The sequence below is a fragment of the Pedobacter cryophilus genome, from assembly GCF_005116455.1.
GTDB classification, from domain to species: domain Bacteria; phylum Bacteroidota; class Bacteroidia; order Sphingobacteriales; family Sphingobacteriaceae; genus Pseudopedobacter; species Pseudopedobacter cryophilum.
Map to the genome: position 1 here is coordinate 57,672 of NZ_SWBP01000002.1, position 461,373 is coordinate 519,044.

At 34.2% G+C, this 461,373-nt stretch carries 404 protein-coding genes, 7 tRNA genes and 2 pseudogenes (1 of these 413 cut by a window edge); 197 read left to right on the forward strand and 216 right to left on the reverse strand.

Features of this window, described 5'->3' with window-relative positions; genetic code table 11:
• The first annotated feature begins 81 nt into the window (after positions 1-81).
• A complete protein-coding gene (locus tag FA046_RS05485) occupies positions 82-1,506 on the forward strand; it encodes a DNA/RNA non-specific endonuclease (protein ID WP_225870883.1) in 1,425 nt (474 codons plus the stop codon).
• An 80-nt stretch (positions 1,507-1,586) separates the two neighbouring features.
• On the opposite strand, the gene FA046_RS05490 is transcribed toward FA046_RS05485, so the two are convergent.
• The 5 genes from FA046_RS05490 to FA046_RS05510 form a co-directional block, all read right to left on the reverse strand.
• Positions 1,587-2,756, reverse strand: coding sequence for an aldose epimerase family protein (locus FA046_RS05490; protein ID WP_225870884.1), 1,170 nt, complete (start codon positions 2,754-2,756; stop codon positions 1,587-1,589).
• 142 nt (positions 2,757-2,898) lie between these two features.
• Positions 2,899-3,918 (reverse strand): type I asparaginase, encoded by a 1,020-nt coding sequence (locus tag FA046_RS05495; protein WP_136825389.1) that lies wholly within the window; start codon positions 3,916-3,918, stop codon positions 2,899-2,901.
• Positions 3,919-3,973: 55 nt separating this feature from the next.
• Complete coding sequence (locus tag FA046_RS05500; RefSeq protein ID WP_136825390.1) at positions 3,974-4,741, reverse strand: TatD family hydrolase; 768 nt, start codon at positions 4,739-4,741, stop codon at positions 3,974-3,976.
• A gap of 54 nt (positions 4,742-4,795) precedes the next feature.
• Positions 4,796-5,755 (reverse strand): FKBP-type peptidyl-prolyl cis-trans isomerase, encoded by a 960-nt coding sequence (locus tag FA046_RS05505; protein ID WP_136825391.1) that lies wholly within the window; start codon positions 5,753-5,755, stop codon positions 4,796-4,798.
• 78 nt (positions 5,756-5,833) lie between these two features.
• Entirely contained in the window at positions 5,834-6,844 is a 1,011-nt protein-coding gene (locus FA046_RS05510; protein ID WP_136825392.1) for a DHH family phosphoesterase, read from the reverse strand.
• Between the two features lie 107 nt (positions 6,845-6,951).
• On the opposite strand from FA046_RS05510, the gene FA046_RS05515 reads away from it, so the two are divergent.
• Both FA046_RS05515 and FA046_RS05520 read left to right on the forward strand, forming a co-directional pair.
• On the forward strand, positions 6,952-7,371 hold the full coding sequence (locus tag FA046_RS05515) for a nucleoside-diphosphate kinase (protein WP_136825393.1): 420 nt from the start codon (positions 6,952-6,954) through the stop codon (positions 7,369-7,371).
• 102 nt (positions 7,372-7,473) lie between these two features.
• Complete coding sequence (locus tag FA046_RS05520) at positions 7,474-7,668, forward strand: hypothetical protein (RefSeq protein ID WP_136825394.1); 195 nt, start codon at positions 7,474-7,476, stop codon at positions 7,666-7,668.
• A 2-nt stretch (positions 7,669-7,670) separates the two neighbouring features.
• On the opposite strand, the gene FA046_RS05525 is transcribed toward FA046_RS05520, so the two are convergent.
• Both FA046_RS05525 and recF read right to left on the reverse strand, forming a co-directional pair.
• Entirely contained in the window at positions 7,671-7,961 is a 291-nt protein-coding gene (locus tag FA046_RS05525) for a DUF721 domain-containing protein (RefSeq protein WP_136825395.1), read from the reverse strand.
• Positions 7,954-9,057: a DNA replication/repair protein RecF gene (gene recF, locus FA046_RS05530; protein WP_136825396.1), complete on the reverse strand. Its 1,104-nt coding sequence runs from the start codon at positions 9,055-9,057 to the stop codon at positions 7,954-7,956. The genes FA046_RS05525 and recF overlap by 8 nt, the downstream gene beginning before the upstream one ends.
• Positions 9,058-9,256: 199 nt before the next feature.
• Here recF and FA046_RS05535 point away from each other — a divergent pair, with 199 nt between their 5' ends.
• The 4 genes from FA046_RS05535 (at position 9,257) to ytxJ (ending at position 11,834) form a co-directional block, all read left to right on the forward strand.
• The gene (locus FA046_RS05535) at positions 9,257-9,931 is read left to right on the forward strand and encodes a tetratricopeptide repeat protein (RefSeq protein WP_136825397.1); all 675 of its coding nucleotides are present in this window, start codon (positions 9,257-9,259) and stop codon (positions 9,929-9,931) included.
• 63 nt (positions 9,932-9,994) lie between these two features.
• Entirely contained in the window at positions 9,995-10,489 is a 495-nt protein-coding gene (gene ribH / locus FA046_RS05540; RefSeq protein ID WP_136825398.1) for a 6,7-dimethyl-8-ribityllumazine synthase, read from the forward strand.
• Positions 10,490-10,767: 278 nt separating this feature from the next.
• Positions 10,768-11,505 (forward strand): hypothetical protein, encoded by a 738-nt coding sequence (locus FA046_RS05545; protein WP_136825399.1) that lies wholly within the window; start codon positions 10,768-10,770, stop codon positions 11,503-11,505.
• A complete protein-coding gene (gene ytxJ / locus FA046_RS05550) occupies positions 11,502-11,834 on the forward strand; it encodes a bacillithiol system redox-active protein YtxJ (RefSeq protein WP_136825400.1) in 333 nt (110 codons plus the stop codon). Before FA046_RS05545 ends, ytxJ begins: the two co-directional genes overlap by 4 nt.
• Positions 11,835-11,868: 34 nt before the next feature.
• Here ytxJ and FA046_RS05555 read toward each other — a convergent pair whose 3' ends face one another.
• The gene (locus tag FA046_RS05555) at positions 11,869-12,276 is read right to left on the reverse strand and encodes an OsmC family protein (protein WP_136825401.1); all 408 of its coding nucleotides are present in this window, start codon (positions 12,274-12,276) and stop codon (positions 11,869-11,871) included.
• A 190-nt stretch (positions 12,277-12,466) separates the two neighbouring features.
• On the opposite strand from FA046_RS05555, the gene FA046_RS05560 reads away from it, so the two are divergent.
• Complete coding sequence (locus FA046_RS05560) at positions 12,467-13,450, forward strand: ABC transporter ATP-binding protein (RefSeq protein WP_225870885.1); 984 nt, start codon at positions 12,467-12,469, stop codon at positions 13,448-13,450.
• 105 nt (positions 13,451-13,555) lie between these two features.
• On the opposite strand, the gene FA046_RS05565 is transcribed toward FA046_RS05560, so the two are convergent.
• The 15 genes from FA046_RS05565 to atpD form a co-directional block, all read right to left on the reverse strand.
• On the reverse strand, positions 13,556-13,975 hold the full coding sequence (locus FA046_RS05565; RefSeq protein WP_136825402.1) for a type II toxin-antitoxin system VapC family toxin: 420 nt from the start codon (positions 13,973-13,975) through the stop codon (positions 13,556-13,558).
• The gene (locus FA046_RS05570) at positions 13,965-14,210 is read right to left on the reverse strand and encodes a DUF6364 family protein (protein WP_136825403.1); all 246 of its coding nucleotides are present in this window, start codon (positions 14,208-14,210) and stop codon (positions 13,965-13,967) included. The genes FA046_RS05565 and FA046_RS05570 overlap by 11 nt, the downstream gene beginning before the upstream one ends.
• Positions 14,211-14,320: 110 nt before the next feature.
• Positions 14,321-15,379 carry a 3-isopropylmalate dehydrogenase gene (gene leuB, locus FA046_RS05575; protein ID WP_136825404.1) on the reverse strand — a complete coding sequence of 353 codons (1,059 nt, stop codon included), beginning with the start codon at positions 15,377-15,379 and terminating at the stop codon, positions 14,321-14,323.
• 203 nt (positions 15,380-15,582) lie between these two features.
• A complete protein-coding gene (locus FA046_RS05580) occupies positions 15,583-17,154 on the reverse strand; it encodes an alpha-isopropylmalate synthase regulatory domain-containing protein (RefSeq protein WP_136825405.1) in 1,572 nt (523 codons plus the stop codon).
• A 37-nt stretch (positions 17,155-17,191) separates the two neighbouring features.
• Positions 17,192-17,788 (reverse strand): 3-isopropylmalate dehydratase small subunit, encoded by a 597-nt coding sequence (leuD, locus tag FA046_RS05585; protein WP_136825406.1) that lies wholly within the window; start codon positions 17,786-17,788, stop codon positions 17,192-17,194.
• 106 nt (positions 17,789-17,894) lie between these two features.
• Entirely contained in the window at positions 17,895-19,301 is a 1,407-nt protein-coding gene (gene leuC, locus FA046_RS05590; RefSeq protein WP_136825407.1) for a 3-isopropylmalate dehydratase large subunit, read from the reverse strand.
• Positions 19,302-19,588: 287 nt separating this feature from the next.
• Positions 19,589-21,097 (reverse strand): 2-isopropylmalate synthase, encoded by a 1,509-nt coding sequence (locus FA046_RS05595; protein WP_136825408.1) that lies wholly within the window; start codon positions 21,095-21,097, stop codon positions 19,589-19,591.
• A 38-nt stretch (positions 21,098-21,135) separates the two neighbouring features.
• Positions 21,136-22,698 carry an ATP-binding cassette domain-containing protein gene (locus tag FA046_RS05600; protein ID WP_136825409.1) on the reverse strand — a complete coding sequence of 521 codons (1,563 nt, stop codon included), beginning with the start codon at positions 22,696-22,698 and terminating at the stop codon, positions 21,136-21,138.
• 62 nt (positions 22,699-22,760) lie between these two features.
• The gene (gene ilvC, locus FA046_RS05605; protein WP_136825410.1) at positions 22,761-24,242 is read right to left on the reverse strand and encodes a ketol-acid reductoisomerase; all 1,482 of its coding nucleotides are present in this window, start codon (positions 24,240-24,242) and stop codon (positions 22,761-22,763) included.
• 142 nt (positions 24,243-24,384) lie between these two features.
• On the reverse strand, positions 24,385-24,987 hold the full coding sequence (gene ilvN, locus FA046_RS05610) for an acetolactate synthase small subunit (protein ID WP_136825411.1): 603 nt from the start codon (positions 24,985-24,987) through the stop codon (positions 24,385-24,387).
• 63 nt (positions 24,988-25,050) lie between these two features.
• On the reverse strand, positions 25,051-26,793 hold the full coding sequence (gene ilvB, locus FA046_RS05615; protein WP_136825412.1) for a biosynthetic-type acetolactate synthase large subunit: 1,743 nt from the start codon (positions 26,791-26,793) through the stop codon (positions 25,051-25,053).
• Entirely contained in the window at positions 26,759-28,438 is a 1,680-nt protein-coding gene (gene ilvD / locus FA046_RS05620) for a dihydroxy-acid dehydratase (protein ID WP_136825413.1), read from the reverse strand. Before ilvD ends, ilvB begins: the two co-directional genes overlap by 35 nt.
• Positions 28,439-29,329 carry an aminotransferase class IV gene (locus tag FA046_RS05625; protein WP_136825414.1) on the reverse strand — a complete coding sequence of 297 codons (891 nt, stop codon included), beginning with the start codon at positions 29,327-29,329 and terminating at the stop codon, positions 28,439-28,441.
• Positions 29,330-29,825: 496 nt separating this feature from the next.
• On the reverse strand, positions 29,826-30,074 hold the full coding sequence (gene atpC, locus FA046_RS05630) for an ATP synthase F1 subunit epsilon (RefSeq protein WP_136825415.1): 249 nt from the start codon (positions 30,072-30,074) through the stop codon (positions 29,826-29,828).
• Between the two features lie 81 nt (positions 30,075-30,155).
• Positions 30,156-31,664: a F0F1 ATP synthase subunit beta gene (gene atpD / locus FA046_RS05635; RefSeq protein ID WP_136825416.1), complete on the reverse strand. Its 1,509-nt coding sequence runs from the start codon at positions 31,662-31,664 to the stop codon at positions 30,156-30,158.
• A gap of 419 nt (positions 31,665-32,083) precedes the next feature.
• On the opposite strand from atpD, the gene FA046_RS05640 reads away from it, so the two are divergent.
• The 10 genes from FA046_RS05640 (at position 32,084) to FA046_RS05685 (ending at position 40,164) form a co-directional block, all read left to right on the forward strand.
• Positions 32,084-33,397: an SGNH/GDSL hydrolase family protein gene (locus FA046_RS05640; RefSeq protein WP_136825417.1), complete on the forward strand. Its 1,314-nt coding sequence runs from the start codon at positions 32,084-32,086 to the stop codon at positions 33,395-33,397.
• Positions 33,398-33,858: 461 nt separating this feature from the next.
• On the forward strand, positions 33,859-34,773 hold the full coding sequence (locus FA046_RS05645; RefSeq protein ID WP_136825418.1) for an SDR family oxidoreductase: 915 nt from the start codon (positions 33,859-33,861) through the stop codon (positions 34,771-34,773).
• Between the two features lie 57 nt (positions 34,774-34,830).
• Entirely contained in the window at positions 34,831-35,292 is a 462-nt protein-coding gene (locus FA046_RS05650) for a redoxin domain-containing protein (protein WP_136825419.1), read from the forward strand.
• A 175-nt stretch (positions 35,293-35,467) separates the two neighbouring features.
• Positions 35,468-35,809 (forward strand): GIY-YIG nuclease family protein, encoded by a 342-nt coding sequence (locus FA046_RS05655; protein ID WP_136825420.1) that lies wholly within the window; start codon positions 35,468-35,470, stop codon positions 35,807-35,809.
• 352 nt (positions 35,810-36,161) lie between these two features.
• Positions 36,162-36,413 carry a GIY-YIG nuclease family protein gene (locus FA046_RS05660; protein WP_136825421.1) on the forward strand — a complete coding sequence of 84 codons (252 nt, stop codon included), beginning with the start codon at positions 36,162-36,164 and terminating at the stop codon, positions 36,411-36,413.
• A tRNA-Arg gene (locus tag FA046_RS05665) sits at positions 36,404-36,477 on the forward strand. The genes FA046_RS05660 and FA046_RS05665 overlap by 10 nt, the downstream gene beginning before the upstream one ends.
• 152 nt (positions 36,478-36,629) lie before the next feature.
• The gene (locus FA046_RS05670) at positions 36,630-37,205 is read left to right on the forward strand and encodes an adenylate kinase (RefSeq protein WP_136825422.1); all 576 of its coding nucleotides are present in this window, start codon (positions 36,630-36,632) and stop codon (positions 37,203-37,205) included.
• Between the two features lie 109 nt (positions 37,206-37,314).
• Positions 37,315-38,313 carry a GTPase ObgE gene (obgE, locus tag FA046_RS05675; protein ID WP_136825423.1) on the forward strand — a complete coding sequence of 333 codons (999 nt, stop codon included), beginning with the start codon at positions 37,315-37,317 and terminating at the stop codon, positions 38,311-38,313.
• 400 nt (positions 38,314-38,713) lie between these two features.
• A complete protein-coding gene (locus FA046_RS05680; protein ID WP_136825424.1) occupies positions 38,714-39,082 on the forward strand; it encodes a sugar 3,4-ketoisomerase in 369 nt (122 codons plus the stop codon).
• The gene (locus FA046_RS05685) at positions 39,079-40,164 is read left to right on the forward strand and encodes a DegT/DnrJ/EryC1/StrS family aminotransferase (RefSeq protein WP_136825425.1); all 1,086 of its coding nucleotides are present in this window, start codon (positions 39,079-39,081) and stop codon (positions 40,162-40,164) included. Before FA046_RS05680 ends, FA046_RS05685 begins: the two co-directional genes overlap by 4 nt.
• A gap of 1,385 nt (positions 40,165-41,549) precedes the next feature.
• On the opposite strand, the gene FA046_RS05690 is transcribed toward FA046_RS05685, so the two are convergent.
• The 28 genes and pseudogenes from FA046_RS05690 to FA046_RS05825 form a co-directional block, all read right to left on the reverse strand.
• Complete coding sequence (locus FA046_RS05690) at positions 41,550-43,277, reverse strand: carbamoyltransferase family protein (protein WP_136825426.1); 1,728 nt, start codon at positions 43,275-43,277, stop codon at positions 41,550-41,552.
• A 229-nt stretch (positions 43,278-43,506) separates the two neighbouring features.
• Entirely contained in the window at positions 43,507-44,373 is an 867-nt protein-coding gene (locus FA046_RS05695) for a glycosyltransferase family 2 protein (RefSeq protein ID WP_136825427.1), read from the reverse strand.
• Positions 44,366-45,817: a glycosyltransferase gene (locus FA046_RS05700; RefSeq protein ID WP_136825428.1), complete on the reverse strand. Its 1,452-nt coding sequence runs from the start codon at positions 45,815-45,817 to the stop codon at positions 44,366-44,368. The genes FA046_RS05695 and FA046_RS05700 overlap by 8 nt, the downstream gene beginning before the upstream one ends.
• A gap of 7 nt (positions 45,818-45,824) precedes the next feature.
• Positions 45,825-46,859, reverse strand: a complete 1,035-nt coding sequence (locus FA046_RS05705; RefSeq protein WP_169303309.1) for an acyltransferase family protein — start codon at positions 46,857-46,859, stop codon at positions 45,825-45,827.
• 1 nt (position 46,860) lies between these two features.
• Positions 46,861-49,173: a glycosyltransferase gene (locus FA046_RS05710; protein ID WP_136825430.1), complete on the reverse strand. Its 2,313-nt coding sequence runs from the start codon at positions 49,171-49,173 to the stop codon at positions 46,861-46,863.
• A complete protein-coding gene (locus FA046_RS05715) occupies positions 49,166-50,467 on the reverse strand; it encodes an O-antigen ligase family protein (RefSeq protein WP_136825431.1) in 1,302 nt (433 codons plus the stop codon). The genes FA046_RS05710 and FA046_RS05715 overlap by 8 nt, the downstream gene beginning before the upstream one ends.
• A gap of 16 nt (positions 50,468-50,483) precedes the next feature.
• Positions 50,484-51,506 carry a glycosyltransferase family 4 protein gene (locus tag FA046_RS05720; protein ID WP_136825432.1) on the reverse strand — a complete coding sequence of 341 codons (1,023 nt, stop codon included), beginning with the start codon at positions 51,504-51,506 and terminating at the stop codon, positions 50,484-50,486.
• Positions 51,487-52,266, reverse strand: coding sequence for a class I SAM-dependent methyltransferase (locus tag FA046_RS05725; protein WP_136825433.1), 780 nt, complete (start codon positions 52,264-52,266; stop codon positions 51,487-51,489). The genes FA046_RS05720 and FA046_RS05725 overlap by 20 nt, the downstream gene beginning before the upstream one ends.
• Positions 52,253-53,347 (reverse strand): glycosyltransferase, encoded by a 1,095-nt coding sequence (locus FA046_RS05730; protein WP_136825434.1) that lies wholly within the window; start codon positions 53,345-53,347, stop codon positions 52,253-52,255. Before FA046_RS05730 ends, FA046_RS05725 begins: the two co-directional genes overlap by 14 nt.
• On the reverse strand, positions 53,348-54,283 hold the full coding sequence (locus FA046_RS05735) for a glycosyltransferase family 2 protein (RefSeq protein ID WP_136825435.1): 936 nt from the start codon (positions 54,281-54,283) through the stop codon (positions 53,348-53,350). It abuts the gene before it with no gap.
• Entirely contained in the window at positions 54,280-54,981 is a 702-nt protein-coding gene (locus FA046_RS05740; protein WP_169303310.1) for an FkbM family methyltransferase, read from the reverse strand. Before FA046_RS05740 ends, FA046_RS05735 begins: the two co-directional genes overlap by 4 nt.
• Before the next feature lie 58 nt (positions 54,982-55,039).
• A complete protein-coding gene (locus tag FA046_RS05745; RefSeq protein ID WP_136825437.1) occupies positions 55,040-55,981 on the reverse strand; it encodes a hypothetical protein in 942 nt (313 codons plus the stop codon).
• A complete protein-coding gene (locus FA046_RS05750; protein WP_136825438.1) occupies positions 55,974-56,828 on the reverse strand; it encodes a glycosyltransferase family 2 protein in 855 nt (284 codons plus the stop codon). Before FA046_RS05750 ends, FA046_RS05745 begins: the two co-directional genes overlap by 8 nt.
• An 8-nt stretch (positions 56,829-56,836) precedes the next feature.
• On the reverse strand, positions 56,837-57,727 hold the full coding sequence (locus tag FA046_RS05755; RefSeq protein WP_136825439.1) for a glycosyltransferase family 2 protein: 891 nt from the start codon (positions 57,725-57,727) through the stop codon (positions 56,837-56,839).
• Complete coding sequence (locus tag FA046_RS05760; RefSeq protein ID WP_136825440.1) at positions 57,720-58,811, reverse strand: glycosyltransferase WbsX family protein; 1,092 nt, start codon at positions 58,809-58,811, stop codon at positions 57,720-57,722. Before FA046_RS05760 ends, FA046_RS05755 begins: the two co-directional genes overlap by 8 nt.
• Positions 58,812-59,176: 365 nt before the next feature.
• Complete coding sequence (locus FA046_RS05765; RefSeq protein ID WP_136825441.1) at positions 59,177-60,019, reverse strand: glycosyltransferase family 2 protein; 843 nt, start codon at positions 60,017-60,019, stop codon at positions 59,177-59,179.
• A complete protein-coding gene (locus FA046_RS05770) occupies positions 60,012-61,580 on the reverse strand; it encodes an FkbM family methyltransferase (protein WP_136825442.1) in 1,569 nt (522 codons plus the stop codon). Before FA046_RS05770 ends, FA046_RS05765 begins: the two co-directional genes overlap by 8 nt.
• 25 nt (positions 61,581-61,605) lie before the next feature.
• Positions 61,606-62,451, reverse strand: a complete 846-nt coding sequence (locus FA046_RS05775) for a TylF/MycF/NovP-related O-methyltransferase (RefSeq protein WP_136825443.1) — start codon at positions 62,449-62,451, stop codon at positions 61,606-61,608.
• A gap of 4 nt (positions 62,452-62,455) precedes the next feature.
• Positions 62,456-62,620: pseudogene (locus tag FA046_RS17600) on the reverse strand (DapH/DapD/GlmU-related protein); the annotation flags it as partial.
• Positions 62,621-63,028: 408 nt separating this feature from the next.
• Positions 63,029-64,288 (reverse strand): ABC transporter ATP-binding protein, encoded by a 1,260-nt coding sequence (locus FA046_RS05785; protein ID WP_205943610.1) that lies wholly within the window; start codon positions 64,286-64,288, stop codon positions 63,029-63,031.
• A 2-nt stretch (positions 64,289-64,290) separates the two neighbouring features.
• A complete protein-coding gene (locus FA046_RS05790) occupies positions 64,291-64,986 on the reverse strand; it encodes an O-methyltransferase (protein ID WP_136825445.1) in 696 nt (231 codons plus the stop codon).
• 11 nt (positions 64,987-64,997) lie between these two features.
• Positions 64,998-66,089 (reverse strand): acyltransferase family protein, encoded by a 1,092-nt coding sequence (locus tag FA046_RS05795; RefSeq protein ID WP_136825446.1) that lies wholly within the window; start codon positions 66,087-66,089, stop codon positions 64,998-65,000.
• Complete coding sequence (locus tag FA046_RS05800) at positions 66,089-66,958, reverse strand: ABC transporter permease (RefSeq protein ID WP_136825447.1); 870 nt, start codon at positions 66,956-66,958, stop codon at positions 66,089-66,091. Before FA046_RS05800 ends, FA046_RS05795 begins: the two co-directional genes overlap by 1 nt.
• 116 nt (positions 66,959-67,074) lie before the next feature.
• Positions 67,075-68,181, reverse strand: coding sequence for a glycosyltransferase family 4 protein (locus FA046_RS05805; RefSeq protein ID WP_136825448.1), 1,107 nt, complete (start codon positions 68,179-68,181; stop codon positions 67,075-67,077).
• Between the two features lie 19 nt (positions 68,182-68,200).
• On the reverse strand, positions 68,201-70,039 hold the full coding sequence (gene asnB / locus FA046_RS05810) for an asparagine synthase (glutamine-hydrolyzing) (protein ID WP_136825449.1): 1,839 nt from the start codon (positions 70,037-70,039) through the stop codon (positions 68,201-68,203).
• 119 nt (positions 70,040-70,158) lie between these two features.
• Positions 70,159-72,603 (reverse strand): GumC family protein, encoded by a 2,445-nt coding sequence (locus FA046_RS05815; protein ID WP_136825450.1) that lies wholly within the window; start codon positions 72,601-72,603, stop codon positions 70,159-70,161.
• Between the two features lie 2 nt (positions 72,604-72,605).
• Positions 72,606-73,400 carry a polysaccharide biosynthesis/export family protein gene (locus FA046_RS05820; RefSeq protein WP_136825451.1) on the reverse strand — a complete coding sequence of 265 codons (795 nt, stop codon included), beginning with the start codon at positions 73,398-73,400 and terminating at the stop codon, positions 72,606-72,608.
• Positions 73,401-73,652: 252 nt separating this feature from the next.
• A complete protein-coding gene (locus FA046_RS05825) occupies positions 73,653-73,880 on the reverse strand; it encodes a helix-turn-helix domain-containing protein (RefSeq protein WP_136825452.1) in 228 nt (75 codons plus the stop codon).
• 538 nt (positions 73,881-74,418) lie between these two features.
• Here FA046_RS05825 and FA046_RS05830 point away from each other — a divergent pair.
• From FA046_RS05830 to FA046_RS05845, 4 genes are read left to right on the forward strand one after another with little or no spacing between them, the layout of a single operon-like run.
• Positions 74,419-76,053 (forward strand): hypothetical protein, encoded by a 1,635-nt coding sequence (locus FA046_RS05830; protein WP_136825453.1) that lies wholly within the window; start codon positions 74,419-74,421, stop codon positions 76,051-76,053.
• Positions 76,043-77,635, forward strand: a complete 1,593-nt coding sequence (locus FA046_RS05835) for a TlpA family protein disulfide reductase (protein ID WP_136825454.1) — start codon at positions 76,043-76,045, stop codon at positions 77,633-77,635. Before FA046_RS05830 ends, FA046_RS05835 begins: the two co-directional genes overlap by 11 nt.
• A 4-nt stretch (positions 77,636-77,639) precedes the next feature.
• Entirely contained in the window at positions 77,640-80,846 is a 3,207-nt protein-coding gene (locus FA046_RS05840) for a SusC/RagA family TonB-linked outer membrane protein (RefSeq protein WP_136825455.1), read from the forward strand.
• A gap of 18 nt (positions 80,847-80,864) precedes the next feature.
• Positions 80,865-82,211 carry a RagB/SusD family nutrient uptake outer membrane protein gene (locus tag FA046_RS05845; RefSeq protein ID WP_136825456.1) on the forward strand — a complete coding sequence of 449 codons (1,347 nt, stop codon included), beginning with the start codon at positions 80,865-80,867 and terminating at the stop codon, positions 82,209-82,211.
• A 49-nt stretch (positions 82,212-82,260) separates the two neighbouring features.
• Here FA046_RS05845 and FA046_RS05850 read toward each other — a convergent pair whose 3' ends face one another.
• Together FA046_RS05850 and FA046_RS05855 are read right to left on the reverse strand one after the other, a co-directional pair.
• Entirely contained in the window at positions 82,261-82,593 is a 333-nt protein-coding gene (locus tag FA046_RS05850; RefSeq protein WP_136825457.1) for a hypothetical protein, read from the reverse strand.
• Positions 82,594-82,730: 137 nt separating this feature from the next.
• Positions 82,731-83,195, reverse strand: a complete 465-nt coding sequence (locus tag FA046_RS05855; protein ID WP_169303312.1) for a MauE/DoxX family redox-associated membrane protein — start codon at positions 83,193-83,195, stop codon at positions 82,731-82,733.
• Positions 83,196-83,433: 238 nt separating this feature from the next.
• On the opposite strand from FA046_RS05855, the gene FA046_RS05860 reads away from it, so the two are divergent.
• The 4 genes from FA046_RS05860 (at position 83,434) to FA046_RS05875 (ending at position 86,478) form a co-directional block, all read left to right on the forward strand.
• Positions 83,434-83,703, forward strand: coding sequence for a MerR family transcriptional regulator (locus tag FA046_RS05860; RefSeq protein WP_136825459.1), 270 nt, complete (start codon positions 83,434-83,436; stop codon positions 83,701-83,703).
• A gap of 780 nt (positions 83,704-84,483) precedes the next feature.
• Entirely contained in the window at positions 84,484-85,125 is a 642-nt protein-coding gene (locus tag FA046_RS05865) for a DUF6266 family protein (protein WP_136825460.1), read from the forward strand.
• 340 nt (positions 85,126-85,465) lie between these two features.
• Positions 85,466-86,011 carry a CHAP domain-containing protein gene (locus tag FA046_RS05870; RefSeq protein WP_136825461.1) on the forward strand — a complete coding sequence of 182 codons (546 nt, stop codon included), beginning with the start codon at positions 85,466-85,468 and terminating at the stop codon, positions 86,009-86,011.
• 95 nt (positions 86,012-86,106) lie between these two features.
• Positions 86,107-86,478, forward strand: a complete 372-nt coding sequence (locus FA046_RS05875) for a hypothetical protein (RefSeq protein ID WP_136825462.1) — start codon at positions 86,107-86,109, stop codon at positions 86,476-86,478.
• 1,169 nt (positions 86,479-87,647) lie between these two features.
• Here FA046_RS05875 and FA046_RS05880 read toward each other — a convergent pair.
• Positions 87,648-89,042, reverse strand: coding sequence for an IS4 family transposase (locus FA046_RS05880; protein ID WP_136825463.1), 1,395 nt, complete (start codon positions 89,040-89,042; stop codon positions 87,648-87,650).
• A gap of 79 nt (positions 89,043-89,121) precedes the next feature.
• Positions 89,122-89,289, reverse strand: a complete 168-nt coding sequence (locus FA046_RS17220; protein WP_169303313.1) for a hypothetical protein — start codon at positions 89,287-89,289, stop codon at positions 89,122-89,124.
• Between the two features lie 194 nt (positions 89,290-89,483).
• Here FA046_RS17220 and FA046_RS05885 point away from each other — a divergent pair, with 194 nt between their 5' ends.
• Positions 89,484-90,143 carry a lantibiotic dehydratase gene (locus FA046_RS05885; RefSeq protein WP_169303314.1) on the forward strand — a complete coding sequence of 220 codons (660 nt, stop codon included), beginning with the start codon at positions 89,484-89,486 and terminating at the stop codon, positions 90,141-90,143.
• Positions 90,133-92,268 carry a thiopeptide-type bacteriocin biosynthesis protein gene (locus FA046_RS05890; RefSeq protein WP_136825465.1) on the forward strand — a complete coding sequence of 712 codons (2,136 nt, stop codon included), beginning with the start codon at positions 90,133-90,135 and terminating at the stop codon, positions 92,266-92,268. The genes FA046_RS05885 and FA046_RS05890 overlap by 11 nt, the downstream gene beginning before the upstream one ends.
• A gap of 128 nt (positions 92,269-92,396) precedes the next feature.
• On the opposite strand, the gene FA046_RS05895 is transcribed toward FA046_RS05890, so the two are convergent.
• Positions 92,397-93,146, reverse strand: a complete 750-nt coding sequence (locus FA046_RS05895; protein ID WP_136825466.1) for a LytR/AlgR family response regulator transcription factor — start codon at positions 93,144-93,146, stop codon at positions 92,397-92,399.
• Positions 93,139-94,035, reverse strand: coding sequence for a sensor histidine kinase (locus tag FA046_RS05900; protein ID WP_169303315.1), 897 nt, complete (start codon positions 94,033-94,035; stop codon positions 93,139-93,141). Before FA046_RS05900 ends, FA046_RS05895 begins: the two co-directional genes overlap by 8 nt.
• Positions 94,036-95,257: 1,222 nt before the next feature.
• Between FA046_RS05900 and FA046_RS05905 the strand changes: the two genes are divergently transcribed.
• From FA046_RS05905 to FA046_RS06025, 25 genes are all read left to right on the forward strand, one after another.
• On the forward strand, positions 95,258-95,857 hold the full coding sequence (locus FA046_RS05905; RefSeq protein ID WP_136825468.1) for a hypothetical protein: 600 nt from the start codon (positions 95,258-95,260) through the stop codon (positions 95,855-95,857).
• Positions 95,858-95,924: 67 nt separating this feature from the next.
• Positions 95,925-96,683 (forward strand): glycosyltransferase family 2 protein, encoded by a 759-nt coding sequence (locus tag FA046_RS05910; RefSeq protein WP_136825469.1) that lies wholly within the window; start codon positions 95,925-95,927, stop codon positions 96,681-96,683.
• Between the two features lie 21 nt (positions 96,684-96,704).
• Positions 96,705-97,805, forward strand: a complete 1,101-nt coding sequence (locus FA046_RS05915; RefSeq protein ID WP_136826064.1) for an MraY family glycosyltransferase — start codon at positions 96,705-96,707, stop codon at positions 97,803-97,805.
• Between the two features lie 2,137 nt (positions 97,806-99,942).
• Positions 99,943-100,935 (forward strand): type I glyceraldehyde-3-phosphate dehydrogenase, encoded by a 993-nt coding sequence (gene gap, locus FA046_RS05920; protein WP_136825470.1) that lies wholly within the window; start codon positions 99,943-99,945, stop codon positions 100,933-100,935.
• 10 nt (positions 100,936-100,945) lie between these two features.
• Complete coding sequence (locus FA046_RS05925) at positions 100,946-101,380, forward strand: GNAT family N-acetyltransferase (RefSeq protein WP_136825471.1); 435 nt, start codon at positions 100,946-100,948, stop codon at positions 101,378-101,380.
• Between the two features lie 255 nt (positions 101,381-101,635).
• A complete protein-coding gene (locus tag FA046_RS05930; protein WP_136825472.1) occupies positions 101,636-102,076 on the forward strand; it encodes an endonuclease domain-containing protein in 441 nt (146 codons plus the stop codon).
• Positions 102,077-102,446: 370 nt separating this feature from the next.
• Positions 102,447-103,637, forward strand: a complete 1,191-nt coding sequence (locus tag FA046_RS05935) for a phosphoglycerate kinase (RefSeq protein WP_136825473.1) — start codon at positions 102,447-102,449, stop codon at positions 103,635-103,637.
• 769 nt (positions 103,638-104,406) lie between these two features.
• Positions 104,407-104,643: a hypothetical protein gene (locus FA046_RS05940; RefSeq protein ID WP_136825474.1), complete on the forward strand. Its 237-nt coding sequence runs from the start codon at positions 104,407-104,409 to the stop codon at positions 104,641-104,643.
• Positions 104,630-104,893: a PIN domain-containing protein gene (locus FA046_RS05945; RefSeq protein WP_136825475.1), complete on the forward strand. Its 264-nt coding sequence runs from the start codon at positions 104,630-104,632 to the stop codon at positions 104,891-104,893. The genes FA046_RS05940 and FA046_RS05945 overlap by 14 nt, the downstream gene beginning before the upstream one ends.
• Positions 104,894-105,540: 647 nt before the next feature.
• Positions 105,541-106,005, forward strand: coding sequence for a division/cell wall cluster transcriptional repressor MraZ (gene mraZ, locus FA046_RS05950; RefSeq protein WP_136825476.1), 465 nt, complete (start codon positions 105,541-105,543; stop codon positions 106,003-106,005).
• Complete coding sequence (rsmH, locus tag FA046_RS05955; protein WP_136825477.1) at positions 105,995-106,900, forward strand: 16S rRNA (cytosine(1402)-N(4))-methyltransferase RsmH; 906 nt, start codon at positions 105,995-105,997, stop codon at positions 106,898-106,900. Before mraZ ends, rsmH begins: the two co-directional genes overlap by 11 nt.
• Complete coding sequence (locus tag FA046_RS05960) at positions 106,897-107,301, forward strand: FtsL-like putative cell division protein (protein WP_136825478.1); 405 nt, start codon at positions 106,897-106,899, stop codon at positions 107,299-107,301. The genes rsmH and FA046_RS05960 overlap by 4 nt, the downstream gene beginning before the upstream one ends.
• Positions 107,291-109,393, forward strand: a complete 2,103-nt coding sequence (locus tag FA046_RS05965; protein WP_136825479.1) for a penicillin-binding protein — start codon at positions 107,291-107,293, stop codon at positions 109,391-109,393. Before FA046_RS05960 ends, FA046_RS05965 begins: the two co-directional genes overlap by 11 nt.
• Positions 109,394-110,857, forward strand: a complete 1,464-nt coding sequence (locus tag FA046_RS05970) for a UDP-N-acetylmuramoyl-L-alanyl-D-glutamate--2,6-diaminopimelate ligase (RefSeq protein ID WP_136825480.1) — start codon at positions 109,394-109,396, stop codon at positions 110,855-110,857.
• Between the two features lie 33 nt (positions 110,858-110,890).
• Positions 110,891-112,186 (forward strand): phospho-N-acetylmuramoyl-pentapeptide-transferase, encoded by a 1,296-nt coding sequence (gene mraY / locus FA046_RS05975; protein WP_136825481.1) that lies wholly within the window; start codon positions 110,891-110,893, stop codon positions 112,184-112,186.
• Positions 112,187-112,252: 66 nt separating this feature from the next.
• The gene (murD, locus tag FA046_RS05980) at positions 112,253-113,662 is read left to right on the forward strand and encodes a UDP-N-acetylmuramoyl-L-alanine--D-glutamate ligase (protein WP_136825482.1); all 1,410 of its coding nucleotides are present in this window, start codon (positions 112,253-112,255) and stop codon (positions 113,660-113,662) included.
• 1 nt (position 113,663) lies between these two features.
• On the forward strand, positions 113,664-114,842 hold the full coding sequence (locus FA046_RS05985) for an FtsW/RodA/SpoVE family cell cycle protein (protein ID WP_205943611.1): 1,179 nt from the start codon (positions 113,664-113,666) through the stop codon (positions 114,840-114,842).
• Positions 114,843-115,003: 161 nt separating this feature from the next.
• On the forward strand, positions 115,004-116,104 hold the full coding sequence (gene murG / locus FA046_RS05990; protein WP_136825483.1) for an undecaprenyldiphospho-muramoylpentapeptide beta-N-acetylglucosaminyltransferase: 1,101 nt from the start codon (positions 115,004-115,006) through the stop codon (positions 116,102-116,104).
• Between the two features lie 2 nt (positions 116,105-116,106).
• On the forward strand, positions 116,107-117,465 hold the full coding sequence (murC, locus tag FA046_RS05995; protein ID WP_136826066.1) for a UDP-N-acetylmuramate--L-alanine ligase: 1,359 nt from the start codon (positions 116,107-116,109) through the stop codon (positions 117,463-117,465).
• Positions 117,458-118,330: a cell division protein FtsQ/DivIB gene (locus FA046_RS06000; RefSeq protein ID WP_136825484.1), complete on the forward strand. Its 873-nt coding sequence runs from the start codon at positions 117,458-117,460 to the stop codon at positions 118,328-118,330. The genes murC and FA046_RS06000 overlap by 8 nt, the downstream gene beginning before the upstream one ends.
• Before the next feature lie 2 nt (positions 118,331-118,332).
• A complete protein-coding gene (gene ftsA, locus FA046_RS06005) occupies positions 118,333-119,685 on the forward strand; it encodes a cell division protein FtsA (RefSeq protein WP_136825485.1) in 1,353 nt (450 codons plus the stop codon).
• Positions 119,686-119,810: 125 nt separating this feature from the next.
• The gene (ftsZ, locus tag FA046_RS06010) at positions 119,811-121,427 is read left to right on the forward strand and encodes a cell division protein FtsZ (RefSeq protein WP_136825486.1); all 1,617 of its coding nucleotides are present in this window, start codon (positions 119,811-119,813) and stop codon (positions 121,425-121,427) included.
• A 156-nt stretch (positions 121,428-121,583) separates the two neighbouring features.
• Entirely contained in the window at positions 121,584-122,825 is a 1,242-nt protein-coding gene (locus FA046_RS06015; protein WP_136825487.1) for an aminotransferase class I/II-fold pyridoxal phosphate-dependent enzyme, read from the forward strand.
• 261 nt (positions 122,826-123,086) lie between these two features.
• Positions 123,087-123,272 (forward strand): histone H1, encoded by a 186-nt coding sequence (locus FA046_RS06020; RefSeq protein WP_136825488.1) that lies wholly within the window; start codon positions 123,087-123,089, stop codon positions 123,270-123,272.
• A 140-nt stretch (positions 123,273-123,412) separates the two neighbouring features.
• Positions 123,413-124,369 carry an oxygenase MpaB family protein gene (locus tag FA046_RS06025; protein WP_136825489.1) on the forward strand — a complete coding sequence of 319 codons (957 nt, stop codon included), beginning with the start codon at positions 123,413-123,415 and terminating at the stop codon, positions 124,367-124,369.
• Positions 124,370-124,458: 89 nt separating this feature from the next.
• Here FA046_RS06025 and FA046_RS06030 read toward each other — a convergent pair whose 3' ends face one another.
• Both FA046_RS06030 and FA046_RS06035 read right to left on the reverse strand, forming a co-directional pair.
• Positions 124,459-126,348, reverse strand: coding sequence for an OmpA family protein (locus tag FA046_RS06030; protein ID WP_225870886.1), 1,890 nt, complete (start codon positions 126,346-126,348; stop codon positions 124,459-124,461).
• A 131-nt stretch (positions 126,349-126,479) separates the two neighbouring features.
• Positions 126,480-128,525, reverse strand: a complete 2,046-nt coding sequence (locus FA046_RS06035) for an ice-binding family protein (RefSeq protein ID WP_136825491.1) — start codon at positions 128,523-128,525, stop codon at positions 126,480-126,482.
• A gap of 761 nt (positions 128,526-129,286) precedes the next feature.
• On the opposite strand from FA046_RS06035, the gene rpsL reads away from it, so the two are divergent.
• The 5 genes from rpsL to FA046_RS06060 all read left to right on the forward strand — a co-directional run bounded on the left by rpsL (position 129,287) and on the right by FA046_RS06060 (position 134,028).
• Positions 129,287-129,700: a 30S ribosomal protein S12 gene (gene rpsL, locus FA046_RS06040; RefSeq protein WP_136825492.1), complete on the forward strand. Its 414-nt coding sequence runs from the start codon at positions 129,287-129,289 to the stop codon at positions 129,698-129,700.
• Between the two features lie 19 nt (positions 129,701-129,719).
• Complete coding sequence (rpsG, locus tag FA046_RS06045; RefSeq protein ID WP_136825493.1) at positions 129,720-130,187, forward strand: 30S ribosomal protein S7; 468 nt, start codon at positions 129,720-129,722, stop codon at positions 130,185-130,187.
• A 95-nt stretch (positions 130,188-130,282) separates the two neighbouring features.
• The gene (gene fusA, locus FA046_RS06050) at positions 130,283-132,385 is read left to right on the forward strand and encodes an elongation factor G (protein WP_136825494.1); all 2,103 of its coding nucleotides are present in this window, start codon (positions 130,283-130,285) and stop codon (positions 132,383-132,385) included.
• A gap of 138 nt (positions 132,386-132,523) precedes the next feature.
• The gene (gene rpsJ, locus FA046_RS06055; RefSeq protein WP_013633190.1) at positions 132,524-132,829 is read left to right on the forward strand and encodes a 30S ribosomal protein S10; all 306 of its coding nucleotides are present in this window, start codon (positions 132,524-132,526) and stop codon (positions 132,827-132,829) included.
• 152 nt (positions 132,830-132,981) lie between these two features.
• A complete protein-coding gene (locus FA046_RS06060; RefSeq protein ID WP_136825495.1) occupies positions 132,982-134,028 on the forward strand; it encodes a Fic family protein in 1,047 nt (348 codons plus the stop codon).
• Positions 134,029-134,134: 106 nt separating this feature from the next.
• Here FA046_RS06060 and FA046_RS06065 read toward each other — a convergent pair whose 3' ends face one another.
• Positions 134,135-134,905 carry a hypothetical protein gene (locus FA046_RS06065; protein WP_136825496.1) on the reverse strand — a complete coding sequence of 257 codons (771 nt, stop codon included), beginning with the start codon at positions 134,903-134,905 and terminating at the stop codon, positions 134,135-134,137.
• 111 nt (positions 134,906-135,016) lie between these two features.
• On the opposite strand from FA046_RS06065, the gene FA046_RS06070 reads away from it, so the two are divergent.
• The 13 genes from FA046_RS06070 to FA046_RS06130 all read left to right on the forward strand — a co-directional run bounded on the left by FA046_RS06070 (position 135,017) and on the right by FA046_RS06130 (position 160,619).
• Positions 135,017-136,273 carry a prephenate dehydrogenase gene (locus tag FA046_RS06070; RefSeq protein ID WP_136825497.1) on the forward strand — a complete coding sequence of 419 codons (1,257 nt, stop codon included), beginning with the start codon at positions 135,017-135,019 and terminating at the stop codon, positions 136,271-136,273.
• A 331-nt stretch (positions 136,274-136,604) separates the two neighbouring features.
• Positions 136,605-138,098, forward strand: coding sequence for a T9SS type A sorting domain-containing protein (locus tag FA046_RS06075; RefSeq protein WP_136825498.1), 1,494 nt, complete (start codon positions 136,605-136,607; stop codon positions 138,096-138,098).
• A gap of 127 nt (positions 138,099-138,225) precedes the next feature.
• Positions 138,226-139,116, forward strand: coding sequence for an alpha/beta hydrolase (locus tag FA046_RS06080; RefSeq protein WP_225870887.1), 891 nt, complete (start codon positions 138,226-138,228; stop codon positions 139,114-139,116).
• The gene (locus FA046_RS06085; RefSeq protein WP_136825499.1) at positions 139,113-141,146 is read left to right on the forward strand and encodes a hypothetical protein; all 2,034 of its coding nucleotides are present in this window, start codon (positions 139,113-139,115) and stop codon (positions 141,144-141,146) included. The genes FA046_RS06080 and FA046_RS06085 overlap by 4 nt, the downstream gene beginning before the upstream one ends.
• Positions 141,147-141,357: 211 nt before the next feature.
• Positions 141,358-143,286, forward strand: a complete 1,929-nt coding sequence (locus FA046_RS06090) for a sialate O-acetylesterase (protein WP_136825500.1) — start codon at positions 141,358-141,360, stop codon at positions 143,284-143,286.
• Between the two features lie 30 nt (positions 143,287-143,316).
• Positions 143,317-144,306, forward strand: a complete 990-nt coding sequence (locus tag FA046_RS06095) for a chondroitinase-B domain-containing protein (RefSeq protein ID WP_136825501.1) — start codon at positions 143,317-143,319, stop codon at positions 144,304-144,306.
• 55 nt (positions 144,307-144,361) lie between these two features.
• A complete protein-coding gene (locus FA046_RS06100; RefSeq protein ID WP_136825502.1) occupies positions 144,362-148,444 on the forward strand; it encodes a hybrid sensor histidine kinase/response regulator transcription factor in 4,083 nt (1,360 codons plus the stop codon).
• 367 nt (positions 148,445-148,811) lie between these two features.
• Positions 148,812-151,268, forward strand: a complete 2,457-nt coding sequence (locus tag FA046_RS06105; RefSeq protein ID WP_225870888.1) for a glycoside hydrolase family 2 TIM barrel-domain containing protein — start codon at positions 148,812-148,814, stop codon at positions 151,266-151,268.
• A 4-nt stretch (positions 151,269-151,272) separates the two neighbouring features.
• On the forward strand, positions 151,273-152,472 hold the full coding sequence (locus tag FA046_RS06110) for an alginate lyase family protein (RefSeq protein WP_136825504.1): 1,200 nt from the start codon (positions 151,273-151,275) through the stop codon (positions 152,470-152,472).
• Positions 152,473-152,489: 17 nt separating this feature from the next.
• A complete protein-coding gene (locus tag FA046_RS06115) occupies positions 152,490-153,704 on the forward strand; it encodes a glycoside hydrolase family 88 protein (protein WP_136825505.1) in 1,215 nt (404 codons plus the stop codon).
• 1 nt (position 153,705) lies between these two features.
• On the forward strand, positions 153,706-155,022 hold the full coding sequence (locus FA046_RS06120; RefSeq protein WP_136825506.1) for a polysaccharide lyase 6 family protein: 1,317 nt from the start codon (positions 153,706-153,708) through the stop codon (positions 155,020-155,022).
• 416 nt (positions 155,023-155,438) lie between these two features.
• Complete coding sequence (locus FA046_RS06125; protein ID WP_225870889.1) at positions 155,439-158,693, forward strand: SusC/RagA family TonB-linked outer membrane protein; 3,255 nt, start codon at positions 155,439-155,441, stop codon at positions 158,691-158,693.
• An 81-nt stretch (positions 158,694-158,774) separates the two neighbouring features.
• Complete coding sequence (locus tag FA046_RS06130) at positions 158,775-160,619, forward strand: RagB/SusD family nutrient uptake outer membrane protein (protein ID WP_136825507.1); 1,845 nt, start codon at positions 158,775-158,777, stop codon at positions 160,617-160,619.
• A gap of 127 nt (positions 160,620-160,746) precedes the next feature.
• Here FA046_RS06130 and FA046_RS06135 read toward each other — a convergent pair whose 3' ends face one another.
• The gene (locus tag FA046_RS06135) at positions 160,747-161,979 is read right to left on the reverse strand and encodes an exo-beta-N-acetylmuramidase NamZ family protein (protein WP_136825508.1); all 1,233 of its coding nucleotides are present in this window, start codon (positions 161,977-161,979) and stop codon (positions 160,747-160,749) included.
• 64 nt (positions 161,980-162,043) lie between these two features.
• Between FA046_RS06135 and FA046_RS06140 the strand changes: the two genes are divergently transcribed.
• Entirely contained in the window at positions 162,044-163,264 is a 1,221-nt protein-coding gene (locus tag FA046_RS06140; protein WP_136825509.1) for an ABC transporter permease, read from the forward strand.
• Here the strand turns inward: FA046_RS06140 and FA046_RS06145 are convergent, their stop codons facing one another.
• The 4 genes from FA046_RS06145 to mazG are packed head-to-tail and all read right to left on the reverse strand — an operon-like array spanning position 163,265 to position 166,586.
• Positions 163,265-164,674: an outer membrane beta-barrel protein gene (locus tag FA046_RS06145; RefSeq protein ID WP_136825510.1), complete on the reverse strand. Its 1,410-nt coding sequence runs from the start codon at positions 164,672-164,674 to the stop codon at positions 163,265-163,267.
• Positions 164,658-165,227 carry an RNA polymerase sigma factor gene (locus FA046_RS06150; RefSeq protein ID WP_136825511.1) on the reverse strand — a complete coding sequence of 190 codons (570 nt, stop codon included), beginning with the start codon at positions 165,225-165,227 and terminating at the stop codon, positions 164,658-164,660. The genes FA046_RS06145 and FA046_RS06150 overlap by 17 nt, the downstream gene beginning before the upstream one ends.
• 49 nt (positions 165,228-165,276) lie before the next feature.
• Positions 165,277-165,738 (reverse strand): hypothetical protein, encoded by a 462-nt coding sequence (locus FA046_RS06155; RefSeq protein ID WP_136825512.1) that lies wholly within the window; start codon positions 165,736-165,738, stop codon positions 165,277-165,279.
• A gap of 50 nt (positions 165,739-165,788) precedes the next feature.
• Positions 165,789-166,586 (reverse strand): nucleoside triphosphate pyrophosphohydrolase, encoded by a 798-nt coding sequence (gene mazG / locus FA046_RS06160; protein WP_136825513.1) that lies wholly within the window; start codon positions 166,584-166,586, stop codon positions 165,789-165,791.
• Between the two features lie 88 nt (positions 166,587-166,674).
• Between mazG and FA046_RS06165 the strand changes: the two genes are divergently transcribed.
• Positions 166,675-166,914: a hypothetical protein gene (locus FA046_RS06165; protein ID WP_136825514.1), complete on the forward strand. Its 240-nt coding sequence runs from the start codon at positions 166,675-166,677 to the stop codon at positions 166,912-166,914.
• Here the strand turns inward: FA046_RS06165 and mnmD are convergent.
• A complete protein-coding gene (gene mnmD, locus FA046_RS06170) occupies positions 166,911-167,597 on the reverse strand; it encodes a tRNA (5-methylaminomethyl-2-thiouridine)(34)-methyltransferase MnmD (protein ID WP_136825515.1) in 687 nt (228 codons plus the stop codon). The genes FA046_RS06165 and mnmD overlap by 4 nt on opposite strands.
• 48 nt (positions 167,598-167,645) lie before the next feature.
• Positions 167,646-168,140, reverse strand: coding sequence for a rhodanese-like domain-containing protein (locus FA046_RS06175; protein ID WP_136825516.1), 495 nt, complete (start codon positions 168,138-168,140; stop codon positions 167,646-167,648).
• Between the two features lie 425 nt (positions 168,141-168,565).
• Between FA046_RS06175 and FA046_RS06180 the strand changes: the two genes are divergently transcribed.
• Positions 168,566-169,210 carry an LON peptidase substrate-binding domain-containing protein gene (locus FA046_RS06180; protein WP_136825517.1) on the forward strand — a complete coding sequence of 215 codons (645 nt, stop codon included), beginning with the start codon at positions 168,566-168,568 and terminating at the stop codon, positions 169,208-169,210.
• Between the two features lie 164 nt (positions 169,211-169,374).
• The gene (locus FA046_RS06185) at positions 169,375-172,074 is read left to right on the forward strand and encodes a valine--tRNA ligase (protein ID WP_136825518.1); all 2,700 of its coding nucleotides are present in this window, start codon (positions 169,375-169,377) and stop codon (positions 172,072-172,074) included.
• Between the two features lie 72 nt (positions 172,075-172,146).
• Here FA046_RS06185 and FA046_RS06190 read toward each other — a convergent pair whose 3' ends face one another.
• Positions 172,147-172,620 (reverse strand): hypothetical protein, encoded by a 474-nt coding sequence (locus FA046_RS06190; protein WP_136825519.1) that lies wholly within the window; start codon positions 172,618-172,620, stop codon positions 172,147-172,149.
• Positions 172,621-172,884: 264 nt separating this feature from the next.
• Positions 172,885-173,343, reverse strand: a complete 459-nt coding sequence (locus FA046_RS06195) for a type I restriction enzyme HsdR N-terminal domain-containing protein (RefSeq protein ID WP_136825520.1) — start codon at positions 173,341-173,343, stop codon at positions 172,885-172,887.
• 70 nt (positions 173,344-173,413) lie between these two features.
• On the opposite strand from FA046_RS06195, the gene holA reads away from it, so the two are divergent.
• From holA to FA046_RS06235, 8 genes are all read left to right on the forward strand, one after another.
• Positions 173,414-174,418, forward strand: a complete 1,005-nt coding sequence (holA, locus tag FA046_RS06200) for a DNA polymerase III subunit delta (protein WP_136825521.1) — start codon at positions 173,414-173,416, stop codon at positions 174,416-174,418.
• Positions 174,419-174,468: 50 nt separating this feature from the next.
• A complete protein-coding gene (locus FA046_RS06205) occupies positions 174,469-174,876 on the forward strand; it encodes an EVE domain-containing protein (protein ID WP_136825522.1) in 408 nt (135 codons plus the stop codon).
• Between the two features lie 62 nt (positions 174,877-174,938).
• Positions 174,939-175,328, forward strand: a complete 390-nt coding sequence (locus tag FA046_RS06210; protein ID WP_136825523.1) for a hypothetical protein — start codon at positions 174,939-174,941, stop codon at positions 175,326-175,328.
• A 345-nt stretch (positions 175,329-175,673) separates the two neighbouring features.
• Positions 175,674-175,964 carry a hypothetical protein gene (locus FA046_RS06215; RefSeq protein WP_136825524.1) on the forward strand — a complete coding sequence of 97 codons (291 nt, stop codon included), beginning with the start codon at positions 175,674-175,676 and terminating at the stop codon, positions 175,962-175,964.
• A 451-nt stretch (positions 175,965-176,415) separates the two neighbouring features.
• Complete coding sequence (gene proB, locus FA046_RS06220) at positions 176,416-177,450, forward strand: glutamate 5-kinase (protein WP_136825525.1); 1,035 nt, start codon at positions 176,416-176,418, stop codon at positions 177,448-177,450.
• A gap of 4 nt (positions 177,451-177,454) precedes the next feature.
• Entirely contained in the window at positions 177,455-178,705 is a 1,251-nt protein-coding gene (locus FA046_RS06225) for a glutamate-5-semialdehyde dehydrogenase (RefSeq protein ID WP_136825526.1), read from the forward strand.
• Positions 178,706-178,774: 69 nt separating this feature from the next.
• The gene (locus tag FA046_RS06230; RefSeq protein WP_136825527.1) at positions 178,775-179,845 is read left to right on the forward strand and encodes a glycoside hydrolase family 113; all 1,071 of its coding nucleotides are present in this window, start codon (positions 178,775-178,777) and stop codon (positions 179,843-179,845) included.
• Positions 179,846-180,242: 397 nt separating this feature from the next.
• Complete coding sequence (locus tag FA046_RS06235) at positions 180,243-180,683, forward strand: hypothetical protein (RefSeq protein WP_136825528.1); 441 nt, start codon at positions 180,243-180,245, stop codon at positions 180,681-180,683.
• Positions 180,684-180,981: 298 nt separating this feature from the next.
• Here FA046_RS06235 and FA046_RS17225 read toward each other — a convergent pair whose 3' ends face one another.
• Both FA046_RS17225 and FA046_RS06240 read right to left on the reverse strand, forming a co-directional pair.
• Positions 180,982-181,158, reverse strand: coding sequence for a hypothetical protein (locus FA046_RS17225; protein ID WP_169303316.1), 177 nt, complete (start codon positions 181,156-181,158; stop codon positions 180,982-180,984).
• A 173-nt stretch (positions 181,159-181,331) separates the two neighbouring features.
• Entirely contained in the window at positions 181,332-181,808 is a 477-nt protein-coding gene (locus FA046_RS06240; RefSeq protein ID WP_136825529.1) for a hypothetical protein, read from the reverse strand.
• 282 nt (positions 181,809-182,090) lie between these two features.
• Here FA046_RS06240 and FA046_RS06245 point away from each other — a divergent pair, with 282 nt between their 5' ends.
• The 5 genes from FA046_RS06245 (at position 182,091) to FA046_RS06265 (ending at position 189,001) form a co-directional block, all read left to right on the forward strand.
• Entirely contained in the window at positions 182,091-182,549 is a 459-nt protein-coding gene (locus FA046_RS06245) for a DUF2147 domain-containing protein (RefSeq protein WP_136825530.1), read from the forward strand.
• A 321-nt stretch (positions 182,550-182,870) separates the two neighbouring features.
• Entirely contained in the window at positions 182,871-183,470 is a 600-nt protein-coding gene (locus FA046_RS06250) for a helix-turn-helix domain-containing protein (protein WP_225870890.1), read from the forward strand.
• 79 nt (positions 183,471-183,549) lie between these two features.
• Positions 183,550-185,748, forward strand: coding sequence for a heavy metal translocating P-type ATPase (locus FA046_RS06255; RefSeq protein ID WP_136825531.1), 2,199 nt, complete (start codon positions 183,550-183,552; stop codon positions 185,746-185,748).
• 124 nt (positions 185,749-185,872) lie between these two features.
• Positions 185,873-186,082 (forward strand): heavy-metal-associated domain-containing protein, encoded by a 210-nt coding sequence (locus tag FA046_RS06260; protein WP_136825532.1) that lies wholly within the window; start codon positions 185,873-185,875, stop codon positions 186,080-186,082.
• Between the two features lie 48 nt (positions 186,083-186,130).
• Positions 186,131-189,001: a S8/S53 family peptidase gene (locus FA046_RS06265; RefSeq protein ID WP_136825533.1), complete on the forward strand. Its 2,871-nt coding sequence runs from the start codon at positions 186,131-186,133 to the stop codon at positions 188,999-189,001.
• Position 189,002: 1 nt separating this feature from the next.
• On the opposite strand, the gene FA046_RS06270 is transcribed toward FA046_RS06265, so the two are convergent.
• A complete protein-coding gene (locus FA046_RS06270; RefSeq protein WP_136825534.1) occupies positions 189,003-189,578 on the reverse strand; it encodes a thymidine kinase in 576 nt (191 codons plus the stop codon).
• Positions 189,579-189,684: 106 nt separating this feature from the next.
• Between FA046_RS06270 and FA046_RS06275 the strand changes: the two genes are divergently transcribed.
• Positions 189,685-190,680 carry a hypothetical protein gene (locus FA046_RS06275; RefSeq protein ID WP_136825535.1) on the forward strand — a complete coding sequence of 332 codons (996 nt, stop codon included), beginning with the start codon at positions 189,685-189,687 and terminating at the stop codon, positions 190,678-190,680.
• A gap of 495 nt (positions 190,681-191,175) precedes the next feature.
• Complete coding sequence (locus tag FA046_RS06280) at positions 191,176-191,874, forward strand: class I SAM-dependent methyltransferase (protein ID WP_136825536.1); 699 nt, start codon at positions 191,176-191,178, stop codon at positions 191,872-191,874.
• A gap of 17 nt (positions 191,875-191,891) precedes the next feature.
• On the opposite strand, the gene rodA is transcribed toward FA046_RS06280, so the two are convergent.
• The 5 genes from rodA to msrA all read right to left on the reverse strand — a co-directional run bounded on the left by rodA (position 191,892) and on the right by msrA (position 197,282).
• Positions 191,892-193,151, reverse strand: coding sequence for a rod shape-determining protein RodA (gene rodA, locus FA046_RS06285; protein ID WP_136825537.1), 1,260 nt, complete (start codon positions 193,149-193,151; stop codon positions 191,892-191,894).
• Positions 193,144-195,084: a penicillin-binding protein 2 gene (gene mrdA, locus FA046_RS06290; protein WP_136825538.1), complete on the reverse strand. Its 1,941-nt coding sequence runs from the start codon at positions 195,082-195,084 to the stop codon at positions 193,144-193,146. The genes rodA and mrdA overlap by 8 nt, the downstream gene beginning before the upstream one ends.
• Positions 195,081-195,596 carry a rod shape-determining protein MreD gene (locus FA046_RS06295; protein WP_136825539.1) on the reverse strand — a complete coding sequence of 172 codons (516 nt, stop codon included), beginning with the start codon at positions 195,594-195,596 and terminating at the stop codon, positions 195,081-195,083. Before FA046_RS06295 ends, mrdA begins: the two co-directional genes overlap by 4 nt.
• Positions 195,589-196,428 carry a rod shape-determining protein MreC gene (gene mreC / locus FA046_RS06300; protein WP_136825540.1) on the reverse strand — a complete coding sequence of 280 codons (840 nt, stop codon included), beginning with the start codon at positions 196,426-196,428 and terminating at the stop codon, positions 195,589-195,591. The genes FA046_RS06295 and mreC overlap by 8 nt, the downstream gene beginning before the upstream one ends.
• A gap of 311 nt (positions 196,429-196,739) precedes the next feature.
• Positions 196,740-197,282, reverse strand: coding sequence for a peptide-methionine (S)-S-oxide reductase MsrA (msrA, locus tag FA046_RS06305; protein WP_136825541.1), 543 nt, complete (start codon positions 197,280-197,282; stop codon positions 196,740-196,742).
• A 115-nt stretch (positions 197,283-197,397) separates the two neighbouring features.
• Here msrA and FA046_RS06310 point away from each other — a divergent pair, with 115 nt between their 5' ends.
• From FA046_RS06310 to FA046_RS06320, 3 genes are all read left to right on the forward strand, one after another.
• Positions 197,398-197,703, forward strand: coding sequence for a hypothetical protein (locus FA046_RS06310; protein WP_136825542.1), 306 nt, complete (start codon positions 197,398-197,400; stop codon positions 197,701-197,703).
• A gap of 60 nt (positions 197,704-197,763) precedes the next feature.
• Entirely contained in the window at positions 197,764-198,192 is a 429-nt protein-coding gene (locus tag FA046_RS06315; protein WP_136825543.1) for a tail fiber domain-containing protein, read from the forward strand.
• A 290-nt stretch (positions 198,193-198,482) separates the two neighbouring features.
• Positions 198,483-199,688 carry an ATP-binding protein gene (locus tag FA046_RS06320; protein WP_136825544.1) on the forward strand — a complete coding sequence of 402 codons (1,206 nt, stop codon included), beginning with the start codon at positions 198,483-198,485 and terminating at the stop codon, positions 199,686-199,688.
• A gap of 371 nt (positions 199,689-200,059) precedes the next feature.
• On the opposite strand, the gene FA046_RS06325 is transcribed toward FA046_RS06320, so the two are convergent.
• Positions 200,060-202,399, reverse strand: coding sequence for a M1 family metallopeptidase (locus FA046_RS06325; protein WP_136825545.1), 2,340 nt, complete (start codon positions 202,397-202,399; stop codon positions 200,060-200,062).
• Positions 202,400-202,559: 160 nt separating this feature from the next.
• Positions 202,560-203,138, reverse strand: coding sequence for a HupE/UreJ family protein (locus FA046_RS06330; RefSeq protein ID WP_136825546.1), 579 nt, complete (start codon positions 203,136-203,138; stop codon positions 202,560-202,562).
• Between the two features lie 43 nt (positions 203,139-203,181).
• Between FA046_RS06330 and FA046_RS06335 the strand changes: the two genes are divergently transcribed.
• On the forward strand, positions 203,182-203,655 hold the full coding sequence (locus tag FA046_RS06335) for a DUF6702 family protein (protein WP_136825547.1): 474 nt from the start codon (positions 203,182-203,184) through the stop codon (positions 203,653-203,655).
• Between the two features lie 22 nt (positions 203,656-203,677).
• Here FA046_RS06335 and FA046_RS06340 read toward each other — a convergent pair whose 3' ends face one another.
• From FA046_RS06340 to FA046_RS06370, 7 genes are all read right to left on the reverse strand, one after another.
• Complete coding sequence (locus FA046_RS06340) at positions 203,678-203,977, reverse strand: type II toxin-antitoxin system RelE/ParE family toxin (RefSeq protein WP_136825548.1); 300 nt, start codon at positions 203,975-203,977, stop codon at positions 203,678-203,680.
• Entirely contained in the window at positions 203,978-204,211 is a 234-nt protein-coding gene (locus FA046_RS06345; protein WP_136825549.1) for a hypothetical protein, read from the reverse strand.
• A 183-nt stretch (positions 204,212-204,394) separates the two neighbouring features.
• Positions 204,395-204,721 (reverse strand): ORF6N domain-containing protein, encoded by a 327-nt coding sequence (locus FA046_RS06350; protein ID WP_169303317.1) that lies wholly within the window; start codon positions 204,719-204,721, stop codon positions 204,395-204,397.
• A gap of 169 nt (positions 204,722-204,890) precedes the next feature.
• Positions 204,891-205,934 carry a hypothetical protein gene (locus FA046_RS06355; RefSeq protein ID WP_136825551.1) on the reverse strand — a complete coding sequence of 348 codons (1,044 nt, stop codon included), beginning with the start codon at positions 205,932-205,934 and terminating at the stop codon, positions 204,891-204,893.
• Positions 205,935-205,997: 63 nt separating this feature from the next.
• Positions 205,998-206,891, reverse strand: a complete 894-nt coding sequence (locus FA046_RS06360) for a class I SAM-dependent methyltransferase (RefSeq protein ID WP_136825552.1) — start codon at positions 206,889-206,891, stop codon at positions 205,998-206,000.
• A 53-nt stretch (positions 206,892-206,944) separates the two neighbouring features.
• Entirely contained in the window at positions 206,945-207,694 is a 750-nt protein-coding gene (locus FA046_RS06365) for an ABC transporter ATP-binding protein (protein WP_136825553.1), read from the reverse strand.
• Complete coding sequence (locus FA046_RS06370; protein WP_136825554.1) at positions 207,691-208,425, reverse strand: MlaE family ABC transporter permease; 735 nt, start codon at positions 208,423-208,425, stop codon at positions 207,691-207,693. The genes FA046_RS06365 and FA046_RS06370 overlap by 4 nt, the downstream gene beginning before the upstream one ends.
• Positions 208,426-208,503: 78 nt before the next feature.
• Here FA046_RS06370 and FA046_RS06375 point away from each other — a divergent pair, with 78 nt between their 5' ends.
• From FA046_RS06375 to ispG, 5 genes are all read left to right on the forward strand, one after another.
• A complete protein-coding gene (locus tag FA046_RS06375; RefSeq protein WP_136825555.1) occupies positions 208,504-209,205 on the forward strand; it encodes an SDR family oxidoreductase in 702 nt (233 codons plus the stop codon).
• Between the two features lie 20 nt (positions 209,206-209,225).
• A complete protein-coding gene (locus FA046_RS06380; RefSeq protein WP_136825556.1) occupies positions 209,226-209,762 on the forward strand; it encodes a PspC domain-containing protein in 537 nt (178 codons plus the stop codon).
• A 9-nt stretch (positions 209,763-209,771) separates the two neighbouring features.
• On the forward strand, positions 209,772-210,722 hold the full coding sequence (locus FA046_RS06385) for a LiaI-LiaF-like domain-containing protein (RefSeq protein ID WP_136825557.1): 951 nt from the start codon (positions 209,772-209,774) through the stop codon (positions 210,720-210,722).
• Positions 210,723-211,331, forward strand: coding sequence for an RDD family protein (locus FA046_RS06390; RefSeq protein ID WP_136825558.1), 609 nt, complete (start codon positions 210,723-210,725; stop codon positions 211,329-211,331).
• 450 nt (positions 211,332-211,781) lie between these two features.
• Entirely contained in the window at positions 211,782-213,779 is a 1,998-nt protein-coding gene (gene ispG / locus FA046_RS06395; RefSeq protein ID WP_136825559.1) for a (E)-4-hydroxy-3-methylbut-2-enyl-diphosphate synthase, read from the forward strand.
• 34 nt (positions 213,780-213,813) lie between these two features.
• Here the strand turns inward: ispG and FA046_RS06400 are convergent, their stop codons facing one another.
• From FA046_RS06400 to FA046_RS06415, 4 genes are all read right to left on the reverse strand, one after another.
• A complete protein-coding gene (locus tag FA046_RS06400; protein ID WP_136825560.1) occupies positions 213,814-214,998 on the reverse strand; it encodes an ATP-binding protein in 1,185 nt (394 codons plus the stop codon).
• A 102-nt stretch (positions 214,999-215,100) separates the two neighbouring features.
• Positions 215,101-215,922 carry an alpha/beta hydrolase gene (locus tag FA046_RS06405; RefSeq protein ID WP_136825561.1) on the reverse strand — a complete coding sequence of 274 codons (822 nt, stop codon included), beginning with the start codon at positions 215,920-215,922 and terminating at the stop codon, positions 215,101-215,103.
• Positions 215,923-216,009: 87 nt separating this feature from the next.
• Positions 216,010-219,759 carry a metallophosphoesterase gene (locus FA046_RS06410; RefSeq protein ID WP_136825562.1) on the reverse strand — a complete coding sequence of 1,250 codons (3,750 nt, stop codon included), beginning with the start codon at positions 219,757-219,759 and terminating at the stop codon, positions 216,010-216,012.
• Entirely contained in the window at positions 219,746-220,654 is a 909-nt protein-coding gene (locus tag FA046_RS06415; RefSeq protein ID WP_136825563.1) for an SdiA-regulated domain-containing protein, read from the reverse strand. Before FA046_RS06415 ends, FA046_RS06410 begins: the two co-directional genes overlap by 14 nt.
• 95 nt (positions 220,655-220,749) lie before the next feature.
• Here FA046_RS06415 and FA046_RS06420 point away from each other — a divergent pair, with 95 nt between their 5' ends.
• Positions 220,750-221,937 (forward strand): Pycsar system effector family protein, encoded by a 1,188-nt coding sequence (locus FA046_RS06420; protein WP_136825564.1) that lies wholly within the window; start codon positions 220,750-220,752, stop codon positions 221,935-221,937.
• Here the strand turns inward: FA046_RS06420 and FA046_RS06425 are convergent.
• A complete protein-coding gene (locus tag FA046_RS06425; RefSeq protein ID WP_136825565.1) occupies positions 221,876-222,547 on the reverse strand; it encodes a DUF2652 domain-containing protein in 672 nt (223 codons plus the stop codon). The genes FA046_RS06420 and FA046_RS06425 overlap by 62 nt on opposite strands.
• A gap of 86 nt (positions 222,548-222,633) precedes the next feature.
• Positions 222,634-222,707: transfer RNA gene (locus FA046_RS06430), tRNA-Met, on the reverse strand.
• Between the two features lie 491 nt (positions 222,708-223,198).
• On the opposite strand from FA046_RS06430, the gene FA046_RS06435 reads away from it, so the two are divergent.
• Genes FA046_RS06435 through FA046_RS06450 form a run of 4 tightly spaced genes read left to right on the forward strand, consistent with a single transcriptional unit; the run spans position 223,199 to position 227,409 of the window.
• Entirely contained in the window at positions 223,199-223,582 is a 384-nt protein-coding gene (locus tag FA046_RS06435; protein ID WP_136825566.1) for an START-like domain-containing protein, read from the forward strand.
• A 20-nt stretch (positions 223,583-223,602) separates the two neighbouring features.
• A complete protein-coding gene (locus FA046_RS06440; protein WP_136825567.1) occupies positions 223,603-225,042 on the forward strand; it encodes an LptF/LptG family permease in 1,440 nt (479 codons plus the stop codon).
• Positions 225,042-226,199, forward strand: a complete 1,158-nt coding sequence (locus tag FA046_RS06445; RefSeq protein ID WP_136825568.1) for a glycosyltransferase — start codon at positions 225,042-225,044, stop codon at positions 226,197-226,199. Before FA046_RS06440 ends, FA046_RS06445 begins: the two co-directional genes overlap by 1 nt.
• A 1-nt stretch (position 226,200) precedes the next feature.
• Positions 226,201-227,409 (forward strand): bifunctional 3,4-dihydroxy-2-butanone-4-phosphate synthase/GTP cyclohydrolase II, encoded by a 1,209-nt coding sequence (locus FA046_RS06450; protein WP_136825569.1) that lies wholly within the window; start codon positions 226,201-226,203, stop codon positions 227,407-227,409.
• 9 nt (positions 227,410-227,418) lie between these two features.
• Here the strand turns inward: FA046_RS06450 and FA046_RS06455 are convergent, their stop codons facing one another.
• Complete coding sequence (locus FA046_RS06455) at positions 227,419-231,978, reverse strand: translocation/assembly module TamB domain-containing protein (RefSeq protein ID WP_225870891.1); 4,560 nt, start codon at positions 231,976-231,978, stop codon at positions 227,419-227,421.
• Here FA046_RS06455 and tsaD point away from each other — a divergent pair.
• From tsaD to FA046_RS06480, 5 genes are all read left to right on the forward strand, one after another.
• Positions 231,920-232,921 (forward strand): tRNA (adenosine(37)-N6)-threonylcarbamoyltransferase complex transferase subunit TsaD, encoded by a 1,002-nt coding sequence (tsaD, locus tag FA046_RS06460; RefSeq protein ID WP_136825570.1) that lies wholly within the window; start codon positions 231,920-231,922, stop codon positions 232,919-232,921. The two genes, FA046_RS06455 and tsaD, sit on opposite strands and share 59 nt — an antisense overlap.
• A 4-nt stretch (positions 232,922-232,925) precedes the next feature.
• The gene (pth, locus tag FA046_RS06465; protein WP_136825571.1) at positions 232,926-233,486 is read left to right on the forward strand and encodes an aminoacyl-tRNA hydrolase; all 561 of its coding nucleotides are present in this window, start codon (positions 232,926-232,928) and stop codon (positions 233,484-233,486) included.
• 157 nt (positions 233,487-233,643) lie between these two features.
• On the forward strand, positions 233,644-233,994 hold the full coding sequence (locus FA046_RS06470; RefSeq protein WP_136825572.1) for an ArsC family reductase: 351 nt from the start codon (positions 233,644-233,646) through the stop codon (positions 233,992-233,994).
• A gap of 73 nt (positions 233,995-234,067) precedes the next feature.
• Positions 234,068-234,787 (forward strand): hypothetical protein, encoded by a 720-nt coding sequence (locus FA046_RS06475; RefSeq protein ID WP_136825573.1) that lies wholly within the window; start codon positions 234,068-234,070, stop codon positions 234,785-234,787.
• 176 nt (positions 234,788-234,963) lie between these two features.
• Positions 234,964-236,985, forward strand: a complete 2,022-nt coding sequence (locus tag FA046_RS06480; RefSeq protein WP_136825574.1) for a M1 family metallopeptidase — start codon at positions 234,964-234,966, stop codon at positions 236,983-236,985.
• Between the two features lie 75 nt (positions 236,986-237,060).
• On the opposite strand, the gene FA046_RS06485 is transcribed toward FA046_RS06480, so the two are convergent.
• From FA046_RS06485 to FA046_RS06525, 9 genes are all read right to left on the reverse strand, one after another.
• Positions 237,061-237,846, reverse strand: a complete 786-nt coding sequence (locus FA046_RS06485; protein WP_136825575.1) for an acyl-CoA desaturase — start codon at positions 237,844-237,846, stop codon at positions 237,061-237,063.
• Positions 237,847-238,163: 317 nt separating this feature from the next.
• Entirely contained in the window at positions 238,164-239,042 is an 879-nt protein-coding gene (gene dapA / locus FA046_RS06490) for a 4-hydroxy-tetrahydrodipicolinate synthase (protein ID WP_136825576.1), read from the reverse strand.
• Entirely contained in the window at positions 239,039-239,575 is a 537-nt protein-coding gene (locus FA046_RS06495) for a DUF6913 domain-containing protein (RefSeq protein ID WP_136825577.1), read from the reverse strand. The genes dapA and FA046_RS06495 overlap by 4 nt, the downstream gene beginning before the upstream one ends.
• On the reverse strand, positions 239,572-241,584 hold the full coding sequence (gene ligA, locus FA046_RS06500) for an NAD-dependent DNA ligase LigA (RefSeq protein ID WP_136825578.1): 2,013 nt from the start codon (positions 241,582-241,584) through the stop codon (positions 239,572-239,574). The genes FA046_RS06495 and ligA overlap by 4 nt, the downstream gene beginning before the upstream one ends.
• Positions 241,585-241,610: 26 nt before the next feature.
• Positions 241,611-242,348 (reverse strand): LytR/AlgR family response regulator transcription factor, encoded by a 738-nt coding sequence (locus FA046_RS06505; protein WP_136825579.1) that lies wholly within the window; start codon positions 242,346-242,348, stop codon positions 241,611-241,613.
• The gene (locus tag FA046_RS06510) at positions 242,345-243,379 is read right to left on the reverse strand and encodes a sensor histidine kinase (RefSeq protein ID WP_136825580.1); all 1,035 of its coding nucleotides are present in this window, start codon (positions 243,377-243,379) and stop codon (positions 242,345-242,347) included. The genes FA046_RS06505 and FA046_RS06510 overlap by 4 nt, the downstream gene beginning before the upstream one ends.
• Before the next feature lie 7 nt (positions 243,380-243,386).
• On the reverse strand, positions 243,387-243,728 hold the full coding sequence (locus FA046_RS06515; protein ID WP_136825581.1) for a DUF4288 domain-containing protein: 342 nt from the start codon (positions 243,726-243,728) through the stop codon (positions 243,387-243,389).
• Positions 243,729-243,738: 10 nt separating this feature from the next.
• The gene (locus tag FA046_RS06520) at positions 243,739-244,545 is read right to left on the reverse strand and encodes a LiaF transmembrane domain-containing protein (protein ID WP_136825582.1); all 807 of its coding nucleotides are present in this window, start codon (positions 244,543-244,545) and stop codon (positions 243,739-243,741) included.
• A gap of 123 nt (positions 244,546-244,668) precedes the next feature.
• Entirely contained in the window at positions 244,669-245,433 is a 765-nt protein-coding gene (locus tag FA046_RS06525; protein ID WP_136825583.1) for a DUF3891 family protein, read from the reverse strand.
• A 167-nt stretch (positions 245,434-245,600) separates the two neighbouring features.
• On the opposite strand from FA046_RS06525, the gene ald reads away from it, so the two are divergent.
• The gene (ald, locus tag FA046_RS06530; RefSeq protein ID WP_136825584.1) at positions 245,601-246,737 is read left to right on the forward strand and encodes an alanine dehydrogenase; all 1,137 of its coding nucleotides are present in this window, start codon (positions 245,601-245,603) and stop codon (positions 246,735-246,737) included.
• Between the two features lie 139 nt (positions 246,738-246,876).
• On the opposite strand, the gene FA046_RS06535 is transcribed toward ald, so the two are convergent.
• The gene (locus FA046_RS06535) at positions 246,877-248,931 is read right to left on the reverse strand and encodes a TonB-dependent receptor (RefSeq protein ID WP_136825585.1); all 2,055 of its coding nucleotides are present in this window, start codon (positions 248,929-248,931) and stop codon (positions 246,877-246,879) included.
• A gap of 169 nt (positions 248,932-249,100) precedes the next feature.
• Here FA046_RS06535 and FA046_RS06540 point away from each other — a divergent pair, with 169 nt between their 5' ends.
• Positions 249,101-250,171, forward strand: coding sequence for an NADH:flavin oxidoreductase/NADH oxidase (locus FA046_RS06540; RefSeq protein WP_136825586.1), 1,071 nt, complete (start codon positions 249,101-249,103; stop codon positions 250,169-250,171).
• Here the strand turns inward: FA046_RS06540 and FA046_RS06545 are convergent, their stop codons facing one another.
• The 6 genes from FA046_RS06545 to FA046_RS06570 all read right to left on the reverse strand — a co-directional run bounded on the left by FA046_RS06545 (position 250,172) and on the right by FA046_RS06570 (position 254,898).
• The gene (locus FA046_RS06545; RefSeq protein ID WP_169303318.1) at positions 250,172-251,320 is read right to left on the reverse strand and encodes a lactonase family protein; all 1,149 of its coding nucleotides are present in this window, start codon (positions 251,318-251,320) and stop codon (positions 250,172-250,174) included.
• Positions 251,321-251,417: 97 nt separating this feature from the next.
• On the reverse strand, positions 251,418-252,254 hold the full coding sequence (locus tag FA046_RS06550; protein ID WP_136825588.1) for a murein L,D-transpeptidase catalytic domain family protein: 837 nt from the start codon (positions 252,252-252,254) through the stop codon (positions 251,418-251,420).
• A 97-nt stretch (positions 252,255-252,351) separates the two neighbouring features.
• Positions 252,352-253,038, reverse strand: a complete 687-nt coding sequence (locus FA046_RS06555) for a DUF2927 domain-containing protein (protein ID WP_136825589.1) — start codon at positions 253,036-253,038, stop codon at positions 252,352-252,354.
• 390 nt (positions 253,039-253,428) lie between these two features.
• Positions 253,429-253,782: a hypothetical protein gene (locus FA046_RS06560; protein ID WP_136825590.1), complete on the reverse strand. Its 354-nt coding sequence runs from the start codon at positions 253,780-253,782 to the stop codon at positions 253,429-253,431.
• Positions 253,783-254,136: 354 nt separating this feature from the next.
• Positions 254,137-254,502 (reverse strand): DUF2200 domain-containing protein, encoded by a 366-nt coding sequence (locus FA046_RS06565; RefSeq protein WP_136825591.1) that lies wholly within the window; start codon positions 254,500-254,502, stop codon positions 254,137-254,139.
• Between the two features lie 6 nt (positions 254,503-254,508).
• Entirely contained in the window at positions 254,509-254,898 is a 390-nt protein-coding gene (locus FA046_RS06570) for a DUF1801 domain-containing protein (RefSeq protein WP_136825592.1), read from the reverse strand.
• A gap of 212 nt (positions 254,899-255,110) precedes the next feature.
• Here FA046_RS06570 and FA046_RS06575 point away from each other — a divergent pair, with 212 nt between their 5' ends.
• Entirely contained in the window at positions 255,111-255,812 is a 702-nt protein-coding gene (locus tag FA046_RS06575) for a hypothetical protein (protein WP_136825593.1), read from the forward strand.
• 76 nt (positions 255,813-255,888) lie between these two features.
• On the opposite strand, the gene FA046_RS06580 is transcribed toward FA046_RS06575, so the two are convergent.
• The 4 genes from FA046_RS06580 to FA046_RS06595 form a co-directional block, all read right to left on the reverse strand.
• Positions 255,889-256,401: a GNAT family N-acetyltransferase gene (locus FA046_RS06580; protein WP_136825594.1), complete on the reverse strand. Its 513-nt coding sequence runs from the start codon at positions 256,399-256,401 to the stop codon at positions 255,889-255,891.
• Positions 256,402-256,976: 575 nt separating this feature from the next.
• Positions 256,977-258,458: a glycine--tRNA ligase gene (locus FA046_RS06585; protein WP_136825595.1), complete on the reverse strand. Its 1,482-nt coding sequence runs from the start codon at positions 258,456-258,458 to the stop codon at positions 256,977-256,979.
• Positions 258,459-258,571: 113 nt separating this feature from the next.
• The gene (locus tag FA046_RS06590; protein ID WP_136825596.1) at positions 258,572-259,150 is read right to left on the reverse strand and encodes a hypothetical protein; all 579 of its coding nucleotides are present in this window, start codon (positions 259,148-259,150) and stop codon (positions 258,572-258,574) included.
• 89 nt (positions 259,151-259,239) lie between these two features.
• Positions 259,240-260,205, reverse strand: coding sequence for a zinc dependent phospholipase C family protein (locus FA046_RS06595; protein ID WP_136825597.1), 966 nt, complete (start codon positions 260,203-260,205; stop codon positions 259,240-259,242).
• Positions 260,206-260,347: 142 nt separating this feature from the next.
• Here FA046_RS06595 and rpsT point away from each other — a divergent pair, with 142 nt between their 5' ends.
• The 9 genes from rpsT to FA046_RS06640 all read left to right on the forward strand — a co-directional run bounded on the left by rpsT (position 260,348) and on the right by FA046_RS06640 (position 271,408).
• A complete protein-coding gene (gene rpsT / locus FA046_RS06600; protein WP_136825598.1) occupies positions 260,348-260,599 on the forward strand; it encodes a 30S ribosomal protein S20 in 252 nt (83 codons plus the stop codon).
• An 87-nt stretch (positions 260,600-260,686) separates the two neighbouring features.
• On the forward strand, positions 260,687-261,388 hold the full coding sequence (radC, locus tag FA046_RS06605) for a RadC family protein (RefSeq protein WP_136825599.1): 702 nt from the start codon (positions 260,687-260,689) through the stop codon (positions 261,386-261,388).
• 108 nt (positions 261,389-261,496) lie between these two features.
• On the forward strand, positions 261,497-263,893 hold the full coding sequence (gene pheT, locus FA046_RS06610; RefSeq protein WP_136825600.1) for a phenylalanine--tRNA ligase subunit beta: 2,397 nt from the start codon (positions 261,497-261,499) through the stop codon (positions 263,891-263,893).
• Between the two features lie 44 nt (positions 263,894-263,937).
• Positions 263,938-264,228 carry a hypothetical protein gene (locus tag FA046_RS06615; RefSeq protein WP_136825601.1) on the forward strand — a complete coding sequence of 97 codons (291 nt, stop codon included), beginning with the start codon at positions 263,938-263,940 and terminating at the stop codon, positions 264,226-264,228.
• A 22-nt stretch (positions 264,229-264,250) separates the two neighbouring features.
• Positions 264,251-264,547 carry a cell division protein ZapA gene (locus tag FA046_RS06620; protein WP_136825602.1) on the forward strand — a complete coding sequence of 99 codons (297 nt, stop codon included), beginning with the start codon at positions 264,251-264,253 and terminating at the stop codon, positions 264,545-264,547.
• A gap of 222 nt (positions 264,548-264,769) precedes the next feature.
• On the forward strand, positions 264,770-266,332 hold the full coding sequence (rny, locus tag FA046_RS06625) for a ribonuclease Y (RefSeq protein ID WP_136825603.1): 1,563 nt from the start codon (positions 264,770-264,772) through the stop codon (positions 266,330-266,332).
• Between the two features lie 227 nt (positions 266,333-266,559).
• Positions 266,560-267,069: an Mpo1 family 2-hydroxy fatty acid dioxygenase gene (locus FA046_RS06630; RefSeq protein WP_136825604.1), complete on the forward strand. Its 510-nt coding sequence runs from the start codon at positions 266,560-266,562 to the stop codon at positions 267,067-267,069.
• Positions 267,070-267,178: 109 nt separating this feature from the next.
• A complete protein-coding gene (locus FA046_RS06635; protein ID WP_136825605.1) occupies positions 267,179-269,968 on the forward strand; it encodes a TonB-dependent receptor in 2,790 nt (929 codons plus the stop codon).
• Between the two features lie 93 nt (positions 269,969-270,061).
• Positions 270,062-271,408, forward strand: coding sequence for a cell shape-determining protein MreB (locus tag FA046_RS06640; RefSeq protein ID WP_136825606.1), 1,347 nt, complete (start codon positions 270,062-270,064; stop codon positions 271,406-271,408).
• Between the two features lie 277 nt (positions 271,409-271,685).
• Here the strand turns inward: FA046_RS06640 and FA046_RS06645 are convergent, their stop codons facing one another.
• Together FA046_RS06645 and FA046_RS06650 are read right to left on the reverse strand one after the other, a co-directional pair.
• The gene (locus tag FA046_RS06645; RefSeq protein WP_136825607.1) at positions 271,686-272,114 is read right to left on the reverse strand and encodes a hypothetical protein; all 429 of its coding nucleotides are present in this window, start codon (positions 272,112-272,114) and stop codon (positions 271,686-271,688) included.
• Between the two features lie 236 nt (positions 272,115-272,350).
• The gene (locus tag FA046_RS06650; protein WP_136825608.1) at positions 272,351-274,105 is read right to left on the reverse strand and encodes a lysophospholipid acyltransferase family protein; all 1,755 of its coding nucleotides are present in this window, start codon (positions 274,103-274,105) and stop codon (positions 272,351-272,353) included.
• A gap of 153 nt (positions 274,106-274,258) precedes the next feature.
• Between FA046_RS06650 and FA046_RS06655 the strand changes: the two genes are divergently transcribed.
• From FA046_RS06655 to FA046_RS06665, 3 genes are all read left to right on the forward strand, one after another.
• Positions 274,259-275,113, forward strand: a complete 855-nt coding sequence (locus FA046_RS06655; protein WP_169303319.1) for a ComEA family DNA-binding protein — start codon at positions 274,259-274,261, stop codon at positions 275,111-275,113.
• Positions 275,113-275,643, forward strand: a complete 531-nt coding sequence (locus FA046_RS06660) for an adenine phosphoribosyltransferase (RefSeq protein ID WP_136825610.1) — start codon at positions 275,113-275,115, stop codon at positions 275,641-275,643. The genes FA046_RS06655 and FA046_RS06660 overlap by 1 nt, the downstream gene beginning before the upstream one ends.
• Positions 275,644-275,771: 128 nt before the next feature.
• The gene (locus FA046_RS06665) at positions 275,772-276,941 is read left to right on the forward strand and encodes an acyl-CoA dehydrogenase (RefSeq protein ID WP_136825611.1); all 1,170 of its coding nucleotides are present in this window, start codon (positions 275,772-275,774) and stop codon (positions 276,939-276,941) included.
• 242 nt (positions 276,942-277,183) lie between these two features.
• Here FA046_RS06665 and FA046_RS06670 read toward each other — a convergent pair whose 3' ends face one another.
• Entirely contained in the window at positions 277,184-277,420 is a 237-nt protein-coding gene (locus FA046_RS06670; RefSeq protein WP_136825612.1) for a hypothetical protein, read from the reverse strand.
• A 236-nt stretch (positions 277,421-277,656) separates the two neighbouring features.
• On the opposite strand from FA046_RS06670, the gene FA046_RS17230 reads away from it, so the two are divergent.
• From FA046_RS17230 to FA046_RS06765, 20 genes are all read left to right on the forward strand, one after another.
• Positions 277,657-277,809, forward strand: coding sequence for a hypothetical protein (locus FA046_RS17230; protein ID WP_169303320.1), 153 nt, complete (start codon positions 277,657-277,659; stop codon positions 277,807-277,809).
• Positions 277,810-277,900: 91 nt separating this feature from the next.
• Positions 277,901-278,089 (forward strand): 30S ribosomal protein S21, encoded by a 189-nt coding sequence (gene rpsU, locus FA046_RS06675; protein ID WP_136825613.1) that lies wholly within the window; start codon positions 277,901-277,903, stop codon positions 278,087-278,089.
• 74 nt (positions 278,090-278,163) lie between these two features.
• Entirely contained in the window at positions 278,164-279,042 is an 879-nt protein-coding gene (locus FA046_RS06680; RefSeq protein WP_136825614.1) for a tyrosine-type recombinase/integrase, read from the forward strand.
• A gap of 14 nt (positions 279,043-279,056) precedes the next feature.
• Positions 279,057-279,395, forward strand: coding sequence for a ribosome hibernation-promoting factor, HPF/YfiA family (gene hpf / locus FA046_RS06685; RefSeq protein WP_136825615.1), 339 nt, complete (start codon positions 279,057-279,059; stop codon positions 279,393-279,395).
• A 178-nt stretch (positions 279,396-279,573) separates the two neighbouring features.
• Positions 279,574-279,646: transfer RNA gene (locus tag FA046_RS06690), tRNA-Thr, on the forward strand.
• A gap of 83 nt (positions 279,647-279,729) precedes the next feature.
• Positions 279,730-279,813 (forward strand) — tRNA-Tyr (locus tag FA046_RS06695).
• A 32-nt stretch (positions 279,814-279,845) separates the two neighbouring features.
• Positions 279,846-279,918 (forward strand) — tRNA-Gly (locus tag FA046_RS06700).
• A 70-nt stretch (positions 279,919-279,988) separates the two neighbouring features.
• Positions 279,989-280,060, forward strand: a tRNA-Thr gene (locus tag FA046_RS06705).
• Positions 280,061-280,116: 56 nt separating this feature from the next.
• A complete protein-coding gene (gene tuf / locus FA046_RS06710; RefSeq protein WP_136825616.1) occupies positions 280,117-281,304 on the forward strand; it encodes an elongation factor Tu in 1,188 nt (395 codons plus the stop codon).
• A 103-nt stretch (positions 281,305-281,407) separates the two neighbouring features.
• Positions 281,408-281,478 (forward strand) — tRNA-Trp (locus FA046_RS06715).
• Between the two features lie 17 nt (positions 281,479-281,495).
• Entirely contained in the window at positions 281,496-281,690 is a 195-nt protein-coding gene (secE, locus tag FA046_RS06720) for a preprotein translocase subunit SecE (RefSeq protein WP_136825617.1), read from the forward strand.
• Between the two features lie 10 nt (positions 281,691-281,700).
• A complete protein-coding gene (gene nusG, locus FA046_RS06725; RefSeq protein WP_136825618.1) occupies positions 281,701-282,243 on the forward strand; it encodes a transcription termination/antitermination protein NusG in 543 nt (180 codons plus the stop codon).
• 139 nt (positions 282,244-282,382) lie between these two features.
• Positions 282,383-282,826 carry a 50S ribosomal protein L11 gene (gene rplK / locus FA046_RS06730; RefSeq protein WP_136825619.1) on the forward strand — a complete coding sequence of 148 codons (444 nt, stop codon included), beginning with the start codon at positions 282,383-282,385 and terminating at the stop codon, positions 282,824-282,826.
• Between the two features lie 23 nt (positions 282,827-282,849).
• A complete protein-coding gene (rplA, locus tag FA046_RS06735) occupies positions 282,850-283,548 on the forward strand; it encodes a 50S ribosomal protein L1 (protein WP_136825620.1) in 699 nt (232 codons plus the stop codon).
• Between the two features lie 4 nt (positions 283,549-283,552).
• A complete protein-coding gene (rplJ, locus tag FA046_RS06740; RefSeq protein WP_136825621.1) occupies positions 283,553-284,077 on the forward strand; it encodes a 50S ribosomal protein L10 in 525 nt (174 codons plus the stop codon).
• Between the two features lie 59 nt (positions 284,078-284,136).
• Positions 284,137-284,511 carry a 50S ribosomal protein L7/L12 gene (gene rplL, locus FA046_RS06745; RefSeq protein ID WP_136825622.1) on the forward strand — a complete coding sequence of 125 codons (375 nt, stop codon included), beginning with the start codon at positions 284,137-284,139 and terminating at the stop codon, positions 284,509-284,511.
• Positions 284,512-284,656: 145 nt separating this feature from the next.
• Positions 284,657-288,457, forward strand: coding sequence for a DNA-directed RNA polymerase subunit beta (rpoB, locus tag FA046_RS06750; RefSeq protein ID WP_136825623.1), 3,801 nt, complete (start codon positions 284,657-284,659; stop codon positions 288,455-288,457).
• A gap of 87 nt (positions 288,458-288,544) precedes the next feature.
• Entirely contained in the window at positions 288,545-292,837 is a 4,293-nt protein-coding gene (gene rpoC / locus FA046_RS06755) for a DNA-directed RNA polymerase subunit beta' (RefSeq protein ID WP_136825624.1), read from the forward strand.
• Positions 292,838-292,958: 121 nt separating this feature from the next.
• A complete protein-coding gene (locus FA046_RS06760; protein WP_136825625.1) occupies positions 292,959-293,273 on the forward strand; it encodes a DUF3467 domain-containing protein in 315 nt (104 codons plus the stop codon).
• A gap of 11 nt (positions 293,274-293,284) precedes the next feature.
• Positions 293,285-293,968, forward strand: coding sequence for a potassium channel family protein (locus FA046_RS06765; RefSeq protein WP_136825626.1), 684 nt, complete (start codon positions 293,285-293,287; stop codon positions 293,966-293,968).
• Here the strand turns inward: FA046_RS06765 and miaA are convergent.
• The 6 genes from miaA to FA046_RS06795 form a co-directional block, all read right to left on the reverse strand.
• Positions 293,925-294,857 carry a tRNA (adenosine(37)-N6)-dimethylallyltransferase MiaA gene (miaA, locus tag FA046_RS06770; RefSeq protein ID WP_136825627.1) on the reverse strand — a complete coding sequence of 311 codons (933 nt, stop codon included), beginning with the start codon at positions 294,855-294,857 and terminating at the stop codon, positions 293,925-293,927. The two genes, FA046_RS06765 and miaA, sit on opposite strands and share 44 nt — an antisense overlap.
• A gap of 42 nt (positions 294,858-294,899) precedes the next feature.
• Positions 294,900-295,520: an IS1096 element passenger TnpR family protein gene (locus tag FA046_RS06775; protein ID WP_136825628.1), complete on the reverse strand. Its 621-nt coding sequence runs from the start codon at positions 295,518-295,520 to the stop codon at positions 294,900-294,902.
• A 36-nt stretch (positions 295,521-295,556) separates the two neighbouring features.
• Positions 295,557-296,969: a CCA tRNA nucleotidyltransferase gene (locus tag FA046_RS06780; RefSeq protein ID WP_136825629.1), complete on the reverse strand. Its 1,413-nt coding sequence runs from the start codon at positions 296,967-296,969 to the stop codon at positions 295,557-295,559.
• 120 nt (positions 296,970-297,089) lie between these two features.
• The gene (locus FA046_RS06785; RefSeq protein WP_136825630.1) at positions 297,090-297,656 is read right to left on the reverse strand and encodes an L-threonylcarbamoyladenylate synthase; all 567 of its coding nucleotides are present in this window, start codon (positions 297,654-297,656) and stop codon (positions 297,090-297,092) included.
• Complete coding sequence (locus FA046_RS06790) at positions 297,649-298,776, reverse strand: glycosyltransferase family 4 protein (RefSeq protein WP_136825631.1); 1,128 nt, start codon at positions 298,774-298,776, stop codon at positions 297,649-297,651. Before FA046_RS06790 ends, FA046_RS06785 begins: the two co-directional genes overlap by 8 nt.
• A gap of 92 nt (positions 298,777-298,868) precedes the next feature.
• Positions 298,869-299,687: a 2,3,4,5-tetrahydropyridine-2,6-dicarboxylate N-succinyltransferase gene (locus FA046_RS06795; protein ID WP_205943612.1), complete on the reverse strand. Its 819-nt coding sequence runs from the start codon at positions 299,685-299,687 to the stop codon at positions 298,869-298,871.
• 74 nt (positions 299,688-299,761) lie between these two features.
• Between FA046_RS06795 and FA046_RS06800 the strand changes: the two genes are divergently transcribed.
• The gene (locus FA046_RS06800) at positions 299,762-300,163 is read left to right on the forward strand and encodes an RNA-binding S4 domain-containing protein (protein ID WP_136825633.1); all 402 of its coding nucleotides are present in this window, start codon (positions 299,762-299,764) and stop codon (positions 300,161-300,163) included.
• A gap of 237 nt (positions 300,164-300,400) precedes the next feature.
• On the opposite strand, the gene FA046_RS06805 is transcribed toward FA046_RS06800, so the two are convergent.
• The 4 genes from FA046_RS06805 to trxA all read right to left on the reverse strand — a co-directional run bounded on the left by FA046_RS06805 (position 300,401) and on the right by trxA (position 303,050).
• Entirely contained in the window at positions 300,401-301,390 is a 990-nt protein-coding gene (locus tag FA046_RS06805) for a Gfo/Idh/MocA family protein (protein ID WP_136825634.1), read from the reverse strand.
• 50 nt (positions 301,391-301,440) lie between these two features.
• Positions 301,441-301,917: a nucleoside deaminase gene (locus FA046_RS06810; protein ID WP_136825635.1), complete on the reverse strand. Its 477-nt coding sequence runs from the start codon at positions 301,915-301,917 to the stop codon at positions 301,441-301,443.
• Positions 301,918-301,980: 63 nt separating this feature from the next.
• On the reverse strand, positions 301,981-302,577 hold the full coding sequence (locus tag FA046_RS06815; RefSeq protein WP_136825636.1) for an OmpH family outer membrane protein: 597 nt from the start codon (positions 302,575-302,577) through the stop codon (positions 301,981-301,983).
• 152 nt (positions 302,578-302,729) lie between these two features.
• Complete coding sequence (gene trxA / locus FA046_RS06820; RefSeq protein WP_136825637.1) at positions 302,730-303,050, reverse strand: thioredoxin; 321 nt, start codon at positions 303,048-303,050, stop codon at positions 302,730-302,732.
• A 236-nt stretch (positions 303,051-303,286) separates the two neighbouring features.
• Here trxA and FA046_RS06825 point away from each other — a divergent pair, with 236 nt between their 5' ends.
• Complete coding sequence (locus FA046_RS06825; protein WP_136825638.1) at positions 303,287-304,357, forward strand: acyltransferase family protein; 1,071 nt, start codon at positions 303,287-303,289, stop codon at positions 304,355-304,357.
• Positions 304,358-304,411: 54 nt separating this feature from the next.
• Here FA046_RS06825 and dnaE read toward each other — a convergent pair whose 3' ends face one another.
• The 10 genes from dnaE to purH all read right to left on the reverse strand — a co-directional run bounded on the left by dnaE (position 304,412) and on the right by purH (position 318,481).
• Complete coding sequence (gene dnaE, locus FA046_RS06830) at positions 304,412-308,782, reverse strand: DNA polymerase III subunit alpha (RefSeq protein WP_136825639.1); 4,371 nt, start codon at positions 308,780-308,782, stop codon at positions 304,412-304,414.
• A gap of 195 nt (positions 308,783-308,977) precedes the next feature.
• Entirely contained in the window at positions 308,978-309,328 is a 351-nt protein-coding gene (locus tag FA046_RS06835; protein ID WP_136825640.1) for an MmcQ/YjbR family DNA-binding protein, read from the reverse strand.
• A gap of 111 nt (positions 309,329-309,439) precedes the next feature.
• Positions 309,440-311,653, reverse strand: coding sequence for a xanthine dehydrogenase family protein molybdopterin-binding subunit (locus tag FA046_RS06840; protein WP_136825641.1), 2,214 nt, complete (start codon positions 311,651-311,653; stop codon positions 309,440-309,442).
• Between the two features lie 28 nt (positions 311,654-311,681).
• The gene (locus FA046_RS06845) at positions 311,682-312,665 is read right to left on the reverse strand and encodes an FAD binding domain-containing protein (protein ID WP_136825642.1); all 984 of its coding nucleotides are present in this window, start codon (positions 312,663-312,665) and stop codon (positions 311,682-311,684) included.
• Positions 312,662-313,300 carry a (2Fe-2S)-binding protein gene (locus FA046_RS06850; protein ID WP_136825643.1) on the reverse strand — a complete coding sequence of 213 codons (639 nt, stop codon included), beginning with the start codon at positions 313,298-313,300 and terminating at the stop codon, positions 312,662-312,664. The genes FA046_RS06845 and FA046_RS06850 overlap by 4 nt, the downstream gene beginning before the upstream one ends.
• 391 nt (positions 313,301-313,691) lie before the next feature.
• Positions 313,692-313,991 carry a helix-turn-helix domain-containing protein gene (locus FA046_RS06855; RefSeq protein ID WP_136825644.1) on the reverse strand — a complete coding sequence of 100 codons (300 nt, stop codon included), beginning with the start codon at positions 313,989-313,991 and terminating at the stop codon, positions 313,692-313,694.
• 269 nt (positions 313,992-314,260) lie between these two features.
• A complete protein-coding gene (locus tag FA046_RS06860) occupies positions 314,261-314,650 on the reverse strand; it encodes a DUF1398 domain-containing protein (protein ID WP_136825645.1) in 390 nt (129 codons plus the stop codon).
• A 30-nt stretch (positions 314,651-314,680) separates the two neighbouring features.
• A complete protein-coding gene (map, locus tag FA046_RS06865) occupies positions 314,681-315,445 on the reverse strand; it encodes a type I methionyl aminopeptidase (RefSeq protein WP_136825646.1) in 765 nt (254 codons plus the stop codon).
• A gap of 326 nt (positions 315,446-315,771) precedes the next feature.
• Entirely contained in the window at positions 315,772-316,794 is a 1,023-nt protein-coding gene (locus FA046_RS06870) for a rod shape-determining protein (RefSeq protein ID WP_136825647.1), read from the reverse strand.
• Positions 316,795-316,951: 157 nt separating this feature from the next.
• Positions 316,952-318,481, reverse strand: coding sequence for a bifunctional phosphoribosylaminoimidazolecarboxamide formyltransferase/IMP cyclohydrolase (purH, locus tag FA046_RS06875; protein ID WP_136825648.1), 1,530 nt, complete (start codon positions 318,479-318,481; stop codon positions 316,952-316,954).
• A gap of 138 nt (positions 318,482-318,619) precedes the next feature.
• Between purH and FA046_RS06880 the strand changes: the two genes are divergently transcribed.
• Both FA046_RS06880 and FA046_RS06885 read left to right on the forward strand, forming a co-directional pair.
• Complete coding sequence (locus FA046_RS06880; protein ID WP_205943613.1) at positions 318,620-319,267, forward strand: NAD(P)H-dependent oxidoreductase; 648 nt, start codon at positions 318,620-318,622, stop codon at positions 319,265-319,267.
• Between the two features lies 1 nt (position 319,268).
• Positions 319,269-321,146, forward strand: coding sequence for a monovalent cation:proton antiporter-2 (CPA2) family protein (locus FA046_RS06885; protein WP_136825649.1), 1,878 nt, complete (start codon positions 319,269-319,271; stop codon positions 321,144-321,146).
• Here the strand turns inward: FA046_RS06885 and purN are convergent.
• From purN to FA046_RS06925, 8 genes are all read right to left on the reverse strand, one after another.
• Positions 321,143-321,721 carry a phosphoribosylglycinamide formyltransferase gene (gene purN / locus FA046_RS06890; RefSeq protein WP_136825650.1) on the reverse strand — a complete coding sequence of 193 codons (579 nt, stop codon included), beginning with the start codon at positions 321,719-321,721 and terminating at the stop codon, positions 321,143-321,145. The genes FA046_RS06885 and purN overlap by 4 nt on opposite strands.
• 71 nt (positions 321,722-321,792) lie before the next feature.
• On the reverse strand, positions 321,793-322,410 hold the full coding sequence (locus tag FA046_RS06895; protein ID WP_136825651.1) for a DUF1684 domain-containing protein: 618 nt from the start codon (positions 322,408-322,410) through the stop codon (positions 321,793-321,795).
• Positions 322,411-322,422: 12 nt separating this feature from the next.
• Positions 322,423-322,848: a c-type cytochrome gene (locus tag FA046_RS06900; RefSeq protein WP_136825652.1), complete on the reverse strand. Its 426-nt coding sequence runs from the start codon at positions 322,846-322,848 to the stop codon at positions 322,423-322,425.
• A gap of 45 nt (positions 322,849-322,893) precedes the next feature.
• Entirely contained in the window at positions 322,894-323,418 is a 525-nt protein-coding gene (locus tag FA046_RS06905; RefSeq protein ID WP_136825653.1) for a GNAT family N-acetyltransferase, read from the reverse strand.
• Between the two features lie 200 nt (positions 323,419-323,618).
• On the reverse strand, positions 323,619-324,746 hold the full coding sequence (gene hppD, locus FA046_RS06910) for a 4-hydroxyphenylpyruvate dioxygenase (protein ID WP_136825654.1): 1,128 nt from the start codon (positions 324,744-324,746) through the stop codon (positions 323,619-323,621).
• Positions 324,747-324,918: 172 nt separating this feature from the next.
• Complete coding sequence (locus FA046_RS06915; protein ID WP_136825655.1) at positions 324,919-326,076, reverse strand: homogentisate 1,2-dioxygenase; 1,158 nt, start codon at positions 326,074-326,076, stop codon at positions 324,919-324,921.
• Between the two features lie 327 nt (positions 326,077-326,403).
• Complete coding sequence (locus FA046_RS06920) at positions 326,404-327,009, reverse strand: hypothetical protein (protein ID WP_136825656.1); 606 nt, start codon at positions 327,007-327,009, stop codon at positions 326,404-326,406.
• Positions 327,010-327,100: 91 nt separating this feature from the next.
• On the reverse strand, positions 327,101-327,700 hold the full coding sequence (locus tag FA046_RS06925) for a hypothetical protein (protein WP_136825657.1): 600 nt from the start codon (positions 327,698-327,700) through the stop codon (positions 327,101-327,103).
• A 190-nt stretch (positions 327,701-327,890) separates the two neighbouring features.
• On the opposite strand from FA046_RS06925, the gene FA046_RS06930 reads away from it, so the two are divergent.
• Both FA046_RS06930 and FA046_RS06935 read left to right on the forward strand, forming a co-directional pair.
• Complete coding sequence (locus FA046_RS06930; protein ID WP_136825658.1) at positions 327,891-328,886, forward strand: fumarylacetoacetate hydrolase family protein; 996 nt, start codon at positions 327,891-327,893, stop codon at positions 328,884-328,886.
• 1 nt (position 328,887) lies between these two features.
• On the forward strand, positions 328,888-329,784 hold the full coding sequence (locus FA046_RS06935; protein ID WP_136825659.1) for a flavin reductase family protein: 897 nt from the start codon (positions 328,888-328,890) through the stop codon (positions 329,782-329,784).
• Between the two features lie 79 nt (positions 329,785-329,863).
• Here the strand turns inward: FA046_RS06935 and FA046_RS06940 are convergent, their stop codons facing one another.
• The 7 genes from FA046_RS06940 to FA046_RS06965 all read right to left on the reverse strand — a co-directional run bounded on the left by FA046_RS06940 (position 329,864) and on the right by FA046_RS06965 (position 335,687).
• The gene (locus tag FA046_RS06940; protein ID WP_136825660.1) at positions 329,864-331,402 is read right to left on the reverse strand and encodes a SulP family inorganic anion transporter; all 1,539 of its coding nucleotides are present in this window, start codon (positions 331,400-331,402) and stop codon (positions 329,864-329,866) included.
• Positions 331,403-331,411: 9 nt separating this feature from the next.
• Positions 331,412-332,029 carry a hypothetical protein gene (locus FA046_RS06945; protein ID WP_205943614.1) on the reverse strand — a complete coding sequence of 206 codons (618 nt, stop codon included), beginning with the start codon at positions 332,027-332,029 and terminating at the stop codon, positions 331,412-331,414.
• A gap of 57 nt (positions 332,030-332,086) precedes the next feature.
• Positions 332,087-333,109 carry an LLM class flavin-dependent oxidoreductase gene (locus FA046_RS06950; RefSeq protein WP_136825661.1) on the reverse strand — a complete coding sequence of 341 codons (1,023 nt, stop codon included), beginning with the start codon at positions 333,107-333,109 and terminating at the stop codon, positions 332,087-332,089.
• 396 nt (positions 333,110-333,505) lie between these two features.
• Positions 333,506-334,807 (reverse strand): phosphopyruvate hydratase, encoded by a 1,302-nt coding sequence (gene eno / locus FA046_RS06955; RefSeq protein ID WP_136825662.1) that lies wholly within the window; start codon positions 334,805-334,807, stop codon positions 333,506-333,508.
• 324 nt (positions 334,808-335,131) lie between these two features.
• Positions 335,132-335,302 carry a type II toxin-antitoxin system RelE/ParE family toxin gene (locus tag FA046_RS06960; RefSeq protein ID WP_136825663.1) on the reverse strand — a complete coding sequence of 57 codons (171 nt, stop codon included), beginning with the start codon at positions 335,300-335,302 and terminating at the stop codon, positions 335,132-335,134.
• Between the two features lie 23 nt (positions 335,303-335,325).
• On the reverse strand, positions 335,326-335,448 hold the full coding sequence (locus FA046_RS17475) for a type II toxin-antitoxin system RelE/ParE family toxin (protein ID WP_225870892.1): 123 nt from the start codon (positions 335,446-335,448) through the stop codon (positions 335,326-335,328).
• Entirely contained in the window at positions 335,442-335,687 is a 246-nt protein-coding gene (locus FA046_RS06965) for a hypothetical protein (RefSeq protein WP_136825664.1), read from the reverse strand. Before FA046_RS06965 ends, FA046_RS17475 begins: the two co-directional genes overlap by 7 nt.
• Positions 335,688-335,844: 157 nt before the next feature.
• Here FA046_RS06965 and FA046_RS06970 point away from each other — a divergent pair.
• Positions 335,845-336,021 (forward strand): annotated as a pseudogene (locus FA046_RS06970) (hypothetical protein); the annotation flags it as partial.
• Positions 336,022-336,092: 71 nt separating this feature from the next.
• On the opposite strand, the gene FA046_RS06975 reads toward FA046_RS06970, so the two are convergent.
• The gene (locus FA046_RS06975; protein WP_136825666.1) at positions 336,093-336,566 is read right to left on the reverse strand and encodes a hypothetical protein; all 474 of its coding nucleotides are present in this window, start codon (positions 336,564-336,566) and stop codon (positions 336,093-336,095) included.
• Positions 336,567-336,636: 70 nt separating this feature from the next.
• A complete protein-coding gene (locus FA046_RS06980; RefSeq protein WP_136825667.1) occupies positions 336,637-336,831 on the reverse strand; it encodes a hypothetical protein in 195 nt (64 codons plus the stop codon).
• A gap of 21 nt (positions 336,832-336,852) precedes the next feature.
• On the opposite strand from FA046_RS06980, the gene FA046_RS06985 reads away from it, so the two are divergent.
• From FA046_RS06985 to FA046_RS06995, 3 genes are all read left to right on the forward strand, one after another.
• The gene (locus FA046_RS06985; protein WP_136825668.1) at positions 336,853-338,187 is read left to right on the forward strand and encodes a Gfo/Idh/MocA family protein; all 1,335 of its coding nucleotides are present in this window, start codon (positions 336,853-336,855) and stop codon (positions 338,185-338,187) included.
• A 436-nt stretch (positions 338,188-338,623) separates the two neighbouring features.
• Positions 338,624-340,078, forward strand: a complete 1,455-nt coding sequence (gnd, locus tag FA046_RS06990; RefSeq protein ID WP_136825669.1) for a decarboxylating NADP(+)-dependent phosphogluconate dehydrogenase — start codon at positions 338,624-338,626, stop codon at positions 340,076-340,078.
• Between the two features lie 710 nt (positions 340,079-340,788).
• A complete protein-coding gene (locus FA046_RS06995; RefSeq protein ID WP_136825670.1) occupies positions 340,789-343,242 on the forward strand; it encodes a helix-turn-helix domain-containing protein in 2,454 nt (817 codons plus the stop codon).
• A gap of 39 nt (positions 343,243-343,281) precedes the next feature.
• Here FA046_RS06995 and FA046_RS07000 read toward each other — a convergent pair whose 3' ends face one another.
• The 4 genes from FA046_RS07000 to carA form a co-directional block, all read right to left on the reverse strand.
• Positions 343,282-343,863, reverse strand: coding sequence for a pentapeptide repeat-containing protein (locus FA046_RS07000; protein ID WP_136825671.1), 582 nt, complete (start codon positions 343,861-343,863; stop codon positions 343,282-343,284).
• A gap of 6 nt (positions 343,864-343,869) precedes the next feature.
• Entirely contained in the window at positions 343,870-344,283 is a 414-nt protein-coding gene (locus tag FA046_RS07005; RefSeq protein ID WP_136825672.1) for a type II toxin-antitoxin system VapC family toxin, read from the reverse strand.
• Positions 344,280-344,531 carry a DUF6364 family protein gene (locus FA046_RS07010; protein WP_136825673.1) on the reverse strand — a complete coding sequence of 84 codons (252 nt, stop codon included), beginning with the start codon at positions 344,529-344,531 and terminating at the stop codon, positions 344,280-344,282. The genes FA046_RS07005 and FA046_RS07010 overlap by 4 nt, the downstream gene beginning before the upstream one ends.
• 61 nt (positions 344,532-344,592) lie before the next feature.
• Positions 344,593-345,690 carry a glutamine-hydrolyzing carbamoyl-phosphate synthase small subunit gene (carA, locus tag FA046_RS07015; protein ID WP_136825674.1) on the reverse strand — a complete coding sequence of 366 codons (1,098 nt, stop codon included), beginning with the start codon at positions 345,688-345,690 and terminating at the stop codon, positions 344,593-344,595.
• 244 nt (positions 345,691-345,934) lie between these two features.
• On the opposite strand from carA, the gene panB reads away from it, so the two are divergent.
• Together panB and FA046_RS07025 are read left to right on the forward strand one after the other, a co-directional pair.
• On the forward strand, positions 345,935-346,750 hold the full coding sequence (gene panB, locus FA046_RS07020; protein ID WP_136825675.1) for a 3-methyl-2-oxobutanoate hydroxymethyltransferase: 816 nt from the start codon (positions 345,935-345,937) through the stop codon (positions 346,748-346,750).
• A 141-nt stretch (positions 346,751-346,891) separates the two neighbouring features.
• Positions 346,892-347,602 (forward strand): RluA family pseudouridine synthase, encoded by a 711-nt coding sequence (locus FA046_RS07025; protein ID WP_136825676.1) that lies wholly within the window; start codon positions 346,892-346,894, stop codon positions 347,600-347,602.
• 354 nt (positions 347,603-347,956) lie between these two features.
• On the opposite strand, the gene FA046_RS07030 is transcribed toward FA046_RS07025, so the two are convergent.
• A complete protein-coding gene (locus FA046_RS07030) occupies positions 347,957-348,916 on the reverse strand; it encodes a CvpA family protein (protein WP_136825677.1) in 960 nt (319 codons plus the stop codon).
• A 49-nt stretch (positions 348,917-348,965) separates the two neighbouring features.
• Positions 348,966-349,946 (reverse strand): type I phosphomannose isomerase catalytic subunit, encoded by a 981-nt coding sequence (locus FA046_RS07035; protein WP_136825678.1) that lies wholly within the window; start codon positions 349,944-349,946, stop codon positions 348,966-348,968.
• A gap of 289 nt (positions 349,947-350,235) precedes the next feature.
• Between FA046_RS07035 and FA046_RS07040 the strand changes: the two genes are divergently transcribed.
• Together FA046_RS07040 and FA046_RS07045 are read left to right on the forward strand one after the other, a co-directional pair.
• Complete coding sequence (locus FA046_RS07040) at positions 350,236-352,959, forward strand: TonB-dependent receptor (protein WP_136825679.1); 2,724 nt, start codon at positions 350,236-350,238, stop codon at positions 352,957-352,959.
• Positions 352,960-353,092: 133 nt separating this feature from the next.
• Positions 353,093-353,857 (forward strand): SDR family oxidoreductase, encoded by a 765-nt coding sequence (locus tag FA046_RS07045; protein ID WP_136825680.1) that lies wholly within the window; start codon positions 353,093-353,095, stop codon positions 353,855-353,857.
• A gap of 7 nt (positions 353,858-353,864) precedes the next feature.
• On the opposite strand, the gene FA046_RS07050 is transcribed toward FA046_RS07045, so the two are convergent.
• From FA046_RS07050 to FA046_RS07060, 3 genes are all read right to left on the reverse strand, one after another.
• Entirely contained in the window at positions 353,865-354,065 is a 201-nt protein-coding gene (locus tag FA046_RS07050) for a YwbE family protein (protein ID WP_136825681.1), read from the reverse strand.
• 3 nt (positions 354,066-354,068) lie between these two features.
• Positions 354,069-355,868 carry an APC family permease gene (locus tag FA046_RS07055; RefSeq protein ID WP_136825682.1) on the reverse strand — a complete coding sequence of 600 codons (1,800 nt, stop codon included), beginning with the start codon at positions 355,866-355,868 and terminating at the stop codon, positions 354,069-354,071.
• An 81-nt stretch (positions 355,869-355,949) separates the two neighbouring features.
• The gene (locus tag FA046_RS07060; protein WP_136825683.1) at positions 355,950-357,173 is read right to left on the reverse strand and encodes an NADP-dependent isocitrate dehydrogenase; all 1,224 of its coding nucleotides are present in this window, start codon (positions 357,171-357,173) and stop codon (positions 355,950-355,952) included.
• A 146-nt stretch (positions 357,174-357,319) separates the two neighbouring features.
• Here FA046_RS07060 and FA046_RS07065 point away from each other — a divergent pair, with 146 nt between their 5' ends.
• Positions 357,320-357,721 (forward strand): hypothetical protein, encoded by a 402-nt coding sequence (locus FA046_RS07065; protein WP_136825684.1) that lies wholly within the window; start codon positions 357,320-357,322, stop codon positions 357,719-357,721.
• Between the two features lie 3 nt (positions 357,722-357,724).
• On the opposite strand, the gene FA046_RS07070 is transcribed toward FA046_RS07065, so the two are convergent.
• Entirely contained in the window at positions 357,725-359,521 is a 1,797-nt protein-coding gene (locus FA046_RS07070) for a DNA polymerase III subunit gamma/tau (protein ID WP_136825685.1), read from the reverse strand.
• A 625-nt stretch (positions 359,522-360,146) separates the two neighbouring features.
• Between FA046_RS07070 and dnaK the strand changes: the two genes are divergently transcribed.
• Positions 360,147-362,057: a molecular chaperone DnaK gene (gene dnaK / locus FA046_RS07075; RefSeq protein WP_136825686.1), complete on the forward strand. Its 1,911-nt coding sequence runs from the start codon at positions 360,147-360,149 to the stop codon at positions 362,055-362,057.
• Between the two features lie 125 nt (positions 362,058-362,182).
• Here dnaK and FA046_RS07080 read toward each other — a convergent pair whose 3' ends face one another.
• The 11 genes from FA046_RS07080 to FA046_RS07130 form a co-directional block, all read right to left on the reverse strand.
• Positions 362,183-362,482, reverse strand: coding sequence for a type II toxin-antitoxin system RelE/ParE family toxin (locus FA046_RS07080; RefSeq protein WP_136825687.1), 300 nt, complete (start codon positions 362,480-362,482; stop codon positions 362,183-362,185).
• The gene (locus FA046_RS07085) at positions 362,475-362,723 is read right to left on the reverse strand and encodes a type II toxin-antitoxin system ParD family antitoxin (protein ID WP_136825688.1); all 249 of its coding nucleotides are present in this window, start codon (positions 362,721-362,723) and stop codon (positions 362,475-362,477) included. The genes FA046_RS07080 and FA046_RS07085 overlap by 8 nt, the downstream gene beginning before the upstream one ends.
• Positions 362,724-362,852: 129 nt before the next feature.
• Positions 362,853-363,290: a VOC family protein gene (locus FA046_RS07090; protein ID WP_136825689.1), complete on the reverse strand. Its 438-nt coding sequence runs from the start codon at positions 363,288-363,290 to the stop codon at positions 362,853-362,855.
• A 108-nt stretch (positions 363,291-363,398) separates the two neighbouring features.
• On the reverse strand, positions 363,399-363,872 hold the full coding sequence (locus FA046_RS07095; RefSeq protein ID WP_136825690.1) for an SRPBCC domain-containing protein: 474 nt from the start codon (positions 363,870-363,872) through the stop codon (positions 363,399-363,401).
• Between the two features lie 888 nt (positions 363,873-364,760).
• On the reverse strand, positions 364,761-365,309 hold the full coding sequence (locus FA046_RS07105) for a hypothetical protein (RefSeq protein ID WP_136825691.1): 549 nt from the start codon (positions 365,307-365,309) through the stop codon (positions 364,761-364,763).
• 23 nt (positions 365,310-365,332) lie between these two features.
• Complete coding sequence (locus tag FA046_RS07110; protein ID WP_136825692.1) at positions 365,333-365,557, reverse strand: hypothetical protein; 225 nt, start codon at positions 365,555-365,557, stop codon at positions 365,333-365,335.
• 240 nt (positions 365,558-365,797) lie between these two features.
• Positions 365,798-366,028, reverse strand: a complete 231-nt coding sequence (locus FA046_RS07115; protein ID WP_136825693.1) for a hypothetical protein — start codon at positions 366,026-366,028, stop codon at positions 365,798-365,800.
• Positions 366,029-366,469: 441 nt separating this feature from the next.
• Positions 366,470-366,592, reverse strand: a complete 123-nt coding sequence (locus tag FA046_RS17525) for a hypothetical protein (protein WP_262709947.1) — start codon at positions 366,590-366,592, stop codon at positions 366,470-366,472.
• A gap of 14 nt (positions 366,593-366,606) precedes the next feature.
• A complete protein-coding gene (locus tag FA046_RS07120; protein WP_136825694.1) occupies positions 366,607-367,524 on the reverse strand; it encodes a hypothetical protein in 918 nt (305 codons plus the stop codon).
• Between the two features lie 60 nt (positions 367,525-367,584).
• Positions 367,585-376,215: a LamG-like jellyroll fold domain-containing protein gene (locus FA046_RS07125; protein ID WP_136825695.1), complete on the reverse strand. Its 8,631-nt coding sequence runs from the start codon at positions 376,213-376,215 to the stop codon at positions 367,585-367,587.
• A gap of 52 nt (positions 376,216-376,267) precedes the next feature.
• Positions 376,268-377,161, reverse strand: coding sequence for a tail fiber protein (locus tag FA046_RS07130; protein ID WP_136825696.1), 894 nt, complete (start codon positions 377,159-377,161; stop codon positions 376,268-376,270).
• 110 nt (positions 377,162-377,271) lie between these two features.
• Between FA046_RS07130 and FA046_RS07135 the strand changes: the two genes are divergently transcribed.
• The 6 genes from FA046_RS07135 (at position 377,272) to FA046_RS07160 (ending at position 382,443) form a co-directional block, all read left to right on the forward strand.
• Positions 377,272-378,417: a helix-turn-helix domain-containing protein gene (locus FA046_RS07135; protein ID WP_136825697.1), complete on the forward strand. Its 1,146-nt coding sequence runs from the start codon at positions 377,272-377,274 to the stop codon at positions 378,415-378,417.
• 390 nt (positions 378,418-378,807) lie between these two features.
• Entirely contained in the window at positions 378,808-379,746 is a 939-nt protein-coding gene (mdh, locus tag FA046_RS07140; RefSeq protein ID WP_136825698.1) for a malate dehydrogenase, read from the forward strand.
• 5 nt (positions 379,747-379,751) lie between these two features.
• Positions 379,752-380,186 carry an aspartyl protease family protein gene (locus tag FA046_RS07145; protein ID WP_136825699.1) on the forward strand — a complete coding sequence of 145 codons (435 nt, stop codon included), beginning with the start codon at positions 379,752-379,754 and terminating at the stop codon, positions 380,184-380,186.
• A 40-nt stretch (positions 380,187-380,226) separates the two neighbouring features.
• Positions 380,227-380,634, forward strand: a complete 408-nt coding sequence (locus FA046_RS07150) for a group III truncated hemoglobin (RefSeq protein ID WP_136825700.1) — start codon at positions 380,227-380,229, stop codon at positions 380,632-380,634.
• A 56-nt stretch (positions 380,635-380,690) separates the two neighbouring features.
• On the forward strand, positions 380,691-381,578 hold the full coding sequence (locus FA046_RS07155; protein ID WP_136825701.1) for a hypothetical protein: 888 nt from the start codon (positions 380,691-380,693) through the stop codon (positions 381,576-381,578).
• 7 nt (positions 381,579-381,585) lie between these two features.
• Positions 381,586-382,443 (forward strand): hypothetical protein, encoded by an 858-nt coding sequence (locus FA046_RS07160; protein ID WP_136825702.1) that lies wholly within the window; start codon positions 381,586-381,588, stop codon positions 382,441-382,443.
• A gap of 70 nt (positions 382,444-382,513) precedes the next feature.
• On the opposite strand, the gene gyrB is transcribed toward FA046_RS07160, so the two are convergent.
• Entirely contained in the window at positions 382,514-384,472 is a 1,959-nt protein-coding gene (gene gyrB, locus FA046_RS07165; RefSeq protein WP_136825703.1) for a DNA topoisomerase (ATP-hydrolyzing) subunit B, read from the reverse strand.
• 481 nt (positions 384,473-384,953) lie between these two features.
• On the opposite strand from gyrB, the gene FA046_RS07170 reads away from it, so the two are divergent.
• Together FA046_RS07170 and FA046_RS07175 are read left to right on the forward strand one after the other, a co-directional pair.
• Positions 384,954-386,438 carry an FG-GAP repeat domain-containing protein gene (locus FA046_RS07170; protein WP_136825704.1) on the forward strand — a complete coding sequence of 495 codons (1,485 nt, stop codon included), beginning with the start codon at positions 384,954-384,956 and terminating at the stop codon, positions 386,436-386,438.
• 90 nt (positions 386,439-386,528) lie between these two features.
• A complete protein-coding gene (locus tag FA046_RS07175) occupies positions 386,529-387,452 on the forward strand; it encodes a DUF58 domain-containing protein (protein WP_136825705.1) in 924 nt (307 codons plus the stop codon).
• 57 nt (positions 387,453-387,509) lie between these two features.
• Here FA046_RS07175 and FA046_RS07180 read toward each other — a convergent pair whose 3' ends face one another.
• The 6 genes from FA046_RS07180 to FA046_RS07205 all read right to left on the reverse strand — a co-directional run bounded on the left by FA046_RS07180 (position 387,510) and on the right by FA046_RS07205 (position 392,324).
• A complete protein-coding gene (locus tag FA046_RS07180) occupies positions 387,510-388,694 on the reverse strand; it encodes an aspartate aminotransferase family protein (protein ID WP_136825706.1) in 1,185 nt (394 codons plus the stop codon).
• Between the two features lie 62 nt (positions 388,695-388,756).
• Positions 388,757-389,194: a hypothetical protein gene (locus FA046_RS07185; protein WP_136825707.1), complete on the reverse strand. Its 438-nt coding sequence runs from the start codon at positions 389,192-389,194 to the stop codon at positions 388,757-388,759.
• A 2-nt stretch (positions 389,195-389,196) separates the two neighbouring features.
• Positions 389,197-389,820: a hypothetical protein gene (locus FA046_RS07190; protein WP_136825708.1), complete on the reverse strand. Its 624-nt coding sequence runs from the start codon at positions 389,818-389,820 to the stop codon at positions 389,197-389,199.
• 30 nt (positions 389,821-389,850) lie between these two features.
• The gene (locus tag FA046_RS07195) at positions 389,851-390,393 is read right to left on the reverse strand and encodes an RNA polymerase sigma factor (protein ID WP_136826073.1); all 543 of its coding nucleotides are present in this window, start codon (positions 390,391-390,393) and stop codon (positions 389,851-389,853) included.
• A 63-nt stretch (positions 390,394-390,456) separates the two neighbouring features.
• A complete protein-coding gene (locus tag FA046_RS07200) occupies positions 390,457-391,410 on the reverse strand; it encodes a transketolase family protein (RefSeq protein ID WP_136825709.1) in 954 nt (317 codons plus the stop codon).
• 68 nt (positions 391,411-391,478) lie between these two features.
• A complete protein-coding gene (locus FA046_RS07205; protein WP_136825710.1) occupies positions 391,479-392,324 on the reverse strand; it encodes a transketolase in 846 nt (281 codons plus the stop codon).
• Positions 392,325-392,532: 208 nt separating this feature from the next.
• Between FA046_RS07205 and FA046_RS07210 the strand changes: the two genes are divergently transcribed.
• The 4 genes from FA046_RS07210 to FA046_RS07225 are packed head-to-tail and all read left to right on the forward strand — an operon-like array spanning position 392,533 to position 397,520.
• Positions 392,533-393,300: a hypothetical protein gene (locus tag FA046_RS07210; protein WP_136825711.1), complete on the forward strand. Its 768-nt coding sequence runs from the start codon at positions 392,533-392,535 to the stop codon at positions 393,298-393,300.
• Between the two features lie 6 nt (positions 393,301-393,306).
• Positions 393,307-394,524, forward strand: coding sequence for a gliding motility-associated C-terminal domain-containing protein (locus FA046_RS07215; protein WP_136825712.1), 1,218 nt, complete (start codon positions 393,307-393,309; stop codon positions 394,522-394,524).
• A 1-nt stretch (position 394,525) separates the two neighbouring features.
• A complete protein-coding gene (locus tag FA046_RS07220) occupies positions 394,526-395,503 on the forward strand; it encodes a PorP/SprF family type IX secretion system membrane protein (protein WP_225870893.1) in 978 nt (325 codons plus the stop codon).
• A 4-nt stretch (positions 395,504-395,507) separates the two neighbouring features.
• Entirely contained in the window at positions 395,508-397,520 is a 2,013-nt protein-coding gene (locus tag FA046_RS07225; protein WP_225870894.1) for an OmpA family protein, read from the forward strand.
• 79 nt (positions 397,521-397,599) lie between these two features.
• On the opposite strand, the gene bcp is transcribed toward FA046_RS07225, so the two are convergent.
• From bcp to FA046_RS07245, 4 genes are all read right to left on the reverse strand, one after another.
• On the reverse strand, positions 397,600-398,058 hold the full coding sequence (gene bcp / locus FA046_RS07230) for a thioredoxin-dependent thiol peroxidase (protein WP_136825715.1): 459 nt from the start codon (positions 398,056-398,058) through the stop codon (positions 397,600-397,602).
• Between the two features lie 3 nt (positions 398,059-398,061).
• A complete protein-coding gene (locus FA046_RS07235; protein ID WP_136825716.1) occupies positions 398,062-399,783 on the reverse strand; it encodes a M23 family metallopeptidase in 1,722 nt (573 codons plus the stop codon).
• 45 nt (positions 399,784-399,828) lie between these two features.
• Positions 399,829-400,440, reverse strand: coding sequence for a fumarylacetoacetate hydrolase family protein (locus FA046_RS07240; RefSeq protein ID WP_136825717.1), 612 nt, complete (start codon positions 400,438-400,440; stop codon positions 399,829-399,831).
• A gap of 73 nt (positions 400,441-400,513) precedes the next feature.
• Positions 400,514-401,077, reverse strand: coding sequence for a T9SS type A sorting domain-containing protein (locus FA046_RS07245; RefSeq protein WP_136825718.1), 564 nt, complete (start codon positions 401,075-401,077; stop codon positions 400,514-400,516).
• A 191-nt stretch (positions 401,078-401,268) separates the two neighbouring features.
• On the opposite strand from FA046_RS07245, the gene FA046_RS07250 reads away from it, so the two are divergent.
• Entirely contained in the window at positions 401,269-403,218 is a 1,950-nt protein-coding gene (locus FA046_RS07250; RefSeq protein WP_205943615.1) for a KUP/HAK/KT family potassium transporter, read from the forward strand.
• Between the two features lie 97 nt (positions 403,219-403,315).
• Here FA046_RS07250 and FA046_RS07255 read toward each other — a convergent pair whose 3' ends face one another.
• A complete protein-coding gene (locus FA046_RS07255; RefSeq protein WP_136825720.1) occupies positions 403,316-405,019 on the reverse strand; it encodes an APC family permease in 1,704 nt (567 codons plus the stop codon).
• A 134-nt stretch (positions 405,020-405,153) separates the two neighbouring features.
• Positions 405,154-406,812 carry a glucosamine inositolphosphorylceramide transferase family protein gene (locus FA046_RS07260; protein WP_136825721.1) on the reverse strand — a complete coding sequence of 553 codons (1,659 nt, stop codon included), beginning with the start codon at positions 406,810-406,812 and terminating at the stop codon, positions 405,154-405,156.
• A gap of 371 nt (positions 406,813-407,183) precedes the next feature.
• Between FA046_RS07260 and FA046_RS07265 the strand changes: the two genes are divergently transcribed.
• The 6 genes from FA046_RS07265 to FA046_RS07290 all read left to right on the forward strand — a co-directional run bounded on the left by FA046_RS07265 (position 407,184) and on the right by FA046_RS07290 (position 414,474).
• Positions 407,184-409,094, forward strand: a complete 1,911-nt coding sequence (locus tag FA046_RS07265) for a DNA topoisomerase IV subunit B (protein ID WP_136825722.1) — start codon at positions 407,184-407,186, stop codon at positions 409,092-409,094.
• Between the two features lie 70 nt (positions 409,095-409,164).
• A complete protein-coding gene (locus FA046_RS07270; RefSeq protein ID WP_136825723.1) occupies positions 409,165-409,653 on the forward strand; it encodes a cytidine deaminase in 489 nt (162 codons plus the stop codon).
• Positions 409,654-409,834: 181 nt separating this feature from the next.
• A complete protein-coding gene (locus FA046_RS07275) occupies positions 409,835-410,212 on the forward strand; it encodes a GxxExxY protein (RefSeq protein WP_136825724.1) in 378 nt (125 codons plus the stop codon).
• A 201-nt stretch (positions 410,213-410,413) separates the two neighbouring features.
• Complete coding sequence (locus FA046_RS07280) at positions 410,414-413,173, forward strand: DNA gyrase/topoisomerase IV subunit A (protein ID WP_136825725.1); 2,760 nt, start codon at positions 410,414-410,416, stop codon at positions 413,171-413,173.
• A 72-nt stretch (positions 413,174-413,245) separates the two neighbouring features.
• Positions 413,246-413,428 carry a hypothetical protein gene (locus FA046_RS07285; protein ID WP_136825726.1) on the forward strand — a complete coding sequence of 61 codons (183 nt, stop codon included), beginning with the start codon at positions 413,246-413,248 and terminating at the stop codon, positions 413,426-413,428.
• A gap of 98 nt (positions 413,429-413,526) precedes the next feature.
• Positions 413,527-414,474, forward strand: a complete 948-nt coding sequence (locus tag FA046_RS07290; RefSeq protein WP_136825727.1) for a Fic family protein — start codon at positions 413,527-413,529, stop codon at positions 414,472-414,474.
• A gap of 87 nt (positions 414,475-414,561) precedes the next feature.
• Here the strand turns inward: FA046_RS07290 and creD are convergent, their stop codons facing one another.
• The 4 genes from creD to FA046_RS07310 form a co-directional block, all read right to left on the reverse strand.
• The gene (gene creD, locus FA046_RS07295; protein ID WP_136825728.1) at positions 414,562-415,923 is read right to left on the reverse strand and encodes a cell envelope integrity protein CreD; all 1,362 of its coding nucleotides are present in this window, start codon (positions 415,921-415,923) and stop codon (positions 414,562-414,564) included.
• A 107-nt stretch (positions 415,924-416,030) separates the two neighbouring features.
• Positions 416,031-416,321: a hypothetical protein gene (locus tag FA046_RS07300; RefSeq protein ID WP_136825729.1), complete on the reverse strand. Its 291-nt coding sequence runs from the start codon at positions 416,319-416,321 to the stop codon at positions 416,031-416,033.
• Positions 416,322-416,387: 66 nt separating this feature from the next.
• A complete protein-coding gene (locus tag FA046_RS07305) occupies positions 416,388-416,684 on the reverse strand; it encodes a winged helix-turn-helix domain-containing protein (protein ID WP_136825730.1) in 297 nt (98 codons plus the stop codon).
• Positions 416,681-417,295: a hypothetical protein gene (locus FA046_RS07310; protein WP_136825731.1), complete on the reverse strand. Its 615-nt coding sequence runs from the start codon at positions 417,293-417,295 to the stop codon at positions 416,681-416,683. Before FA046_RS07310 ends, FA046_RS07305 begins: the two co-directional genes overlap by 4 nt.
• A gap of 317 nt (positions 417,296-417,612) precedes the next feature.
• Between FA046_RS07310 and FA046_RS07315 the strand changes: the two genes are divergently transcribed.
• Positions 417,613-417,960 carry a cupin domain-containing protein gene (locus FA046_RS07315; protein ID WP_136825732.1) on the forward strand — a complete coding sequence of 116 codons (348 nt, stop codon included), beginning with the start codon at positions 417,613-417,615 and terminating at the stop codon, positions 417,958-417,960.
• A 47-nt stretch (positions 417,961-418,007) separates the two neighbouring features.
• On the opposite strand, the gene FA046_RS07320 is transcribed toward FA046_RS07315, so the two are convergent.
• The 7 genes from FA046_RS07320 to FA046_RS07350 form a co-directional block, all read right to left on the reverse strand.
• Positions 418,008-419,366 carry an OmpA family protein gene (locus FA046_RS07320; RefSeq protein WP_136825733.1) on the reverse strand — a complete coding sequence of 453 codons (1,359 nt, stop codon included), beginning with the start codon at positions 419,364-419,366 and terminating at the stop codon, positions 418,008-418,010.
• 173 nt (positions 419,367-419,539) lie between these two features.
• Positions 419,540-420,439 carry a nucleotidyltransferase family protein gene (locus FA046_RS07325; protein ID WP_136825734.1) on the reverse strand — a complete coding sequence of 300 codons (900 nt, stop codon included), beginning with the start codon at positions 420,437-420,439 and terminating at the stop codon, positions 419,540-419,542.
• A 46-nt stretch (positions 420,440-420,485) separates the two neighbouring features.
• Positions 420,486-422,039 carry a helicase HerA-like domain-containing protein gene (locus FA046_RS07330; RefSeq protein WP_136825735.1) on the reverse strand — a complete coding sequence of 518 codons (1,554 nt, stop codon included), beginning with the start codon at positions 422,037-422,039 and terminating at the stop codon, positions 420,486-420,488.
• Between the two features lie 28 nt (positions 422,040-422,067).
• Complete coding sequence (locus FA046_RS07335; RefSeq protein ID WP_136825736.1) at positions 422,068-424,539, reverse strand: S9 family peptidase; 2,472 nt, start codon at positions 424,537-424,539, stop codon at positions 422,068-422,070.
• Positions 424,540-424,541: 2 nt separating this feature from the next.
• The gene (locus FA046_RS07340) at positions 424,542-425,663 is read right to left on the reverse strand and encodes a M42 family metallopeptidase (RefSeq protein ID WP_136825737.1); all 1,122 of its coding nucleotides are present in this window, start codon (positions 425,661-425,663) and stop codon (positions 424,542-424,544) included.
• A gap of 292 nt (positions 425,664-425,955) precedes the next feature.
• Positions 425,956-426,369, reverse strand: coding sequence for a GNAT family N-acetyltransferase (locus FA046_RS07345; RefSeq protein WP_136825738.1), 414 nt, complete (start codon positions 426,367-426,369; stop codon positions 425,956-425,958).
• 324 nt (positions 426,370-426,693) lie between these two features.
• Positions 426,694-428,235: an acyl-CoA carboxylase subunit beta gene (locus FA046_RS07350; RefSeq protein ID WP_136825739.1), complete on the reverse strand. Its 1,542-nt coding sequence runs from the start codon at positions 428,233-428,235 to the stop codon at positions 426,694-426,696.
• 179 nt (positions 428,236-428,414) lie between these two features.
• Between FA046_RS07350 and FA046_RS07355 the strand changes: the two genes are divergently transcribed.
• From FA046_RS07355 to can, 3 genes are all read left to right on the forward strand, one after another.
• Entirely contained in the window at positions 428,415-428,756 is a 342-nt protein-coding gene (locus FA046_RS07355; protein WP_136825740.1) for a hypothetical protein, read from the forward strand.
• 45 nt (positions 428,757-428,801) lie between these two features.
• A complete protein-coding gene (locus FA046_RS07360) occupies positions 428,802-430,406 on the forward strand; it encodes a SulP family inorganic anion transporter (protein WP_136825741.1) in 1,605 nt (534 codons plus the stop codon).
• A 73-nt stretch (positions 430,407-430,479) separates the two neighbouring features.
• Entirely contained in the window at positions 430,480-431,133 is a 654-nt protein-coding gene (gene can / locus FA046_RS07365) for a carbonate dehydratase (protein WP_205943627.1), read from the forward strand.
• A gap of 172 nt (positions 431,134-431,305) precedes the next feature.
• Here can and FA046_RS07370 read toward each other — a convergent pair whose 3' ends face one another.
• Both FA046_RS07370 and FA046_RS07375 read right to left on the reverse strand, forming a co-directional pair.
• Positions 431,306-432,160 (reverse strand): ChaN family lipoprotein, encoded by an 855-nt coding sequence (locus FA046_RS07370; RefSeq protein ID WP_136825742.1) that lies wholly within the window; start codon positions 432,158-432,160, stop codon positions 431,306-431,308.
• A gap of 46 nt (positions 432,161-432,206) precedes the next feature.
• Positions 432,207-432,674 (reverse strand): YehS family protein, encoded by a 468-nt coding sequence (locus FA046_RS07375; RefSeq protein ID WP_136826075.1) that lies wholly within the window; start codon positions 432,672-432,674, stop codon positions 432,207-432,209.
• A gap of 260 nt (positions 432,675-432,934) precedes the next feature.
• Here FA046_RS07375 and FA046_RS07380 point away from each other — a divergent pair, with 260 nt between their 5' ends.
• A complete protein-coding gene (locus FA046_RS07380) occupies positions 432,935-434,155 on the forward strand; it encodes a porin (RefSeq protein ID WP_136825743.1) in 1,221 nt (406 codons plus the stop codon).
• 197 nt (positions 434,156-434,352) lie between these two features.
• Here FA046_RS07380 and FA046_RS07385 read toward each other — a convergent pair whose 3' ends face one another.
• The 5 genes from FA046_RS07385 to pruA form a co-directional block, all read right to left on the reverse strand.
• Positions 434,353-436,554 (reverse strand): B12-binding domain-containing radical SAM protein, encoded by a 2,202-nt coding sequence (locus tag FA046_RS07385; protein WP_136825744.1) that lies wholly within the window; start codon positions 436,552-436,554, stop codon positions 434,353-434,355.
• A gap of 48 nt (positions 436,555-436,602) precedes the next feature.
• Complete coding sequence (locus tag FA046_RS07390; protein ID WP_136825745.1) at positions 436,603-437,787, reverse strand: cation:proton antiporter domain-containing protein; 1,185 nt, start codon at positions 437,785-437,787, stop codon at positions 436,603-436,605.
• 289 nt (positions 437,788-438,076) lie between these two features.
• Positions 438,077-438,550, reverse strand: a complete 474-nt coding sequence (locus FA046_RS07395) for a hypothetical protein (protein WP_136825746.1) — start codon at positions 438,548-438,550, stop codon at positions 438,077-438,079.
• A gap of 5 nt (positions 438,551-438,555) precedes the next feature.
• Positions 438,556-438,984 (reverse strand): hypothetical protein, encoded by a 429-nt coding sequence (locus tag FA046_RS07400; protein WP_136825747.1) that lies wholly within the window; start codon positions 438,982-438,984, stop codon positions 438,556-438,558.
• 486 nt (positions 438,985-439,470) lie between these two features.
• Complete coding sequence (gene pruA, locus FA046_RS07405) at positions 439,471-441,105, reverse strand: L-glutamate gamma-semialdehyde dehydrogenase (protein ID WP_136825748.1); 1,635 nt, start codon at positions 441,103-441,105, stop codon at positions 439,471-439,473.
• Positions 441,106-441,308: 203 nt separating this feature from the next.
• Between pruA and FA046_RS07410 the strand changes: the two genes are divergently transcribed.
• Positions 441,309-442,091 carry a S1/P1 nuclease gene (locus FA046_RS07410; RefSeq protein ID WP_136825749.1) on the forward strand — a complete coding sequence of 261 codons (783 nt, stop codon included), beginning with the start codon at positions 441,309-441,311 and terminating at the stop codon, positions 442,089-442,091.
• Positions 442,092-442,142: 51 nt separating this feature from the next.
• Here FA046_RS07410 and FA046_RS07415 read toward each other — a convergent pair whose 3' ends face one another.
• Positions 442,143-442,874 (reverse strand): class I SAM-dependent methyltransferase, encoded by a 732-nt coding sequence (locus tag FA046_RS07415; RefSeq protein ID WP_136825750.1) that lies wholly within the window; start codon positions 442,872-442,874, stop codon positions 442,143-442,145.
• A gap of 127 nt (positions 442,875-443,001) precedes the next feature.
• Here FA046_RS07415 and lpxK point away from each other — a divergent pair, with 127 nt between their 5' ends.
• The 3 genes from lpxK to FA046_RS07430 are packed head-to-tail and all read left to right on the forward strand — an operon-like array spanning position 443,002 to position 446,874.
• Positions 443,002-444,066, forward strand: coding sequence for a tetraacyldisaccharide 4'-kinase (gene lpxK / locus FA046_RS07420; RefSeq protein WP_136825751.1), 1,065 nt, complete (start codon positions 443,002-443,004; stop codon positions 444,064-444,066).
• Positions 444,038-444,853, forward strand: a complete 816-nt coding sequence (locus FA046_RS07425; protein ID WP_136825752.1) for a purine-nucleoside phosphorylase — start codon at positions 444,038-444,040, stop codon at positions 444,851-444,853. Before lpxK ends, FA046_RS07425 begins: the two co-directional genes overlap by 29 nt.
• A 2-nt stretch (positions 444,854-444,855) precedes the next feature.
• Positions 444,856-446,874, forward strand: coding sequence for a putative porin (locus FA046_RS07430; protein ID WP_225870895.1), 2,019 nt, complete (start codon positions 444,856-444,858; stop codon positions 446,872-446,874).
• 98 nt (positions 446,875-446,972) lie between these two features.
• On the opposite strand, the gene FA046_RS07435 is transcribed toward FA046_RS07430, so the two are convergent.
• The 6 genes from FA046_RS07435 to FA046_RS07460 form a co-directional block, all read right to left on the reverse strand.
• Positions 446,973-447,395 (reverse strand): hypothetical protein, encoded by a 423-nt coding sequence (locus FA046_RS07435; RefSeq protein ID WP_136825753.1) that lies wholly within the window; start codon positions 447,393-447,395, stop codon positions 446,973-446,975.
• Between the two features lie 101 nt (positions 447,396-447,496).
• Positions 447,497-447,910, reverse strand: a complete 414-nt coding sequence (locus FA046_RS07440; protein WP_136825754.1) for a VOC family protein — start codon at positions 447,908-447,910, stop codon at positions 447,497-447,499.
• A gap of 4 nt (positions 447,911-447,914) precedes the next feature.
• Positions 447,915-448,844: a 2-hydroxyacid dehydrogenase gene (locus FA046_RS07445; protein WP_136825755.1), complete on the reverse strand. Its 930-nt coding sequence runs from the start codon at positions 448,842-448,844 to the stop codon at positions 447,915-447,917.
• An 18-nt stretch (positions 448,845-448,862) separates the two neighbouring features.
• On the reverse strand, positions 448,863-449,414 hold the full coding sequence (locus FA046_RS07450; RefSeq protein ID WP_136825756.1) for a GNAT family N-acetyltransferase: 552 nt from the start codon (positions 449,412-449,414) through the stop codon (positions 448,863-448,865).
• Positions 449,415-449,466: 52 nt separating this feature from the next.
• Complete coding sequence (locus tag FA046_RS07455) at positions 449,467-450,429, reverse strand: class I SAM-dependent methyltransferase (RefSeq protein ID WP_136825757.1); 963 nt, start codon at positions 450,427-450,429, stop codon at positions 449,467-449,469.
• 42 nt (positions 450,430-450,471) lie between these two features.
• Positions 450,472-450,903: a cupin domain-containing protein gene (locus tag FA046_RS07460; protein ID WP_136825758.1), complete on the reverse strand. Its 432-nt coding sequence runs from the start codon at positions 450,901-450,903 to the stop codon at positions 450,472-450,474.
• 379 nt (positions 450,904-451,282) lie between these two features.
• On the opposite strand from FA046_RS07460, the gene FA046_RS07465 reads away from it, so the two are divergent.
• From FA046_RS07465 to FA046_RS07500, 8 genes are all read left to right on the forward strand, one after another.
• Complete coding sequence (locus tag FA046_RS07465; protein ID WP_136825759.1) at positions 451,283-452,353, forward strand: complex I subunit 1/NuoH family protein; 1,071 nt, start codon at positions 451,283-451,285, stop codon at positions 452,351-452,353.
• 1 nt (position 452,354) lies between these two features.
• A complete protein-coding gene (locus FA046_RS07470) occupies positions 452,355-452,939 on the forward strand; it encodes a NuoI/complex I 23 kDa subunit family protein (RefSeq protein WP_136825760.1) in 585 nt (194 codons plus the stop codon).
• Positions 452,940-452,941: 2 nt separating this feature from the next.
• Positions 452,942-453,490, forward strand: a complete 549-nt coding sequence (locus FA046_RS07475; RefSeq protein ID WP_136825761.1) for an NADH-quinone oxidoreductase subunit J family protein — start codon at positions 452,942-452,944, stop codon at positions 453,488-453,490.
• Between the two features lie 56 nt (positions 453,491-453,546).
• Positions 453,547-453,888 carry a type II toxin-antitoxin system RelE/ParE family toxin gene (locus tag FA046_RS07480; RefSeq protein ID WP_136825762.1) on the forward strand — a complete coding sequence of 114 codons (342 nt, stop codon included), beginning with the start codon at positions 453,547-453,549 and terminating at the stop codon, positions 453,886-453,888.
• A gap of 4 nt (positions 453,889-453,892) precedes the next feature.
• Positions 453,893-454,219 carry a helix-turn-helix domain-containing protein gene (locus tag FA046_RS07485; RefSeq protein ID WP_136825763.1) on the forward strand — a complete coding sequence of 109 codons (327 nt, stop codon included), beginning with the start codon at positions 453,893-453,895 and terminating at the stop codon, positions 454,217-454,219.
• Between the two features lie 61 nt (positions 454,220-454,280).
• Positions 454,281-454,586: an NADH-quinone oxidoreductase subunit NuoK gene (nuoK, locus tag FA046_RS07490; protein ID WP_136825764.1), complete on the forward strand. Its 306-nt coding sequence runs from the start codon at positions 454,281-454,283 to the stop codon at positions 454,584-454,586.
• Positions 454,586-456,631: an NADH-quinone oxidoreductase subunit L gene (nuoL, locus tag FA046_RS07495; RefSeq protein WP_136825765.1), complete on the forward strand. Its 2,046-nt coding sequence runs from the start codon at positions 454,586-454,588 to the stop codon at positions 456,629-456,631. Before nuoK ends, nuoL begins: the two co-directional genes overlap by 1 nt.
• A gap of 1 nt (position 456,632) precedes the next feature.
• Positions 456,633-458,228 (forward strand): complex I subunit 4 family protein, encoded by a 1,596-nt coding sequence (locus tag FA046_RS07500; protein ID WP_136825766.1) that lies wholly within the window; start codon positions 456,633-456,635, stop codon positions 458,226-458,228.
• A gap of 20 nt (positions 458,229-458,248) precedes the next feature.
• On the opposite strand, the gene FA046_RS07505 is transcribed toward FA046_RS07500, so the two are convergent.
• Positions 458,249-458,542, reverse strand: coding sequence for a type II toxin-antitoxin system RelE/ParE family toxin (locus FA046_RS07505; protein WP_136825767.1), 294 nt, complete (start codon positions 458,540-458,542; stop codon positions 458,249-458,251).
• Entirely contained in the window at positions 458,532-458,768 is a 237-nt protein-coding gene (locus FA046_RS07510) for a hypothetical protein (RefSeq protein WP_136825768.1), read from the reverse strand. The genes FA046_RS07505 and FA046_RS07510 overlap by 11 nt, the downstream gene beginning before the upstream one ends.
• Positions 458,769-458,928: 160 nt before the next feature.
• On the opposite strand from FA046_RS07510, the gene FA046_RS07515 reads away from it, so the two are divergent.
• The gene (locus tag FA046_RS07515; RefSeq protein WP_136825769.1) at positions 458,929-460,395 is read left to right on the forward strand and encodes an NADH-quinone oxidoreductase subunit N; all 1,467 of its coding nucleotides are present in this window, start codon (positions 458,929-458,931) and stop codon (positions 460,393-460,395) included.
• A gap of 247 nt (positions 460,396-460,642) precedes the next feature.
• Here the strand turns inward: FA046_RS07515 and FA046_RS07520 are convergent, their stop codons facing one another.
• Together FA046_RS07520 and FA046_RS07525 are read right to left on the reverse strand one after the other, a co-directional pair.
• Entirely contained in the window at positions 460,643-461,047 is a 405-nt protein-coding gene (locus tag FA046_RS07520; protein ID WP_136825770.1) for a Dabb family protein, read from the reverse strand.
• 191 nt (positions 461,048-461,238) lie between these two features.
• Positions 461,239-461,373: the 3' portion of a type II toxin-antitoxin system RelE/ParE family toxin gene (locus FA046_RS07525; protein WP_136825771.1), read on the reverse strand. It continues 105 nt past the right edge of the window; the window shows 135 of its 240 coding nt (coding positions 106-240); the start codon falls outside the window, past its right edge; the stop codon is at positions 461,239-461,241.

The window sequence follows — 461,373 nt, forward strand, 5'->3', positions numbered from 1 at the left end:
TATTAATTTGATAATATTTTGGTAACCTTTAAGCGGTTTCAATAGTATTACTTTGCGGGTAAAACGCAAAAATATATATACATGAACAAATTATTTTACTTCCTTGCTGTGATGATTACCATCAGCGCTTGCTCAAAAAAATCAGATTCTAATTCTACGCCAATTATTCCAATAGTTACAAAGGCACCTCCAGCTCCTTATACTATTAAAGAAGATTTTGAACAAGGGGTTAAAACATCTTATGCCATTGCAGATGTAAGTTTAAAAACCGGAAGCTGGTCTTTTGAAGATGCCTTGTTAGGGAAATTAGCAGCCGACGTTAAAAACGACAACCAATCCGTTCGTTTAAGAACAGGAAAAATATCCATGAATTTTGATATTGACAGCATATCTATGATCAAATTTAGTCATGCTCAATATGGAAATGACGCCGTTTCTGAATTAAGTTTATGGGTATCTTCAGATCAGGGCTTAACTTATTCCCAGTTAGGGAATTCGATAAATGCTGCATCTAAAACTTTTGCGACAGATTCTTTTAAGGTTACCCTTCAAAAAAAGGTTCGTTTTCAAATTAGAAAAGTGGGAACGACAAGGATAAACATTGATGATTTTATTTTTGTGGGTGCGGGTAATCCTAATATTGTATTTAACGCTATCCCAGATGTAGATCCTACAACGCCACCATATACTTCTACGCCAGCTCCAGGAAGAGGTACGCCAAGTGGCACCGGTACTGATGTGCAGCCAACAACCGGTGATAATAGTAATTTGCTATTTGGTAATCCATCAAACGCCTTAGCTGATGTAGTGATGAAAGAAAACTACTTAATAGATCAAAAGTATTATGTACAATCTTATAGCAGCACCAGAGGAACAGCAAATTGGGTGAGTTGGCATTTAGATGAAACGTCATCAACAAATGCAACCGCAAGATTAGATAATTTTGGTGCTTTTACTGGTTTGCCAACCGGATTTTATCAAGTACAAAGTAATAGTTACAGCGGTTCTGGTTTTGATAGAGGACATATTTGTCCATCTGCTGATAGAACAAGCTCTGCGGAAGCAAATTCGGCTACTTTTTTAATGACTAACATGATTCCGCAAGCGCCAAACAATAACCAAAGAACTTGGGCTAATTTGGAAAACTATTTAAGAGCCGAAGTACAAAAAGGAAACGAAGTTTACATTATTATGGGAAGCTATGGAAAAGGCGGAAGCGGTAGTGTTGGCAGTGCAGAAACCATTAACAACGGAAATATAACCGTCCCCAACCGAGTTTGGAAAGTGGCAGTAATATTGACCAAAGGAAATGGAGATTTAGCCCGAGTGGATGCCAATACTAGAGTTTTAGCCGTAGATACACCAAATGAAAATACCATTAATTCAGATTGGACTACTTACATTACTACTGTAGATGCGATTGAAAAAGCTACTAATTATAATTTATTATCGTCATTACCAGTAGCGCTTCAAACTACTTTGCAGAGTAAAATTTATAAGCCCTAAGCATTCATAAACAAATAAAAAAGGGATGATTTCGGTTAAGAAATCATCCCTTTTTGTTTAATAAATTTATTGAATTGGTGTTACTTATTACTGAATTTATAAACAGAAATAGTGTGATATTGTTGCCCTGGCTTTAGAACTGTAGTTGGGAAATTAGCTTGATTAGGGGCGTTTGGAAAATGTTGTGTTTCTAAACAAAATGCAGTTCTAAAATCATCTTTAGTACCATTTTTTAACACATTATTACCAGCCATAAAATTACCACTATAAAATTGTAAGCCGGGTTCTTGAGTATAAACATCCATAATAATGCTTGTTAAATCAGCAGTTACGGTTGCCGCATGGTTCATTCCCATTGCTTGTTTTCCACTCAAAACATAGTTGTGGTCATAACCCAATCCAAATTTTAATTGCTCGTTAGCATTTTCTATCCTTGCGCCTATGCTTTCTGCTTTGGTAAAATCAAAGGGGGTAGAGGCTACCGCTTCAATTTTTCCGGTTGGGATAAGTGTAGAATCTACTGGGGTGTATTTATCAGCATAAATTTGTAGTTTATGATTTAAAATAGTTCCATTTCCTTCTCCATTTAAATTAAAATAAGCGTGATTGGTTAAGTTTAAAACAGTTGCCTTATCTGTGGTAGCAGTATATTCCATTTTAAGCTCATTATCATCAGTAAGGCTATAAATTACTTTAACGGTTAAGTTTCCAGGATAACCTTCTTCCATATCCTTACTTAAATAGCTTAATTCTAAAGTATGCACATCTAATTTTTTAGCATCCCAAACCACATAATGATAGCCTTTAGCGCCTCCATGCAAGGTGTTTTTTCCGTTATTGATAGAGGAAGTATATTCTTTGCCATCTATCGTGAATTTACCATTCGCGATACGGTTGCCATATCTTCCAATAGTAGCACCATAATAAGCATCTGGCGTTTTGATGTAGTTGTTTAAGTCTTTTAAGCCAACTACCACATTTATTAACTGTCCGTCTTTATTAGGCACAAATAGATTTACCAATCGACCACCATAATTAGTAAAAAAGGCTTTCATCCCTTTTGAATTTTCCAAAACATACAAATGAGTTTCTTTCCCATCAATTACACTATCAAATAGGGTCGAATCAGGTTCGCTCATTAATAGGCTATCTTTATTTGTAGACGAGGCTTGTTGCGTTTTTTGCTGACAAGCAGTTAAACTAAGAGCCACTATAGCAACTCCTAAAGTTGATTTAAGGTAATTTTTCAATAATTTAGGTTTAATAATTAGAAAATATGCCTTTTAAAATCAGGCTATTATAATACTAAAGTAGTATTTAATTGTAAGTAAGACAATTAAAATGTTCAATAATATTTTTTTAAAGTATTGGAGGTTTTTGAAGATTGTGATATTAATTCTTGGTCAGTTCGCCTCTAATAGATGTGCCTAATCGTCTTAACAACCGGTCTTTAGGATAGTTTCTGCCTAAAAGATACATCAGTTTCGTTACTGCAGCTTCAAACGTCATATCGTATCCGTTTAAAACGCCCATGCTTTTTAAAGCACTGCTAGTAGCATATCTGCCCATTTCTACCGAGCCAACTTTGCATTGAGAAATATCAAGAATTATTTTGCCGTTAGCTATAGCGGCTTCTATTTTTTCTAAAAACCATTTAGCCGTTGTGGTATTTCCTGTCCCAAAACTTTCCATAATAATGGCTTCGGCATCAGAATTTAAAACAGCATCTACAATTTGCGGACTAATACCTGGATAAAGTTTTAGTACGCCAATGTTGTTGCTCACATTGGTATGCACTCTTAAAATACTGTTTTCTAATTTCCCTATTACAGCGTCATTGTATTTGATATGTACGCCAGCTTCTACCAAAACCGGGTAATTTGGAGACCTAAATGCCTCAAATTTTGCAGAATTATATTTGAAAGTTCTGTTTCCTCTGTAAAGCTTATTCTCAAAGTAAATACATACTTCGGGTACTCTAGGTTTTCCATCTAATTTTGCCGATGCAATTTCTAAAGCGGTAATAAAATTCTCTTTAGCATCGGTACGCACCTCTGAAATAGGTAATTGAGAGCCCGTGAAAATCACTGGTTTACCCAAGCCTTCTAGCATAAAACTTAAAGCTGATGCGGTGAAAGCCATGGTATCTGATCCGTGAAGTATTAAAAAGCCGTCATGATCTTCATAATTATTTTCTATAAGTATTGCCAATTCCGCCCAAATATCTGGCGTCATATCAGAAGAATCTATAATGGGATCAAAAGAATGAACGGTTAATTCATAATCCATTCTTCGTAACTCGGGAACATTTTCTATAATTTGTTCAAAAGTAAAGGGAATTAATACGCCGGTATCAGGATCTCTAATCATTCCAATGGTACCTCCGGTGTATATCACAAATATTTTGGTCATCTTGAGACTAGATTATAGACTAAATTTAAAAACAGTACAAATTAACACTATAAATTTATACACCAAAAACTTTGACAGAATTTGCCGTAGTAATTTCTGCAACCTCCTCTAAACTCATATTTTTAATGTCAGCTATTTTTTGAGCAATATGAATCAAAAAAGAGCTTTCATTGGGTTTGCCCCGATGTGGAACTGGTGCTAAATAAGGAGCATCGGTTTCTAGAACCAAATTTTCTAACTCTAACTGCTCAACCACTAAATCTAAACCTGCTTTTTTATAAGTCACCACACCGCCTATTCCCAATAAAAAACCAAGTTTTATGGCTTGTTGTGCTTGTTGAATATTGCCAGTGAAACAATGAAATATGCCTCTGAGTTTATCATCATTCATTTCTTCTAAAATTTCAAACACCTCATCAAAGGCTTCTCTGCAATGAATAACAATGGGAAGGTCTAATTCTTTTGCCCATAAAATTTGTTTCTTAAAGGCAATTTGCTGTTCTTTTAGTAAAGATTTATCCCAATAAAGATCTATCCCAATTTCTCCAATAGCATAAATATGATGATGGTCAATAGCGGTTTTAATCGAGTTTAACTCTTCTTCAAAATTTTCTTTCACATCACAAGGATGCAATCCCAACATAGGGAAACAATTTTTTGGATGAGATTGTTGCAGCCCTAAAACCAATTTAATAGAGGCGCTATCTACATTAGGAAGAAACAATCTGGTGATCTGGTTATCCCAGCATCTTTGTAATTGCTCTTCTAATTTTTGAGGATCTGTTTCGTAATAAATATGGGTATGCGTATCTGTAAGTATCATGATCAACAAAAATAGCATTAAAAAACCCCTTCTTTTAGGGAAGGGGTTAGTTTTTTATTTTATTGGAGCTACCGGAGCTGGTGGCGGAGGAGTGCCACTTTTCTTAATTACATTCACTAATTCTATTTCAAAAATTAGTGGAGTAAATGGTCCAATCATACCGCCTGGCATTCCTTGATCACCGTATCCAAGACTAGATGGAATGATTAAAGTAGATTTTCCACCTTTTTTCATTTGCAATACGCCTTCATCAAAACCAGGGATTACATTACCTCTTCCTATAATTAGGTTTAAAGTAGTGTAAGGAACTCTAGCAGGGTTAAATATTTTTTCTTTTTTAGCTACATCTTCTAAGCTTGTGTCAAATACTTTTCCAGAGATTAATTTTCCGGTATAGTTAACTTGAACGCTATCGCCAGCTACTGGTTGTTCACCTTTACCTTCTGTAAGGGTTACCATTTGTAAGCCCGAAGGAAGTACAGTTGCCTTAAGTTTATTATCTTCAACGTATTGCTTAATTTTAACAACTTCTATTTTCTTAGCTTTTTCTCCTTCAGCTTTAAAGAAAGTTTCAATTTTGGCTTGAAATTCTTCTTGTTTAGTAGAATCTTTATGGATAACGTCTTCTATTTTAACAGTATAGATCACATATTTTCCTTTAATGCCTTGTGGTCTTGGTTGCCCTTTTTTCTCAGCAGAATCTAAATCAATTTTAATAGTTGCGCTATCACCTTTAGTAAGCATTTTTACGGCATAAAATAAATCACCGTCATACATTGGCTTAGGTACAAAAGTTTGAGAAGCTCTACCTAATTCGTAAGAATTATAAAGAACAGAGTCTCCGTCTGTTTTTGCAATAATGTTTAAGCTGATAAAATCGCCTTCTTTAATAGAATCGCCTTTAGCATCTTCATGGATGCTATACATTAAACCTGCCGGACCTTTTTGAAGGCCACCTTTACAAGCTGCAAATCCTAATGCAGCAACAGTAATCATTAATAATCCTTTTTTCATCTATATTTTATTGTTTTTATATACTTTTTGTTGTTATTAGTCTATGGTCCATTGTCGATGGTCAATTGTCCATGGAAATTATTGCAATAATAAGTGTTTATACTCTGGCAATATTGATTTAAATTTTTCAATCACAGTTTCAAACGGTTCATCTGATTGGCCGCCCGAAGCATTTTTATGTCCCCCGCCGTTAAAATATTTTTTACAAACTTCATTAGCAGGAAAATCTCCTACAGAACGTAAAGAAAGCTTAACTTTATCAGAACGTTCTATAATAAACGCCGCTAACTTAATACCATTTATTGAAAGCGCATAATTTACTACACCTTCTGTTTCTCCGGTTTGTATATCAAACTGCTTAATATCTTCCTTACTTACCGTAATAAGTGCAGTATTATATTCTCTAAAAACTTGTAATCTGCTGCTTAAGCAGAAGCCTAAAAATTTCAATCGACTTTCGGTAGCGTTATCGTAAACTTGTTGATGAATTTTCCAGTTTACGGCACCAGCATCTATTAAATTGGCAACAATTCTGTGCAAATCTGAAGTTACTGTTGGGAAACGGAAAGAACCAGAATCAGTCATGATACCAGTATATAAACAAGTAGCTACATCTTTATTAATTAAATCTCCATCATTTAAATGATAAACAATAAAATCATAAATTAATTGAGCCGTAGCACAAGCTTTGGTATTCCAATGTCTAAAATCTTCAAAACCTTCAGGTTCTAAATGATGATCAATCATTACTTTTATGGCAGTTGATTTTCTTACTTCTTCACCAAGTTCATTGATTCGCGAAAGCGCATTAAAATCTAAACAAAAAATAAAATCAGCATCAGCAACCAGTTGTTTACTTTCTGCTTCCTTCTCTGTATAAATAATTACTTCATTATTGTGAGGTAGCCAATGTAAAAAATGAGGATAATCAGTTGGAGAGATCACCTTTACATCATGACCTTTTTGAATAAAATAGCTGTATAAACCCAATGAAGAACCCATAGCATCACCATCAGGCTTGTGATGGGTGGTGATAATAATCTTACAAGGTTGAGCTAATTTTTCTTTAAGCGAGTCTAAATCAATCATCAATTTTATTGAAAGGGCGAAGTTAAGCAAATCATCCGAAAATATGTGCAATACTTTTTGTTATGATTTTAAAAGCCTACTTTTGCAACAATTTTAAAAAAATGAACATGGTAACGAACAGAACTTTTACAATGATTAAGCCTGATGCAGTAGCAAACGGACACATTGGAGCTATTTTAGATGATATAATTAAAGGCGGTTTTAAAATTGTAGCGATGAAATACATTCAGCTTTCTCCAGAAAAAGCGGGTGAATTTTATGCAGTTCACAAAGAACGTGGTTTTTATGGCGAATTGGTAAGCTTTATGTCTTCTGGACCTATAGTAGCTGCTATTTTAGAGAAAGACAACGCTATTGAAGATTTTAGAAAGCTAATTGGCGCTACTAACCCAGCCGACGCTGCAGAAGGAACTATCCGTAACAAATACGCAAAATCTATTGATGCAAATGCGGTTCATGGATCTGATTCTGACGAAAATGCACAAATTGAAGGTAGTTTCTATTTTACTGCTTTTGAGCGTTTTTAAGAAAGAATGAGTTTTTGAAAGGCTTCTGTGAGAAATTGCAGAAGCTTTTTTTATTGAAATTAAAATGGATGCGCTATTTATAGAAAAGTATAACTTTGAAACATGAAAATTTTAACTCGTCAATACGTCATTTTTTTTATTATTGTGTTAGTGGTGTCGCCAATAATTGGAATGGGATTAATGAATGAAGAATTTACACCATTATTTGCCGCCAGAGCATTATTTACTGCAACTTTAAGCACCGTATTATATTTTATGTTTAATAGAAGAACAGCGCAGCAAAGAAAAAACAACTAATTTTAAAGAAACACAATTTCTTCTACTACCACTGCGCCAGCTTTTTCGTTTAAATTACTGATGATTTGACTGCGCATCATTTTCAATTCATTTTTTACTACCGAAGATTCTATTCTAACAAATAATTTTTTGTCTCTGATGAAAATCTCTTTGGTTCTATTGGCCACCGCCTTACCTACCACATCTTCCCAAGAGGCTACAGCAAAAGTTTCGTCAAATTTTCCTTTTAAACGATAAACCTTTAACAGTTGATCCATCGCCTCTTTTAAGGTTTTATCATTGGTTCTACTCATGGCTTACCATACTTTTATCAATATGAAATAATTTTAAATCAACACCAATCTCTTCAAAAATACGCTCTACTCTTTCTGCGTTGGTATCGGTAATAAAAATCTGACCAAAATCTTCTTCAGAAACCATTTTCATCAATTTAGTCATTCTTAAATCGTCTAACTTGTCAAAAATATCATCTAATAAAAGTAAAGGTTTAAAGCCTTTTTGCTGATATAAAAAGCTGTATTTAGCTAATTTTAAAGCAATTAAAAATGATTTTTGTTGGCCCTGAGATCCAAACTTTTTTAAAGGCATCCCATGTATCTGAAAAGTTAATTCGTCTTTGTGTATGCCTACGCTGGTTCTTTGTAGTATTCGGTCTCTTTCTACCGATTTTTTTAATAAGGTTTCAAAATCTGCTAAAAACAAAGGCGATTCATAAATTAGCTGCACCAATTCGGCTTCATCACTCAAATATTTGTAGTGCTCATTAAATATGGAAATAAAGGATTCCATAAAAGCTTTTCTTTTTTCAAAAATCTTGTTTCCGGCTCTTACCAACTGCTCATCAAAAATTTCTAGAAGAGTAGGGTCGTACCTGCCGGTTTCTGCAATTTGCTTCAACAGTGCATTCCGGTTTTGTAAAGTTTTGTTGTAGATAATCAGTTCATCTAAGTATTTGGCATCAGTTTGCGAAATTACGGTATCAATAAACTTCCTGCGTTCTTCGCTTCCATCTAAAATTAAGCTGGTATCGTTTGGCGAGATCATCACCAAAGGGAACAAACCAATATGATCAGCCAGACGCTGATATTCTTTTTTATTCCGCTTAAATTGCTTTTTCTGATTTTTTTTAATGCCACAAGAAATCAATTCATCAGAATCGTTTCTATCAAACGTTCCTTGTATCATAAATAAATCTCTATCCTGCTTTATTTGTTGACTATCTATCGGATTAAAATAACTTTTACACAAAGAAAGATAATGTATGGCATCCAATAAATTGGTTTTACCTGCTCCGTTGTTTCCGGTAAAAGCATTCGCCCCTTCAGAGAAACTAAGCATAGCTTCATCGTAGTTTTTAAAGTTAATTAACGACAGGTTTTTAAGATACATTGGGTGTAAAGTTAGGAAAACCAACGGGTTTTATCTGTAAATGATGAGTATGGTAGATAAATTTTACTGTTTAAAAAGCCCTTCATTGTCTTTCTGTTATGCTTTTTACATTAAGCGGATAACTATCTCACAATAATTTAATAAATGAGTTGTTGTTTTTAATGAAAACACTATTTTTGCACTCTTTAATAAAATCAAAATGTCAGATAAAGAGAACGATCAGCTTGCACAGCTAACAGGCGAATGGGGTAAAACCGGAGCTTTTATTCAGGAGAATAGAAAAAGCCTATTGGTAATTGGTGCTACAGTAGTAGGATTAATTTTACTATTTTTTGCTTATCAAAGATTTTATTTAGCGCCAAGAGAAACCGAGGCTGTTGATCAAATGTTTAGGGCACAACAATATTGGGAACAAAAAAACTGGGATAAAGCCATTAAAGGCGATGGAAACTTCCCTGGTTTCGAAAAAATTGTAGAAGATTATGACAATACCAAATCAGCTAACTTAGGTTACTATTATCTAGGAATTGCTTATTTAAATAAAGGCGAATACCAAAAGGCTGCTGAGAACTTAACTAAATATAGTGGTTCTGATCCAATCCTGGCTCCAGAAGCTTTAGGCGCAACCGGAGATGCCTATGTAGAACTAAAAAATTACGACGAAGCAATTGTGTTTTATAAAAAAGCGGTTGCTAAAGGCGATAACCTTTTTGCAGCACCAATTTATTTGAAGAAACTAGGATTGGTTTACGAAGAGCAAAAAGATTTTAAATCTGCGGTAGACAGCTACTCAAAAATTAAAACTGATTATCCTGAAAGCGCAACAGCAAGTACAATTGATATGTACATTGCCAGAGCAGAAGGTAAATTATAATCAATAAAAAAATGAACAAAAAAAGGTTAGTTGATTTCAGCTAACCTTTTTTATTTTTACAATATGGCCACTCATTTAAAAAACCTTTCAGATTTTTCTCATACAATTGTTCCTTCGGGCAAACCTTTTCGTTTCGGAATCGTAGTAGCCTCTTGGAATGTTGCGGTTACCGGTAAACTATATCAAGGCGCTTATGATTCTTTGTTGAAACATGAAGTGGAAGAAGATAACATCATTTCTGTTGATGTAGCAGGGAGTTATGAATTGATTTCTGGTGCCGATTTATTATTGAGCAATAAAAACATAGATGCAGTAATTTGTTTAGGCTGTGTAATACAAGGAGAAACCCGCCATTTTGATTTTATTTGCGATGCGGTGGCCAATGGAATTGCTCAAGTAAGCATAAAGCACACTAAGCCCGTAATATTTGGAGTTTTAACCACAGATAATCAAGAACAAGCATTAGATAGAGCAGGCGGGAAGCATGGTAATAAAGGAGATGAAGCAGCAATAACCGCTATAAAAATGGCACACCTTCATTTATCTTTAAAAGATTAGTGTTTAATTTATAGCAATTTATATATCTTTAATAAAAATTACGCTCATGAAAATTTTATCTCCATACAATTTGAGGTAAATGTTTCATCACCGTACAAAAAATCATAAACAAAATGAAAAAAGTGATTTATGTAATGCTCACGGTAATGATATTAGGTACTATGCTTCAAGCATGTACTTCTAAACTTTGTCCGGCTTATAATTCCTATCCTCAAGCAAAAGGAAGAAGGTAAAAAACAATTTACTTCCAAAACGCTTATTAATCAAAAATAACTTAAATGAAAAAGATAGTTCTTTTATGGGCAATTGGTATTGCTCTATTTTCTTCGGCTACAGCTCAAGAAAAAGATCAAGTAATTAAAAAAGTATGGGAAGCAGTTGGTGGTAAAGCTACTTTTGAAAAAAGCAGGTACATCCAATTCACCTTTGCATCAGAAAGAAACGGACAAGTAGGTAACGGAAGAAATCATATTTGGGATAGGTATACTGGCGATTATCGTTTTGAAAGCAAAGCCGCAAATGGCAAAACCACCACCGTTCTTTTTAATGTGAATACGCAAAAAGGAAAAGCTTTTGAAGATGGGATATTACAGCCAGATACCACATCTGCCAAATTAATAAAGAGAGCTTACGGTGCTTTTATTAACGATACTTATTGGTTAATGGTTCCGCTAAAATTACAAGATCCAGGCGTAAATACCGCTTTAGAAGCTTCAGAAACTATAGACGGTGTTAAGTGTGAGGTGATCCATTTAAATTTTGATAAAGTAGGTTTAACTCCAGGAGACCAATATTGGTTATACGTAAATGCGTTAACCGGAGAAATCACCAGATGGAAATTCTTATTACAAGGACAAAAAAATACCTCAGTATTTGAATGGGCGCCTTATCAGGATTTAGGAAACGGATTAAAATTATCACTTAAGAAAACCAATTTAGAAAGCAAAAGTGCCATCGTGTTTCCGGGGACGAAAGTTTTGCCAAGTGTAACAAAAGATATTTTTATTAAACCATGAACTGGATTAAATTAGAAAGCGAAGAGCAAATTAATGAAATTAAAAATGATGCAGGTTATAGTATTATTTTTAAACACAGCACCCGCTGTTCCATTAGTATGATGGCAAAGAAAAGAGTAGAGATGGATGCCGATGAATTGCCACAAGAGATTAAACCTTATTTTTTAGATTTAATAGCCTTTCGTGATTTGTCAAGCCTTATTGCCGAAACTTTTCAGGTACATCATGAGTCGCCGCAATTGCTGCTTATTAAAAACGGAGAATGTTTGTTAGATCAATCTCATGGAGATATTTCTATTGAAGAAACTGTTGAAGTAGTTCAAGCATAAAAAAAGCTTCCCGAATTTTCGGGAAGCTTTTTTGTTACCAACCAAAATCTATTACTCTTTTAATATCTGGATGTAAGCTGTAATGTACAGGGCAGTTTAAGCCTGTATGTTCTAATATTTTCTTCTGCTTGTCAGAATATTCGTCTTTTTTAGGGAAGTGTAAGTTTACATGTATTTCGGTGACTCTTCTTGGGTTAGCTTCCATTATTTTAGTCACTTCTGCTGAAGCGCCATCCATATCAATTTCATGAGTTTGCGCAGCAATACCCATTACGGTAAGCATACAATTTGCAAAAGAAGTAGTCATTAAATCTGTTGGAGAAAAAGCTTCGCCTTTTCCGTGGTTATCAACCGGGGCGTCGGTAATAATTTCATCACCAGATTGTAAATGAGTAGAAGTGGTTCTTAAACCACCATTGTATATCACTTTAGAAGTTGCCATAAAATTTATTTAAGCTCAAATTTAAAAATTTTATTGAGGGAAAGATCGCAATTCTTTTATATCAATTTGAGCGCTTTAAGCAAGTGAATAAGCTAGCATATATAGTGAAAAACATAAGAAAAATCCCTTTCATAAAATATAGCCTTCAAGTTCATTTTTTTTTATCTTTACACCCCGTTAAAAAATTGATATGATGCCATTTCTGCAGTTAAATAAGGTCACCAAGAATTTTTCAGAAAATACACCATCAGGTGTGTCTGAAATAGATTTGACCATTCATGCAGGGCAAATCATTACCATAATAGGCGAAAGTGGCAGTGGAAAAACCACACTTTTAAAACTCATTTATGGCTATTTAGTCCCACAAATAGGAACCGTACTTTTTAACGGAGAGCCCATTAAAGGGCCTACAGAAAAACTAATTCCTGGGCATGATGAAATGAAAATGGTGACCCAAGAACTTACCTTAAATATTTATGCCAAAGTTTTTGATAACATTTCATCACAACTATCTAATGCAGATTTAGAAGCAAAGCATGAGCTAACCTTACAAACTATGGAGTTTTTAAGGATAGATCATTTAGCAAACAAAAAAATAGTAGAATTAAGTGGGGGAGAGCAACAAAGAGTAGCCATTGCCCGAGCTGTAATTACGGAGCCCAAGGTTTTGTTATTAGACGAACCTTTTAGCCAGGTAGACACCATTTTAAAAAGACAGTTAAGAGACGATATAGAGCGTTTAGCAAAATTTTTAGGCATTACGGTGATTATGGTTTCACATGACCCTACAGATGGGCTATCGCTGTCTAACCATGTTATTTTTATCAAAGACGGAAAAATCATTAGAGAAGGCAGTCCGCAGGAAGTATATTTTGACCCACGAAGTGCTTATGTAGCCAAATTATTGGGGAAAGCCAATATCATTAAAAACGCTCCTTTTTTACCTTACACCGCCCCAATTTATGCGGTTTATCCTCATCATATACAGTTATCTGAGCAGCCAACAGCTTATTTAGCTACGGTAAGAAGTGTGCATTTTAATGGTGCTTACCAAGAAGTAGAACTTATTTTTGAAGGTAAAAACCTATTGGTTCACGATGCTCAATTTGTCTCTTTGCAAAAGGGAGATGCTGTTTATTTTGATGTCAATCAATACTTTTCTTTAGAGAATTAGGGCGTTTCCTTGCAGGTCGCATGTTGCAGGGCTTCGCTTTGCTACGGTTTTTTTTAAATGAAGAATTTAAAAAAGAACTCAACCCTTTCACTCACTAACGCAGATCTAAGCTACCAATTTAATAAAGTCCTTTACATCAACAATTGGTAGTTTAGCGTTAGCGAACTTTTGGAAATCAATATCAAAACTTATTAAATAATCCATTTTGTGGTTTAACGCTGTAAAGTATTGTAAGGCATCTTCTATATCTTTAGAATCTGATTTTAAGGCGTCTAACGCACCTTCATGATTGCTATCTATTACTTTAATATGTTCTAATAGTTTTAATAGCGTAGTTTTGGCAACATCAACTCCGAGATATTTAGTAAGCCAATAACCTATAATGTGTAGAATTGAGGAGCTGATAAAAAGCTTTATATTTCCTTTTTCCTCTTGCTCAAAAATGAGTTTTACATCTTCATAATTCTTACGTTTTAAAACAAAATCTAAAATAACATTGGCATCTAAGAAAATTTTAAAAGCCATATTTCTCAGATTTATTTTCGTAGTAAGCTTTCTTAAAATCTATTTCAGCATCAATTTCAGGAACTTCGAGTTTATCTATATAATCTATTAAAGATTCTGAATCAGCTTTATTGGCTAATTTTTTTAAATAATCCTCCACCAATTCAGATAAGCTCTCTTCAATTTGAGAGGCATATTTTTTAGCTTTTATCAAAACCTCATGTTCTATTGTTAGATTAACTCTCGTTTTCATCATTCAAAAATACGTATAAATTTTATTTATGCGTATAATTTTGTTTTTTCAACAAAAAAAAACCGACGATGATTTATCGCCGGCCTCTCGGTTTAGGTTGATTGGTAAAATTCTTAAATATTTTTAGCTAGCCAATCGCCAACTTCACTGGTTTTATAAGCTTTGTTTTTTCCGGCTAAGTCTTCGGTTACAATACCTTCGGCTAAAGATTTATTGACTACTGCTCTAATCGCATCTGCTTCAGCTTGTAAGCCAAATGCATCTTCAAACATCATAGCTGCCGAAAGTACAGTTGCTAATGGATTGGCAATGTCTAAGCCTGTTGCTTGTGGGTAAGAACCGTGAATTGGCTCATACAAAGAAGTATGAACGCCTTTAGATGCTGATGGCATTAAACCCATTGAACCAGAAATTACTGATGCTTCATCGGTTAAAATATCGCCAAATAAGTTTTCGGTAATTAATACATCGTAAGAATTTGGCCATTGTACCAAACGCATTGCTACGGCATCAACAAATTCATAACTTACGGTTACTTCTGGATAATCTTTTTCCATATCCTGTACGGTTTCTCTCCATAATCTGGAGGTTTCCATGACGTTGGCTTTATCTACACAGCACAATTTTTTACCACGAGTCATGGCAATTTCGAAGCCCATTTTAGCTAAACGTTGCACTTCAGCTCTGGTATAAGTACAGGTATCAAAAGCGGTATCTCCATTGTCTTTTCTGCCTTTTTCGCCAAAATAAATACCTCCAGTTAGCTCACGTAAGATAATTAAATCAGTTCCTTCTATACGTTCTCTTTTTAGCGGAGAATTATCAATTAAAGAAGGGAAAGTGAAAGTTGGACGAACGTTGGCAAATAAGCCTAGTTTCTTACGCATTTTAAGCAAACCTTGTTCTGGACGAACAGTTGCTTTTGGGTCGTTATCGTATTTTGGATGCCCAATTGCGCCAAATAAAACGGCATCAGCGGCCATACAAACTTCGTGTGTGCTATCTGGATAAGGTTCTCCACAAGCATCAATGGCGCAAGCGCCTGTTAAAGCTGATGTCCAGGTAATATCATGATTATATTTTTTGGCAATTACATCAACTACCTTAACGGCTTGAGCAATTACTTCTGGTCCAATTCCGTCTCCTGCTAATAGGGCAATATTTAGTTTCATTCTTTTTATTTTAGTATCGAGTAGTTAGTATCAAGTATCAAGAGCCTATCTACGTTCTATTGTAATTTATTAAGTTTATTTTAGTATTAAGTATTTAGTATCGAATATCAAGACCTTTGCAGGTTTACTATCTATTTGCCACAATATAAGGAGTCTTGATACTTGCCATCTTGCTACTTATTTGTCACAATACAGGAATCTTGCTACTTGCTACTTGATTCTTGATACTCAAAACCTTTATATTCCTGCATTTGCCCTTCCATAATGTTCAACATTTTTTCGGTGGCTTTAATGGCACAAACGGTTTGGTCTGAATCTAAACCTCTGGTTTTAAAAGTTTTTTTATCTGTTTGCCATGTAATTACTGTTTCGCATAAAGCATCAGAACTGCTGCCGGGTGCAATATGTACCACGTAATCTATCAAAGCTGGAAGTAGTTTACCTTGTGATTTATATAAAAAGCTTAATGCCAGCATAAAAGCGTCAAACTGTCCGTCTCCCTGGGCGTGTTCTTCGTAAACTTCTCCATTTATTTTAATGGCAATAGTTGCCGATGGTCTTAAGCCTTTAGAATGCGAAAGCACATAAGATTCTACTTTTACTTTATCCTGATAAGCTTTACTGTCTAAAACATCAGAGATAATATAAGGCAAATCATCTTGAGTAACGGTTTCTTTTAAATCGCCCAACTCAATCACTCTTTGGGTAACTTTCTTTAAATCGGCATCATTTAGTTTTAAGCCTAATTCTTGTAAATTCTTTTCAATATTGGCTTTGCCCGATGTTTTTCCTAAAGCATAAGAACGTTTACGCCCAAATCTTTCAGGTAATAAATCGTTAAAATAAAGATTATTTTTATTGTCGCCATCTGCATGGATGCCCGCAGTTTGGGTAAATACATTTTCGCCAACAATGGGTTTATTAGCGGGTATTCTTACGCCTGAGAAAGTTTCGACTAATTTACTCACTTTATAAATAGAGCATTCTTTTAGGCTAATTTCAATTTCGGGTAAAAAATCATTAATCACGGCAATTACGCTTGCCATTGGGGCATTTCCGGCTCTTTCTCCCATTCCGTTTACGGTTAAATGTAAACCATCAATTCCGGCGTTTACGGCTTCTAATGCGTTGGCGGTACCTAAATCATAATCATTATGTGCATGAAAATCAAAATGGATTTGAGGATACTTAGCCTTGATGTCTTTTAAAAATTTAAAAGTTTCATGAGGCGTTAAAACCCCTAAAGTATCGGGCAATAAAATTCTTTCAATGTTTTGAGTGGCTAAAAAATCAAGGTATTGAAAAACATATTCGGGCGAATTGCGCATTCCATTACTCCAATCTTCTAAATAAACATTGGTTTTGATTCCTTCTTTTACACCTAGCTCAATTACCTGATTGATTTCTGAAAAATGCTGTTCAGGAGTTTTTTTAAGCTGATGAGTTAAATGATTTAAAGAGCCTTTGGTTAATAAATTTTGAACTTTAACGCCAGCTTGCAACATCCAGTCAATAGAAATACCATGATCTACAAAAGTAAGCACTTCTACACGCTCTAAATATCCGTTAGCTGTTGCCCAAGTGGTGACCGCTTTTACAGCTTCCAATTCCCCTTCAGAAACTCGGGCAGAAGCAATTTCTATTCTATCTACCTTCAATTCTTCCAGTAACAGTTGTGAAATTGTTAATTTCTCTGAAACGGAAAATGAAACACCAGATGTTTGTTCGCCATCTCGCAAAGTAGTGTCCATGATTTCTATTTTCCTTTTTTTCATTTGAGGTTGAATCAAGTGTGAGCTAATGAATAATTATTTATAAAGGAAGATGGGTTGCAAATTCCTGAATTTCAGTTTTAATGTTTTGTAAATAATCAATATCATCAAAGCCATTTAGCATGTTATCTTTCTTATAAGAACTGATGTCAAAGTTTTCTTTTTCGCCTGAAGACAACAACGTAATGCTTTGATCATTTAAATTGATCTCTAATTCTGTTTCTGGATTTGCATGTACGGCTGCAAAAATTCTATCTAAGAATTCGGCACTGACTTGTACTGGTAAAACGCCGATATTTAGGCAATTACCTCTAAAAATATCTGCAAAGAAACTTGATACTACTGCTCTAAAGCCATAATCGTAAATGGCCCAGGCGGCATGCTCTCTAGAAGAACCCGAACCAAAGTTCATACCTCCTAATAAAATTTTTCCTTTGTAAACTGGGTTGTTTAATACAAAATCTGCCTTTAAGCTACCATCTGTATTGTATCTCCAATCTCTAAATAAATTATCGCCAAAGCCCACACGTTCTGTTGCTTTAAGAAAACGAGCTGGGATGATTTGGTCTGTATCTACATTCTCTATCGGAAGAGGAACTGCAGTGCTTTTTATGATGTCGAATTTATCGTATGCCATTTTGTGTCTTTTAATATGTTTTAATTTGCTTAAAGCTAAATGCTCAAGGCTGAAAGCCTAAATGGCTAGCCACTTTGCTATTGCTTTAAGCTTTCCGCCTTCTGCTTTAAGCTTCCTCCATCATTAATTCTCTCGGATCTGTTACTTTACCGGTTACCGCGGCAGCAGCTGCAACCAACGGACTAGCTAATAATGTTCTGGAACCTGGTCCTTGTCTGCCTTCAAAATTTCTATTAGAAGTACTCACTGCATATTTTCCAGCCGGAATTTTATCATCATTCATGGCTAAACAAGCAGAACAACCTGGCTGACGTAAAACAAAACCAGCCTCGGTGAAAATATCTAATAAACCTTCTTCTTTGATAGCAGCTTCCACAATATGAGAACCTGGTACCAACCAAGCGGTAACATTGTCAGCCTTTTTGCGACCTTTTACGATAGAAGCAAATGCTCTAAAATCTTCAATTCTTCCATTGGTACAACTTCCAACAAAAACAAAGTCAATGCTTTTTCCAATCATTGCATCACCTTCACCAAAACCCATATAATTTAAAGATTTAGCATAAGTTGCTGCACCACCTTCAACAGCATCAGCAGATGGAATATCCTGGCTAATTCCCATTCCCATACCTGGGTTGGTTCCGTAAGTAATCATCGGTTCAATTTTAGAACCATCAAAAGTGTATTCCTTATCAAAAACTGCATCAACATCAGTTTTTAAGGTTTTATAGTAAGCTAAAGCTTTATCCCAAGCCTCGCCTTTAGGGCTAAATTCTCTTCCTTTTACATAGTTAATGGTGGTTTCATCAGGGGCAATCATTCCGCCTCTGGCTCCCATTTCTATACTCAGGTTACAAACTGTCATACGGCCTTCCATAGTCATTTGCTCAAAAACACCACCAGCATATTCTACAAAATAACCTGTAGCGCCAGAAGTTGTCAATTGAGAAATGATAAATAAAGCCACATCTTTTGGCGTTACACCAAAACCTAAAGAACCCGTTACATTGATTCTCATTTTCTTAGGCTTAGGCTGCATAATGCATTGCGTAGCCAAAACCATCTCCACTTCTGAAGTTCCAATACCAAAAGCAATGGCTCCAAAAGCACCATGAGTAGAAGTGTGAGAATCGCCACAAACAATGGTTGCGCCCGGTTGCGTAATGCCATATTCTGGACCTACCACATGTACAATTCCATTTTTTTGATGACCTAATCCCCAGTGAGAAATACCATATTCATTACTGTTAGATTCTAATGCTTTCAACTGATTAGCCGAAAGTGGATCTTCAACTGGTAAATGTTGGTTAATAGTTGGAGTATTATGATCTGCGGTAGCAAAAGTACGCTCAGGATATAAAACCTTAATTCCTCTGCTTTTTAAACCCAAGAATGCAACCGGACTAGTCACCTCATGAATCAAATGACGATCTATAAAAAGCACATCAGGGCCACCTTCAATTTTGCGGACTACGTGGCTGTCCCACACTTTGTCAAATAATGTATTGCTCATTTTTTTTATTTTTTATGTCATTGCGAGGAACGAAGCAATCTATTTGTTTCATCCTCATTTTATTTTTTATTTGGGCGTTTTAACACGCTATTCGCTCATACTGCACAGGCCTTATTCTCGAGGGCCGGTATCCGCTGCTATCGTTAACGCGATGTGCAACGTTAATAAAGGAAGGATAATCCGAGGATTATCCCTACGGTGCCGTAATCTGTGTCCACAGACGTATTATGCCATGGTCTGTGTCCTCACAGACCATTTCGTTATCTTCACAGACCATTTCGTTACACTTATATAAATTTATTAACAGCGTCTAAATATGCATTTGCTGATGCTTGCACTATATCTGTACTAAAACCATAACCCGTATAGTTTTTGTCTAAATATTTAATACGCATATTCACTTTACTCACATCATCACTTCCGCCTTCTATGGCATCAATATGGAATTCTTTAATGCAAATGTCTTTATCTAAAATAGAATTAATGGCTTTAATAGTTGCATCTACAGGTCCGTTACCAGATGAAGTTGCCTCATGCATTTTACCGTTAATATCTAGCTTAATAATAGATGTTGGAATTAGTGGATCGCCACACATCACCTGTAATAATTTAACCGTTACGCCAGCTTTGTAATTGCGTTCTGTTCCATCACTCATTAAGGCTAATAAATCATCATCCTTAATTTCTTTTTTTTGATCGGCGACTAATAAAAAGCGCTCATAAACATCATCTAAATTGATTTTTTCTAACACATAACCTAATCTTTCTAAATGGTGTTTTAAGGCATGACGGCCACTTCTGGCAGTTAAAATAATAGCCGATTGATCTATACCAACATCCTCGGGGTTAATAATTTCATAGTTTTCACGATGTTTTAAAACGCCATCCTGATGAATTCCTGAACTATGAGCAAAAGCATTTTTACCTACAATAGCTTTATTAGCTTGAACCGGCATACGCATCATTCGGCTCACCATTCCGCTTAATTCGTAAAAATGCTTACTGTTAATTTTGCTGTATTTATTTAAAGTCTGATGTGTTTTTAAAATCATAGCCACTTCCTCTAAAGAAGTATTTCCGGCTCTTTCACCAATACCATTAATGGTACATTCCGCTTGGCGGGCACCATTCTGAATTCCTGCTATGGTATTCGCGGTAGCTAAACCTAAATCATTATGGCAGTGTACAGAAATAATGGCCTGATCTATGTTTTTTACATGATCCATCAAATATTTTATTTTCGAACCATATTGGTCGGGTAAGCAATAACCGTTGGTATCAGGGATATTTACCACTGTTGCACCCGCTGCAATTACGGCTTCCACCATTTGGGCTAAAAATGCATTATCTGCTCTTCCGGCATCTTCTGCGTAAAATTCAATATCCTCAACAAATTTTTTGGCATATTTAACGGCATCAACCCCACGTTGTAAAATATCCTCACGTGTACTGTTAAATTTGTATTTAATGTGCATATCCGAAGCGCCAATTCCGGTATGGATACGTGGTCTTTTTGCATATTTTAGAGACTTCGCAGCCACATCAATATCATTTTTATTTGCTCTGGTTAAAGCGCAAATGATAGGCTCTGTTATCGCTTTTGAAAGCTCCACCACACTTTGAAAATCTCCCGGACTAGATACCGGAAATCCCGCTTCAATTACATCCACACCTAAAGCTTCCAGGCGGAGTGCAATCTCTATCTTTTCAGAAGTAGTCAATTGGCAGCCCGGCACCTGTTCGCCATCGCGTAACGTGGTATCGAAAATGTAAATTCTATTAGGATCGTGTAACATGTTAATTTTTTATTGTCCGCTTTCGCAGGATGCATTTATTATTGCTCAACTAATGTTGAATAATTTTCTTTTTCTATTATTGAATTCTTTTCTAATATTCTTTCGATGACTTTTACTTTGCCATTTTCTAATACTATTCTTTTCTCTAAGCAATTTGGTAGCAGTGATTCAAAATGACCAACATAAATCAGGGTCATTCCATTACTGCATAATTCATCAACCAATTGGTTAAAATGTTGTGTCTGTTGCAGATCTAAACCTTGGCAAGGTTCATCCAAAATCAACAGCTCTGGATTTTTGATAATGGTTCTGGCCAATAAAACCATGCGTTGCTTACCTAAAGGAAGCGCACTCAATAATTCATTTTTGTTTTCGGTTAAACCGAAATAAGCTACCAATTCGTCAACCTGAGCACTTTTTGAAAAAGGTAAATGCTGAAACAAACCCACCGTATCATAAAAACCTGATGCAATACTTTCCCAAACGGTTGATGAAGCATCAAAATACCAATGAAACTCTGGTGATATTAAACCTATATGTTGTTTAATGTCCCAAATGCTTTCGCCACTTCCTCTTTTGTTTCCAAATAGATAAAGCGTGTTGGCATAAGATTGCGGATGATCACCATTAATCAAGCTTAATAAAGTTGATTTTCCCGACCCATTTGGACCTTGTAAAAGCCATTTTTCTCCAGCTTTCACTTCCCAATTGATGTTATTTAAAACTTGCTTTTCGCCATAGCTGATATTTACATCAACCATTTTCACTATGTTATTCGACGAATAAACAGGAGATTCCTTTAAAAAATCAGGAATTTCTCTCTCATATTTTTCAGGCAAAGCCGATGCTATTTCTCTTGAATTCATCTCGACTAGTTCACCTGCTTCGATTGTAGCAAATCGATTGATACAAAATGGTAATTCTGCATCATTACAAATCAAAATTAATTGTACACCTTCCGCTGAAACATCATCTAATAAAACATTTAAGTGTTTACGAGATGCCGCATCCAAACCAGTATAAGGTTGATCTATAATTAACAATTGTGGCTTTAACCATAAGGCTTTAACCAATTGCAATTTTTTATGCTCGCCGCTTGATAATTCAATTAATTGTGAATTTTTTAAAGCAGAAAAACCTAAAGCTTTTAATATGGGTTCAGCATCGGCGAAAGCCAAATTATTTTCCTTGCCATAGCTCATTAATTCAGCATTAACAGTCAAGGTTTCTTTAGCCTGCACACTTGTATAACGCTGCTGGTAATAGAAATTTGCAACACCTTCTACATTCTTAAATTGGTACCAGCTTTCTACAAATAAGGCTTTAGCGGGCAATAAGCTTTCTGTATTAAAGTTGATTTTCACCTCTCCACTCACACTTTGTAAACCCACAATTGCCTTCGCTAAAGCAGTTTTTCCGCTTCCGCTGATTCCGCTTAACAACCAATTTTCACCTTTCAAAATTGTCCAATGCAAATCCTTCAATACCAGTTTGTGTTGATATTTCAGGTTTAAAGTGGAAATAGAAACAAAAGCCTCACCCCAACCCTCTCCAAAGGAGAGGGAGTTATTATGGCTCTGCTCATTGTTCAAATTTTTCATTTTTTTTTGTTTCCATTCAGCCCCCTCTCTTTTGGAGATGGGATTTAGGGGTGAGGCTTCTTTTATGCCGTTTTAATAGTTTTCATTGCTGTCATCGCTTTTCTCAATACCGCACCAACTTGTTCAACTTGGTGTGTACGGATAGCATCATTAACTGCTATTAAAGTTCTGTTATCAACACCAGCATCTTTACCTTCATTAAAGTTTTTGCCTACTAAATCAGTAGTCACTTTCTTCATGAAATCGCCTAATAAAGGCTTGCAAGCTTGATCAAACAAATAACAACCATATTCTGCAGTATCAGAAATCACGCGGTTCATTTCGAACAATTTTTTACGAGCAATGGTATTTGCAATTAAAGGTGTTTCGTGTAATGATTCGTAATAAGCAGATTCTGGTTTAATTCCAGCTTGCACCATCGTTTCAAAAGCCAATTCTACACCAGCTCTCACAAAAGCCACCATTAAAGTATAGTTGTCAAAATATTCTTGCTCGTTGATTTTAACATCTCCAGCTGGAGTTTTTTCAAAAGCAGTTTCGCCAGTTTCGGCTCTCCAAGCCAATAAGTTTTGATCTCCATTAGCCCAATCTTCCATCATGATACGGCTAAATTCGCCACTCATAATATCATCCTGGTGTTTTTGGAATAATGGACGCATAATGTCTTTTAATTCTTCAGAAATCTCAAAGGCTTTGATTTTTGCAGGATTACTCAATCTGTCCATCATGGCTGTAATACCACCTTGTTTTAAGGCTTCGGTAATGACTTCAACTCCGTATTGAACTAGCTTAGAAGCGTAACCAGCATCAATTCCTTTTTCAACCATCTTATCAAAAGATAGGATAGAACCTGTTTGCAATAAACCACAAAGAATGGTTTGTTCTCCCATTAAATCTGATTTTACTTCAGCAACAAAAGATGATTTTAAAACACCTGCTCTATGGCCACCAGTACCAACTGCATATGCTTTTGCTTGTGCCAATCCTTTTCCTTGTGGATCATTCTCTGGGTGAACCGCAATTAATGTAGGTACTCCAAAGCCTCTTACATATTCTGCTCTAACTTCACTACCTGGGCATTTTGGAGCCACCATAATTACCGTAAGGTCTTTACGGATTTGCATGCCTTCTTCCACAATATTGAAACCATGAGAATAAGATAAAGTAGCACCTTCTTTCATTAAAGGCATAATAGATTTTACTACTGCAGTATGCTGTTTATCTGGAGTAAGGTTAATCACCACATCAGCATTTGGAATTAATTCTTCGTAAGTGCCTACTGTAAAATTGTTTTCAGTGGCATTTTTCCAAGAATCTCTTTTACCTTCAATAGCTTCTTTACGTAAAGTATAACTTACATCTAAACCACTATCTCTTAAATTTAAACCTTGATTTAAGCCTTGAGCACCACAACCTACAATTACTAGTTTTTTGCCTTTTAAAGCATTTACGCCGTCCAAAAATTCAGAACTGTCCATAAAGTCGCAAACACCTAATTGGTTTAATTTTTCTCTAAGAGGTAACGTGTTGAAATAATTTGCCATTTTTTTCTTTTTTTAGTCCGAAGTCGGCAGTCCGAAGTCGGCAGTATTTCTCGTTTAATTAATGATTTATTGTTAAAATTTACATGGAGTTTTGTTCAGCAATTGCTGCGGACAGCGGTCTGCGGACTTTCCTACTCAAAAACTACATCGTAAATACTTTCTCTCCTTTGTTTAAGTATTCATTTTCTACTGCATGTTCACCGGGTTCTAAGCGCTCAAATTCTCTAAGTTTTGCATGGAAACCATCACTTGCTTTAATAATGGCCACTCTTGCACTTCTTACAAATTCAATTAAACCATATTGTTGCAGTACTTCTACCAAAGCATCTGTTTCTTCTCTGTGCCCTGTAGTTTCAAAAACAGTATAATCACTTCTAATCACTACCACTCTTGCGCCGTATTGTCTTAAAAGTCTTTCTACACTCACTTTTTCGGCAATAATTTCAGTAGGAACTTTATAAAGTGCTAATTCTTGCCAAATAATATCTTCGTTAGCATTAAAATACACTTTTAAAACTTCTACTTGTTTTTCTAATTGTCGAGCTACTTTTCTGATCACATCTTCAGTTTCTGTTAACACGATATTAAAGCGATGAATGCTCTCTACTTCAGAAGGGGAAGTGTTTAAACTATCCAAGTTAAGCTTTCTCCTGCTAAAAATAATAGCGATTCTGTTTAATAAACCAACTTGGTTTTCGGTATAAACTGTGATGTTAAATTCCTTCTTGTCTTGATTTGCTTCCATTTTAAAATCAATTTGTTAAGTCCCAATTTTAACCATCCCCTTTAGGGGATTGAGGGGTGGGGATTATTTTAACCTTATTTCACTTACACTGCATCCCTGTGGAACCATAGGGAAAACATTATTTTCTTTGGTCACCATGACTTCTAAAAGGTAAGATCCTTTTGAATTAAGCATGGTTTTAAGTGCATCAACTAAATTTGCTCTTTCAGATACTTTTTGCCCATCAATATAATAGCCTTTAGCAACTGCAACAAAATCAGGACTGGTGATATCTACAAAAGAATACCTTCTATCGTTAAACAATTCTTGCCATTGACGAACCATTCCTAAAAACTGATTATTTAAGATCATGATTTTTACGTCAATGCCACTTTGCATGATGGTACCTAATTCTTGAATGGTCATTTGGAAACCGCCATCGCCAATAACCGCCACAACTGTTTTATCTTGAGCACCAAATTTAGCACCTATTGCAGCTGGTAATGCAAACCCCATAGTGCCTAAACCGCCACTGGTAATGTTACTTCTGGTATGGTTAAACTTGGCATATCGGCAAGCAATCATCTGGTGTTGGCCAACATCTGTTACAATAATGGCATCTCCGTTGGTTAAAAGATTCAATTGATGAATCACTTCGCCCATGGTTAATTCCCCTTCAGTGGGATTCAATTCTGGGTGAATTAATTGTTCATTTTCAATTTTATCAAAAGACCTGAATTTTGATAACCATTCTGTATGCTTTTTTTCTTCTACTAAAGCAGTTAATAATGGAAGGGTTTGTTTACAATCTCCCCAAACGGGTACAGTAGCTTTTACATTTTTATCAATCTCAGCCGGATCAATATCTAAATGAATGACTTTAGCTTGTTTAGCGTATTTATCTAATCGTCCAGTTACCCGGTCATCAAAACGCATTCCTATCGCAATCAATACATCGCATTCATTGGTCAATACATTTGGACCGTAGTTACCATGCATGCCTAACATTCCTACATTTAAAGGATGGTCTGTAGCTATTGCGCCGGCTCCCATAATGGTCCATGCCGATGGAATTCCTGCTTTTTCTACAAAAGCTTTAAATTCTTTTTCGGCATTGCCTAACAAAACACCTTGTCCAAAAAGTACGAAAGGTTTTTTAGCTTGATTAATCAATGCAGCAGCCTGCTCCACATAAGAAGTTCTTACAATAGGATAGGGGCGATAGCTTCTGATGTGATCACACTTTTTATAGCCTTCAAATTCTACTTTTTGAATTTGGGCATTTTTAGTAATATCAATTAAAACAGGTCCTGGTCTGCCAGTTTTAGCAATATGAAATGCTTTGGCTAATACTTCTGGAATTTCAGAAGCATCAGTCACCTGATAATTCCATTTGGTAATTGGCGTGGTGATATTGATGACATCAGTTTCCTGAAAAGCATCAGTCCCTAAAAGATGTGCAAACACCTGCCCGGTAATGCAAACCATAGGCGTACTGTCTATTTGCGCATCAGCAATTCCGGTAATTAAATTGGTTGCACCTGGGCCGCTAGTGGCAAAAACTACCCCAACTCGTCCGGATGAACGGGCATAACCTTGGGCAGCATGAGTAGCGCCTTGTTCATGTCTCACCAATATGTGTTTTAGATGATCAGTATAATCATATAAAGCATCATATATAGGCATAATTGCACCTCCCGGATAACCAAAAATGGTGTCAACGCCTTCTTCAATTAATCCTTTGAGTAAAATTTCTGAACCTGATAATTCTTCAACCATTACAGTTGTTTCGTTAGTCTTCGTCAGTAACGCATCCTTCTGTTGCATTCTTTACTAATTTAAAATATTTATACAATACCCCGCTTTTTACCGGAGGTTCTGGTTGTTTCCATTCTTTTTTTCTAGCCGCAAGCACTTCATCAGCTAATAAAACATTGATGGAGTTTTTGGTAGCATCTAGCTCAATGATGTCATTATCCTGAATCAAAGCGATATTTCCACCTTCAAAAGCTTCAGGTACAATATGTCCTACCACAAAACCATGTGTTCCGCCAGAAAATCTACCATCAGTAATCAAAGCGACTGATGAACCTAAGCCTGCTCCAAAAATTGCAGAGGTAGGTTTTAGCATTTCCGACATTCCTGGTCCGCCTTTTGGTCCAACATACCTGATCACCACTACATCACCTGCTTTTACTTTTCCTGAAGAAATACCGTGAATTAATTCAAATTCACCGTTAAAAACTCTGGCCGGGCCAGTAAAGCTTTCGCCTTCTTTTCCTGATATTTTGGCTACACTACCTTGTTGGGCAATATTTCCGTAAAGCATTTGTAAATGCCCGGTTGCTTTAATTGGGTTTTCTAATGGGAAAATCACTTTCTGATTGTCGAAATCAAGATCTTTAGCTTCTGCAGCATTTTCAGCAATTGTTTTTCCGGTTACGGTTAAGCAATCTCCATAAATCAATCCTTTTTTAAGAAGATATTTCAGTAAAGCTGGAGTACCGCCTAAATCGTGAACATCCTCCATCATGTATTTGCCGCTAGGTTTTAAATCGGCAATCACAGGCGTTTTATCACTAATCTCCTGAAAATCATTCATCGTTAAATTAACGCCAACAGATTTTGCCATCGCAATCATGTGCAATACCGCATTGGTTGAACCCCCTAAAACCATAATCACGACCATGGCATTATGAAATGCTTTACGGGTCATGATATCTTTAGGCTTGATATCTTTTTCAAGCAGTATTCTGATATATTTTCCTGCTTCCAAACACTCGTCTTTTTTCTCCTGGCTTAAAGCCGGATTAGAAGAGCTGTAAGGTAAACTCATACCTAAAGCCTCAATGGCAGACGACATGGTGTTTGCAGTGTACATTCCTCCGCAGGCACCCGCACCCGGACAAGAATGTTGAACCACACCTTCAAAATCTTCATCATTAATAGTCCCTGCCATTTTCTGACCTAAGGCTTCAAAAGCAGATACAATATTTAAAGATTGACCTTTGTAATTTCCAGAATGAATACTTCCACCATAAACCATAATGGCTGGGCGGTTCAATCTGCCCATCGCCATAATGGCTCCCGGCATATTTTTATCACATCCCGGTAGGGCAATTAAACTATCATAATAATGACCGCCGCAAACAGTTTCAATAGAATCGGCAATTAAATCTCTCGAAACCAAAGAATAACGCATGCCTTCTGTTCCGTTGGTAATGCCATCAGAAATACCAATGGTATGAAACATTAAGCCTACTAAATTTTGATTCCAGACTCCTTTTTTAACAATTGCAGCTAAATCATTTAAGTGCATGTTACAAGTGTTTCCATCGTAACCCATGCTCACAATACCTACTTGTGCTTTAGCGAGATCTTCTTTTGTTAAACCAATTCCATATAACATGGCCTGCGAAGCAGGTTGGGTAACATCTTGAGTAATTGTTTTACTGTATTTATTTAACTCCATTTATATGATGACTTCGAAACTTAACTTATCTAAAACAATGTTTTTATAAACCCTTTGAATGGTAGAGCCAAAACTTTCTGAAAATGATATAGGAAAAACAACATCATCTACAGATTGGATGCCCGAAATTTCTGCTGAAGTACCACATAAAAAAGCAGCATCAGCAGTTTTTAGATCATTTGCAGTCAGGGTTTTTTCTTCGACTTCTATTTCTAATTGTTTGGCAATTTGTAATACCATACTTCTGGTAATACCCGGAATAATATTTCCTTTTGTTGGCGTATAAAGTTTGCCGTTTTTTTCAATAAAAATATTTGCTGAGGATGTTTCAGCCACATAACCGTACATGTCTAAGAGTATGGCTTCATCAAAACCTTTTCTTTTGGCTTCTGATAATGCCAGCATAGAATTGAGGTAGCCTCCGGTAATTTTAGCTGCAACTGGGGCAGAAAGTGGATTAGCTTTTTCGTAAGAAGATATGCAAGTTTTTAATAAACCTTCTCCGTAATAGGTATCAAAAGTCCAGGCGGTAATTACCAAGTGAACCGTTGCTGGATTGCCCATTGTTAAACTTCCTTCGGTGTAAACCAATGGTCTGATGTAGGCGTTTTTAAGTGAATTTGCCTCTAATAATTTATAGGTGTCTTTTACCAATTGATCAATGTCCCAATTAAAGGGTAAGAAAATTTGCTCGCAAGAAGATTTCAATCGCTCAAAATGTTCTTTAGCTTTAAATAACTTAATCCCGTTTGCGGTATGGTAAGATCTTATGCCTTCAAATGCGCCAAAACCATAATGTATGGTTTGACTTGAGAAACTCATTCCAAGTGATTGTGCAGGAAAAAAATTTCCGTCTTTATAAATGATACTTTGTTCCTTAAAACTGTCCATGACCGTTTTTTGAATAATTTGGTTAAAAAAAAAGCCTTCTGTTTTGGAAGGCGTTATTGTTAAATGGTTATTTTTAAATTAAACACGCCTTCTGCTTTTTACTGGTCATCAGTAAATCAATAATTATAATGAGATTGATCAGAAGAAATAACATGTTTGAATGATAAAATTTATTTTATTTGATAATCTCAAGTTAAGTTAAGCTTTGCGTTTTGTCAATACTTAATTTAAAGAAGCTGAAAAAAAAATTTAATTTCAATTTGAGAAGATTAACAGAATTTAAATTTGGGGTCAGACCCTTTGATTGGGCTTTAATTTCCAATTATTTGTACCAAACAACGAATCGGTATTCGGTATAGTCGAGGTGAGTTAGAGGAAGCAGAGTTAAATTCTGCCTAAAATCACCTATCATCTAAAATGTTTTAAATGTTTAAAACATTTTAGGGCATAAAAAAACCAGCAGATGTCTGCTGGTTTTTAAATTATTTTGAAAAACTTATTTTTCTGTAATACCTTCTGCTAAAACAATCACTTTATTATCAATTACCTCTACCACACCGCCTTTGGTATAAAATTTTTGTTCTTTATTAGCCGATCTTACCACTACTTTTCCATTTTCTAAAATAGAAATAATAGGAGCGTGGTTGTTTAATATTTCAAAAGATCCCAGCGCACCAGGTACAGTAACCGAAGTTACTTCGCCTTCAAATATTTTTTTATCTGGAGTTAATATTTCTAAGTTCATGCTTTAGTATCTAGTCGTAAGTATCAAGTATCAAGTTGGTCGATTTATCTCGATACTTGATACTAAATACTTGATTCTTAATTAGGCGTTTGCTTCAGCCAATATTTTCTTACCTTTTTCTATCGCTTCTTCAATATTTCCAACTAAGTTGAAAGATCCTTCTGGATATTCGTCAACTTCGCCGTTCATAATCATATTGAAACCTTTGATGGTATCTTTAATATCTACCAACACCCCTTTTAAGCCCGTAAACTGCTCTGCCACATGGAAAGGTTGAGATAAGAAACGTTGCACTCTTCTTGCTCTTGCTACTGTTAATTTATCTTCTTCAGAAAGCTCGTCCATTCCTAAAATGGCAATAATATCTTGAAGCTCTTTGTAACGTTGTAAAATTTCTTTCACATTTTGTGCACAAGTATAATGCTCATCACCAACTACTGTAGGCGTTAATATTCTTGAAGTAGAATCTAGTGGATCAACCGCAGGATAAATACCTAACTCGGCAATTTTACGAGATAATACCGTTGTTGCATCTAAGTGGGCAAATGTTGTTGCCGGAGCTGGATCGGTTAAATCATCTGCAGGCACATAAACCGCTTGTACAGAAGTAATAGATCCTCTTTTAGTAGAAGTAATACGTTCTTGCATGGTACCCATTTCAGTGGCCAATGTTGGTTGGTAACCTACTGCAGATGGCATACGACCTAATAAAGCCGAAACTTCTGAACCCGCTTGAGTGAAACGGAAAATGTTATCAATAAAGAAAAGAATATCTTTTCCCTGACCATCAGCTTCACCATCTCTGTAATATTCTGCAATGGTTAATCCTGATAAAGCTACACGAGCTCTAGCACCAGGAGGCTCATTCATTTGACCAAAAACGAAAGTTGCTTTTGAATCTTTAAGTGCTTCTTTATCAATTTTAGAAAGATCCCATCCACCTTCTTCCATAGAATGTTTAAAGGCATCGCCGTATTTAATAATACCAGCTTCAATCATTTCTCTTAATAAATCGTTTCCTTCACGGGTACGCTCTCCAACACCTGCAAAAACAGATAAACCATCATAAGCTTTCGCTATGTTGTTAATCAATTCTTGAATAAGTACTGTTTTACCTACTCCCGCTCCACCAAATAAACCAATTTTACCACCTTTTGCATATGGCTCTAAAAGGTCAATTACTTTAATTCCAGTAAATAAAATTTCATTCTCTGTAGAAAGATCTTCAAATCTTGGAGGTAAGTTGTGGATAGATTTACCGTTGGTGCTGTCAATATTTTCAATACCATCAATAGCTTCGCCAACTACGTTAAATACACGTCCTTTAATAGATTCACCAATAGGCATTTTGATAGGGGCTCCACTATCAACCACATCCATTCCTCTAACTAATCCGTCAGTAGAATCCATGGCTACAGCTCTTACCCTGTCTTCACCTAAGTGTTGTTGAACTTCTAATACAATCCTTTGTCCGTTTTCTTTAGTGATGACTAATGCATCAAAAATTTTAGGAAGTTTCGCGTCTTTTGCAGAGAAGCTCACATCTATAACCGGACCAATGATTTGCGCTATTTTTCCAATGTTTGGCATATCGAAATTTAATTATTTATCAATGAGATATAAATCTTTATCAATTGAATTTTTGAGTGGGCAAAATTACTGTTTATTCGTCAAATTACAAATATATGTCTGCAAAATGTTTTAATTGTTTACTAAAGTTCTAAAAGTGGGATTAGAATTTTGTTTTAAACTTAAATTGAGCCTTATAATCAGGCTATTTAATGCGCTTTCGCAGGACAGACAAATTACTGTTTAATTAAAATTAATATGGTTTTAAATAGCAATGAGGCTGGTTTTCTTCATCCTGTAGAAGAAGGTGAGAAAATATTTTACAATTGAAAAAAAATTCCTTCAAAATAATTGGATTGAATTAGAATATTTGCTATGCTTGCATATTAAAAGCGGAATCTCTTTCGCTCTAAACCTAATTATACTTAAATAACAACAAAATGAATTTTAAATACATTTCTAAATGGATGTTTGCGGCTTTGATTTTGGTCGCCACCGCATGTAATGATAAAGAGGAAACAGCGATTGCGGTTACGCCAACCCAAGGAACTGCAGATTTTTCCAGATACATTTCCTTAGGTAATTCCTTAACCGCAGGTTATGCAGATGGAGGCCTTTTCCTCGCGGGTCAGCTCAATTCTTTTCCAAGTATTATTGCACAACAAATGAAACTCGCGGGTGGAGGAGAGTTTACTCAGCCTCTTTTTAGCACTACTCAAGCTAATGGGTCAGGATATTTAAAATATGGTGGCCTCACCACAGCAGGAACCCCAAATTTGATTCCGGTAACTACCAACTTAGGAGTACGTGGTCAAGTCGCTATTCCTGGATTTGGTAATGTAACACTGTACACCAAATATGTAGGAGAGCTTAACAATTATGGTGTACCCGGCATCAAGCTTCAGCAAATCACTTTTGCACCTTACGGTAATTTGAATGGTTTTTATGAACGCCTACTTCCTGGTAATGCGGGTACCAACACTAAAACTTATTTAGATTTTGCAACCGAAAAGCCATTTACTTTCTTTACCAATTGGTTAGGAAATAATGATGCTCTAGGTTATGCAACCTCAGGCGGTGTAGGAGATGTACTTACTCCGAAAGCAGATTTTACTGCTTTGTATACAGCCTTAATTGCCAAGTTGACTGCTACAGGAGCTAAAGGTGCAGTAGCTACCATTCCTGATGTTTCGGCTATTCCATTTTTAAATACAGTAACAGTAGTGGCTTTGTTGGCAGGCGTAAAAAAGGTTAATCCAGCGGTTACAGCCATTTATATTGAAACTTCTACAGGCGCAAGAGTAGCAACATCAGAAGATTTAGTGAATCTAACCTTCTCTACTTCTTTATTAGGGTCGTCCACTGGTCCGGGAGCACCTTTTCCATATGGTTTACATCCAAACAATCCAATAGAAAGTAAATATATATTAGATAAAGCAGAGGTAGCTAATGCACAGGATTTTGTGAATAGTTACAACGCAACCATTAAATCTGTTGCCGAAGCAAAAGGTTTGGCTGTATTTGATGCTTATACTTTTTTAAATACTTTAAAGGGAAGCGGTATCCAATATGACGGAACTACATTAAATTCTGCTTACATCAGTGGTAAAGTTTTTTCTTTAGACGGAGTGCATCTTACGCCAATGGGCTATGCAGTAGTTGCTAATGAATTTATTAAGGTAATTAACGCTAAATACGGATCTACGCTTCCTACGGTTAGTTTAGGTAATTATACTTTTTTAAGGTTTAATTAAAAAGACCTTAATTTTAGATTTGTCAACTCTCTTATAAAGCGGCAAGAGAGTTGACAAATCTTTACATTTTTATAAAATTGAAAGGATCTGGCTATTGCCGATACTAATATCAGAGGATGATATTTTTGTTTTCAAGGGATAATCCTCGGATTATCCGTTATTAAGATCTTTTGACAATCCTAACAATATAGGATGATATTTTTGTTTTTAAGTAGGGATAATCCTCGGATTATCCGTTATTAAGATCATCTAATTTTTTAGATTCGTTAACGCTCTCATAAAGTGGCAAGAGAGTTGATAAATCTTCCTACCAGAAAAAACGGTGCAAAAGCCTAAAAATCTTCCTTTAGGAAATCCAGATTAAAATGCCAAATCAACTCTTATTAATCACTATGTATCACGATAGGAATTAAACGCCCTGGTTTTTTTAATTATGCAGATAAAAAACTAATTTCGACACGATGAAAAAAATACTGGTTACCGGGAGTAATGGTTTATTAGGTCAGAAATTGACAGAACGAATATTGGCTCAAAATGATTTCGAGTTAATAGCCACTTCAAAAGGCGCAAACAGATATACCACAAAAGAAGGTTATACCTATGCATCTATGGATATTGCCGATAGGGAAAGCGTAGAGGAAGTCATTAATACTTATCTCCCTGATGTGGTGATCAATACCGCTGCCATGACTAATGTTGATACCTGCGAAATAGAGAAAGACTTATGCTGGCAATTAAATGTGACAGCTGTAGCGAATTTAATAGCAGCCTGTGCTCCACATCATATACAATTGATTCATTTATCTACTGATTTTATTTTTGATGGTGCAGATGGACCGTATTTGGAGGATGCAGAACCTAACCCATTGTCTTATTATGGAGAATCTAAACTAGCAGCAGAAAAACTACTCGAGGAATCAAACATTCACTGGACCATCTTAAGAACCATTATTGTTTATGGAATTGTGAATGATATGAGCAGAAGTAATATTGTACTATGGGCAAAAGGAGCATTAGAGAAAGGTGCGCCAATAAATGTGGTAGACGATCAATGGAGGATGCCAACTTTAGCAGAAGATTTAGCTGAGATTTGCTTATTGGCCGCAGCCAAAGGAGCACAAGGAATATATAATGCATCAGGTAAAGACATGATGAGCATTGTGGAGCTGGTAGAGCAAGTTGCCGATTTTTATCAATTAGATAAATCTTTAATACAAAGTATAAGCACCGCTTCTCTTGATCAAACCGCAAAAAGACCTGTAAAAACGGGATTCATCCTAGATAAATCCATCAATGAATTAGGTTATCAGCCTCATTCTTTTTTAGAAGGACTAAAAATAATGGATCAACAAATTAGTGCCAGAAAAACCAATTAAAGGTTTAGGCGTTAAGAAATTAATTAATCATTTAACTATTCAATCAAACTTAAAAAAATGGCAATAAAAATTGGAGACAAAGCAACTGATTTTACTTTATTCAGTTCAGAATTAAAAGAAGTGAATTTATCAGACTTCAAAGGGAACAAAGTAATTATTCATTTCTTCCCGATGGCATTTACTGGCGTATGTACCACCCAATTATGTACTATGCGAGATAATTTTAGTTTTTACGAAGGTTTAGGCGCTCAAGTTTTAGGAATTTCAGTAGACTCTCCTTTTACCTTGGCTAAGTTTAAAGAAGAAAATCAATACCAATTTCCTCTATTGTCAGACTTTAACAAAGAGGTTTCTCAGGCTTTTGGTGCTTTTTATGACGAGTTTGTTTTCAACTTAAAAGGAGTTTCTAAAAGAGCAGCATTCGTATTAGACGAAAATCAAGAAGTGATTTATGCCGAAGTATTAGAATCTGCCGGTGATCTTCCAGATTTTAAAGCTATTGATGAGTTAGTGAAATAATTCAAAGTTTGTAATTATCAGTAGGGTGTCACCCTGAGCGGAGTCGAAGGGTCATCATGCAAGGGCTTCGACTCCGCTCAGCCCGACAAGACCGATTAGACTGTTATTACTAGTACCCTGAGCGTAGCCGATTTATTGTCACCCTGAGTGGAGTCGAAGGGTATAACACTTAATTATGAAGTATTATTACGTCTATATCCTAAAATGTAATGACAACTCGTATTATACAGGAGTCACAAATAACATAGAGAGAAGATTTGAAGAGCATCAAATTGGGGAGGATATAAAATCTTACACTTACAATAAAAGACCAGTTTCTCTGGTATTTTGTGAATACTTTTTAGATATCAATCAAGCAATCATGTTTGAAAAGCAAGTGAAGGGATGGACTAGGAAAAAGAAAGAAGCAATCATTGCTGATAATTGGGAAAAGTTAAAAGAATTGTCGGTTTGTAGAAATGCTAGTCATTTTGAAAATAAGGGCTTCGACTCCGCTCAGCCTGACAGCCCCGATTAGATTTTATTCTTATTATGTCACCCTGAGCGGAGTCGATTTATTGTCACCCTGAGCGGAGTCGAATTATTGTCACCCTGAGCGAAGTCGAAGGGTCATCAATTAAAGGGCTTCGACTCCGCTCAGCCTGACAAGAGTGATAATTTTGATTGTAGCAGTATGTCACCCTGAGCGAAGCCGATTTATTGTCACCCTGAGCGGAGTCGAAGGGTATTTTTCAAGTTATTACCACACCATTAGTGTAATTTGATAAAACATTTTGCAAAGTAGAATGAAATTCCTACTTTTGCAATCCCAATAAGGGAAACGGACCTGTACCTGCCTGCCGGCAGGCAGGGCTTAACACAATGAAGCAATGAATGACAAATGGGTTGTTTATGTTTTATTAAGTGAAGTAAAGAAAACCAGATACGTAGGTTTTACTTCTAATTTGGATAGAAGATTAAAAGAGCATAATAGTGGATTTAATAAATCTACAAAAGCATACAAACCATGGAAATTGGTTTACAAAGAAATTTTTGAATTAAAGTTAGACGCAAGAAAACGAGAACTTTATTTGAAAAGCGGAATAGGAAGAGAATTCCTTAATGATTTATTGGACCTGTAGCTTAACTGGATAGAGCACCTGACTACGGATCAGGAGGTTAGGGGTTCGACTCCCTTCAGGTCCACAAAATATGGAATATCGAAGCGTTCACTAAACGCCAGGTATGCAGGGTTCCCTGCCTGCCGGCAGGCAGGGACTCCCTTCAGGTCCACAATCAATTTAAGGTAAAGCCTTTTTGCCAACAGGCAGAAAGGCTTTTTAAATTTTTATTGTAATATGCTAAATATTGTTCTCTTTGGCCCTCCAGGCGCTGGTAAAGGCACTCAATCTCAAAATTTGATCAACAAATATGCATTGGTACATTTATCTACCGGTGATATATTAAGAGGCGAGATCAGCAGCGGTACCTCATTAGGCTTAGCGGCTAAAAAATTAATGGACGAAGGTCTTTTAGTTCCTGATGAAGTAGTTATTGGAATGATTTCCAATAAACTAGATCAAAATCAAGATGCCAAAGGGTTTATTTTTGATGGTTTCCCCAGAACAGTTGCTCAAGCAGAAGCTTTAGATCAGTTGCTAGTTTCTAAACAATCTGCCATCTCTGGGATGATAGCCTTAGAAGTAGATCAGGAGGAATTAGAAAAGCGATTGTTAGCTAGAGGTAAAGAATCGGGAAGACCAGACGATCAAAATCCAGAAATTATCAAAAAGAGAGTTCAGGAATATACTTCTAAAACTGCTCAGGTAGCCAATTACTATCAAGCGCAAAATAAATTTTATACCGTAAAAGGAATTGGCTCTATAGAAGGTATTTTTGAGAATATAGCCAAAGTAGTAGAAAAGCTAGGTTAAATATCTTCATTTTATAATGGTTCATTAGTCTTTGTAATTGGTGAATTCTTGGGTAAGTATTTGATAATTTTCAAATCAACCCATCTTCAAATCTTCAAATCATAAAACCATGTCTCAAGGATCAAACTTCGTTGATTACGTTAAAATATCTTGTCGTTCTGGAAACGGAGGACCTGGTTCTGCCTACCTGCATCGTGATAAAAAAACGAGTATGGGAGGTCCGGCTGGAGGAGATGGTGCCAGAGGTGGTCATGTGATTGTGAAAGGAAATGCTCAGCTATGGACATTGTTACACCTTAAATTTAGGAAACATGTGTTTGCCGGAGAAGGTGGTGCAGGTGGAGCAACCATGAAATCAGGAAAAATGGGGCGTGATGAAATTTTAGAAGTCCCTTTAGGAACCATCGCAAAAGATGCCGAAACTGGAGAAATTCTTTTTGAGATTACCAAAGACGGCGAAGAACAAATACTATTGAGCGGGGGTAAAGGAGGTTTAGGGAATTCTCACTTTAAATCATCCACCCATCAAACACCAAGATACGCTCAACCAGGCTTGCCAGGAAAAGAGGAATGGAAAGTACTGGAATTAAAAGTACTGGCAGATGTGGGCTTAGTAGGATTTCCAAATGCAGGTAAATCTACCTTACTTTCGGTAATTACTGCTGCAAAACCAGAAATTGGCGATTACCCATTCACCACTATTGTTCCAAATTTAGGAATTGTTTCCTACCGTGGTCACCAGTCTTTCATCATGGCTGATATTCCCGGAATCATAGAAGGGGCATCAGAAGGAAAAGGATTAGGATTTAGATTTTTAAGACATATAGAAAGAAATGCGGTTTTGCTATTTATGGTACCCGCAGATACCTCCAGAAGCATCAAAGAAGAATACGAAATTCTACTTTCAGAACTATCCGCCTTCAACCCAGAGTTGATGCAGAAACCCAGAATCATCGCCATCAGCAAAACTGATTTATTAGATGATGAACTTCAAAGAGAAATTCAAAAGCAATTGCCTAAAGATATTCCATCCATATTCATATCCTCTTTAGCCAACAAAGGCTTAATGGATTTGAAAGATTTGCTTTGGAAAGCAATAAATGGGTAGCCTCACCCCAACCCTCTCCAAAGGAGAGGGAGCGCTTATATTGTGGCAATAGATTCGATATAGTGACAACGTTTTACACTATAAAGACTGTCTCCTTTTACAGGAAAAAAATTCTAAAGCTTCTTACATTTTTAAAAGCCTTTTTATTTTATAGATAAACATTCAGCTCTGTGAACTCCGCGTCCTCCGTGGTTAAAAATTTAAAACCTCTCCTTAAAAGAATCATTTCAAATAAACACTATTATTCTATGAATAGAGATTTACCTATGCGAACTCCGCGTTCACCTCTGCGTCCTCCGTGGTTAAAACTTTAGACTCTCTCCTTACAAAAATCCAATTCAAATTGACACTTCCATTTAAAATTTATATTTTGGGCAAAATCAATCCTATTAAATAAATAATGGCGCATTTACTCAATCTTACCACATTTACAGATAAAAGAGGAAACCTAACCGTAATTGAAAAAGCAATCCCATTTGATATCAAGCGTATTTTTTATATTTACGGAGTAGATGATTCTATCAGAGGAGGGCACCGTCATCATCAAACTATTCAAGCAGCCATTTGTCTTAAGGGAAGCTGTACTATCTCTAATAATGATGGAAAAAATACAGAAAATTTCGAATTAGATAGTCCGGCTAAATGTTTAATCATAGATCCCAAAGATTGGCATCAGATGTTTAATTTTACGCCAGATGCAATTTTAATGGTGCTGGCATCAGAATATTACGACGAGCAAGATTATATTTTTGAAAATTATAAGGCATGATCGAATACGAAGACTTAGGAAAGTTAAACGAACCTTTTTTTGAAGATTTTACCCACAGTTTTCATAAAACCCTCAGCTCAGGGTGGTATATTCTTGGCGACAATGTGAAAGCATTTGAACAAGAATTTGCGGAGTACACCGGGAGCAAATATTGCATCGGACTAGCGTCGGGTTTAGATGCTTTGGTACTGGCTTTAAAGGCCTTTAATTTTCTACCAAATGCTGAAGTAATTGTTGCATCAAATACCTATATCGCTACCATATTGGCTATCATCAATGCCGGACACAAGCCCATATTGGTAGAGCCTGATTTAGCCACTTACAATATCGATCCAGAGCGAATTTCCGAAAAGATTAATCATCAAACAAAAGCCATCATGGTGACTCATTTATATGGGAAAGTAGGGGAGATGGATAAAATAGCGGCAATTTGTAAACAACATGATCTCAAATTGATTGAGGATTGTGCCCAAGCTCATGGCGCTACTTTTAAAGGCGAAATGGCAGGTACTTTTGGTGATTTTGGCGCTTTTAGCTTTTATCCTACCAAAAATTTAGGTGCTTTAGGCGATGCCGGAGCATTGACAACCAATAAGGAGACATTATGTAACCTGATTAAAGCCTTAAGAAACTATGGCTCATCTGCAAAATACCATAATGATTACATTGGCTTTAATTCCCGTTTAGACGAAGTACAAGCAGGTTTTCTATCTATAAAGCTGGTAAAGTTAGCCCAGATTACCCAACATAAAAGAACATTAGCGCAATCCTATTTAGAAAATTTAAAAGCTGATTTTATCCTACCACAAGTTCATCCAGATTATTTTGATGTGTATCATATCTTTAATATCCGTCACCCCAAAAGAGACGAGTTAAAGCAATACTTATTAGCTCATGATATTAAAACAGAGATTCATTATCCCATCCCTCCGCACCAGCAAAAAGGATATTTAAATATATTCAAAAGAGAATCCTACCCCATAGCCGAAGAAATACACCAAACTACCCTCAGCTTACCCATTTCATTCGCTCACCAAACTTCAGAAATAGAAAGAGTGATAGAAGTGATGAATAGGTTTTAGTTGGTTGGTTGGTTGTGGGTCACCCTGAGCGGAGTCGAAGGGATTGATTTGATGATGCATCTGTAGCGCCTTTACTATCAAATGAACTATGTATTCCAATTGGAATACAATCCTTTGCAAGACAAACCCGCCTCCCTTTCTGTCATTCTGAATTCATTTCGGAATCTCCGTGGTTTGGAATGCTGACTTACTTTAATGGTGAACCTTTGAACTTCGCCCGCTATTTTCCTGTCATTGCGAAGCCAGAAGGGCTGGTTTGGTATGGGAAGGCTGTGGCAATCCCCGAGTTTTGAAACACTTGCTTAATTTGTAGTATAGTTTTGGAAATCTGTTTTCCAATCATATTTATGCCACTCATTGCCGTGGAGGCCTATTACTTTTTCTTTAGCAAAAAAGTAACAAAATGCCACCGCTTCGCCATTAGCTACAAAGTTTCTTCTTTAACTTCTTCATCGCCACCGCTAATGCAAAGGCGGAATAATATGCTGTACTTTGGTTTGTCTGGCTACTTCTTTGGGTTGAGTTAAATTCATTATTTGCGGCTTTGCAAAGCCGATATGCAGAGCAACAAAGCAAGGATGGCCTTAAAGGATTTGGAGGGAGAACCCATAAATCTTTTGAATTGCCTTTCGCCTATCACAAGCTCCAAACAATCCGTAAAAGTGGTGTAGAAACTTTATGCTTGCACTGCCATACCCACGACTTGGATTGTTGCTTCAAAGATTTGTGGAGCTATCCCGAACAAAGGCTTTTCAGCCTTGATTTTTTGGTTACTTTTTTATCAAGAAAAAAGAACTAGGCTTGTCCCGCCATTAGGGACGGAGAGGCTTGAGCTTTTGGCAAAATACTGTTTTAATGAAATTCAATTTTTCAATTCATATTTATGCCGCTCATTAGCCGCGGAGGCCTATTACTTTTTTCGCAAGTTTTATATGTTTTTAATTGCCCTCAAGCATGCGTACGCAAGATTCTTTAGCAAAAAAGTAACAAAATGCCACCGCTACGCCGCTTGCTACAAAGTTTCTACAAGTTGTACTGCATCACCACCGCAATCGCCAAGGCGGGATTTAATGGTGTACTTTGGTTTGTCAGGCTATTTCTGAAGCTGAATTTGAAACCTATATTCCAATTGGAATACAATCCTTTGTAAGACCAAACATGTTGATGGCCTATGCTTCGACTCCGCCCAGCCTGACAACAGTAGTGGTTTTAGTAGAATGTCACCCTGAGCAGCTTGTCCCGATTCTGTCTCAGCAGGCTCGCTTTAGCTGACCATGCGATATTAATAGCTGAAAATTAGATAATTAAAAAAGGTAAGTAGTAGGAGAGTCGAAGGGCACCACAATCAAAAGGCTTCGACTCCGCTCAGCCTGACAACCTTGGAATTAAACCCTGCTCACCACAATATTTCCCATCACTAACATATCCATTTTTGTTCTTAAATAGCAAGCCAGTGCTTCTTGAGGAGTATTTACAATAGGCTCATTCTCATTAAAAGAGGTATTCAATAAAATAGGAACCCCTGTTTTTTGTCTGAAATTCTCAATTAAACCATAATACTTAGGCTCTACCAATTGATCTACCGTTTGCAAACGACCAGTTCCATCTACATGAGTTACCGCAGGTATTTCAGCGTGTTTCTCTTTTTTAATAGGGAACACTTTTTCCATAAAAGGAACCTCATCAGTGACTTCAAAATATTCGCTGACATATTCTTTGAGAATAGAAGGGGCAAAAGGACGAAAAGATTCGCGACGCTTAATTTTAGCGTTTAAAATATCCTTAGCATCAGCTCTTCTTGGGTCGGCTATGATAGAACGATGACCTAAAGCTCTAGGCCCAAACTCTGCTCTTCCTTGAAACCAGCCTACTACGCCCGAGTTAATCAAACAATCTGTAACCCTATTGAAAAGTGCATCGCCTTCCAGTTTTTCAAATTTGATGTCTTTTTCTTCAAGAATTTTAACGATTTCTTCATCTGAAAATTGACTACCAAAATAACCATGGGTAGTAGGAGCAAGCCTGGGCTTATCTAATACTTGGTTATAAACCCAAAGTGCAGCACCTAAACAAGTACCCGCATCATGCCCCGCAGGTGGAATGTATAAGTTTTCAAAAGTAGTATGTTGTATAATTTTACCATTGGCTACAGAATTTTGAGCCACACCACCAGCAATACAAATATTTTTTAAGCCGGTTCTTTTTTGAAGGTGATTTAAGATGTGAAAAATCAATTCCTCTGTGATGCGCTGTACCGAAGCAGCTAAATCTTTATGGTATTGGCTTAGTGGTTCTTCCGGCTTCCTTGCTGGTCCAAATTTATCGACTAAATGATCTGTAAAAAGACTGTCCATATGTGGGATGCCACCTTCCCAAACCATTTGAACACCCGCCTTTGGGTGATTAAAATAAGCTAGATTTAATTCAAATAGCCCATTATCTTTAAATAGCAGGATATCACGTAATTGCTCCACATATTTAGCTTCCCCATAAGGCGCTAATCCCATTACTTTATATTCATCTCCATAATGCGGAAAACCTAAATACTGGGTAAGGGTAGTATAAAATACCCCAGCAGAATGAGGATAAGAAACCGTATCTAAAACTTCCATTTTATTCCCTTTTCCAACACCAATCATGGTAGAAGAAAAATCACCAAAACCATCAATAGAAAGTAAGGCCGCATCTTCAAAAGGAGAGGCGAAAAAGGCACTGGCTAAATGGCTTCTATGATGTTCTACATTAACTATTTTAGCTTTTAAGCTGCCTTTTTCTAATTCAAAGAAAGACAAGAGTTCTTCTTCTATGTTAGCCGCTTTTTTGAGGTTTTTAGCTCTGTTAATGATATTAGAAAGACTCAATCTGTTTTTTAAAGCAGTCAACACTTTCTTACCGAAATTAGCTTTAGGATCTCTGGAAACAGCAATATAATCTACTTCTTGAATAGATATACCCGCTTCTGCTAAGCAAAATGAAATCGCTGATTTAGGGAAACCAGCCCAATGTTTAATTCTTCTAAACCTTTCTTCCTCAGAAGCAGCAATTAATACGTCGTTATGGTAAATACAAGCTGAAGCATCAGCATGGTAAGCGTTTATTCCAAGGATATACATGTATGATGTTAAATTGCTGTATCTGTTTTATCTATGGCGAAGATAAGAATATTTGCTTTTATGCCAATGCCAACTAAAAACTATAAACCTCTAAAAAATTAGGTTTAATCAATTTCATTTGGGCGTTTCCTGCCAGCCGCAGGCAAGGTAACACGCTTTCCACTATATCTTTTTTTGTCATTCTGAGCGGAGTCGAAGAACGCACAAAAAAAGGATGTCGTTTCAATCGTTAACGCTTCATTTCACCTAAACGTTTCTTCTTCAACTCATAAATCTTAGCATCTACCAAAAATCTAAACCAAAACCCTTGTAGAAAATGAAAAATTAATCCCCGTCCTCCATCAAGAAATCCTAGTTTAATAAAATACCTGATGATGAAATACACAAATGGCCGAATAAACAAAGGAAATTTCTCGTACAAAGATTTAGCATAACGACGACGTTGTTGTGCATTCCCATTTGCCTTAGCTTGTACTAGCTGTGCAGTATTTTTTGCAGCATATCCATAAAACTGGTCTTCCGCTTCTAAGGTCGACCATCGATTATGTCTTTCGGTGAATGATTGTAGAGAATCCGTTAAAGTATCAATCATGTCGGTTTTAATGGTCTCACACGTACCCTCTACCACAAAATGTTGGTCGTACAATTTATCTTCGCATTTGCCAAAACCTTTTCTAAACAATATGGCATGATAAACGGGGTAATGCCCTCCATATTTCATCCATTTACCCATAAATAAGGTTCTTCTGCTAATTAAAAAACCTTTAATTTCTTCAGAAATGGTATTGCTAAAAATTTGTAATAATTCAATGGCAAGTTCAGGAGTGATGCGATGATCAGCATCCATATTTAAAATCCAGGGCGTTTGAATGGGTAAATGCTCAAAAGCCCAATTTCTTTGTGCACCATAATTCTCAAAAGGATGATGAAATACCTGAACCGGATATTTTTCTACAATGCCTAAGGTTTGATCTGTTGAACCAGAATCTACCAAAAATATCGGGCAGTTTAAGGCTAAGATGCTTTGCAAACAAGCTTCAATATTTTTCTCTTCGTTAAACGAGAGGATAATAATAGATAAAGAACGATCAAGCATGGTACATCAATTGATATTTATCTCGTAAAGATGAAAAATCTTTTAATAAGGGTTTAATCGCCAATTGGTTTTTATGAAAATGATACAACTCATTTTTTAAAGCTTCAACAGTTTGATGATGAACCAAACCATAATGGTTTGCATTCACCCATTCACATAATCCAACTTTATCTGAAATTAAAACAGGCGTTCCAATAGCTAAAGACTCCATCACTACATTCGCGAAATTCTCATTATAAGACGGCAATACAAATAAATCATGTGCTGCCAAAAGTTTAAACTTATCATCACCATAAACAGCACCGTACCAATTTATCATAGCTTTCAGCCTTAAGCTTTCAGCTTTCAGCTTTAAGTTTTCCACATAACCCTCTTCCCCTTCCCCCACTATAGTTAAGCAAAAAGGAAAAGAAACCTCTGCTAAAGCATCCAATAATAATTCAATCCCTTTTTTAGGATGTATCCGAGATAAGAAAATCAATTTTAAAGTGCCATCAAATACCCTTGTTTTTTGAGGTAAAACGGCAGGAAAATTCACAATATTATGAATCACATAAATTCGAACAGCTTTACTTTTAGATTGTCGACTACCTATCGCCGACTCTATTTTACCATCCAGATATGCTGGCTGTTGTCTGCCGGCCTTGGACTTTCCTCTCACCTCATCATAATCTGAACCTGGACTGCCACCTTCAGACTGCCGACTTCGGACTGCGGACCCCGGACTGCCGACTTCGGACTTCTCCATCAAATCCACAATCTCCACTTTTGAATAATCACCGCCAAGCGATGCTGCAATCTCTTTTGCCTCCATTAGGGTAGTGGCATGAAAGTGACAAGCACTCAGTAATCTTATCCCTAATAGTTGATGAAAAACTCGCTTTCCTTTACTAAAAGTATAATCACCCAACATCCCTCGGGGTGAAACAATCGGTTTAATTCCTCTTAGTAAACAAATGACTACACTGCCCATACTTACCAAATTCCACCAGGAATGGATATGGATCACCTCATAGCTTTTGGCATTTTTCCATAACCAAAATAATAAAGCAGGGGAGAAGTGGCTATGGTCTTTGGTCCATCTTTTAAAATACCTCACTGGCACACCTTCTACTATCTTTTGTTCACCAGAGGGATAAGGAAGCTCTTCCTTTCCATTGGCTAAGGTGGTAATCACTTCTAATACCACAGTCTGCGAACCATCAACTGTCGAAGCATTTAATCTTTCTTCCTTGCTCCTTAATCCTGCGGACTGCGGACTGCCGACTGCCGACAATTTATCCTTGCTCTTTGCTCCTTGTTCCTTATTCAGTACTTCCTTTACTGCGGACTGCGGACTACAGACTCTTTCAACCAAAGCTTCGCACAATGCCGCCACAGAATAAATAGGGCCACCATAAATATAGGCTGGTTTATAAGAAGCTGTAATGTGGAGGATTTTCATTTATTTTTTATTTGATATATCTATTAATAATTGGTTGGCATTTTATTTCAACCAAATAAGATAAAGCAAAGACGATAATCAATTTTAAAGGGATGTCGAAATACCAACTAATACCTGTGCTCCATTGAATAAAAATGATGTAATGAAAAATATAGAAACCATAAGAAATAGGGGCTAAGTGGTGGAAAGGAAAAATGATGCTTTTGATGAAAAGTTTAAACATTCCTCCTTTTAAAGCTAAAAAAACAAACAAGAAGGCAAAAGTAAAGTGTCTTAAAAACAAAAGGGGATATACACCCGCTCTAAATTCCCCGAAATTTACTTGTCTATATATTGTTGTAATTGTTAAAAGAAGTAGGATTGGAAAGAAAGCTATAAAAGCTCTTTTTACATTAAAGGTTTTATTTGATAAAATAGTTTTTAAAGAAGACAACTCTAGGCCACACCACCAAATAATTAGATAAGCTGGGATGAGAAATAAATGGTTAGGGAATAATATGTAAGCTAACATAGAAATAAAGCTTATAAACATGATATAAAACAATCTAGAGTCTTTGTTTCCTATTGCTATATATACAAAAGGGAAAAGAAGATAAAATCCCCATTCGTATGAAAGCGACCATAAAGGTGCGTTACCCATAAAACTATCCACAAAGACACCTGGTTTACCACTAGAGAAATCTTGTAGCATCAATAAATTACCAATAAATTCTTTCCAAGTGAATTTTGACAAAGGCAGAATGATTAATGATAAGCCTAATGCAATGATGAACGGGAAATATATTCTTCTAAATCTTTTAATAAAATAGGATTTTAAATCCTTATTTATATTATGAGTCCAAGACGTATGAATAACATAACCAGAGAGGATAAAGAAAATAATAACAGCTTCTTGGCCAAACGAAAACAAAAATTTTACTGATGGGTGAATTGGTGAGTAACTTAATACCCAATGACCGATAGCTACATAAAAACTAGAAAAGCCTCTTAAAGCCTCTAGCGTTAGATTTTTTTGAGCTAAATTTTTATTTTCAGAAAACAATTTATCTATAAATTAATGACTGTTTAATTTCGTTCCACATTTTTACATAGCCCCAGTTTAATAAAATCTTCCTATTTTCTTCTTTTTGGACGTTAGGGTCTAATTCTAGAGAAGCTATCATTTTCTGTTGTAAAGTAGTTACATCTTTAAAAGGATATATAAAACCATTTTTACCTTCAATAATGAGATCTGTTGCCGAGCCTACAGTATCTGAGGTAATCACAGTACAATCACATGCAATCGCTTCATGTACTGATACACCCCAATTTTCTTCTCTTGTTGAATGTACGAAAACATCTGATAAATGATAATAGAGAGGTAAATTAACGTAATTAATATATCCTAAAAATCTAATATCTATTTCATCTCTTTTTTTACAATAAGCTTCTAAATCAGGCCTACTATTACCATCGCCTATAATTAAAAGTGTCCAGTCTGGTTGATTACATTTTATAAATGCATTAATTACATCAATAGGATTTTCTCTACTCACCAATTTAGCAACACATAAAAACACTTTTTGATGATTTTTTAATTGGAGTTTATTTTTCAGTTTATTTAATTCTAGCGAATTGATTTTATTAAACTTATTTTCATCAATTGAATAAGAAAAGAAATTAATCTGATTAGATTTTTTACCTAATGCCAATATATAATCTCTTGTTTGGTTACCTACTACTAAGAAATGATCAAATAGTTTAAAGGCGATTTTTAAAATTGGGAGCTTCCAATACTTCCAAGCTATAGGTTGATTTCTTAATATTGAATCTGTTCTTAAAGCTAGTTTATTGGAGTGAATAAACATTAAATCTAAAATATTCAAATATTTTCCATTGTATCCATTACTAATGATGAGTTCATATCCATTTAACTGAAGTATTTTTTTTAAATCACTTCTTGATTTTGTAATATGGTAGTTGTAACCTTCGAAGAGGTCAAAGCCCCAATCAATTTTTCTACTGATCTCTTTATCGTAATGAAGTTGCTTGTCCGTACCAATATAAATTACATCAAACTTTACTTGATCTTTTTGAGAAAAAATATATTGAAAAAATGGAACTTCAAACTGTGTAGGGTGAGTCACAATGAAAGCAATTTTAGGTCGTATCGTAGTCAAAATAGTAGAAAACACTACTTTTATTTGGTTATTGTATTTCTCCCAACTTATTAATTTTGATTGTGCATAAGCATTTCTACTTATGAGCTCTTTCTCCGATAAACTTAAATGGTAAAATTTTAAAATCGAATGATTTAGCGCTTCACTGCTTAATTCTTGCATGATGAAGCCATCAAATCCATCAGTGATTTTCTCGCCTGCTCCAACAAAAGGAGAGACAATATTAGGAATGCCTAACATCATGGTTTCTGGCACTACCATCCCAAAAGAATCAAATCTGCTTGGTAAAATATGTAATTGGATGTTTTCTGCTTGTAAATACTGTATCAGTTTAGGTTGATTAAAAGAGCCGGCAAAAACTACCTTTCCATTGCTTAAATTATTTTCATCTAACCTATCTAATACCCAACTTTTAGAAATCTTCCCAATCAGGTGTAATTGAAATGGAATCTTTAAGTTGTTAATAACATTCAATAAAAAATCAAGTCCTTTTCTCAATTCCATATTGGCTATAAAAGCAATTTGTAAAACAGGTTGTTCAAAGTTTATTTTATTAATTTCTAATTTGGGTAGTGCTGCGCCAACATGTGCGGTAAAATGGAGGGCTTCAGATGTTTTTTCTTGATAGCTTTCCTTTGCAAAATCAGAACAATACAGGGCAAAATCAATATACTGTCTTTCTTTTAACTTTAGCGCTATTCCATAATTGGTTTCTTGTATACCTAAGGCAATAGCACTCTCGTGACTAATAGAAGGGAAATCCATTACGACAGACATTTTCCACTTTTTAGCAAAGAAACTCAAAGGCCAGCCACAAGTGTCATATAAAACCAAAACGGTATTTTTTCTATTAAAAAATAGATAAGGAACTAAAAAAATACCAAAAAAATAGCTCCATAGGTACTGAATATTATTATAATTGCTAAACTTCTTTTTTGGAAAAAGTAAAAAGTACAATTTTTCATGCAATAAACTCAGTAGCTCAAAAAAGGGGAATATAGAGAGGGAGACCTCTTTATCAATGTCTTTTACACGTTTTTTAAAGACTCGGAAATTAGCTAAAGGATGTTTAGGTTTTATTAAAAACCAAGTACAAAGGCTCACCTTGCTAAACAAATCAGAAAGAACCAATGCATTGGCTAAACGATAGGCGTGTTGTACCCCTGGATGGATAATAAGGATCTTCTTCTTATTCAAGTTCTAATTTTTTCTTTTTCTGTAAATAAATTACCTTATCTAAATAGCATATTCCCAACGCAACGTACATCAAATTATAAACATTATAAACAATGGGAACTGTCGAAAAAATAAGTAGTATAATAATTAGCATAAAGATTTTATTAATATAAGTATTATACAGTAATCTGTAAAACATGAAAATCTTTAGAGCTAATAATAAATATCCTCCCTCAAATATCACCTTCCAAACTTCGCCTTCAGGTGGAATACCTTTCAAATAAGGAGAATATCCAAATAATTCATTAGCCCCCTGATATCCTCCACCTAGACCAGCCCCGAAATAAGGGAAAGGACCATTATATCCTAAAATTACATCAATAAATTCTGTACCTCTAGAAGAACCTTCTTCTTTATTATCTTCCACTCTCGATTCAAAATTACTATAAGCCTGATCTAGTTTTTCTATAGAATTAACAGGATCATTTAGTCCAACATTTAGTAATATGATAAATGCTACTCCTACTACAATTTGAAATAAAAGACTTATACTTTTTAAAAAGTCAGATGAAAATATTATGAAAGAAAAAATACCAATGATGTAAAAAGCAGTTACTCCTCTAGAACCAGAAATAAAGCAACCATAAATACCTAGTGTGATTAAAAAACCTAACAATATTCTATTAAAGTTTTCTTTTACCATACATGCACAAATAAAAAAGGTATAGAAAATAATATAAGCACCAAAACCTGAAATAAAACTAAAAGTCCCTGTTACTCTAATTGAATCTCCAACAGCAGCTTTACCAGCTTCTTCAACAGACCCTTCCACTAGGTATTTATTTAATATGTGTTCGGCTGGTAATGAGTATTGAAAAGCACCTAGGATAAATTGAAAAATACTTGCGAATAAAAATAATTTGAATAATCTTTCAATAGGAAACCAATTCCTAAATTGTAAATAAACTAGAATGATGAGCCAAAAAGTAAAATGTAAGATAAAACCTAAAGCGCCATGGAACAAGGTTACATTTAATGGATTAAAGGCTTCAAAAATTAATACTATGCCGTATAATTTTAAAACATCGGCTATTTTTTTGTTTTTTTCATCGAAGGTTTGCTCCTTTACTTTGTGAAAGTAATAGATTAGGAAAGGGCAAATTAATTGAACTGCAAATATTAATGTGCTAATAATAGAATCCGAGAAAACCCACTTTCTAATTGCACCAGAAAAAGTAGTAATTGTGAACATCATTACTAGTAACCACATATTCTTTTTTAGCGCATCGGTTTTAACAATTTCATTTATGACCATAACTAATAAACTAGTATTAAGAAGTATGCTTTTTGATAAATTCTAAATATTTTTTTGAAGTTGAAAGTATGCTATGGCTTTTAAGATGAGTTTCAACAGAAGATTTATCAAATAGAGTGTTTTTTGATGTGAAATATGTTTTTAATTGAAAATATAAACTTTCAATATCTCCATTTTGAAAATTTAATGATTGTTTACCACTAGCTTCGATCAAACCACCATTTTGAGACACCATTAAATCGCAACCACAAGCCAATCCTTCAAGCGCAACAATACCAAATGGTTCTTTCCATTTAGAAGGCACTACCATTAATTTGTGCTGATTCAATAAATTCACTAAAGATTGGCCAATATGTTTGCCTGAAAAAATGATTTGATGATTAAGGTTTAAGCTAAACACAATGTTTTTTAGATTTTCTAATTCAGGTCCAGTGCCGATAATTGTTAAGCTTGGGCATAAATGATCATTTTTTTTTAGTAGATGTAGTGCATTTACTAATGTATCTACTCCTTTGTCAGAAACTAATCTACCAACAAAAACAATGTCGAATTCTCTTTGTTTACTTAAGTTTTTAAATAGATGATCATTATAACAATTTCCAATTACACAGCCCTTATTAAAATTTAGTGAGTCTTTCACAAATTCACTACAATAAATGTTTATACTAAACTTCGCAATGTATCTTTTAATTCTTTCTAGTAAATCTATACTACCATCTATGTTGGTATAGGTAATTTGGTGGCTCACAAAAAAAGGTTTTCTCTTAAAAAATAAAGGCCACAAACCTTTTAAACTTATATTAAAGTTTAAGTAGGCATCACACTCTTTATAGTAATTATAGAATTGAAAAATGCTTGGATTTCTTACTGTTTTATAGGGCGTTGTTTCTATATTGTCTGCTATTGGTTTATTACCTACAAGCGTAATCACAATTACTTCGACGCCAAGTTCGCTTAAACCTCTTGCTAAAAAGTCCATCATATTTTCCAATCCACCTAAAACCGGTAAAAAAGAGGGACTAAATATTAAAATTTTCATTACACTTTGTTTTAGCGCTTAAAAATAGCCACGATTCATTTTTCCTAAATTCATTACTTAAATAGGTGAAATTCTTAATAATAAATTCATTTTTAAATTTAGAACTCAATTCTTGTTTATTAATTTTATTTATAGTGACTATATCATGTGTTTTACAAAACCTTTCCCTCATTTTTGTTGAAACATCTGGATAAATATCGTGATGCAACTCAATAAGGATATCACAGTATTTCAAACCTTTGGTTTCCTTTGGATCAAGTAAAATATATTCGTATCCCTCAATATCACACAAAATAAATGTTGTTTTATCTGGACTAAGCCTCGCACTTAAATTTTTTGAAGTGCATTCGCCAAAAATTTCTATGGAATTTTCAATCCACAAATTGTTTAACATTAAGTTTCTTTCAATTTGCTTTCTACCTTTTTTTTCAGTCTCAAAGGCTGCAATTTGTAATGAAGGATTAAGATACTTTACACCGCAAACATAATATCCTTCAGCAGCTCCTATATCAATAAAAAGATGATAATCTTTTAAGAAATCCTTAGTAAAGAAATGTGATAATTCATGTTCATAGGTGCCTATTAGTTTGGGGGTTAAAACAGAACCCACACTATTAAGATTATATTTTAGACCCTTAAAAGGTCCTTGATGAATTTTATTTCCTAATTTATGAGAATAGTAATACTGAGGGATGTTAACATTGCAATACAGCCAATATTTGTATTTTAAATGTTGAACTATTTTTTTAAATATGTTCATTAATTTTATTTGCAATATTTTTCCAATCAAATTCTTGCTGTAAAGTAACTAAATTACTTTTGATATCTTTAATTAACATTGGGTTATTTATTGTTTCTAATATAAGTTTTGCTGCCATTGAGCTATTTTCCGGAACAAAAATTAGATGCTCTTTATGCTTTAAAAAACCATCAGTCATATCCCCTTTATTACTAAAAATTAATGTTCTATGAACTATTGCAGCAACTGAAATCCCGCTTTTTAGACTAAAACCCCCAAAGTTCTGTTCAAGTTTTTCTATAAGTAGTAAACCAATTGTATTAGATAAAATAATGCTTAAATCATTTTCTCCAACAATACCATGCACATATATACATGCGGCTAATTCGGGTGCGTTTTTTATAAATAGATCAATAATATTTAAATTATCATCAGATAATTTCCCAATTATTTTTAGATCACATTGCCCACCAGAAAGTATATTAAATTCTTTAAAAATGGATAACGCTTGGTGGTGATCACGATTGCCCCACAAAGTAAAATAAGGTCGTGTATCATTTTTTTTTAAGTGAGTTGTTTGTGGTATTATGTTAGGCCCAATTCTAAGTAAATGACTGTTTTTTTGGAATAAAATGCATTGTTTAAGGTATCTTTCAATACTAGTAAATACTACTGTCGAATTTTTTAATATAATGGACAAACATTGTTTTTGAAGTAATGAATAAATTTTTGTTTTAAAGGAATGTCCCGGTCTAATGTAAGTTTCGTGTACAATAGTGAAAATACGCTTCTTTTTGAGAGAAAGTATAATTGTTAGCAACGCAAGCCAAAAAGGAAACCCTTTTCGATGGAAACTATAACCTACATATTGTAAAATGATAACGTCGGAATGGTTATTCAATAGGCCATTTAACAACCTAAATTTCTCTTTAATGCTTTGTAAGTTGTTTATATTAATATTATCATCCGAGTAATTTGTAGATGTAAAAATTTGAATTTGATGAGAGTGGTATTGTTTTAGAAATTCAGATAAATGGGCAGAATAATCCCCAACACCATCATGCTCACCAGTCCAATATTTTGATATGATGCTAATTTTCAATTACTTTAAGATAACTTGACCAAGTTTAATTAAATGGTAAATACCTCTAGGAGTAAACCTTTTATAAAAAGGGTACTGTTTAGAGAAATAGAATTCTTTTGCTTCTTTATATTTTTTAAGATTTAAATAACTCCCAAATAAAAGTATATATTCATCTGTTAAAATCTTTTTGTGCAGAGAAGGGTATTTTTTGTTTATGCCAAATTCATCTAAGATTTTATATTTAAAAACTATAGCGTTATTATTTGATAATTTAGAGATTGAATCCTTACTTATTCTATAATTTGAAACAAATTCATTGACAAAGTACAGTTTAAGGTCATATAAGATTGTTGCTCTTATTATCAAGTCAATATCACAAGCATCTCCAGCAGTCTCATAATCTCTATAGCCCAACTTTCTTAATTGAGCTCCTGATATCAAAAATCCATTACTTGGGCATCTTTGTAAAAGTGTTGCCTTTATGTTATCAGTTTGTAAACCAACAAATGTTACACTTCTTTGGTAAGAAAGGTTAAGGTTATCTGTTGCATTTTTATTCTCTATATCGTTTTGATCTATTATTTTTTGCTTACCATATAAAATTAAATTGTTAGGAAAATTTAATTCTTCTAATTTTTTTAATAAACATATCAACCCTTCTGATGTAAAAGAATCATCATCATGCATAATTACACAATAGTCTCCTGTAGTTTGTTTAATTAAAAAATCAACATTTTTATTTTGCTTTAATGCTTTTTTGTGGTGGAAATATTTTATTTCATAATTTTTCTGTGGCAAAAATGATTGTAAATCCTTTTGACTTAAACTAGGGATAGTCGAATCGTCACCTATTAAAATTTCGAATTGATAGTTGCTTTCAAAAAAGCAAGACAAAATAGCTTTTTCTAAAAATTCGCGTCTGTTATATGTAGGAATGCAAATAGATATTTTCATATAGATTTATGATAGCATAAAAGTATACCACTATTCTCCTCTAATTTTTTATGCTTTATAATTTTGAAATTTAATTGAAGAAGTTCTTTTAATTTTTCCATGGTTTTGTTCTCTTTGGGAGAAAGATGATATTCCATAGTAAGAATCTTAACTTTATTCCAGCACTTTAGCTTTAAAACTTCCCATTCAGCCCCTTCACAATCCATCTTTACTAAATCAATTCCAACACCTATTCCATTGACAAATTCTTCAAAATTTATTTGGTCAATACCGCCCTTCTCATCTTCAATAGATACTCCAAGTCCACTTACGATTTGTTGTTCCCTTTTTTGTTCTATTAAGCTTATTTTACAGTTTTTAGCCCCTACAGCTTTATTATAAAAATTGATATTTTTATTAGGGCAATTTTTAATAAAATGAACTTTTAGATTAGGATTTGGCTCAAAACTATGAATAGTGGCTTTAGGGAATTTAGCATGTAAAGCTAAAGTTGAGAATCCAATATTGGCACCAATATCAATAATGGTATTGACGGGGGAATTTATTTTTTCAAAATAATAACAATCGTCTAAAAATAGCTCTCTAAAAATAATAAGTGAGGTAGTATCTTCTTTTATATAACTTAAACCTTGTATTTTCCCATTTATGTAAATTTTATTAGGCATAGCTATTTTTGCTACACTTGTAAAAAATGGCATACCTAGTTTTTTAGCCCGGAAGTTTCTATGGAAAAATTGTAAAGCCCTCTCTAACATGCTAGAATATTCTCTGTAAAATTTGAGTAATCAATATCTCCATTTTTCTAAGATTTTGTGTAATCTTATTAGGGTATAAGTTAATTGGACTGAAGCTATTTTCTTGAAAAGAATAATTGGCAGGTGAAATTTTACTGCCTCTTTTAAGGAAATCTAAAATGAATTTCCTTTCCCAAGTTTTAATTCCAGTATTATGGTGCATTAAATAGCCAGCAGGTATAAAGCCCATGCCTTCTGGTCCCACAATACTGACTTTTATAGAGCTATAATTTTGAATAATGGTTGCATTCAAGATATCCTGATCACCTGTAATAGGATTTAACCTTTTATGGGTCTTTGTCCTTTTTATGGCTGGCTTAAGTTCTGTTAAGTCATTACCATTTTGAACAAGTAACAAAATGTTGTTTTTCCATTTACTAATTAAGTCTAGGGAGTTGATGGAGCACCCTATAAAGCCACTATTAATATAGAAGTTGAAATTACTCCCATTTTCTAAATCATAGTCATATAATTTAGCCCATTGCTGTTTAATAGGGTGGTTGTAGGGCATTATAGGATAACAATCATCAAGTACTAGGCCCATTCCATAGTCAATCCATTCTTCAAAAAAATCCCAATCACCAATAATGGTAATATCAGGATCAAAATAATAAATTTTATAATTTATATAAATTTTAAAGAGTTGCTCAAAAAAGAAAGGTTTGTAGTAACGTAAGTGCAATTTTGTTTCAATCTCTATAAACTCAATTTCAATATCTTTGATATTAGACAAAAAGTATTTGTCATTTTTTTTATTCAGTTGGGATATCCAAAATGGTAAAGCCCCTTTATAACCAACAATTATTTTACCACTAAAATTACAAGCACAAGCAGAGTTAATAAGCGCTCCTACACCATATTCATACCTATTCTCAAATAATGTAAATATGATTGATTTAGACATAAAGGGTGATATTTTTTAAAGCAGTTAAGTTAGGTTTTTTATAATATTTGAAACAGGCATATAAATATTTGAAAGTTAAAATATAGCCACTATTCCATTTTGCTTTTATTTTTAACTTGTATATTTCTGGATAAATGGGAATCATCCACAAAAGAGTAGATTCAAATTCACCTAATGGGATCTTAGAATTGTTATTTTCATGAACACGGTAAGTACCCACAATATCACCACTGTAATAAGCTAATAAATTTTGCTGATAGCTCTCATACCATAGCATGGCATCGCATACTTGTGTAGGGTAAAATAAGCCAAATTCATTTTTTAATTTGTCTAGACTTCCTTTTTTTGCTAGAGTATAATTCCAATGTATCCTATAAAAACGTTGATGGTTAATATTGATGATGTTATGGGTAATCCCTTTATATGATTTAAAAATAGTGCCTAAATCTGCATTTTTTTCATCATCAGTTCTTTCGTAACTATTGATGACCATATCAATTCCTTCATGAACTTGAAAATAGGAAACACTACGTTCTAAAAAATCATTAACTACTAAATCATCCGCATTAAAAATAACTACAAATTCTCCCTTTACCTTTTCATAAACCTCATTCCAGTTCTTCCCAATTCCAAAGTTTTGAGAATTTTGATAAAGTCTAATTTTATCATGGAATTCATATTTCTCCAATAATAGCTCCCAGGTTCCATCTTTTGAGCAATCATCCTGAACAATCAATTCCCAATTCTTGTAGGTTTGGTTAATGAAGCAATTTATTGTTTCCTCAATAAATTCAATCGCATTATATACGGGTAAACAGATACTGACCAGTGGTTGATAATTAAACATAATCTTTATTAGCTAAAACACAAGATTAGCGTATTAAAAAAATCACTAACTTTTATTCTTCCCCTTATAAAACCCCCAAATATAGCCCTAAATTCTTTCCAATTTAAAATATTAGCAGTACGTTTTAAAGATGCTTCAGTATCGGAAATGTGATGCATACACATGTTTCTTGCCTTTATTCTTTCTCGCATACCTAAGTAATTGTTGTCCGATTTTTTGGTGAGGTTATTAGAATGGGAGCGATAATTGTTCAACGCATCTGGGATATATGCAATTGAATGTTTAGTGCAAATTAGCATATAGCACAGCCAATCTCCTGCATACTTATAATCATAGGTTTTCGCTATCACGTTTTCAATAGCTTTTTTTCTAAATAAAACAGCACTTACATTATTAATCGTACAAGTTTTAATAAGGCTATGTTTAAGTTCTTCTATCCCATTTATTTGATATGCATTATCCCATTTATCACTGTGGTATTTTTCTGCTTTTTTTATTTTAAAGCTCCCTGTTTTTTTTTGTTCTGTAATAATATTAGAATCGGTGTATACAAAGCCTAAATTATTGTTTGCTTCAAGCATTTTTAAGCAAATTTCTAAAAAGGTGTTTTCCGCAAAGTCATCACTTTCGGCAATCCAAATATATTCTCCTTTAGCTAGTAATATTCCTTTTGCCCATTGTTTAAATGGGGAGCCCCCATTTACTTTGTTATAAACTATTTGATTTACTTTGGGATGTCTTTTATATTTTTCAATAATTAAACTACTATTGTCTGTACTGCAATCGTCTAGTATAATTAACTCAAAATCTTGATAGGTTTGTGCCAAGATCGATTCTATTCTTTTATTTAGAAAAGACGAATGATTAAAATTGGGAACAATAACTGAGATTTTAGGCATTATTTAAAATATCTTTTGTTGCCTCTAAATATTGTTTTCCCCATTTGGTACACGGTTCTAAATGGTTTCCTTCTGCCCACTCATTCCAGGCGTTTATGAAAATAAAGTTATCTTCTCCATTTTCCTTTTTAATCTTCTCAGTAAGTTTTAATAGCCATCTTTTATATATTTCAGGATTGTTATTTTTAAATATAAATCCTCCTTTTTTTCTTCTGGCAGTATTATCCCACATAGGAGTAATACATGGCATAACTCTACCAAGGCTTTGCTTTTCTATAAAGGCTTTAAATGCTTCATTACTATATTGTTCATAATTACAAATCACATGATCCCAATATGGAGTTTTCTTAATACCAAAATTATGAAGTTTAATTTCCAGTTTGTTAGGTGTAATTCGATTAGCTTGTTTGAATTGAGGTTGAAAATCCATTACTGCATCAAACCCTAATTTTGATGGAGATATCTCAGCTTGATGTGCATTTACCATAATTAGATACAGGTCATTGAACCCATTTTTTTGTGCGATTTTTCTCCATAACTCAATTGTTACTTTAATATTAGGAAATAAATGTGGTCTGTAAATTACAAATACAGGTTTCCCATCAACTGTAATATAATTTTTATGCCTAAAAAAAGTTTCGCACAAAAAAGACATGTGGTCACCATCATCTTCATCACTATAGTTTTGTTTTATTAATACTTCTTGATCATGCCCGTCCCATCTCCTTGTCCAGTTTTCGTTTGCCCAACAGAGCATAAATGGAAAATTCAAATCATTTTTCAGAACAATATCTAATGCCTCGTTCATCAATCTTTTACCATTAAACCAATAATGATAATAGCAAAAACCTTCAATACCATGTTGTTTTGCCAATTTGATCTGTTCTAAATGTGTTGTGATTAACCTTAGATCATAAAAACCTAAATCTGAAGGTAAATGTGGTTGATAATGCCCTTTAAAAAGAGGTTTTGCCTTGGTTACATTGGTCCATTCTGTAAAACCTTTTCCCCACCACTCATCATTTTCAGTAAATGGGTGAAATTGAGGTAAATATATTGCGATTGGTTTAATTTTATTTGACAATATGAGCTTTAATTAATAATAGTAACATTAGCCACTTACAGCTAAATAATATTTATTAGGTAATTGATATTTTGATACAGTGTTTTTGATGGTTTTTTTAAATGATATATTATCATAAAAATTTTGATTAAGCAAAATAAACTTAAGACAAAAAACGAACGCATACGTTATTTATTAATATATTTTAAATTGTGGATATAATTTAAAATATATTAATGATTCAATAAACTTTTAAACTGTAAAAAATTTAATCTATATTTTAATGAAGTTATAAAAACTTAAATTAATGTGGCTTATATGATAAACCTAGATATTCTTTAAAATCTTTTCCTATCAAGCGCCTTAAATATATGAAATTGAAGACATTATGTTGCGATTCGTTTAAATGAATGCATTTTTATTTTTTGTTTAAGCGAAAGAATAAAATAAAATATATAAAGTTTTACTTTGTTACAAACATGCAGCTCCTTAGTGAAAATATATTTTCTAAGTTCCTCTTTTATATTAATAAAAGCACTCTTATATAAGATATTTCTAAAATATTTAAATAGATTAGAGTAGTACTCATTTTGAAAAATTTCGTCTTTTTCGTAAGAACTTATTCCTCCGTTATTAAACTCTGCTAAAATCTCATTTATGTAAATAGGTTTTTTAAACGAATAAGCTCTTAAGTTCAGGTCGTAATCTGCACAAATTTTAAATTTTAAATTATAATTACCAATTGACGTCAATAATGATTTACTATAAAAAACACTTTGATGACAAATATTTCTTTCAATTATTTTTTGTAAATTAAATTCTCCATCATAAACAGATTTATTTATAGCCCAAGGGATATTTCCATTAATAGACACATTACCATAAATCCAATTATTTGGGTGCAATAAACATAACTTATGAATTTTCCCCAAAACATCTGAATTATATAATGAGTCGTCACTACCTAAGAAGTATAGCCAGTCACCTTGTGATAATTCAATTCCCTTATTCATTGCATCATAAACACCATTATCAGTTTCTGAAATAATTTTAACGCGTTTATCATTATAGGAATTTGCTATTAATATTGTTTTATCGGTTGAAAGCCCATCTATAATCAATATTTCGTAGTTAGTAAAGGTCTGAAAAAATACACTATCTAGACATTCTTTTAAAGTATTGGATGAATTAAATGTGGGGATTATAATTGTAAAAAATACTTTATCCATTGTTTACAAACCAAAATTCTTTTGCTACCATAATTGCATTTAAATTAGTATTAGCGTACTCGTAATAACCTTTTGATTTAAGATATTCTATTAATTCTGATCTTCTTTTACCCGCACCAATAGGTGAATATTCTGCTGCCTCAACACAAATTATTTTTGGGGCACTAAAATCAAAATTAATAGACTTTATAATAGCTTCATCTAATCCTTCAACATCAATGCTTAAAAAGTCAGGAAATATCCCATTGTTGTATTTTCTTAATACATTATCAATATTATCAGTATCTATTAATTTTATTTCGTCTAAAACCTTACTACTATTAATCATATTTTCATATTCTTCCTTACTAAAAGTACTTAACGTGTCGTCCTTCATAATGTAAAAGTCCATTTTACCACTAATATTACTTATCCCAATGTTTAAGTTAACATCCTCTGGTCGTTCAATTTTAAATTTTGATAGTAATTTGGGATTTGCTTCAATATTTATACCTCTACAACCATTTTTATAGAACACAGCAGTGTTGTTTAAATAAAATGGATCGTTTGCTCCAATATCCAAATAACTTGGTTTTGTTATACCACGCAGCTCAAAAATGTATTTGATAATTAAATCTTCACCACATTGAGAAAATGATTCTTTTTTGTGGGGGTTAATATTTTTAGTTCCTTTTGAATTGAAAATATATTTTAGTAAACGATTAATTTTATTTTTCATTTTTATATTAAAAACATTTTGTCTTTTTTTAATTGAATTTGGTCCAAAAGTTTTATTACGATGATGATTTAGTAGTTGATGATAATTTGAGCAAATAGGGTGATCAGAGTAATATTTGGTTTGGAGTTGATTTAGTTGATTTACACAATTAAACTCATTTTTTAGACGATATTTTGAAAGCTTATAGTGATTGCCAAATTGAGAGGGCATTCTGTGTAATTCGATATTATATTTTATTGCTAGGAGAGAAAGAATGGATTGATCCCATCTGTGTTCAATGAACTCTTTGAAATTATTTTCCCCACAAATATTGGGGAGACTACTAATAACATTAATATTACAAGAATGTAATAACCACTCTTCTATAAATTTAATACTTAAATCACTTTTTTTGAAGAGACAAAATGCGGCATCACAATGCATTCCATCCCAATATTTTTTGTTGTCACAGTCCATTAAAATAAAACAATCACGTTTTGTCCAAAGCTTATTGTTAAAGTCTGAATTTTGAAATAATAGTATATCTGTTTTATTTAAGCAAATATCAATCAACGGATTTATGTTATTAATAATCTCTATGCCACAATCAGAATATATTACAACATCACCATCATTGAGTTTTTTTAAAGCTTCAAGAATTATAAAAGGTTTCCATATCCAATAACCAAGCCCTTTTGAGTTTGAGAAAATATCTGAATTTTTTTTATAAAAATCAGTAGGAATGAGATCATTATAATCATATGAAAAAATTGTTGAAATTCCGAACTCCTTTGCGGATATATTTAGCCTATTTCTACTATCAATAAAGAGATGGTCTGATAGATTAGTTAAAGCGATATTCATTATTTCTTTATAAATCAATTAAAGTTTAATATTTAATCGCTAAACGAGAACTAAAATCTATTCTATTAAGATATATATCTAGTTTGTTATTCAAAATATATTCGTCAACAGCTTTTTTTTGTCCCATCCATTGTCCATAATCATCAATAATCATTACCCCTTTATTCACTAGTATTGGATATAAGTACTCTAGTTCATGAATTGTAGATTCGTACCAATCAGTATCAAGTCTTAATAATGCTATTTGATGAGGTATCTGATTAGGTATTGTGTCTTCAACTTTCCCCTTTATAAAATGTATTTTGTTGGGATTGTATCCAATGGATAATAAATTATTTTTTACTTCTTCTATATTCGAATAACACCATATATTATTTCCATTTTCTTTTTCACTCAATTCTTTCTCTAAAAGGATTGAAGCTATTTTGTTATCAAAACTAATGTCATTAGAAGAAGGAGTTGCCATCCCTTCAAAAGTATCATATAGATATAATTCTCTATTTAATTCACCTAATTCAATTAATGTTTTTGCAATTAGCATCATGCTCCCTCCTTTCCATACTCCGCATTCGACAAATGCTCCTGGTATATTATTTTTAACAATATATTCAACTGCTCTTATTAAGGAAATCATCCTTAATGGGCCAGTCATAGTATATTGTTTCACATTGTTGATTTTTTGAATTTCATCTAAAGTTAAATCATCTAAAGTAAAATATAAACTGTATTCTTCATGTAATTGATTTTGTAAGAAATGTAATTCGTTGATTTTTTTTAAGCTATCAGAAGAAATACTAAGGTCTAAATTCCTTTTTTTTCTCTGTATTTCTAAGTTTAATTTACTTAAAAAATATTTAATGATTTTTTTCATATTTCTATATTCTGGTTTTTAAGAATTTAGCAGGGTTACCACCTACAACTGTATAAGGTTGGACGTTTTTAGTTACTACGCTCCCCGCAGCTATTACACAGCCATCACCAATAATAACCCCTGGTAATATAATCGCACCACATCCAATCCAAACATCATTTCCAATAATTACATTATTTTTTTCTTCGTCCCATGGATTTTCCCTTAGTAGAATTTTTTTTTCAATGCAATGATTTGCGGCAATAATTCTTACATTTTGGGCTATCAGACAATCATTTCCTATTTTTATATAACCTCCAGCTGCTCTAATGTCACAAAACTCACCAAATGATGTATTTTCTCCTATATCTAGGTGTGAGATTTTGTTGTTTTTATCCCTATTTACAATTGTTAAAAAGCAATAGTTTGATATATAAACATTCTTATTAATTTTAAGATCTTCAATTGCTTCGTATCTTATTATGACCTTATTTTCTATAAAGCAGTTGAATTTAGATTTTAGAGATTCTATTTTTCTAAAATGAGTATATTTCTCTATTAATTTACTTTTGATGAAAGTTAATATCATTATCTACTGTTAATCTGTGTATTGCCATTTATTTAATGAGAGCAAGATTCCTGTTCTATTTCCTGTATTTAAAAAATTATTATTTTCAATTGAAAAAAAAATTTCAACACTATCAAAAAGAGTGGTGTTAATTTCACCCATTATAAAAGTGATTTTATAATTTCCAGAATTTAGATTGTATAATGGAATAGGAGCTATTACATTATAGAGGCCAGGTTGTCTAATTTCTATTAACTGCTCTGCGGTAAGTTTATCAGTATCTGAGCTGGAATATAAATGTGTATCAAAAGTATCTGAAATTGTAAAGCCAATATTAAAGTATTTGGTGGGTTTCACAATCTCGTATTTTATTGAAGCATATGAAATAGTTTCTGCTTTAAAACTATTAGTGATTTTTTTTTCATAACTAAATAAATCTATTTTGTGTATAAAGCCAAGTTTATTTATTTTACTTCTATCATGTGTGTATTTAGATTTTTGATGATCAAATTGCAAATATTCTTGAGTAACAATATCTATAGAATTATAATTAGATAATTTCCCATTTTCTAAAAGAATACCCATTTGGCAAAGTTCTTTGATTGCAGATAGATTATGGCTAACAAACAAAATTGTTCTACCCTCACTTTTACTTACATCATTCATTTTTCCTAAGCATTTCTTCTGAAATTCAGCATCTCCTACTGCAAGTACCTCATCAACCACTAAGATTTCTGAATCTAAATGCGCTGCTACAGCAAATGCTAAGCGTACATACATACCACTGCTATAACGCTTTACTGGCGTATCAATATATCGTTCAATCCCAGCGAAATTGACAATTTCATCAAATTTACGGCTTATTTCTTTTTTACGCATCCCTAAAATGGCTCCATTTAAAAAGATGTTTTCACGCCCGGTGAGTTCTGGATGAAATCCCGTACCCACTTCTAATAAACTGGCTACTCTGCCTTTTACTTTTACGCTACCTGTGGTAGGGGAGGTCACACGGCTCAATATTTTCAATAAAGTGCTTTTCCCTGCGCCATTCCGGCCTATAATTCCCACCGCATCGCCCTGTTCAATTTCAAAATCAAGGTCTTTTAAACTCCAAACCATATTGCTTTCGCCTTTAGTGGTACGGTCGTTAGTTTCACCTATCTTTAAAAAAGGGTCATCTTTTCCTCTAACTTTATATGCCCATCTTTTTAAATCATTAGAGAGCGTCCCTGTCCCAATCTCACCCAATTGGTAAGCTTTAGATAAGTTTTCTACTTTAATTGCTTTCATTTTTATTTTTTGTAGGTAATAGGTGTACAATCATATATCAATGGTTTTCCACCTAATACATAATCAAGACCCCACTGATTATTTTTACCTAGGTTTTTTGCAATGGTTTTTTCACCTATTCTATTTGCATCATCTAAAAAATAATTTAAAGAATCGTTCATAATTTTATCTTGTAAATAAATAAAGGCACCAGCTCTACAATATGGATTGTTGTAAGCAATAGGCGCATCAATAATTACAAGATCTAAAGGCTCATTTTTTAATACAAAGTCTAAAGATTTAAAATTAAACCACTTAAAATTATGTGAATTAAAATTTAATGATTCGCTCAAATCAACTTGATGAAATTCTGTCACATCATGAGTTTGAACAGTTTCTTTAATTATTTTCAACCACTTTAAATCCTGCTCTATACAAATTAGTTTACAATCTAATGCTTTTTCTTTGATTAATTGGTTTATAAAAATAGTACTACTTCCGGCTCCAAATTCCAGTATTCTTTTGGGTTTATATATTAATATATAATTCATCAAATGCAATAATGCGGTAGGAGACATTGACCATGTGGTCATAGGGAAAGCGGGTAAATTTTTAAAATAAGAATGCAAAATATTGAGACTGTAGGCCTGTATTGTTTTTTGCCTTTGCTCTTCTAGCCTTACCGGAAGGTGCCAAAATGATTTAATTTTATTAAGCATTATAATATTTATTATACGGTATTAAATTTTGTCTTAAACTTTAGAAAGTATAATTCTATCAAATAATAAGACAAAATAGCCATGGTGAAAATACCAATGATGTTGAAAGGGAATTTATTCCACCAAATATAGTTAACGTCATAAAACTTATCACTAAAAACAAATAATTGTTGCCATAAATATAGGCTATAACTAATTTTGGCTTGGTAATTTAAAAAGCTATTATTCAATAAAAGTATAGGTTTGCAATTTGCACTAATGAGTAATACTAATAAAATACTAAGCGAGCTTAATGTAGAACCAAACGGTAATAAAACCTTTCCAAATTGGCCATTGTACATAGCATGTTCAATCAACCAAAATATAAAAGTAAATACCAACAAGTATAAATTGGGGTTTTTTAAAAAAAATGATATCGGAATTAATTTTTTAGCATATAACAACGCACCTATAGAGCCGATAATAATAGGTTCGGCTAGGTTGAATAATGGAGATAATGTATATAACTGGTATTCAGGATGTAAATACACCAAGACTCTTGAAAATGGGTTTAAGCAAATAATAGCAATAGCGATGTAAATCACCTTATCACAAAAGAATTTGAATATAGTTGGCCAAATTAAATAGTATTGCTCTTCAACAGATAAACTCCAAGTATGCGCCAGAATAAATGTTTTGGGAAAAAAAGGAAAATTTGATAAGTATAAAAAAGCACCTATAAAAGCACCATTATTGATATCTAATTGATAATAATAGTTAATTAAATAGGCAATAAATAAAAAAAAAATAAATGCTGGAACGATTCTTAAAAAACGCCTCATGTAAAATTTTCTCAAATTGATTTTACCGTTTTTTAGCTGTTCTTTTATCAATAAAGATGTAATGAGAAACCCGCTCAAAACAAAAAACACCCTAACCCCTAATTTTCCATCATGTAAAAAGTAACGTATATTATTAACTATAGAAACAGGTATGTTATCAACAAACTGCTGATGAGCAATAATTACAATCAGTATAGATAAGCCTCTTATTCCATTTAGGCCGTTGAAGCTTTTATGATTTAAATATCCATTTAAAGAAAGTGGTTGAGCTAGGTTTATCATTATACGGTATCAACAAATGTTTTTTCAACCCTGTTAAAAATAATTACGCCTATAAATAATAATAAAACAGAGATAAAGGAGGTGTACAAAAAGCTTTGTAGATTAAAACTTCCTTCTCCTAAAAAACCCAGCCTAAATCCTTCTATAATAGTGGTCATTGGATTATATTCAATAATCCAGGCATATTTAGGGTATTTACTAATTGCTGTACTCAGTGGGTAAATTACCGTTGTGGCGTACATTAATAATTGAACGCCAAAAGTAACCAAAAAAGCTAAATCACGGTATTTAGTAGTCATGGCTGTAATAATAAGGCCAATGCCTAAACCTTGGATACCCATTAAGATAACCAACAAAGGAAATAGCATTACATAAAAAGTGATATTAAAATTTGCTCCGGTAAAATAATAGTAAGTCAATAACAATATAAATAAGAGCATTTGAACACCAAAGCGCACCAAATTACTAACCACAATACTTAAAGGCATAATTAAACGAGGGAAATAAACTTTTCCAAAAATATTGGCATTATCTTTAAATACGGTACTGGTTTTGGTTAAACAATCTGCAAAATAATTCCATGCCGTAATGCCAGCCATGTAAAAAAGCGGTTGAGGTAAACCATCTGTTGAAATACCTGCTAAATTACCAAAAATGAAGGTATAAATAATGGTGGTAAATAAAGGCTGTATAAAAAACCATAATGGACCTAAAATGGTTTGCTTATAAAAACTAACAAAATCTCTTCTTACCAATAATCCTAAAAGGTCACGATAGCGCCAAACATCAGCTAAATGTAATTCAAACAGATTATTTTGAGGCTTAATTTCTAAATCCCATGATTCATCCTGAGCGTTTTGTAATGGCATTTTTTTAGAGTTAATAGGCTGCAAATGTAATTTTTTGTTTTGTTAAAATTAATAATTGTGTTTACTTAGGGCTTAAGCTTATTAATAATTTATTTATTCATTATTTTTTTTAACAATTAATGGAGCAGTATCTTGATTTTTTGGGCATAATTTTTAAACCCATAATTATTTATGGTGCTGTTTTGAATTTCTATAGTCTTTTGGTTAAAATTTAATAAATCTACGATGGTTTTTAAAATTTCTTTAGGTTTTTTTGGATCACATAAAAGGCCTGTCTGTCCTGATATTACAGCATCACGGCTACCATCGCTATTTCCGGCAAGTACAGGAACACCACAAGCACTGGCTTCAATAAAAGTGATACCAAAACCTTCTCCCTCACTGGGCATCACATAAACATCTGCCAATTGATAATGCGCTATGAGTTCATCTTCTTGAATAAAGCCTAAAAACTTTACATATTTATTTACTTTGTATTGATTAACTAGCTGTTTTAATCTGATGATTTCTTTTTCATCAGCTTTGCCTGCAATGAGATAAACAACATTTTGATTTGTTTTGATTAGCTCTGGCAATAGTTGTATGATTTTATCATAACCTTTATATTGTTCTGTAAATGATAACCTAGCTAATGTTAAAAGTACTTTTTGAATAGGTTTAATTTGATAACGAGCCAATAGATAATTTGGCTTATCTAATATTTTTGGGATTTTAAAATAAGGGTCTAAAGCATTTGGAAATACTGCAATTTTATTTTCATCAACTTGATGTTTATTTACTAATTGTTGTTTTGTAAAATGGCTAACCGCTAATATTTGAGTACTAGCCTGTATTACTTTTTGTTGTACAGCGTTGAGGTTACCCCAAACTTCTATGCCATGGGCATGTAAAATAAGCTTAGTTTTAGGCTTTAAAAGCATGATCATCCATGCTACAGGAGCTAAATGAATATGGCTTAAAATTAAAGTATCGGCCCAAAAACCACTTAAAATGCTGTAAATACTAAATAGTAATTTACGACCTTTAAAACCTTTAAAATGGAATTTTTCTATGTATTTTTTATCAGGTTTATCATCTAATAAGATAGCGGCTTTAATTTTAAATTCAGGATTTTCTTGATTTATTATAGTCAGAGATCTTAACCAACTTTTATTCACCTTTTCTATGCCTCCAGCCTGCGAAAAGGCACTCAAACCCAGAAATAAAATTTTCTTCTTATTCATAACCTAGATTTTGCACTTATTATTTAAAATCTAAAGCATCTTTACCCCCAAACTTTTCCAACACAATTAAACTCATAATTTTAGACCAATGTAATTGGTCTTCTTCATAGGCTTTGAATAAGGAAGTTAAAGATTTGTTTTTTAAATAAGACTGCTTGGTTTGTAGATATAGAGGATGTTCTTTAAGCCAATATTGAAAGGGAAATGTAAAACCCATTTTTGGGCGGTCCCAAATCTGTTGTGGTAATAAATTATCAAAAGCATGAATTAATAAATGCTTTGCGGGTTTATTTTTATTGAAAATGAGAGATGCAGGTAAGCTATTACAAAGTTGTACCAAATCTTGATCTAAAAATGGGACCCTAACTTCTAAACCATGTTGCATACTCATATAATCTGCATCTTTCAATAATTGGTTTTGCATAAAATAATGCTGTTCATACCAAGCTGCTTTTTTGCCATCGTAAGTGAATGGTTTAACTATTGAAGGTTCGGGGATAAAATGCAATGCTTTTTCTTGTTGTTTATTATCTATATTAAAGAAATGCTGTAATTGTTGTGGATTAAAAAAACCTCTTAAAAAAAGATATTCATAAATACTATTCTCTCTGTGCTTTAAATAACTGACTCTTTGTAAGGCGTCTTTATGAATTAATTTAGCTCCAGCAACAATTAAGCTTCTAAAATTTCTGGCTAAAGGGATATTTTTTATTCTTTTAAAAGAGGGGTATCCTCCAAATAATTCATCGGCTCCGATACCAGAGAGTACTGCTTTTAGCCCAGCATCTTTGGCGGCTTTAGATACAAACCAAGAGTTTATACCATCTGTACTAGGCTGATCCATGGCTGCAATAATTTCCTCAAAATATTGGTCAAAGTCTTGCTTGCTAACCTCTTTTGCAATATGTTTCCCTGGTAATTTGGCGGTAATAGTATCCTGATATTTCTTTTCAGAATATTGAGCCTCTGGAAAATGTAAAGAAACAGTAATTAATTTATCTTCTTGATATTTTGAAGCTTGTAAAGCTAACAGAGAGCTATCTATTCCGCCACTTAAAAAAACGCCAATAGAAGCATCAGCAACTAATTGTTTCTGAATGGCTTGGTCTAATGCTCTATCTACTAATATTTGTGCTTCTAAAGCTGATACCTTTAACGCTTCAATCTCTTTATTAAAAAAAGGGACTAAATTTTCAATATTCAGCTTTTTTGAAGTTAAATCAATTTTTAAGAAATGACCTTTTTTAAGCATCCAAACATTACTTAAGGTAGTCATGGGTTCAGGCAAATGCCCCATACTTAAAAATGCAATAGGCCAATCCTTGTTTACGGCGATTTTAAAAGGTAATTGACTAAATGCTTTAACTTCAGAAGCAAAATATAAAGAATCTTGTTGTTGAGTATAATATAGCGGCTTAATTCCCTGTGGGTCTCTTACTAAGTAAAGTTCTTTTTTTAAATGATCAATAAGGGCAAAGGCAAACATCCCCTTTAATTTTTTAAATGCAACAACACCCCATTCAATAAAGGCATTTAATATGACCTCTGTATCCGTACTGCTTTTAAAAACATAACCTATATTACACAACTCAGTTTTTATGTCTTGGTAATTATAAATTTCGCCATTAAATATGATTCCATATTGCTGGTGCATATCAAACATAGGTTGATGACCAAGATTACTCAAATCTAAAAGGGATAATCTACGATGACCTAATGCTAAACCGCTACTTTCATCAATATAAAATCCCTCATCATCTGGTCCGCCATGCTGTTGTATGGTAGTCATCGCTCGCACACAAAAAGTGAGTTCTTGTTTTGAATAATTCTTATTGATGATACCTGCTATTCTACACATATTTTTTTCATCCTGAATTTATGTCAGAATCTTATCAGCTATGAGACACTTATTTAAGTGAGATGCGGTGATAAATACCACATAACATGGCGGTCAATAGAGGGAATTATTAATCTGATTTAAGCTTGATCATTATTTTTTGATCGTTTCCAAAACTTCCACCAAGATTTTTTATCATCATCAGAATAATAGCCGTAACCAGAGTAACCACTATAGTCGGAATAATAATAACCATTATAATGACCAGTATATTTAGTGCTGTAATAACGTGAATGTAGTGCATCTTCAATAAAGGCATTTAATACAATTACCGTATTATTTAATCCATATTCTTGTTCTATTCTTTGTGGAATAGTAGCTGCATTATATTTGGATACACCAGCTCTAATAATGAAAAGATTGATGTCACTTTGTCTGATGATTGGGATGGCGTCTGATACTAAGCCAACTGGAGCTGTATCTATCATTACATAATCATAGCTAAGTTTTAACTTCTCAATCATTTCTGTAAATCTTTCACTATATAAAAGCTCAGACGGATTAGGAGGAACCGGGCCAGATAAAATAAAATCAAGATTTTTTTGAGATGAAGAATGGATAATGCGTGATAACTCATTTTCTTGCCTAGATAGGTAAGAACTTAATCCATTGTCGTTTTTAACATTAAAAACTTTAAAAAGTTTAGATCTTCTTAAATCCCCAGCAATCAAAATAACTTTTTTATCAATCATCGCAAGTGTACTTGCCAAATTTAAAGTGACAAAGGATTTCCCTTCGCCAGATATTTCTGATGTAATACAAACTACTTTACTACCTTTTTCTGTAGCTAAGAAAGAAAGATTAGTTCTTACAGATCTTACTGATTCTGCGAAAATAGATTTAGGTTTTAATAAAGTTAAAATTTCCTTGGTTTCTTTATCGTTAGAATCAGTATATTTTCTTATTACTCCTATAATAGGCACATTGGTAATACTCTCTACAGTTTCTTTATCATAAATATAAGGGTTAACACTTCTATTTAAAAATATTAAGCCAATACCTACTAAAATACCTAATATCCAAGCAGATCTATAAATTTTAACTCTATCTGGACTAATAGGTGTTGTTTTTGCTACCGCGGGCTCTATAATAGAGGCACTACTTAAAATAGATGCTTTAGTGATTTGAGCTTCTAATCTTTTTTCTGACAAGTAAGAGTAAATTTTTTGATTAATATTAAAATCCCTATCTAAAACTTCCATGTTTTTTGATGCAGTTGGTAATTTGTTTAACTCGGCGTAGAAGACATTGATCCTTGTATTAAGAGATTTAATTTGAGTATTTAAGCGTTCAATTTGTGAGTTGATATTTTTATAAATCGTGTTTTTTAAAATGGTGAGTTGGTTGTTAATTTCTTTTAAAGGGGGTGAGTTTTCATTATAAATTGACAGTGCATCTAGTCTTTTAAAAACGAGTAGGTTATATTGTGAAATAAGACTTCCAATCATTGGATCAACAGAACCAAAAATATCCAGATTTAAATTCTTGCTATTATCACTATTACTTATTTGTTCTTTTAATTGCTGATAATTAAGCAATTGAACACGTGAATCATAAACTTCTGTTTCTGTTCTTTCAATGAATAATTGTTTATTCGAAGTATATTTATCTATATCGCCAATTTTTAATTCTTTTTGGTATTGTTCAATTTCAGTTGCTGACAAATTGACTTCCTTTCCTAGCCTACTTAACTGGTTATTAATAAAGGTTATAATTTGGTCAGAAGATTTGGCTTTTTGAAGGATATCGTAATTGAGATAAGTTTCTGCAACAGCATTAACAGCGTCTTTTGCAAAGTAGGGGTTAGTATCCGTGATACTTAAACTGGCAATATTACTAAATTTGGAAGTTTCGTTTAAGCTTACTCCATTCCTAATACGCTGAAATAATTCTTCCTCAGTATTAAATTTAAAGGAATATTCAGAGTCTTCATTTGGGCTACTTGTTTTATCTAAAGAAAACTTGAAGTTTTGTATGATTATTGGTTCATTATATTGGTATTTTTTTATTATTATAATGCCTTCCTTAGGATAAGCTAAGGTAAAATCATTACCTCCTAAATATTTAAAAATGAATAGATTGCTAGGTCTGTATGCATCTTTATTTAATACATTTACTAAAAAGGGTTTATTTGGATAAGTTTCTGTGTTTCTTACTTTGCCTTTAAAGTAATAGCTTACCTGCCAATCCATTTTTTTTAGTGCTTCTATAATTACTTCTCTACTTCTAACCACATAACTCTCATTTTGAATTTTAGCAGCACCCCTATCTCCAGAACTAATTATGGTTACCATATCAGTAAATTCTGATTTTTTCTCATCGTATTTAATATTGGTACTAGTAGAGTAGATTTCAGGCGTGTACCATAAGTATAAAAAGGAAGTGGTCAGTGCAATAATTAATGTCCCTGCTATCCAATACCACCTACTACCAATAATCTTAATTATTTTTGTGTAGTCTAATTCCTGTTCTGGTAATTTACCTTCATTAGGGAGTGGTTTTCTTGAGAGGAAGGGCTGCGCCATGTTTATTTGGAGATATTGTTAATAATAATGTAGGCGTTAACTGCCGCAAGTAAGGTTTGAAGGATTGTATTTACACCAATTAATCTATCCGAAGATCTAAATAAGCCAACTGGTTCTGCGTATATGATATCGTTGTTTTGTAAAATTAAGCGCTTATCAGAAAGACTATTAATATCAGATAAATTAGCAATAATAATAGTAGGGTTTTCTAAATCACCTCTAATGATCTTTATTTTCTTTTTATTTGCTCTTGCATTTAGCCCGCCCACAGTACCTAGTAATTCTACTAAATGTGTTTGGTCTTTAGTAAGCAATACATTGGTTTGAGATACAAATTCACCTAAAAAGGTCACTTTTGCATTCGTAATATTAATATCAATTATAGGGTCTTTTAAAAGCTTCTCTTTATATTGATCTTCCAGAAATTTTTCGGCCTCCACTCTTGTCATTCCAATAAGTTTTAACTTACCTAACACTGGGATATTTACAGTACCGTCGTTTTCAACCAAGAATGTTTGTATTTCTAATTGTCCGGTATTTACAGCCCCTCTTTCGCCAGTTAATTGTACTGTACTTTGTAAATTTTTTATCGCTAAAATATTCCCAGCTTGTATTCTTTGAGAAGTACTAGCTATATTTTGATCACCTTGTATGACAGTAACAGGCTCTTTGGCCAACTTTTCTTTTCCTGTTATAAATAAAAGATTTTTATTCTTAGGGCTGCAAGAGCTAAGAATCAGGATACCAATAAAAAAAAAGAGGATATTTTTAAATTGGTAAATAGGTGTGATTTTCATTTTCGCGTATCTATTTCGATTCCAATGATAATTAAATTTTGTGCAAACATAAAATTTTTTGAAGGAATGGTTGGAGATTGTTAAAATTATTAAGAGCACTCTTAAGAACGAGTAGTTGCTTTGGAAAGTATTAATCTTCGAAACCTAACAAATCTTTTGGGGATACTTTTTATTATTGTAGAAAGTTTTAACAAAAAAAGAAGGTGAATTTTCACTTTCTTTCTATTTCAATTAACTGAAATATCTATTCAATTAAAAATCTAATAAATCTTTAGGATTCACACGTAGAGCCTCAGCAATTTTGGCTATATGACTTATATTCGTATTAGTTTCTCCTCTTTCAATCCTTCCGATTTGCTTTAATTCAAACCCTGTTTGTTCAACTAAATATTCTTGAGTAAGCTTTTTTTCTTTTCTTATTTCAATAATTTTATTTCCAACTTTATTAATAAAGTCCTGGTCTCTATAATGTTTTCTCACATGCTTAATGTGCCACTTAAAAAAAATAATTGTTAGGTCATATTTGACTTATTTAGAAATAATTATATATTTGTTAAACAATGAATTTAAAATATATTATTACTAATAGTTTTGATTTTATAGATTAGCGAACTTCCTGAAATTTGAAGCATTCGCACTTAGAGTCTTGTTCTAGAAAACTGGTAATTTTTAAGACAACAAGAAGATAAGTGAAATGCTCACGCTAAAGGCGTGGGCTCACTTATTTGTTGTCAGGTATACCAGTACCTCTAGAACGATAAGTTGAGTTCCACGCCTTTAGTGTTTCTAAACTTATTAAAAAAGGCTCCTTAATATTTACCAATATGGAGCAAGCAAAAATCATTTACGCCCTTAAAATTTGCGCACCAGAATAACCCTTTTTTAAAGAGGGCGTGGTTTTTTTGTTAATTAGTTTCAGTGTTTTAAGCCAGCCCTCTTTTTTATTCCTTTAAAGGCATTAACTCCACCTGCTACGAGCAAAGGAATCTTCTTTTTTTTTACCCTCAACAAATTTAAAATGAAGCAAAAAATACTTGCTATGGCCACGCTTTGGACTTTTTTAAGACATAAGGATTTTGAAGGTAAAAGGCTTTTTGAAGGGCATAAGGCAGAAGGCATAAGGCGAAAGGCCTTGGGGCTTGTGCTTAAAAATTGGGAATGGTTTGTCACGCAAAGATGGCCACAGGTTTCAGCTTGCAAAGCATGGAGATTACAAAGGTTCACCACTTATTTAAGCCAGTGGGTCAAAACTCAAAACCCTTCGACTCCGCTCAGGGTGACAAGTAATGCGGTGAGTTCGTCATGCAAAGGACTACATTTCAATTGGAATAAATATTTCAAATTAAGCTGTAGCGCTAGCCCGAACAACCAAAGTACAGCGTCTTATTCCGCCTTGGCGATTGCGGATAGCCCAACAGAAGTTAACGCAGAATCTTTCGAAGCAAACGGCGCCATGCCTGCCGGCAGGCAGGTAGCGGTGGCTCTTTGGTCACTTTCCAGCTATAGGGACCTGCGTAAAGCATGCTTGAGAGCAATTAAAAATATAAAAACCTGCGAAAAAAGGACTAGCCTCCACGGCAATGAGTGGCGAGAGTATCATTGGAAAACTAATTTCCAAAGGTTCACCACTTATTTAAGCCAATGGTTAAAAACCCAGAACCCTTCGACTCTCCCGATGAAAAATCGGGACAGGCTGCTCAGGGTGACAAGTAATACGGAGAGTCCGTCTTTCAAAGGGGTGGTATTCAAAAGGTTCACCACTAAATTAAGCCAGAATTCCACACCACGGGGATCCCGAAATGAATTCGGGATGACAGCATGGGAGGTAGGTTCGTCTTGCAAAGGGTTGGGATTTCATTGGAATAGAATTTTGAATGTAATCGAGATTCTTGAGCGTGGGGTTGGTAAAACGCCGAGCCGGGAGTTGGCCTGTGAAAGGAAGGATCGTTTTACCTTGATTTTTTGGTGCCTTTTTCATCTAAGGAAAAAGACACGAGCCTCCGCGGCGATAGAGCGGCGAGAGTATAACTGGAAAGCAGATTTCCAAAGGTTTACCACTAAAGTAAGCCAGTATTCTAAAACACACAACCCTTCGACTCCGCTCAGGGTGACAGATAATGCGGTGAGTCCGTCTTTCAAAGGATTGTGGTTAAAAAGGTTCATCGCTTATTTAAGCCAGTATTCCAAACCGCGGGGATCCCGAAATGAATTCGGGATGACAGCAAGGGAGGAAGGTTCGTCTTGCAAAGGATTGTGGTTCAAAAGGCTCAGCGCTTATGTAAGCCAGTATTCCAAACCACGGGGATCCCGAAATGAATTCGGGATGACAGCATGGGAGGAGGGTTTGTCTTGCAAAGGGTTGGTGTTCAAAAGGTTCACCACTAAAGTAAGCCAGTATTCCAAACCACGGGGATCCCGAAATGAATTCGGGATGACAGCAAGGGAGGAGGGTTCGTCATGCAAAGGGTTGGTGTTCAAAAGGTTCATCGTTTATGTAAGCCAGTGGCTCGTTATCCAAAACCCTTCGAGTCTCCCGATGAAAAATCGGGACAGGCTGCACAGGGTGACAGCATGGGAGGAGGGTTCAGCTTTCAACAAATCAACAAATCATCAAATTTCAAACCATAAAAACCTAATAATTTATGAAAATTAACATCCCTATTATCACCAAACTCTGGCGCTTGTACAAAGAACGTCAGGAATACAAGAAACAAATCAAAATTCGTCTTTTAAGAAGGCAATTAAATAAAGGCCGTAAAGTAGTAGAAACGGAACATTGGACAAATCGGTACTTGGAGGAGGATAGAGAGGGGGAACAAGGATTAAAGAACAAGGAGCAAGGAACAGAGATTAAGGAGGAAAAGTATGCTGCTATTGGAGCGCAGTTTTCAGTATTTGCGTTTATAGGCATCATTCCTGATGCGAAATCTGTTTTAGGCTGGAAATTTATTATCCCTATTTTCCTTCTGCTATTATTGCTGGCTTTTCTTCCGGTGATGGTGAAAGCAGAATTGAAATCAGATAGTAGCACCACTTTAAAAATAGGAGACCAGGTTCCTGATCTGACCTTAAAGAACATCACTAATTATAAAAGCGCAACCGCTAAACTGTCTGATTTTAAAGGAAAGCTGGTGATTCTGGATTTTTGGGCTACCTGGTGTGGGGCTTGTGTAGCGCACCTGCCTGATGTTGCGAAATTACAACAAGAGTTTGATGGGCGTTTACAAGTGATTTTGGTAAATGCAGAGGCTAAAGCTTCAGAACAGCAATTACAATCTTTTTTGAAAAAGCATATAGGAACTTTCCCTCCTTTGCCGCTGATCTTAAATGATCATCAGCTGAAACCTTTATTTCCATTTACTTCTATTCCCCATTATGTATGGATTAGTCCGGAAGGTAAATTATTAGCCATTACAGGAGCTGCGGAACTGAATAGAGAACAGGTGAGCCAAAGCCTTCAGCAACCGTCTGCTGTGAAATTTGTGACCAAAGTCAACCTCGACTTAAAACAACCTTTGTTTTTAAAAGAAAATGCCACCCTGTCACAAGTACAGGCTTATCAGATCGTCTTAAAAGGATGGATTAGTGGACCAGGCAGTGGGGTGCATTTTAGAAAAAATGGGACTACTGTTTTTGGGCTTTCTATCACCAATAAATCATTAGAGAGCCTTTATCGCTTTATTAATAACCATCAAAAAGGGCTGATGCCCATGATGAATGTAAAGGAGGTAGCTGGTGATTTTGCCGAACCAAAAGAAGCATCACAAAAGGCCCTTTGGAATAAGGAAAATTTGTGGAGTGTGGATGTTCAGGTGCCTTTAAATCAAGCTCACTTACTGTATGACCGTTTGTTAGAAACACTCAATCAGAATTCTCCTTATATGGCTCAAATAGAAACCAGGCAATTGCCAGCATGGGGGCTAGAAAAACTGCCGGATTTCGGAAAAACAGCAAAAGCAAAAGCAACATTGCAAAGCGGAGGGCTGATGATCCAACAGCAATCGACTTCTTTTTTAGTGAACTGCTTAAATGCACAAGGACTTTCCTTGCCTGTTGTAGATAGAACCAATTTTGAAGGATTGCTGGATTTGCAGCTGAGCGGAGCCCTCCATACAGTAGATGCCATTAACCAGGAACTGCTGCCTTATGGCCTTTGCCTTAAAGAAGGAGTTTATCCGGTAAAGCTATTTTCTATCTCAAAAAAAGAATCACCTCTTCAAACCCAAACTAAATAAGCTTATGAAAATGAATAAATATGTTTTAATCATCTTATTAGGAGTCTATTTGCTATGCGCTGCAAGTGGACTTAAAGCCCAGCAAATGTTGAGCGGGCAATTAACAGATAGCCTAAGTGGGAGCCCTCTGCTAGGGGCAACTTTAAAAGTTTTACCCCAGGATAAACTATATAAGAGCAATAAAGATGGTCGCTTTAATTTTCCTGTTACTGGAGCACAAGTTCAACTCTTGATTAGCTATACGGGCTATCGCTTAAAAGTGCTGAATCTGAAAAGCCCTTTTCCAGCTACTTTAAATATAGCCATGGTACCGAGTACCCTGCAATTGAATGAAGTAGTGGTGAATACGGGTTATCAGGTAGTCCCGCTAGAACGTTCAGCAGGTTCATTCAGTTTAGTCTCGGCAAAGCAATTGGAAACCCAGGTTGGCAGTGATGTTTTAAGCAGGTTAGAGACTTTAGCCAGTGGATTAAGTTTTGACCGTACCGAACCCTTTGCACCAAAATTAGTGGTAAGAGGCTTAAGTACCATTAATGGTCCCAGAAGTCCATTGATTGTGGTTGATCAATTTCCTTATGAAGGCGATTTGAATAACCTGAACCCCAATGATATAGAAAGTGTAACGGTGTTAAAAGATGCTTCTGCCGCTTCTATATGGGGAAGCAGGGCAGGAAACGGTGTGATTGTGATCACTACTAAAAAGGGGGTATACAACCAGCCTTTAAAAGTAAGTTTTAACAGTTTTGCACAAAGCAGTGCGAAACCTGATTTAGGACAAATTCCCACCATGAGTGCTACCAACTTTATTGATGTAGAGCAAATGTTGTATGCTAAAGGATTTTATAATAGCGATTATCAGGCTGCCGATAAACCTCCCCTTAGCCCTTTAGTAGAAATGTTTTTTGCCAGGGATGAAGGTAAATTGACTGCACAAGAGGTAAATGATGCCTTGGCCATTTACCGAAAGGTAGATGTGCGCAGAGAATTATTGGACAAGGTGTACCAGCAACGGTTTTTACAACAGTATCATTTAGGTTTAAGTGGAGGAAGTGCAAAACAGCGATGGAATTTTTCTGGAGGTTTTGATGATGGACGCAGTGAATTGGATGCGCCTAATAAACGCTATAATTTGTTGGTGAACCAGGAAATTAAATTTTCTCCGAAGATAGATTTTCGTATGAATTTGGCTTATACTCGCCAGCAGGCCGAAGATGGAAAAGATGGAATCAATACCATAAGTACCGCTAAAGGCAGTAATATTTATCCTTATGCTACTTTAAGTAATGAGCAGGGAGAACCCTTAGCACTCCCCAGAAATTATAGCCTCAACTATTTAGAAAGTCAGCAGAATAAAGGATTGCTCAACTGGTTTTATTATCCTTTAACAGATCATCAATACCGACAAGCATCTTCTAGTACACAGCATTTCACAGGTTCAGCAGAAGCGAGCTATCGAATTTTAAAGGATCTTAAATTTTCGATGCTTTATCGTTATGAAAAGCAGGATGTTCAAAGCACTCAATTACAACAAGAAGAGGCTTATGCGGTCAGAAACTTGATCAATAGCTATTCCCGTAAAGCCACTAATGGAGAGATCATTTATGGGATACCCCGAGGAGCGATCAAAGATGATGAAAGGAGTACTTTAAATATACAGCAGCTCAGGGCGCAGCTCAATTACCAGCACCAGTGGAAAAAAGGAGAATTATATGCGCTGGCTGGCGTAGAAAGAAGAAGTCTTGATCGTTTTAGTCAAAGTCAGCGTTTATATGGTTTTGATCAGGATACCTATACCTATGGAAGTATCAATCCATTAACGCCTTATCCTACATGGGTAACGGGGTCTAACTCCTTTATTAGCGATGGCAATAGTATTGCAGCCGGAGCAGATCATTACCTTTCTTTTTTTGCCAATGGTTCTTATACCTATCTCCAAAATTATAGCCTTACTGCAAGTGTACGCAGAGATGCTTCCAATTTATATGGCTTAAGCACCAACAAGAAGTGGAACCCATTATGGTCTACCGGATTTGCTTGGAATATATCTGGCGAGGATTTTTATGGTTTAACAGCTTTACCTTATTTAAAGTTGAGGACTAGTTTTGGTTATAGTGGCAATTCAAATGCAGCACAAACAGCAGTAACTACTATACGCTACCGAGGGAGTTCATTATATACCGGTTATCCTTATGCTACTTTCAATCAGTTTGAAAATCCTGAACTCCAATGGGAAACCGTAGGGATGTGGAATATAGGATTAGATTTTAGTAGCAAGGGAAATAGAATTTCTGGCAGTTTAGAAGGGTATAGAAAAAGAGCAAAAGACCTTTTTGGAACTTATCCTGTAGACCCTACAGCCGGAGTGGGGGCTTCGGTAACCCGTAATGTAGCGGCCATGCAAGGCTGGGGAGCAGATCTTCAGCTGAATACGATCAATACCAAAGGGAAGCTGCGCTGGGAAAGCCAGCTCAACCTGAGCTGGTATAAAGATAAAGTCACTGATTATTATTTGCCAAACGTACAGGTGAGTGATTTTGTAGGCAGTGTGCAACCTGGGGTAAGTGGTTTAGCCGGAAAGCCAGTTTATGCTATCTTTTCTTATCCATGGGCAGGTTTGAGTGCCACAGATGGCAGTCCACAGGGATTACTAAACGGCAGCCCTTCTGTCAATTATCAAACGATAATGGGGTCGGAAGCACAATTATCAGATTTGGTGTATCATGGAAGTGCTATTCCTTTATGGAATGGGGCATTCACCAATCGCTTTGCTTATAAAAGATGGGATTTGGAAGTCGCACTCCACTTTAAGTTCGCTTACTTTTTTAGAAGAGAAGCACTTTCTTATTCCTCACTTTATAATAATTGGGAAGGTCATCCAGAATTTGCACAAAGATGGTTAGCACCGGGAGATGAGGTCAACACCAATGTTCCTTCTTTGGTTTATCCTGCTTCCATTAGTCGGGATATTTTTTATGCAGGAGCCCAAATTCAGGTAGAGCAAGGAGATCATGCCCGTATACAGTATGTAAATATGGCTTATAAAATCCCATTAAAACAAGCCCCCATCAGCCAATTGCAGGTTTATGCCAATATGGCTAATCTGGGGATTCTTTGGAGGGCAAATGATAAAGGAATTGATCCGGAATACAGATATAGTAATTCATTGCCTCCCATGCGTAGCCTGTCTTTGGGTTTGAGAGCTAATTTTTAATATTAAAATGAGATAAAAATGAAAAGAACATATATTTTATTGGGCATTTTATCAGCCTTCAGTAGTTGTGATAAATTTTTAGCAGAGAAACCAGATGCAAAACTGGCGGTCATTAATAGTTTAGAGGATGCGCAAGCATTATTAGATTATTATCCCAATGTGGATAGGAATGATGTAGGAGTAAGTGAGGCCAGTGCCGACAGCTATTTTCTTTCAGATGCCGAATGGGCTAGAAGAGCAGAATCAGATCAACGCATTTACCTATGGGAAAAAGATCAGCTTTTTATGCCCGATTCTCGTGATTGGAGACAAAGTTATGCCAATATTTATACGGCTAATGCGGTATTAGAAAGTTTAAAGAAAATTAAACGGACCACACAAAATGCACTGCAATATGACAATGTAGCCGGACAGGCACACCTGTTAAGAGGTCGTACTTTTCTCATGCTGGTTTGGACTTGGGGTTTAGCCTATGATGAACAAACAGCTGCTCAGAATTTGGGAGTCCCACTGCGGTTAAATACCAATTTTAATGAAAAAGTGCCCCGAGCAAATTTAGAGCAAACCTATCAGCAGGTGATAGATGACTTGAAGGCAGCAAGTAAGTACCTCCCTTTACGTGGAAATTCTAAATTGAGGGGAAGTAAATTGGTGGCTTGGGGATGGCTATCCAGAACTTATCTGAGTCAGCGGGTTTATGAGCCGGCGGCAAGCTATGCCGATTCTGTATTGCAAGTGCAGAACACCTTATTAGACTACAATCAATTGAATAGTGCCGCTGCTTTTCCTATACCAGAACTGAATGCAGAGATTGTAATGGATACCAGATTATCTACTCCGGCAACATTGGCTCAATCCCGAGCTAAGATGGATTCTACCTTGATATTATCTTATGCTGCAAATGATTTAAGAAAGAAGATTTATTTTAGAATAAATACGGATAAAAGCTATGCATTTAAGGGAAATTATGCAGGCGGACCTACTTTCTTTAGTGGGATTGCGGTGGATGAAATGTACCTCAACCGAGCGGAGGGATTTGCCAGAACAGGTTTGCTGCAAAAAAGTATGGATGATTTAAATACCCTGCTGCTTAAAAGACATAGTACTGGAACCTATGTGCCTTTACAAAATTTGAATCAAACCTTACTGATTGAAAGGGTATTGGAGGAGCGAAAGAAAGAATTAATCTTTAGGGGTTTAAGGTGGATGGACATCAAAAGATGGAATGCCGGTGGTGCTCAGCTCACTTTAAAAAGGAGGATCAATGGGCAGGAATATGTGTTGCTTCCTAATGATTTAAGGTATGCCATAGCCATTCCGCAGAATGCATTAGAATTAGGTGGTATTGAAGATAATCCCAGATAAAATGAAATAAAGAAAAGGGGTGTTTTAAACCCCTTTTCTTATCATATACCTACTCTGCTTTAGTAGCGAAGGCATCATCAACTACAGCTTGATTGCTGCCATAACCATTAAGAATGGTTTGTAATTCTGACTGCGTATCAACGCTTTGGTCAACTTCCAATACACAAGGAATCTCATCTAGCTGGTCGCATGAAGGAATGTCCATGGCATCAATTAGCGTATACTCACTGCTGGTTTTGCTTTGACTTAAGGCATTGCCATCAAATCTCCAATAGGCATTTACCCTTTTAGATGATTTTACGGGTTTGAATGCAACAGTACTCACTGCTAAAATGATTCCTAAAAAGAGTGCGCTTGCACCCATAATTTTTGATCTATTCATGATATTAATTTTTAATAATTACTGTTTTTAATGAGGTGAACAGCCTCACCTTGGCTTTAATGATCCCTGGAGATCCTGATCATTTCAGTCGGATTTGTTTTGGGGGGTGGAGCCGGATCCGATGTTCCTTTGCGGTTTCAGGTTTTGTTGCCCATGTTTCTCCTTTCTGCTATAGCATCAGCTGGTGAATGCTTTAATTTTTCAAAATATATTGCTGTTATCGATAAAGCCAGGAAGAAAAGATTAAAAAAAAGATGTTGTGTCCAGCTCATTTCCGAGAGGACGCCACCACAACTACAGGGTACCCTATCAAAAACCAGCAGCTTTACCAAAATAATGTACAGGGTAAAGGCGGTCAATAAAAGGGTAGAAAGATAAAGTCCAACTTTATAGGTGTACTTCACTAACAATAAAGTCACCAATAGCAATTCTAAAAAAGGGAGTGCAAAGGCGAGCACATCAGCCATCCAATTTGGGAACACCTGGTTACGCATTTGCGAAAGACTGAGTGAAGGATCTAATAATTTAGCGATGGCGGCATAGCTCCAAAGCAGGGTTAAAAAGAAAGTAGTGCTTACTCTTATGGACGAATAGTTCATCATCATCTGTTTTTTTATCAAATAAAACAGACCAAAAGGAGGAAAAACTTCCTTTTATTTTTATGAAAAAAAATTAATGTAAGAACCAGAAGAAAGCCTTTTTTTGAAGAGCAAACATTTTTTTTACCCCAACAGACCAAAAAGCTTGCTCAAGGCTAAAAAATAAACAGAGGAGGGATGACCGATCTCTTTTTGCAGCATTTAACTTCAACCTATAAAAAAACGCTGCTGAATAAAATCTATGAAAGAAGACTTTATCAACGACTCTTCAGTAATTGCTTACCTCCATGAGCTATTAGAAATGCAGTATGAAATGTTACAATTACTCAAGAAACTGAGCAGTCCAAAAACGGCTACCTGGTTGGATAACAACGACATTAAAGCATTGCTCAAGATCAGTGATAGTACGCTCTATCGCCTCAAAAAAAACAGGCAATTAAAGGTCCGTCTTATTGGTGGGAAACAATTCTATTTACTTTCGGAGTTGGAAGAGGTCATCAAAACGGTTTAGAAAAACCTAGCCCATTGCATTGAATTTTTGTCAGGCTAAGCGGAGTCGAAGCCTCTCTCTTGCATTGTGGATAGATAAAACGCAGGGTCAGCTAAAGCGAGACCCTGCTGGGACAGATTGCTGTAATTTGAAATTATTGTCAGGCTGAGCGGAGTCGAAGCCCATTCTTTTGATACCGGAAACCCCTTCGACTCCACTCAGGGTGACACAGTGGTGGATTTGAAATTATTTGTCAAATCCTAAAAAAAACCACCCCCTAACCCCCGCCAGCGGGGGACACTTTGCGTAATGGCCATTTAACAGAATCTTAATTTAAAACAAAAACGTTGCTTACGAATCCCAATTTTTGTCAGGCTGAGCGGAGTCGAAGCCCATATCTTGTAAAACGCATAACCCTTCGACTCCGCTCAGGGTGACATAGTGGTGGATTTGAAATTATTTACTTAAAAAACGCAGGGTCAGCTAAAGCGAGACCCTGCTGGTACAGTTGCTGTAATTTGAAATTATTTGTCAGGCTGAGCGGAGTCGAAGCCCATTTCTTTTGCTCTCCTTATACCCAAGCTTTGAACTTCTTTTGAAATCAGGCTGTTTTGAAAAGCACTCCAAAAGAAATCCCGAATCATTCCAAAGCAATGTCCTATAAATAGCAGTCAAATGCAGTCAGGATCAGTCAATTTCATTCAGCGTTATTTTATTTATAATCAGCTATTTACATTTGATTCAAGCAATAAAAAAACCGGTTTGATGCTTTAAAAATAATTATCATTAAAATTTAAAAAAATGGGAAAATTTCAAAAAGGAATCCTGGGTGGATTCTCCGGCAAGGTCGGAACAGTGATTGGTAGTAACTGGAAAGGCATAGATTATATGCGCAGTTTACCAAGAAGGAACAAAAAAGATCCTACACAAAATCAGGTAGATGTGAGGATTAAATTTCTGTTGGCTATCAATTTTTTAAAACCAGCCAGCAGTATCATCACCAATGGTTATCGCAACATTACGGGTTCTTTAACCCCGCTTAATTATGCGGTTTCCTACCATCTTAAAAATGCCATTATAGGCAACAGTCCAAATTTCGAATTAGATATGGCAAAGGTGGTGATTAGTCGTGGCGAACTCACTGGCATTTCACAGCCTGTATTGAGTAGCGCTGTTGCGCAAACCATCAAGTTTGCCTGGACTGATAATTCTATGGTAGGTTTAGCAAAAGCAGATGATCAGGTGAGTGTATTGGTGTATCAGAAAGACTTGAACCTTCATATTATTTTAGAAAATGGAGCAGCAAGAGCTAGTGGCGAATTGGTGCTGGCTACCCCGGTCGAGTTTTCTGGTAAAGATGCAGATTGCTGGATGACCGTAAAAAGTGCGCAAGGCAAATTGATTGCTACTAGTGCTTATTTAGGTAAGATCACGGTGCTTTAAAATTAATCAAATGTTTAACCTAAGTCCCGGGCGATGTTCCGGGACTTTTGATCAAAAAAATTATGAAACAGATTATTCATCAAATACAGGTTAGTCTTCGGCAGGAATACCTTTTGGCTATCATTTTATTTTTGCTCTTATTTCTTATGCCCAATTGGTTTCAACAATGGTTTCCCACTGCTGCTTGGATTGACCAAGGAATATGGTCGGTATTATTATTGGCCATGCTGAGCTATATGTTTGTTCTTGGTTTAAGCTTTTGGCTCTATAAGCGCACCTGGAAAATTTTGGGTTTACCCAGTTTATTATTTATGGTTTCACAATTTAAATACTTAACGCTATGGCAACAATTCGTGTTATACTGGTTATCTTTTGCTTTACTGCTTTTGGCAGGGATACTGTGCCTGTTGGCAATATTTTAGCAGATGATGTACAAAGGAGAAAGCATTTACTGTCTTATGCCCAACTGCAAATAGGGGTAAGAGAAGCCAGCGGAAATAATGATGGGAAAGCGGTAGAAATGTATTTGCAAACTGTGGGTTTAAAAAAGGGCCCTCCCTGGTGTGCGGCATTTGTGAGTTGGGTATTTCAGCAAGCTGGTTATTCGAAGCCTCGTACGGCTTGGTCACCAGCCTTATTTGGACCTAAAGTGAAATCCAAAGAAATTATTCCAGGCAATTTATTTGGGATATGGATGGTCCCTTTAAATAGGATTGGTCATGTTGGATTGATAGAAAGTAGGCAAGGCCATTGGATCATGACGATAGAAGGGAATACCAATTTAGCTGGAGGGAGAGAAGGAGATGGGGTATATCGTAAAAGGAGAGCTATTAAATCTATCCATCAGTTTTCAGATTGGCTTCCGCCATTGGAGGTAGTGCCATGATAAAGTTTTTGGGATGGTTGCTGCTGCTGACTCTTTTTTGTTCCTGTAATTTAATCAGAGGAGTAAAAAGCCATATGCAGAGAGAAAAGACAATAATGGAAGAAAATCTGGTGCTTTTGATGAAACAGGATAGCTTGAGCGTGGAGCAAAAAGACAGCTTTAGTGTAGCACAGCACAAATTAATGCTCACCATTTTTCCGGAGGGGGAATATAGTTTGGATTTAAAAAGCGGAATGAAAGCTAAAGGCGGCAAAATTATGGTCGCTATGGAAACCCAACAATTGGTCAAACTTTTGGAAAAGCAGGCTTTTCTGAACTCTTCCCTAAAAATAGGGATACAACAGGCTAAAAGAATAGCAGTCAGTAAACAGGAGAAAAAAGAGGTGGAAAAGCCCTTAAAGGGTTTTTGGTTGTTTTTGCTCCTGCTCATTTTATTGGGAGGGTTTATTTATAGGAAGATGAAATAGGGCGGATAATTATGGGTTTAAAGTTAAAACGCAGGGTCAGCTAAAGCGAGACCCTGCTGGGACGAGAAAGGATTGGATTCCAATTGGAAAACCTGTTTCAAATTAAACTACAGAAATAGCAAGACGAACCAAAGTACAGCGTTTTATTCCGCCTTGGCGATTGCGGTTAGCAGAGGAGAAGTTAAAGCAAAAACTTACGAAGCAATCGGCGTAGCGGGGAGTTTTTGGGTACTTTTTTCGGAAAAAAGTGCCTTGAGTTGGCCGCTCAAGAGGCCGGAAAGCCTTGAGTGCAAATGCCTTGATTTTTAGTTTTTTAGAAAAAAAGTCAATGGTAGCGGAGTCGAAGCCCATTTTCTTGCAAGACGCATAACCCTTCGACTCCGCTCAGGGTGACAGCTAATGAGAGGGGTTCAGCTTTCAAAGGATTGTGGTTAAAAAGGTTCACCACTAAATTAAGCCAGTGGTCCAAACCACGGGGATCCCGAAATGAATTCGGGATGACAGCAAGGGAGGTAGGTTCGTCTTGCAAAGGGTTGTTATTCCAAAGGTTCATCGCTTATGTAAGTTAGTATTTTAAAACAAACAACCCTTCGACTCCGCTCAGGGTGACAGGTAAAACGGTAGGTTCAGCTTGCAAAGGATTGGATTCCCATTGGAATATCTATTTCAAATCAAGCTACAGAACTAGCCAGACAAACCAAAGTATAGCGTCTTATTCCGCCTTGGCGATTGCGGGTAGCATAACAGAAATAAAAGCAGAACCTTTCAAAGCAATCGGCGCCATGCCTGCCGGCAGGCAGGTAGCGGCGGCGTTTATTCATAATGTCTATTGTTTTTCAAAGGCCTTCATGCTTTCGTTACACTCAAGATGGTATCTTTTGCGCTGAAGCAACCTGCGGAGCATGCTTGAGAGCAAATAAAAATATAAATACTTGCGAAAAAAGGACTAGCCTCCAAGGCAATGAGTGGCGAGAGTTTAATTTGAAAGCCCATATCCAAAAGTTGACTACTTCCATAAAAAAAACACCCCCAACCCCCGCCAGCGGGGGACACCTTGCAAAATGGCCATTTAACAGAATTCTTAGTTTAAAACAAAAATGTTGTTTGCACATATTAATTTTTGTCAGGCTGAGCGCCTGCCTGTCCGGTAGCTACCATTAGGACACATCTTAAGTTTTAAAAGCAGCAAGTTTCCAACCTTGATAAATATTTTCAAATTTATCAAGACCTCTTTTTATGATGATAGGACCTGCGGCCTGTGATTTACGATTTCCTTTCCACCCCCCTAATCTTGCGATAATCCAACTTGCCCAGGAGAGTTTATTTTTTGGATAAGGATTACTTGTTTTAGCGGTTCCATTTAAATGATTTTTTTCAATTGCTTCTAAACAATTAATTTCTTGATGATCAAACACTTCGCTAAGATCTTGACTGTCCTCTTTTCCATATGCTAGATAAAGCTGCATCACTCTTAATGCAGAATTTAATACCATCAAAAACAGTTTTCTAATCGCCCATCCAGTCTCTAATTGACTATCTTCTATCTGAAAACCTTGTTTTTTTAGTATCCGAAACAATTGTTCAATATACCATCGCTGTTTATAGCGGTAAACTACCATCAAGGCTTCCTCTAAGCTTAAGGTGACTTGGTCCGTTAGTAATCTCCAGCAAATACAATCTTTAGAATCATTGTTTTTTTCTTTTACCTCTATAGCATACAATTCTTTTTCGTCTATTATTCCTTCGGTAACACCTTTAGTAGGCTTTTTGATGCTTACTCTTTGGTACCTTACCTCCATCTCCACAACTCTTTTGGTTTTATCTTTACGCAGGTCGGCTGGTAGAGCCAGTAAATATTCTCCGCAAACAGGAGCCTCTTTCAATACCGAATATAATTTAGACCCATCGGCTAATCTTCGGTTGTCTCTACTTCGAATAATCAAACTGGTCCGATGATCCGGAATTAAGCAGAACTGTTCATAAATATCTCCTTCTCTATCCTGAATAATAGTGATATGAGTGGCTTCTGCTAAAGTGGCTTTGGCTTTGTTACTCGCTTTAATCCACTTGTAAGATTCCTTTTCTTCTATAGGTTCTGTTTTATAAACCTTGGTAGTATTATTTGATTTGTCCTTTGTGCGATGCCATAACTGGAGATCACAAAAGCCAAGCATGCTTTCGTTATTGGCATCCAGCACCAAGCTTACATGAGTAAGAAATCCTAATCCTACTTTATTTCCCACCAAACCTAATCCACTAGCTGGTTTGATGTTAGCATTGTTACTTAACCCCAGAGAACTGCTGTCTTGAATCACCAAAACCTCTCTGCCTACTGTGTTTTTAGCACAACGCTGAGTCATTTCCCTAATCAAATCAGATTCCTTAACAGACTCATTACCTAAAAATCGATAAAACCCTTTCTGCTCTGCTTCACTTTTTGTTGCTGAATGGATAATAGAAGATCTGCTCAGCAGTAAGGATGATGAGATCATCTCTGCTCGACGCTCTAAGCGCTTATCTCCTAAAATACCTTCAAAATCAGGCTTATGCCCTATATGCTCCATGCCTCAAAGATATTTTTTATTTGTGTCCTAATGGTAGCTGTCCGGTAGGCAGGGAGTCGAAGCCTCCCTATTTATCACCTTAATCTTCTTTTGGATTTTCATAGCAATACTTTTGTAAAGACCTGCTGTATTTGATTAAATGTCCTTCTTCTTTTAGTTCATTGATCCATTTGCCTATAGTTTCAGGGGTACAGTTAAAATAATTTGCAGCATAATTTCTTGAAATTAATCGACCTTTTTTGATCATGATTAAAACGATATGCAAATTTTCGCGGTGTTGCCGATATGTTGACATGAGGAACTCAATAGATCATAAATTTGCATGTTTGGTGTAGGGGTAAGAAATTTATTACCCCAAAGCGAGTTTTTACTTGCTGAAAGGAGAATATAATCCTTATCAATCTGGTTTTGACAGGGATTTGTGCAGTTAATTTGTCCATGATGGAAACACTTCAATTTCATGAACAATTATTAGTTCGTATCCCACGCTTAAGTATAGGCGATGCAGCTCAAAGTCCTGATCAATACCTTGATCATCCGGTTTTTAGAGAAGCCATTTATTTGGCCAGTGATGTGGTCTATCAAAAATTAGTCAAACATGATTTTTTATATCATGATTTAGAACCTAAATTGTTAGTCACTTTGCAACGATATCATCAACGAATGTGCTATCGCAGCACACCATTTGGTGGTTTTTCTGCAGTCTCTACCCTTCCATGGAATACAGGTAATACAACTTCCACACCTTTACTGTTAGACCTAGATCGTTTTCGTATTCATTATCAGAAGGCTGCAGTTTTTAAAAAAAGGAAAAGATTTAGTGTAAAACAATGCTACTGCGTGAACCCTAGTCTTTATGTTTATGGAGCGCACTATCGCTATTACCTTTTGGCCGACCAAACTACCAAACGCTGGGTTTTTGCTTTAAATGAAATTGAAATCAACCCTTTAATCGCCTTTCTCGTACAATTACGAAAGCCTTTAAATGTAGGGAGCTTTAAATCTATCAGGCAATTTCAAAAGTATGGAGCATACCAGTTGCAAAAGTTTTTCCAAAATCTTTGTCGTTTACAATTCTTAGTACCCTGTGATGTCGATTAATAAATTTATAGATAAGCCTTCAGTTTCAGGCAGTTCTTTTAATGCCTGTACATTTTTTAGGGTAGATGGAGCGCTTGATCCTATCATTAAAGAAAAATTGCGGATAGGCATAAAGCTATTGCAGCAACTATCTTTTCGGGATGATTATTCTGCTTTTCAGCTGTTTAAAAATGAGTTTAAACAAAAATATGATCAAAGATTTGTGCCCTTATTGCAAGCTTTAGACCCTGATATGGGGATAGATTATCTTCAGCTTTCAGATAAAACAAAGCTGATGAATAGGCAATGGTCAAAAGTCCATTCCGTTTTAATGAATAAATGGACGGCATTAGGTGTTTGTAGCCATGCAAAGATTGAACTGACTGACGAGGATTTGCTTTTAATAGGGGGAAGTACAAAGGAGCCATTTTCACCAAGCTTGATGGTTTTGTTCCAAGTGCTTGACGAGCGGGTTTTTGTTATTGCTGCCGGTGGTCCAAGTGCCTTACAAATGATGGGACGCTTTACGAAATTTGATGCGGATTGTTTTGCATTAGCAAAGTCTGTTATCCATCAAGAAGAAAAGAATAATCCGGAGGTGATATTTGCCGAATTGAATCATCAGGAAGAATTGAATACTGAAAATATAAGTGGTCAGCAACTGCGTACTTATCAAATTTCTTTGATGTTAGCACACTATCACATTGGACCTTATGAAATAGCTTTAAGTGACCTTTATTTGGGTTTGGAAAAGGATATGCTTATTCTTTATTCTAAAGCACATCAAAAAAGAATTATCCCTAGATTGAGTAGTGCCTATAATTATCAAAGAAGTGATTTTGGTCCTTTTAGATTGCTTTGTGATTTGCAAAAAGAAGGTTTGAATGGTCAGTTGTCTTTTAAGATGGAAGAATACTTTCCAAATCTTCATTATTATCCGAGGGTGTGTTATCAGGATGTGATTTTATCGCCAGCACAATGGCATTTGAATAGTATGCTATTTGAAATAGTGGGCAATAGCCATCAGAGACAAGATCATTTCTTTAAGATCATGAAGGAATACCAATTGCCTGTAATATTTGTATGGGTACAAGGGGATCAAAAATTAGTAGTAGATACGTTAAGACAGCAGGATGTGGAGCTTTTTTTACAAAGTATGAAAGGTGTAGCGACTTTGATAATAGAGGAGCATTTTGTGGCAGATCATCCATTGATCAAAACAGCTGAAGGAGCAACTTATCAGCATGAGTTGATGGCCATTATGGTTCAGCAAAAAGCAGTTTATCAGCATGTAGAGAGGGTAATTGTTGATGAGCAGGTTGAAGATGAACGCTTTAAACGAGATTTTTTTCCAATGAGTGACTGGTATTATTTGATCATTGAACTTCATCCCTCGCAATGCAATGAGTTGCTATTGACCTGTATAATTCCTTTTGCTGAATTATTAAAGGCTAAAAATTTAATCTTAGAATGGCATTTTTTACGGTATGCAGACCCACAACCCCAATTACGTTTCCGATTTAGACCCAAAATTTTGAAGAAAGCTGGTCATGTAGTTTTGCAAGATCAGTTCACCAAATTGTTAAAGCAAATGGAACGATACCCATTTGTGAAAAATGTAAGCATTGCCATCTATAAGAGAGAACTGGAGCGATATGCTATTCTGGGAATGGCACATACAGAACAATTGTTTACTTTCAGTAGCGCATACGTTGCTAAATTATTAGGAAAAAAAGAGCATCAAGAGGCCTTATTTACCCTTCAGTTGTGGGCTTGTTTTGAATGTTTAGGTTTGGAAAGTACTGAAATTGGAAAGATCTGTTTTGAGCAGTATGTGCACATGAAAAATTTATATGGTTTAGCTGTAGATCAAAAGATAATGGGACTGCGCTTTAGAACAGAACGAGTTCAATGGCAACAGTACAGGTTTGCCCACCAGCGCATAGCTTTGATTCAGGATATTTATCATTTGGCGCTAATAGAGAAATTAAATAAAATAGGTTTAAATCATAAAATTAACATGTTGTTTACCTTTTCTCATTTACTGTACAACCGATATTTTGAAAAAGATCCTTTACGGGAGGAAATTTTTATTTATTACGCATTGAGTCAGCTGGTAAAAGATCCTAGAATGATAGGTGCTTGATCCCAGATCAATATTTTAACCATAGCGGGACCTTAAATAATGGTTTTTAAGCATTAAACTTCACTTTGTTGACCATGGAGATTATATTTTAACAGCAATATTTCTGCGCCTAGCTGATGGAAACGACCTTAATGGTCACCTTTCTTATTTGCTCTTCTATCCGTAGTCAATAATTTGGTGTTTAACTGCATTTGTAATTGTGCTCTGCAAGCAGAACCAACGGGAAGTTTAGCGCCATTTTCCATTTGGACTTCATGGTATTGAAAAGTGCTCATCTTATCTATATTGATCAGATATGATTTATGTATTTTGACAAAATTCTCTTTGTTGAGTTTATATTCTAATTCTTTAAGGGTGAAATAAGCGATATATTTACCCTGTAGCGTGTGTAGGGACACATAATTATGTAAAGATTCTATATAAAGCAGGTCCTGATAGTAAATTTTAATGATTTCTCCTTGTTTATTTCCTTTGATTAAGAAGTATTGATTGTCTAATTCTACATAATTTGTTTTTGCGGTTTGTAAACGGCTTTTCACTTTGATGACTGCTTGAAGAAATCGGGCATAAGAAATGGGTTTTAATAAATAGTCGTAAGCGTCTTTCTCAAAAGCTTGAATCGCGTAATTTGGATAGGAAGTAATAAAGATTACTGCGGTATGTCCTTGTATCAGACTGGCCAGTTCCAAACCATTGATGCCAGGCATATCAATATCTAAAAAAGTAATTTGATTTTTACCTGGTGCGGTAATCAAAGGGAGGATATCCCTTGGATTAGTAGTGGCTTTTTGTAGAAAAAGGTGTGGAGTCTCTGAAATATAATCACTGATAATTTCTAATGATGCGGGTTCATCATCTACAATAAAACAATTAAACATAAGCTTGAGGTTTAGATAGGTTAATTTTTAAACGTAAAAAGAAAGTATGATTTTTTTGGTAGTAAACCATTTCATGTTGTTGAGGATAAAACAATGCCAGTCTCTTGGTCAGGTTTAATAATCCTAAGCTATTTCCTGATTGTTGATCCTTTCTGATAGGGTTACTTGTTTTTAATAAAAAATATCCCTTACGGAAGGATAAATGTATTCGCCCTGGTTGTTTAGCATCACTAAGTTCACCATGTTGAAACATGTTTTCGACCACGGTAATTAAAATATAGGGGAGGATGAAAGGGTTTTTATCTTGTGGTTCAATGAAATTTTTCACAACAATATGAAACGACTTTCTTAGTAATTGTAATTTAATGAAATGAGAAATATAGTTTAATTCGTCTTTTAATGGAACCGTAGAGGTAGAACTTTTACCCATTAAATTATAGCGCATCAATTCTGCAAATGAAAGTAAATGTGAGGCTATGTTTTTATCGACTTTCCGGATTTCGTTATACAAAAAATTTAGTTGATTGAATAAAGCATGAGGATGGATTTGTGCTTTGATAAAAGCATTTTCTGTAAGTAATAAATCAGTTTTTAATTGTATGGCCTCTAATTCACTGGTTAATTGTGTTTTTTCTAATGCGGAGATGTTTTTGTTTTTTTGAATCACAGTTAATGCCGTCCAATATGCTGTACTTAAACCCAAAATATAGAGCGCTCTATAAATACTGGCCAATAGGAAAACAGGGTTAGTGGGCGATAGGGCAAGAGGGTTAATTTGTAAATAAAAGAGCAAATAATAAATTCCATATCCGCACAGATAATAAAAAAAGAGTTCTAAAATTATAGCAAGGGCTAGTTTATGAATTGATTTTAAGGTTTTTTTGACCATCCTGTTTAATACCAGATAAGTATGGATATAAAACAAAGTGGCATAAAGTAGATAATGGATTAAGTAATCTAAGAAATGATGAAAATAGCCATAAAAACTAGCGGCTAAACTTACCTCATAAGTGATGAAAATTAACCACCCCAGTAGATGAAAAAATATCGTTTTCGAATTTTTTAAATCCAATAATAGATCACTGATATCACGCATTGTTTTCATTTCAGCAAACGAAAGATGTTGTTCGGGTAAAAAACTTGTAATTAAAGGAGTTGCGTTATAAATTAAATGTAAATAAAATAATATAAAATGATGAAACAATTAGAGGAATTGCCCAAAATCAAGGTCAAAAGACGATTCATTTCTGAATCTAAAAAGAAGGAGAGTAAGTGTTTTACAGATCCTACAGTAATTATTCTAACAACAGTAACTTATGTTGGTTAATAATTTATTTTAGTCTTTGAATGCCCCGAATAATTAATTTTTTTCGGGGTGTTTTTTTAACCTAAGATTAGGTACCAGCTTCCGCGGCGATGAGCGGCGAGAGTATCATTAGAAAACTGATTCCCAAAGGTTCACCACTAAAGCAAGCCAGTATTCCAAACCACGGGGATCCCGAAATGAATTCGGGATGACAGTAATAGAGGAGGGTTCGTCTTTCAAAGGGTTGGTGTTCCAAAGGTTCATCGTTTATGTAAGCCAGTGTGTCAAAACTCAAAACCCTTCGACTCCGCTCAGGGTGACAAGTAATACGGTGGGTTCGTCTTGCAAAGGCCTAGATTTCCATTGGAATATGAATTCCAAATCAAGCTACAGAACTAGCCAGACAACCCAAAGTACAGCGTCAAATTCCGCCTTGGCGGTTGCGGATAGCAGAACAGAAATAAAAGCAGAACCTTTGGAAGCAAGCGGCGAAGCGGTGGCTTTTTGGTTCCTTTTCAGCTAAAGGAACCTGCGTTAGCATGCTTGAGAGCAAAAGAAACAATAAAAAACCTGCGAAAAAAGGAACTAGGCCTCCACGGCAATGAGTGGCGAGAGTATCATTGGAAAACTAATTTTCAAAGGTACATCGCTTCTTAAAGCCAATGTTCAATACGACAAAACCCTTCGACTCCGCTCAGGATGACAGGAGGGTCAGAGTTCGTCTTGCAAAGCATCGGATCTCCAAAGGTTCACCACTAAATTAAGCCAGTATTCCAAACTGCGGGGATCCCGAAATGAATTCGGGATGACAGCAAGAGAGGAGGGTTCGTCTTGTAAAGAGTTGTGGTTCAAAAGGTTCATCGCTGATGTAAGCCAGTGGTTAAAAAACCAGAACCCTTCGACTCCGCTCAGGGTGACAATTAATACGGTGGGTTCGTCTTGCAAAGGATTGGATTCCCATTGGAATACCTATTTCAAATCAAGCTACAGAACTAGCCAGACAACCCAAAGTACAGCGTCAAATTCCGCCTTGGCGATTGCGGATAGCAGAACAGAAATAAAAGCAGAACCTTTGGAAGCAAGCGGCGAAGCGGTGGCATTTTGTTACTTTTTTGCTAAAGAATCCTGCGTAAGCATGCTTGAGGGCAAAAGAAACAATAAAAAACCTGCGAAAAAAGTAATAGGCACCCGCGGCCATGAGCGGCGTGAATATCATTGGAAATCGGATTTTCAAAGGTTCACCACTTATTTAAACCAGTATTCCACAACCCAAAACCCTTCGACTCCGCTCAGGGTGACAGGAAAGGGGCAGGGTTCGTCTTGCAAAGAATCGAATTCCCAAAGGTGCATCACTAAATTAAGCCTTATTCCTCACCACAGAGATCCCGAAATGAATTCGGGATGACAGCAAGGAGGGGAAGTTAAACAAATCCAATTTTTTTATTCCCTATAATTTCTTTAAAATTGAACCCATGCTGATTTCCATTATCACTGCGACTTATAATTCTGAAGAATATCTAGCAGAGGCCATTAATTCTTATCAAAAGCAAACTCATGTAGAGAAAGAATTGATCATCATAGATGGAAAATCCACAGATAAAACATTAGAAGTAATTAAAGAACATGCTGCACAAATAAATTATTTGGTTTCCGAAACCGATCAGGGAATTTATGATGCACTAAATAAAGGAATTAAGGTAGCCAATGGTCAAATTATAGGGATTCTTCATTCCGACGATCTTTTTTATAGTCAGGATGTCTTATCCGAAGTGAGCAAAGTTTTTAAAGAAAACCCAAATTTGGAAGCCGTTTATGGCGATTTACAATACGTGAAACGAAATGATACCACCACCATTATCCGAAAATGGATTTCTGGTTCTTTTAGTAAAGAAAAAATGAGCTGGGGTTGGATGCCCCCTCATCCTGCACTTTTTATCAGAAAAGAATGTTTTGAGAAATTTGGAGACTATGATCTTAGATATAAATCTGCGGCAGATTACGATTTGATTCTGCGTTTTTTATATAAAAACAACATCAAAACTGAATATATTCCCAAGGTGTTGGTAAAAATGAGAGTGGGTGGTTTAAGTAATTTATCCTTAAAAAACAGATGGAGAGCTAACCGAGAAGATTATAAGGCTATGCAAGAAAATGAGATTCCTTTTGCTTTTTTTGTGGCGATATTAAAACCTTTAAGAAAATTGAATCAATTCTGGAACAAAAATGCCTAATTTTAAATCGTGAATTTTGATTTGTCTATATTCGATACAGAGTGGCTGTATTATTTAGTGGTGATAGTGATCTCTGGTTTGGTATCATTCATTGCTATACCCTCCATTATTTTTGTGGCCCGAGAGCGGCATTTATACGATGATTTACAGAGCGATAGAAAAGAACATGATCATGGCATTCCAAGGTTAGGGGGAGTGGCGATCTTTTGTAGCTTCACTATTGTTTCGTTGCTTTTTGCTAAATACGATGCTTTTTTACCCACCAATATTTTGCTCACCTCATGTATCATTCTATTTGCCGTAGGTTTAAAAGATGATTTGGCAGGAGCAGGACCAGGGACAAAATTTATGATGCAGTTTTTGGTTGCGGCCATTTTGGTGGTTTTAGGAAACGTACGTTTAACTAGTTTGTATGGTGTTTTTAATGTGCAGGAAATTCCATTTTCAGCAAGTATTATCTTATCAGTTATCATTATTATGTTTGTGGTGAATGCTTTTAATTTAATTGATGGAATTGATGGTTTAGCGGGAACCATTGGATTGGTGGTTTGCCTTACTTTTGCTGTACTATTTATTCACATGGGGCAAGTAGAAATGGCTTCTTTGGCTTTCAGTATGGTGGGTGCATTGGTCGGTTTTCTTTATTATAACTACAGTCCCGCCCGTATATTTATGGGTGATACAGGGAGTTTGCTTTTAGGTTTGATCTCAGTTGTATTAGGAATAAAATTCATAGAACTCAATAAGTTCAGCCCTTCCAATTACGATCCTGTTTTTTCCTCTGCACCTGCAATTGCCGTGGCGGTTATTATTATCCCTTTATTTGATACTTTCAGGGTTTTTTCTTTACGGATTTTAAAAAGAAAATCTCCTTTCGCAGCCGATCGTAATCATATTCATCACCGTATTTTACGCTTAGGGTTCAGCCATATTCAAACGACTTGTCTGTTGGCATTAACCAATTTAATTTTTATTTATTTAGCCCTTGAATTCCGAGATTGGGGTAATTTTGTATTGATATTTCTTTTCTTAGGGATCTGTTTTCTTATCAATTGGGTCACAACTGTTTTAATCAGAGTTAAAGACAGAAAGAGCTTTAAATTGGTTTATTTTTTTAAGTAATCAGAGAATCCATTCCAATTCCAATTAAATTTACGCAGAGCGACAAAGCAAGGCAGTTTTGCAGAGCGACAAAGCAAGGTCGGCCTTTGAAGATTTGGAAAGGAAGTCCAATAAATCTTTTGTAGAAACTTACCTAAAGCAGTATCCTCAGCACACCGACGAGTGTTGCATGAACTTTGTTAATTCACTGCCGTTCCCACGGCTTCGGTTTGCCTGCCTGCCGGCAGGCGCTTAAAGATTTATTGAGGCTAACTGAGTAAATATTCATCAGCCTTGATTTTTTGGTTCCTTTTTCATCAAGGAAAAAGTGACTAGGCTTAGCCCGCCAATGAGGGCTGGAAAGCCTTGAGGGAGAAGGCAAATAGCATTTCAATTGAAATAAAGTAATTCAATTCATAATCTCGCCGCTCATAGCCGCGGAAGCATATTACTTTTTCTTTAGCAAAAAAGTAACAACTTGAGTGTAACGAAAGCATGAAGGCATTTAAAAAACAATAAACATGATGAATAAATGCCACCGCTTCCTGCCTGCCGGCAGGCATGGCGCCATTAGCTACAAAGTTTCTGCTTAAACTTCTTCATCACCACCGCTAATGCCAAGGCGGAATAATACAGTTATGAATGGTTAGTGCTAGATGTTCTGAATTTAATTTTGAAATTCACTATTCCAATTAAGATTATGCCTTTGCAAAGCCCATATGCATATAGATAAAGCAGAGCGACAAAGCAAGGCCGGCCTTTGAAGATTTGGAAAGGAAGTCCAATAAATCTTTTGTAGAAACTTACCTAAAGCACTACCCTCAGCAAACCGACGAGTGTTGCAGAAACTTTGTTGATTCACTGCCGTTCCCACGGCTTCGGTTTGCGCTTAAAGATTTATTGAGGCTAACTGAACAAATATTCATCATCCTTGATTTTTTGGTTCCTTTTTCATCAAGGAAAAAGTGACTAGGCTTAGCCCGCCAATGAGGGCTGGAAAGCCTTGAGGGAGAAGGCAAATAGCATTTCAATTGAAATAAAGTAATTCAATTCATATACATCCGCTCATAGCCGCGGTTTGCCTAGTCCTTTTGCTTCAGCGCAAAAGGACCAAAACGCCGCCGCTACGCCGATTGCTACGAAAGGTTCTGCAAATATTTCTTCAATGCTACCCGCAATCGCCAAGGCGGAATAAGACGGTTATGAATGGTTAGTGCTAGATGTTCTGACGTTAATTTTGAAATTCATTATTCCAATTAAGATGGTGTCTTTGTAAAGTCATTATGCAGAGCAATTAAGCATATCAACAATGCAGAGCGACAAAGCAAGGACGGCCTTAAAGGATTTGGAGGGAAAGCCCATAAATCTTTTGCATTGCCATACGTTTAGCACAAGCTTTAAACCTGCCTACCGGCAGGCAGGCAATCCGTAGAAGTGCTGTAGAAACTTTATGCTTGCACTGCCCTTCCCACGGCTTCGGTTTGAGGTTAAAGATTTATTGAGGCTAACTGATCAAATATTCATCAGCCTTGATTTTTTGGTTCCTTTTTCATCAAGAAAAACTGCGAAGCACTCTTGAGAGCCTTTAAAAAACAATAAACAACTCGAAAAAAGGAACTAGGCTTAGCCCGCCAATGAGGGCAGGAAAGCCTTGAGGGAGAAGGCAAATAGCATTTCAATTGAAATAAAGTTATTCAATTCATAATCTCGCCGCTCATTAGCCGCTGAGGCCTAGTCCTTTTGCTTCAGCGCAAAAGGACCAAAACGCCGCCGCTTCGCCGATTGCTATGAAAGGTTCTGCAAATATTTCTTCAATGCTACCCGCAATCGCCAAGGCGGAATAATACGGTTATAAATGGTTAGTGCTAGATGTTCTGAATTTAATTTTGAAATTCACTATTCAATTGAGATGGTGGCTTTGCAATGTGGTATAGCAGAGCGACAAAGCAAGGCCGGCCTATTAGTCCCGATACGTATCGGGATGGAAAGGAAGTCCAATAAATCTTTTATAGAAACTTACTTAAAGCACTACCCTCAGCATAGGAGAGACCCTGCTTGAACAATAACACTACCAATCATCACTAAAAAATGATAAAAACAACAATACGCAAACCAGAAAAATTAATCCCATTTGGTAACTTGCACAAAATTTTAGAAGATGAAGGTTGCGATCAATGGGTTTGGGCGAATAGGGAGGACGGTTTTAAGGATTTTAGCAGAAAGAAGTAAGGTGGAAGTGGTTGCTATCAATGATTTGACTGATACAGAAACTTTGGCACACCTGCTAAAATACGATTCCGTACATGGAAATTTCAAAGGAACCGTTACTTATGATCAAAATCACATCATCATTAATGGTCAAAAAATTAAGGTTTTTGCCGAAAAAGATCCTGAAAATCTTCCTTGGTTAGCCTTAGATATAGATGTGGTGATAGAAGCAACAGGTAAATTTTTAACATCAGCTTTAGCTAACAAACATATAAAGGCAGGTGCTAAAAGAGTGATCCTTTCGGCTCCTTCTCCAGATAAACAAATCCCAACAATAGTATTAGGTGTGAATGATCAAGAGATAGATTGGAGTTTACCCATCATTTCAAATGCATCTTGTACCACTAATAATGTGGCCGCTATGGTGAAGGTTTTAGACGATCATTGGGGAATTAAAGAAGGCTACATCACCACCGTACATTCCATGACGGGTGATCAAAATTTACATGATGCTCCGCATCGTGATTTAAGAAGAGCAAGAGCAGCTTCCTCCTCTATCATTCCAACCACTACAGGAGCGGCAAAAGCTATTACTAGTATTTTCCCTCATTTAGAAGGAAATTTAGGAGGTGCAGGAATTAGGGTTCCGGTATTAAATGGCTCGCTGACCGATTTTACCTGCGTTTTAAAGAAACAACCTGCTTCGGTAGAAGAAATAAACCAAGCTTTTAAGGCTGCTGCCGATGGCGAATTACAGCATATATTAGAATATACCGAAGACCCCATCGTCTCCATAGATATTATTGATAATCCTCATTCCTGTATTTTCGATGCACAATTAACCTCTATTGTGGGTGGAATGGTAAAAGTAGTAGGCTGGTATGATAATGAATATGGCTATTCCAGTAGATTAGCCGACCTTACCGAGAAAATTAAGCTTTAATTGCGCCAAAATGATCAAATTTATACCAACAGTTGCAGTGCTTCCGCTTAGAAATAGCGTATTAAGAGAAGGAAAATTAAAAGACGAAGAATGTGTATTCTTAAATGATGATGCCTTAGATACCTTTCATTTAGGATATATTTTAGATCAAGAAGTAATTTCTGTAGTTACTTTTCATCACCAATCTCGACCAGGTTTTCCAGGAGAAGCCTTTCAGTTAAGAGGGATGGCAACTGATGCTGCATTTCAGGGCAAGGGTTACGGCAATCAATTGGTTAACTTTGCCATCGTATATCTAAAAGGTCAAAAAGTAAATTATATATGGTGTAACGCCAGGCAAAAAGCATTCAAATTTTACCAAAGTTTAGGCTTCGAGTTCATCAGCGAAGAATTTGACATCCCCGGAATAGGCATTCACAAAGCCATGTATTTAAAAATTCAGTAAATAAAAAATCATCCATTCCAAGGCAATACAAAATTAACCACAATCTAGGTATCCCCCTCACGGAGGGGGTTAGGGGGAGGATTCTCGCTGTTCTCATTAAAAACTCATCCATTTTAATCTAATACTCTTTTTAAACCACAATCTAGGTATCCCCCTTACGGAGAGGGTTAGGGGGAGGAATAATGTAAAAAATATTCCAACTTATAGTTTAATTATCTATTTTAGTATCTCTAATCCGCTTAAAAACAAGCAACTATGATTCCTGCGAGCAAAAATAATATCTGGCATTATAATAAAAATCTTAAATCATTTGCTTCTGCGAATAGAAAAGACATGACTAAAGCAGAAGCTTGTTTATGGAAATTCGTCTTAAGTGGCAGACAAATGATGGGCTATCAATTTAGAAGGCAGCGACCTATTTTAAACTATATCGCAGATTTTATGTGTAAAGAGTTAATGTTGATTATTGAAGCTGATGGTTTAACTCATCAATGGGAGGAGAATGCTAAAAAAGATATGATAAGAGAAGAAGTGTTAGAATCTTTAGGATTTACTGTGATTAGATTTACTGATCAAGAAATACTAAGAGATATTACAAATGTAATTAGGGTGGTAGAATATTATATTGAAGATTTTAAGGAAAAATCAGTTTTACTACCTCCTTTAATTCCTCCGCCAGCGGATAAGAATACCTAAATAGCTTACATCTCAAACGTACTATTATCCATTATCGACAATCTAGGTATCCCCCTCTCGGAGGGGGCAGGGGGAGGTTTTCATTCTCAATTTTAAAAAACTAAATTTGAAACCTACCACAATCTTTAAACCACAATTTAGGTATTCCGCCTCACGGAGGGGGTTAGGGGGAGGATTCTTGATTTTTCCGTTAAAATAAAATCTATCTCAAACAAGATATTTAAATCACAATATGGGTATCCCCCTCACGGAGGGGGTTAGGGGGAGGTTTTTTAATTCACTCAAAAAAAACATAAAAACGGAGGGGCGCATTTCAAAATTAACCCAAAATTTAATCTAATTCCTTAGTTTAGCACCTCAAATTTAGAACATGAAAACAATAGACGATATAAATTTTTCGAACAAAAAAGCACTCATCAGGGTAGATTTTAATGTGCCTTTAGATGCTGATTTTAATATTACCGATGATAAAAGAATGACGGCAGCTTTGCCAAGTATTCAAAAAATATTGAACGATGGCGGTAGCGTGATATTGATGTCTCACCTGGGTCGACCAAAAGACGGACCTACTGATAAATACTCTCTAAGGCACATTGTGGCTCACCTTTCTAAATTATTAAATAAGGAAGTGGCTTTCGCCGATGACTGCATAGGCGCTCAGGCAATAGAGAAAGCAGCGAGTTTAAAAAGTGGCGAAGTGTTGCTTTTAGAAAACCTGCGTTTTTACAAAGAAGAAGAAAAAGGCGATGTGGCTTTTGCCGAAAAGCTTTCTAAACTAGGAGAAATATACGTGAACGATGCTTTTGGTACCGCACACAGGGCACATGCTTCCACCTCTATTATTGCTCAGTTTTTCCCTCAAGCCAAATATTTTGGTTATTTAATGGGTGCTGAACTAGCTAATGCCGAGAAAATTCTGAATCACGCCGAAAGACCTTTTACTGCGATTATGGGTGGAGCAAAGGTTTCGGATAAAATATTACTGATCGAAAAATTATTAGATAAAGTAGATTATCTTTTAATTGGAGGCGGAATGACCTATACTTTTATTAAAGCAGCAGGTGGCGAAATAGGAAATTCTTTAGTGGAATTGGATAAAGTAGATTTAGCCAAAGAATTGGTGAAGAAAGCCGAAGCAAAAGGTGTGAAACTATTAATCCCTACCGATTCTCTTATTGCAGATGCTTTTTCAAATGATGCCAAAACAGAAAGAGCTTTGAGTAAAAATATTCCAGAAGGCTGGATGGGTTTAGATATTAGTGACGATACCATTGCAACTTTTAGCGAGGTGATCAAAAAATCTAAAACCGTTTTATGGAATGGTCCTATGGGTGTTTTTGAAATGTCTAGCTTTGAAAAAGGCACCAAAGAAGTGGCTTTTGCAGTAGTGGAGGCCACAAAAAATGGAGCTTTCTCTTTAATAGGTGGTGGAGATTCGGCAGCAGCAGTAGCTAAATTTGGTTTAGAAGATGAAGTAAGTTATGTTTCTACCGGTGGCGGGGCATTATTAGAATATATGGAAGGAAAAGAACTGCCAGGTGTAAAAGCCATTTTAGATTAATAAACATGAATAAAAGGTCTTTTTCCTAAAGGCTCTAATTTTTTAAAATAAATAATAAACATCATCTAGCATTAGCTGGGTGATGTTTATGTTTACAGTAAATCCATTCAAATGCTATTTTAAATTGTATGTCACCCTGAGCAGCCTGTCCCGATTTTCTTATCGGGAGAATCGAAGGGTCAGTAAGCATAAGGCTTCGACTCCGATCAGCCTGACAAACATTGAATCTTTATTTTATTAAACAATTTGAATTACAGCACTATGTCACCCTGAGCGGAGTCGAAGGGTCAGTAAGCATAAGGCTTCGACTCCGATCAGCCTGACAAACATTGAATCTTTATTTTATTAAACAATTTGAATTACAGCACTATGTCACCCTGAGCGGAGTCGAAGGGTCAGTAAGCATAAGGCTTCGACTGCGCTCAGCCTGACAAACATCTTACTTCGCTCAGCTTAAACAATATTAGACTCCACTTCAGCAATAGAGTAATATTTTTAATTACAACACTGTGTCACCCTGAGCGGAGTCGAAGGGCTATGCATTAAGGTAAGAAAGGGCTTCGACTGCGCTCAGCCTGACAAACATTGAATCTTTATTTTATTAATAATTTGAATTTCAGCACTTTTGTACCCTGAGCGGAATCGATTGTCACCCTGAGCGGAGTCGAAGGGCTATGCAATTAATTGAGATAGAAATCATCAATAAAAAAAGCATTTATTTGGAATTGGAATAATTAATATATTTGTATGAGTAGCTAAAAAAATCATCATGTATACTGAAGCTAAAAAATTACACCTTATCGAAGAGGTTCTCAAAATAAAAAGCGACATCACTTTAGATGCTGTAGAAAATTTTCTAAAGCATGCTGTTAAGAGTGTCAAAAAAAATAAAAAAGAATCAAGTTTTAGCGAATTCTCTGGGATCTGGTCGAAAGGAGAAGCTTCAGAGATAGAGCAAATTATTACTGAATCCTGTGAAATAATTAACCCTGATGACTGGAAATGACATAATAATAGATACCAATGTTGTCATAGAATTATTTAAGGGTAATACTATTATGTCCATATTATTGATTGCAGATAAAGAAACCGCTAATCAATATGGTTTAATAAAAACGCAATTGCTTCAAAAAGGGAAACCTATCCCTGAAAATGATATTTGGATTGCAGCTACAGCTAAACAACATCAAATCAAATTGATCACCCTTGATAAACATTTCCTTGAAGTTGAAGGTATTCTTTTGGAGAAGATTTAAAGGCTATTCACACTGTCCTAGCAGGTTCTCATTTTAGCTAATCCTGCGTTTTATTAATCAATTTGAATTACAACACTGTGTCACCCTGAGCGGAGTCGAAGGGCTATACATTAAGGTAAGAAGGGGCTTCGTCTCCACTCAGCCTGAGAAACATTCGACACTTTTAAATCTAGCATTTTTCTGTCTCAGCAGGGTCTCGCTTTAGCTGACCCTGCGTTTTAGTAGTCAATTTTAATTATTAATCAATTTAATCACACCGCTATGTCCACCCTGAGCAGCTTGTTCCGATTTTCTCATCTGGAAAGTCGAAGGGTATTCCTCCTATAGGTTTAATATAGCCAATTCTTAAAAATGAAATCAAATTGAGATGCATATTGAAATCTTCTCCCACCAATCTTAATTTCCCTATTCAATTCCGTTCAATTTTCCCACTTCTGCTTAAAACGTTAGCAATGACTTGTTTTTCAATGAATTAATGAGGCTGTTGAGGAGTGGTTTGTAGCTTTTTAAGTAAATCACTTTTACAAATATTGTTTAAACGATCAGTTAAAGAGGCTTTTTGATTGTTGAAAACTTTTTGTGGTAGAAAGTGGGAAAAAGTGGAGACATTATTTACTTTTACATAAGAAATTGTCAAACCTGTAAATATGTCCCATCTCATTGGAGAATTTGATTGCAAGTTGGATGCGAAAGGCCGTTTAATGGTTCCTTCCGGTCTTAAAAAGCAATTGCCTGCTGTTGATGCAGAGGGCCTGGTAATTAACAGGGGTTTTGAAAAGCATTTAACCATTTACACTAAAGCCGAATGGGATAAGATTACTGCTGAATTAGCGGCTTTAAATCAATACGAAAAGAAAACCAGAGATTTTATCAGATATTTTACCCGTGGCGCATCAGAATTATCATTAGATGCTTCAGGTAGGGTTTTATTGCCAAAGTCTTTGTTAGAATATGCCGGTGTAGGTACGGAAGTAGTGCTTTCTTGTCAGTTTGATAAGATAGAACTTTGGGCTAAAGATGCTTATGAAGCGCAATTAGATAATGAGCCAGAGAGCTTTGCAAATTTAGCTGAAGAAGTAATGGGAAGTAAAAGAGGAGGTAATGATGTCTAATTATCATATACCGGTGATGCTAAAAGAGTGTATAGATGCTTTGGATATACAGCCATCTGGGGTGTATGTAGATGTGACTTTTGGTGGCGGTGGTCATTCAAAAGAAATCATGAAGCATTTAGGTGATGATGGCGTTTTGGTAGCTTTTGACCAAGATGTGGATGCACAAAAAAATGTAATAGCTGATGAACGTTTTGTGTTTATTGATCAAAACTTCAGGTATTTAAAAAATAATTTAAGGATGCATGATTTGCTCCCTGTGAATGGAATTTTAGCTGATTTAGGAGTTTCTTCTCATCAGTTTGATGTGCCGGAGCGTGGTTTTTCTACTCGCTTTGATGCGGATTTGGATATGAGAATGGATCAAGCTGGATCATTAACTGCAAAAAAAGTGGTGAATGAATATTCTGAAGATCAATTGCATAAAATTTTCGGCATTTACGGAGAAATTCAAAATGCTAAATCTTTGGCAAAGGCGGTAGTTACCTCAAGATTAGCCAAACCTATTGAAACCATTGCCGATCTAAAATCGGCTATAGCCAAATTAATTCCTAAAGGAAAAGAGAACAAATACTTAGCACAAGTTTTTCAGGCTTTACGCATAGAAGTAAATCAAGAAATGGAAGCTTTAAAAGAGTTTTTAGAGCAAACGGTTGATGTTTTAGCCAGCGGTGGAAGGTTAGTGGTGATGTCTTATCATTCTTTAGAAGATCGTTTGGTGAAAAACTTTATGGCCAAAGGAAAATTCTCTGGTACGGTAGAAAAAGATTTTTTTGGAAATGAAATTAAGCCTTTTGATTTAGTAGTGAAAAAATCAATTACTGCTTCAGAAGATGAAATAAAAATAAACAACAGAGCAAGAAGTGCAAGGTTAAGAATAGCAGTGAAGAGATGACAAATAGGTTAAGATCTGAAATAGAGGAAGAGGAAATTATTGAGCCACAGCCGGTAAAACAGGAAACCCCTGCGCCGTCATCAGGTTCTTTTATATCCTTCCTTTCTAAAGGATCAATATCTAAAGAAGCTGCAACAGAAGCGTTACCCTTCATTATTTTTCTGGCTTTTTTAGGGATGATGTACATCGGCAACAGGCATTCGGCAGAGAACAACATTCGGAAAATAGATAAGCTGGGCAAAGAAGTGAAAGAGTTAAGTTGGGATTTTAAGACGCTGAAAGCTGATTTAATGTTTAAAAGCAAACAAACAGAGGTGATTAAAAGAGTCGACTCTGTATTAGGATTAAGAGTATCTATTAAACCGCCAATTAAAATAAAAGTAGTAAACAATGAACATTAGAACCAATATTCTGCTTCGTGTTTATGCAGCTTTCGGGCTCATACTCTTATTTGCTTGTGCAGTAATTGGGAAAATGGTGCATGTACAAGTGGTACAAGGCGAAAAGTACCGTTCAATGGCGGATAGTTTAAGTACTAAATATGCAGAGGTAGAGGCCGCCAGAGGAAATATTTATTCTATAGACGGAAGTTTATTAGCGACTTCAGTTCCTGAGTATGATATCAGAATGGATTTGCTGGCTGGCGGAATAGAAGATGATCAGGTTTTTTATGCAAAAGTAGATTCTTTAGCTTATGACCTATCTCGTTATTTTAATGATAAGTCCGAAAGAGAGTATTCCAGGTTATTGCGTAACGCCAGACAAGACAGAGAACGTTATTTTTTATTGAAAAGAGACATTACTTATCAAGATTTAAAAGCTTTAAGAAAGTTCCCAATTTTCAACTTAGGCAGGTATAAAGGCGGAATGATTTCGGTTCAACAAAATAAAAGAATATTACCATTTAGAGATTTAGCTTCAAGAACCATAGGTTATTATAATGCCAATTCTAACGCCGCTGTAGGTTTAGAAGGTGCTTACGGCGATTATATTAATGGAGAAACCGGAAAGCGCTTGGTACAAAGAATTGCTGGCGGTGTTTGGATGCCGGTAAATGAAGATGCAGAAATAGCGCCAAAGGATGGCGCAGATATCATATCTACCATTGATGTGAATATGCAAGATTTGGCACAAAATGCTTTAAAAAAGCAGTTGATTAAAAGTGCGGCAGATTTTGGTTGCGTAATGGTGATGGATGTGAAAACCGGCGAAATTAAAGCTATTGCAAACTATACCAAAGTTGCTGAAGACGATTATCAAGAAACTTTTAATTACGGAATTGCACAAAGTGCCGAGCCGGGTTCTACTTTTAAATTAGCCTCATATTTAGTCGCCATAGAAGATGGAAAATTTGGTTTAAATGATATTGTGACTACAGATGGCGGTCAGTATCGTTTGTATAACCACACCATTAAAGATCATGAAAATGAAGGCACTATTCCTATGAAAGTGGCTTTTGAAAGATCTTCAAATGTGGCTATTGTAAAGCAAATTTATAAGCACTACAAAGATAATCCCGATGCTTTTACCAGCAAGTTAAAAGCATTGCATTTAGATGAAAAACTGGGTTTACAAATCTCTGGAGAGGGAGCGCCCCTCATAAAAACCACTAAAAGTAAATCGTGGAGTGGCTTAACATTGCCTCAAATGGCTTATGGCTATGAATTAAAAATGACACCGCTTCAAATTCTCACCCTATATAATGCAGTAGCCAATAACGGTAAAATGATTGCCCCACTATTTGTACATGAAATTAGAAGATTGGGTAATACGGTCGAATTATTTAAGGCCCGTACCATTAAAGAACAAATATGCTCTGATAAAACTTTAGGCTTATTAAAAGAAATGTTAGAAGGCGTAGTTACACAAGGTACGGCAAGCGCAATCAATAATCCATTATATAAAATTGCTGGTAAAACCGGTACAGCTCAAGTTGCTGATGGTGCAAATGGTTACAAGGGGAAAAGAAAATACCAAGCTTCATTTTGTGGTTACTTCCCGGCAGATAACCCTAAGTATTCTATGATTGTGGTGGTGCAAAACCCTACTAAAGGATCTTATTACGCCGCACAAGTTGCCGGTCCAGTGTTCAGAGAAATTGCCGATGTAGTTTTTGGTAGTGATTTAAATATGGAAAGCAATGAGAAATTACCGCAATTGGTAGGCAATACCAAGCTGCCTGCTGTTAAGGGAGGCTATAAAAAATCGGCTCAAAAAGTTTACAGTGCTTTTGGCATAAAAGCTTTGTATGCTTCTAACAGTCAGGATCAAATGAGCTTAGATACCAACAACGGCATTGCTTATAAAGAAGTAAAATTAAATAAAGGCATGGTGCCGGATGTGGTAGGTATGGGATTAAAAGATGCGCTTTTTGTTTTAGGAAACTCAGGTTTAAAGCCTGTAGTTCAAGGGCAAGGGACTGTTAAAAATCAATCACTAGCATCAGGAACACCAATTTATAAAGGGACAAGAATTTTAATTGAATTACAATAAGTGGCTATACTAAAAGACATATTATATGGAGTTGCGTTAGAGCAAGTAGTGGGTGCTACCGATGTGGAAGTGGAAGCCCTGCAATTTGATTCCAGAAAAGTTGCGCTTCAATCTTTATTTATAGCCATTAAAGGAACCCTTTCTGACGGGCATCAGTTTATGGCAACAGCCATAGAAAAAGGGGCGGTTGTGATTGTTTGTGAAGCAATGCCTGCTGTGTTTGATCTTCAGGTGACTTATGTGAAGGTTCAAAATTCGGCGAAAGCCTTAGGAATAATAGCGGCCAACTTTTATCAGCATCCTTCAAAAAAATTAAAATTAGTAGGGGTAACAGGCACCAATGGAAAAACCACGGTAGCCACCTTATTGTATAAACTTTTTAGAGATTTGGGCTACAAAGCCGGACTCATTTCTACGGTAGAGAATCAAATTAATGATCAGGTAATTCCTTCAACACATACCACTCCAGATCCTATTGCACTCAATATTTTATTGAATGAAATGCTTGTAAAAGGCTGCGATTACTGCTTTATGGAGGTAAGTTCTCATGCAATAGCGCAATACAGAATAGAAGGATTAAGCTTTAGCGGCGGAATTTTTACCAACATTACGCATGATCATTTAGACTTTCATATCACTTTTGATAACTATTTAAAAGCTAAAAAAGCATTTTTTGATGGTTTAGATAAATCAGCTTTTGCTTTAACCAATGCCGATGATAAAAACGGATTGGTGATGTTGCAAAACACCAAAGCCCATAAAAAAACCTATGGTTTAAAGTCTCTAACAGATTTTAAAGCAAAAATTATAGAGAACCAATTTTCGGGTTTACACCTGGATATGGATGGGGAAGAAGTGTATTTTAAACTGGTAGGCAGCTTTAACGCATCTAATTTATTAGCAGTTTATGGTGCAGCTTTATTGCTAGAGCAAGATAAAACCAAAGTGCTTACCATTTTAAGTCGCTTAAACGGTGCCGAAGGGCGTTTTGATTATATCATTTCTCCTAACGGGATCATCGGAATTGTGGATTATGCCCATACGCCAGATGCGATAGAAAATGTATTAAGTACGGTAGATAATATCCGCTCTAAAAGCGAACAAGTGATCACCATTGTGGGTTGCGGTGGCGATAGAGATAAAACTAAACGCCCATTAATGGCAAAAGCCGCTTGTGAGTGGAGTGATAAAGTGATATTGACTTCAGACAATCCAAGATCAGAAGATCCTGAGCAAATTATTAAAGATATGCAAGCCGGTGTTTCTCCGGTTCATCAAAAGAAAGTTTTATCAATTACAGATAGAAAAGAAGCGATAAAAACAGCAGTTCATTTGGCTAAACCCGGAGATATTATTTTACTAGCCGGAAAAGGACATGAGAAATACCAGGAAATAAAAGGGGTAAAAAGTGATTTTGATGATAAAAAAATATTAAACGAATGTTTTCAGCAATTGAGTTCATAAACGCTAAAAATTTTCACTTAAAAAACTAAAAGGATGTTATACTACCTATTCAATTATTTAGATAAACAATTTGATTTCCCCGGAGCAGGTGTATTTCAGTTTATCTCTTTTAGAGCAGGAATGGCTATGATTCTTTCTTTAATTATCACTACCGTTTATGGTAGCAGGTTAATTAATTATTTGAGATACAAACAAGTTGGTGAAACCGTAAGGAATTTAGGTTTAGAGGGGCAAAACCAAAAGCAAGGCACCCCTACAATGGGTGGTTTAATTATTATTGCAGGGATACTAATTCCTACTTTATTATTAGCCAGAATAGAGAATATTTACATTATTTTAATGATAGTGACCACCATTTGGATGGGAGCAATAGGTTTTTTAGATGATTATATTAAAGTATTTAAAAAGAATAAAGAAGGCTTAGCCGGAAGATTTAAAATTATTGGGCAGGTAGGATTGTCTCTTATTGTGGGTTATACCATGTTTTTTCATCCTGATATTTTGGTAAGACAAACCATTACTGAAGCGCCTGCATCTACTAACGTGAGATCTATTCCTGGTGGTTTTAAAGAAGAAATTATCAATGAAAAAGGAGAGAAATTAATTCGTGTTGAAAAATCTACAGGGGTTTATTATGCAAAGGATGTAAAATCAACCAAAACAAACATTCCTTTTTATAAAGACAATGAGTTTGATTATGCAAAGGTTCTTAAATTTTTAGGCGACGATTATGAAAAATATGCTTTAGTCGTATTTCTTTTATTCGTTATCGTGATTATTACTGCCGTATCTAATGGGGCTAACATTACCGATGGGATTGATGGACTGGCAACAGGGACTTCGGCAATTATCGGAATTACTTTAGCGCTTTTGGCTTACGTTTCTGGTAATACCATTATTGCAGATTATTTGAAGATCATTTATATCCCAAACTCGGGAGAATTGGTGGTTTTTGCAGCTGCTTTTGTGGGTGCTTGTATTGGGTTTTTATGGTACAATGCTTATCCGGCTCAGGTTTTTATGGGCGATACGGGTAGTTTAACCATAGGAGGAATTATAGCCGTATTAGCCATTATGATTCGTAAAGAATTATTGATTCCAATTTTATGTGGAGTTTTTCTAATCGAAAATCTCTCTGTCATTATGCAAGTTTCGTGGTTTAAATACACCAAAAGAAAATATGGCGAAGGCAGGCGCATATTCCTGATGTCTCCATTGCATCATCATTTTCAGAAAAAGGGCTACCACGAATCTAAAATTGTCAGTCGTTTTTGGATAGTCGGAATTTTATTAGCCATTATCACTATAGTGACATTGAAATTGAGATAAGAGTATCGAGATGTAAGTATCAAGTATCAAGAACAAAGACAAAAGAATCAAGACAAAAGAAACAAGATGAAGAATAACCAACAACATATTCCACATAGTGCTCCCTCTCCTTTGGAGAGGGCTGGGGTGAGGCCTGTTGGGGTGAGGCTCGTTATTCTTGGAGCTGGAGAAAGTGGAGTTGGTGCGGCAATATTGGCGCAAAAGCAAGGATTTGATGTTTTTGTCTCAGATTTTGGAGTGATTAAAGAGGCTTATCAATTAGAATTAGAAAGCTATCATATTCCTTTTGAATCAGCTCAACATACCGAAGAATTGATTTTAAATGCTGATGAAGTGGTAAAAAGTCCGGGTATTCCAGATAAAGCACCCATCATCAAAAAATTGAAAGAAAAAGGCATTTCCATTATTTCTGAGATTGAATTTGCAGGAAGATATACTGATGCAAAAATGATTTGTATCACAGGTTCTAATGGTAAAACTACCACCACTTTGTTAACCTATCATATCCTTAAAAATGCAGGCTTAAATGTGGGTTTAGGCGGTAATATTGGAAAAAGTTTTGCCAAACAAGTCGCTTTAGAATCGTTTGAATATTATGTTTTAGAGATCAGCAGTTTCATGTTAGATAACATGTATGCTTTTAAAGCGCATTTGGCCGTATTGCTTAATATCACTCCAGATCATTTAGATAGATATGATTACCAAATGGCAAATTATGTGGTATCTAAGTTCAAAATCACCCAAAATTTAACAGCACAAGATCATTTCATTTATTGCGATGATGATATAGAAATTGCTAGTTTTTTGGCTTCCGCCGATGTAAAAGCACAACATCATCCTTTTTCAATAGAACATGAAACTATAAATGGAGCATGGCTTCAGCAAAATAACCTCACCATTCAACTTACCAATTCAGATCAATTCGATATGTCAATTCAAGATTTAGCACTTCAGGGGAAACACAATGTGTACAATTCTATGGCTTCTGGTATAACAGCCAAAGTTCTGGAGATCAGAAATGAAACCATCCGCGAAAGCATGGGGAATTACAAAAATATCGAACACAGGTTAGAGCATGTGGCTAATATTTCTGGAATCAGCTTTATCAATGATTCTAAGGCCACCAATGTAAATTCTACTTGGTATGCTTTAGAAAGCATAAATACTGATGTGATTTTAATAATGGGTGGAGTTGATAAAGGCAATGACTACAGTATGCTAACTGATTTGGTTAGACAAAAAGTGAAAGCAATTATTTGTTTAGGGAAAGATAATAAAGCTATTCATGATGCTTTTGAAGATGAAGTGGAAGTGATTGTAAATACCTTTTCGGCAAGTGAAGCAGTGATTATTGCTTATCATTTAGCCAAAAAAGGGTCTACAGTTTTGTTATCTCCGGCTTGCGCAAGTTTTGATTTATTCAAAAGCTACGAAGACCGTGGAAACCAGTTTAAAGCAGCAGTAAAAGAATTATAATATGATTAAAGCAATACTTAATCAAACTAAAGGAGACAGGTGGATATGGCTCATTATCATCTTGCTTTCGCTGATTTCTGTTTTGGCAGTGTATTCCGCTACCGGAACGCTGGCTTATAAAAGAGGCGTAGGTTCTGAGTCTTTAATGTTTAAGCACTTGATTTTTATTGTCTTTGGTTTTGTACTCATTTATTTTGCCCATCTATTAAATTACCGTTATTACGCTGGTATTTCTAAGGTTTTAATGGTAATTACTATACCGTTATTATTATACACCTTGCTTTTTGGGAGTAATGTAAATGATGCCAGCAGATGGATTGCAATACCCGGAACTGGTTTAACTTTCCAAACCTCAGATTTAGCTAAATTGGCATTAATTACCTTTTTAGCAAGAACACTTACTAAAAAGCAAGAAAACATAAAGGATGTAAAAACATCTTTTATCCCAATCATGGGCTCGGTTTGTTTAGTGTTTATCCTCATAGGTTTAGCTAATTTATCAACTGCATTAATGCTTTTTGGCGTAAGTATTTTGATTCTATTGATTGGAAGAATCAGCATGAAGCAAATCGCTATTGTATGTGTAGGAGGGGCAGCATTGTTAACCATATTGGTGTTATTTGGTCCTAGAAGAGAGACTTATAAATCTCGTATTAAAGCCTACTTTAATCCCGAGATGCAACACTCTGACAAAACTTTTCAGCAAGATCAATCAAAAATTGCCATTGCATCTGGCGGTATTATGGGTAAAGGCCCGGGGAATAGTACACAAAGAAATTTTCTTCCTCACCCTTACTCAGATTTTATTTTTGCCATCATTGTAGAAGAATATGGCATGGTTGGTGGTGTTACCGTAGTACTGCTCTACATGCTGTTGATGTATCGAATTACAAAAATTGTTACTCAAGCCCCAAAAGCTTTTGGGGCATTATTGGCAGCAGGATTAGGTTTTAGTTTAACCATACAAGCATTAGCCAACATGGCGGTTGCCGTTAATCTTTTCCCTGTTACCGGGGTGCCTTTGCCATTGGTAAGTATGGGTGGAACCTCCATTTTATTTACTAGTGTGGCTTTTGGTATCATCCTTTCGGTAAGTAAAGATGTGGAAGAATATAAATTAGAAAATAAAGGCAGCAAAGCCGAAAAAGTAATTATTGGAGAAATACCAGCATTAGCTTAGATAAGTATCAAGATATGAGTATCAAGTATCAAGATGCAAGCATCAAGATACTGATTTGAAGATTTGGAAATAAGATAATTTGAAGATGCTTAGCGGCATCAATATTAAATAAATTAAACATGGAAGTCCTTCTCTTTTGGAGAAGGATTTAGGATGAGGCTATGGCAAAAAGAATAATCATTAGTGGAGGCGGCACCGGAGGACATATCTTCCCGGCGATAGCGATAGCTAATGCCTTGAAGAAAATTGATGCCAAAACCGAGATATTATTTGTGGGTGCTAAAGGCAAAATGGAAATGGAAAAAGTGCCTGCCGCTGGTTATTCAATTATTGGTTTAGATATTCAAGGTCTTCAAAGATCTTCTATCACCAAAAACTTGCTTTTGCCTTTTAAAATTATTAAAAGTGTGATGACGTCTTTAAAAATCATCAAAAACTTTAAGCCCGATGCCGTAGTAGGGGTTGGAGGCTATGCCTCTGGTCCTTTGTTGTTTGCCGCATCTTTAAAAAACATACCCTACCTCATTCAAGAACAAAATTCTTATGCAGGCATGACCAATAAATATTTAGCAAAAAAAGCAAAGAAAGTTTGTGTAGCTTTTGATAACATGGCTAACTTTTTTCCTGCTGATAAAATTGTTAAAACGGGTAATCCGGTAAGAAGAGAATCTGTTAATATTGAAGGCAAACTAGATGAAGCTGCTGCATTTTTTGAGTTAGAGACTTCTAAAAAAACTATTTTAGTTATTGGCGGAAGTTTAGGTGCCGGGACTTTAAATACCAGCATGATGGCAGGCTTAACCCAATTACAGGAAGCCGGAATACAGGTAATCTGGCAAACTGGAAAATATTACTATAAAGGAGTGATAGAAAAATTTGGTAACCAGCCTAAAGATTTGGGAATTAGAATTTTTGAGTTTTTAAATCGAATGGATTTAGCTTATGCGATGGCAGATGTTATCATCTCTAGAGCTGGAGCCGGAACCATATCTGAGCTTTGCTTAATTAAAAAACCCGTTTTGTTAGTTCCATCGCCAAATGTGGTAGATGATCATCAAACAAAAAATGCTCACGCCTTAATTAATAAGGAAGCAGCAATTTTAATCTCAGATAAACATGCAGAATCTGAGCTAATAGATCAAACTTTAAAATTATTGGCCAATGAAGAGCAAATGAAATTAATTTCAGAGCGAATTGGTGCTTTAGGATTACCCAATGCCGACGAACAGATTGCTGATGAAATATTAAAAATTGCGATATAATGATAGCACTGGCAGACATAAAAAGAGTTTACTTAATCGGTATAGGCGGTATCGGGATGAGTGGTCTTGCCCGATATTTCCATCATCAGGGTTTATTAGTTTGTGGTTACGATAAAACAGCAACTCCTTTAACTCAGGCCATGGCTAATGAAGGAATTTGTATGCTTTATGAAGATGAAGCCAGTTTAATTCCTTTGTCTTTTCAGGGAAAAGATGATGCTACTTTATTGATTTATACGCCTGCCATTCCTAAAGACAGCAAAATTTTAAATTATTTTAAAAACAGGGCCTTTAAGCTATACAAAAGATCAGAGGTTTTAGGGATCATCTCAAAAGGGATGTTTTGCATTGCGGTAGCTGGTACACACGGTAAAACCACTACCAGTTCTTTAATAGCGCATTTGCTTAAAGAAGGCGGTATAGATTGTTCGGCTTTTTTAGGCGGAATAAGTACCAATTATCAAACTAATGTATTGTTTGGTAAAAGTGAAGTGATGGTGGTAGAAGCTGATGAATATGATCGTTCATTTTTAACACTTCATCCAAATATTGCTGTAATAACCTCTATGGATGCAGATCATTTAGATATTTACGGAGAGGAAAAGGAATTGCATGAATCTTTTAGATTATTTGCCAAACAGGTTAAACCTGATGGAAAGCTGATTAGAAAAATTAATTTGCCTTTAACAGGAGGTAAAACTTATGGAATTAATCAGCCAGAAGCACAAGCAGAAGGATTAAACATTAAAATAGAAAATCAAAGTTTCTCTTTCGATTTTAGAAATGAAGACTTGAAAATGGAGGCACTGGTTTTGGGTTTGCCAGGTCAACACAATATAGAAAACGCAGTAGCTGCAATTGAAGTGGCATTGGCTTTAAACATCAGTTTAGAGGATATCAGAAAAGGACTAGCTTCTTTTTTAGGAGTAAAAAGACGTTTTGAATACGTAATCAAAGAAAAGTCTTGCGTTTTTATTGATGATTATGCTCATCATCCCGAAGAATTAAAAGCCTGTTTTAAAGCGGTTAGGTCTTTATATCCTGAGCATAAATTAACGGTTATTTTTCAACCCCATTTGTTTAGCAGAACCAGAGATTTTGCTGCCGATTTTATTTCTGTATTAAACACGGTTGATGAATTGCTTTTGTTAGAGATTTATCCGGCCAGAGAATTGCCAATAGCTGGTGTAAATAGTCAGATGCTGGCTAGTAAAATGGATGTTGATAAAGTAAGGGTTTGTGGAAAAGAAGAAGCATTACACATCATCAGGAATGAAAAACCTACTCTACTTTTGACCGTTGGTGCCGGAGATATAGATACATTGATTCAACCTTTAAAAAATATTTTGCAAAATGCTTAAAAGAATAAACTGGAGGGCGGTTTTAATTGGGTTTGCTTGGGTACTTAGCCTTAGCAGCGTAATCGCACTCATGAGTTTTATCGAGATTAAAAAGGCAGAGAGTACTTGCGAAAAAGTACAGGTTATTTTGCCGGGAAATCAATTTTTTATTGAAAGAGCAGAAGTAGATCAAATTTTAACTTATAAAAATGGCTTATTGGTAGGCCGAAGATTAGGTGGCATTAACATACAAGATTTAGAAAACAAGCTAAAAGCAAATCCATTTATAGAATACGCCAAGGTTTATATTGATATGAATGGCGTGATACATGCAGATATTAAACAAAGAGTACCTGTTTTAAGAATTTTTAACTTATCAGGGCAAGATTTTTATGTGGATCAAAATGGTTTAAAAATTCCATTATCAGATCATTTTACCGCAAGGGTTTTGGCTGCAAATGGCTCCATTTTAGAAGATTTTGGCGGGAATGTAGATACTTTAAAAACGCAGTTGGGTAAAGATTTATTTAACACAGCCAAATACATCGCATCAGACTCTTTATGGAACGAGCAAATTGTACAGGTTTTTGTGAATAACAATAATGACATAGAATTGGTGCCACGAGTGGGTAATCAGAAAATTATATTAGGTAATGCCATAAATATGGAAGAAAAGTTTAGGAACCTTTTACTTTTTTATAAAAACGCATTGCCAAAAGTAGGTTGGGATACCTACAGTACTATCAATCTAAAATTTAAAGGGCAAATTGTTTGCGAGCGTAGAGATTCTACTTTGTTAAAGAATGCATCGGCCAACAAAAACATTTTAGACAGTACAAAAACACCATCAATAGCAACACAGGATTCAATACAAAATATACTTTAAACATGGAAAAAGGTATCACTAAACAATCAAAAAGCTCACCTATTGTAGTCGGTTTAGATATCGGAACTACAAAAATTTGTGTGATCATTGGGAGAAGAAATGATCATGGCAAAATTGAGGTTTTAGGTCTCGGTAAAGCAGAGTCTGCAGGGGTAACTCGTGGCGTTGTATCTAATATTGCTAAAACAGTAAAAGGTATTTTACAGGCAGTAGAAGAAGGGAGCTCGCAGTCTAACGTTGATGTAAAAATAGTAAATGTGGGTATCGCTGGTCAGCATATCAAAAGTTTACAACATCGCGGAATTTTTACACGTAAAGACCTAAGTAACGAGATCTCCAGAAACGATATTGATCGTTTAATTGACGACATGTTTAAATTAGCTATGAATCCCGGTGAAGAAATCATCCATGTGCTTCCGCAGGAATTTACAGTAGATAATGAGCCTGGCGTTAAAGATCCGGTAGGAATGGCTGGTGTAAGGTTAGAAGCTAACTTCCATATCATTACTGGTCAGGTTACGGCTATCAAAAATATTATGAAATGTGTAGATCAGGGGGGATTAGAAACTCAAGATCTTATTTTAGAGCCTTTGGCTTCTTCAGAATCTGTGTTGAGTGAAGAAGAAAAAGAAGCTGGAGTAGTTTTAGTAGATATAGGTGGTGGTACTACTGATGTCGCCATTTTCCATGAAGGCATCATCAGACATACTGCTGTTATTCCTTTCGGAGGCAATAGCGTAACAGAAGATATTAGAGAAGGCTGTTCGGTAATGCGTAACCAAGCCGAATTGTTAAAAGTAAAATTTGGATCGGCTTTGGCCGAAGAAAATAAAGAAAACGAAATTATTTGCGTTCCGGGTTTAAGAGGCAGAGATCCTAAAGAGATTTCTGTTAAAAATTTAGCGTTCGTCATTCAAGCTCGTATGGAAGAAATCATAGAGCATGTTTATTACGAGATTAAATCATCAGGATACGAAAAGAGGCTAATTGGTGGAATTGTAGTGACTGGAGGTGGTGCATTGTTAAAGCATTTACCTCAATTAATAGAATATGTTACTGGTTTAGATTGTCGTGTGGGTTATCCAAATGAGCACTTAGCAAAAAATGAAAGCCTACCAAAAAATGTGTACGAAGATTTAAAAAGCCCAATGTATGCTACCGGTATAGGCTTGTTAATTAAAGGAATAGAGAAAGTAGAACATGAGCTTCACAAAGAGAAATCATCTTCTAAACCAAGCCAAGTGGTGGTGCAAACATCAGTAACCGGCAAACCAAGAGGTTTATTTGCTTCGTTGTTAGAAGGAACTAAGAAGTTTATTAAGGATGATATTCCAGATCAAGACTTTTTGAAATAATTTTCAACAAAGCATAAGTTTTCCACAGTATCAACAATTGTGGATAACTAGTGTGGAAAATTTTATATAATTACAAGTAGATTAAAATAGAATTTATCAAAACTTAATAGCTGATAATTAAGGATATGCAGTTTGAAATGTTAAAAGAAAAGTCATCAATCATCAAAGTAATTGGTGTTGGCGGTGGCGGAGGCAATGCAGTTAACCACATGTACCGTCAAGGAATTACAGGTGTAGACTTCATTATTTGTAATACTGATGCGCAAGCGTTAGAGTTAAGCCCAATTCCCAACAAAGTACAATTAGGTGCAAGCCTAACTGAAGGAATGGGAGCAGGCTCTATCCCTGAGGTAGGTAAAAACTCTGCCATAGAAAATATTGATGATGTAAAAGATATGTTGGGTAGCAATACCCGTATGCTTTTTATTACTGCAGGAATGGGTGGTGGTACCGGAACAGGTGCTAGCCCTATTATTGCAAAAGCTGCAAAAGAATTAGATATCCTTACTGTTGCTATTATTACCACTCCATTTTCTTTTGAAGGCAAGCGTAGAAGAATGCAAGCCGAAGAAGGTTTAGAAGAATTGAAGAAATACGTAGATTCTTACTTAGTAATTTCTAATGATCGCTTACGTGATATTTTCGGAAATTTAACTCTAGGATCTGCATTTGGAGAGGCCGATGATATTTTAACCACTGCCGCAAAAGGAATTGCCGAGATTATTACTGTGCCCGGCTATATTAACGTGGATTTTAAAGATGTGCGTACCGTAATGAAAGACAGCGGTGTAGCCATTATGGGAAGTTATTCTGCAGAAGGCGATGACCGAGCTTTAAAAGCAGTAGAAGGAGCATTATCTTCTCCATTACTAAAAGATAATGAAATTGAAGGAGCTAGATATATTTTACTAAACATTAGCTCTGGAGAAAAAGAAGTCACCATGGATGAAGTAAGTATCATCACAGACTTTATTCAGGAGCAAGCAGGTTTATCAGCAGATTTAATTTGGGGTAACTGTAGCGATGCTTCATTAGGAGATAATATATCCGTAACCATTATTGCTACCGGTTTTCAAACAAAAGAAGAAAGAGAGCAAACCAAACAAAGTGCGCCTAAAAAGCAATTTTTAACTTCTGATACGCCTTTAATTAAGCCTATTAATGAGTTTTCTAAAAAAAGTGTAGAGCCCGTAATAGAAGATAGAATTCAAGTTCCAATGCTAAAAGCAGAAGAAACTGCTATTCCACAAGCAGATTTATTTGCAGATATGTTTACTACTAAAGATCACTCATTTAATGAGCCAACATCAGCCGTTGTAAAACATCAATTAATAGAAGAAGAAAAAGAAGAAGAGCCAGTAAAAGAATTAGATGGTTTTGAATTTAATTTAAAATTATCCGAATCAGAATTCTCTCAACCCTTAGCTTTTGAAGAAGAAGTAGAACAAGTAGTGTTGGCATCTGTAAATGTAGATGAACACAAAACAGATGAATCTATGGAAGAGCAATTGCGTAAGTCTAAAGAGCGTATTTTACGTTTGAAAGACTTGAGCATGAAATTACGTTCTACCAGTGGTTTGCAAGAATTAGAAAATGAGCCAGCTTATAAAAGAAAGCAAATGCAACTAAAAGAGGTTCCGCATTCGTCAGAATCTCAGGTGTCTAGGTTTACATTAAGTAATGAAGATGGTCAAACAGAAATTAGACCAAACAACTCTTTTTTGCATGATAATGTAGATTAAAACACAATATATTTAAATAGCAAAGCCATTCCCTTAACAAGAATGGCTTTGCTATTTACACCGCTTTTGATCTTTGGAATCAAAGTTGCTATTCCATCATATAAAGCGTAAATTTGCGCAGTTTTTTAGATTAACAATTTATTAAAATATAACAACTTGGATATTTTCGAGAAGATAGCAAAAAACATGGGACCTCTTGGTCAGCACCAAAAATGGTCGCATGGGTATTTCTCTTTTCCAAAACTGGAAGGAGAAATTGGCCCTCACATGAATTTTAGAGGGAAAGAACATTTAGTGTGGAGCTTAAATAATTATTTAGGTTTAGCTAATCATCCAGAAGTAAGAGCAGCAGATGCGCAAGCAGCACTAGATTACGGAATGGCTTACCCAATGGGCGCCAGAATGATGTCTGGTAATTCAAATCATCACGAAGCTTTAGAACAATCATTAGCAGAGTTTACCGGTTTTGAAGATGCATTTCTTTTAAACTACGGTTACCAGGGTATTTTATCAGCTATAGATGCTTTAGTTGATAGAAATGATGTGATTGTTTACGATGCAGAATCACATGCTTGTATTATTGATGGTGTTCGTTTGCACATGGGCAAGCGCTTTGTATATCAGCATAATGATATGGAAAGCCTACAAAAGCAATTAGAAAGAGCAACTAAATTAACAGAATTAAGTGGCGGTGGTATTTTAGTGATTACCGAAGGCGTTTTTGGAATGTCGGGTGCACAAGGTAAATTAAAAGAAATCATTGATTTTAAAGAGAATTTCAAATTCCGTTTATTAATTGATGATGCACATGGTTTTGGTACCATGGGTGAAACGGGATCAGGAACTCATGAGCAGCAAAATTGTGGAGAAGGGGTTGATATTTATTTTGGAACCTTTGCTAAATCTATGGCGGGTATAGGTGCTTTTATTGCATCAACAGAAGAAATCACAAATTATCTTCGCTATAATATGCGTTCTCAAACCTTTGCAAAATCTTTACCTATGCCAATGGTTTTGGGTTTAAAAAAGCGTTTAGAGTTATTAAGAACCAAGCCAGAGCTTAAAGCTAAACTTTGGGAAATTGCAACAGCATTACAAACAGGTTTAAAAGATAAAGGCTTTAATATAGGAACTACCAACTCTGTAGTTACCCCAGTTTTCTTAAAAGGCGAGTTAAGTGAAGCAACAGCTATCACTATGGATTTAAGAGAGAATTATGGAATTTTTTGTTCAATAGTTATCTATCCAGTTATTCCAAAAGGATTAATTATGTTAAGATTAATTCCTACAGCTATGCACACTTTGGAAGATGTACAAAAAACAGTCGCTGCTTTTAGTGAAGTAAGAGATAAATTAGAAAAAGGGTATTACAAAGAGAAAAAAGAAGTGAATTTATAGTTAAACGCTAAGAGTTCAAAAAACGCCTTTAACATCATGTTAAGGGCGTTTTTGTTTTAAAATATTTTTATGTATCTGATTATTAATAGTTTAATAAATTAGGCCAATTTTAGAAATGTTAAGAGTTGCTGTAATGTGGATAAAAAAGCATTTTAAAGCAGATTTTAATATTTAAAACGATTTTTTTTTACGAAAAAACATTATACATTAGCTTTAATAAGTATTAATACTAACCATAAAAACTAAAAGGAGTATTTTAAAATGAAAAAATTTGAAGAAGTAAAAAAATTAGTTGCAGAACTAGAAGGCGACGCAGATAAGTTTTACAACAAAGGTAACAGCGCAGCAGGTACTAGAGTTAGAAAAGGTATGCAAGACCTAAAAAATCTTTCTCAAGCTATTCGTCTTGAAGTTCAAGAGATGAAAAACAAAGAAGCTGGTAATTAATAAAAACTTTACCTTACATAAAACTCGTGAGCCCTGCTTACGAGTTTTTTTTATTTTATATCCTTTCTAAAACCTATTGCTTTAAAACAATTTCTTAAGATTTGTATTTCATTAATAACAAATTTTTGTTTTACATACCCATGAAATTAGATTTAGACCAACATAGAAAAACTGGCGACCAACCTGCTGACGACTTTGTGAATGACTATTTTTTAGATCAACAGAAAAAATTAAAGCTCGATTTGGCTTTAAAAAATTTGATCAAAAATTCAGACTGGTCTTCTTTTATTCTTGAAATCCCCGAAGCCGCATGGTTTGATAAAACGTTTAATGATCTCAATTTTATTCAGCCACAAATTAGAACTAAAGCGCTTCAGTTTTACAACAAAAAATCAGCTTATATACTTCAGCTTTTGGGTTTACTTTCTTTACCCTATTGTTATGCTGCCGCAGATGGTGCAAAAGTACTTTATCAAACAGAAAGAATGTATAAAGATGTGGCTAAGAGATTAGAAGAAACCGGATTGTTTGTAGCAGAAATGATGAATCCTAAAGCTTTTGAAGCAGAGGGTTCAGGTAAAATTCAACTCTTTAAAGTAAGGTTAATGCATGCTGCCGCCCGATTTTATATTCAGAAGGGGAATTGGGATATGAAATTAGGCCTGCCAGTTAACCAAGAGGATATGGCTGGTACAAACTTATCTTTCTCACTCATAGTGATAAGAGGTCTAAGGAAAATGGGTTTTGTGATTAATCAAGATGAGCAAATGAGCTACATTAAATATTGGAGTTGGATAGGGGCTATGTTAGGATTAAATCCCACTTTGCTTCCTCAAAATGGTAAAGAAGCTCACGATTTAGAGATTGCCATTAATCAGCGCCAATTTAAAGCTTCCGCAGAAGGCACTCAACTGACCCAATCTCTTTTAAAATGTTTTTACAGTTTAAACGATGAGAAGCAAATTAAGAATGTAGAAATAGCAGGCTTTATGCGATTTTTATTGGGCAATCCGGTATCTAATATTTTAGACTTACCAAAAGCTAATTTCCCGGTTTCTAAACAAATACTTTTAAAACTAAAAGTGAGCGTAGTTTAAAACAAAAAAAGAAGGGGAGTTTTACCTCACCTTCTTTGTCAAACTTATTAATTGTACTTAAGTCTATTAAACTTTAGTGTTTTTAACCTTTATTTGGCTGGGATAATATCTATAATCACCGTTCTGTTATAGAAACGTTCTTCAGGAGTGCTATTATCAAAAGGAGCATTATTAACGTCTTCTCCAAAACCAAGAGTTTCGAATTTTACATTATTCTTTCCACTACTTTTTAAAGCATTGTTTAAAAGCTTTTGTGTTTCCATAGCTCTTGTTCTAGACAAAGTATAGTTGTAATCTTCGCTTCCAATAGCATCGGTATGACCATGAATAATCACAGTAGAACCATCAGCTATTAATGGTGCAACAGTAGTTTTTAAGAAATTATCATAAGATGCAATGGTTTTAGTTTTGTCAAAATCAAATAAGATACTGTAACGGTATCCTTTATCTATTAAGTCATCTTGACGAACTAAACGAACAGTACTTTCTTTTTTAACAGTTTCTCCTTTTTTGGTGATACCTGTCATCACTACTTTGTAATCTCCAGTAGAACGATTGCCTAAAATTGTTTTTCCAGGAAAACTACCTTGATTTTTAGTGAAAGGACCAAAATTTTGAACCGTTCCATTTTCATCTGTCATAGCAATAGACCATGATCTTAATACATCTTCAGCACCATCTACATTAAAAAGAACGTGGCTATCTAAAGGATCTACCTGATTGGCAGTAATCTGAATTGGTTTCATCATTCCACCACCAACTTCTAACAACAATTCAGGAGAAGAACTTGTAATATCAACTCTGCGATCGCCAGTTCTCAATAAAGTAAGTTCTTTAGATCCACCTGGTTGTTCTGAAGGTACAAGTGGTTTAACACGTCCTTGTGTGGTAATTCTTGAGCTATTGATTCCAAAAACAGAAACCAAATATTCTTTAATTTCCTCTGCAAATACTTTTCCTTCTTCAGCACCATTTAATGAAGCACCGCTTAAAGAAATTGTAGCTTGTGGATTAGATCTTAAACGATCACCTAAGATGTTTAAAATGTTATGATAAACATTTATTTGTCTGGCAGAACGGCCAGTCATGTTTGCGGTTTCTTCTTTTTCTAACTGCTCTTCTTTAAAATTAGAAGCTTGACTTTGGTTTAATAAAATATATCTACTAGGTATTTTATTAGATTCGTTATCAAAAAACACATAATTTAAAAGAGGTAAAGTTTCACTTACCTGACGTTTTTGTGGAATTACTTTAGGTGCTCTTACAGAGAAATCAACATCACGATTAGGTACAACTACGTTATTGTTTTCTGTAACAGTTTGATTAGATCCTTTTCCAAATTTAAGCGCTAAACCAGTTCTTACTGTAGATATAGATAAACTTTCTATAGTACGTGGTTCTTGACCAAAATATGGATGAAAAGACATAAAAGGAGAAAGAACTACTGCTGTTTTAGCGTTAGGAGTAGAAATTAAATAATCATAACCTATACCCACCTGACCAGAAAATATTGTTTTATCTATAGCACTAAAATCGCCGTCTCTATCTTCTTGTTTTAGTTGAGTGTATTCATAATCTTTTGATAAGTTAAAGGCAACTCTTGGGCCTGCAAAGAAGTAAAAATTAGTTGCTCCAGCGTTTACACGTAAGCTAGGCTCTATAGTAACGTAACTCAAATTACTTTTTAATGTAGCAGGGCAATCACAAGGTGCAATTACATCGTCAAATTTTGCACCTCTTCCATCGTAACCAATATTTAACATTCCGCCAAATAATTTTCCAGAATTGTATTCCATTAATATTGATCCGAAAGGACGTACGCCAGTTCCTTTATGAAAAGCAGTAGGTACAAAGTAAGCATTATCTAGTCTTTGGGTTGTACCAGAGTAATAATTTAAGTTTCCTGCTGCAGATACGCCAAACCACCATGTTGGTGATGAGCTAATTTTTTGGGCAAAACTACTTGCTGATACAAACATCAATAAGCAGAGGATGATTTTTTTTGAGATTTTATTTTTGGGTGACATGATTTATCTTTTTTAAATGAGGTTAAAATAACTTTATAATAACCTCTATCTCCACATGTGGAGATAGAGGTATTTAAGAATGATTATTGAGGTTGAGTAACTGTGTTAGCGTTTAAGGTAACCTCTGTTTGAGCTAATAACCTTCCGTTAACCTTAGCTCCTGTTTTTAGAGAGATCAAAGTTTTACCTAGTATGATACCGCTAAAATCTGCTCCAGTATCTAACAAAGCCTGACCAGATACCACCCAGTAAATATTCTTTGCTTGTACACCTGGTCCTAAAGTGATTTTCGCATTGCTATTCACCGTTAAATCATTGGTAATGGTGAATACCCATGTGTCATTTGCATTACCAACTAGCGTAACCCCTTGGCTAGAGATTAATAACCCAGTAGTAAACTTATATAACCCTGGAGGAACAACCAACCCGCTTATATTTCCTGCACCTAAATTGATAACAGGAGCTGGAGCCGTTAAATTGTTTGATGATGTAAAAGCGGTTTCCATATTGCTTATGGCTGTTATCAAGTTTGCAGGTGTTGGTGCTGCATAAGTGGCGGCGTAAACTTTTCCGGTAACTATTGGTGTGGTAGATGATTGACCATTAGTATCCATTATTAAACCAAAACCTGTAATTGCAGTTGCTGCAATTGGGCTCACCCCTATATTTCCTATAATTGAAGTAACACCGGTTGTGGTGATTCCTGTTTTGGTAAGAATTGCATAATTACCAGCTAAGCCTAGATTAGGAAGAACTGGTCCTATACCCGTACCTGTTGGTAGCAATACAAAATTTGCAGTGATATTTTTGTTAACAATCATATCTACTGTTAACGGACTTACTGTACCAGAAGCATCTCCGCTCCAAAAACTAAAAGCATATCCTTGACTTGGTTGCGCAGTTAATACTACATCAGTTCCATAATTATAAGTCAATTGATTTGGTGTTTTAAGAACCATACCATTTACAGCAGTCACATTTAAAGTGAAAGTTCTAACTGTGAAATTAGCAACTAAAGTTCTGTTGTTATTTAATGAGAATGTATAATTAGGACTTGTAGAAACAATAGCTCCATTTTCTGTCCAATTAGCAAAAGTATAACCAGTATTTGCCGTAGCTATTGCGGTTACAGATGTTCCAGAATTGTAAGCGCCTTCTCCATCTGTCATACCACCAGCAGCTGGGCTTGATGATAAAATTAATGCAAATTGAGATGAAGGAATTAATCTGAAATTAGCCACTAAAGTTCTATTACCAACTAAAATGAATTGATAACTTGAACTGGTAGAAACAACTACATTATTATCTGTCCAGTTAACAAAAGTATAACCTGCATTTGCCATAGCATTTACAGTCACTCTAGAACCTGTTGGATAAGCTCCAGAACCGTTACTATTACCGCCTATAGCAGGACTAGAAGATAAATTAACCGAAGAGTTTCCTACTGGGATTGGGATAAAGTTGGCAACTAATGCTCTGTTTCCATTTACTTTAAATGAATAACTAGCACTTGTAGAAACAATAGTTCCGTTTTCTGTCCAATTTGTAAATGCAAAAGTTGGTAATGCGGTAGCCGTTACAGTTGCTGTAGAGCCTTGTGCAAAGTTTCCAGCACCATTAGGAATTCCACCATTTGTTGGATTAGCAGTTAAAGAAATACGTGGAATTGAAGTGAATGTCCAATCGTAATCAGCCGCCATAGCCGTACGTAAAGTATCTTTAGCTCCAGTTGTAACTTTTCCTGTATAAGTAAGGAAAGGATTAAATGGTGCATCTGGTGTAAAAGTAAAAACAGCAGCGTTAGCAGTTGGAGCTACTGTTCCTCCAATTACATTATTACCTTGTTTGATGCTGAATGTGCCATTATTAATAGAAGAGGCATTCATTGGAGTGTTAAAGGTAATGGTAACAACTTTATCTAAAACAACGTCTACTGCTTTATCCATAGGGTCTGAAGTTACCGTTGGGCAAAGGCCAACAACTTCTCCTGCAAATTCGTCTTTTTTACAGCCGGAAATAAAAATTCCGAATAATATTAGTAAGGCTCCGAATGTCTTATAAAATTTCGAATAACTTCTTTTTTTGGGTATTTGAATACCGTCCAAATTCAAAGTAGGTTTCTTGTTCATGATTGATTAATTAAGTGATATGAGTTTTTAATTTTTTAAATCCGTTTTGTGAGGTTTTATGGATCTGATACATGCAAAGCAAAGCAAGTGCTTGTTTTAAATAGGCTATGTTAAAAATAAATAGGACTTGAATATTTTGGAGCAGTTAAATGTGCTTCTTGATGCGAAGAAGCAGGTTCTTAGCATCAATTATTAGTTTATAAAATGATGATATTTATTTTATAATTACTTTAAATTTATTAATTATAACTAAAATTAACTGTGTTTATGCCCTGTTTTAGGGAATAAGTGTAGTGAATGGACTAAATAAATCTATAGGTATTAAAAACTTTAAATCTAGGGAAGTGATTTTTTAGTTTAAACATTGGTAATAGATAGGTCGCAGTAGTATTTAGGTGCGTTAGCGGTGGTAGCGATATCCTTTTTGTTTTTTACAAAAAGATACAGCGGACAACGCGACCCTTTTGGGGAACGCCCTTATTTTAAAGTTTGTACAAAAGAAATAGTCAATTAATAACTTTTTCTATTTAATTTAAATCAGCTGCTACGGCACAAATACCACTATCTATTATAATTATTGCTATTATCTATACTGCTGACTTCGTTCTGTCAATTGTTGACACTATAAATCAAAAATATTTCTCACAACCTATTGAAAATCAAAAAATAAAATCCTACTTTTGCAATCCTTTTGCTTGGGTATGTTATGAACCATAGGAAAAGAATTAAAGAATTAATAAAAAACACTTAAACAAAGCTTAATGCCAACCATTCAACAATTAGTTAGGAAAGGTAGAGTAGCTCTGGTGGATAAGAGTAAATCCCCAGCGTTGGACAGCTGTCCACAGCGAAGAGGAGTATGTACCCGTGTATATACTACTACCCCTAAAAAACCAAACTCAGCAATGCGTAAAGTTGCTCGTGTACGTTTAACCAATGGAAAAGAGATCAATGCTTATATTCCAGGTGAAGGTCACAATTTACAAGAACACTCAATTGTTTTAGTGCGTGGTGGAAGAGTTAAAGATTTACCAGGAGTACGTTACCACATCGTTCGTGGTGCATTAGATACTGCAGGTGTAGCGGGTAGAAATCAACGTCGTTCTAAATATGGTACTAAGAAACCAAAACCAGGACAAGTTGTTGCAGCACCAACAAAAGGTAAAAAGAAATAATTAAACGGAGGACAAGACAATGAGAAAATCGAAACCAAAAAAGAGAATCATCCTGCCTGACCCAAAGTTTAACGACGTTATGGTTACCAGATTCGTAAATAATATGATGTTTGATGGAAAAAAATCTATCGCTTATGACATCTTTTACAAAGCTATTGAAATGGTGGAAACTAAAACCACTGAAAATGGCTTAGAACAATGGAAAAAAGCTTTAAATAATGTAATGCCTGCTGTAGAGGTTAAATCTAGAAGAGTAGGTGGTGCAAATTTTCAAGTTCCAACAGAAGTAAGACCAGAGCGTAAAATTGCTTTAGGTATGAAATGGTTAATTAGCTATTCTAGAAAGCGTGGAGAAAAAACCATGATGGAAAAATTAGCAGGTGAAATCATTTCTGCAGCAAAAGGTGAAGGTGCAGCTGTTAAGAAAAAAGAAGATACACATAAAATGGCAGAGGCTAATAAAGCATTCTCTCACTTTAGATTCTAATTTAAAAGATTACATAGATTAATTTGATTACACCGATTTTTGGCTTAAAACTAAAAATCGGTGTAATCATTTAAAAAATCAAAGAAATCCATAAAATGTCAAGAGATTTAAGATTCACAAGAAACATTGGAATTGCTGCCCACATTGATGCGGGTAAAACAACCACAACTGAGCGTATTCTTTATTACTCAGGTGTAAGTCATAAAATTGGTGAAGTACACGATGGTGCTGCAACAATGGATTGGATGGCACAAGAGCAAGAACGTGGTATTACTATCACTTCTGCTGCTACTACAGTTGACTGGAAATACAGAGGACAAACTTACCATATCAATATAATTGATACTCCTGGTCACGTAGATTTTACCGTTGAGGTAAATAGATCTTTACGTGTATTAGATGGTTTGGTATTTTTATTCTCGGCAGTTGATGGGGTAGAGCCACAATCAGAAACTAACTGGCGTTTAGCTAATAACTATAACGTTTCTCGTATCGGTTTTGTTAACAAAATGGATAGAGCAGGTGCTGATTTCTTAAAAGTTGTTAAACAAGTTAAAGATATGTTAGGTAGTAATGCAGTGCCATTACAAATACCTATCGGTTCTGAAGATGGTTTCAAAGGAGTAGTAGATTTAATCAACTTCCGTGGAATTGTTTGGAATGAAGAAGATAAAGGAATGACTTTTACCGAAGTTCCAATTCCTGATGATTTAATTGAAGAAGCAAAAGAGTGGAGAGAGAAATTGTTGGAGTCTGTTGCTGATTATGATGAATCATTAATGGAGAAATTCTTTGACGATCCAGAATCTATTACTGAGCGTGAAATTTTAGATGCTTTACGTAAAGCAGTTATAGATGCAAGTATTGTTCCTATGGTTTGTGGTTCATCTTTCAAAAATAAAGGTGTTCAAACCATGTTGGATTATGTGATGGAATTATTGCCTTCTCCAATGGATCAAGAAGGTATTAAAGGAACTCACCCAGATACTGGTGCTGAATTAGTACGTAGACCTGATGAAAAAGAACCTTTTGCAGCTTTGGCATTCAAAATTGCAACAGATCCTTTCGTAGGTCGTTTATGTTTTATCCGTGTTTACTCAGGAAACTTAGAAGCGGGTTCTTATGTTTATAACGCTCGTTCAGAAAATAAAGAACGTATTTCTCGTATTTTCCAAATGCATGCTAACAAGCAAAACCCAATTCCTAATGTAGGAGCTGGAGATATTGCTGCGGTAGTAGGATTTAAGGATATCAAAACAGGAGATACACTTTGTGATGAAAAGAATCCAATTGTATTGGAATCTATGAACTTCCCTGATCCAGTTATTGGTTTAGCTATTGAGCCAAAAACTCAAGCTGATGTTGATAAATTGGGTATGGCTTTAAATAAATTAGCTGAAGAGGATCCAACTTTCCGTGTTCATACTGATCAAGATTCTGGTCAAACCATTATCCAAGGTATGGGTGAGCTTCACTTAGATATTTTAATGGATCGTTTAAAGCGTGAATTTAAAGTAGAAGTAAACCAAGGAGCACCACAAGTTGCTTACAAAGAGGCAATTACTGGTACAACTCAACATAGAGAAACCTACAAGAAACAAACTGGTGGTCGTGGTAAATTTGCTGATATTCAAATCATCATTTCTCCAAACGACGATGACAAAACAGGTCTTCAGTTTGTGAATGAAATTTCTGGTGGATCTATTCCACGTGAATTTATTCCGTCTGTACAAAAAGGATTTGAAGGTTCATTATCTAACGGAGTACTTGCAGGTTACCCTGTAACAGGTATGAAAGTTAGATTAATTGATGGTTCATTCCACGCAGTCGATTCAGATGCTTTATCTTTTGAATTAGCAGCCCGTAACGCTTACCGCGAAGCATTGCCAAAATGTAAGCCAGTGTTAATGGAGCCAATTATGAAGATTGAAGTATTAACTCCTGAAGAAAACATGGGAGATGTAATGGGCGATTTAAACCGTAGAAGAGGTCAGCTACAAGGTATGGATACTAGAGCAGGAGCTCAAGTAATTAAAGCCTTAGTACCACTTTCTGAAATGTTTGGTTATGTGACTCAATTACGTACCATTACTTCTGGTAGAGCAACTTCAACAATGGAATTTGACCATTACGAGCCAGCTCCAAAGGGCGTACAAGAAGAAGTAATAGCGAAAGCAAAAGGAAAAGTTACTTCATAGTATCAAGTAATTTGTATCAAGTATCAAGACACTTATAGGGCTTGATACTTGATACTTAAATGTAGCCATTCAACTATAATAAAAATAAACTCACTCTCAATAATTAATAGCTCTTATTGAGGGTATAAACAAACAAAGATGAGCCAAAGAATCAGAATTAAATTAAAATCTTACGATTACAACTTGGTAGATAAATCTGCTGAGAAAATTGTAAAGACTGTTAAACCTACGGGTGCGGTAGTTAGTGGTCCAATTCCTCTTCCAACAGAGAAGAAAATTTACACTGTATTACGCTCTCCTCACGTTAACAAAAAAGCAAGAGAGCAATTTCAATTGTGTTCTTACAAAAGATTGTTAGACATTTATAGCGCTTCAGCAAAGACTGTTGATGCTTTAATGAAGCTAGAATTACCTTCTGGTGTAGAAGTTGAAATTAAAGTCTGATAGATTTTTTATAGCATTAAAAATCCCTTTTCGTTTTTCGGAAAGGGATTTTTTTGTTTTAGAGATTTGGGTAACTAATATTTAGTGTTTATATAATTTAGAAAGCATATAAAATAATGACTATATTTGTCATGAATTAAATTGACAATAAAATGAAATCTATTATTAAAGCTGCTAGAATAAAAAAAGGTCTTAAAACAAGAGAAATAGCGCAAAAGCTAAATGTTGATTCATCTTTGATTAGCAAATTTGAATCAGGAGTTAGAAGACCAACAAGAGAGCAAATTATTAAAATTGCTCATCTATTAGATTTAGATGCACATGATTTATTGGTTGATTGGTTAAGTGGCCAAGTTGTTGATCAAATTGGGTATGGAAAATTTGCTTTAGAGGTACTTTCAGTTACAGAAGAGAAGGTGAAATACTACAAAAAAAATGAGTTAAAAACTGATGATGAATTGGCTGATACTCTAAAAGAAATTGATACTCTAAAAGAAAAGCTTGTACAATATAGAAACTTAGATAGCTATAAAATTACCGAAGCATTAGAACTAGAATATACTTTTGAAAGCAATAGGATAGAAGGAAATACACTTACTCTTAGGGAAACAGATTTGGTGGTTAATGAAGGAATTACTATTTCTGGTAAAAGTATGCGTGAGCATTTAGAAGCCATTAATCATAAAGAAGCTTTAGGTTATTTAAAAGAGCTTATCAATAAAGATTCTGATTTTTCAGAAAGAGATTTGCTGCTTTTACATTCACTTATCTTGAAGGGAATAGATTCAAAATATGCTGGTATATATAGAGATGTGCAGGTAATGATTAGTGGGAGTAAGCATATGCCACCACAACCTTATATCATTAAAAAACAAATGGAGGATTTATTTTTTTGGTATGAAGCGCACAAAAATGATTTACATCCTGTGGTATTAGCGGCAGAGTTAAGTGAAAGATTGGTCACCATCCATCCATTTTTAGATGGTAATGGTAGAACTTCTAGGTTGATTATGAATCTTATTCTTTTAAAAAATGGTTATGTGATTGCTAATATAAAAGGAGATGTAGAAAATAGAATGAAATATTACCAGTCTTTAGAAAATGCTCAAGTAGAAAATAGAAAAGAAGATTTTCATTTGTTTATAGCTAAAGAAGAATTGCAAGCTTTAAATAGGTATTGCTCTATTTTAGGGATTTAAATAGTGTTAATTGATGCTAATAATTCCTTTTCGTTTTTCGGAAAAGGGATTATTAGCTGATTAGTCAAAAGTTTTTATTTAGAGATTTTCAATTTTTAAATTGAAATCAATCCTTTTTTGTTTTATAAGCATAAGCAATAGTTACACCTAAATAAGAACCATTTGACAGATAAGTGCCTGTAATAGTTTCATCTTTTAGATTTACAATATAATCACCCTTAATTAATGCAGTAGCTACGTAACTCCCATTAAAGTTTAGTCCAAATCGTAATTGATCACCGTTTTTTTGAATTTTAGTAATACCTGTCCCTATATTAAGGGCCAAAAATGTTTGTTTTTGAGAAGCTGAATTAAATATAAGTAAATTTGTAGGTTGATTTGAATTGGTAGGATTGTAAGAAACACTATAATTATCTTCTTTGGTATTTGAAAAATTTAATTCTACTCCTGCACTAAACCAGAATCTTTGATTGGCCAAATTTGGATTAGTTTGATAAGTGATTTTAAATGGTAAGCTTGGTAAAAAATACACATATCTAGAGTTAGCAAAAAAATAACCGAAACGTTCATTGTTAGGTTGTAAATCTTTAAGTTGAATTGTTCCTTTATATCCATAAGGAACAATTCTTAAACTTATACCACCAGAAAATAAAAGATGTTTTTTTTCTACTTCATAACTTAATCCAGCTTGAACTCCAGGAGTATTAAATTCTTCAAAAATTTTGTTTGTTTGGAGGCTATTTATACTACTACCTAGATTAATAAAGCTTCCGATATTAAAGTTAATATAAGAGTTTGGTTTGTCTGAAGATTCTTGAGCTCTAATTTTGGTAAATGATATTAAAAGCAAAAGGAGTACAATGTTATTTTTTTTCATTTTGGCTAGATTTAATTTCAAAAATATCAAAATTATTTAAACTTCTATAATTTCAATTCGACTACTGATTTTCTTACTTCTTTCTCTTTCATCTTTTCTATCTTAGCCACCATGAAAATCGGAATGATTGGTTTGGGAGATATGGGTAAATTATATGCCCGTACATTTTCGAAAGCAGGTTTATCTGTTTCTGGATGTGATTTACCAGATCGAAAAGCATCTTTAGTTTCAGAACTTTCTCCTTTGGGAATTGTGGTTTTGGATGATGCAAAGGAAGTTTCCAATACTTGTGATTTTATATTTTACGCTGTAGAAGCCGAGAAAATATTAGAAGTAGTGGCATTTGCTGCAGAAGCAACTAAACCTGGTGCTATTGTTACCGGAATGACTTCTGTGAAAACCCCGGAAGTGGTTGCTTTTGAAAAGTACCTTCCGGCTGATAGCCAAATTTTAATTACTCATTCTTTACATGGCCCTGGTTTTGAAACTAAAGGGCAGAAGTTGATTGTTGCTCCGCATCGCATTAGCAAAGAAAATTATCAAAAAGCTTTAGAAATATTAGCTGTTTTAGAATCAGAAATTATTGAATTGGAAGATTTTCATCAGCATGACCAAATTATGGCAGATACACAAGCTGTAACTCACATGGGTTTTGAGAGTATGGGGACCGCTTGGAAAAATGCGGGAACTTATCCTTGGGAAAGTGGTGCTTATGTATCTGGAATTGATAATGTGAAAATATTGACCACTTTAAGGATTTTTGGTTATAAAGCCCATATTTATGCTGGTTTGGCAATATTAAATCCTTATGCGGCTAATCAAATAGCGGCGTATGCGCAATCAGAATCTGAATTATTTAAAATGATGATTCAAGAAGATGAAGTGAATTTTAGAGAGCGTGTTTATAAAGCTCGGGATTTTGTTTTTCATGGGCAACATAATTTGATTTTGTTTGATGATGAGATTATGAAAGAATTTAGTGTGGGCAATAACATCGCGTTAGCTAAACCTAATTCTCATTTAAGTTTATTGGCAATGGTTGATGCCTGGTATCAATTAAAAATCAATCCTTATGATAATATGATGTGCCAAACGCCACCTTTTAAATTACGTTTAGGTATTGTTGAATATCTTTTTAAAAATGATGATTTGTTGGAAGAAACGATCCAAACTGCATTATTTGATAAAAGCATAAGAGGAGACGATTTGGAGTTTCATACCGCAGTAAGAGAATGGGCATCTATTATTAAATATCAAGATATGGAAGGTTATAAAACTCATTTTAAAGAAGCTAAAGATTTTTTTGAACCTTTATTAGAAAAAGGAAGAACTCAAAGTGCGTTGTTAATCAATAGGTTAACCCAGTAATTAAAATTCCCATCCATATCATTTTCTTTCTTATCAGAAATTAAATTGATCAATATTTAGATTTATTTAGGGCATTTTTATGTGCCTTAATACTGTCTTTTTCACTAATTTAATATTTTACCCCTATTTTCTTAAGATTTTACTCCTCTAAAACTTTAGTGTCTTATACATTAGTGTTAACCAAATAAATCTTTTTTTAGAAAATTTTACTGTTTAAAATTCAATTAGAATTTCTGCTATGGCTGATTTCTATTGAGTTAACGTTGAGTATATCAAGTCTAAATTTGGATAGCTGGATTTAAATCTGTTTTAAACCAATTAAAAATTAAATATGATGAGAAAATTACTTTTGAAACAAAATCTCTTGATTAAGAAATTGTCAATTTCCCTGTTTGCTCTTATTATTAGTACAAATACATTCGGGCAAAGTCCAGAAATATTTTCTACTGCAGGTACTTACAGTTGGGTTTGTCCAACTGGTGTAACTACTTTACAAGTTGAGTGTTGGGGTGCAGGAGGAAGTGGAGGAAGTGCAACTGCAGCTGTTGGACGAGCAGGCGGTGGTGGTGGTGGTGGATCTTATGTTAAGAATAATTTTAGTGTAACTCCTGGTGTAAGTTATACAATAATTGTGGGAGCAGGTGGATTACAAGGTTTAACTACATCTGCAGGTGTAAATGGAAATCCTGGAGGTAAATCTGAATTTTCTGGACCTTCCATATCAACTTTAACTGCATCTGGTGGAGCCGCAGGGAGTGGTGCAACATCTCAAAATCAGTCAGGTCCAGGAGGATTATTAGGGGGAGTGTATGGAGTTAATATAACTTCTTCAGGAACTGCTAATAGTGGTACTTCATCTGCTATTACAACTATTTCTGGTGGTGGGGGTTCAGGAGCTACAGCAAATACTTCACTCAGTACTGGTGTTTTATCTTATATAACTATGACAAGTCAAGGTTCGGGTTATACTAGTGTACCTACCGTAACGATAAATGGTGATGGCACAGCTTCTGCAGTAGTTAATTTTGATATTGATGCTGGAGCAAGTTTAGTTACCAAAGGCGTTAGTGGAAGTAATGGAGTCTTAAGTACAGGAGGAGGAGCTGGTGGTGCTGGAGGAAATGGAGGGGCAGGAGGTGCAATTAATAATGTTCAGGGGACTGTTGGTGCTGTAGGTATCGCACCAGGAGGTGGAGGAAGTGGAGGTTATGCTTCAGCTTCTTCAGCTAAAGGTGGGGCTGGTGCAGTTGGGAAAGTAATATTAACATATCCAGTAACCTTACCAGTTTCATTAACTTCATTTTCTGCTCAAAAACAATCGTTATCAGTTCAATTAAAATGGACAACTGCTTCCGAAGCAAACAACTCTCATTTTGATGTAGAAAGATCAGCAGATGGAAAAGTTTTTAATAGCATTGGGCGTAAATCTGGTGCGGGTAACAGTAATACAATAATAGACTATTCATTTTCTGATCATCACCCTGCAGCAGGTACAAACTATTACCGTTTAAACCAAGTTGATTTAGATGGTAAAGCTACTTTAAGCAATCCAATTAGTGTTAATATGGGCTTTGAAGGTTTAGCAATGCAAATTTTTTCATCTTCAAATGCTTCAGATTTAAAAATTAATATTGCTGCCGACAAGGAGTCTTCAGGTCAGTTTATTATTTATACTGTTTCTGGTCAAAAAATAGTAGAACAATCTTTATCCCTAACTAAAGGGAATAATGATTTCTCTATTTCAATGCCTGATCTAGGAAGTGGAGTTTATATTGCAACCTATAAAAATGAAACTCAATCAATAAATAAAAAATTTGTGAGATAGTTTTCTCTAATATTATAATAGTCATCAGTAGGCTTTTGAGTTTACTGAATGACTATTTCTTTAATCCCAGACATTCGATATAATCTGTTTTTGATTAGTGTCTTTTGTTTAAATTTTTAATAAAACGATGATGAAAAAAATAGTTATTTTATTCAATCTATTAGTTGTAGCATCTTTTGTTTATGCTCAAGAGGAGGTTCCAGTTATAAAAAAAGTAACCTATCCGGCAGGTTATACCAGTGAGTTAAATGTAGTTTATACTTCTGCACCCGGTTGGGAAGGAAAAATGGATCTTTATTTGCCCTCAAAAGATAAAGGTTTATCTCCGGCAATTATCAATATACATGGTGGAGGTTGGAGTGGTGGATCAAAAGATACGCAAGGAGGTTTCAATACCTATTTTAAAGCTGGCTTTGCGGTGGCAAACATTGCTTATCGTCTTTCAGGTCAAGCAACAGCTCCTGCTGCGATAGAAGATACGCGTTGTGCCTTAATTTATCTGATTAAAAATGCAAAAGCTTTAAACATTGATGTGAACAAGATTATAATTATGGGTGGTTCGGCCGGAGGGCACTTAGCGTTAATGGGTGGTTTGTTAGCTAATGACAGCAGATTTGATACAAATTGCCCAGGAGTAAAAAATATTAAGGTAGCAGCCATTATTGATAAATATGGAATTGTAGATGTTGGCGATAAAAGATATGGCAAGTTTAGAAGCGGCTCTGAAAGGAAATGGTTAGGAGGAAAAGTTGCTGATCAAGCTTTTATAGAATCTGTTTCTCCAATTTATCAGGTTAAAAAAGATAGTCCGCCAATATTTATAGCACATGGTGATGCTGATCCAACAGTTCCTATTCAGCAATCTATCGATCTAAAGAAAAAATTGGATGAATTAGGTGTAAAAAATGAATTTATGACTATTCCGGATGGTTTACATGGGCAATTTACATCTGAGCAAAATGCAACGTTAAATAATGCAATTATGAAATTTATTTTGAGTCTGAAGGAATTCAAATGAATAATAAATTAATAATTTATCTTTTTTTGTGGATTACGAGTTGTACTCCTAGCATTGCACAAACTTCTAATCTGGTTTCAATAGATGTCAATGGTAAATTGACCTATGCTGCTGATAGTAAAGGAAATAAAGTTCCTGATTTTAGTGGGGTAGGTTATATGAACAGTGAATTGGCTATACCAACAATTGAGGTTGTGAAAACTGTAAATCCTGTATCGGGAGATAATTTAGCTAACGTACAGAGCGCTATAGACGAAGTGGCTGCTTTAACGCCAGATGCTAACGGTTTTAGAGGTGCTATTTTGTTTAAAGCGGGAAATTATAATATAAGTGATATCATCACCATTAATACGAGCGGAATTGTACTAAGAGGAGAGGGATTTAACGGTTCGGGTACCAATTTCATTGCTACCAAAACCTCACAGCATACCTTATTTAATTTTGCCGGAAGTACTGGTACAGCTCTTTCATATTCCTCATTAAAAGCAGTTACAGATACTTATGTTTCTATTGGGTCGAAACAAGTTACAGTAGCAAACGGACATACATTTGTAGTAGGTAACCATGTTTTTATTCATCATATTCCAAATCAAGCTTGGATTTCTTTATTGAAAATGGATATTTTAAGTACGTTAGCTGGTGCTGATGCTCAAACTGTTAATTGGACCCCTCAAGCCTATGATGTTTATTATGAAAGGAAGATAACCGCAGTAAATGGGAATATCATTTCTTTTGATGCGCCCGTTATGGATGTTATTGATCCATTATATACAACCGCTGAAGTGGTGAGGTTTAATGATTATAGAATACAAAAATGTGGTATAGAAAATATGAGAATTACGTCTACCTATACCTCTAACACAGATGAAAACCACGGTTGGGAAGCCATAGCTTTTAAAAATATAATAAACGCATGGGCTTCTAACATAGAAGTGTATTATTTTGGATTTGCAGCAGTAAATGTGAATAAAAGTGCTAGTTTCATCACCGTTGATAATTGTAAAATGTTAGATGCAAAGTCACAAATTACGGGAGGTAGACGCTATTCTTTTAATGTTGATGGACAGCGCACATTAGTTAAGAATTGTACTACACGTAGTGGTAGACATGATTATGTAACCGGATCTATTGCAGCAGGTCCAAATGTATTTTATAATTGTACTGCTACTTTACAACAGAATAATATTGGGCCTCATCAAAGATGGTCAACTGGTATTTTATTTGACCAAATTGTTGGTAATGGTCAACTTGATGTCGAAAACAGGACTACTTCTGGTTCGGGGCATGGTTGGGCAGGAGCGCAAATTATGTTTTGGAATTGTATGGGTAGTGAAATGGTATTACAAGATCCTCCAGGTGAACATAGAAATTGGGCCGTAGGATTTAAAGGAGTAATCACCAATGTTGGGTTTATGACTACAGAGCCAATGGGTATTAAAGAATCTAACGGAACCTATATTACTGCAATTCCTAGTTTATTTAATGCTCAGTTAAATGAAAGACTAAGCAATAATACACTTCCAATAGTTTTGGGAGGCTTCAATATAAAGGCACAGTTTACATCAACTTTAATTAGTTGGTCTACAGTTTCAGAGAAAAACAATTATGTTTTTTTGGTGGAACACGCTACTAATAATTTAGATTTTAAAATAGTTGGAGAGGTAAAAGGTAAGGGCAACTCTAATCAAACAGCTAATTATCAGTTTGAACATCTATCTCCTGTTATTGGTTTAAATTACTATCGTTTAAAACAAGTTGATTTTGATGGGAATTTCACCTATAGCCCAATTAAGGTGATAAAGTTTAAATCAAGCGGCCTGATTTTAAAATCAAATGTTGTGGAAGAAATTTTAGAAATGAATATTACTCAAGATGTAGAAACATCTTTATTTTTTTATAATAGTGCAGGGCAAAAAATGTTAACCATAAAAGGAAAAGGTACGCAATTAGTTAACGTTTCTAGTTTTCAAGCAGGTGTTTATTACATTAAAACGGCTGAGGGTGATAGTATTAAATTTTTGAAATTGTAAAATTAACAAGGGAAAAATAACGAGCCTTCTAAATATTTTTTGGATGTGATAACCAATTTACCTTTCATATAGTACTAAAAAGCGTAGCTTGGGCTGATTTTATTAACCTAAATCAATATTTATAAGCAATAAAAATATGTGTTTTTTGCATTCTTTTTTAAATGAGAAAGAAAAGGACATACACTCTAATTTAAAGGATTAAAAAAGTAAGATGAAAAATTTAAAACTTGTATGCTGTATTTTTTTACTTCTCTTAGGCGGTAAATTAAGTGCAAAGGTAATTTTACCGAGTTTAATTAGTGATGGTATTGTTTTACAACGAGACATAAAAATACCCATTTGGGGTTGGGCAGATAATGGCGAAGAAGTAACCGTTTCATTTAATGGGAAAACCTATGTTGCTAAAACAGGTATCGATAAAAAATGGAAAGTGATGCTTAATCCGGTTAAAGCAGGTGGTCCTTTTGAAATGAAAATTGTTGGAACCAATACAATTACTGTTAAAAATATTTTAATAGGCGATGTTTGGCTTTGCTCTGGTCAATCTAATATGGAGTATGAATTGTATAAATCTGCCGAGAAATATTCTAAAGAAATAGCAGCTTCTACTAATGATCAGATCAGGCATTTTCAGGTAAAAAGACGAATTGGTTTTAACACATCTAATGATATAGAATCTGTAAATGGGTGGCAGGCGGCTAGTCCTACAACGGTGCCTAATTTCACAGCAGTCGGTTATTTTTTTGCTAAAGATTTATATGAAAAGTATAAAGTCCCCATCGGAATCATCAATAGTTCTTTTGGCGGTACACCAGCCGAAGCATGGATGAATGAAAATGCTTTAAAAGATTTTCCAAATTATTATGCTAATGCGATGAAATATAAGGATACTGCTTTAGTAGATAAGATTACTGCGCAAGATAAAGAGATGGTGGATAGTTGGTACAAACAAGTGAATGATGGGGATATTGGAACAAAAGAAAAGTGGTATGAGAATAATTATAATTCATTAGACTGGAAAACAATACAAATGCCTGCTTTTTGGCAAGATAAAGGTTTAAGTGATGCCGGTGTGGTTTGGTTTAAGAAAGAGATAAATATTGATGCTGCAGATTTAGGTAAAAATGCGATATTAAAATTGGGAAATATCATTCAAAGAGATATTACTTATTTTAATGGCGTAATGGTGGGTACAACTGGTAATAAATATCTGGATAGAAACTATATTATTGAAGCAAAGCTTTTAAAAGTGGGAAAAAATGTGATCATCGTTCGTGTTTTAAATGAAGGTGGAGATGCAGGATTTATTAAAGATAAGCCTTATCAATTAGAACTCAATAGCAAAAATATAGACCTTAAAGGCGATTGGCAATACAAACTATCTAACAGCAGTAAACCTTTGCAAAGAGGCGGAATGACGACTTTTCAAAGAGAACCTACCGCAATGTACCATGGAATGTTAGAGCCGCTTGTTGGCTATGCCATTAAAGGTGTAATTTGGTATCAGGGAGAGTCAAACATTGGTAGAAACCAAGAATACCATCAACTATTTTCTGGCTTAATTACCCAATGGAGAGAAGAATGGGCGCAGGGTGATTTCCCTTTTCTGTTTGTACAATTAGCCAATAACAATCCGCCTAAAAAAGAACCTAGTGAAAGTAGTTTAGCTGCTTTGCAAGAAGCTCAACAACAAACGTTGGCCTTACCAAATACAGGTATGGCGGTAGCTAATGATATTGGCGAATGGAATGATGTGCATCCTAAAAATAAATTGGATGTTGGTAAGCGATTGGCTTTAGTAGCTCAAAAAGTAGCTTACGGTGATGAGAAAGTAGTATATTCTGGTCCCGTTTATCAATCTATGAAAATTAAGAAGAATAAAATAATTCTTAGTTTTTCAAACATAGGAAGTGGCTTAATGGCTAAAAACGAAGGGGAGTTAAAGTATTTTTCTATTGCAGGTGCTAACAAAAAATTTGTTTGGGCAAAAGCTAAAATATCTAAGAATACCATTACGGTTTGGAATGAAAATATATCATCGCCAGTAGCGGTAAGGTATGCGTGGGCAGATAATCCAGAAGGAGCCAATCTTTATAACAAAGAAGGTTTACCAGCTTCAGCTTTTAGAACTGAAAAATAGTTGAATAAAAATCAGCATAAAGCTTATAAAATGTATTTCATTCCTGTTATTTCACTCATTATCAGTTTATTATTATCCGGAAATGGGCTATCTAATAAAGTTAATATCATTAATGTTGCTAATGCAATAGAATTGAAACAAGCTTTAAAGGCTGCCAAACCCGGAGACGAGATTTTGCTTAAAGATGGTTTATATCAAGGTAATTTTGTGATTGCAGCCAGTGCTTCTGGCACTAGAGATAAACCTATTAAACTTACCGGGAGTAGAAACGCGATTTTAGATGCCAATACCATTCAAACAGGTTATGTATTATATGTACAAGCTAACTTTTGGACTATTAATGGAATCACCATTCGTAATGGTTTAAAGGGTTTAGTTACAGACCAGGCCAGTTATAATATTATAGATAATATACTGGTTACTCAAGTAGGCGAAGAAGCTATTCATTTCAGAAAATTTAGCAAATTCAATATTGTTAAAAACTCTGAAGTGAGTTATACCGGATTAAAAACGCCGGATTATGGTGAAGGAATTTATATTGGTACCGCTTATAGTAACTGGTCTAAAATTTCTAATGGAGAGCCTGATAAATGTGATTCTAATCAGGTTATAAACAATAAAATTGGACCTTTTGTAGCCGCCGAGTGTATTGATATTAAAGAAGGAACAACAGGTGGTATTATAAGAGGAAACAGTTTTGACTCTAAAGGAATAACAGGTGCAAATAGTGCCGATAGCTGGATAGACGTAAAAGGAAATTATTATATCATTGAAAATAACACCGGGAATAATAGCCAGCCATCTGTTTTGCTAGATGGTTATCAGGTAAATTGTGCTTACAGCGGTTGGGGGTGTTATAATGAATTTAAAAACAACATTTCTAATGTAAATGCAAAAGGTTATGGCTTTAATATCAGATTAAAAAGTAGTAAAGGAGTAGCTATAGGGAATATCATTTATAGCAATAATAAAGTTAAAGGAGCTTTAATGGGCGTAGCTAATATTCCGCTTTCAAAATAATTTCCCTAAGCTTAAAATAGGAGATAATTTTTATATTTATGAATGCTTTTTAAGTATGAAATACATCAGTTTTAAACTAAAACCTTTTAAAATTTATCAAAAAACATTTGCCTTTTATATATGGGTAATGTTTTTTTCTTGTCCTTTATTTGCGCAAATCAACCAGTTTCAGTTCGAACGTTTTACGGTAGAAAGAGGCCTTTCACAAAGCAGCGTATTATCTATCGCTCAAGATAGTATGGGCTTTATTTGGATGGGTACAAAAGATGGTTTAAACCGCTACGACTCTCAAGGGTTTGAAGTTTATAAACATCAAGTTAATGATAAAAACTCTATCAGCAGCAGTTTAAATATCAATACTTTATTAACAGATAGTAAAGGAAACTTGTGGGTAGGCACTCAAGAAGGCTTAAATAAATATGTCCCCGAAACCAATTCTTTTATCAGGTATTTAAACCAGCCAAACAATAAAACCAGCCTTAGTAATAATACCATCAGAAGCCTTTATGAAGATAAGCAGGGAAACCTATGGGTTGGAACAGAAAATGGACTGAATAAATTAGTTGGAAATCAAAAGTTTGAACGATTTTTTTGTTCTGGATCTGTAGGTAACAAGATGGTTCATCCTATTATAAAGGCCATTTATCAGGATAGTAAAAATATTTTGTGGGTAGGAAGTTTAAAAGGTTTGGTTTCCATGGATTTAAAAAATGGATTATATAGGCTTAAAACCTATGTACATGAGCCATTAAACCAGCAAAGTTTAGCCTCAAATGATGTTAACGCCATTACCGAAGATTTAAATCATAACCTGTGGATTGGAACCCATTTTAACGGCTTAGATTTTTTTGATAGAACAAATAATCAGTTTCGGCATTTTAAGAGTGAGCCAGGCAATCAAAATAGCTTGAGTAGCAATACCATAAGAAAAATAATGGTGAATAAAGATGGTAATCTTTGGATTGCTACCTTAAATGGAATAAATATTTTTGATCCGGTTAGTCGGCAATTTAAACTTCAAAAACACGATCCGGAAAATTCTACCAGCATTAGTCAAAATTCTATCTATGATGTTTTTCAGGATAAAGCAGGCTCAGTATGGGTTGGAACATATTATGGAGGCGTAAATGTGTATCATCCTAATGCCGTTACCTTCAAAATTTATAAATATTATTCTTACAAAAATTCACTGAGCAGTAATATTATCAGTGCAATTGTAGAAGACAAACAAAATAATTTATGGATTGGTACCGAAGCCGAGGGGTTGAATTATTATAACAGAAAAACAGGTCAGTTTGCAAAGTTTAGCGTAAGTTCTGGAGCTAAAAGCACCTTAAGTTCTAACCTTATTAAATCCATTGCTATTAATAAAAATGGCGACTTATGGATAGCAGCTTTTGAATCAGGTTTAGATTTATATTCTCCTAAAACCGGAATTTTTAAAAATTATAAGTTAAACCCTGATGATCCAAATTCATTATCAGCCAATAGAGTCTCTTATTTATTTTATGATCATTTAGATAGGCTTTGGATTGGAACCAAGGGTAGCGGGCTTTATCAATATAATGCTCAAAAAGATGGTTTTACATCATTATTAGAAAGTAAGAGTTTGTATCATTTGCCGTCAAAATTTATCAATTATATCTTTCAAGATCAAAAACAAAATATTTGGGTAGCGGCTTCCAATGGGATATTTTATCTTTCAAAAAATGGAAATAGTTTCAGCAAGTTTGAAAATCCCAATCAAATAGCTTTAAATAATGTAAACTGTATTCAACAAGATAGCAAAGGCTTAATTTGGTTTGGTAGCTCAAACAAAGGTTTGTTAAGTTTTAATATCGCTACAAAAAAGACAGTAATTTATGGTTTAGATGAAGGTTTGCCCTCTAATAATGTAACCAGTATTGTAAACGATAATGAGGGCTATTTATGGATAAGTACCGATAAAGGTTTAGCTAAATTAAATGCAGGTAAATTTAAAATTTACACCAGAGGTGATGGTTTGCCGGGTAATGTTTTTAATTATCACTCCTTTTTAAAGGATAGTAAAGGAGAACTATTTTTTGGTGGATATAATGGTTTGGTAAGTTTTAAGCCCGAGGAAATTGTTGAGAATAAAACAGTTCCAAAAATAGCTTTCACAAGGTTAAGGCTTTTTAATAAAAATGTAGAGATTAATGATGAAACTAAATTATTATCTAAAGCATTCATAAAAACTAACGAGATTACTTTTTCTTATGATCAAAATACATTTACCATAGATTTTGTAGCACTTAACTTTGTAAAATCTCAAAAAAATAAATTTGCCTACAAGCTTGATGGCTTTGAAAATGAATGGAAAGATTTAGAAAACCCAAGCATTACCTTTAATAATTTACCCAACGGAACTTATAAACTGCTCATAAAAGGGACAAATAATGATGGTATTTGGAACTCAGAACCAAAACAACTCATCATCAATATTAACCCCCCGTTTTGGAAAACTTGGTGGGCTTATTTATTTTATACCCTAGTGGTTATAGGTTTACTTTTTATTGTGGTGAGATTTTTATTAATGCGGGCTTTATTAAAAAGAGAGCATGACATTCATCAGATGAAGTTGTCTTTTTTCACTAATGTATCTCATGAAATTAGAACGCCTTTAACACTAATTATGGCGCCGCTAGAAAAATTGATACAAGACAGCTTTGAGAACAGAAATCTTAACAGGCAATTATTAGATGTTAATAAAAATGTAAAAAGACTTTATCGTTTGGTAAACGAGTTAATGGATTTTAGAAAAGTAGAATCTGGTAAGATGAAATTGAACGTTACCGAAGATAATTTGGTGAGTTTTATTAAAGAAATTTATTTGTCTTTTCAAGACATGGCTTTTCAAAGAAATATCCATTTTAAATTTGAAAGTGAACATTCAATTGTACAGGCTTATTTTGATAAAGATCAATTAGAGAAAGTTGTTTTTAACCTGCTTTCTAACGCTTTTAAGTTTGTTCCTGATCAAGGTAAAGTTTCCATTAATATTCAGGTAGTAGATTCTCAAATTTTAGTAAAAGTGTGTGATAATGGCGCCGGTATTCCAAAAGAAAGTATTCCAAAATTATTTACTGATTTTTATCAGGCAGGTAACCACCAACAGCGGAATGCAGGAACAGGGATAGGTTTAGCACTATCTAAACGGATTGCAAACCTGCACCATGGCGATTTGTTTTTAGATGAAAACGATGCTCAAACCTGTTTTTGTCTTTTACTTAAAACGGGGTTTAATCATTTTAAAAAGGATGAATTAAAAGAAAATATAGATCAAGAGGGTTTAACCGGTTATGTGTTGCAAACAGAAATAGACAACATGATAGATCAAGAACCTGTAAAAATAAATCAGGTTAATAAAGAAGGAAAGCATGTTGTTTTGATTGCAGAAGATAACTTAGAATTGAGGAAATTTATTACTCAAACTTTATCTTCTGATTATTTAGTTGTTGAAACCGAAAATGGCTTAAAAGCCTTGGAAATGGCTACAGAACTTATTCCCGATTTAATTATTAGCGATGTAATGATGCCCGTAATGGATGGTTTTGAACTTTGCCGAAACGTAAAAACTGATGAAAGAACCAGTCATATTCCTGTGGTTTTATTAACGGCTCGGTCTGGAGATATTCATGAATTGGAGGGGCTAAAAACAGGTGCCGATTTATACCTCACCAAACCATTTAGTTTGCGAAAGTTGCAATTAAACATACAGAATTTAATTGCTGCTCAAGAAAATAGGAGAAAGAAGTTTAGTCATCATTTTACACTACAACCTTCAGACGTTGAATTTGAATCATCTGATGAAGAGTTTTTAAATAAGATACTTCATTTACTAGAAGATAATATAAGCAATTCAGAATTTAATGTAAACCAATTTGCCGCAGAAATAGGAATGAGTACCCCTATTTTTTATAAAAAAATTAAAGCTTTAACAGGCTTAACCGTAAATAATTTTATTAAATCTATCCGTTTAAAAAGAGCGGTTCAATTACTACAGCAAGGCAATAATAATATATCAGAAATAGCTTATATGGTAGGCTTTACCGATGCTAAGTATTTCAGTAAAGAATTTAGTAAACAATACGGTATAAGTCCTTCAAAATTCAATTAGCTCCTTCATCAAATTATAACACACAAAATCGTTATCATTTTTTGGTAAGTTGCGTATGAGTAGCGTAACTACTATTTACAAGCTTTTAATTGGTCGATAAATAAGATTTTCACCCTTTTTATTTAAAATATTACCTCTGTAAACTTGGCTATTGCGCTAGTTTAGTGCTTCCCAAAAAAGTAAATTATAACCGAAACCATTATTAATGCTTAATATCTTGTTGGTATTGTTATTTAACAATGTATTAGTACAAAATAATGATATGGCTTTATTAGATTAAAAATTGCTGTTGAGAAAAAATGCCTATGAAAATAATTAATTTAACTACCCTTTTATATAATTAATTTAAGAAATGAAAATGATGTTGATGCGAAGATTATTAGTGTTACTTGCTGTGTTTTTAAGCCTTAGCCATTCTGTGAAATCTCAACAAACAAAGCGTTTAAACCAAGGTTGGGAGTTTTTAAAAGGAGATTTAGGAGGTGTTTGGGAAGCCATGAGGCCGGTTAAAGAAGGGAGCTCAGAAAGTGTACCCATTTGGTCAAAAGTAAGTCTTCCACATTGCTTTAATGCTCAAGATGCGGTTGACCCTGATTTAAATTATTATCAAGGGCCGGGATGGTATCGTACAAATTTAACTATAGAAAACAGCTATAAAAACGGAAGAATTCTTTTGCATTTTGAAGGTGCCGGACAAAAAACTGCGGTTTATGTTTACAATACCAAAGTAGGAGAGCATGTGGGCGGTTATGATGAATTTACGGTAGATATTACTGATGCCGTTGCTGCTTTTAAGAAAGAAAAAGTTTTTAACGAGCAATTTAAAGGTCAGGTTCCTATTGCTATAAGAACAGATAACTCCCGAGATTTAGAAATGATTCCGTCAAGTCTATCAGATTTTAATGTTTATGGCGGTATTTACAGGTACTTAAACTTGGTGTACACGCCTCCCGTTTCTGTAGATAAAGTTTTTGCATTAGCAGAGGTTGATGCTCAAGGAAAAAAAGGAACGCTAAATATTTCTGGTAGGTTTTATAATCCAACACAAGTAGGCACTGTCAACGCAATGGTTACAGTTAAAGATCCATTCGGAAAAATTATTTATACTTTAAAAAGTGAGGTTACCAGCTTTCAAAGTAAAAATGACTTAGCTAAAATCAACATCAATAAACCAAAATTATGGTCGCCAGATGCGCCAAATCTTTACACAGTAGAACTTAGTGTCGCTACAAACGGAGAAACTCATACCAATATAGAAAAAGTTGGTTTTCGCCATTTCGAATTCATTAGAAAAGGTCCTTTTCATTTAAATGGAAAAAGATTATTGCTAAGAGGAACCCATCGCCATGAAGATCATGCGGATGTAGCCGCCGCCATGACAGAGGATATGATTCGTACCGAAATGCTGATGATGAAAGATATGGGTGTAAACTTTATCCGTTTAGGGCATTATCAGCAATCAAGAATTGTATTAAACCTTTGTGATAGTTTAGGCATTATGGTTTGGGAAGAAATTCCTTGGTGTAGAGGAGGTTTAGGTGGCGAAGTTTATAAAGATCAAGCCCGTAGAATGCTCACAAACATGATAGAGCAGCATTATAACCACCCATCAGTAATTATTTGGGGCTTAGGAAATGAAAACGATTGGCCAGGTGATTTTACCACATTTGATGAAGAAGCGATTCGCACTTTTATGAAAGAACTCAACACTTTGAGCCATCAATTAGATCCTACCCGTAATACTGCCATTAGAAGATGTGATTTTTGTAAAGATATAGTAGATGTTTATTCTCCCTCTATTTGGGCCGGTTGGTACCGAGGAATATATACTGAATATAAAGAAGTTAGTAAAAAAGAATTTGATTCGGTTGATCGGTTTCTACATGTAGAATGGGGCGGCGATAGTCATGCTGGCAGACATTCTGAAACTCCAGATGATGCTTTAAGTAAAATTAAAAAAGCTGAAAGTGCTGATGAAAGAGCAGGAGACGCATCATTATTTGGCGGAAGTGCAAGGGTTTCTAAAGATGGAGATTGGAGCGAAAGTTATGTGTGTAATTTAATAGATTGGCACTTAAAAGAGCAAGAAACCATGCCTTGGTTAAGTGGATCTGCTTATTGGCCTTTTAAAGATTTTTCTACGCCAGTAAGACCAGATAACCCTGTGCCTTACATGAACCAAAAAGGCGTAATAGAAAGAGATTTTACTAAAAAAGAAGCTTTTTACGTTTTTCAATCTTACTGGACAGACAAGCTAATGGCCCACATTTATGGTCATAGTTGGCCAACACGTTGGGGAGATGTAGGAGAAGCTAAAATGCTGAAAGTATATTCTAATGCAGAGGAAGCCGAGTTGTTTTTTAACGGACAAAGTATGGGCGTTAAAAAACGTAATAGTCAAGATTTTCCAGCATCAGGCTTACGCTGGATGGTGAATTACAAAGAAGGTGTAAACCAAATAAAAGTAATTGCCAAAAAAGGAAAAGAAACAGTAGTTGATGAGCTGACTCAAAATTACCAAACTGCTAAATGGGGAAAGCCGGCCAAATTAATTTTAGAAAAAATAGCAGATGCTGATGGCGAAATCACCATTCAGGTTAAGGTTTTAGATGCCAACAACGTTTTATGTTTAGATGCTAAAGAGTATGTAAATTTTAACCTTACCGGTGATGGAAAACTGCTGGATAATCGTGGGACTTCATCAGGGTCTAAAAAAGTGCAGTTCTATAATGGAAGAGCAACCATCAGTTTGAAAACCAATGGTGGTAAAAGTGTGGCTAGTGCTAAAGCAGACGGAATTTCTACCGTGTTTTTAAATCTATAGTTTGATGAGCAGATTAAGGAGCATCCCATTTAAATCTTTTTACTGTTTGGCTATTTTGGCTGGTTTATTTTTGATATGCAGTGCTTCAAAATCTATTGCTTCGCCAATAAACATTAAAAACCAAGCAGAAGAAATTCTAAAAAAACAGATAATGGAAGAAGCAGAATGGGCTTTAAAACAAGAACCCATTACGGTAACAGCTTCAATTTCAAATAGAAGTGCAGGCGGTAAAAATGATTTCTATTCTGAAGGAGATTATTGGTGGCCTAATCCTCAAGATCCTAATGGGCCTTACATTCAAAAAGATGGATTAACCAATCCTGATAATTTTGTAGCGCATCGTTTTGCGATGATAAGATTTAGCCAAATTATAGGTTCTCTTTCATCGGCATATAAAATCACAAAAAACAAAAAATACGTAAAACATGCAGTATTACATTTAAAAGCTTGGTTTCTGAATCCAGAAACCCGCATGAATCCAAATTTGCAATTCGCACAAGCCATTAAAGGATTATTCACCGGAAGAGGAATTGGCATTATTGATACCGTTCATTTAATGGATGTGGCACAGGGAACTTTGGTGATGCAAAGCAAAATTAACAAAACAGATTTAGCCGCAATAAAGAATTGGTTTGCTGATTATTTAACTTGGTTAATGTCGCACCCTAATGGAAAAGCAGAAATGGCGGCTAAAAATAATCATGGTACTTGTTTTACCATGCAGGTGGCGTCTTTTGCAAAGTTAACCAACAATCAAGAGCTTTTAGATTTCTGTACAAATCGATACAAAACAGTTTTATTGCCAAATCAAATGGCAGCGAATGGCAGTTTCCCATTAGAAATGGCTCGTACAAAACCTTATGGTTATTCTCTTTTTAATTTGGATGCCATGAGTACCTTATGTCAGATTTTATCAACTCCAAAAGATAATTTATGGGCTTATGAAACTTCTGATGGAAAGTCAATTAAAAAAGGAATCAGTTTTATTTACCCATTTATAGCCGATAAAAGTAAGTGGGAATTAAAGCCCGATGTAATGTATTGGGAAAATTGGCCTGTAGCGCAACCTGCACTTTTATTTGGCGCAAATGCTTATCAAGAAAATAGCTGGTTTTTAACCTGGAAACAATTAGATCATCAGCCTAAAGTAGCCGAAGTTATCAGAAACTTACCGGTAAAATATCCATTAATTTGGATCAATTAATTTTAAAATATCATTGTATGATTAATCTTATCAACCCAAAAAGAATCTTTTTAATACTATTAATTGCCTTTTCTACTATTGGTTTTACAAACGCTCAAAAGCCTAATATTAGAAAAACATTGAAACATGCAGAGCAGCAAACTGATTTAATGCTGAGCGAAATTGAAAAAGCAGATGATAAAAACGGAACTTTAGTTTCGCCCCGCACTTTAGAAAACGGAGAATTAAAATTAGTGGCCTCCAAAGACTGGACAAGCGGTTTCTTCCCCGGCGAATTATGGTATTTATTTGAGCTTACTAAAGATGAAAAGTGGAAAACTGAGGCTCAAAAATTTACCTCCAAAATTGAAGAAGAGAAACTTAATGGCAAAACTCACGATATGGGCTTTAAGGTGTATAATAGTTTTGGAAATGGCTATCGTTTAACAAAAGACAATCATTATAAAGAGGTCATTATTCAATCGGCTAAAACTTTAGCCACTCGTTTTAATCCTATTGTAGGTGCCATCAGATCTTGGGATCATAATGCTGATAAGTGGGATTTTCCAGTAATTATAGATAACATGTTAAACCTCGAATTGCTTTTTGAGGCTACAAAACTTACCGGAGATTCAACCTTTTATAAAATTGCAGTGAGCCATGCCAATACCACTTTAAAAAATCATTTCAGACCCGATTTTAGCACTTACCATGTAATAGGTTATAACCCCAAAACAGGTGAAGTAGTAAAGAAGAATACTCACCAAGGCTACTCAGATGCTTCAGCATGGGCTCGTGGAATGGGTTGGGCGCTTTATGGCTATACCATGTGCTATCGCGAAACTAAAGATCCAAAGTATTTAGAACAGGCAAAAAATATAGAAAAATTCATATTTAGCCATAAAAATATGCCCTCAGATTTGGTCCCTTACTGGGATTTTGATGCGCCACAAATACCTCAGGAGCCCAAAGATGTTTCTGCCGCTGCAATATATGCATCAGCTTTGTATGAGTTAAGTGCTTATACCAATAACAAGAATTATATCGCGAAAGCAAATAAAATTATGAAAAGCATCAATAAGAAATATAGTGCTGCTTTGGGCGAAAAAAGAGGATTTATTTTAGATCATAGTACAGGTTCTAAACCTCATAATGGCGAAGTAGATGTACCCTTAAGCTATGCAGATTATTACTATTTAGAGGCTTTAGTGAGATATAAAAATATTAAAAACCAGCAACCTGTAATTCAATAAAATGAAGAATTTAGGCTCGTTAATTGGTTTTTTTAGCTTTTTATTCCTTTTAAACACTAGTTCAATAGCTAAAGATTATGTGGTTTCTTCGGCTATAGAAATTAATATTTTAAAATTAGCACCCGGTGATACAGTGATTCTTAAACAGGGAGATTGGAAAGATCAAAAAATTGTATTTAAAGGTAAAGGAACAGAAAAACAGCCTATCTATTTGCTAAGTTCAACAGCCAGTTCAATCACTCTGTCCGGAAACTCCAGTTTAAAAATTGAAGGAGAATGGTTAGTGGTAGATGGCTTGGCTTTCTCCGATGGTTACTCTGATAAAGAAGATGTAATTGTTTTTACTAAAAACACATCAAATAGCCGCTTAACCAATAGCAGTATTTTAAATTATAATCATCCTGATAAAAGCATAGATTATAAGTGGATTTCTTTAAACGGAACAAATAATAGGGTAGACCATTGTTCTTTAAAAGGTAAAACACATCAGGGAACTACATTGGTAGTTTGGCTTTCAGAAAAACCAAATTATCATCAAATAGATCATAATTATTTTGGTCCTCGCCCGCCTTTGGGTGTAAATGGAGGCGAAACCATTAGAATTGGAACCAGCCAATGGTCTATGTATGATTCTAATACCAAAGTAGAGTATAATATTTTTGATAAATGTGATGGTGAAGCCGAAATTATTTCCATAAAATCTGGGTATAACCAAATCAATAATAATTTATTTTATGAGTGCGATGGTACGGTTACTTTTAGGCATGGTAACAACTCTGAAGTGGCAAATAATTATTTTATTGGTAACGGCAAAAAGGGTACAGGCGGAATTAGAATTATAGGCGAGAATCAAAGTGTGCATGATAATTACCTGCAAGGCTTAACAGGGACAGGTTTAAGGGCAGCTATTTCTGTAATGAATGGGCTAAAAGGACCTAAATTAAATGAATATTTTGCGGTTAAAAATGCAAGTATTAAGAATAATGTAATTGTAAATTGTGTGGAGGCTTTTGCTATAGGTGCCGGAAAAAATAGTACAAGAGTGGTGCCTCCAACAAATTTAACAGTAAGTAATAATTATATTATTAAGCCTAAGATACTATGGAATTTAGAAGACCAACCTCTAAAACTAACAGTAAGTAATAATTATGTAAAAGGAGCTGAATTAATTGATGGTTTTACCCAAATGTTTGAAGAGTTTGTAACCACAAAAGAAAATTTAACCAAAGAAAAAAGTAAACAAGATGCCCCTTTTTGGCTTAACGAAAGTATTGGGCCAAAATTGATAAAAAATAAATTTCAGGTAATAGTGCGGTAGGTTTGGGATAACAATAGGGTTATTATATTTTATTAATTTTTGGTTTAGGTGAGGATAACTTTAAGGTTATCCTTTTTTTATTTATAAGGTTATTCTTACAATCTTATTTTCAGTATCAGAGATGATTATCTCCCATATTAAACTTTTCTTCTCTAAGCATACTAAACTCATTTTAGTTAAAATAATGTTCTTTTTTTAAGATTTTCTGCCTGTTTTTTTAAGATTTTACACCTATTAGTAGGTTAACTTATTTACTTTAGATTAACCAATTAGAACTATTTCAAATCATTAAAATGAACTCTTAACTGCTAACTGCAGTGCTTAATAGAATTTTTATTCTACTTAAGATTTGGGTTATTTAATTTAATGAAATGGTATTTATTTCAATAAAAAAACCAATAACCAAAAATTAAATTATGAAAAAACCAATTACTCAAAAACTAGTGAAACTAAGCACATCAGCAATGAAGGGGTTGTTGTTGCTTAGCTGGCTTTTTTTGAGCTTTTCTTTTTATGCAAAAGCTCAAAATACTGCTATTAAGATTACCGGTACGGTTGTAGATGCTAAAGGAGAACAACTTATTGGAGTGAGCGTTAAAGTAAAAGGCGGCACAGCAGCAGCAACTACAGATGTAAATGGGAAATTTAGTTTAACAGTTCCAAATGCAAGATCTATTGTTGTTTTTAGTTATTTAGGATTTGTAACAAAAGAAGAATTAGTAGGGGCTAAAAAAATATTAAATGTGACCCTCTTAGACGATTCAAAATTATTAAACGAAATTGTAGTTATTGGTTATGGCGAAGTCAATAGAAGAGATTTAACAGGTTCTGTTTCATCTGTGGCTATGACAGATTTGTTAAAAGCACCCGTAACTTCTTTTGATGATGCATTAGCCGGTAGAATTGCCGGAGTGCAAGTAACCTCACCAGATGGAATGCCCGGCGCAGCGCCAACCATTATCATTAGAGGAGGAAATTCTGTTACACAAGATAACTCTCCATTGTACGTAATTGATGGTTTCCCGCTTGAAAACTTTGATAACAACTCTCTTAATCCTTCAGATATAGAATCTATTGATGTGTTAAAAGATGCATCTTCTACCGCAATTTATGGTTCTAGAGGAGCTAATGGCGTAATTATGATTACCACTAAAAAAGGAAGCATTGGCGCTCCTAAAGTGGCGTACAAAAACTTTTTTGGCATTCAATCAAATACTAATAAAATTGAGCTAATGGATCCTTATGAGTTTGTAAGGTATCAATTAGATGTAGATTCTATTCCATCACTAGGAAATAGCAGTTATGTCATTTATGATATCTTTAGTCCTACACTTAATCCTACTGGAACAAAATCTTTAGAAGATTATAAAGTGGCAGGAATTGACTGGCAAGACCAAATATTCAGAAATGCAGTTATGCAAAATCATGATATTTCTGTAAGAGGAGGTAATAAGGACACAAAATATTCAGTGACAAGTTCATACACAAATCAAGAAGGTACATTAATAGCTTCAGATTTTAAACGTTTTCAAGCTAGAGCAACACTAGACCAAGTGTTGAATAAGAAATTTAAAATGGGTTTAAATGTAAACTATAGTAATATTGCAACTACAGGAAGTCAAATAAGTGGTCAAAATACTACCTCAGATGCTTTTTTAATAAGTGCCTGGAGATACAGACCTGTTACTGGAGATTTGGATGCCTTAGATGATTTGTTAGATGAGCCACAAGATCCTTCCTTAGAAGAATTTTCTTCAATTAATTATCAATGGAATCCTGTTTTAACAAGAAATAACGAAACTCGTGATCGTAAAACTTCTTTAATTACCGCAAATGCCTATGTAGATTATGCTATAACCAATAATTTAAAGTTAAAAGTTACCGGAGGTATAAATTCTAGGTTATTAAAGTATGAGCAATTTAACAACTCATTATCAAGATTAGGAAGTGCAATAAGCACCTTAGGTAATGGTGGCCCAAACGGCTCTATTAGTTACACCGGATCAGATAATTTTTTAAATGAAAACACCTTAACCTACAATAAAATTTTCCTGAAGAAACACACCTTAAATGTTGTTTTAGGTAATACTGTGGCGCTTAATAAAGTGAACGTTTCTGGATTTGGAGCTTCTTTGGTACCCAATGAAAATTTAGGAGTAGCGGGTTTAAGTCAAGGCGTTCCATTCTCTATACAAACAGCACAAAGACAAAACACTTTAGCTTCATTTTTAGGAAGAGTGAATTATAATTACAAATCTAAATATTTAGCCACTGCAAGTTTCAGGGCAGATGGTTCTTCAAAATTTGTAGGAGATAATATTTGGGGTTATTTCCCATCTGGTTCTGTGGCTTGGCGTTTAAGCCAAGAAGAATTCTTAAAAAATAGCAAATGGATTTCTGATGCTAAAATTAGAACCAGTTATGGCGTAATTGGAAATAATCGTGTTTCTGATTATGCATCTTATGCTTTATTAGGTACTGGAGGTAGAGACTCTTATTCTTCTGACGGAAACTTTGCTACAGGTTCTTATCCATTAACCTTGGCAAATCCATCATTAAAATGGGAAACCACAAAAGAAATAGATTTAGGGGTTGATTTAGGATTTTTTAATCAACGGATAACCTTTGTTGCCGATTACTACAATAAAAATACAACTGATTTATTACTGAGCTCTCAACTTCCTGGTAGTGCTGGTTATATAAGCGCTTTCCAAAATATTGGATCGGTACAAAACAGAGGATATGAGTTTTCTTTAACAACTGTTAATGTAACGGGCAAAAAATTTAATTGGAGCTCTAATTTTAATATATCTTTTAATCGTAACAAAGTATTATCACTTACCTCTGGTCAAAATAGCTTAACCACCATAGCAAGATGGTCTAGTAGTAATACCATAGGTTCAGCTCCCGGATTTATTGCTCAAATTGGTCAACCAATTGGCATGTTTTATGGCTTAGTTTCCGATGGTGTTTATCAATACGGTGATTTTGATGCCACCACAAATCCTACTACTGGTGGAATCACTTATCTTTTAAAACCAGAAATTGCGGCCTCTAGTATCAATAGATCATCTATACAACCAGGATTTTGGAAGTTTAAGGATTTGAATGGAGATTTAGTGGTAGATGCGAACGATTTAACTACCATTGGAAATCCAAATCCCGATTTTATTGGAGGGTTTTCAAATAACTTCAGTTATAAAGGATTTGATTTAAACGTCTTTTTACAGTTTAGCTACGGTAATGAAATTATGAATGTAAACCGTATTTTGATGGAAGGTGGCGGAGGTACAGGAGCAACCAAGGCTGCAAATATGTTTGCATCTTATGCCGATAGATGGTCACCAACCAACCCTTCAAATGAATTTTCGGCTGCTGGTGCAGGCGGTAGAGCTCCATCTTTTTATCCTTCAAGAATAGTAGAAGATGGTTCTTTTATCAGGTTAAAAACCGTGAATATGGGTTATGCTTTTAATCCTTCATTAACTAAAAAGTTAAAATTAAATGGCTTAAGATTGTTTGCTTCAGCACAAAATTTATATACCCTTACAAAATATCAGGGTTTAGACCCAGAAGTAAATGCTTTTGCAACGGCACTCACCACTGGTTTAGATTATTCTGCTTATCCAAGGGCTAGAACGGTAACTTTTGGATTAGACATTACATTATAAACTAACCTTTTAAGAATTAATTTTAAATAGACTTCCAGTTCAATTATTGAAGTCGATTTTTTAAACATAAAAAATATTAAAATGAAAAAGCAAGTCATTATATTATCAATAATTTTAAGTTTCGGACTCACCGGATGCGAAAAATTTTTAACAGAGCTGCCTCAGGATACTGTTGCGCCAGAAACTTTTTTCAAAACTAAAGAGCAACTAACTGCGGCATTAATGCCTGTTTATTCTCCATTAGGCAGTGCTGATGAGTCAACTTATTCTCGGTTTTTATCTTTAGAAGCAAATTCGGCCACTGATGAATATAGCGCCAGGAGTGCTGGTACCGCCATAAATGCAGGTCTTTATAATGCAAGCGCATCTTATGCAAACTTTACTAATTGCTGGAATAATCTTTATTTAGGAATAGAACGAGCGAATTTTTTATTAGAGCAATTAGAAACTTCACCAGCACCAGCAGCCGATGTGAAACAAGTAAAAGGAGAAGCTTTATTCTTAAGAGCGTATTACCATTTTATATTGGTAAGCTACTGGGGAGATATTCCTTTAAAGTTAACAAGTACAAAAAAAGCATCTGACGTAAGTAGAGCAAGAACTCCTGTTAAAGAAGTGTACGATCAAATTATTAAAGACATGACAGAGGCTGAGGGTTTAGTAAAAACTTCAACAGAATGGGGTGTAAACATTACCGGTAGAGTTTCAAAAACAGCAGTAGAAGGTATTTTATCAAGAGTATGTTTACATGCAGCAGGCAGGTTAAATGATGAAAGTTATTTGCCAGTAGCGGTATCTTGGGGTAAGAAAGTTGTAGCAAGTAATGAACATAGATTAAACCCCGACTATAAACAAGTTTTCATTAATCACAGTCAGGATGTTAATGATAATAAGGAAAACTTATGGGAAGTGGAGTTTATGAGAGATGCAACTGGCGTTTATGGAGAATTTGAGCGTTTTGGTTCTACAATAGGCGTACAAAATAATGATGTACCTACAGGATTTGCTCAAGCCGGATATTTTGCTACTGGAACACTTTATGACTCTTATGCTGATGGTGATTTAAGAAGAGATTGGACTATTGCCAACTATGCTTTTGTTGGTACTGATGCATCAAGAGGTAAAACATATCTTAACACCACAGCTACCGCATCAACACGTTGGAGACGTCCGTTAGCTAAATGGCGCAGAGAGTTTCAAAAAGCAGATGTTATTGGGATTAAGAATTTTGGTCCAACAAATTATCCTTTGTTAAGATATTCAGATGTGCTTTTGACATTAGCTGAAGCTGATAATGCGATAAACGGACCAACAACAGAGAATATTGATTATGTAAATCAAGTACGTAGAAGAGCTTATGGAGTTGATTTAGTAGGTAGAAATGTAATTAAATTAACCATCACTAATGGCGGAGCAGGTACTTCTTCTCCATATACACTCGCATCTGTAGTTACTATTTCTGGAGGAGGAGCAGCAAAAGATGCAAAGGCGGTGATTACAGCAGTATCGTCGGGTAGAATCACAGGTATTGCATTAATAGATGGCGGCGCAGGATACACTTCCAACCCAACTATTACGATTGCTGGTGGTGGTTCAGGTGCTGTAATTACTCCAACAGTAAGTAATGGTACAGAATATCAGTTGATTGCTGCAAATTATTCATCAGAGGATGAGTTTCATAAGTTTATAATGAAAGAACGTAGTAGAGAGCTTACTGGCGAAGGGCACCACAAATTAGATCTATTTAGATGGGGTAATTTCTTAACTACCATGCAAGCTATGATTCCAATAGTAACCACAAACTTTAGTGCCATGGCAGTTGCTTATAGAAACGTTACAGCCAGAGACCTTACTTTTCCAATACCTATTTCAGAAATGGAACTAAACCCAGCGATGAAAGGAAAACAAAACCCAGGTTGGGAATAAAAATAAAAACCTCCAAGATTTTCAAATCTTGGAGGTTTTTTACCTTAAAAGAGATCATTCTATTTTACCAATTTTTGTTAAATAAGCATTCAAATTGTTTTTTGCAATGGTTTAATACAACCTTAAATTAAGGGTACAACAAATAATTTTTTCTTTTTTCCTTATAATTATCCAATCCAGCTTTCCAACTGGCTCTAATTTCTTTTTCGGTTTTGCCATCTTTAATTTGCTGCATCAACAGGTCATTACCTGCAAGCTTATTAAAAAATGGAGTAAAAAAAGTGGCCTTTTCAGGATATTGCTGGTATAAATCAATTAATAATTTAAGATTTAATTCTTTTTGATTTCTAATGCTTTCTAGCTCCATTTTCCTAAAATCTATACCATAACAAAGTTGGTTTTCTAAAGGTGGATTTTTACTCATTCCAGCGATACTTACCGGAGTAAAAGAAAAATCATATTTACCTTTTAACAGTGGATGCCCTAAAACCTGAAACGGAAAATTAGTCCCTCTGCCTTGGCTAATTGCGGTTCCTTCAAACAAACAAATACTTGGATATAAATAAATAGAAAGGTTATTTGGGAGATTTGGAGACGGTTTAACCGGAAGAATGTAAGCTTTAGCATGATGGTAATTAGCCACTTTTATAATGTTTAATTCGCATTGCGCACCATTAGTTAACCATTTTTCGCCGTTTATCATTTTAGCAAATTCTCCAACCGTTAAACCATGTGAAATTGGAATAGGATGTATCCCTACACCCGATTTAAATTTAGGATCTAAAATTGGTCCGTCTATTAAATTCCCATTAGGGTTTGGTCGGTCTAAAATCAACAGAGGCACTTTATTATCGGCGCAAGCCTGCATCACTCTTGCCAAAGTAATGGTATAAGTATAAAACCTGGCACCAACATCCTGAATATCAAAAATTACTAAATCAAGGTCTTTTAAATCTTCTTTTGAAGGCGCTTGTTTAGTTCCGTACAAAGAAATTACAGGGAAACCAGTTTTGTTATCTATATAGTTACCCACTTTTTCTCCGGCATCAGCATCACCTCTAAAGCCATGTTCGGGACCAAAAATTGCTTTGATATTGACATTTAAACTCTTTAAAGTATCTACCAAAGGCACTCCATTAATTTCGGCAGTTTGATTAATAACCAAACCAATTTTCTTCCCTTTTAGCAACGGAATATATTTTTCTGTTTGGTCTGCTCCGGTTAAAATTGCATCTTCTTTTTGTGAGATTTGATTGGTCTCCACCTGCTCGTTTTTTGCTTTATTTTGATTTGCCCCGCAACCATTGCATGCCACCATCAATAGCGGTAAAAAGAGAAACAATCTGTTTAATTTTTGCATAGAAATAGAATTTTTTCTGTTAAATGGTTGCATATTTGCGTAGTAACAAATAAACAAAAACCATTTGAATTTAGGATTATTTATTGCCAATAGAATTTCTTTAAAAGCAGAACGCACTTTCTCTAAATTGATTGTGAGGATTGCCATTGTAGGAATTATGCTTGGTTTAGGTGTAATGTTACTTTCTTTAGCAATAGTGAAAGGCTTTAAAGCCGAGATTAGAGAAAAAGTACGTGGTTTTAATGGCGATATTCAGTACATTAAATATGATCTTAACTCTTCTTATGAAAACTCTCCGTTTAACTTAAGATCAGAAGTTTTACAACAAACAAAGGCTTACAAAGGGATAGAACATGTGGCGCCATTTGCTACCAAACCCGGCATAATTAAGGCTAATGATGAAGTAGAAGGCGTAATTTTAAAAGGAATTGATGGCAATTACGATTGGGATTATTTTAATAAAATATTAATAGCAGGTAAAACCATTAATTTTTCTGATTCTGTTGCTGCATCAAAACAAATTATCATTTCAGAATTATTGGCCAAAAGATTAAACCTTAAAGTAGGCGATGATTTTCTGATGTATTTTGTGCAGGAATCTTTAAGAAAAAGGAAGTTTGAAATTGTAGGTATATACAATACCGGCGTTGAAGAGGTTGATAAAACGTATTTAATTGGAGATATTTCTTTAATCAGGAAGTTAAATAATTGGCAGGCTGGTGAAGTAGGAGGGTATGAAATTAGGATTAAAGATTTTTCTCAATTAGAACATGACGCTAATGAACTCAATAGTTTTTTGCCACCACAAATTAAGACGGTAAGCGTAAAAGAAAATTATCCTATCATTTTTGATTGGCTTTCTTTGTTAGATGTAAATGCACAAGTAATTTTGGTGTTAATGTTGGTAGTAGCGGTTATCAACATGATTTCGGCCTTGCTTATTATGATATTAGAAAGAACCAATATGATTGGTTTATTAAAAGCTTTGGGCGAAAGTAATTGGGGTATCAGAAAAATATTTTTATACAACGCACTTTATTTGGTAGGTTTTGGAATGCTTTTAGGAAATATTTTTGGCTTGGGCTTAGGCTTTTTTCAGCAGCAAACTCAATTCTTTAAATTAGACGAGGCGTCTTACTATATGAAGTTTATTCCGGTAGAATTTAACCTGATGGATATCCTGTTAATTAATTTAGGAACTCTAATTGTTTGCCTTTTAGTTTTATTGATCCCATCTATATTGGTAACTAAAATATCGCCAGTAAAGGCCATTGCTTTTAAATAATTACTTCCCTAAATTAAGTTTAAAACTTAAACCACCAGATCCAATTTTTAAGTCTTGATAACCCAAACCACTTAAAGGATATTTCATAAAAGGTTCTACAGAAATGCTGTTTTTCTTTGATAAAGGATATAAAACACCAAAAGAAAAGTTTAAAGTTCGGGCAAACTTAAAGTAAGAGAATTGTCCGGCTGGGTTATCCAGTACACTTACCACATTACTTGTTTTTACCCCTGTAAAGGAATAATTCACTACCGAAAAATCATTTACATATTTCTCATTAATTACACTGTAAGCACTAAAACCTGTAGAAATAAAAGTATTTGTTTTACCCATTTTCATCGCAAATTTCAAATTCAAAGGAATATCTAAACCCACCAATTTTGCGTCTGTAGTTTGGGCACTTGGAACAGCTGCAATGGCGCTAAAAGACGCTTGTTTAAAATCGGTAGAATATTTTTTTGTCCCTTCAAAAGTGCTGGTTTGCCTGTTAATAGAAATTCCAGAATTGATACTGAGTTGATTGGTGATTTTTAACTCTGAAACTAGTCCTATTCCTAAATTAATTTGATCATTCACCCCGTTTTCAGTAAAGTTTACGTAAGTATTGGCATCAATACCTAATTTAAATCTTTTACCTTTTACAGCGTTTTTACGAGTTGTATTTTTGGCTAGAGCCGATACTAATGTTGTTTTTTCAGCTTGTTTTAATAAAGGTTGTTTGGCTAATAATCCATCTGCATCATATTGATCATCAGTATATTCGGCCTTATCATTTTCTTTTGGCTTTACGCCGATGCTACCTGATTGAGCCAGAATTTGATTATCCGGCAAATTGCTTAGTGATATCAATGAATTTTCATTGCTTTCAACAGGTAAAGTTTCAGCTGAATTTGCAAATTCAACAATCTCTTGGTTTCTTTCTACGAATTCAACTTCTTCAATTTGAGGTAGAGTTTTGGTAGGATTTAATGCTAATGTATTTTTAGTTACAGTGTTATTTTGATTGGTGCTAACCCTGTCCTTTTTTTCATCACGATTTAAAATTTCAGTTTTTTCTGATGAATTTAGCGCTATTTCTTTTTTTGGCTTTTCTAAACTTTCCTCGATTTTATTTCCATCAATAGTTGTTAATTGCGTCTCTTTTTCTTTATCTAATTGCTGAATAGATTTTTTAGTTAAACTCTTTTCTGAGGCAATTTCTGGCTGCGAATCATAAATATTTAGGAGTAAAAATAGGGCTAAAGCAGCAGCCAGTCCGCTTGGTATGGCATACCAAAAAATCAATCCTCTTCTTTTCTTCTTTTTGTTGGCATTAAATTTACGCCATCCATCATCAGCCATTTGATCATCATACTGACCAAAAGTATCTCTAATGTGGTTCCTTAATTCCTTGTCAAATTGCTCGTTCATAATTCAAATAAAAATGAGCTTTCACTAATCTTCTTAACTTCTCTTTTGCCCTTGATAAATAAACTCTGGAGCTGCTTGATGGCATTTCTAACATATCCGCAATCTCTTCATGAGTGTAGCCATCAATCTCATAAAGGTTAAATACAACTCGGTGCATTTCTGGCAAAGCCGCCAATAATTTTAAAATCTCTTCGGCACTTATTTTACTAATAATTTGATGGTCTGCTGGTGCTTCATCTGCATATTCAATATCTAAAACAGCGGCATGTTTAAGGTTTTTTCTTCTGTTGTCTATAGAAGTATTCACTACTATTTGCCTAAACCAAGGTTTAATCAATCGGTTATCATCAAAAGTTTTAATGGTTTTAAACAGTTTTATAAAAGCGTCGTTTACCGCTTCTAAGGCATCGTCTCTATTAATACAATACCTCAAAGAAATAGCCATAGCGTAAGCGTAGAAACGCTTATAGAGCATTTCATGAGCCGTTTTGTCTTCTTTCCGACATTTATCTATCAGTTCCTGATCGCTAAACTCGTGATAAGGTTTACGCATTAAATGGGTTATCGCTTTGTTTGTTTAAATATATGAATATCTGTTTATGTTATTTTTCTAGCAATACAATTTCTGCTTGTAGTTGATCATCATTATCTCCACTTTTTATACTTTTTAAAATCGCTCTATATGCTTTTTGATGCAAATTGAAGTCTAATGTATCTGGTTTAAAACCTAACTTTTTTGGATTCCCGTAGTAGTCTCCAAAAAATAAAGAAAAAGCTACATTCTGATTGTTTTGATTTATAATAGTAAGTTTTGCTTCTGCATAGCCAGCCACAACACAAGTAGTTCCTTTCGGGCAAAATTTATCTATTAAAGCTACCACAGTAAGTTTAAGATTATCATTTGCAGTACTTTTGAAATTTACAGATTGATTTGTTTTAAGTATCGAGGTTTTACCTAATTCAAGAGCTGGTAAATCGCTAATACTTTTCTCACATGCCACAAATCCCATTACAAAAAGAAGTACTGCACCAAAAATGTAAGATTGAAAGTTGTTGAGATACATAGCCGTTTTTAGGGTTAATACGGCTACTTAAAAACAAATGCTACAAAGGATTAGAGTTTTTTTGCTTCGTTCCAAAAAACATCCATTTCGGCTAAAGTCATATCAGATAAAGATTTGTTCAATGCTGTTGCTTTTGACTCTAAATATTGAAATCTTTTAATAAATTTTTTATTGGTTTTTTCTAAAGCATCCTCAGGGTTAATGTTGATAAACCTTGCATAATTAATTAAAGAAAATAGCAAATCGCCAAATTCACCTTCTGCTTTTTCTCTATCTATTTCTTGATCATTATCTACATTAAACTCATCTTTAAACTCTTGCATTTCTTCCTCAACCTTTTCCCAAACTTGTTGTTTTTCTTCCCAATCAAAACCTACACCTCGGGCTTTTTCCTGAATTCTTGATGCTTTTATTAAAGCAGGTAATGAGGAAGGTACGCCAGATAAAACAGATTTATTTCCTTCTTTCAACTTAATTTGCTCCCAATTTTGTTTTACTTGTTCTTCAGTTTCGGCAATTACATCTCCATAAATATGAGGGTGACGATTGATTAATTTTTCGCAAATTCCGTTCAACACATCCACTATAGTGAAATCATTAGTTTCTGATCCAATTTTAGCATAAAACACTAAATGCAGCATCAAATCACCTAATTCTTTTCTAATTTCTTGCATATCGCCTTCTAAAATGGCATCAGAAAGTTCATAGGTTTCTTCAATTGTTAAATGACGCAAGGTTTCCATGGTTTGTTTTTTATCCCATGGGCATTGTAGCCTTAAATCATTCATAATATTTAGTAACCTATCAAAAGCTTGGGCGGGTGTATGTTGAGGATCGAATACGTTCATGTTTCAAAAATAAGGATTTATTGCACATCGCTTTTGTAAAATACACACAGTGGCATAAACTTTGAACCCCAAATAAAAATAAAAGACCATGGAAGATTTAAAATCTAATGCATTTAGCCTTAAAGTGAATATAAATAATGACACCAAAGAAATGATAGTGCAACCCACTGAAACTACTGATGGAGTAACTTTTTATTTTTGTGAAATTGAAGGAAAAAAAATTAGCGAGTTAAGAAAAGATGAAAACTGGCAACAGGTTTGGGGAAGTTTAACAAGTTATGAAATTAAAGAAATAGGAAGCCAAATAGATCAGCATGAAAGATTTTAAAAAGGCTTAACAGCCCTCAGCATTTCTCTTTTACCGGCTGCGCCAGGTGCTTTTTCAATCTTCATCCCTAAGGCTTTCATAATTCTTTTTAAATCGCCGGTAATGGCATAAGTTACAAATACGCCTCCTGGTTTAAGAAAACTCACAATATGAGTGATAAAATCTTTGGTCCATAACTCTGGCTGATTGGCAGATGCAAAAGCATCAAAATAAATCACATCAAACAATAAATCTGAAGTAAAAACTTGAGCATCAACAGGCGTAATATGCAAGTTGCAAAACTCATTCAAAGCTACACTATGCTGTAATGCTTCTTCGTAGCTAGCTTTATATAATTTCCAGGTATTGGTAGACACCAATTGTTCGTAGTCTATTTGTTCTAACAAAGAAAACGGAAGTGGAAAAGCTTCAATTCCCACATAATTTAAATCAATTTCTTTGCCGGTACAAAAATCATTAGTCAGTAAAAAATTCAATCCAGTACCAAAACCAACCTCCAAAACAGCAACACTATCTATTAATTTATCAGCTAAATAATAGCGCAATCCCGAGTTTAAAAAAACATGGTTACTTTCTTGTAAAGCCCCATTTCTGCTATGATAATTTTCTTTAACACCAGGATGATAAACGGTTTTAGAACCGTCGGCAGTAACCACAATAGATAATTCCTCTGGTATTGACATGATGATGTTTTTCAACCTATAACTTAAAACCTAAAACTTTCAACTCAATTAGTAAACCTTCGTTCCTTTTTCTACCCACTTAGACCAATTTTTATTGTAGGTATGAATTTCTGTAGTTTGAACTCCGCTAGATTTATACAACGGATTTCCTTCATTTTTCCATTCAAAAACGCTTCCATAAAGATTGAATACATTTTGGAAACCATGCTTAATGAGCTTTTCTCCAATTTTTTCACTTCTATAGCCAACCGAGCAATAAACCACAATGGTAGCATTTTTAGGGATGTCATAAACTTTACGCATATCAAACCAAATGTATCCTACGTTGCGGGCATTTTTTAAGTGGCTCACTTCAAATTCTACTTTTTCTCGGGTATCTAAGAGGTAAACATTTTTAAGGTGTTTTAGCGAATCGACTGAAATAAGTGGAACAGTATGACTGTACATACTGTCTAACATTTGCTTAAAGTCTTTATTTTTTACTTGCGAAAAGGAAGAAAATGAGAGTAGTAAAAATGCAAATGTGAAGACTTTTTTGATCATAAAATATTAAACGCAGTAAATATTAAAATTGTTATAAGGATGCAAATAAGCAATAATTTATAGCACTAAACAAAGGTGAGCCAATTTTTAAATAAAAAATAAAAAAAGCCAGATAAAACACCTGTATTTTGATGTTTTGCCAAATTTTTATGAAATTTTGTAATGCTATAAAGTTTTTTGATAGGCTTTAACTAAAATAATTTCGCATCTGAAGAATACTGATGTTTTAAAATAATAGGTAAATTTATGGATTGAAGTAAGAAAAACTATAATAGCTATAAATTACCTATTAAACCAATAATATAAAGATCTTACCACGTATTTGATTCTCAAAGGATTTAAAATGCTGATTAGAGATAAAATTTTCATGTTTTTGAATCTTTAAATCTATAACAACAATCTTATAAAAATATTGTTACAAAATTATGAAATTGCCAATTTTCCCACTGCAACTCATTGTTTTCCCTGGAGAACAAGTTAACCTGCATATTTTTGAGCAGCGTTACCGCAATCTTTTTAACGAATTAAGAAACGGTAAGGAGCTGTTTTTTGGAATTCCTCCTGTAATTAACAACGAAATTTACGGTATTGGGACTAAGCTAAACTTATTGCAAGTGGTAAAAGATTATCAGAGTGGAGAAATGGATGTAATTGCAGAAGGAATAGAAGTTTTTAGCATCAATAAAGTTTTTCCTCAATATTTAGATAAAGCTTTTGCTGGTGCTGATGTAGAAATCTTAGAAAATGATGGAGCCTATGATTTGATCAAATTTGAAGCTTTAAAAATTCTTTACAATCAATTTCAATCATTAATGCCTCAAAAAAAGGAAATCAAAAATATACAAGGCGAAATTTATTCCTTTCAAATTGCGCATTTATCGGGTTTAAATGAACTTCAAAAACTAGAGCTTTTAGGAAATCCATCTGAAGAGGAACGACAAGAATTTATGATCGAGCATTTTCAAAAAATTATCCCGTCTATGCAAAGCATCGAGGAAACTCAAAAAAGAATTTTAGCTAACGGACATTTTAAAAACCTAAAAGCATTTAATTTTTCTAAGCCAGTTTAAGGTAGATAGCTAAGTGGTTTAGGGTATAAGGTTACAAATCTGGTGACTTGTAACGGACACAGCTTTTTTTAATAGCAACTTAATCTCTTAAACCTTACACCTTATACCTTATACCTTTCTAAAAAATCCTATTTTTGCCCTTCGAAAAAGATTTTTTATCGTTTATGAGCATTTCAAAAACTTACAATCCAAAAGAAGTAGAAGATAAGTGGTACCAGTTTTGGTTAGAAAATAAATTCTTCAAATCCGTTCCAGATGAGCGTGAGCCTTATACCATCGTAATTCCGCCACCCAATGTGACCGGAGTATTGCACATGGGGCACATGTTGAATAATACCATTCAGGATGTTTTGGTGCGTAGGGCTAGAATGAAAGGTAAAAATGCTTGCTGGGTTCCCGGTACAGATCATGCTTCTATTGCTACGGAAGCCAAAGTGGTTGCCATGCTTAAAGAAAAAGGAATCGATAAAAAAGATCTTTCTAGAGCAGAATTTTTGAATTACGCTTACGAGTGGAAAGATAAATATGGCGGAATTATCTTAGATCAATTAAAAAAATTAGGTGCTTCTTGCGATTGGGATAGAACGGCTTTCACTATGGACCCAGCTTTATCTGAAGCTGTAATTGATACTTTCATCCATCTGCACAAAAAAGGATTGATTTACCGTGGCGTTAGAATGGTAAACTGGGATCCAAAAGGTTTAACCGCTGTTTCTGATGAAGAAGTAATCAGGAAAGAAGTGAACCAGAAATTGTATTTCATCAAGTATCAAGTATCAAGTAGCAAGAATCAAGAAACTGAAAACGGGGAGTCTAAAGACTTGATACTTGATACTCAATATTTGACTATTGCTACTACCCGCCCAGAAACCATAATGGCTGATGCGGCTATTTGTGTAAATCCAAATGACGAAAGGTATCATCATTTAAAAGGAAAAAAGGTTTTTGTGCCTTTAATTAACAGAGAAATTCCAGTAATTGAGGATGAATACGTGACCATGGATTTTGGTACAGGATGTTTAAAAGTTACGCCAGCACATGATTTAAACGATTATGAACTCGGTCAAAAACATCATTTACCAGTAATTGACATTTTAAATGATGATGGAACTTTAAACGAGAAAGCCCAGATTTTAATTGGAGAAGATCGTTTCATCGCAAGAAAAAAAATAGCTAAAATGCTGGAAGAATCTGGCAATTTAGAGAAAGTAGAAGATTATAAATCTCAAATAGGTTTTTCAGAACGAACCGATGCTGCCATAGAGCCAAAGCTTTCTATGCAATGGTTTTGCAATATGGGCGAAATGGCTGGTCCGGCTTTAGAGTATGTAAACAATGGCGATGTAAAATTAATTCCAGATAAGTTTATCAATACTTATCGCCATTGGATGGGAAATGTAAAGGATTGGTGTATTTCTCGTCAGTTATGGTGGGGGCAACAAATTCCGGCTTGGTACGCATCAAACGGTGAGGTGGTTGTTGCTAAAACTGCCGAAGAAGCTTTATCTCAGTTTAAACTGAAAACTGGTAACTCCCAACTTACAACTGAAGATTTAAAACAAGACGAAGACGTAGTAGATACCTGGTTTTCATCATGGTTATGGCCAATTTCGGTATTTGACCCCACGGTTTTTGGAAATCCAGAAAGTGAAGGCAATGCCGATTTAAACTATTATTATCCAACCAATGATTTGGTAACCGCACCAGAAATTCTATTCTTTTGGGTAGCCCGAATGATTATGGCTGGCCACGAGTTTAGAGGAAAAGCACCTTTCGAAAATGTGTATTTAACCGGAATTGTAAGAGATAAACTGGGCAGAAAAATGTCTAAATCTTTAGGTAATTCGCCTGATCCTTTAGATTTAATAGAGAAATACGGAGCAGATGGTGTAAGGGTAGGCATGTTATTGTGTTCTCCTGCCGGAAACGACATCATGTTTGATGAATCATCCTGTGAACAAGGCAGAAACTTCGCCAATAAAATTTGGAATGCTTTTAGGTTGGTAAAAGGATGGAGCCTCACCCCAACCCTCTCCGAAGGAGAGGGAGCAGCAAACGCAATAGCAATTGCATGGTTTGATGCTCGTTTTAACGAAGCTTTAGCCGAAATTGAACATAACTATTCGCAATACCGTTTGTCAGAAGCTTTAATGGCGACTTATAAATTGGTTTGGGACGATTTCTGTGCTTGGTATTTAGAAATGGTAAAACCGGCTTATCAGCAACCTATTGATGCCGCAACTTATAAAGCAACTATCAGTTTCTTTGAAAATTTGTTAAAAGTTTTGCATCCCTTTATGCCTTTCTTAACCGAAGAACTTTGGCATGATGAGGTTTTTGGAGAAAGAGCAGAAAGAGAATGCTGCATTGTAGCACAATTACCAAATGCAGTAGTTACTAATCCAAAATTATTAAGTGAAATTGATTTGGTAAAACAAGTGGTTTCAGAAATTAGAAACATCAGAAACACCAAACAAATTTCTCCAAAAGAAGCCTTAAGTTTAGCTGTAAAGGTTAATTCTGAAATCGATTTTAAAGCTTATCAAAACATCATTTTTAAACTAGCTAATATTACTGAGCTAAACATTGTGGTTGAAAAATTGGCTGGTGCAGCATCTTTTATGGCGGGTAGAGACGAGTTTTTTATTCCTTTAGCTGGTAATATAGATGTAGAAGCAGAAAAAGAACGCATCACCAAAGAAATAGCATACTTAAATGGCTTCTTAAAAGCGGTTAATGCTAAACTTTCTAACGAACGTTTTGTGCAAAATGCCAAACCAGAAATTGTTGCAGTAGAGCAAAACAAAAAAGCAGATGCGGAAGCAAAAATTGCAATTTTGGAAGAGAGTTTAAAGGCTTTATAAGATATTGATATAATAAAGCCTCCAATTCATTTGAAAAGGAGGCTTTTAACTAAACAAAACACCAATTATAATTTATGCGCTTGCCAGCAAGTTGGAGTTGGTATCTCTAATTTGCCTGATATGATTTCTTAAAAATTCTTTAATTTCCCAACGTTTCTTTTCGTCTTTAATCTGATTTAATTGCATCACCACTTTTTGTTCTTCCTTGGTGCAAAAAATAATTTCAGAGAAACGAGTTTCAAAATAATCTAGTCGTTCAAATTTTAAACAGACTGTTTCGGCTTGATTTTTTTCTTTAAACCAAATTTCATCATCGGTTAAATAAATGTAATCTGGGTCTTTTGTAATTTGCAAATGATAAAGGCTAAATATGGCCAATAAAGCAGCAAATGAATAAATGAGATAAGAGCTTAATTCTGTAACGATTAGGTAAAGATTGAGGAGGTAAGTGGTACATGCCAATAAGCCAGATACAACCAATAATACAATTAAGGTTGCCTTGGAAAAAAGACAGAGCTCACACTTTACGTAGATACTTTGCTTCATTTTTTTACAGTTTTAGTTTTGAGGTTGAAGCTTTGTACGTAACAATTTCTTAAAGGTTTAAGTTTTTTTGTTTTTTTTTAACCGCAGAGCAAACAGAGATTTCACGAAGATCACAGAGAAAGATTTTAGCCACAAATGCACAAATGAGCACTAATCCAATCTGTGTAATTCGTGAAATCTTCTTAAAATCCGTGTTAAAAAAATCTACGCTCAATTTAACCACCCAGCATTAACGTAATTCGTGAAATTCGTGGCAAAGGAAAACTATCTATTTGTATAAATTGGCAACTCCTCCATAAAAGAATAACTCTGTTGCTCATAGTCCATTTTGCAATAATAATGTTGTAAGCCATTAGTTACCACAAGGTAATGTACTTGATGAATCATGTTGTACCTCGCAATTTGGTCAAAAACTTTCTGATCTATTTTTACATTAGTCGCTTTACATTCTACTAAAACATCGGCTTTGCCAAGCTGATTAAATATTAAAATATCAGTCCGTTTTTGTAGTTGATTCAGTTTTAAACCGCCTTCTAATTTAATGAGGGTTTTAGGGTATTTCTTTTGGAGAATAAGGAACTGAATAAAATGTTGCCTCACCCATTCTTCGGGCGTAAGTACCAATCTTTTTTTTCTGAGCTCATCAAAAATATAAGTCACCTCATTTTGTTGAGTGAGCTTAAAAGGATAGGGAGGTAAATTTAAAGCAACAGGTTTAAACATATGGCTAAAATACATGGTGAATTGTCAACATGCTAAATTTTAGAAAAAAAGATTTATAATTTAGCAGCACATGACTGCTCAAGACATTATCAAAGATATTAAAGCCCGTAAGCTAAAGCCCATTTATTTGCTTCATGGCGATGAAAGCTATTATATAGATTTATTGAGCGATTATTTGGAGCAAAATGTGCTTTCGGATGCCGAAAAAGGTTTTAACCAAACCATTATGTACGGTAAAGATACCGAGGTAATGACGCTTTTAAACGCTGCGAAACGTTACCCCATGATGAGCGATTATCAGCTTGTTTTGGTTAAAGAAGCTCAAGAATTAAAATTAGATAAAGCCGCAGAACAGTTTCAGGCTTACTGCGAGCATCCTTTAAGCAGCACAATTTTAGTGCTTTGTCACAAATATGGCAAGTTTGATAAGCGTAAAAAAGTTTATAAAGTTATTGAGAAAAATGGGGTGGTTTTTGAATCGGCCAGTATTTACGATAACAAAGTACCTGCTTGGATAGATGATTTTGCCCACGCAAAAGGATATAAAATTAACCCAAAAGCATCAGCGCTGTTAGGCGAATATTTAGGAAACGATTTAAGCAAAGTAGCTAATGAGTTAGAGAAATTAATGCTCAACGTGGCTAAAACACAAGAAATTGGTACTAAAGAAGTTCAAGATAATATTGGAATAAGTAAAGAATACAATGTATTTGAACTCCAAAATGCTTTAGCTCGTAGAGATGTTTTTAAAGCCAATCAAATTATCAATTATTTTGAAGCCAATCCAAAAGCTAATCCTTTGGTGTTAATTATGGGGAATTTGGCAGGGTATTTCACTAAAATCTTAAAATATCATTACGTAACCGATAAATCTCAATTGGCCAAAGAATTGGGTGTAAATCCATATTTTGTTAAAGATTTTGATGTAGCCGCTAGAAATTATAATCTCGGAAAAACTTTTGAAGTGATTTCTTTATTAAGAGCGTATGACTTAAAATCAAAAGGCGTTGATTCAACCGGAAATACAGAACACGGTGACTTATTGAAAGAGCTTATTTTTAAAATCATCCATTAAATATAATTTACGCTATGAACTTTAAACCTATAACTCATAACTGAATAACCATGCAATACTTTTTAGTAAAATCAGAACCCTTTAAATACAGTTGGGATAAATTTAATCAAGACGGTCGCACTTTTTGGGATGGGGTAAGAAATTACCAAGCTCGTAATAACCTAAAAGAAATGAAGGAAGGCGATTTAGTGCTTTTTTACCATAGCAATGAAGGTAAAAATGTGGTAGGCGTTGCTAAGGTGGTGAAAGAGTTTTATCAAGATCCAACCACTGAAGATAAAAATTGGGTGGTGGTAGATTTAGTTCCGGTAGAAACTTTGAAAAATCCGGTGAGTTTAGAAACTATCAAAAAAGATGAAAGACTTATTGATATTGCTTTGGTAAGGCAAGGCCGATTATCTGTAATGCAGCTTAAACAAGCAGAATTTGATAGGATTTTAGAATTGGGCGCTGGATAACCACAACAAAAAATACAAGAATCCGAGGTCTGTGTCCTCACAGACCTTAATCATATAATCCAATGAAAAACTACTTTTTATTAATCATCATCATCGGATTTGCATCCTGTCAATCCGAAATTAAGCAAGAAGATTTAATTGGAAAGTGGAAATACATCAAATATGAAGCGGTCAATAAACCTTCAGATGTATCTTCATCTGATCTAATTGATGAACAACAACCCTATATTGTTTTTCAAAAAGAGGGCAAAGCCGAGATTTACTCTAGTGGAAAAATATTGTCAAAAGGAACGTTCTTTATAGAAAATCAAATCATTAGATATGAGGAAGTTTTGGAAGGGAATGTCAAAAGAAAAATCGCGTTTTTGATTAAGGAATTAAACCAAAATCAACTGGTTTTTGAAACCATGGATGCCGAACCCAAACGCATTACTGCCGAGAAAATAAAATAATCCGATAATAAGGTATCCTCAAAGCTTCGTGAAAATTGGTGCAATTCGTGGCAAAAAAAGAGAAAAAGAATGCCACGAATACACGAATGAAAACGAATCTGACGTGGCTAAAATAGCTGTATAATTCTATAAAGTAATCGCCAAAGCTTCGTGGAAATTTGTGCAATTCGTGGCAAAAAAAGAAAAAATGAATGCCACGAATACACGAATGAAAACGAATCTGACGTGGCTAAAATAGCTGTATAATTCTATAAGTAATCGCCACAGCTTCGTGGAAATTGGTGCAATTCATGGCTAAAAAAGAAAAAAGAATGCCACGAATACACGAATGAAAACGAATCTGACGTGGTTAAAGCAGATGAATTATCGCCACAGCTTCGTGAAAATTTGTGCAATTCGTGGCTAAAAAGAAAAAAAGAATGCCACGAATACACGAATGAAAACGAATCTGACGTGGTTAAAGCAGATGAATTATCGCCACAGCTTCGTGAAAATTTGTGCAATTCGTGGCTAAAAAAGAAAAAAGAATGCCACGAATACACGAATGAAAACGAATCTGACGTGGTTAAAGCAGATGAATTATCGCCGCAGCTTCGTGAAAATTTGTGCAATTCGTGGCAAAAAAAGAAAAAATGAATGCCACGAATACACGAATGAAAACGAATCTAACGTGGCTAAAATAGCTGTATAATTCTATAAGTAATCGCCGCAGCTTCGTGAAAATTGTTGCAATTCGTGGCAAAAAAAGAAAAAATGAATGCCACGAACACACGAATGAAAACGAATCTGACGTGGTTAAAGCAGATGAATTATCGCCGCAGCTTCGTGAAAATTTGTGCAATTCGTGGCTAAAAAGAAAAAAAGAATGCCACGAATACACGAATGAAAACGAATGCGCTGTGGCTAAAACAAAATCATTATCGCCACAGCTTCGTGAAAATTAGTGCAATTTGTGGCAAAGTAATGGCCACAGCTTCGTGAAAATTAGTGCAATTCGTGGCTAAAAAACACGCCCTCAAATAATAAAAAACATTATAATTTAATATTTAAGCCTGCTATTTATAATTTAGAGCTTTATTATTGAATTTTGAAAAAACCTATTCTCGTTATCAAATTTGGAACTGCAGCCATTACCACGCCAACTCACGAGCTGGACGAAAGCGTAATTGCATCAATTGCACAACAAGTTGCCGCTTTAAATCACCATTATAATATTGTTTTGGTTTCGTCTGGGGCAGTAGCCGCAGGTAAGAAAAAGCTAAAAAACTATAGCGGTACTTTAAGTGAAAGAAAAGCTGCTGCGGCTATTGGTAATCCTATTTTACTACAAACTTATGCTCATTATTTTGCTCCTTATGATATTTCTATAGCGCAAAGTTTGTGCGAAAGACATCATTTTTCTAACCGGACACAGTTTTTACAGCTCAAAAAAACTTACGAAGAATTGTGGAACAATCAAATTATTCCGGTAGCAAATGAGAATGATGTGGTGAGTAATTTAGAATTAAAGTTTTCTGATAATGATGAGTTGGCCACCTTAATTGCCATAGGTTTTGGTGCCGATTTAATTTTGTATAGCACTTCAGTTCCTGGCGTTTTAGATGATAAAGGCATACTGATTAAAGAATTAAAAGTAATTGATAAGGAAGCTTTGTCTTTGGCTAAGAAGGAAAAATCAGCGGTAGGTTTAGGCGGCATGACTTCAAAACTCACCTTTGCTAGGTTAGCCACCCAAATGGGAATTAAAGCAGTAATATTTGGCGGAAGAACAGAAAACGGAATATTAAAAGCCGTTAAAGGAGAAACAGGAACTATTTGTATGCCTCAAAGCAGCAATATTTCTGCCCGTAACAAATGGTTAGCTAGTGGAAGCTTGGTGCGTGGACAAATACAAGTAGATGAAGGCGCCAGCAAAGCTTTACAAAAAAGGCATAGCTTATTAGCCGTTGGCATGGTTAAAATCATCAGAGATTTTGAAGCAGGAGAAGTTTTTGAAATTGTTGATTCAGAAAATCAAACCATCGCGGTAGCAAAATCTAAAATAGACTCTTTAAGTCTTAAAAAACTCACCAATAAGCAAAATATAGAGATTGCTCACGCAGATGACATCGTTTTGATCTAAAAAAATGGAGAATATTACCCAATTATTAAAAAATGCAGTTGAGGCCACTACGCAAATCAAAATATTGTCGGCCGAAAAAAAGCAGCAGGTTTTAGAGCAACTAGCACAAGAGATTGATAATAATATAGCATCTATTATATCAGAAAATAAAAAAGATTTAGATAGGATGGCAGATGATGATCCTAAAAAAGATCGTTTGCTATTAAATGAAGATAGGATAAAAGGACTGGCGCAAAGCATTATAGATGTTTCCAAATTAGATGATCCAACAGGGAAAGTCATTTCAGAAACTCATTTAGACAATGGCTTATTCATCCAAAAGAAAACCGTTGCTTTAGGTGTGGTGGGTGTAATTTATGAATCTCGCCCAAATGTAACTATAGATGTGGCCGCACTTTGCATCAGATCTGGAAACGTATGCTTGTTAAGAGGCGGCTCGGATGCCGAAGCGACCAACCTTTGTTTGGTAAATATCATTCAAAAAGTATTGGTGGGGTTTAATTTGAATCCTAATATTGTGCAACTTTTACCAACCGATAGAAAGCATGTAGAAGAATTGCTTACCGCCGATAAATACGTGGATATTTTGATTCCAAGAGGCTCGCAACAGCTCATAGAATTTGTGAGAAAAAACGCTAAAGTGCCGGTGATAGAAACCGGAGCAGGCGTTTGCCATACTTATGTAGAGGCTACTGCAAATTTAGAAAACGCTGCAAAAATTATTTGCAACGCCAAAGTTTCTCGTCCTTCGGTTTGTAATGCTTTAGATACAGTATTAATAGATCAATCTATTTTGGTAAGTTTAATTCCGCTGATGGCTAAGAGTTTAGCAGATTACGAGGTAGAAATTTTTGCTGATGAGCAAGCTTTTGAATTGCTAAAAAAGGCAAACTATCCTTATTTGGTAAAAGCAGCGCCAGCAGATTTTGGCCGAGAGTTTTTAGCTTTAAAGTGTTCGGTAAAAGTGGTGAATAATTTAGAAGCAGCTTTGGTGCATATTAAAGAATATTCCTCTAAACATTCGGAGGCCATTATTTCTGAAGATGCAGCTCAAATAGAAAAGTTTTTAAACGAAGTAGATGCCGCAGCAGTTTACGCCAATGCATCTACCCGTTTTACAGATGGAGGTGTTTTTGGTTTAGGAGCCGAAATTGGAATCTCCACTCAAAAATTACATGCCCGAGGGCCATTTGCTTTAGAAAAATTAGTGACCGAAAAATGGATAGTTAAGGGAAGTGGACAGGTGAGGGGATAAGTTGTAGGTTGTAAGTTGAAAGTTTTAGGTTATAAGTTTTAAGTTAAAAGAGATATAAATCATCAAAATATGCGTGTGGGTAACATTAAATTTATTTTAACTGCGGTTATTTTTTTTATTTCTTGCTCGCAGGCAGAATCTCAAAAAGTGAATTCTGAGGCTTATTTAGCCAGTAATTCAAAAAAAGGGGAAACAAAATATGCAGCCTCCTCAAAAATAAACGGGGTTAATTTTGTAGCGCCTTCCAGAGCTATAGACAACACCTGGACAAATGGTTTAAAACAAATAAACTCTTCTTGGGTGGCTTTTGTGCCTTATGCTTTTAGTAAAGTAGGTTTGGCAAATGTAAATTATGAGCCAGATAGACAGTATTGGGGCGAATCTGTAGAAGGTGTAAGAGTAAACATTAAGCAAGCACATGAAGCAGGTTTAAAAGTAATGCTTAAACCTCAAGTTTGGATGCAACGAGGTTGGATTGGCGATTTTGATTTAAGTACCGAAGAAGAATGGAAAACCTGGGAAACCGATTATAAAAGATACATCATGTATTTTGTGAAAGTGGCTGCCGAAGAAAGTGCTGAAATGATTTGCATTGGCACCGAATATAGAAATGCCGCTAAAAAACGCCCCGATTTTTGGTTGGCTTTAATTAAAGATATCAGAAGCCAGTATAAAGGGCAATTAACTTATTGTGCCAATTGGGACGATTACGAACAAGTTACCTTTTGGAAAGAATTAGATTTTGTAGGTATGAGCGGTTATTTCCCATTATCCGAAGCTCAAAATCCATCTGTCTCAGATTTGCAAAAGAATTGGAAACCCATTAAAGACAAACTAAAAAAGTACAGCAATAAAATAGGCAAACCCGTTTTGTTTACCGAATATGGCTACCGCAGTATGGAACAACCCGCTTGGCGCTCATGGGAAAAGGAAAACCAACCGGTAGTCACCAATCATGATGCGCAAGCCACCGCTTACGAAGCATTATTTAAAACCTTTTGGCAAGAAAACTGGTTTGCAGGCGGCTTTGCTTGGAAATGGTACACTTCTTTCCGCCGAATGGACCCCACCAATAACAACGATTGGACTCCACAAAACAAAAAAGCCCAAGAAGTAATGAAAGCTTTTTATGGGAAGTAGTTTTTGGGCGTTTAAACACGCTATCCGCTTTATCTTTTTGCAGAAAAAGCAAAAAGGATGTCGCTCCTATCGTTAACGCAAACAATAGGAGCATAGTAAAAAAGCACCAGATGATGAACAGCAATGCTTTAAATTATGATGAATTAAGGGATTGTTGGAAATAGATTTATTACAATTAATATAAAGAACAAGTCAGACTTTAGTACAAGTCCATGAAACTAAGATTTGAGTTATTTGGGGGTTTATTGCGTTTGGAAAGAATGTCGTAATACTATTTCCGGACGCAGTCCTCGGTTTTCAAAAAGCATTTAAGTGACCTTAGCGGAACACTTAAACGAGGAGGGGATGCAGGTCTAAAGTCTGTATATAATTGGACACCAAAATCAGCACATTAATTATGAAAAAAATTAAACTGAAAATCGTATTTATTTTATTGGTGGGATTGGTAACTTCTTGTGGGACTTTAGGTCATCTTAAATTTTACCATTATGATGCTTCAAAATATGAAGTAGAGAAAGATTTATTGGAGGTGATAAAAAGCCATACAGATGCTATCCCTTTAAAATGGAAAAAAAATGCAGTAGGCATGGATTTTTTAGATGAAAAATTTATATACTTTAAAAATGCTCCAGAGGAAATACTTCGAATCGGTTTTACAGGAGACTCAATTCAATGGAAAAGCCACACTAGTTCTAAGTTAGCTTTGGTAGGTGTATTTCGAGGAAATGAATGGCTTTTTGAAAAAGATATGAGTGCATCAGAAAAAGAACGACTACAAAAGCGATTAGAAACAGAAATTTTATCAAAGATGCGCCACTCATACAAAAAGGAAGAATAACAGCTGTAGTTTAATGCAAGAATAAAGCATGTAAAGCTTCTTATGTTTAGTTAGAAATAAAATAGAAGCCCTCTTTTGGAGGATTAAAAAAGGAAGAATCCCCCCAAACTGGTTTAAGTCTTAGCGGGTAAAGGCAAGAAGGGGATGGGTTGACTTAAATCTCAATAGCAGCACAAGCGTAGACAAAATGAGAGAGCCCAGTCCTAAAAAAAAAGGTTTTTTTATACCAAAAATAACAGCAAAAAGTACAAAGAAGTGCTAAGCTTCGCACTGTTTGGTGCATGTTATAAACAAGCTATTACAAAGCATTGAGTTTAGCCGCCTTGATGAGTCCATCCAAAGCGTAAAAGATATTTTCCTTGTCGTTTTCAGGCAGCTTATCAATATCTTCCAAACGTTTAATGGTCTTTTTATCCAGTTCCAGATCAGACTTACCGACCAGGAAATCTAAAGACACCTCCAAAGCATCCGCCATCCTTACCACCCCATTCTGTCCGTAGTCTGTCGGGTGGGGAAGAAGCGTAAGGGACTACGGATTGGTTAATAGAAAAGAGTCTCCAGACTCGTCTAAAGTAATAACTCAATTAAACATACGGTGTAAACTTTTTTAATATAGAATCTCCAAAAGAGATTCTATATTTTTAATACCTAAAACTTTAACTTCAGCCCTACTCCATTAGCGCCTAAAGTGCTTTCTAAATCAATTTTGCGATAACTTGTTTTTTGTAAGCCTTGGTTATAAGTAGTAATGGCTGTCTTAGCATGTTTACCATAGGCTACAGAAAATGGAAGCGAAATAAGAGTAGCGCCTGCCCCAATACCAAAAAGTGCCCAATTCATTTTCGCACCAGAAATTGCGGCTCCTAACGGATACCCAATAAAGAAACCACCTATAGAACCAAATATAGTAGCAGGAACAACATTCTTTTTTGCTTTTGTCATCGCTTCAAAAGCGATTGGGTTTGTTTTTGTGATTTCAAGTAATTGTTTAGGTTTCAATATTTTTCCATTTTGCAAATAGAGCGTACTCAAACTTTTTTTAATAGTAATGCTGTCTTGTGGTGTTTGCGCAAAAACAAAGTTTACGCATAGCAATAGTTTGAGGCTAAATAAAATTTTTTTCATAAGGTGAATTTTAAGATTAATTTTTAAGCACCTAAAGTATCGCCTTTCTTTTAAATTTCAAAAATATCATGCAAATTTTGTGGTTTATTTTGTGTATTATTTAATTAGTTAGTTGTTATATGTAAAGGGGCATAAATTTCAAATTGGTTGATGTTAAAATCAGTCAATTTTTTTTATTTTTGGGGCATTAAGTTTGCTAAAAACCGCTAAATTTGCAGCTTATAAGCTATATTTAGATAGATTTTGAAAATAGTTATATAAGCTAATTGTTAAAACGCCAACATGTATTTCCAACAAATTATATTGATCTTATTTTTAGCTATTCCTTCAATTAATATGGCAGAGGATAAGCGAGCGACTGAAGATCAAATTATTGGTAAATGGATGTCGACAGAGCAAAATTTAATGGTCCATGTGTATAAAAATGGCGATCAGTTTAAGGCTAAAATAATTTGGTTTGATGATGCCGATGACCGCAGCAAGCCCATGAACATCCGTCGTGATGAACATAATCCTGTTCATAGCTTAAGAGCAAGAAAAATTTTGGGTTTAGACGTTTTAAAAGATTTGAAATTTAATGCCGATGAAAAACGGTGGGAAGATGGCGTAATTTACGATCCAAAATCGGGGAGGCATTGGAGTTCTGTAGTCTATTTTAATAATAATGGTTTATTAGAAGTTAAAGGCTATTGGAAGTTTGAGTTTTTATGTAAAACCATCACTTTTAAAAAAGTAAGCTGATCTATGCTTTTCTGGCAAAAAAAACGGCATAAAAAACCTATAAAAACAGTTAAGCTCCAAACGGGGAGAATGGAGCTTAAACTAACCAATTATAAACCTAAATTAAACGAAAGGCATTTCTAAAATGCAATGAGGTAATCCTCTAATTGCATGGTGTAAAAGTAACACCATGCTGTTAATTAATTGTCACTAAATTGTCATGAAATTATTAAATACTAAATGTTATCTTCGTTTTATTGTTAAATAATCATGAAATAATATCAATTTATATGATATTTATAATATTATTTTAAATAATTGAATCATAATGTAATTAAAAGTATGAGTTCAAAAAAAATGAAAACGCCAGAAAAAGAAACTACTCTATTTATAAAAAATATGGTTTGCCCCAGGTGTATTAAAGCTGTTTGGGAAGAGTTAGAGCAATTAAATTACGAAGTGATAGATGTTTTTTTGGGTGTAGCAAGAGTAAAAGGACTTGTAAATGAGGGTGATATAGCTCAAGTTTTGTTAGCTAATGGATTTGAATTACTAAATGATAAAGACGAAAAGTTAATTGAGCGTATTAAAACAAACATTATTGCTTTGGTTCAATCAAAAGATCCGCTTATTCAACAAAATCTTTCTGTTTGGCTAGCCAAACAATTAGATACAGAGTATCAGCATTTAAGTACACTGTTTTCTGCCGTTGAAGGAATTACTATAGAAAGGTATTTTATTTTGCAACGTTTAGAAAAAGTAAAGGAATTATTAGTGTACAATGAACTAAGCTTAAAAGAAATTGCTTTTCAATTAGGGTTTAGCAGTATTGCTCATCTATCTGCTCAGTTTAAAAAAATGACTGGTTTTACCACTACTTATTTTAAAGAAATGGGTAACAGCAAAAGAAAATCATTAGATAATGTGATTCAGCCGTCCTAAAATTATATAACTCGTTTTATAAACTATATAACAAGCGCTATTTCTTTAGCGCTATTTTTGTGGTGTTATTATAAATATCATGAAAACTCAAAAAGAAATTTTTCCAGTAGTAGGCATGTCTTGTGCTTCTTGCGCCATAAGTGTAGAAAGTATGGTTTCCGCAACAAAAGGTGTGAAAAGTGCAAGTGTAAATTATGCTAATGAACAATTGCAGGTAGAGTATGATGCTGAGGATACCAATCCACAAAAAATTAAAGAAGCTGTTTTAGCTATAGGTTATGATTTGCTTATTCAAGCTAGTACGGCAAAAGATGAGCAGGCAGAATTACAAGAAAAGCAACTCAAAAAATTAAAAAGTAATATTCTTTGGGCCACTATTTTCACCATTCCGGTGGTGGTTTTAGCCATGTTTGGGATGCACATTCCTTATGCAAATTTGGTGATGTTGGTGTTAAGCACCCCTGTAATTTTTGTTTTTGGTAAATCTTTTTTTAGTAGCGCATTTAAATTGGCTAAATACGGTAAAGCCAATATGGATACTTTGGTGGCTTTAAGTACCGGAATAGCCTGGGTTTTTAGTGTTTTTAATACTTTTTTTGGTGATTTTTGGCTCAATAGACGTTTAACGCCTCATGTTTATTTCGAAGCCGCGGCGGTAGTTATCCTTTTTATCATGTTAGGGAAATTATTAGAAGAAAGGGCGAAATCTAATACTTCGCAAGCCATTAAGAAGCTCATCGGTCTACAGCCAAAAACAGTTTTGGTGATAAGAGACGGAAATGAAATGACCATAAAAATTGAAGAAGTAAGAATTGGAGATCGGGTTTTAGTAAAATCAGGAGAGAAAATTGCAGTTGATGGAAAGGTCATAGACGGGCACTCTTACGTAGACGAATCTATGATTAGTGGAGAGCCTATTCCGGTAGAGAAATCTACAGATGACAAAGTTTTTGCAGGTACCATCAACCAAAAAGGAAGTTTCAGCTTTACAGCCGAAAAAGTAGGTGCCGATACTTTGTTGGCTCATATTATTAAAATGGTACAAGAAGCGCAGGGTTCTAAAGCTCCGGTGCAAAAATTGGTTGATAAAATTGCCGGCATATTTGTCCCCGTGGTAATGGTGATAGCGCTCATTACTTTTTTTATATGGATGTTTTTTGGTGGTGAGAACGGGGTTACACAAGGTTTAATGACTATGGTTACCGTTTTGGTAATTGCTTGCCCTTGTGCTTTGGGTTTGGCCACGCCAACAGCAATAATGGTAGGAGTGGGTAAAGGTGCCGAAAACGGAATTTTAGTGAAAGATGCCGAAGGTTTAGAGCAAGCCCAACATATAAATGCCATTATCTTAGATAAAACCGGAACCATTACCGAGGGAAAACCTAGTGTAGCAGAGACTTTTTGGTTGAATAATGAAGAAACTCTAAAAGGTATTTTATTAGGTTTAGAACAAAAATCTGAGCATCCTTTGGCCTTATCAATCGTTCAAAAATTAAAGAAAGAGGAAGTAAAAGAAACTCAAATTCAAGATTTTGAAAGCTTAACAGGCAGAGGAGTGAAGGCTAAAGTGAAAGATGAGTTTTACTATGTGGGCAGCCATGGTTTAATGAAAGATCTCCAAATTGATATTCAAAAGCCAGAAATAGCCAATTGGAGCAATAAAGCATATACCATTATTTACTTTTCTTCGGCAACAGCATTAATAGCTGCGTTTGCAATTTCTGATCCTATTAAAATGAGTTCTAAAAAAGCCATTCAAGATTTAAAAGATTTAGGAATTGACGTTTATATGCTTACCGGAGATGCAGAATCCACAGCTAAAGCTGTAGCAAATGAAGTTGGAATTACAAATTATAAAGCAGATGTTTTACCTGCTGATAAAGCCGAGTTTATTAAGAAATTACAAGCCGAAGGTAAAAAGGTAGCAATGGTTGGGGATGGAATTAATGATGCTCATGCTTTGGCTCAAGCCGATGTTTCTATTGCCATGGGCAAAGGTTCTGATATTGCTATTGATGTGGCTAAAATCACTTTAATATCTTCTGAACTGGATAAAGTGCCGCAAGCCATTTCGCTATCTAAACAAACAGTAAAAGTGATTAAACAAAATTTATTTTGGGCTTTTATTTATAATGTAATAGGCATTCCTATAGCCGCTGGGGTATTATTTCCTATCAACGGCTTTTTATTAAACCCTATGATAGCTGGCGCTGCAATGGCTTTAAGTTCTGTGTCAGTAGTCACCAACAGTTTAAGACTAAAATTTATGAAATTGTAGGTTGGTTATCAGTTACCAGTTTTGGGTTATCAGTTTTTGGTATTCCGTAATCGGTATCTAATAATCAGTTAATAATATTATTCCACCAAAATTCAATTATTCAATCATTAATAAAATAACAAATATGGAAACCTTAAAATTTAAAACAAGTTTAAAATGTAGCGGATGTGTGGCTGCTATTCAATCAAAAATGGATGAATTAGAAAATGTTAAAAAATGGGAAGTGGATTTAACGCAACCCGTAAAAATTTTGACAGTAGAAGGCGATCATTTAAATGAAGAAGAAATTATCAAGACTTTGAAAGATGCGGGTTACAGCGCAAATAAAATGTAGAAACTATCTTTATATTTAGGGGTTATTAAATGATCACAAAAAATAGGGATGAAAACTAGTAAACTTTTTTACCAATTAGCGTTTCTAATTATTCTTTTTCATTCCTCATTTGTGTCTTCTGATGAAAATCAAGCTTTAAAACCTTACCAATTACCTAAAGGCGTAACTGCTAAAGATTATTTAGCCAACACCTTAATTATCAAGTATAAAAATGTGCCGTTACAGGGTGTTAAAACTTTTGGTAATGATTCAAAAAATTCCTCAAACAGTATAAAAATAACTTATCAAAAGCCTATTCTGGTTTTCGGAGATTTAGCTGTAAAAACATTAGCAGATCAACAAAAAATTAATGACAACGGTTTAAACCGAATTTTTGAAGTCGGTTTTGAAAGTGATATTTCTATTGAGCAGGTGATTAATGAAGTTTTAAAAGACCCAGGTATAGAATACGCCGAGCCTCGTTTTATCTATCAAACCAGTACTACCCCAAATGATGTGGATTATGTTGCTGGTTTTCAAAATTATCTTGATCAGGTAAAAGCGCCACAAGCTTGGGACATTCAGCCCAATGCAAACGGCGTTATTATAGCCATTGTAGATTCGGGATCTGATTTGCAGCATGTAGATTTAGCTACTAATATTTATCAAAATACGGCTGATCCTGCCAATGGTATTGATGATGATAATGACGGCTACATTGATAATTTTAGAGGTTGGGATTTTGTAGGTACATCAGCGGCTAATGTTGTAGAAGATAATAACCCAGATGTTCCTGCCGATTCTTTAGACCACGGAATTCATGTGAGCGGTTTGGCTTCTGCGGTAACTAATAATTCTATCGGAATTTCTAGTATCGCACAAACAGCTAAATTAATGATTTTAAAAGTGGGTGCTGATGATAATGCCAGGGCAATTTATCGTGGTTACGACGGAATTATATACGCCGCCAACCATGGAGCCAAAATTATCAATTGTTCTTGGGGAGGGCCGGGTGGCGGTGCTTTTGGTCAGGATGTAATTAATTATGCGGTAAGCAAAGGCTGTTTGGTGGTTGCGGCAGCAGGTAATGATGGGGATAGGGAACTCATTTATCCGGCGGCTTACAAAGGTGCATTTACGGTAGCCAACGTAAGGGCTGATGATGTAAAATCATCATCTTCAAGTTATGGTTATCACGTTTCAATTTCTTCTCCTGGAGCTTCCATTTATAGTACCGTAAATAGAGATAGATACGGTTATAAAAGCGGTACTTCTATGGCTACGCCAATTGTTTCTAGCGCTGCGGCTTTGGTGCTGGCTAAAAATCCCGGTTTAACCGGAGTGCAAGTTGGAGAATTGTTAAGGTTAAATACCGATGATATTTCTAGTATCAGCGGGAATAGTAATTTTCAAGATCAATTGGGTAATGGCAGATTAAATGTTTTTAAAGCATTAAATGCGATGAATATGCCGTCTTTAAGAAATCAAAAAACAACCATAAGCGATAAGTCTTTGGGCGCTTACGCCATTGGCGATACCTTAAGCTACTACTTTGATTTAAAAAATGTTTTGCAAGCAAGTAGTGATATCAACGTGACTTTAAGTAGCACAAATGCTAGTGTGCAAGTGCTTAATGCAACCTTAACAACGGGTGCTTTTGCGGCATCAGAAACTAAAAAAATAGGTCCGTTTAAAGTGGTGGTTAAGCAAGGCACATTAGACAATACCTCCGTATTATTTAAATTGAGTTATAGTTCTATTTCTTCCTCTTATCAAGACAAAGAATTTTTTAATACTACCGTAAATTTAGATTATCAAAATATTACTGTAAATAAGGTTTATACCACTATTACCAGTAACGGAAGGGTAGGTTTTAGCGGCGATAATGCTTCCAACGGTTTGGGTTTTGTGTACAAAGATTTTTCTTTATTGTACGAAGCTGCGCTAATGATAGGAAATGCTGCCGATAAGGTTTCTAATAATGCCCGGGGCATAAACGGTGTGGTAGATAATCATTTTAATAAAGTGGTGAGGGTGGGTAAGATTAACAATTCTGTAGCTGCTTATGAAGGGGTAGCCACCTCAAGTGATTTGCTAAGTCCTTCACCTTTAAATATTGAAGTAAAAAACCGACAAATTGCTTATAAGGATTCTCCTGATGATAAATATGTGGTGGTAGAATATGAGATTTTTAACAAAAGCACCGCCACAATTAATAATATTTACGTGGCTTTATTTACCGATTGGGATGTAGATGATGGTACAAAAAATTTAGTTAAATATGATGCCGGTTTAAAAATGGGCTACACTTATGCATCTACGCCGCTTTCTCCATATGCGGGTGTAAAGCTGCTATCTGCGGAAGCTAATCCGCTATTTTATCCTTTATCTTATCAAGTTGCCAGTGATCTTTTGCAGGATGGAAGCTTTACCATTGCTGAGAAATATCAAACTTTATCTAGCGGAGTTGGGGCAACATCTTTAGGATCTGGAAATGGTTTAGATGTGATGTTTGTGATTGGAAACGGAACTTACAGCATCCCGGTAAACGGATCTGTAAAAGTTGCATTTGCTTTTATTGCAGGAGATAATATAACAGATATCAGTAATTCGGCAATTGTTGCACAGGCTAAATACACCCAATTATTAACCGCAGTGGAGCCGGTTTTTACGGCTAAAGGTTTTGATGTTGCCCAAAATTTTCCAAATCCGGTAAAGCAAGAAACGCAAATTTCAATATACCTTCCCGGCAACGGAAAAACAACTATAGAGATTTATGATTTAACCGGAAAAAAGATTTTTACTTTATTAAACGCAGAACTTAAAAAAGGAACGCACTCTTTTAATTTAGATGCTTCTAACTTAAACAGCGGAATTTATTTCTACAAAACAAGTTTTGAGGGATTAGAAAAAGTGATGAAAATGGTGGTTATTAAATAACTTAAATACTGTTGAAACAAGCCCTGCATCTGGGTTCGTAACTTTCTTTTTCGCCTAACATTAATTGGTTTTTATTCTCTACCAATCTATAGCTAAAAAGTGCTGGTCCGCCACATTTCATACATACTGCATGTACTTTGGTCACTTCTTCTGCAATGGCCATTAAGGCTGGCATTGGCCCAAAAGGTTTTCCGGTAAAGTCCATATCTAAGCCAGCAATAATTACTCTAACCCCTTTATTAGCCAGTTTTACGCATACCTCTGGTAATTCATCGTCAAAAAATTGAGCTTCGTCTATCCCAACAATTTGGGTGTTGCTGCCATACAATAAAATAGCAGAAGAATGGTCAACCGGAGTAGAATGAATGGAGTTTAAATCATGAGAAACTACCGCAGTTTCATCATAACGGGTATCAGTTTTTGGTTTAAAAATCTCGACTTGTAATTTAGCAATTTGTGCTCTTCTTAATCTTCTAATCAGTTCTTCGGTTTTGCCAGAAAACATAGAACCGCAAATTACTTCAATGCTTCCGCCAAACTCATTTCTTCTTCTCAATCTTTCGTCGCCAAACAACATATATAATCCTAAACTTGATGTGTACCTTTCGGCTAATATCAGAATTATATGTTATTTTTGATAGCGTTTTACCAACAATAATACTTATTACATACGTTTTTATATCATGATGAATCAGCAGGAAATTCTTAGAAAGATAGGTCATATCATCCAGGAGTTAAATGACCAGCAACAGTATTTAAGTAACACCTCTAAAATCAATCTGTTAGAATTGGAATTGTTTACCGCCAATGCTGATTTTTTGATCGACCATATAGAGATTTTAAAGAAGTTGAATAGCCAGGGAAGCGAGACAAAAGTTATTGAGGAACAGGTAGAAACAAAAGCAAAAGAGTTTTTTGAAGAGGAACTCGTGATTGAAAAAGTAGTGGTTTATCCTCCTGATTTAATCCCAGATGAGGAAGATGAGGAATTGGAAGAAATACAAGAACCAAGAGAAAAGCCATTTTTTGCGTTCTCATTAGAAGAAGAACCGGTAGAAATGGTTTTTGATTTTGAAAAGAAAATACCAGTTGAGGAAGTTTTTGATAGAGAATTAAGTGAAGAAGAGAAGGAAGTTTTAAAAGCAAAATCAAATTTTCCAGAAGAAGTGGTTCCTATTATAGAGGAAGAAGAAGGTCCCGAGCCTTATTTGATTATTCAGGAAAAAGAGAAGGAAGCTGTAGTTGAGGAAGAAGTTTTTGCGGAAATTATAGACGAAGAGGCTTTTATTGTGGAAGAAGAAGTAGTTGAAGAGGAGGAGGAGGAAATTCTTATCAAAGAAAATGTTAAACCAACAGTAGTAACTATAGAACCTAAAATGACTTTGAATGATTTGCTTTCTTCAAAGAAAGATCAGCGTATGCCATCATCAAATTTAGGGCAAAAAGCTTCAATTGATCTTAAAACAACCATTAGCTTAAACGATAAAATGATTTTTATTAAAGAGCTTTTTAGTGGTTACAACTTAGCCTACAGCGAGGCTATTGAAATTCTTAACCGATTTGAATCTTTTGATGCGGCAGATAATTTCTTGCTTAAAAACTATGCTAAAAAGAACAATTGGGAAAATAAGCAAGATGTTGTAGACCGTTTTTATGAATATTTGAATAGGAAATTTTAAATAGTTTTTACCGCAAAGGTAAAAGAGAAGAAATCTAAGAGTTCTTCCAGTTCTCTGTGAATCTCCGCGTCTTTGTGGTTAATTAAATCACGCAAAGAGCGCAAAGTTTAAACGCAAAGTTCGCAAAGGTAAAAGAGCGAAGAAATATATGCGTCCTTCCAGCTTTCTGTGAATCTCCGTGTCTCTGTGGTTAATTATTTCACGCAAAGAGCGCAAAGTTTAAGCGCAAAGTTCGCAAAGAGCAAAAAAGAAGAAATATAAGCGTCCAACTTTCTACGAATATCAGAATCTCTGTGGTTTATTCTTAAAATAAATTGCCAAATATTAACTGTGAACCTACTTCACAATTTCTAATCTCATTTTTCATATTTAACGTCTTACAGGGTTGTTTTTTGTGAACTTTGGTTTACAATTTGTCAATCTTACTTTTCATCAAAAAATAAATGATCTATCTTGATAATTAATTTGTTTATAAGAATAATTAATTGCTTCGATATGAGAACAGAATTAATAAACGACATTATTGGCTGGGATACTGCAAACTGGTCTAAATCTCTTGATTATTGGAATCAGAAAATTGATATTAAAGGTAAAAATTACAACTGTTTAGAAATTGGCGCCGAGCAAGGAGGTTTATCTTTATGGCTCGCTTTAAATGGTAATAAAGTGATTTGCACTGATTTTAGTTATTTTGATCAGCCTCAAATTCTTCAAAAAGCAAAAAATTTGCATCGAAAGTATAACTGCGAAAGAAAAATTACCTACCAACCACTAAGTGCGCTAGAAATTCCTTATGATAATTACTTTGATATTATTCTGTTTAAATCTGTTTTGGGCGGTATTGGCTCTAATAAAATAAAAGACGTAGATCAATTAGTAATCAATCAAATATATAAAGCCTTAAAGCCAGGTGGGAAACTGTTATTTGTAGAAAACACAGCAGCTTCGCTATTACATAAATACTCTAGAAAGTGGTTTATTAGATGGTCTAGCGAATGGAATTATTCTAAACTTAAAGATATAGTGAAGCTTTTTTCGTCTTATAAAACGCTGAATTATAAAACAGTAGGATTTTTAGGAACTTTTGGTAGAAACGAAAAGCAAAGGATATTTTTAGGTAAAATTGATGCTATTTGTGATTATTTAATCCCAAAATCTAATCGGTATATTATGATTGGTGTAGCCGAGAAATAATTTTTTTTAAAAATAGCTTAAATAATACCCATTCTGTTAGAGTCTAACTTTAACAAAATGAAGAGTAAAATAGTGAAACTTATTAAAGAAGAGCCACCATAGCTTATAAAAGGCAGAGGAATGCCAATTACAGGCATTAAACCGATAGTCATGGCTATGTTCACAAAGAAATGGCAAAAAACGATACAGGCAACGGCATAACCATAAACCCGACTGAAAGAGGATCTTTGCCTTTCGGCGAGGTGTAAAATACGAAGCAAAAGCATTAAATAAATAGCAATCACCACAAAACTGCCCACAAACCCCCATTCTTCACCAACGGTACAAAATATAAAATCGGTACTTTGTTCGGGTACAAAGTTAAATTTTGTTTGGGTTCCCTGTAAATAACCTTTCCCTAATAAACCGCCAGAACCAATGGCAATTTTAGATTGGTCTACATTATAACCAGCGCCTTTAGGGTCTTTTACAATTCCAAGAATTAAATCTATCCTTACTTTTTGGTGAGGTTTTAAAATGTTTTTGTAAACAAAATCTACACTAAAAATGAATAGTAAAGAGAGGATAAACCCGGTAACAAATACCATAATAAGTTTCCTGTTTCTTTTGAAATTGTAAATCAATAATCCTAAAACCAAAAGCAATCCAACAATCACATAAATTTTAGTAAATAAGAGGGTGAAGATGAATAAGATGACCATGATTAGGCCTGCAATGAGGTAATATGGTGATAAGCCTTCTCGGTATAAAACAAAAATTAGAGAAGTAAATACCAACGCCGAGCCCGCATCAGGTTGTAAAATAATTAAAAAAACAGGTAAGCCTAATATAGCTACAGCCGGAATTAAAGTTTTAAAATCAGACAGTTTGGTGTTCATCACACTTAAATGTCGGGCTAGTAATAAGCTGGTTGCCCATTTGGCAAATTCAGATGGTTGCAACCTAAAACTACCAATAGGTATCCAAGCTTGGTTTCCACCTACATTTCTACCTACTACTAAAACGGCAATTAATAAGAGAATGGTTATGCCGTAAAATATGGGAGAAAAAAGATAAAAGAATTTAGAATCTAACAGCAGAATAACAGCACCTACTACAATTGCAATAACAATAAAAATAAGTTGTTTGCCAGAGTTACTATCTAAATTAATAAGAGTTTGATCTTCATTAAAAACTGCCGCATTAATATTAAACCAGCCAATAGCCATCAAACTCAAAAAAAGTAGAATGGTAAAAAAGTCTACATTAAAGAAAAAGCTTCTGTTTTGGTTATTCATTTTCCTTAACTTTTAATTTTGGGGTAGATATTGGTAAAACTGCTTTTCTTTCAGGTTTAGCAGCTGTTGTGCTGTCCTTTTTTGCACTAATTTTTGTAACAGGTTTCTTTTGCCCGGGTAAAAGGTTAGCATTTACCAATCTTTCGGTATAATATTTTGGTCGGCTAATAGAATCTTTCAAATATTTTTCGATCATTAAACTGGCTATTGGCGCCGACCATGTTGCGCCATAACCTGCGTTTTCTACCACCACAGCAATAGCAATTTTAGGATTATCTCTTGGCGCAAAGGCTACAAATACAGAGTGATCTGCTCCATGCGGATTTTGAACAGTTCCGGTTTTACCGCAAATCTCTATATCCATTATTTTAGAAAAATAAGCTGTTCCGTTGGGTGCATTTACAACTCTGCTCATCCCTTCAATCACTGGGTCAAAGTATTTTCTATCTATACCCGCATAATTTTTCTCAGTGTATTCTTTTTTGATAATTTTTTTCTCGCCAATAGCTTTCACCAAATGTGGTTTATAATAAAAACCTCTATTGGCAACAATAGCCATTACATTAGCCATTTGCAAAGGGGTAATTCCTAACTCGCCCTGCCCTATAGATAAAGAAATGTTAAAACTAGAAGTCCATTTATCGTTTTTAAAAACCTTAGTATAATATTCTGGAGTGGGTAATAAACCATTCCTTTCTGCCGGTAAATCAACACCTAAAGCGGTACCAATACCAAATTTAGCCACAGATTCTCGCCATCTTTTATAGGCATTTACCGGTCTCATTCCAGCATGATCTATCATTCGGCTATAAGTATAACCATAATAGGTATTGCAAGATTCTTCTATAGATTGTTCTAAATTAATAGTGCCATGAACGTGGGTACAACCCATAAAACCTCTTCGTCCATAGCGGTAACCACCGGGGCAATTATAATAAGTATTAGCCGTAATGAGCTGCATTTGTTGGGCAACTAAAGCATTGATCACTTTAAAAATAGAACCAGGAGGATATTCTGCCTGTATAGGTCTAATAAACATGGGTTTGTAAGGGTCGTTTAAAAACCTCATGTAATTATTTCCCCTTTGCCTGCCTACCATTAGGTTAGGATCATAACCCGGACTGCTGATAGAAGCCAAAATTTCTCCAGTAGCTGGTTCTATGGCTACCACGCTTCCAATTTTATTTACCATTAGGCTTTCGCCGAAGAGTTGCAATTCTTTGTCTAAAGACGATATTAAGCGATCGCCAGAAACAGCAACAGTATCATAAATACCATCAAAAAAACTGCCTTGCTCTCGGTTATGCACATCAACCATAATGTTTCTTACCCCACGTTGCCCACGCAAGAGCTCTTCATAAGATTTTTCAATTCCGGTTTTACCGATATAATCTCCACGGTTGTAAAAGCCATCGTACTTCTCAATTTCTTTATCGTTTACTTCTCCAATATAGCCTAAGAATTGTGCGGCTGTAGAATCAGGATAATACCTTACCGATCTGTTTTGGACGTAAAAGCCAGGGAAATCAAATAGTTTTTCTTGAAAGCCAGCATAAGTACGGGCCGAGAGTTGTTTTTGAAATAAAGAAGCCCGGTAAAGCGAATAGTTTTTTGCTTTTTTAAAAGAACGATCAAAATCTTTTTTAGTGATACCTAATAAACCGCAAAATTCTAAGGTATCTAAAGCCTTCACCTGGCCGGGTATCACCATTAAATCATATACAGGTTCATTTTGAACTAAAACTTTTCCGTGACGGTCTAAAATTATACCTCGGGCAGGGTAAATGATGAGTTTTCTTAATACGTTGTTATCTGCCGATAGTTTATACCTATCATCTATTACCTGAATGTAGAATAACCTACCCAGCAATATAATGGTAACAAGAATAAAAATTCCTTGGATGATGTACCTACGTTTAAAAAAACTGTTCATTTACGTTGTTTCTTTCTATAGAATAGTAATTCTGAAACAAATATTAAAATTACTGTAAATATTGAACTGAATAATACCCGACTTAGTGTAGAAGGAATCTCAGAAAACTTAAAAACCTCAAAATTTAACAAGAAAAAGTGATGAATAAGGGTTAAAATGAGTGCATAAAAGAAAAACCATCTAAAACCCATAATGCTTAAAGAGGGTTCGGGGTCACTGTCATAATTGTCTTTTTGTACCGTAATGCTAATAAAAAGCACCCTCACCAAAACCAAAATGCTACAAGCCGTAGCATGTAAACCCAATGTATCGTTAAAAACATCTACAGTAATACCAATTAAAAAAGCCAGAAAAAACAATAACCAATTTGGGGTTTCAAATGGTAAAAGTAAAATGAATAAAATGTAAAGGTAAGGTACATTTAAGTTGTAAATCACCATGTTTTTTAACAGAAAAATCTGAATAAAAACTAAAATTAAGAATCTTAATGTATTGATGATGAACTTATTCATTCACGCTTTTTTTGTTTTGTACTTCTAATGTTTGTTGTTCTGCTGCAAAAATATTTTTGATCACATAAACGTATTGCAAAGCATAAAAACTGGTGGATAATTTTACCGATATGTCTAAAAAGCTACCTCCACCTTTTACGCCTGATTTTAAAACTGTCCCAATTAAAATCCCTTTCGGGAAGATAACGCCTAAACCCGATGTAACCACCCTAGCTTTAGGTTTTAAATTTAATTGATTTGGAATATCTGTTAAAGTTACAATTTCAGGATCGTCGCCTTCCCAAATTAATGGTCCAAAATACGGTGTGCCTTCTATGGAAGAAGTAATTCTGGTATCTTCATGTAAAATAGACTGAATAGACGAGAAATCTTCAGAAACATTCCAAACAATACCCACCACCCCATTAGGGCCTATTACGCCCATTCCTTTTTTAATACCATGTTTGGAACCACGGTTAATGGTAATATAATTATTTCTGGAGGTGATAGATTTATTCACCACTTCGCCAACAATGTATTCATATTGGGTTCTGTTTATGGTGTCATTAACGGCTTTAATCACCACGCTATCATCAAAAAAAGAAGATTTCAGCTGATTTCTGAGCGCAACATTTTCTTTGGCTAGGCTATCATTTACCACACTTAAATGCAGGTACTTGTTTACATCGCTTACTTTTTGATAAATAGAGCCAACGTATTGATTGGAGGTATTAAAAGTACTCGCTCTTTGAAAATCATTGTTTCTTACCAATAAAATTATAGAGATAGTGAAGTAAATGATGAAAAGAAAAAAGGCGCTAAACCGACTAAAGAATCTCCAAAGATTCAACATAATTACTTATTTGAGATGCTAAATGGAAGATTTAATTTCTGAATAATTAAAAGCATTCATTATAAAATGATGCTCAACTTTAAAGTGATTTTTTTGATGACTGATGATTTTTTCTTTGCTCATGCTATCTTAATTCTTAAGATAAGTGCAAAAGTTGCACCTCTTTAAAACTCAGCCAAAGATATAGAAAATAGCAATCAAAGTAAAAGATTGCTATCCAACTAGTGTTATTCTAATAAGATTTTTTTTGTTTTTAATTGTAATGAGCTTTTCTTTATTTAAAAGCCACAATCATCAAATTAAAAAGATTTTTAAAGTAACTCGGGTTTAATTTTATCTCTAAAATTAGCTGCAAATTTAGCCAGTTTAGGTTCTATTACTGCCATGCAATAACCTTGGCTGCGGTGATTAATAAAATAATCTTGATGATATTTTTCTGCAGGATAAAATTGCTCAACCGCCGAAACTTCAGTCACAATTGGATTAGAAAATACTTTCTCTACATTTAACTGCGTAATCATTTCTTCGGTTTGGATTTTTTGTTCTTCAGTTTCATAAAAAACTACCGAACGGTACTGAGTGCCTACATCTGCTCCCTGGCGATTTAAAGTGGTGGCATCATGAGTTTTAAAAAAAATCAACAACAATTCCTGAAAAGAAACTTTAGCAGGATCAAATTCTATTTGTATAATTTCTGCATGACCAGTTGTACCTGTGCAAACTTGTTCATAAGTTGGGTTATCAACCTGCCCACCCATGTAGCCAGAAGTTACTTTTTCAACACCATTAACAGCTGTGAATACAGCTTCGGTACACCAAAAACACCCTCCTCCAAAATTTCCTTTTTGTGTCATTATTATATATTTTTTTGCTGAAAATATGATTTATGCAATATATTTGCTTCCAGTTAAAGATCAATAAGAATCATTAATTATCTGTCTGCAATTTTAAGACATATTTTTTGAGAAAATGTTTAAAAAATCAGTAAATATCATATCTATTTTAATTCTGTTAATTGTACAGCTGAACTTTTCAGAGTCGGCGGTATGGTTTGTAGATGAAGAAATTGAAATGTCTTTAGTTGAAAACAACCCAGAATCTTCTGCTCAAGATACTAACGAAAATGAATCTGAAATTAGTGAATCAGATCGTTTTTTGATTGATCAACCCGTATTATTGGTGAGGTATGGTAAATCACAAGCATTACCATTTATAACCGATAGTAGAATTTCTAGCCTAAAAATTTCTCTAAACAATCCTCCGCCAGAGGGCTAGTCGATTTCCCAAATTTCCAAACAAATTTTTACAATTTATTATTTTTTAAATTATATCATCATGAAATTTTCTTTGATAAAAGGATCTTTATTAGGGTCTTTACTTACTATTTTGGCATTAAATGTTAATGCTCAAAAAATTGCCGACAATGAATTAAAAGTTAATGTTGCCGAGATTGCTAATCCAATAAACCAGTTAAAAGAATTGGAGCCTATTAGTTTTAGCTACAAAGCAGATAAACAAAAGAATTTGAAATTGCCTTTAGGGCCTCAGTATGGCTTTGAAACAAAAAGTTTATCTACCAATTTTCCATCTGTAGTTTATGAAACTTCTAAAATGTATCCTGCCGGCAAAAACCAGTTTAAAACTGCAAAATATGATGAGGTAAATATGGAAAAATTGATTCCGGTTTTAGTAGCCGCCATTAATGAGCAGCAAGCACAAATAGATGTTTTAAAACGAGAAATTGAAACTTTAAAGAAAAAGTAGTTTTTGTATTGTTAATTAGTGTTATAATGTGAAAGAGAGGAGCTGATGAGGCTCCTTCTTTTGTTTTTTAAATTTGTGAGTTGTTTATCACATTCCGTGGTTTGTGTCCTCAAAAAACACTTTTATTACCTATTTTGATCTGTGAGTACACATGCAGAGGGGAAAGGTAGTTTTCGTCTGTGAGGACACAGGCCGAGGCAGAGGGTGAAGTATTTTTATTTATTCAATTCATAATGGTTTAATCTGAAACCAATTTTTGTGTATATTTGGTTTGAATTCAAACCAAAATAATGGAAAAACTATTTCAGTATCAGGCTGCTTTACTACAAAAAGTCACTAATGATTTTAACCGTTACTTGTTTAATGAGGTAGAATGGCAAGAAAGATTTGTGGGTATAAAAGGGCTAAGAGGTGTGGGTAAAACCACTTTATTGTTGCAACATCTTAAGTATAATTTAAAGGATACCAGCAAACATTTATATGTGACTTTAGATCATCCTTGGTTTTACAACCATACTTTGTTTGATTTAGCCCAACAGTTTCATCAAATAGGTGGACAAACCTTATTGGTTGATGAAGTACATAAGCTGAAAGATTGGAGTAGCCAAATCAAAATCATTTATGATGGATTGCCAGATTTACAATTGATATTCACCTCCTCATCTGCATTAGATTTATATCGTGGAGAGGCAGACTTAAGCCGACGGGTTTTAAGCTATGAATTAGCGGGTTTGTCTTTTAGAGAATATCTTTCCTTTTTTCATCAAATCCATTATCCAAAAATAGATTTAACAGAACTGTTGCAAAACCATATCCAACATGCTCAATCACTATCAAGTTTGTTTAAGCCTCTTTCCTTATTTCCAGATTATTTAAAAAAAGGATATTTTCCGTTTAGCAAAGGTTTAAGTCAGCATAGCTTTGAAGCAAGACTGATACAAACGATGGAGGTTACTTTAAATGAAGATTTAGCATACATAGACGGATATAATGCTGAACATATTTTTAAGATTAAAAAGTTGTTGGGAATTTTAGCCGAATCTGTTCCTTTTACTGCAAATGTATCTGCCATTGCTGATAAATTAGAAATTGGCAGAAACACCATTAAAAATTATTTACACGCATTAGAAAAAGCAGGCTTATTACATTTCTTAAATAGAGATGGTAAAGGCATTAGCTTACTTCAAAAACCAGATAAAATTTATCTGGAAAACACCAATCTTTCCTACGCTTTAAAAATTTCACCAGATTTAGGTACTTTAAGAGAAACTTTTGTTTTGAATCAACTGATTAATTATAGTGACGAGGTTTTTTTACCTAAAGAAGGGGATATATCCATCAACGAAAAAGGAAATCAATTTATATTTGAAATTGGAGGGAAGGGGAAATCTGCTAAACAAATTCAAAACCTAGAAAATGCTTATGTAATTGCAGATGATATAGAAACAGGTTTTATGAATAAGATTCCGCTGTATTTATTTGGGTTTCTTTATTAGGAATTAGATGGATTGAAGATTTAATTTTTCTGTTAACCGTTACTTTTTCAAAATTTAGATCGTTAACATCATGTACAAAAGTATTTGTAAAATGCGGATTGCAAATATTCCAAATCCTTTTTATTTGCTAGTTAGAGATGCTTATACTCTAACATCACGAACAGCGGTGTGACGAATCAAAAGGCGTCGACTCCGCTCAGCCTGACTTTAATTTGAAGCTCAGAATTCTTTTGCGTTAAGGATGGAAATGGATACCGGCTTTGAGCTTAAGGCCTGTGCAGTATGAATGTACAGCCTGCCCGAACGCCCAAAAACAAAAAAGTCGGTAGTTTATGAAAACCACCGACTTTTCTTTTATAAAAATATCAATCTTATTTCTGTGTTTTCTTTGCTTCTTGCATTGGGTTGCCTCCGGTTGAAGCGCCTCTTACTTGGTTTTGTTGTTTAAACAACTCAAACTTGGTAGGTTGGTTTACTCTTGGGAAGCTGTTGTTGCTGGCGTCAATATCGGCAGTTTCTAAATATGGGTCTAATTTAACAGAAGCCATAGTTTTGGTTTTAGCAAATACCTTGGTTACCTTATTTTCATCCTTACGCCAGATGTAAGCGGGTACGGTTTCTACTTCTTTGGTGCCATCGGTATAAGTCCATTCTATAATAATTGGAGATACCAAACCGCCTATATTAGAGAAATCTAGTTGGTAGAAATTGGTTTTGCTATCATATAGTTTTTTCTCATCAGCACTTAAAGAAGCGTAGTATTTGTTAAAGTTTTCTTTGGTAGCTGGGGTGGCGGCAAAACGATCCCACTTGTTGTAAAAATCTAACAAAGAAGTATCGGCTTCTACGGCAAAGGTAATGCCTGCATCGCGGTTACGCTTTCTGGCAATAATAAAGTTGTTTTCTTCGGCTTGCTTTCTTTGGTAAGCGCTTTCTACTTCAGGGTTTTTGCTATCCATTCTAAAAGCAATCACGTTATCAAGAGAAATATCAACGGCATCTGTTCCGTAAAACCAACCTCTCCAAAACCAATCTAAATCTACTGCAGATGCATCTTCCATGGTTCTAAAAAAATCAGCAGGAGTAGGGTGTTTAAAAGCCCATCTTCTGGCGTATTCTTTAAAAGCGTAATCAAATAACTCACGTCCCATTACGGTTTCTCTCATCACGTTTAAAGCGGTTGCTGGTTTAGCATAAGCATTTGGTCCAAAGTTGATGATGTTCTCTGAGTTGGTCATGATTGGCTCTAACTGGTCTTTAGGCAGTTTCATGTAATCTACAATTAAATGAGCCGGACCTCTACGAGAGGGGTAATTGTTGTCAAATTCCTGCTCGGCTAGGTATTGGCAAAAAGTGTTTAAACCTTCATCCATCCAAGACCATTGGCGCTCATCAGAGTTTACAATCATTGGGAAAAAGTTATGCCCAACTTCATGCGTAATTACGCCAATCATTCCGTATTTGGTAGCTTCAGAATAAGTTCCGTCTTTTTCTGTACGGCCATAGTTAAAGCAAATCATTGGATATTCCATTCCGTTAGATGCTTCTACAGAAATAGCCACTGGGTAAGGATAAGTGATGGTATGTTTTGAATAAACCTTTAAAGTATTGGCAATTACTTTGGTAGAATATTTACGGTATAAACCGTAAGCTTCTGGTCCGTAGTAAGACATTGCCATAGGCGATTTTCCTTCTACATTTACCTTCATGGCATCCCAAACTAATCTGCGAGAGCTTACAAAAGCAAAATCTCTTACGTTCTGAGCATAGTATGTCCACGTTTTTTTAGCTGTGGATTTAGACTTCATGGCATTTTTAGCTTCTGCTAAAGTCACCACCTCAATAGGTTCGTTAGCGCTTTGAGCTTGTTTCCAGCGGTTTAATTGTGCGCCAGTTAATACTGAGCTATAATTTTGACATTCGCCTGTAGAACCAATGATATGATCTGCGGGTACGGTAATGTTTACTTTATAATCTCCAAAAGTTAAAGCAAATTCGCCTCTTCCGGTAAATTGCTTGTTTTGCCAGCCCTGAAAATCAGAGTAAACGGCCATTCTTGGGTACCATTGCGCAATGGTGTATAAATAATTGTCGTCTTCTGGAAAATATTCAGACCCACCACGACCACCAACTGTGGTACGGTCGGTAATTTTATAATTCCAATTAATTTTAAATACAAATTTTGCCCCATGCGCTAATGTTTTTGGCATTTCAATACGCATCATGGTTTGGTTAATGGTGTACTTTAACGCACTACCAGCACCATCTGTAACTTTTAAAATATTTACGCCATAATCATTTGTGCCACCTATAATGGTTTGTAATTGACGGATACTCATTCTATCACCCATTTTACTACCATCAAAAGATTGGTTATCGCTGGTAGATTTATGTTCGTTTTCGTCTAATTGTAACCACAAATAAGTCAGCGGATCTGGCGAATTGTTGGTGTAAGTAACCGTTTCTGAACCAATTAAGCGTTGGTTTTTCTCGTCAATTTCGGCGTTAATTACATAATCAGCTTTTTGTTGCCAATAAGCCGGACCCGGTGCTCCAGAAGCTGAACGGTACATGTTTGGATCACGAATAATGGTTTCTAACTGTTCAAATTTGTTGCCATGGTTGGCACCCGGATTATTCTGTTGAAACTGCGCATAAGCAGCTCCACACAATCCAAAGCTTAATAAAAAAGGGATTAATTTATATTTCATATTTTTTGATATTTAGTATTGGGATGTGATTATTGCGTATTGAGATTTTAGTATTGAGTATCAAGAAGCTAGTATCAAGATGCTTGCGGTCTCATTTTGAACTTTTTACTTAAAACTTATTACCTTAAACTTTCAATTTTTCACTTAAAACTTTTCAACTTCAAAAAGGAAACCGCTCTATAGCCATTACCAAAGCAATCCCGAAAATAGCTGAAGAAAGAAAAAGATTCCATTCTCTTTTTTGCACTCTAATTAGTTTTACAATTAAAAAGGAGAGTAGCAACACCGAAAATACAATAATTATTTGTCCAAATTCTAATCCTATGTTGAAAGCAAATAGCTCTGCAACAACATTGTTGCTTTTACCCAGTAAACTCTTTAAATAATTAGAGAAGCCCATTCCATGGATTAAACCAAAAACTAGTGCTAACAGGTATATAGGGTTGAATTTTTGCTTAAACGTTCTTTTTTTAACAATATTGATAAAAGCAGTAATTACAATAGTAACCGGTATGAGGAATTCTATCCATGCAGATGGAATTAAAATTTGGTTAAAAACGCTGAGCGCCAAGGTTACAGAATGCCCAATGGTAAAGGCAGTCACTAAAATTAAAAGCTTTCGCCAATCGCTTATCAAATAAACACCACATAAAGCCGTTACAAACAAGATGTGATCATAACCTTGCCAGTCTAAAATATGCTGCCAGCCTAATTGAAAAAAAATAGAAAAATCTTGCATCAAATTGTTTTAGTTTTGGTCTGTAAATTGCAAATTATTAATTATGATAAATATAATATTCCTTTTAGCTGCTTTTTTTCATCCTTTCTATGTAAGTGTTACAGAAGTTAATCATAATTCAAAAAACAAAACTGTGGAGATAAGTTCTAAAATATTTTTTGACGATTTAGAGCATGGAATAGAAAAGGAAAATAAGGTAAGTTTTGATATTATTAAACCTACTGATAAAGTAAAAGTGAATACGCTTATAGCTGATTATGTAAAAAAACATTTGATCTTAAAAATTGATGGTAAAGTTTACACTATGAATTTTGTAGGCTATGAAATACAAGGTGAAGCTGCTTGGTGTTATTTCGAAATCCCAAAAATTAATAAGATAAATACGATAGAAATAAACAATAGTATCTTAAACCAATTACATGCTGAACAAATAAATATGTTAAATGTAACGGTAGCGGGTAAAAGGCAAAGTACCAAATTAGATGCTCCGGAGAGTAAGGCGAGTTTTAAGTTTTAGGTTGGTTATCAGACGAAAGTTATCAGATGTTAGATAGTTTGGTTAAATCTTGCCTATTATCCCAAAATATTAATAGCTCTACATATTCATCTTTAATTATATAAAATAAACTTACCTGTTTTACTAAAACACATTTGTAAATATCACTTTCTTTAGAATAAGAATAAAGTTTAGGATGAATACTGATGTTTTGGATGACTGTTTCTGTTCTATTAATAAAAAATTTCAACTCTTTAATTGTCCATTTTTCATTAAGATATTCTAGTATATTAAAATAGGTTAATCTCGCTGTAGGAGACCAAATAATATTAGAAGGAGTCATTTATTTCCCTAGAAATTTATGCTTTATTTCTTCCATCACATTTGAATGTGGAATTCCTTCTTTGTGGTTAAGTTGATTTTTAGCTTTATTAATTCCTTGCTGTACTTCAAAAGGAAGATCATTCCAAAAATCAGTCTCAGATAATTCTAATAAAGATTTTATCTCATTCAACAAGTTTTCGTCTTGACTTTGAATAATTTTTTCAACGATTTTATATTTTATTGAGATATCCATATTTCTCCTACTTTACATTAAAGATAATATTTTTAAATAACAGTGTATCGTTTAAAAAAAATCTAGAAAGTAAAAAGCCGTGATTTGTAATGAAGAACAAATAAATATGTTGAATGTAACGGTGGCGGGTAAAAGGCAAAGTACCAAATTAGATGCTCTGGAGAGTAAGGCAAGTTTTAAGTTTTAGTTGTTTGCTTTAGTTTTAAACCCGATTTGTACCCTGGGTTGGTCTTCTTTTTCTATAAATTTACTGAGATAACTGAATAGGAGTTCTATTTTTTCATCTTGTTTAATAAGTTTCTTTTCTACTTGTTCAACTTTAATAAAAACATCCTTATGTGCTATTAAAAGCTCTCTTATTTTGGTGTAAATTCTCATAATTAGAATATTTACTCTGATAGCTTGCTTACTGTTTAACACACTTGATAACATGAGTATACCATGCTCTGTAAAAGCAAAAGGTATTTTTCTTCTTCCGCCCCAACTTGAAGTCGCATTTTGCGACTTCAAGTACTCAGTTTTTAAAAACCTCATGAATACAAATTAATAATCTTGAATTGAGGTATCGCATTTTGCGATTCCTTTATAAAATAATATCTCTAAACCATAAAAAAAGCCTCCTTTTTGGGAGACTTTTTTTATGGTTTATATGAAATTCTAAAGTACCTCAATACAAATATTACTGATACTGAATATAAACAGGTTTTGGTGTTAATTTCAATAACTCTTGTGGAGTCATTAACCTGTTAGGTGCTTTCTTTAAATCATTTTTGTAAAATATTTTAAAACCTACAAACTGAACTGGTTCTTTATATAAATGGTTACGGTAAGTTCCTTTTTTCAATTCGGGTTCGCCCCAACCGTCCATGTGCATTACAATTTGCACTTCTTTTCTTAATTTAAAATTTTGGTAATTGGTTACCATGCCTTGTGTAAAGCGGTGTACCACTAGTATTTTAGCGGGTAAGTTGTTCTCTTTTACCAATTTAGCCAAGTATTCTGTTGCATAATTTACATCAACTGCATCGTAAGTGCCAATTTTTGATCCAGGTCTTGCTCCAGTTTTCATAGAAAACTCCGGGTCTATTCCTAAATGTACATGAGGCATTTTTAAATACTTTTCTAAACGTGGCAATTCGGCTTTTAAATTACTTAGCGCTACTTGCACATCTAAAAAAACAATGGCATTGTGCATTTTAGCAATAGTTAATGCCGAGTCTATTTGTTTATCTGGCATTCTGTTAATATAATTTCCATCTTTTCCGGGTGTGCCGCTAGCTACTGTAGCAATATAATGTACAGCCGGAATTGATTTAATGGTACTATCTGCTTTGTTCCATTTGGCAACTTCGGCGTTTAGCAAACGCCACATGTCTTTTGGAGCATATTCGCCTAAAGCACCCATTTTTTTAGAATAAAGGTTACCATAAAAAGCAACTATCCTGTTAAAGGGAAGAATGGCGCCATCTTTAGGTAAAACATCTTTTTTTACTGGCCATTTCCCAGTAGTATCTCCGTTGGCTAAATATTTTTGAAGTTCAAAATATTTAGCAGAATCTACTGGTTTAAAGAGGTCTTTTTCTTCGGCAGCTATAGTTTTTGTAGAATCGTTGGTGCTATTGTTTTTTGCTGGTGTTTTACTATCAGCACCAGAGCAAGAGTAAAATAAGGCAGCAACACAAAATAATTGTGGTACTAAAAGCAGGTTTTTTGTCGACAACATTTAATTTTTAATTTATTTGAAATTAGGACTAAGCTTTGGTGTTCTGAAAAAAAGATTTCAACATTATACCGAGCTAAATTTACCAAAAACGCCTAAGGGAAGATTTATTCCACTTTGTGCCTTTAGATACAACTCTCCAATGTCTAAGTTTTTTACTTGAGGGTAAGCACCACGTATTAAATTTTCTACTATGATAGACGAAAAACCGAGCGAATAAGTATTCAAGATCAAAAAATGTTCTTCTGGATCTAACAATTGAACCACTTCTTTCATCATTTCTTTAATCTGATCTTCCAATTTCCATTTTTCGCCTTTAGGGCCATGGCCATAAGCAGGAGGATCTAAAATAATTCCGTTGTAAGTTTTACCTCGCTTTAACTCTCTTTGAACAAACTTTAAAGCATCTTCTACTACCCATCTAATATCTTTTAAATTGGAAATCTCTTGATTTTCGTTAGCCCATGAAACTACTTGTTTAATAGAATCTACATGGGTGGTATCTGCGCCGGCTGCTTTAGCAATTAAAGAAGCGCCGCCTGTGTAGGCAAAAAGGTTGAGTACTTTAGGATTAGGTGTTTTGAATTTTTTGATTTTTGACGATATAAAATCCCAGTTAACAGCTTGTTCTGGGAAAACGCCAACATGTTTAAATGATGTTAAAGCCAATCTTAATTTTATAGATACATCTTTGTTTTGGTAATTTATATGCCATCTATCGGGTATTTTAGAATTCTTTTTTACCCATTCACCAGCTGTAGCCGATCTTCCTTTAAACTTAATATGATGCAGTTTTTGCCATTCACTTTCGGGGAGTAGTTTATCCCAAACTGCTTGAGGCTCTGGTCTAATTAAAATAAGTTCTCCAAACCTTTCTAGCTTTTCGAAATCTCCACAATCTATTAATTCATAATCTTTCCAATGTTGAGGAGAAAGTGCGTTTATAGAAGGTTCTGCCATATATTTGTGTATTCTAAATCGAGTTTTTTTATTTGAATTTTTAAGGATTAAAACTACTTTTTTAATAGCGTTTCCATCAGTTTGGTGGCAAAAACAAAATCATTTAGTTCTTGATTATCTGTAGAGGTAATTTCTTTATTAGAACCTTCCCACCATTTTTTTCCTTGGTGCAAAAATATAATATGATCTCCAATTCCCATCACCGAATTCATATCATGTGTAACTACGGCAGTGGTAATATTGTACTCTTCGGTAATTTCTTTAATTAATTCATCAATCATGATAGAACTTTTTGGGTCTAAGCCCGAGTTGGGTTCATCACAAAAAAGATATTTGGGGTTCATGGCAATAGCTCTGGCTATACCTACTCTTTTTTTCATCCCGCCTGAAAGCTCCGTAGGGTACAATTTATTTTTGCCTGCTAAATTAACCCTTTCTAAAACAAAATTTATGCGATCTAATTTTTCTGCTTTAGATTGTTCTGTAAACATATCTAATGGGAAACGGATGTTTTTTTCTACTGTCATAGAATCAAACAAAGCCGAACCTTGAAAAAGCATTCCAATTTCTTTTCTAATAGGAATTCTTTCATGTGTGTTCATAGAAGTAAAATCTCTGCCGTCATAAAGCACTTTGCCACTATCTGGTTCATGTAATCCCACCATATTCTTCATCAAAGTGGTTTTTCCAGATCCAGATCCTCCAATAATTAAGGTGGTTACGCCTGGTTTAAATTCCGCAGAAATACCCTTAAGTACTTGGTTTTCTCCAAAACTTTTATAAATATCTTTAACTTCTATCATAATAAGAGTTGTGCAATAATGTAATCAGAAACTAAAATAGCTATACAGCTAATTACAACTGCCTTTGTGCTGGCTTGGCCAACTTCTAATGCTCCACCGCTAGTGTAATATCCTTGGTAGGCAGATACTGTTGTGATAATGAAAGCAAATACAAATGCCTTAACCATAGCCACTACTACTGTAAATGGAATAAAATCTGTAGTTAAACCTTGAATAAATTCTGCTGCGGTAACGGCTCCAGAAGCGCTACCTGCTAGGTAACCTCCAGAAATGCTTAAGAAAATAGCTACAATAACTAACATTGGAATCATAATTACGCCTGCAAGTAATTTGGGTAGAATCAAAAATCCAGGCGCATTGATACCCATAATTTCTAAAGCATCAATTTGCTCTGTAACCCTCATGGTACCTATTTGTGATGCAATGCTAGAGCCTATTTTACCTGCTAAAACCAGCGAACAAACGGTAGGACTCAATTCTAAAATAGTAGAATCACGAGTAATTCCACCAATAATAGATTTGGGAATTAAATCACTGGTTAACTGGAAGGCGGTTTGTACGGTGGTTACTGCACCAATAAAAACAGATATAATACTAATGATTCCTAAGGAACCTAAGCCAATATCAACCATCTCTTTAAAGATTTCATTTTTGTAAATGCTAAGTTTCTCTGGCTTTCTAAAAATAGCCTTAAGTAATAGAATATATTTTCCGAAATGGTAAAATATCATAGTTTGGTTTTTGCGTAAAAATAAGCTTTTTTATCTATTGCAAATATTAAACCTAAATTGGTATTAAAATCAAATAAAATGAATGTATTAATTACCGGGGCTTCTAAAGGAATAGGCAAAGCAATTTCATTAAATATGGCAGCAAACGGCCATCACTTAGCTTTGTGCGCCCGAAATTTAAAAGATTTACAAGAGCTTAAAGCAGAGATTGTTAAGCTTTATCCAGCCGTAGAAGTATTTATCAAAGAAGTAGACTGTAGTCAAAAAAAGGCAGTACAGCAATTTGCAGCGCTTTCTTTATCGGCTTTAGGCCAAATAGATGTTTTGGTAAATAATGTAGGCGTATTTGTGCCCTCTTTTATATTAGATGAGGAAGATGATGCTTTAGACCTTCACATGCAAACCAATGTTTATGCGCCTTATTACTTATATAAAAAATTGGCTTCTTTAATGAAAGAAAGACGTTTTGGGTATATTTTTAATATATGTTCTGTGGCTAGTATAGAAACAATTGTAAATGCAGGTTCTTACTGTGTAACTAAATCGGCGTTGCTTAGTCTTAATAACATCATGAGAAAAGAGATGATGGACTATGAGGTAAAAGTAACGGCAATATTGCCAGGTTCTACTTTAACAAACTCTTGGGCAGGCACTTCCATTTCTCCTGATGAATTTATACAACCACAGGATGTAGCATCAGCTATTGATCAAATCATGAAAATGAGCATTGGCGCAAATGTAGATCAAATTGTGATAAAGCCCATCCACGGACAAATTTAGAACAGAAAGGAAAAATTAACATGACTAAGAAATTAACAAGAGACACCAGTAATAAGATGGTTGCTGGCGTGGCATCAGGTTTAGCAAATTATTTTCAGCTTGATGTAACTTGGGTAAGAATTGCTTTTGCTTTAGCAGCTTTTTTTGGCGGCGGTGGAATATGGATTTATATTATTTTATGGATTGCCGTTCCCGAAGAAAATAATGGGCCATTTAAATTTGGAGATTTTAAAACAGATTATAGGGTTAGCCCCGATGAACCAAATAATTTTGAATCTACTTTTAAACCCAAAGAGAAAGTAAATATGAATTTAATTGGGGGATTAGTATTGATTGGTTTGGGCTCTTATTTTCTTTTAGATGAATTTGATATTATTCCTAATTGGTTTCGTTTAGGCAAATTATGGCCTTTGGTATTTGTAGTGATTGGTTTAAGTATTTTATTTAAGGGAGCCAAGCAAGAATCTCAACCAAAAGATTTTGACACCTCAGATTTTAAGAAAAAAACTGATGAAACACCAACAGAAGAAGCAACTAATAAAAACGACTCATTTTAATTAGAAATTATGAAAACAGATAAAATATTTTGGGGAATACTATTGGTATTTATTGGTGGCATATTCCTTTTAGAAAACTTTGGAGTAATAGATTTTAGCTGGCATTACGCCTGGCGTTTTTGGCCAGTAATCTTAATTTTAATTGGCGTAAACATATTATTCTCTCGCTCTAACTCTAAGGTGGGTTTATTAGCAACTACCTTAATTACTATAATGGCTTTGGGCGTAATTACTTATATGGGGCTTCAAAAAAGAGAAAATACATCACGTTGGAATTGGAGTTATTCTGATGATAATGATGAATTTGATAACGATTCTTTAAACAATACAGAAATATCTAGTACTTACATAGAAGATTATGATCCTAAATTTAAAACCGCTAAACTTAATATTAGGGGAGGAGCAAGCGCTTTTGAACTAAGAGCTGGAACTGATAAACTATTTGAAGCTAATTTAAATCAAACAAAGTCTCGTTATTATTTAAAAAAGACAGAGACAGATAGCAGCGCAGTTTTAGATTTCAACTCTAAAAATAAAAAAGGCAATTATTCTTTTAAAAACGAAGAATTTGATGACGTGGTGATGATGTTAAATACACAGCCCTTATGGGATGTAAGCTTATTTTTTGGTGCCGGAAAAGCAGATTTTGACCTCAGTAACCATAAAGTAAAAAGCATTTACTTAAAAGGTGGCGCTGCAGAGTTTAATGTAAAGGTTGGCGATTTATACAATAACGTAAATTTAACAGCAGAAACTGGTGTTGCCGAAGTAAAAATAGAAGTACCAGAAAGTATGGGTTGCCAAATCAAAACTTCAACAGGCTTATCCTCTAAAGATTTTGATGGTTTTGTCAAAAAAGCCGATGGAACTTACGAAACTTCAAATTACCGCTCGGCCGCAAAAAAAATAAATATTGTATTAAAAGGTGGTTTAAGTGATTTTAATGTGAATCGTTATTAAATGAACCAAACAAAATATACTTTAGTTATTAATGGTAAACCAGCCGGACCGTTTACACTAGAGGAATTAAAAACTCAAAAGGTTAAACCCGATTCGTTCCTCAGAACACCCTTAATGGACGATTATAAAGAAGCTCATGAATTCCCTGAATTAAGGGAATTTTTGGGTTTTGCTAAACAATACACAAATCCACAATATTTTGCTGGCTTTGATTTAAGAATGTTAGCCAGCGTATTAGATTGGTTTATCATTGCTGGTATTATTGCCGTTTTAGACCTCATCACCATCTTAATTTTAGATCAAAGAGAGCAAACCATTTTTATATTATTAGCCAATATCATTATCATCCCAGTTTCAAAGTTTGTTTATCAGGTTTATCTCGAGAATGCTCAACAGGCTACCTTAGGAAAAAAAATGTTAAACATTAGAGTCACTAATTTGCAGGGTTTAAAACCTACATTCAATCAAATTTTAATCAGAAATCTTTCTAAAATCATTAGTACAGGGCTGTTTTTCTTTGGATACTTATACAGTTTCCTCAATAAAAAACAACAATGCTTACATGATATAATAGCTGATACCTTAGTAATAAAGGATAGATTGGTGTAGACTTAAATTATCAGTTTTAAAATATTTTGGAAAGCAAAACCAATAAAAGTAATTTCCGCTAGTCCGGCTTTTTATTACAATCTTTTTGTGAAAAACAAAAAGGATTTCCATTTCAATCCGGTTTAGATTATAAATTTTAGTGGTTTTTAACTATGTTTTATTTCTAATGTTCATAACAGAAAAGGGTGTAAGAAGTAACTAGATTTAACTGAGTAATTAGCTCAATATTTTTGTGTTAGGGATTGCAGCGGCATCTCCCGATTTTTCATCGGGAATACAGCGCAAAGCCCGCTCGAACACCCAAAAATCTAACCTTTTTTTAATGTTAACTTTTCACTTTCTATTTTAAACTTTTATCTCTAAACTTTAAACGTTCTGCTTCCATCCAAACTTTTTAAAAGAAAAACTATTTAATATAAAACGTGTATTTTTGACCAAATTATTTTTTGCATGGAAACTAAAGCAACAAAGGCTTTAAAAGGAAATTACTGTAATTCTATCACCCAATATTCTAGGTTTATTACTCGTGAAGTAAACGTTGGCGGTGTTTTAATGGGCGGAAACAACCCTATTAGAATACAATCTATGACTACTACAGATACTATGGATACCGAAGGTTCTGTAGCGCAAAGTATAAGAATGATTGATGCAGGCTGCGAATATGTGCGTATTACGGCTCCTTCCATGAAAGAAGCACAAAATTTATTAGAGATTAAAAAAGGATTAGCTGCAAAAGGATACACTACGCCGCTAGTTGCCGATATTCATTTTACCCCAAACGCTGCCGAATTAGCCGCTAAAATTGTAGAAAAAGTAAGGGTAAACCCAGGTAATTACGCCGATAAAAAGAAGTTTGAAGAAATAAATTATACCCCAGAAGCCTACCAAATTGAGCTGGCAAGAATCAAGAAAAAATTTGCCCCGCTGGTAGAAATTTGCAAAGCTAACGGAACAGCAATGAGGATTGGAACCAATCATGGGTCGCTGTCAGACCGTATTATGAGTTGGTATGGAGATACTCCAAAGGGAATGGTAGAATCAGCCATGGAATTTATAAGAATTTGCCATAGTATGGATTATCATCAATTGGTAATTTCTATGAAATCTAGTAACACCCAGGTGATGGTACAGGCCTACCGTTTGTTGGTGCAAACTATGGTTGCCGAGGGAATGAATTATCCTTTGCATTTAGGGGTTACTGAGGCTGGCGATGGAGAAGATGGGAGAATAAAATCTGCAGTAGGGATTGGTACTTTATTGGAAGATGGCTTGGGCGATACCATTCGTGTTTCTTTAACCGAAGAACCTGAGTTTGAAATTCCGGTTGCACAAGCTTTGGCACAACGTTATGAAAATAGAAAGCAGGTGATGGCGGCTGACGTTGAAGAACCTGATTTTGAAATTCCAGAAGGATATTCTCCTTTTGAGTACAATAAAAGAGCTTCGGCAGAGCTAAATACGTTTATTGGTGGTCATCAAGTACCACGAGTAATTTTAGATTTATCAGACCAAAACTTAAAAGATGTAGGCATTTTAGCTGCCGCTGGATACAATTATTCGCCAATTTTAGATAAGTACAACATGGGCGATCAGTCTATTGATTTTGCTTATTTAGGTGATGAGTTACCTTCGTTTGAGTTTCCGGGGAATTTAAAACAGCTTTACAATTATAAAACTTGGCAAAATCTTTCTTCAAAAACTAATTGTCACCCATTATATAATTTGAAAGAATATTTAGTTGCTGCTGAAAAAGACATTGCATTAAATTTGGTAAGGGTTTCTAATCATGATTTAGATAGTGATGATTTTGCTGCTTTACCTTTTGATAAAACTTTGGTTTTTGTATTAGAAACCACACAAGAATGCGGCATGGCAGATCAAAGAGCTTTCTTTTTTAAGCTGATGAATGCCGGAATTGATACGCCTGTAATTATCAAAAGATCTTATGTTTTTGATGAAAATGAAAACTTAGCAGAGAAAGAATTAAAAGCTCAGCTTTATGCTGCAACTGATTTAGGCGCTTTATTATTAGGCGGTTTGGGCGATGGTGTTTGGCTAGATGCTCCTCAGGTTTCTACTAAATTTAGGGTTTCTACTTCTTTCGGAATTTTGCAAGCTACCAGATCAAGAATATCAAAAGCAGAATACATTTCTTGCCCAAGCTGCGGTAGAACTTTGTTTGATTTGCAAGAAACTACCCAAATGATTAGAAGTCGTACAGATCATTTAAAAGGGATTAAAATTGGCATTATGGGGTGCATTGTAAACGGCCCCGGTGAAATGGCTGATGCCGATTATGGTTATGTTGGTACTGGTCCTGGTAAAATTACTTTATACCGAGGTAAAGAGGTGGTGAAGAAAAATGTAAGTTCTGATAACGCTTTAAATGAGATGATAGACATCATTAAAGTGGATGGTAATTGGATAGAAAAGGAAGAAGTAAATTGATGTCATGTTGAAATGAATTTAACCGTAAATTGGGTTAAAAAATCTCAGCTGGATTAATTTTTAAAAACTCTTCCCAAGGCAAGCCTTTATTTCCAATCAATAAAACTTTAGAGGGGTTAAAATATTTTTGAAAAGCATTTAATCCAGAAAGACTGGTTGCATCATTGCTTTTCACTTCCAAAGCAATTACTCGACCTCGTTTTTCTAAAACAAAATCTACTTCATCGTTTCTGTGTCGCCAATAATAAACATTAAAATTATTAACTAAAGCGGAGTTGACTAAATGAGCTCCAATTGCCGATTCTACCATTCGGCCCCATTCTTGTTTATTTTCAAGTATTTCATTAAAAGACTCATTTCTTTGAGCGCTAATTAAAGCATTATTGTGAACCTGAAATTTTGGACTCGAAGATCTTTTTCTGATGACATCTGCGGCGTATTTTTCTATTCCTGCTAATAAACCAGCGGTATCTAAAAGTTGTAAATAATGCGAAAGCGTGGTGGTATTCCCCGCATCTTGTAATTGTCCCTGTACTTTGGTGTAAGAAAGTATTTGACCAGAGTATAAGCAGCCTAACTCAAATAAACGTTTCATTAATGCGGGTTTGTCTACTCTGGTTAACATTAAAATATCTTTAGAAATACTGGTTTCTATCAATGAATTATTGATGTAATTTTTCCATCGTTCTTCTTCATTAATTAATGAAACGGAGCCAGGATAAGCGCCAAACCAAACATATTGATTGGCAGTAAAACCAAAAGCGTCTTGCATTTCTTTAAAAGACCAATGCCCTACATAAGTAGATTCAAAACGACCGGCTAAAGATTCGGTAAGACCTTGTTGTAATAATAACCTAGATGAACCGAGTAAGATAATTTTAATGTTGATGTTTTCTCTGCTATCTTGGTCCCATAGTTTTTTAACTATTTCGCTCCAATTATCAATTTTTTGTATTTCATCAATCACTAATAGAAATTCTTCAATTCCTTCGTTTTTGATTTTAATTCTTACACTTTCCCATAAAGAGGTTAACCAAACGCTGTCAGAAGCAGGTACTGCATCAGCAGATTCAAACTGATGCGGAATGTTTATCTCCTTAATTAATTGCCCAATCAAAGTAGTTTTACCCACTTGACGAGGTCCCATTAACACTTGAATAAACTTTTTTGGTTCTTTTATTCTTGTTGTAAGTTGTTGTAAATAAGATCTTTGGAACATGTTTTACAAATTACTCAATATATTGAGTAAAATTACTCAATATATTGAGTAAAATGAAATGATCTTATAAATTGGATTTTATAGCGTAAATGAGATCATGATTTAGTCTAATATAAAATCGGCGCAAGCCTTACAAACCTGCTCTAAATCTTTAGGTAATGTTTCGTTTGTGTAGGGATGACTTGCTCCAAAAACATGATCAGCACCTTCAATAATCAATAATTCGGATTTTTGAGGTTGAATAGTGTGGAATTCTTTTGCTACTTCTACATTCACTGCAGGGTCATTATCTCCATGAATTATTAACCAAGGAGTAGATATATTTTTAGCAGCCGCTTTTAAATCAAATTCTTTTTCATGTGTAATTACATCATCTAAAAGCGAGATATTTAAGGGCATTTGTTGTTTTGTTCTGGCGTTTAGCGTATAAAGAGTGCCTGTTTTTCTCCATTCTATCTCCTCTTCGCGTTTCCATAAATCTCTAAAAGCACCAATGGCAGCCCAAGTAATTAATTTATCAATTCTAAGGTCGGTAGCGGCTTGTAAAATGCTAATTCCACCACCATGGCTGTGGCCAATCAAGGCTATTTTTAAAAAAGGAAACTTATTTTTTGCAAAACCAATTACTTGGTTTAAGTCAGATAATTCTTTAGATGGGGTGTTGTTAGAAAAAACTGTTAAATCAGTAATATCTGATAAATCTTTAGGGTTTACACCGCTATGCGAAAAATTAAATTTGATAAAATTTATGGCCTTATCAGCAAAATAGGTGGCCACCAAATGATGAGTGCCCCAATCTTTAAAACCTCTAAAACCGTGTGCAAAAATCACCACATATTCTGGATAGCGATCACAAAAAGTAATATCACCAATAATTGGTAATTCATTTACACCAGATATTTCAAATTTTTCGTTGCTAAACATATCAATCAATAATCGTATTTCTAATTTAGAAATCCTAAAAAACTTTAATAATATATAGATATAAAAAATTTAAGGAGCTCATTTTTATTAAAATCTAAAACCTGTACTAAAAGATATTACTTTACCTTCTTTAGAAAACCCATATCCTAATGATAATAAGGCTTTATTATAAAGATTAACCCATATACCGGGGCCATAACCTTGATGCCAGTTATTGTTTTCGGCAATATTTGAGCTCACTTTTGCAATGTCATAAAAAGCATAAGCTCCAAAATCTCCTGTGAATATGTAATTTCTAAAACTAGAAACAGGAATACGCATTTCTGAATTGGCAAAATAAGTAGTTCTGCCGGCAAATCTTTGGTTACGAAAACCTCTTAGGTAGTGATTGTTTCCAATTTGGTTAGCCTGGTAAAATTTGTAATTTCCAATATTAGTCTCGGCTCCAAATCTTAAAGCAAAATTTACGGGAAAAGCAATATTAGGAGTTCCGTAAGTAGTAACTACACTACTAATGTGTACAAATTTATCTTTCTCGCCATTAATTTCATTAAAGTAGTTTATAGAGTTATTCCATTTAAAACCGGTTTTAGGGGCAAGTTCATTATCTACAAAGCTCATATTGAAATAACTTTTTAGGGTTGCAAACCTACCGGGATTAGTGTAGGTACTATTTTGTGCAGCTAAAAAGGTAGGCTCGGTTCTGGTTAATATTTTTGTAAAATCAAAACCGGGCCCTATCCCAAATTTAATATGATCTGAAAGTTGATATTGGATAAAGATAGAAGAGGTTAAAACTTCTGATTTCACTCTATAAAAATCAACTTCATCATTTATATTAGTGGTGCTATTTCCTATACCGTAGTAGTTAAAAGAATAGGCAGGGCCAGCATATTTTGCATCTAAAACTAAATCGAGTTTATTTGCTAATAGAGAATAAAAAGTGCTCTTATATTTTGCAAAATAAGCTCTTGATTGTAATGAATGTAAAAGAGATGCTTTTTGCTCATAACTGTAAGGTTGTTTTCTAAACCCATAGTGTTTTATAGAGTGGACTAAACCAATAGAAATACCATCTTTTGCATTCTTAAAATCAGCATTTATAGAAAGGGATTTTTTATCGTATTTAAATCCTTCAGGTTGGTAATCGTTAACCCAATCACTTTCAGATTTAACGATTTTTGTATTTGAACCATCTTTAAAATTATTATCAGGAGTGTCAAAAAGCAGTGTTCTTCCATTTTTGGCTTCATCAGCCAGGTAATCTTTCCCTTTCCCTCCAACTATTCTTAATTTGATGGGCAATTTTGATTCTCCTTTAATCACTAAACTATCTTTTTCTCCTAATAAATAGATGTTTATTTCTCTAGTCAATTGATTATCGAAGTTTCTGGTATAAATAAGACCATCTTTTTCACCGTCTTTTTTTACTTTATACATATTAACGATGGTTTCGTCTTCGGTACGGTTAATCTCTAAAAATTCATATTTATCAGACCCAGAAATAGTGACTTCTTTTGCTAATGTTTTGTAATAACTTATGGCTGTTTTTTCTAGGTTATTCCTTCTTAATTTTAGCTTTTCTATAATTAATTCACCGGTAAGTTGGTATGCCGCCGGCGGCATTTGCTTTACCGAATTGATGATCACACTATCAGTCAGTTGACTTTGCATGGTTTGTGCAATTTTAATCCAATCCGGGTAAGAAAGCTGATTCAATAAATTTCTATCTAAGTTTCTAGCTGCAATAGAGAGTTCTGCAGGGTCTTTAATTTCCTTTTCAAAAGACTGAATATCAGGAATCATCCCTTTTATTAATTTTGGTAAAAGGCCATCAAATTTGGTAAATACTTGGTCTCTATCTCTTGGAATAGGCTTATAAGTTATTTTTTTATCTTTTTCAAATTCGGCCCATCTCCATTGGTCTTCATGCCTATCCCAATCGCCAATAAGCATATCAAATAACCGGGCAGTTAAAAAACTTTTCTGATCAACTTCGTTATCATTATCTTCTTTTAACTTTTCATACATGGTTTCTGTACTCACTGCATTTTTGGTATATCCAAAACTTTTAAATTGAGAAAGATCTTCATCAGGTCTGATTTCTATAATACCCACTTTACCGCCAACTTCTTGTAAATATGGCCCTAATAATGTAGAATAGGGCATGTAAACTAGTTTAGGATTAGCATGAAAAACTTTTACAGCATTTGCTAAGCCAGGCACAGCTAAAGCCCCAAATGGATGTGCTGATGAAATTTGATCTTGAACAAATTCATCGGCAAAAGTATTGGTAAAGCCATCAGGTAAAAGTGCGGATGGGTCTTTATTTACTGTTCTAAATTGGTATTGATTGCCATCTTTCCCCATCATTCTTAAAGAAGTGGTTTGGTTGCCTCCTCCAAGCTGTAAAGGTGTTAAGCCTCCGGCAAACGAAGTTAATTCTAAGTAAGGAATTTTGATTGGAGTTGCCCAAACGCTACGGTAATGTTCGCCAAAGATGGCTCTCTTTACTGAAGAAGCTTTGTACTGCTCGCCAACAGCCATAATTTTTGTAGAATCAGAATAGTTAATCAGGTTTTCTTCTTTTACATCTTGTTTGCTTGCAGGTAAAGAATATAAAGGAGCTCTATAAACTAATTCACCTTTGCTACCATCGCCAATAGGCTCCCAAAACTCTACCCAACATTGCCCGTTTTTATAGTAATTTAATCTAGAAAAACCTTTAGTGCCATGTCCAAATAATGCGCCGTTTCCTTTAAATAATGCGCTATTTTTACTTCCAGCGCCACTAATAATATGGTTAAGATCTTTGTATTTTGTTAATTGCAGGGCATGCTCATGTCCGGTAGCAATCACCACATTTTTTTGATCTTGTAAAACAGCCAGCAAGCTATTTTTTAGTTGTTGATAGTCTTTGTTAGAAAGATCTTGGTTTGATAAACCATATTGCCTTAATAAAGGATAAATAGAACCAATAACCGGCAGTGGAATAAATAAATTATCTCTTACCAAGGTAAGCGGAAACATGTAATCAGTAAAGGTGTAGTAGCCGCCATGTTTTCCGTTAGAAAATAAAGGATGATGCTCTGTTAAAACAATATTTTTTCCTTTGTTTCTTAGTACAATATCTTTTACTTGTGCAATAAGTTGTTCTTTAGTGGTTGAGGTGCAACCTTGCTCATAACGGTTAGATTTGCTGTATTTAGTAAGCCACCATTCGCTATCAATTACAATCACAACCAAGTTGTTGTTCATTTGAATTTCTACCGGGCCACCGCATCCATTGCTAGGTAAAAAAACATCGGTACTATCTAAGTAATTCTCAACAAATTCTTCTTGCCTTTTAATGCTGGCTAAACCTCCTGGGCGGCTTTTGTTCCAATCATGATTGCCAGGAATAAATATTTTTTTTCCTGCAAAGTCTTTCACGATTCGCATTTGCTCAATAATTTTTTTCTCCTTTTCACCACGATCAGATGCATCAACTTCGGGCAAACCGAATTCATAAATATTATCACCTAAAAAAATTGCGACATCTTTTTTGCTTGATGTTTTTTTGATAACGGTATCTCTTTTTCCGTTAGAAAAAACGGTGTCAATTTGGTAAAGCTGAGATTCCATTAACTTAAGCGTTGGCTCTTGCTCTCCAAGACTGGGATTTCCTACATCTCCAACTAAAAAGACGGTATAATCTAAGGTTAAAGAATCTGGGTTATTTGCTTTTTTCCAATCTCTTTCGCTTTTAGCGTAAAAAGGTTTGTAAGTAGTACAAGAAGCATAGCACAAACTGGCTACTAAAAGAATAAGAAGTTTGGGGTGTTTAGTTGGTATCAATGCCTGTTATTTTAATGATATTTCCTGCTTTATTTTTGCCTTCGTTAGAGATGTATAATTCGCCTTTAGCATTAAAAGCAATCCCTTCTGGTTGTATAAATTCTTTACCCTTAAACGGGATGACTTTTTTAAGTACGTTATCTTTAGATATAACAACAATAATTTGATTAATTGCTGATAGCACATACAAATCATGGCTTACAGGATGAAAAGCCATTGCAGAAGGTCTTATAATCTCGTTTAGATTTTGATTTCCAATTATTTTTAGAAATTTTTTGGATGATTCTTCAATGGCATCCCCTTTAAATTGGGCTTCAATGGCATCCAACTTAATTTGATAAGTAGGGGTGGTATTTAATTTTTTAGTAGCTAAAGAGAAGCTGTAAATTCCTTTTGTTTCTTTGTCTTTAACAATGTTTTTGTCTTTAACGGCTAGTAACAAAGTATTATTTCGACTATCAAAAGCTAAACTTTCTATATTATTTTCTGTGCTTAATTGTGTTTTAAATTGGCTAATCACAGGTTTTTTATCGGTAAAATTCTCTATTTTAAAAATAGTACCATCAGCCCTAACCACGTAAATATCATTACCCACCTTTACTAAATCTTCAAAATCATCAGGAGTAGAAAATTCAATTGTTTTAACGATCTCTTTTTTTAGTAAATCATAAAAATAAACAATACCGTTTTCATCTTCAATTGCAGCAATTAAGCTATCATTAATAAAAGTAATTCCCGAAATCTCATTTAATTCTTTGGGTAATTGGTAAACCTCATAATTTTGAGGTAATATCTTTTCTGTTTTTAATGATTTGGACTCTTTATTTTTTTTATTATTGTTTGAACAAGAGCTAAAAAAGCAACAAAGTATCATGAATGTTAATAATTTATTCATTTGTGGATTTAAAATTGTAAGATTAGTTATTCTTGTGTTAAAGTCAAATCTTATACCATGAGTTCATATTTATTTTAAACCATTTAAAAAGTATCATGAAAGAATCTCTAATTGATCATATATCAGTCTTCGTTTTCGATTTGTTTAAGGAAAAACTTTCTACAAATTATTTATATCATAATTACATTCATACCCAGCAAACTGTAGAAGCAGCAGAGAAAATTGCTAAGGGTTATGATATAAATAGTACCGAAAAAGAAGATTTATTGATTGCCGCTTGGATGCATGATACCGGATATACAAAAGGTTATAAAAACCATGAAGAAGAAAGTGTAAAAATAGCCGAAGGTTTTTTAGGAAAAGATTTCCCTAAAGCCAGATTGGAGCTCATTAAAGCATTAATTTTAAGCACCAAGGTTGATGAAAAGCATGCAAATATTTTAGAAGAAATTTTGCATGATGCTGATTATATAAACATTGGGAAAAGCAATTTTTTTGAACGAGCCGAACTATTACGCTTTGAGTGGGAACTGGTTTATGAAAAAACATATACCGATTTAGAGTGGGCACAAGTGCAATTAGACTTTATTATCTCTAAAAATTTTAAAACTACTTATGCTCAGGCTAAGTATGGCGATAAAAGAGAAAAGAATATTCAACAGCAAAAAGAGGTTGTTGAAAAATTAAAAAGTGACCAGTTTAAACTACAAACTAAAGAAGATAGTACTAAACTTAAAGCAAACAAGGAAGGAAGAGGCATAGAAACTTTATATCGTTCTGTTTATGATAATCACATGAATTTAAGTGCCCTGGCAGATAACAAGGCAAACATTATGATTAGTGTAAATACCATCATTATTTCTTTGGTGATTACCCTTTTTGGATCTAGTTATACTTTTACAGGAGAAGGAATAACTCACGTAAGATTTGTTTTTCCGATGCTTTTTTTAGTAATAAGTAGTTTGGTAGCGGTGGTATTTGCTATTTTATCTGCAAGACCTAATATTACAAGTAAAGAAAAGTACGAATTGTCTAACAAAACCAGCAGTGCGCTTTTCTTTGGTAATTTTGCTCAGCTTTCTTTAAATGAATTTGTGAGTCATGTAAAAGGATTAAAAGATGAGAAGGAATCTTTATACAGCAGTATGTCAACTGATATATATCATTTAGGTGTGGTGTTAGTCAAAAAATATAAGCTACTTACTTGGTCTTACAATATTTTTATGACGGGTTTGATATTATGCGGGGTAAGCTTTTTGGTAATTGTGATTTTTTCTTCTTAAAATTTTTACAATCAACTAAAGAAATATAGCTGTAGTGGGTGAGTCCAAAATGCTCATATTGCTCTGATCCTTTTTTAACGCTTTCCCAGTTGAACCAGTTTTTTACTGTTTTTTTATCCTTTAATTTTAAAGTATAATTATCAGTAAGTAAAATATAATTAGGTTCGGGGATTCCGTTTTTTAAAAGTTTGTGAACAAGAATAACATCTTCACCCATTAACTTAGTGCGACCTTCTATTTTTACTAAACTGATATGTCCAAAATGGATGACGATTTTTATACCCAATTGTTCATCAGCTAAAAACTGTTGGTATTCTTCGGGATGTGAAGTTTGGTAAGAATCAATTTTTTCTTTAAAAGTGTCGTAAATGTTTTTACACTGTTTGGCTACTTTACCCACAGCAGGAAGTCTGCCGGTACGGTAAAAAAAAACGGCATCACCTTCAACTTCAGCCACCTTCATGTCTAACATGTTTGAAGAAACAATCTGATTGAGGAGATCAGTAATTACCTGGTTGGCAAAAACCGTTTCGGTAGAGGTAATAAATTTAGTGAAACCCGTAAGGTCTGGTATACAAAAGAATACAGGAACCAAAGATTTATTTTTCATGACAATTAAAAACCAGCTATTTTTTGAAACGATTTTAAAACACCAAGCTTACAAATAAAAATAGCTTCGATGAAGAAGCTATTTTGTAGCGGGGAGCAGGATCGAACTGCCGACCTCAGGGTTATGAATCCTGCGCTCTAACCATCTGAGCTACCCCGCCGTGGGTTTAAACACTGTTTTATTGTGTTTTTTTAATTTTATTTGACTTATTTGTTGAAGCATGGTTAACACTACAACAGCCATTTGCGAGTGCAAAGATGCGAATTTTTTTAAATAAATGATAAACTTCTTCTGTTTTTTAAACGATAAAAATAGACTTGTGAAGTTATCTGTAAGGATGTGCTTGATAATACATTCAAAAACAATTATTTAAAGAGCCACAAAGTAAATAGTGAAATTTATATTTATGAATTTAAGCGCCTAATTAATGATCAAAAACTCCACTGTATAGCAGTTTTTTAGTCATTATATTTTTGTTATTGATTTCAAGATGAATAATCTTACGTTGTTTCCAATTATTATTAGTACAATTGAATTAATCAACCAATATGTTTTGAAAATTGAGTTGCATTTATAGACTAAAATACTTTCCTTTAGAAAAAGAAGGCAAGAAAATTTTTTTCAAGTTTAATCTTTTATAGATATTTATACATGGCCGAAAAGTTAAAATTTGTTCTGGAATACGAAATTAGATCTTCTCCTAAAATACTTTATAGTTTTATTAGCGAACCTAATGGTTTAGCACAATGGTTTTCTGATGATGTACGCGTAAGAGACCACGTTTACAATTTTATTTGGGACGATGGTGAGGAGCAAAAAGCAAAGCTTTTATCTTTCAAGGAAAATAAATTAGTGAAATTTCATTGGGTTGATGATGAGCCTTACACTTATTTTGAATTAGAAATTGTGAAAGATGAGTTAACTAATGATGTAGCGTTATTAGTTACTGATTTTGCTTTAGAGGAAAATTTAAAAGACCGCCAGTTGATTTGGAATATTCAAATAGAAGGTCTTTTAAGTGTAATTGGAGCTTGATTTTTTGCTAATTTAGCAAAGTGAAAAAAATTCATCTTTTACTATTAAGAGCATTCATACGGCCGTTTATTGTCACTTTTTTTATTGTGATGTTTTTACTGCTGATGCTTTTTCTTTTTAAATACATAGATGATTTAATTGGAAAAGGTTTTGAATGGTATGTAATTCTACAGCTGTTGATGTATGCCTCAGCTACCAATGTGGCTATGGCACTGCCACTTTCTATTCTTCTTTCCTCCATCATGACTTTTGGAAACTTGGGTGAAAATTACGAGCTGGTTGCCATAAAATCTGCGGGTATATCACTTCAAAGAGCTATGGCTCCCTTGTTTGTTTTAATTACATTTTTAGGTATTGGCGCATTTTTGTTTTCAGATTATATGCTGCCGGTAGCTAATTTGAAAATGGGTTCGTTACTTTATGATGTAAGAGAGCAAAAAGCTGCTTTTTTAATTGAAGAAGGGATTTTTAACAACAGTATCCCCGGTTACTCTATCAGGGTAGAAAAGAAATTACAAACAGATAGTGGAGACATATTAAGAGACATAGTAATATACGATCAATCTAATGCGCAAGGGAATACCAATGTTTTAATGGCCCGTGAAGGGGAAATGAGTAAAACAAAAGATGGTAATTTTTTGATTTTGACTTTAAGAGATGGTGTAAGATATGAAGAAAGACAAGGTAAAACTGGCTATAACCCAAGGCAGCAATTAACTAGATTAAGATTTAAAGAAACCGAGCAAAAATTTGATCTTTCCAGCTTTCAATTTAAAAGAGAAGATGAAAGCCTTTTTAAAAGTAATTATCAAATGTTAAACCTTAAACAATTGGTAGCCTCTAAAGATTCGGTTTCTAAACTTAATGATAGCATTACAAAAACTACTTTTAATGCAGTAAAGCCTTATTTTAAAATATACTATCAAGCTAACAGATATAAATCATCAAAAACTTTAGATAGTCTTAACTTTAAAAAGCAAAAAATATTTGCAGGAATAAGAAAAAATCAAAAGGAAATGATTGTTGTAAGTGCTAAGGAAAATGCCAGAATGGTAAAAGAAGCAGTTTCAACAATTAATGTACAATCAACAGATTATATCAATATTATTAGAAGATATTTAATAGAATACAATAAGAAATTTACGTTGGCATTTTCTTGCTTGGTTTTATTTTTTATTGGTGCACCTTTAGGCGCCATTATTAGAAAAGGAGGCCTAGGTTTACCAGTTGTAGTATCGGTAGTTTTCTTTTTAATTTATCATATCATTAGCACTGTTGGAGAAAAATATGTTAAAGGAGGCAATCTTTCTCCTGTAATAGGCATGTGGTTGGCCATTTTTGTTCTTACTCCTGTGGGATTGTTTTTAACTTATAAAGCAACCATAGATTCGGCTTTGTTTGATGTAGACGCTTATAAAAATCTCTACAAAAAAGTATTCAATCGCAAAAAGAAAGATTAATGATCGAATATTTTTTTTGGGTTTTCATCTTTTTAATAGTCTACACCTATCTTGTTTATCCGGCAATTCTAAATATTATAGCAAAAAAAATAAAAGTTTCTCCTTTAGAAACTGATTTAGAACCTTTCGTTTCTATCATTATTCCGGTTTATAATGAAGAGCTATGCATCAAAAGTAAAATCGAATCTATTTTCAAGAATAATTATCCTTTAGATAAAATAGAAGTAATTGTTTATTCAGATGGATCTGATGATCAAACTGAAAATATTGTTATCCATTTGATGGATTTACATCCTCAACTTAAATTCTTATCGCATCAGGAAAGAAAAGGAAAATCATTTGTGGTTAATAAATTAGTTGAAGCCTCAAAATTTGATTTGATCTTATTAACTGATGCCAATATCATTTTTGAGAAAGATGCAATTAAGCAAAACCTTAAAAACTATTCGGATAAAAATATAGGTTTAGTGGCCAGTTTAGTCATCAATCAAATTCCCAAAGATGATCATATCACTTATCAAGAAAAAAAATATGTTTCTTGGGAGAATAATATCAAATATAACGAGGGTTTAATTTGGGGAAGTACAATTGCTCCATTTGGTGCTTGTTTCTCTTTCAGAAAAGAGTTTTTTGTAACTATTCCAGAGAATTTTTTGGTCGACGATTTTTTTATTGCCACTCAAGTTTTAAAAAAGAATCAGCGCTGTATTTTAGAAAAGGAATCGCTTTGTTATGAAGAATTAATAGGTTCTGTAGCTGTAGAATTTAAGAGAAGAAAAAGAATTTCGGCCGGAAATTTCCAGAATTTGGCCTATTTTTTTAAAACTTTCACTCAAATATTTAAGCCAATCGGCTTTTGTTTTTGGTCACACAAAGGTTTGCGGTGGTTTACTCCATTTTTTTTATTGAGTATCTTAATCTTCAATTTTTTACTTTTAGATAAGGGTTGGATTTATCAGGTTGTAATGATTTTTCAGGTACTTTTTTATTGCACCCCTCTGACGGTTTATGTCGCCAGTAAATTAAAGTCAATCAATAAATTGGTTAAATTTGCACACTATTTTCTGATGATGAATATAGCCTTGATGATAGGTTTTTTCAATTATTTAAGAGGGATAGAAGTGGGTTATTGGGATATAACTCAAAGAAGAAGATGATATGCTAAATACAATAGAAGAAGCAATTGAAGATTTAAAAGCAGGTAAAATAATCATTGTAGTAGATGATGAAGACCGCGAAAACGAGGGTGATTTTTTAACTGCAGCCAGAAATGCTACTCCAGAAGTGATTAACTTTATGGCCACTCATGGCAGAGGTTTAATTTGTGCTCCTTTAACACAGCAAAGATGTAGTGAATTAGATTTAGAATTAATGGTTGGACGCAATACAGCCACTTTTGAAACTAATTTTACGGTTTCTGTTGATTTAAACGGACATGGTTGTAGCACCGGAATTTCGGCTTCAGACCGTTCAAAAACTATTTTAGCATTAATTGACCCAAAAACAACGCCAGAAGATTTAGGAAGACCAGGGCATATTTTTCCTCTGATTGCTAAAAATGGAGGCGTTTTAAGAAGAGCAGGACATACAGAGGCGGCCATAGATTTAGCCGTTTTAGCAGGTTTAGAACCAGCAGGAGTGATTTGTGAAATCATGAATGAACAAGGTGAAATGGCTAGGTTACCTGAGCTTGAAATAATGGCTAGGGATTTAAACATGAAAATAATTTCTATTGAGGAGTTGATTGCTTATCGTTTAAGAACCGAATCATTAATTAAAAAAGAAGTAACTATTAATTTACCTACCCAGTGGGGCGATTTTGAAATGGCTGCTTTTACCCAAGTGAATACCCAAGAAAACCATATTGCTTTAATTAAGGGTAGCTGGGAAGAAAATGAGCCTGTTTTAGTGAGAGTGCATAGCTCTTGTATTACCGGAGATATTTTTGGCTCTTGTAGATGTGATTGTGGCCCGCAATTGCATAAATCTATGGAAATGATAGAGAAAGAAGGAAAGGGATTGATTCTTTACATGAATCAAGAGGGTAGAGGAATTGGTTTAATAAACAAACTAAAAGCTTACAACCTTCAAGAAGCGGGCATGGATACCATTGATGCTAATATTGCCTTGGGCTTTAAAATGGACGAAAGAGATTATGGTGTTGGGGCACAAATTTTAAGAAGCTTAGGGGTAAGAAAAATGCGTTTAATGACTAACAATCCAACAAAAAGAGCTGGGTTAATTGGTTATGGATTAGAAGTGGTAGAAAATATTCAGATAGAAATTGAATCTAACAAGCACAACGACACTTATTTAAAAACTAAAAGAGATAGGATGGGGCACACCATCATGAAAAGTGATTCGTAATTATTGCCATTAGTCTTGTTCCTCCTCTTTAGGAGGAACAATTAATTTTTGCATTGTTTTAGGCTTTTCTTTAGATTCTTCAGCTTCTTTCTTTTCCTGTTTTGTTTTTCTTCCAAAAGTGCTTTTAATAAACTCATCAAAAGTATCATACTCCTGAACGTAAACTAAACCCAAACCATTAATATAAATATCACTGCTTAAGTTAAAGAAATCTCGGTTTGCAGGTCTTTGAAAAACCTTACCTACAAAACTTCCATCTTTTCTAATATCATAAGTCATCTCTCCATCTCTGGTTAATTCACTCAGGGTAGAATTAAATACATTATTATTAAATAGATCGTTGTTGTATTTGTTATTGGCAAGGTTACCACTAATTTTTAAACGGCCATTAAGAAAACTATACCCAAAACCAATCTCACTTAAAGAGCGCATATTCAAGTCTAAATTTTTAAGATTTAAAGATTGTGATATAATATTGTTTAGTTTACTCAATCCTAATTCTAAACCAGAGCCTATTAAAGTTTGCTCATCTAATCCAATACCTGCACTAGAGTTTCCATTAAAGTTATTTCTTACCACCAAATTTATCACTTGTTGGGCTTCATTATCCTTATCATCTAAATAGCCTTGCAGTTCTGTTTTAATGCTGGAGTTATTAGGAAAATTAAGGTTAAAATCTATTTCTGGATTAAGTAAAGAGCCTTTTAAAAGCATTTCGGCTTCGGCTACTACTCTTGTATTTCTTTGATCATCTGTTACGGTTCTACCTGCGGCACTGTAAAGAGGTAATAATGATGTTCTTGTTGTATAAACCGCGTTTAAATTAATTTCAGCATCAGCTGGGTTACCCGTCCAGCGGATGGTACCACCTTTTCTTATATCAAAAGTTTTATTGATGATATTATTGGCTGTAAAGTCAAATTGCCCTTGGTTTATAATATAATCACCTCGCATTTCAAAATCACCTAAAGTGGTAATCTTTAAATTTAACTGTGCATCACCGGCGCCACTTAAATTTCCTACCTCGGTTAAAATATTAACAGTAGATTTCTCATCTACTTCTAAATTAAATTCCATGGTTAAGCCATTAAAAAACTTATCATCAGTTTTTTTATTTAGGCTAGAATCTTTAGCTACATAAACTATAAAATCATTAGCTCCAACTGTTGATGCCCCATTTAATGGGATGGTAAAAACAGTACCTTCTTCTGTTTTGGCTTTGATATTAATCCTCATGGCATTTGTAGGGCCAACAAAACTAAAATTACCAGTACTAAATGCTTTTCCATAATAAAGCGGGTTATTACTAGCTGTGGTGTTTAATGCCATAAAGTTGTTGGCATCTATTTTAAGATTGATGATAGGATTAGTAGGATTGTTAATGTCAACTGTACCGTTTGCTATAGCGGTATTTTGAAACTCGTCTTTTAAGGTTAATCCGTTTACCTTAATTACACTATTTTCAATGCTTATTTCATCATTAATGGTATAAGCGGTTTGCAAATAATTTACCGTAAGACCCGAGTTTACAAAGCTTACATTTCCATTAATTTTTGGGGCACTAAACTTACCACTCACTTTTAAATCAGATGAAATTTGTCCTTTAAGTTTTGATACTAAAGTTTTTACAGCAGGTTCAAAAATGATGAGCTCTGTTTTATCTAAAATAAGATCTAAGTTTAAATTGTTGGTTTCGCTTTTGAAATCTACATTACCTTTAACGTCCATGGTTTTACTGCCGCCTTTAAAAAGTACAGCATCCACATCTATTTTGCTAGTAAAGTTGTTATAAGTAGAAGCCATTTTAAGGTCTCCAACTTGGGTATCGTTATATTTTAAGGAATCAATAGTAATATCTGATTGTATTTTTGGGGTACCTAAAATTGCCGAGAGGTTGGCCGTTCCATTCATGGTTCCGTTTAGTTTTACGCCAAAGCTTTTGGTTAACTGACTTAATGAAGTGAGTTTCAAATCTTGTATCACTACCTCTAATTGGTCGTCTTCTGATGAAGAAATAGCGCCATTTATGGCGAATAATTGTTTATCGCTAGAAAGCTCAAAGCCATCTATAAGGGTTCTGTTATTATCAAATTTAATTCTTACCTGATCTCTTATTTTCCAAACTTGGTTATCAATAATTACATCAGAAGGCAGCAAGCTAATTTTAGCCAAAGTATCTAAACCAAATTCAATTAAACCGTATAAATCCAGTTGGTTGGTGGCGTCTTTATCAGATAATTTCACGTTAAAAGTAAGACTATCATTTTTTAATGTATTTTGAATGATGATGTTTTGTACAAATACGCCTCCTTCAGATAATTCAATTTTATCTAAAGATATGGTGGCAACTAAATTTTCACTGGTAGTGCTTTCATCAAGAATGATATTACTAAAAGTCATTCCGTCATAAGTTAAGGTTTTTATATATCCGTTAACTGTAGCAATATCCTTTTCAGTATCAAATATGCCATTAAAGGCTCCACGTTCTGGGATTTTTAATTTTGGAATAAACAGACTCGAAATAAAGTCGAAGTTTTTAAGATCTATGTTAAACTCAAAATTCTGAGGTTTTGAAGGGTAAATTTTAGTTTGGAAAGATGGGATATATTTTTTTACAATAGTTTTAAATGCTGATGGTAAAGTGGCTAAATCATAATTTCCTTTTATTTTAGCATCTCCAATATCAGAAGTTAAGGCTAATAATCTGTCCTTACCAATGCCTTCGGCTTTTAAATAAACAGAATCAACAACAAAAGATCTTTCATTATTGGTTAACCTAATTTGATGAATAGCTAAATCTCCTTGAATGTTTTCTAAGCTGTTGCCTGTAAAATTAGTTCTAATATCAGCATCTATTTGTATGGTATCTGTTGTGAAATTTAGGGCTTTTAAATTGGCGCCTTTAACATTTGCAACAAAATTAAAATCGGGTAATTTTGGATTAAGGTTGGCTAATCCGGTAAAATCTAATTTAACATTTTTATCATTTACGGTAAGTTTACCATCAAAAAGTTGACCTCTAATTTTACCATTAACAGCAATGTTTTTATACCTGTAATTGTTATAATCAAAGTAAGTAGCTTTTGCAGTAAGGGTTTCTGTTAACGATTTTATATCAAATCCTCTACCATTTACATTAGCTATAAAGCTTGTCCTATTAAGAGAAGGCTCATCTAATAAATCGCCAAGGTTAAAATCAATAGCTTGTAATTTGCCAGAATAAGAAGGAATACCAGCGCCGTTAATTTTCATGTTCACATCAGATTTTAACCTGCCTAATTTGGTTTTAAAATCTCCGTAAGCAATAAAATCGTTTTGAAAACCAGTAAATTGACCTGTAAAATTGATGTTTCCAAACTTGGTTAAAATAGGAGGAATATTTTTAGCTCTTTTTCCTGTGACTTTTTCAATGATGTATTCAATATCAGTTTTATTGGTGTAAACCTGATCGAAATCTAAATCTAAAAAAGTGTTTTTTAAATCGGGTAAACCTTTAACATGAAAATTACCTTTTACGTAACTGGCTTTACCTGTTTTTAAGGTGAAATTTTTAGCTTTAAAATCATCAACTTTTCCTTTAATATCACCGCTCACATCAAAAGATAAATTCATGTTGCTTAGCTGTGGTGCAAAAAAAGCAATATCCTTAGCGTTAATCTTAGCGTTTTTAAAATGGCCTTCTAAAACAACCTTATTCTGAATATCGTTAAAGTCTGAAAAATCCTTAAACTTCATACTAAAATAATCAGTTAAAGTAGTGTTAGGAGTTTTCAAAACCATTCTTTCCAAAACAATTTTGTTGGTATCTATGGTAGCAGCGGCTGTTAAGTCTTTTAAGATAAAACCACTTTTCTCAAAAAAATTTAAGTGATTAATTTGGGCTTTAAAGATGAAATTTTTAGTGTCTAAATTATTAATAATAGCACTTAAATGTTTTACATGCACATCATCATAATTAACTCCCTTCATTAAAGTGTCTTTAATTAAGTAGTTTTTGTACTTAAAATCTAAATTTTTAACCACAACATTATTGATGGTCACATCAAAAGGCTTAATCTTTTTTGTAGTATCTACTGGGCCTTGGTTAAAATAATCTATTAAAAAAGATAAATTGGTTGTACTGTCTTTATAAGTTTTTAAATAAAACTTTCCGTTTTCTAATTCAATATTTTGTAGTGTAATTTTTCTTTCAGAGAAGGGAGCGAAATAGCTAATATCTACAGTAAGTTTTGGGGCATTTATTAAAGTATCTTTATTTAAATCTTGAAGATAAAACCCTTCTAAAACCAAAGATTTAAAAGGTTTTAGGTATAAACTCTTAATTTCTACCTTGGTTTTTAATTCTTCAGACAAATAATTGGCAGCTTTTTTTGCTGCCCAAGTTTGAACGGGTTTAAATTGAAGCGAGAAAATTAACCCGCCTAACAATAGTAGAATGGCAATTAAAACGTAAAGGGTGATTTTGAATACTTTTTTGATAGTTTTGTATTTTAATTTTAAACTCTTTTTTGTGTCAATTATTCTTGGAATAGAATCTTCTTGTGATGAAACCTCTGCTTCTATTTGCATAGACGGAGAAATTTTATCTAATGTTATTGCTAATCAAGCTATTCATCACCAATACGGCGGCGTTGTTCCAGAATTAGCATCTCGTGTTCATCAACAAAACATCATTCCAGCCGTTCACCAGGCAATTGTTCAAGCAAAAATAAACAAAAATCACATAGATGCAGTAGCTTTTACTAGAGGGCCAGGTTTGTTAGGCTCTTTATTAATAGGTACATCTTTTGCCAAGTCATTTGCATTAGCAAATAGCATTCCGTTAATTGAGGTGAACCACATGCAGGCTCATATTTTAGCGCATTTTATTGATCATCCTAAGCCAACATTCCCTTTTCTTTGTTTAACCGTATCTGGAGGGCATACGCAAATAGTTTTGGTAAAAGATTATTTTGATATGCAAATAGTTGGCGAAACTTTAGATGACGCCGCAGGCGAAGCTTTTGATAAAACAGCTAAAATTTTAAATTTACCTTACCCGGGTGGCCCATTAATAGATCAACATGCAAAAACTGGTGATCCCAAAAAATATAAATTTCCCGAACCTCAAATTCCCGAATTAAATTTCAGCTTTAGCGGCTTAAAAACTTCTATTCTTTATTTTGTAAGAGATCAACTAAAAGCAAATCCAAATTTTTTAATAGAGAACATGAATGATGTTTGTGCTTCTGTGCAAGCTAGAATAGTTTCAATTCTGTTAAATAAACTCAAAAAAGCAGCCGATTTGTATCAAATAAAGGATGTAGCCATTGCTGGTGGAGTATCGGCAAACTCAGGTTTAAGAGAGGGCTTAATACAATTAGCCGCTCAAAAAAATTGGAACGTTTTTATCCCAAAATTTGAATATTGTACAGATAATGCCGCTATGATAGCCATTGCAGGTTATTATAAATACTTAAACAAAGATTTTGTGGGGCAAGATGTTGCTCCTTTAGCCCGAATGCCTTTTTAATTTTATGAAATATCTTATCGTTGGATTAGGAAATATAGGATCAGAATATGCCGATAATCGTCATAACATTGGCTTTATGGTGTTAGACCAAATGGTGAAAGAAGCAGGTGTAAAGTTTTCTACTATGCGCTTGGCAGCTTACACAGAAATTAATTTAAAAGGAAGAACACTGCATTTAATAAAACCTACTACTTACATGAATTTAAGTGGTAAAGCCGTAACCTATTGGATGCAGGACTTAAAAATCCCAAAAGAAAATATCCTTATTATAGTAGATGATTTAGCCATTCCATTTGGTTCTTTAAGATTAAAACCTAAAGGAAGTGCCGCTGGGCATAATGGTTTAAAAAGTATAGAAGGTATGCTAGATAGCAATGAATATGCTCGTTTGCGCTTCGGAATTGGGGATAATTACCCAAAAGGTAGGCAGGTAGATTATGTTTTAAGTGGTTTTGATGCTGATGAATTGCCCGCACTTCCAGCTTTAATAGATAAATCTATAGAAATGATTAAAAGCTTTGCAACCATAGGAGTAGAGCTCACCATGACAAATTTTAATAAATAGAAAAGCAATTTCCTGTGCTTTTTCGTTCCGCTAGTCACGCTATACGTTATAGTCCTCGCCCTATTTCCTCAAAAAGAAATAGCGCTGTGGGCTGCCACTGCTATCGTGTTTATATAAATTAGGCCTATGCAATTCAAAAAATCTTTAAATTCGTAGCATGAAAGTAAAAGTATTCGGCATCCCAAATTGTGGTTCGGTTAAAAAAGCCCGAACTTTTTTAGAAGAAAACAACATCGATTATGATTTTCACGACTATAAAAAAGAAGGTATTTCTGAAGAGCAACTTCAAAAATGGTGTGAAGAATTTGGTTGGGAAACCGTACTAAATAAAAAAGGTATGACTTGGAGAAACTTAGATGAGGCTACAAAATTAGCCGTTCAGGATCAACAATCAGCCATTAAAATAATGAAACAACAAACCAGCGCTATCAAAAGACCTGTAATAGAAAGCGGAAAAGGCAACCTCATTGGTTTTGACGAAAACCAATACCAAAGCAATTTTTTGTAATAAAAAGTCTGTAAAGCGTTAAATAACGTTAAGTATTTGCTAATGATCAGATATTAATAGAATTTTGTAAATAATGAAAAACAGTTTAATTATACTTTTTTTTCTTTTCCCACTTTTTTTGCAAGCTCAAAATGTGCTTACAGGCACAGCCTATGATGCAAATAGTAGAAGTAAATTAAAACTAGTTTTTGTAAACAACCTTACCCAAAGAGAAGTTGACCACAGCGGACAAAAAGGTGATTTTTCTTTAACCGCCGAATTAGGTGATTTAGTAGTTTTTTCTTGCCCTGGTTACCAAAGTGATACCTTAATTATAGAAAATTTAAGTCCTAAAATGGTAATTATGAGGCCAAGCCTTATTGTTTTAGATGAAGTTGTGGTAAATGCAAAAGCCATTAACAGACCAGAAAACGTGAGGTCGGTTTATTCATCAGCATATTCTTTAGCTACCACAAACGTTTTATCTTCTGATGGTAAAGTAAGTTTGGTAAACGCTTTTAGTAAACAATCCCAGCAAAATAGAGCTTTCCAAAAATTTATGGATAGTGAGTTAAATGAAAAACTAATTGATCAAAAGTTTAATAAAACTTTAGTAACCGAATTAACTAAAATAAGAGGGCAGCTTTTAGAAGACTTTATGTCTTATTTTCGTCCAACTTACTCTCAGGTTTCCACCATGAATGATGTAGACTTAAGAACCTACATTGTAAACTCCTATAATAAATACATTAAGCTACCTGCCGAAGAAAGAATTTATCCGCCTTTACCCAAAACATCATTTGGAGGGAGGTAATTTGTTTCACGTATTTCTTATCAATCTCTTCATAAAAGATAATGAACACTGTTTTGATACAGCCGTATATCAAAAATATTACCCTCAAGTATAAAGTTAGATTTGAAATCTAAAATAAAACAGCAACATTTGATGTTAGCTTGTATTAAAACCAATTTTACTTAATTATTTAGTCAATGAAGTTCAAAATTATTTCTAGCGTACTTTTTTCTGCACTTATCTTCGTCAGCAGTGCTTACGCTCAAAACCCACAACAGAGAGAAAATATTGCCATCCCAAAATTAAATCCGGATAGTAAATATGATTATAATGAAGCATTTGGTAATGGTTTTTATACCTCAACAAGCAATACCTATCGTTCGGCAAGTGGGCAACCCGGTCATCAATATTGGCAAAACAGAGTTGATTATCAGTTAAATGCAAAATTAAGCGATACCAACAATGAAATTACAGGATCAGAAATTTTAACCTATACCAATAACAGTCCAGATGAGCTTTCTTTCTTATGGATGAGCCTTGATCAAAACTTGTTTAGTAAAAAATCTAGAGGAACAGCTATTATTCCACCAGTAGGAAGTAGAAATGGTGGCGGCGGACAAGATTTTGATGGCGGATTTAAAATATCTGCGGTAAAATTGTTAAGTACTGCAAAAGGAGTGACTACAGCAACGGATATAAAATACATCATTAATGATACCCGTATGCAGTTGTTTTTACCTCAAAATTTAAAAGCATCAGGGGCGCAAGTAAAAATTAAAATAGATTTTTCTTTTGTTTCTCCACTTTACGGATCAGACAGAATGGGCGTTTTGCAAACCAAAAACGGTAAAATTTTTACTGTTGCGCAATGGTATCCAAGAATGTGTGTGTATGATGATGTTTCTGGTTGGAATATTTTGCCTTATACCGGCCCCAGTGAGTTTTATTTAGAATACGGCGACTTTGATATTAAAATTACTGCACCAGCTAATCATATTGTGGTAAGTTCTGGTCAGTTGCAAAACCCACAAGAAGTGTACCCTGCAACTGCTTTAAAGCGTTGGGAATTAGCAGCTAAAAGTGATCAATCGGTTATTATTCGGTCTGCTGCCGAAGTTACAGATCCAGCATCAAGACCAACCGGTAAAAAAGATTTAACATGGCATTTTATTTTAAAAAATTCTAGAGATGCAGCTTGGGCTTCTTCGCCTGCTTTTGTAGTAGATGCGGCTAAAATGAATATGCCAAGTGGTAAACATCCATTAGCAATTTCTGCTTATCCGATAGAAAGTGTGGGCGATACAGCTTGGTCTAGATCTACAGAATACACCAAGAAATCTATAGAGTTTAACTCTAAAAAATGGTACGAATACACTTATCCAAATGCGGTTAATGTTGCCGGAAACGAAGGTGGTATGGAATATCCCGGTATTGTTTTTTGCAGCTGGGAATCTACAAAAGACGATTTATGGGGTGTAACTGATCATGAATTTGGTCATAATTGGTTTCCAATGATTGTAGGTTCTAATGAACGTTTGTACGGTTGGATGGATGAAGGTTTCAATACCTTTATTAACACCTTAACTACTGAAGATTTTAATAACGGAGAGTATAAGCCTAAGCAAAGAACTGATATGCACCGATTAGCTCAGTTTTATACCAATCCACGTTTAGAGCCAGTAATTTCTAGTCCAGATAATATGAAAGAAAGAAATATTGGGGCACTTAACTATTCTAAACCAAGTACAGGTTTAGTATTTTTAAGAGCGCAAATATTAGGGCCAGAGCGTTTTGATAGAGCTTTTACAACCTACATTAATCGTTGGGCATTTAAACATCCAACTCCAAATGATTTTTTTAGAACCATGGAAAATGTGGCCGGAGAAAACTTAAGCTGGTTTTGGCGAGGTTGGATTTTAAATAATTGGAAAGCCGATATTGCGGTTAGAGATGTTAAATACTTAAATGACGATCCTTCTAAAGGCGCTTACATTACAATTGATAATTTAGAAAAAATGCCTTTACCAGTTATTTTGTTAATTAAAACAAAGAGCGGTAAAACAGAAATCATCAATTTACCGGTAGAGATTTGGCAGCGCAACGCCGCATGGACTTTCTTATTTCCATCTACAGAAGCTATAGAATCTGTAAGTTTTGATCCTAACCATGTATTGTTAGACGCTAATTCGGCTAATGATAATTGGGTGGCAGCTAAATAAAGCATTTTAAATAAGCAGAAAAGGAGAGCTCTGCATAGGAGCTCTCCTTTTTTTATGACCAAAACAAAATCTATTTTAAGCTTTTATTATTTGGGCTTTTGAACTTAAAGGTACAAGAGCTGGGATAATTTTTTTAGGTTTTTTTAATTGTACAATGCCTATTTTATTGAGTAAACGTACCATCGTATATCCAAAATCAACTTCAAACCATTTTACGGCATAATTTGCTCTTCCCGGGAATTGATGATGATTGTTATGATAACCTTCGCCCCAAAATAAAATATCTAAAGGAAGAATGTTTTTAGAAGTGTCTTCGTTTTCGAAATTTCTATAACCAAATTTATGTGCCCACCAATTTATAGCTAAACCATGTATAGCGCCTAATGCAAAGGTTACAGGTAAAAAAAGCCACATCCACCACGCAGTAACAATAAAATAATAGATTACTACATAAGTTGCTCCCCATAATACACGAGCTATCCAATTGTGGGCTAATTTGTCAAAAGCATTCCAATCGGGTAGGTTTTTGTGGTATTGTTCTTCTACAATAGTTTTTCCTAGAAAAATATCATTGTAGCTATTACGTGTTTTGAGTAATAAGGTGCCAATATTTGTAGAATAACTAGGCGAGTGTGGATCTAACTCTGTATCTGTATGGGCATGGTGCAAACGGTGTAATAAACCGTAAGCTTTAGCACTGAGGTAAGATGAACCTTGTGTGATAAAGCAACCAATAAAGAAAAACTTTTCCCAACCTTTACTCATAGTGAATTGGCTGTGTGCCGCATAACGATGATGAAATACCGACTGAAAGAATAAAGAAAGATACCAATGAAGGATAAAAAAGATAAGAAATGCCATTTAGCGTTTTTAATTAATTGGGTAAGGTAAACTAATTAAATTGCTAATGATGTTGTTTTAATGTTATATTAAAAATGATAAGGACAGATTGGTTCATAAAAGAGGGGTTCAAATTAATTTAAACTCCTCTTTTATTTGGTTTTTTGCACAAACCCTAGTTAAATAAACCTGGGTGGCAGCGGCATCCTCCCAATTTTTTATTGGGAGATAAAGCAAAACACAGGGCTATCTTAAATTATTTGCTCAACAGCACCTTTTCAAAAAATATATTTCAAAGTGAAGGTTTAAATTCAAAAAGAACCTAAACTTAATTGGTTCTAATTCAGTTTATTAATTTCGGTAATAATTTTTGCTCGGGTTTCATCACTTACTTTTACCAACGGTAAACGTACATGGTCATCGCAAATGCCTAATTGCTTCATACCTGCTTTTACGCCGGCAGGGTTGCCTTCTACAAAGCATAAACGGGTAAATTCTAACAAGCTAAAATGAGCTGGTTGGGCGGCTTTATAATCGCCTTTTAAACAAGTTCTAATCATTTCTGAAAAAACTAAAGGAACAGCATTGCCGATTACAGAAATTACGCCAACCGCCCCTAAAGCAATCATTGGAAGGGTAACTGGGTCATCGCCAGAAATTAAATCAAAACCTGTTGGTTTATTCGCGGCTATCTCATTAAAGATGTCGAAATTACCTGAAGCTTCTTTTACAGCGATGATATTTTTAACTGTTTTTGCTAAGCGAAGCGTAGTTGCTGCCGACATGGTAACACCTGTACGCCCCGGAACGTTGTATAAAATGATGGGTAAAGTAGCTGCTTCTGCAACGGCTTTATAATGTTGAAAAATGCCTTCTTGAGTAGGTTTGTTGTAATATGGAACTACAGAAAGTATGGCTTCATAACCAGTAATATTGAATTGGCTTACCGCCGAAACAATTTCAGCAGTGTTATTGCCACCAATGCCAGCCACCAATGGAATGCGTTTATTTACTTTTTGAGCAGTAAATTCAAAAATTTGTTTCTTTTCTTCGTTAGTTAATGTGGCAGATTCTGCCGTTGTACCCAACACCACAATGTATTCTATTTTTCCATTAATAAGGTGTTCAATGGTTTTTTCTAATCCTGGAAAATCAATTCCTCCATCCTGAAGAAAGGGGGTAACCATAGCTACTCCGGTTCCTAAAAATTTGCTCATTTTATTTTATCTAAATAATATTTTAATTCGGCCGAAAAACCGCTGATACTTTGTTGTTGGGTGTCTATCATGAAATCAAAAATAGCAGCTTGTTTAGGAAAATAAGCCCCTACTTTAAATAATGATTTGGATAATGCGGTTACATACATTAATGGGAAGCAAATTTCTGTACATAAGTTAATGAGGATATCAAATTCATTATTTACAAAGTTGATGATCTTCTCTTTTTTAGGCACATAATTCCATTCTACGTCTTCCTCAGAAATGAGTTCTATATTGCTATTGTGCGTTAGTTTTAAGGTTTTGTTAGAAAGAAAACCTAACAAACGGACTTTTTTATTGGCTGTTTTTAAAGTACTGGCTAATGCTTCTACTTCATTTAATTCTTGCTGATTTTGAATGGTTACTACAATACCAATATTTTGAGCATGCTCAATAGAAACAGAATGGTTTTTTCTGCTTATTTTTTTTATTTCTTGTTTTAATTGATGTAAACCAGATCTTAATCTGAATTTGCTAAATAATTTTTTCATTTTAATTGGTCTAACAAATCGTCCTCTGAAATGATTGGGATTTGTAATTTTTGGGCTTTTTCCAACTTGGAAGGGCCCATATTATCACCTGCAACAAGGTAATTTAACTTTGCCGAAATGCTACTTAAGATTTTACCACCGTTAGATTCTATAAGATCTTTGAGTTGCTCTCTGCTATATTTCTCAAAAACACCAGAGATGATAAAAGTTTTGCCACTTAATTTTTCGCTTTGCAAAACTACTTCCTTTTCTTCAATTTCAAAATTTAAGCCTTGGGCTTTTAAAATATCAATTTCTTTGAGGTGGGCTTGGTTTGCAAAATATTCTAAAACACTTTGTGCTATACGTTCGCCAATTTCTTCTGCTGCTTTTAATTCCTCAAAGGAGGCCTGCATTAAACGGTCAATATTTTTAAAATGTTGTGCTAATTTTTTTGCTACTGTTGCGCCAACATACCTAATTCCTAATCCAAATAACACTTTCTCAAAAGGCATTGTTTTAGATTTCTCTATTCCTTCTAATAAGTTTTGAATAGATTTTTCGCCAAAACGCTCTAATTGTTTGAGTTCTATTTCGTGAGTTTTTAAAGCATAAATATCACTAATGTGTTGGAGTAACCTTTTTTGATATAAAGCCTCTACGGTTTCGGCACCAATTCCTTCTATATTCATCGCCTTACGGCTGATAAAATGCTGCATTCTACCCACTATTTGAGGCGGACAAGCTTCATCATTAGGGCAATAATGCACCGCTTCCCCTTCTTTTCTGATCAATTCTGTTCCGCACTCAGGGCAATTATGGATGTAGTTTATTTTTTGTGCTCCGGCAATTCGTTTATCTAAATTTACTTTAATGATTTTAGGAATAATCTCACCGCCTTTTTCTACCAAAACGGTATCATTTTCATGTAAATCTAAACGCTCAATTTCATTGGCGTTATGAAGTGTTGCCCTTTTAACAGTTGTGCCAGCTAACAAAACAGGTTTTAAATTAGCAACAGGGGTAACTGCTCCAGTTCGGCCTACTTGGTAGCTTACTTTTTCTAAAACGGTTTCTACTTCTTGTGCTTTGTATTTATAGCTAATGGCCCAACGAGGAGATTTTGCCGTAAAACCTAATTCTTGTTGTTGCGCATAGCTGTTTACTTTTAAAACAATTCCATCAATATCATAGCTCAGTTTAAAACGTTCGTCTTCCCAAAATTGAATGAAATCTAAAACGTCATTAATGTTTTTACAGAGTTTGTTTTCTTTAGAAGTATGAAATCCCCAGCTTTTTACAGCTTGTAAACTTTCCCAATGTGTTTTAAATGGACTGTTATCACAGTATAAAAAGTATAAAAAGCAATCTAAAGGGCGTTTTGCTACTTCGGCAGAATCCTGCATTTTTACTGTTCCAGAAGCAAAGTTTCTTGGATTGGCAAAAGGGACTTCTCCGTTTTCTATCCGTTCTTCATTTAAACGTTCAAAAGCGGCTTTATGCATCAATACTTCTCCTCTGATATCAAAAGATGGAGGTACATTTGCACCATTTACTTTGATGGGAATGGTGCGTATGGTTTTAATATTGGTGGTTACTTCATCGCCTTTAGTTCCATCTCCTCGGGTAACTGCTCTTATCAATTTGCCATCTTCATAAGTGAGGTTAATAGATAATCCATCAAATTTTAGCTCACATACATATTCAAAATCATCACCAATAGCTTTTCTAACCCGTTGATCAAAATCTATTAAATCTTGTTCGTTATAGGTGTTACCTAATGACATCATTGGCCATTTATGCGTAACTGTTTTAAAGTTTTTGGTGATTTCGCCACCTACTTTTTGGGTAGGAGAGTTAGGATCAAGGAACTCGGGATGTGCTTTTTCTAAGGCTTCTAATTCTTTTAGTTTCTGGTCAAATTCATAATCAGAAATGGTAGGCATAGCCAATACATAATAGTGATAGTTATGCTGCTGTAATTCTTTTACCAGCGCATCTATACGGTCTTTTGTATCAAAAAGTGACATGGAAGCGAAGATACATTTTTAGGGCATTAAATTCCTAAAACGGCTTTTAATTTTGGATAACCTGTTTTACTTACCGGGATTTTTTCTCCTGATTTTAAAATTAAAACATGGCTATCTTTTTCAAAGAGTTCTATTTTAGTGATTTGGTCTAATTTAACAATGTAAGATCTGTGTACTCTTAAAAAAAGTTTTTCGTCTAAGCTTTTTTCAAAAAAGGCCAAAGTCTGACTTTTTAAAAAAGCACCCTCCGAGGTATGGATATTTACATAATCATCATCGGCAGCCAAATATTGAATATCGTAAATAGAAATTACTTTTATTTTATTGCCAGTTTTTACTACTACTCTTTCATTTTGAGTGGCAGATTGTATCTCGTTTACGGAAGCTAAAGTTCTCTTTTGCTGCTGTACAGGGTTTGTTGATAAAAATTTATCTATTGCCTTTTTAAACCTGTTTTCATCAAAAGGTTTTAAGAGGTAATCTACGGCATTGGTTTCAAAAGCTTTAATGGCAAATTCATCAAAAGCAGTGGTGAAAATTATTGGAGGCACTTGGTCTAATAATTCAAGCATTTCAAAACCGGTTATTTTGGGCATTTGAATATCTAAGAAAACCAATTGTGGTTGATGCTGATTAATGGCTTTTAAACCATCGAATCCGTTTTCACATTCTTGCACCACCTTAATATTTGGATAAGCGGCAAGGTACTCAGCAACAATACTTCTGGCCAAAGGCTCATCATCTATAATTAAAGCTTTAATCATGTTTGAGGGATTTGAATGGTGGTAATAAATTGGTTTTTTGTTGGATGGGCAATCAGTAAATCATTTCTGTTATATAAAAGCTGTAACCTTCTTTGAATGCTTGCCAAACCAAAGCCAGTTCCCTTATTTGGATGTGCAGTTTTAGCATCGTATGGATTTATAATTTCAATAATTAAATATGGCGCTTGGAAGTACGCTTTAATGCTAATGGTCACTTGTTCTAAAGTATCATACAAGCCAAATTTAATTGCATTTTCTACAATAGGTTGCAATAACATGGGCGGTATAATTAAATCTAAGGTATTTGGCTGAGCATCAATTAGGGTATTTAATCGGTTACCAAATCTTACTTTTTCAATTTCCAAGTAGAGTTGTAAATGAGCTAATTCTGATTTTAAATTGGTGAGTGAATCTTCCTGTCTTAAAGTTCCTCTTAAAAAATCTGAAAGTTGATGCACCATTTTTCTGGCTTCCAATGGTTTTGAAACCGTTAAAGCACTAATAGAATTTAAGCTATTGAACAAAAAATGAGGTTGAAGTTTTTCTCTTAAAGAAGCTAATTCTGCTTCTTTGGTGAGTTTCTCTGCTTCGTTTTTTCTCCTTTCTAATTCCTGTTGTTCTTGTTGATTATAGTACAACATACTTATAGCCGCCATGGTACCAATCAATAATAAGCTAAAGATATATCTTACGGGAATAGATAAATCTAGGAATTTTTGATACTGTTGATTGGTAGGGTTAATTGATGGAAAGGCAAATTCTAAAATGCTGCAAAAACCAACAGATAATATCATACACCAAATAATTACATAAATATATTTGTTGCCTGTTGGCTGATAAAAAGAGAGATTATTAGAGATGAGCCAGCATAATAAGGCTAAAATAATATTGGAGTAAGCACTGTCTTTTAAGGCCGTTTCTTGAGGAATACCAAAGGTTTGCAGCGCAAAAAACTGTAGCCCTGTGAGGATACCAAAAAGTAAAATAAAGGCTACTTTAAATTTTTTGTTATTTAGTGGTGATGCTGCCAAAATATGCTTAAAATAAGTGTTTCTTTTGCTTCAAATTGGTTGCCTTTAATTGAATCATTTCAAGATAAGAATGGCTTTCCTCTGGCTCAGAAATTTGGTAATGTATTTCTTTTCCGTGTGCAATTTCTCCAATATGGCTTAACTCGGTAACGGCTATAAATTTCCATTTAAGTGTTTGCTCATTTCTTGATGTTAATTCTTCTTGCTCCATTTGCCCTAATTGATAAGCCATTTCTAAGGCTAACTCTTCATTTATGGCATCTATTAACCTAAGTTGCTCATCAAACTGAAAGGAGTTTTTATCTTGATTAACAATTTGAAATATCATTTTAACTATAAACCAATTCATGATCTGTGTTTTAGAAATTTCTAATATCTATTCCACCCAAAATGGAAGTTCCTTTAATTACCAATACCTTACTACCATCAGTTAATACCTGATTAAGAGCTCTTTTATCATCAATTCCACCCAAAATTGCAGTCATTTCTGAAGTTACATTCCATGTTGGAGGAACAATAATTTTAGTGCCTCCTAAAATTTGAACCACATCTAAAACTACCGTTCCGTTGATGTCTGCATGGGTGAAATTAATTTCTGCTCCTCCTAAAATGGAAACAATATCGCCACCTTTAAAATTTTTACTCAGCACATTCTTTTTAGTGCCTCCAAATACAGAAACAGCTTCTATATATTCATCTCCTGTTTGTTGTTGCTTTTTATTTTCATCTACAGGTTCATCATTTTTTGTGCTTTCTGTATAATTATCAAATCCATTATTTGAACCTGTTTTAAAACTTTCTTTCCAACTATTATTTTTATTAAAGTCAAAATTTTGATGCTTGCGACCAAAAAGAAACCATAATCCTAATCCTATTAAAATTAAAGGCCAAGTGTATTGGAATACAGAAAGATCAGGCTCTATTCTTTCTACTAAAAAAACCGATCCTACTAAAGTCATAATCAACCAGCCCGAATTTTTAAATTGGTGTTTAAAGCCATTTGCAATACCAATTACGATCAAAAGCATTGGCCAGCTTAATACCCACGATGGGAAGTTTAATCCTAGTTCTTTAGCCAGTAGCACCAAGCCAACTGTTAGTATGGCTATTCCCACAACTTTTTTTCCGTAGTTTTTGCCTTTATTTATTATTTCTTGATTTTCCATTATTTTTAAATTATAGATTAAAGGTATCAGCAACGGCAGTACATCGCAATAATAATCCGACGGTTTGCACAATTAAATCGGTAAAGGGCTTAATATAATCGGTAAAAAAATGGAGGCAGATAATTAAATGAATTTGATGCTGATGGTTGTAATCGCTTCTTTTTCATAAGCATTGGCTAAACCAATTTCTTCTATCAACTTTTTAGAAATTCTTTTTAAGGGAATTTTAATCTCAAAAGGCTCTTCAAACGGAAAGGAGTTAAATTTTACAATATTCCTGTCTTTATCTTTATAAGAAGCAATAATTTTTGTTTCTCCATTTTTATGGAAAAACCCCGAATTTGGAAATCCTTTTTTAAAAAAGTCTATCTCCTCTTCTTTGGTAGCTCCAGGCTTGTTTAAGCATACGTATAAAGATAAATCATCACAAAATTGTAGAATCTTTAATTGATAATTTAAAAGCCTGTCATGCGGAATTTTTAATTTTTGAATTAAATGTTTTTGGCGCAGCTTTTCTCTTTCATAAAACTGTTTGCCAATTTCGTCCTCACTATCCTTATAAAAACTAGCATAATGCATACTACATAAAATTGCAGCATAAGAGTTGGCTTGGTCTACCTGTTCAATTCCGAGTTTATAAAAGTGGAGTTTTAATTTTTCGGGATAATTAAAAAATGTATAAGGATAACGCGTAAGATCATTTAATAAAGGATGAGCATCAGGTGTAATCCAAGCTCTATCATGTTGATGAATAGCAAATTTTAATGATTCATGATACTCTAAGGGGATAAATTCTTTTTTTAAATTTGCAAGAAACTCGCCAGAAATGTAGGCGTGATCATGTTGTGTGATAAAGATGAAATTATCTTGAGCTTCTCTAACTATCATTTTATTAAAACCCTAAATTACGATTTCTTAGTTTTTATCAAACCCTTAGCAATTATTTGATTTAATTTTAATTTTTAATATAAATATTCTTATATTCATGAATATTATTTAAATATTTAGTCTTTTTATTGATAATTATCTATTTTTTATTTAAAAATATTAAAATTATGGTTATAGGTGTGCCTCGAGAAATGAAAAATAATGAGAATAGGGTGGGTTTAACCCCGGCGGGTACTCATGAATTAGTCAAAAGAGGTCATCAGGTTTTAATAGAAACTCATGCTGGCGCTGCAAGTGGTTTTAGAAACGATGATTATGAAGATGCCGGAGCCGAAATCATTTTAACAGAAGATGAAGTTTGGGGCAGGGCCGAAATGATTATTAAAGTAAAAGAACCCGAAGAGCTTGAGTATAAAATGGCTCGTAAAGACCAACTTATTTTTTGTTTCTTCCATTTTGCATCAAACAGAAAATTAACCCACGCCATGATGGATAGCGGAGCAGTTTGCTTAGCATACGAAACCGTTGAAACCACCAATAAAGTATTGCCAATTTTAGTGCCCATGTCTGAAGTTGCCGGCCGTATGGCTATACAACAAGGCGCCAGGTATTTAGAAAAACCAGTAATGGGCAGAGGGATACTATTAGGCGGTGTGCCAGGGGTAACGCCTGGTAAAGTATTGATTATTGGAGCCGGGATAGTTGGCGTTCAAGCTGCAAAAATGGCTTCTGGTTTGGGTGCTCATGTCACCATTTTAGATACCAACATCCAACGTTTAAGGTATATTAATGATGTTTTGCCCCCACATGTAGTCACCATGTTTAGTAGCGAATATAACATCAGACAATTAGTAGCAAACCACGATTTAATAGTAGGAGCGGTGTTAGTTACCGGCGAAGTATCTCCAAAAGTAATTACCCGTGATATGTTAAAACTCATGCGTCCGGGTACAGTTATCGTAGATGTATCCGTAGATCAGGGAGGCTGCATAGAAACTTGCAAACCCACAACACATGAAAACCCAACCTATATTGTAGATGGTATTTTGCATTATTGCGTAAGTAATATGCCCGGTGCAGTTCCATATACCTCAACCATTGCGCTTACCAACAGCACTTTTCCATACATTATAGAATTGGCAGATAAAGGCTGGCGAAAAGCTTGTTTAGATAATTATGAATTGCTAAAAGGCCTTAATATTATTAGCGGCGAAGTAGTTTACAGAGGCGTAGCAGCTGCTTTTGATTTGCATTACAAACCGGTTCATCTTTTTTTAGATCCAAAACAAGAAGTAGAAGATTAATTTTTGAAAAGCAATTTCATCATTTAAACGTTACGCTAGTCCCACTTTCCGCTGTATCTTTTTTCGCCCAAAAAGCTCAAAAAGGATGCCGCTGCAATTGGGTTTATTGTACTCGGGCTTTTGCTACTATTTTAATTCCTTAAAACCTTAGGCCTAAACCCACAAAATAATTTCTATCAGCGGCAGCGTTAAAAAATCTGGTTCCAAAAGCATTTAAGTCATTACCCAAGCTGTATTTCTCATTTAAAATATTATCTGCACCAATATTAAAACTCAGTTTTGCTTTTTGAATTTGCTTTTGCCAGCTCAATTTCATCATCACTAAATGATAGCTATCTGCAAATACACTTGCAGCATCATTTAAAGATGTTTTTCCGTTAAATTGATATTGCCCATATAAATTAAAACCTTTGCTAAGGTCTAAATTAACATTACTATTCCAGTTAATTTTAGGCACACCAGTTAGTAAATTGCCCGAAAAATTATTACTGCCAATAGTATAATCTCTAAATTTAAAATCATTTAAAGTTAAGGCATTATTAAAATCAAGGTTTTTAATAAAGCCTGTTTTATTATTTAAAATTTTAGTTTGAAGTGCTACTTCAATTCCTTTTTGGTTAGTTCCACCAGCATTCACAAAAAAATCTTGGTCATTAGCATTCAATCGCCTCACTATGGCATCGTTTAATCGGTAATAAAACGCCGAAATATCTAAATTAACGGCCTCAAATGGCGTTCTAAGCCTCATGCCTAATTCGTAATTCCAACCATTTTCTGATTTTAAATTGGTGTTTATTTTAGCGTCCGACGCTCTTATTTCGGCAGTAGTTGGGGTAGAAAATCCCTTGCTAATTATTCCGCGTAAAGCAATTTGGTTATTAATTAAATAAGATAAACCCAACCTTGGCATCCATTGTGTTTTTAAGTTTTGAGAACCTGTAACCACCGCACTGCTAGATTCTGGTAAAGTTTCAAAGCTGTAACCGGCAAAATTTAAGCTATTAGAAATCTCGGCTTTAAAGTGTTTGCCGCTTTGTAAAGCAAAACGAGTAAATACAAATTGTAGTTGATTTTTAATTCTATCGGCAGCTAAAATAGTGGTGGTTTCGCCTCTGTCATTTCCATAATTAAGGATAGCTGTATTTGTTTTTTGATATTCCCAACCAGTATTCCATTGGTATTTTAGTTTATTTTTTTGGTTGTTTTTTAACTCAAAATAAGTACGAACTGCAAAAGAATGTTCTTTACGTTTTTCATAATTGGTGATAAAAGGATTTTCAAAATTTGTATTGATGCCTGAAATGGAAATGACATGTTTTAATTTGGGAGTGATTTGAATTTCATGCGCCAAGCCACCAAAAAAAGTTTTGTTATAAATTGCTGCTTTTTGTTCTTCAGCGCCAGGCGTATTTCCCACTCTTGGCCTAGCTCCTTGTGGGTTACTTTCAAATTGGGCGGGGTTTAATCCTCCGGGTGTTTCGTATCCTAAATCACTGTAAAAGCCAGAGAATTTTAAAGTAGCTTTTTTAGCGTACCTCCACCTTTCTTGAGTCTGGAAAAAATATTTTTTTAGTTGACTGTGGTCTCTGTAACCATCAGAAAGTTGTATGGCTTGATGAATATTGAAATCAAAATTCTTTCTGTTTTGATTGATACTGATATTTTGTCTCGCAAATCCATAAGAGCCAGCACCTAAATTTAAAGATATTTCATCGGCTTTAGCCTGAGTATTTACCAATATTACCCCGCCAGAATTTGCTCCAAATAAACTGCCATCCGGACCTTTTAAAATCTCTATATTGTTTATAGCAGATTGATCAATTAAGTTAAAATAAGTGTTTCCTCCACCATCAGTTAGCGGAAAATCATCATAATAAACTTTAATATTTCTAACCCCAAAAGGAGAGCGTAACAAACTCCCACGAATAGAAATTCGGTAACTTCCAGGAGATCTTTCTTCCATTTTTACACCACTAATGGTATTTAAAACGGGCAAAAGAGAATTGACAGTGCTTTGCTGTATTTGTTTTGGATTGATCACTACTGCAGAAGAGGGTAAACCAAGCAAAGGTTGCTCAGATAAATAGGCTTTTACCGTTATTTCTTGTAAAATACGGGTGCTGTCTTTACCTTCCTGAGAGAATAAATTGGAAAATGAAAATAAAGAGAATAAGGTAAATAGGGCAATTTTCATTGTTTATATTTGTGATACAAGGACTAATCTGTAAATAAGTTTTAATAATTTTAAAAAATCAAAAATAGCTTTTCAGAATTAATATTTTGATTGATGATTTTTATTAAAATGTCATTTCTGCAACAAACCTTTTAGCGCTAACCTGTTCTATTAGTATAATTTAAATAGCATGTCAAAATTATTCGAATCCATTCAAATCAAGTCGGTAAATTTTAAAAATAGGTTAGTGGTTTCTCCCATGTGCCAATATTCTTCTCTAGATGGGTTTAGTAGCGATTGGCATTTGGTGAATTTGGGAAGCCGAGCGGTAGGAGGTGCAGCACTGGTGTTTTCTGAGGCTGCATCGGTGTCCCCAGAAGGTAGAATTACACCCTTTGATTTAGGAATTTGGAAGGATGAACATATTGAAGGTTTAAAAAGAATTACAGATTTTATATCCTCACAAGGCGCTGTCGCGGGTATTCAATTGGCACATGCAGGTAGAAAAGCAAGTCACTCTGAACCTTGGAACGTTAGCCAGTTAATTTCTCCAAACGAAGAAAATGGATGGGAAAGAGTTGCACCAAGTGCCCTGTCATTTCATGAAAACACTTTATTGCCCAAAGCTTTAGACAAAGCTGGAATTATAAAAGTTATTGAAGATTTTAGAATTGCAGCGCAAAGATCTTTAACCGCAGGGTTTAAGGTGATAGAAATTCACGCTGCTCATGGCTATTTATTGCATCAGTTTTTATCGCCTTTGGCAAACCAAAGAACCGATGAATATGGTGGTTCTTTTGAGAACAGAATAAGGTTATTAATTGAAGTAACTCTAGCTATTCAAACAGTTTGGCCAAGTAACCTTCCGCTTTTTGTGCGCATTTCTGCTAGCGATTGGGCTAACGGAGGATGGAATATTGAAGAGTCGGTTTTGTTGTCAAAAATTTTGAAAGAGAAAGGTGTTGATTTAATAGATTGCTCTTCTGGCGGTTTAGTTGTTCATCAGTCTATCGAAGTAAAACCTTTATATCAAGTTCCATTTGCCCAAAAAATTAAAATAGAGGCTGATATATTAACTGGGGCAGTAGGTTTAATTACTACAGCCCAAGAAGCCGAATCAATTTTACAACAAGGCAAAGCCGATATGATTTTTATGGCCCGAGAGTTCATAAGAGATCCTTATTTTGCTTTAAGGGCTGCCCATCAATTAGAAGCCAACGTGAAGTGGCCCATTCAGTACGAAAGAGGAAAATTTAGATAGTTATTTTGCCGGAGTCATTTTTAGACAAACTGGACTGCCAACAGTAATTTTTTGATTATTATAGTTTAGTAAACCCGTTTTTTTATTTCGTTTAAAAACATAAACATCATCTGAGTTTTGATTAGCAACCAATAAAAAGCGGTCGTTTGCAGTGATCATAAAGTTACGAGGAGTTTTTCCTCTGCTACTTTCAGCACCAATTCTTTCTAATTCTCCTGTACTTTTATCTACCTTAAAAATCACTATTTCATTAACCGAGCCTCTATTTGTGGCGTAAAGGAATTTTCCATCATTAGATAAATGGATATCGGCAGCGCCATTTGTTCCTTTAAAATCAGCAGTATTCATGCTAATGTCTTGTAGGTGTTTTAGGGCTTTATCTTGGTAACTAAAAACAGAAACCATGGCTTTCATTTCAGCAATTACATAAACTCGGTTTGCTTGTTTGTTAAAAGCAAAATGTCGTGGTCCGTAACCGGGTTCTATTTTTGTAAAAGCTTGTGTAGCTTCAGAAAGTGGTTGAGCATTGTTTGGGTTGTATTGATAGGCATAAAGCTTATCCGTTCCTAAATCTGCGCTGTAAAGAATATCTCCGGCTGGTGAGAAAATGGCTGAGTGCGCATGAGGCTCTTTTTGTCGGCTTTTATCAACGCTACTTCCTACATGTTGAACGAGCTGAGTTAATTTCCCAATACTGCCATCGTTATTTAAAGGTAAGGCACTTACATTTCCGCCTGCATAATTTGCGGTAAAAATATATTTATTATCATTAGCGATGCTAATATAGCAAGGCCCAGTACCTTTGGTGTCTTGTTCATTAATGAAATTTAGTTTACCTGTTTTTTGATTAAAGTTAAAAGCACTTACGCCGCCTTTTCTATCTGTACCGCTTTCATTTACCGAATAAACTTTTGTTCCATCATCGCTTATTGCTAAATAAGAAGGATTTTTTATCCCTTCTGAAGAAGATTCATAAGTAAGTGTGCCTTTTTTACTGTCAAATTTGTACACAAAAAGACCTTTATCTTGTGTTTTGGTATAAGTGCCAACAATTAAGTGGTAAAAACGAGTCTTCTTTTGTGCAATGCCCGAAAATGGGATAGCCACAAATAAAAGTAACAAAATAATGTTTTTGAAGCTGCTGATCATGATTTTAAGCATTGAATTGGTGAGCAAGATAAAAGAAAATTCATAAAAAAAGAGCCTTCATCAATTGAAAGCTCTTTACATAAATATGGAATATTTTTTATGATCGTGGAATATTTGAAAAGTTAGTATAGGCCATTTCTTGGTTAAGAAATTTAGATTGGTAACTTTTGGTATTTCCGTTGATAAACATGCAGGTCTTATCTTTTATCAATCTAATTACTTTATCATTAAGTTCAACAGGTACAGCTGGGCAGCCAAAACTTCTACCTAAGCGACCGGTTGATTTAATAAAATTTTCACTCACGTAAGAAGCTCCATGTACAACAATAGCTCTGTTTCTTGCTTTATCATTAATTCCTTTATCGTGGCCATCTAATCTTAATGATAATCCATGCTTACCTATGTAAGTCTCGCTGGTCACATAAAAGCCTAAACTACTTTGGTGTGATTCTTCAATATTAGAAAAAGAATTTGCCAAATCTCCTCCACTTCCTTGTCCGTGGGCAACGTAAGTATTTAAAAGTAATTTGTTCTTTTCAAGATCTATAATCCACATTCTTTTTTCAGAACTAGGTCTTGTAAAATCAATAACAGTAATAATTTGCTTGTCTTGATTTAATTTGTGGTTGTTATTTAGATTGTAAAAACCAATAATAGCTTTTTCAAATACAGGTAAAGCTAAATTTGCTTCTTTTAATGAAGCATCTTCATAAACTTTATTTAAATAGTTAATAAATAAAATTGCTTTAGTATTTGTTTCTGGTGCTTTTTCGTAATCTATTTTACTTGGGGCACTTATCTCAATTGTGGTAACAGGTGTAATCTCTTTTTTTCTGTCTGTTTTCCAGCTAATGTTAGGTAATGTTAAGGTAACTACCGCTACTAATACACCAAAAACAGAATAAACTTTAACTCTTTTTTTTCTTAAACCCATGATTTAAATTAGTTTATATTTTTTGTACGAAACCAAGCCTTAATTGTTTCTCTTTATTGTGACTTAGTTTATACTTTGAAATTTCAATTGTGTGACTCTAATTTTTTAAATAATCAACTTCAAATTCTTTTTTAGAATAATTTAATGATAAAACCCTGTTATAGAGAAACTGGATTGCCATTTTATCCAAGATAGGTATTTTTTGGGCAGTAAGCGATTTTTCATAAGCTTTCTCATCACTAAAAATGGTTTTCCCTAACAAATTTTCAGAACTAAAAACTTTATAGGAGTGAGACATTAAGCCTAAAGCATGGCAAAACTCATGGCGTAAAACCTCATATTTTTTTTGATTGACTAAAGAAGGATGGATGTAAAGGTCGGCTTTTAAAAATTCATGACGTTTATTTAACGTAGGGCGCATAAATCCAAAGGGAACTTTGTCATTCTTAAAAGCAATGTTATGCTCAAAATTTGATAAATTATCTTCAAAATGAACCACAAAATTTCCATTTGATTTTACTAACTGAATAGGGATGTTTCCTAATTCTGGTCTTATTTCATCAATAAGTTGAAGCACTTTATCATAATCAACTGATGAGTATTTGCCTGTACATTCTACCAAAATAGGTTTTTCCCATCGGCTTAACCAAGCGTTTTTATAAAATGCAGTTTCCCCAAAATAGTGAACAACTTCTTTATCATAAAAAGAATTGGATGGGATTTCACTTCTATTTGTTGAGAATAGAAACGAATAGATAAGAATTGCAATTAAATTATACGCCACATTAAACGTTAAGACTTCTATATACGTTTAATATGTTTTTTTATTGTTCAAAGTATTAAATGAACCAGTCGTTATCTTTTTCTGGTGTGAAAAAGTTTTTCTTTCTACCTTCTCTTAAATATTTATAGAACGATAAACTAATCCAGATTAATAATATAGGTGTTAATATAAAAAGAAGGCTAAGTAGTGTAGAAGTTAACTCTAAGAGTAATAATATTCCGATAGCAACAAAAAATAAAAAGGTCGAAATTAAAGAATAGGCAGGGTTTTGTATCATATTTAAGCTCTTTACTGCTCAAATAAACGTGTTTTGTAGTAAAAAAGTTTTTGTATTTAAACGTTTTATGAAATAGAAATACTAAATATTTTCTCCAGTACCTTGTTCCTTTTTTACAAAGTATTTTCTTCATTTGGATTTTTAGGTAGCCAATAAAGGTAGTAATAGCCCAAAGTAAATACTCCCATAAAAAAAGGAATTAATGATAGATGTTTAAACGTAACATCACCATAAACCAAATGACTATCAAATTCTAAAAATTCTGTTACCATCCAATAAGAATTGGCTAAAATCCAAAGTGAAATAGCCAAATTATGGCAAAGTTCAGAAACCATTTTTCGAGTTCTGTAAGCTATAATTACAGCTATAGTTAAGGTAGGAACAATCATAATAATTCCTAAAGGTTTTAAAAACAAACACCAGCTGATGTCTTTTAATAGCCAAAAAACAATATGGAGATTCTCCATTTTTCTGTATTTGATGGGAATAGTGTAATGAGGCATTGATTGATGATGATTTTTTTGATTTTACAAGGTAAATATGATGAATTGTTTGGAGAAATTAAATCATCTTTTTTGGCTTCTGATTTCAAAATGGCTATTTCGCTCGTTTGCAACGAGTGCTTAACCCTTTATTTGGTTTGCAACCATTTTTAGCCAAAAATGTACAAATGAACACGAATTTTTAATTTTGAGTTTTTGCTATGCCTCAAACTAAGGAAAGCGAGGCATTATTGCGCTCGTTTGTAACGAGTACTTAAACTAGTTCCTTGGTTTGCAACCATTTTTTTTGCCACAAATGCACAAACGAAAACGAAAATTTTACTCAGCTCTCAAAATTTTCTCCATCTTCCTTCCTTTTGCCAATTCATCTACCAACTTATCTAAATATCTTACTTGTTGGGTTAACGAGTTTGTGATTTCTTCTACACGATAGCCACAAATTAAACCTGTAATAAGATGAGTGTTTGGGTTTATTTTAGCGTTTTGAAAGAATTTTTCAAAAGTTACTTTTTCTTCTATCAGCTTCAGGAGTTTTGCTTCATCATAACCAGTAAGCCAGTTAATTACCTGATGCAATTCTTCTTTGGTCCTGCTTTTTTTCTCCACTTTTGTTAAATAATGGGGATAAACCGAAGCAAAGGTCATTTTTGCGATACGCTCATCATGGTGGGTTGTATTATTCATAATTTGTTACAACCTTTCTAACTGTCCTTTTCTTTTTACTATGTTTTTATAATCCCATTGTATTGCTCTTGATTTTTTTAGCCAGCGCTTTAAATCATCGTCTTTTACTTCATTAACATGATTATAAAAAACCGAAGCATCTTTAAATTTTTTACCTCTTACGTTTAAACCTTCTTCTTCAAAATCTGCACCGCTCCAAAACATTAACCTTACACCTGCTTTTTGTTTACTGTAACCAACTATTGGGTTTCCGTTTAAGAACCAAACAGGGTGGGAGTGCCAAATCTTACTTTCTGCATCATTTAATTCTCCATAAATAATGCTAGCCAATTGGTTGCAAATTTCTTGATCTGCTGGGGTTTGTTTTTCGTGGTATGCTTTTATTTCACTGTTCATTGTTGTTGGCGTAAGATTGGCGATTGCTTTTAGCTTAATATCTTATTTATTTCTGATCACAAAATACACTAATTAACACTAATAATCTAGCTTGAAGAGTTTGAAAGCCACTTGTTATATACAAATCCTTGTTCTTGTTAAATTCACACAAAGTACAGATTCACACACCTTGGAACGAAAGTTGCCTTTTCTAATTTAAAAAACAACAAAACATGAAGCTTCACTTCAAAGCCTTTTTATTATTGCCATTTTTTTACCTAGCAGTTGGATGTACAAATAATAGCACAAAACAAACCGCTCAACAAGATTCAGATTCAGTTGCAAATAAGCCTACTACTCAAGCTTCAATTCCTCATGGGTTAAATTCTAATCAGCAATTTAAAGAAGATGTTATAAAAGCAGACGAAAAGGAAACTGGTTTAATTGCCAACATTAGGGATGAATATCAAAGGATACAAAGGTTAGAGAATGGCGGTAGTTTGCGTAAAGAAATGATCAATTTTAACTGTAAAAACGACCCTGGCAGCGGGCAATTGGTGAGGTATTATGAAGGTGATAAAATGGTTTTAATAGATTATTTGCTAAACAGCGAGCATTGGGGAGAGAAAAAAAGGATTTATTTAAAAAACGAGGAAGCATTTTTTGTTTTCAAACAAGAAATGAGCTGGATGTTTGGCGGTCCACCAAGTAAAACAGAATATCAAAACACGATAGATAAAATAAAAGAGCGTCGTTATTACTTAAATGCTGGAGAATTAATTAGGCAATTGAATAAAGAATTTGAAGTTAAAAGCTGGGAACAAAAAGTGAAAAGCGATAATATACCGCACACAACCGTTAAGCTAAAACCCAATTCTGCTTATCCAGATGCTGCTACAATTCCTCAAATGAAAAAGGGAATTGTGGGTTGTTAAGGAATCCACTTTTATGAAACATCATTGCGTCGGTTTGAAACGAAAGCTAATGTTACTAACAGCGTGAGTGTTAATTTTAATACTGAACAGGGATTTCAAACAAGCTAACTGTTGCGTGATGATAATGCGCTGGCAGGTTTTCAAATGTTTCCATTTTAGTAAGGCCTAAATAATTAAAGCCACATTTTTGATAATGTTCTATCAATTTTTGGTTTCCACCGATGGTATCTAATCTTACAAAAAGCTTTTGATTTGCTTTGGCAAAATCAATTGACCATTTCACAATTTCCTTCACCAAATTTTTGCCTCTAAAATCAGCGTGTGTAGCAATACGATGGATGTAAACAGAAGGGTCATTATTTTTTTCTCCCCAAATCTCAGGATCGTCAAAAGTTATTGCCCAAATGCAAGCTGTTTTGCCATCAATCAATAATTTAAACTGCCTATTTTCTGCTAATTCAGTTTCCACTAAAAACCTATTAAAAACGGGCCACACAACCTTATTTAATAATTTTTGAAGTGCTGATGCATTGCTGTAAAAGCTAAAAATTTCATCAATATCGTTTGCGTTACAGTTTACTATTTGCATGTGGATTTTTATTTCGAGTTGTTAAAAGCTCAATTTTAAGAAATTAAAAGGTAGTTTTTTTTAAATGAAAAGTATTTTTGTCACCACTAATGCACATAAGAATACGACGTTGGTATTTAACACTGCCAAGAGCAATAACGTTTTTTAACTATGGTTTGGTAATTGCGCTCGTTTGCAACGAGTGCTTAAAATGTTTTTTGGTTTGCAGCCATTTTTAGTCGCTAAGTTTTGTCATTCCAATCGGATTCATTTCGTAGTGTGATGATTTAGGTTTTATCGTTTTAAAAGCTGCCTATTTAAATGATTGTTCAAAACGGACAAATCCTTTTTATTTTAAGTTCGAGATGTGTTAAGAGCTAATTTGAACAGCGTGAGTTTTTTCTTTTTTTGAATTTAAAATATCACAAATCTTTTAAACCCCAAGTAAGTTTTATTTCATTGTTTGAAAAAGCCTTAGTTATCTAAACCCGATAGCAGCAAAAATCCCTTATTTGTTTTTCACAAATAAGGGATTGTAGCGAATAGCGGGACTAGCGTAACCTATGAAAAACAGGTTTTGCTTTCAAAAAAAAAAATTAGCTCAATAGGTTTTTCCAGCTTACTAAATCGCCAATAATTTTTTGCAAATCTTGGATGGCTACTCTTTCTTGTGTCATGCTATCGCGATGACGAATGGTTACCGAATTGTCTGTTAAAGTATCGTAATCTACGGTAATGCAAAATGGAGTTCCAATCGCATCCTGACGGCGGTAACGCTTACCGATTGAGTCTTTCTCGTCATAAGCCATGTTGAAATCAAGTTTCAATTGGTCCATAATTTCTCGGGCTTTCTCTGGTAGTCCGTCTTTTTTGGTCAAAGGCAAAATAGCGGCTTTATATGGCGCTAAAGCTGGATGAAGCTTTAAAACAGAACGAGAATCTTGCTTATCTTCGGTACTTAAATCTTGTTCTTCAAAAGAGTTAATTAAAGTCACTAAGAAAAAACGATCTAAACCTATGGAAGTTTCTATTACATAAGGAATGTAATTTCCGTAAGGTTTGCCGGTTTCCTCATCTACTTCTGGATCAAAATATTGCATTTTTTTACCAGAAAATTCTTGGTGCTGACTTAAATCAAAATCAGTACGAGAGTGAATGCCTTCTACTTCTTTAAAACCAAAAGGGAATTCAAATTCAATATCAACTGCTGCGTTGGCGTAATGGGCTAATTTTGCATGATCATGAAATTTATATTTCTCTGGATTAGTACCCAATGCTAAATGCCACTTTAAGCGAGTTTCTTTCCATTTATTATACCATTCCATCTCGGTGCCAGGGCGAACAAAAAATTGCATTTCCATTTGTTCAAACTCACGCATACGCATAATAAATTGGCGGGCAATTACTTCGTTTCTGAAGGCTTTACCTATTTGCGCAATCCCGAAAGGGATTTTCATTCTGCCAGATTTTTGAACGTTTAAAAAGTTCACAAAAATACCTTGTGCAGTTTCTGGGCGAAGGTAAACTTCTTCAGAACCTTCTGCCATTGCGCCAAATTGGGTAGCAAACATCAGGTTAAACTGTCTTACATCAGTCCAGTTAGCAGTTTTAGAAAAAGGGCAAACTATTTTATGTTCTTCTATGAGTTCTTTTAAACGAGGAAGGTCTTCTGCTTTTAGAGCGTTATCCATCTCGGTTTGTAAGCTTTCGGCCTTTAGCTTTTCGCCTTCTGCTTCATACGCAGCAATTTTATCTTCTAATAATTGATCGGCTCTGTATCTTTTTTTAGAGTCTTTATTATCAATCATTGGGTCGTTAAAGCCATCTACGTGTCCGCTAGCTTTCCAAACTTTAGGGTGCATAAAAATGGCAGAATCTAGCCCGACAATGTTTTCATGCATTTGTACCATGGCTTTCCACCAATAGGTTTTGATGTTGTTTTTTAACTCGGCACCTAATTGGCCGTAATCATAAACTGCACTTAAGCCATCATATATTTCGCTGCTTTGGAATACGAAACCATATTCTTTAGCATGAGAGATTACATTTTTAAAAATTTCTTCGTTTATTTTTGCCATGATGCTGCAAATATAACATTGCAGTTATTTTTTGATTAATATTATTGGTTTATTTTCAATTAATGGGCAAAAAGAATTTTAATTTAGAAACCAATAAGGGTGGGTTTATGATTTTAGAAAGTAGTCATACTTCCTGTACTAATGTTTACCATTCTATTAAAACCGCCGTAAAAGCCAATATCATATTTCTGAAAATCGAGATTTAAACTGATAGAAGTTTTATTAAAGCCTAAAAAATCATCACTATTATAAGAAGTACTTAGGGAAATACAATCCATATAAACGTAATCACTGGTTTGAGGATTTAAAGGAAACACCCAACTAAGTTTGGTGCTTAAATAAGAAGATTTTGTTTTAACAGATTGATCTAATCTATCTATTACTTCTAATTCTGTAGATGGGCCTGCAAAAAGTGATATTCTTGCGCCTCTATTTATGGGAGATCTAATAAATAAAGCTTCCACCTGTGGGCCCACAAAAACGTTGGTAGCAACTTTTTGATTGTAGCCCAGTTTAACGCCCATAATTGTTTTAACGCTAGTTCCTGAAAACAGGGTGGCAATGTTAGCGTCAAAACCGACATAAAAATAGCCATTTTTTATTTGTCTGTTAATTTGAGCAATAGATGTGTTAGAATACGTAACGGCAACTAATAATATGAATAGACTACGAAAGATGGTTTTTAAGCCCATGGTACAATTTTATTTGTTGTACGTAAGCTTGTATTTAAAGTTGTTTTTATTTAAATAGTTAAAATTTTTTGTTTCTAGTATGTGTTTATCTAGTTTTCTGGTCTTCCTAAAGCTTTTCCGTTCTGAAATAGTTTTTCTTCGGCTTCAACCTGTTTCTTTTCTTCGGCTGAGATATTTTTCTTGGTCAATTTTCTCATATCGGGTTGGCCAGCATCTACCCAGGCCGAATACCAAAAACTGCCTACGCTTAAAATAGAACTTCTCATTTGGCGTTCTACCATTCCGTTTAATTCTTTGTGATAGGCCGCAGAATAATCAAGAGAGTATTCTTTAATTACTTTGTTGTTACGTTCATTATAAGTGTATTTTCTATCTGATGGAAAAGATTTATCTAATCTTTTCTCAATGCTTAAAGTAGAATCTAACATGGTGAAAGTGTTTTCTACAATATTCCAGGCAGCATCTAAAGGATTGTTAATGTATTTGGCTTTTCCAACAAAATAATCGTAATCGCCAGCAAAAAGCTCTGGTAATCTGCTTTCCCAAAAGCCGTGTATGCCCACTTGGTTGGTCATTTGTCCGTTATAATTTTCCGAAGTATGTAAAGGAACGTGAGCATCGGCAATGTAATGTCCTAAATCTGCCGAGTGTTTAAGAATTAAAATAGAATCTTTATTTTCAAATGCTTTTACCAGTTTGTAATAGGTTCTTTGAATCTGCCAAGGCACAATTCCATAAGCATTTAAGGTGTCTTCAGATAATTTAGCAACTGCATCATTCCATTTTTTTGGGATGATATCAAAAGGTTTTTCGCCATAATGGTCGGCATCTAAATAATGACGAGGAGCTTCTAAAGAATCGGCATAACGCCTTTTATCAGGGTCTACTGCATGTTCTGTAATGTAATTGATGTTGCTTTTATAAAATCCTATTAAATCTTTTGGAAGCGTAAAAACAGCCAGCCTGTTAATTCTTTGATGGGCAAAAAATCCCCACGAACTAAATAGCAATAAGCAGGGTATAATAAGCAGTAAAATGATCCTTTTAGATTTCATTTTTTAAAAATAAGCGATGCGTTTTATAATTAAGCAAAATAGGTTTAAATTTTTTTTAAATTTGAATTTGTATTTAAATTTATTCAACCTATATTTGCAGCCCCGATAAGGGAATTTTTTCAAAAGAATAAAAAGCTAAACAATGGCAAATCATAAATCGGCATTAAAAAGAATTAGAGCTAACGCTACAAAACGTTTACGTAACAGATATCAGGCTAAAACTACCAGAACTTTTATCAAAAAATTGCGTAACTCAGTTAGCAAGGAAGAGGCAGTTGCTTTATTGCCTAAAGTTACGTCTATGTTAGATCGTTTGGCTAAAAAGAACGTAATTCACAAAAACAAAGCAGCTAACAACAAGTCTAAATTGACTAAGTTCGTTAACGCTCTATAAAAGAAATAAAATTTATTAAAAGCAGAATTCTATAAAGAGTTCTGCTTTTTTTGTTTTAAATCTCAGGGTTTTGTGTATTTTCATTTCATGAATACCTCCTATGAAAACAAAATAACCATAAAAGCTTGGGCCGAAGAAGATCGTCCGAGAGAGAAATTAAGTGCACAAGGCAGAAGATCTTTAACAGATGCCGAGTTAATTGCTATCTTAATTGGATCTGGTTCTACCTCAGAATCAGCGGTAGATTTAAGCAAAAGAATCCTCCATTCTTGTAAAAACGATCTAAATGCACTCGCCAAACTATCCATTCAAGAACTTTCCAAATTTAAAGGCATTGGCGAAGCAAAAGCTATTTCTATTATTGCTGCCTTAGAATTAGGCCGAAGAAGAAAGGAAGTGGAAATCACTAATCTTGATAAAATAACTTCTTCTAAAGATATTTTCAATTACTTATCGCCTTATTTTTCTGATTTGGTTTACGAAGAGTTTTGGATTATTTTGCTTAACAGAGCCAATAAAATCATCAATAAAGTGCTAATTTCTAAAGGTGGCCAAGCCGGAACCATTGCCGATCCTAAAATTATTTTTAAAGTTGCTTTAGAAAATAATGCGGCTAATATTGTTTTGGCCCATAATCATCCATCAGGAAACTTAAAACCTAGTCATGCAGATACAGAACTAACCAAAAAGTTGAGATCTGCCGGTTTATTGCTCGATATTTCAGTGATAGATCATCTTATTTTTTCAGAAAGAGCATATTTTAGTTTTGCTGATGAAGGAATGCTTTGATTTGGACTTTAATTAAAGAAATCTTTACTTAATCTGTAAAAATCTCCAACTTCTCTGTGGTTAAAATCTCCATGATTTTCTTACTTTTGCCGTTCAGAAACATATAGCATGAAGATTTCTTATCGTTGGTTAAAGCAATTTATTGATACAAATAAAACTCCAGAAGAGTTTTCTACCATTTTAACCGCAATTGGTTTAGAAGTAGAAAGCTTAGAAAAAGTACAAGCTATTCCAGGAGGATTAGAAGGTTTAGTAATTGGCTATGTTACAGAATGTGTTCAACATCCAAATGCAGATAGGTTAAGATTAACTAAAGTTGATGTTGGTGCTTCTGAATTAATTCAAATTGTGTGTGGTGCGCCAAATGTAGCTGCTGGTCAAAAAGTAGTGGTGGCAACAGTAGGTTGTACGGTATATCCAACCCACGGAGAGCCTTTTGCCATCAATAAATCAAAAATAAGAGGGGAAGTTTCTGAAGGGATGATTTGCGCCGATGATGAAATTGGTTTAGGCGAAAATCATGCTGGAATTATGGTTTTACCTAATGATGTTGAAGTAGGTGTGCTGGCAAAAGATTATTTTAAGTTAAATGATGATTTTGTTTTTGAAATTGGATTAACCCCAAACAGGGCTGATGCAGCTTCGCACTTAGGCGTAGCCAGAGATTTAGCGGCTTACCTTAATTTACCTTTATTAAAACCATCTTTAGAAGGTTTTAAAATTGATCATCAAAATTCAAAAATTACGGTAGAAGTTGTTGATGAAGATGCTGCCCCAAGATATTCGGGATTGTCTATTTCTGGCATCACTGTAAAGGATTCGCCTCAATGGCTAAAAGAAAAATTAGCGGTTATTGGTTTAAGATCTATCAATAATATTGTTGATGTAACTAATTATGTGCTGCATGATTTAGGTCAGCCGCTTCACGCTTTTGATGCCGATGAAATTGTTGGTGATAAAGTGATAGTGAAGAAATGTGCCGAAGGAACTGTTTTTAAAACTTTAGATGGGATAGATAGAACACTTTCTGCTGATGATTTAATGATTTGCAATGCCAATGAAGCCATGTGTATTGCTGGCGTTTTTGGAGGAATTAATTCGGGAGTAAAAGAAAGTACCAAAAATATATTTTTAGAAAGTGCTTATTTTAATTCGGTTTCTGTAAGAAAAACAGCTAAAAGATTTGCTTTAAAAACCGACGCTTCTTTTAGGTTTGAGCGTGGAACCGATCCTGAGATGACCGTTTTTGCTTTAAAAAGAGCAGCTTTATTAATTCAGGAAATAGCAGGTGGAGAAATCTCTTCAGACATTTTTGATCATTGCCCAAACCCTGTTGCCCCGTTTGAAGTAGAACTAACGTTTGATCATGTTCAAAAATTAATTGGTAAAGCAATTTTGCCTCAAGAAATTACGGCTATTATTAAAGCTTTAGGAATTGAAGTTGTAAATGAAACTGCTACTCAACTTTCTTTAAAAATACCTACTTATAAAGTTGATGTAACCAGAGCGGTTGATGTGATAGAAGAGGTTTTAAGAATTTATGGTTATGATAACATCGAGATCCCGCAAAAGGTAAATGCATCATTAAATGTATCGGTTAAACCGGATAAAGAAACCATTCAGCATAGCATTGCAGATATGCTGACCGCTAATGGTTTTTTTGAAATACTTTCTAATTCTTTAACTAAATCTGCTTATTCGCCTTCGTTAGAAGAAACTGTTAAAATATTAAATCCATTAAGTTCTGATTTGGATGTGATGCGAGAATCTATGCTTTATTCTGGTTTAGAGGCTGTGGCTTACAATCAAAACAGAAGAAATGCCGATTTAAAGCTTTATGAATTAGGTAAAACCTACCACATTGTAGAAGGGAAATATCAAGAGAGAAATCATTTGGCTATTTTTATGAGTGGGAAATCTGAAGCCGAGCAGTGGAATCAATCAGCTAAAGCCATTGGTTTTTACCATCTAAAAGCAAGTATTGATGCTATTTTAAAACGATTGAATATTATTAATCTACAATCTGATGAAATTGCTGATGACAAATTTGCTTACGGCATTGAATACAAAAGAGGTATAAAAGTATTGGTTAAGTTTGGAGCTGTAGCCACCAGCGAGCTTAAAAAAGCTGATGTAAATAAGCCTGTTTTTTATGCCAATATTAATTGGGATATGTTATTAATGTTGGTTAAAAATAATAAAATTACTTACAAAGAAGTATCTAAATTCCCAGCCGTAAGAAGAGATCTTTCTTTATTGTTAGATCAACCTGTTAAATTTGAAGCTTTAAAAAGAATTGCGCTTAAAACAGAGAAATCTTTATTAAAAGAAGTGAATGTTTTTGATGTTTACCAAGGTGATAAATTACCTGCAAATAAAAAATCTTATGCTTTAAGTTTTATTTTGCAGGATGAGGAAAAGACTTTGACTGATCAGCAAATTGATGGCATCATGCAAAAATTAATTACTAACTTCGGCAAAGAAGTAGGAGCTGAGGTAAGATAATCATAGGCGAAAGTCAAAAAATTAAAAAATATTTAAAGAAAAAAATGTCTGTAATAGCAAAGAAATTAGATCAGGTGATGGACCGCACCCAAAAGCTGGTTGATTTGTCAAAAGCCTTACAGGAGCATAATGACCTACTAAATTTAGAAAATCAGTCGCTAAAAGTAGCCTTAGAAACCAGTGAATCTAAGCGAAAAGAGCAGGACGAAAAGCTAAGAGTTTTGAAGCTAGCTAAAAGTTTAGAAGGCTCAAGTGAAAAAACACTTGACATCAAGCAAAAAATTAACGAATTTGTGCGGGAAATAGATAAGTGTATTGTATTACTAAAAAAGTAATGCATAGTGAACCTAAGCTCAAATGGGAGAAATCTCTATAAAAATAAATATTGCTGACCGTGTTTATCCTTTAAAGATAAATATGGAGGAAGAAGAAATTGTGAGGAGAGCTGCAAAGCTGATCAATGATCGTATAAAAGAATATCAAGAAAATTATGCGGTTAAAGATAAACAAGACTTACTTTCTATGTGTGTGCTTCATTATGCCTCAGCCTCCATTAGGGCCGAAAAAAAGGCTAGTAATGAGGATACAGACGTAGCAGAGAAGGTTTACCAGTTAGACAGTTTATTAAACGATTTTTTTAATCAGAAAAAATAATTGTTCTTTATATAAGCGTATTAAAATCTAACCGCTTTAGATTTTAGGTTTCACTATTAATTAAACTTAACACTTCGATATTCAGAAGGGTTGCAAAAACATCACTCATTTGGCTGTTTAGTCATCTGTTTATGGTTTAAACCCTAATCATGTTCGACAAGTTTACAATACATGAAGTCTAAAATTTAATGCGGTTTTTTTTATTTTATTTAATTAAAGTTTATGGAAATAATTATTTACCTCGCCTTAGCAGTAGTAGCTTTTGGTGGTGGTATTTTAACAGGAAGGTACTTACTACGTCAGCTCATTAAAAAGCAAGAAGTTGCTGCTCAAAACAAAGTAAAAAAGATATTGAGAGATGCTGAAAACAATGCAGAGATTTTAAAGAAAAATAAACTGCTGGAAGCAAAAGAGAAATTTTTGCAGATGAAAGCAGATCATGAGCAAGAAGTAAATCAAAAGAATAATACACTGGCTCAAAAAGAAAATTCTTTCAAACAAAAAGAACAATCTTTAAATCAGAAATTAGAGAATCAAAACAAAAAAGAGCAGGATTTAGAAAATCAGCGTAAGCAATTTGAAAAGCAAACGGAAGTTGTTATTAAAAAACAAGAAGAAATTGAGACCATTAAATTGCAGCATATTACGCAATTAGAGTCTATTGCAGGTTTATCAGCTCAAGATGCTAAAAATCAGTTAGAAAGCCAGCTTAAAGAAGAAGCCCGCACCAATGCAATGGCTTCTATTAAAGATATTGTAGACGAAGCCAGATTAACCGCTGCTAAAGAAGCTAAAAAAGTGGTAATTCAAACTATTCAGCGTACAGCAACAGAATCTGCAATAGAAAACACGGTTTCTATTTTTAATATCGAAAACGACGAGATTAAAGGTAGAATTATTGGTAGAGAAGGTAGAAATATTAGAGCTTTAGAAGCGGCAACAGGAATAGAAATTATTGTTGATGATACTCCAGAAGCTATTATTTTATCGGGTTTTGACCCTGTAAGAAGAGAAATTGCTCGTTTAGCTTTGCATCGTTTGGTAACTGATGGACGTATTCACCCAGCCAGAATTGAAGAAGTTGTAGCTAAAACTCAAAAGCAAATTGAAGAAGAAATTGTAGAAATTGGCGAACGTACGGTGATTGATTTAGGTATTCATGGTTTGCATCCTGAGTTAATTAGAATGGTTGGACGTATGCGTTACCGTTCTTCTTACGGACAAAATTTATTACAACACTCTCGCGAAGTAGCTAATTTTTGCGCTACCATGGCATCAGAATTAGGTCTAAATGCAAAGATGGCCAAAAGAGCAGGTCTTTTACATGATATTGGTAAAGTGCCTGATGATAACCCCGAATTGCCACACGCTATTTTGGGTATGCAATTAGCGGAAAAATATAAAGAACATCCAGAAATTTGTAATGCCATTGGTGCTCACCATGATGAAATTGAGATGACTTCTATGATTTCTCCAATTATTCAGGCTTGCGATGCTATTTCTGGTGCTCGCCCGGGTGCAAGAAGAGAAGTGGTTGAAAGTTACATTAGAAGGTTAAAAGAATTAGAAAGCTTAGCTTTATCGTATCCAGGTGTAGAAAAAACTTTTGCAATACAAGCGGGTAGAGAATTAAGGGTTGTGGTAGAAAGTGAGAAAATTTCTGATGCACAATCTGAAATTTTAGCTGCTGATATTTCTAACAGAATTCAAACAGAAATGACTTATCCAGGGCAAATTAAAGTAACAGTAATAAGGGAAACCCGCTCTGTAGCATACGCCAAGTAGGGATAAACCTCAGTTTATCCTTGTTCTGCAACGTAAACCGGTGGATAAATTTTGATTTTGAAAAGAAATAAGAGGGCGTTTTAACACGCTATCCGCTGTATCTTTTTTGTCACCCTGAGCGGAGTCGAAGGGATCAAAGAAAGGATGCCGCTACTATCGTTAACGCACCTAAACAGTTATAAAACAAAGCGATGGACTAATCTCCATCGCTTTTATTATTAAATATTATGGCAAAACCACAATCATCACCACTAAGAGAAATAGATATTCTACTTGCTAAATATTCAGAATCACATCAAAACCCTACCAATAAGCTTATTCACTGGGTTTGTGTTCCGCTTATTGTATTGAGCATTATTGGTTTAATTTCGGCTATTCCATTTCCTTACCTCAATTTTTTAGGAAAGTATAATATGTTTATCAACTGGTTTTCTTTAGTGATGGCCGCCTGTATTTATTACTATTTAAAGCTTTCGCCAATTTTGTCTTATTTAATGCTGTTCTTTTTTGGAATCTGCTATTTCTTTGTAGTGCAGTTAGAATATGTAGAGCAAGCTGGTGGCCCTGCTTTATGGCAATCTAGTTTGGTTATTTTTGTTTTAGCGTGGATAGGGCAGTTTATTGGCCATCAAATAGAAGGGAAGAAACCATCTTTGTTAACCGATTTAAAGTTTTTGTTAATTGGTCCGCTATGGTTAATGCACTTTATTCTTAAAAAGTTCAATATCAAATATTAAATCGTGTTGTTTACGTTAAATTAACATTAGCATCATTGTTACTTAATTATTAGGTAACTCACTCGTAACATTGGGATAATACTTTTGCATCAACTAAAACAAAGCAAAAGTGATACAAAAGTATTTTTCAATTCTTCTAAAAATCAGCTTCCTGCTGATTATTTCTGCAAATCAAGTTTACGCACAAACTGGTAAAATTGCAGGTAAAGTAACTGATAAAACTACAGGAGAAACATTAATTGGCTTAACTGTAGGTATAGAAGGAACTACTAAGGGCGCTGCAACTGATGTAGAAGGTCGTTATGTAATTTCAAATTTAGCCGCCGGTAAGTATAATCTTACCTTCAGATACCTAGGTTATAAAAGTAAAAATGTTACTGGTGTAGATGTTATAGATGGGAAAGTAACCAGTTTGGATGTGATTATGGAAGAAGCAGCTACACAAAGTTTAAACGAGGTAGTAGTTACGGCTTCTTACAGGCAAGAAACGGTTGGAGCTTTATATGCTCAACAAAAAAATGCCGTAAGTATTTCTAGTGGAATTTCATCAGATCAAATTAGAAAATCGCCAGATAAAAATACATCTGAGGTACTAAGAAGAGTAAGTGGAACGAGTATTCAGGATGGAAAGTTTATTGTGATAAGGGGTTTATCAGATAGATACAATACAGCATTATTAAACAATGCAATTTTGCCAAGTTCAGAGCCTGATAGAAAAGCGTTTTCTTTTGATATTGTACCCTCAAATTTGGTTGATAAAATTGTAATAAGTAAAACAGCTAGTCCAGATTTACCTGGAGATTTTGCAGGCGGTGTTACGCAAATTATCACTAAAGATATCCCAGACAAGAATTTTTTTGGTGTTGCTATAACAACTGGCTACAATTCTCAAAGTACATTTAAAGACTTTAGGTCTAATGGAAGAAATAGTACAGATTTTTTAGGTTTTGATGATGGAAGTAGAGGCATTCCTGATGGGTTTCCTAAATCCAGATCTTTGTACAATAATAACAATACCACAGTACAAGAAAAAATAGCGAATACCAAATTATTTGATAATCCTTATGCTGTTGAAACCACCACAGCAATGCCTATTCAAAGTTATCAAATCAATTGGGGTAATGTTAGAAATTTTAAAAATGAAGGAACTTTAGGAAGTATTCTTTCCCTTACTTACCGAAACGGACAAACTTATCAAGGTGCAACAAGAGAGACTTTTGATGGGATTGAAACTAACTATCAGTATAATGATCAAGTCTATAAATACAATACAACTTTAGGCGCATTAGCTAATTTTTCTTACAAGAAAGGAAAGAGTAAGTATTCTTTCAAAAATTTATTCAATCAAACTTTTGATGATAGCTATACTGATAGAACAGGAACCAATATTAATCAGGGAAACATTATCTACAGTGGTTCAGAATTAAACCAAAAAGGTTTGTTTAATACCCAGCTAGAAGGAGAGCATCGTTTTGGAGAGAAAAATTCAAAATTAGATTGGAATCTTAATTATTCAGTGGTAACTAGAAATCAGCCTGATTTAAGAAATATTTTATACAATCAGTCAGGTAGTAATCCTTATAGTTTTGCGGATAACTTTTCAAGACGTTTTTATTCTGATTTAACAGAGAATATATATGGTATAAATGCTGCTTATACTATTCCGTTTACATTTCTAGAAAAGAAGAGTAATATTAAGTTTGGTGGCTTAAAGCAAATTAGAAAACGAGATTTCAATTCTAGAAACTTCATTTACCAAGCAGCTTCTTTTGGCAATTTTGATGCATCTAAGTTAACGCTACCAAAAGAAGTTATAGTTAATGATGAAAATATAAGTGAAACAGGTTTTGTGTTTAATGAAATCACGAATAATTCTGATAGCTATAATGGCTATTCAGATTTAAATGCAGGTTATGTTATGCTGGATAATCAATTGTCAGATAAAATTAGATTAGTTTGGGGTGCAAGAGCCGAAAGTTATTTTCAAGATATTAATGCGCTTGGTAATTCTGGCTTACCAATTAGTGCTGATCAAACATTTTTTGATGTCCTTCCATCATTCAATCTTACTTATAATTTTAATGATAAGGCTAACTTAAGGTTTTCTGGTTCTCAAACCGTAACCAGACCAGAGCTTAGAGAATTAGCCCCATTTACATTCATCAATCAAGAAGAGAATACTTTAACAGCAGGAAATCCTAACCTAAAGAGAAGTAATAATACAAATGCTGATATCAGATTTGAATATTATCCAACAAATGGAGAGGCTTTTACCGCTACAGTTTTTTATAAGAACTTTAAAAATCCTATTGAGCAAATTGTTGGTTCCTCTGCTACTTATAGCAATCTTACATTTAATTTTAACAACGTTAAAAGTGCTTATTCTTATGGATTTGAATTAGATTTTAGAAAAAGATTAGATTTTCTTGGAAATGCGGCTTGGTTAGAAAACTTTACAGTAGCTTCCAATTTAACATTGATAAAATCTGAAGTTGATTTAGGAAACCAATCTACAGCAGCGGTGCGTCCATTACAAGGGCAATCTCCTTATCTAGTAAACGGAAGCATTCAATATAATTCACCTAAGTCAGGTGTTTCTCTTAATGTGCTGTACAATAGAATTGGAAGTAGAATAGCAAGAGTAGGAAACGAGAATATTCCAGATTTTTATGAAATAGGAAGAGATCTTCTTGATTTACAGGTTTCAAAGAAGATATTAAAAAATAAAGGAGAATTACGCTTGAATATTGGAGATGTTCTTAATCAAAGTCAAATACTTTATCAAAACTTTGATGGTAACAGAAAATACAACAAAGGGATAGATAATGATTTTTTTAATTACAAGACGGGTACAAATTTCACACTTGGTTTTACTTACGATTTCAGTTTTGCTAATTGAGTTAACAAATAGGTAACAATATAAAAACCTAAAGTTAATTGATTATTAATCTTGTGGTAACATCAGGTTTGTTTCTTTGAAAAAAAAATAAAGATGAAAAAGATCAACTATTTATTAATGTTATTATCAGTCGTTTTTGTTCTCAGTTCTTGTAACAATGGAGATGAAAATATTGTAGTTCCTATTTTGGAACCAGAAGTTATTGCTAACAATGTTTCTACAAATACAACACTAACTTCTGATAGGGTTTGGATTTTAAGAGGTGAAACACATGTTCAAAGTGGAGCAGTTTTAACCATCCAAGCAGGAACTATTATCAAATCTGATGTTTCTCAAAAAGGAGCTTTAATTATTGATAAAGGAGCCAGAATTGAAGCAGTAGGAACAGCAGCAAGCCCAATAATTTTCACTTCGGGAGTTGCAGCTGGATCAAGAGCTCCTGGCGATTGGGCCGGAATTACTATTATTGGTAGAGCACCAACCAATAGAGCAACTGTAGGTATCGTTGAAGGAGGTGTAAGTGGTCAGTTTGGTTTAGACAATATACCAACTGATAATTCTGGGACTTTAAAATATGTTCGTATTGAATATGCAGGTATTGCTGTAGCTCAAGGTTCAGAAGTGAATGCATTAAGTTTATATGCAGTTGGTTCAGGTACAACGTTAGATCATATTCAAATTTCTTATGCTAAAGATGATGCTTATGAGTTTTTTGGAGGTACCGTTAACGGAAAATATTTAATTTCTTACGGTACATCTGATGATGATTTCGATTTTGATAATGGATATACAGGAAAAATTCAGTTTGGAGTAGTTTTACGTCGTCCAGAATTAGTTGATCCTACAGATCAAGGAAATGGCGTAGAGTGTGATAATGAATCTTCAGTTCCAACTGCTGGTCCATCAACACCATTAACCAGACCTGTTCTCTCTAACTTCACTTTCTTAGGTTCAAATGGAGCGTCTAACGAAGCAGCTCAACAGCATTTTGCAAATAGATTTAGAAGAGCTACCCAGTTTGTAGTTGTTAATTCACTTTATGGTGGATTTAAAGAAGCCGGTGTTTCTATGGAGTCAGAGCAAACTGTTTCTGCTTATGTAGCAGGTACTTCTATATTTAAAAATAATGCGGTAACAGCAATGAAACAACCTTATTTAACTAATTCTGCTACTTTAAATTCTGCAGCTTTCCAAGTTAAAGCAGAAACAGAAGGCAATGTTACATTAGCAAATTCTGCCGCTTTACTTCTGTCAAATCCATTTAATTTATCAGCGCCTAATTTTTCACCACAAACAGCTTCTCCTGCATTGTTAGGAACTTATGTAGCTGCTGATAACTCAGGTTTCTTTACAGCAACAACTTACAGAGGAGCTTTTGCTGCTAACGATACTTGGACTAATACTTGGACTAATTTTAATCCAAATTCTTCAACTTACTAAAATAAATTTTTATCTAAGATTAAATCCTGCTCATTTATGAGTGGGATTTTTTATTTAATTAAAACTTCATCAATTCAAATTTCAATTTATTTTTAATCTAAAATGTTAGCTACTGGTTTTACAAAAGATACTTTTGTTGGAGCTATGGGAACTATTGATTGGAATGCAAATTGGTGTTTTGGTCCTCCAAAAACAAATGATAAATAATTCATTTTTAATAAAGCATAAAAAAGGGGAATCCATCTAGATTCCCCTTTTTTATTAAACCTAATTATCGTTATTCTTTGGTGAAAACGGCATCATAAATAACTTTGGTGATCACTCCGTTTATGGTTTCTGTTTCTTCTTCTGAAATTACAAAGGTTTTGCCATCAAAAGATTTCAAAATAGTAGTTTCAACGTCAGTACCTTCTTTTAAAGTTAAAGTTTTGGTAGAACTGTTAAACGTATAAGTGCCTTCGCCTTCTAACTGACTATCTGTGAAAGTTTTAAACGTAGTTTCTGTAAAAAGAAGATAAGCATCGCCTTTAGAATAGTTCTCACTTGCTTTTTGTTTAGAAACACCGTTTTCAAACAGCTCTAATTTCATTTCGGTTAAATCCCAGCGTCCTTTTAAAGAGGTTACTATTGCTGAGTCGGCATCTTTTTTACAACCTTGAAATGCTAGTACTCCAATGGTTAAAATAAGTAATAAAATTTTTTTCATGTGGTTTTTTTATTTAAAGATGCCGAAAAAGTATATTCATGATTAGGGATGTAGCTAATTATTTATTTAACGGTTGTTTGATACGAGCTGAATTTTGCGTTAGCGGTGGAAGCGGCACCCCACAGCCCCAATTTTTCTTTGGGGCGAGGAGTATAGCGTACAACGCGACCCTTTTTTAGGGGAACGCCCAAAGCTGGATAATAAAAAAAATGGAATGAGTGATGAGTGAGCTGGAACTAGAAATTTTTTCCTAATTTTTCTAACATATCTTTAGGTACATCTTCCAAATCTAATATCAAAAAACCATCCAAACAATCGGCAAATTTTGGATCAATATTGAAGCAGATGATTTTTGCATTTAAGGCAATATACTGTCTTAACAAAACCGGGACTTTAATATGAGTAGTTTCTATTTCGGTAATTAAAGCGTCTAAATTTTTTAAGGAATTGCTGCTTGCTGTTAAAATATCAGCATCAATTTTAGAATAATCTACTTTAAATTTTTTGCGGGGTTTTACCATGTGTGCCATTTCATAATCAAAATGGTTGCGATAAATAAAATCTACGATTAAAGATTTTGAGAACTTGCTAAATGAATTACTGATGGAAACTGGTCCAATAAGGTATCTGTATTTTGGATGGTCAACAAGGTACTTTAAAATGCCTTTCCAAAGTAAAAATAGAGGTAAAGGTTTTTGTTGGTATTCTTTTCTAATCCATGAACGACCGAGTTCTAAGCTGTTTTTTAAAACGGGACTAAATTGAGATCTGATTTTGAACAATTCTGCGGTGTAAAATCCTTTCTTACCAAAGCTGTAAAATATTTCGTCGCCTTTACCAATTCTGTAAGCGCCCACAATCATTTTAGTTTCTGTATCCCAAATAAACAAATGATGATAGTAAATATCATATCCGTCAAGATCTGTAGATTTATTAGTTCCCTCGCCAATAGCCCTAAAAGTAATTTCTCTTAGTCTGCCAATTTCTTTAATAATATTTGGAATATTGGCTGTAGGGGTAATAAAAACTTCGTAGTTTTTTTCGGTCCAAACTTTAAAGTCTTCTCTTAACAAGGCTACTTCTTTTTCCATCAAATCTGTAGCAACAGCATTTTGTATGGGCTCTACTTTTTTCTTGACTTTAAATAGGTTTCTGGGATTAAAAATTTTCTTTTCGTTCTCTAATCCCACTCCTAAAGCATAAGTTTTAGCTCTTAAAAAAGCCATTAAACTATTGTTATTTTCGTAATTGGGAATGTTTTTTATTTGAATAGGTTTTCCTATTCTTACTTTAATGATATCTCCTTTTTTATTAAAAAGCTCTGAAGGTAACTTTGCCGTTCTTAGCGTAGGGTGAATAAGAGAGAGTAAATTAAACAACAGGCCGTTGTTACCATGAAAATAGATAGGTAAAATGGGAGCTTTTGCTTTAGATATAATTTTCCCTACCACGGGATGCCACAATTTATCAGTAATTTGTTGTTGATCTAATTTGTAGGTAGAAACTTCACCAGCCGGAAAAATACCAATAGGTGTGCCTTTGTTAAGTAGGTTTAAGGTTGTTTTTATTCCGCTGATGCTGGATGAATGATCAACATTTTCAAACGGATTTACTGCTACAAAAAAATCGCTAAGGTTGGGTATTTTTTTGAGAATAAAATTAGCCATTACCTTGGCATCAGGTCTTACACTACATAATATTTTGATGAGTATCAAACCTTCAATTCCACCGTAAGGGTGATTTGCTAGGGCTATAAAGGCACCTTCTAAAGGAATGTTTTTGAGGTCGCTTTCGCTGATTTCTACCTTAACGCCAACTAATCTTAATATTTCATCTACAAACTCTACACCTTCAAATTCGGCTGCTTTTGCAAAGGTTTCGTTAATGTCATTTATTTTCATGATTTCCATAAGCAAAGAAGCCAAACCCGGCATTCTTAGCTTATCAATATTGGTCGCTTTTGCAAATTCCTCTGAAGTGATAATTTTCATTATTTACAAATATGAATCTTTTACTTAAAAATAGACAATATCTGGTATTGTAAATATTAAATTTTTTAATGTAGATTTAATTCTTCTATCTATCTATTTATGTATCAAAAGTTTAAACAATATTTCGAAATATCAAAACGAGAATTCAAGGGGATGATGGTTTTTATCGTTATTCTGGTAATAGTTTACGCATCTCCCTATGTTTATGAGAAATTAACATTTGAGCCAGTAAAAATTACTATCGAAACGCTAAAACCAAAAATTGTTGAGATTGAAAGTTTTAAGCAGGAATCTTCTTATGGGGATCAAAACCTAAACGAGGCTGAGGAAGTTAATAAAGGAATTTTGTTTAATTTTAATCCTAATAATTTGCCTTTAGAAGATTGGGTAAAGTTAGGCTTATCAGATAAACAAGCCCGAAGTATTAAAAACTACGAAGCCAAGGGTGGTAAATTTAGAACCGTAGCAGATGTAAAAAAGATGTACGCCATTAGTAATAAGCAATTTTTAAAATTAGAGCCTTACATACAAATTCCTCAAGAAAATAAATTCTCATCATCATTTAGTGAACCCTCAAAGCCAAATGTTTTCCCTTCTAAAGAATTATCTAAAGTAGTAATTGACATAAACACGGCAGATTCTGTGCTCTTAACATCAATAAAAGGAATAGGACCTGCTTTTGCTGCCAGAATCATAAAATATAGAACTCGTTTAGGCGGCTTCCATTCCAAAGAACAATTGAAAGAAGTTTACGGCATTGATTCTACAAAATATGATCAAATTACTAACCAAACAAAAGTAGAATCAATAGCTTTAAACCAAATTAAAATCAACGAATGTACTTTTGATGAGCTTAAATTATTTCCATATTTAAGTTATAAACAAATGAATGCACTTATTGCCTATAGAAAGCAACATGGTGTTTATAAAAGTATTGATGATTTGAATAAAATTGCGATCTTAAACCCCGAAATAATTCAAAAAATCAAACCATATTTATCGTTCTAATGATTCAAGAAAGAATTAAAAATAGTTTAAGAGATGTACACGATTTCCCCAAACCCGGTATCGTTTTTAAAGACATCACACCAATTTTAAAAGATCAAAAACTGTGTTCAGAAATTGTGGATGAATTTGTAGAAAGATTGAAGCATTTAGAGTTTGATGCTATTGCTGGAATAGAAAGCAGAGGTTTTTTATTTGGATTAATGTTAGCTAATAAATTAAATAAACCATTTATCCCAATTAGAAAAGCAGGAAAACTACCTTACAAAACTATTCAGCAAAGCTATGATTTAGAATATGGGTCGGCTACAATAGAAATCCATGCTGATGCTTTTCAAGAAGGTCAAAAAATACTTATTCATGATGATCTTTTAGCAACCGGAGGCACAGTAGAGGCTACCTCTTTATTAATTCAAAAAATGAAAGGGCAAATCGCAGGCTTTTCATTCCTCATTAGTTTAAATTTTTTAAACGGAGAGCAAAAGCTAAATAAGTTTTCAAAAAATAATATTTCCTTAGCTTCATTTACTTAATATTCATTCATAAATATTAAACCCATTTTTTAGACCAAAAACCAATTTAGCTCATTTGTATCTAACTAAATAGATACAAAATAATGAATCTTAATTTACTAATTTGTCCCAAAACCAATTATTAAAAGATGAATTCAAACGCACAAGCCGTAAATGGATACAATTTTTCTGAATCAGAAAGTCAAACCATGATTGCTAAAATGGTTAAAGATTTTGCACTAAAACACATCAAGCCAAAAGTGATGGAGTGGGATGAAGCGCAAACTTTTCCAGTAGAGATATTTAAACAATTAGGAGAACTTGGTCTAATGGGTGTACTTGTACCCGAAGAATATGGCGGTTCTGGTTTAGGCTATTTCGAGTATGTAAAAGTTATAGAAGAAGTAGCTAAAGTTTGTGGCTCAATAGGTCTCTCCTTGGCGGCCCACAATTCCTTATGTACTGGCCATATCATGTATTTTGGTAACGAGGAGCAAAAAAAGAAATGGTTGCCTAAATTAGCTACCGCCGAATGGATTGGAGCTTGGGGTTTAACAGAAGCCAATACAGGTTCAGACGCTATGGGAATGAATACCACAGCTGTTCTAGACGGAGATCATTACATTGTTAACGGATCTAAAAATTGGATAACTCATGGTAAATCTGGCAATATTGCAGTAATCATGGTGCGTACCGGCGAAAAAGGAGATGCTCGTGGAATTTCTGCAATAGTGATAGAAAAAGGAACTCCAGGTTTTACCCACGGTAAAAAAGAAAATAAGTTAGGAATGAGGGCTTCCGAAACTACCGAACTTATTTTTGACAACGTTCGTGTACCTAAAGAAAATTTATTAGGTAAAGAAGGAGAGGGTTTTAAACAAGCTATGAAAATATTAGATGGAGGCCGAATTTCTATCGCAGCCTTATCTTTAGGTATCGCAAAAGGTGCTTATGAAGCCGCCTTGGCTTATTCTAAAGAGCGCCATCAGTTTGGTCAGCCTATTTCTAGTTTTCAAGGAATCGCGTTTAAATTAGCAGATATGGCTACAGAAATTGAAGCGGCAGAATTGTTAATTTACCAAGCTGCTGATATGAAGAATAAAGGCTTAAATATGACTAAGCAATCTGCAATGGCTAAGTACTTTGCCTCAGAAGTTTGCGTACGAGCGGCTACAGAAGCTATTCAAATATTTGGAGGTTACGGTTATACTAAAGATTTTCCGGTAGAAAAATTTTATAGAGATTCTAAATTATGTACCATTGGAGAAGGTACCAGCGAAATCCAAAAAGTAGTAATTGCTAGAGAAATTTTAAGATAATTTTTAAGAAAAGCAGGGTACCTACTTTCATTAGTTTCGGTAGCCCTGCTTTACCTATTCCGAAGGAATCCCTTTGGGACATATCATTTGTTTTTCCTTTCTGACATTTCCAAATCACAGGTAATCTGGGCTTTTTGTCCAATCAAGTTTATTTAACTTGGTTATATTATAGAATATAAAAAAGTTAAAATATAGAAAAATCATACTAACTGTGATTTTTCTATATTTTTATAAGGAAAATTTTATTGAGCCGAACTTTTGTTACTTCTAGTAATCAATACTAAAACCACAATAAATACAGCAATACCAATAGCCCAAACCCAAGGTTGTCCGTACCAAACAGAACCACCATTCGTATTAATATCTACTTCAACTTTCTCGGGTACATCCTGAGCAAAAGTATAAAGACTTGTAAAAGTTAATAAAATTAATGCAGCAATACCTTTCAATGGTGCATTAAGAGTTTTTTTTAGTTCCATGACTTATTTATTTAATGACTGATTTTACAACACTTTTACAATTACTACGCCAAGAAATAAATTCAAATAATTACAGGATATTTCCTCTTTAAAAATGGACTGAAAAACTTAAAACAAAATAAAAATGGATTTATTTTGAGGAAATTATATCCGTTAACTAATTAGATAAATACATTTATTACACAAATCAAAAGATGGATACATTTTATATTTATTTTTATCTAAAATCATTTAAAATGAAAGAGATTAGAATCACTAAAAGAGATGTGAAATTTTTTCTATTAGGAATATTTACATGGCTAATAATTGTAGCCATTTGGGATTGGAAAGGAGTTAAGAGCGATCTTATTGAGGGATATAAGGCTGGTTTTTCTGACTCAAAAAAATAACAAATCAAATTTCTTTTATAATTACATTCATTTAATTACCTTTGCATCCCCAACAGAATTATAAAAGGGATAGAAAGGTGGTATTTAACAAATGATCATTATCAATGTAAAAGATGGCGAATCAATTGACAGAGCATTAAAACGCTTTAAAAAAAAATTCGAGAAAACAGGTGTTTTAAGAGAACTTCGCAGTCGTCAAGCTTATGAGAAAAAATCTGTAGCTAGAAGAATGGAAGTAAAACATGCCATCTACGTTCAAGACATGAACAAAGAAGCTTAATCTTTTAGATTAAATATTCTTTCAATATATAAACTATTTGTATATTCACTTTTGGGGATATATAAATAGTTTTTATGTTTTTAGAGCAGTTTTTAAAATATTTACAATACGAAAAAAGGTACTCCCCGCATACCTTAACTGCCTATAAAAATGACCTTTTTCAATTCTCGCAATTTCTTAAATCCGTTGATACAGAAATTCAATTAGCTAATCATCAAATTATTAGGTCATGGATTGTTTTTTTGATGGATGAGGATATTGATCCTCGTTCTATAAACAGAAAAGTATCTACTTTAAGATCGTTTTATAAATTTCTACTCAAGGAAAAAATTGTAGAAGAAAACCCTGTGTTAAAAATTCAGACTCCTAAGGTTGCCAAAAAACTTCCAACATTTATTTCAGACGATAAGTTAACTGGGTTATTAGATGCGAAGGTTTTTGAGGATTATTTTTCTGGATTGAGAGATAAATTGATTATCGAGCTTCTTTTTGGTACCGGTATCCGTTTAAGCGAACTGTTAGGAATTACAGAAAAGGATATTTACTTAGCAGAGAAAACATTAAAAGTATTAGGAAAAAGAAATAAAGAAAGAATAATTCCTATTAATTATTCTCTAATTAACTTACTTGATAAATACATTGTGGAAAAAAAGATTCAAGGTTTTTCCAATAACTCAGCTGTTTTAATCGTTACAAACAGTGGATTACCTGCATATTCTAAATTTATTTATAGAGCTGTGCAAAAATATTTAACAATGATATCTACTCAGGAAAAGAAAAGCCCTCATGTACTTAGGCATTCTTTTGCAACCAGTCTTTTAAACAAGGGTGCAGATATCAACGCAATTAAAGACTTGTTAGGTCATGCTAACTTAGCGGCCACTCAAGTTTATACCCACAATTCAATTGAAAGGCTTAAATCAATTTATAAACAGGCTCATCCAAAAGCCTAAAACAAGGAGGAAAAATGAAAATCGTAATTCAATCAATCCATTTTGATGCTGATCAGAAATTATTAGCATTCATCCAAAAAAAAGTAGACAAACTTGATCAATACTATGATCAAATTATTAATGGTGAGGTTTATCTAAAGGTCGACAACGTCACAGAGGAAACAAATAAAATTGTAGAAATTAAATTGATCATTCCCGGGAGTATTTTATTTGCTAAAGAAGAATGTAAGACTTTTGAAGAAGCAACTGATCTTTCGGTAGAGTCTTTACGTAAGCAAATAAGGAAATTCAAAGAAAAACTAAGATCTCATGAAAGTAACCACAAAGAAATAGTTAATCAGATATTAGATTAAAATATAGATAAACTGTTGTTTAACAAAGCCTTTTAAATATAAAATTCGATGAATATAAAATTCATCGAATTTTTTTTGAAAAAAATTTTGTTCAAGTATTAATTTTCGTAGTTTTGCAGTCCCTTAAGCAAATGATATTTGTGAAAAAGGAAAAAGTTCTTTAAAATTCTTGAAAAACGCCTCCTTAGCTCAGCTGGTAGAGCAACTGACTTGTAATCAGTAGGTCATTGGTTCGATCCCGATAGGAGGCTCATTCTAATTTTAGAATGATAGATTTTAAAATTGCTATTTGAAAAAATTGTAATTTTTTTTCGTTCAATCAAAAATAGAAGATGGGGGGATTCCAGAGCGGTCAAATGGGACGGACTGTAAATCCGTTACTTCGGTTTCGAAGGTTCGAATCCTTCTCCCCCCACCATTAAATTATTTGAATATCAAATAATTTAAATTGCGAAAGTAGCTCAGTTGGTAGAGCGATAGCCTTCCAAGCTATAGGTCGCGAGTTCGAACCTCGTCTTTCGCTCAATATGTTTACGAGTTACGATTAACGAATTCAGATTCGTAAGTCCAAGATCGGCAATCGTAAATGAAAAGCCGATGTAGCTCAGCGGTAGAGCACTTCCTTGGTAAGGAAGAGGTCAAGGGTTCAAGTCCCTTCATTGGCTCGTTAGAGTTTATAAAGAAAAATATATAAAATTAACCTACTAATAAGTATAAAATCATGGCAAAAGAAAAATTTGACCGTAGTAAACCACACTTAAACATCGGTACAATCGGTCACGTTGACCACGGTAAAACTACGTTAACTGCAGCTATCACTAAAGTTTTAGCAGATGCAGGTTATTCAGAAGCTCGTTCATTTGATTCAATTGATTCAGCTCCTGAAGAAAAAGAAAGAGGTATCACTATTAACACAGCTCACGTAGAATATTCTACAGCTAACCGTCACTATGCTCACGTTGACTGTCCAGGTCACGCGGATTATGTGAAGAACATGGTTACAGGTGCTGCGCAAATGGATGGTGCTATTATCGTAGTAGCTTCAACTGATGGTCCTATGCCTCAAACTCGTGAGCACATTTTGTTAGCTCGCCAGGTTGGTGTTCCATCTCTTGTTGTTTTTATGAACAAAGTAGATATGGTTGATGATCCAGAATTACTAGAATTAGTAGAAATGGAGATTCGTGAACTTTTATCTTTCTATAATTTCCCTGGTGATGATATTCCTGTTATTCAAGGTTCTGCATTAGGCGGATTAAATGGAGACCCAAAATGGGTTGGTAAAATTCTTGAACTAATGGAAGCGGTTGATAATTACATTCCAATTCCACCAAGATTAACTGAACTTCCTTTCTTAATGCCAGTTGAAGATGTTTTCTCTATTACAGGTCGTGGTACAGTGGCTACAGGTCGTATAGAAAGAGGAATTATCAATTCTGGAGAAGGTGTTGATATCTTAGGTATGGGTGCTGAAAACTTAAAGTCTACAGTAACTGGAGTTGAGATGTTCCGTAAAATATTAGACAGAGGTGAAGCAGGTGATAACGTAGGTTTATTGTTACGTGGTATTGAAAAAACTGATATCCGTCGTGGTATGGTTATTTGTAAGCCAGGTTCAGTAACTCCTCACACAGATTTCAAAGCTGAGGTTTACGTATTATCAAAAGCAGAAGGTGGACGTCACACTCCATTCTTTAACAAATACCGTCCTCAATTTTACTTCAGAACAACAGATGTAACAGGTGAAATTACATTACAAGAAGGAGTAGAAATGGTTATGCCAGGTGATAACGTTACTATCAATGTAGTATTAATTAATGCTATTGCGATGGAAAAAGGTTTACGTTTCGCTATCCGTGAAGGTGGTAGAACAGTAGGTGCTGGTCAGGTAACTGAAATCGTTAAATAATAATTTTTAATTACCCTTATGGGTTTTTAAATGAGAAAGTACTTAGGAAAATACTCCTAAGTACTTTTTATCTAATAAAAGTTTAGGTTTCTAAAATTAATAAACGGGAATAGTTCAACGGTAGAATAGAGGTCTCCAAAACCTTTGATCAGGGTTCGAATCCTTGTTCCCGTGCTAACGCGAAAATAAGAATGGCTAGTTTTGCAGAATATTTAAAAGAATCATACATAGAACTTACTGAAAAAGTAAGTTGGCCTACTTGGAGTGAATTACAAAACAGTGCTGTAATTACTCTTGTTGCCTCTTTAATCATTGCATTGATTATTTTAGCAATGGATGAGTCAGCTGGAAACTTATTAAAGTTAATGTACAAATCATTTGCATAATATATAGAGCATGAGCGATCAGTTGAAATGGTATGTAGTAAGAGCAGTTAGTGGTAAAGAAAAGAAAGTTAAGCAATATATAGATGCAGAGATAAGTCGCTTAGGTTTAACTCATTTGGTTCCTCAGGTATTAATACCGATGGAGAAATACTACCAGATGCGTGATGGCAAAAAAATTGCGAAAGAAAGAAATTTCTATCCAGGATATGTTCTTATTGAAACTGCATTAAACGCAGAATTAGAGCAGATCATTAAAAGCGTAAATAGTGTAATTGGTTTTTTAGGAGATAAAAGCGGAAACGCAGTTCCTTTAAGACCAGCCGAAGTGAACAGGATATTAGGCAAGGTTGATGAAATGGCGGAGCAAGGTGAAATGATGAATGTACCTTATTACGTAGGGGAAAATATCAAAGTAATGGATGGGCCTTTCAACGGATTTTCTGGCGTAATTGAAGAAGTTAACGAGGAAAAGAAAAAATTAAAGGTAATGGTTAAGATTTTTGGTAGAAGAACACCTTTAGAACTTAACTATATGCAAGTAGAAAAAGAATAAATAAAGTATCAAAATTTGAAGTATCAAGCATCAAGATTTAATGTCTTGTCTCTTGATATTTTCTAATTGATACTAACAAGATCTTAAATGTTACAAATGCTTCCACATTATTAACGTTGAGAAATAAATAAATAAACAAATGGCAAAAGAAGTCAGTGCGTTAATCAAATTACAAATCAAAGGAGGAGCGGCAAATCCATCTCCACCAGTTGGTCCTGCATTAGGAGCAAAAGGTGTGAATATCATGGAATTTTGCAAGCAATTTAACGCTCGTACCCAAGATAAGCCAGGCAAAATTCTTCCTGTTGTAATTACCGTTTATGCAGACAAGTCATTCGATTTTATCATTAAAAATCCACCAGTTGCAATCCAGTTAATGGAAGTTGCAAATTTAAAAAGTGGATCAGCAGAATCTAACCGTAAAAAAGTTGCCAAGATTACTTGGGAACAAGTTGAGGTTATTGCAAAAGATAAAATGCCTGATTTAAATGCATTCACAGTAGAATCAGCAATGAAGATGGTTGCAGGAACCGCCCGTAGTATGGGTATAAACGTTACAGGTGATGCACCCTGGAATAATTAATTAACAAAAATAAGTAAAAGACAGTGGCAAGATTAACAAAAAATCAAAAGACGGCACTTTCCAAACTTGAGGCTGGTAAAGCTTATTCCTTAAAGGATGCAGCTGCCTTGGTAAAAGATATCACCATCGCCAAATTCGATTCATCAGTAGATATTGATGTTCGTTTAGGAGTTGATCCGCGTAAAGCGAATCAAATGGTTCGTGGTATTGCAACTTTACCTCATGGTACCGGTAAAACAGTACGCGTTTTAGCTTTAGTAACACCTGATAAGGAAGAAGAAGCGAAAGCAGCGGGTGCTGATTTTGTAGGTTTGGATGAGTATATAGCTAAGATTGAGAGTGGGTGGACAGATGTCGATATTATTATTACTACTCCTAGCTGTATGGCTAAGGTAGGAAAGTTAGGTCGTATATTAGGTCCGCGTAATTTGATGCCAAATCCTAAATCAGGAACTGTAACTCCAAATGTTGGACAAGCAGTTACCGATGTTAAGGCTGGTAAAATCGACTTCAAAGTTGATAAAACAGGTATCATTCATTGCTCAATAGGTAAAGTATCTTTCGCTTCTGATAAGATTTATGAAAATGCTTTAGAAGTTCTTCAAATTATTTCAAAATTGAAGCCTTCTGCTGCTAAAGGAACATACTTTAAGAGTATTCACATCTCTTCTACTATGTCTCCAGGGATTGAAATAGAAACTAAATCAGTAGCGGGAATTTAATATTATGAGAAAAGAAGAAAAACACGAAGTTGTTTCTGCTTTAACTGAGAAAATGAAAGAGTACGGTAATTTTTATATTACTGACACTTCTAGTTTATCGGTTGCGAAAATCAATAATATTCGCCGTAAATGTTTTGAGAACGAAATTGGAATGCAAGTAGTTAAGAATACGCTTATCAGAAAAGCTCTAGAGCAATTAGATGGCGATGTAACTCCTTTGTTCGACGTTCTTAAAGGTTCATCATCAATCATGTTCTCAACAAATGCTAATGCTCCGGCTAAGCTGATTAAAGAATTGAGAAAAGGTAAGAATGAGAAACCAGTTTTAAAAGCAGCTTATGTAGATTCAGCTGTTTTCATTGGCGATAACCAATTAGATGCATTAGTAAATCTTAAATCAAGAGAACAACTTATTGGTGATATCATTGGATTATTACAGTCTCCAGCTAAAAATGTTATTTCAGCATTACAGTCTGGCGGAAACAAATTGGCAGGTATTGTCAAAACTTTACAAGAAAGAGAAGGTTAACCAAACACCTCAAGTTTGGAGTAAATTATTAATTAGTAAAAATTTAAAATTTAAATATAATGGCGGATTTAAAGGCGTTTGCTGAACAACTAGTAAACCTAACAGTTAAAGAAGTTAACGAGTTAGCTCAAATATTGAAAGACGAGTACGGTATTGAACCAGCTGCTGCTGCAGTTGCTATTGCTGGACCAGCTGCTGCTGAAGCTCCTGCTGCTGAAGAGAAAACATCTTTTGATGTAATCTTGAAAGAAGCTGGTGGTTCTAAGTTAGCAGTAGTGAAATTAGTTAAAGACCTTACAGGTCTTGGACTAAAAGAAGCAAAAGATTTAGTTGATGGTGCACCAAAAGAATTAAAAGTAGGTGTTACTAAAGACGAAGCAGAAGCTTTGAAGAAGCAGCTTGAAGAAGCTGGAGCTGTTGTTGAGATCAAGTAATTCATTACCCCTCAATAAAAAATAGCCTTAAACTCCATCCTCAAAAGAGGATAGGAGTTTATGGCTTTTGGTGTATATCACCAAAATATACTGAACATAGGTTCAGTTTTAATCGAATTTTCGGTTTAACTAAAATTTAAGACCCTTGGCAAACAAAAGCAATCAAAGGATAAACTTTGCTCAAAGTAAGCATGTGTTAGATTATCCTGATTTTCTGGATGTACAAATCCAATCGTTCAAGGAATTCTTTCAGCTAGAAACCACCTCAGATAACCGTCACACCGAAGGATTATTTCAGGTATTTGCTGAAAACTTTCCGATCTCTGATTCAAGAAACATTTTCGTTTTAGAATTTTTGGATTATTTTATTGACCCACCTCGTTATGACATTCATGAGTGTATAGAGCGTGGATTAACTTATAGTGTTCCTCTCAAGGCTAAACTTCGTTTGTCTTGTAATGATGAAGAACATGAAGATTTTGAAACTATCGTTCAGGATGTTTATTTAGGAACTATTCCTTATATGACTCCAAAAGGTACTTTCGTAATTAATGGCGCTGAGCGTGTAATTGTATCTCAATTACACCGTTCTCCGGGTGTGTTCTTCGGCGTAAGTCGTCACACTAACGGAAGCAAGTTATATTCTGCCCGTGTAATTCCTTTCAAAGGATCATGGATTGAATTTGCAACAGACGTTAATAACGTGATGTATGCTTACATTGATCGTAAGAAAAAATTCCCAGTAACTACATTATTAAGAGCAATTGGCTATGATTCTGATAAAGATATCTTAGAATTATTTGATCTTGCTGATGAAGTAAAAGTAAGTAAGTCTGGCTTGAAAAAGTATGTAGGACGTAAACTTGCTGCAAGGGTACTTAAAAAATGGGTGGAAGATTTTGTTGATGAGGATACAGGTGAAGTGGTATCTATTGACAGAAATGAGATCATTCTTGAAAGAGAAACCATTTTAGAAGAAGATCAAATTGATATGATTGTTGATGCAGGTGTGAAAACTTTAATCCTTTCTAAGGAAGATGGTAACACTGGCGATTACACAATTATTTATAATACGCTACAAAAAGATACTTCCAATTCTGCAAAAGAAGCGGTTGAACATATATATAGACAATTACGTAACGCCGAACCACCTGATGAGGAAACTGCTCGTGGTATCATAGATCGTTTATTCTTTTCAGATAAACGTTATGATTTAGGAGACGTAGGTCGTTACAGAATCAATCGTAAATTAAAAATGGATACACCAGTTGAAACTAAGGTTTTAACTAAGTTAGATATTATTGCGATTGTTAAATACTTGATCAAATTAATTAACTCAAAAGAAGATGTTGATGATATTGATCACTTGTCAAACAGAAGAGTAAGAACTGTTGGAGAACAATTATATGCACAGTTTGGTGTAGGTTTAGCTCGTATGGCTAGAACCATCCGTGAGCGTATGAATATTCGTGATAACGAAGTGTTTACCCCAACAGATTTAATTAATGCTCGTACATTATCTTCTGTTATCAACTCATTCTTTGGTACTAACCAATTATCTCAATTTATGGATCAAACCAATCCATTAGCTGAGATTACACACAAACGTCGTTTGTCAGCTTTAGGGCCAGGTGGTTTATCAAGAGAAAGAGCTGGTTTTGAGGTTCGTGACGTTCACTATACTCACTACGGTCGTTTATGTACCATTGAAACACCTGAAGGACCAAACATTGGATTAATTTCTTCACTTTGTGTTCATGCTAAAATTAACAGTTTAGGTTTCATTGAAACACCTTATCGTAAAGTTAATGACGGTAATGTAGTAATGGATCAACCGGTTGTTTATTTAAGTGCTGAAGATGAAGACGGAATGACGATTGCGCAAGCAAACGCTCAGTACAGTGATGCAGGTATTTTTGATGATGATAGAGTAAAAGCTAGATATGAGGGTGATTTTCCAGTAATTGAGCCTAAAAAATTAGATTATATTGATATTGCACCAAATCAAATTACTTCTATTGCAGCGTCTTTAATTCCTTTCTTGGAACATGATGATGCGAATAGAGCTTTGATGGGATCTAACATGCAACGTCAGGCTGTTCCTTTATTACGTCCTCAAGCTCCAATTGTTGGAACCGGATTAGAAGGAAGAGTAGCTCGTGATTCAAGAACACTGATCAACGCCGAAGGTAATGGTGTTGTTGAATATGTTGATGCTAATAAAATCACCATCAGATACGAAAGAAATGATGACGAAAGATTAGTGTCTTTTGATGGAGAATCTAAGAGTTACAACTTAATTAAGTTTAAGAAAACTAACCAAAGTACTTGTATTAACTTAAAGCCAATTGTTAAAAAAGGGCAAAGAGTTGAAAAAGGACAAGTATTATGTGAAGGTTATGCTACGCAAGATGGAGAATTAGCATTAGGTATCAACTTAAAAGTTGCATTCATGCCTTGGCAAGGATATAACTTTGAGGATGCGATTGTAATCTCTGAAAGAGTAGTTTCTCAGGATATTTTTACTTCTCTTCATATTGAAGAATTTGAATTAGAAGTTAGAGATACCAAAAGAGGAGAAGAAGAATTAACTCCAGATATTCCTAACGTTTCTGAAGAAGCAACTAAAGATTTAGATGAAAACGGAATCATTAGAGTTGGAGCAGATGTTCAAGAAGGTGATATTTTAATTGGTAAAATTACTCCTAAGGGAGAATCAGACCCTTCGCCAGAAGAAAAATTACTAAGAGCAATTTTTGGTGATAAAGCTGGTGATGTTAAAGATGCATCTTTGAAAACTCCTCCATCTATTAAAGGTGTAGTTATCGATACTAAATTATTCTCAAGAGCAAAGAAAACTTCTAAAGCAGAAGAAAAAGCAATGCTAGAGAAGTTAGATGCTAAACATGAAAAAGCGGTTAGAGAACTAAGAGAAAATTTAGTTGAAAAATTATTCACTATAGTAAACGGAAAAACTTCTCAAGGAGTTTTCAATGTTTACAAGGAATTATTAATAGCTAAAGGAGTGAAGTTTACTCAGAAGCTGTTAATGGAATTAGATTATAACCATATCAATCCAACAAAATGGACAACTGATGATGATAAAAATGATTTAATTAAAACCTTGTTACACAACTTCGGTATCAAAACTAACGAAGAGTTAGGAGCGTACAGAAGAGATAAGTTTGCAATTAGTGTTGGAGATGAATTACCATCAGGTATAGTTCAGATGGCTAAAGTTTATGTTGCTAAGAAACGTAAATTGAAAGTTGGTGATAAAATGGCTGGTCGTCACGGTAATAAAGGTATTGTTGCCAGAATTGTTCGTGATGAAGATATGCCATTCCTTTCTGATGGAACACCGGTAGATATCGTTTTAAATCCACTAGGCGTACCTTCTCGTATGAACTTAGGACAGATTTACGAAACTGTTTTAGGATGGGCAGGTAAAGAATTAGGATTGAAATTTGCAACTCCAATTTTTGATGGTGCTTCTCATGATGAAGTTGAAGCATACGTGAAACAGGCAGGTGTACCAGAATCTGGAAGAACTTACTTATACAACGGTTTAACAGGTGAGCGTTTTGATCAACACACTACAGTAGGTATTATTTATATGCTTAAACTGGGTCACATGGTTGATGATAAGATGCATGCTCGTTCAATAGGGCCGTACTCATTAATTACACAACAACCATTGGGTGGTAAAGCTCAATTTGGAGGTCAGCGTTTTGGTGAGATGGAGGTTTGGGCATTAGAAGCATTTGGTGCATCTAATATTCTACAAGAAATCTTAACTGTTAAATCTGATGATGTGGTAGGTAGAGCTAAAACTTACGAGGCTATCGTAAAAGGCGAAAATCTTCCAACTCCAGGTGTTCCTGAATCATTCAATGTATTGGTTCACGAATTAAGAGGTTTAGGATTAGATATTACATTAGACTAATAAGTTAAAAGTTTAAGGTTGAAAGATAAAAGTTTTAAAGCTTTACTTTCAACTTTTAACTTATGACTTTCAACTTAAAGAAAGAATATGTCTTACAAAAAGGATAGTAAAATCAAAAGTAATTTTACATCAATTACCATCAGCTTATCATCTCCAGAAGCAATTCTAGAGAGATCAAGTGGCGAGGTATTGAAGCCAGAAACTATCAATTACAGAACTTACAAGCCAGAGCGTGATGGTTTGTTTTGTGAGCGAATTTTTGGTCCGGTAAAAGATTACGAATGCCATTGCGGTAAATACAAGCGTATCCGTTACAAAGGTATTGTTTGTGATCGTTGTGGGGTTGAGGTAACAGAGAAAAAAGTACGTCGTGAGCGTATGGGGCACATTAATTTGGTAGTTCCGGTTGCGCATATCTGGTATTTTAGATCTTTACCAAACAAAATCGGATATCTATTAGGATTACCTACAAAAAGGTTAGATCTTATCATCTATTACGAACGATATGTAGTGATCCAATCAGGCTTAATGGCTGATCAAGGGATCAATTACATGGATTTCTTAACAGAAGAAGAATACTTAGATATCTTAGATAAGTTACCAAAAGAAAACCAATATCTTGATGATAAAGATCCTAATAAATTCGTTGCCAAAATGGGTGCCGAAGGTTTAGAAGATTTATTAAGAAGGTTAGATTTAGATCAATTGTCTTATGATTTACGTCATCAGGCAGCAAACGAAACTTCACAACAACGTAAAAACGAAGCATTAAAGCGTTTACAAGTTGTGGAAGCTTTCCGCGATGCAAGAAATCGTATTGAGAACAACCCAGAGTGGATGATTATCAAAATCGTTCCTGTAATTCCACCAGAATTACGTCCGTTAGTTCCTTTGGAAGGTGGTCGTTTTGCAACTTCAGATTTAAATGATTTATACAGAAGAGTAATCATCCGTAACAACCGTTTAAAAAGATTGATGGAGATTAAAGCTCCAGAAGTAATCTTACGTAACGAAAAGCGTATGTTACAAGAAGCTGTTGACTCTTTGTTTGACAACTCACGTAAAGTGAATGCCGTTAAAACAGAAGGTAATAGAGCTTTAAAATCTTTATCAGATATTTTAAAAGGTAAACAAGGTCGTTTCCGTCAAAACTTATTAGGAAAACGTGTGGATTATTCCGGACGTTCTGTAATTGTTGTAGGACCAACTTTGAAACTACACGAGTGTGGTTTACCAAAAGATATGGCAGCTGAACTATTCAAACCATTTATCATTCGCAAGATGATAGAAAGAGGAGTAGTGAAAACTGTAAAATCTGCAAAGAAAATTGTGGATAGAAAAGATCCATTAGTTTGGGATATTTTAGAAAATGTATTGAAAGGACACCCTGTTTTATTAAACAGAGCACCTACATTACACCGTTTGGGTATTCAAGCTTTTCAACCAAAATTAGTAGAAGGTAAAGCTATTCAATTACACCCATTAGTGTGTACCGCATTTAACGCGGATTTTGATGGTGACCAGATGGCAGTTCACGTACCACTAGGTAACGCTGCAATTTTGGAAGCCCAAATTTTGATGTTAGCTTCTCACAATATTTTGAATCCCGCTAACGGTACTCCAGTAACAGTACCATCTCAGGATATGGTTTTGGGTCTATACTATATGACCAAAGGCCGTAAAACTGAAGAAGGACATATTATAAAAGGAGAAGGTCAAACTTTTTATTCTTCTGAAGAAGTAATTATCGCTTACAATGAAAAGCAAATAGATTTACATGCTTTTATTAAGGTTAAAGCAATCTTTAAAGAAAAAGATGGATCTTTAGTTGAAAAAATTATAGATACTACTGTAGGTAGAGTTTTATTTAATGAGGTTGTTCCTGCTGAAGTTGGTTATATCAATGAATTATTAACTAAGAAATCACTTCGTGATATTATTGGTGAAGTAGTGAAGAATACCGGTATGGCCAGAGCGGCTAACTTCTTAGATGAAATTAAAACTCTAGGATTCCAATCAGCTTTTATAGGAGGTTTATCTTTCAACTTAAAAGATTTAAATATCCCAACAGAAAAGCACACTTTATTAGAGCAAGCTAAGAAAGAAGTTGAAGAGGTAACGGGTAACTATAACATGGGATTCATTACCAATAACGAACGTTATAACCAAATCATCGATATCTGGACTCGTATTAACAATAGACTAACCACTTTTGTAATGACGCAGTTGACAAATGATAATCAGGGTTTCAACTCTGTTTACATGATGCTTGATTCTGGAGCTCGTGGATCTAAAGAACAAATTCGTCAGCTTTGCGGAATGAGAGGTTTGATGGCTAAGCCACAAAAATCTGGTTCTGGAGGTGAGATTATAGAAAATCCTATTTTATCTAACTTTAAAGAAGGACTATCTGTATTAGAATACTTTATTTCTACTCACGGTGCTCGTAAGGGTTTGGCGGATACAGCGTTAAAAACTGCCGATGCTGGTTACTTAACTCGTCGTTTACATGATGTGGCTCAAGATATGGTAATTAAACACCATGATTGCGGTACATTAAGAGGGATGTTTACTACTGCTTTAAAAGATCAAGAAGATATTGTTGAACCATTATACGATAGAATTTTAGGTCGTACTTCTCTTCACGATGTTTATCATCCATTGACTAATGAAATATTAGTTAGAGCAGATTCAGACATTACTGAAGAAATTGCAAGAACAATTGAAGAGTCTCCACTAGAAGGAATTGAAATACGTTCTGTACTTACTTGTGAAGCTTCTAGAGGAGTTTGTGCATTATGTTATGGTCGTAACTTAGCTTCTGGTAAGCCTGTTCAAATGGGTGAAGCAGTTGGAGTAATTGCTGCTCAGTCTATTGGTGAGCCAGGAACACAGTTAACATTACGTACTTTCCACGTGGGTGGTACAGCATCTAACATTGCTGCTGAATCTCAAATCAATGCCAAATTTGATGGTTTAATTGAATTTGAAAACCTAAGAACTGTGACTATGGCAACTGAAGACGGTGGTATAGAAGTTGTTTTAGGTCGTTCAGGTGAATTTAAAATCACTGATCCTAATACGAATAGAGTAATCATGACTAATAATATTCCTTACGGTTCTTTCCTTTATGTTAAAGAAGGAGATATTGTGACCAAAGGAGATAAAATTTGTTCATGGGATCCATACAATGCGGTTATCATCTCAGAATTCTCTGGAAAAGTTGAGTTTGAAGCTGTAATTGAAGGTGTTACTTTCCGTGAGGAATCTGATGAGCAAACTGGTCACAGAGAAAAAGTAATTATTGATACTAGAGATAAAACTAAAAACCCTGTTGTTAAAATTGTTGACAAAAAAGGTGGAGCCATCAGAGATTACAATATCCCGGTAGGTGCACACATTGTTGTTGATGAAGGTCAGCAAATGAAAATGGGTGAAATTTTAGTAAAAATTCCTCGTACAACTGGAAAAACTAGAGATATTACCGGTGGTTTACCTCGTGTAACTGAATTATTTGAAGCGAGAAATCCTTCTAATCCTGCGGTTGTAACTGAGATTGACGGTGTGGTAACTTTAGGTGGTGTGAAACGTGGTAACCGTGAGGTAACTATCGAATCTAGAGATGGTCAGGTGAAGAAATACTTGGTTCCACTTTCTAAGCACATTTTAGTTCAGGATAACGATTTTATTAAAGCGGGTATGCCATTATCAGATGGAGCAATCTCTCCTGGAGATATTCTATCAATTAAAGGACCAGCAGCAGTACAAGAATACTTAGTAAATGGTATCCAAGAAGTTTACCGTTTACAGGGTGTAAAAATCAATGATAAACACTTTGAAACCATCGTTCACCAAATGATGCAGAAAGTAATGATTGAGGATGCTGGAGATACTCGTTTCTTAGAAAAAGAAGCCGTAGATAGATTTGATTTCTCTATAGAAAACGATGAAATCTATGATAAAATGGTTATTGAAGATGCTGGAGATTCTAATACGTTAAAATCTGGACAAATTTTATCAGTACGTAGATTACGTGATGAAAATTCACAATTGAAACGTAAAGATTTAAAGTTAGCTACCGCCAGAGAAGCAAGACCAGCAACTGCTAGTCCAATGCTACAAGGTATTACAAGAGCATCTTTAGGTACTAAATCGTTTATTTCAGCAGCATCATTCCAGGAAACCACAAAAGTTCTTAATGAGGCAGCAATTGCAGGTAAACGTGATAATTTATTAGGCTTGAAAGAAAACGTAATTGTTGGTCACTTGATTCCATCAGGAACTGGCTTACGTGATTACGAAAGAATCATTGTTGGTTCTCAAGAAGAGTATGATAAATTAATGGCATCTAAAAGAGAAGAGGAAGAAGTAGGAGCATAAGCTTAAGCTGATTTCTTTAAATTTTAAAGCTTTTAATAGATATTCTGTGTCAAATCAGAATTAATTTTAAAAATGAATATAAAAGTCCTCCTTTATCGGAGGACTTTTTTAATTTAGGACTATGGAAGAACAAAATAACAACCAATTAAATATTGAATTATCTGAAGAGATAGCAGAAGGAATTTATTCTAATTTAGCTATCATCACACATTCTAATAGCGAGTTTGTAGTAGATTTTATTAGGGTGATGCCTGGTATACCAAAGGCAAAAGTGAAAAGTAGAATAGTTTTAACACCAGATCATGCTAAAAGATTATTAAACGCATTAGAAGATAATATTGCTAAATTTGAGATGATAAATGGAGTAATTGAAGTTGGTAATAGCGACAATAATGGAATGCCATTTAATTTTGGTGGGCCTACAGCACAGGCGTAATTGCTTGTAAGATGAGAAAAACTTTTCGTAAGATTTTAAGAGGTGAACATTCATTTCAGGAAGATAACCATTCAGGATATCAACATCATATTGGGAAAATTTCTGAAGTTTGGAAGGGGAAAAATCATGATGATTACGGGATTTTACGCTTATACAGGCTTTTAATTATTACTGCATTATTTTTCTTTCCGGGAGTATTAATAGATGAGATTTTTAAGTTTAAGAATTACATCACCAGAAAGTTAATTGTAGAATTATATGTGTTGTTAAAAACACTATTTCCGCTCATTATTTTGGTTAATGGATGGTATGTTTATCCATTTGTGTGCTATCTAAATGTTTATCTCTTGATAGAAACATACCTTTATTTATTCAGTAAAATCTTTTTAGAATATCAGCATTTTAAGGTTTCTAATAAGCGGACGTTATTAATGTTGGTTTTTAATTTTATAGAATCAGGATTATCTTTTGCTGTTGTCTATATGTCTGGAGACTATATGAATGTTGACATGGAATATATTGATGCTATTTATTTTTCTTTTGTGACCAGTGCAACTGTGGGTTACGGAGATATCCATCCAGTTACGCATTTTGGTAAAATTATATCTACCATACAAATATTTTGTTCGATATCTTTTTTCGTCTTATTCTTTAATTTTTTCTCTGGTAAGGCTCATCAAACAAACGCTCAATAGTTTTAATGATATTTTCTAAATCGCTAGGTTCAAACCAATTGATTTGGGGGTATTTTCTAAACCAGGTGAGTTGCCTTTTTGCAAAGTTTCTGGTGTTTTGTTTAATTTTTTCTATGGCTTCTGCTAAAGAAATATTTTCTTCTAGATAGTTGAATATCTCAGAATAGCCTACTGTTTTTAATGCGTTTAAATCTTTAAATTCTTTTAGGTTGGTTACTTCTTCTACTAAGCCTGCCGTAATCATTTGATCAACCCTATGATTAACTCTATCATAAAGTTTTGTTCTATCGGTGTTTAAACCAATGATTATCGATTCAAAAGAACGATTTTTAGCTTCTGTTTTTCTAAATGAGGAGAAAGGTTTCCCAGTACTCATGCAAACTTCTAAAGCCCTGATAATTCTTTGTGGGTTTTGAATGTCAACTTCGGAATAATATAAAGGATCTAATTCTTTAAGTTGGATTTGAAGTTTTTCAATTCCCTCTGCTGTTAATTGTTGATTTAGTTGTTCTCTTAGGTTTTCATCTGCTTTAGGCAATTCATCAAAACCAAATAAAACAGCATTGATGTATAAACCAGAACCTCCAACCATTACTAATACATCATGCTCTACAAAAAGAGCTTCAATTTTTGAGATGGCTTCTTTTTCAAAACTCCCAACACTTACTTCTTCTTGTATGGAATGAGAATCTATAAAATGATGTTTAGCTTGTGACAGTTCTTCTTTACTTGGTTTGGCTGTACCAATGCTCATTTCTTTAAAAAACTGACGAGAATCAGCTGAAATGATTTCTGTTTGATAATGTTGCGCCACTTTTATGGCTAAAGCAGTTTTACCAATTGCCGTAGGACCTGCAATTACTATTAAGGTTTTTTTATTTTTTTGCATGATATGAAAAATCCGGTTTTGAGACCGGATTTTTATTATAATTTATTTTTCTAGATCTTCTTCATCAAAACCATCGGTATCAGAAAATTCATCCATAAATTCGTCGCTTTCTTCTTCCTCTTCTTCTGCAACTTCGGTATCTGTATTTAAACCTTCTAATTCTTCATCATCAGCTAAAGCAATATCCATTTCATCCAATACATCCAAATCATCTTCATCACCAGTAATTTCATCTGGTGAACCAAAAAATGGGATAATAATTTTTGGAGCTTCGCCTACTGATTTAAAAAGACTTGGATATGTTGCTGTTGGGTTGTTATCTAAAATTTTGATTAATTCTACATGAAATTCAAAAGGCTTATCAAAATTATAGATATAGTAAAATTTTTGATGAGGATCATCAATAAATCTGCTCAGCTTAGAGTCTTCCATAAGGGCAACTCCTCTTTCTATTTTCCTTTGATTTGGTAAATAAGCCAACTCCTCATTTTTAATCCATTGATCATTACTTACGTAAAAAGACGACGACTTTTCAGGATCGTAACCTATCATCTTGTGAAAAAATTCATGAAGATCTTTAAATGTTTGGTTGGATTTGATATCAATTTCTCTAATCACTTCATCGTAATCCTCAAAACTTATCCTAAATCTATATACTGCCATTGTGTAAAAATACTGTTTTGGTTTAAAATATTCTTTTTAATTTAAATGATTCACCAAATTTAATCCCATTTGGAGGCCTAAATCAGTCATTAATTTTAAAGCTTCTGCTCTGTTATTTTTAATTTCACCTTCTAAAATAGCCTCTCTTATTTGACTTTTAATCATCCCAACTTCTTTACCCGCAGGAATATTAAAAGCTAACATAATATCTTCTCCACTTATTGGAGGTTGCCAATTTCTAATCTGATCTCTCTCTTCTACGTCTTTGAGCTTTTGTTGTACCAGTTCAAAATTATTACGGTACTTCTTTATTTTGTATTCATTTTTGGTAGTGACATCAGCATGGCACAGTTTCATTAAAGCCTCAATATCTTCGCCAGCTTCAAAAAGCAAACGTCTAACGGCCGAATCGGTTACAATTTCTTGAGCTAAAACAATAGGTCTTAAATGCAGCTGAACCAACTTTTGAACAAATTTCATTTTCTCGTTTAAGGGAAGCTTTAGCTGATTAAATATTTTGGGTACCATTCTAGCCCCTTTATCTTCATGACCATGAAATGTCCAACCATGCCCTCTTTCAAATCTTTTAGTAGCCGGCTTTGCAATATCATGTAAAATAGCCGCCCAACGTAACCATAAATCATCAGTGGTTTGAGCTACATTATCTAGGACTTGTAAGGTGTGGTAAAAATTATCTTTATGCCCTTTTCCATCTATAATGTCTACACCAAACAAATCGGTCATTTGAGGAAATATAATTTTAAGCAAGCCTGTATCAAATAAATATTTAAAACCGATGGAAGGAATAGGAGATGAAATTATTTTGTTGAGCTCATCTGTAATGCGTTCTTTAGAAACAATTTGGATACGCTCTTTATTCTTTTTTATAGCTTCAATGGCATCTTCGGCTATGGAAAAACCTAACTGAGAGGCAAATCTTACTGCTCTCATCATCCTTAAAGGGTCATCAGAAAAAGTTTCTTCTGGATTTAAGGGCGTTATAATTATTTTTTCTTCTAAGTGTTTTAATCCATCAAATGGATCTAGAAGTTTACCAAAATGTGCCGGTGAAAGCTGAATAGCCATGGCATTAATAGTAAAATCTCTTCGTTTTTGGTCATCTTCTAAACTTCCATCTTCTATAATTGGTTTTCTAGATTCGGCTCTGTATGATTCTTTTCTGGCACCAACAAATTCTATTTCTAAATCTTGATAGCGCAACATGGCAGTTCCAAAACTCTTAAAAACGGTAACTTGAACGTTTAAATGTTTTGCAACTGCGGTAGCAAAATCAGGTCCGTTGCCTAACACTACAATATCAACGTCTTTAGATGGTCTGTTTAAGAAAATATCTCTCACAAAACCTCCAATTACATAAGCTTCCACATTCAGTTGTGCTGATAGTTTAGATAATATGGTGAAAACCGGATGTTTTAGGTGTTGCTTCAAAACGTATGGATATTATATTTTTCCTCAGCTGATTGATGAACAATCAGCTGAAAATTATTTTTGCAAATATAGGCTTATATCGGTTTATTGTTAAGCCGAATTTGGATTTGTATAGAGGTTTTATTTCCTGATAAATGCGAATTTGCCATCAGGTTCTAATTTCATGATGGTTGAGGGTTGTTTTTTCTCTATGCTTTCTTGCTCTAAATCTACCACATAATCTACTCCGTCTATAATTTTCTGATTAATTTCTGAAAAATTTGCAGGCGTGTTTTCTCCGCTGATGTTTGCCGATGTAGAAACTATAGGTTTTCTAAAACGTTGAATGAGTTGCTGACAAAAATCATGTTTAGGAATTCTAATACCTATACTACCATCTTCATTAATGAGATTAGAAGCTAAATTTTTAGCTCCAGAATAGATGATGGTTAAAGGGTTTTCACTGTATTCTATTAAATCATAAGCTATATCTGGTACTTCACTTATATAGCTTTGAAGTTTATTATCTGTATCTAAAAGAATAATTAAGCTTTTGCTATCAGCTCTGTTTTTTAAGGCATAAACTTTTGCAACTGCTTCTACATTAGTAGCGTCACAACCTAAACCCCAAACCGTATCAGTAGGGTAGAGAATAATTCCTCCAGTTTTTAAAACTTCCAAAGCTTTGTTAATTTCTTCTTTAAGCATGATATAAGGTTTTTTGATATACAGCCATTAAGTTTTTTGCTATTTGTTTTTCTCTAAAATTTAATGCAAATTTTTTACCCTGATTAACCATTTTTAGTTTCAAAGGTTCGTCATCATAAATATGGATAATAGCTTTTGTAAGTTGAGCAGCATTGTCATTCTCAAAATACAAACTATCTGGTCCGCCGGCTTCTTCTAAACAAGAACCTTTGGCCGCAATAACAGGAACTCCGCTGTTTAACGCTTCTAAAATTGGAATTCCAAAACCTTCAAATTGTGAAGGGTAAATAAATATTTTAGCTTGCTGATAAATGCCCGGTAAATCTTGAAATGGTACATCTTTTATAAAATGAACCCTGTTTTCTAATTCATGAAAGGCAATGAAATTTAATAGAATTTGCTCATAAGAAGTTGCTTTACCAACTAAAACCAAATGGATGTGTTTGGGTAAATGTTGTAAAGATTTTAAAATTAATAATTGATTTTTACGATTTTCTATAGTGCCTACGCAAAGTAAATAGTGGTTTGGTAGTTGATATTTTAGTTTAATATCTTCTAATTCGTTAATTGGTAATGGTTGGTAAAATATAGCATCACAACCCTGATAAACTACTTCTATTTTATCTTCTGAGGTACCAAAAAAATGAATAATGTCTTTTTTGGTTTGCTCACTAATTGCAATAATCCGATCTGCATTTTCACAAGCGGATCTAAATTTAATGTCATATATTTTTCTATCAATTCTTTTAAAATAATATGGAAAGCGCAGGTAAATTAAATCGTGAATGGTGACTACAGATTTGATACCTTCTTTTTTTAATTGCGATGGAATTTCGTGGCTTAAACCATGGTAAAGGTCTATTTTATCTTTCACCAGATCTTTCACCATTCCGTTACTTCTCCAATAAGATTTTAACAATTTAAACGGAGCTGTTTTGATTGTTAAGTTTGGTAAGCTGAATAAAAAATGAGTCCTGTTATTTTTAACAACATCAGGTGTATAGGCAAAGAAATCACTTTCAGGGTATTCCTGAGATAGAATTTTTATTACCGAACGAGCATAATTTCCTAAACCCGTAAGGTTTTTAAAGGCTCTTTTTGCTTCGAATCCTATTCTCATGTTTTTTAAGTTCTAGGTTGAAAGTTATAAGTAGTAAGTTATGGAGTCGTGAATAATCACCTATAACTTACTACTTATCACCTAAAACTCAATTAAACTGCTACGTTATGCTCTCTTAAAGCTTCATTTAACGAAGTCTTTTTATCTGTTGATTCTTTTCTTTTGCCAATAATTAAAGCGCAAGGAACTTGATATTCGCCAGAAGGGAATTTCTTAGTATAAGAACCTGGAATAACCACTGAACGTTCTGGAACAACCATTTTATATTCTACTGGCTCTGGTCCGGTGACGTCAATAATTTTTGTAGATGCAGTTAACACAACGTTTGCACCTAAAACAGCCTCTTTTTCTACTCTAACGCCTTCCACTACAATGGCTCTAGAACCAATAAAGCAACCATCTTCTATAATTACAGGAGCACCTTGAACAGGTTCTAACACACCACCAATACCTACACCACCACTTAAATGTACGTTTTTACCAATTTGAGCACATGAGCCAACAGTTGCCCAAGTATCTACCATAGTACCTTCATCAACATAAGCGCCAATGTTTACGTAAGAAGGCATCATAATTACACCTTTTGCAAGAAAAGCACCATATCTGGCAATACCATGCGGAACAACTCTAACTCCTTTTTCTTTGTAATCGGTCTTTAATTTCATTTTATCATGAAAAACAAAAGGACCTACTTTAATTTCTTCCATCTCGCGGATAGGGAAATAAAGAATTACGGCTTTTTTAATCCAGTCGTTTACCACCCAGGCACTTCCAATAGGTTCTGCAACTCTTATTTCGCCAATGTCTAGTCTATAAATAGTTCTTTCTATGGCATCACGATATTCTTTAAAATTCAGCAGGTTTCTATCATCCCATGCTTCTTCTACAGCTTTTTTTAGTTCGGCAATCATTATATTTTAATTTGAGTGCAAAATTAAGATTTTTTACCTATTAGCATGAATTTTGCGTTATTTTTGAACTCTTTATGGCAGAAAAATTAAGAATTGATAAATATTTATGGTCTATTAGGCTATTTAAAACCAGAAGTTTAGCTACCGATGCTTGCCGAGCCGGAAGGGTGAAAAAAGACGGAACCAATATTAAAGCCAGTTATGAAGTAAAAGTTGGCGAGATATTTCAAGTGTCTAAAAGCGTCGAGAAGAAAATTATTAAAGTTGTAGAGCTATTAACCACCAGAGTTGATGCTAAAAAAGCCATTTTAGCTTATCAAGATTTAACGCCACCAGAAGAAACTGCCAAATACAAATCAATGTTTCATTCGCCTTTATTGCTAAGAGACCGTGGAACCGGCCGGCCAACTAAAAAAGATAGAAGAGAGATTGATGATTTGAGCGATAGATTTTTTAATGTGGAAGAGGAGGATTAGTATTGAGTAGCAAGATAATAGTATCAAGTATCAAGACTATTAATTGACGGTTTAATTTTTATTAGGGCGTTTTAACACGCTATCCGTTACAATCTTTTGCTTCAAAAAGCAAAAGGATTTCCACTACTATCGTTAACGCAAAACCTACTGATTTGATTAAACGTAGGGATAATCCTCGGATTTTCCGATTGAAGCACAATTCTAAACAAAGGATAACCCGAGTACCAAAATCGTTTATTAGATAACTAGAGTATTATCCCTACCAAAGTTCTCCATAATTTTTAAACTCAATAAAGCATCTTCTAAAGAACAAGGATTTTCTCCTTTACCTAAAAAATAATTCACTGTTTTTTCAATCATATTTTGTTGAATATGTTGGGTGTTTTTAAAACTAAAATGCTCAGTTTCTGAGTTAATGGTTAAATCTAAATCGTGACCAAAAAACGAAAAAACTATTTTCCCTTTTGATCCTATCATCTCACATTTCTCTAGTTCATTATCAGGGTGACTGTTAAAGCACCATAATCCATTAAAAACAATGTCTTTGTTGAATATTAATTGTCCGCTGGTGATATCAGCAACTGCATTTTGCTGACTCTGATTTTTAGAAAATCCGTTGATATAATTTGGAGTACCAAAAATATGAACCAATATATCTAATTGATGAGGGGCTAAATCATAAAATAAACCTCCACCAGAAAGGGCCGGATTAATTCGCCAGTTTTCGGCAGTTTGAGCTATTTGAGTTGAACCTGGTTTTTGATATAATTTTAAATCGATAATGCGGATATCTCCAATAGCTTGCTCATCAATTAATTCTTTGATTTTAATAAATAGGGGTAAAGCCCTGCGGTAATGTGCAACAGTTACTTTTTTTTGATAAAGCTTTTCGGTAGCAATAATTTCTTCACACTCTGCAACGGTAAGTGTCACTGGTTTTTCTATGTACACATTTTTACCAGCCTTTAAAGCTTCAATAGCATAATCTTTATGGAAAGCGGGTGGAGTGGCAATGTAAATAGCATTTATATTTTCATCACTAATCAATTCTTCTGCGGAAGCGTACCATTTAGAAATTTGATGACGATTTGCATAATCTTTTGCTTTTTCGGCATCTCTACGCATTACAGCTTCTGTTGTTGAGTTAGGCACTTTTTTAAAAGCTGGGCCACTTTTTACTTCCGTAACATCGCCGCAGCCTAATATTCCCCAGTTTATTTGATTCATTGTTATACAGTATTGAGTAGAGCGTAATGAGTATTTAGATCAGATATTTTTTAATAATCTATTTTTTGTGTGGATGCTTTCCATTGCTCAAAAACTAAAATAGCTTCTTCTTTTAGAATCTGTTCGCTTTTTAGCTTTCTTTCTTCCAGTTTTAAGTCAATTTCCTCGTAAATAAATTGATCATCAAAACCTATAGCGGCAGCATCTGATTTGGTATTGGCATAATACATTTTATCTAACCGAGCCCAGTAAATTGCGCCTAAGCACATTGGGCAAGGCTCGCAGCTGGTGTAAATTACGCATCCTTCTAAAGTGAAAGTTTGTAGCGCTTGGCAAGCTAACCTAATGGTGGCAACTTCTGCATGGGCAGTTGGATCATTTGTGGTGGTTACCCTATTCGCACTTTTAGCAATTATTTTTCCGTCTTTTACTATTACCGCTCCAAATGGACCGCCTAAGCCATTTTTTACGTTATCTTCTGAAAGCGCAATAGCTTCCCTCATAAAATTTAAATGTTGCTCTTCCATTTTTTTATAAATTAAAAAGCCCGACTATTAGCCAGGCTTTGATGATAAGTTTAAAACTTAAAATTATTTTTTGTCGCTTTTGTAAGCTTCGTTTAAGCCTTTAATTACTTCTTTGGTCACATCTAAACTTTCATCAGCAAATAATATTGCGCTGTTTCCTTTAGAATAAGTTAATACCATTTTATAACCTTTGTCTTTTGCATGTTTCTTTAAATATTCGGCAACTTTATCATACAGTTTTTCATTTTCTCCAGCTTCTTCATTTTGTAAAGCCGAACCTGCATTTTGTTGATAAACTTGTAATTCTTGTTGTTTTCTTGCTAAACGTTGTTCTGTTTGTGCTCTTTGATCAGCACTTAAAGTGTTAGCTGCTTGTTGATAAGCTGCTACTTCACGTTGAAAAGCCGCACCTTTATCTTTTAAATCAGCTTCCGCTTTTTTTGATTTGTCTTCAAATTTAGTTTTGATTTCTTTAAAATATTCGTAATTATTTAAAAGAGAATCAGAGTTTACATAAACAATGCCTCCTGTAACGCCAGCTTCAGTTGGAGTTGTTTTAGTTTCACCAGATTTAGTTTCAGTTTTATTACAAGCCACTACGGCTACCATTAAAGCTACGCCAGCACTTGCTTTAGCAATATTTGAGATTAATTTATTCATGTTTAATTTAAAATTTACGCAAATATATAGATTAACTAAAAGTATCCTAATTCTTTAACTTATTTTAATCCCACAAGGGGAATTAATTTTTCCTAAAAAAAGAAAAGACTTCATTTTACTGAAGTCTTTTCCTTAAAGATTTTATGGTTGAATTAAGCCATTTGCTTGTTTAATTTCTCAGCAAGTACAGATTTTGGAACCGCACCAATTTGTTTATCTACAATTTCTCCGTTTTTGAAAAATAATAAAGCAGGAATATTTCTGATACCAAACTTCACAGAAATTTCTGGATTATGGTCTACATTCACTTTTCCAATTATCGCTTTTCCTTCAAATTCTTTAGCTAATTCTTCTACCACTGGGCCAACCATACGGCAAGGACCGCACCATTCTGCCCAAAAATCTACTAATACTGGTTTATCTGATTTTAATACTAATTCATCAAAATTAGCATCTGTTATTTCTAATGCCATAGTTTATATTTTTTAAATTCTAATCAAATATAGGTCCAAATAAATCATTAGCCAAATAGTATTTAGTTATCTGATGATAGCCTGAGGTTATTGGTATACTAAAGTGAAACCAGCTATTGTTTTGAGCAATTATTGAAAATATATATCTTTAACGGGAAAAAAGATAATTGTAATTCAAGTATTTGGTCATTGTTTTTATCTTAAACCTACCCAATTGATATGTTTCAGAATTTTTAATGAGTGTAAAAGAAATAAAAAGCTTAACTGGTATTAGAGGTTTGGCAGCCTTATATGTGATTGTGTTTCACTGGTATGCAGAAATCTCTCATTTTCATTTAACTGAACTCAATAGTTATTTCAAAAGGTTTTTAGGTCACGGATATTTAGCGGTCGATTTATTTTTTGTTTTGAGTGGCTTTGTCTTATGCTTAAGTTCTTACAAGCTGTTTCAGCAGTTTGATTTTAAGAATTACCAATCTTTTATGTACAAAAGATTTGTGAGGATATTCCCTTTATATATTTGTATTACCTTATTGTTTTTCTTTATGTTTAATGATAAGCTGAGCAAGCTTTTGGTGAATTTAACTTTGTTTCAGGGGCTTACTTTTAAATATAACAATTCTATTATTCCTCCGGGATGGTCTTTAACTAATGAATGGATCATTTACTTTCTTTTTCCATTTATGTTCTATTTGGTTTTGAGGATTGTAAAGAAGCCTTGGGTACTTATTCTGAGCGCTCTACTGATCTTAATTTTATTGAGTAGCGTAAGAAGTTATGATTTTAATTGGTCTAACTACAGCTTTTTAAGAAAGGTGGAGGGCTTTCATCCTGTGATTTCATTTAGCAGAGGCCCGGCAAGTTTGTTGCGAACTTTAGCCGATTATCTTTTAGGGATTTTTGTGTTTTTGATGTACCAAAGAGGTGCTCAAATAAAGTATTTCAAATATCTGATTTTGGTGTTATTTGTTGCATTATGTTTTAGTAAAACAGATATCCTCATCATTATGCTTATCCCTTTTATTATTCTTCATCTCACAAAGTCTAATGTTGCAAGTAATTTATTATCCCATAAAACTGTTTATTTTATTGGCTTAATATCTTATTCACTCTACGTGAATCATTATTTGTTTATCAAAACTTATAAGCAAGCATCAAGTTTATTAGGCGTTAATCATTGTTTATTTAGCTTTTGTTATGTGATAGTAGGGACAATTATCATGAGTATCATCACTTATTATAGCATAGAAAAACCTGCAATAAATTTGTTTAGGAGGTTTAAAACAAAAGAGACTGTTAGGGTTTAACAATCTCTTCATCCGTTTAAAAAGTTTTTTTCTTCTTGTAGATTTTTTACAAGCCTAATTCAACACATAATCTAACTCTATTTCATCTAATTGCGCTAGCAATTCTTTGGAGATATTTACTTGCCTTCCTTTGCTTTGCAAATCAATTTTTAGTTTGTCTTTTTTATCTAAAATGATAAAGTTGAGTTTTTTGGAACCCACATGATTAGAGAATATAGCATCTAAATCACTAATTAAAGTATCATTGATATGATTAATATCTAAGCTAATATCAATTTTTGTTGATTGTTTTTCTAATACATCCCGTAAATCAGAGAAATCACCATATGAGGTTCTATGCCTTTTAGATCCATCAGGATTAGAAAAATAGCCCACATTTCCTTTAACATATAAATAGTTATTGGGTACTAAATGGTGTTTAAACTTTAAGTAATCGTCTCTATAAATGGTAAATTCAAAAGAATCATCATAACCATCTAGTTTAAAAATGCCCCAGCCACGACCATCTTTGGTAGTCATGTGTCTTATTGAGGTGAGAATGCCTCCAACTTTAAATTGAAAATCAACACCTTTATCAATTTCATTAAAAATAGTGAGGTTGCCTTTTGAGCAATATTTGGTTAATACCAACTTATATTCATCAAGCGGATGACCAGAGATATAAATTCCAACTACTTCTTTTTCTTTAGCTAGTTTTTCCATGGCTCCCCATTCTTCGCAAGGTGGGAGAGAAGGTTCTTCTAAAGCTACATTGCTGCTGCCGCCAAATAAACTAGCTTGAGAAGAGTTTTCATTCTCTTTAAACTTTACTCCGTATTTAATAGCTTTTTCTAAAGGACTGATCCCTTCTTCATCTGCATCGTTAAAATATTGTGCTCTGTGGGTATTTTCAAAACAATCAAAGCCACCGGCTAATACTAAATTTTCTAAAGCTTTTTTATTGGCGGCTCTTAGATCTACTCGCTTAGCAAAATCAAAAATTGATTTATATTTTCCGCTTGCCCTGCAAGTTACAATGGTATCTACAGCGCCAGCACCTACACCTTTTACTGCTCCCATTCCAAAACGGATAGCATTTTGATCATTTACGGTAAACTTATGAAAGGATTCGTTTACATCCGGACCTAAAACATCTAAGCCCATTCTGCGGCATTCTTCCATAAAGAAAGAAACCTGTTTAATGTCGCTCATGTTGTTAGAAAGCACTGCGGCCATATATTCTGCGGGATAATTTGCCTTTAAATAAGCGGTTTGGTAAGCTATCCAAGCATAGCAAGTAGAGTGAGATTTGTTAAAAGCATAACTCGCAAAAGCTTCCCAATCTTTCCAAACTTTTTCTAAAACTACCGGATCATGACCTTTTGCTGCTGCCTGAGCAACAAATTTAGGTTTCATTTTATCCAGTACATCTTTTTGTTTCTTACCCATCGCTTTACGCAAAACATCGGCTTCACCTTTGGTGAAATCAGCTAATTTTTGCGATAAAAGCATCACCTGCTCTTGGTAAACTGTAATTCCGTAGGTTTCTTTTAAGTATTCTTCACTAGCAGCTAAATCGTATTTAATTTCTTCCTCACCGTTTTTTCGCTTTACAAAACTCGGGATATATTCCATTGGTCCTGGGCGGTAAAGCGCATTCATGGCAATTAAATCTCCAAATACGGTGGGTTTTAAATCCTTTAAATGCTTTTGCATTCCTGGAGATTCATATTGGAAAATCCCTACGGTTTCGCCACGTTGAAAAAGCTCATAAGTTTTTTCGTCATCAATTGGGAAAGTATCAGGATCTAAATCTATCCCTTTTTTAAATTTTACCAGTTTAACGGAATCCTTAATCAGCGTAAGCGTTTTTAAACCTAAAAAGTCCATTTTTAACAAGCCGGCACTTTCTACAACCGAGTTATCAAATTGGGTAACATAAAGGTCAGAATCTTTGGCCGTTGCAACTGGTACAAAGTTGGTGATATCACTTGGCGTGATAATTACCCCGCAAGCATGAATCCCGGTATTTCTTAACGATCCTTCTAAAACTTGTGCTTGTTTAATGGTTTCGGCAGTGACATCCTTGCCTCCAGCTAAATTTTTTAACTGGGTAACATTCTCCATTTCTTCTGAACGAAGCGCACTTTTTAAGCCAGCATCATCTAGCGTAAAAATCTTATTCAGCTTTAAATTGGGAATCAGTTTGGCAATTTTATCTGCTTCAAAAAGCGGTAAATCTAACACACGGGCAGTATCTCTAATGGCAGATTTTGCTGCCATAGTACCGTAAGTGATAATTTGAGCTACCTGACTAGCGCCATATTTATTAATCACGTAATCCATTACCCTGCCTCGGCCTTCATCATCAAAGTCAATATCAATATCGGGCATGGATACACGATCTGGATTTAGAAAACGCTCAAAAAGGAGATCGTAAGCAATAGGATCTATATTGGTAATCCACAAGCAATAAGCCACAGCAGAGCCTGCTGCCGAACCCCTTCCTGGGCCTACAGAAACATCTAATTCTCTGGCCTTGGCAATAAAATCCTGAACAATGAGGAAGTATCCCGGGTAACCGGTTTTTTCTATGGTTTGTAACTCAAAATCTAAACGCTCTTTAATTTCGGGCGTAAGATTGGGGTAGCGTTTTGCAGCACCCACATAAGTTAAATGGGCTAAATATTTGTTTTCTCCTCGTTTACCTCCATCAGCTTCATCTTCAGCAACTAAAAACTCTTCGGGGATATCAAATTTTGGTAATAAAACTTCACGATATAAAGAGTAGGTTTCTATCTTGTCTATTACCTCTTGAATATTGATAATCGATTCTGGAACATCAGAAAAGAGCTTTTTCATCTCATCTCCCGATTTGAAATAGTATTCGTCATTAGGCATCCCAAATCTAAAACCTCTGCCTCTGCCTTTTGGAGTCGCTAATTTTTCGCCTTCTTTCACACATAATAAAATATCATGTGCATGGGCATCTTCTTTATTTATGTAATAGGTGTTATTGGTAGCTACCAATTTTACATCATGCTTTTTGGCAAGCGTAATTAGTGTTTGGTTTACTCGGTCTTCATCTTCTTGGTGGTGACGCATTAATTCTATGTAGAAATTTGCGCCAAAAGTTTGTTTCCACCATATTAAAGCTTCTTCGGCTTGGTTTTCACCGAGGTTTAAAAGCTTGTTGGCTATTTCTCCGTAAAGGTTTCCTGATAAAATAATTAAGTCTTCTTTGTATTTTACCAAAGTAGCTCTATCTATTCTGGGTACATAATAAAAGCCGCTTGTGTAAGCCAATGAAGACATTTTAGCCAAATGATGATAGCCATTTTTATTTTTGGCTAATACCACAATTTGGTAGCCATTGTCTTTTCGTTTTTTATCGCTTAAATCATCACAAACAAAAAACTCGCAACCTACAATAGGTTTAATAATGGTTTCTGTGGGTTGTTCTCCGTTTTCTAAAGCAGTTTTATTTTTTGCTTCTGCAGCTTTGTTATGGTTTAAAACACCACTTACAAAATGGAAAGCGCCCATCATATTGGCATGATCTGTAATTGCAACTGCAGGCATTTTATATTTAGCCGCCGCTTTTATTAAAGATGCTACTGATATGGTAGATTGTAAAATAGAAAACTGTGTATGATTATGTAAATGAACAAAATTAACATCGGCTAAATCCTGTAAATTACTTTGATGATTTGTACTTAGGTTATTTTGATCGTTCTTCTGATTTGCTTTTAAAGCCGATGAAGCCTCTTTTAAATTTACATGTTTTAACCCAACCGATTTAACCGGTGCGGAATGAAAATTCTTGAATTCTTCAAAATAAGCTACTTCAACTTGTAGCTCTTCTTTAGTGAAAACTTCCCTACGCACCAATTCAAAAAAGCAACGGGTGGTGGCTTCCACATCAGCAGTTGCATTATGAGCTTCGGCAAAAGGTTTGTCAAAAAGGTATTGATGAAGTTCTGTTAAATTGGGTAGTTTAAATTTACCACCTCTGCCGCCTGGTAACTTTAGTAAGCTCGCTGTAACCTCCGTACAAGTGTCTAAAATAGGCATTTCTGCAAGTATAGATGGACAAGCCATTCTATGCAACTCGCAGCCCATGATGTTGATATCAAAGCCTAAATTTTGACCTACTACAAATTTAGCCTGAGCAAGTGCCGTATTAAATTTTTCTAAAACTTCTGCTAATGGAATCCCTTTTTCAATGGCCAATTCGGTAGAAATACCATGAATTCTTTCGGCATCATAAGGAATGTTAAAGCCATCAGGTTTAACCAAATAATCTTCATGAGCGATCAATTCGCCCATTTCATTATGTAATTGCCATGCAATTTGAATACACCTTGGCCAATTGTCGGTATCTGTGATAGGAGCATCCCAACGTTTTGGCAATCCGGTAGTTTCAGTATCAAAAATTAAATACATAGCAATTTATATATGTGTAAATGAGGGAATTAAGTGGGTTTTTGAAAATTCGACCACAATCTCAAATTTACCAAAAAAACGGAGGGATTTTAAAGTGTTGAAAAGTTGTTTTTGGGTTAAAAACAGGAAACATATAAAGCTTTTTCTAAGCTTAAATTTTTTCTTTCGTTTACAGTGAATTTCCTTATCGTAAACTTATCCCAAGTTCAATTGCTTTCTCAATTTTTTTGAGAGCTTATCTTTTACCAAATTATAAGACTGTTTAATATATTTCTCCCAATCAGCCTTATTCATTTTAGTAATATCTTCAATTAAAACCCATTTATATTTAGCTACATAAGGAGCTGGCTTAAAATTAGGCCAATTGCTAATTTCTTCAAATTCTTCATCGGTAACTTTAAATGATGCTGTTGTTGGTAGTTGATTTAATCCTACTACACAAAACATTTTTTGTCCAACAGAAAACACAAGATCATTTTCCCATTTTATATCTTCAGATGCTCCACGCATTTCCAAACAAATAACTCTTATACCTTCGATATCCATTTTCTATGGGTTATTTGCCTAATCTAAGTTCTGCTTTTACTACGCTTACATCATATCAAAATAGTAAACCTTAATCTTTTATCCTTGTTCCTTTATCTTTACTCCTGTATCTTAACTCTCCCAAACTGTAATTTTATCTAAAGTAATAGGCAAATCTCTCACTCTTTTACCCGTTGCATGGAAAACTGCATTGGCAATAGCAGGGGCAAGGCCGATGATAGAAACTTCTCCTAATCCTTTTGCGCCAATTGGATTAATGTAAGGGTCAGGTTTGTTCACAAAAAGGATATCTATTGGAGGAATATCAGCATGTACTGGCACATGATAATCTGCAAAATTATTATTGGCATAAACGCCAAAACGATGATCGTAAATTCCTTCTTCGGTTAATGCCATTCCTATTCCGCCTACTACACCACCAATCATTTGGCTGCGGGCTTGTTTCTCGCTAATGATTTTTCCGGCATCCACAGCTGAAACTACCTGTACTACCTTTACCATACCAGTAAAAGGATGAATATGTAATTTTACAAAATGAACCGCAAAGGAGTTAAAAGCATATTTCTGGCGTTCGTTTCCTGCTTTAGATTCTCTGGTAACGGTGAGTTCTTTTAGTCCTGCTTTTTTAATGAGGTCTGTATAACTGGTGCTTTTACCTCCCAAAATAATTGCTCCATTTTTGAAGGTGAAATTTTCATAAGCATGCTGCTGGCCATCTGTTACTATAAACTGATGGTAAACTTGCACCATTTTTTCTTTTAAGGCGGTACAAGCATCATAAACTGCCGAACCTACCGTAGAAGTAGTGTTGCTGCCACCTTGGGTTGGGGCAGGAGGCAGGTTGGTGTCTCCTAACTCTACAAATACTTCTTTACCCTCAGTTTGGAAACTATCCATAGCTACCTTTTTCATCATAATTCCAGTCCCGGGTCCAATGTCGCTGGCGGCACTTTGTATGGTTAATTTCCCGGTTTCATCTAATGTTGCTCTGGCTGTAGCCGAACTTCTTCCGGCGTTAAAAACACCACTTCCCACGCCATAGCCCACCAACATGCCATTTTCTTTCATAGAAGCTGGCTTTGGATTTCTGTTGCTCCATCCAATCTTTTTTGCACCTATTTCATAACATTCATCTAAAAATTTACTGCTCCAGGGTAGTTCATTCTCTGGATTGATGACAGCATAATTTTTTAAACGAAGTTCAATAGGATCCATGTTTAATTTATAAGCTAACTCATCCATGGCGCATTCTAAAGCATACATTCCGGTGGCTTCTCCGGGGCCACGCATCCATATTGGGTTGCTTACATCCATTTTTACCAGCCTGTAAATGGTGTTTACATTTGGGCATTTATACATAAATTGAGAAGGACGAACAGTGCCTTCCGTAAAATTATCAAAAGAAGAAGTTACGGCCCAAGCTTTATGCGTTATCCCTTGCAATATGCCTTCTTTTGATGCGCCAATCCCTACAAATTGTTTAGTTTCTGGTCGGTAACCTACCATAGTAAACATTTGGATACGTGTGAGCATAGTTTTTACTGGTCGGTTGGTTATTTTAGCCGCAATTACGGTGGCATCCTGATAAGGCCAAGAATGTAAAGCCATTCCAAAAGCACCACCCACATGTGGGGCAATCACCCTCACCTTTTTGCTGTCAATTTCATACAAACTGGCATAATGTCTTTGCGAACTAAATACACCTTGTGTTTTATCATAAACAGTTAATCCATCGCCTTCCCAATGCGCAATAATGCTTCCTAATTCCATTGGGTTATGGATGTGATTTGGCTGATCATATTCTGCCTCTATAAAAACTTCGGCATCTTTATAAGCATCAATTTGATTACGCACATAGTCTTTTGCATTTGGGTTAGGAGCAACGGCGTTTGCTATATTTAACTCCAAATTGGTTTGATGCGGAGCTTTCTGATAAACGGCTTTAATTAATGAAGCGGCATAAACAGCCCTTTCATAAGTATCTGCAATTACCATTGCAATAGGCTGACCTGCAAATAAGATTTGATCGTTATAAAAAACCTTATTAATGTTTCTATCTATAATAAGTGCCTGATCTTTTGCATAACGAGGAACACTGTTATTCACATTTAAATGACTCAGTACTTTAATTACACCGGGTGCGTTTTCTGCAGCTTTGGTATCTAAGCTATTAATTTTCCCTTTGGCTATGGTGCTGGGTACTAAAACGCCATAAGTAATGCCGGGTATTTGGTATTCTGCCGAATATTTTGCGCCTCCGGTAACTTTTAATATTCCGTCGGTTCTATCAGTATCTTCTGCGGCAAGATTCAATAAATTCTCCATAATATGCTGAGCTTAAACAAGCTTTTTTTTAAGATAAATGTGATGCTTTTAACAAGGCCTCTACTATTGATGATGGTGCTAAAGCCAATTTAAAATCATTATGACCATAACTTTTAGCGCCTTTCATGGCGATTTTTGCAGCTTCTTCAAAATTTTGTAGAGAAGCTGTTTTGCCTTGTAAAAAGTTTTCGGCATCATACAAACGCCAAGGTTTATGCGCTACGCCGCCCATTGCCAATCTAACTTTTTTAATGTTTTGCCCGTCCATTTCTAAACCAGCAGCAACAGAAATTAAGGCAAAAGCATAAGAGTGTCTGTCCCTTACTTTAAGGTAATAAGAATTGTTATAAAATTGATTTTCAGGAATAATGATGTCAGTAATCATTTCATTTTTTTGTAAATGATTATCTAATTGAGGAGAATCTCCGGCTAGTTTATGAAAATCTGCGAAAGCAATGGTGCGTTCTTTTTTTGCGCTTTTTAAAATCACTTTTGCATCTAAAGCTACCAAAGCCACATTCATATCACTTGGGTTTACAGCAATGCAAACATCCGAAGTGCCAAAAATACCATGCATTCTGTTGATACCTGTTAATGCGCTACATCCACTATTTGGTTCTCGTTTATTGCAAGGCATAGTGGTATCGTAAAAATAAGAACAGCGGGTGCGTTGCATCATGTTGCCTCCAAAAGTGGCCATGTTTCTTAATTGAGCAGATGCACCGGCATTAATTGCCATTGATAAAAGCGGATATTTTGTTTTGATGAGTTCATGATCTGCAGCCTGACTGTTTAAGGCTAAAGCACCAATTTGAACCCCTTGTTTTGTGGTATGAATGTATTTGAGCGGTAGCGGATTAATGTCGATAAGCTTGGTTGGAGCCATCACATTCCTTTTCATCAAATCAATAAGGTTGCTCCCTCCGGCAATAATTTTGGCATCTGGAAATTTATCTAATGCTTTTACAGCAGAAGAAATGCTGCCCATTCGGATATAATCAAAGTTGATCATAATTTCATTCCTCCATTTTTAACTTCTACAATAGCATCTACAATATTTGGATAAGCACCACAACGACAAATGTTGCCACTCATAAACTCTCTAATTTCTGTCGGACTATTGGCGTGACCTTCATTAATACAAGCTATGGCCGACATAATTTGCCCCGGAGTACAATAACCACATTGAAAACCATCATTTTTTAGAAAGGCTTCTTGCATTGGGTGTAACTTATCTCCGTTTGCAATGCCTTCTATGGTGGTAATTTTTTTACCTTCTTGCATCACCGCTAAGGTTAAGCAAGAATTAACACGTATCCCATCTACATGTACGGTACAAGCACCACATTGCCCATGGTCACAACCTTTTTTGGTCCCGGTTAAATGCAATCTTTCCCTTACAAAATCTAATAAGGTTTCCCTTGGTTCGGTTTCCATTTGGTAAGCTTTCCCGTTTACTTCAATGTTTAAAGGAATCTTTTCAAAGAAAGCAGCTAGTCGCTCGTCTGCATGTTGCAGAGCGGCTTTGGTTATTAAAGACGGACTTAAGGCAATAGCGGTTAAAGCGGTTGTAGCTTTTAAAAATCCCCTTCTAGAAGAGCAGATGAGTTCTTTTTCTTGGGTTTCAGGTTGTTTTTGATCGGACATGTGAATGTGATGAATTTAAAATAGAAGTTAGGAATAAAATCTTTATTAGGGGATAAATTTTTTGAGGTATTAGGATTGTTACTAAATTGTCAATCGGAATGATTGTAGGTATTTGGGGTGGTGGTGGTTTTGCTTATGAGAGAGTTTGAATGACTCCAATTAATATTTGTATCAGGAAAAAAATAAGAGCTAATTTTTGGGACAGAGTCCTCTTTTTTCTTTAGAAGATTTTAAAATATGGTGATGTTACGCTTAACAATATAACAGGTGGCTAGAGATCGCTTAATTGGATGAAACTCTTTTTCATTTCTATTTCGGGATGCGCTAATGGCCAAGAACATAAACAGCTTTGTGGTTTGAGTAACCGATGTTTATGCCAAATAATTTTTATTTATAAGAATGTTAGACCAATACGCTTGTTTAAGCCTATTTCAAAAATCCTAATTAAAGTAGAAAATTGAATATTTCCTTTTCCATTTTCAATTCTGGAGATATAACTTTTTTTAGTTCCAGTTTTTTCGGCTAATTGTTCTTGGGTGATTTTTGCTTCTTTTCTGGCTTCTTTAAGCATTTCACTTATAATGAACATTTGCGTTTTTTTTTCGTAGTTATTTCTACTCTCAGTTCCTATTTTTCCGTGTTCAACTTCAATAAGTTCGTCAAAAGTTGTTATGCCTCTATACTTTTCCATTCTTTTATTTTTTATTTTCAAAATACTCAGTCATTAAAATTAACGCTTTCTCCAATTCATTTTTTGGTGTTTTTTATTTTAAATTTCAAACCAAGATTGCACTCGTATGCAACGAGTGCTTAACCTTTTTTTTAGTTTGCAACTATTTTAAACTAATGGTTTCGCAACGCATAATAAAAGATTTGACGAGCGATACTTTAAGAGGATGACATCATATCCTTTTCATTTCTATTTTGTGATACGCTAAAAGTTAACATCACGAACAACTTTTATTTTGGAATTAGCTCTACTAATATTTCATTTCCTGCTTTGTCAAAATAAGTACAAGTCATTTTGGCTATAGAAACTGCCCATTTTTCAATCCCCGATTTCGCACAATCATTGCAAAAAGTTGGATAATCTGTTTTGCCTTGTTGATGAGCTTTAATATCGGTCTTAAACTGGTTTATGTTTGAATGGTTTGCAATTGTTAAAGGCTCATATTTAGCAGGACTTGATGTTTTGTAATTATTTCCGCCATAATAGTCAGTGTGTCCGTCTATTACAAATGCTTCATAATAGGTAACACCCAATTTTTTAAGGTCCTGAATGTAATTAGGAAAATCGGCACCTGATTTTACTTTGCTGTGAGCAGCTTTAATTTGTTCTACTGTAAACATCGTATTTGTTATTTTAAGTTTATTGTTTTCTTAATTCCATATTTCATTCATCTCTGTCAATATAATTGGTTTACCGTCAGTAACCACAATAGTATGTTCGTGTTGAGCCATAAAGCCGCCCATATTGCTAACCATTGTCCAACCATCTTGCAACGTTTCGGCATAAGTGGAGGTTGTTGAAATGAATGTTTCTATAGCTACCACAGAATTTTTCTTAAACCTTTGAAGATTAAATCTATCTCGGTAATTAGCTATTTCATTTGGTTCTTCGTGAAGACTACTTCCTATTCCGTGGCCAGTCAAATTTTTAATGACTTTGTACCCTCTTTTCTTCGCTTCAGTTTCCATTAATAATCCAATATCAGAAATGCGAACTCCTCCTTTTATATTGTGTATGGCTTTACGCAAAATTTGTTTGGAAGCCTCAATCAATTTTTGGTGTTGGTTTACATCTGTCCCTATAACAAATGAACCTCCATTGTCGGACCAAAAACCATCTAATTCTGCTGAAACGTCAATATTAATTAAATCGCCTTCATCAAGTATTTTTTTATCAGACGGGATACCATGACAAAATTCATTATTAACACTTATACAAGTCCAACCCGGAAAACCGTAAGTTAAATACGGTGCTGATTTAGCTCCCATGTCTTTAAGGATTTGTCTGCCATAATTATCTAATTCCTTAGTAGTTATACCCGGTTTAGCAAATTTTCTCATTTCTTTTAAAGTGAGGGCAACAGCTTCACTTACTTTTTTCATTCCAACTAGTTCGTACTCTTGTGTAATTGACATATTCTATTTTTCTTTAGTAAGTATTTTTGGTGTTATTGCGTTTACTTTTAATCTATTAGTAAATTTACATGATTATTTTTATTTCGAAAGCAAGTTGATAGCAATAGCCTAAGTACCATAAACCTGATTGCAGCGATATCCTTTTTGCTTTCTATCAAGCAAAAAGATTTAGCGAAAAGCAGGACTACCTTTAAAGATAATTACCGAACCCTGCTTTTCTAAAAACAAAAAAGCAAGACCGTTTCCAATCTTGCTTCCTTAATTCTTAACTCTATAACACATATTATAGGGTCTTGATACTTGTGTCTTGATACTTATATCTTCACTTACTGCATCAAAAACTTAAAGTTTGCGATATTTTTAAGCGATATTCCTGTTCCTCGTACTACTGCTCTCAAAGGATCATCGGCAACGTGAACGGGTAACTTTGTTTTAGAACTGATACGTTTATCTAAGCCTCTTAATAAAGCGCCTCCGCCTGTTAAATAAATACCGGTTTGGTAAATATCTGCAGAAAGTTCTGGAGGGGTGATTTCTAAAGCTTTTAGAATTGCTTCTTCAATTTTAGAGATAGACTTATCTAAACAATGCGCAATTTCTGTGTAAGAAACTGTGATTTGTTTGGGCACACCGGTCATTAAATCACGGCCTTGTACGGCAAAATCTGCTGGGGCATCTGTTAATTCTGGTAGGGCAGAACCTACTTCAATTTTAATTCTTTCGGCAGTTCTATCACCAATCATAATATTATGTTGGCGACGGATATAATTCACAATATCAGAATCAAAATTATCTCCAGCAACACGAATAGATTGATCGCAAACAATTCCTGATAAGGCAATAACGGCAATTTCTGTAGTTCCACCGCCTATATCAATAATCATGTTTCCCATGGGTTCTTCTACGTCAATTCCAATTCCTACTGCGGCCGCCATAGGTTCGTGAATTAAATAAACCTCTTTGGCTCCGGCTATTTCTGCCGAATCTCTTACTGCTCTTTTTTCTACTTCGGTAATGCCTGATGGAATACAAATTACCATTCTTAATGATGGAAAGAACCAGCCTTTACCGCCATTAATCATTTTAATCATCCCTCTAATCATGTGCTCTGCAGCGTTGAAATCTGCAATTACACCGTCTTTAAGCGGACGAACGGTTTTAATGTTTTCGTGGGTTTTTCCCTCCATTTGCATGGCCTGTCTGCCAATAGCAATTACTTTATTGGTGGTTCTGTCAAAAGCTACAATAGATGGTTCATCTACTACAACCTTGTCATTATGTATAATGAGGGTATTTGCAGTACCCAAATCTATCGCGATTTCCTGTGTAAACCAGTTAAATAAACCCATTTATATTTTTAATTAAGCTGTTAAAGTTTGCAAAAAAATGTTCTTAATACTAATTCTATTTTCATTATTTTATTGTGTGGAGTTGAAAATTATCTATATAGGGTTTTATACTACATTCAGATAGACTTTCTAATTATTAAACTCACAATAAATTAATTTAGTGCTTAAAGTGACGAACACCAGTTGTTACCATTGAAATACCTTTTTCATTGGCCATATTTATAGAGTCTTGATCTTTTATAGAGCCACCAGGTTGTAATACTGCTGTAATTCCTGCTGCTGCGGCTAGTTCTACACAATCTGGAAAAGGGAAAAATGCATCAGAAGCCATAACTGCGCCTTTTAAATCAAAACCAAAACTTTCTGCTTTTATTACGGCTTGTCTTAAAGAATCTACTCTTGAAGTTTGCCCAACGCCACTTGCAATTAATGTGTTGTTTTTAGCAAAAACTATAGTGTTTGATTTGGTGTGCTTCACCACTTTATTAGCAAAGAACAAATCTTTTAATTCTTGTTCGCTTGGTTGTATAGTAGTAACCGCATTCATTAACTCTGGTCCTTCTACGGTATTATCTTTATCTTGTTCTATAATTCCGTTTAATAAAGTTTTAAATAATTTACCAGGTAGTTTTACTTCTTTTCTTTTTAAAATGATTCTGTTTTTCTTAGAGGTAATTACTTTTTCTGCAGCTGCAGAGTAAGAAGGCGCAATTAAAACTTCAAAAAACAATTTGTTAATTTCTGTTGCGGTAGCTTCGTCCACCTCGCCATTGCAAATTAACACGCCACCAAAAGCCGAAACTGGGTCGCAAGCTAAAGCATCATTCCATGCATCAAATAAATTTGTACGGCTGGCAATTCCGCAAGCGTTGGTGTGTTTTAAAATAGCGAAAGTAGGCTCGGTAAATTCATCAATTAACGCTACAGCAGCATCAACATCAACCAAATTGTTGTATGATAATTCTTTACCGTTTAGTTTTTCAAACATCGCATCTAAATCGCCATAGAAATAACCTTTTTGATGAGGGTTTTCTCCGTAACGTAAAACGGAAGCTTTTTGCTCACTTTGTTTAAACACGGTTAAAGCATCATCTCCTTTGTTAAACCAGTTAAAAATGGCAGTATCATAATGAGAAGAAACGTTAAAAGCATTTCTCGCAAATGTTTTACGTTGTGCTAAAGTGGTTTCTCCGTTTTGTTCTTCTAATAAAGTATGTAAAGAAGTATAATCATCTTTTGAGGCTATAATCACCACATCTTGATGGTTTTTTGCAGCAGCTCTAATTAAAGAAATGCCACCAATATCTATTTTTTCGATGACGTCTTGTTCAGCAGCACCTGATTTTACAGTTTCCTCAAAAGGATATAAATCAACAATTACTAAATCAATTTCTGGAATTTCATACTGAGCAATTTGCTCTTGGTCTCCGCTATGGTTTCTTCTGGTTAATATGCCACCAAACACTTTAGGGTGTAATGTTTTTACCCGACCACCTAAAATAGAAGGGTAAGAAGTTAAGTCTTCTACCGGAATTACATCAACACCTAAATCTTTAATAAATTTTTCTGTACCACCGGTTGAGTAAATAGTTACTCCTAATTTGTTTAATTGATGAATTACAGGTTCTAAATTATCTTTGTAATAAACAGAAATTAAGGCGTTTTTGATTTTTACGGGGTGGCTCATGAAATTTTTTATTTGAAGCCGCAAAGATAGAAAAACCAAAATTTTTAAGCGAATGATTATGAATTATAATTCATTAAGATTTCAATAAATTTTGTCGTTTTATTTATTCTATTTTTTTGTCACTTTAATCTATTTGGAGTGAAATCAGCCCAAAATACTACTCAATTTTGTTATTTTAGAACAATGGCTTCTGTATTGATATTATTTGCACATCCTGTTTTTGAAAAATCGAGAGTTAACAAAGCATTGATTCAAAAAATCAGTAATCTAGAAAAAGTAACGTTTCATGATCTTTATGAAGCATATCCTGATTTTGATATTGATGTAGAACGAGAACAAGAATTGCTTCTAAAACATGATATTATTGTTTTTCATCATCCATTTTATTGGTACAGCACTCCGCCAATATTAAAGCAATGGATGGATTTAGTTTTAGAATATGGTTGGGCTTACGGAACAAAAGGTACTCAACTTCGCAATAAAAAATTGTTTAACGCCATTACAGCGGGAGGTGGTTTTACTGCTTATCAAACTGAAGGACATAACCGCTACACCATTAAAGAACTTTTAATTCCGTTTGATCAGACTGCTTTTTTGTGTAAGATGACTTATTATCCTCCTTTTGTTGTACACAATGCGCATTTGCTTAAACCAAATGAAATGGAGGCTTTCGCCGATGATTATTTAAAAATTATTACCGGTTTACGAGACGGCGTTTTTAACGAAGATGATTTAGTAAAAGCCGATTATATGAACAACCTGATAGGTAAACCTTATACTTTATAAAATGGAAATTAAATCATTTTTATTTCAGGCGGTAGTGTATTTAGCTTCGGCTATTATTGGGGTAAATATTGCTAAAAGATTGGGCTTAGGAGTTGTTTTAGGGTATTTGTTGGCAGGTATTGTAATTGGTCCGTTTGTATTAGGTTTTGTGGGCGAAGAAGGTAAAGATTTAATGCATGTAGCCGAGTTTGGTGTGGTAATGATGCTTTTTGTAATTGGTTTGGAGCTAGAACCTAATCTTTTATGGCGCATGCGTAAACTTATTTTAGGTTTGGGCGCTTTACAAGTGCTTATTACATCATTATTGATAGGCTCAATTGCTTATTCTTTTGGGCAAACTTGGCAAGCATCCATTGCCATTGGAAGTATTTTAGCGTTGTCATCAACTGCTATTGTGATGCAAACTTTAAGTGAGAAAAGCTTGCTGAAAACAACAGCAGGCAAATCAGCTTTTGCAGTTTTACTTGCTCAGGATATAGCCGTAATTCCGTTATTAGCCTTGTTCCCATTAATTGCAACAACAATTCCAGAAATGGAAACTGGCAGTTTAATTCATGATTTTAATGGTTGGCAACAAACATTAATTGTTTTAGCAGCTATAGCTGGCATTATTGTTTTTGGTAGGTATGTAATAGGACCAATTTTTAGATGGGTATCAAAAACTAGGCAAAGAGAGCTTTTTATGGCTACAGCTTTATTAATGGTTTTTGCTATTGCAGAGTTAATGGTTATTGTAGGTTTAAGTCCCGCTTTGGGTACTTTTTTAGCCGGAGTAGTTTTAGCAAATAGTGAATATAGGCATGAGTTGGAGAGTGATATTGATCCTTTTAAAGGATTACTTTTAGGTTTGTTTTTTATTACCGTTGGCGCTACTATAGATTTTAAAATTATTGGTTCTAATATTTTTACGGTAATCTCTTTAGTTTTTGGGTTAATGCTTTTGAAGGCAATCGTCCTTTTTGTTTTAGCCAGATTTTTTGGGGTTAAAAGTGATCAGAAAATTATTTTTGCAGTTTCGCTTTCGCAGATGGGCGAATTTGCCTTTGTTCTATTCTCCTTTGCTGGGCAATATGCAATTATTGATCAAGCCTTAATCAATCTGTTAATTTCAGTAGTTGCCATAAGCATGGCCTTAACGCCTTTGGTTTTTTTAGTGAACGAGAGGGTTATTTTACCTCGGTTTTTCACTAAAGAAAAGCAAGATAGAGCTGCGGATGATATTGATGAGCAACATAAGGTAATTATAGCTGGTTTTGGGAGATACGGAAATATTGTGGGTAGGTTTTTAAGAGCAAACGGCGTTTCTGCAACCGTTTTAGATAACGACTCTGATAGGGTAGATCTGTTGAGGAAATTTGGCTATAAAGTATATTATGGTGATGCTTCTAGATTTGATTTAATGAAAGCCGCTGGAGCAGAAAATGCCGAAATTATTATCATTGCAATGGATACGCCCCAACAATGTTTAGAAATGGTTTCATTAGTTAAAAAGTATTTCCCTCATCTAAAAATACTTTCTAGAGCTTATGATAGAAATGATTCTTACGATTTAATGGAAGCCGGAGTTGATCATATTTACAGAGAAACAGTAGATTCTTCTTTAAGATTAGGAACCGACGCTCTAAAAATGTTAGGTTTTAGAGCTTATAAAACACACCGGGCAGCCCGCACTTTCTTAAAACACGATGAAAAGTCTTTACTTGATTTAATAAAGCTACGTAACGACAGTAGCTCTTATATTTCTGTAGCTAAAGAAAAAATTACCGAACTAGAAGATCTTATTTTACGTGATTTAAAAGACGAGCAGATTTTAGAAAGAGATATGGGTTGGGATAGTAAAGCGCTTAGAAAAGCAATGGCAAAAGAAGCTAATGATTAACTCTTCATTTTTTTTAACAAACCTTCAATTACTTTAGGAAACTGCTGGTGCTCTAATTGTTGAATTTTAAATTTGATCATCTCTAAATCATCACTTTTATCAATTCTAAATTTTGATTGATGAATGATCTCTCCTTCATCAAATTCGCTATTTACAAAATGAATAGTGATGCCAGATTCTGTTTCTTTGGCTTCTAATACCGCTTTATGAACACGTTCGCCGTACATTCCTTTTCCGCCGTATTTAGGTAATAATGCGGGATGAATGTTAATGATTTTATTAGGAAAAGTTTTTAATAAATTTTGTGGAACCAACCATAAAAAGCCTGCTAAAACAATTAAATCTACGTTCAAATTTTTTAATAGGCTGATGATTTTTTCCGTTTCATAAAATTCCTTTTTATCAAAAATATGGGAGGGAACTTCAAAATTATCTGCTCTTTGGAGTACAAAAGAGTCGGGATTGTTGGTTAAAACTAATGCTACTTCTGCGTCATCACTACGTTTAAAGTGCTCCATTATTTTTTGAGCATTTGAACCAGATCCTGAAGCGAAAATTGCTATACGTTTTTTCAAGTGTATTTTATTTTAATCTTTCTTCAAAGATAAAATTTTGGATGTGTATTGAAAATGAATTTGTTTAATTCTTAATGATTCTTTTTGTAGAGGGCATATAATTTTTCGCCAGCGCTAATAGAAATTGACAAATCGTTTTCTTGAGGGGGTATTGGGCAGTTAAAACCATCAGCGTAAATGCAACTTGGATTATACGCTTTGTTAAAATCCAATATAAAATCTCCTTTTTTAATGTCTGCTAAAGTGAAATCTAAATATCGACCACCGCCATAGCTTTTTGTGCCACTGGTTAAATCTGTAAAAGGCAAAAAAACATAATCTTTATACTGGTCAGAATCTAACAAAGCTTTTAATTGGTAAACGCTTAGTTTTAATTTTTTTCCTTTTAACGTAAAGTGGAGGTAGCCAATTTTTAAAGCTTCTTTAAATTTACCAGCAGAAGTGGGCATTTTAAATTCAACAGGGACCGCCAGTTTTGTAAACGTAGCTTTTACTGCATATTTTTCATGAATTGGAAAAAACTTCAAATAGTTTACGCTATCTCCTTTAACCACATCATGAGTGCTTATGTATTGATTTCTAAAGTTTTTGAGTTTGCTTTTATAACTTTCATTTTGCGAAAAAGCAGTTAAGCTAAAGCATAAATAAATGATTAAAAAGGCTGGCTTCAACCAGTTTAAACTAAGCATACGATTTAAAAATTAACCTTTTTTAGCAGGGACAATCTCTAACTTAGGCTCTGGTTTGCCTCTGTGGCAAGTGGCACATTGAACAGCGGCAACGCCATGTTTTTCTTGATACTTGCTAAAATATTTCTTGTTTAGTTTAGCGGTCATCTCCATCATTTCTCTAGCTATAATTTTATGGTCTTTATCATCAGATGAAAAGTCTATTTTTTTAGGGTCGGTTTTTGAGGGCCCATGGCAAAAATTACATTTTACCCCTAAAGCAGCTTTAAAACCATCCATTATACTGTCTAACTCCACTTTAGTAATGTCTTTAGGGAGTACTTTTAGGTTTTTTGCTTTAAAAGGTTCTTCTTGTTTTTGTTGCGGATAAGTAGCAGCAAGGCTTACCATTCCAATAATGGCGATGATAAAAAGTAGGGGTTTAATTTGAGTTTTCATTGTATAATATTTGAACGACAATTTAAATATATACAATATTCTGACTTAAAGTATCAACCTCATCATCCAATCTGTTTGCGCATCGTCTCCCATCATATAAATATGACTGTCGAATTTTTGAAAACCAAAATTTTTATAAAATTTAATACCTCTTAAATTGTTTTCCCAAACACCCAACCAAATGTATTTTTTATCTTCTGCTATGGCCTTTATTTTTACTTCATTTAAAATCATTTCGCCAATTCCTTGGTTCTGAAAGCTTGGGTAAATGTATAACCTTTCTAACTCTAAGCAATCTTCTGCTTGTATTTCTGTTTGGCTTTCGCCGATGTTGATCTTAAAATAAGAACATAATTGATCATCTTGATAAACAAAGAAAAACCTCGAATTTGGATTATTGATTTGATTGATTAATGATTCAATACTAAAAGCTTTTTCAAAATAGATTCTTAAATTTTCTTGGGTATTGTGTTGCTCAAAAGCAGGTAAAAATGTTTCTTTTGATATTTTTTGAAGAAGGTGAACCTGATGAATATTTACAGGTTTTATTTTAATTGAAAATGGATTCATATAAAAAAATAAGGCTTTGGTTGTTAATCCCAAAGCCTTAAAATTAATACAAAAACCAAAAAAAGTAATTTTTAAATGTATCTATTTTGAAACGGATACGAATTAATCTTTTTATTTGCTTACCCTTCGACTCCGCTCAGGCTGACAAATAAAAAGAAAAGAATATGAGCGTAATTTTTCATTGGAGGAAACCCCAAGTCTTATAAATTTCCTCTTAATTCTTGTTCTCTTTCAATTGCTTCAAATAATGCTTTAAAATTACCAGCCCCAAAAGATTGTGCCCCTTTACGTTGAATAATTTCAAAGAAAACTGTTGGGCGGTCTTGCAAAGGTTTAGTAAAAATTTGCAGTAAATAGCCTTCTTCGTCTCTGTCTACTAATATTTTAAGTTCTCTTAATGGAGCCAAATCTTCATCAATTTCTCCAACACGTTCTAATAAATCATCATAATAAGTATCTGGAGTATTTAAAAATTCAATTCCTTTAGCTTTAAGTTTTCTTACTGTAGATATGATATCTGTAGCGGCTATGGCAACATGTTGTACACCTTCTCCCTCATAAAAATCAAGATATTCTTCTATTTGCGATTTCTTTTTCCCTTCTGCAGGTTCATTTATTGGGAATTTTACAAAACCGTTTCCATTGCTCATCACTTTACTCATTAAAGCCGAGTATTCGGTAGAAATAGCTTTATCATCAAAGGTAAGGATGTTTTTAAAGCCCATGGTATCTTCATAAAACTTTACCCATTTATTCATTTGATGCCAGCCAACGTTTCCAACGCAATGGTCAACATGTAGAAGCCCTATTTCTTCAGGGTTATATTCAGAATGATACGGTTGAAAGCCGGGTAAAAATAAGCCTTTGTAGTTTTTTCTTTCTATAAAAAGATGAATGGTTTCACCATATGTGTAAATTCCACTTCTTTTAATCTCTCCGTTTTCATCACTTAATGTTTCTGGCTCTAAAAAAGACCTAGCGCCCCTTTTTACAGTTTCTTCATGAGCTGAATAAGCATCATCTACCCAAAGTGCAATCACTTTAACACCATCGCCATGTTTTAAAACATGATGAGCCACCGGGTGATTAGAGCGTAAAGCAGAGGTTAATACAAAACGTATTTTTCCTTGCTGAATCATGTAAGAAGCGGTGTCTTTTACGCCTGTTTCTGGTCCGGCATAAGCCACACTTTGAAAACCGAAAGCTGTTTTATAAAAATGAGCCGCTTGTTTAGCGTTGCCCACATAAAATTCCACATAATCTGTCCCGTTTATAGGTAAGAAATCTGTTTTTGTTGCTGTATTTGTATGTTCTAGTGTTTGTGTCATGTCTTTTTTTTTATTAAGTCAGCAGTCTGATGTCCGTAGACCGCAGTTTGCATGGGTTATTTTATAGTCTTTATTCTCTTTTAAGTCGGCAGTCTGATGTCCGCGGACCGCAGATTGCGTGGGTTACTTTTATGATTTTATTAAGTCAGTCTTGATACTCAAATCTTGATACTCAAGACATCCAACTTTTATAATAATCAGGATCTTCAATTTCTATAGCTTCTTCTGTAAGCATTAATGGCCTGAAAGGATCAATCATCACAGCTAATTCTTCGGTTGATTCTTTACCGATAGATTTTTCTACCGTACCCGGATGTGGTCCATGAGGAATTCCACCAGGATGTAAAGTAATTTGACCTTTTTCAACAGATTTGCGACTCATAAAATCGCCATCTACATAATATAAAACCTCATCAGAATCTACATTAGAATGGTTGTAAGGCGCAGGAATAGAAAGCGGATGATAATCGTATTTACGTGGAACAAAAGAGCAAACTACAAAGTTATGTGCTTCAAAAGTTTGGTGAACCGGTGGCGGCTGATGCAATCTTCCGGTAATAGGTTCAAAATTATGGATAGAAAACCCCCATGGATAGTGGAAACCATCCCAGCCTACAAAATCAAAAGGATGTGTGCCATAAACGTAAGGGTAAATTAATCCTTGTTTTTTAATGAGGATTTTGAAATCGCCTTTCTCATCAATAGTTTCTAAATTTTGAGGTGTTTTAATGTCTCTTTCGCAAAAGGGCGAATGTTCTAAAAGCTGTCCGTTTTCGTTTCTATATCGTTTTGGAGCTTTTATTGGGCTAAAACTTTCTACAATAAATAGTCGGTTTTTTTCATCATTAAAATGGATTTGATAAATCACTCCTCGTGGAATAATTAAATAATCTCCATATTCAAACTGGATATTTCCATAACCGGTTTTTAAAACACCTGTTCCTTCATGAATAAAAATCATTTCATCGGCCATGGTGTTTTTGTAGAAATAATCTGTCATAGATTTTCTCGGCGCAGCCAAAGAAATATGCAAATCTGCGTTCACCAAAACAGGTTTTCTGCTTTTTAAAAAGTCGTCTTCTGGTTTTATTTTAAAACCTAGTAAACTAGTGTGCTTTAAGTGTTTTTCTCTCGCAATTTTTGGCTCTACACTATAGGCTTCGCCTAAAGATTTTACGAGGGTAGGTGCATAACAATGGTAAACCAAAGAATAATTACTAGAGAAGCCTTCGGTAGAAACCAACTCTTCTGCATATAATTCTCCGTTTGCTTTGCGAAACTGAGTATGTCTTTTAGGAGGAATGCTCCCTAATTTATAGTAAAATGGCATAATAAAATCGGTTGATTGAAAATTAACGATTTATTTTTGAAAAGGTTGTAAGTAATTGATAACTAATGTTATCTAAGCCTTAGAGAGAATATTGTGCAAACACAATTTTAGCAACCATTGCCGAACGAAATTTCGCTAGCACTGATAAAGAAATTAATCTGAGTTGCTTAAATGTGATTTGCAATGGCTTTAATTTTGGTTAATTGCGAATTTACAATTTTAAATTCGATTAAGCTAAATTTTGATTTAAGCGTTTGTTAAATTTTAGTGAAAAATTAAGCCATTTCTTTTGAGAAATGGCTTAACAAAACTAAGTTTTATTTTTAATTAATCAACAAATGCTTGAAATCCAGCGCTATAAGAGCCTTTTACTGTTTTGTTATTTTCCATTACTAAATCATAAGTAATGGTATAATTTGGTTTAGATCCTGAAACAGTTACACTACCAGATTTTATTTCAATTTCCTGAGTGTTACCACTATCAAAACTTGTACTCACGTTTGTGTTAAGGAAAACTGATGCGCCAGCCATAAAAAGTTTATTCTCATATTTTGTTTTCTTTTGGGCATCGGTTAACGACGCATCATTTACACCGTCAATAAAAGTATAGGTTCCTGTTTTAAATCCTCCAGTTGTACCAAAAGATTCTAACCAAATCCAAACTCCAAATTTTCCTTGAATATCGAATATTTGACCAGTATTATCTGTAATTACAGCGCCGTCAGTGATATAAAAATCATAATTAAGATGAGTATCTGTTGTGCCATAGTAAGGACTAATATCAAAATCTATCAATGCTCCCTTTTTTAAAACCGATTTAGTACCGTCATATTCAATGGTATTAGCATCTATTTCCATTTCATCATCCTTAGAACAAGATGAAAAGCCTAGCATTAAAGCAAGCATCATCATGGAGTAAATTTTATTTTTCATGATTTTTGTTTTTTTAAAATTAGTTAAGTGTAAACGCTGTTTAAATACCAATTATAGGGTATTTGTTTATTTAGTGTTAATTATTAGAATTTTAATTGGCTAATTCAGAAAAATCTCCTTTATAAGAACCTTTAACTGTTTTATTATCCAGTAAAATCAAATCATAAGTAATAGTGAAATTTGGTTGTATACCAGCAAGGGTAATTGTTCCTGATTTTACCAGAACTTGTTTACCGGTAGATAAACTTTCTTTCGCATTTTCATCAGTAATAACATAAGCATCCATAATGAAAGATTTATTTTCATACTTGGTTTTTAGCTGGGTATCATTTAATTCATTATCGGTTGAAGAATCAATACAGGTATAGGTACCGGTCTTAAAACTATCTTTACCAAAAGATTCTAGGTAAGCATAAATTACAATATCGCCTTTTACATCTATTAAGTTTCCATTTGCATCAGAAATAAAATCGCCATCGGTTATAAAAAAATCATAATTATAATGGGTATTGGTATTGCCGTAATAACAGCTTGCACCATAGTCAATAAAAATTCCTTTAGTTATCTTAAATTGTAAATTATTATAGGTAACATTATTATTTGTTAAAGTAGAATTTGAGTTGTCTTTTTCACAAGAAAACAAGCTTAATAAGGTAAAAAGAAAAATTATTGTTTGAATTTTAATTTTCATCGATTCTTATATAAAATTGATTAATTAAAACTTTATTTTAAATACAAGATTGTTTGTATTTATTAAACGGTAATTCTCTTCAAAAAAAACAGCCATTTGAGAATCTATTCTTACTTTTGATAACCACTATATAACCAATTGAAAATAACAGAACCCAATAATTTTAATCTTTCAACAAAATTGAAATAGCATGAAGTTAGTATCCTATAAAACCGAAGAAATAGAGCATTTAGGTGTGTTTTTAAACGGACATATTTATAACCTTAATTCTCTTAACCATGTAATTCCTGATAGTATGAATGAATTTTTATGGGGAGGAGATGCTTTAATGGAAGCTGCCCACAGGGTTCATGAAGATTTAATTTCGGGAAAAGTTGAAGGTAAAGAAGAAGTGTTTTTTGAATTACTTGCTCCAGTTCCACATCCTACTTCTTGTAGAGATGGTTATGCTTTTAGACAACACGTAGCTACAGCCCGTAGGAATAGAAAAGTAGACATGATTCCGGAGTTTGATGAATTTCCAATATTCTATTTCACTAATCATAACGCTGTTCAAGGTCCGGGAGAAATACGTTGTATGCCAGATCATTTTGAGAAATTAGATTTTGAGTTGGAAGTAGCTGTAGTACTCAATAAAAAAGGAAGAAATTTTACTGCCGCAGAAGCTGATCAATACATTGCAGGTTACTTGATTATGAATGATATGAGTGCCCGCACTTTGCAAATGGATGAAATGAAGTTGAATTTGGGGCCAGCAAAAGGGAAAGATTTTTCTACAGTAATTGGCCCTTGGTTGGTTACCCCAGATGAGTTAGAAGCTTATAAAGTACCCGCCGAAGCAGGGCATACCGGAAATAATTACGCATTAGAAATGAAATGCTGGGTAAATGGGATAGAAGTTTCTGCCGGGAATACTAAAAGTATGAACTGGACTTTTGCCGAAATTATTGAACGTTGCGCTTATGGATGTGATGTTTTACCAGGCGATGTTATTGGTTCTGGTACGGTAGGTACCGGATGCTTTTTAGAATTAAATGGCACAGGCTTATTAAATAATCCGGATTATAAAAGCCAATGGTTACAACCCGGTGATGTGGTAGAAATGGAAATTACAGGCTTAGGCCGATTATACAATACCATTATTAAAGAGGATAGCAATTTCTCTATCTTAAATCTTAAAAAATAATATGCTGAGCTTAAATATTGAAGATCTAAGTATTATGGAAGTGCAGCAATGGTTGGGTTATGCTGTTGCGCCTAGGCCAATTTGTTTTGCATCTACCATTGATAAAGCGGGTAATGTAAACTTATCTCCTTTTAGTTTTTTTAATATTTTTAGTTCTAATCCACCAGTATGTGTGTTTTCCCCATCAAGAAGGGTGAGAGATAATACCACCAAACATACTTTAGAAAACGTACTAGAAGTGCCAGAAGTAGTCATCAATATTGTTGATTATGCCATGGTGCAACAAACTTCTTTAGCCAGTACAGAATATGCTAAAGGCATCAACGAGTTTGAAAAAGCAGGCTTTACAGCCGTAAAATCTGATTTGGTAAAACCACCTCGAGTAAAAGAATCGCCGGTACAATTAGAGTGTATAGTTACCGATGTGATTCCACTAGGAACCGGACATGGGGCTGGGAATTTGGTGTTGGCAGAAGTGAAAATCATCCACATTAGAAAAGAAATTTTAGGTGTAGATGGGATGATAGATCAACATAAATTAGATTTAGTTGCCCGTTTAGGAGGGAATTGGTATAGCCGAGTGACTCCCGAAAGTTTGTTTCAAGTGGCTAAACCATTAACCACTTTAGGTATTGGGATTGATGCTTTACCTGATGATATTAAAAACTCTAAAATATTAACCGGAAACCACTTGGGGCAATTAGGAAACGTGATGGAATTACCCAATGAAGATGAGGTGAAATTATTTGAATTAGAACCCGAGGTTAAAGATATTTTAGATTTTACTATTGGCGATCAACAAACCCGTACGGTTCAATTGCATTTAAAAGCCAAAGAATTTTTAGATGATGGAATGGTAGAAGAGGCCTGGAAAGTTTTATTAATTAACCAGTACTAATCAAGAAAAAGAGACTGGAAGAAACTAAAAAAGCTGAATTTTTAAATTCAGCTTTTTTATGTCTAATATCATTTCAATTTTATAAATGATCTACCGCTACTTTATACGTTGGATCTTCTAAAATATTGACTTCAATAATTTCTGATGCGTTGTTTAACAGCTTAAGACAATCTGAACTTAAATGACGGAGATGTAATTTTTTCCCGACATTTTTATAACGCTCTGTTAACTTGTTTAAAGCATCAATACCAGACATATCCACCACTTTGCTCTCGCTAAAATCTATAATCACTTCAATTGGGTCGTTTAAAACATCAAACTTATCATTAAAAGCACTTACCGAAGCAAAAAACAATGGGCCATAAATTTCATAATGTTTAATTCCTTTATCATCAATATACTTCTTTGCCCTAATACGTTTAGCACTTTCCCAAGCAAATACCAGTGCAGATATAATTACACCAATCAATACAGCCAATGCCAAGTTATGTAGCCATACCGTAATTACTGCTACCAATATCCCAACAAATATATCCTGTTTGGGCATTTTATTAATCACCTTAAAACTCGCCCATTCAAAGGTTCCAATAGCTACCATAATCATTACGCCAGTTAGTGCGGCCATAGGAACCAAGCCAATAATTGGCGCTCCAAATAAGATAATTAATAATATGGTTAGGGCAGCTACAATACCAGAAAGTCTGGCTCTGGCTCCTGCCGAAAGATTAACCAATGTTTGAGCAATCATTGGGCAACCACCCATCCCAAAGAAAAAACCATTTAAGATATTCGCACTGCCTTGAGCAATACATTCTCTGTTCCCATTTCCTCTTGTTCCTGTAATTTCATCCACTAAATTTAATGTCAATAACCCTTCTGTTAATCCCACTCCGGCCATCACCACAGCATAAGGCAATATAATTTCTAAAGTATTAAGGTTTAAAGGGATTTCAGGAATATGAAAAGGAGGAAAGCCACCACTAACAGATGCAATATCGCTTACGGTCTTTGTATCAATACCAAAGCCTAATACAATAAGAAAAACTACAATGATAGCGACTAAAGACGGAGGAACAGCTTTTGTGATTTTAGGGAAAAACACTACAATAGCAATGGTTAAAGCCACTAAGCCGGCCATAATAATTAAAGGAGAACCTGTTAACCAGCTTACTTCGCCATTAATTACCGTTTTAAACTGTTCAAACTGTGCCATAAATATGATCACTGCTAAACCATTAACAAAGCCATACATGACGGGTTGTGGTACTAAACGAATAAACTTTCCTAATTTTAACAGACCTACAATAATTTGAATAATTCCTGCTAAGGCAACCGCGGCAAAAACATATTCTAAGCCGTTAGATTGCATTAAAGCAATTAGTACTACAACTGTAGCGCCAGCGCCACCAGAAACTAAGCCAGGTCGACCACCAAAAATAGCCGTAACTAAGCCCATTATAAATGCGGCATATAAACCCACTAAAGGAGGGAAGCCTGCTAAAATTGCAAAAGACAGTGATTCTGGAATCATTGTCATAGCAACGGTAAGCCCGGCAAGTATTTCTACTTTATAGTCTACTTTTTGCGAAAAATCAAATAAACGTAAATAAGGTTTCATCCTAAATCACTAATCTTTAAATCCCCAAGGTTTACCCGGTGTTGGAATTTCTTTCTTTAAGTCAAATTTAATGGAGAATAATAAATCAGAATTTACTCTGCGTAAGTTATAGGTAAAGTATTCTCCAGGGACTAAATCAATCCACCAAATGTTTCCAATTGCGGTAGGAAGTAAGTTTGTAGTTTCTTGATCGGCAGGGAATAATTGTCTGTTTTTTGAACCTGTGTTAGAGGTTTTTCCACCATACATGGTTACCTTATCAGGAGAACCATCTTTGTGGCGATGATCATGTTTTAGTAAAACACCAGCGGCGTCTTTGGTTAAAACCCAAGTTCTAGAGCTATCATTACCTACAAAAAACGGAATGTAAATTTTGTTTGGGGTGGATTTTCTTACATGCATCACCAATTTTTTTCCGGTGAAAGCTGTATCATTTTTTGGTCCGGCTATAATGGTTCCTTCAAATGCTTTTCCTTTTAATTTTTGCAGTTCGTTCCAAAAAATAGTTTGATTAGAGTCTTTTGTGGATGTGAGCTCAGTTTGTTTTAAGAAATTTTCAGGTTGATGAATGGTAAATGAGTACATCAATAAACCAAAACCTAACATTAAAAAGGTAAAATTTTTCATCTGCGCTGTGTTTTTATTATTTCAAGTATAGGTAAATAAGTGGATAACTTTTTCATCTTATGCTACCGAATCATTTTTTAGGTCGAAATATTTGGCGAGTAGGCGGTAAGAGTTAAATCTATCTTCTTTAAAATCTGTAAAGGTTGAAATTAGTACTTCATCGGTATCAAAATCTCTACAAATTTTCTCTATTTTTTCTTTCATCACTTCTGGTGTTCCAATAGCCATTCGTTTCCTGTTATGCAGCACTCTTTGCCATTCTTGATTATCATAATCCTCATCTTTAATATCATCGTATGAAAACTGCTGATTAAACTGTCCTCTTTCAAAACTCAATAAACGGTAATCCATTAAAGCCTGAACTTGTAAAACTTTTTCTTCATCTTCAGAGCAAAATCCAAAAATACCTACACTTGTTTGCGGTTCAGATAACTCGGCGGAAGCCTGAAATTTCTCTTTATACAATTTTATAGCTTCGGGGCCACCCATAGGATTAATAAATTGAGCAAATGAAACCGCCATTCCAAAATGAGCCGCAATAATGGCACTTTCTCCACTTGATGTTAAAATCCATAAATCAGGCGAAGTATTAATAATGGGAATGGCTTTTACCTTTGCTTCGCTAATGCCTTCTAAAGGTTCATCATTTAAAAGATGTTGCAGATCTCTTAATTGTTGGATATAATGTTGAGGATCAAAAGTATTGGAAGGATTAAGCAAATGAGCGGTTAATCTGTCTCCACCAGGTGCTCTGCCCATTCCTAAATCTATTCTGTTTGGGTATAAAGCTTCTAAAACCCTAAAATTTTCTGCAACTCTTAGGGTGCTATGGTTAGGCATCATCATCCCGCCAGATCCTAAACGAATGTTTTTAGTTTCGGCACCTAAGCGGGCAATCATCACCTCAGGAGAACCGGTTGCTAAAGTTTGAGAGTTATGGTGTTCGCTTAGCCAATATCGGGTATAACCCAATTCATCAGCTAATTTTGCAAGTTCTATGGTTTCTTGTAAAGATTGGTTGGCGTTACTTCCTTTACGAATTGGAGTTTGATCTAATACACTTAATTTGATATTTTTCATTGCCGTAAAGATAGCTGTTACAACAACGAATGTTTGCGTTCCATCTTCTTTCTGACGAAGTAGTGACTGGGGAAAAAAGAATACCACAGAGTAAAATGAGAAATTCGCAGACTAATAAATCCCAAATATAGAATCCGTGAAATCCTTATAATCTGTGTAATAATTATTTACCACCCAGCATTTGTGAAATTCGCTTAATTCGAAAAATTCGTGTTAATGATCACTAAGAAATCCTGAAGATAGAATCTGTGTAATCCTTATGATCCGTGTTCCAAAATCCTCACCACCCCAGCATTCGTGAAATTCGCCCAATTCGGCAAATTCGTGTAAAAGAAAACCGCTCCCAAATTAATGGAAACGGCTCTAATCTTGTTACTTGATACTTTTATCTTGATACTAGAATCTATTCTTATAATATTTAAAGTCTTTGCCAATAAACTTAGCCTGACTTCCTAATTCTTCTTCAATACGTAATAACTGATTGTATTTGGCAATCCTATCAGAACGTGAAGCCGAACCAGTTTTAATTTGACCACAATTTAACGCTACCGCTAAATCTGCAATCGTAACATCTTCAGTTTCGCCACTACGGTGAGACATTACTGATGTATAACTAGCATGTTGAGCCATAGAAACTGCGTTAATGGTTTCAGTAAGCGAACCAATTTGGTTTACTTTTACTAAAATTGAGTTTGCAGTTTGGTTATCAATACCTTGTTTTAAACGCGTTACGTTAGTTACAAATAAATCATCACCAACTAATTGCACTTTATCACCAATTCTTTCGGTTAATAATTTCCAGCCATCCCAATCGTTTTCATCCATCCCATCTTCAATAGAAATAATAGGGTATTTTTCAGATAAAGAAGCTAAATACTCGACTTGCTCTGCACTAGTACGTTTTGCACCGTTTGCACCTTCAAATTTAGAATAATCATAAATTCCATCTTTGTAAAACTCAGATGCTGCACAATCAAAAGCTAAACAAATGTCAACTCCTGGCTTGTAACCCGCTTTTTCAATGGCTTTTAAAATGGTTTCAACACCATCTTCAGTACCTTCAAAAGTTGGTGCAAAACCACCTTCATCACCAACAGCGGTAGATAAACCTCTGTCGTGTAAAATTGCTTTTAGGTTATGGAAAACTTCGGTTCCCCAACGTAAAGCCTCAGAAAAAGATGAAGCGCCAACTGGCATAATCATAAATTCTTGGAAAGCGATAGGCGCATCAGAGTGAGAACCACCGTTTACAATATTCATCATCGGGATAGGAAGCGTATTTGCATTTACACCACCAATATAACGGTACAAAGGCTGACGACTTTCTTGAGCAGCAGCTTTAGCAACCGCTAAAGAAACTCCTAAAATTGCATTAGCGCCTAAGTTTCCTTTATTTTCTGTACCATCAATGGCAATCATTAATTTATCAATGGCATTTTGTTCAAAAACATCTACACCTTTTAATTCAGGTGCAATTTTTTCATTTACATTGGCAACGGCCTTTAAAACACCTTTACCCATATATACAGCCTTGTCTTTATCACGAAGCTCAACTGCTTCATATTGACCAGTTGAAGCTCCAGATGGAACCGCTGCTCTTCCAATTATTCCGTTTTCAGTAATTACATCTACTTCAATAGTAGGGTTTCCTCTAGAATCAAGGATTTGTCTTGCATGTACATCAAGAATTAAGCTCATGTTATTTTTGTTTAATATTTATGCTGATTTACACTTAGTGTTATAATTACACTAAATTATAAATTTTAATTTGAATGCCAAAGATAATAAATTGTTAAGCCCGAAAAGTTGAAAGTAAAAAAACTCGACTTTAAATTTTTATTAGAAAAGGTGCTGTTGTAGTATTTAATTTAATGCAGCCGGGCTTTTTGCTCATACTGCACAACCTGTCTCGCATGGCCATTGGGAAGGCATTAGCCACATTGGCCGGTATTTGCGCCAATCCCGTTTAGTTTACTTGGGGTTGTGCTGTTGAAGTGAAGTGATTACAACTATTTTTTAGAATCAAGAAATATTTTCAATTACACTACTATTTCTTTTTGTATGAATAATGGCTAAAATCCTAACTTCTTTATCCATAATTCTATAGATGATTTTGTAGCTCCATTTGGTTACGGAGTGGTATTCTTTTCCTTTTTTGCTAAGATATTTTTCGGTAGAAAATCTTTCAGGCATTTTACTTAGGCTGGCAGTAAGGTTTAAATCTCAAGTCTCACTTTTTTGGCTGCATTTGGAGATTCTTCTTTAATGTATAAATAAATATCCTTTAAAGATTCTTTGGCATCTTTATCCCAAATTACGGTGTAGATTCTCGCTACCAATTTTCTGATTGTTTCTCTAAATCTTCTTGACTTGTAAATTCACCACCATCCATTCTTGCCTCTGCTTCTTCAATTTGTTTCACCAACTGTGAACGGGTAATTAATTCACCTTTAACATTATAACCCAAAATTGGATTGCTCTTATTTGTAAGCAATGCTTTTATTTTTTCAATCAATTTAATATCATCAGTTCTAACCAATTCTTCAATTAAGAATAATTTTTCTGCTTGAATATCCATAATAATAAATTTTGTTAATCAAATGTACCAAATTCTTTTGAGCGTTTTAATATGAACAATACTTCCTTTTATATTTATAATTTTTCACTAAATTAAATTTTAAAATCTCCAAAATGTCTTAAAGAAACTTTAATAAAAAACCCTAGAAAGCTTAGCTCAATTGCCTGAACAAAAAGTAAAAGAGGTTTCTGATTTTGCAGAGTTTTTAATGCACAAAATAGAAAACCAAATGCTAACCGAGGGTATTCAAAAACTAAATACTGATGATGAAACATTTTCTTTTTTAGCAGAAGAAGAGGAATTATATAGCACTAAAGATTTAAAGGCGAATTAAATAACATCAATCAAAATTTAATCAAGTTATTTAATCTGAAACTCAATTAAACAGGAATTTTCTTTCTAAAATCATTTACATTCTGCCAGATTAAAAACAAAGCCTTGTTTAAAATCTATGGGAGTATCTTTACTAAATGTAGTTCTACCTAAATAAGTTGATATTTCACCTCTACCCTGTATCAACTGATCTCCTTTTCTTAAAAATGCTTGCGGATTTTTATAAGTCGTTCCATTTAAAGTGTAGTTATAGTCAACAAATAAAGTATCGCCTTTAAATGCGCCTCTAACGGTCCCAAAAGTGTCTTCCTTTTCTGCAAAATTAAAAGAAAGTTCACCTTGTATTTCCCCATTAATTTCTTCTAATTTCAACAAAGCAGAGTCGGCATTACTCACTGCTTCATAACAGCTCAGTATTTTAGTTTTTAAACTATCAGCCATAGCAATGCTATCTTGATTTTTTTGATCTGCTGATTTTAGATTTCTGTTACAACTTGAAATCATAATAATTGCAATTGGCAATATTAATAATCGAATTTTCTTCATAACGAGTTCATTTAATTGTTTTTAGGTTATTTTTTTAAAATAAACGTTCCCTAATTTAATCATATAAAAATTATTTTTTTCCTGTTCTCATCATGTTGTTTGATGAGGTTGATTCAACTGCTTTTTTATTCTTAAGTAAATCTAATTTAACGATAATGGTTAACGCATAAAAAAAGGGAATTCTAAAATTACCTTCACGGCAACGATTGCATAGTTTTTTTTGTGGATTAAAAGCAGGAGCTCCATTTAAAATGTTTAATTTCAATCAACCAAAACCGAATTAAATATGCATCGCAGAAAGTTTATCCATCATACGGGCGCAGCTGTGGCCGCCACTTTGTTATCAGACAGCTTATTAGCAAATACATTAGCACTTCCCAAAAAGAAAATAGCCATGGTAGGTACTGGGCATAGGGGAACCAGTATGTGGGGAATTGATGTGATCAAAGATTATGGAGACGAAATTGAGTTTGTAGGTTTATGCGATAAAAACCCGGGTAGGGTAAAAACGGCTCAAAAAATGATGAATTTGAGTTGTGCAACCTATACCAATTTAGATCAAATGCTAAAGGAAACTAAGCCAGAAGTTTTGATTGTGACCACCATGGACAGCACCCATCATGAGCAAATTGTGAAAGGTTTAGAGGCTGGAGCAGATATCATTACAGAAAAACCAATGACAACTGATGAAGAGAAATGCCAGTTGATTATAGATGCAGAAAAACGAACTGGAAAAAAAGTGTATGTGACTTTTAATTACAGATACTCGCCACACCGACAAAAAATTTACGAATTAATTCATAGCGATGAAATAGGGAAAATCACTTCGGTAGATTTTCATTGGTATTTAGATACCTCTCATGGTGCCGATTATTTTAGACGTTGGCATAGAAAAAGAGAGTTTGGAGGCTCACTTTTGGTTCATAAATCAACACATCATTTTGATTTATTAAACTGGTGGTTAGATTCTGATCCCGAAGAAGTTTTTGCCTATGGCTCTTTAGATTTTTATGGTAAAAATGGCGCTTTTCGCTCCACAAATTGCAGACCCTGTCCGCATAAAGGCGAATGTAAATTTTATTTCGATATGACTAAAGACGCTAGGTTAATGAAGCTGTATGCTGATAATGAGCAGTATGATGGCTACCACAGAGATGGCTGTGTGTTTAGAGAAGACATTGATATTTTTGATAAAATGGCCGTTCAAATTAAATACGCAAATAAAGTGCAGGTGAGCTATTCTTTAACGGCTTACTCTCCTTATGAAGGCTACCGAATTTCATTTAATGGCACCAAAGGTAAAATTGATGCTTGGATTCATGAGAAGCAACCTTGGGAGAAAGAGAAATTTGATGAAGTTCAATTGACTAAAAACTTCGGAAAAACAGCATATTTTAGAATTGATAATACAGAACCAGGGCATGGTGGTGGGGATTTCAGACTAAGAAAACAGCTATTTAACCCCGGTGCTGATCCATACAAACAAGGTGCAGGCAGTAGAGATGGCGCAATGTCTTGTTTGATAGGAATAGCGGCCCGAAAAAGTATTGATTCTGGTAATCCAATTAAAATTAAAGATTTAACCACCATCATCCCTCATCCAAAAAGAGGTAACGTTTAATATTTAGTGTTTTTATAAAGTAAAGATAAGCAGAATTAGTCTTTCTTATTTTAATATTGAGTTTCAAAATAGAAATCATCAAATAGTGAATTTTTTTGCTGTTTGATGATTTTTTTGTGTTTAAATGCTGAGGAACACCATCTGATTTAATATAAATCTGAATTCGATTTGATTGAGTTTCAATTTTTTTTATGAGCGTTAACGATGGGAGTGGCATCCTTTTTGGCTTTTCCCAAAAAGATATAACGTACAGCGTGTTAAAACGCCCAAACAATTATTATTTCCATTATTACTAATCGAATTCAGGTTATAAAACCGAAATAAAATCAAGATATATGCCGCTACTTTTGGTTTTAAAATAAGTATCAATAACTTTGGTCACCGAGGCAAATAAATAGTATATTATTTTAATTAATTTATATCTCAATTCCTTATTATGAAAGAAGTATCCGATATCGGGGTAATTGGTATCGCTGTAATGGGCGAAAACTTGATCCTGAACATGGAAAGCAAAGGATTTCACGTATCTGCTTTTAATCGTACGGTTGATAAAGTAGAAAACTTTGTGAATGGTAGAGCAAAAGGTAAAAATATTTATGGTGCTAAATCTATCGAAGATTTAGTATCTTCTTTAAAAAGCCCTCGAAAAATCATGCTGATGGTGAAAGCCGGCAAGCCTGTAGATGATTTTATAGAATTATTGATTCCGCATTTAGCGCCTGGTGATATTATAATTGATGGTGGAAATTCTCATTTTCCAGATACAGACAGAAGAACTAAATATGTAGAAAGCAAAGGTTTACTTTTTATAGGAACCGGCGTGTCTGGTGGGGAAGAAGGTGCTTTATTAGGGCCATCAATTATGCCTGGAGGTTCTCCAGCAGCATGGGCAGCGGTAAAACCAATTTTTCAAGGGATAGCTGCCAAGGTAGATGGCGATGTACCTTGCTGTGATTGGGTTGGTGAAGGTGGCGCAGGTCATTTTGTGAAAATGGTGCATAACGGTATAGAATACGGCGATATGCAGTTGATTAACGAAGTTTACCACATTATGAAAGACGTTTTAGGAATGTCTGCTGATGAAATGCATGAAGTTTTTAAAGAATGGAATGAAGGCGAATTAGATAGTTATTTAGTAGAAATTACCAGAGATATTTTAGCTTTTAAAGATACTGACGGGGTGCCAATGGTTGATAAAATTTTAGATACTGCTGGGCAAAAAGGAACTGGAAAATGGACAGGTACAGTAGCTCTAGAGTTAGGTATTCCTTTAACTTTAATTACCGAATCGGTTTTTTCTAGATGTTTATCAGCTATAAAAGATCAAAGAGTTGCTGCTTCTAAAATATTATCTGGTCCAACTCCTTCTTTTAGTGGAGATAAAAAAGCTTTTATTAAAGATTTGGGAGATGCCTTATATGCTGCTAAAGTAATTTCTTATGCACAAGGTTACCAAATGATGAAAGCTGCGGGAGCAGAATACGGATGGAACTTAAATTACGGAAGTATTGCTTTAATGTGGAGAGGTGGATGCATTATCCGGTCTAGATTTTTAAGTAATATTAAAGAAGCTTTTGATAAAAATCCAGATTTAGCTAATTTATTACTAGACTCTTATTTTGCAGAAAAAATTCAGGCTCACCAAGCAGGATTTAGAAGAGTAATTGCATCTGCGGTAATCAACGGCATTCCTGTTCCTTGTCTAAGTGCAGGTTTAAATTATTATGATGGTTACAGATGCGAGCGTTTACCAGCAAATTTATTGCAAGCTCAACGTGATTATTTTGGAGCCCATACTTACGAAAGAATAGACAAGCCAAGAGGCGAATTTTTTCATACCAACTGGACGGGTAGAGGTGGAAACACATCTTCTACGACATACGAAGTTTAAAATTTTTAGTGTTATGAAAAAGCCTTTTGGATTTTATTCAAAAGGCTTTTTTGTATCGTTTTCATTGATTACTGCTGTTTAACATGATGAAATTTTAACCACTAAGGATCGCTAATACATGCATATATACTTTGCGGTCTTTGCGTTAATCTTTGCGCACTTTGCGTGAAATAAATAATTAACCACAGAGACGCGGAGTTCTCAGAGAACTGGAAGTATAGAATTTAATCTGTTTTACTCTTTGCGATCTTTGCGCACTTTGGGTGAAATAATTAACCACAGAGACGCAGAGTTCTCAGAGAACTGGAAGCATATAATTTAATCTTATACTCTTTGCGATCTTTGCGTTAATCTTTGCGCACTTTGCGTGAAATAATTAACCACAGAGACGCGGAGTTCTCAGAGAACTGGAAGCATATAATTTAATCTGTTTTACTCTTAGCGATCTTTGCGTTAAACTTTGCGCACTTTGCGTGAAATAATTAACCACAGAGACGCAGAGTTCTCAGAGAACTGGAACATATAATTTAATCTTATACTCTTTACGATTAACCTTTGCGCACTTTGCGTGAAATAAATAATTAATCACAGAGAACCCAAAGGTCACAGCGTTAAATGGTGAAAAATTTTGTCACTTCAATTTTTTTTGTAGATTTAAATTGTAAAATCTATCCTCTAAACTGCTTTAAGCTTAAAGCTAAATTTTATTTATGGAAACCAATACCCAATTGCAATTGGCCTCAGATTTTGTTCAGTTTACAGATAGAAATATCTTTTTAACAGGCAAAGCCGGGACAGGAAAAACCACTTTTCTACATAATTTAAGAACACATTGCCCTAAAAGAATGATTGTGGTTGCACCAACTGGGGTAGCGGCAATTAATGCAAAAGGCAGTACCATTCATTCTTTTTTTCAACTACCTTTTGGTCCTTACGTAGCAAGTCAGGTAAAAGATGATGCTACAAAAAGTAGTTATAACCGAAAGATGGGGCGGGAGAAAATCAACCTAATTAAGAGTTTAGATTTATTGGTGATTGATGAAATTAGTATGGTGCGGGCCGATACTTTAGACGGAATCGATGAGGTTTTACGTCGCTACCGAGACCGTTCTAAGCCTTTTGGTGGTGTTCAATTATTAATGATTGGAGATTTACATCAGCTTTCGCCTGTGGTAAAGGATGAGGATTGGCATATCCTAAAAAATTATTATGATAACCTCTATTTTTTTAACAGCAAAGCCTTATTACAAACGCAACCCATCAGCATAGAGCTAAAACATATTTACAGGCAATCCGACACTTATTTTATTGATATTCTAAATGCCGTAAGAGAGAATAAAATTGATGTTGAAACTTTAGAAAAACTAAATAAGCGTTACATCCCCAACTTCAATCCTGATGAAGAAGAGGGCTATATTACCTTAACTTCTCACAATCAATCGGCCAATCAAATCAACGAAGAAAAACTCCTGTCCATTAAATTAAAAGAGTATAAATTTAAGGCCGATGTTTCAGGTGATTTTCCTGAATTTTCCTATCCTAATGCTTTTGAATTGGTTTTTAAAGTAGGCGCTCAAGTCATGTTTGTGAAGAATGATATTTCTAGAGACAAGCTCTATTACAATGGAAAAATAGGGAAGATATTAGAAATACGAGAAGAATTTATCAGAGTAAAATGCCCGGGCGATGCACAAGAAATTGTAGTAGGCAAGGCAGAGTGGGGAAACTACAAGTTCGAATTAAATCCCGAAACTAAGGAGATTGAAGAACAGGTAGTGGGCACTTTTTCTCAATATCCCTTAAAACTGGCTTGGGCAATTACCATTCATAAAAGTCAGGGTTTAACTTTTGAAAGAGCAATTATAGATGCTAACGCAGCTTTTGCACATGGCCAAGTTTATGTGGCTTTAAGCCGATGCAAAAGCTTTGAGGGAATGGTTTTACGCACTCCAATTAGTTTTAACAGCGTTAAAACAGATGGAACGGTTTCTACTTACACTAAAAATGCGGAGCAAAACGAACCTAATGAAAAGCATTTAACCGATTCTAAAATATCTTTTCAGCAAAATTTATTAAATGACTTATTTGATTTCCGCCAAATGAAGTCTGTTTTGTTTCAATGTAAAAAACTTGCCGAAGAAAGTCATCAAGTGATAAGCTTAGGCTTTTTGGATTTGATTAATCAACTGAGAGAAAAAACAGAAGAAAGTATTTATGCTGTTGCCGATAAGTTTAAAAGGCAAATGGGTGCTCAGTTACAAGAAAACAGTTTGCCCGAAGAAAATTTGGTACTTCAAGATCGTATTAAAAAAGGCTGTGTTTATTTTATAGATCAACTACAAAATTTAGAAACCGATTTAAGTAAAGTAGATTTTGATGCAGATAATAAAGCGGTGAAGAAAAGTATGAATGATGTTTTGGAGCAATTGCAAAAAGAGATTTTTATGAAGCAAAGCGCACTTAAACTGTGTTCAGATGGTTTTCAAACATTAAGTTATTTAAAAACCAAAGCCAATGCCGAAATTGATTTTAACAATCAGAAACTAAAAGCCTCGGCAATAGAAAAACCAGCAAAAGCTGTTTCTGGTGTAAATCATCAAGATTTATATCAAATGTTTAAAAAATGGCGTGATGATTTAGCTGCAGAAAATAATGTTCCCGTTTATCAGGTTTTACCTCAAAAAGTGCTGACAGATTTAGTGAATAAACTGCCTTCAAATTTTGAAGAGTTGGAAAGTATTAAAGGAATTGGTAAAGTAAAAGTGAAGCAATATGGTAATGAGTTGCTCACCATGATTGCTGATTTTTGCGAAAGAAAAGATATTTCTCAAACTCCTTTTCAAGTCCTCATTAAAACAAAAAGCGAAAAAGTAGATACCAAGAAGTTGAGTTTAGATTTATTTAAAGAAGGCAAAACTGTAACAGAAATAGCCGAAATTAGAGGTTTTACTGCTTCTACCATAGAAACTCATCTTACGCATTACATAGAAACTGCCGAAGTAAATATTTATGATTTTGTAGATAAAAGCAAAGTAGAAAGAATTCAGGAATACATCTTAGAAAACAAACCGGCTTCTATGAATGATACCAAAGCCGCTTTAGGAAACGATGTTTCTTATGACGAAATTAAAGCGGTAATGAAGTTTTTGGCTTTGCAGGGATAATCCTTTGTTAGCGTTAAATATCTTAACAGTAATAAATTTTCAGTTTTCAATGATAATCTGATGATGCTGTAATAAACCAGCCAAACCTTGCACTGCAAATTTTGCTTTTTTAATTTGATTTAAATCAGGGTTAAATGAATAATTAAAAGCAGTCCTTAAATCGGCTTTTTCTAAATTGGTGTTTTCAAATTTAGCATCCAATAAATCACAATTATTAAAATTGACTTCTTTTAAATCAGCTTCGGTAAAATCTACTTCGTGAAGCGTACAGTTTTTAAACCAAGTATTTTTCAATTTCAATTGATAAAAGGAAGATAAATTGAGCTTACAATTTTCAAAATCTAAAGCTAATAAGAAGGTATTACAATGGTTAAAATGTAAGCCTAAAAGTTTGCAATCTTTAAATTTAACCGTTTTAAAAGCAGTTTTACTAAGATTAGCCAAACTTAAATCACAATTATCGAAATCGCAATCTGTAAAAGAAATTTGATGTAAATCTGCTTTAGCAAAATTACAATTCACAAATTTGCAATGCTCATATTCGCCTTTTGAGAAAGCTTGTTTGCTAAAATCTAAATCTTTAAAAGTTTGATCTTCAAAAAAGGTTTTTGAGCTGCTCATAATCAATTAAATTAATTCAACTGCATTATCTGGTGATAAAACTAGAATGTCAGCATCTTTAAAATCTTTTATATTTCTGGTCACTATTGCATCTAAATTAGGGATCGATTTAGCGGCTAAAATCTGAATAGCATCTTCAAAATCTTTTATATTTGATTTTAAAGCCTTTTTTAAAATCTGATTATCAATAGCTATAGGATATATGAAATCCATTAAATCATCTAAAATAACTCTCAAACTTTTATCATCAATTTGTTTATTCAGGATATAATAAGTAGTGGCAATAGAATGAGAAGAAGTATATAATTCAGCTTTTTTATTATCTGCAGCTCTTAATATTTCTGCAGCATATTTACTAAATGGCTGTCTATCGGCTAATAAATCAATTAGTATGTTGGTATCTAAAAACAGTTTAATCATCTGTTTTTATTTTCTAAGTAAGCTCTTCTTTCAGCCTCTTCATTAAAATTTTCAGGTAGTTTTACGGCTCCAATTAATCGCTTTAATTTTGGAGAGTATTCCATAGCGCTGTTTTCTTGCCTTTTTTCAGTTAAAGATTTTAAATAAGTTTCAACTATTTGAGATAAGCTACGTCCAGTATCCTTTGCGTAGTTCTTAGCATGTTCTATAACTTCTTTATCAACAGAAAGGGTGAGTTTATTTGTCATATCATACGTATATTTAGTATAAATATACGTATGATTAATAAAAAAGCAAAATAAATATTACCTAAAGCATCGCCACAAAATCGTCAAATAAATATCTAGAATCATGCGGACCAGGAGAAGATTCTGGGTGATATTGAACCGAAAATGCTTTTTTTCCTTTCACTCTAATTCCTTCAATAGATTGATCATTTAAATTAATATGCGTGATTTCTACTTTATCAGATTTTTTCACCTCATCAGCAATTACACCAAAACCGTGGTTTTGAGAAGTCACCTCGCAATGGTCTTTAATAATGTTTTTAACCGGGTGGTTTAAACCTCTATGTCCATTAAACATTTTTATTGTGCCAATTCCGTTAGCCTGCGCCAATAACTGGTGACCTAAACAAATTCCAAACAAGGGTTTATCTGCTGCCAAAATTTCTTTTACCGTATCAATAGCATAAGGCATTGCAGCCGGGTCGCCTGGGCCATTAGAAATAAAATAACCATTGGGTTGCCATTTTTCCATTTCTTTAAAAGAAGTTTTTGCAGGGAAAACCTTCGCATAAACACCTCTTTCGGCAAAATTTCTTAAAATATTTTTCTTTACCCCTAAATCTAAAACAGCAACTTTAGCCGCCGCATTTTCATCACCAACAAAATAAGGCTCAGTGGTACTTACTAAAGATGAAAGTTCTAAACCATCCATAGAAGGCACTTCGCTTAGTTTTTGCTTTAACTCCTCAATATCTAAAATCTCAGAAGAAATAATGGCATTCATAGCACCTTTATCTCTAATATGACGCACAATTTCTCTCGTATCTACATCAGAAATACCAACAATATGTTCATCCTGAAAATAATCCTGAATAGATTGATCAGCTTGTTTTCTACTAAATGGAATATTAAAATTTTTACAAACTAAGCCAGCAATTTTAATACTTTCAGATTCAGATTCGTTTTCATTGATACCGTAATTTCCAATATGTGTGTTGGTGGTCACCATAATTTGTCCAAAATAAGAAGGATCAGTAAAAACCTCTTGATAACCCGTCATACCGGTATTAAAGCAAATTTCTCCGGTTGTAGTTCCAATTTTTCCGGCTGCCTTGCCATAAAAAACTGTTCCATCTGCTAAAAGAAGTACTGCCGGTAATTTGGTGTAGTATGCGTTCATTATTTTTGAATAGCTTTAAAATGATTAAAAATTTGAGAAATAGGGGAGGCTAGAATAGTAAGTTTTAAAAAACTCAATTCCGTGATGTGATGTGAGGAAATAAGAATGTTCTTATGTTTCATCTCGGGATGCAAATCTAGATTATTTAAATGAATTATGACATATAAAGCTTCATTTTAAATTTTAAAGCGCAATCATTTTTCTAACTTTGGCATCATAAATAAAATAAATCAAAATATAAACTATGTCTGTTCACAAAGAAGTCAAAAGAATTACCACACACATATTGCAGGAAATGAAAAATAAAGGCGAGAAAATTGCCATGCTTACTGCTTATGATTTTTCTATGGCTCGTGTTGTTGATGAAGGCGGAATAGATATTATTTTAGTCGGCGATTCGGCTTCTATGGTAATGGCAGGACATGAAACCACATTGCCCATCACCTTAGATCAAATGATTTACCATGCTGCATCTGTAATTAGAGGCACAAAAAGAGCGTTAGTGGTGGTAGATTTGCCTTTTGGTTCTTACCAAGGAAACTCAAAAGAGGCTTTAATTTCGGCCATAAGAATTATGAAAGAAGCAGGTGCTCACGCTGTAAAATTAGAAGGCGGTGCAGAAGTGGCCGAATCTATAGAACGTATTGTAGCAGCAGGTATTCCGGTAATGGGCCATTTGGGGTTAACACCTCAATCTATTTATAAATTTGGAACCTACACCGTAAGAGCCAAAGAAGAAGCTGAAGCGGAGAAGCTAAAATCCGACATACAAAGATTACAAGAAGCAGGTTGTTTCTCCGTGGTTTTAGAGAAAATTCCAGCTTCATTAGCCAAAGAAGTTACTGCAAGCGTTCATATTCCAACCATCGGAATTGGTGCTGGTCCAAATTGCGACGGACAGGTTTTGGTAGTGAACGATATGATTGGTTTAACTAAAGGCTTTACTCCAAGGTTTTTACGTCAATATTTAAATATGTTTGATCAAATTAATGGGGCCGTTCAATCTTATATTAAAGATGTGAAAAGTGGCGATTTTCCAAATGAAAAAGAACAATATTAGTTTTATTAGAAAAGCAAAACCATCCAAATAAGTTAAGATAGTCCCGCTTTCCGCTCATACTGCACAAAAAGGCATTAGCCACAGGCCGGTATCTGCTGCAATCGGGTTTAATTAACTCAAGGCATTACTACTATGAAACACATGTTAGAACCAGATTTCTACAAAATAACTGATAAAGACATTCTTTTTGAAGACAATCATTTAATTGCCGTTTACAAAAAAGCAGGCTGGATTGTTCAAAGTGACGATACCGGAGATCCATCATTAGATGAAATGGTGAAAGCCTACATTGCCCAAAAGTATGATAAAGCAAATGGCGCATTTTTAGGAGTTGTTCATCGTATAGACCGACCAGTAAGTGGTGTCATTCTTTTTGCTAAAACTTCTAAGGCTTTAGACCGCATTAATAAAATGTTTAAAGAGCGTGAAATGCACAAAACCTACTGGGCTGTGGTAAGGCAAAAACCATCTCAAATGGAAGGCACTTTGGTTCATTGGTTGGTTAAAAATCCAAAAAAAAATATCACCACGCCATATAATGAACAAGTTGCCGGAAGCCAAAGGGCCGAGCTTCATTTTAAAGTTTTAGGTTTTTTAGATGGCTATTATTTGATAGAAGTAGATCCAATTACCGGTCGCCCACATCAAATTAGGGTACAACTTTCTACTTTAGGAAGTCCTATTGTGGGTGATAATAAATATGGTTATCCAAGAGGAAGTCGTAAAAAAAGCATTTGTTTACACGCCAGAAGATTACAGTTTATTCATCCTGTTAAGAAAGAGCCAGTAGAAATTTTTGCGCCTTTACCAAAAGATGGCTTTTGGGATAAATTTGAGAGTTTTTCTAAATAAATTTTGTAATGCGTTAACGCACATCCAGATTTTTTTTAAACATTTAGCTCTGTGAACTCCGTGTGCTCTGTGGTTAAATTAATATCTAGAAAAAAAATGACTTACTTTATTTTTTTTTAAACTTTAAATTTAGTTTTACTTCATATACACAGCCCATTCAAAGCCCTCAGATGAATTAACGTCAATCTTTATATTCGAGAAAATTCGTGTATTCGTGGCAAAGAAAAATAATTTTTGAGCCCTTTGCGTTAGAAAATCTACACAAAGTATTTAAACCACAGAGAAACAGAGGGCACAGAGTAAAATGATAAATTACTCTCCATGTTTGGTATCAGATCTATTGCGTATTTTGAATTAATTCCTGAAATTTTGTGTAACCATAATTCCGTAAATGCCGCCATCCATAATTCCAATACCTAACCTGCCAAACTTGGGGTTCAAAATATTTCTTCTATGCCCCGGCGAATTCATTAAACCTATATGCGCAATTTCTACCGTTTGTGCCAATGCCAGGTTTTCGCCAGCAGTTTTGTAGCTAATCTTATATTTTTTTATCCTATCAAAAGGAGTTTCATTTTCTAAGTTAATATGAGAAAAATAACCTTTTTTAAACATATCGCTAGAATGCGCTCTGGCTACAGTTACCATTTCAATATCTTTTTCTAATAAACTCAATCCGGCTTTTCTTCTTTCTTTGTTTACAAGTTTGAGTAATTGATTCTCAAATTGTTCATTTACCAGAGGATTTGCCACTTTGTAATGCAGGTAAACCGTTTCATCAGATTCGGGCTCAATAGTTAATCTGCTAATAGATTGTTTAATTTCTTCGCTAATTTCTGGCGCAATCAATTGATCTGCTGATTCTATTTGTTGGGTAAAATAAGAAGCTAAATAACTTTCCCTGGTTTTAGAAGATAAGCCTGGCCAAAAAGGGATAAAAAGAAAAATTAGTGCTAACAAAGCCGAGTAAAAAACACCTCGGATACTTCCAGGAAATATACCCATACTTTTGTTTAACGGACTTTGATGCGTTTTATTGGAGAATATTTTTACTAATCTGTAAGCTACGGCGCCAATTAATAATCTGGTAAGTAAAAGCGTAATAAAAAAAGAAAGTGGAAATAACCATCTTTCCATGATTCCAAATTGATCATCTAAAAAGGTAGCAATATATAGGTAAAAAGAAAAAGCTGCCCAAATACTGACAGCTAATTCAACAAGTTCTAATAAACCAATGATGAAACCCCTACGCCAGCCATGATAAATGGCTAAAATTATAACGAGAGCTAAAATAAAATCAACATAGTTTAACATGATTTTGGCTCATGCAAAAAACAATCCAAAAAATGATGTTTAAACAAATTTAAGCAATGTAACTCTCTAAAATTTTAAAGCCTTTGGTAGTAGAAATCTCTACTTTATCTGTTGTAGCCGGAATTAAAATACAATCGCCCATGTTTACTGGTAATTCTTCTACACCGTAGTTTAGCACATAAGAACCTTCTAAGCATACATGAATTACAAAACTATCTATGGAAGTATAATCTCTATGCGTATTTTTTGTGTAATCTAAAACGTTGGTAGTAAAATAAGGGCATTCTACCAGTTCAACTACTTTGTTTTTACTTGGCTCGTAATTAGTTTTTATGTCTTTATAAAAATTATAATCAATAGCATCTAAAGCTTCAGTGGTATGCAATTCTCTTTTATTTCCTTTATCATCCACACGGTCAAAATCATAAATTCTATAGGTAATGTCTGATGTTTGTTGAATTTCGGCAATCAATAAACCTTTACCAATGGTGTGCACTCTGCCAGCAGGTAAAAAGAAAACGTCATCAGCTTGTACTTCTTCCTTATTTAAAATATCATCTAATTTGCCCTCATTAAATTTCTTTAAATAAAGTTCTTTGTCAACTTTTTGGTTAAAACCCGATATTAAAGAAGCACCTTTATCAGCCTGTATCACATACCACATTTCGGTTTTACCAAAAGAATTATGACGTTTTTTCGCTAGCTCATCATCAGGGTGAACCTGTATAGATAAATCATCATTGGCATCAATAAATTTCACCAGTAAAGGAAATTCATTTCCAAAACGTTGATATACTTTTTTACCTACCAACTGTTCTTTTTCGGTAGTTAACAAATCAGCTAAATTTGTACCAGTTAATGGGCCATTGGCTATTACCGAAACGTCAGATTTTACACCTGATATCTCCCAAGTTTCGCCACAATTAGGAAGTGGAGAGAAATCTTTACCTAAATAAGTTTTAATTTTTTCACCGCCCCAAATTTTATCTTTAAAAATGGTTTTGAATTTTAGTGGATATAGGTTGCTCATAATATTTCTTGAGGTAAAACACAATTATAAACGCTGGTTGTGTTATTTAAATAAAATTTAAAATTACTTAATATTGCTTAATTCATCAATGATTTTATCATTCGCAAACGCTAAATATTTTGATGTAGGATGTGAAGTTCATCAATCATAATCATTCTTGGCTATTTCAAAAGCAATTTTAATTTTTTTAATTTAATAGTTGTTTAATTTGAATAATCGGAAATTTGTTCTAATTTTAAATATTATGCTTGCATAGCATTTAACCACTTATAAACGATAAATTTTTAAAATGAAAAAACTACTACTCTCGGGCATAGTAATGCTCTGTTTTTCACTATTGGCTTTTCCTGTTTTTGCCCAAAATGTTAAAGGTAAGGTCACTTCAAACGGTAATGAACCTGTTATTGGTGCTAGTGTTAAAGTACAAGGTACGTTTATTGGAACTTCCACTAATATTGATGGAAATTTTCAATTGAATGTAAATTTTGATAAAACGCCTGTCATATTAGAAATATCGTCTATCGGGTTTGAATCGCAAAAAATTACGTTAAGTGGTCCAAATTCTGATCTTAAAATTCAACTTAAAGAAGCTACCCTAAATTTTGATGAGGTTATCGTATCTGCATCAAGAGTAGAGGAACGAATTTTGGAAGCACCGGTTACCGTTACCCAAATAAGCGCTAAGCAATTATTAAGTGGTGGTGGCACAGAAATGTTTAGTAATTTATCTCGCTATCAAGGTATAGACGTAAATAGTTCTTCTATGTTGTTAACTACTATTTCTACCAGAGGATTTAACAGTCCAAAATCAGAACGTATGATACAATTAGCTGATTATGTAGATACTCAAGTACCCAGTTTAAACTTAAATGCGGGTAATATGCTTGGAATTGCAGAATTAGATGTTCGTTCGGTAGAGATTATTCATGGTCCTGCATCAGCATTATACGGTGCAAATGCTTTTAATGGCGTTTTATTAACCAACTCTAAAGATCCATTTTATTCAGAAGGATTATCTTTGAAATTAAGAGGTGGAAACAGAGATTTATTTGATGGCCAAATTAGATATGCCAAAAAGATTAGCGATAAACTGGCTTTTAAAATTAACGGATCTTACTTTACTGCAAATGATTGGTTAGCTGATGATTATTCATCAAAAAGAATTACGTCTGCCAAAAACTATGCCCCTGGCTCTGCTTATGGTTATGATGCTTTAAACAAATACGGAGAAATTAGTACTACACAAGCTGGTGTAAGTATTATCCCAAATGAAGTAATTTATACTCCAGGATGGACTGAAACTGGCTTAATAGCCGATGATAATAAAACAAAAGCTTATCGTATTAACCCAAGTATTTCTTATTTAATTACTGATAAAATAAAAGCCACTTTAGATTACAAAAGAGCAGGTGGAACTACCACTTACCAATCAACAAGTCGTTACCGTTTTAAAAATTTAAGTGTTGATCAGTTTAGAGCTGAGTTAAAATCTGACAAATGGTTTTTAAGAGCATTTAGAACCGAAGATAATGGTGCTGATACTTATGATTTAAGTTTCTTGGGCGCAAGAATGGCAACTTTAGATCCTACAAAGGCAGGTATGCCCGCATTACCAGGTGGAGCATCTAGCTATACTGCTTTATTTTTTGGAACTTACGGTGCTGCGTTACAAGGTGGAGCAACTCCAGCTCAAGCATATGCAGCGGCAAATGCAACTTGGCCAAAAGAAGGTTCTCCAGCTTTTAATACTTTACGTAAATATAATGCTGAGTTAAATCAACCAGAAGGATCAAGATTGCCAGTTAACTCTATCATGACTGATGTAAGTGGACAATATCAATTTGGTTTTAAATTTGCCGATGTTATTGTGGGTGGTGCTTATAGAGCTTTTGGTTTAGCTTCACAAGGTGCAGTTTTTGAAGATGCAGTTGGCGGAGAAAGAATTAGAAACAATGAATATGGTGTTTATGGTCAAGCGGCTAAAACATTTTTAGATGATGCACTTAAAATTCAAGTTGCAGGACGTTTAGATGATTTCAAAAACTTTGATGCTAAATTCTCTCCAAGAGCATCAGCTGTTTATACTTTTGGCGATAAAAGACAACATAATTTCCGTTCTAGCTACGGCGTAGCATTTAGAAGTCCAACACAAATTGATCAATACATTCGTTTAGATATTGGTAGTGCGCTATTATTAGGGAATGTTAGAAATGGTTTTAATGGATACACACCTGCAGCTTTAGCTCCAACTAATATAGCGGCTACTCTAGGTGGTTCTACAGCATTTAATTATTCTGCACCAAGATTAGATTTAGAACAAGTAGCTACTTTTGAAGTGGGTTATAAAACCATCATAAAGGAGAAATTAACTTTTGATGTTACTTATTACAGAAGTGATTACGATAACTTTATTGGTGCACAGCCATTTATTGGTAATACTGACGGTTCACGCCCAACCCCAGGCCAATTAGCAGTAGCAGTAGGAGCAGTGCCTGCACCAGACCCTGATAACAATAATACAGTTGTAGCAAAAAATCGTTTAAGCAGTGCGTCAAGCCCAACACGTATTATTCAGGTTTGGTATAATAGTACTCAGAAAGTAACCACACAGGGTGTGAGTTTTGGCTTAGGTTATAATTATATGAAAGAATTAAACTTTAACGCGAATTATAGCTATAATAAGATTGGTGATTTACCAGCAGGATTTTTAGCTTTCTACAATACTCCAGAAAACAAATTTAATATTGGTGTTGATGGAGAAATCAAAAAGAAATTAGGCTATAATGTGAACTACAGATGGCAAGAAGGTTTTACTTACGAATTCCCATTTGATGTAGGCCCAATTGATAATATTGGAACGTTAGACGCAACTGTAAGCTATAAATTAGATAAAATGAAATCAACCCTTCAGTTGGGAGGTTCTAATTTAACAGATTCTTACAATAAACAAATTTGGGGAGGACCAAATTTGGGTAGAATGATATTTGCAGGAATATTAGTTGAGTTAAAATAATTTTCATGTTAATTTTAGGAATCCCGGCTATTTAGGTAGTCGGGATTTTTTTTGTTTCCTTTTTTCCTGATAATTAGTTTTAAATTTATAGTTACAAGGTTAACAAGGGAATTATTATTAAATAAAATAAGCTATGAACAGCTGGAATCTAAATCATAAAAAAGTATTAATTACAGGCGGAACCAAAGGAATTGGAAAGGCAACAGTTGAAGCTTTTGCTGAGCTAGGCGCAATCATAATTTTTACTGCAAGAAATAAGGATGAAGTGATGAAAATGGAACAGGAATATGTTTCAAAAGGATATCATGTAATGGGTTTTGTGGCAGATGTGACCCTTGCAAAAGATAGATTAGCAGTAGTAGATCATATTCATAAACTCTGGGGCAAATTAGATGTTTTGGTAAACAACGCAGGGATGAATATCAGAAAGAAAACGATAGAATATACCGAAGAAGAATATCAAAAAGTTTATCATACCAATTTTTTTAGTGCTTTTGAATTTTGCAGGCTTTGCTATCCTTATTTGTTGGCAGCTAAAAATTCGGCAATTATAAATGTAGCATCGGTTGCTGGAAGTTTTGATGTAGGTACGGGTTCTCCGTACGCTACCTCCAAAGCCGCAATGATTCAAATGAGCAAAAGTTTAGCAGTAGAATGGGCAAAAGAAGGAATTAGGGTCAATACAGTTTCGCCTTGGTTTACAGTTACTCCTTTAACCACTTCATATTTAGCAGATTTAGAAAGATTAGAAAAAATACAAAAACGTACGCCAATAGGTAGGGTAGCACAAGCCGAAGAAGTAGCATCAGCTATTGCTTTTTTTGCAATGGATAAAGCGTCTTACATCAGCGGTCAGCATTTAATTATAGATGGAGGCTTAACTTCAGGCGTTTTTTAAGAAATTATTAGTCTTTTTCTAAAATTTCTTGTACACGTCCAACTTGTCCGTCATCTAACATCACTTTTATGCCACGATGATGTTTTGGCGCACTTGTTAAAATACGTTTTACAATACCTTCTGTAAGCTCACCGCTGCGTTGGTCTTTTTTTAACACGATATTAACTAAAGCACCTATTTTAATATTATTTCTAATTGTTCCGTCCATTTTTTAAATAATTAATCTTACACCGCCTAGTTCCGCTATTCTATGAGGGAAACTATTTCCGGGAGAGCCAATAAACATAAAATTTACCGGAATATTCCACTCAACAGATAGCTCTTGTATCAATTTAGGAGAAAATATCCTGTCTTTTAATTGAACATATTCTATATCAATATCGGGGTAAACCCTATCTAAAACCTCTATATCGCTTATTAAATTAGGAGGTGTTTCTTCTCCTTGTTTTAGAACATTAACAATTTTAATTTTTCGGGTATGCTCATTATTTTTCAAATAAAGCATCACCTTATTAAGGTTTGCTACATTATCTCCTTTGGTAAAAAACACAAATTCTTGCTCATTAATTCTATGGATGAGTCTAATTAAACTTTTGTTAATTACATAGACCATTTTTCTTAACGGTACACCTACTTGATGTTTATCAATAAAATCATGCAAGGGATTAAACAAGTATTGGATAGCGTGAATTAAGAATTTGATAAGCGCCGTTCTATTCAGCATGATCATTAAAAAGATAATGGCCGGTATAAAATACTCAAGGAAAACTACAATATTTCTTGGTTGATCACTACTTGCGGGCTTAATAAGTATGTTTCCCAGCAAGGCAATTAAAACGGCTCCTAAAGCAAAAAGTACGGTAATCCAGCTCGCTATTTCTGGTCGGGGTAATTTTTTTCTTTTTATTTTTAGCAGGATATTACCAATTGCAAATAAAGCCATAACAGCTAAAAATGAAATGGTATAAACACCAGCCAATAAACTTACATTTCCATTTGTGATGATCAACACCGAAACACTGAGGATAAAAAACAACAATATAATTCTGTAAGAACTGCCTTTTTTATTCTTTTTAAGAAAGTAATTAGGCATCACTCGGTCTAATGTCATACGTTCTAATAAACCAGATACGCCTACAAAAGAAGTTAAAACGGCTCCACTCAATACTAAAACTGCGTCAATAGAAATTACAAAAGCCAGCCAGCCACCAGCAGAAATTTCGCCCATGTGAGATAAAAGTGTGGTATAATGAACCTTTACTTCAGAAATTGGTAAAACAGTAATGGCTAAAAATGCAATTAATGGATTAAGCACACTTACCACAATCCACATGTTTTTTAATGTTTTAGGAAAAACACCTTCTTTTTGCTCTTCCACAAAATTAGCCGAACTTTCAAAACCGCTTATACCCAACATGGAGGCCGCAAAACCAAAAAATATGGCAGTAGCGATGCTTCCTGATGGTAAAGGACTTTTCCAATTTCTAATGAGTTCATCAAAACCAGTTTGCGAAACATAAATGACCATAGCTGCAATTAATACCACCATGGTAGTGAGGTGAAATATAAAAATACCAATAGCCACTTTTGCAGATTCTGTGATGCCCATAATGGTTAAACCCGCAAATATTGCTAATAGGATAATTGTAGACAAGATGATGGGTAGAGAAGGGATAAGATGATGTAAATAATGCATCCCCTCATTTGCAGAAATTACCGCCGTAGCCATGTAGGAAAGCAAGGTTAAACAAGCTGCCAGTGAGGCCATAGACTTGTTGGTGGTATTTAATAATGCATTATAAGCACCTCCATTTAATGGTAAAGCACCAACAACTTCACCATAAATTTTTCTGAAAGAAAAGAGTACAACGGCTACAATTAAAAGTGTTATCCAAGCATACTGACCAGCAAAACTGATGGTTAAAGCAGATACATACAGCACCGAAGAGCTGATATCATTTCCGCAAATAGATGTTGATGCTAATTCTCCTAATTTTTTATCTTCTTTCATAGGTTTACTCTAAAGATTAAATATAAAAAAAGCCTGAGTTTTTTAACTCAGGCTTTTTAGATTTTATTTTTCAACTAAAGATTATCTTAGTTTAGCTTGTAGATTTTCATCTATAGCCGCTAAGAAATCTTCAGTATTTAAATATTGATCTTTTGTTACTTTATTTCCGTGGATACAAACCGCTAAATCTTTAGTCATTTTGCCACTTTCTACAGTTTCAATACAAACCTGCTCTAAAGCTTGGCAAAAATTAATCAATTCTTGGTTATTGTCTAATTTCCCACGGAATTCTAAACCTCTTGTCCATGCAAAAATAGATGCAATTGGGTTTGTAGAAGTTGGTTTTCCATTTTGGTGATCACGGTAATGACGAGTTACTGTACCATGTGCAGCCTCAGATTCCATAGTTTTACCATCTGGAGTAATTAATACAGATGTCATTAAACCTAAAGAACCAAAACCTTGTGCTACTGTATCAGACTGTACATCGCCATCATAGTTTTTACAAGCCCAAACAAAGTTACCGTTCCATTTTAATGCAGAAGCAACCATGTCATCAATTAAACGATGCTCATAAGTTATACCTGCTTCGGCGTAAGCAGTTTTAAATTCATTTTGATAAACTTCTTCAAAAATATCTTTAAAACGACCGTCGTATTTCTTTAAAATGGTGTTTTTTGTAGAAAGGTATAAAGGCCATTTTTTGCTTAAAGCTTGATTAAAACAAGATCTTGCAAAGCCAAAAATACTTTCATCTGTGTTATACATGGCTAAAGCAACACCGTCTCCTTTAAAGTTAAAAACTTCAAATTCTTGAACAGTTCCGTCTTCGCCTTCAAATTTTACAGTTAATTTTCCTTTTCCTTTGGTTACAAAATCAGTAGCTCTGTATTGATCTCCAAAAGCATGACGACCAATACAAATTGGTGCTGTCCAGTTTGGTACTAAACGAGGTACATTGCTCATTACAATAGGCTCACGAAAAACAGTTCCATCTAAAATATTTCTGATAGTTCCGTTTGGAGATCTCCACATTTGTTTCAATCCAAATTCTTTTACACGAGCTTCATCAGGTGTAATGGTTGCGCATTTAATACCTACGCCGTACTGTTTAATGGCATTTGCCGCATCTATAGTAACTTGGTCATCGGTTTCATCACGATATTCCATTCCTAAATCATAATATTTAATATCAAGATCAAGGTAAGGGAAGATCAATTTATCTTTAATGAATTTCCAGATGATTCTGGTCATTTCGTCACCGTCTAACTCTACAACTGGGTTAGCAACTTTGATTTTACTCATAATTTATAGTTTTCTGTCTTCAAATTTCACGAGGCGTAAAGATAAGTTTTTGATTTTAAACAGCATGACTTAATTATAAATGTTTTATTAAGTTTTTTCAATATTGGCATATTTCTGGTGGTGTTTTCATTGTAAAAAGAATCATTATGAAAAATAAGCCAAAAAATAATATTGATGAACGTTTCAACAGGGACGGAGAGTCTGATTTAAGAGATAATGAAGCTCAAGATCTTAAATATAATGAGAAAAAAAATAGTTTTGAGTTAGATGTAGAATCAGAAGATGAAGATTACCAGCATGATGATCCTTATGATACTGCGGCAGATGCCGGTGAGGATATGAATTCTGATTACGACCAAGCCAACCCTTATGTTGGTGATGAGTATGATAAAAACCTTTCCTTAGAAACCGAGGTAGAGAAATTAGGGATGCACCTTACCACAGATGATTCTCTAAAAGTGAATGAAGTGGATGATGAGTTAAGTCAAACACCAGAAGATAATAGAGATGATTTAGACGAGGAAGGTTATCCTAAATTTAAAAAATAGCGCCTAATCTAAATCTAAATTAAAGGTTTTTCTAAAGTCTTCTAATTTTGGGTTTTTCTTTACCATAAACAAATACTTATCTGTAGAAGTGTAAGGCTTTTTGTTTTCTAACTGCTCTACAATTACGGTTTCTAATTGGATAGAGAAATTATGTAAATGGGTTCTTAGGTAGTTAAGAATGCCGGTTTTTTCATGCAATAGCTCACCAGCCTGAAACTTATTTTCTATTTGTAGTTCTATAATGTAGTTTTCTTTTAGGGTAGGAGTGTAGTTATCCATTAAGGTTACTAAACTCATTTTGTTTTCGGATTTTACCTGCTTTGAGTAGTTAACCCAAGCTTTTATAAAATCTTCTTGCGTAAAATCTTCTTTTTCATTTCCTGTTACCTCTATTATTTCTACTTCTTTTTCTTCCTTAGTTTTTATACTATTAGGATTATTTAAATTAGGAATAAGTGTAGCAATGCCGCTTTTGGGTAAAAATGATTTAGGCGTAATAGGTTTGGTTTCTACTTCTTTTTCGTCGGTTTTTTCTACAGGTTTAGGCTCTGTTTTAGGAATTTGAGGAATAATACTTGGAGCTGGCTTTATCGAAGTTTCTACAGTTTTTTTGTATTCGGCAGGGTCTTCAGCTAAAACTGTTTCAGGTTTTTTTTTTAATTGCTCAGCTAAAAGCTGAACATTTTCTGATTGACTTAATTGTAAAGCCTGTGATAGATGACTTATTTTTATGAGGGTGAGTTCTACCTGTAACCGCTGATTTTTGCTGATTCTGTAATTTAAATCACATTGGTTACTAATATTTAATGCGCTTAACAAGAAAGAAGCAGGTGCTTGTTTGGCTTGCTCTAAATATTTCAACTTAATGCTTTCGCTTACTTCTAAAAGTTGTACTGTAGCTGCATCTTTACAAACTAAAACATTTCTAAAATGATTAGCTAAACCTGTAATAAAGTGGTTTCCATCAAAACCATTATTTAAAATTTCGTCGAAAAGTAATAATGCTGCTGGTGTGTTTTGTGTTAAAAGAAAATCGGTGATTTTAAAGTAATAATCATAATCTAAGATGTTTAAATTATCAATTACTGCTTGGTAGTTTACCGCTCGATTAGAAAAACTCACAATCTGGTCAAACATAGAAAGGGCATCTCTTAAACCACCGTCGGCTTTTTGGGCAATCAGATGTAAGCCATCTATATCATAAGCTATTTCTTCTTTTGTTGCAATGCTGGCTAAATGATTAGCCATATCTTCCACCCTTATTCTGTTAAAATCAAAAATTTGACAACGAGATAAAATAGTAGGTAAAATTTTATGTTTTTCTGTGGTGGCTAAAATAAAAATAGCATAAGAAGGTGGTTCTTCTAATGTTTTTAAAAAGGCGTTAAAGGCACTTTGCGAAAGCATGTGTACCTCATCTATAATATAAACTTTAAATTTTCCGGCTTGTGGCGGGATACGAACTTGTTCTATTAGGCTACGAATATCATCAACAGAATTATTTGATGCAGCATCTAATTCATGAACGTTAAAAGAATTTCCGTTTTGGAAAGAGTTGCAAGAATCACATACTCCACAGGCTTCATGAGTATCAGTAAGGTTGGTGCAGTTGATAGATTTTGCAAGAATACGGGCACAAGTAGTTTTACCAACCCCTCGTGGTCCACAAAAAAGAAAAGCTTGTGCCAACTGATTGTTTTTGATGGCATTTTTTAGTGTATTGGTAATGTGTTGTTGTCCAACTACACTATCAAATAGCACTGGCCTGTATTTTCTAGCCGAAACAATAAAATTTTCCATCGCAGCTAAAATAGAAAGATGTTTGATGATGTGCAATATTTTGGGCTTAATGTTGATAAAAGCTACTACCAACTTTATGGTATTTTTAGGGTTTTGTGAAATGTTTTAATAAAAGCCGCTTTATTTTATCATATTTGTAATACTATTTATCTAAAAATATAAACATGAAGCAAATTCAATTAATTAAAGGATTCATAATTTTTTTAATAAAAGATGTGATGAGATTGAACACTAAAAGAGTTTTTTAGTAATATAAATTATTTTATTTACAGCGATAGTTTTTTAAACTATCGCTTTTTTTATGCTTTAGATTTTGAGTTAAAAAAAGAAGGAACCTGAAAAATAAACCAGACAGCAACGGCATCCTTTTTTGCTTTTTGGCAAAAAAGATACAGTGAAGGGCTGGGCTATCTTAAGTAATAAGAAACTGCCTTTGTTTTTCTAAAACATAATGACCTTTTGAACCTATAAATCTGACAAGGTGTCACTGCTATTTTGCTTCATCCTGTTTAATTGTGATGGTTTTACTGCCAGCTTAAGAGGATTTGCTGCCACTTGTTTATTGGCACAAGGCTTGTTAAATGATCATCAAATAGAATTTTGTAAATAATAAAAGAATATAAACATGTCAAAAATTATCGGAATCGACTTGGGAACGACCAATTCCTGTGTATCTGTAATGGAAGGTAATGAACCTGTAGTTATAGCAAACAGTGAAGGTAAACGCACAACACCATCTATCGTTGCATTTGTAGAAGGTGGAGAACGTAAAGTTGGTGATCCTGCAAAACGCCAGGCAATTACTAACCCCACGAAGACCATTTACTCGATTAAGCGTTTTATGGGTAACAGCTTTAATGAGGTGACTAAAGAAGTTAGTCGTGTACCTTATAAAGTGGTTAAAGGAGATAACAACACTCCAAGAGTGGAAATTGATGACCGTAAATATACGCCTCAAGAAATTTCTGCAATGATTCTTCAAAAAATGAAGAAAACTGCTGAAGATTTCTTAGGTCACGAAGTAACAGAAGCTGTTATTACAGTTCCTGCTTATTTTAACGATGCACAACGCCAGGCGACTAAAGAAGCCGGAGAAATTGCTGGTTTAAAAGTGAGAAGAATTATTAACGAGCCAACTGCCGCAGCATTAGCTTATGGTTTAGATAAAACCAATAGGGACATGAAAATTGTGGTTTTTGACTGTGGTGGTGGTACTCATGATGTTTCTATCCTTGAATTAGGGGATGGCGTTTTTGAAGTAAAATCTACTGATGGTGATACCCATTTAGGTGGTGATGATTTTGACCAAGTAATTATTGATTGGTTAGCAACTGAATTTAAAACCGAATACGGTATGGATTTAGTGAAAGATCCAATGGCTTTACAACGTTTAAAAGAAGCTGCTGAAAAAGCGAAGATTGAATTATCTAGCGCTACTTCAACTGAAATTAACTTACCATACATTACTGCTGATGCTAGCGGACCTAAGCATTTGGTGCGTAACTTATCAAGAGCAAAATTTGAATCTTTAGCTAGCGATTTAATTAAACGTACTATTGATCCTTGTAAATCTGCTTTAAAAAACGCGGGAATGTCTACTTCAGATATTGATGAGATTATTTTAGTAGGTGGTTCTACTCGTATGCCAGCTATACAAGAAGCGGTTGAAAAATTCTTCGGTAAATCTCCATCTAAAGGTGTAAACCCTGATGAAGTTGTAGCTATTGGTGCTGCAATACAAGGTGGTGTATTAACAGGAGAAGTAAAAGACGTTTTATTATTAGATGTTACGCCTCTTTCTTTAGGTATTGAAACTATGGGCGGTGTAATGACAAGATTAATTGAGTCTAACACAACCATTCCAACTAAAAAATCAGAGACTTTCTCTACTGCATCAGACAATCAACCATCTGTTGAGATTCATATCTTACAAGGTGAGCGTCCGATGGCAAAAGATAACCGTACTATTGGTCGTTTCCACTTAGATGGTATTCCACCAGCACCACGTGGTATTCCTCAAGTAGAAGTTACTTTTGATATTGATGCTAACGGTATTTTACATGTAGGCGCAAAAGATAAAGCAACTGGTAAAGAGCAAAAAATTAGAATTGAAGCTTCATCTGGTTTATCTGATGAGGATATCAAGAAAATGAAAGAAGAAGCAGAAGCTAACGCCGAGTCTGATAAAACAGCCAAAGAAGAAGCTGATAAAATTAACGCTGCTGATGCTTTAATTTTCTCTACAGAAAAGCAAATTAAAGAATACGGAGATAAAATTCCGGCAGATAAAAAAGCGCCAATTGAAGCTGCTTTAACAACATTGAAAGATGCTTACGCTGCCAGAAGCTTTGCTGATATTGATGTTGCTTCTGAAGCTTTAAATACTGCTTGGGCTGCTGCATCTGAAGATATGTACAAAGCTACTCAAGATGGCGGACAAGGTGCACCAACAGGTGAAGCTACTGACGCAGGTAATGCTGCTGATGAAGTAACCGACGTTGATTTTGAAGAAGTAAAAGACGAAGAGAAGAAATAATATTCTTTAAATCATCATATTTTAAAACCCGTTCTCTTTTTGAGGGCGGGTTTTTTTGTTTTAAATTGTGGAGAGGCGCAACCTTTCAGTTGCTGGTGGAGGTGTTTACTTGATTAACTGAAGTTTTATTCTTGAATTCTGTTTTTTAGGTCCATTCTCGAATGTAGAAATCTTGTGATTTCGATTTTCTCTTCACTTAGTATTCTGTAAAATATTATATGTTGACCAGATTTATAGCCAAAAATTTCGGGACTTATTTCGTTATAAATCTTGCCTAATTTTTGATTTTCTGCCAACTCTTTACAATCTTCAATGAGTTCTAAATAATATTTATCAGCTTGATTTTCAGACCAAATTTCATAGGTATAATCCCAAATCATAGATAAATCATCAACGGCTTTGTTTGTTAAAATGTAGTTAGCCATTTCTTTTTTTTGCTTTCAATAGTTCAAGATGTTTTTTTGGATCAAAATCTTTCACAATTCCGCTAACAATTCCCTCATTTATAGCTTTTTTTAGAGCAATTATCTTACTTTCTTCTTCTTCTAATAATCTTAAGCCGGCTCTAATAACTTCGCTTGCATTTTTGAATCTACCTTCAGAAACTCTATTATCAACAAATTTTTCAAAATAATCACCTAAAGAAACAGATGTATTACGTCCCATAATTTTATATTTTCTACAAAAGTACCAAATTTTGGTAATATCATAAGAAGAAGGTTATTTTTTGCGCTTGGAGAAGGGCGGAGCGTCTACGCCGTCTTACTTGATAAGGCTTTTGTTGTTTTTCTTTGGCTAAATTTGTCCCTTGTAATTCGAGTCAAAATCTACCATCCATTCAATTCCATATTTGTCTCTAAACATACCAAAATAAGAACCCCAAGGGCTGTCAGAAATAGGCATTTCAATTTGTCCGCCTACCGAAAGTCCATTGAATAATTTATCAGCTTCTTCTTTACTTTCTGCACTAATTACAATTTTGCTTCTGTTCTCATTTTCATTTGTTTTTCCTAGTATTTCAGGTACATCATTAGCCATTAAAATACTTTTACCAATTGGTAAGGCAATGTGCATTATTTTATTTGCTTCATGTGCTGCTACTGGAAATTCAGCACTTGCTAAATCTTTGAAACGCATTATTTTTGCGAACTCACCGCCAAATACTGATTTGTAAAAATTAAATGCTTCTTCGGCATTTCCGTTAAAGTTAATGTGAGGATTGATAAGTGCCATAATTTTAATTTTTCAGTTTTTATTTCTTATTCAAATGTGTAAGTGTAGGATGTGGTAACACTATAAAGCCTAACGGTTTTCGACTTGGCGATATGGCGGATTATTAGATTATTTTTCACAAAGTTCTTTCAACTTGTCGAGTGCTTTTGGATAGGTTTGGTTCATATAACCTAAAAAATCTTCAGTGGTGTCTAAGTCAACAGTAACGGTTGTAACCCGAAAGCTATTAGGACCGTTGTTTTCTTCGAAGGTATAGTTTTCAAATCCGTTAGCCCATTTTTCTACTTCTGGTCCTTCTGTAATTTCCTTGTCAGCTTTTAAAAGACCATAATGTTGAATAGAAACAAATTGGTTCGGAATGTTTTCAGCTATCTTAGAAACCATCCCTCCTTTTTCTCCTTTCTCATCTGTTCCGATAAATAGAATTTTATTTCCCTTGCCCCAACTTCCTTCATAGGTAGATGTTGGGTTAAACAAAGAAGTCCATTGTTCATAAGTTGATTTACTGGTGATGCCAAGCATAAAATCATAAATCTTAGACACAGGTGCATTGATGCTTACTTTGAATTGTAACTTTTTCATAATGTTAGATGTTTGTTTAGATTAACCCGTCAAGTATGTTTTTCTTTCTGTTTTTTCACAATATAAATTTAAGAAAATAGGTGGAAAAAGTCAGTCATTATTCTGCCTACATAAGGGCATATATATATGCAGGCAAATTTGTGGGTGGAAGATAATCTCTATTTGTTAGCTAGGGATTTAATCGCTAAAAGTTACGGGTATGTATTTTCTGAAAATGTTTCTGCTAATTTTCCGGACACAGTCCTCTGTCTTCATTTTAAAAATTTCAGTGATCCTGAAAAAGGAACACTGAAACCAGAATGGGAAGCAGCATCTAAAAGAGGCGACCCGCAAAACAGCGCCAAAAAGTTTCGAGGAACGGATCCGAAAAATCAACGAAATCTAGCGTGGATGGTTAAACTATTTCAGAGGGACAAGTATTCAAGGAATTTACGAGATATTGATGGCTGGCTGCGGAATCGACTTCGCTATTGCATTTGGAGGTCCCGATAGCCATCGGGAGGAAGAAGCCTGAAAGTAAGCGGAAAAACCTCATCCGATTAGGCGTAGATAAAGACCATGCTTATGCTTGGAGTAGAACCAGAAATGCTCTGCATTCACGAATACCAGAAAAGCAATAAAAAAGCATGAAAAAGGAGGCTGGCATATTGCCCAAAGCCTAATTCTAACTACTACCATAACCCTAAAAAGGCTTAAGAAACGAGGCTATCAATCTATGTCGGATATTTACATGGAACTCAACCCATCATTTTTTGAACCGTCTCGAAATGCTTTCGGGATGGTGCGAGAGGCGCACTTCATCAGAGAAATCGGGTGAGGCCGTCTACTCGATTATAAGAAGTACTTTTTAGTCGCCAATACAAGTGTCAACCATTTAAGCAATTAAGATTATGGCTTTTTACGAGGAAGAAAATTTTTGTTGGAATCTACTTGCAGGAAGTTTGATTTTTTTAGCTGTGATTCAGTTGTTTTTGATGAGCGCACTTCTGTTGGTTCAGATGTATCTGTACATTTCTGGATTATGTTCATAAGAGACTCTGTTCCCGTTACAGCAACAAAAATTGCAGTACAAAGCACAAATATCATGTTCAATTTTTGATATGAACTTTGTCGGTCAGAATTTTCTAAATTATTTAATGTTATTAATCCATTTACAGTTAGTCTTGCAAATATTTTAAGTTTTTTAAAGTTATCTGAATCTTTTTCTATGTATGATAAGTCTCTATAAAGAATTAAATCAATTTTAGACATATAAATTAATAACTCCATTACTCTTTGATTATGTAAATTAAGAATACTGGATTCATCACTATTTTCTGCAAGATTAACGGATTGTAGTGTTTTAGTTATGTTGTCTTCAAAACCGACACCTTTATTTCTAAGTTGTCTAAGTATTTTGATTGAAAGGTCGTCATCAATTTTTATTTTTAGTTTCATTTTAAAATGGTGAAATTAAGTTTTTAATTTGGTAAAGTTTTTACATTTAATTTCTTACCATTTTTATATATTTCATAACTTCCGTTACTAAGAAGATAGCGATAAACTTCCCCAGTTTTTGTATCTAGTACCCTGTTATTAAACATCTGATAACGATTGTTTTTTAAACCATCACTAATTGTATAAAGCAAATATAGACCTACAATAGACACAATTAGAAATAGTGTTTTAAAAATATAGTTTTTCATTATGATAAATTAAGTTTAGTTTAAATAGTTCAGTTAATCCCCCAAAAAAATAACCCAAATTCGGTACTTACCTTTGTTTGTATAAGACAACAAGTAAAGATATGAGACAAGAAGATAAACCGATAGTCAACCTAATTTTAAAGTTATTAAAAGGTTATAAAGTAAAAGAGGTGGAAACAATATTAGTTCATTTACAACATATTATAAAAAACCATAATTTACTAAGCATTGAGGAAGTACCTACTGATTACCGCTACTAACGATTTCTTGACATAAACCATGGGCGATAATCAAATTATCCTCAAAAGCTAGGCTAACTTCTCCAAACAATACTTTATCCATTGATTCAAGTTTTTCCTTAACTAACCTACGACATTCGTAATAACTTAATGGTTCAGACAGACAAATATCTGCATCCTGAAAATTTATAGTTTTGTTCGGGATTTTAAATTTGAATAGTTGTATTTCCATAATGTTCAGTTTCAGATCATTCAGTTACCACAATATAGGTAAGCATTTCTTATAACTAGTTGCTATACGCTACCAATAGCGTATGTTTTTTATATATGTAATGCAATATATCATTTGATTTTAAATATTTAGGTTGTCTAAAGGACTTTTAATTAAAAAATTTGCTTAATGCTTACATAAGGAGTCTCTTCATTCATGATAGATGTTGCCAGCTAAATTTTTATTTTTCAGACGCTATAAGAAGGGCGGTTTTTAAGAAGCAAAAGCCCAAGTAATTTAAACCGGGGCGGCAGCGGTATCTTTTTGCTGCGTTGGAAAAAAGGGGAGGAGCAAAAAATTTAGCAGAGCACCGGACTATCGGTAAAATAGCCGCACTGCTTTTGCTTTTCTAAAATTTTAAATAAAATGAACATTAAATATGATTGAATTTATAAGGCACAATTATTCTACTAATTCAAAATCACCTTGTACTACATCATTACATTTGTTCTCTTTTTTACATCCTAAAAATAAAACAAGAACCAACAGACTTAAAACAATTTTTAATCTTAGAGTGCTATTCATTACTTTTTTCATATCTATTTATCTTTCATTAAAATATTAATAACCTTAAATTCATTACCAACGGTAGCGATGTATGAACCTGCATTTAGTTCAGAAAATAATGCCTCTCCGTTTGTGATTTTTTTGGTGGCCACCGTTTTTCCATCACTGGTTACTTTTACTTCGGCACCTTCTTTTTTTGAAACTACTTTTATAGCTCCACGGGCATAGCATACTGCATTTTTTCTATAAAATAGGGTAGGGTCGGTTGATTGACTCACACTTACTGTATAGCTGTTTAAGGTAGATTCATCTTCAGATAGTACTTCATAAGTGATTGGAGATGAAAAATTATCGGTTACTTCGCCAGATTTTTGAAGCATTCTATTTTTGTAAAGGTTAGCGCCTTTGCTTAGCGTAAATACAGGTTTTAAATTAGCCAAGGGGTAACTTTCTGAAATGTTAATTTTTACCGTATTGCTGTTAATTATAGAGGCCAAACTGGTGATATTCATAAAATTAAAAGAGAGTATTTCTGATTGGTAATTAAGAGCTGGCTCGGCAATGCTATAAGATTGAAACAAATTTCCCTTGTGCTCATTCACCACAAATGCGGTTTGTTTACTTACTGTGGTGGTTTTATTTGCTTCGGCATCATATAATCTAAAACTGATGTTTTCCCCTTGTTGATTAGCAAAAACGGTTAGAAAAGCGTAATAATTTTTTTCGCTGGCAACGTAAGTTACTCCGCTTACTCCACGGCAAATATTGCCCACAAAAGCAGCCACCTTATCATTTGGGTTAACTAAGCGTTTACCGTCAACATTAAGTTTGGCAACAAAGGTCATGGTGTACTGGTAATCACTTTCTTTTACCGCCCAATTGGGTGCTTGTGCCAATAAGCTATGGCTGTAAATAAACAATGCTATAAAGCAAAATGCAATTTTTTTCATTTTGGATATTTTTTAATCCGTAGCATGATGTTAAAAATATCATGCTACGGGATTTAAATTTTAGTTCTTTATTATTTTTTGATAGATCACTTTATCATCCATTTTAACGCTAAGTATGTAAGACCCAGCAGGGATATTAGGCTGTATTTTCCAAACGTTAACTCCTAAATTAGTTTTCACAGTATTTTCAAACACTGTTTGACTAAACATATTGGAGATGATGATTTTAGCTTCTCCAGTTTTGTCACTGTTTACCATAATTTCGAAATTATGAAGGAAAGGATTTGGAAAAACGCTGAGTTTTTCTGTTCCTAAAGTAATCACAACTGGATTGGCAATACTTCCTAAAACGGCATCTGCTGAAAAGCTAATTGACTTAGAAGTAGCTTGAAGATTACTTCCAGAGCCGATATAAGCAGTAAGCTTTTCTGGTTTATCGCCATAAAGAGTGATGAAAGCCAAATCTACCCCTTGTACATTTTGAGTTTGGATTTGACCTCTTAATTCGCCATTCTCATTGTAAAAGGTGAGGTCTTGAAATCCTTCTGGTAATTTTACCACAGCACTCATGGTATGACTAAACTTTGCATAGTTGGCAGAAAGTTGCGTGTTTTCTTCTTTAACATCTACAACCGATGTAACTGAAACGCCGTTTACCTTTATAACTGGAGAAGGATTGGTTTGGGTGTTTTGTCTGTTCAAATACTCTGGGTAAGTGAATTTTTGAGCGATACCCGTATTTAACATGTAACCTTCGCCAGCTTTTAAGTATGTTAAAGTACCTTTCCAGCCCACTGTTGTACTATAAATTGCAAATGCAGCTTGTGATTTAATTACATCACCATCACTTGCATTTAAATTAGCCAGTGCATCAGCAAGAGGGATATTTTTAGAAACTACAAATGGGAACCAATTCCAATTGGTAGATAAATTGATAAACCATGTATTTAAATCTATAGGCACCCCTTTAATATTTAATTTTTGGGCGATGCCTAGTTTAATTTTATACATTTTATTGTTAGAGATACCGCCATTACTAGAAACTGTACCCGCCCATCCACTTTCTGCAGGGTTAGTTGCACTTACTTGGTAAGCATCAAACAATGCAGGTGCATTAGACATGATTAAATCTGATGTACCTAGGCTAAGAGGTTTGGTAAGCTCATTTAAGTTGTTAAATCTAGCATCGGTAACGTTAAAGGAGGTCCATGTCCAGCCTTGGTTTAATGAAATTTGCTGACCTGTAACTTCGGTGTTTTTAAAAATTGCTGGATTGGTATAGTTCCCTATGATTTCATCGGCCAAATAAGGTATGGTAAATTGATCATTTAAAACTGCTTCTTTCAATTTCCCGTCTGATGCATCCCAAATATAAAATGACACATTTTCTCCGCTCACCTGGTTGCTGTAAATTGTTAAGTAAACAAAATGCTCTTTTAAACTTGCATCATAAATAACACTAGTTACCCCTCTAATATCGCCATTAACTGTGGCTACTACTTTATCATAAAGGTCATCAGTGAAAATGTCACCCAATTTTACCCTACCAATAATATTCATAGATTGGCTAAACTTACTTGGGTCTAAATCAAAATTCGGTTCTTTTTCTAGTACTCTTAAGTCGAGTTGAATTTTCTCGTTATAGCCGTAATTGGTAATTAAAGATAAAATAGTGTTATAGTTACCTATAGCTAAATCACTATCTACAGTTGCCTTAAGGGTCATTTTAGTGTTTGGCGCAATGTTACCCGAATTTGCAGATAAGGTTAGCCAAGCAGGTAATTCAATAGTATAATCTTGATTTGTACCGCCTTTATTAATAATGGTGATATCAAAAGTGAGATTCTCATTAGCTCTTTTTATCATACTCACTACATCACTATGCCCTTCAACAAACCATTTTACCGGATTTTTATTGATAAGTGCACTCCATGTTATAGGTGATAACTGCCTGTTATCCGCCATGTCGTTTAGGTTAGAAACCGTTATGTAAGCTACTTTACCTTCAACGCTAGACCAATCAGTAATTTCGGGATTTAATGCAATTTGGTCGCCGTTTATAACAGCATTTACAACAATTGATTCCGTTGGACGAAGTGGTTTAATAGCCGGTGTTTCTTCAGAAAAAGCTAAAGGTTTATTATTCAATAAAGCATAACTGCTTGTTTTCTCAAAACTGTTTAAAGGATAATAATACGTTGGGCCATTGCCATTTGATAATTCTGGCTTATTAAATGTAGAATAAAGTAGTAAACCTGTAGTATTAAAATCTAGCTCATGGAATTGGTCTGCTTTGATTTGCTCGGCATCTCTGGCGGTTTCCCAAAGGGATAATTCATCTATTAAACCTACATAGTTTTGGTCTATAGTTAAAGGATTTACTTTGCCACGGGCACCCACAAAAATACTGCTGGATGAAAATCCTCCCAAATCAATGCTGGCATAAGAACCAACTTGGTTACCGTCAACATACATACGGATAGAGCCATTTCTGGTTAAGCTTAATGCCACATGATGCCAACTGTTGTTGTTCACTTTTACAGTTCCAAAAGGAAATGATTTTCCTTCGGCCTTTAACTCCACATTACCTGCTGCATTTAGGTTTATCGCCCATTTATTTCTAAAACCGTTACTTTCTAAAGCTTCGCTGTCATCGCCTTTTCCGTTTGATAATAATGTAGCTGTAGCACTTTGTTTGGTTTTCATCCAAAATGAAAGTGTGGCATCCATTTCTTTAGAAATAATCACTTTGGCAGCATCAGCAAAGGTTAAATAGTTTGTTCCATCAAAATTGTAGGCTGTACCTTTTGGAGTGATATCCCAATTGGTGTTGGCAATTACCAAATGTTTGTATCTAGCTAAATCATTTGCTAATAATCCGTTCCCTTCATTAATTGGCCAATAGCCTAAAAGGTCTGTTTCATTACCGTTTAAAACGGAGTTCATACTTGCAACAGAAGCTTCTCTGGTGATCGCTCGTTTCCAAAAACGTAAATCATGAATGTTTCCTTTAAAGGTATTTCCTCCAATTATTATTGGGTTTTCATTGGTGAAATTAAGTTTAGTACTTAAAGATGAAACTTGTACTTCCTTATCATTTTCAATGATTCTTAATATATTTGCAGTTGCATCATAAGAAAGTGCATAATGGTTAAAGGTATTATCTTTGGTGATGGTAGTTTGAATGCTTTGCCCACCTATCGTATACTTTAAAGCTGTACCATTTAATTCTATTTTAATCCCATTATTTTGATTTAAAAGAACTGCGGTCGCTGATGTGGTGGTGTTTTTCAACCAAAACTCGATACTGAAACTACCTGTTGTTATCGCCGGTTTGTTGATGGTTGCGGTATTGCTAGCTCCATCAAAAGCCAATGAAACTTCATGCTTTACAGGGCTTTGATTTTTTTGCACCAAAAACTCGAATTTAGAAACCGTTCCATTGGTTTTAACAGCTTCGTTAAAGCGTAAGGTAATATCATCACCCAAACCTAAAATACCGTTTTTTGGTGTTGGTGTACCAAATAAAACTGGCGAAGTAAGGTCTACTTTTCCTTCGATGATTGCCGATTCAAAGGCTGTTTGGTTATTGCAACTTGTACGAGCCCTTAACTCATAAGTTCCATTAGCTAAGCCAATAGCGGCAATATCCCAATTGTAATTTAACTCAGCACCAACAATTAATTCAATATTGGTGTCTCCACCGGTTAAAGCAATAGTATAATCTTGCTGAGTTTTATAAAAGGTTCTTAAGCCAATCCAATTTGGAGTGCCTTTTAACCTGTATTCTAAACTAATTTTTTGGAAACTGGCAAAACTGGTGTTAAAATCTCCCAATTTAATGTTCACTGGTTTGGTTGCTACACCTGTAAATGCGGTATTTCTATTTAATAACCAATTATTAGATGGTGCTAGAATACTTACCGGAGAACAAGCAGGAACAAAAGTTGCAGAGACCAACACGGTATCCACTGCGTTTTCATCACAAATAGAAGCTAATGAAACTTTGATGTTTTTATAATCAAACTGATCTTGCTTCACTTTTTTAAGTGTCATGGTGTAGGAAACTGTTTTTCCTGCCGGGATATTTACGATGGTTCCATTTGGCTCAATGTTGATAGCTGCATTATCAGGGTTGCTCGCTTGATCAACCAATAGCATGAAAGAAGCATCTTTATTTACCGTACTTGTGTTGCGTAAATGCAATACAAACTCGGCATTTCTACCATCAAATATGCCTGCAACATCTGCTGCTGTAACGGTAATCTCTGGTTTTTCTATCGCTATAGTTGGTAAAGATAACTGCACCTGGCTAGCTGTAGGAAGATCAACAATAGTTGCTGATGGGTTGGTAACATTTGGATGTGTTGGATTGTAAAAATGTGATAATTCTGGCCCCTCATAAGGACATGATGTTTGCCCACCTTTGGTGATAAAAATTGGTCCATTGCCATCAAAAGCATTGATGACATCTACACTTAATAGGTTATTTGCATCATTATCCTTTAAGGTATAAGTAATGGTAGTAGTCTCTTCGTCATCATCCGTATCTGCACTGCCAGAACCAGACCCCGTACTGGTTGTACTTTCCATAGCAAAGCCAGAATCATTAACCGTAAGCCCAGATGCAACAATAAAAGCTTCATCTACTTGCACTTCATAAGCATAGGAAGTAGAGCTTAAACGCCCTATACCGAGTCCTTTTGTTATTTCGCCTATACCGGCATCAAAAGAAATGTTTTCGAAAAAAGTTTTATTTAGTAAGTCTTGAAGTGCTTTATCAGAAGGAGATAATTTTTTAGTTACAGGGTCTTTTAAGCTCTCAATAATAGAATTTAAAGACGCTTTCAACTGGTCTTTATCTTTAAAAGCTTGGTATTTTTGTAACTCGTTATTTAAAATTATTTTTCTCCAAAGATTAATGGATGAATTGTAAGCACTTTTTGTAAGTACACCATTTTGATTTTCTTTAAGTGTTCCTGCGTTTATTTGAGCAATAATATCTAAATAACTAGGTATAAGCTCTGTTAAAATATTACGTTGTGTATATACAAATGTTGTTTTCTCTGGCGAGTCGCTAAAGTACATGGCTTTATTTACCTTAGGATATATGTTTGCAGCTGTTTTAACTGCACCATTCATATAGGTTACGGCAATTGGAACAGTATTCCTTTCAGTTGTGACTACCAAATCGTTATAAGTCCCGTAAAATTGATTGGCCGAAGTTCCAATATAAATATCGGCGTCGCTTCCAATCCAGTCTGGGTCATCACTTGTAGAAATAGTTTGACTAAATGAATACGTGGTGCTCACACTTTTCCCATCAGTAGTTGAACTGGTAGAAGTCATTCCTGCTGTGGCATCAGCTGTCGCTTCAGTTGTAATTTCTGGCAGTGGCACTAAACCGCCAGACAATGTTAATGTTGTTCCAGCAGATATTGTTGAACTAAAGTCGGTTCCTGAGGTGCCTGTTGTTGTAGTTTCTTTAGTGAAACTAAAAGAAGAACCTTTTTCTATAGTTGCAGAACTACCAGAACCGGGTGGGTCTCTTAATATAATATCAGGTATTTCTGGTCCTGCGGTTACAAATGTTTGCGAACCATCACTCACACCACCTAATAAAATACCATCTGTTTTATAATTAAGTACAGGATAATCAATACCGTTTGTTCTAAATTTTAAATTAATTGTTCTTTTAAAACCTGTTCCTATATCGGTATTTGGTGTTCCTCCTTGAAAACTATAAATCAAAATACTAGGATCTTTGGTAGAAACTTCAATTTTCTCACTCTCTGCTAACGCTAAATTATTGGTGGGCACCAATTCTCCACCTTCTACCGGCACCGTACTTACTACCGGATTGGTTAAACTTTTATCGTAATTTTTATAAATTTCTTGCCCTTGCACCTCAATGCTATAATTTAAAAATTGGGTGTAAATAGGCGTATTTTGTGTGGGTGCTATGGTGTAGGTGATGCCATTACTAACCATAGTTTGATCAGAAGTTTGGCTTAACACCTGATGAATAGGTGCTGCAACATGAGTAAATTTTAATACTTCTTGATAGGGTTTACCTGTTATGGTATCTTTTCCTTGAACAAACGTTGGATATTTTAATCCATTAATGGCGGTAAAATTAATGGTTCTATCAGCGTCTAAAATTGGTATATTATCGGGGTTTTTACCACTGGTAAATGTTAAATCATTTTTAGATAATATATAATTTAATGGTAATAATGCTACGCGATATTCTCCTGTTTCAGCATTGGTTTTAAAGCTGGTTTTATATTCTGGCGTTACGCTAGTTGCACCAGTAGGGAGGTAACCAAGCGTTAAATTTGCTGTACCAATATTGTTTTCAGAGGTGTAAACGGTTGTTCTGCTTACGCCGTTTGCATCTTTATAAGCATAAGTTTTTTTACCATCTGCACCAAATCCAATTTCTTTATCAGCTTGTACGGTGCCGCCTACAACCCTGCCAACTACCGTAACTTTAGTGTTATCAATAAACGTAATAGGTTCGTCACGGTCCTCAAAAAAGTCTTGGTAGGTATTTGTAGTAGTAGTTATTCCGTTTACTACAGAAATATTTCTTGCAGGATACCTGCCTTCAAAATCAAAAGTATGTCCGCTTTTACTTATACTTATTGCATGTTGCCCTATAGGTACTTCAATGGTAAACCGTCCATTAATATCTGTTTGGATAGGTATATTAAAGGCATCAATGGCTTGTACATTATCAATAAATACGTTTGCCTCTGGAACCGGAATTTGCGCATATCTATTCAGTTGTGTTATTTTCCCTGAGGCGTCTTTTACCGCCCAATATTCTCCTTTTTGATATTTAACATTACCTTTTACGTAGGCATTGTAAGCTTCATTTTCTTTAATATCTCCAGTTATTGGTGCGTCAGATGTATGAGGAAAAACATCTCTACTATCATAAACCGCAATTCCTTTAAATACAAAAGACGATTTATCTATAAAGTCTACTTTGTTAATTACGGTAGAGCCTACACCAATATAGGCCAATTGTTGTTTGGGATTGAATTCATGTTTACCCAATGAAGGAATAATGGTAAAAGAATCTCCATTACCTTTGTAAGGTATAGCGGATATCACATAATTCCCAAACTCATCTGTAACCCCTAAAATACCTAATTGGGTATTGGTTGGAATATTATTACCAGAGTTATCAAAAGTTGGTGTATTAGCAGTTGATAATAATGGATTACTTAGTTTTGCATCATTACCATGATAATTAAAACCATTATGTGCTAAATCATAAGCATAATCGCCTATTTTTTCATTGGCGGTGATGTAGGTATTTAAGCCGTTTTCGCCTCCACTTAAATATCTGCGGAAGTCCCTTTGGATTTGAGTTGGAGTAAGCGCCGTTTCCCAAACTCTAAATTCATCTAAATAAGCCGTTTTTCCGCCTCCCATTTTAAAATGAGACCAAACTTGAGAATGATTGCTAGCAGATGTATTGAATTTGATAGATAAATTATTACTGGTAAAAGTTGCAGAAGGTGGTGTACCTGATAATGTATTTTTAGCAAAAATGCCATTCATTTTAGTTACATAAGTTTGAGAAATATGTCGACCATTAATGTAAATCTCTGGTACTTTGTTATCCCTTATCACTGCACTAAAATGAGTAAATGATGTGTTTATATTTGTTATTGGGATGAAAACATCATCGCCTTTATTATCAATTTCTCCGCTTGGAATATAATTAGCTATAGTAATATAGTAAGCACCAACCCATCCAGTTAAAATATTATTACTGCCAGATTGAGCCATTTTAAACTTGAAATCTAAAGTTTCATTAGCATTACTTTCTAATTTGTATAGATTAAGTATGTCATTATTAAATGTATTATCTGGTTTAACCCAAGCTTGTAAAGTTACCGAGTCCTTAAGATTGGCACTTAATCTAGGTACGTTAATATAACCACCTAATGGCACTTTTAGTGAACTGCCAAAAAATGTTGATTTACCTGTTGGATTGGCTACAACCATTACATCTTTAACCGGGTTACCACCTGTAAAGCTTACGTTCCCTGTAATTACTCCTGTTGGATTTCTGTAACCTATTCCAGTAATGTAGGTTGTATAAAGAATTTCTACGCCATCAGCTTCTACACCCTTAGCCGCCACTTTATAACGATATAGCTTTCCACCCTCTACATTATTATCAACAAAAGTTCCGGCATCAGCTGGTAAGGTTTTTAAAACACTTCCCCAACTTGGGTTTTGGCTATCAATATCTTCGGTTCGGTAAATAGAAAGGCTAATGATCCTATCTCTGTTTTGCTTGATATCCCAATTAAGCTCAATTCTGTCGCTGAAATAGCCTTTTGATACCGTAAAAGCATCTTCTGAAAAAGTATTGTAACGGTACCTAATTCCCCAAGGGAAACCTAAATCATGCTTATAATATTGAGTAGGGGTAGCAGAATGTGGAGCATTAATAACCCCCATGTAGGGTAAACCAACACTTACACTCACTTTTTGAATGGTAATTGTTCTATTTACGCCGTTAACTGTTGTGGTTAATGTACGGTTAAGATTTTCATTATTTGAAGATGCGGCACCAATTACAGTAGCCACACCTTTTTGTTCCTGAGCTAATAAAACACCACAGCTTAACAAGATTAAGGACAATACGAGTATGTATTTCTTCATCAGAATTTGTTTTAGAATAAAAAGAAAAAAGTCAAGAAGAATCTTGCTAAGCTTATAATTTGATGATGTAGTTTACACCATAGTTAATTGGGCGAGTTTCTGTACCACCTGTATTGCTCGTATTTCCGTTTACGTTATGAGTATGGTCTCCAGCCCCAGTGGTTTGAAATTGTCCTATGATAATATTGTCAGTTGTAGCGGCGGAATTCTCTTCATTATGCGCATCGTTTTTGTCATAAGTACCGTCGCTTCCATTTCTTCTTCTTGCAATATAGTGTGTGTGATAACCGTTGGAGGACGTATTAATATTAATACCATGTAAATGCTGTTTTAAATCATCTTGTTGCACTGTTTTTAAAGCAGGGCCAGTATGGCTATTTCCTGAACCAGCTCCTCGTAAAAACATGGCTCTTAAATCAGGTGTGGTTGTTGTACCTAAAAGAGTTCTTAAATTTGTTGTATAATCATTAACGGGAATGTTACTCCCATCACAAAGCAGCCAACCTTGTGGGGCCGTTGTGCCAACAAAAGGCATGATAGCGCCTGTAGGAACTCCGTTTTGCGCAAAAATTGAATAGGGTACTGCTTGTAATTTTTCATTAGAAAAAACTACACTTCCTTGAGTAACTTTTAAATAAGCTGAGTGTGTCCCAATTTGATTGTAAATTGTTTGATCAATATCTAACACGTAGGAGAATACCCCAAAATTATCAGTTTTTACATTTGCTGTTCTTGTGAGTATAGGTTGTTCACTATTACCGGTTCCTAAATAATAAACGGTAAATACCAAAGCTAGCTGATCTATATTGGCTATAGCTGCGTTGTTTTCATCCCGGGCTATTCCTTGAATAGACATACCAGATGAGGTTACGTTTGTTTGAGCATTTATATTTAATGACAGAAGAAGTCCTAAAATGACTAAGAAAGAAAAGGAGAGTTTTTTCATAATTTTTATATTTTTTTTAACTGTTACGTAAAGCAACTACAAAGGTTAGGGTAAGAAAAATAGAGGCAGTTAAATTTCTATATTCGTGACATATTTTGAATATTTGACACATGTTTTTAAATGTTATATCATTACTAGTTGGCTTTTTGTGCTTGTTTGTGGTTTTACTGATGCTTTTTAATCAAAAGCCAAATCGCAAAACAAATGAGTATTTAATAGCTATTTTGATAGTAGTTGGTTTGCAACGTTTTCTTTATGCGATAGAAGTATTGGGGTTTATAAACAAAACGTATAGCCCTTTAAAAATTATGCCTGTGCTTGCAGTTTACATTGTACCCGTTTACTATTTATTCTTTAAAAGATTAATTGATGGTACAGGGAATTTTAATAAAGAACTGTTGCATTTCATCATTCCAACTATATTTATTTTAATAAACTTAGTGTTTGTTAATTATGGCATCAACAGAATATTCTACCTAGTTTACTCCGTTACCTATTTTACATTTAATATCAAAATTGCAAGGCAATATGTTTTTAAGAAAAAGTCATCTCTGTTAGATAGGGCAAATTATCAAACTACAAAAACATGGTTACTACTGATGTTAGCAGTCACTTTTTTGCTGGTTGTTTATTCAAACTGCTTTCTGTTTCAAGATTTAACTGTTAAAATGAATTTGAATACCTTTTATAGATTTTCATCTTGTGTTTGGTTAATCATTCTGATATACATGTTTAAAAACCCCGTAATTATTTTTGGCGAGCATGCATTACTAAAGAGTATTCAAGAAAATGAAGATGAGCCGCAAGATTTTCAAATATGGAATCACAAACCCTTACTTGTAATAGAAGATAAAGACAAAATTGTGCAGCAAACTCTAATAAACAGGATAGACTACATCATTCTAGAAATCAAAACATTACAACAATCAGCACCGCTAATATCTAAAACCACTTTAAATGCCGAAACTTTAGCTAGGGAATTAAAAATACCAAAACGTCATTTAGATTTTATATTCAAATACTATTGCCATTATTCTATCAATGATTTTGGTAATTTGGTTAAAGTGAATTATGCATTAACACTTATTAAACAAGGGTATCTTGAAAAGTTCACGGTGGCTTCTTTAGGAGAACAATGTTTATTTAATTCTCGATTTACCTTTTCCAAAAATTTCAAAAAATTTGTAGGTGTATCTGTTAGTGATTTTGTAAGTACTCATGGTCTTGTAAAAGACAATCAGCAATGGGCTACCTAAATAAGGTTTTGTTTTAAAAATCTTTAATCCCGTTCTATTTTCATTAAAAACATTTGTTTATTTATCAGTAGGTCGGCGCTGCTATTGATGAGCAAAAGCCTGAGTAGTATAAACCGGGGCGGCAGCGGTATCTTTTTGCCGTGTTTGGAAAAAAGGGGAGGTGCAAAAAATTTAGCAGAGCACCGGACTGCCTTAAATTAACTACCATGCATTTGCTTTTCAAAAAAGAAAATTTACAAGATTTTTTAAGCTTAAAGAAAAGGAGAAAATAAATAACTAAGCCTTGTTTTTTTGATTTTGTGTAAAAAAACTATAAATCTTTCTGTAAAAACTGATGTTTTATTAACTTCGGCAATCAATCAATAAATTCACATAAATCAAAATAAACAGATGAAAATTACCGTAGTTGGAGCAGGGGCAGTAGGCGCAACCTGTGCTGATAACATTGCCAGAAGAGAATTAGCAGAAGAGTTAATTTTGTTAGACATTAGAGAAGGTTTTGCCGAAGGTAAAGCTATTGATATGATGCAAACTGCTGCTTATTTAGGTTTTGATACCAAAATTAAAGGGGTAACTAATGATTATGCTGCAACTGCAGATTCTGAAGTGGTAGTAATTACATCTGGTTTGCCTCGTAAACCAGGAATGACTCGTGAAGAGTTAATTGGAACTAACGCAGGAATTGTAAAATCGGTAACAGAAAGTATTTTAAAACATTCTCCAAATACCATCATCATTGTGGTTTCTAACCCAATGGATACCATGAATTATTTGACCTTAAAAACATCGGGCTTACCTAAAGAAAGAATTTTAGGAATGGGCGGTGCTTTAGATTCTGCTCGTTTTAAATATTATTTAAGTTTAGAATTAGGTTGCTCTCCGGCAGATTTAAATGCTGTAGTTATTGGTGGGCATGGTGATACCACTATGATTCCTTTAATTAACCACGCTACTTGGAATAGCATTCCGGTAACGCAATTATTAACTAAAGAACAACAAGATAAAATAGTTGCCGCAACTATGGTTGGTGGTGCTACTTTAACCAAATTAATTGGAACTTCTGCTTGGTATGCGCCAGGTGCTGGTACTGCTGCAATGGTTGAAGCGATTGTACGTGACGAGAAAAAATTGATTTCTTGCGGTGTTGCTTTAAATGGCGAATATGGCCAAAGCGATATTTCTTTAGTGGTACCGGTAGTTTTAGGTAGAAACGGATGGGAAAAAATTATTAACTTTAAACTAAGCGATGCTGAAAAAGCAGAATTTAACAAAAGCGCTGATGCGGTTAGAAATATGAATCAGGTTTTAGTTGATTCTAAGTTTATTTAAACTAAATGACTCAATATTATTTACCCTTGCAAGTGGTAGACTTGCAGGGCGACGGCTTCCACCTTTTGGTGGAAGTTGTTGTTTTTGGACAAAATTTTAAAGCGGTTTTAGATACTGGCGCATCAAAATCTGCTTTTGATATGGATATTATTTCTGGCTTAGCTCCCCAAGATCAAATTATTCATATTCCAGATCAACATGCCATAGGTTTAGGAACTACTACTATGGAACGTTATTTTGTGAATTGCCCCGAATTAAAATTAGGAGATTTAATGATAGAAAATTACGAAGCTCCGGTTTTTGATCTTTCGGCTATTAAATTTGCTTATGAGAAATTAGATTTGCCATTGGTTATTGGGGTTATAGGAGGCGATATTTTAATGCAATTTAACGGAATCATAGATTATCAAAACCTAAGTTTAACATTATCTAAAAATTAAAGCGTAGTTTTTTGTAAATTGGATTGATAAAATCTACGTAATGAAAAAAGATATTCAAACCGCAGCAGACATTAAATTATTAGTTGATGATTTTTATAAAAAAGCCATTGCTAATGATGCTTTAGGACATATTTTTACTGAAGTAGCCAAGGTTAATTGGGAACATCACTTGCCCATTATGTATGCCTTTTGGGAATCTATATTATTAGGTGAAGTGGGATACAAAGGAAACCCAATGGACGCTCATTTTCGTTTAAACGAAAAATATACGCTTACCGCAGACCATTTTAATACTTGGAAATTTTTGTTTTTAGAAACTGTTGATGAACATTTTGAAGGTGAAGTAGCTCAAATGGCTAAGCAAAAAGCAATAAGCATTGCCGATTTAATGTTTTATAAAATCCACAACAATTACAATTCTCCGGGCGTTGCTCAGCCAAAAAAATAAATTAGATATTTTATCATCCTACTAAAAATAAGTAACTTGTATTAAGCCAATTGTTTATGATAAAGTTTTTGCTGGTTTTAATTTTCATTCCTTACTTAGCCACCGGTCAAAATTTAAATGGCTTTTGGAAAGGTAAAATCACTCAAGATACTGGCGGTTACGCTCCGGATTATAATTTAGAAGTTAATATAGTTCAAAAGAAAAATTATTTATCAGGCGAGACCAAGGCTTATTTAGGTAAAATAGTGATTGAAAGATTAGGATTTTATGGATATATCAAAAAAGATTCTGTTTATTTATTTGAATCTGAGCAAGCGCTAATTGAGAATGTTCAACCTCCAGAATATAAGCCATGCGTAAAGAATTTTGTATTAACCTACAAAAAAGATGTAAACGGAAACGAAATTTTATTTGGTAGATGGGATGGAATTGGATTAAAGAATAATACTAAAATGGATAATAATTTAATCGATTCTTTAGGTTTTATACTGGATGATCCTGAATGTATTCCAGGATTAGTTTATCTCTCAAAAAACGATGCTTTAAAAATTGAAACCAATCAGCCAACTCAAGTTATTACTTTTACTGATACCTTAAAAGGAACCCATATAAACAAGTTTAAAGAGATTGTAGTTTACAATCAAATTGTTGTAGTCTCTATTAGCGACTATGAAGAAGTGGACGGTGACCGCGTTTCTGTTTTTATGAACAGAGAAGTTGTAGAGAAAAATATTGGCGTAAGGAGGGTTCCATATATTTTCACACTAGCACTTAATCCCAATTATATTACTAACGAACTTTCTATCTTAGCTGATAATTTGGGCAAAATTCCACCAAATACTTCTTTAATAGTTATAAAAGATGGAGATTTTGAACATAAAGTTTATATTTCATCAGATTTAAAAAATACTGCGGCCATTTACCTAAAGTATAAAAAGCCTTAAACTGTTTATGAAGAAATTTATTCTTATTTTATTTTTATTTCCTTTTTCAGTATTAGCGCAATATAAAGGCATTTGGAATGGCTTTCTTACAGCAGAAAATAGAACTTACAGATCATATTACATTTTAGACGTTAAGGAAGAATTTGATGGTTTAATTAAAGGAGATGCCTATATATACAGAACAAATTATCTTTCTTTTTTAGGAAAGATGAATTTTATTGGTACCATAGATGGGAATAAGCTTCACATTTCTGAATTAAAATTATTGATTAACCAAAGGCCTATTACCAAAGAAGATTTTTGCTATAAAAATATGGTTTTGGAGCTTATTACTAAAGATAGTATCATTCATTTAACCGGGCCTTGGGAAGGGGCTTTAGCAAATAATGCTTACAGATGCGATCCTGGAGATGTGTTTTTGAGAAGATTAAATAAGGAGGGCAATGGTTTGGATCCAATACCTGATGACATTCTTGCACAAATTAAAAAAACTGAATTAAAGCCTGATTCATTTTTAAATACAGCCTTAACAATACCAAAGGTTATTGATGTGCAGGGCAAAAATGTAAAGATTCAGATTAGTGATTACGAGAAAATAGATGGGGATATTGTTTCTGTTTACTTGAACCGAGAAAAAGTGATAGACAAAGCTGAGATCAAAAAAAGACCGATAGAAAGAACGGTAAGGTTAAGTCAGCTAGTACAAATAAATGAATTGGTGGTTTATGCACATAATTTAGGGGAAATTTCGCCCAATACCTGTATGATGACTGTTGATGACGGTATCACTATACAAAAGGTATTTATAGAATCTTCGCTTCAAAAAAGCGCACTTTTATACCTCAGGTATAAGCCAGTAAAATAAAATCTCCTCTCAAAAAAAAATGCTGTTGAATAAGACTCAACAGCATTTTTAGTATTATAATGAGTTAATATTAAATATCAATTTTAGCGTATTTAGCATTCTTTTCTATAAACTCTCTACGTGGTGCAACTTCATCGCCCATTAGCATAGAAAAAATATGGTCAGACTCGGCCGCGTTTTCTATAGTTACTTGTTTAAGCGTTCTGGTGGCTGGATCTAGCGTAGTTTCCCAAAGTTGTTCGGCATTCATTTCTCCCAAACCTTTGTAACGTTGTACGTGTACACTATCTTCTTTTCCGGCTCCTTTTAACCTTTGAATGGCTACATCTCTTTGTGCATCATTCCAGCAATATTCAAATTCTTTTCCTTTTTTAACTTGGTAAAGCGGTGGAGCAGCAATGTAAACATTTCCATATTCTATCAAATCTTTCATATATCTGAAAAAGAAAGTTAAAATAAGGGTGGTGATGTGAGAACCATCAATGTCCGCATCCGTCATGATGATGATTTTGTGGTACCTCAGTTTGTCAATATTTAAAGCCTTATCATCTTCTGCTGTACCTATACTTACACCTAAAGCGGTAAAAATATTCTTGATCTCGTCGTTTTCATAGATTTTGTGTTCCATGGCTTTTTCAACGTTCAAAATCTTTCCCTTTAAAGGTAAAATAGCTTGAAAATCTCTGTTACGACCTTGTTTTGCAGTACCACCTGCCGAATCTCCCTCGACTAAATATAACTCACAAGCATAAGGGTCTTTATTAGCGCAATCGGCAAGTTTTCCTGGTAAGCCAGATCCACCCATTACGTTTTTACGCTGAACCATTTCTCTGGCCTTACGGGCGGCAGCTCTGGCTGTAGCAGCAATAATTACTTTATTTACAATTAGTTTTGCTTCTTTAGGGTTTTCTTCTAAAAAGTTTCCTAATGCTTCTCCAACTGCAATATCAACCGCACCAGTTACTTCATTATTACCTAGTTTGGTTTTGGTTTGTCCTTCAAATTGTGGCTCTTGTACTTTTACAGAAATTACGGCGGTTAAGCCTTCTCTAAAATCGTCACCAGTAATTTCAATTTTTAAGTTTTTAAGCAATCCAGATTTATCTGCATAAGACTTTAAAGTACGGGTTAAACCACGTCTAAAACCTGCTATATGAGTTCCACCTTCAATGGTATTAATGTTGTTTACATAAGAATGTACATTCTCTGTATAAGAATTATTGTAAGTAAAAGCCAGTTCTACCGGTATTCCATTTTTTTCTCCCTCAATATAAATCGCTTCAGGAATTAATGGCGTTCTGGTTTGGTCTAAATATTTTACAAATTCTCTTAAGCCGCCTTCACTATAAAAATGCTCATTAAGTAACGTTCCATCTTCTAAGGTTTCACGCTCATCTACTAAATCAAGATGTATTCCTTTATTTAAAAAAGCTAATTCTCTTAATCTGCTAGCAATGGTGTCAAACTTGTATTCTGTAGTTTGAGTAAAAATACTATCATCAGGTGTAAAAGTTACTATAGTTCCATTTGAGGTAGAAACACCTGTTTCTTTAACCGGATATAGTGGCTTACCGCAAGAATACTCTTGCATAAATATTTTACCTTCTCTGTGAATTTCGGCAGTTAAATGTGTTGAAAGTGCATTTACGCAACTTACACCCACACCGTGTAAACCTCCAGAAACCTTATAGGTGTCTTTGTCAAATTTACCACCAGCGTGTAAAACCGTCATTACTACTTCTAATGCCGATCTTTTTTCTTTGGTATGCATGGCAGTTGGAATACCACGTCCATTATCAGAAACTCTAATGGAATTGTCTTTAAGTATAGTGACATAAATGTGAGAACAGTAACCTGCTAAAGCCTCATCAATAGAATTATCTACTACTTCATAAACCAAGTGATGCAGCCCTTTAAAGCCAGTATCACCAATATACATTGCCGGACGTTTACGAACGGCCTCTAAACCTTCTAAAACCTGAATATTATCGGCAGAATAATTTGATTTGTCTTCCTTTTCTTCGCTCATTATTTATTTAGATCAATAATTCAAAAATACGTTTTATGCCTCAAATACCGAAACATGTGGATAACTATTAGGGGTGTTTTAGTGCGGTTTTTAATTTATTTTTTTTGAAAAGCAAATTTCTATTCACTTTATTAAGTTAAGTCTTGCTGTCTTTTACAAGTCTTTCTCTCCATTAAAAAAAAATGGGATTGCGGAATTTTTAATCCCATCATTTTATTTTACTTAAACCCTATTGTAGTTTAATTAATGATTAAACATGCTCAAATATAATTCTTAATTACTGATTAAAAATTATGGTCTGCCATTTGTCTTAGTAATAGTAGGAATATGTAACACAATTGCTGTAAGTACGTAAAAACCTTAAAAGCATTAAAATGAGAAAATTAGTTCAATTTGTTTGTAGAGTACATTACACTAAAAATGTAGAATTGGGTAATTATTTTCTCGTTTTTAAAAAATCATCTTTTTAAAATTTACCGATATGAAAAAATATATTTACTTAAAGCTCTTTATTTTATCAGTATTGTTTGCTGCTTGCAGTAAGGAACAATTACCAGGAGTATCTCCATACTCTCCAGAAAAGGAGTTAATAGAATTGAGCTTTTTAAAAGCTAACAATTCTAATTTAGACAAAGATTACAAAGCAATAATAGATGGAAAAGATATCAATATTGAAGTTCCAAAAGGAACTGATTTAACTAAATTGATACCAACTTTTAAAATTTCAGATAAAGCGACCTTAAAAATTGGTACTGCATTAATAGAAAGTGGTAAATCAGCAATAGATTTTTCCTATTCTCAAAGTTTTAAAGTAATTGCTCAAAACGAAACAACCAATGATTATTATTCAAATGTGTTGTTGGTGGGCTTACTTCCTAATTTAACTTTAAACAACAATAGTTCATACAGTTCTTATCTTAAAAATAACTTATATATAGACCTTTCATTTGCTATTCCAACAACTACACTTAACGAAGCTTATTTTGAAGATGCTTATAACGCAAGAGCTTATGGTGATTTTGATAAAGATGGAGATATAGACATTGTTGCTGTTGCAAGAAACGGAAAAGCAAATGCGGGTTTAGAGGTAGAATTTTTTAAAAACAACACTTTCCAATTCCAAAAAGATCAATCAGTTTTTACCGGTGGAGCACCAAAAATGGTGAGTGGTAGAAAAGCTATTGTTGGCGATTTTGATGGAAACGGTTGGTTAGATGTGGTTATAGCTGGTACTGGTTATGATGCAAATCCATATCCTGGCGAGGGCGTTAAAATTTTATTGAACACCAACGGAAAGTTTACTACTAAAGACTTAGGTGTAGGTATTGGTTATTTTGCCTCAGTTACATCTGGAGATATTGATAATGATGGGGATTTAGATCTTTTTGTTACCAATAACCAAAGCATTAGCAAGTTTTTGATAAATGATGGTAAAGGAACTTTTAAATATGATGCAGCAATGTATCCTAATACTTATTACAATAAAGGATATTTTTCATCAGAATTGTATGATATTAATAACGATGGTTATTTAGACTTAATTACCGGCGGACATGAACATAATAATGCAAACACTATCATATTATGGGGAAATGCAACAGGTAATTATTTAACTTCAAAAATGACTACCATTCCAAAAAACACAACTAATGGAGTGGTATTAGATTTTGATTTTTTAGATTACGATAAAGATGGTAAAACAGATATTTTAATTACTAGAACAGGTAGTGGAAACGCAGAAGCCGGTTATTACCAGGGATATTATTTGCAATTATTAAAAGGTAACGGAACTGCTTTTACAGATGTAACTTCTAGTAATTTGAAAAATAATGCTAACGCTAACGGCAGATGGGTAAACTGGATAAGAATTCAGGATGTGGATAATGATGGCGATTTAGATATTACTTCTGATGATAAGCTTTATGGTTTGGTTTGGTTAAATAATAATGGAGTTTTTTCAAAATAAGCGTTAACTTTAATTTGAAATTGAGAAAGCAGGATGATTATCATTCTGCTTTTTTTATGCAAGGCTAAATTTAAATTTATACTTTTAAAAATGGCAAACACCGAGAATAGTTTTTTAGAACTAGATGACTTTGGAAACTTAGAATGGTTGGCCCACCAAGTGGTGGAAGGCTTTATCACCGGATTACATAAAAGTCCATTTCACGGTTTTTCTGTCGAATTTGCCGAACATAGATTGTATAACGTTGGTGATTCTGTTAAAAATGTAGATTGGAAACTCTTTGCCCGATCTGATAAGCTTTTTGTAAAACGTTTTGAAGAAGAAACTAATTTGAGGTGTCAAATCCTTATCGACTGTTCTTCTTCTATGTATTATCCTGAAAAAGGACTTAATAAGTTTAAATTCTCGGCATTGGCCGCAGCCGCTTTAATCAATTTATTAAAAAGGCAAAGAGATGCTTTTGGGTTAACTCTTTTTGCTGAAACAATAGAGGTTCATACACAAGCAAAGTCTACATTATCTCATCAGAAATATATTTTAAATGAATTGGAGCAACATATTAAGTTAAATTCTGATTCAAAAAAGACCAATATTGTTGAAAATTTACATCTCATTGCCGAGCAAATTCACAAGCGATCTTTAGTAGTTATTTTTTCTGATTTATTGGAGAACTCCCTTTCTCAAAACTCTTCAGAAGAGTTGTTTGAAGCTTTACAGCATTTAAAATATAACAAACATGAAGTCATTATTTTTAATGTAAATGAGCTTAAACATGAGTTAAACTTTGATTTTGAAAATCGTCCTTATCATTTTATTGATAAAGAAACCAATGAGCAAATCAAATTAAATCCGGTTCAGTATAAAGAGGTTTATTTAGAAAGAATGGATAATTTTAAGAAAGAATTTGATCTTAAATGCGCTCAATATAAAATTGAACTGGTAAACGCCAGCATAGAAGAAGGTTTTTATCCTGTTTTAAATGCATGGTTAATTAAAAGAAATAGGATGGTTTAGTGTTAATGTTTGCTGTTAGAAATTTCATCTCGAAATAAAATTTCTAACACTTAAAGCTTAAGTATTAGAAATGGTATCTAATATCACTTTACAAGCAAATCTAATTTCTTCTTCTGTGATGATTAATGGAGGTGCAATTCGCATAGCATCATCACAATGCAAAAACCAATCGATAATCACACCTGCGTCTACACATTTCTTACTAATTTCTTCAACTTGGTTAAAATTATCTAACTGTATAGATAGCATTAAGCCCATTCCTCTCACTTCTTTTATTTTTGGATGAACTAATAGCGTTCTAAAAAGTTGTTCTTTTTCAAACACCTTATCCATTAATTTATCATCAAGAATGGTGTTTAAAGTGGCTAAACCAGCGGCACAACTTACTGGGTGTCCTCCAAATGTAGTGATATGGCCAAGAATTGGATTTTCTTTTAAAACATCCATCATTTCTTTAGAAGATATAAATGCGCCAATAGGCATGCCACCGCCCATTCCTTTGGCCAGTAATAAAATATCGGGAATGATATTGAAATGTTCAAAAGCAAATAATTTTCCCGTTCTGCCAAAACCAGTTTGAATTTCATCAAGAATCAAAACAGTTCCGGTTTCTGTACATTTTTGTCTTAAAGCGCTTAGGTAAGCCTGATGAGGAACCCTAACACCAGCTTCGCCTTGAATGGTTTCTAAAATTACAGCAGCCGTTTCTTGTGTAATCAGCTCTAAATCACTAAAATTATTTAGGTGAATAAATGTAATATCGGGTAAAAGTGGACGATAAGCTTGTTTGTAATATTCGTTACCCATTACACTTAATGCGCCATGTGTGCTTCCGTGATAGGCATGATGAAATGAAACGATGTTTGATCTGTTAGTGAATTTTTTTGCCAGTTTAAGCGCTCCTTCCGTAGCCTCTGTACCAGAATTTGTAAAATAGATAGAGGATAAAGAATCGGGTAAAACCGAGTTTAATTTTTGTGCAAATAAAACCTGTGGAGCCTGAATATATTCGCCGTAAACGGTAATGTGTAAATACTTATCGAGTTGGTTTTTAATAGCGTCAATTACATTTTTATGCCTATGCCCTAAATTACTTACGGCAAAGCCCGAAACAAGATCTAAATATTTTTTTTCTTGGGTATCATAAAGATAACAGCCTTCTGCTTTTTCAATTTCCAATAACCTTGGAAAATCTGAAGTTTGAGCGGTATTGAGTAGAAATAGTTGTTTGTGACTTAGCATTGTCACAAAGATAAAGCTTAATTACTAAAAAAGAATGAAGGGTTTAATAGATAAATAGATAGTTAGTTGCCATTTTCACCTCTATTTTTTAATTGTTTAATAAGTTCTTCTCTAAAATCTCTTTCGGCGGTGTATAAGCTTTTGATTTTTTCAGGAGAGATAATCTTACTAAATTCCTTACGATAACTTTTTTTGAGCTCCAGAATTTTTGTGTCATAGTAAAAATCATCATCAATCATTTGATCAGGATTATTAGCATTTTGAAGTCTGGCTTTTCTTTTTTGCTGAATAATTTGATTTTGATCTAGCTGAAATTGATTGTAAACAGGCCAAAATTTTTGTGATTCTTCTGGGGTAAGCTCTAATCTTCTGGTGATGAAGCCAATTTTTATAGCCTCTATTTGTTTTGCTCGTTTAACATTATTTGGTTGTGTTTGAGCAATTAAACTTGAAGATGTTAAGCTTATAAAAAATAATATAATGGTTAAAATACGTCGCATTTTTAATAGGTTGATTCTATGTAATTTTTAATTTCTTCGTCGGTTACCTGATTTTGATCTAAGGTGAAAATAGGTTGATCTTCTAAATTTTCTAAAATCAAAGGAACGTCAGTGGCATCGGTGTTTTGTTTTAAATAGGTTTCAATATCCTCATCAGAAACTTTAGAAAGTTGGTAATTGATGCTATTTGTACGCTGTACGTTAAAATAAATACCTAACGTGGTGGTCAATAAAATACAGGCAGCTGCAGCAAATCTTATCAAATTTAGCGTCAATATTTTTGCTTGCTTTTGCTTTTTTGTATTAGTGTTTAACTGCTTTTTTGAAATCTCAAAGTAATTAATTGGGGTTTTAAAACCAGCATCGTTTTTAGTGAATTCTTCTTTTTTATCTTCGAGAGCTATTTTTGAAAAGAGTTGGCTTTCAAAGTTCTCAAAATAGGAGTGAGGCGTTTTAAATGCGGAAGATTTTGAGGCTAAATTTTCTAAGCTAATTTGATTAATAATATTTTCTGATAAGTTTTCGAAATAGCCATCAGGCATGCTAAAAGAATTGCTTTTCTCTATCGAATTCAATAAAGGAGCATCTTTTTCCCAGTTCATGTTATCGTCCTCTTCTTTTTGCATATCTTATGGATACTTTTATTACTAAAAGGTTTAATCTGTTTTAAGTAAATGTTGTTCTATTTTTTTTACCGCTAAATGGTATGATGCTTTTAAAGCGCCAACGCTAGTGCCCAATACATCTGATATTTCTTGAAACTTCATGTCGTCAAAATACTTCATGTTAAAAACCAACTTTTGTTTTTCTGGTAAAGTTAAAATCGCTTTTTGTAGTTTCTTTTGTATGGCATCTCCGCTAAAATAATTTTCTTCATTTAGGCTTTGGCTCAACTGCTCAGATAAATCATCAATAGAAATATTATTTTTTGATCTCTTTTTATTTAAGAAGGTAATGCTTTCATTAGTGGCAATTCGGTATAACCAAGTGTAAAGTTGAGCGTCTTGTCTAAAATTGAGTAAGTTTTTCCAAACTTTAATAAACACATCTTGAACCAAATCATCAGCATCATCATGGTTAATCACAATTCGTCTGATATGCCAATAAACTTTTTGTTGATATTTATTAAGGAGTATAGAAAAAGCCTCATGCCGAGTTTTTTCATCTTCAAATTTCTGAAGGATCAAAGCGTCTTCTATAACCATTTTTAAATAAAAAAGCCGAAGGATTTACCTTCGGCTTAAGTAAAGGTATTTTTAAAATTATTTTCTTTTCATTACTTTTTTAACGGCAGCAACAATATTAGAACTGTCTAAACCGTATTTTTTCATTAATTCTGCTGGCGTTCCGCTTTCTCCAAAACTATCATTAACAGCAACAAATTCCATTGGAGTAGGTAGGTGAGTGGCCAATAATTGAGCAATACTTTCTCCCATTCCGCCGTATCTGTTGTGTTCTTCACAACTTACCACACAGCCTGTTTTTCTAACAGATTTTAAGACTGCTTCTTCATCTAAAGGTTTAATGGTGTGAATGTTTATTATTTCTACATCAATTCCTTCTTCGGCTAATATTTCTCCGGCTAAAATAGCTTCCCAAACTAAATGTCCGGTAGCAAAAATACTTACATCAGCACCTTCGTTTACCATCCAAGCTTTTCCAATTTCAAATTTTTGATCAGGAGCTGTAAAAATAGGTACTACGGGTCTTCCAAAACGTAGGTAAACAGGGCCTTCAAATTCTGCAATGGCTAAAGTTGCTGCTTTGGTTTGGTTATAATCACAAGGATTAATCACGGTCATTCCTGGTAACATCTTCATTAAACCAATATCTTCTAAAATTTGATGCGTTGCACCATCTTCGCCTAAAGTTAAACCTGCATGAGAAGCGCAAATTTTTACGTTTTTATCAGAATAAGCAACAGATTGGCGAATTTGATCATAAACTCTGCCTGTAGAAAAGTTAGCAAATGTTCCTGTAAAAGGAATTTTACCACCTATGGTTAAGCCGGCTGCAATTCCAATCATATTTGCTTCTGCAATACCTACTTGCACAAATCTATCTGGAAATTCTTTGATAAAATCGCCCATTTTTAACGAGCCAATCAAATCAGCACAAAGCGCAACAACCTGATCATTTTTTCTTCCAGCTTCTAACAAACCTGCTCCAAAACCAGAGCGAGTGTCTTTACTTTCTGTATATGTATATTTTTTCATTTTTTTATATTTTAGATAGCGGCATTCAATAGTGCTCCGCAGTTTTTCATCTTAATTTTTAATTGAAATTAGTAATCGCCATAGGTTTCTTCTAATTGGGTAAAAGCATCAGCTAACTGTTGTTCATTAGGAGCTATACCATGCCATTTATGAGAACCTTCCATAAAATCTACCCCTTTACCCATTTCTGTTTTCATTAAAATCATAATAGGTTTTCCGTTGCCAGTTTTGCTTTTTGCTTCTTCTAAAGCGGCAACTATTTTTTCCATATCATTACCTTCTGCATGCATCACTTCCCATCCAAAAGCTAAAAATTTGGCTTCTAAGCTTAAAAGATTTAAGATTTTGTCAGTTGGTCCGTCAATTTGTTGTCCGTTAACATCAATAGCACAAATTAAATTGTCAACTTTATTGTGTGGAGCAAACATAGCGGCTTCCCAATTTTGTCCTTCCTGCAATTCTCCATCTCCATGTAAAGTGAAAACTAAAGAATTATCATTATTCATTTTTTTAGCTAAAGCTGCTCCAATAGCTACAGACATTCCCTGACCTAAAGATCCAGAAGCTATTCTTATTCCTGGTAAATGCTCATGAGTGGTTGGGTGACCTTGTAATCTTGAATTTAATTTTCTGAATGTTTTAAGTTCAGCAATATCAAAGTATCCTGCTCTGGCAAGGGTACTGTAAAATACTGGTGATATATGACCATTAGATAGAAAAAAGAGATCTTCTCCAACACCGTTCATGTTAAATGAAGGATCATGCTTCATAATCTTGAAGTACAATGCAACTAAGTAATCGGTACAGCCTAAAGATCCTCCAGGATGTCCAGATTGACAGTCATAAACCATGCGTAAAATGTCTCTTCTTACTTGAGAAGCCATTCGCTTTAAATCAGAAATTTCTAGTGTCATAAATTGTTTGTTGTAATAAAGAACTCTAAATTAATTAAATAAGTTAAACTCACTAATTATAGAATCAATATAACATGTTAACAACACTATGTGGAAAACTTTTTTAATAAAATGATTTTATAACCATAATCTTTGTTTTGAGTTGAATGATTAATATTTTTGAAATTACAGAATGTTTATAACTCAACGTTAATAACTTTTAAAGCTTATGCAAAAAACTTTACAAAAGAATTTTTTCTGCCGTTTACAATCGATTTTTCTTAAATCTAGCCTGTTTTTAATTTTTCTTTTAGGTTTTAAAAACATAGCTCTAGCACAAACTACAGGTTCTGTAGGGATAGGTACAACCTTGCCTTATGCAAACGCTATTTTGGATATTACATCTACAGAAAAAGGATTGTTGATTCCTAGATTAACGGCAGCTCAGCGAGATGTATTAACTCCAAAATTAAATTTGGTAGCAAACGGATTGCTCATATATAATGTTACCACACTTCGATTTAATTATTGGAACGGCACACAATGGAATGATGTGGGTTTGGCAGGTGCTGCTGGTGCCAGAGGTGCTGACGGAACAGTTTGGTATGCTGGACAGGGTGTGCCTCCAAATAGTTTAGGTAAAGTAACAGACTTTTATTTGGATGCAATTACTGGAGATGTATATCAAAAAGATTTAACCAACATTTGGATTAGGTTTGGAGCTACCAACCCTGTAAATCTAAAAAATGCAAATAAAAGAGAAGTTGCCGGAGTTTTAATGACATCAGCTGCAGGAGCTTCTGTTAAGCAAAATTTTGCTTTTGCAGGTGCTCTAGTAGGGAATGCGGCTATTTGTTCTCCAAGTTTTGAATTGCCTGATGGGGTGATTATTTCTTATGCAAGAGTAATTGCGGCAGATGTTGTGGAAGTGAAATTTTATAACACAACAGGTGTTAATATCCCGGCAGGAAACTATCAAATAGCCATTATTAAATAATCTAGAATGAAATCTAATTCTACCTTTTATTCTTTATTAACTCTACTGATTTCAATGGTCAGTTCAACTGCCTTTGCGCAGTTTGTGAATAATGGCACAACTATCATCATTCAAAATAACACGACAGTTTTTGTAAACGGCGATTTTTCTAATATCAGTGGGTCAATTGTAAATTTAGGTAACCTCACTTTAACTGGTAATTGGTCAAATAATGATGTTCAAGGTGCTTTTAACATTGCCTCATCAGGAAATGTAAATTTCACAGGGCAAGACCAAACAATAGGAGGTACGCAACCTACTTTTTTCCCTGGTGTAGCTCTTTCTGGTACAGGTATAAAAAGGTTGTTAATTAATGCTACTGTTAATGGGGGGTTAAATTTAAACGATAGAGAGTTTGCTTTGGTTGATAAAAGTTTAGACTTTATCAATAAAAATGCAGCTGGTATTACTTTTACCACTGGTTTTGTGAGTACAGATTTAAGAGGAACATTGTATAGAAATACAAATTCTCAGTTAGACTATTTATTTCCGCTGGGTTCTAGAACTACTGGAAGTTTAAGATACAGACCAGTATTATTAAGGGCTAAAGATAATTTAGATAATTCTTTTGGAGTTACTTTTGTTAATAAAGATCCTTCTACTGAAGGCTTTGATAGAAACCAAAAGCGTTTTGATGTAAACGAAATTAATCCCGCATACTTCCATATTTTAGACCAGAAACAAGGAAGCAGTGCTGCTGATTTTAGCTTTTATTATGATAATCCTGGTGACGGGAATTTTAATCAATTAGTAAATTGGATTAGATTTAATCTTTGGGAAAAGGCAGGTATTTCTAACCCTCAGCCTTTTGCATCTGTAACTCATCCAGAATTAAATCAAATGATGACTTATTCATCAATACAAACCATTAGTTCATTACCAATGGCTTTGGCATCTATTACTTCAAATAACGACCCAATTACTTTCTTCAATAGTTTTACGCCTGATGGGGATGGGATAAATGATAGATGGGAAATAAAAAATATTGATCTTTTTCCTGATAATGATCTTACCATTTTAAACAGATGGGGAAGTGAGATTTTAAAGATAAAAGGCTACAACAACGGGAATGCCTGGGATGGTTTAGGATTAAACAATGGAACTTATTTCTACATTTTAAAAGTAAATGTGAATGGCGAATCTAAAGTATATAAGGGCTTTATTACACTACTAAGAAATAATTAGAATGAAGAAAACTATCATATTTTATTTCTTTCTATTAGCAAGTGTTTTTAACGCTAATGCTCAGCAAGATCCTCAGTACAGCCAGTATATGTTTAATACCTTGGTTATTAATCCTGCTTATGCAGGTTATAAAGAAGTGTTAAATGCCGGGGTTTTAAACCGAGATCAGTGGTTAAATATTGCCGGTGCACCAAAAACTCAATCTATTATTTTGGATGGAAGCTTTGGTAATGACGAAAAAATTGGCTTGGCTTTAAGTGTAGTAAATGATAAATTAGGTTTACAAGGTCAAACTACTGCTTATTTAAATTATGCTTATCGATTACAAGTTGGCGCTAATTCTCGTTTAGCCTTAGGTTTAGGTGTTGGAGTTGGGCAATATACTTTAAACGGAGGCGGAGCAACAACAGACGATCCAAACGACCCTAGTTTTTCTTACGGGAAATCTTCATTTATTGTGCCTGATGCCAGAGTTGGAGTTCATTACAGTAACGATAGATTTTACGCTGGTCTTTCTACCACAAATTTATTTTCTAGAGCGATAGACTATAGCAATGCAACTAAAAATATAGTAGCCAGGCAAGGAAGACATTTTTTCTTAACAGCGGGTTATTTAATTTATGTGAATGATTTTTTGAAGTTTAAACCTTCCTTTTTAATTAAAGAAGATACAAAAGGGCCAACCAATTTAGACATCAATAACTTTGTTCTTTTGGGAGAAAAAGTGTGGTTGGGCGCTTCATATAGAACATCTGTTAATTTATTAAATAAATCAGGGGTGGTTGGATCTATTAAATCTCCTGATGCAATTGTTGGTTTAGTAGAGCTATTTGCTGGTAAGGGATGGAGATTAGGATACGCTTATGATCATACAATTTCTTCTCTGCAAGGAAACGCAGGGGCAACTCATGAGCTTTCTGTAGGATATACTTTTGGAAGCAAAAGAGAAGTTAAAATACTTTCACCAAGATATTTTTAGAGCTATGAAAATTAAAAAACTTTTATTGTTAGTATTCTGCTCAGGAATTATCCTTTATTTTTTTCCTACTCGTTTGTTTTCTGATGATTTAGGAAAAGCTAATAAGTATTATGAAAAGTATGATTATCAGTATGCTATAGAGATCTATGAGCGGTTGTTAAATGAAAATCCTAAGTTAGAAATTGCCCAAAAACTGGCTAATTGCTACCGATTTGTTAATAATACAGTAGCCGCAGAAAAAGCTTATGCAACGGTTTTAACTTTCCCAGGCTTTGAACCCATCAATTACCTTTATTATGCCGATGCTTTAAAGCAGAATGCAAAATTTGAACAAGCCAAGCGTAATTATTTAATTTATGCTGAGCGTTTGCCAGAAAAAAGTGATGAAGCCGTTAAACTCGCTAATAGCTGTGATGCTGCAAGATTATGGTTAGAAAATCCAGATAGAAATATATTGGTCACTAATGAAGCTGATTTTAACTCCGAAAACTCTGATTTTTCTCCTGTGGCTTATAAAAATGGATTTTTATTTGTTTCAGACAGACAGTTTTTAAAACCTATTAAAGCTAATTCCAAAAAGGTTTATGGTTGGACAGGTAATCCTTATTTAAAACTTTACCAAGCGCAAAATACAAATGATACTTTAGACGGTAGCTTAAAGCTTTTTTTAATGCCCGAGCAAATTAACGATCAATATCATTCGGGTTCTGCTACATTAACAAAAGATGAAAACACCATTTACTTTACTAAAGCAGGTTTAGTTGGAGGTATAGAATACGGAAACACCAAAGACTTGGTGATGAAGAAGGCTATTTATTTTTCGGTAAAAGTTAATGGAGTTTGGTCTCCAGCCATTCCTTTTCCTTATAACAGCCCGTTAAATCACTCATTACAGCACCCAGCTTTAAGTCCTGATGGGAAAATTTTGTATTTCTCATCTGATATGCCAGGAACTTTAGGTGGTATGGATATTTTTTATTCAGAAAACACTGGTTCTGGATGGAGTAAGCCTGTAAATTGTGGTCCTACTATTAATACAAAGCAAGACGAAGTTTTTCCTTACATAAGAAAAGATGGGAAACTTTATTTTTCGTCAAGAGGACATATTACCATTGGTGGTTTAGATATATTTTCTTCAACAGGAGCTAAAAATACTTGGACAGATCCTGATAATTTAAAAGCCCCAATGAATTCTTCTAAAGATGATTTTGGCGTATTTTATTACCAAGATAATTTAACTGGGTTTATTTCCTCTAACAGAGCCGGTGGGAAAGGATCTGATGATATCTATAGGTTTAGTGAAGGACCAAAAGAGTTGTTTTTTGCAGTACAAGGCACAGTGGTAGAAAAGCAAACAGGAAACCCTTTAGAAGGCTTAAATATATTTTTGGTGAACAAAAAAACAGGAGAACAAAAAAGCGCAATATCTGCTGCCGATGGTTCTTTTAAATTTGATTTAAGTAAAGAAGCAGATTACATAGTAAGAGGCGATTTAGATAAGTATTTTAGTAAACAACAAGGCGAAATATCAACTAAGGGCGCTACAGAATCTACGGTTTACAACGTAAAATTTGAGGTAGAAAAAGGTGAAGAAGCCTTTTTGGTTAAGCTCAATAACATTTATTATGATTTTGATAAATTCAATATAAGAAAAGATGCAGAACCAGAGCTTTTAAAAGTATTAGATTTTATGAATTCTACGCCTAATGTAAATGTAGAAATGAGATCTCATACAGATGCCAGAGGAAAAGCAATTTACAATATGAAGCTTTCGGAGAATAGGGCACAATCGGCAAAAAAATATCTTTTAGATAAAGGTGGTGATCAAAAACGACTTACCGCAAAAGGATTTGGAGAAAGTCAATTGTTGAACAAATGTGCTGATGGCGTAAAATGTACTGATGAAGAGCATCAGTTTAATAGAAGAACAGAGTTTAAGGTTGTAAAGGTAGATCCGGTTATTTCTTATGTTCCTAACTTTTTTATCTATCCAAATTTCCCTTTTAAGCAATCATAAGAAACACAATAAACATATAGTTGATTAACCCAAAAAGGCGATGTAAATCGCCTTTTTTTTGTGTCTATTATTTTTGATTTTAAATGGCTTCTAAAAGTTGTTGAGAAGCATTTTTGGTATCTACTTTATTAATGATGGTGATAATTTTTCCGGTTTCATCAATCAAAAAAGTTTTTCTATCTGTACCCATGTATTTTTTGCCATACATACTTTTTTCTACCCAAACACCGTATTTCTCTACAATTTCTTTTTCAGTATCGGCAATTAAAGTAAATGGTAGCTCAAATTTAGCTTCAAATTTCTTGTGTGATTTTTCATCATCAGTACTTACTCCAATCACCTCAAATCCTTTACTGGTTAAAGACTGATAGTTGTCTCTAAAATCGCAAGCTTCGGTGGTACAGCCCGGCGTATTGTCTTTTGGATAGAAGTAAAGAATTACTTTTTTACCTGCAAAATCTGATAATGAAACAAATTCGCCATTTTGATTTTTTGCGGTGAATGATGGGGCTAAATCGCCTTCTTTTAATGCTGCCATATTTTATCTGTAAAAGTTAATAGAATAAGTTTTTTCGTTTTGCTTTCTATCGGTAACAACCAATTTAAAGGTATGTTTACCAAAACCTGTTTTTTCATCAAAGGTATGCCATAAATTTCCATTTCTAAGGTCATATTCCATTAAAACCCATTCTCCATCAATGTATCCGTTAAAACTTTCTATTCCCGCTAATTGATCAGATATTTTAAACAACATGTTTTTTTGTTGTGAAAGATTTGCGCCTTCTTTTACATTTATAGGTTTAATTGCTGGGGCAACGCTATCAATTCTAACATAAAAATTCCCAAAGGTTTTAGGTTTAGCTATAATAAATCCATTTTTTGCCTCTCCTCCTTGGCTACCACTTTCTGTATTTACAATCAGCATTTTATCGGCGTAAGCCAAAACATTACTGTCTATTTTAATGGCTAGTTCAAAAGCATCATGTATGGGTGTTAATTTGTTATGTATTTGATAAATTTTAGAAACACCATATATAGGTTTAGAGAGCGAAGCAAATTTAAAATCTAAATCATCATATAATATTCCTTTTGGCAAATTCACTTCTACTTCTCCGTTCTCAAATTGATGAGCAGTTTGATAGCTCATCAATTGCTTATTAGGTGAAGGCGTAATTTTTGATACCGCTGCCGGATTTGATTTAATTTTAAATTTTAATTCAGATTGATTCCCATTAATGTCTTTTACAATATATTGTACTTCATGTAAAGCATTGTCTGAGAGCTCTATTAAGCCATTGTTTTTAACGTTTGTATAAAATTTAACCTTGGTATTGGGCGCTACAAATCCTTTTTGAATCACTCTGCCCGAGGTTATTTTTGCAGGATAATCTATATAAGCGTTCACAGCTCGTCCAACTTCAAAAGCAAACTGATTAATAACAGATTCATAAATTACATTTCCATCTAATTTGATAGTGGTGGAGTACAAACCGTTACGATTACTGGTGCCGTCTTGTAGGTCATGGGCCATTATTCCGAAGCCAAACTCTCCGTTTACTGCTATTACAGGGACTTTATTTAAGGTATAAATGCCATTAGTCCCCACGGTTTGAAAATACTGCTTTGGTGTAAATTCATTAAAAGAATTATGGTTGGTTTTATAAATGTAAAATCCGTTGATAATAGGCTTTAAATGATCGCTTATTTGAAAGCCTAACGATAATGGATTAATGGTTTCTTCAGTTTTGGTGTTTCTTATTTCGAAATGTAGATGCGGACCCGCAGAACTGCCTGTATTACCAGACCAGGCTATAATATCTCCTTTTTTTACCGGTATTTCTATCGGCGTAAGCATAATATCTTGAGTAAATGATTTTGCCTTATATTGTATGCCTTTCATCATGGTTGCTATGCGAGGGTTAAATTTTTGCAAATGCCCATAAACGCTGCTCAATCCGTTAGGGTGATTGATATAAATTGCATTTCCATATCCACCAATTTGAACCCTCATTCTTGATACAAATCCATCTGCCACAGCATAAACAGGATAGCCTTCGCGTTGGTTGGTTTTAATATCTATACCTGCGTGAAAATGATTTGATCTAATTTCACCAAAGGAGCCTGCAAGCAATAACTTAATATTTAATGGATTGATGAAATAATCAGCGGGGATGCTTTGCTGTGTGATTTCCTGAGCTTTTGTGTTTATAAACAGGGTAAATAAAATGGAAAGAAAGAGGATGTTTTTTTTTATTTTAATCATTAATATAAGGCTAAGGCCGATGAATTTTAGAATGTTATTCTAATTTTATTTTATTTCGAAATTTAAAAGTTCATGATGAGCTAAATAACCTTTAAGCTTGTCGCCGATTTTAATTTTACCTACACCAGCCGGTGTACCGGTGAAAATTAAATCTCCTTTTTTTAACGTGAAGAATTGAGAAGCATAGGCAATGATTTGATCAAAATTAAAAATCATATCAGCGGTATTTCCTTCTTGTTTTAGTTCTTCATTCATTAATAGTTTGAAATTTAAATTCATGATATCTTCAAACTCACTTTTGGCTATAAACTCACTAATAGGTGCCGAATGGTCGAATGCTTTTGCTATTTCCCAAGGCAAACCTTTTGCTTTTTGCTCTGCTTGCAAATCACGAGCCGTAAAATCTATACCTAAGCCTATTTCTTCGTAATATTTGTGTGCAAACTTTTCTTTAATGAATTTTCCTTCTTTGCAAATTTTTAAAACTACTTCAATTTCATGATGAATATCATTAGAGAAACTGGGATGGTAAAATGGTTTATTTCCTTTTAAAACGGCAGTATCAGGTTTTAAAAACAAAACTGGTTTTTCTGGTACAGGGTTGTTTAGCTCTTTGGCGTGTTCGCTGTAGTTTCTACCTATGGCAATAATTTTCATGTCGAATAATTTTTGTGAAAATAAAAAAGCCCTAATGAATAATCACTAGGGCTCCTGTATTTTTATTGTTTCTTTATAAAACTGATATTCTTTTGATAATAGAATCAGACCCTGCAATTACTCTTACAAAATAAAAGCCGCTATTTAATTTAGAATCTAAATAAAACGTGTTAGATTGATCTCCAGCACTTAATTTTTGAGATAATAAAACAATTACCTCATTACCTAAAACGTCTAAAACTTTAATAGTTACTAAACCTTCTTTTTTTAAGGTGTATGATAAATTGAGTTGATCTGAAACCGGATTAGGATAAATTTTAACATTATCTATTGGCTTTAAAGTTTCTAGAGCAACGTTAGATATATTTTTTACTGGCGTTTTTGAAGTGTAATTTTTATTTACAGCAGACAATCCTGTTTTTAGAGAAGTCATTTTGTACATAAAAGAATCAAAATCTGTAGGGAAAACAGCGTTAAATACTGGTCTGTTAGGCCTGTTATCTTTAAACTTTAAAGTAGATTTAGCTGGAATAGAATCTTTAGAGAAAAAATCATCAGCAAATAAAGGAAATGTTGATGCAAGAAACACAACAATTAAGATTCCAATAACTGATATTTTTTTGTACTTATTATCCATTCTACTACTTTAAACAAAAGTATAAATAAAAAAACTAAAATTTCTAGGCTGTAAAATTTATTGTTCTAATTTAACAAAATTTAACAGCTTTAACCACATTAATCTATTGGCTAAAAGTTTTACGTTATTTAAGGTAATAGGGTTGTGTTTATTAATATTTGATTTACTTTTGCAATCTTAATTTCTTGAATGTGTCTAGTCAAAATAATTTAAATAAATTAACTGCCGCAGGTGTTCTTATAAGTTTAGGAATTATTTACGGAGACATAGGTACCTCGCCTCTTTATGTTTTTAAGGCTATAATTGGTGATCATGTCATATCTAAAGATTTAATTTTAGGTGGGCTAAGCTGTATTTTTTGGACACTTACCCTCCAAACCACCATTAAATATGTTTTAATTACGCTAAAAGCTGATAATAAAGGTGAGGGAGGCATCTTTTCTCTATACTCTTTAGTAAAAAGAAAGGCTAAATGGTTAATCATTCCAGCAATAATTGGTGGTTGTGCCTTACTGGCTGATGGAATTATTACACCGCCTATTACCATATCAGCAGCTATTGAGGGATTAGAAATCTTCTATCCTGATTTGCAAACCATCCCTATTGTCATCATCATTATTTCTATTTTATTTATTATCCAGCAGTTTGGAACTTCTTTAGTGGGCAAAGCTTTTGGGCCAATTATGTTTATTTGGTTTACCATGATGGGCGTTTTAGGTGTAAGTTACATTTTGCAAAACCCATTTATTTTAAAAGCAGTTAATCCTTATTATGCGTTTCACTTATTAACAGCAAACCCTGGTGCTTTAAGCATTTTGGGTGCTGTATTTTTGTGTACTACTGGGGCCGAAGCTTTATATTCTGATTTAGGACATTGTGGTAGAAAAAATATTAGAATAAGCTGGATTTACGTAAAAAGTTGCTTGCTACTTAATTACTTTGGGCAAGGAGTTTATTTGTGGAATATTCAAAACGAGATGTTAGATGGCCGCAATCCATTCTACAGAATGATGCCAGATTGGTTTTTGATATTTGGTATTAGTATAGCTACAGCGGCGGCAGTTATTGCCAGTCAGGCTTTAATATCTGGTTCATTTACTCTAATATCCGAAGCGGTAAGATTAAATATTTGGCCAAAAGTAAAAATCAATTATCCATCAAATGAGAAAGGACAACTGTATGTGCCAAGCATGAATTGGTTACTTTGGGTAGGTTGTATTGTAGTGGTATTGTATTTTCAAAGGTCAGAAAATATGGAGGCTGCATACGGATTATCTATCACTATTGCCATGTTAATGACCACTATTTTGGTATCTGTTTATCTTAAAAAGAGAAAATATCCAAACTATTTAATTGCCATATTTATTATTGTTTATGGAGCTATTGAAAGTGTATTTTTTGCAGGTAATATTGTAAAGTTCTTACACGGTGGTTGGTTTACAGTTTTATTAGGGTTCATTTTGTTTTCTGTAATGTGGTCTTGGTATACCGCTAGAAAAATCAAAAATAGGTATCTAAAATTTGTAGAGATTGAACAGTACTACGATATTATTAAGGAATTAAGTGAAGATGAAAGTGTTCCTAAATACGCTTCGCAGTTAGTTTATTTAACTAGTGCAAATTTTTCTTCAGAAATAGAATCAAAAATCATTTACTCTATACTTCAAAAGAAGCCAAAAAGAGCAGATGTTTATTGGTTGGTACACGTTGATGTAGTGGATGAGCCTTACAGATGTGATTATAAAATAGACCCTTTAATAGAAGGAAAGCTGATAAGAATTGATTTTAAATTAGGTTTTAGAATTGAGCAAAAGATTAGTGTACTTTTTAGAAAAGTTGTGGAAGATTTAGTGCAGAATAATGAAGTAGATATTACCAGTCGTTATGCCTCATTGAATAAACACAATATTGTAGGCGATTTTAGATTTGTGGTATTAGAGAAAATACTTTCAGGATCTAGTAATTTGTCTTTTTGGGAGAAAATAACTTTAGACTTTTACGTTATACTAAAACACTTTAGTTTGTCTGAAGAAAAAGGCTTTGGTTTAGACTTAAGTTTTGTGACTTTAGAAAAGGTTCCTTTAATGGTAACAGATAATGAAAAAGTTGTTTTAACCAGAATTGAAGCTCAAAAGCAATAAAGTTATTTCTTATCCATATAAAAATAAAACCCCAAATCTTACTCAAGATTTGGGGTTTTTTATGGAGTTAATATTGTGATTTCTAAATTAGAAACTGTTATGTTTCTTGATTAAGCTTACTATTTTTATAGCTGTAGCCGAAGTAAATAATTAACCCTAAACCTAACCAAATTAAAAATCTTAGCCAATTGGTATAGCCTAATTCTGTCATTAAATAAGCACAGCTCAATAAACCTAAAACTGGTATTAATGAAAGGTTTTTAAGTACAGAAAGAACAGTGATAGCTATAAAAAGGATGAAAAATAAGTACAAAGGCAAACGGTGTTTAATAACTTCCCAACCTCCACTAAAATTAAATAGATCTAAAATAGGCTGATAAAAGAAAATTAATATAGAAATAAAGATTACTGGGACAATGAATTTCCCATTAATGTAAGGCATTCTAAAGCGTTTCTTACCATCGTTAATTTGATCATCAGGTGGTAAGAGTAACACACCGGCACACACCAAAACAAAAGCAAATAAAGTCCCAATACTTGTTAAATCGGTTACCTCGGTTAAGTTCATAAACAAGGCTGGTATAGCTACTACAAAACCTGTAACAATAGTTGCAAACGAAGGTGTTTTGTATTTGGGATGTATTCTAGAAAAAGCTTTTGGTAATAATCCATCACGACTCATGCTCATCCAAATACGAGGCTGGCCCATCTGAAAAATTAATAAAACACTGGCTGTTGCAATTACCGCACTAATAGAAATCACATAACTAATGTTGTTTAAGCCTACTCTTTCAAAAACGAAAGCTAATGGATCTGCAACTTGTAATTCACTATAATTAACCATTCCGGTTAAAACCAAGGAAACCAAAATATATAATACAGTACATATTATCAATGAATAAATCATTCCTCTTGGTAAGTCTTTTTGAGGATTTTTACATTCTTCTGCTGTGGTAGAAATAGCATCAAAACCTATATAAGCAAAGAAAACACCCGAAACTCCTTTCATCATTCCAGAAAAACCATTAGGCAAAAATGGATGCCAGTTTGCTGGTGTTACATAGAAAAAACCTATTACTATAACAGCAATTACTACCAATACTTTAAGAATTACCATTGCATTGGTGGCTTTTTTAGTTTCCTTAATCCCAATGTAAACTAAAGCAGTAATTAAGAAAACAATTAAAAGTGCTGGTAAATCAGCTATGATTTTTAAGCCTCCAACAGAAGGAGCGGTAGTCCAAGCGTTTGCCGCAGACTGAACATTAGAACTAATTCCTTCTAATGAACCACCAGAGGCTATAATTTGTTGATTGCCTTTATACGCCGACATGTAGTCCATGGTGAGGTATGTGGGTATATTGATATTAAAACCTTTTAATAAGTTGACAAAATAACCACTCCAAGAAATTGCTACCGCGATGTTTCCAATAGCATATTCCATTAACAAATCCCAACCAATAATCCATGCAATAAGTTCTCCAAACGAGGCATACGCATAAGTATATGCACTACCCGCAACCGGAATTCTTGATGCAAATTCTGCATAACATAAGGCCGAAAAACCACAAGTGATAGCCGTTAATACAAATAAGATACTTACACCAGGCCCACCGTTAAAAGAGGCTGAACCAATGGTAGAAAAAATTCCTGCCCCAATAACGGCAGCAATTCCCATAAAAGTAAGGTCTTTTACAGTTAAGACTTTGTTAAGTTTAGCATGTTCGCCATCGCCATAACCGTCTTTACTGTCTTGTAATATTTTAGAGATTGATTTTTTTCTGAATAAACTTTTCTGCATATCAATTTTATCAGTTTGATGAACTCTCAAACTTAAAAATTATTTAGAGATATTTTTTCAAAACCGATATTCTTTCTTATTTAAAATAGAATTGGTTTTTTTGAGATGCTTTTTTTGAATTGTTAAAAACATGATTATTTCCTTCGCCTCATTAAAGCGTCTATTACCGTTAAATGATCAACCGAGTTTATAGTGTGTGTAGATTTTAAATGATGATCCCAATTTGGAAATATCTCATCTACGGTATTCTCTTCGTAATGTTTTTCAGTAAGTTGTACAACATGGTTAATTTTCATGGCGTAGCCATAATGTTTAGACCCATTTTGTGATGGACGATAAAGCTTGTTTTTAAACATGAAAAAATTGCCAGCCGGTCTGGATTGTTTGATATCGGATATGATTGGGTTTTGTGGATGACTTGTCCATTTGTTACTTACTAACTTATCTGATGAATATAAGAATAGTTCATCTAGCGAAGAGGTTCCGGTGCCTCTAGTGATGTTACAAAACAACCAATATTTGTTGTCTTTAAAAAGAATAGTAGAATCAACTGCTCTCACATTATCCATTAAAGTCATCTCTAATTCCCATTTATGAGGGAATTGGGCGCATTTGTACAACTCAATCGAATTATTTTGCTTAGTCTCTGGAATCATGTAAAGTTCGCCATTGTCTTCTATCAAATAAGGATAAGATAAGTGATAATCTTTTTCCAACACTTTTACCGGGTCTTTGTAATTTCCCTGTTCATCCATTTCTATAAAAGAAATAAAACCTTTGTTTTGCGAATAAATTAATTCTTCAATGAAAATGTAATATTTGCCATCTCTTTTAATAATATGTGGATCGGCCCAAAATTTATTTTTTGGAGGTAATATTTTTTTGAAATCAGAAAACGATGAGGAGGCAGTTTGAGAAGGATTCAGTTTGAATAAAAGTATCCATTGGTTAAAATAAAAAGTCTCTTGAATCTTATTTTTTATTTTTTTGAAAAGTAGTTTTGATCCAAAATACAGCATCTCTGTATTAGACGGAGTTGCATAAGGCTTTTTAGAGTAAAATTGAGGATGTAGGTTTAAAGTTTCAGTTCGCTTAAAAAACTCTTCTTCGCCAATTTTGTAAAGCTCTTCAATTTTTAAAGGCAATAAAGAAAGTGCTTTCCAGTAGTAATTATTCTTGTTTCTATTGATGCTTAAACTATCGGATGAAGAGTTTAATTTTTTTATAATAATGCCTTCATGATGGTTTTCTGTTAGAATTTTTAATATTACTCCCGTTTCTTTCCAGTTTTGTAAAACATCCCACATCCCATCCTTGCAGCCTAAATTCACTTCGTGATCTCCATGATGAAGTGACCAAATTCCATAGCGGGCTGCTTTAAGTATATTTCCGCTTAGTGTTTTAAAACTTAGGTTAATTAAAATATCAAGGTTGGTGTTTTTTATTTTTTCAATTTCGTACTCACTAATTTGATTGCTAAATTTTGTTTGAGTGAGATTAATCTCAATTTCATCTACAGATAAAAGATTTTTAATATCTTTTGGTTCAAAGGCATCAGGGCTAAACTTGTTTAATACTTTGTCTAATTTACAAACTAAAGTAAACAGGCTACTTTTATAGTAAGTAGTAATTTTCTTAATAAAACTTTTGTTATTGACCTCTTGTGTTTTGTTTTTTATGACTAAAACGATCTTACAATTTGAGCTGAAATGTATAATTTCTAACATTTTATAAGACCAAGCTGGAATTGTCGAATCATCAATGATGACCCCAATTTGAAGGTTTTCTTTCATCTTTAGTTTTTCTAGGTATTAATTTTTAAATGATACAACTTTGGTAGAAGATATATTGAAAAATAGATAATACTAAGTTAAAATAAATGCCTAAAAATTACAAGTTTTATAATTGTGTTTTTAGAAATTTGCTAAAATATGCACACTTAAATCTAGCATTAGAAAACTAACCAAATTGATTTAAAAGATTAGCTATTAATAAGCCTTGATTATAATGTTGGAGCTTTGACTCCTTTTACCTAGCTTTTTTAAAAATTAACGTTTAAATGTTGAAATCTTGTACTTGCCCAATTTGCGTAATATTTTAGCTTTGTAAAGGTTGATGATGATATTATTAAATCAAAATCGTTTTCTCAAATCTGAAATTGATAATGGCTGAACAAAATGTAAATTATAGTGAAGATAGTATCCGTTCTCTGGATTGGAAAGAGCATATCAGGCTTCGCCCTGGTATGTATATTGGGAAATTAGGAGATGGTTCTGCTTTTGATGATGGGGTTTATGTGCTGTTGAAAGAGATTATGGATAACTCTATTGATGAGTTTGTGATGGGAGCGGGGCGCATTATTGATATTACGGTAAGTGATCATAAGGTTTCTATTCGTGATTATGGACGAGGTATTCCATTAGGAAAAGTAATTGATTGCGTTTCTAAAATTAATACCGGTGGGAAGTATGATTCTAAAGCTTTTCAAAAATCGGTAGGTTTAAATGGAGTGGGAACTAAGGCGGTAAATGCTTTGTCTGGAAGTTTTGTTGTTCAATCTTATCGTGATAACAAAAGTAAAAAAGCTGAATTTGAAAAAGGCGAATTGGTAAATGATCAGCCAGAATTTGATACCACACAGCGCAACGGAACAGCAGTAACTTTTATTCCTGATGAAAGTATTTTTAGGAATTTTAGATACATCCCCGAGTTTATTGAGAACATGATTTGGAATTATGTTTTTTTGAATGCTGGCTTAACCATCAATTTTAATGGCCAGAAATTCTTTTCAGAACGTGGTTTATTTGATTTATTAACCAGAAATACAGATGCTGAAGCCAACCGTTACCCAATTATTCATTTAAAAGGAGAAGATATTGAAATTGCCATGACGCATGGGCAGCAATACGGTGAGGAATATTATTCTTTTGTAAACGGGCAGCATACTACGCAAGGAGGTACGCATCAACAAGCTTTTAGAGAAGCAGTGGTGAAAACCATTAGAGAATATTATAAAAAAGAATACGATGCATCGGATATAAGAGCTTCCATAGTTGCGGCAATTTCTGTGAGGGTGCAGGAGCCGGTTTTCGAATCGCAAACTAAAACCAAACTGGGTTCTTTAAACATTGGTCCGGATGGGCCAACGGTAAGAACTTTTGTAAATGATTTTGTGAAGAAAGAATTGGATGATTATTTGCACAAACATCCAGAAACTGCCGATGCTTTAATGAAGCGTATTCTTCAATCAGAAAGAGAAAGAAAAGATATTGCCGGCATTAAAAAATTAGCAAATGAACGAGCTAAAAAAGCCAGTTTACATAACCGTAAGTTGAGAGATTGTAAGTGGCATTTAGATGATGAGAAACTATCAGAAGAAGATCGTAAAAAAACTACTTTGTTTATTACCGAGGGAGATTCGGCTTCTGGATCTATCACCAAAGCCCGTCAGGTAAAAACTCAGGCTGTTTTTAGTTTAAAAGGAAAACCATTGAACGCTTATGGTTTAACTAAGAAAGTGGTGTATGAAAATGAGGAGTTTAATCTTTTACAACATGCTTTAAATATTGAAGACGGATTAGACAATTTACGATATAATAATATTGTGGTAGCTACCGATGCGGATGTGGATGGAATGCACATTCGTTTATTACTGATGACTTTCTTTTTGCAGTTTTTCCCCGATTTGGTGAAGACTGGGCATGTTTTTATTTTACAAACGCCTTTGTTTAGGGTGAGAAATAAAAAGGAAACCATTTATTGCTACAGCGATCAGGAACGTGTTTTAGCTATTGATAAATTAGGTGCAAAGCCAGAAATCACTCGATTTAAAGGTTTAGGAGAGATATCTCCCGATGAATTTGAAAATTTTATTGGAGAAGATATCAGATTAGATCCTGTGATTCTGTCTGGAGATACAAAAATTAAAAATTTGTTAGAATACTACATGGGTAAAAACACCATGGATAGGCAACAACATATTGTGCAAAATTTAAGGGTAGAAAAAGACGAAGCTGAGATTATTGCTGATGCAAAATTAGCTGCTTTGGAGGCTTTAGAAAACTCTGCAGCTTAAAACGAAAGCTCAAAGCTTAATTTGATTTAAAATGGTTGAATTTGTTAATAGAATTTAAAGTAATTTATCATTGGTAAAAAAGGAAATCAGCATTGCTTTTGAAGATTTTGGAAGCCTTGAAGAATTGAACAGTTCTGATCAGGAACTTTGTAAAGAAGCAGTAAAAGCATTAGCTAATTCGCACTCTCCATATTCTAATTTTAAAGTCGGAGCGGCCGTACGTTTAGCCAGTGGAAAAATTGTGTATGGCAGTAATCAAGAAAATGTAGCTTATCCTTCTGGTTTATGTGCAGAACGAGTTGCGCTTTTTGCAATAGGAGCCAATTATCCTGATGATCAAATAGTTTCCATAGCTATTACAGCACAAACCAATGAGTTTGAATTATTAAAACCCACAACACCCTGCGGATCTTGTTTACAAGTAATGGCAGAATATGAGATGAAACAAGAACATCATTTTGAGGTATTGTTATATTGTATTGATGGCGCAATATGGAAAACGAAGGGGGTGAGTAGCTTTCTGCCTTTTATGTTTTTTGAAGAGAGGTTGAGGGGATAGTTAACTACTGTGTTTTTTAATGCACAATCGACAATTAATAACCACAGAGTACGCAGAGTTACGTGGCTATTTGAGTTTGAGTAGAAATAAAGAAATAAGTTTTTTGATGTTTAAAAAATAAAATTAACCACGGAGTACGCAAAGGTCACAGAGCTAGATGGTGATTTAAAATAGGATTATAATGGAATTAGAAAATTCTTTGGCTACTAAAATAATTGGTTTAGCAATAAAGGTTCACAAAGAACTTGGTCCTGGATTATTAGAATCTGTTTATCAAGAATGTTTGTTTTACGAATTGAAGAAAAGTGGTCTGTTTGTAGAAAAAGAAAAGCCTCTTGCCATTTATTATGATGGTATTGAATTAGAATGTGGTTACAGATTAGATATTTTTGTAGCAAATAAGGTGATTGTTGAAGTTAAATCAGTTAAAGAATTAAATGAAATTTATCTAGCTCAACTTTTAACTTATTTAAAACTTTCAGAATGTAAATTGGGCTTGATAATAAACTTCAATGTTTTATTATTGAAAGATGGGATAAAAAGAGTGATAAATGATTAATGAAGGTGTTTTTTACCCATGCAGCTCTGTGACCTCTGAGCTCTCTGTGGTTAAAAAATAAATTACTGATAACGCAAAGGTTATAAGTTTAGGGGTAAAAAAAGATTAACCACAAAGGGCGCAAAGAACACAAAGCTGAAGTAACAAAAGATCATATAAGCCTCTGTGAACTCCGTGTTCTCTGTGGTAAAAAACATATAAATGGAAGAAAACAATTACGAAAACGAAAATACTTTACATAATGTGATTCCGCTTAGTGGGTTATATGAGAACTGGTTTTTAGATTATGCTTCTTATGTAATTCTGGACAGGGCTGTTCCGCATATTCATGATGGGTTAAAGCCAGTGCAGCGTCGTATTCTTCATTCTTTAAAAGAGATGGATGATGGGCGTTTTAACAAAGCTGCCAACGTAATTGGTAATACCATGAAATATCATCCACATGGTGATGCTTCTATTGGCGATGCCATGGTTCAAATTGGGCAAAAAAACCTTTTGATAGATACCCAAGGAAACTGGGGAGATCCTATTACTGGTGATTCAGCTGCTGCACCTCGTTATATCGAAGCTCGTTTATCAAAGTTTGCTTTAGAAGTTGTTTTTAATCCCGATACTACCGAATGGCAATCTTCTTATGATGGAAGAAATAGAGAACCCATTACTTTACCTGTTAAATTCCCGCTTTTATTAGCCCAAGGAGCCGAAGGTATAGCGGTTGGTTTGGCTACTAAAGTAATGCCTCATAATTTTATAGAGTTAATTGATGCTTCTATTGGAATATTAAGAGGAATTGCACCTAATATTATCCCCGATTTTTTAACTGGTGGTATGGCAGATTTTTCCGCTTATAATGAAGGGCAACGTGGCGGTAAAATCAGAGTACGAGCTAAAATATCTGAACTGGATAAAAAGACTTTAGTGATTACCGAAATTCCTTTTTCTACTACTACTATAGGTTTAATTGATAGCATCATATCTGCCAATGATAAAGGTAAAATCAAAATCAAAAAAATTGAAGATAATACAGCTAAAGACGTAGAAATTGTAGTGCATTTAGCACCCGGCATATCTCCAGATGTTACCATTGATGCACTTTATGCTTTCACCTCTTGCGAAGTTTCCATATCTCCAAACACTTGTATCATCAAAGGCGATAAGCCTCATTTTATGAGTGTTAATGATATTTTAACAGAAAGTACTCATTATACCAAACACTTATTAAAGCGAGAATTAGAAATTAAACTGCATGATTTGCAGGAACGGATTTTCTTTAGCTCTTTATTGAAAATATTTATTCAGGAAGGGATGTATAAGCATCCTGATTATGAAAATTCTACCAATTTTGATGACGTCACTCTTGTGCTTCATCGTTTATTTGAGCCTTTTAAACCCAATTTATATCGCGAGATTTTAGCAGAGGATTTTAAGAAGCTGATTGATAAACCTATGAGTAGCATCACCCGTTTTGATGTGAAAAAGGCTGATGAGCAAATGGCCAATTTGGAGAAAGAAATCAAAAATGTTAAACATGATTTAAAGCACTTAACAGATTTCGCCATCGCTTATTTTGAGCGTTTAAAAGAGAAATTTGGTAAAGGCCGAGAGCGTAAAACCGAAATTAGAACTTTTGATAGGGTAGAAGCTTCTCAAGTTGCTTTAGCTAATACTAAATTCTATATCAATAAAGAAGATGGATTTGTAGGGACTGGATTAAAGAAAGACGAGTACATTTTTGATTGCTCTGATTTGGATGATGTAATTGTTTTTAGAGAAGACGGAGTATGTTTGGTAACCAAAGTGCAGGATAAAACCTTTGTAGGTAAAGGTATTTTACATGTTGGTGTTTTTAAAAAGAATGATGAACGTACCATTTATAATATGGTTTACAATGACGGTAAAACCGGAACATCCTATATCAAACGCTTTTCTGTTGGGGGCGTAACCCGAGATAAAGAATATGATTTAACCAAAGGCACAAAAGGCTCTAAAGTAGTGTACTTTACGGCTAATCCTAATGGTGAAGCAGAAGTAATTAATGTGGCTTTAAAGCCGATGTCTAAATTGAGGAAACTCACTTTCGATCAGGATTTTGCCGAAATTGCTATTAAAGGAAGAGCCTCACAGGGAAATATCCTTTCTAAATTCGCCATTAAAAAAATTACCCTTAAAAGTAAAGGTGTTTCTACTTTGGCAGGAAGAAAAATTTGGTATGACCCAACCGTGAAACGTTTAAATGAAAACGGACATGGACGATATTTAGGCGAATTCCAAGCAGAAGATAAAATTTTATGTGTTTTTAATGATGGCAGTTATGAGCTTTCTAGCTTTGATTTAACCAATCATTTTGATGATAAAATGATAAGGATAGAAAAACATGCTCCTGAAAAGGTTTTCTCCTGCATCCATTTAGATGGGAAATCTAAAAATTATTATATCAAACGTTTTGTGTTTGAAGATTTAGCGATTGGCAAACGTACCGGATTTATTAGTGAAGAACCTGGTTCTAAAATGATTTTGCTCAGCAATGCAGATCATCCTGTAGTAAAAATTGAAGCTCTAAAAGGTAAATCTCAACTATTTGACGAACAAGAAATAGACCTTTCAGAAGCTATTGAAGTGAAGGGATTAAAAGCTCAGGGCAATAAACTGAGTCAGCATGATGTACAAAAAGTAACTCTAATTTCCGAAAAAAATGATGAGGTAGAGGAGGAAGAAGTTGAGCTTGTTGATGAATCAGAAAATGAGGAAGAGCCAGTAATAGAAAATACTGTTGATGATTCTCAAGAATTAGAAAAAAAGGTTGATGAATCTGAAAAGTTAGTTGAAGAACCAAAAAAGCAGGAAGTGGAGAAAAAACCGGAATTTGTTTCTACCCCAAAAGAGGTAAAGAAAATAGATTTTGAAATCACTAATCCAGATGAGATTAAGTTGGATGATAAAGGGCAGTTGGGATTGTTTTAAGATTTTTAAAATCAGAGATAATATTTGATTAAGAAATTGGTTAATTGTTAAATTAGATTAAAATTATAAACTATGATTACTAAAGCAAAATTAACCGAAACACTTACTCAATTCCCAGAAGAATTTACCATTGATGAGTTAATGGACAAATTAATTCTATTAGATAAAATTGAAAGAGGTAATCTAGAATCCGAAAATCAAGAAACCATTTCTGAGGGAGAATTAGAAATAGAAATGCAAAAATGGTTCAAATAAGGTGATTTATAAAAAGGGTATAAATTTTATAGTTTAGCTAAAGTGAAATAGACTAAAATTATTTTATCTTTGATACTATCAAATGATACTATCATAAATTGAAGCCTCCTGATCAAATTACGTCAGAAATTCTCCATCTCATTTCTTCCATAGCCGAAAAAATAGGATCAATCAATGCCAGGCATTTGTATAAAGCTCCGGCAGAGTTAAGGAAATCTAATCGTATAAAAACTATCCAATCTAGTTTAGAGATAGAAGGGAATACTTTATCAGAAGAACAAATTACGGCCATATTAGAGAATAAAAGAGTAATTGCGCCAGAGAAAGATATTTTGGAAGTTAAAAACGCTATTGAGGTTTATGAAAATCTACATTATTTTGAGTTTGACAAACTCACATCATTATGCAAAGCTCATCAGCTTTTAATGAAAGGACTAATTGCCGATGCAGGAAAAATCAGGTCGAAATCAGTTGGGATTGTTAAAGGATCTGAGGTTGCGCACTTGGCTCCCCCGGGGAATTTAGTTCAATCATTACTGAATGATTTGTTCAGTTATCTTAAAAATGATGAAGATTTGCTTTTAATTAAGAGTTGTGTTTTTCATTATGAATTTGAGTTTATTCATCCCTTTATGGATGGAAATGGAAGAATGGGAAGGTTATGGCAAACTTTAATATTGAAAGAATATTCTCCGGTATTTGGTTTTCTTCCAATAGAATCCATTATTAAAAATAAACAAGCCGAATATTACAACGCATTAAATAAATCAGGACATTCTACTCCTTTCATTACTTTCATGCTCCAAGTTATTGATCAATCTTTAAATGAGTTAATAAAATCGCAAAGAGTGACTTTATCTGGAAATGATAGGATGAACATTTATAAAGATAAAATAGGAAGTCAATCTTTCACACGACAAAATTATATGCGCTCTTTTCCAGATATTTCTACGGCAACTGCAAGTAGAGATTTAAAAGATGCGGTAGATAAAGCATTATTAATTAAACAAGGAGATAAGAATAAAACTGTTTATCAGTTCCAATAAAAAAGCAAGACTGTTTCCAATCTTGCTTTATATAATAAATACGGCATTAAAAACTGGAGGTTTAGCTCTTCAATAACCCAACTACAGTTATTCTTTTACTAATTGTTTTTTGCTCCAATCCATTTTTGAAGATAAAAACATGATGGTTGCAACAATAATGAATAAACCTATGCTTCCGTACAATAATGCAAGGTCTTGCAATTGGATAATAATAAATATAAAGCCATAAAATACACTCAAAATAGCCGATAATATGAATGCTGCTTTCTTGTTTTTAAGTAAAGAAGCAATAAAAACACCAATTAAAACTATAGTACTTACCGAAGCAATTAAATAAGCATAATTAAAACCTACTTGCTCGCTAAAAGATAAAAGTAAGGTGTAATAAATAATCATGGCTGCACCAATCAATACATATTGTAGTAAATGGACTTTCTTCTTCTGAATCATTTCTGTAAACAGCAACGAGATGAAAGTTAAAAGAATAATTAAAAAGCTGTATTTGGCTGTTCTCATGGTTTTTTGATATTGATCTACCGGAAGCATAAATTTAACGCCAAAAGAAGCTTTATCATCGGTTTTTAACACCGAGTTTACTTCTTCCCATTGTTGTGGAAACGGTCTGTTAAAGTAAGGCATTTTCCAAGTTGCAGAAAAGCCATTCTCGTTAATTGTGCGCTCTTCGGGTAAATATCTTCCAATAAAACTGGGGTCATTCCATTTGCCATTAATACTTACTTGAGTGCTTTTGCCTAAATGTAAAAAGCTCATTTCATTGCTTCCTCTCAAATCTAAATTGAAGCTAAAACTTAAAGAAGTTCTTTTTCCTTTACTTAAATCGGGTAAAATAATTAGGTTGTTAGTGAATAATTTTAAAGAGGTAAAATCAGGCTCCACTTGGTAAGTTTGGTTGGCCAGTTTAATTTCAGGATTATTTTTCATCCCTTTTAAATCACTTATTCCAATCACAATTTTAGCTTTATCCCATAAAATCATTTCAGGGTCGACACCTGATTTTTCTATTTCTAGCTCACTAAACTTTCCATTCACATTCACTTTACTGTCATAAACTACCGCATCAAAAATGCCTCTGTGCAATATTTGCGGTGTTACACTGCTTTTAACGTTTAGCAGTTCGGGCAAAATGTAAATGTTAGTTACAATTTCTTTATAAACCGTTTTGCCAGCAGCATCTTTATTCCCTATCAATTTTTTATACGGAAGCACCATAATTGGACCTTCTATTAATTGTTTACTCGACCATTTATCAGTTATTTCTTTAGTAATTTCATGCTGCCTAGCTTGTCTTTCATTAATTAAATCCTGAATTAAGTTAGACGGAATAAGTAATAAAATGGTTAATAAGCCAATAAGACCTACTTTAATAATAATTGATTCTGAGAACCAGCTTACCAAATCGTTTTTTTCGATGTTTGTTTGATCATTCATGATTTTTTAGTTTAAAGTACTTTGAATTTCAAAGTTGATGGATAAAAAAAATATTTTTTGCTTAATTAAATTTTCATTTCTAAAAAGAGATTTTATGAGGTTTGGATTTAGTTTCCAGCAAATGGAGTTCCAAATATGCCAACTGCAAGTTCGGCCCAAACAATAAATAATCCAAAAATAAGCAGGGCGCAAAGTATTATTCTGTGCTGAATTTTGGTTACTTTTCTAAGAACTAGTTCAACTAACAGACCTGTAGAAATTAATAATATTCCCATCATCACAAAGTCTGATAAAGTCCAGTTAACTTCATTTGTGAATTGCATGGCAATTAAAGGGATGCACAATATAAATGCTATTGCCATCATCATACCGATTAATCTTTTGTTTGGAGATTTCATAATTGTTGTTTTTTATTTGTTAATAATTAAAAGTGCTTTGAATTTCAAAGTAAAAGGTCAAAAAAATTATTTTTGTTGTTTAATTAAATTTTCTAAAGCTTCCAAGTGTTTTTTAAACGCTTGACGGCCTAAAGGCGATGCTTCATATTGTGTATTTGGCTTTCGCCCGATGAAACTTTTAGTCACAATAATATATTCCTCTTTTTCTAAAGCTTTTAGGTGTGATGCCAAATTACCATCGGTTACCGCTAAAAGCTCTTTTAGAGCGTTAAAATCATAATACTCATTGGCCACCAAAACACTCATAATTTGTAAGCGTAATCGGTTTTCAAAAGCTTTATCAAATTGGTCAAATATTTTCACTGCTTGTATTTAAAGTGCATTATACTACCATAAAGAATATGGAGAACCCCAAAGCCTAGCGCCCAAAAAAGAATTCCATAGCCTTGAAATGTTACTGCCAGTAATCCTAAAACAATTTCGCAGATACCCAGCCATTTAATATCCGAAAAAGTATAATGACTAGCTGAGATCAATGCTAAACCATAAAAAATTAAGCTAGCTGAGGCTAATATTCCAAATTGTCCTTTATATAAAAGGATAAGAATAAACATTCCTCCGGTTAAAAGCGGGATAGCCATGTTGTGGATTAACCTACGACTAACAGGATTCCAAGGATTTTTCCCTTTTTTCTCTGCTTGGCGCATGGTTAACCAAATTCCTGTACAAATGGAAAAGATGAGCACCCCCAACGCTATTAAAAGTAATTGTACCAATGTAGTGTGCGAAACTGTAAATGAATTTCCTAAATATTCAGGAGATTGATAAACCAATTTATAAGCCATAAATGCCCCAATTAAAGCATAAATACCAGCCAAAATGCCTGATAAACCGCTCAAAGAAATGAACTTGGTAGAACGTTCCATCAAATTTCTAATAGAACTGAGCTCGGTATAAATATCTTTTTCTTCCATTTTTAAAAGAACTTTGAAATTCAAAGTAAAACATTATAATTTGTATTTCAAAATTTTGATTCATTATTTTAAAATTAGTGTCTTATCAGAATTCTTACTTGTTATGCAGTTGAGTATTTTACGCATTTAAAATTGTAATCATTTGAGCAATGCCTAAAGTTTTGGGCTTGTTTTATCCCTCAAAGAGGAGAAATGAATGGCGCTGTAATTATAATCAGTAGGCAACATAAATTCTTTCGCACTAATTTAATTTATTTTATAACCGTCTATTCTTATTACTAATTTTACGCTCATCTATTAAATTAACAATAGCACACATGATACAAACCAACCCATTCCAAATAGAAGAAGAAATAGCATGGGAATATGCTACAGAAGGCATTACCCGTCAGATATTTGGGTTTAATGATCAAATGATGATGGTGAAAGTGAAGTTTGAAAAAGGTGCTGTTGGAAGCATTCATCAACATATTCATACGCAGTCTACTTATGTAGAAAGTGGTTTGTTTGAAATTACTATAGAAGGAGAGAAGAAAGTATTAAAACCTGGAGATGGCTTTTTTGTAGAACCTAACCTTTGGCATGGAGCCTTTGCTTTAGAAGCCGGTGTTTTAATAGATGTTTTTAACCCAATAAGAGCTGATTTTTTAAACCAAAAAAGCTGATGATCTTTATAGATCACCAGCTTTTTATGATTGCTTTTATATCTTAATTAGTTATAGATAGTAAATTCTACTCTTCTATTGTTTTGTCTTCCAGCTTCAGTAGCATTAGTATCAATAGGTTGAGCTTCTCCGTAACCTGTAGCCTCAATTCTTGAAGAATTAACACCTTTACTTACTAAGTAAGCTTTAACAGACTCAGCTCTGTCTTTAGATAATTTTAAGTTGTAAGCATCACTTCCTTGGCTATCTGTATGGCCAGCTAATTTTAAGCTTAGGTTTTTAGAGATAATTAGGCTAGCCACACGGTCTAAAGTTGAAAAAGAAGTAGATCTGATGGTTGCTTTAGCTAAATCAAATTCTAAATTTTTGATGGCTTCAGTTACAATTTTCTTATCTTCTTCTGTAATTACATAAGTAACTGGTTTAACAATTTCCATTTTTGGAAGTGGACAACCAGAACCATCAACTGCAGTACCTTTTGGAGTATTGGCACATTTGTCATAATAATCAGAAACACCATCACCATCAGCATCAGCCATTAACTTAGCCACTTTATCTTTTAAAGCATTTACTTCATCATCATTTTTAGATGCGTCAATTTGAGCTTTTAAATCATCATATTTAGCATTATAACCTGCTTCTAAAGCTGCGGCTGGATTTGTAAACGCTAATTGTGGTTTTGCTTTGTTACCCAATGCAAATTCTAAACCTGCATATCCGTAAGAAAAACGATCATTTTGTGGATCTCTTTGGTAACCATCTAAATTATCACCATCAACAAAATTCATTTTGTAACCTAAGTCTAAATTTACGCCTTTAGCAATTAGAAATTTTGTACCCACACCAATTGGTACAACTAATTCGTGGATGTTTTCTCCATTTTTTAATTCTACATTTTGGTTTGCGTTGTTAACAGCTGTTGGTTGGTAACCCATTAAACCTGCACCAGCAGTTACATAAGGAGACATAAAACTTTGGCGGTTAAGAATAGTGAAATTCCCGAAATTGAAAACACCACTTAAAGTAGCACCCCATTTTATTTCGGTCTCGTAAGATTTGTAAGGACTGATTATTGGCATCCCGTTACCCATTAATTCAGAATTATCTGCTTTTAAAGTTCCTCTAAAGAAATCTCCCTGTAAACCAAAGTTGTGCCATAGTTGTTTTTTGATGTATCCACCGTAACCTGCATCGGCTTTCCAGTTGGTGAAATCACTTTTACCTCCAATAACTACTGCTGGAGACATAGCGCCACCAGTTACACCAAAAGACCAAGTGCGATAAGCCGAAGCTTTTGAAAAAGGCAATGGGCTAGAAGATGTTGTTTCTTGAGCATTAGCAATAGAAGCTATAGCTAAAACACCTGTAAATAGTATGCTTCTTTTTAAGTTTGTTTTTGTGATCATGTTTGAATCTTATTATTGTTTATTAACGATACATGCTATGTCAAAACCTTGCCATGAAATCTATAACTTGGTTTTTTTTAATGAGAATGATGCTTAAATGTGTTTTAAAGGCATAAAAAAAGGCTTAGATATTTACCTAAGCCTTTTAAAAAAGCGAACTTTAAACAGTACAGTTACCAAAGTTTAGATGGATATACTCCATCTGAGACTAGTTTATTTATATTTTCTTGTACAATTTCTTTGTCTTCTTTGTAGGTAACACCAAACCATTTTGCATCTGTAGGGATGACTTTAAAAGTAGCGATGTTGTTTTTGATTAAATGATCAGCGATAAGCGGAATAAAAAATTCTGATTTAGGATTATTCTCGTTTTTTTCAACAAAGTCAACAAAAAGATCTTCGGTAATTTTGAAAACATCAGGTGTAAAGCCCCAAAAATTCATAGAAACCGGAGTTGATGCATCTAATGGAAATTCTTGCTCATCTTCTTCATAAACAATTCCGCCGTCTTTGGAGTAAACTTTTGTGCGTTCGTTAATCATGCTCATATTTCCTTCAGCGTCTGTTTGGCAAACGCCTCTAGAAACCGAACCGTTTTCTGATAGCGTGTTTCCAATTTTGTAACCTACAATGCTGTATTTATTTGCATCAGCTTCGGTTGTTAAAAAATCAACCATGTTTTTAAAAGCTTCGTAACCATAATAGTCATCGGCATTAATTACACAAAAAGGCTCATGAATTTGGTTTTTCGATTCTAAAATGGCATGACCAGTTCCCCAAGGTTTGGCTCTTTCAATATCTTTATCAATACCGTATTTTTTTAGGTCGAAGGTTTGGAAAATATAATCTGTTTCTACTTTGCCTGCTAATTTAGGTTCAAAAATACCTTTAAAGCTTTCTAAAAATTCTTCTCTTATGATGAAGCTGATTTTCCCGAATCCTGCTTTAATGGCATCGTGAATAGAATAATCTATAATAGTTTCGCCGTTTGGGCCAAATCCATCAATTTGTTTCATGCTTCCGTAACGGCTTGCCATCCCTGCTGCAAGAATAAGTAATGTAGGTTTTTTCATGTATTTAAATAGTTTTTTTAATTAAATTTTATGTGTTGATGGCTTTTTAGAAACCAAAAAGTCCGCCACTTCTTGGCTTTTTACCAGTAATCATTCCAAAAATGCCTCTTACAATTTCTCTGCCAATTTGCCTGGTAATAGGTGCATTCATGGCTTGCTCTAACATGCTTTTTTCTTGAGGTTTATTTTTTGATGTAGAATTTTCTTGAACTACGGCTTTCTCCTCTTCATCATCCTTCATTTTTTGGTTAATCTTAGCCGCTAGCATTTCATAAGCGCTTTCAGGATCTAAACTTTCCTTATACTTTTTGTAAAGATCAGAGCTTTCCATGAGCGAAGTACAATCTTCATTACTCATTGGGCCCATAATTGCCCTTGGAGGAGTTAAATGTGTTGCCACTACTTCTGTTGGTATCCCTTTTTCGTTTAATACGGTAATTAAAGCCTGCCCTGTACCTAAACTGGTTAAAACGGTATCAATTTCATAAAAATCAGACCTAGGGAAAGTTTTTACTGTTTTTCTTAATGCTTCTACATCATTTGGTGTAAAAGCTCTTAATGCATGTTGAATTCTATTTCCTAATTGTCCTAAAATACTTTCTGGAATATCTGATGCCGCTTGGGTACAAAAGAAAACGCCAACGCCTTTTGATCTGATTAACCTAATGACTTGCTCAATTTGTTCTAAAAATGCTTTTGATGAATTATTAAAAAGCAAATGAGCTTCATCAAAAAAGAATACTAATTTGGGTTTATCTAAGTCGCCAGCTTCAGGAAGTGTACTAAATATTTCGGCTAACAAACTCAATAAAAATGTGGAATATAATGAAGGCTGATCTTGTACATCAGAAATATTGAGTAAGCTAATTAATCCTTTTCCATCCACTTTTTGGAAAAGATCAGCAGTGTCAAAAGAACATTCTCCAAAAATAGCGCCTAATCCTTGTTGCTCTATCGATACAATTTTTCTTAATATGGTACCCGAAGTAGCTGTAGATATTTTTCCGTAATTTTCTTTAATTTCATCAGCACCAGCACCTTCAGATAAATAGCTTAATAGCTTTTTAAGATCCTTAAGATCTACCAAAGCCATTTTGTGATCATCGGCATATTTAAAAATAGCAGCAAGTACACCTGTTTGGGTATCATTTAAATCAAGTATTTTACCTAATAAAATGGGGCCAAATTCTGAAACAGTGGCTCGCATGGTGGCACCTGTTTTACCAGATAATGAATACAATTCTACAGGGAAACCTGCAGGTGTAAAAGGTTTTTTTAGCGCTAATCCTCTTTCTTCTAATTTTGGATTTGAAATACCAGGTTGATTTAATCCTGATAAATCTCCTTTTACATCAAGCATAAAAACCGGTACTCCGGCGTCAGAAAGTTGCTCTGCTATTAATTGAAGCGTTCTCGTTTTACCTGTTCCTGTTGCTCCGGCTATTAAGCCATGTCTGTTCATCATTTTGAGCGAAAGGTTAACTTCGGCTTCAGCTACGATGTGTTGATCAAGAATTCCGGCACCTAAATAAATAGATAAACCTGTTGGGTTATAAGACGTTTTAATCTTTTCAACAAATAAGTTCTGATCTTTTAACATGCTCCTAATTTAATAAATTCTGTTCACTCTAAGGAACAGCTATTTTAACCTTATTTTTTACGTAGGTATCCAGCCAATTATTCATTTCCCAAAGCATGTGTAAAATAGATTCTTTTGCTCTGTAGCTATGCGCTTCTGATGGTAAATTTACTAAACGAGTAGTGGCGCCAAAGCCTTTAAGAGCACTGTAAAAGCGTTCGGTTTGAATAGGAAAAGTACCCGAATTATCATCGGCTTCGCCATGTATCAATAATAAAGGTGTTTTTACTTTATTGGCATAAGAAAATGGAGACATTTTATTGTACACACCCGGTGCTTCCCAATAAGTTCTTTCTTCGGCTTGAAAGCCAAAAGGCGTTAAGGTTCTGTTGTATGCGCCACTTCTTGCAATTCCGGCTGCAAAAAGATTGGTATGTGCTAGTAAATTTGCGGTCATAAAAGCACCATAAGAATGGCCACCTACAGCAATTCGTTTTGGATCTGCAATGCCCATTCTGGTAATTTTATTTATGGCAGCTTCTGCATTTTCTTTCAGCTGTTCAATAAAAGAATCATTAGGTTGTTCATTACTTTCGCCAACAATGGGCATATCCACATTATCCATTACGGCGTAACCCTGCGTTACCCAATATACAGGCGAAGCCCAAGAAATTTTAGTGAATTGAAAAGGAGAACCTTTTACTTGCCCCGCAGCTGCAGCGGTTTTAAACTCCTTTGGATAGGCCCACATTAAAACCGGCAATTTTCCTTGTGCGGTGGTATAATTTTTAGGAAGGTATAAAGTAGCTGATAAGTTTAATTTATCTGCCCTTGGGTAGTTAATTTGCTGCTTAACCACTCCAAATAGCTGTGGATAAGGGTTTTTAAAATAAGTGAGTTGCGAATTTTTATTGTTTGGCAACTCTACAGCAAAATAATTTGGTGGGTCTATTTCAGATTCTCGGCTAATAATCAACTCATTCCTATTATTAAAGAAAATAGGTTTTTCATAAAATGGAGCTTTTGAGCGAAATAAGGTATCGGTTAATTTTGTTTTAACATTAAATTTTAACAAAAAAGGCCTGTTTCCTTTGGCTGATGCGCCTTCAGAAATAGAGAAAATATGCATGTTATTAGCATCTGCAATTCTTCTAACAGAGTTGTATGCCAACAATAAAACGTCTTTATTGTATTCGTTTTTTACGGCAACAAATTGGCCAGGGTCGTTGTAAGTATCTTCAGAATACCTGTCCCATAAATTTACACGGTATAAAGGTTGAATAGGTTTTATAAACACCCTTCGCTCGGCTCTGGTTTTCCACCATCTTTCTGTAACAATTGCAATTTGATCATCACCCCAATTGATGGAATTAAATCTTAAATAACAATCGGCTAACTTTCTTCTGATGCCATTTGCACCTACTTCTTTAGTAAAAATAAGATCTCTAAAAGTTACTTTTTTAGCAGGGTCTCCACCGTCTTGTGCCTCTACCCAAAAATAGGTTTGAGGTTTATCAGAACGCCAACCAAATTCTCTTGGTCCGGTAATTACCGCATCAAACCCAGTTGGGAGATTGTCTGCCAAAGGTACATCAGCTAAATCTTGAATCTCTTTCCCGTAACGATCTTTAATGTCTACTTTATAAGGAAAAAATCCGATAGGAACTAAATAGGAGTAAGGCTTATGAATGCTGGCTGTCATTACCAAAGTACCATCTGGCGAAAAATCAAAACTTTTATAAATGTTTGGGCGGTTAAAATCTACAGCTTGTCCATCTAAAAATATCATTTTCATTTGAACAGTTAAGTAATAGTCAAAAAGTAGCTCATCATCATTATTTTTAAGTAAATCTTGATAAGTCCTGGATGGGGTAGCTTTACCTAAATTTTCCTGAACGTTTGGTCCGTTTGGAACTATTGATCTTAACGGAACTTCTTGTTGATTGGCCAAACATTTAGCTAAAATAGATTTACTATCTGGCGCCCATTCATACAATTTACCATATATATCATTTAAAGCATTTTCAGATAATCTTTTAGCAGTTTTACTGTTGATATCGCCAGTCCATAATTGAATTTCGGTATCAGTACTTACACTAAAAGCCACTAAATTTTCATCCGGAGAAAAGCTTACATCTTTAATTTTTGCTTCTTTAGGCAAATTCTGAAACTCAAATTCGTCTTTATTTTTTAGATTCTTGATTTTAAAACCACTGTAATAAGAAGAACGACTGTTCCCCATATTTTTGGGATTAATTCTTAAACCAGCTAATTTTAATACAGGTTGTGAAATTTCTTTGATAGATGGATAGCCGGGCTCTTCTAAAATCGCCATATAACTCCCTTTTCCGCTAATAATGACAGATCTGCTGATGGCATTTTCAACCATATCAATCATTTCTTGCGGTGGTTTTTTGTAACCAGAATTTTCCTGAGCTTGGGCGGATATTAAATTTATTAGCCCAATACCAAACAGTATCGGGCTAATAAATTTAGACTTAAATAAAAAGTTTAAATTCATTTTTATTTGATGTACTTAAAATCGTGGTCTTTTTTGATGGCCAATAAAGAGTGGTAAATCAAACTAATAACATTGTCAACATCTTCTTTATGAATCATTTCTACCGTGGTATGCATATATCTTAAAGGCAAAGAAATTAACGCAGAAACCACACCTTCATTTGAATAAGCAAAAGCATCAGTATCTGTACCGGTAGAACGAGAAGAAGCTTGTCTTTGAAAAGGAATATGATTGTCTTCGGCAGTTTTAATCAATAATTTATTAAAAGTATTGTGAACCGCCGGAGCGTAAGACATTACCGGGCCTTTACCACATGCTAAATCTCCTTGCGTAATTTTACTAATCATAGGCGTAGAAGTATCATGGGTAACATCAGTAATTAGGGCTAAATCTGGTTTAATTCTATGCGCAATCATTTCGGCACCACGTAAACCAATTTCTTCTTGTACAGAATTCACAATGTATAAACCAAAATCTAGTTTTTTCTTGTTCTCATGTAGTAAACGAGCCACCTCGGCAATCATAAAACCGCCAGCTCTGTTATCCAAAGCTCTACCCACGTAATAACGATCGTTTAAAACCATAAATTCATCTTCATAGGTAATTACACAACCTACATGAACACCTAATTTTTCAACTTCTTCTTTAGTGGTGCAACCGCAGTCTAAAAAAATATTTTTTAATTGTGGTGCTTCTTCTTTTTCGCCACCAGAACGGGTGTGAATTGCCGGCCAGCCAAAAACAGCTTTTACAATTCCTTTATCAGTATGGATATTTACTCTTTTTGAAGGCGCAATCTGATGATCTGATCCACCGTTTCTTATCACATAAATTAAACCATCGCTAGTAATATAATTTACAAACCAAGAAATTTCATCGGCATGAGCCTCAATGACTACCTTGTATTTTGCTTTTGGATTAATAACCGCAACCGCTGTTCCGTAGTTATCTACAAAATACTCGTCAGTAAAAGGCTTAATATAATCTAACCATAACTTTTGGCCTTCCCACTCAAAACCAGTTGGAGAAGGGTTATTGATATATTTTTCGAAAAATGCTAATGATTTTTTATTGACAACAGTAATATGTTTTTTTTCTTTTTGATCCTCTTTCTTCTTCGCCATTTTATTTCTTTTTGATATAGTTACAAATATAAAAAACCAATTAAAACCCTAAGGTTTTTTATCTAATGAGTTTGTAAAATGAAACACTCCTTTTGGTTATTAGAATGTAAATATTTTTATGGAAAGGGTGCTGCATCACACTATTTATCACCCGTCTTGCTTTTCGCTCATACGGCTTCTGGCATTAGGCTCTATGGCCGGTAAACGCTGCAATCAAGCTTATTTTACGCAGGTTCTTCATACTATTTAAGTTTCCTCCTTGCAATGTTTAAATCAATAGGCTCCAAAAAAATTAGGTGCTAATTTCTTTTTCCATAATCACATAATCTATTCCGTTTTTAGAAAATCTATCTTCGGTTTCTGTAAAGCCAAACTTCTCATAAAACCCTGAAGCCGAAGTTCTGGCATTACACCAAACTTTAGTAAAATGATGCTCTTCTGCGTAAGCTAAAATATATTCTATCATTTGTTTACCAAAGCCCATTTTTTGGTATTCACTATCGGTCGCAAATTTTCTAAATTGTAAAACCTCGCCATATTCAAATAAAGAAACTACCGTAATCAGTTTATTATTGTGAAACAAACCTAAATGCATTCCTAAATCATCTTCTGGGAGTTTAATTGCGGCTAATGGCAATTCGGGATTTAACTCCTTTTGCCTGATTTTCCAGGTGAGTTCTTGGGTAATTTGTTCTATAGGATGCAAGATAATTAGATATTAAGTTTAAAATCTCGAAGAATCCTTTTTCTAGCACTTAATATATAAATAAGTGCTGCAAAAGAGTTGAAAACTATAAAGGAAACGGTCCACATTATTTTTTCTGATTGATCTATCCTTTTCGAAGTCCAAATTTCATAAAGACTCAATACACTAAAAAAAATGGTAATCAGTAAAGCTATTATAATAAAATCCTCGCCAAAAGGCATATGAAGAATTTTAAACAAAACAGCTGTAATTAAAACAATTAAGCTTAATAGGTAAGTTGTAATTAAAAGGTTTTTGTTAATCATAAGGTTTGGTTTTTATGTTTTACAAAGGAATATTTCCGTGTTTCTTTCTTGGGTTATTCACCACTTTATTCTCTAACATTTTAAATGCTTTAATCAGTTTTACTCTGGTTTCTGCGGGCTCAATTACCTCATCAATAAAGCCTCTTTCAGCTGCTCGGTAAGGATTGGCGAAAATATCAGAGTATTCTTTTTCTTTCTCCAGCCATTTTTCTTCGGGGTTTTCGGCAGTAGAGATTTCTTTTTTGAAGATTATTTCTGCCGCACCTTTAGCTCCCATTACCGCAATTTCGGCAGTTGGCCAAGCGTAATTCATATCCGCACCAATGTGTTTAGAATTCATCACATCATAAGCTCCGCCGTAGGCTTTACGGGTAATTACTGTAATTCTAGGAACGGTGGCCTCGCAAAAAGCATATAACAGTTTGGCGCCATTGGTAATAATGGCATTCCATTCTTGGTCTGTGCCGGGTAAAAAACCTGGTACATCTTCAAACACCAATATTGGGATATTAAAAGCATCGCAAAAACGGACAAATCTGGCCGCTTTTGTAGAAGCATGAATATCTAAAACTCCGGCTAAAAATGCTGGCTGATTGGCTACAATACCAATACTTCTGCCTGCTAACCTGGCAAAACCTACTACAATATTTTCTGCAAAATCTTTATGAACTTCTAAAAATGATTCGCTATCAATTACTTCGGTAATAATTTCTCTTACATCATAGGGTTGATTAGCGTTTTCGGGCATCATCTCATTGAGTTTTAGCCTTTTTTCATCGCCAATTTCATAAGGTTCTGCTGGGGCTTGTTCCTCACAATTTTGAGGAACGTAGCTCAGTAATTTTTTAAGATGTTGAATGGCCTCAATTTCATTTGCACAAGCAAAATGAGTCACTCCAGATTTTGTGGCATGGGTTGCTGCTCCACCTAATTCTTCTGAAGTTACTTCTTCATGGGTTACGGTTTTTACCACGTTTGGCCCGGTAACAAACATATAAGAAGTTTGCTCTACCATTAAAATAAAATCGGTAATTGCCGGCGAATAAACTGCCCCACCTGCACAAGGCCCCATAATTGCAGATAACTGCGGAATTACGCCAGAAGCCATGGTGTTTTTGTAAAAAATATCGGCGTAGCCACCTAAAGAAACCACTCCTTCTTGAATACGGGCTCCTCCAGAATCATTTAACCCTATTAATGGAGCGCCATTTTTAAGCGCCATATCCATAATTTTACAAATTTTTTCGGCATGAGTTTCTGATAAAGATCCTCCAAAAACAGTAAAATCTTGAGAGAAAACATAGACTAGTCGGCCATTAACGGTTCCATAACCTGTAATCACCCCATCTCCAGGATATTTCTCATATTGCATTCCAAAATCAGTAGATCGATGCGAAACAAACATTCCAATTTCTTCAAAAGAACCCTCATCAAGTAAAAAATGCAAGCGCTCTCTTGCAGTAAGTTTACCTTTTTTATGTTGTTGATCTATTCTGGTTTTTCCTCCACCAAGAAAAGCTTCTTCTCTTTTTGTGTTTAGTAATGTTAGTTTTTTATCCACTTTAATTTTATTGGCAATTTTGTGAAAGTATAAAAATTATGATGAAGCTACTAATCATAAATATGAAAATCAAAACAATATCATATCTAATTAATTACATTAGATTGTATTTTGTTAACACATATTTTTTTAGTTTTGTGAAAACCAAAAACTAAAGTGTTTACATTACACTTTGTTATATGAATAGGAAATTTAAAATACTTTTGTACACTAACTTGTTCATTGCAATTTTTATTGCCAAAATGTTCATTTCTACTGCACCAGTATTTTTTGATCTTGATCAAAAAGTTGTAAACGCTGCTATAATGCAGTTAGAGCTAGAAATCGAGGCCAAAGAAAACAATGCCGATACTAAAAACGTAAACAATTTTTTAAAAAAAGGTATTGATTTTATAAATAACCAGAATTTCTCAGTCAATACGGTTTTAAAAATTGATGATATAGATTATCATTTTGTTTCAAAGAAATACATTAAAACATACTTCCCAAGAGTTCTTACTCCACCACCAAACCACATTTAGTTTATCAAAAATAACTAATCAAGGTTTTTAACTTTATCAAATTTTATGTCTGATCAATCATCCTACTCTGCTAAAGGCATGAGTAAATATTTTCTTGGGAAAAATCTTAAGAAAGATATACCTGCAAGTATTGTAGTTTTTTTAGTGGCTTTGCCTTTATGTTTAGGTATTGCATTAGCATCAGGAGCGCCGTTATTTGCCGGAATTTTAAGCGGAATAATTGGTGGTATTGTAGTGTCTAGTATTAGTGGATCTCAGTTAAGCGTTAGCGGACCTGCGGCAGGTTTAACTGTAATTGTTTTAAACGCAATTACAGATTTAGGTAGCTATGATATTTTTTTAATGGCGATAGTTGTTGCAGGGCTAATTCAAATTTTATTAGGCATTTTAAAAGCTGGTACCATTGGTGATTATTTTCCTAATAGTGTAATTATTGGTATGCTAGCAGCTATTGGTATTATATTAATTCTTAAGCAATTACCACACGCGGTTGGTTATGATGCAGATTATGAAGGAGATCAAAATTTTGCACAGCCAGATCAAGAAAATACTTTTTCGGCAATTATTTCTGCTTTTAATAAATTTAATGGGGGTGCAATTATTATTAGTTTATTATCTATAGCGGTTCTTATTTTATGGCCAAAAGTTAAAAAGTTAGAAATTATTCCTGCCCCTTTAATTGTTGTGGCTTTAGGAATTATTTTGGCAATTGTATTTAACGGAACTTCTTTAGCACTTGCTCCAGATCAATTAGTACAAATACCAGTGGTAACTAATTTTGCTGATTTTAAAAATTTATTTATTTTTCCTGATGTAACGGCACTCAGCAATCCTAAACTTTGGACAGTAGCCATTACCATTGCTGTTGTAGCCTCTTTAGAAACACTTTTAAGTTTAGAAGCGGTTGATAAAATTGATCCGATTAAAAGATCATCACCAACTAACCGCGAATTGGTAGCTCAAGGAATTGGAAATACAATTGCAGGTTTGGTAGGCGCTTTACCTATGACAGCTGTAATTGTAAGATCTTCGGCCAACGTAAACTCAGGCGGAAGAACCAAAGTTTCGGCTATTTTACATGGTGTGTTTTTAATGTTGGCGGTATTACTGATACCCGTTTTAATCAACAAAATACCATTATCATGTTTAGCTGCAATTTTACTGTTAGTAGGATATAAATTGGCTAAATTTTCTTTATTTACACAAATGTGGAAAGACGGTAAAGATCAGTTTATTCCATTTGCAGTAACTATTTTAGCCGTAGTATTTACAGATTTACTCATAGGAGTAGGAGTAGGATTGGCTGTAGCAATTTTCTTTTTGTTACGAACCAATTTTAGAAACCCTTATTTTTATACCATTGATAGATCAGAAGGTACAGACATTATTAGATTGAAGTTAGCCCAAGAAGTATCATTTTTGAATAAAGGTGCAATACAATATGTTTTAACCCACATGCCGCCAAACAAAACGGTGATTATAGATGGTTCAAACTCTCTTTTTATTGATAAAGATGTGTTAGATACCATTCATGATTATGAACATAATGCGTTCACAAAAAATATAAAAGTAGAATTAATAAATGTGAAGTCCTCATACGTAGTTCCTAAATTGAGCGATATGGCATTAGATCCAAAAGAGTTGTCTTAGTGATAAACCAATTAAAGAAAATAAAAACGTGGAAAATAAAAAAGAAGAAAGTAAAGAAAAGAAGCACATATCTATAGGGCATAATATAGAGGAATTGACTTATGATAACCTTTTACAATGGAATAAAGAATGGGTTGCGGATACTTTAAAAGAAGACCCAGAATACTTTAAGAAATTGGCAAAAGGGCAAAGCCCACCTATATTATGGATTGGTTGTGCAGATAGCCGCGTACCAGCAAATCAAATTACGGGTACCAACCCAGGCGATATTTTTGTACATCGTAATATCGCCAATATGGTGATCCATACGGATATGAACATGTTAAGTGTTTTAGATTATGCAGTTGCTGTACTTAAGGTAAAACATGTAATTGTTTGCGGCCATTACGGTTGTGGAGGTGTTTTAGCAGCAATGAGCAATAAACAATACGGCTTAATTGATAATTGGCTACGTCACATTAAAGATGTGTATAGAACCTACGCTTTTGAGTTAGATATGATGGAAGATCAGGCAGAAAAAGGCAATAAACTTGTAGAATACAACGTAATAGAAAACGTTTATAACCTTTGTAAAACCAGTACTATCCAAAACGCTTGGAATCAAGGTCAGGAATTGAGTATTCATGGTTGGGCATACAGCTTAGAAACCGGAATTATTAAAGATTTAAAAGTTTCTTTTAATTCTGACGAGAAATTGGCCAGCATGTTCAAATTCGAGAGTAAATAAATTTAGAAAAGCTAGGGCTGGTTTATAACAACAAAGCCAGTCTTAGCTTTACTTATATACCAAGCAATTCTTCCATTTAAATTCCTCCTCTGCACAACAATCCTAGCTTTTAATCTAATAAGGTTAAGTTAAATATCTCTTAATTAGTTATTAAAATCTCCATTGATCCAAATCAATAAGTATTGGTCATGTTGCTGTCTACACAAATAATAAAATCAGCAAGATTTAAATTTTCTTTTGATAATTGGTTGATGTTTTCTTGAGATACCGTAGAAATGGTACCGTATTTAAGTTTACTGTTTTCTCGTTTTAAATACCATAAAATTCCTTCGTAACGGTCGGAGTGATAAGCACCGTTATAATGAATAAATACATGGTCTTTTTGGTAGTTTTTTAATATGAAATGCGCCATAGTAGCGTCTTTAACAGCCTGAGCTTTTACCAATAAATCACTTCCATGTTCTCCCATCATTTTTAAAATGTTTTTATAGGTGGGTAATTCAGCGTCAAAAGTAATTGGGAGTGGCGCTATCCATACTTTTTCTTGCTCTGGTAGAGAATCTAAAACTCCAAAACCATTTTTATAAACCAAGTTTGCATATTTTCTGGGAATATTAGTAGCCACAAAAGACAATTGCTTTTCTTTAGCTAAATCAACCAAAGGGGCGTAATCTGTTGCGTAGTTTGGCCATAATCTAGCTGTAGATTTTAGTGCTTTTGCATCAATAGTGCCTTTTAAATAATCATTTAGCTGGTTTTGGTTATCTGCTTCAAACATCTCGGCACCTAAAATTAATTTCTTTTGGGCGCTTAGCGCTGATGTGACCTCATACTGTAGCCAATGTGAAATTGCGTTGTTATGTAATTCTCCAAATAAGATAACTTCTTTATCAGTTAAAGCTTTAAGCATTTTACCATAACTTACTTTTTCGCCTTGAGCATTGTAAATTTGGTAAGCAGGTTTCTCCTGACTAAAAGCCGAGACCATGATGATATTTAAGAATAGTAAAAAGAATATTTTCTTCATTTCAGGTTATTTTAAATTTGAGATTACATCTATTCAAATGAAAGGATCATTCTGCTTTTTCACGAAATTTTATTTGCATGCCGTGAATAAAATTTCTAAGAATTTGATCTTTGCATGGGCGATATTGGTTTTGAGTAGGATTACGGAAAAAAGCACTCAACTCATGCTTACTCATCCGAAAATTCACCAAATCTAGTATTTCAACAATATCCTCATCTTTAAGATTTAAGGCAATTTTTAATTTTCTGAAAACAATATTGTTGTTTAATTTTTTTTCTGGTTTAGGTTGATCGCCTTCTTTTTTACCTCGTTTTAGATTAATAAAGCCACTTAAGAAAATTGCTAAATCATGATCATAAAGAGGCTTATACTCTGGGTCATCATCTTTTTTTAGCCAATCACTAATTTGTGCTCTGGTTACTTCGGCGTCAGCTAAGCCAAATGTTTCTATCATTTGAGCATCACTTAAATCAAATGTGTAGCGAATACGGCGTAGAATGTCATTATTAGTCATGGAGTAATATCTCAATATTTTAAACAAATATCATGATTTTACATCTATACCCAATGCAATTTTTGGTTTTTGTCAAATCAGCACAAGACCTGTTTTTATATAGCATATTAATTTAATGTAAATAATGATTTAAATCAGTTAAGTATTTAATATTTTCTTAACATTATCATAACATTATTAGAATGTAAATTATACTTTTGCAGCGCAAATAATATGTGTTTTCAATAAGCATATTTATTGATGTTGTAAAAATAAAAAAAATGAATTTTTTTTCTAAAACAATAATTACACTCCTTGTAGTTTTGATGAGCTTTTTTTCGGTAAAAGGCCAAATAACTCTTCAAAAGGCTGATTCAACCACTAAAAAAAGTAATTGGTATGATAATCTTTCTTTGAGAGGATACGCTCAGTTTAGATATAATAGATTGTTAGAAACCAATGATAAGCTAAAATGTGAGCAATGTGATAGATCTTGGGGCGAGAATGGTGGTTTATTTTTAAGAAGGGTACGTTTAGTGTTTTTTGGGCAAATAAGTAAACGAGTTTATTTTTATATACAGCCAGATTTTGCAAGTTCGGCAAGCACTACAAGCTTAAATTTTGGGCAATTAAGGGATGCTTATTTTGATATTGGTTTTGATGATGATAATGAATTTAGGATAAGATTAGGGCAAAGTAAAATCCCTTATGGTTTTGAAAATATGCAATCTAGTCAGAACAGATTGACTTTAGATAGGAACGACGCTTTGAATAGTGCCGTTGCAAATGAACGTGATTTAGGCGCTTTCTTTTATTGGGAGCCAAAAGCAACCAGAGCTCTTTTTTCTGAGTTAGTTAAGATTGGATTAAAAGGAAGCGGAGATTATGGCGTTTTTGCTTTTGGTGTATTTAACGGGCAAACCGCCAATAAACCCGAATTAAATAATAAACTACATATTGTAAGTAGATTATCTTATCCTTTTCAAATTAAAAATCAAATTATTGAGCCCGGTATCCAAGCCTATACGGGTAAATTTGTGGTGGCTAAAGATCAACTTTCTCCGGGTGTTAAAACAGTGTCTGATTTAAATTATACCGACCAAAGAGTTGCCGCATCTTTAATAGTTTATCCAAAACCATTTGGTGTTGAGGCAGAGTATAATATTGGCAGAGGCCCCGAATTTAATAAGCTCACAGATTCTATTGAAGTACAAAAATTATCAGGTGGTTATGTTTTATTAAATTATATGATTAAACATAAAAGTCAGTTTTATTATCCTTTTGTGAAATACCAGTATTATGATGGCGGTAAAAAACATGAGAGAGATGCCAGAAGTTATACCGTTAAAGAATTAGAAATTGGCTTAGAATGGCAACCTGTTAAAAGCTTTGAGTTAGTAGCTATGTACACCATTTCTAATAGAAGATTTGAAGATTTTTCTTTGAAAAATAACCGCCAAGCTGGGCAATTATTAAGATTGCAAGCACAAGTTAATTTTTAAAGCGAGTAAAATATTTTTATTTACGGGGTATTGATTTTTAGAATTGAGACCCGATTTTTTTAGCAGTGCTTAAAGTACCTAAGCCGGATAGTAGTGCAAAGCCCGCAACCCGATTTTTTATCGGGTGAGGACTTGTAACGTATAGCCGGGGCTAGCGTAACCTATGGAAACGGAACATTGCCTTTCAAAAAATTGATTTATAAAACCAATAAGCCGTAATCTCTTAAGGTATTGATGGGTTTGGCATACCAAAACAGCTCAAAATCATCAAATTGTTGTTCAAAGTTGGTTTTTAGTTGCTCAAAGGTGAGGAGGTTTTCTTGCTGGGCGCTTAATTTTTCTAATGTTTGAGCTAACCACAGTCCTTTATCTTGATCTAAGTTGATCTCAAAACTTTCTTTTTTATCATGAAAAGTCATTTTTAGCAAGTCCCAAGTTTGCCCTCTTTTAGATTTGGTATAAGAAGCTGTGGTGGGTTTACCGCCTAACCAAACCACTTTAGCGGTTGGTTTGGTGTTAAAATGCTCATCTGTTGTTAAACAGTTTTGGATGAAATCTTTTTTAATGCTGGTGCGAGGAATTTTAAAATCGAACCAATCTTGTAAAGGAAAATCGAAGCAAATGCCATGCATAAAATTGAACAGTGATTTTTTTAATCCGAAGCTAAATTTATCATGATTGATGCCTGTTTTATCGGTAAACTCAATATCATTATGAGCAAAAGTAATGTCTTTTTTTTGGGGAATAATGCCAAAAGCTGCTGGATTTAAACCCACCGGACTATGTGCCGTTAAAGCAAACTGATGCCAAAAACCTGATTGTAAAATGCCAGATTCAAACATTTGACGCACCATTTCTAAGCTGTCAACCGTTTCTTGCACTGTTTGGGTGGGGTAGCCATACATTAAATAAGCATGTACCATAATACCAGAATTTGTGAAATTATTGGTTACCCTGGCCACTTGTTCTACAGTTACACCTTTTTCTATTAAGGCTAATAATCTGTCAGAAGCTACTTCTAAACCGCCAGAAACGGCAATGCAACCAGATGCTTTTAATAAAATGCAAAGGTCTTTGGTGAAGCTTTTTTCAAAGCGAATGTTTGTCCACCAAGTGATGGTTAATTTTCTTTTTATGATTTCTAAAGCGAAGCTGCGCATTAAAGCAGGAGGAGCAGCTTCATCTACAAAATGAAATCCTTTTTCGCCGGTTTGGGCAATCATTTCTTCAACTCTATCTGCCAGTAATTTGGCGGCAATAGGCTCGTAAACTTTAATATAATCTAAAGAAACATCGCAAAAAGTGCATTTTCCCCAATAACAACCATGTGCCATGGTAAGCTTATTCCATCGGCCATCGCTCCATAAACTATGCATGAGATTGGTAATTTCTATGACCGAAATATATTTATCTAAATATAAATCTGAATAATCTGGCGTACCTAATTCATTTTGTTTATAGTCTTTTCTTAACGAAAAATTGTTGTAAACTACCATTCCATTTTCTCTTAAAAAGGTTCTTTTAAAAAAGTTATGGTTTGGATTATTTGTTGACGGGTTTAAAATATTAGACACCAACAATTCTATAGGTAATTCACCATCGTCTAGAGTGATGTAATCAAAAAAGTCAAAAACACGAGGGTCAGAAATACTTCTTAATTCGGTGTTTGGAAAGCCACCACCCATAGCAATTTTTATAGTCGGAAAATGCTTTTTAATATATTGGGCACACCTAAAAGAGCTGTATAAATTTCCTGGAAATGGTACAGAAAAGCATACCAGTTTAGGCTGAATGGTTTGTAGTTTTTGATCTAATATTTTTAAGGTAATTTGGTCTATATAGGTGATTTCTTGCTGAAGAAAAGTGTATAACTCATTAAAATCATTGGCACTTCGGCCTAATCTTTCGGCATATCGGCTGAAGCCAAAATTTTCATCGGCGCAAGCTATAATATAGTCTGATAAATCTTCGAGGTATAAAGTGGCTAAATGTTTGGCTTTATCTTGAATGCCCATGTTACCAAAAGCCCAGTCCATGTCATCAAGCTGTGCAAATCTGGAGGCTTGTGGTAAAAAATTATCGGTACAAATTTGCCTGGCAAATGTTTGATTTTCTCCCTGTAAAAAGGAAATTACTTCATCTATGGTTTGCAGATAATGGTCTTTTAAAGCATAAATTCTTTGCGAATTTGCATCGTTTATTTTATTGTTTTGATAAGTAAAATCGAAAAGCTGATTTAAATTTTCTTTAGAAAAAAGGGCTAAAATTACTTCTATACCCAAATCCATTTGAAAAGCGCTGATGTTTTTGGTATTCAAAAATCCTTTTAAATAAGCCGTTGCCGGATAAGGCGTATTAAGCTGTGTAAAAGGAGGAGTGATAAGGAGTAAATCTTTCAAGATTTGACAAATTTATTGAAATTCTTTTATTCTTGGTTAAACATTTAATTATGGCAATGGTTTCTCTGCTTTTTTAGCACCTAGTAAACCTAAACTCATAATGATGCTGGTAGCTAAAATCATAAGGAAAAGCAAGCCAGTTTCTACACCACTAATTCTAAGTTCTTGTGGTAAATTATAGAATAAAAGTATGCTGATAAGCCCTCTGGGAGTGATAGAAACCAATGGAGATATAGACTCTTTAGCAATAAACTTTAAATATAGAAGTCTGATTAAATATATAGCAGTTAATATTAGTAGTGAATGTTGTATTAATGTTAAATCTTGTAATTGTTCTATAATGATGGTAAAACCAAATATTACAAAGAAGAATGTTCTAATAATAAAAGCGCTTTCGGCAGAAAGTTGATGGAGTTGCACCAAATCTTTAGAAAGGTTTGGGTAAATAAAATGCTTTCTGAAAAATGGGATCTTAATTTCTTCGGCATTATTTAAAAATAAGCCAAAGGCTAAAACAATAATTAATGCAGAAAGGTGAAAACTTTGACCAATAGCATACACCAAAACCAATATAGAAATGATCAAGAAAAACTTTACGTGATGATTGATTTTTCCGATAAGGTAAAGTAGTAAAAGGCAAGAAGCGGCTGCGAAAATAATAATTGATATGAGCTCCATCCCTAAATTGGCGAAAGCAGTTACATTATAACTTTCGTTACTTATTGCAAAATTAAATAGAATGATACCCACAATATCAGAAAAGGAGGATTCATATATCACAAATTCTTTATGTTTTTGAGTGATTCCACTTACTGATGGGATAGCAATAGCCGAACTGATGATACTAAATGGGATGGCATTTATAAAGCAAAGGTAGTAGGAAGATTGTGTAAGTTCATGCAAAATAACTGTAATGGCTGCTGTAGTAAACAATAAAATAAAAAAAGCAGCAAAGAAAGTTTTTTTAATGAGTTTGTTTTTTTTATTCTCATACTTTAATTCTAACGCTCCTTCAAATACAATCAAAATTAAACCAACCGTACCAAGGGTTGGCAAAATTTTTAAAAAATCGAAGGTTTCAAATCCAAAATAATTTACAACCTGCTTTAAGCCTATCCCCAATATTAGTAACAACAGTACTGATGGTATTTTGGTCCGCTTGGCTATCATATCAAATAGGTAAGAAAAAATTACCAGTCCGCTTAATAATATTAATATGTTGTAGGTAGTCATAAACTTAAATACTCTTTATCAGCTAAGGTAGCCGATTTTTATGATTTAGAAAGTTGGGTTGTTCTTCTTTAGGTATGATGTTACAATTGATTGATAGGTGAAAAATCAATAACTAATTTAAATTATGGTTTAAAAACATTAAGCGTATGAGCTGATATTGTATTGATTAAATAGCAGGATTTAGTAGGAAAAGGATTTTGATGGGATGATCAGATTTTGTATTCAATAAAATATTTTTTTCAAAAAAAATAGCCCAATTTGGGCTATTTAAAATCATTTGTAAGAAAGATTAGTTTTTAACTTTAATGGTGGTATCACCATCATCAGTTTTCATTTTCATATCTTCTCCATCCATTTTCATTTTAGAAGAATCTGTTTTGATTTTGATTTTATCGCCATCAATTTTAATTTTCATACCATCTAACTTATACTTACCATCTTTTTCTTTGATCAACATACTGTTAACTACATAACCGTTTTGATAAATTGTATCTAAAGTAATTGGATCGTAATAAAATTCTATGGTGGCTTTAGTAACGCTATCAATGGCAACTCCGGTGGTTGGGTCAGCAATGATATAAACGGTTTGTCCGTCGGCAAGGTTTACATATTTTCCTGATTTTACGATTGGTTTTTCAACCTCTATCATATCATCATCAGACATCATCATGGTGCTATCACCATCGTTGTTTTCTGCAGTTTTATTATTACAAGCTGTAAAAATTACTGCAATCATTGCTACACTAAGTATAATCTTTTTCATGTTGTTTAATTATTGTATTTAACTTTCTTTTCGTCGCCGTCAATCTTTATTTTCTTTTCATCAGTTTTGATTTTGGTTTCGTCACCATCAACCTTGATTTTTACATCTCCAGAGTTAATATCTACTTCAACATTATCATCAAACTTAGACTCATCTAAAATGTAAGTACCTTCGGAAGTTTTAATTATTGAATTATTCACTACTACTCCAGTTTCGCCATAAATGGTGTCTTTTGTGGTCAAATCCACATAGAATTTAACTGGTTTGTTTGCAATACTGTCCATGGCAAAGCCAGTTTCTGGGTCTTTAATGATAAATACTTTTTCGCCTGTTTCTAGATTTTCAAACTTAGCTTCGGGTTTACCGCAAGAAGCTAAAATCACAATTGGGCTAATTACTAATGCTGTTTTTAATAATGTTTTTAAATTTCTCATTTTAAGTTTTTTTTTGAGGTTTGTGTGATGTTTACAATAAGCAGACCAATTGCACTTTATAGTGATAAGGCATCTATAGCGGGATATCTTTGAATTTTAGGCCGTCTTAGAAAAGAAACACTTTTATTGTTCTAATTAAAAATTAGAGCAATTTAATTTTGGTTTGTAAAGCTGAGCAGTTCCTTTAGCGTAATTTAATTTGTTTATAAAAGATTATCTTTTTACTCTGTGTTCTCTGTCTCTCTGTGTTTAAAAAAAAAACCTTGTTAAGGCTCTGAAATACGACAGAATAAAATCTTTTATCTATGATGAAAAATTTTAACCACGGAGGACGCGGAGGCCACAGAGCTAAATGTTTATAATTTGTGAGATAAAATAATGAGTTCAAAATTATAAAACCTTTCAAATTTCTTTTTTGTTTAAAAAAGGATTAAACAAAAAAAGCAAGATTTTCATCTTGCTTCTAAATGCTTACTTAATTTAAAATTATTCTTGCTCTAAGAAAGGATATCTGTAATCAACTGGTGGTTCAAAGCTTTCTTTGATGGTTCTTGGTGATACCCAACGAAGTAAATTAATCATCGAGCCGGCTTTATCATTAGTGCCTGATCCTCTGGCGCCACCAAAAGGTTGTTGACCAACTACAGCTCCGGTACATTTATCATTAATATAAAAATTACCTGCGGCATTTCTTAAAGCTACTGATGCTTGTTCTATTGCATATCTATCTTGAGCAAAGATAGCTCCGGTTAAAGCGTAAATAGAAGTTTCATCAACTAGCTTAAGTGTTTTTTCAAAATCTTTATCATCATAAACATAAATGGTTAAAACTGGCCCAAAAAGTTCTTCGCACATGGTGGTATATTTGGGTTGGCTGGCTACAATAATGGTAGGCTCAATAAAATAACCTTTAGATTGATCATAATTACCACCGCAAATAATCTCTGCATCCGCATCATTTTTAGCCTGATCTAAATATTTAGCTAGTTTTTTAAAAGATTTTTCATCAATTACTGCATTTACAAAATTGGCAAAATCTTCTGTTGGTCCCATTTTAAAAGTAGCAATGTCTGCCAACATCATTTCTTTCATTTGTGGCCATAAAGATTTGGGAATATATGCCCTAGAAGCAGCAGAGCATTTTTGTCCTTGATATTCAAACGCACCACGAACAATACCCGTAGCTGCGGCTTTATAATCTGCGGAAGCATGAACCAGAATGAAATCTTTCCCGCCAGTTTCTCCTACAATTCTAGGATAGCTTTTGTACTTATGAATATTGGTTCCTATGGTTTTCCAAATGTGTTGAAAAACAGGAGTAGAGCCAGTAAAATGAATACCTGCAAAATCTGGATGATTAAAAACTACTTCACCAACTTCTGGTCCATCAGCATAAATTAAATTGATTACGCCATCAGGTACGCCAGCTTCTTTAAAAATTTTCATTAATACATTAGCGGCATATACTTGGGTATCTGCTGGTTTCCAAACCACAACATTGCCCATCATGGCGCAAGAAGTAGGTAGGTTTCCCGCAATAGCGGTAAAATTAAATGGTGTTAAAGCAAAAATAAAACCTTCTAATGGTCTTTGCTCCAATCTATTCCATACGCCACGAGGTGAAACAGGCGGCTGTTGCTTGTAAATTTCTTCCATATAACTCACGTTAAATCTCAGAAAATCTATCAATTCACAAGCGGCATCAATCTCGGCTTGAAAAGCATTTTTAGATTGGCCAAGCATGGTAGCTGCATTTAACTCGTAACGATATTTGCCAGCAACTAAATCGGCAGCTTTTAAAAATATGGCAGCTCTATGTTCCCAAGCTAAGTTTTCCCAATCTTTTTTGGCAGCTAATGCAGCTTCAATAGCTTTTTCTACATGGCTTTTATCGCCGTAATTAAAATAGCCTAAAATATGCTGATGATCATGAGGAGGGCGAATAGCAACTTTTTTGTTAGTTGTTACTTCTGCATTTCCAATATACATTGGAATATCTATTTGTTTACTTCGGGCTTCGGCCAGCGCATTTTTAAGTAAAGCTCTTTCTTTGGTTCCAGGGGCGTAGCTATAAATAGGTTCATTAGTAGGTACAGGGACGTTAAAAAATCCTTTAAGCATAGATATTTAATTTATGGTTTGTAGCAAATATAAGGTTTTATGTTTTAAACGATTTCTTTAAAAGAGTATCAATTTAGTGATGGAATTTTTTTAAACAATTTTTATAGAGAGGTGTAAATTTGAGGTAAACACAATGTTATATATCTGTTACAGGCTTTTCATTTGTTAACGAAAACCTATATTTGACCAATAAATTTTAAACTATGCAGATTAAAAAAATTATTCCTTTTGCTTTTGTTATTGTGGCTTTATCCTTAGTTTCTTGGGGTGTAGTTGCGCATAGATCAATTGGTAAAATTGCCGAAAACCATTTAACTCCTAGAGCAAAAATTGCAGTCACCAATTTATTAGGTGCAGAGACCATGCCTTTGGTAAGTACTTATGCAGATGATGTAAGATCTGCAAAGGAATTTTCTTACACAGCGCCATGGCATTATGTAAATTTAAAGCAAGGTTTAAATTACGAGCAATATGTGGAAGCTTTAAAGGCTGATACCGGTGCAAATGTTTATAATGCTTTGCTAAAAATGGAGAAGCAATTAAGAGATAAAAATAGTTCAAAAGCTGACCAAGTTTTTGCGTTGAAATTTATTATTCACTTAGTTGGAGATTTACACCAGCCTTTTCATGTTGGAAGAGGTGAGGATAAAGGCGGGAATGATATTAAAGTGAAATTTAGAGGTAGAGACACTAATATGCATTCACTTTGGGATAGTGGTTTAGTAGAATACAATGGCTTTAGTTTTACAGAAATGGCTACTGCGTTTGATAACGTTAGCGATGATAAAATTAAAAAATGGCAAAGTGATGAGGTAACCGTTTGGTTATTTGAATCATACCAAATTGCTACTAAATTATACGCTGAAGCTGAAGAAAGTTCTGATTTTGATTATACCTATTATCCAAATCATTCAGAAATTTATAAAGAAAGAATGCAGAAGGCTGGGATTAGATTAGCTGGCTTTTTGAATAAGATTTATCAGTAAAAAATAATTTTACTAGAGTAAAAAAACACAGGATTAATAGTTCTGTGTTTTTTATTTTATATGCTTTTCATAAGCCAAAAAGTGTTGTATTGGTAAAAAATCTTCTCGTTTATAAAGCTTAAACCCATTGGCTTCCATCTCTTTACTTACTTGTTTTACACTCATTTTATGTAATTCTTTAATGGCAATAGTTGGGTCTTCGGCTCGGTATTCTAACAGTAAAATTTTTCCATCAGGTTTTAAAGCTTTGGCTAAGGCCGATAACATTTCTTTCGGATAAGCCAACTCGTGGTAAACATCAACCATTATCGCTAAGTCTATAGAATTTGCAGGTAGATTTGGATTTTGCTCATTTCCTTTAACCACCTCAACATTTTTAATGTGTTTTTCTAATTGATTTCGCTTTAAAAGCTTAATAAACTCATCCTGAATTTCAACAGCATAAACTTTTCCTTCAGCAACTTTTTGCGCTATTCTAAAAGTATAATAACCGCTTCCTGCGCCAATATCAGCAACAATGCTTTTACTATTTATAGGAAGTTTACTTATTGCCAAACTGGTATTTTCTTCTTCATTTCTATTGTTACGTTCTAACCAATCAGCACCAGCTGCATCCATTGTAAAAGATATTTCTCTGCCCTTATAAATTTTTCCAATGCCATCTCTACTGGGTGTTTGATATTGATAAATGCTATCTTTTTTGGCAGTTGACTTGTTTTTTGTGGTTTGAGTACAAGCAACCTGAGAAATCAATAGCAAAACAAGAGTGAGTATTTTTATCATTTTTAAAATAATTTATCTTCAACGTAAAGAATAGAAAGCGAATGAAAATTGTTTTTATTACCTAATCTTTATTTGCCATTTGCTTTTAACTAAATTTGCTTCATAAAAAACAACAGCTATCAATTAAATGCATAAACTCCGTTACTTATTATTCCCCTTTTCTTTGCTGTACGGAGCGGTTATTTTTATTAGGAATAAATTTTACGATTGGGGCTTTTTTAAATCTACCTCTTTTCAAATCCCAATTATTTCTGTCGGTAATTTAGAAGTAGGGGGGTCTGGCAAAACGCCTATGGTAGAATATATTCTTCATTTACTTCAAAAAGATTATAAAACAGCGACTTTAAGCCGAGGTTATGGGCGTAAAACTAAAGGTTTTAGATGGGTTAAACCCGATGATGAAGCCTTAAATACAGGTGATGAACCTTTGCAAATCAAACAAAATTTTTTGGAAGTTGGGGTTGCAGTTTGTGAAAACAGGGTAGCCGGGATCAATGAAATTCAGAAGGAATATCAATTAATTTTAATGGATGATGCTTACCAACACAGGGCAGTAAAACCTGGGTTAAGTATTCTTTTGTTTGATTACCATCAGCTGCAAAAGCCAAAATTATTTTTACCTGCAGGGAATTATAGAGAGCCTTTTAGTGGGAGAAACCGAGCCGACATTTTAATAATCACCAAAACTCCAAATGGTATTTTATCTGCCGAAAGGCAAAATATAAAGGATTCTTTAAAGCCTTTTTTGCATCAAAAAGTATTTTTTTCTGGGATCAGTTATCATCCTCAATTACAAGCAGTTTTTAGTGATGCCACTTTAGAGGTAAGCAACATTAGCAAACAAACCGGAGTATTATTGTTAACCGGGATTGCTAAAACTCAGCCTTTAGTGTCGGCTTTAGCGCAATACAGCTCACTTATTTTTCATCATGCTTATCCAGATCATCATCAGTTTAGCCAAAAAAATATGCTTAAACTTGTAAGCGATTTTAAGCAGATGCCGCAGCGTGATAAAATTATCGTCACAACACAAAAAGATGCTGTACGTTTAAGGTCAGCCGAGTTTCAAAAAATACTGGCAGGTTTACCCATCTTCGAATGGAAAATTACCGTAAGTTTTGATGAAAATGAAAAAACAGAATTCGATCATTTAATTACAAAATATGCTCAATCACATCAGAGAATCAATTGATTACATTAAACATAGAATAGGAGATTTTAACCCCGAGATTGGAATTATTTTAGGAACCGGCTTAGGTGGCTTAGTAAATGAGATAAAAATAGAGCATCAATTGATGTATTCTAATATTCCCAATTTCCCAATTTCTACCTTAGAATTTCACTCGGGTAAATTAATTTTTGGTACGCTTTCTGGTAAAAAAGTAGTGGCTATGCAAGGCCGATTACACTTTTACGAAGGTTATAATATGAAGCAAATTACTTTTCCGGTAAGGGTTTTAAAAATGTTAGGCATCCAAACTTTATTTGTTTCTAACGCCAGCGGAGCTTTAAATCCCGATTTTAGAAAAGGAGATTTAATGGTGATTGAAGATCATATTAATTTACAACCTGATAATCCTTTAATTGGAACCAATTTTGAGGAATTTGGTCCGCGTTTTCCTGATATGAGCGCACCTTATCAAAAAGAACTGATAGATAAAGCGTTAAGCATCGCCAAAGAAAAAAATATTACTTGCCACAAAGGGGTATATGTATCGGTAACGGGGCCAAATTTAGAAACCAAAGCCGAGTATAAATTTCTAAGAATTATTGGTGCAGATGCTGTTGGAATGAGTACAGTACCTGAAGTTATTGTAGCAAACCATATGGGGTTACCTGTTTTTGCCATTTCGGTATTAACTGATGAAGGTTTCCCTGAGACTTTAAAGGCGGTTTCGGTTGAAGAAATAATTAAAATAGCGATGGAAGCCGAGCCAAAAATGACAGCCGTTTTAAAAGAGCTTATTTTACAACTATAACATTGAAAAAGCTTTCTCTATTTATTCTATTTATTTTCTTTTTTGGACTTTCTTACGCCCAAATTTTACCGGGTAGGCAATTTCCAGAAAGACCTACTTCTACAAATCCAAATACTAACGGTAATGTAGAAAACATAGATTCGCTTAGAGAGCAGTTAGATGCAAAAAGAGATTCCATTGTTTATACTGCTAAATTTATAAAATTTACCAAAGAAGAATTTTTAAGAGACAGCACTCGTATTTTTCCTTTAGATACTAATATTCAAAACTTTCATCGCAATAAAATTATTGATGACCCTGAAAATCCTACCATAAATTTAGGTTTAAACGGAATGTCTTACAGAGATTTATTGTTTAATCCGGCTAAAACCATAGGTTTTGATGCTGGCTATCATTATTATGATAGGTATTTGATAAAGCCTGAAGATGTGATGTATTATCAGGCTAAATCGCCTTATACAGAACTTTACTATGTTACGCCTGCTTTTGGTAGGTTAACAGAGCAAATGTTTAGAGTGGTACACTCGCAAAATGTAAAACCCAATTGGAATATTGGAGGTAGTTTTGCTAAAATGGGCTCTCGTTCTTTTTATGGTTCACCTGCTAAAAAAGCTGATGCCTTAGCTGTAAATCACCTTAATGCATCATTATGGAGCTGGTATAATTCAAAAAACAAAAGATATACGATGCTGCTTAACGGCACTTTTAACAATTTAAAAGGATATGAAAATGGTTCTATTTACAACGATTCTGTTTTTACACAACCCACTAACATAGATCCCGAGTTTGAAGATGCCAGATTAAATACCGCCAAACATAACTGGAGAAATAATAGCTTTTATATCAAACAATTTTACAACATAGGCAAGCAAAAAAGCATAGATAGCAACGCCGTAGTTTTACCCACACAAAGAGTGAGTTATAAATTGTTGTACAACACTCAAAAGTTTTATTTTACCAATGATGGGTATGATAATAGTGAATTATTAAAAAACTACTATATCTATCAAGATTCATCAAAAACGTCTGATTCTACTCAAATTACACACCTGCAAAACGAGTTTTCTTACAGCTTTTATTTACGTGGCAAAAGCCTTTCTTTTTTAAGAAATGAGCTTAAAGTAAACGTAGGAATACAGCATGATTACTATAAATATCAGCAATATACATACGATACTAATTTTCAAAACATCACCCTAAACGGTAATGCCGATTATGGTTTTAGTGATAAAGCCAGCTTAAATTTAAAGGTTCAGCAAATTATTCAAGGTAGAAATTTTGGAGATTTTTTGTACGAAGCGCAATCAGAAATTAAACTAGGCAATAAAGTGGGGAGTGTGGTATTAGATGCGTATTCGCAAAACCAAAGTCCGGCTTTGGTTTATGAACGCCAGTTGAGTAACCATTACCAATGGAATGCCAGTTTTCAAAAAACTAAGACTCAGCATTTAGGTTTTTCTTATTTAAACCCCAAATACTTTTTTAAGGCTAAGGCCGAGTATTTTTTAATTTCTAATCATCTTTATTTTGACCAAGGTGCAAATGGAGATGCCATTCCAGCTCAGTTTGCCAGCAATATTAATCTCTTAAAACTGAGCGTGAGAAAGGATTTTAAATTTGGGAAGTTTAATTTTGAGAACTATTTAGTTTACCAAAAAACAGATTTTGAGAGCGTATTAAGAACGCCTGAAGTTTATACTTTTCATAGTTTATATTTCAAAAACACCTTTTTTAAAGTTTTAAAAACAGAAATGGGTGTAGATTTAAAATACTTTAGCAAATATACCGCACCATCTTATGCGCCAGCCATTGGTCAGTTTTACAATGCCGGCAACTTACGTTTTGATACTTACCCCATTGTAGATGTTTGGATAAGAACCAATTGGAAAAGAGCTAACCTGTTTTTAAAGTATGATTATGCCAACCAAGGTTTGTTTTCTACCGGTTATTATACTGTAAATAAGTACCCAATGCCTTATGCTTTAGCAAAATTTGGAGTAAGCTGGCGTTTTTACGATTAGGTTTTTTGGGCGTTCGAGCAGGCTTTACGTTCATACGCCTTCAAGGCCTTAAGCTTTTGGCCGGTATCCACTTCAATCCTTAACGCAGTAAAAAGCCATTACAAAACTTTAGTGTGATTAATCTTTTTTGTGCCTAGCTGTTTATGCTCAAGTAAATATCCAATAGTAATACTCATTACTAAAATAACGGTATCTCTTATTCCAATTTCTACAAAATAATTAGTAAACGTAGTTTTCATCATAGGAATCAGAAATATAGTATCCATTATAATATTAATAGCAAACCAAGAAAAGCCTGTGATAAATCCATTTAAAATATAATGATTACCTAATATTTTGAAATGGCGATAAAGCAAATAACAGCCATCAACACTGCTAAAAACAAGCATTATAGATTTAAATAAATTATAGGAGATTAGCAATTCGCCATTTCTATCGTAAAAAAAGAAAGAAAACCCAAAAGGAATGAGCCAGCTTAAAAATCCGAGAAAAATATTTCTGATGATAATAAGCAAAATCATGATATAGGTTTTTAATAAATATCTGTACTTATTAAATTTTCATCAATGATGGCTATCATTTAAGACTAAACTTTTAGTCAGTAATTTGATCAGTAAATGCTTTATAAAAACACCTCTTCAGGTTTTTTAAAGCATTTAAATTCTAAGGGATTATTGCTGAAATCTAAAATAAATAGAATTTTTTGTTCGCCTGTTTGACCTTCATATCTGGTTTGAGGTTCAATAATGAAATGAACTTGGTTTGCTTTTAATTTTAAACTCAGTTTTTCAAATTCTTCGATTGATAAAATGCAGCCAAAATGAGGAATAGGAACTTTTACGCCATCTACCAAGCCGCAATAATCAAGTTGGGGAATATGGTTAGAAACATGAGCCGAAATTTGATGACCAAAAAAATCAAAATCAACCCAATGATCAGTTTCTCGGCCTAATGCACAACCTAAAATTTCATGATAAAAACGTTTAGTACTGGCTATGTCTTTTACTTTAAATGCGTAGTGAAAGCTGTTTTTCATTTAATCAATATCCTTTAGTTAATGATACAGTGTGTTTTAAAGGTAAACCGTTTAAAAGATTTTTATAATTTTTTACCACCAATAAAACTGCCGATTCTATATTGGTAATGCTGGCAATATGTGGGGTAATTTGAATTTTTGGATGCGCCCAAAAAGGATGATCGCTTGGTAAAGGTTCGGTTCTAAAAACGTCTAAGAAAGCGCCAGAAAGATGTTCGGTATTAAGGAGCTCCATTAAATCTTGTTCTACTAAATGCTCTCCTCTGCCCACATTAATTAAAAAACCGCCTTTATTAAGTTTCATCAAAAGGCTTTTATTAATGATATTTTCTGTTTGTATGGTTGCCGGAAGTAGGTTAATCAACACATCAGTATTTTTTAAGCAGCTATCCATTTCTGCTGCTCCGGCATAGCAATCTACACCTGTAATATCCTTTTTAGACCCCGACCAGCCTTTTACTGTAAAGCCAATTATCGCCAATTTTTTTGCTACATCAGCACCAATTTCTCCTATACCTAAAATAGAAATATGAGTGTTAGCAATGTTTTTATAAGTTTTAGGTTGCCATAATTTATGCTCCTTTTGCTGGCTGTATAAAGGGATATTTTTAAGCTGAACTAAAATTGTGGTCAATAAAAACTCAAACATATCATGTGACAGGTTTTCATCTACAATTCTACAAACCGTTTGATTTTCTTTAATTTCTTGTTTTTTAGTGATATGATCTATGGCAGCACCAACAGATTGAATCACTTTTACATTTGGAAAATTAGCTAAAACATCAGCATCTGGTTTCCAGCATAAAACAAATTCTACAGATTCTTTATCCTTGATATTTGGATAAATCTCTACTAAGGTTTCGGGAAGGTGAGCTTGCAAAGCAGTTGCCCAATGTTTTGGATCTTTATGGTTAAAAATTATAGCGATGCTCATCTGTTTTGGTTTAAATAATTAAGATTTAGCATCCCATTCTTTTTTTAATAAAGCATATTGAAATTCACTTCCCCATTTTCCTTTAAAAAATATATTCTCAATAAAGTGCCCTTCCTGTCTAAAACCAACACTTTTTAATAAATTAATGGAAGCAATGTTTTCTGCATCAACAATTTCAACTACTCTGTGTATGTTTTTTATGTCGAATAGAAATGTCATAATTCCTAAAAGCACTTCTTTTGCAAAGCCATTTTTTTGCTGAAGGTGTGAAATAGTAATTCCTATTTCTGCAATTCTAACATCATCATCTTGAAGTTTAATGGCACAGTCTCCAATAATTTTTCCAGTTTGTTTGTGCTCAATTCCATATTGAACCCATTCGCCAGCGGCACCAAACTTTTTATCTAACTGAGATTGAATAAAATCTTCAGCTTGCTCTAAATTCATCACATCAAATCCTTGGTATTTTGTGACTTCTGGATTTGAGCGATAAACATGAAAGTCACTTAAATCTATTAATTTAAGGTTGCGTATTTGTAGCCTAGAAGTATTGATGTTTAAGATTTCCATCTTTTTAATTGTACCGATTTAAAATTTACAGCCATGCAATAATAGCTAAATTTTAAATGCTAAAGGTTTTAGATGAGCCCTCTTTTTTAGCCATATTAGATATAAAATGACAATGGCTAATGGCAGTTTCTTCTAAGGGTTTATTTTTAAATTTATCTGCAAGTGAAATTTGAGTTAGTTCTCCTAAGTTGCCCTCCCTAAAAGATTCTTCCGAAATGGGGATTTTTAAATCGGAATAAATTTGTTTGTAATCATAAATTCTTAACCTGTTTTGAGGCTGAATGGAGTTGTCAATCCATTTCCATTCTAGGTCAGAAAACTGCAAAAAGTTATAAATATTTATAGATGAATCTAAATGTGCAAAATGATCTGAAAGGTCAATAAAATGCGACATTACTCCATTCTGTTTTTTTACCACTCTATTAAACTCGGCCATTATCGGAATCAAAATATCGGGATATATATGTTCAAATGTGTTGTTAGAATTAATTAAATCAACAGAATTACCGGCTAGTGAAAGTTTCCTTGCATCTTCAATAAGGTAAATGATGTTTAATTTTTGAAGGATTTCCTCCAAAGAAAGGGTGTCATATTTTAGAAGAATATCTTGGGTGATCTCCAGTTTGCTTGGTATAAAATCGAAGTGATTTTTTAGTTGTCCTAAATCATAACAAGTAACTAACTTCTCTAAAGTAGTTTTTATTCTCTTTTTGGAGGTTAAGAATGAAATATCTACTGAATATATTTGGTCCGTACCAACTAAAAAGAAACTGATAGGGACAATGGGATACCAACCAGTTCCTATTTCTAGGCAAGTCGCCGGAATTGGTTTGTTACCATATTTCTGAAAAGCTTTTAGATGATCTCTTGCATGTGCAAGTCTGTCATAAAAATATTCATCAGATAGGTTTACACCTTTGGTAACATACTTCTGAAAAATGTAATTGATTTGTTGGCTTAGCGGTAAAAAGGAAATAATTTTTTGAACAATTGCCTTTTGTTTCCACTTTTGCATGATATAATTTTCTATTGATAAACCTGTGTTTAGAATGATTTACTAACGCTTTTCGTAATTAATAATAATGGTTAAATCTTTATTGCCAATTACCTTTAAACCATGCGAACTTCCTGGTCGGGTTAAAACTGCATCACCAGCTTTTACTTTAAAAGAGCTGCCATTCATTTGCATTTCGCCTTCCCCATCAACAACATAATAAATTTCATCTTCCTTTTGTAAATGATACCCAATTGCCGAACCCGGTTTTAGCACTCTTTTTTTGAAAACCAGTTTAAGATCCTTTGCTTTAGCAAAAAAATGAGAACCTGTAGTGATGCCTCCACCATTATGAGTGCCCGGTTCTTGCACCGCAATATCCTTCTCGTTTTCTAATAAATAAGCTTCCACTAATTGCTTTGCTATTAAAGGAGCAGTTTGATAAAGAACCACAATGCTTAATAAAATGCTGAGGATGATTTTATATTTTTTCATGACTGAGGCTTTGGTTGGTTTGAACATACGGAGATTCAAAGATATTAATTTTTCTGTCCTTAGAGTTCCGCAGGGCTCTAAGGATTTAATAATGGAAAAGAGTCTCCAGACTCGGCTAAAGTAAATCTAACTAAAAATTCACCAACCCAAAGTTAAATAAACGGGGGTGAAGCGGCACCCCGGATTGCCTTTTTTTCAAAGGCAAACGGAGTATAGCGTAAAACCCGACTGGCGGAAATAAACAGCAATAGCTTACCTTTTCTTAACATAAAAATAATAATGTCTATTAATTTAGTAGTTATTTGTAATTCATCAGCTTAAAAGCGTAATTCTTTACTCAAAATCCTTAAGTTTGCATCTCAAAAACAAGGCTTAGAGATTGAATTTTTACCTCTTATATTTTTTGGTTGCGGCTTCTATTTTTAGCTTTATCGCTGTGTTTTCGCTGCTGAGCGTATATGCCGAGCGTAAAATTTCAGCTTTCATACAAGATCGTTTGGGCCCCATGGAAGTGGGAAAATACGGTTTATTGCAAACTTTTGCAGACATTTTAAAGCTTATTCAAAAAGAATTTATTGTCCCCACCGTTGCTGATAAGGTTTTGTTTACGCTGGCCCCGGTTATTATTTTTATAGCTGTTTTTTTAGGTTTTGTGGCTTTACCTTGGGCGCCAAATTTGGTTCCTGCCAGTATGAATATTGGTGTTTTTTATGTTTTCGCCATTATTTCTGTAGAGGCATTGGGCATTTTGATGGCGGGTTGGGGCTCTAATAACAAATACAGTTTATTTGGGGCGGTTCGTTCGGTAGCGCAAATGGTTTCTTATGAAATTCCAGCGGGTTTTGCCATTATTTCTGCGGTGATGATTGCCCAAAGCTTAGATTTACAAGTCATCAATTATAATCAGGGAATTTTAGCCACTCAAGAAATTAAGTTTTTGGGCTTTTTAGAGGTGAACCAAATTGGAGGTATTTTGGCCTGGAATGTTTTTCAATCTCCGCACCTAATTATTGCTTACATTATTTACTTTATTGCTTCTTTGGCCGAATGTAATAGAGCTCCTTTTGATATTCCAGAGGCAGAATCTGAGTTGATTGGGGGCTTCCATACTGAATACACCGGACTGCGTTTTGCGTTCATATTTTTAGCCGAATATGCCATGATGTTTTTGGTAGCCATGTTTGGGGTTACTTTGTTTTTAGGAGGTTGGAACACGCCTTTCCCAAATATTGGGAGTTTAAAATTAGCCGATTATACCACTGGAATTTACTGGGGTATTTTTTGGGTGATGGGCAAAAGTTTATTGATAGTAGCCATTCAAATGTGGATTCGCTGGACTTTACCTCGAATGAGGGTGGATCAGTTAATGTCGCTTTGCTGGAAAGTGTTAACGCCCCTAGCTTTTGCCTGTTTGGTAGCCTCGGGATTATGGAGATTATTGCTTTTTTAAAATGATAAAAACTGCTTTAAATGGATTTTTAACGGCATGGAAAGGTTTATCCTTAACCATGGGGCATTTTGTGGGCGCTAGAAAATCTAAAAAAGTAAAGGGAATTAAAGAAGCCGATTATTTTGAACAGCAAAATGGGATTGCTACGGTTCAATATCCGCATCAGAAATTACCGGTGCCAGAGGTGGGGCGTTATCAGTTAAATGTAGAAATTGATGATTGCATTGTGTGTGATTTATGCGCCAAAATTTGTCCGGTAAATTGCATTGAAATTGAGGCTATAAAATCTACCGAAGCGATTGGTAAAACCTCTGATGGATCTGTAAAACGTTTGTATGCGCCTAAGTTTGATATAGACATGGCCAAATGTATGTATTGCGGTTTATGCACTACGGTTTGCCCAACCGAATGTATTGTGATGACGCCTGAATACGATAAAAGTGTGACTCATATTTCTGATTTGAATTACAAATTTGCCACCATGACAGAGCAAGAAGCCCAACAAAAGAGAGCAGAATTAGAAAAGCAGCAGACCGAAAGACAAGCTGCAAAGTTAGCGGCTATGAATAAAGCAGAAGATCAATAAAGATGGATGTAGCGCAAATTATATTTTACATTTTAGCGGCTATTGCGGTGCTCAGCGGTGTTTTTGTGGTGAGTAGTGGGCATTTGGTTCGTTCTGTATTTATGTTTTTTGTGACTTTATTTGCCGTTGCCGGATTATATGTTTTTGCTTTGGCAGATTTTGTGGCTTTAACGCAGGTTGTGATTTACGTAGGTGGCGTTTTAGTTTTATTGCTTTTTGCATTTATGCTCTCCAACAAAGAATCATTAGATGGTTTTGGGAAAATATCTTCTGGTTTATTATCTACCAATCGTTTAGCCGGGGTAATTATCTCCTTTGCTTTCCTGTTTATTTTGGTGATGATTTTTAGTAAAATAGATTTTGAATCTTTAAACTGGATAAAAGCATCACAATTGAGCGGAAACGTTAAAACCGTAACAGATGACACCATTAAAAATATAGGTGTAAACATGATGAGTAAATATCTTTTACCCTTAGAAATGGTTTCTATTTTATTAATGATGGCTTTAATTGGTGCGGCTCATATTGCGAGAAAAGAGTCTCATGAATGATAAAAACGTTAGTTTCTAAATTTGGAAACTTTTAATTAATTTTGAATATATTTAAGTTGATATACTTTGAAACAAGATTTTTAGAAGAGGCTGATCAATTCATAGCGACACTTGACTTAAAAACTGTAAAAAAGGTTTTTTACAATATAGATTTGGCAGAACAAACCAATGACCCAAAGTTGTTTAAAAAATTGCAACATGATATGTGGGAATTTAGGATAAGGTATAATGGTTTACAAGTTAGATTGCTCGCCTTTTGGGACAAAACCAATAGCAATCATACCCTAGTTTTTGCTACACATGGATTTATCAAAAAGGTAGATAAAGTTCCGGCAAATGAAATTGAGAGAGCAGTTAGAATAAAGAACAATTATTTTGATTTAAAAGGAAAAATTTAACGTCATGGAAAAAGAAGAAATAAAATCATATTCTCTTTCAGAAATGAAGGACAAATATATTGGAACTTTAGGCTCTGTAGAAAGAGAAAACTATGAATATGAGCTTAGAATGGATGTTTTAGGGAGAATGATTAAAACAGCAAGACAAGAACGTAATTTAACTCAAGAACAATTGGGTGAATTAGTTGGAGTTAAAAAAGCTCAGATTTCAAAATTAGAAAGTAGTGCAAATAGCGCAACTATAGATACTATATTAAAGGTTTTTAAAGCGCTTAAAGCGGATATAAGCTTTAATGTAACTCTCGAAAATCAAAAATTGCAGTTGTTATAATGGTTTTATTTAAATCATATAATTTAAAAGGGTTCATTATTGGTCAAAATAATAGGAATTTATGATCCCTTTACAACATTTCTTATTTGTAGGCGCAACTTTATTCTCATTAGGATTATTTGCCGTAATTACCCGTAAAAATGCCATTCAAATTTTGATGGGAATTGAGCTCATGATTAATGCTTCTATTTTAAATATGGCAGCTTTTGGCAAATATGATAAGGTTGATAATACCGGTCAAATCTTTGGCTTGTTCATTATTGTTTTGGCGGCAGCAGCAGTTGCGGTGGCGCTGGTTATCATCATGAATTTATATAAAAGGGCAAAATCTATTGATCCTAATCAAACCAATACATTAAGAGGCTAATGGAAAGTATATTTACACCATATATGCTTTTTAATTTTGCTTTAATAGCCATTACAGCTCCTTTTTTAGCTTTTATTTTTTCTTTAATCTTTAAAAGATTTGCTGCTGTTATTGGTATTGCAAGCATTGGTTTGTCTTTCATTAGCTCGTTAATCTTATTTATTGGAGTTTGGAAAAAGCCGGTTTTACATTTTTCTTTTGATTGGATACAACTCGCTAATTTTAAAATAAACTTAGGCTTTTTACTGAACGATTTAACGGTGATTATGCTTTTGCTGATCTCCTTCATCGCCTTATTGGTCCATATTTATTCGGTAGAATACATGAGGAAAGACGATCTGAAATACAGGTATTTCGCTTACCTCAGCTTGTTTTGTTTTGCCATGTTGGGGGTAGTTTTAGCTGATAATCTTTTCCTAGTTTATATTTTTTGGGAGTTGGTTGGTTTTGCTTCTTATTTACTTATTGGTTTTTGGTTCAAAAAAGAAAAAGCCGTTTTGGCTAATAAAAAAGCTTTCATTATGAATAGGATAGGAGACGTTGGTTTCCTTATCGGTTTAATGATTTTGCTCACTCAATTCCACACTTTAGATATTGATGTACTATTTGGGCAAGGAAATTTAATCGCTTCTTCTTTTGTTAAAAACGATATTTGGGCAACACCTTTTGGCTTGATGCCTGCTTATTGGTTAAGCATAGCAGGCTTTTGTTTTTTTGCTGGAGCCATCGCCAAGTCGGCACAATTTCCTTTACACACTTGGCTGCCCGATGCAATGGAAGGTCCAACAGCGGTTTCTTCTTTAATTCACGCTGCAACTATGGTGGCGGCAGGTGTTTTTTTACTCTTAAGAATTGCGCCATTATTTAACCAATTGGTGTTAACCAGCATGGCGGCTATTGGTTTATTTACCGCTTTTATGGCGGCAAGCATCGCGGTAACGCAAACTGATATTAAAAAAGTATTGGCTTTTTCTACCATTTCACAATTAGGGTTTATGATTTTAGCAGTTGGTGTGCAAGACAATGCCGCGGCTATTTTTCACTTAGTTACTCATGCTTTTTTTAAGTGTTTATTATTCTTAGCGGCCGGAATGGTGATTCATCAATTGCATCATTTAAAAGAAAAATATCAGGAAAATTTTGACGATCAAAGTTTAGAAGTAATGGGTGGTTTAAGAAAACTCATGCCTATTACTTTTATCGTTTTTGTGGCCGCTTCAATTGCTTTGGCAGGATTGCCTTTTACGTCAGGCTATTTATCAAAAGACGCCATTTTAGTGAGCGTTTTTGAATGGGCTGATGAACGTGGCGGCATTTATTGGGTTTTTCCTTTATTGGTTTCTATCACCTCATGGCTCACTACTTTTTACATTTTTAGAGTCGTTTTTAAAGCGTTCTTCGGCGAATTTAGGTTGCCTCAAATTTTGGGTAAAACTGCAGAAGAGTTAAAAATTACCGATCCTAATCGTTGGATGACCATTCCGGTAATCATTCTGGCTTTGTTTTGTTTTGCATTATTCTTTGCCTACAATCCATTTAATTTAGAAAGTTCGTGGATTTATGGAAGCTGGAACAACCATCCACATCATACAGGAATGTATCCTATTTTAGTCCCTATTTACATTAATGTACTCAGTTTTGCCTTAATTTTTATGGCTTATCAAGCGTATGCAAAAAACACATTTGCGTTCAATAATCAGGCGAGTTGGTATTATAAACTATCTTTAAACCAATGGTATTTTAATAGTTTTTATGATGTTTTTTTAATCAAAATATTGATGCTTAAAACCAAAGCCTTTTACTGGTTTGATCAAAAAATAATAGATGGATTTATCCATTTATTAAGCAATATCATTATCATCATTTCAAAAATAACCTCTTGGTTTGATCACTATATTATTGATGGTTTAGTAAACGGCTCGGCTTGGCTAGTCAGCAGGCTTGGTATTTGGTTAAGAGGCATGCACAGTGGCAAATTGCAACATTATTTTATTTGGATGTTGCTCATATTTTTATCATTCTTTATTTATAAACTCATCATTTGATATGGGATTATTATCCATTTTAATATTTCTTCCCTTGGTTTTTGGCATGTTCATCTTGCTGATGCCTAAAGCGTTGAATCATTATTTTAAATACTTAACAGTCGGCGTTTCGTTAGTCCAACTTTTAATTGCCAGTTGGCTGTATTTTAATTTTAAAACCGGAGATGGTTTTACCGGCGTAAACCAATTGGCACAATACCAATGGGTCGAGAAATTGGATTGGATAAGACTAGATGTGGGCAGTTTTGGTACCCTACAAATAGATTATCTTTTAGGTGTTGATGGTTTTTCAATAGGCTTAGTTTGGCTTTCGGCTTTAGTAATGCTCATCGCTTCGCTTTCATCATGGGAAATTAAAAGTAATTTAAAAGGATATTTTGCCCTTTTTTTATTGTTAGATACGGCTATTATTGGTGTCTTTTGCTCCTTAGATTTGTTTCTTTTCTACATTTTTTACGAGTTAATGTTATTGCCTTTATATTTTTTAATTGGAATGTGGGGTGGCGTTCGCCGAGAATACGCAGCTATTAAATTCTTCTTATACACGCTTTTCGGGTCTATTTTTATGTTATTGGTCATTGCAGGTTTATATCTGTCAGTAACCGATCCCGAAACCGGAAACCATACTTTTAACCTGGTTCACGCCATGAATCCTGCAAATTATTCAGCAGGTTCTATTTTCTCGGCATTAGACAATATTCAAATTTTAGGTTTCTCGGCCAGGGCAATAGGGTTTATCATTGTGTTTATCGCTTTTGCCATAAAAGTTCCGGTTTTCCCTTTTCATACTTGGCTACCCGATGCTCACGTAGAAGCACCAACGCCAATTTCTATTATCCTTGCTGGCATTTTGTTAAAAGTTGGCGGGTACGGCATCATCAGAATTGCCTACGGAATTTTCCCTGATATAGCCATTTCACTTTCATGGTGGATGGGATTGTTAGGCGTAATTTCTATTATTTATGGAGCAATGAATGCTTTGGCTCAAACCGATTTAAAAAGATTAATTGCCTACTCATCTGTTTCACACATGGGTTTTGTACTGTTAGGCATTGCTTCTTTAACTTCAGAAGGGATTAATGGCGCCATGATGCAAATGATTTCTCATGGTTTCCTTTCGGTGATGTTATTCTTTATTGTGGGGGTAATTTATAACCGTGTTCACGATAGAGATATTTATAATTTTAGAGGTTTAGCCAACCAAATGCCGGTTTTTACCGGTTTTGTGATGATTGCTTTTTTTGCTTCTCTCGGTTTACCCGGCTTTTCAGCCTTTATTGCCGAAGCTTTTTCTTTAATTGGCGCTTTCAGTTCTCAAAGCTTAAACGGTTTGTTACCACGATGGATGGCTGTTGTAGCCGCAATCGGAATTTTATTGGGAGCAGGTTATTTCCTTTGGACCTTACAACGCATGTTTTTTGGCACTTTAAGACTCAAAAAAGAAGAGTGGAAAGCACAATTGGTAGATTTAAATTTCAGAGAAAAATTAGTGTTATTCCCTTTAGCTGCTTTAGCTTTAGTTTTAGGTATAATGCCCTCTTTAGTTTTTAATGTAATGAGCTCATCTATCAATCAGTTTATATTATTGTTTAAATAATATGGATTAATCTATTGAATTTATTTGGGTCTCTTTTTTGGATTTCTCCTATCATGAAAACAAGAAATAATTTTGAGTGATTTATTTTCTTCATCAATAATGAAGTACAAAGAATAAGGGAATTTCTTAAGCTTAAAAGCTCTGATATTTTTATATCTAATTTGGTAAAATGGATTTTTAGATAAAGAGGAGTAAGCGTTTTTTAAGGATAAAATAAAGTATTTTGGAGCATCAGCACTGTAAAGCGAATAATAATCTATAGCATTCTCAATTTCACTTTGGGTTAAAGGTGAGATTGAAATTTTATACGCCATACTTAGAACTTAACTTTTGTATTGATTCATCAGCACTTAAATAATCTTTATCATCTTCTAACAATCGTTCATCTAAAACTGCTTTCATTTGGTCACTCAATTCAAAATCATCAGTATCCTCTTCAACAATAATAGTGATAGGTTTAGATTTGAAAGTTGTTTTTATAGCATCCAAAATATCAGAATTTAATTCTTGTGCTGATGTTAAATGATAGGTGGTATACATTGTTAATTTGATTAGTGAAATCCTAATTATTATGATTTGAATATTAATATGATTAAATATAGAAAAAAGAAAAATTATAACGTTGTAAATTTCTCTAATTGTACATTTGCCCAAAGAAATTTGTTTTTAAAATCTGAAAGAAGATATTTTTAATTCATCCATGCAAAACCTCCCAAACATTACCCAAACTACCAATGATATTTTAAATTCGCTGCCCTATTTAGCAGCAGAATGGACAATTATTGCTGGCTTTTTATTGGTGATTTTGCTTGATTTATTTGTCAAAAATTCAAAGCAAATTGCTTTTGCTTTCGCAATGCTGAGTTTAATTATCAGTGCAGGGTTCTTATACAAACAATTGCAAGAAATTAATACCAATTTACTCTTATTTAACGGCATGTTTAGCTTAACAAAAGCAGCTACTCAGTTTAAATTATTGGTGGTTTTTGCCTCTCTTTTATCGCTTTTGTTTTTCTATCAAGATCATCGTTTAAAGCATCATACCAAAGGAATTAATGATTTTATCAGCATATTTTTAGCCTCAGTTTTAGGCATGTTTTTACTCATTTCTTCTGCTAATTTATTGATGCTATACCTTTCTATTGAAATGATTTCTTTAGCTTCTTATTTAATGGTGAGTTATAATGCTTATAAAAATAAACAAGCCGAAGCAGGAATGAAATATGTGTTATTTGGCGCTGTAGCTTCGGCCATGATGTTATACGGAATCAGCTTAATTTATGGCTTTACTGGCACCATTAACCTTTACGGAGATGAATTAGCTAATGGATTAATCCAAATTGGTAATGCCGGAAGTACTTTAGCCGTTATTTTATTGATGACAGGGATTGGATTTAAATTATCTTTTGTCCCATTACATTTCTGGACTCCCGATGCTTATCAAGTTGCGCCCACTTCTGTCACTTCTTTTCTTTCTACCGCACCCAAAATTGCAGTTTTTGGCTTGTTATTTTATATTCTACCTCAATTTCAAATATTAGGAGGAAATGTATTTGCACAAATAATACTAGGCGTAGCAGCCATTTCTATGATTTTGGGGAATACCATTGCCATTTTTCAGCAAGATCCAAAAAGGATGATGGCTTACTCGGCCATTGGGCATACGGGCTTTATTTTAATGCTTTTTCTGCTTCCGCAAGATGCCATTTTAAAAGCCTTATTGTTTTATTTGGTCGCCTACACCTTAATGAATGCAGGTACTTTTATGTCTTTCACCTATTTAGAAAATAAGTTTGGAGCTTTAACCCTTTTAAATTATAAAGGTTTAGGTAAAAAAGCGCCATTTATTGGGGTTTTAATTGTCCTTTTAATGATTTCCCTCACCGGTTTGCCTCCAACAGCAGGGTTTATAGCTAAGTTTTTAGTGTTTAGTGCTTTAATTAATTTGGCTTCCGCCGATGTTTATGTTGCAGGTTTATTGGCGATAGCCGCTTTAACTACAGTAGTTTCTTTATTTTATTATCTAAAAATCCCATTAAACTTCTTTTTAAAACCAAATGAAAATGAAGTAAAAGAGCAGGAGGGAGGTAATTTCTTATTGATTTATGTAGCCATTATTGCAACCTTAATTTTAATGATAGGAATCTTTCCTTCTATTGTTGCTTAATAGCTGATAGTCAGAAATCTCTGTATATGGATGACAAAAATGTTATAAAAATGGGAAAAGCCAAATCCTATGATTCCAACTTAGAACCTATGTCTGTTGAGGAATTTAACAACAATATAGATCAATCATTAGATGATTCTATTAATGATAGAATAATTAAGGCCTCCGATTTGAAATCTAAAACTCAAGAGTGGGGTTCAGTTTTTCACTTATTGAACAACCCATCGGGGGGAAATGTATGTTAACATCACATCTCTAGCGCATCATAAACCACTACTTTAGCCATTAAATGACTGCACTTTTCTACAAAAGCTAAATGAATAGGATGTTTTTGGTAAATAAGTTGTCCTTCCAAATCATCAAAAAACAACAATTCGGATACCTGCCAACTCGTATCCACAACTTCTCTTTTTTCGGTGCTGGCTAAAACACCAATATGTATTTGTTTTACTGTTTCAATCTTTTCTAAGGTTTTAAGTCCTTCAATTAATTGTTGTAAATCTTCTTGTGAGTCAGGGTTTTTTAGCCAAAAGAAAACATGATGCACCAATTGCTTTTTTTTAGGTTTAGGTAAAACCGATGCCGATACCGCCAAACTTGTTCCTAAAATGGCAGTAGTCGCTAAAAATTTTCTTCTGCTGTTTACTTTCATAATTGTTAATGGATAATTTTTTGTTTAATCAATATTAGTATTCAATTTGTAAAACGGTTTCTCTTTTTTCTGAAAATATTTATTGATCTTGAATGGAGAATGAGATTAAATATTTTCTTCTAAGTACTTAAGAAGTTTTTTTGGATCTTGCCTATTATCCCAAAAACTTATTATCCAAATATTTTCTTCTTCTACTTTATACACAATGCTAAATGTCGAACTGAGGCTATTCTGATTTTTGGGAATTTACTAGCCATAGCACTAAATGGATGAGCAACAATAAATTCAATCTTTTCCCAAGTGATTTTGGCTAATTTTTCTGAATA

Bases quoted from the DNA above. Each gene is read 5' to 3' on its own strand.
- FA046_RS05485 (WP_225870883.1), top strand. From the start codon at position 82: ATGAACAAATTATTTTACTTCCTTGCTGTGATGATTACCATCAGCGCT.
- FA046_RS05495 (WP_136825389.1), bottom strand. From the start codon at position 3,918: ATGACCAAAATATTTGTGATATACACCGGAGGTACCATTGGAATGATT.
- FA046_RS05500 (WP_136825390.1), bottom strand. From the start codon at position 4,741: ATGATACTTACAGATACGCATACCCATATTTATTACGAAACAGATCCT.
- FA046_RS05505 (WP_136825391.1), bottom strand. From the start codon at position 5,755: ATGAAAAAAGGATTATTAATGATTACTGTTGCTGCATTAGGATTTGCA.
- FA046_RS05510 (WP_136825392.1), bottom strand. From the start codon at position 6,844: ATGATTGATTTAGACTCGCTTAAAGAAAAATTAGCTCAACCTTGTAAG.
- FA046_RS05515 (WP_136825393.1), top strand. From the start codon at position 6,952: ATGGTAACGAACAGAACTTTTACAATGATTAAGCCTGATGCAGTAGCA.
- FA046_RS05520 (WP_136825394.1), top strand. From the start codon at position 7,474: ATGAAAATTTTAACTCGTCAATACGTCATTTTTTTTATTATTGTGTTA.
- FA046_RS05525 (WP_136825395.1), bottom strand. From the start codon at position 7,961: ATGAGTAGAACCAATGATAAAACCTTAAAAGAGGCGATGGATCAACTG.
- recF (WP_136825396.1), bottom strand. From the start codon at position 9,057: ATGTATCTTAAAAACCTGTCGTTAATTAACTTTAAAAACTACGATGAA.
- FA046_RS05535 (WP_136825397.1), top strand. From the start codon at position 9,257: ATGTCAGATAAAGAGAACGATCAGCTTGCACAGCTAACAGGCGAATGG.
- ribH (WP_136825398.1), top strand. From the start codon at position 9,995: ATGGCCACTCATTTAAAAAACCTTTCAGATTTTTCTCATACAATTGTT.
- FA046_RS05545 (WP_136825399.1), top strand. From the start codon at position 10,768: ATGAAAAAGATAGTTCTTTTATGGGCAATTGGTATTGCTCTATTTTCT.
- ytxJ (WP_136825400.1), top strand. From the start codon at position 11,502: ATGAACTGGATTAAATTAGAAAGCGAAGAGCAAATTAATGAAATTAAA.
- FA046_RS05555 (WP_136825401.1), bottom strand. From the start codon at position 12,276: ATGGCAACTTCTAAAGTGATATACAATGGTGGTTTAAGAACCACTTCT.
- FA046_RS05560 (WP_225870885.1), top strand. From the start codon at position 12,467: ATGATGCCATTTCTGCAGTTAAATAAGGTCACCAAGAATTTTTCAGAA.
- FA046_RS05565 (WP_136825402.1), bottom strand. From the start codon at position 13,975: ATGGCTTTTAAAATTTTCTTAGATGCCAATGTTATTTTAGATTTTGTT.
- FA046_RS05570 (WP_136825403.1), bottom strand. From the start codon at position 14,210: ATGATGAAAACGAGAGTTAATCTAACAATAGAACATGAGGTTTTGATA.
- leuB (WP_136825404.1), bottom strand. From the start codon at position 15,379: ATGAAACTAAATATTGCCCTATTAGCAGGAGACGGAATTGGACCAGAA.
- FA046_RS05580 (WP_136825405.1), bottom strand. From the start codon at position 17,154: ATGAAAAAAAGGAAAATAGAAATCATGGACACTACTTTGCGAGATGGC.
- leuD (WP_136825406.1), bottom strand. From the start codon at position 17,788: ATGGCATACGATAAATTCGACATCATAAAAAGCACTGCAGTTCCTCTT.
- leuC (WP_136825407.1), bottom strand. From the start codon at position 19,301: ATGAGCAATACATTATTTGACAAAGTGTGGGACAGCCACGTAGTCCGC.
- FA046_RS05595 (WP_136825408.1), bottom strand. From the start codon at position 21,097: ATGTTACACGATCCTAATAGAATTTACATTTTCGATACCACGTTACGC.
- FA046_RS05600 (WP_136825409.1), bottom strand. From the start codon at position 22,698: ATGAAAAATTTGAACAATGAGCAGAGCCATAATAACTCCCTCTCCTTT.
- ilvC (WP_136825410.1), bottom strand. From the start codon at position 24,242: ATGGCAAATTATTTCAACACGTTACCTCTTAGAGAAAAATTAAACCAA.
- ilvN (WP_136825411.1), bottom strand. From the start codon at position 24,987: ATGGAAGCAAATCAAGACAAGAAGGAATTTAACATCACAGTTTATACC.
- ilvB (WP_136825412.1), bottom strand. From the start codon at position 26,793: ATGCAACAGAAGGATGCGTTACTGACGAAGACTAACGAAACAACTGTA.
- ilvD (WP_136825413.1), bottom strand. From the start codon at position 28,438: ATGGAGTTAAATAAATACAGTAAAACAATTACTCAAGATGTTACCCAA.
- FA046_RS05625 (WP_136825414.1), bottom strand. From the start codon at position 29,329: ATGGACAGTTTTAAGGAACAAAGTATCATTTATAAAGACGGAAATTTT.
- atpC (WP_136825415.1), bottom strand. From the start codon at position 30,074: ATGAACTTAGAAATATTAACTCCAGATAAAAAAATATTTGAAGGCGAA.
- atpD (WP_136825416.1), bottom strand. From the start codon at position 31,664: ATGCCAAACATTGGAAAAATAGCGCAAATCATTGGTCCGGTTATAGAT.
- FA046_RS05640 (WP_136825417.1), top strand. From the start codon at position 32,084: ATGAATTTTAAATACATTTCTAAATGGATGTTTGCGGCTTTGATTTTG.
- FA046_RS05645 (WP_136825418.1), top strand. From the start codon at position 33,859: ATGAAAAAAATACTGGTTACCGGGAGTAATGGTTTATTAGGTCAGAAA.
- FA046_RS05650 (WP_136825419.1), top strand. From the start codon at position 34,831: ATGGCAATAAAAATTGGAGACAAAGCAACTGATTTTACTTTATTCAGT.
- FA046_RS05655 (WP_136825420.1), top strand. From the start codon at position 35,468: ATGAAGTATTATTACGTCTATATCCTAAAATGTAATGACAACTCGTAT.
- FA046_RS05660 (WP_136825421.1), top strand. From the start codon at position 36,162: ATGAATGACAAATGGGTTGTTTATGTTTTATTAAGTGAAGTAAAGAAA.
- FA046_RS05670 (WP_136825422.1), top strand. From the start codon at position 36,630: ATGCTAAATATTGTTCTCTTTGGCCCTCCAGGCGCTGGTAAAGGCACT.
- obgE (WP_136825423.1), top strand. From the start codon at position 37,315: ATGTCTCAAGGATCAAACTTCGTTGATTACGTTAAAATATCTTGTCGT.
- FA046_RS05680 (WP_136825424.1), top strand. From the start codon at position 38,714: ATGGCGCATTTACTCAATCTTACCACATTTACAGATAAAAGAGGAAAC.
- FA046_RS05685 (WP_136825425.1), top strand. From the start codon at position 39,079: ATGATCGAATACGAAGACTTAGGAAAGTTAAACGAACCTTTTTTTGAA.
- FA046_RS05690 (WP_136825426.1), bottom strand. From the start codon at position 43,277: ATGTATATCCTTGGAATAAACGCTTACCATGCTGATGCTTCAGCTTGT.
- FA046_RS05695 (WP_136825427.1), bottom strand. From the start codon at position 44,373: ATGCTTGATCGTTCTTTATCTATTATTATCCTCTCGTTTAACGAAGAG.
- FA046_RS05700 (WP_136825428.1), bottom strand. From the start codon at position 45,817: ATGAAAATCCTCCACATTACAGCTTCTTATAAACCAGCCTATATTTAT.
- FA046_RS05715 (WP_136825431.1), bottom strand. From the start codon at position 50,467: ATGGTCATAAATGAAATTGTTAAAACCGATGCGCTAAAAAAGAATATG.
- FA046_RS05720 (WP_136825432.1), bottom strand. From the start codon at position 51,506: ATGAAAATTTTAATATTTAGTCCCTCTTTTTTACCGGTTTTAGGTGGA.
- FA046_RS05725 (WP_136825433.1), bottom strand. From the start codon at position 52,266: ATGAACATATTTAAAAAAATAGTTCAACATTTAAAATACAAATATTGG.
- FA046_RS05735 (WP_136825435.1), bottom strand. From the start codon at position 54,283: ATGAAAATATCTATTTGCATTCCTACATATAACAGACGCGAATTTTTA.
- FA046_RS05740 (WP_169303310.1), bottom strand. From the start codon at position 54,981: ATGCCATTTTTTACAAGTGTAGCAAAAATAGCTATGCCTAATAAAATT.
- FA046_RS05745 (WP_136825437.1), bottom strand. From the start codon at position 55,981: ATGTCTAAATCAATCATATTTACATTATTTGAGAATAGGTATGAATAT.
- FA046_RS05750 (WP_136825438.1), bottom strand. From the start codon at position 56,828: ATGTTTAATTATCAACCACTGGTCAGTATCTGTTTACCCGTATATAAT.
- FA046_RS05755 (WP_136825439.1), bottom strand. From the start codon at position 57,727: ATGCCTAAAATCTCAGTTATTGTTCCCAATTTTAATCATTCGTCTTTT.
- FA046_RS05765 (WP_136825441.1), bottom strand. From the start codon at position 60,019: ATGGATAAAGTATTTTTTACAATTATAATCCCCACATTTAATTCATCC.
- FA046_RS05770 (WP_136825442.1), bottom strand. From the start codon at position 61,580: ATGAATATCGCTTTAACTAATCTATCAGACCATCTCTTTATTGATAGT.
- FA046_RS05775 (WP_136825443.1), bottom strand. From the start codon at position 62,451: ATGAAAAAAATCATTAAATATTTTTTAAGTAAATTAAACTTAGAAATA.
- FA046_RS05785 (WP_205943610.1), bottom strand. From the start codon at position 64,288: ATGAAAGCAATTAAAGTAGAAAACTTATCTAAAGCTTACCAATTGGGT.
- FA046_RS05790 (WP_136825445.1), bottom strand. From the start codon at position 64,986: ATGCTTAATAAAATTAAATCATTTTGGCACCTTCCGGTAAGGCTAGAA.
- FA046_RS05795 (WP_136825446.1), bottom strand. From the start codon at position 66,089: ATGATAAACCTAGCTCAACCACTTTCTTTAAATGGATATTTAAATCAT.
- FA046_RS05800 (WP_136825447.1), bottom strand. From the start codon at position 66,958: ATGCCATTACAAAACGCTCAGGATGAATCATGGGATTTAGAAATTAAG.
- FA046_RS05805 (WP_136825448.1), bottom strand. From the start codon at position 68,181: ATGAATAAGAAGAAAATTTTATTTCTGGGTTTGAGTGCCTTTTCGCAG.
- asnB (WP_136825449.1), bottom strand. From the start codon at position 70,039: ATGTGTAGAATAGCAGGTATCATCAATAAGAATTATTCAAAACAAGAA.
- FA046_RS05815 (WP_136825450.1), bottom strand. From the start codon at position 72,603: ATGGCGCAGCCCTTCCTCTCAAGAAAACCACTCCCTAATGAAGGTAAA.
- FA046_RS05820 (WP_136825451.1), bottom strand. From the start codon at position 73,400: ATGAAAATCACACCTATTTACCAATTTAAAAATATCCTCTTTTTTTTT.
- FA046_RS05830 (WP_136825453.1), top strand. From the start codon at position 74,419: ATGAAGCAAAAAATACTTGCTATGGCCACGCTTTGGACTTTTTTAAGA.
- FA046_RS05835 (WP_136825454.1), top strand. From the start codon at position 76,043: ATGAAAATTAACATCCCTATTATCACCAAACTCTGGCGCTTGTACAAA.
- FA046_RS05840 (WP_136825455.1), top strand. From the start codon at position 77,640: ATGAAAATGAATAAATATGTTTTAATCATCTTATTAGGAGTCTATTTG.
- FA046_RS05845 (WP_136825456.1), top strand. From the start codon at position 80,865: ATGAAAAGAACATATATTTTATTGGGCATTTTATCAGCCTTCAGTAGT.
- FA046_RS05850 (WP_136825457.1), bottom strand. From the start codon at position 82,593: ATGAATAGATCAAAAATTATGGGTGCAAGCGCACTCTTTTTAGGAATC.
- FA046_RS05855 (WP_169303312.1), bottom strand. From the start codon at position 83,195: ATGATGAACTATTCGTCCATAAGAGTAAGCACTACTTTCTTTTTAACC.
- FA046_RS05860 (WP_136825459.1), top strand. From the start codon at position 83,434: ATGAAAGAAGACTTTATCAACGACTCTTCAGTAATTGCTTACCTCCAT.
- FA046_RS05865 (WP_136825460.1), top strand. From the start codon at position 84,484: ATGGGAAAATTTCAAAAAGGAATCCTGGGTGGATTCTCCGGCAAGGTC.
- FA046_RS05870 (WP_136825461.1), top strand. From the start codon at position 85,466: ATGGCAACAATTCGTGTTATACTGGTTATCTTTTGCTTTACTGCTTTT.
- FA046_RS05875 (WP_136825462.1), top strand. From the start codon at position 86,107: ATGGAAGAAAATCTGGTGCTTTTGATGAAACAGGATAGCTTGAGCGTG.
- FA046_RS05880 (WP_136825463.1), bottom strand. From the start codon at position 89,042: ATGGAGCATATAGGGCATAAGCCTGATTTTGAAGGTATTTTAGGAGAT.
- FA046_RS17220 (WP_169303313.1), bottom strand. From the start codon at position 89,289: ATGATCAAAAAAGGTCGATTAATTTCAAGAAATTATGCTGCAAATTAT.
- FA046_RS05885 (WP_169303314.1), top strand. From the start codon at position 89,484: ATGGAAACACTTCAATTTCATGAACAATTATTAGTTCGTATCCCACGC.
- FA046_RS05890 (WP_136825465.1), top strand. From the start codon at position 90,133: ATGTCGATTAATAAATTTATAGATAAGCCTTCAGTTTCAGGCAGTTCT.
- FA046_RS05895 (WP_136825466.1), bottom strand. From the start codon at position 93,146: ATGTTTAATTGTTTTATTGTAGATGATGAACCCGCATCATTAGAAATT.
- FA046_RS05900 (WP_169303315.1), bottom strand. From the start codon at position 94,035: ATGGTCAAAAAAACCTTAAAATCAATTCATAAACTAGCCCTTGCTATA.
- FA046_RS05905 (WP_136825468.1), top strand. From the start codon at position 95,258: ATGACAGCAAGAGAGGAGGGTTCGTCTTGTAAAGAGTTGTGGTTCAAA.
- FA046_RS05910 (WP_136825469.1), top strand. From the start codon at position 95,925: ATGCTGATTTCCATTATCACTGCGACTTATAATTCTGAAGAATATCTA.
- gap (WP_136825470.1), top strand. From the start codon at position 99,943: ATGAAGGTTGCGATCAATGGGTTTGGGCGAATAGGGAGGACGGTTTTA.
- FA046_RS05925 (WP_136825471.1), top strand. From the start codon at position 100,946: ATGATCAAATTTATACCAACAGTTGCAGTGCTTCCGCTTAGAAATAGC.
- FA046_RS05930 (WP_136825472.1), top strand. From the start codon at position 101,636: ATGATTCCTGCGAGCAAAAATAATATCTGGCATTATAATAAAAATCTT.
- FA046_RS05935 (WP_136825473.1), top strand. From the start codon at position 102,447: ATGAAAACAATAGACGATATAAATTTTTCGAACAAAAAAGCACTCATC.
- FA046_RS05940 (WP_136825474.1), top strand. From the start codon at position 104,407: ATGTATACTGAAGCTAAAAAATTACACCTTATCGAAGAGGTTCTCAAA.
- FA046_RS05945 (WP_136825475.1), top strand. From the start codon at position 104,630: ATGACTGGAAATGACATAATAATAGATACCAATGTTGTCATAGAATTA.
- mraZ (WP_136825476.1), top strand. From the start codon at position 105,541: ATGTCCCATCTCATTGGAGAATTTGATTGCAAGTTGGATGCGAAAGGC.
- rsmH (WP_136825477.1), top strand. From the start codon at position 105,995: ATGATGTCTAATTATCATATACCGGTGATGCTAAAAGAGTGTATAGAT.
- FA046_RS05960 (WP_136825478.1), top strand. From the start codon at position 106,897: ATGACAAATAGGTTAAGATCTGAAATAGAGGAAGAGGAAATTATTGAG.
- FA046_RS05965 (WP_136825479.1), top strand. From the start codon at position 107,291: ATGAACATTAGAACCAATATTCTGCTTCGTGTTTATGCAGCTTTCGGG.
- mraY (WP_136825481.1), top strand. From the start codon at position 110,891: ATGTTATACTACCTATTCAATTATTTAGATAAACAATTTGATTTCCCC.
- murD (WP_136825482.1), top strand. From the start codon at position 112,253: ATGAAGAATAACCAACAACATATTCCACATAGTGCTCCCTCTCCTTTG.
- FA046_RS05985 (WP_205943611.1), top strand. From the start codon at position 113,664: ATGATTAAAGCAATACTTAATCAAACTAAAGGAGACAGGTGGATATGG.
- murG (WP_136825483.1), top strand. From the start codon at position 115,004: ATGGCAAAAAGAATAATCATTAGTGGAGGCGGCACCGGAGGACATATC.
- FA046_RS06000 (WP_136825484.1), top strand. From the start codon at position 117,458: ATGCTTAAAAGAATAAACTGGAGGGCGGTTTTAATTGGGTTTGCTTGG.
- ftsA (WP_136825485.1), top strand. From the start codon at position 118,333: ATGGAAAAAGGTATCACTAAACAATCAAAAAGCTCACCTATTGTAGTC.
- ftsZ (WP_136825486.1), top strand. From the start codon at position 119,811: ATGCAGTTTGAAATGTTAAAAGAAAAGTCATCAATCATCAAAGTAATT.
- FA046_RS06020 (WP_136825488.1), top strand. From the start codon at position 123,087: ATGAAAAAATTTGAAGAAGTAAAAAAATTAGTTGCAGAACTAGAAGGC.
- FA046_RS06025 (WP_136825489.1), top strand. From the start codon at position 123,413: ATGAAATTAGATTTAGACCAACATAGAAAAACTGGCGACCAACCTGCT.
- FA046_RS06030 (WP_225870886.1), bottom strand. From the start codon at position 126,348: ATGTTTGTATCAGCAAGTAGTTTTGCCCAAAAAATTAGCTCATCACCA.
- FA046_RS06035 (WP_136825491.1), bottom strand. From the start codon at position 128,525: ATGAACAAGAAACCTACTTTGAATTTGGACGGTATTCAAATACCCAAA.
- rpsL (WP_136825492.1), top strand. From the start codon at position 129,287: ATGCCAACCATTCAACAATTAGTTAGGAAAGGTAGAGTAGCTCTGGTG.
- rpsG (WP_136825493.1), top strand. From the start codon at position 129,720: ATGAGAAAATCGAAACCAAAAAAGAGAATCATCCTGCCTGACCCAAAG.
- fusA (WP_136825494.1), top strand. From the start codon at position 130,283: ATGTCAAGAGATTTAAGATTCACAAGAAACATTGGAATTGCTGCCCAC.
- rpsJ (WP_013633190.1), top strand. From the start codon at position 132,524: ATGAGCCAAAGAATCAGAATTAAATTAAAATCTTACGATTACAACTTG.
- FA046_RS06060 (WP_136825495.1), top strand. From the start codon at position 132,982: ATGAAATCTATTATTAAAGCTGCTAGAATAAAAAAAGGTCTTAAAACA.
- FA046_RS06065 (WP_136825496.1), bottom strand. From the start codon at position 134,905: ATGAAAAAAAATAACATTGTACTCCTTTTGCTTTTAATATCATTTACC.
- FA046_RS06070 (WP_136825497.1), top strand. From the start codon at position 135,017: ATGAAAATCGGAATGATTGGTTTGGGAGATATGGGTAAATTATATGCC.
- FA046_RS06075 (WP_136825498.1), top strand. From the start codon at position 136,605: ATGATGAGAAAATTACTTTTGAAACAAAATCTCTTGATTAAGAAATTG.
- FA046_RS06080 (WP_225870887.1), top strand. From the start codon at position 138,226: ATGATGAAAAAAATAGTTATTTTATTCAATCTATTAGTTGTAGCATCT.
- FA046_RS06085 (WP_136825499.1), top strand. From the start codon at position 139,113: ATGAATAATAAATTAATAATTTATCTTTTTTTGTGGATTACGAGTTGT.
- FA046_RS06090 (WP_136825500.1), top strand. From the start codon at position 141,358: ATGAAAAATTTAAAACTTGTATGCTGTATTTTTTTACTTCTCTTAGGC.
- FA046_RS06095 (WP_136825501.1), top strand. From the start codon at position 143,317: ATGTATTTCATTCCTGTTATTTCACTCATTATCAGTTTATTATTATCC.
- FA046_RS06100 (WP_136825502.1), top strand. From the start codon at position 144,362: ATGAAATACATCAGTTTTAAACTAAAACCTTTTAAAATTTATCAAAAA.
- FA046_RS06105 (WP_225870888.1), top strand. From the start codon at position 148,812: ATGCGAAGATTATTAGTGTTACTTGCTGTGTTTTTAAGCCTTAGCCAT.
- FA046_RS06110 (WP_136825504.1), top strand. From the start codon at position 151,273: ATGAGCAGATTAAGGAGCATCCCATTTAAATCTTTTTACTGTTTGGCT.
- FA046_RS06115 (WP_136825505.1), top strand. From the start codon at position 152,490: ATGATTAATCTTATCAACCCAAAAAGAATCTTTTTAATACTATTAATT.
- FA046_RS06120 (WP_136825506.1), top strand. From the start codon at position 153,706: ATGAAGAATTTAGGCTCGTTAATTGGTTTTTTTAGCTTTTTATTCCTT.
- FA046_RS06125 (WP_225870889.1), top strand. From the start codon at position 155,439: ATGAAAAAACCAATTACTCAAAAACTAGTGAAACTAAGCACATCAGCA.
- FA046_RS06130 (WP_136825507.1), top strand. From the start codon at position 158,775: ATGAAAAAGCAAGTCATTATATTATCAATAATTTTAAGTTTCGGACTC.
- FA046_RS06135 (WP_136825508.1), bottom strand. From the start codon at position 161,979: ATGCAAAAATTAAACAGATTGTTTCTCTTTTTACCGCTATTGATGGTG.
- FA046_RS06145 (WP_136825510.1), bottom strand. From the start codon at position 164,674: ATGAACGAGCAATTTGACAAGGAATTAAGGAACCACATTAGAGATACT.
- FA046_RS06150 (WP_136825511.1), bottom strand. From the start codon at position 165,227: ATGCGTAAACCTTATCACGAGTTTAGCGATCAGGAACTGATAGATAAA.
- FA046_RS06155 (WP_136825512.1), bottom strand. From the start codon at position 165,738: ATGTATCTCAACAACTTTCAATCTTACATTTTTGGTGCAGTACTTCTT.
- mazG (WP_136825513.1), bottom strand. From the start codon at position 166,586: ATGAACGTATTCGATCCTCAACATACACCCGCCCAAGCTTTTGATAGG.
- FA046_RS06165 (WP_136825514.1), top strand. From the start codon at position 166,675: ATGGAAGATTTAAAATCTAATGCATTTAGCCTTAAAGTGAATATAAAT.
- mnmD (WP_136825515.1), bottom strand. From the start codon at position 167,597: ATGTCAATACCAGAGGAATTATCTATTGTGGTTACTGCCGACGGTTCT.
- FA046_RS06175 (WP_136825516.1), bottom strand. From the start codon at position 168,140: ATGATCAAAAAAGTCTTCACATTTGCATTTTTACTACTCTCATTTTCT.
- FA046_RS06180 (WP_136825517.1), top strand. From the start codon at position 168,566: ATGAAATTGCCAATTTTCCCACTGCAACTCATTGTTTTCCCTGGAGAA.
- FA046_RS06185 (WP_136825518.1), top strand. From the start codon at position 169,375: ATGAGCATTTCAAAAACTTACAATCCAAAAGAAGTAGAAGATAAGTGG.
- FA046_RS06190 (WP_136825519.1), bottom strand. From the start codon at position 172,620: ATGAAGCAAAGTATCTACGTAAAGTGTGAGCTCTGTCTTTTTTCCAAG.
- FA046_RS06195 (WP_136825520.1), bottom strand. From the start codon at position 173,343: ATGTTTAAACCTGTTGCTTTAAATTTACCTCCCTATCCTTTTAAGCTC.
- holA (WP_136825521.1), top strand. From the start codon at position 173,414: ATGACTGCTCAAGACATTATCAAAGATATTAAAGCCCGTAAGCTAAAG.
- FA046_RS06205 (WP_136825522.1), top strand. From the start codon at position 174,469: ATGCAATACTTTTTAGTAAAATCAGAACCCTTTAAATACAGTTGGGAT.
- FA046_RS06210 (WP_136825523.1), top strand. From the start codon at position 174,939: ATGAAAAACTACTTTTTATTAATCATCATCATCGGATTTGCATCCTGT.
- FA046_RS06225 (WP_136825526.1), top strand. From the start codon at position 177,455: ATGGAGAATATTACCCAATTATTAAAAAATGCAGTTGAGGCCACTACG.
- FA046_RS06230 (WP_136825527.1), top strand. From the start codon at position 178,775: ATGCGTGTGGGTAACATTAAATTTATTTTAACTGCGGTTATTTTTTTT.
- FA046_RS06235 (WP_136825528.1), top strand. From the start codon at position 180,243: ATGAAAAAAATTAAACTGAAAATCGTATTTATTTTATTGGTGGGATTG.
- FA046_RS17225 (WP_169303316.1), bottom strand. From the start codon at position 181,158: ATGGCGGATGCTTTGGAGGTGTCTTTAGATTTCCTGGTCGGTAAGTCT.
- FA046_RS06240 (WP_136825529.1), bottom strand. From the start codon at position 181,808: ATGAAAAAAATTTTATTTAGCCTCAAACTATTGCTATGCGTAAACTTT.
- FA046_RS06245 (WP_136825530.1), top strand. From the start codon at position 182,091: ATGTATTTCCAACAAATTATATTGATCTTATTTTTAGCTATTCCTTCA.
- FA046_RS06250 (WP_225870890.1), top strand. From the start codon at position 182,871: ATGAGTTCAAAAAAAATGAAAACGCCAGAAAAAGAAACTACTCTATTT.
- FA046_RS06255 (WP_136825531.1), top strand. From the start codon at position 183,550: ATGAAAACTCAAAAAGAAATTTTTCCAGTAGTAGGCATGTCTTGTGCT.
- FA046_RS06260 (WP_136825532.1), top strand. From the start codon at position 185,873: ATGGAAACCTTAAAATTTAAAACAAGTTTAAAATGTAGCGGATGTGTG.
- FA046_RS06265 (WP_136825533.1), top strand. From the start codon at position 186,131: ATGAAAACTAGTAAACTTTTTTACCAATTAGCGTTTCTAATTATTCTT.
- FA046_RS06270 (WP_136825534.1), bottom strand. From the start codon at position 189,578: ATGTTGTTTGGCGACGAAAGATTGAGAAGAAGAAATGAGTTTGGCGGA.
- FA046_RS06275 (WP_136825535.1), top strand. From the start codon at position 189,685: ATGATGAATCAGCAGGAAATTCTTAGAAAGATAGGTCATATCATCCAG.
- FA046_RS06280 (WP_136825536.1), top strand. From the start codon at position 191,176: ATGAGAACAGAATTAATAAACGACATTATTGGCTGGGATACTGCAAAC.
- rodA (WP_136825537.1), bottom strand. From the start codon at position 193,151: ATGAATAACCAAAACAGAAGCTTTTTCTTTAATGTAGACTTTTTTACC.
- mrdA (WP_136825538.1), bottom strand. From the start codon at position 195,084: ATGAACAGTTTTTTTAAACGTAGGTACATCATCCAAGGAATTTTTATT.
- FA046_RS06295 (WP_136825539.1), bottom strand. From the start codon at position 195,596: ATGAATAAGTTCATCATCAATACATTAAGATTCTTAATTTTAGTTTTT.
- mreC (WP_136825540.1), bottom strand. From the start codon at position 196,428: ATGTTGAATCTTTGGAGATTCTTTAGTCGGTTTAGCGCCTTTTTTCTT.
- msrA (WP_136825541.1), bottom strand. From the start codon at position 197,282: ATGACACAAAAAGGAAATTTTGGAGGAGGGTGTTTTTGGTGTACCGAA.
- FA046_RS06310 (WP_136825542.1), top strand. From the start codon at position 197,398: ATGTTTAAAAAATCAGTAAATATCATATCTATTTTAATTCTGTTAATT.
- FA046_RS06315 (WP_136825543.1), top strand. From the start codon at position 197,764: ATGAAATTTTCTTTGATAAAAGGATCTTTATTAGGGTCTTTACTTACT.
- FA046_RS06320 (WP_136825544.1), top strand. From the start codon at position 198,483: ATGGAAAAACTATTTCAGTATCAGGCTGCTTTACTACAAAAAGTCACT.
- FA046_RS06325 (WP_136825545.1), bottom strand. From the start codon at position 202,399: ATGAAATATAAATTAATCCCTTTTTTATTAAGCTTTGGATTGTGTGGA.
- FA046_RS06330 (WP_136825546.1), bottom strand. From the start codon at position 203,138: ATGCAAGATTTTTCTATTTTTTTTCAATTAGGCTGGCAGCATATTTTA.
- FA046_RS06335 (WP_136825547.1), top strand. From the start codon at position 203,182: ATGATAAATATAATATTCCTTTTAGCTGCTTTTTTTCATCCTTTCTAT.
- FA046_RS06340 (WP_136825548.1), bottom strand. From the start codon at position 203,977: ATGACTCCTTCTAATATTATTTGGTCTCCTACAGCGAGATTAACCTAT.
- FA046_RS06345 (WP_136825549.1), bottom strand. From the start codon at position 204,211: ATGGATATCTCAATAAAATATAAAATCGTTGAAAAAATTATTCAAAGT.
- FA046_RS06355 (WP_136825551.1), bottom strand. From the start codon at position 205,934: ATGTTGTCGACAAAAAACCTGCTTTTAGTACCACAATTATTTTGTGTT.
- FA046_RS06360 (WP_136825552.1), bottom strand. From the start codon at position 206,891: ATGGCAGAACCTTCTATAAACGCACTTTCTCCTCAACATTGGAAAGAT.
- FA046_RS06365 (WP_136825553.1), bottom strand. From the start codon at position 207,694: ATGATAGAAGTTAAAGATATTTATAAAAGTTTTGGAGAAAACCAAGTA.
- FA046_RS06370 (WP_136825554.1), bottom strand. From the start codon at position 208,425: ATGATATTTTACCATTTCGGAAAATATATTCTATTACTTAAGGCTATT.
- FA046_RS06375 (WP_136825555.1), top strand. From the start codon at position 208,504: ATGAATGTATTAATTACCGGGGCTTCTAAAGGAATAGGCAAAGCAATT.
- FA046_RS06380 (WP_136825556.1), top strand. From the start codon at position 209,226: ATGACTAAGAAATTAACAAGAGACACCAGTAATAAGATGGTTGCTGGC.
- FA046_RS06385 (WP_136825557.1), top strand. From the start codon at position 209,772: ATGAAAACAGATAAAATATTTTGGGGAATACTATTGGTATTTATTGGT.
- FA046_RS06390 (WP_136825558.1), top strand. From the start codon at position 210,723: ATGAACCAAACAAAATATACTTTAGTTATTAATGGTAAACCAGCCGGA.
- ispG (WP_136825559.1), top strand. From the start codon at position 211,782: ATGGAAACTAAAGCAACAAAGGCTTTAAAAGGAAATTACTGTAATTCT.
- FA046_RS06400 (WP_136825560.1), bottom strand. From the start codon at position 214,998: ATGTTCCAAAGATCTTATTTACAACAACTTACAACAAGAATAAAAGAA.
- FA046_RS06405 (WP_136825561.1), bottom strand. From the start codon at position 215,922: ATGTTTAGCAACGAAAAATTTGAAATATCTGGTGTAAATGAATTACCA.
- FA046_RS06415 (WP_136825563.1), bottom strand. From the start codon at position 220,654: ATGAATAAATTATTAACATTCATGATACTTTGTTGCTTTTTTAGCTCT.
- FA046_RS06420 (WP_136825564.1), top strand. From the start codon at position 220,750: ATGAAAGAATCTCTAATTGATCATATATCAGTCTTCGTTTTCGATTTG.
- FA046_RS06425 (WP_136825565.1), bottom strand. From the start codon at position 222,547: ATGAAAAATAAATCTTTGGTTCCTGTATTCTTTTGTATACCAGACCTT.
- FA046_RS06435 (WP_136825566.1), top strand. From the start codon at position 223,199: ATGGCCGAAAAGTTAAAATTTGTTCTGGAATACGAAATTAGATCTTCT.
- FA046_RS06445 (WP_136825568.1), top strand. From the start codon at position 225,042: ATGATCGAATATTTTTTTTGGGTTTTCATCTTTTTAATAGTCTACACC.
- FA046_RS06450 (WP_136825569.1), top strand. From the start codon at position 226,201: ATGCTAAATACAATAGAAGAAGCAATTGAAGATTTAAAAGCAGGTAAA.
- FA046_RS06455 (WP_225870891.1), bottom strand. From the start codon at position 231,978: ATGCAAATAGAAGCAGAGGTTTCATCACAAGAAGATTCTATTCCAAGA.
- pth (WP_136825571.1), top strand. From the start codon at position 232,926: ATGAAATATCTTATCGTTGGATTAGGAAATATAGGATCAGAATATGCC.
- FA046_RS06470 (WP_136825572.1), top strand. From the start codon at position 233,644: ATGAAAGTAAAAGTATTCGGCATCCCAAATTGTGGTTCGGTTAAAAAA.
- FA046_RS06475 (WP_136825573.1), top strand. From the start codon at position 234,068: ATGAAAAACAGTTTAATTATACTTTTTTTTCTTTTCCCACTTTTTTTG.
- FA046_RS06480 (WP_136825574.1), top strand. From the start codon at position 234,964: ATGAAGTTCAAAATTATTTCTAGCGTACTTTTTTCTGCACTTATCTTC.
- FA046_RS06485 (WP_136825575.1), bottom strand. From the start codon at position 237,846: ATGGCATTTCTTATCTTTTTTATCCTTCATTGGTATCTTTCTTTATTC.
- dapA (WP_136825576.1), bottom strand. From the start codon at position 239,042: ATGAGCAAATTTTTAGGAACCGGAGTAGCTATGGTTACCCCCTTTCTT.
- FA046_RS06495 (WP_136825577.1), bottom strand. From the start codon at position 239,575: ATGAAAAAATTATTTAGCAAATTCAGATTAAGATCTGGTTTACATCAA.
- ligA (WP_136825578.1), bottom strand. From the start codon at position 241,584: ATGTCACTTTTTGATACAAAAGACCGTATAGATGCGCTGGTAAAAGAA.
- FA046_RS06505 (WP_136825579.1), bottom strand. From the start codon at position 242,348: ATGATTAAAGCTTTAATTATAGATGATGAGCCTTTGGCCAGAAGTATT.
- FA046_RS06515 (WP_136825581.1), bottom strand. From the start codon at position 243,728: ATGAATTGGTTTATAGTTAAAATGATATTTCAAATTGTTAATCAAGAT.
- FA046_RS06520 (WP_136825582.1), bottom strand. From the start codon at position 244,545: ATGGAAAATCAAGAAATAATAAATAAAGGCAAAAACTACGGAAAAAAA.
- FA046_RS06525 (WP_136825583.1), bottom strand. From the start codon at position 245,433: ATGATAGTTAGAGAAGCTCAAGATAATTTCATCTTTATCACACAACAT.
- ald (WP_136825584.1), top strand. From the start codon at position 245,601: ATGGTTATAGGTGTGCCTCGAGAAATGAAAAATAATGAGAATAGGGTG.
- FA046_RS06535 (WP_136825585.1), bottom strand. From the start codon at position 248,931: ATGAAAATTGCCCTATTTACCTTATTCTCTTTATTTTCATTTTCCAAT.
- FA046_RS06540 (WP_136825586.1), top strand. From the start codon at position 249,101: ATGTCAAAATTATTCGAATCCATTCAAATCAAGTCGGTAAATTTTAAA.
- FA046_RS06545 (WP_169303318.1), bottom strand. From the start codon at position 251,320: ATGATCAGCAGCTTCAAAAACATTATTTTGTTACTTTTATTTGTGGCT.
- FA046_RS06550 (WP_136825588.1), bottom strand. From the start codon at position 252,254: ATGGGTTTAAGAAAAAAAAGAGTTAAAGTTTATTCTGTTTTTGGTGTA.
- FA046_RS06560 (WP_136825590.1), bottom strand. From the start codon at position 253,782: ATGGAGAATCTCCATATTGTTTTTTGGCTATTAAAAGACATCAGCTGG.
- FA046_RS06565 (WP_136825591.1), bottom strand. From the start codon at position 254,502: ATGAATAATACAACCCACCATGATGAGCGTATCGCAAAAATGACCTTT.
- FA046_RS06570 (WP_136825592.1), bottom strand. From the start codon at position 254,898: ATGAACAGTGAAATAAAAGCATACCACGAAAAACAAACCCCAGCAGAT.
- FA046_RS06575 (WP_136825593.1), top strand. From the start codon at position 255,111: ATGAAGCTTCACTTCAAAGCCTTTTTATTATTGCCATTTTTTTACCTA.
- FA046_RS06580 (WP_136825594.1), bottom strand. From the start codon at position 256,401: ATGCAAATAGTAAACTGTAACGCAAACGATATTGATGAAATTTTTAGC.
- FA046_RS06585 (WP_136825595.1), bottom strand. From the start codon at position 258,458: ATGGCAAAAATAAACGAAGAAATTTTTAAAAATGTAATCTCTCATGCT.
- FA046_RS06590 (WP_136825596.1), bottom strand. From the start codon at position 259,150: ATGGGCTTAAAAACCATCTTTCGTAGTCTATTCATATTATTAGTTGCC.
- FA046_RS06595 (WP_136825597.1), bottom strand. From the start codon at position 260,205: ATGAAATCTAAAAGGATCATTTTACTGCTTATTATACCCTGCTTATTG.
- rpsT (WP_136825598.1), top strand. From the start codon at position 260,348: ATGGCAAATCATAAATCGGCATTAAAAAGAATTAGAGCTAACGCTACA.
- radC (WP_136825599.1), top strand. From the start codon at position 260,687: ATGAATACCTCCTATGAAAACAAAATAACCATAAAAGCTTGGGCCGAA.
- pheT (WP_136825600.1), top strand. From the start codon at position 261,497: ATGAAGATTTCTTATCGTTGGTTAAAGCAATTTATTGATACAAATAAA.
- FA046_RS06615 (WP_136825601.1), top strand. From the start codon at position 263,938: ATGTCTGTAATAGCAAAGAAATTAGATCAGGTGATGGACCGCACCCAA.
- FA046_RS06620 (WP_136825602.1), top strand. From the start codon at position 264,251: ATGGGAGAAATCTCTATAAAAATAAATATTGCTGACCGTGTTTATCCT.
- rny (WP_136825603.1), top strand. From the start codon at position 264,770: ATGGAAATAATTATTTACCTCGCCTTAGCAGTAGTAGCTTTTGGTGGT.
- FA046_RS06630 (WP_136825604.1), top strand. From the start codon at position 266,560: ATGGCAAAACCACAATCATCACCACTAAGAGAAATAGATATTCTACTT.
- FA046_RS06640 (WP_136825606.1), top strand. From the start codon at position 270,062: ATGAAAAAGATCAACTATTTATTAATGTTATTATCAGTCGTTTTTGTT.
- FA046_RS06645 (WP_136825607.1), bottom strand. From the start codon at position 272,114: ATGAAAAAAATTTTATTACTTATTTTAACCATTGGAGTACTAGCATTT.
- FA046_RS06650 (WP_136825608.1), bottom strand. From the start codon at position 274,105: ATGAAAATTATCACTTCAGAGGAATTTGCAAAAGCGACCAATATTGAT.
- FA046_RS06655 (WP_169303319.1), top strand. From the start codon at position 274,259: ATGATGGTTTTTATCGTTATTCTGGTAATAGTTTACGCATCTCCCTAT.
- FA046_RS06660 (WP_136825610.1), top strand. From the start codon at position 275,113: ATGATTCAAGAAAGAATTAAAAATAGTTTAAGAGATGTACACGATTTC.
- FA046_RS06665 (WP_136825611.1), top strand. From the start codon at position 275,772: ATGAATTCAAACGCACAAGCCGTAAATGGATACAATTTTTCTGAATCA.
- FA046_RS06670 (WP_136825612.1), bottom strand. From the start codon at position 277,420: ATGGAACTAAAAAAAACTCTTAATGCACCATTGAAAGGTATTGCTGCA.
- FA046_RS17230 (WP_169303320.1), top strand. From the start codon at position 277,657: ATGAAAGAGATTAGAATCACTAAAAGAGATGTGAAATTTTTTCTATTA.
- rpsU (WP_136825613.1), top strand. From the start codon at position 277,901: ATGATCATTATCAATGTAAAAGATGGCGAATCAATTGACAGAGCATTA.
- FA046_RS06680 (WP_136825614.1), top strand. From the start codon at position 278,164: ATGTTTTTAGAGCAGTTTTTAAAATATTTACAATACGAAAAAAGGTAC.
- hpf (WP_136825615.1), top strand. From the start codon at position 279,057: ATGAAAATCGTAATTCAATCAATCCATTTTGATGCTGATCAGAAATTA.
- tuf (WP_136825616.1), top strand. From the start codon at position 280,117: ATGGCAAAAGAAAAATTTGACCGTAGTAAACCACACTTAAACATCGGT.
- secE (WP_136825617.1), top strand. From the start codon at position 281,496: ATGGCTAGTTTTGCAGAATATTTAAAAGAATCATACATAGAACTTACT.
- nusG (WP_136825618.1), top strand. From the start codon at position 281,701: ATGAGCGATCAGTTGAAATGGTATGTAGTAAGAGCAGTTAGTGGTAAA.
- rplK (WP_136825619.1), top strand. From the start codon at position 282,383: ATGGCAAAAGAAGTCAGTGCGTTAATCAAATTACAAATCAAAGGAGGA.
- rplJ (WP_136825621.1), top strand. From the start codon at position 283,553: ATGAGAAAAGAAGAAAAACACGAAGTTGTTTCTGCTTTAACTGAGAAA.
- rplL (WP_136825622.1), top strand. From the start codon at position 284,137: ATGGCGGATTTAAAGGCGTTTGCTGAACAACTAGTAAACCTAACAGTT.
- rpoC (WP_136825624.1), top strand. From the start codon at position 288,545: ATGTCTTACAAAAAGGATAGTAAAATCAAAAGTAATTTTACATCAATT.
- FA046_RS06760 (WP_136825625.1), top strand. From the start codon at position 292,959: ATGGAAGAACAAAATAACAACCAATTAAATATTGAATTATCTGAAGAG.
- FA046_RS06765 (WP_136825626.1), top strand. From the start codon at position 293,285: ATGAGAAAAACTTTTCGTAAGATTTTAAGAGGTGAACATTCATTTCAG.
- miaA (WP_136825627.1), bottom strand. From the start codon at position 294,857: ATGCAAAAAAATAAAAAAACCTTAATAGTAATTGCAGGTCCTACGGCA.
- FA046_RS06775 (WP_136825628.1), bottom strand. From the start codon at position 295,520: ATGGCAGTATATAGATTTAGGATAAGTTTTGAGGATTACGATGAAGTG.
- FA046_RS06785 (WP_136825630.1), bottom strand. From the start codon at position 297,656: ATGCTTAAAGAAGAAATTAACAAAGCTTTGGAAGTTTTAAAAACTGGA.
- FA046_RS06790 (WP_136825631.1), bottom strand. From the start codon at position 298,776: ATGAGAATAGGATTCGAAGCAAAAAGAGCCTTTAAAAACCTTACGGGT.
- FA046_RS06795 (WP_205943612.1), bottom strand. From the start codon at position 299,687: ATGATTGCCGAACTAAAAAAAGCTGTAGAAGAAGCATGGGATGATAGA.
- FA046_RS06800 (WP_136825633.1), top strand. From the start codon at position 299,762: ATGGCAGAAAAATTAAGAATTGATAAATATTTATGGTCTATTAGGCTA.
- FA046_RS06805 (WP_136825634.1), bottom strand. From the start codon at position 301,390: ATGAATCAAATAAACTGGGGAATATTAGGCTGCGGCGATGTTACGGAA.
- FA046_RS06810 (WP_136825635.1), bottom strand. From the start codon at position 301,917: ATGGAAGAGCAACATTTAAATTTTATGAGGGAAGCTATTGCGCTTTCA.
- FA046_RS06815 (WP_136825636.1), bottom strand. From the start codon at position 302,577: ATGAATAAATTAATCTCAAATATTGCTAAAGCAAGTGCTGGCGTAGCT.
- trxA (WP_136825637.1), bottom strand. From the start codon at position 303,050: ATGGCATTAGAAATAACAGATGCTAATTTTGATGAATTAGTATTAAAA.
- FA046_RS06825 (WP_136825638.1), top strand. From the start codon at position 303,287: ATGAGTGTAAAAGAAATAAAAAGCTTAACTGGTATTAGAGGTTTGGCA.
- dnaE (WP_136825639.1), bottom strand. From the start codon at position 308,782: ATGTATTTAATTTTTGATACTGAAACTACCGGATTGCCAAAACGTTGG.
- FA046_RS06835 (WP_136825640.1), bottom strand. From the start codon at position 309,328: ATGGATATCGAAGGTATAAGAGTTATTTGTTTGGAAATGCGTGGAGCA.
- FA046_RS06840 (WP_136825641.1), bottom strand. From the start codon at position 311,653: ATGGAGAATTTATTGAATCTTGCCGCAGAAGATACTGATAGAACCGAC.
- FA046_RS06845 (WP_136825642.1), bottom strand. From the start codon at position 312,665: ATGATCAACTTTGATTATATCCGAATGGGCAGCATTTCTTCTGCTGTA.
- FA046_RS06850 (WP_136825643.1), bottom strand. From the start codon at position 313,300: ATGTCCGATCAAAAACAACCTGAAACCCAAGAAAAAGAACTCATCTGC.
- FA046_RS06855 (WP_136825644.1), bottom strand. From the start codon at position 313,991: ATGGAAAAGTATAGAGGCATAACAACTTTTGACGAACTTATTGAAGTT.
- FA046_RS06860 (WP_136825645.1), bottom strand. From the start codon at position 314,650: ATGTTTACAGTAGAACAAATTAAAGCTGCTCACAGCAAAGTAAAATCA.
- map (WP_136825646.1), bottom strand. From the start codon at position 315,445: ATGTCAATTACACAAGAGTACGAACTAGTTGGAATGAAAAAAGTAAGT.
- FA046_RS06870 (WP_136825647.1), bottom strand. From the start codon at position 316,794: ATGGGTTTATTTAACTGGTTTACACAGGAAATCGCGATAGATTTGGGT.
- purH (WP_136825648.1), bottom strand. From the start codon at position 318,481: ATGAGCCACCCCGTAAAAATCAAAAACGCCTTAATTTCTGTTTATTAC.
- FA046_RS06885 (WP_136825649.1), top strand. From the start codon at position 319,269: ATGGAAATTAAATCATTTTTATTTCAGGCGGTAGTGTATTTAGCTTCG.
- FA046_RS06895 (WP_136825651.1), bottom strand. From the start codon at position 322,410: ATGCTTAGTTTAAACTGGTTGAAGCCAGCCTTTTTAATCATTTATTTA.
- FA046_RS06900 (WP_136825652.1), bottom strand. From the start codon at position 322,848: ATGAAAACTCAAATTAAACCCCTACTTTTTATCATCGCCATTATTGGA.
- FA046_RS06905 (WP_136825653.1), bottom strand. From the start codon at position 323,418: ATGAATCCATTTTCAATTAAAATAAAACCTGTAAATATTCATCAGGTT.
- hppD (WP_136825654.1), bottom strand. From the start codon at position 324,746: ATGACACAAACACTAGAACATACAAATACAGCAACAAAAACAGATTTC.
- FA046_RS06915 (WP_136825655.1), bottom strand. From the start codon at position 326,076: ATGCCATTTTACTATAAATTAGGGAGCATTCCTCCTAAAAGACATACT.
- FA046_RS06920 (WP_136825656.1), bottom strand. From the start codon at position 327,009: ATGAAAAATAAAATTTACTCCATGATGATGCTTGCTTTAATGCTAGGC.
- FA046_RS06925 (WP_136825657.1), bottom strand. From the start codon at position 327,700: ATGAAAATTAAAATTCAAACAATAATTTTTCTTTTTACCTTATTAAGC.
- FA046_RS06930 (WP_136825658.1), top strand. From the start codon at position 327,891: ATGAAGTTAGTATCCTATAAAACCGAAGAAATAGAGCATTTAGGTGTG.
- FA046_RS06935 (WP_136825659.1), top strand. From the start codon at position 328,888: ATGCTGAGCTTAAATATTGAAGATCTAAGTATTATGGAAGTGCAGCAA.
- FA046_RS06940 (WP_136825660.1), bottom strand. From the start codon at position 331,402: ATGAAACCTTATTTACGTTTATTTGATTTTTCGCAAAAAGTAGACTAT.
- FA046_RS06945 (WP_205943614.1), bottom strand. From the start codon at position 332,029: ATGAAAAATTTTACCTTTTTAATGTTAGGTTTTGGTTTATTGATGTAC.
- FA046_RS06950 (WP_136825661.1), bottom strand. From the start codon at position 333,109: ATGAAAAATATCAAATTAAGTGTATTAGATCAAACTCCAATTCGTAAA.
- eno (WP_136825662.1), bottom strand. From the start codon at position 334,807: ATGAGCTTAATTCTTGATGTACATGCAAGACAAATCCTTGATTCTAGA.
- FA046_RS06960 (WP_136825663.1), bottom strand. From the start codon at position 335,302: ATGCCTGAAAGATTTTCTACCGAAAAATATCTTAGCAAAAAAGGAAAA.
- FA046_RS06965 (WP_136825664.1), bottom strand. From the start codon at position 335,687: ATGGATATTCAAGCAGAAAAATTATTCTTAATTGAAGAATTGGTTAGA.
- FA046_RS06975 (WP_136825666.1), bottom strand. From the start codon at position 336,566: ATGAAGAAAATTCGATTATTAATATTGCCAATTGCAATTATTATGATT.
- FA046_RS06985 (WP_136825668.1), top strand. From the start codon at position 336,853: ATGCATCGCAGAAAGTTTATCCATCATACGGGCGCAGCTGTGGCCGCC.
- gnd (WP_136825669.1), top strand. From the start codon at position 338,624: ATGAAAGAAGTATCCGATATCGGGGTAATTGGTATCGCTGTAATGGGC.
- FA046_RS06995 (WP_136825670.1), top strand. From the start codon at position 340,789: ATGGAAACCAATACCCAATTGCAATTGGCCTCAGATTTTGTTCAGTTT.
- FA046_RS07000 (WP_136825671.1), bottom strand. From the start codon at position 343,863: ATGAGCAGCTCAAAAACCTTTTTTGAAGATCAAACTTTTAAAGATTTA.
- FA046_RS07005 (WP_136825672.1), bottom strand. From the start codon at position 344,283: ATGATTAAACTGTTTTTAGATACCAACATACTAATTGATTTATTAGCC.
- FA046_RS07010 (WP_136825673.1), bottom strand. From the start codon at position 344,531: ATGACAAATAAACTCACCCTTTCTGTTGATAAAGAAGTTATAGAACAT.
- carA (WP_136825674.1), bottom strand. From the start codon at position 345,690: ATGAACGCATACTACACCAAATTACCGGCAGTACTTCTTTTAGCAGAT.
- panB (WP_136825675.1), top strand. From the start codon at position 345,935: ATGTCTGTTCACAAAGAAGTCAAAAGAATTACCACACACATATTGCAG.
- FA046_RS07025 (WP_136825676.1), top strand. From the start codon at position 346,892: ATGTTAGAACCAGATTTCTACAAAATAACTGATAAAGACATTCTTTTT.
- FA046_RS07030 (WP_136825677.1), bottom strand. From the start codon at position 348,916: ATGTTAAACTATGTTGATTTTATTTTAGCTCTCGTTATAATTTTAGCC.
- FA046_RS07035 (WP_136825678.1), bottom strand. From the start codon at position 349,946: ATGAGCAACCTATATCCACTAAAATTCAAAACCATTTTTAAAGATAAA.
- FA046_RS07040 (WP_136825679.1), top strand. From the start codon at position 350,236: ATGAAAAAACTACTACTCTCGGGCATAGTAATGCTCTGTTTTTCACTA.
- FA046_RS07045 (WP_136825680.1), top strand. From the start codon at position 353,093: ATGAACAGCTGGAATCTAAATCATAAAAAAGTATTAATTACAGGCGGA.
- FA046_RS07050 (WP_136825681.1), bottom strand. From the start codon at position 354,065: ATGGACGGAACAATTAGAAATAATATTAAAATAGGTGCTTTAGTTAAT.
- FA046_RS07055 (WP_136825682.1), bottom strand. From the start codon at position 355,868: ATGAAAGAAGATAAAAAATTAGGAGAATTAGCATCAACATCTATTTGC.
- FA046_RS07060 (WP_136825683.1), bottom strand. From the start codon at position 357,173: ATGAGTAAAATCAAAGTTGCTAACCCAGTTGTAGAGTTAGACGGTGAC.
- FA046_RS07065 (WP_136825684.1), top strand. From the start codon at position 357,320: ATGAAAAATAAGCCAAAAAATAATATTGATGAACGTTTCAACAGGGAC.
- FA046_RS07070 (WP_136825685.1), bottom strand. From the start codon at position 359,521: ATGGAAAATTTTATTGTTTCGGCTAGAAAATACAGGCCAGTGCTATTT.
- dnaK (WP_136825686.1), top strand. From the start codon at position 360,147: ATGTCAAAAATTATCGGAATCGACTTGGGAACGACCAATTCCTGTGTA.
- FA046_RS07080 (WP_136825687.1), bottom strand. From the start codon at position 362,482: ATGGCTAACTACATTTTAACAAACAAAGCCGTTGATGATTTATCTATG.
- FA046_RS07085 (WP_136825688.1), bottom strand. From the start codon at position 362,723: ATGGGACGTAATACATCTGTTTCTTTAGGTGATTATTTTGAAAAATTT.
- FA046_RS07090 (WP_136825689.1), bottom strand. From the start codon at position 363,290: ATGGCACTTATCAATCCTCACATTAACTTTAACGGAAATGCCGAAGAA.
- FA046_RS07095 (WP_136825690.1), bottom strand. From the start codon at position 363,872: ATGAAAAAGTTACAATTCAAAGTAAGCATCAATGCACCTGTGTCTAAG.
- FA046_RS07105 (WP_136825691.1), bottom strand. From the start codon at position 365,309: ATGAAACTAAAAATAAAAATTGATGACGACCTTTCAATCAAAATACTT.
- FA046_RS07110 (WP_136825692.1), bottom strand. From the start codon at position 365,557: ATGAAAAACTATATTTTTAAAACACTATTTCTAATTGTGTCTATTGTA.
- FA046_RS07115 (WP_136825693.1), bottom strand. From the start codon at position 366,028: ATGGAAATACAACTATTCAAATTTAAAATCCCGAACAAAACTATAAAT.
- FA046_RS17525 (WP_262709947.1), bottom strand. From the start codon at position 366,592: ATGAATAGCACTCTAAGATTAAAAATTGTTTTAAGTCTGTTGGTTCTT.
- FA046_RS07120 (WP_136825694.1), bottom strand. From the start codon at position 367,524: ATGAAAAAAATTGCATTTTGCTTTATAGCATTGTTTATTTACAGCCAT.
- FA046_RS07125 (WP_136825695.1), bottom strand. From the start codon at position 376,215: ATGAAGAAATACATACTCGTATTGTCCTTAATCTTGTTAAGCTGTGGT.
- FA046_RS07130 (WP_136825696.1), bottom strand. From the start codon at position 377,161: ATGAAAAAACTCTCCTTTTCTTTCTTAGTCATTTTAGGACTTCTTCTG.
- FA046_RS07135 (WP_136825697.1), top strand. From the start codon at position 377,272: ATGTTTTTAAATGTTATATCATTACTAGTTGGCTTTTTGTGCTTGTTT.
- mdh (WP_136825698.1), top strand. From the start codon at position 378,808: ATGAAAATTACCGTAGTTGGAGCAGGGGCAGTAGGCGCAACCTGTGCT.
- FA046_RS07145 (WP_136825699.1), top strand. From the start codon at position 379,752: ATGACTCAATATTATTTACCCTTGCAAGTGGTAGACTTGCAGGGCGAC.
- FA046_RS07150 (WP_136825700.1), top strand. From the start codon at position 380,227: ATGAAAAAAGATATTCAAACCGCAGCAGACATTAAATTATTAGTTGAT.
- FA046_RS07155 (WP_136825701.1), top strand. From the start codon at position 380,691: ATGATAAAGTTTTTGCTGGTTTTAATTTTCATTCCTTACTTAGCCACC.
- FA046_RS07160 (WP_136825702.1), top strand. From the start codon at position 381,586: ATGAAGAAATTTATTCTTATTTTATTTTTATTTCCTTTTTCAGTATTA.
- gyrB (WP_136825703.1), bottom strand. From the start codon at position 384,472: ATGAGCGAAGAAAAGGAAGACAAATCAAATTATTCTGCCGATAATATT.
- FA046_RS07170 (WP_136825704.1), top strand. From the start codon at position 384,954: ATGAAAAAATATATTTACTTAAAGCTCTTTATTTTATCAGTATTGTTT.
- FA046_RS07175 (WP_136825705.1), top strand. From the start codon at position 386,529: ATGGCAAACACCGAGAATAGTTTTTTAGAACTAGATGACTTTGGAAAC.
- FA046_RS07180 (WP_136825706.1), bottom strand. From the start codon at position 388,694: ATGCTAAGTCACAAACAACTATTTCTACTCAATACCGCTCAAACTTCA.
- FA046_RS07185 (WP_136825707.1), bottom strand. From the start codon at position 389,194: ATGCGACGTATTTTAACCATTATATTATTTTTTATAAGCTTAACATCT.
- FA046_RS07190 (WP_136825708.1), bottom strand. From the start codon at position 389,820: ATGCAAAAAGAAGAGGACGATAACATGAACTGGGAAAAAGATGCTCCT.
- FA046_RS07200 (WP_136825709.1), bottom strand. From the start codon at position 391,410: ATGAAAAAATATACATATACAGAAAGTAAAGACACTCGCTCTGGTTTT.
- FA046_RS07205 (WP_136825710.1), bottom strand. From the start codon at position 392,324: ATGACACTAGAAATTTCTGATTTAAAGCGAATGGCTTCTCAAGTAAGA.
- FA046_RS07210 (WP_136825711.1), top strand. From the start codon at position 392,533: ATGCAAAAAACTTTACAAAAGAATTTTTTCTGCCGTTTACAATCGATT.
- FA046_RS07215 (WP_136825712.1), top strand. From the start codon at position 393,307: ATGAAATCTAATTCTACCTTTTATTCTTTATTAACTCTACTGATTTCA.
- FA046_RS07220 (WP_225870893.1), top strand. From the start codon at position 394,526: ATGAAGAAAACTATCATATTTTATTTCTTTCTATTAGCAAGTGTTTTT.
- FA046_RS07225 (WP_225870894.1), top strand. From the start codon at position 395,508: ATGAAAATTAAAAAACTTTTATTGTTAGTATTCTGCTCAGGAATTATC.
- bcp (WP_136825715.1), bottom strand. From the start codon at position 398,058: ATGGCAGCATTAAAAGAAGGCGATTTAGCCCCATCATTCACCGCAAAA.
- FA046_RS07235 (WP_136825716.1), bottom strand. From the start codon at position 399,783: ATGATTAAAATAAAAAAAAACATCCTCTTTCTTTCCATTTTATTTACC.
- FA046_RS07240 (WP_136825717.1), bottom strand. From the start codon at position 400,440: ATGAAAATTATTGCCATAGGTAGAAACTACAGCGAACACGCCAAAGAG.
- FA046_RS07245 (WP_136825718.1), bottom strand. From the start codon at position 401,077: ATGGATAATAAGTACAAAAAAATATCAGTTATTGGAATCTTAATTGTT.
- FA046_RS07255 (WP_136825720.1), bottom strand. From the start codon at position 405,019: ATGCAGAAAAGTTTATTCAGAAAAAAATCAATCTCTAAAATATTACAA.
- FA046_RS07260 (WP_136825721.1), bottom strand. From the start codon at position 406,812: ATGAAAGAAAACCTTCAAATTGGGGTCATCATTGATGATTCGACAATT.
- FA046_RS07265 (WP_136825722.1), top strand. From the start codon at position 407,184: ATGGCTGAACAAAATGTAAATTATAGTGAAGATAGTATCCGTTCTCTG.
- FA046_RS07275 (WP_136825724.1), top strand. From the start codon at position 409,835: ATGGAATTAGAAAATTCTTTGGCTACTAAAATAATTGGTTTAGCAATA.
- FA046_RS07280 (WP_136825725.1), top strand. From the start codon at position 410,414: ATGGAAGAAAACAATTACGAAAACGAAAATACTTTACATAATGTGATT.
- FA046_RS07285 (WP_136825726.1), top strand. From the start codon at position 413,246: ATGATTACTAAAGCAAAATTAACCGAAACACTTACTCAATTCCCAGAA.
- creD (WP_136825728.1), bottom strand. From the start codon at position 415,923: ATGAATGATCAAACAAACATCGAAAAAAACGATTTGGTAAGCTGGTTC.
- FA046_RS07300 (WP_136825729.1), bottom strand. From the start codon at position 416,321: ATGAAATCTCCAAACAAAAGATTAATCGGTATGATGATGGCAATAGCA.
- FA046_RS07310 (WP_136825731.1), bottom strand. From the start codon at position 417,295: ATGGAAGAAAAAGATATTTATACCGAGCTCAGTTCTATTAGAAATTTG.
- FA046_RS07315 (WP_136825732.1), top strand. From the start codon at position 417,613: ATGATACAAACCAACCCATTCCAAATAGAAGAAGAAATAGCATGGGAA.
- FA046_RS07320 (WP_136825733.1), bottom strand. From the start codon at position 419,366: ATGATCACAAAAACAAACTTAAAAAGAAGCATACTATTTACAGGTGTT.
- FA046_RS07325 (WP_136825734.1), bottom strand. From the start codon at position 420,439: ATGAAAAAACCTACATTACTTATTCTTGCAGCAGGGATGGCAAGCCGT.
- FA046_RS07330 (WP_136825735.1), bottom strand. From the start codon at position 422,039: ATGTTAAAAGATCAGAACTTATTTGTTGAAAAGATTAAAACGTCTTAT.
- FA046_RS07335 (WP_136825736.1), bottom strand. From the start codon at position 424,539: ATGAATTTAAACTTTTTATTTAAGTCTAAATTTATTAGCCCGATACTG.
- FA046_RS07340 (WP_136825737.1), bottom strand. From the start codon at position 425,663: ATGGCGAAGAAGAAAGAGGATCAAAAAGAAAAAAAACATATTACTGTT.
- FA046_RS07355 (WP_136825740.1), top strand. From the start codon at position 428,415: ATGAATAGGAAATTTAAAATACTTTTGTACACTAACTTGTTCATTGCA.
- FA046_RS07360 (WP_136825741.1), top strand. From the start codon at position 428,802: ATGTCTGATCAATCATCCTACTCTGCTAAAGGCATGAGTAAATATTTT.
- FA046_RS07370 (WP_136825742.1), bottom strand. From the start codon at position 432,160: ATGAAGAAAATATTCTTTTTACTATTCTTAAATATCATCATGGTCTCG.
- FA046_RS07375 (WP_136826075.1), bottom strand. From the start codon at position 432,674: ATGACTAATAATGACATTCTACGCCGTATTCGCTACACATTTGATTTA.
- FA046_RS07380 (WP_136825743.1), top strand. From the start codon at position 432,935: ATGAATTTTTTTTCTAAAACAATAATTACACTCCTTGTAGTTTTGATG.
- FA046_RS07390 (WP_136825745.1), bottom strand. From the start codon at position 437,787: ATGACTACCTACAACATATTAATATTATTAAGCGGACTGGTAATTTTT.
- FA046_RS07395 (WP_136825746.1), bottom strand. From the start codon at position 438,550: ATGAAAAAGATTATACTTAGTGTAGCAATGATTGCAGTAATTTTTACA.
- FA046_RS07400 (WP_136825747.1), bottom strand. From the start codon at position 438,984: ATGAGAAATTTAAAAACATTATTAAAAACAGCATTAGTAATTAGCCCA.
- pruA (WP_136825748.1), bottom strand. From the start codon at position 441,105: ATGCTTAAAGGATTTTTTAACGTCCCTGTACCTACTAATGAACCTATT.
- FA046_RS07410 (WP_136825749.1), top strand. From the start codon at position 441,309: ATGCAGATTAAAAAAATTATTCCTTTTGCTTTTGTTATTGTGGCTTTA.
- FA046_RS07415 (WP_136825750.1), bottom strand. From the start codon at position 442,874: ATGATAAAAATACTCACTCTTGTTTTGCTATTGATTTCTCAGGTTGCT.
- lpxK (WP_136825751.1), top strand. From the start codon at position 443,002: ATGCATAAACTCCGTTACTTATTATTCCCCTTTTCTTTGCTGTACGGA.
- FA046_RS07425 (WP_136825752.1), top strand. From the start codon at position 444,038: ATGCTCAATCACATCAGAGAATCAATTGATTACATTAAACATAGAATA.
- FA046_RS07435 (WP_136825753.1), bottom strand. From the start codon at position 447,395: ATGATTTTGCTTATTATCATCAGAAATATTTTTCTCGGATTTTTAAGC.
- FA046_RS07440 (WP_136825754.1), bottom strand. From the start codon at position 447,910: ATGAAAAACAGCTTTCACTACGCATTTAAAGTAAAAGACATAGCCAGT.
- FA046_RS07445 (WP_136825755.1), bottom strand. From the start codon at position 448,844: ATGAGCATCGCTATAATTTTTAACCATAAAGATCCAAAACATTGGGCA.
- FA046_RS07450 (WP_136825756.1), bottom strand. From the start codon at position 449,414: ATGGAAATCTTAAACATCAATACTTCTAGGCTACAAATACGCAACCTT.
- FA046_RS07455 (WP_136825757.1), bottom strand. From the start codon at position 450,429: ATGCAAAAGTGGAAACAAAAGGCAATTGTTCAAAAAATTATTTCCTTT.
- FA046_RS07460 (WP_136825758.1), bottom strand. From the start codon at position 450,903: ATGAAAAAATATAAAATCATCCTCAGCATTTTATTAAGCATTGTGGTT.
- FA046_RS07470 (WP_136825760.1), top strand. From the start codon at position 452,355: ATGATAAAAACTGCTTTAAATGGATTTTTAACGGCATGGAAAGGTTTA.
- FA046_RS07475 (WP_136825761.1), top strand. From the start codon at position 452,942: ATGGATGTAGCGCAAATTATATTTTACATTTTAGCGGCTATTGCGGTG.
- FA046_RS07485 (WP_136825763.1), top strand. From the start codon at position 453,893: ATGGAAAAAGAAGAAATAAAATCATATTCTCTTTCAGAAATGAAGGAC.
- nuoK (WP_136825764.1), top strand. From the start codon at position 454,281: ATGATCCCTTTACAACATTTCTTATTTGTAGGCGCAACTTTATTCTCA.
- nuoL (WP_136825765.1), top strand. From the start codon at position 454,586: ATGGAAAGTATATTTACACCATATATGCTTTTTAATTTTGCTTTAATA.
- FA046_RS07500 (WP_136825766.1), top strand. From the start codon at position 456,633: ATGGGATTATTATCCATTTTAATATTTCTTCCCTTGGTTTTTGGCATG.
- FA046_RS07505 (WP_136825767.1), bottom strand. From the start codon at position 458,542: ATGGCGTATAAAATTTCAATCTCACCTTTAACCCAAAGTGAAATTGAG.
- FA046_RS07510 (WP_136825768.1), bottom strand. From the start codon at position 458,768: ATGTATACCACCTATCATTTAACATCAGCACAAGAATTAAATTCTGAT.
- FA046_RS07515 (WP_136825769.1), top strand. From the start codon at position 458,929: ATGCAAAACCTCCCAAACATTACCCAAACTACCAATGATATTTTAAAT.
- FA046_RS07520 (WP_136825770.1), bottom strand. From the start codon at position 461,047: ATGAAAGTAAACAGCAGAAGAAAATTTTTAGCGACTACTGCCATTTTA.